451 protein-coding genes, 2 tRNA genes and 2 other RNA genes (2 of these 455 only partly in view) are annotated in these 461,373 nt (G+C 55.6%); 211 read left to right on the forward strand and 244 right to left on the reverse strand.

From position 1 onward, the window contains the following. From Q9245_RS04835 to Q9245_RS04845, 3 genes are all read left to right on the forward strand, one after another. Window positions 1-184, forward strand: the final stretch of a protein-coding gene (locus Q9245_RS04835; RefSeq protein WP_305896088.1) for an indolepyruvate ferredoxin oxidoreductase family protein. It extends 3,320 nt beyond the left edge of the window; only the last 184 of its 3,504 coding nucleotides appear in the window; its start codon lies beyond the left edge, outside the window; it ends in the stop codon at window positions 182-184. A 66-nt stretch (window positions 185-250) separates the two neighbouring features. Next, the gene (locus Q9245_RS04840; protein WP_305896089.1) at window positions 251-1,351 is read left to right on the forward strand and encodes a Glu/Leu/Phe/Val dehydrogenase dimerization domain-containing protein; all 1,101 of its coding nucleotides are present in this window, start codon (window positions 251-253) and stop codon (window positions 1,349-1,351) included. 90 nt (window positions 1,352-1,441) lie between these two features. Continuing rightward, window positions 1,442-2,854 carry a sodium-dependent transporter gene (locus Q9245_RS04845; RefSeq protein ID WP_305896090.1) on the forward strand — a complete coding sequence of 471 codons (1,413 nt, stop codon included), beginning with the start codon at window positions 1,442-1,444 and terminating at the stop codon, window positions 2,852-2,854. Window positions 2,855-2,916: 62 nt separating this feature from the next. Here the strand turns inward: Q9245_RS04845 and Q9245_RS04850 are convergent, their stop codons facing one another. The 4 genes from Q9245_RS04850 to Q9245_RS04865 form a co-directional block, all read right to left on the reverse strand. Then, on the reverse strand, window positions 2,917-3,132 hold the full coding sequence (locus tag Q9245_RS04850) for a dodecin (RefSeq protein ID WP_305896091.1): 216 nt from the start codon (window positions 3,130-3,132) through the stop codon (window positions 2,917-2,919). 72 nt (window positions 3,133-3,204) lie between these two features. Beyond that, on the reverse strand, window positions 3,205-3,936 hold the full coding sequence (locus Q9245_RS04855; protein WP_305896092.1) for a spermidine synthase: 732 nt from the start codon (window positions 3,934-3,936) through the stop codon (window positions 3,205-3,207). 10 nt (window positions 3,937-3,946) lie between these two features. Further along, window positions 3,947-4,498 (reverse strand): DUF1415 domain-containing protein, encoded by a 552-nt coding sequence (locus tag Q9245_RS04860; RefSeq protein ID WP_305896093.1) that lies wholly within the window; start codon window positions 4,496-4,498, stop codon window positions 3,947-3,949. A 293-nt stretch (window positions 4,499-4,791) separates the two neighbouring features. Next, window positions 4,792-6,378 (reverse strand): ABC-F family ATPase, encoded by a 1,587-nt coding sequence (locus Q9245_RS04865; protein ID WP_305896094.1) that lies wholly within the window; start codon window positions 6,376-6,378, stop codon window positions 4,792-4,794. A 183-nt stretch (window positions 6,379-6,561) separates the two neighbouring features. Here Q9245_RS04865 and Q9245_RS04870 point away from each other — a divergent pair, with 183 nt between their 5' ends. Further along, window positions 6,562-6,840 (forward strand): peptidylprolyl isomerase, encoded by a 279-nt coding sequence (locus Q9245_RS04870; RefSeq protein WP_133004771.1) that lies wholly within the window; start codon window positions 6,562-6,564, stop codon window positions 6,838-6,840. 45 nt (window positions 6,841-6,885) lie between these two features. Here Q9245_RS04870 and Q9245_RS04875 read toward each other — a convergent pair whose 3' ends face one another. Both Q9245_RS04875 and Q9245_RS04880 read right to left on the reverse strand, forming a co-directional pair. Continuing rightward, complete coding sequence (locus tag Q9245_RS04875; protein WP_305896095.1) at window positions 6,886-7,716, reverse strand: DUF2059 domain-containing protein; 831 nt, start codon at window positions 7,714-7,716, stop codon at window positions 6,886-6,888. A 163-nt stretch (window positions 7,717-7,879) separates the two neighbouring features. Then, on the reverse strand, window positions 7,880-8,779 hold the full coding sequence (locus Q9245_RS04880; protein WP_305896096.1) for a LysR family transcriptional regulator: 900 nt from the start codon (window positions 8,777-8,779) through the stop codon (window positions 7,880-7,882). A 118-nt stretch (window positions 8,780-8,897) separates the two neighbouring features. Here Q9245_RS04880 and Q9245_RS04885 point away from each other — a divergent pair, with 118 nt between their 5' ends. Beyond that, window positions 8,898-9,092, forward strand: a complete 195-nt coding sequence (locus tag Q9245_RS04885) for a hypothetical protein (RefSeq protein ID WP_305896097.1) — start codon at window positions 8,898-8,900, stop codon at window positions 9,090-9,092. A gap of 70 nt (window positions 9,093-9,162) precedes the next feature. On the opposite strand, the gene Q9245_RS04890 is transcribed toward Q9245_RS04885, so the two are convergent. Further along, entirely contained in the window at window positions 9,163-10,845 is a 1,683-nt protein-coding gene (locus tag Q9245_RS04890) for an AMP-binding protein (protein ID WP_305896098.1), read from the reverse strand. A 288-nt stretch (window positions 10,846-11,133) separates the two neighbouring features. Next, window positions 11,134-11,913 (reverse strand): TSUP family transporter, encoded by a 780-nt coding sequence (locus Q9245_RS04895; protein WP_305896099.1) that lies wholly within the window; start codon window positions 11,911-11,913, stop codon window positions 11,134-11,136. Window positions 11,914-11,977: 64 nt separating this feature from the next. On the opposite strand from Q9245_RS04895, the gene Q9245_RS04900 reads away from it, so the two are divergent. The 3 genes from Q9245_RS04900 to Q9245_RS04910 all read left to right on the forward strand — a co-directional run bounded on the left by Q9245_RS04900 (window position 11,978) and on the right by Q9245_RS04910 (window position 14,394). Further along, complete coding sequence (locus Q9245_RS04900; RefSeq protein ID WP_305896100.1) at window positions 11,978-13,663, forward strand: murein L,D-transpeptidase; 1,686 nt, start codon at window positions 11,978-11,980, stop codon at window positions 13,661-13,663. Beyond that, window positions 13,660-14,112 (forward strand): hypothetical protein, encoded by a 453-nt coding sequence (locus tag Q9245_RS04905; protein ID WP_305896101.1) that lies wholly within the window; start codon window positions 13,660-13,662, stop codon window positions 14,110-14,112. The genes Q9245_RS04900 and Q9245_RS04905 overlap by 4 nt, the downstream gene beginning before the upstream one ends. Window positions 14,113-14,217: 105 nt before the next feature. Further along, window positions 14,218-14,394 (forward strand): DUF1328 domain-containing protein, encoded by a 177-nt coding sequence (locus tag Q9245_RS04910; protein ID WP_114334266.1) that lies wholly within the window; start codon window positions 14,218-14,220, stop codon window positions 14,392-14,394. Window positions 14,395-14,452: 58 nt separating this feature from the next. Here the strand turns inward: Q9245_RS04910 and Q9245_RS04915 are convergent, their stop codons facing one another. After that, on the reverse strand, window positions 14,453-14,692 hold the full coding sequence (locus Q9245_RS04915) for a TIGR02647 family protein (protein WP_305896102.1): 240 nt from the start codon (window positions 14,690-14,692) through the stop codon (window positions 14,453-14,455). Window positions 14,693-14,850: 158 nt separating this feature from the next. Here Q9245_RS04915 and Q9245_RS04920 point away from each other — a divergent pair, with 158 nt between their 5' ends. Both Q9245_RS04920 and Q9245_RS04925 read left to right on the forward strand, forming a co-directional pair. Beyond that, complete coding sequence (locus tag Q9245_RS04920) at window positions 14,851-15,564, forward strand: lytic transglycosylase domain-containing protein (protein WP_371824787.1); 714 nt, start codon at window positions 14,851-14,853, stop codon at window positions 15,562-15,564. Further along, window positions 15,564-16,331 carry a spermidine synthase gene (locus Q9245_RS04925; RefSeq protein ID WP_305896104.1) on the forward strand — a complete coding sequence of 256 codons (768 nt, stop codon included), beginning with the start codon at window positions 15,564-15,566 and terminating at the stop codon, window positions 16,329-16,331. The genes Q9245_RS04920 and Q9245_RS04925 overlap by 1 nt, the downstream gene beginning before the upstream one ends. 43 nt (window positions 16,332-16,374) lie before the next feature. Here Q9245_RS04925 and yeiP read toward each other — a convergent pair whose 3' ends face one another. From yeiP to Q9245_RS04960, 7 genes are all read right to left on the reverse strand, one after another. Further along, complete coding sequence (yeiP, locus tag Q9245_RS04930) at window positions 16,375-16,941, reverse strand: elongation factor P-like protein YeiP (RefSeq protein WP_199006242.1); 567 nt, start codon at window positions 16,939-16,941, stop codon at window positions 16,375-16,377. A 72-nt stretch (window positions 16,942-17,013) separates the two neighbouring features. After that, window positions 17,014-17,511 (reverse strand): acyl-CoA thioesterase, encoded by a 498-nt coding sequence (locus Q9245_RS04935; RefSeq protein WP_114334269.1) that lies wholly within the window; start codon window positions 17,509-17,511, stop codon window positions 17,014-17,016. 575 nt (window positions 17,512-18,086) lie between these two features. Further along, complete coding sequence (locus tag Q9245_RS04940) at window positions 18,087-18,785, reverse strand: crotonase/enoyl-CoA hydratase family protein (RefSeq protein ID WP_305896105.1); 699 nt, start codon at window positions 18,783-18,785, stop codon at window positions 18,087-18,089. A 99-nt stretch (window positions 18,786-18,884) separates the two neighbouring features. Then, a complete protein-coding gene (locus Q9245_RS04945; protein ID WP_305896106.1) occupies window positions 18,885-19,262 on the reverse strand; it encodes a hypothetical protein in 378 nt (125 codons plus the stop codon). Window positions 19,263-19,282: 20 nt separating this feature from the next. Next, the gene (locus Q9245_RS04950; protein ID WP_305896107.1) at window positions 19,283-20,080 is read right to left on the reverse strand and encodes an SDR family oxidoreductase; all 798 of its coding nucleotides are present in this window, start codon (window positions 20,078-20,080) and stop codon (window positions 19,283-19,285) included. Between the two features lie 27 nt (window positions 20,081-20,107). Further along, the gene (locus tag Q9245_RS04955) at window positions 20,108-20,419 is read right to left on the reverse strand and encodes a hypothetical protein (RefSeq protein WP_305896108.1); all 312 of its coding nucleotides are present in this window, start codon (window positions 20,417-20,419) and stop codon (window positions 20,108-20,110) included. 119 nt (window positions 20,420-20,538) lie between these two features. Beyond that, window positions 20,539-21,303 (reverse strand): helix-turn-helix transcriptional regulator, encoded by a 765-nt coding sequence (locus tag Q9245_RS04960; RefSeq protein WP_305896109.1) that lies wholly within the window; start codon window positions 21,301-21,303, stop codon window positions 20,539-20,541. Window positions 21,304-21,457: 154 nt separating this feature from the next. On the opposite strand from Q9245_RS04960, the gene Q9245_RS04965 reads away from it, so the two are divergent. Together Q9245_RS04965 and Q9245_RS04970 are read left to right on the forward strand one after the other, a co-directional pair. Then, window positions 21,458-21,727 (forward strand): YiaA/YiaB family inner membrane protein, encoded by a 270-nt coding sequence (locus Q9245_RS04965; protein ID WP_114334274.1) that lies wholly within the window; start codon window positions 21,458-21,460, stop codon window positions 21,725-21,727. Window positions 21,728-21,731: 4 nt separating this feature from the next. Next, window positions 21,732-22,415 (forward strand): PspA/IM30 family protein, encoded by a 684-nt coding sequence (locus Q9245_RS04970; protein ID WP_305896110.1) that lies wholly within the window; start codon window positions 21,732-21,734, stop codon window positions 22,413-22,415. Here the strand turns inward: Q9245_RS04970 and Q9245_RS04975 are convergent. Further along, entirely contained in the window at window positions 22,401-23,075 is a 675-nt protein-coding gene (locus Q9245_RS04975) for an NAD(P)H-binding protein (protein WP_305896111.1), read from the reverse strand. The genes Q9245_RS04970 and Q9245_RS04975 overlap by 15 nt on opposite strands. Before the next feature lie 105 nt (window positions 23,076-23,180). On the opposite strand from Q9245_RS04975, the gene arfB reads away from it, so the two are divergent. The 3 genes from arfB to Q9245_RS04990 all read left to right on the forward strand — a co-directional run bounded on the left by arfB (window position 23,181) and on the right by Q9245_RS04990 (window position 24,746). Beyond that, the gene (gene arfB, locus Q9245_RS04980; protein ID WP_114334276.1) at window positions 23,181-23,594 is read left to right on the forward strand and encodes an alternative ribosome rescue aminoacyl-tRNA hydrolase ArfB; all 414 of its coding nucleotides are present in this window, start codon (window positions 23,181-23,183) and stop codon (window positions 23,592-23,594) included. Beyond that, window positions 23,595-24,440 carry a DUF72 domain-containing protein gene (locus Q9245_RS04985; protein WP_305896112.1) on the forward strand — a complete coding sequence of 282 codons (846 nt, stop codon included), beginning with the start codon at window positions 23,595-23,597 and terminating at the stop codon, window positions 24,438-24,440. A gap of 102 nt (window positions 24,441-24,542) precedes the next feature. After that, window positions 24,543-24,746 carry a DUF3185 family protein gene (locus Q9245_RS04990; protein WP_305896113.1) on the forward strand — a complete coding sequence of 68 codons (204 nt, stop codon included), beginning with the start codon at window positions 24,543-24,545 and terminating at the stop codon, window positions 24,744-24,746. A gap of 45 nt (window positions 24,747-24,791) precedes the next feature. Here Q9245_RS04990 and Q9245_RS04995 read toward each other — a convergent pair whose 3' ends face one another. From Q9245_RS04995 to Q9245_RS05030, 8 genes are all read right to left on the reverse strand, one after another. Next, window positions 24,792-25,250, reverse strand: a complete 459-nt coding sequence (locus tag Q9245_RS04995) for a DUF4112 domain-containing protein (RefSeq protein ID WP_305896114.1) — start codon at window positions 25,248-25,250, stop codon at window positions 24,792-24,794. Window positions 25,251-25,282: 32 nt separating this feature from the next. Continuing rightward, complete coding sequence (locus tag Q9245_RS05000) at window positions 25,283-25,714, reverse strand: DUF3010 family protein (protein WP_305896115.1); 432 nt, start codon at window positions 25,712-25,714, stop codon at window positions 25,283-25,285. A gap of 27 nt (window positions 25,715-25,741) precedes the next feature. Next, complete coding sequence (locus Q9245_RS05005; protein WP_305896116.1) at window positions 25,742-26,086, reverse strand: PBPRA1643 family SWIM/SEC-C metal-binding motif protein; 345 nt, start codon at window positions 26,084-26,086, stop codon at window positions 25,742-25,744. Between the two features lie 123 nt (window positions 26,087-26,209). After that, window positions 26,210-26,710: a hypothetical protein gene (locus Q9245_RS05010; RefSeq protein WP_305896117.1), complete on the reverse strand. Its 501-nt coding sequence runs from the start codon at window positions 26,708-26,710 to the stop codon at window positions 26,210-26,212. 2 nt (window positions 26,711-26,712) lie between these two features. Beyond that, window positions 26,713-27,036 carry a YqjD family protein gene (locus tag Q9245_RS05015; RefSeq protein WP_305896118.1) on the reverse strand — a complete coding sequence of 108 codons (324 nt, stop codon included), beginning with the start codon at window positions 27,034-27,036 and terminating at the stop codon, window positions 26,713-26,715. Between the two features lie 126 nt (window positions 27,037-27,162). Then, window positions 27,163-27,549, reverse strand: coding sequence for a DUF2750 domain-containing protein (locus Q9245_RS05020; protein WP_305896119.1), 387 nt, complete (start codon window positions 27,547-27,549; stop codon window positions 27,163-27,165). 39 nt (window positions 27,550-27,588) lie between these two features. Beyond that, window positions 27,589-28,041, reverse strand: coding sequence for a GatB/YqeY domain-containing protein (locus Q9245_RS05025; RefSeq protein ID WP_305896120.1), 453 nt, complete (start codon window positions 28,039-28,041; stop codon window positions 27,589-27,591). 78 nt (window positions 28,042-28,119) lie between these two features. Further along, a complete protein-coding gene (locus Q9245_RS05030; RefSeq protein ID WP_305896121.1) occupies window positions 28,120-28,854 on the reverse strand; it encodes a ZIP family metal transporter in 735 nt (244 codons plus the stop codon). Between the two features lie 179 nt (window positions 28,855-29,033). On the opposite strand from Q9245_RS05030, the gene Q9245_RS05035 reads away from it, so the two are divergent. Beyond that, a complete protein-coding gene (locus tag Q9245_RS05035) occupies window positions 29,034-29,537 on the forward strand; it encodes a DUF2780 domain-containing protein (RefSeq protein ID WP_305896122.1) in 504 nt (167 codons plus the stop codon). Window positions 29,538-29,567: 30 nt separating this feature from the next. Here Q9245_RS05035 and Q9245_RS05040 read toward each other — a convergent pair whose 3' ends face one another. Together Q9245_RS05040 and Q9245_RS05045 are read right to left on the reverse strand one after the other, a co-directional pair. After that, complete coding sequence (locus tag Q9245_RS05040) at window positions 29,568-30,467, reverse strand: alpha/beta fold hydrolase (RefSeq protein ID WP_305896123.1); 900 nt, start codon at window positions 30,465-30,467, stop codon at window positions 29,568-29,570. A 69-nt stretch (window positions 30,468-30,536) separates the two neighbouring features. Then, window positions 30,537-31,490, reverse strand: a complete 954-nt coding sequence (locus Q9245_RS05045; protein ID WP_305896124.1) for an adenosine deaminase — start codon at window positions 31,488-31,490, stop codon at window positions 30,537-30,539. A gap of 139 nt (window positions 31,491-31,629) precedes the next feature. Between Q9245_RS05045 and Q9245_RS05050 the strand changes: the two genes are divergently transcribed. The 10 genes from Q9245_RS05050 to Q9245_RS05095 all read left to right on the forward strand — a co-directional run bounded on the left by Q9245_RS05050 (window position 31,630) and on the right by Q9245_RS05095 (window position 39,195). Then, window positions 31,630-32,241, forward strand: a complete 612-nt coding sequence (locus Q9245_RS05050; RefSeq protein ID WP_305896125.1) for a DUF938 domain-containing protein — start codon at window positions 31,630-31,632, stop codon at window positions 32,239-32,241. Continuing rightward, window positions 32,238-32,717, forward strand: coding sequence for a nucleoside deaminase (locus Q9245_RS05055; RefSeq protein WP_305896126.1), 480 nt, complete (start codon window positions 32,238-32,240; stop codon window positions 32,715-32,717). The genes Q9245_RS05050 and Q9245_RS05055 overlap by 4 nt, the downstream gene beginning before the upstream one ends. A 91-nt stretch (window positions 32,718-32,808) precedes the next feature. Next, window positions 32,809-33,477, forward strand: a complete 669-nt coding sequence (locus Q9245_RS05060; RefSeq protein ID WP_305896127.1) for a glutathione S-transferase family protein — start codon at window positions 32,809-32,811, stop codon at window positions 33,475-33,477. A gap of 209 nt (window positions 33,478-33,686) precedes the next feature. Beyond that, complete coding sequence (gene phnD / locus Q9245_RS05065) at window positions 33,687-34,679, forward strand: phosphate/phosphite/phosphonate ABC transporter substrate-binding protein (protein ID WP_305896128.1); 993 nt, start codon at window positions 33,687-33,689, stop codon at window positions 34,677-34,679. A gap of 53 nt (window positions 34,680-34,732) precedes the next feature. Beyond that, entirely contained in the window at window positions 34,733-35,527 is a 795-nt protein-coding gene (phnC, locus tag Q9245_RS05070; protein ID WP_305896129.1) for a phosphonate ABC transporter ATP-binding protein, read from the forward strand. Next, window positions 35,524-36,342 carry a phosphonate ABC transporter, permease protein PhnE gene (phnE, locus tag Q9245_RS05075; RefSeq protein WP_305896130.1) on the forward strand — a complete coding sequence of 273 codons (819 nt, stop codon included), beginning with the start codon at window positions 35,524-35,526 and terminating at the stop codon, window positions 36,340-36,342. The genes phnC and phnE (Q9245_RS05075) overlap by 4 nt, the downstream gene beginning before the upstream one ends. After that, on the forward strand, window positions 36,336-37,145 hold the full coding sequence (gene phnE / locus Q9245_RS05080; protein ID WP_305896131.1) for a phosphonate ABC transporter, permease protein PhnE: 810 nt from the start codon (window positions 36,336-36,338) through the stop codon (window positions 37,143-37,145). The genes phnE (Q9245_RS05075) and phnE (Q9245_RS05080) overlap by 7 nt, the downstream gene beginning before the upstream one ends. Window positions 37,146-37,216: 71 nt before the next feature. Then, entirely contained in the window at window positions 37,217-37,990 is a 774-nt protein-coding gene (locus Q9245_RS05085) for an HAD-IIB family hydrolase (protein WP_305896132.1), read from the forward strand. Window positions 37,991-38,006: 16 nt separating this feature from the next. Then, window positions 38,007-38,804, forward strand: coding sequence for a DeoR/GlpR family DNA-binding transcription regulator (locus tag Q9245_RS05090; RefSeq protein ID WP_305896133.1), 798 nt, complete (start codon window positions 38,007-38,009; stop codon window positions 38,802-38,804). A gap of 184 nt (window positions 38,805-38,988) precedes the next feature. Beyond that, complete coding sequence (locus Q9245_RS05095; protein WP_199006208.1) at window positions 38,989-39,195, forward strand: cold-shock protein; 207 nt, start codon at window positions 38,989-38,991, stop codon at window positions 39,193-39,195. Window positions 39,196-39,264: 69 nt separating this feature from the next. Here the strand turns inward: Q9245_RS05095 and Q9245_RS05100 are convergent, their stop codons facing one another. After that, a complete protein-coding gene (locus Q9245_RS05100) occupies window positions 39,265-39,423 on the reverse strand; it encodes a hypothetical protein (protein ID WP_247059262.1) in 159 nt (52 codons plus the stop codon). A gap of 190 nt (window positions 39,424-39,613) precedes the next feature. Between Q9245_RS05100 and Q9245_RS05105 the strand changes: the two genes are divergently transcribed. Next, window positions 39,614-40,612 carry a YeiH family protein gene (locus Q9245_RS05105; protein ID WP_305896134.1) on the forward strand — a complete coding sequence of 333 codons (999 nt, stop codon included), beginning with the start codon at window positions 39,614-39,616 and terminating at the stop codon, window positions 40,610-40,612. 23 nt (window positions 40,613-40,635) lie between these two features. On the opposite strand, the gene mtgA is transcribed toward Q9245_RS05105, so the two are convergent. After that, window positions 40,636-41,340, reverse strand: a complete 705-nt coding sequence (mtgA, locus tag Q9245_RS05110; protein WP_305896135.1) for a monofunctional biosynthetic peptidoglycan transglycosylase — start codon at window positions 41,338-41,340, stop codon at window positions 40,636-40,638. A 106-nt stretch (window positions 41,341-41,446) separates the two neighbouring features. Between mtgA and Q9245_RS05115 the strand changes: the two genes are divergently transcribed. After that, window positions 41,447-43,153 (forward strand): hypothetical protein, encoded by a 1,707-nt coding sequence (locus Q9245_RS05115; protein ID WP_305896136.1) that lies wholly within the window; start codon window positions 41,447-41,449, stop codon window positions 43,151-43,153. 66 nt (window positions 43,154-43,219) lie between these two features. Here the strand turns inward: Q9245_RS05115 and Q9245_RS05120 are convergent, their stop codons facing one another. The 4 genes from Q9245_RS05120 to Q9245_RS05135 form a co-directional block, all read right to left on the reverse strand. Beyond that, window positions 43,220-44,395 (reverse strand): helix-turn-helix transcriptional regulator, encoded by a 1,176-nt coding sequence (locus tag Q9245_RS05120; protein ID WP_305896137.1) that lies wholly within the window; start codon window positions 44,393-44,395, stop codon window positions 43,220-43,222. Window positions 44,396-44,552: 157 nt separating this feature from the next. Next, entirely contained in the window at window positions 44,553-46,322 is a 1,770-nt protein-coding gene (locus Q9245_RS05125; protein WP_305897179.1) for a DEAD/DEAH box helicase, read from the reverse strand. A gap of 60 nt (window positions 46,323-46,382) precedes the next feature. Beyond that, entirely contained in the window at window positions 46,383-46,694 is a 312-nt protein-coding gene (locus Q9245_RS05130; protein ID WP_305896138.1) for a hypothetical protein, read from the reverse strand. Between the two features lie 15 nt (window positions 46,695-46,709). Continuing rightward, complete coding sequence (locus Q9245_RS05135) at window positions 46,710-47,132, reverse strand: hypothetical protein (RefSeq protein ID WP_305896139.1); 423 nt, start codon at window positions 47,130-47,132, stop codon at window positions 46,710-46,712. Window positions 47,133-47,312: 180 nt separating this feature from the next. Here Q9245_RS05135 and Q9245_RS05140 point away from each other — a divergent pair, with 180 nt between their 5' ends. After that, entirely contained in the window at window positions 47,313-47,624 is a 312-nt protein-coding gene (locus Q9245_RS05140; RefSeq protein ID WP_305896140.1) for a hypothetical protein, read from the forward strand. 129 nt (window positions 47,625-47,753) lie between these two features. Here Q9245_RS05140 and Q9245_RS05145 read toward each other — a convergent pair whose 3' ends face one another. From Q9245_RS05145 to Q9245_RS05155, 3 genes are all read right to left on the reverse strand, one after another. Continuing rightward, window positions 47,754-49,058, reverse strand: coding sequence for a ferredoxin reductase family protein (locus Q9245_RS05145; protein ID WP_305896141.1), 1,305 nt, complete (start codon window positions 49,056-49,058; stop codon window positions 47,754-47,756). Window positions 49,059-49,143: 85 nt separating this feature from the next. Further along, entirely contained in the window at window positions 49,144-49,623 is a 480-nt protein-coding gene (locus Q9245_RS05150) for a peptidylprolyl isomerase (RefSeq protein ID WP_305896142.1), read from the reverse strand. Between the two features lie 57 nt (window positions 49,624-49,680). Continuing rightward, entirely contained in the window at window positions 49,681-50,943 is a 1,263-nt protein-coding gene (locus tag Q9245_RS05155) for a dicarboxylate/amino acid:cation symporter (RefSeq protein WP_305896143.1), read from the reverse strand. 363 nt (window positions 50,944-51,306) lie between these two features. On the opposite strand from Q9245_RS05155, the gene Q9245_RS05160 reads away from it, so the two are divergent. Beyond that, complete coding sequence (locus Q9245_RS05160; protein WP_305896144.1) at window positions 51,307-51,750, forward strand: YHS domain-containing (seleno)protein; 444 nt, start codon at window positions 51,307-51,309, stop codon at window positions 51,748-51,750. Between the two features lie 209 nt (window positions 51,751-51,959). On the opposite strand, the gene Q9245_RS05165 is transcribed toward Q9245_RS05160, so the two are convergent. The 6 genes from Q9245_RS05165 to Q9245_RS05190 form a co-directional block, all read right to left on the reverse strand. Then, window positions 51,960-52,286 carry a hypothetical protein gene (locus Q9245_RS05165; protein ID WP_305896145.1) on the reverse strand — a complete coding sequence of 109 codons (327 nt, stop codon included), beginning with the start codon at window positions 52,284-52,286 and terminating at the stop codon, window positions 51,960-51,962. A 170-nt stretch (window positions 52,287-52,456) separates the two neighbouring features. Continuing rightward, the gene (gene trxC, locus Q9245_RS05170) at window positions 52,457-52,897 is read right to left on the reverse strand and encodes a thioredoxin TrxC (protein ID WP_305896146.1); all 441 of its coding nucleotides are present in this window, start codon (window positions 52,895-52,897) and stop codon (window positions 52,457-52,459) included. Window positions 52,898-53,110: 213 nt separating this feature from the next. Continuing rightward, window positions 53,111-53,356 (reverse strand): hypothetical protein, encoded by a 246-nt coding sequence (locus Q9245_RS05175; protein WP_305896147.1) that lies wholly within the window; start codon window positions 53,354-53,356, stop codon window positions 53,111-53,113. Window positions 53,357-53,609: 253 nt separating this feature from the next. Continuing rightward, the gene (locus Q9245_RS05180) at window positions 53,610-56,732 is read right to left on the reverse strand and encodes an efflux RND transporter permease subunit (protein ID WP_305896148.1); all 3,123 of its coding nucleotides are present in this window, start codon (window positions 56,730-56,732) and stop codon (window positions 53,610-53,612) included. Continuing rightward, a complete protein-coding gene (locus Q9245_RS05185; RefSeq protein WP_305896149.1) occupies window positions 56,729-58,024 on the reverse strand; it encodes an efflux RND transporter periplasmic adaptor subunit in 1,296 nt (431 codons plus the stop codon). Before Q9245_RS05185 ends, Q9245_RS05180 begins: the two co-directional genes overlap by 4 nt. Before the next feature lie 5 nt (window positions 58,025-58,029). Then, the gene (locus Q9245_RS05190) at window positions 58,030-59,298 is read right to left on the reverse strand and encodes a TolC family protein (RefSeq protein WP_227512601.1); all 1,269 of its coding nucleotides are present in this window, start codon (window positions 59,296-59,298) and stop codon (window positions 58,030-58,032) included. A gap of 266 nt (window positions 59,299-59,564) precedes the next feature. Between Q9245_RS05190 and Q9245_RS05195 the strand changes: the two genes are divergently transcribed. Both Q9245_RS05195 and Q9245_RS05200 read left to right on the forward strand, forming a co-directional pair. Beyond that, window positions 59,565-59,849: a hypothetical protein gene (locus Q9245_RS05195; protein WP_062785085.1), complete on the forward strand. Its 285-nt coding sequence runs from the start codon at window positions 59,565-59,567 to the stop codon at window positions 59,847-59,849. A gap of 149 nt (window positions 59,850-59,998) precedes the next feature. Further along, on the forward strand, window positions 59,999-60,238 hold the full coding sequence (locus tag Q9245_RS05200) for a hypothetical protein (RefSeq protein ID WP_305896150.1): 240 nt from the start codon (window positions 59,999-60,001) through the stop codon (window positions 60,236-60,238). A gap of 250 nt (window positions 60,239-60,488) precedes the next feature. Here Q9245_RS05200 and Q9245_RS05205 read toward each other — a convergent pair whose 3' ends face one another. From Q9245_RS05205 to Q9245_RS05225, 5 genes are read right to left on the reverse strand one after another with little or no spacing between them, the layout of a single operon-like run. Continuing rightward, on the reverse strand, window positions 60,489-60,686 hold the full coding sequence (locus tag Q9245_RS05205) for a hypothetical protein (protein ID WP_305896151.1): 198 nt from the start codon (window positions 60,684-60,686) through the stop codon (window positions 60,489-60,491). A 46-nt stretch (window positions 60,687-60,732) separates the two neighbouring features. Beyond that, entirely contained in the window at window positions 60,733-61,155 is a 423-nt protein-coding gene (locus Q9245_RS05210) for a cytochrome c (protein ID WP_022990666.1), read from the reverse strand. Continuing rightward, complete coding sequence (locus Q9245_RS05215; RefSeq protein WP_305896152.1) at window positions 61,152-61,817, reverse strand: isoprenylcysteine carboxylmethyltransferase family protein; 666 nt, start codon at window positions 61,815-61,817, stop codon at window positions 61,152-61,154. Before Q9245_RS05215 ends, Q9245_RS05210 begins: the two co-directional genes overlap by 4 nt. Continuing rightward, the gene (locus Q9245_RS05220; RefSeq protein ID WP_305896153.1) at window positions 61,810-62,022 is read right to left on the reverse strand and encodes a DUF2933 domain-containing protein; all 213 of its coding nucleotides are present in this window, start codon (window positions 62,020-62,022) and stop codon (window positions 61,810-61,812) included. Before Q9245_RS05220 ends, Q9245_RS05215 begins: the two co-directional genes overlap by 8 nt. A 41-nt stretch (window positions 62,023-62,063) precedes the next feature. After that, the gene (locus Q9245_RS05225; protein ID WP_248234640.1) at window positions 62,064-63,134 is read right to left on the reverse strand and encodes a YncE family protein; all 1,071 of its coding nucleotides are present in this window, start codon (window positions 63,132-63,134) and stop codon (window positions 62,064-62,066) included. 188 nt (window positions 63,135-63,322) lie between these two features. On the opposite strand from Q9245_RS05225, the gene Q9245_RS05230 reads away from it, so the two are divergent. Further along, on the forward strand, window positions 63,323-64,615 hold the full coding sequence (locus tag Q9245_RS05230; RefSeq protein ID WP_062785097.1) for a hypothetical protein: 1,293 nt from the start codon (window positions 63,323-63,325) through the stop codon (window positions 64,613-64,615). Window positions 64,616-64,675: 60 nt separating this feature from the next. Here Q9245_RS05230 and Q9245_RS05235 read toward each other — a convergent pair whose 3' ends face one another. The 9 genes from Q9245_RS05235 to Q9245_RS05275 form a co-directional block, all read right to left on the reverse strand. Beyond that, window positions 64,676-65,134, reverse strand: a complete 459-nt coding sequence (locus tag Q9245_RS05235; protein ID WP_062785099.1) for a hypothetical protein — start codon at window positions 65,132-65,134, stop codon at window positions 64,676-64,678. A gap of 176 nt (window positions 65,135-65,310) precedes the next feature. Continuing rightward, on the reverse strand, window positions 65,311-65,697 hold the full coding sequence (locus tag Q9245_RS05240; protein ID WP_062785101.1) for a DUF302 domain-containing protein: 387 nt from the start codon (window positions 65,695-65,697) through the stop codon (window positions 65,311-65,313). Between the two features lie 24 nt (window positions 65,698-65,721). Then, a complete protein-coding gene (locus Q9245_RS05245) occupies window positions 65,722-68,082 on the reverse strand; it encodes a heavy metal translocating P-type ATPase (protein ID WP_305896154.1) in 2,361 nt (786 codons plus the stop codon). Continuing rightward, a complete protein-coding gene (locus Q9245_RS05250; RefSeq protein ID WP_022990675.1) occupies window positions 68,075-68,302 on the reverse strand; it encodes a hypothetical protein in 228 nt (75 codons plus the stop codon). The genes Q9245_RS05245 and Q9245_RS05250 overlap by 8 nt, the downstream gene beginning before the upstream one ends. Before the next feature lie 27 nt (window positions 68,303-68,329). Further along, entirely contained in the window at window positions 68,330-69,685 is a 1,356-nt protein-coding gene (locus Q9245_RS05255) for an APC family permease (RefSeq protein WP_094625994.1), read from the reverse strand. Window positions 69,686-69,696: 11 nt separating this feature from the next. Then, window positions 69,697-70,050 carry a hypothetical protein gene (locus tag Q9245_RS05260; protein WP_094625993.1) on the reverse strand — a complete coding sequence of 118 codons (354 nt, stop codon included), beginning with the start codon at window positions 70,048-70,050 and terminating at the stop codon, window positions 69,697-69,699. Between the two features lie 152 nt (window positions 70,051-70,202). Then, on the reverse strand, window positions 70,203-70,952 hold the full coding sequence (locus Q9245_RS05265; RefSeq protein ID WP_058340741.1) for a copper resistance protein B: 750 nt from the start codon (window positions 70,950-70,952) through the stop codon (window positions 70,203-70,205). Then, a complete protein-coding gene (locus tag Q9245_RS05270) occupies window positions 70,949-72,709 on the reverse strand; it encodes a copper resistance system multicopper oxidase (protein WP_305896155.1) in 1,761 nt (586 codons plus the stop codon). The genes Q9245_RS05265 and Q9245_RS05270 overlap by 4 nt, the downstream gene beginning before the upstream one ends. Before the next feature lie 84 nt (window positions 72,710-72,793). Continuing rightward, a complete protein-coding gene (locus tag Q9245_RS05275) occupies window positions 72,794-73,327 on the reverse strand; it encodes a cupredoxin domain-containing protein (RefSeq protein ID WP_058340739.1) in 534 nt (177 codons plus the stop codon). A gap of 199 nt (window positions 73,328-73,526) precedes the next feature. Between Q9245_RS05275 and Q9245_RS05280 the strand changes: the two genes are divergently transcribed. Both Q9245_RS05280 and Q9245_RS05285 read left to right on the forward strand, forming a co-directional pair. Further along, the gene (locus Q9245_RS05280) at window positions 73,527-74,192 is read left to right on the forward strand and encodes a response regulator transcription factor (RefSeq protein WP_091855227.1); all 666 of its coding nucleotides are present in this window, start codon (window positions 73,527-73,529) and stop codon (window positions 74,190-74,192) included. After that, a complete protein-coding gene (locus Q9245_RS05285) occupies window positions 74,179-75,513 on the forward strand; it encodes an ATP-binding protein (RefSeq protein ID WP_091855226.1) in 1,335 nt (444 codons plus the stop codon). Before Q9245_RS05280 ends, Q9245_RS05285 begins: the two co-directional genes overlap by 14 nt. Window positions 75,514-75,730: 217 nt before the next feature. On the opposite strand, the gene Q9245_RS05290 is transcribed toward Q9245_RS05285, so the two are convergent. Then, window positions 75,731-76,198: a hypothetical protein gene (locus tag Q9245_RS05290; RefSeq protein ID WP_104270352.1), complete on the reverse strand. Its 468-nt coding sequence runs from the start codon at window positions 76,196-76,198 to the stop codon at window positions 75,731-75,733. 172 nt (window positions 76,199-76,370) lie between these two features. Between Q9245_RS05290 and Q9245_RS05295 the strand changes: the two genes are divergently transcribed. From Q9245_RS05295 to Q9245_RS05310, 4 genes are all read left to right on the forward strand, one after another. Further along, the gene (locus tag Q9245_RS05295) at window positions 76,371-77,267 is read left to right on the forward strand and encodes a cation transporter (RefSeq protein ID WP_014420764.1); all 897 of its coding nucleotides are present in this window, start codon (window positions 76,371-76,373) and stop codon (window positions 77,265-77,267) included. A 64-nt stretch (window positions 77,268-77,331) separates the two neighbouring features. Beyond that, on the forward strand, window positions 77,332-77,688 hold the full coding sequence (locus Q9245_RS05300; protein WP_014420763.1) for a DUF3703 domain-containing protein: 357 nt from the start codon (window positions 77,332-77,334) through the stop codon (window positions 77,686-77,688). A 347-nt stretch (window positions 77,689-78,035) separates the two neighbouring features. Beyond that, window positions 78,036-78,581 (forward strand): nucleoside 2-deoxyribosyltransferase, encoded by a 546-nt coding sequence (locus Q9245_RS05305; protein ID WP_305896156.1) that lies wholly within the window; start codon window positions 78,036-78,038, stop codon window positions 78,579-78,581. Next, window positions 78,574-79,080 (forward strand): MOSC domain-containing protein, encoded by a 507-nt coding sequence (locus Q9245_RS05310; protein ID WP_305896157.1) that lies wholly within the window; start codon window positions 78,574-78,576, stop codon window positions 79,078-79,080. Before Q9245_RS05305 ends, Q9245_RS05310 begins: the two co-directional genes overlap by 8 nt. A gap of 8 nt (window positions 79,081-79,088) precedes the next feature. Here Q9245_RS05310 and Q9245_RS05315 read toward each other — a convergent pair whose 3' ends face one another. The 20 genes from Q9245_RS05315 to urtA form a co-directional block, all read right to left on the reverse strand. After that, window positions 79,089-79,391 carry a hypothetical protein gene (locus tag Q9245_RS05315; RefSeq protein ID WP_305896158.1) on the reverse strand — a complete coding sequence of 101 codons (303 nt, stop codon included), beginning with the start codon at window positions 79,389-79,391 and terminating at the stop codon, window positions 79,089-79,091. A gap of 18 nt (window positions 79,392-79,409) precedes the next feature. After that, the gene (locus tag Q9245_RS05320) at window positions 79,410-79,610 is read right to left on the reverse strand and encodes a DNA-binding transcriptional regulator (protein ID WP_305896159.1); all 201 of its coding nucleotides are present in this window, start codon (window positions 79,608-79,610) and stop codon (window positions 79,410-79,412) included. 85 nt (window positions 79,611-79,695) lie between these two features. Continuing rightward, window positions 79,696-80,241, reverse strand: coding sequence for a PIN domain-containing protein (locus Q9245_RS05325; RefSeq protein WP_305896160.1), 546 nt, complete (start codon window positions 80,239-80,241; stop codon window positions 79,696-79,698). Window positions 80,242-80,357: 116 nt separating this feature from the next. After that, window positions 80,358-81,110 (reverse strand): endonuclease/exonuclease/phosphatase family protein, encoded by a 753-nt coding sequence (locus Q9245_RS05330; RefSeq protein ID WP_305896161.1) that lies wholly within the window; start codon window positions 81,108-81,110, stop codon window positions 80,358-80,360. Between the two features lie 136 nt (window positions 81,111-81,246). Next, complete coding sequence (locus Q9245_RS05335) at window positions 81,247-81,519, reverse strand: hypothetical protein (RefSeq protein ID WP_305896162.1); 273 nt, start codon at window positions 81,517-81,519, stop codon at window positions 81,247-81,249. Between the two features lie 116 nt (window positions 81,520-81,635). Then, window positions 81,636-82,220, reverse strand: a complete 585-nt coding sequence (locus tag Q9245_RS05340) for a hypothetical protein (protein ID WP_305896163.1) — start codon at window positions 82,218-82,220, stop codon at window positions 81,636-81,638. Window positions 82,221-82,287: 67 nt separating this feature from the next. Continuing rightward, the gene (locus tag Q9245_RS05345; RefSeq protein WP_305896164.1) at window positions 82,288-82,722 is read right to left on the reverse strand and encodes a hypothetical protein; all 435 of its coding nucleotides are present in this window, start codon (window positions 82,720-82,722) and stop codon (window positions 82,288-82,290) included. Between the two features lie 948 nt (window positions 82,723-83,670). Beyond that, window positions 83,671-84,246 carry a HupE/UreJ family protein gene (locus Q9245_RS05350; RefSeq protein ID WP_305896165.1) on the reverse strand — a complete coding sequence of 192 codons (576 nt, stop codon included), beginning with the start codon at window positions 84,244-84,246 and terminating at the stop codon, window positions 83,671-83,673. A 43-nt stretch (window positions 84,247-84,289) separates the two neighbouring features. After that, window positions 84,290-84,928, reverse strand: a complete 639-nt coding sequence (gene ureG, locus Q9245_RS05355; RefSeq protein WP_305896166.1) for an urease accessory protein UreG — start codon at window positions 84,926-84,928, stop codon at window positions 84,290-84,292. Between the two features lie 23 nt (window positions 84,929-84,951). Beyond that, window positions 84,952-85,665, reverse strand: a complete 714-nt coding sequence (locus tag Q9245_RS05360; protein ID WP_305897180.1) for an urease accessory protein UreF — start codon at window positions 85,663-85,665, stop codon at window positions 84,952-84,954. After that, on the reverse strand, window positions 85,637-86,179 hold the full coding sequence (gene ureE, locus Q9245_RS05365) for an urease accessory protein UreE (protein ID WP_305896167.1): 543 nt from the start codon (window positions 86,177-86,179) through the stop codon (window positions 85,637-85,639). The genes Q9245_RS05360 and ureE overlap by 29 nt, the downstream gene beginning before the upstream one ends. Window positions 86,180-86,201: 22 nt before the next feature. Beyond that, window positions 86,202-87,905: an urease subunit alpha gene (gene ureC, locus Q9245_RS05370; protein WP_305896168.1), complete on the reverse strand. Its 1,704-nt coding sequence runs from the start codon at window positions 87,903-87,905 to the stop codon at window positions 86,202-86,204. After that, window positions 87,902-88,219 carry an urease subunit beta gene (locus Q9245_RS05375; RefSeq protein ID WP_305896169.1) on the reverse strand — a complete coding sequence of 106 codons (318 nt, stop codon included), beginning with the start codon at window positions 88,217-88,219 and terminating at the stop codon, window positions 87,902-87,904. Before Q9245_RS05375 ends, ureC begins: the two co-directional genes overlap by 4 nt. Window positions 88,220-88,229: 10 nt before the next feature. Beyond that, window positions 88,230-88,532: an urease subunit gamma gene (gene ureA, locus Q9245_RS05380; RefSeq protein ID WP_114334330.1), complete on the reverse strand. Its 303-nt coding sequence runs from the start codon at window positions 88,530-88,532 to the stop codon at window positions 88,230-88,232. Between the two features lie 28 nt (window positions 88,533-88,560). Then, the gene (locus Q9245_RS05385; RefSeq protein WP_305896170.1) at window positions 88,561-89,457 is read right to left on the reverse strand and encodes an urease accessory protein UreD; all 897 of its coding nucleotides are present in this window, start codon (window positions 89,455-89,457) and stop codon (window positions 88,561-88,563) included. Continuing rightward, window positions 89,454-90,152, reverse strand: a complete 699-nt coding sequence (gene urtE / locus Q9245_RS05390) for an urea ABC transporter ATP-binding subunit UrtE (protein WP_305896171.1) — start codon at window positions 90,150-90,152, stop codon at window positions 89,454-89,456. Before urtE ends, Q9245_RS05385 begins: the two co-directional genes overlap by 4 nt. Continuing rightward, a complete protein-coding gene (gene urtD / locus Q9245_RS05395; protein WP_305896172.1) occupies window positions 90,152-90,976 on the reverse strand; it encodes an urea ABC transporter ATP-binding protein UrtD in 825 nt (274 codons plus the stop codon). The genes urtE and urtD overlap by 1 nt, the downstream gene beginning before the upstream one ends. Further along, window positions 90,973-92,112 carry an urea ABC transporter permease subunit UrtC gene (gene urtC / locus Q9245_RS05400; protein ID WP_305896173.1) on the reverse strand — a complete coding sequence of 380 codons (1,140 nt, stop codon included), beginning with the start codon at window positions 92,110-92,112 and terminating at the stop codon, window positions 90,973-90,975. The genes urtD and urtC overlap by 4 nt, the downstream gene beginning before the upstream one ends. Window positions 92,113-92,115: 3 nt before the next feature. Further along, complete coding sequence (gene urtB / locus Q9245_RS05405; protein WP_305896174.1) at window positions 92,116-93,720, reverse strand: urea ABC transporter permease subunit UrtB; 1,605 nt, start codon at window positions 93,718-93,720, stop codon at window positions 92,116-92,118. A 73-nt stretch (window positions 93,721-93,793) separates the two neighbouring features. Beyond that, the gene (gene urtA, locus Q9245_RS05410) at window positions 93,794-95,092 is read right to left on the reverse strand and encodes an urea ABC transporter substrate-binding protein (RefSeq protein WP_305896175.1); all 1,299 of its coding nucleotides are present in this window, start codon (window positions 95,090-95,092) and stop codon (window positions 93,794-93,796) included. A 636-nt stretch (window positions 95,093-95,728) separates the two neighbouring features. On the opposite strand from urtA, the gene Q9245_RS05415 reads away from it, so the two are divergent. Then, window positions 95,729-96,001, forward strand: a complete 273-nt coding sequence (locus Q9245_RS05415) for a ComEA family DNA-binding protein (protein WP_305896176.1) — start codon at window positions 95,729-95,731, stop codon at window positions 95,999-96,001. 100 nt (window positions 96,002-96,101) lie between these two features. After that, the gene (locus tag Q9245_RS05420) at window positions 96,102-97,046 is read left to right on the forward strand and encodes a DMT family transporter (protein WP_305896177.1); all 945 of its coding nucleotides are present in this window, start codon (window positions 96,102-96,104) and stop codon (window positions 97,044-97,046) included. A gap of 26 nt (window positions 97,047-97,072) precedes the next feature. On the opposite strand, the gene gloA is transcribed toward Q9245_RS05420, so the two are convergent. Next, a complete protein-coding gene (gloA, locus tag Q9245_RS05425; protein ID WP_305896178.1) occupies window positions 97,073-97,621 on the reverse strand; it encodes a lactoylglutathione lyase in 549 nt (182 codons plus the stop codon). A gap of 156 nt (window positions 97,622-97,777) precedes the next feature. On the opposite strand from gloA, the gene Q9245_RS05430 reads away from it, so the two are divergent. Continuing rightward, entirely contained in the window at window positions 97,778-98,434 is a 657-nt protein-coding gene (locus tag Q9245_RS05430) for a GntR family transcriptional regulator (protein ID WP_305896179.1), read from the forward strand. A 132-nt stretch (window positions 98,435-98,566) separates the two neighbouring features. Further along, window positions 98,567-99,514: a DUF523 and DUF1722 domain-containing protein gene (locus Q9245_RS05435; RefSeq protein ID WP_305896180.1), complete on the forward strand. Its 948-nt coding sequence runs from the start codon at window positions 98,567-98,569 to the stop codon at window positions 99,512-99,514. Window positions 99,515-99,588: 74 nt separating this feature from the next. On the opposite strand, the gene Q9245_RS05440 is transcribed toward Q9245_RS05435, so the two are convergent. The 7 genes from Q9245_RS05440 to Q9245_RS05470 all read right to left on the reverse strand — a co-directional run bounded on the left by Q9245_RS05440 (window position 99,589) and on the right by Q9245_RS05470 (window position 106,865). Further along, on the reverse strand, window positions 99,589-100,323 hold the full coding sequence (locus Q9245_RS05440; RefSeq protein WP_305896181.1) for a YdiY family protein: 735 nt from the start codon (window positions 100,321-100,323) through the stop codon (window positions 99,589-99,591). A 25-nt stretch (window positions 100,324-100,348) separates the two neighbouring features. Continuing rightward, window positions 100,349-101,368 carry a rhodanese-related sulfurtransferase gene (locus tag Q9245_RS05445; protein WP_305896182.1) on the reverse strand — a complete coding sequence of 340 codons (1,020 nt, stop codon included), beginning with the start codon at window positions 101,366-101,368 and terminating at the stop codon, window positions 100,349-100,351. 299 nt (window positions 101,369-101,667) lie between these two features. Further along, window positions 101,668-102,399, reverse strand: a complete 732-nt coding sequence (locus tag Q9245_RS05450; protein WP_305896183.1) for a thioredoxin domain-containing protein — start codon at window positions 102,397-102,399, stop codon at window positions 101,668-101,670. A 13-nt stretch (window positions 102,400-102,412) separates the two neighbouring features. Beyond that, window positions 102,413-102,994, reverse strand: coding sequence for an ACP phosphodiesterase (locus Q9245_RS05455; RefSeq protein ID WP_305896184.1), 582 nt, complete (start codon window positions 102,992-102,994; stop codon window positions 102,413-102,415). Window positions 102,995-103,034: 40 nt separating this feature from the next. Then, window positions 103,035-104,465 carry a DUF5666 domain-containing protein gene (locus tag Q9245_RS05460; protein WP_305896185.1) on the reverse strand — a complete coding sequence of 477 codons (1,431 nt, stop codon included), beginning with the start codon at window positions 104,463-104,465 and terminating at the stop codon, window positions 103,035-103,037. Beyond that, window positions 104,446-105,366: a DUF6502 family protein gene (locus Q9245_RS05465; protein ID WP_305896186.1), complete on the reverse strand. Its 921-nt coding sequence runs from the start codon at window positions 105,364-105,366 to the stop codon at window positions 104,446-104,448. Before Q9245_RS05465 ends, Q9245_RS05460 begins: the two co-directional genes overlap by 20 nt. 77 nt (window positions 105,367-105,443) lie before the next feature. Further along, window positions 105,444-106,865: a DUF5666 domain-containing protein gene (locus Q9245_RS05470; protein ID WP_305896187.1), complete on the reverse strand. Its 1,422-nt coding sequence runs from the start codon at window positions 106,863-106,865 to the stop codon at window positions 105,444-105,446. 270 nt (window positions 106,866-107,135) lie between these two features. Here Q9245_RS05470 and Q9245_RS05475 point away from each other — a divergent pair, with 270 nt between their 5' ends. The 5 genes from Q9245_RS05475 to Q9245_RS05495 are packed head-to-tail and all read left to right on the forward strand — an operon-like array spanning window position 107,136 to window position 111,597. Beyond that, on the forward strand, window positions 107,136-107,828 hold the full coding sequence (locus Q9245_RS05475) for a DUF3348 family protein (protein WP_305896188.1): 693 nt from the start codon (window positions 107,136-107,138) through the stop codon (window positions 107,826-107,828). After that, a complete protein-coding gene (locus Q9245_RS05480; RefSeq protein WP_305896189.1) occupies window positions 107,825-109,816 on the forward strand; it encodes a DUF802 domain-containing protein in 1,992 nt (663 codons plus the stop codon). Before Q9245_RS05475 ends, Q9245_RS05480 begins: the two co-directional genes overlap by 4 nt. Further along, a complete protein-coding gene (locus tag Q9245_RS05485; protein WP_305896190.1) occupies window positions 109,816-110,472 on the forward strand; it encodes an OmpA family protein in 657 nt (218 codons plus the stop codon). The genes Q9245_RS05480 and Q9245_RS05485 overlap by 1 nt, the downstream gene beginning before the upstream one ends. Then, the gene (locus Q9245_RS05490) at window positions 110,472-111,098 is read left to right on the forward strand and encodes a DUF2894 domain-containing protein (protein WP_305896191.1); all 627 of its coding nucleotides are present in this window, start codon (window positions 110,472-110,474) and stop codon (window positions 111,096-111,098) included. Before Q9245_RS05485 ends, Q9245_RS05490 begins: the two co-directional genes overlap by 1 nt. Window positions 111,099-111,156: 58 nt before the next feature. After that, window positions 111,157-111,597, forward strand: coding sequence for a hemerythrin domain-containing protein (locus Q9245_RS05495; RefSeq protein ID WP_305896192.1), 441 nt, complete (start codon window positions 111,157-111,159; stop codon window positions 111,595-111,597). Between the two features lie 33 nt (window positions 111,598-111,630). On the opposite strand, the gene Q9245_RS05500 is transcribed toward Q9245_RS05495, so the two are convergent. Next, window positions 111,631-112,365, reverse strand: coding sequence for an anti-sigma factor (locus Q9245_RS05500; protein WP_305896193.1), 735 nt, complete (start codon window positions 112,363-112,365; stop codon window positions 111,631-111,633). Continuing rightward, window positions 112,362-112,853, reverse strand: coding sequence for an RNA polymerase sigma factor (locus Q9245_RS05505; protein ID WP_305896194.1), 492 nt, complete (start codon window positions 112,851-112,853; stop codon window positions 112,362-112,364). The genes Q9245_RS05500 and Q9245_RS05505 overlap by 4 nt, the downstream gene beginning before the upstream one ends. A gap of 127 nt (window positions 112,854-112,980) precedes the next feature. Between Q9245_RS05505 and Q9245_RS05510 the strand changes: the two genes are divergently transcribed. Continuing rightward, entirely contained in the window at window positions 112,981-114,348 is a 1,368-nt protein-coding gene (locus Q9245_RS05510) for a S8 family serine peptidase (RefSeq protein WP_305896195.1), read from the forward strand. On the opposite strand, the gene Q9245_RS05515 is transcribed toward Q9245_RS05510, so the two are convergent. From Q9245_RS05515 to tkt, 12 genes are all read right to left on the reverse strand, one after another. Further along, window positions 114,326-115,294 carry a surface lipoprotein assembly modifier gene (locus Q9245_RS05515; RefSeq protein ID WP_305896196.1) on the reverse strand — a complete coding sequence of 323 codons (969 nt, stop codon included), beginning with the start codon at window positions 115,292-115,294 and terminating at the stop codon, window positions 114,326-114,328. The genes Q9245_RS05510 and Q9245_RS05515 overlap by 23 nt on opposite strands. Window positions 115,295-115,360: 66 nt before the next feature. Further along, window positions 115,361-115,867 (reverse strand): hypothetical protein, encoded by a 507-nt coding sequence (locus Q9245_RS05520; RefSeq protein WP_305896197.1) that lies wholly within the window; start codon window positions 115,865-115,867, stop codon window positions 115,361-115,363. A 120-nt stretch (window positions 115,868-115,987) separates the two neighbouring features. Then, entirely contained in the window at window positions 115,988-116,530 is a 543-nt protein-coding gene (locus tag Q9245_RS05525) for a peroxiredoxin-like family protein (protein WP_305896198.1), read from the reverse strand. A 129-nt stretch (window positions 116,531-116,659) separates the two neighbouring features. Then, the gene (locus tag Q9245_RS05530; protein WP_133004669.1) at window positions 116,660-116,926 is read right to left on the reverse strand and encodes a DksA/TraR family C4-type zinc finger protein; all 267 of its coding nucleotides are present in this window, start codon (window positions 116,924-116,926) and stop codon (window positions 116,660-116,662) included. 47 nt (window positions 116,927-116,973) lie between these two features. Then, the gene (locus Q9245_RS05535; protein WP_305896199.1) at window positions 116,974-117,594 is read right to left on the reverse strand and encodes a hypothetical protein; all 621 of its coding nucleotides are present in this window, start codon (window positions 117,592-117,594) and stop codon (window positions 116,974-116,976) included. Between the two features lie 57 nt (window positions 117,595-117,651). Continuing rightward, on the reverse strand, window positions 117,652-117,909 hold the full coding sequence (locus Q9245_RS15955; protein WP_371824788.1) for a Rho-binding antiterminator: 258 nt from the start codon (window positions 117,907-117,909) through the stop codon (window positions 117,652-117,654). A 12-nt stretch (window positions 117,910-117,921) separates the two neighbouring features. Continuing rightward, the gene (locus Q9245_RS05540; RefSeq protein WP_305896200.1) at window positions 117,922-118,284 is read right to left on the reverse strand and encodes an iron-containing alcohol dehydrogenase; all 363 of its coding nucleotides are present in this window, start codon (window positions 118,282-118,284) and stop codon (window positions 117,922-117,924) included. Then, complete coding sequence (locus Q9245_RS05545; protein ID WP_305896201.1) at window positions 118,263-118,982, reverse strand: iron-containing alcohol dehydrogenase; 720 nt, start codon at window positions 118,980-118,982, stop codon at window positions 118,263-118,265. The genes Q9245_RS05540 and Q9245_RS05545 overlap by 22 nt, the downstream gene beginning before the upstream one ends. Window positions 118,983-119,136: 154 nt before the next feature. Further along, entirely contained in the window at window positions 119,137-120,201 is a 1,065-nt protein-coding gene (gene fba / locus Q9245_RS05550; protein ID WP_305896202.1) for a class II fructose-bisphosphate aldolase, read from the reverse strand. 73 nt (window positions 120,202-120,274) lie between these two features. Further along, entirely contained in the window at window positions 120,275-121,435 is a 1,161-nt protein-coding gene (locus tag Q9245_RS05555) for a phosphoglycerate kinase (protein WP_305896203.1), read from the reverse strand. Window positions 121,436-121,540: 105 nt separating this feature from the next. Continuing rightward, window positions 121,541-122,569 carry a type I glyceraldehyde-3-phosphate dehydrogenase gene (locus Q9245_RS05560; RefSeq protein ID WP_305896204.1) on the reverse strand — a complete coding sequence of 343 codons (1,029 nt, stop codon included), beginning with the start codon at window positions 122,567-122,569 and terminating at the stop codon, window positions 121,541-121,543. Then, entirely contained in the window at window positions 122,569-124,569 is a 2,001-nt protein-coding gene (gene tkt / locus Q9245_RS05565; RefSeq protein WP_305896205.1) for a transketolase, read from the reverse strand. The genes Q9245_RS05560 and tkt overlap by 1 nt, the downstream gene beginning before the upstream one ends. Before the next feature lie 181 nt (window positions 124,570-124,750). On the opposite strand from tkt, the gene Q9245_RS05570 reads away from it, so the two are divergent. From Q9245_RS05570 to Q9245_RS05605, 8 genes are all read left to right on the forward strand, one after another. Next, window positions 124,751-125,752, forward strand: coding sequence for a metalloregulator ArsR/SmtB family transcription factor (locus Q9245_RS05570; RefSeq protein ID WP_305896206.1), 1,002 nt, complete (start codon window positions 124,751-124,753; stop codon window positions 125,750-125,752). A gap of 143 nt (window positions 125,753-125,895) precedes the next feature. After that, a complete protein-coding gene (gene metK, locus Q9245_RS05575) occupies window positions 125,896-127,086 on the forward strand; it encodes a methionine adenosyltransferase (RefSeq protein WP_305896207.1) in 1,191 nt (396 codons plus the stop codon). A gap of 60 nt (window positions 127,087-127,146) precedes the next feature. Then, window positions 127,147-128,520, forward strand: a complete 1,374-nt coding sequence (gene ahcY, locus Q9245_RS05580; RefSeq protein ID WP_371824789.1) for an adenosylhomocysteinase — start codon at window positions 127,147-127,149, stop codon at window positions 128,518-128,520. A 12-nt stretch (window positions 128,521-128,532) separates the two neighbouring features. Further along, window positions 128,533-129,402, forward strand: coding sequence for a methylenetetrahydrofolate reductase [NAD(P)H] (metF, locus tag Q9245_RS05585; protein ID WP_199006111.1), 870 nt, complete (start codon window positions 128,533-128,535; stop codon window positions 129,400-129,402). Window positions 129,403-129,618: 216 nt separating this feature from the next. Continuing rightward, window positions 129,619-130,374, forward strand: coding sequence for a transporter substrate-binding domain-containing protein (locus Q9245_RS05590; RefSeq protein ID WP_305896209.1), 756 nt, complete (start codon window positions 129,619-129,621; stop codon window positions 130,372-130,374). Between the two features lie 71 nt (window positions 130,375-130,445). Next, complete coding sequence (locus Q9245_RS05595; protein WP_305896210.1) at window positions 130,446-131,117, forward strand: amino acid ABC transporter permease; 672 nt, start codon at window positions 130,446-130,448, stop codon at window positions 131,115-131,117. Between the two features lie 13 nt (window positions 131,118-131,130). Then, the gene (locus tag Q9245_RS05600; protein ID WP_305896211.1) at window positions 131,131-131,877 is read left to right on the forward strand and encodes an amino acid ABC transporter ATP-binding protein; all 747 of its coding nucleotides are present in this window, start codon (window positions 131,131-131,133) and stop codon (window positions 131,875-131,877) included. 92 nt (window positions 131,878-131,969) lie between these two features. Beyond that, window positions 131,970-132,740 (forward strand): putative 4-mercaptohistidine N1-methyltransferase, encoded by a 771-nt coding sequence (locus Q9245_RS05605; protein WP_305896212.1) that lies wholly within the window; start codon window positions 131,970-131,972, stop codon window positions 132,738-132,740. 87 nt (window positions 132,741-132,827) lie between these two features. On the opposite strand, the gene Q9245_RS05610 is transcribed toward Q9245_RS05605, so the two are convergent. Continuing rightward, complete coding sequence (locus Q9245_RS05610) at window positions 132,828-133,316, reverse strand: DUF2505 domain-containing protein (protein WP_305896213.1); 489 nt, start codon at window positions 133,314-133,316, stop codon at window positions 132,828-132,830. A 249-nt stretch (window positions 133,317-133,565) separates the two neighbouring features. Between Q9245_RS05610 and Q9245_RS05615 the strand changes: the two genes are divergently transcribed. From Q9245_RS05615 to Q9245_RS05630, 4 genes are all read left to right on the forward strand, one after another. Then, window positions 133,566-134,915, forward strand: a complete 1,350-nt coding sequence (locus Q9245_RS05615; RefSeq protein WP_305896214.1) for an adenosylmethionine--8-amino-7-oxononanoate transaminase — start codon at window positions 133,566-133,568, stop codon at window positions 134,913-134,915. Window positions 134,916-134,930: 15 nt separating this feature from the next. Further along, window positions 134,931-135,665, forward strand: coding sequence for a 16S rRNA (uracil(1498)-N(3))-methyltransferase (locus tag Q9245_RS05620; RefSeq protein ID WP_305896215.1), 735 nt, complete (start codon window positions 134,931-134,933; stop codon window positions 135,663-135,665). 137 nt (window positions 135,666-135,802) lie between these two features. After that, complete coding sequence (locus tag Q9245_RS05625) at window positions 135,803-137,032, forward strand: DUF445 domain-containing protein (protein ID WP_305896216.1); 1,230 nt, start codon at window positions 135,803-135,805, stop codon at window positions 137,030-137,032. An 85-nt stretch (window positions 137,033-137,117) separates the two neighbouring features. After that, entirely contained in the window at window positions 137,118-138,155 is a 1,038-nt protein-coding gene (locus Q9245_RS05630) for an HDOD domain-containing protein (RefSeq protein WP_305896217.1), read from the forward strand. Window positions 138,156-138,176: 21 nt separating this feature from the next. Here Q9245_RS05630 and Q9245_RS05635 read toward each other — a convergent pair whose 3' ends face one another. Further along, on the reverse strand, window positions 138,177-139,499 hold the full coding sequence (locus Q9245_RS05635) for a YihY/virulence factor BrkB family protein (protein WP_305896218.1): 1,323 nt from the start codon (window positions 139,497-139,499) through the stop codon (window positions 138,177-138,179). A 110-nt stretch (window positions 139,500-139,609) separates the two neighbouring features. Further along, a complete protein-coding gene (locus tag Q9245_RS05640; protein WP_305896219.1) occupies window positions 139,610-140,545 on the reverse strand; it encodes a D-2-hydroxyacid dehydrogenase in 936 nt (311 codons plus the stop codon). A 73-nt stretch (window positions 140,546-140,618) separates the two neighbouring features. Between Q9245_RS05640 and tmpT the strand changes: the two genes are divergently transcribed. From tmpT to Q9245_RS05665, 5 genes are all read left to right on the forward strand, one after another. Next, window positions 140,619-141,278 carry a thiopurine S-methyltransferase gene (tmpT, locus tag Q9245_RS05645; protein ID WP_305896220.1) on the forward strand — a complete coding sequence of 220 codons (660 nt, stop codon included), beginning with the start codon at window positions 140,619-140,621 and terminating at the stop codon, window positions 141,276-141,278. A 174-nt stretch (window positions 141,279-141,452) separates the two neighbouring features. Beyond that, entirely contained in the window at window positions 141,453-143,375 is a 1,923-nt protein-coding gene (locus tag Q9245_RS05650; RefSeq protein WP_305896221.1) for a PrkA family serine protein kinase, read from the forward strand. A 20-nt stretch (window positions 143,376-143,395) separates the two neighbouring features. Next, entirely contained in the window at window positions 143,396-144,691 is a 1,296-nt protein-coding gene (locus Q9245_RS05655) for a YeaH/YhbH family protein (RefSeq protein ID WP_305896222.1), read from the forward strand. Further along, window positions 144,688-146,244 (forward strand): SpoVR family protein, encoded by a 1,557-nt coding sequence (locus Q9245_RS05660; protein ID WP_305896223.1) that lies wholly within the window; start codon window positions 144,688-144,690, stop codon window positions 146,242-146,244. The genes Q9245_RS05655 and Q9245_RS05660 overlap by 4 nt, the downstream gene beginning before the upstream one ends. Window positions 146,245-146,385: 141 nt before the next feature. Then, window positions 146,386-147,825, forward strand: coding sequence for a wax ester/triacylglycerol synthase family O-acyltransferase (locus Q9245_RS05665; protein ID WP_305896224.1), 1,440 nt, complete (start codon window positions 146,386-146,388; stop codon window positions 147,823-147,825). Here the strand turns inward: Q9245_RS05665 and Q9245_RS05670 are convergent. Continuing rightward, window positions 147,822-148,445 carry a TetR family transcriptional regulator gene (locus Q9245_RS05670; protein WP_305896225.1) on the reverse strand — a complete coding sequence of 208 codons (624 nt, stop codon included), beginning with the start codon at window positions 148,443-148,445 and terminating at the stop codon, window positions 147,822-147,824. The genes Q9245_RS05665 and Q9245_RS05670 overlap by 4 nt on opposite strands. A 199-nt stretch (window positions 148,446-148,644) precedes the next feature. Here Q9245_RS05670 and Q9245_RS05675 point away from each other — a divergent pair, with 199 nt between their 5' ends. Beyond that, window positions 148,645-149,751, forward strand: coding sequence for a ferredoxin reductase (locus tag Q9245_RS05675; RefSeq protein ID WP_305896226.1), 1,107 nt, complete (start codon window positions 148,645-148,647; stop codon window positions 149,749-149,751). A gap of 50 nt (window positions 149,752-149,801) precedes the next feature. Next, complete coding sequence (locus tag Q9245_RS05680; protein WP_305896227.1) at window positions 149,802-150,875, forward strand: acyl-CoA desaturase; 1,074 nt, start codon at window positions 149,802-149,804, stop codon at window positions 150,873-150,875. Here Q9245_RS05680 and Q9245_RS05685 read toward each other — a convergent pair. Continuing rightward, a complete protein-coding gene (locus Q9245_RS05685) occupies window positions 150,850-152,697 on the reverse strand; it encodes a 7TM diverse intracellular signaling domain-containing protein (RefSeq protein ID WP_305896228.1) in 1,848 nt (615 codons plus the stop codon). The two genes, Q9245_RS05680 and Q9245_RS05685, sit on opposite strands and share 26 nt — an antisense overlap. 112 nt (window positions 152,698-152,809) lie before the next feature. After that, a complete protein-coding gene (locus Q9245_RS05690) occupies window positions 152,810-153,250 on the reverse strand; it encodes an Rrf2 family transcriptional regulator (RefSeq protein ID WP_305896229.1) in 441 nt (146 codons plus the stop codon). A gap of 168 nt (window positions 153,251-153,418) precedes the next feature. Between Q9245_RS05690 and moaA the strand changes: the two genes are divergently transcribed. Then, the gene (gene moaA, locus Q9245_RS05695; protein WP_305896230.1) at window positions 153,419-154,411 is read left to right on the forward strand and encodes a GTP 3',8-cyclase MoaA; all 993 of its coding nucleotides are present in this window, start codon (window positions 153,419-153,421) and stop codon (window positions 154,409-154,411) included. Window positions 154,412-154,419: 8 nt separating this feature from the next. On the opposite strand, the gene Q9245_RS05700 is transcribed toward moaA, so the two are convergent. Next, entirely contained in the window at window positions 154,420-155,607 is a 1,188-nt protein-coding gene (locus Q9245_RS05700; protein ID WP_305896231.1) for an L-lactate dehydrogenase, read from the reverse strand. Between the two features lie 265 nt (window positions 155,608-155,872). Between Q9245_RS05700 and Q9245_RS05705 the strand changes: the two genes are divergently transcribed. After that, window positions 155,873-156,319, forward strand: coding sequence for a hypothetical protein (locus tag Q9245_RS05705; protein ID WP_305896232.1), 447 nt, complete (start codon window positions 155,873-155,875; stop codon window positions 156,317-156,319). Between the two features lie 55 nt (window positions 156,320-156,374). On the opposite strand, the gene Q9245_RS05710 is transcribed toward Q9245_RS05705, so the two are convergent. The 3 genes from Q9245_RS05710 to hemN all read right to left on the reverse strand — a co-directional run bounded on the left by Q9245_RS05710 (window position 156,375) and on the right by hemN (window position 160,112). Further along, entirely contained in the window at window positions 156,375-156,509 is a 135-nt protein-coding gene (locus tag Q9245_RS05710; protein WP_227664329.1) for a putative transporter small subunit, read from the reverse strand. Next, the gene (locus Q9245_RS05715) at window positions 156,506-158,185 is read right to left on the reverse strand and encodes a sodium:solute symporter family protein (RefSeq protein ID WP_247059808.1); all 1,680 of its coding nucleotides are present in this window, start codon (window positions 158,183-158,185) and stop codon (window positions 156,506-156,508) included. Before Q9245_RS05715 ends, Q9245_RS05710 begins: the two co-directional genes overlap by 4 nt. A gap of 517 nt (window positions 158,186-158,702) precedes the next feature. Further along, window positions 158,703-160,112, reverse strand: a complete 1,410-nt coding sequence (gene hemN / locus Q9245_RS05720) for an oxygen-independent coproporphyrinogen III oxidase (protein WP_305896233.1) — start codon at window positions 160,110-160,112, stop codon at window positions 158,703-158,705. A 177-nt stretch (window positions 160,113-160,289) separates the two neighbouring features. On the opposite strand from hemN, the gene Q9245_RS05725 reads away from it, so the two are divergent. The 3 genes from Q9245_RS05725 (at window position 160,290) to Q9245_RS05735 (ending at window position 163,086) form a co-directional block, all read left to right on the forward strand. Further along, window positions 160,290-161,822 (forward strand): cryptochrome/photolyase family protein, encoded by a 1,533-nt coding sequence (locus Q9245_RS05725; RefSeq protein ID WP_305896234.1) that lies wholly within the window; start codon window positions 160,290-160,292, stop codon window positions 161,820-161,822. 63 nt (window positions 161,823-161,885) lie between these two features. Then, window positions 161,886-162,347 (forward strand): Cd(II)/Pb(II)-responsive transcriptional regulator, encoded by a 462-nt coding sequence (gene cadR, locus Q9245_RS05730; RefSeq protein WP_305896235.1) that lies wholly within the window; start codon window positions 161,886-161,888, stop codon window positions 162,345-162,347. Window positions 162,348-162,426: 79 nt separating this feature from the next. Then, window positions 162,427-163,086, forward strand: coding sequence for a cation transporter (locus Q9245_RS05735; RefSeq protein ID WP_305896236.1), 660 nt, complete (start codon window positions 162,427-162,429; stop codon window positions 163,084-163,086). Here the strand turns inward: Q9245_RS05735 and Q9245_RS05740 are convergent. After that, window positions 163,083-164,000, reverse strand: a complete 918-nt coding sequence (locus tag Q9245_RS05740) for an AEC family transporter (protein WP_305896237.1) — start codon at window positions 163,998-164,000, stop codon at window positions 163,083-163,085. The genes Q9245_RS05735 and Q9245_RS05740 overlap by 4 nt on opposite strands. 188 nt (window positions 164,001-164,188) lie before the next feature. On the opposite strand from Q9245_RS05740, the gene Q9245_RS05745 reads away from it, so the two are divergent. The 7 genes from Q9245_RS05745 to Q9245_RS05775 all read left to right on the forward strand — a co-directional run bounded on the left by Q9245_RS05745 (window position 164,189) and on the right by Q9245_RS05775 (window position 169,393). Then, complete coding sequence (locus Q9245_RS05745) at window positions 164,189-164,890, forward strand: Crp/Fnr family transcriptional regulator (protein ID WP_305896238.1); 702 nt, start codon at window positions 164,189-164,191, stop codon at window positions 164,888-164,890. 85 nt (window positions 164,891-164,975) lie between these two features. Then, window positions 164,976-165,653: a hemolysin III family protein gene (locus Q9245_RS05750; protein ID WP_305896239.1), complete on the forward strand. Its 678-nt coding sequence runs from the start codon at window positions 164,976-164,978 to the stop codon at window positions 165,651-165,653. Window positions 165,654-165,667: 14 nt separating this feature from the next. Then, on the forward strand, window positions 165,668-166,129 hold the full coding sequence (locus tag Q9245_RS05755; RefSeq protein WP_305896240.1) for an EVE domain-containing protein: 462 nt from the start codon (window positions 165,668-165,670) through the stop codon (window positions 166,127-166,129). Further along, window positions 166,120-166,857, forward strand: a complete 738-nt coding sequence (locus tag Q9245_RS05760) for a 5-oxoprolinase subunit PxpA (RefSeq protein ID WP_305896241.1) — start codon at window positions 166,120-166,122, stop codon at window positions 166,855-166,857. Before Q9245_RS05755 ends, Q9245_RS05760 begins: the two co-directional genes overlap by 10 nt. Next, window positions 166,857-167,549, forward strand: a complete 693-nt coding sequence (pxpB, locus tag Q9245_RS05765) for a 5-oxoprolinase subunit PxpB (protein WP_305896242.1) — start codon at window positions 166,857-166,859, stop codon at window positions 167,547-167,549. Before Q9245_RS05760 ends, pxpB begins: the two co-directional genes overlap by 1 nt. After that, window positions 167,546-168,490: a biotin-dependent carboxyltransferase family protein gene (locus Q9245_RS05770; protein ID WP_305896243.1), complete on the forward strand. Its 945-nt coding sequence runs from the start codon at window positions 167,546-167,548 to the stop codon at window positions 168,488-168,490. Before pxpB ends, Q9245_RS05770 begins: the two co-directional genes overlap by 4 nt. Before the next feature lie 87 nt (window positions 168,491-168,577). After that, window positions 168,578-169,393: an ion transporter gene (locus Q9245_RS05775; RefSeq protein WP_305896244.1), complete on the forward strand. Its 816-nt coding sequence runs from the start codon at window positions 168,578-168,580 to the stop codon at window positions 169,391-169,393. Between the two features lie 94 nt (window positions 169,394-169,487). Here the strand turns inward: Q9245_RS05775 and Q9245_RS05780 are convergent, their stop codons facing one another. Continuing rightward, window positions 169,488-169,865, reverse strand: coding sequence for a SirB2 family protein (locus Q9245_RS05780; RefSeq protein ID WP_305896245.1), 378 nt, complete (start codon window positions 169,863-169,865; stop codon window positions 169,488-169,490). A 191-nt stretch (window positions 169,866-170,056) separates the two neighbouring features. On the opposite strand from Q9245_RS05780, the gene fabA reads away from it, so the two are divergent. Then, window positions 170,057-170,566: a bifunctional 3-hydroxydecanoyl-ACP dehydratase/trans-2-decenoyl-ACP isomerase gene (fabA, locus tag Q9245_RS05785; RefSeq protein WP_305896246.1), complete on the forward strand. Its 510-nt coding sequence runs from the start codon at window positions 170,057-170,059 to the stop codon at window positions 170,564-170,566. A gap of 11 nt (window positions 170,567-170,577) precedes the next feature. Beyond that, window positions 170,578-171,789 (forward strand): beta-ketoacyl-ACP synthase I, encoded by a 1,212-nt coding sequence (fabB, locus tag Q9245_RS05790; protein ID WP_305896247.1) that lies wholly within the window; start codon window positions 170,578-170,580, stop codon window positions 171,787-171,789. Here the strand turns inward: fabB and Q9245_RS05795 are convergent, their stop codons facing one another. Beyond that, entirely contained in the window at window positions 171,790-172,146 is a 357-nt protein-coding gene (locus tag Q9245_RS05795) for an AraC family transcriptional regulator (RefSeq protein ID WP_305897181.1), read from the reverse strand. 349 nt (window positions 172,147-172,495) lie between these two features. On the opposite strand from Q9245_RS05795, the gene sufB reads away from it, so the two are divergent. Genes sufB through Q9245_RS05830 form a run of 7 tightly spaced genes read left to right on the forward strand, consistent with a single transcriptional unit; the run spans window position 172,496 to window position 178,705 of the window. After that, window positions 172,496-173,944: a Fe-S cluster assembly protein SufB gene (gene sufB / locus Q9245_RS05800; RefSeq protein WP_305896248.1), complete on the forward strand. Its 1,449-nt coding sequence runs from the start codon at window positions 172,496-172,498 to the stop codon at window positions 173,942-173,944. A 51-nt stretch (window positions 173,945-173,995) separates the two neighbouring features. Next, complete coding sequence (gene sufC, locus Q9245_RS05805) at window positions 173,996-174,757, forward strand: Fe-S cluster assembly ATPase SufC (protein ID WP_305896249.1); 762 nt, start codon at window positions 173,996-173,998, stop codon at window positions 174,755-174,757. A 15-nt stretch (window positions 174,758-174,772) separates the two neighbouring features. Continuing rightward, window positions 174,773-176,059, forward strand: coding sequence for a Fe-S cluster assembly protein SufD (gene sufD / locus Q9245_RS05810; RefSeq protein WP_305896250.1), 1,287 nt, complete (start codon window positions 174,773-174,775; stop codon window positions 176,057-176,059). Between the two features lie 4 nt (window positions 176,060-176,063). After that, window positions 176,064-177,317 (forward strand): aminotransferase class V-fold PLP-dependent enzyme, encoded by a 1,254-nt coding sequence (locus Q9245_RS05815; RefSeq protein ID WP_305896251.1) that lies wholly within the window; start codon window positions 176,064-176,066, stop codon window positions 177,315-177,317. Between the two features lie 12 nt (window positions 177,318-177,329). Further along, complete coding sequence (locus tag Q9245_RS05820; protein ID WP_305896252.1) at window positions 177,330-177,686, forward strand: iron-sulfur cluster assembly accessory protein; 357 nt, start codon at window positions 177,330-177,332, stop codon at window positions 177,684-177,686. 18 nt (window positions 177,687-177,704) lie between these two features. Further along, window positions 177,705-178,247 carry a putative Fe-S cluster assembly protein SufT gene (gene sufT / locus Q9245_RS05825; protein ID WP_114334454.1) on the forward strand — a complete coding sequence of 181 codons (543 nt, stop codon included), beginning with the start codon at window positions 177,705-177,707 and terminating at the stop codon, window positions 178,245-178,247. Then, entirely contained in the window at window positions 178,244-178,705 is a 462-nt protein-coding gene (locus Q9245_RS05830; RefSeq protein WP_305896253.1) for a SufE family protein, read from the forward strand. Before sufT ends, Q9245_RS05830 begins: the two co-directional genes overlap by 4 nt. A 2-nt stretch (window positions 178,706-178,707) precedes the next feature. On the opposite strand, the gene Q9245_RS05835 is transcribed toward Q9245_RS05830, so the two are convergent. After that, on the reverse strand, window positions 178,708-179,922 hold the full coding sequence (locus Q9245_RS05835) for a flagellar assembly protein T N-terminal domain-containing protein (RefSeq protein WP_305896254.1): 1,215 nt from the start codon (window positions 179,920-179,922) through the stop codon (window positions 178,708-178,710). 33 nt (window positions 179,923-179,955) lie between these two features. Further along, a complete protein-coding gene (locus tag Q9245_RS05840) occupies window positions 179,956-180,498 on the reverse strand; it encodes an LPP20 family lipoprotein (RefSeq protein WP_305896255.1) in 543 nt (180 codons plus the stop codon). A 245-nt stretch (window positions 180,499-180,743) separates the two neighbouring features. Between Q9245_RS05840 and traF the strand changes: the two genes are divergently transcribed. The 4 genes from traF to trmL all read left to right on the forward strand — a co-directional run bounded on the left by traF (window position 180,744) and on the right by trmL (window position 185,093). After that, a complete protein-coding gene (traF, locus tag Q9245_RS05845; RefSeq protein ID WP_305896256.1) occupies window positions 180,744-182,081 on the forward strand; it encodes a conjugal transfer protein TraF in 1,338 nt (445 codons plus the stop codon). Window positions 182,082-182,226: 145 nt separating this feature from the next. Next, entirely contained in the window at window positions 182,227-183,330 is a 1,104-nt protein-coding gene (locus Q9245_RS05850; RefSeq protein ID WP_305896257.1) for a multifunctional CCA tRNA nucleotidyl transferase/2'3'-cyclic phosphodiesterase/2'nucleotidase/phosphatase, read from the forward strand. A gap of 114 nt (window positions 183,331-183,444) precedes the next feature. Further along, window positions 183,445-184,623: an acetyl-CoA C-acetyltransferase gene (locus Q9245_RS05855; RefSeq protein WP_305896258.1), complete on the forward strand. Its 1,179-nt coding sequence runs from the start codon at window positions 183,445-183,447 to the stop codon at window positions 184,621-184,623. Between the two features lie 5 nt (window positions 184,624-184,628). Then, window positions 184,629-185,093, forward strand: coding sequence for a tRNA (uridine(34)/cytosine(34)/5-carboxymethylaminomethyluridine(34)-2'-O)-methyltransferase TrmL (gene trmL / locus Q9245_RS05860; RefSeq protein WP_305896259.1), 465 nt, complete (start codon window positions 184,629-184,631; stop codon window positions 185,091-185,093). 67 nt (window positions 185,094-185,160) lie between these two features. Here the strand turns inward: trmL and secB are convergent, their stop codons facing one another. Together secB and Q9245_RS05870 are read right to left on the reverse strand one after the other, a co-directional pair. Then, complete coding sequence (gene secB / locus Q9245_RS05865; RefSeq protein ID WP_305896260.1) at window positions 185,161-185,658, reverse strand: protein-export chaperone SecB; 498 nt, start codon at window positions 185,656-185,658, stop codon at window positions 185,161-185,163. 137 nt (window positions 185,659-185,795) lie between these two features. After that, window positions 185,796-186,212, reverse strand: a complete 417-nt coding sequence (locus Q9245_RS05870; protein ID WP_199006061.1) for a rhodanese-like domain-containing protein — start codon at window positions 186,210-186,212, stop codon at window positions 185,796-185,798. A gap of 162 nt (window positions 186,213-186,374) precedes the next feature. Here Q9245_RS05870 and gpmM point away from each other — a divergent pair, with 162 nt between their 5' ends. The 4 genes from gpmM to Q9245_RS05890 all read left to right on the forward strand — a co-directional run bounded on the left by gpmM (window position 186,375) and on the right by Q9245_RS05890 (window position 191,388). Beyond that, the gene (gpmM, locus tag Q9245_RS05875; RefSeq protein WP_305896261.1) at window positions 186,375-187,922 is read left to right on the forward strand and encodes a 2,3-bisphosphoglycerate-independent phosphoglycerate mutase; all 1,548 of its coding nucleotides are present in this window, start codon (window positions 186,375-186,377) and stop codon (window positions 187,920-187,922) included. A 17-nt stretch (window positions 187,923-187,939) separates the two neighbouring features. Continuing rightward, a complete protein-coding gene (locus Q9245_RS05880; protein ID WP_371824805.1) occupies window positions 187,940-189,079 on the forward strand; it encodes a murein hydrolase activator EnvC in 1,140 nt (379 codons plus the stop codon). 96 nt (window positions 189,080-189,175) lie between these two features. Then, window positions 189,176-190,570 (forward strand): S41 family peptidase, encoded by a 1,395-nt coding sequence (locus Q9245_RS05885; RefSeq protein ID WP_305896263.1) that lies wholly within the window; start codon window positions 189,176-189,178, stop codon window positions 190,568-190,570. Between the two features lie 35 nt (window positions 190,571-190,605). Continuing rightward, a complete protein-coding gene (locus Q9245_RS05890) occupies window positions 190,606-191,388 on the forward strand; it encodes a divergent polysaccharide deacetylase family protein (RefSeq protein WP_305897182.1) in 783 nt (260 codons plus the stop codon). Here the strand turns inward: Q9245_RS05890 and hisF are convergent. From hisF to Q9245_RS05915, 5 genes are all read right to left on the reverse strand, one after another. Continuing rightward, window positions 191,385-192,158 (reverse strand): imidazole glycerol phosphate synthase subunit HisF, encoded by a 774-nt coding sequence (hisF, locus tag Q9245_RS05895; protein ID WP_247059993.1) that lies wholly within the window; start codon window positions 192,156-192,158, stop codon window positions 191,385-191,387. The two genes, Q9245_RS05890 and hisF, sit on opposite strands and share 4 nt — an antisense overlap. Before the next feature lie 9 nt (window positions 192,159-192,167). Then, complete coding sequence (gene hisA / locus Q9245_RS05900) at window positions 192,168-192,905, reverse strand: 1-(5-phosphoribosyl)-5-[(5-phosphoribosylamino)methylideneamino]imidazole-4-carboxamide isomerase (RefSeq protein WP_305896264.1); 738 nt, start codon at window positions 192,903-192,905, stop codon at window positions 192,168-192,170. Window positions 192,906-192,925: 20 nt separating this feature from the next. Next, a complete protein-coding gene (gene hisH / locus Q9245_RS05905; RefSeq protein WP_305896265.1) occupies window positions 192,926-193,567 on the reverse strand; it encodes an imidazole glycerol phosphate synthase subunit HisH in 642 nt (213 codons plus the stop codon). Window positions 193,568-193,596: 29 nt separating this feature from the next. Next, window positions 193,597-194,190 (reverse strand): imidazoleglycerol-phosphate dehydratase HisB, encoded by a 594-nt coding sequence (gene hisB / locus Q9245_RS05910; protein WP_305896266.1) that lies wholly within the window; start codon window positions 194,188-194,190, stop codon window positions 193,597-193,599. A gap of 109 nt (window positions 194,191-194,299) precedes the next feature. Beyond that, window positions 194,300-194,761, reverse strand: a complete 462-nt coding sequence (locus Q9245_RS05915) for an SRPBCC family protein (RefSeq protein WP_305896267.1) — start codon at window positions 194,759-194,761, stop codon at window positions 194,300-194,302. A gap of 192 nt (window positions 194,762-194,953) precedes the next feature. Between Q9245_RS05915 and Q9245_RS05920 the strand changes: the two genes are divergently transcribed. From Q9245_RS05920 to Q9245_RS05935, 4 genes are all read left to right on the forward strand, one after another. Then, a complete protein-coding gene (locus Q9245_RS05920; protein WP_305896268.1) occupies window positions 194,954-197,206 on the forward strand; it encodes an AsmA family protein in 2,253 nt (750 codons plus the stop codon). After that, window positions 197,206-198,270, forward strand: a complete 1,065-nt coding sequence (gene mutY / locus Q9245_RS05925; RefSeq protein ID WP_305896269.1) for an A/G-specific adenine glycosylase — start codon at window positions 197,206-197,208, stop codon at window positions 198,268-198,270. The genes Q9245_RS05920 and mutY overlap by 1 nt, the downstream gene beginning before the upstream one ends. 49 nt (window positions 198,271-198,319) lie before the next feature. Then, a complete protein-coding gene (locus Q9245_RS05930) occupies window positions 198,320-198,592 on the forward strand; it encodes an oxidative damage protection protein (RefSeq protein ID WP_199006051.1) in 273 nt (90 codons plus the stop codon). Window positions 198,593-198,710: 118 nt separating this feature from the next. After that, window positions 198,711-198,786: transfer RNA gene (locus tag Q9245_RS05935), tRNA-Phe, on the forward strand. A 154-nt stretch (window positions 198,787-198,940) separates the two neighbouring features. Here the strand turns inward: Q9245_RS05935 and Q9245_RS05940 are convergent. The 10 genes from Q9245_RS05940 to Q9245_RS05985 form a co-directional block, all read right to left on the reverse strand. After that, complete coding sequence (locus Q9245_RS05940) at window positions 198,941-199,483, reverse strand: PEP-CTERM sorting domain-containing protein (RefSeq protein ID WP_305896270.1); 543 nt, start codon at window positions 199,481-199,483, stop codon at window positions 198,941-198,943. A gap of 273 nt (window positions 199,484-199,756) precedes the next feature. After that, the gene (locus Q9245_RS05945; RefSeq protein ID WP_305896271.1) at window positions 199,757-201,445 is read right to left on the reverse strand and encodes a diguanylate cyclase; all 1,689 of its coding nucleotides are present in this window, start codon (window positions 201,443-201,445) and stop codon (window positions 199,757-199,759) included. A gap of 136 nt (window positions 201,446-201,581) precedes the next feature. Beyond that, the gene (locus Q9245_RS05950) at window positions 201,582-202,826 is read right to left on the reverse strand and encodes an aromatic amino acid transporter (protein ID WP_305896272.1); all 1,245 of its coding nucleotides are present in this window, start codon (window positions 202,824-202,826) and stop codon (window positions 201,582-201,584) included. 34 nt (window positions 202,827-202,860) lie between these two features. Then, window positions 202,861-203,538, reverse strand: coding sequence for an alpha/beta hydrolase (locus Q9245_RS05955; RefSeq protein WP_305896273.1), 678 nt, complete (start codon window positions 203,536-203,538; stop codon window positions 202,861-202,863). A gap of 105 nt (window positions 203,539-203,643) precedes the next feature. Then, window positions 203,644-204,015: a thiol-disulfide oxidoreductase DCC family protein gene (locus tag Q9245_RS05960; RefSeq protein WP_305896274.1), complete on the reverse strand. Its 372-nt coding sequence runs from the start codon at window positions 204,013-204,015 to the stop codon at window positions 203,644-203,646. A 26-nt stretch (window positions 204,016-204,041) separates the two neighbouring features. Beyond that, on the reverse strand, window positions 204,042-205,238 hold the full coding sequence (locus Q9245_RS05965) for a multidrug effflux MFS transporter (protein WP_305896275.1): 1,197 nt from the start codon (window positions 205,236-205,238) through the stop codon (window positions 204,042-204,044). Window positions 205,239-205,315: 77 nt separating this feature from the next. Beyond that, window positions 205,316-205,747, reverse strand: coding sequence for a DUF4124 domain-containing protein (locus Q9245_RS05970; RefSeq protein WP_305896276.1), 432 nt, complete (start codon window positions 205,745-205,747; stop codon window positions 205,316-205,318). 104 nt (window positions 205,748-205,851) lie between these two features. Then, window positions 205,852-207,060, reverse strand: coding sequence for a glycolate oxidase subunit GlcF (gene glcF, locus Q9245_RS05975; RefSeq protein WP_305896277.1), 1,209 nt, complete (start codon window positions 207,058-207,060; stop codon window positions 205,852-205,854). Between the two features lie 2 nt (window positions 207,061-207,062). Further along, window positions 207,063-208,130 carry a glycolate oxidase subunit GlcE gene (gene glcE, locus Q9245_RS05980; RefSeq protein WP_305896278.1) on the reverse strand — a complete coding sequence of 356 codons (1,068 nt, stop codon included), beginning with the start codon at window positions 208,128-208,130 and terminating at the stop codon, window positions 207,063-207,065. Next, complete coding sequence (locus Q9245_RS05985) at window positions 208,123-209,595, reverse strand: FAD-linked oxidase C-terminal domain-containing protein (protein ID WP_305896279.1); 1,473 nt, start codon at window positions 209,593-209,595, stop codon at window positions 208,123-208,125. Before Q9245_RS05985 ends, glcE begins: the two co-directional genes overlap by 8 nt. A gap of 253 nt (window positions 209,596-209,848) precedes the next feature. Between Q9245_RS05985 and Q9245_RS05990 the strand changes: the two genes are divergently transcribed. The 5 genes from Q9245_RS05990 to astE all read left to right on the forward strand — a co-directional run bounded on the left by Q9245_RS05990 (window position 209,849) and on the right by astE (window position 214,188). Continuing rightward, complete coding sequence (locus tag Q9245_RS05990; RefSeq protein ID WP_305896280.1) at window positions 209,849-210,619, forward strand: ABC transporter ATP-binding protein; 771 nt, start codon at window positions 209,849-209,851, stop codon at window positions 210,617-210,619. A gap of 88 nt (window positions 210,620-210,707) precedes the next feature. Continuing rightward, window positions 210,708-211,454 (forward strand): transporter substrate-binding domain-containing protein, encoded by a 747-nt coding sequence (locus Q9245_RS05995; RefSeq protein WP_305896281.1) that lies wholly within the window; start codon window positions 210,708-210,710, stop codon window positions 211,452-211,454. Between the two features lie 50 nt (window positions 211,455-211,504). Continuing rightward, entirely contained in the window at window positions 211,505-212,209 is a 705-nt protein-coding gene (locus tag Q9245_RS06000) for an ABC transporter permease (RefSeq protein ID WP_305896282.1), read from the forward strand. A gap of 3 nt (window positions 212,210-212,212) precedes the next feature. Then, on the forward strand, window positions 212,213-212,935 hold the full coding sequence (locus tag Q9245_RS06005) for an ABC transporter permease (protein WP_305896283.1): 723 nt from the start codon (window positions 212,213-212,215) through the stop codon (window positions 212,933-212,935). A 203-nt stretch (window positions 212,936-213,138) separates the two neighbouring features. After that, a complete protein-coding gene (gene astE / locus Q9245_RS06010) occupies window positions 213,139-214,188 on the forward strand; it encodes a succinylglutamate desuccinylase (protein ID WP_305896284.1) in 1,050 nt (349 codons plus the stop codon). Between the two features lie 25 nt (window positions 214,189-214,213). On the opposite strand, the gene Q9245_RS06015 is transcribed toward astE, so the two are convergent. Both Q9245_RS06015 and Q9245_RS06020 read right to left on the reverse strand, forming a co-directional pair. Next, window positions 214,214-217,240: an efflux RND transporter permease subunit gene (locus Q9245_RS06015; RefSeq protein ID WP_305896285.1), complete on the reverse strand. Its 3,027-nt coding sequence runs from the start codon at window positions 217,238-217,240 to the stop codon at window positions 214,214-214,216. Continuing rightward, complete coding sequence (locus Q9245_RS06020) at window positions 217,240-218,325, reverse strand: efflux RND transporter periplasmic adaptor subunit (RefSeq protein WP_305896286.1); 1,086 nt, start codon at window positions 218,323-218,325, stop codon at window positions 217,240-217,242. The genes Q9245_RS06015 and Q9245_RS06020 overlap by 1 nt, the downstream gene beginning before the upstream one ends. Before the next feature lie 166 nt (window positions 218,326-218,491). On the opposite strand from Q9245_RS06020, the gene Q9245_RS06025 reads away from it, so the two are divergent. Beyond that, window positions 218,492-219,112, forward strand: coding sequence for a TetR/AcrR family transcriptional regulator (locus tag Q9245_RS06025; RefSeq protein ID WP_305896287.1), 621 nt, complete (start codon window positions 218,492-218,494; stop codon window positions 219,110-219,112). Between the two features lie 7 nt (window positions 219,113-219,119). On the opposite strand, the gene astB is transcribed toward Q9245_RS06025, so the two are convergent. From astB to Q9245_RS06040, 3 genes are all read right to left on the reverse strand, one after another. Next, complete coding sequence (gene astB, locus Q9245_RS06030) at window positions 219,120-220,460, reverse strand: N-succinylarginine dihydrolase (protein WP_305896288.1); 1,341 nt, start codon at window positions 220,458-220,460, stop codon at window positions 219,120-219,122. After that, the gene (gene astA, locus Q9245_RS06035; RefSeq protein ID WP_305896289.1) at window positions 220,441-221,538 is read right to left on the reverse strand and encodes an arginine N-succinyltransferase; all 1,098 of its coding nucleotides are present in this window, start codon (window positions 221,536-221,538) and stop codon (window positions 220,441-220,443) included. The genes astB and astA overlap by 20 nt, the downstream gene beginning before the upstream one ends. A gap of 62 nt (window positions 221,539-221,600) precedes the next feature. Continuing rightward, window positions 221,601-222,815 (reverse strand): aspartate aminotransferase family protein, encoded by a 1,215-nt coding sequence (locus Q9245_RS06040; protein WP_305896290.1) that lies wholly within the window; start codon window positions 222,813-222,815, stop codon window positions 221,601-221,603. 216 nt (window positions 222,816-223,031) lie between these two features. On the opposite strand from Q9245_RS06040, the gene Q9245_RS06045 reads away from it, so the two are divergent. Continuing rightward, entirely contained in the window at window positions 223,032-224,204 is a 1,173-nt protein-coding gene (locus Q9245_RS06045; RefSeq protein ID WP_305896291.1) for a hypothetical protein, read from the forward strand. Window positions 224,205-224,637: 433 nt separating this feature from the next. Here the strand turns inward: Q9245_RS06045 and Q9245_RS06050 are convergent, their stop codons facing one another. The 3 genes from Q9245_RS06050 to aceE form a co-directional block, all read right to left on the reverse strand. Further along, window positions 224,638-225,819, reverse strand: coding sequence for an acyl-CoA dehydrogenase (locus tag Q9245_RS06050; RefSeq protein ID WP_305896292.1), 1,182 nt, complete (start codon window positions 225,817-225,819; stop codon window positions 224,638-224,640). 84 nt (window positions 225,820-225,903) lie between these two features. Continuing rightward, window positions 225,904-227,577 (reverse strand): dihydrolipoyllysine-residue acetyltransferase, encoded by a 1,674-nt coding sequence (gene aceF, locus Q9245_RS06055; protein ID WP_305896293.1) that lies wholly within the window; start codon window positions 227,575-227,577, stop codon window positions 225,904-225,906. Window positions 227,578-227,587: 10 nt separating this feature from the next. Beyond that, complete coding sequence (gene aceE, locus Q9245_RS06060; protein WP_305896294.1) at window positions 227,588-230,251, reverse strand: pyruvate dehydrogenase (acetyl-transferring), homodimeric type; 2,664 nt, start codon at window positions 230,249-230,251, stop codon at window positions 227,588-227,590. Window positions 230,252-230,917: 666 nt separating this feature from the next. Between aceE and Q9245_RS06065 the strand changes: the two genes are divergently transcribed. Together Q9245_RS06065 and Q9245_RS06070 are read left to right on the forward strand one after the other, a co-directional pair. Beyond that, window positions 230,918-232,282, forward strand: coding sequence for a KamA family radical SAM protein (locus tag Q9245_RS06065; protein WP_305896295.1), 1,365 nt, complete (start codon window positions 230,918-230,920; stop codon window positions 232,280-232,282). A 329-nt stretch (window positions 232,283-232,611) separates the two neighbouring features. Further along, window positions 232,612-234,486, forward strand: coding sequence for a hypothetical protein (locus tag Q9245_RS06070; protein ID WP_305896296.1), 1,875 nt, complete (start codon window positions 232,612-232,614; stop codon window positions 234,484-234,486). A 67-nt stretch (window positions 234,487-234,553) separates the two neighbouring features. Here the strand turns inward: Q9245_RS06070 and trxA are convergent, their stop codons facing one another. Both trxA and Q9245_RS06080 read right to left on the reverse strand, forming a co-directional pair. After that, complete coding sequence (gene trxA / locus Q9245_RS06075; RefSeq protein ID WP_305896297.1) at window positions 234,554-235,417, reverse strand: thioredoxin; 864 nt, start codon at window positions 235,415-235,417, stop codon at window positions 234,554-234,556. Window positions 235,418-235,506: 89 nt separating this feature from the next. Then, window positions 235,507-236,547: an AraC family transcriptional regulator gene (locus Q9245_RS06080; RefSeq protein WP_305896298.1), complete on the reverse strand. Its 1,041-nt coding sequence runs from the start codon at window positions 236,545-236,547 to the stop codon at window positions 235,507-235,509. A 135-nt stretch (window positions 236,548-236,682) separates the two neighbouring features. Here Q9245_RS06080 and Q9245_RS06085 point away from each other — a divergent pair, with 135 nt between their 5' ends. After that, window positions 236,683-237,768: a fatty acid desaturase gene (locus Q9245_RS06085; RefSeq protein ID WP_305896299.1), complete on the forward strand. Its 1,086-nt coding sequence runs from the start codon at window positions 236,683-236,685 to the stop codon at window positions 237,766-237,768. On the opposite strand, the gene Q9245_RS06090 is transcribed toward Q9245_RS06085, so the two are convergent. Together Q9245_RS06090 and Q9245_RS06095 are read right to left on the reverse strand one after the other, a co-directional pair. Beyond that, entirely contained in the window at window positions 237,754-237,963 is a 210-nt protein-coding gene (locus tag Q9245_RS06090) for a BrnA antitoxin family protein (protein ID WP_305896300.1), read from the reverse strand. The two genes, Q9245_RS06085 and Q9245_RS06090, sit on opposite strands and share 15 nt — an antisense overlap. Then, a complete protein-coding gene (locus Q9245_RS06095; protein WP_289103136.1) occupies window positions 237,960-238,250 on the reverse strand; it encodes a BrnT family toxin in 291 nt (96 codons plus the stop codon). Before Q9245_RS06095 ends, Q9245_RS06090 begins: the two co-directional genes overlap by 4 nt. Before the next feature lie 127 nt (window positions 238,251-238,377). Between Q9245_RS06095 and lon the strand changes: the two genes are divergently transcribed. Continuing rightward, complete coding sequence (gene lon / locus Q9245_RS06100; protein WP_305896301.1) at window positions 238,378-240,828, forward strand: endopeptidase La; 2,451 nt, start codon at window positions 238,378-238,380, stop codon at window positions 240,826-240,828. Window positions 240,829-240,886: 58 nt separating this feature from the next. Here lon and Q9245_RS06105 read toward each other — a convergent pair whose 3' ends face one another. After that, window positions 240,887-241,381: a MarR family winged helix-turn-helix transcriptional regulator gene (locus Q9245_RS06105; RefSeq protein ID WP_305896302.1), complete on the reverse strand. Its 495-nt coding sequence runs from the start codon at window positions 241,379-241,381 to the stop codon at window positions 240,887-240,889. 211 nt (window positions 241,382-241,592) lie between these two features. On the opposite strand from Q9245_RS06105, the gene Q9245_RS06110 reads away from it, so the two are divergent. The 6 genes from Q9245_RS06110 to Q9245_RS06135 all read left to right on the forward strand — a co-directional run bounded on the left by Q9245_RS06110 (window position 241,593) and on the right by Q9245_RS06135 (window position 247,492). After that, window positions 241,593-242,504 (forward strand): tetratricopeptide repeat protein, encoded by a 912-nt coding sequence (locus Q9245_RS06110; RefSeq protein WP_305896303.1) that lies wholly within the window; start codon window positions 241,593-241,595, stop codon window positions 242,502-242,504. A gap of 112 nt (window positions 242,505-242,616) precedes the next feature. After that, on the forward strand, window positions 242,617-243,729 hold the full coding sequence (locus Q9245_RS06115) for a branched-chain amino acid ABC transporter substrate-binding protein (protein ID WP_305896304.1): 1,113 nt from the start codon (window positions 242,617-242,619) through the stop codon (window positions 243,727-243,729). Window positions 243,730-243,825: 96 nt separating this feature from the next. Next, window positions 243,826-244,749, forward strand: coding sequence for a high-affinity branched-chain amino acid ABC transporter permease LivH (gene livH, locus Q9245_RS06120; protein ID WP_305896305.1), 924 nt, complete (start codon window positions 243,826-243,828; stop codon window positions 244,747-244,749). Then, complete coding sequence (locus Q9245_RS06125) at window positions 244,749-246,020, forward strand: high-affinity branched-chain amino acid ABC transporter permease LivM (RefSeq protein ID WP_305896306.1); 1,272 nt, start codon at window positions 244,749-244,751, stop codon at window positions 246,018-246,020. Before livH ends, Q9245_RS06125 begins: the two co-directional genes overlap by 1 nt. 5 nt (window positions 246,021-246,025) lie before the next feature. Beyond that, the gene (gene livG, locus Q9245_RS06130; RefSeq protein WP_305896307.1) at window positions 246,026-246,781 is read left to right on the forward strand and encodes a high-affinity branched-chain amino acid ABC transporter ATP-binding protein LivG; all 756 of its coding nucleotides are present in this window, start codon (window positions 246,026-246,028) and stop codon (window positions 246,779-246,781) included. A gap of 9 nt (window positions 246,782-246,790) precedes the next feature. Beyond that, window positions 246,791-247,492, forward strand: a complete 702-nt coding sequence (locus Q9245_RS06135; RefSeq protein WP_305896308.1) for an ABC transporter ATP-binding protein — start codon at window positions 246,791-246,793, stop codon at window positions 247,490-247,492. A 68-nt stretch (window positions 247,493-247,560) separates the two neighbouring features. On the opposite strand, the gene Q9245_RS06140 is transcribed toward Q9245_RS06135, so the two are convergent. Continuing rightward, window positions 247,561-248,001 (reverse strand): hypothetical protein, encoded by a 441-nt coding sequence (locus Q9245_RS06140; RefSeq protein ID WP_305896309.1) that lies wholly within the window; start codon window positions 247,999-248,001, stop codon window positions 247,561-247,563. Window positions 248,002-248,298: 297 nt separating this feature from the next. Here Q9245_RS06140 and Q9245_RS06145 point away from each other — a divergent pair, with 297 nt between their 5' ends. The 3 genes from Q9245_RS06145 (at window position 248,299) to Q9245_RS06155 (ending at window position 251,545) form a co-directional block, all read left to right on the forward strand. After that, the gene (locus tag Q9245_RS06145; RefSeq protein ID WP_114334522.1) at window positions 248,299-248,763 is read left to right on the forward strand and encodes a DUF3015 domain-containing protein; all 465 of its coding nucleotides are present in this window, start codon (window positions 248,299-248,301) and stop codon (window positions 248,761-248,763) included. An 83-nt stretch (window positions 248,764-248,846) separates the two neighbouring features. After that, complete coding sequence (locus Q9245_RS06150) at window positions 248,847-250,712, forward strand: DUF4105 domain-containing protein (RefSeq protein ID WP_305896310.1); 1,866 nt, start codon at window positions 248,847-248,849, stop codon at window positions 250,710-250,712. After that, window positions 250,682-251,545, forward strand: a complete 864-nt coding sequence (locus Q9245_RS06155; RefSeq protein WP_305896311.1) for an alpha/beta hydrolase — start codon at window positions 250,682-250,684, stop codon at window positions 251,543-251,545. Before Q9245_RS06150 ends, Q9245_RS06155 begins: the two co-directional genes overlap by 31 nt. A gap of 243 nt (window positions 251,546-251,788) precedes the next feature. Here Q9245_RS06155 and pnp read toward each other — a convergent pair whose 3' ends face one another. From pnp to ftsH, 13 genes are all read right to left on the reverse strand, one after another. Continuing rightward, the gene (gene pnp, locus Q9245_RS06160; RefSeq protein WP_305897183.1) at window positions 251,789-253,903 is read right to left on the reverse strand and encodes a polyribonucleotide nucleotidyltransferase; all 2,115 of its coding nucleotides are present in this window, start codon (window positions 253,901-253,903) and stop codon (window positions 251,789-251,791) included. A 349-nt stretch (window positions 253,904-254,252) separates the two neighbouring features. Continuing rightward, complete coding sequence (gene rpsO, locus Q9245_RS06165) at window positions 254,253-254,522, reverse strand: 30S ribosomal protein S15 (protein ID WP_199006012.1); 270 nt, start codon at window positions 254,520-254,522, stop codon at window positions 254,253-254,255. 77 nt (window positions 254,523-254,599) lie between these two features. Further along, the gene (gene truB / locus Q9245_RS06170) at window positions 254,600-255,523 is read right to left on the reverse strand and encodes a tRNA pseudouridine(55) synthase TruB (RefSeq protein WP_305896312.1); all 924 of its coding nucleotides are present in this window, start codon (window positions 255,521-255,523) and stop codon (window positions 254,600-254,602) included. After that, on the reverse strand, window positions 255,520-255,951 hold the full coding sequence (gene rbfA, locus Q9245_RS06175; RefSeq protein ID WP_305896313.1) for a 30S ribosome-binding factor RbfA: 432 nt from the start codon (window positions 255,949-255,951) through the stop codon (window positions 255,520-255,522). Before rbfA ends, truB begins: the two co-directional genes overlap by 4 nt. Further along, window positions 255,951-258,491, reverse strand: a complete 2,541-nt coding sequence (gene infB, locus Q9245_RS06180) for a translation initiation factor IF-2 (protein WP_305896314.1) — start codon at window positions 258,489-258,491, stop codon at window positions 255,951-255,953. The genes rbfA and infB overlap by 1 nt, the downstream gene beginning before the upstream one ends. Before the next feature lie 20 nt (window positions 258,492-258,511). Then, entirely contained in the window at window positions 258,512-260,005 is a 1,494-nt protein-coding gene (gene nusA, locus Q9245_RS06185) for a transcription termination factor NusA (protein WP_305896315.1), read from the reverse strand. Between the two features lie 53 nt (window positions 260,006-260,058). Then, on the reverse strand, window positions 260,059-260,520 hold the full coding sequence (gene rimP / locus Q9245_RS06190; protein ID WP_114334531.1) for a ribosome maturation factor RimP: 462 nt from the start codon (window positions 260,518-260,520) through the stop codon (window positions 260,059-260,061). 316 nt (window positions 260,521-260,836) lie between these two features. Further along, window positions 260,837-260,921 (reverse strand) — tRNA-Leu (locus Q9245_RS06195). Window positions 260,922-260,929: 8 nt separating this feature from the next. Further along, a complete protein-coding gene (secG, locus tag Q9245_RS06200; protein ID WP_305896316.1) occupies window positions 260,930-261,292 on the reverse strand; it encodes a preprotein translocase subunit SecG in 363 nt (120 codons plus the stop codon). A gap of 24 nt (window positions 261,293-261,316) precedes the next feature. Then, the gene (gene tpiA, locus Q9245_RS06205; RefSeq protein ID WP_305896317.1) at window positions 261,317-262,075 is read right to left on the reverse strand and encodes a triose-phosphate isomerase; all 759 of its coding nucleotides are present in this window, start codon (window positions 262,073-262,075) and stop codon (window positions 261,317-261,319) included. A gap of 81 nt (window positions 262,076-262,156) precedes the next feature. After that, window positions 262,157-263,500, reverse strand: coding sequence for a phosphoglucosamine mutase (glmM, locus tag Q9245_RS06210; RefSeq protein WP_305896318.1), 1,344 nt, complete (start codon window positions 263,498-263,500; stop codon window positions 262,157-262,159). Continuing rightward, on the reverse strand, window positions 263,500-264,330 hold the full coding sequence (folP, locus tag Q9245_RS06215; protein WP_305896319.1) for a dihydropteroate synthase: 831 nt from the start codon (window positions 264,328-264,330) through the stop codon (window positions 263,500-263,502). Before folP ends, glmM begins: the two co-directional genes overlap by 1 nt. Window positions 264,331-264,424: 94 nt before the next feature. Then, complete coding sequence (gene ftsH, locus Q9245_RS06220) at window positions 264,425-266,368, reverse strand: ATP-dependent zinc metalloprotease FtsH (protein ID WP_305896320.1); 1,944 nt, start codon at window positions 266,366-266,368, stop codon at window positions 264,425-264,427. Window positions 266,369-266,644: 276 nt separating this feature from the next. Here ftsH and yhbY point away from each other — a divergent pair, with 276 nt between their 5' ends. Beyond that, window positions 266,645-266,953, forward strand: a complete 309-nt coding sequence (yhbY, locus tag Q9245_RS06225; protein ID WP_247060224.1) for a ribosome assembly RNA-binding protein YhbY — start codon at window positions 266,645-266,647, stop codon at window positions 266,951-266,953. Window positions 266,954-267,019: 66 nt separating this feature from the next. Here yhbY and greA read toward each other — a convergent pair whose 3' ends face one another. From greA to grpE, 7 genes are all read right to left on the reverse strand, one after another. Then, complete coding sequence (greA, locus tag Q9245_RS06230) at window positions 267,020-267,502, reverse strand: transcription elongation factor GreA (protein ID WP_114334537.1); 483 nt, start codon at window positions 267,500-267,502, stop codon at window positions 267,020-267,022. Between the two features lie 4 nt (window positions 267,503-267,506). Next, a complete protein-coding gene (gene carB, locus Q9245_RS06235; RefSeq protein WP_305896321.1) occupies window positions 267,507-270,725 on the reverse strand; it encodes a carbamoyl-phosphate synthase large subunit in 3,219 nt (1,072 codons plus the stop codon). A gap of 80 nt (window positions 270,726-270,805) precedes the next feature. Beyond that, on the reverse strand, window positions 270,806-271,936 hold the full coding sequence (carA, locus tag Q9245_RS06240) for a glutamine-hydrolyzing carbamoyl-phosphate synthase small subunit (protein ID WP_305896322.1): 1,131 nt from the start codon (window positions 271,934-271,936) through the stop codon (window positions 270,806-270,808). Window positions 271,937-272,318: 382 nt separating this feature from the next. Then, window positions 272,319-273,122, reverse strand: coding sequence for a 4-hydroxy-tetrahydrodipicolinate reductase (gene dapB, locus Q9245_RS06245; protein ID WP_305896323.1), 804 nt, complete (start codon window positions 273,120-273,122; stop codon window positions 272,319-272,321). A gap of 11 nt (window positions 273,123-273,133) precedes the next feature. Further along, complete coding sequence (gene dnaJ, locus Q9245_RS06250; RefSeq protein WP_305896324.1) at window positions 273,134-274,267, reverse strand: molecular chaperone DnaJ; 1,134 nt, start codon at window positions 274,265-274,267, stop codon at window positions 273,134-273,136. Between the two features lie 77 nt (window positions 274,268-274,344). After that, window positions 274,345-276,258, reverse strand: a complete 1,914-nt coding sequence (dnaK, locus tag Q9245_RS06255; protein WP_305896325.1) for a molecular chaperone DnaK — start codon at window positions 276,256-276,258, stop codon at window positions 274,345-274,347. Window positions 276,259-276,350: 92 nt separating this feature from the next. After that, window positions 276,351-276,956 carry a nucleotide exchange factor GrpE gene (grpE, locus tag Q9245_RS06260; RefSeq protein ID WP_305896326.1) on the reverse strand — a complete coding sequence of 202 codons (606 nt, stop codon included), beginning with the start codon at window positions 276,954-276,956 and terminating at the stop codon, window positions 276,351-276,353. Between the two features lie 257 nt (window positions 276,957-277,213). Here grpE and recN point away from each other — a divergent pair, with 257 nt between their 5' ends. Beyond that, a complete protein-coding gene (gene recN, locus Q9245_RS06265) occupies window positions 277,214-278,893 on the forward strand; it encodes a DNA repair protein RecN (RefSeq protein WP_305896327.1) in 1,680 nt (559 codons plus the stop codon). Window positions 278,894-278,968: 75 nt separating this feature from the next. On the opposite strand, the gene fur is transcribed toward recN, so the two are convergent. Beyond that, window positions 278,969-279,388 carry a ferric iron uptake transcriptional regulator gene (gene fur / locus Q9245_RS06270; RefSeq protein WP_199005995.1) on the reverse strand — a complete coding sequence of 140 codons (420 nt, stop codon included), beginning with the start codon at window positions 279,386-279,388 and terminating at the stop codon, window positions 278,969-278,971. Window positions 279,389-279,510: 122 nt separating this feature from the next. Between fur and Q9245_RS06275 the strand changes: the two genes are divergently transcribed. Then, window positions 279,511-279,843, forward strand: a complete 333-nt coding sequence (locus tag Q9245_RS06275; RefSeq protein WP_305896328.1) for an outer membrane protein assembly factor BamE — start codon at window positions 279,511-279,513, stop codon at window positions 279,841-279,843. A 4-nt stretch (window positions 279,844-279,847) separates the two neighbouring features. On the opposite strand, the gene Q9245_RS06280 is transcribed toward Q9245_RS06275, so the two are convergent. The 3 genes from Q9245_RS06280 to Q9245_RS06290 are packed head-to-tail and all read right to left on the reverse strand — an operon-like array spanning window position 279,848 to window position 282,231. Then, complete coding sequence (locus tag Q9245_RS06280; protein WP_305896329.1) at window positions 279,848-280,126, reverse strand: RnfH family protein; 279 nt, start codon at window positions 280,124-280,126, stop codon at window positions 279,848-279,850. Continuing rightward, on the reverse strand, window positions 280,126-280,575 hold the full coding sequence (locus Q9245_RS06285) for a type II toxin-antitoxin system RatA family toxin (protein ID WP_305896330.1): 450 nt from the start codon (window positions 280,573-280,575) through the stop codon (window positions 280,126-280,128). The genes Q9245_RS06280 and Q9245_RS06285 overlap by 1 nt, the downstream gene beginning before the upstream one ends. Window positions 280,576-280,632: 57 nt before the next feature. Further along, on the reverse strand, window positions 280,633-282,231 hold the full coding sequence (locus Q9245_RS06290) for a sodium-dependent transporter (protein ID WP_305896331.1): 1,599 nt from the start codon (window positions 282,229-282,231) through the stop codon (window positions 280,633-280,635). A 179-nt stretch (window positions 282,232-282,410) separates the two neighbouring features. Here Q9245_RS06290 and smpB point away from each other — a divergent pair, with 179 nt between their 5' ends. The 16 genes from smpB (at window position 282,411) to Q9245_RS06370 (ending at window position 309,090) form a co-directional block, all read left to right on the forward strand. After that, on the forward strand, window positions 282,411-282,890 hold the full coding sequence (gene smpB / locus Q9245_RS06295) for an SsrA-binding protein SmpB (RefSeq protein ID WP_114334549.1): 480 nt from the start codon (window positions 282,411-282,413) through the stop codon (window positions 282,888-282,890). Window positions 282,891-282,953: 63 nt separating this feature from the next. Next, window positions 282,954-283,317, forward strand: a transfer-messenger RNA (tmRNA) gene (gene ssrA, locus Q9245_RS06300). 245 nt (window positions 283,318-283,562) lie between these two features. Beyond that, complete coding sequence (locus tag Q9245_RS06305; RefSeq protein ID WP_305896332.1) at window positions 283,563-286,259, forward strand: hypothetical protein; 2,697 nt, start codon at window positions 283,563-283,565, stop codon at window positions 286,257-286,259. A 67-nt stretch (window positions 286,260-286,326) separates the two neighbouring features. Next, a complete protein-coding gene (locus tag Q9245_RS06310) occupies window positions 286,327-286,704 on the forward strand; it encodes a response regulator (RefSeq protein WP_305896333.1) in 378 nt (125 codons plus the stop codon). Then, window positions 286,697-289,933: a poly-gamma-glutamate biosynthesis protein PgsC/CapC gene (locus Q9245_RS06315; RefSeq protein WP_305896334.1), complete on the forward strand. Its 3,237-nt coding sequence runs from the start codon at window positions 286,697-286,699 to the stop codon at window positions 289,931-289,933. The genes Q9245_RS06310 and Q9245_RS06315 overlap by 8 nt, the downstream gene beginning before the upstream one ends. Continuing rightward, a complete protein-coding gene (locus tag Q9245_RS06320) occupies window positions 289,930-292,359 on the forward strand; it encodes a hypothetical protein (protein WP_305896335.1) in 2,430 nt (809 codons plus the stop codon). The genes Q9245_RS06315 and Q9245_RS06320 overlap by 4 nt, the downstream gene beginning before the upstream one ends. After that, window positions 292,349-293,287, forward strand: a complete 939-nt coding sequence (locus Q9245_RS06325) for a hypothetical protein (protein WP_305896336.1) — start codon at window positions 292,349-292,351, stop codon at window positions 293,285-293,287. The genes Q9245_RS06320 and Q9245_RS06325 overlap by 11 nt, the downstream gene beginning before the upstream one ends. Beyond that, window positions 293,284-298,083 (forward strand): hypothetical protein, encoded by a 4,800-nt coding sequence (locus Q9245_RS06330; protein ID WP_305896337.1) that lies wholly within the window; start codon window positions 293,284-293,286, stop codon window positions 298,081-298,083. The genes Q9245_RS06325 and Q9245_RS06330 overlap by 4 nt, the downstream gene beginning before the upstream one ends. Further along, on the forward strand, window positions 298,067-302,209 hold the full coding sequence (locus Q9245_RS06335; protein ID WP_305896338.1) for a hypothetical protein: 4,143 nt from the start codon (window positions 298,067-298,069) through the stop codon (window positions 302,207-302,209). Before Q9245_RS06330 ends, Q9245_RS06335 begins: the two co-directional genes overlap by 17 nt. 467 nt (window positions 302,210-302,676) lie before the next feature. Beyond that, window positions 302,677-303,570 (forward strand): chemotaxis protein, encoded by an 894-nt coding sequence (locus tag Q9245_RS06340; protein ID WP_305896339.1) that lies wholly within the window; start codon window positions 302,677-302,679, stop codon window positions 303,568-303,570. A gap of 102 nt (window positions 303,571-303,672) precedes the next feature. Next, window positions 303,673-304,470, forward strand: coding sequence for an SDR family oxidoreductase (locus tag Q9245_RS06345; protein WP_305896340.1), 798 nt, complete (start codon window positions 303,673-303,675; stop codon window positions 304,468-304,470). A 19-nt stretch (window positions 304,471-304,489) separates the two neighbouring features. After that, window positions 304,490-305,545, forward strand: a complete 1,056-nt coding sequence (locus Q9245_RS06350) for a hypothetical protein (RefSeq protein ID WP_305896341.1) — start codon at window positions 304,490-304,492, stop codon at window positions 305,543-305,545. Window positions 305,546-305,743: 198 nt separating this feature from the next. After that, window positions 305,744-307,300 (forward strand): BCCT family transporter, encoded by a 1,557-nt coding sequence (locus Q9245_RS06355; RefSeq protein ID WP_305896342.1) that lies wholly within the window; start codon window positions 305,744-305,746, stop codon window positions 307,298-307,300. Window positions 307,301-307,532: 232 nt separating this feature from the next. Continuing rightward, entirely contained in the window at window positions 307,533-308,300 is a 768-nt protein-coding gene (locus Q9245_RS06360) for an Ldh family oxidoreductase (RefSeq protein WP_305896343.1), read from the forward strand. A gap of 10 nt (window positions 308,301-308,310) precedes the next feature. Then, a complete protein-coding gene (locus Q9245_RS06365) occupies window positions 308,311-308,688 on the forward strand; it encodes a RidA family protein (RefSeq protein ID WP_305896344.1) in 378 nt (125 codons plus the stop codon). 156 nt (window positions 308,689-308,844) lie between these two features. Beyond that, window positions 308,845-309,090: a hypothetical protein gene (locus Q9245_RS06370; RefSeq protein ID WP_114334563.1), complete on the forward strand. Its 246-nt coding sequence runs from the start codon at window positions 308,845-308,847 to the stop codon at window positions 309,088-309,090. Between the two features lie 65 nt (window positions 309,091-309,155). On the opposite strand, the gene mqo is transcribed toward Q9245_RS06370, so the two are convergent. Further along, window positions 309,156-310,637 (reverse strand): malate dehydrogenase (quinone), encoded by a 1,482-nt coding sequence (gene mqo, locus Q9245_RS06375; protein ID WP_305896345.1) that lies wholly within the window; start codon window positions 310,635-310,637, stop codon window positions 309,156-309,158. A 422-nt stretch (window positions 310,638-311,059) separates the two neighbouring features. Between mqo and Q9245_RS06380 the strand changes: the two genes are divergently transcribed. Further along, a complete protein-coding gene (locus tag Q9245_RS06380; protein ID WP_305896346.1) occupies window positions 311,060-312,037 on the forward strand; it encodes a calcium/sodium antiporter in 978 nt (325 codons plus the stop codon). 25 nt (window positions 312,038-312,062) lie between these two features. On the opposite strand, the gene Q9245_RS06385 is transcribed toward Q9245_RS06380, so the two are convergent. The 4 genes from Q9245_RS06385 to chrA form a co-directional block, all read right to left on the reverse strand. Next, on the reverse strand, window positions 312,063-312,827 hold the full coding sequence (locus Q9245_RS06385; protein ID WP_305896347.1) for a 1-acyl-sn-glycerol-3-phosphate acyltransferase: 765 nt from the start codon (window positions 312,825-312,827) through the stop codon (window positions 312,063-312,065). 155 nt (window positions 312,828-312,982) lie between these two features. Next, window positions 312,983-313,408, reverse strand: a complete 426-nt coding sequence (gene msrB, locus Q9245_RS06390) for a peptide-methionine (R)-S-oxide reductase MsrB (protein WP_305896348.1) — start codon at window positions 313,406-313,408, stop codon at window positions 312,983-312,985. Window positions 313,409-313,418: 10 nt separating this feature from the next. Next, on the reverse strand, window positions 313,419-314,069 hold the full coding sequence (msrA, locus tag Q9245_RS06395; protein ID WP_305896349.1) for a peptide-methionine (S)-S-oxide reductase MsrA: 651 nt from the start codon (window positions 314,067-314,069) through the stop codon (window positions 313,419-313,421). A gap of 15 nt (window positions 314,070-314,084) precedes the next feature. Beyond that, window positions 314,085-315,263: a chromate efflux transporter gene (chrA, locus tag Q9245_RS06400; protein WP_305896350.1), complete on the reverse strand. Its 1,179-nt coding sequence runs from the start codon at window positions 315,261-315,263 to the stop codon at window positions 314,085-314,087. A gap of 138 nt (window positions 315,264-315,401) precedes the next feature. Here chrA and Q9245_RS06405 point away from each other — a divergent pair, with 138 nt between their 5' ends. Further along, window positions 315,402-316,376, forward strand: coding sequence for a metallophosphoesterase (locus Q9245_RS06405; RefSeq protein ID WP_305896351.1), 975 nt, complete (start codon window positions 315,402-315,404; stop codon window positions 316,374-316,376). Between the two features lie 3 nt (window positions 316,377-316,379). Here the strand turns inward: Q9245_RS06405 and Q9245_RS06410 are convergent, their stop codons facing one another. From Q9245_RS06410 to pqqA, 11 genes are all read right to left on the reverse strand, one after another. Further along, complete coding sequence (locus Q9245_RS06410) at window positions 316,380-316,862, reverse strand: CDP-archaeol synthase (RefSeq protein WP_305896352.1); 483 nt, start codon at window positions 316,860-316,862, stop codon at window positions 316,380-316,382. 24 nt (window positions 316,863-316,886) lie between these two features. Continuing rightward, window positions 316,887-318,263 (reverse strand): aspartate ammonia-lyase, encoded by a 1,377-nt coding sequence (locus Q9245_RS06415; RefSeq protein WP_305896353.1) that lies wholly within the window; start codon window positions 318,261-318,263, stop codon window positions 316,887-316,889. 53 nt (window positions 318,264-318,316) lie between these two features. After that, window positions 318,317-318,604, reverse strand: a complete 288-nt coding sequence (locus tag Q9245_RS06420; RefSeq protein ID WP_305896354.1) for a hypothetical protein — start codon at window positions 318,602-318,604, stop codon at window positions 318,317-318,319. A gap of 90 nt (window positions 318,605-318,694) precedes the next feature. Beyond that, window positions 318,695-320,449 carry a NahK/ErcS family hybrid sensor histidine kinase/response regulator gene (locus Q9245_RS06425; RefSeq protein WP_305896355.1) on the reverse strand — a complete coding sequence of 585 codons (1,755 nt, stop codon included), beginning with the start codon at window positions 320,447-320,449 and terminating at the stop codon, window positions 318,695-318,697. After that, window positions 320,433-321,596: an alcohol dehydrogenase-like regulatory protein ErcA gene (gene ercA, locus Q9245_RS06430; RefSeq protein WP_305896356.1), complete on the reverse strand. Its 1,164-nt coding sequence runs from the start codon at window positions 321,594-321,596 to the stop codon at window positions 320,433-320,435. Before ercA ends, Q9245_RS06425 begins: the two co-directional genes overlap by 17 nt. Window positions 321,597-321,678: 82 nt before the next feature. After that, window positions 321,679-323,514 carry a S9 family peptidase gene (locus tag Q9245_RS06435; RefSeq protein ID WP_305896357.1) on the reverse strand — a complete coding sequence of 612 codons (1,836 nt, stop codon included), beginning with the start codon at window positions 323,512-323,514 and terminating at the stop codon, window positions 321,679-321,681. Further along, window positions 323,495-324,628, reverse strand: a complete 1,134-nt coding sequence (gene pqqE / locus Q9245_RS06440) for a pyrroloquinoline quinone biosynthesis protein PqqE (RefSeq protein WP_305896358.1) — start codon at window positions 324,626-324,628, stop codon at window positions 323,495-323,497. Before pqqE ends, Q9245_RS06435 begins: the two co-directional genes overlap by 20 nt. Beyond that, window positions 324,625-324,888 (reverse strand): pyrroloquinoline quinone biosynthesis peptide chaperone PqqD, encoded by a 264-nt coding sequence (pqqD, locus tag Q9245_RS06445; RefSeq protein WP_305896359.1) that lies wholly within the window; start codon window positions 324,886-324,888, stop codon window positions 324,625-324,627. Before pqqD ends, pqqE begins: the two co-directional genes overlap by 4 nt. Window positions 324,889-324,898: 10 nt before the next feature. Further along, complete coding sequence (pqqC, locus tag Q9245_RS06450) at window positions 324,899-325,654, reverse strand: pyrroloquinoline-quinone synthase PqqC (RefSeq protein WP_305896360.1); 756 nt, start codon at window positions 325,652-325,654, stop codon at window positions 324,899-324,901. An 8-nt stretch (window positions 325,655-325,662) separates the two neighbouring features. Then, window positions 325,663-326,580: a pyrroloquinoline quinone biosynthesis protein PqqB gene (pqqB, locus tag Q9245_RS06455; protein ID WP_247060356.1), complete on the reverse strand. Its 918-nt coding sequence runs from the start codon at window positions 326,578-326,580 to the stop codon at window positions 325,663-325,665. A 55-nt stretch (window positions 326,581-326,635) separates the two neighbouring features. Then, window positions 326,636-326,707, reverse strand: coding sequence for a pyrroloquinoline quinone precursor peptide PqqA (gene pqqA / locus Q9245_RS06460; protein WP_007153157.1), 72 nt, complete (start codon window positions 326,705-326,707; stop codon window positions 326,636-326,638). A 232-nt stretch (window positions 326,708-326,939) separates the two neighbouring features. Here pqqA and Q9245_RS06465 point away from each other — a divergent pair, with 232 nt between their 5' ends. Then, complete coding sequence (locus tag Q9245_RS06465) at window positions 326,940-329,066, forward strand: NosR/NirI family protein (protein WP_305896361.1); 2,127 nt, start codon at window positions 326,940-326,942, stop codon at window positions 329,064-329,066. Window positions 329,067-329,082: 16 nt separating this feature from the next. Here the strand turns inward: Q9245_RS06465 and Q9245_RS06470 are convergent, their stop codons facing one another. From Q9245_RS06470 to pedF, 6 genes are all read right to left on the reverse strand, one after another. Next, window positions 329,083-330,066 (reverse strand): MDR family oxidoreductase, encoded by a 984-nt coding sequence (locus Q9245_RS06470; protein ID WP_305896362.1) that lies wholly within the window; start codon window positions 330,064-330,066, stop codon window positions 329,083-329,085. Window positions 330,067-330,112: 46 nt separating this feature from the next. Continuing rightward, window positions 330,113-330,751, reverse strand: coding sequence for a TetR/AcrR family transcriptional regulator (locus Q9245_RS06475; RefSeq protein WP_305896363.1), 639 nt, complete (start codon window positions 330,749-330,751; stop codon window positions 330,113-330,115). Between the two features lie 232 nt (window positions 330,752-330,983). Continuing rightward, window positions 330,984-332,504, reverse strand: coding sequence for an aldehyde dehydrogenase family protein (locus Q9245_RS06480; protein ID WP_133007378.1), 1,521 nt, complete (start codon window positions 332,502-332,504; stop codon window positions 330,984-330,986). A 204-nt stretch (window positions 332,505-332,708) separates the two neighbouring features. Then, a complete protein-coding gene (locus Q9245_RS06485) occupies window positions 332,709-334,484 on the reverse strand; it encodes a PQQ-dependent methanol/ethanol family dehydrogenase (RefSeq protein WP_305896364.1) in 1,776 nt (591 codons plus the stop codon). A 145-nt stretch (window positions 334,485-334,629) separates the two neighbouring features. Continuing rightward, on the reverse strand, window positions 334,630-335,586 hold the full coding sequence (locus Q9245_RS06490; RefSeq protein WP_305896365.1) for an ABC transporter substrate-binding protein: 957 nt from the start codon (window positions 335,584-335,586) through the stop codon (window positions 334,630-334,632). Between the two features lie 71 nt (window positions 335,587-335,657). Continuing rightward, window positions 335,658-336,086 carry a cytochrome c-550 PedF gene (pedF, locus tag Q9245_RS06495; RefSeq protein ID WP_114334743.1) on the reverse strand — a complete coding sequence of 143 codons (429 nt, stop codon included), beginning with the start codon at window positions 336,084-336,086 and terminating at the stop codon, window positions 335,658-335,660. A gap of 361 nt (window positions 336,087-336,447) precedes the next feature. Between pedF and Q9245_RS06500 the strand changes: the two genes are divergently transcribed. Then, window positions 336,448-338,295, forward strand: a complete 1,848-nt coding sequence (locus tag Q9245_RS06500) for a methanol/ethanol family PQQ-dependent dehydrogenase (RefSeq protein ID WP_305896366.1) — start codon at window positions 336,448-336,450, stop codon at window positions 338,293-338,295. A 73-nt stretch (window positions 338,296-338,368) separates the two neighbouring features. Beyond that, entirely contained in the window at window positions 338,369-339,025 is a 657-nt protein-coding gene (locus Q9245_RS06505; RefSeq protein WP_305896367.1) for a pentapeptide repeat-containing protein, read from the forward strand. 27 nt (window positions 339,026-339,052) lie between these two features. Here Q9245_RS06505 and Q9245_RS06510 read toward each other — a convergent pair whose 3' ends face one another. Together Q9245_RS06510 and Q9245_RS06515 are read right to left on the reverse strand one after the other, a co-directional pair. Next, window positions 339,053-339,709 (reverse strand): response regulator transcription factor, encoded by a 657-nt coding sequence (locus Q9245_RS06510; protein ID WP_305896368.1) that lies wholly within the window; start codon window positions 339,707-339,709, stop codon window positions 339,053-339,055. Between the two features lie 3 nt (window positions 339,710-339,712). Further along, window positions 339,713-340,954, reverse strand: coding sequence for a histidine kinase (locus Q9245_RS06515; protein WP_305896369.1), 1,242 nt, complete (start codon window positions 340,952-340,954; stop codon window positions 339,713-339,715). 163 nt (window positions 340,955-341,117) lie between these two features. Here Q9245_RS06515 and Q9245_RS06520 point away from each other — a divergent pair, with 163 nt between their 5' ends. From Q9245_RS06520 to Q9245_RS06535, 4 genes are read left to right on the forward strand one after another with little or no spacing between them, the layout of a single operon-like run. Then, window positions 341,118-342,305 carry an ABC transporter substrate-binding protein gene (locus Q9245_RS06520; protein ID WP_305896370.1) on the forward strand — a complete coding sequence of 396 codons (1,188 nt, stop codon included), beginning with the start codon at window positions 341,118-341,120 and terminating at the stop codon, window positions 342,303-342,305. Between the two features lie 40 nt (window positions 342,306-342,345). Continuing rightward, window positions 342,346-343,320: a YVTN family beta-propeller repeat protein gene (locus tag Q9245_RS06525; RefSeq protein ID WP_058341846.1), complete on the forward strand. Its 975-nt coding sequence runs from the start codon at window positions 342,346-342,348 to the stop codon at window positions 343,318-343,320. Continuing rightward, window positions 343,317-344,039 carry an ABC transporter ATP-binding protein gene (locus tag Q9245_RS06530; RefSeq protein WP_305896371.1) on the forward strand — a complete coding sequence of 241 codons (723 nt, stop codon included), beginning with the start codon at window positions 343,317-343,319 and terminating at the stop codon, window positions 344,037-344,039. The genes Q9245_RS06525 and Q9245_RS06530 overlap by 4 nt, the downstream gene beginning before the upstream one ends. 1 nt (window position 344,040) lies before the next feature. Further along, window positions 344,041-344,838, forward strand: a complete 798-nt coding sequence (locus Q9245_RS06535) for an ABC transporter permease (RefSeq protein ID WP_305896372.1) — start codon at window positions 344,041-344,043, stop codon at window positions 344,836-344,838. A gap of 15 nt (window positions 344,839-344,853) precedes the next feature. Here Q9245_RS06535 and Q9245_RS06540 read toward each other — a convergent pair whose 3' ends face one another. The 4 genes from Q9245_RS06540 to Q9245_RS06555 are packed head-to-tail and all read right to left on the reverse strand — an operon-like array spanning window position 344,854 to window position 347,702. Next, window positions 344,854-345,282 (reverse strand): tetratricopeptide repeat protein, encoded by a 429-nt coding sequence (locus Q9245_RS06540; RefSeq protein ID WP_286816414.1) that lies wholly within the window; start codon window positions 345,280-345,282, stop codon window positions 344,854-344,856. Window positions 345,283-345,311: 29 nt separating this feature from the next. Continuing rightward, the gene (locus Q9245_RS06545) at window positions 345,312-345,983 is read right to left on the reverse strand and encodes an ATP-binding cassette domain-containing protein (RefSeq protein WP_305896373.1); all 672 of its coding nucleotides are present in this window, start codon (window positions 345,981-345,983) and stop codon (window positions 345,312-345,314) included. Next, entirely contained in the window at window positions 345,976-346,752 is a 777-nt protein-coding gene (locus Q9245_RS06550; protein WP_305896374.1) for an ABC transporter permease, read from the reverse strand. The genes Q9245_RS06545 and Q9245_RS06550 overlap by 8 nt, the downstream gene beginning before the upstream one ends. Continuing rightward, window positions 346,749-347,702, reverse strand: a complete 954-nt coding sequence (locus tag Q9245_RS06555; RefSeq protein WP_305896375.1) for an ABC transporter substrate-binding protein — start codon at window positions 347,700-347,702, stop codon at window positions 346,749-346,751. Before Q9245_RS06555 ends, Q9245_RS06550 begins: the two co-directional genes overlap by 4 nt. 334 nt (window positions 347,703-348,036) lie before the next feature. Between Q9245_RS06555 and Q9245_RS06560 the strand changes: the two genes are divergently transcribed. After that, a complete protein-coding gene (locus Q9245_RS06560) occupies window positions 348,037-348,714 on the forward strand; it encodes a response regulator transcription factor (protein ID WP_305897184.1) in 678 nt (225 codons plus the stop codon). Window positions 348,715-348,733: 19 nt separating this feature from the next. On the opposite strand, the gene Q9245_RS06565 is transcribed toward Q9245_RS06560, so the two are convergent. From Q9245_RS06565 to Q9245_RS06580, 4 genes are all read right to left on the reverse strand, one after another. Continuing rightward, entirely contained in the window at window positions 348,734-350,998 is a 2,265-nt protein-coding gene (locus tag Q9245_RS06565; RefSeq protein ID WP_305897185.1) for a NahK/ErcS family hybrid sensor histidine kinase/response regulator, read from the reverse strand. After that, window positions 350,982-352,142, reverse strand: a complete 1,161-nt coding sequence (nosP, locus tag Q9245_RS06570) for a nitric oxide-sensing protein NosP (RefSeq protein ID WP_323753215.1) — start codon at window positions 352,140-352,142, stop codon at window positions 350,982-350,984. The genes Q9245_RS06565 and nosP overlap by 17 nt, the downstream gene beginning before the upstream one ends. Before the next feature lie 255 nt (window positions 352,143-352,397). Next, on the reverse strand, window positions 352,398-353,534 hold the full coding sequence (locus tag Q9245_RS06575; protein WP_305896377.1) for a porin: 1,137 nt from the start codon (window positions 353,532-353,534) through the stop codon (window positions 352,398-352,400). A gap of 179 nt (window positions 353,535-353,713) precedes the next feature. Then, a complete protein-coding gene (locus Q9245_RS06580; protein ID WP_305896378.1) occupies window positions 353,714-355,081 on the reverse strand; it encodes a WS/DGAT domain-containing protein in 1,368 nt (455 codons plus the stop codon). 331 nt (window positions 355,082-355,412) lie between these two features. Between Q9245_RS06580 and Q9245_RS06585 the strand changes: the two genes are divergently transcribed. Together Q9245_RS06585 and Q9245_RS06590 are read left to right on the forward strand one after the other, a co-directional pair. Next, complete coding sequence (locus Q9245_RS06585) at window positions 355,413-356,336, forward strand: alpha/beta hydrolase (RefSeq protein WP_305896379.1); 924 nt, start codon at window positions 355,413-355,415, stop codon at window positions 356,334-356,336. 84 nt (window positions 356,337-356,420) lie between these two features. Then, window positions 356,421-357,170: a hypothetical protein gene (locus Q9245_RS06590; RefSeq protein ID WP_305896380.1), complete on the forward strand. Its 750-nt coding sequence runs from the start codon at window positions 356,421-356,423 to the stop codon at window positions 357,168-357,170. 6 nt (window positions 357,171-357,176) lie between these two features. Here the strand turns inward: Q9245_RS06590 and Q9245_RS06595 are convergent, their stop codons facing one another. Continuing rightward, on the reverse strand, window positions 357,177-357,455 hold the full coding sequence (locus tag Q9245_RS06595) for a polyhydroxyalkanoic acid system family protein (RefSeq protein WP_305896381.1): 279 nt from the start codon (window positions 357,453-357,455) through the stop codon (window positions 357,177-357,179). A gap of 116 nt (window positions 357,456-357,571) precedes the next feature. On the opposite strand from Q9245_RS06595, the gene ubiE reads away from it, so the two are divergent. The 10 genes from ubiE (at window position 357,572) to Q9245_RS06645 (ending at window position 364,158) form a co-directional block, all read left to right on the forward strand. After that, the gene (gene ubiE, locus Q9245_RS06600; protein ID WP_305896382.1) at window positions 357,572-358,354 is read left to right on the forward strand and encodes a bifunctional demethylmenaquinone methyltransferase/2-methoxy-6-polyprenyl-1,4-benzoquinol methylase UbiE; all 783 of its coding nucleotides are present in this window, start codon (window positions 357,572-357,574) and stop codon (window positions 358,352-358,354) included. Then, complete coding sequence (locus Q9245_RS06605; RefSeq protein ID WP_305896383.1) at window positions 358,354-358,995, forward strand: SCP2 domain-containing protein; 642 nt, start codon at window positions 358,354-358,356, stop codon at window positions 358,993-358,995. Before ubiE ends, Q9245_RS06605 begins: the two co-directional genes overlap by 1 nt. Beyond that, entirely contained in the window at window positions 358,992-360,635 is a 1,644-nt protein-coding gene (gene ubiB / locus Q9245_RS06610) for a ubiquinone biosynthesis regulatory protein kinase UbiB (protein WP_305896384.1), read from the forward strand. The genes Q9245_RS06605 and ubiB overlap by 4 nt, the downstream gene beginning before the upstream one ends. 32 nt (window positions 360,636-360,667) lie before the next feature. After that, entirely contained in the window at window positions 360,668-361,132 is a 465-nt protein-coding gene (locus Q9245_RS06615) for a DUF1643 domain-containing protein (RefSeq protein ID WP_305896385.1), read from the forward strand. Between the two features lie 61 nt (window positions 361,133-361,193). Beyond that, window positions 361,194-361,610 (forward strand): phosphoribosyl-AMP cyclohydrolase, encoded by a 417-nt coding sequence (gene hisI, locus Q9245_RS06620; protein ID WP_305896386.1) that lies wholly within the window; start codon window positions 361,194-361,196, stop codon window positions 361,608-361,610. 12 nt (window positions 361,611-361,622) lie between these two features. Beyond that, window positions 361,623-361,952 carry a phosphoribosyl-ATP diphosphatase gene (locus Q9245_RS06625; protein ID WP_305896387.1) on the forward strand — a complete coding sequence of 110 codons (330 nt, stop codon included), beginning with the start codon at window positions 361,623-361,625 and terminating at the stop codon, window positions 361,950-361,952. An 85-nt stretch (window positions 361,953-362,037) separates the two neighbouring features. Beyond that, window positions 362,038-362,265, forward strand: coding sequence for a Sec-independent protein translocase subunit TatA (gene tatA / locus Q9245_RS06630; RefSeq protein WP_305896388.1), 228 nt, complete (start codon window positions 362,038-362,040; stop codon window positions 362,263-362,265). 11 nt (window positions 362,266-362,276) lie between these two features. Next, window positions 362,277-362,672, forward strand: coding sequence for a Sec-independent protein translocase protein TatB (tatB, locus tag Q9245_RS06635; protein ID WP_305896389.1), 396 nt, complete (start codon window positions 362,277-362,279; stop codon window positions 362,670-362,672). Next, window positions 362,669-363,442 (forward strand): twin-arginine translocase subunit TatC, encoded by a 774-nt coding sequence (gene tatC, locus Q9245_RS06640; RefSeq protein WP_305896390.1) that lies wholly within the window; start codon window positions 362,669-362,671, stop codon window positions 363,440-363,442. Before tatB ends, tatC begins: the two co-directional genes overlap by 4 nt. Further along, complete coding sequence (locus Q9245_RS06645) at window positions 363,439-364,158, forward strand: 16S rRNA (uracil(1498)-N(3))-methyltransferase (protein WP_305896391.1); 720 nt, start codon at window positions 363,439-363,441, stop codon at window positions 364,156-364,158. Before tatC ends, Q9245_RS06645 begins: the two co-directional genes overlap by 4 nt. On the opposite strand, the gene Q9245_RS06650 is transcribed toward Q9245_RS06645, so the two are convergent. From Q9245_RS06650 to Q9245_RS06670, 5 genes are all read right to left on the reverse strand, one after another. After that, window positions 364,155-365,069, reverse strand: a complete 915-nt coding sequence (locus Q9245_RS06650; RefSeq protein WP_305896392.1) for a DUF808 domain-containing protein — start codon at window positions 365,067-365,069, stop codon at window positions 364,155-364,157. The genes Q9245_RS06645 and Q9245_RS06650 overlap by 4 nt on opposite strands. A 68-nt stretch (window positions 365,070-365,137) precedes the next feature. Then, window positions 365,138-366,361 carry an FAD-dependent monooxygenase gene (locus Q9245_RS06655; RefSeq protein ID WP_305896393.1) on the reverse strand — a complete coding sequence of 408 codons (1,224 nt, stop codon included), beginning with the start codon at window positions 366,359-366,361 and terminating at the stop codon, window positions 365,138-365,140. Beyond that, window positions 366,351-367,622 carry a 2-octaprenyl-6-methoxyphenyl hydroxylase gene (gene ubiH, locus Q9245_RS06660; RefSeq protein WP_305897186.1) on the reverse strand — a complete coding sequence of 424 codons (1,272 nt, stop codon included), beginning with the start codon at window positions 367,620-367,622 and terminating at the stop codon, window positions 366,351-366,353. Before ubiH ends, Q9245_RS06655 begins: the two co-directional genes overlap by 11 nt. 19 nt (window positions 367,623-367,641) lie before the next feature. After that, window positions 367,642-368,961 carry a Xaa-Pro aminopeptidase gene (gene pepP / locus Q9245_RS06665; RefSeq protein WP_305896394.1) on the reverse strand — a complete coding sequence of 440 codons (1,320 nt, stop codon included), beginning with the start codon at window positions 368,959-368,961 and terminating at the stop codon, window positions 367,642-367,644. A gap of 12 nt (window positions 368,962-368,973) precedes the next feature. Next, on the reverse strand, window positions 368,974-369,573 hold the full coding sequence (locus tag Q9245_RS06670) for a UPF0149 family protein (protein ID WP_305896395.1): 600 nt from the start codon (window positions 369,571-369,573) through the stop codon (window positions 368,974-368,976). 183 nt (window positions 369,574-369,756) lie between these two features. Between Q9245_RS06670 and Q9245_RS06675 the strand changes: the two genes are divergently transcribed. Next, window positions 369,757-370,305: a DUF2796 domain-containing protein gene (locus tag Q9245_RS06675; RefSeq protein WP_305896396.1), complete on the forward strand. Its 549-nt coding sequence runs from the start codon at window positions 369,757-369,759 to the stop codon at window positions 370,303-370,305. Between the two features lie 2 nt (window positions 370,306-370,307). Here Q9245_RS06675 and Q9245_RS06680 read toward each other — a convergent pair whose 3' ends face one another. Next, window positions 370,308-370,823, reverse strand: a complete 516-nt coding sequence (locus tag Q9245_RS06680) for a DUF3299 domain-containing protein (RefSeq protein WP_305896397.1) — start codon at window positions 370,821-370,823, stop codon at window positions 370,308-370,310. A gap of 69 nt (window positions 370,824-370,892) precedes the next feature. Here Q9245_RS06680 and Q9245_RS06685 point away from each other — a divergent pair, with 69 nt between their 5' ends. The 6 genes from Q9245_RS06685 (at window position 370,893) to Q9245_RS06710 (ending at window position 374,331) form a co-directional block, all read left to right on the forward strand. After that, the gene (locus tag Q9245_RS06685; protein WP_305896398.1) at window positions 370,893-371,594 is read left to right on the forward strand and encodes an ABC transporter ATP-binding protein; all 702 of its coding nucleotides are present in this window, start codon (window positions 370,893-370,895) and stop codon (window positions 371,592-371,594) included. Next, window positions 371,591-372,868 (forward strand): ABC transporter permease, encoded by a 1,278-nt coding sequence (locus tag Q9245_RS06690; RefSeq protein ID WP_305896399.1) that lies wholly within the window; start codon window positions 371,591-371,593, stop codon window positions 372,866-372,868. The genes Q9245_RS06685 and Q9245_RS06690 overlap by 4 nt, the downstream gene beginning before the upstream one ends. 118 nt (window positions 372,869-372,986) lie before the next feature. Next, window positions 372,987-373,193 (forward strand): TIGR02449 family protein, encoded by a 207-nt coding sequence (locus tag Q9245_RS06695; RefSeq protein WP_247060442.1) that lies wholly within the window; start codon window positions 372,987-372,989, stop codon window positions 373,191-373,193. Beyond that, on the forward strand, window positions 373,193-373,489 hold the full coding sequence (locus tag Q9245_RS06700; RefSeq protein ID WP_305896400.1) for a cell division protein ZapA: 297 nt from the start codon (window positions 373,193-373,195) through the stop codon (window positions 373,487-373,489). Before Q9245_RS06695 ends, Q9245_RS06700 begins: the two co-directional genes overlap by 1 nt. 61 nt (window positions 373,490-373,550) lie before the next feature. Beyond that, window positions 373,551-373,730, forward strand: a non-coding RNA gene (ssrS, locus tag Q9245_RS06705) — 6S RNA. Between the two features lie 4 nt (window positions 373,731-373,734). Continuing rightward, window positions 373,735-374,331: a 5-formyltetrahydrofolate cyclo-ligase gene (locus Q9245_RS06710; protein WP_305896401.1), complete on the forward strand. Its 597-nt coding sequence runs from the start codon at window positions 373,735-373,737 to the stop codon at window positions 374,329-374,331. On the opposite strand, the gene Q9245_RS06715 is transcribed toward Q9245_RS06710, so the two are convergent. After that, window positions 374,316-374,480, reverse strand: coding sequence for a hypothetical protein (locus Q9245_RS06715; protein WP_305896402.1), 165 nt, complete (start codon window positions 374,478-374,480; stop codon window positions 374,316-374,318). The two genes, Q9245_RS06710 and Q9245_RS06715, sit on opposite strands and share 16 nt — an antisense overlap. Before the next feature lie 350 nt (window positions 374,481-374,830). Further along, entirely contained in the window at window positions 374,831-376,384 is a 1,554-nt protein-coding gene (gene ilvA, locus Q9245_RS06720) for a threonine ammonia-lyase, biosynthetic (RefSeq protein WP_305897187.1), read from the reverse strand. 116 nt (window positions 376,385-376,500) lie between these two features. Between ilvA and rpiA the strand changes: the two genes are divergently transcribed. From rpiA to ppa, 3 genes are all read left to right on the forward strand, one after another. Continuing rightward, window positions 376,501-377,181 carry a ribose-5-phosphate isomerase RpiA gene (gene rpiA, locus Q9245_RS06725; RefSeq protein ID WP_305896403.1) on the forward strand — a complete coding sequence of 227 codons (681 nt, stop codon included), beginning with the start codon at window positions 376,501-376,503 and terminating at the stop codon, window positions 377,179-377,181. Between the two features lie 136 nt (window positions 377,182-377,317). Continuing rightward, window positions 377,318-378,457, forward strand: a complete 1,140-nt coding sequence (locus Q9245_RS06730) for an acyl-CoA dehydrogenase family protein (protein ID WP_305896404.1) — start codon at window positions 377,318-377,320, stop codon at window positions 378,455-378,457. Between the two features lie 271 nt (window positions 378,458-378,728). After that, window positions 378,729-379,256, forward strand: coding sequence for an inorganic diphosphatase (ppa, locus tag Q9245_RS06735; protein WP_305896405.1), 528 nt, complete (start codon window positions 378,729-378,731; stop codon window positions 379,254-379,256). A 78-nt stretch (window positions 379,257-379,334) separates the two neighbouring features. Here ppa and Q9245_RS06740 read toward each other — a convergent pair whose 3' ends face one another. Beyond that, window positions 379,335-380,387, reverse strand: a complete 1,053-nt coding sequence (locus Q9245_RS06740; RefSeq protein ID WP_305896406.1) for a DUF2333 family protein — start codon at window positions 380,385-380,387, stop codon at window positions 379,335-379,337. A gap of 7 nt (window positions 380,388-380,394) precedes the next feature. Next, window positions 380,395-382,377: an EAL domain-containing protein gene (locus Q9245_RS06745; RefSeq protein WP_305896407.1), complete on the reverse strand. Its 1,983-nt coding sequence runs from the start codon at window positions 382,375-382,377 to the stop codon at window positions 380,395-380,397. A 229-nt stretch (window positions 382,378-382,606) separates the two neighbouring features. On the opposite strand from Q9245_RS06745, the gene Q9245_RS06750 reads away from it, so the two are divergent. From Q9245_RS06750 to Q9245_RS06805, 12 genes are all read left to right on the forward strand, one after another. After that, the gene (locus Q9245_RS06750) at window positions 382,607-384,217 is read left to right on the forward strand and encodes a diguanylate cyclase (protein ID WP_305896408.1); all 1,611 of its coding nucleotides are present in this window, start codon (window positions 382,607-382,609) and stop codon (window positions 384,215-384,217) included. 260 nt (window positions 384,218-384,477) lie between these two features. Continuing rightward, window positions 384,478-384,915, forward strand: a complete 438-nt coding sequence (gene aroQ, locus Q9245_RS06755) for a type II 3-dehydroquinate dehydratase (protein WP_305896409.1) — start codon at window positions 384,478-384,480, stop codon at window positions 384,913-384,915. Window positions 384,916-384,945: 30 nt separating this feature from the next. Continuing rightward, complete coding sequence (gene accB, locus Q9245_RS06760; protein WP_305896410.1) at window positions 384,946-385,404, forward strand: acetyl-CoA carboxylase biotin carboxyl carrier protein; 459 nt, start codon at window positions 384,946-384,948, stop codon at window positions 385,402-385,404. Window positions 385,405-385,422: 18 nt separating this feature from the next. Continuing rightward, window positions 385,423-386,769, forward strand: coding sequence for an acetyl-CoA carboxylase biotin carboxylase subunit (gene accC / locus Q9245_RS06765; protein WP_305896411.1), 1,347 nt, complete (start codon window positions 385,423-385,425; stop codon window positions 386,767-386,769). A gap of 2 nt (window positions 386,770-386,771) precedes the next feature. Then, window positions 386,772-387,668, forward strand: coding sequence for a 50S ribosomal protein L11 methyltransferase (gene prmA, locus Q9245_RS06770; protein ID WP_305896412.1), 897 nt, complete (start codon window positions 386,772-386,774; stop codon window positions 387,666-387,668). Window positions 387,669-387,741: 73 nt separating this feature from the next. Continuing rightward, window positions 387,742-388,914 carry a DUF3426 domain-containing protein gene (locus tag Q9245_RS06775; protein WP_305896413.1) on the forward strand — a complete coding sequence of 391 codons (1,173 nt, stop codon included), beginning with the start codon at window positions 387,742-387,744 and terminating at the stop codon, window positions 388,912-388,914. A gap of 209 nt (window positions 388,915-389,123) precedes the next feature. Beyond that, window positions 389,124-390,122 carry a tRNA dihydrouridine synthase DusB gene (dusB, locus tag Q9245_RS06780; protein ID WP_371824790.1) on the forward strand — a complete coding sequence of 333 codons (999 nt, stop codon included), beginning with the start codon at window positions 389,124-389,126 and terminating at the stop codon, window positions 390,120-390,122. Then, the gene (fis, locus tag Q9245_RS06785; RefSeq protein WP_199005914.1) at window positions 390,119-390,436 is read left to right on the forward strand and encodes a DNA-binding transcriptional regulator Fis; all 318 of its coding nucleotides are present in this window, start codon (window positions 390,119-390,121) and stop codon (window positions 390,434-390,436) included. Before dusB ends, fis begins: the two co-directional genes overlap by 4 nt. Window positions 390,437-390,536: 100 nt before the next feature. Continuing rightward, on the forward strand, window positions 390,537-392,117 hold the full coding sequence (gene purH / locus Q9245_RS06790; protein WP_305896414.1) for a bifunctional phosphoribosylaminoimidazolecarboxamide formyltransferase/IMP cyclohydrolase: 1,581 nt from the start codon (window positions 390,537-390,539) through the stop codon (window positions 392,115-392,117). Window positions 392,118-392,139: 22 nt separating this feature from the next. After that, window positions 392,140-393,426 carry a phosphoribosylamine--glycine ligase gene (gene purD, locus Q9245_RS06795; RefSeq protein ID WP_305896415.1) on the forward strand — a complete coding sequence of 429 codons (1,287 nt, stop codon included), beginning with the start codon at window positions 392,140-392,142 and terminating at the stop codon, window positions 393,424-393,426. A gap of 115 nt (window positions 393,427-393,541) precedes the next feature. Then, window positions 393,542-394,510 (forward strand): alpha/beta fold hydrolase, encoded by a 969-nt coding sequence (locus Q9245_RS06800; protein WP_305896416.1) that lies wholly within the window; start codon window positions 393,542-393,544, stop codon window positions 394,508-394,510. Between the two features lie 71 nt (window positions 394,511-394,581). Then, entirely contained in the window at window positions 394,582-396,180 is a 1,599-nt protein-coding gene (locus Q9245_RS06805) for a cation:proton antiporter family protein (protein WP_305896417.1), read from the forward strand. Here Q9245_RS06805 and senA read toward each other — a convergent pair. From senA to Q9245_RS06820, 3 genes are all read right to left on the reverse strand, one after another. Next, the gene (gene senA / locus Q9245_RS06810; protein ID WP_305896418.1) at window positions 396,172-397,488 is read right to left on the reverse strand and encodes a selenoneine synthase SenA; all 1,317 of its coding nucleotides are present in this window, start codon (window positions 397,486-397,488) and stop codon (window positions 396,172-396,174) included. The genes Q9245_RS06805 and senA overlap by 9 nt on opposite strands. A 239-nt stretch (window positions 397,489-397,727) precedes the next feature. After that, window positions 397,728-400,838, reverse strand: coding sequence for an efflux RND transporter permease subunit (locus Q9245_RS06815; RefSeq protein WP_305896419.1), 3,111 nt, complete (start codon window positions 400,836-400,838; stop codon window positions 397,728-397,730). Then, window positions 400,838-402,010 (reverse strand): efflux RND transporter periplasmic adaptor subunit, encoded by a 1,173-nt coding sequence (locus Q9245_RS06820; protein WP_305896420.1) that lies wholly within the window; start codon window positions 402,008-402,010, stop codon window positions 400,838-400,840. The genes Q9245_RS06815 and Q9245_RS06820 overlap by 1 nt, the downstream gene beginning before the upstream one ends. Window positions 402,011-402,167: 157 nt before the next feature. Between Q9245_RS06820 and Q9245_RS06825 the strand changes: the two genes are divergently transcribed. Further along, window positions 402,168-402,770 (forward strand): TetR family transcriptional regulator, encoded by a 603-nt coding sequence (locus tag Q9245_RS06825; RefSeq protein WP_305896421.1) that lies wholly within the window; start codon window positions 402,168-402,170, stop codon window positions 402,768-402,770. Here Q9245_RS06825 and Q9245_RS06830 read toward each other — a convergent pair. Then, complete coding sequence (locus Q9245_RS06830; RefSeq protein WP_305896422.1) at window positions 402,767-404,605, reverse strand: SLC13 family permease; 1,839 nt, start codon at window positions 404,603-404,605, stop codon at window positions 402,767-402,769. The two genes, Q9245_RS06825 and Q9245_RS06830, sit on opposite strands and share 4 nt — an antisense overlap. Window positions 404,606-404,933: 328 nt before the next feature. On the opposite strand from Q9245_RS06830, the gene Q9245_RS06835 reads away from it, so the two are divergent. Next, entirely contained in the window at window positions 404,934-406,328 is a 1,395-nt protein-coding gene (locus Q9245_RS06835; protein WP_305896423.1) for a sigma-54 dependent transcriptional regulator, read from the forward strand. After that, complete coding sequence (locus Q9245_RS06840) at window positions 406,325-407,398, forward strand: transporter (protein WP_305896424.1); 1,074 nt, start codon at window positions 406,325-406,327, stop codon at window positions 407,396-407,398. Before Q9245_RS06835 ends, Q9245_RS06840 begins: the two co-directional genes overlap by 4 nt. Window positions 407,399-407,428: 30 nt before the next feature. Here the strand turns inward: Q9245_RS06840 and Q9245_RS06845 are convergent, their stop codons facing one another. From Q9245_RS06845 to dauA, 7 genes are all read right to left on the reverse strand, one after another. Beyond that, complete coding sequence (locus Q9245_RS06845) at window positions 407,429-407,920, reverse strand: hypothetical protein (RefSeq protein ID WP_305896425.1); 492 nt, start codon at window positions 407,918-407,920, stop codon at window positions 407,429-407,431. A 4-nt stretch (window positions 407,921-407,924) separates the two neighbouring features. After that, a complete protein-coding gene (locus tag Q9245_RS06850; protein ID WP_305896426.1) occupies window positions 407,925-408,617 on the reverse strand; it encodes a C39 family peptidase in 693 nt (230 codons plus the stop codon). A 13-nt stretch (window positions 408,618-408,630) separates the two neighbouring features. Next, window positions 408,631-408,966 carry a hypothetical protein gene (locus tag Q9245_RS06855; RefSeq protein ID WP_305896427.1) on the reverse strand — a complete coding sequence of 112 codons (336 nt, stop codon included), beginning with the start codon at window positions 408,964-408,966 and terminating at the stop codon, window positions 408,631-408,633. A 56-nt stretch (window positions 408,967-409,022) separates the two neighbouring features. Continuing rightward, a complete protein-coding gene (locus Q9245_RS06860; protein ID WP_305896428.1) occupies window positions 409,023-410,234 on the reverse strand; it encodes a hypothetical protein in 1,212 nt (403 codons plus the stop codon). Window positions 410,235-410,614: 380 nt separating this feature from the next. Next, the gene (locus tag Q9245_RS06865; protein ID WP_305896429.1) at window positions 410,615-412,213 is read right to left on the reverse strand and encodes an isocitrate lyase; all 1,599 of its coding nucleotides are present in this window, start codon (window positions 412,211-412,213) and stop codon (window positions 410,615-410,617) included. A 245-nt stretch (window positions 412,214-412,458) separates the two neighbouring features. After that, window positions 412,459-414,405 (reverse strand): ion channel DMI1, encoded by a 1,947-nt coding sequence (locus Q9245_RS06870; protein ID WP_305896430.1) that lies wholly within the window; start codon window positions 414,403-414,405, stop codon window positions 412,459-412,461. Between the two features lie 23 nt (window positions 414,406-414,428). Next, a complete protein-coding gene (gene dauA / locus Q9245_RS06875; protein WP_305896431.1) occupies window positions 414,429-416,171 on the reverse strand; it encodes a C4-dicarboxylic acid transporter DauA in 1,743 nt (580 codons plus the stop codon). Between the two features lie 97 nt (window positions 416,172-416,268). Between dauA and Q9245_RS06880 the strand changes: the two genes are divergently transcribed. Then, on the forward strand, window positions 416,269-416,457 hold the full coding sequence (locus Q9245_RS06880; RefSeq protein ID WP_114334651.1) for a CopG family transcriptional regulator: 189 nt from the start codon (window positions 416,269-416,271) through the stop codon (window positions 416,455-416,457). A gap of 18 nt (window positions 416,458-416,475) precedes the next feature. Then, complete coding sequence (locus Q9245_RS06885) at window positions 416,476-417,489, forward strand: ChaN family lipoprotein (RefSeq protein WP_305896432.1); 1,014 nt, start codon at window positions 416,476-416,478, stop codon at window positions 417,487-417,489. A 2-nt stretch (window positions 417,490-417,491) separates the two neighbouring features. Here Q9245_RS06885 and Q9245_RS06890 read toward each other — a convergent pair whose 3' ends face one another. Continuing rightward, window positions 417,492-418,559 (reverse strand): beta-N-acetylglucosaminidase domain-containing protein, encoded by a 1,068-nt coding sequence (locus Q9245_RS06890; RefSeq protein ID WP_305896433.1) that lies wholly within the window; start codon window positions 418,557-418,559, stop codon window positions 417,492-417,494. 73 nt (window positions 418,560-418,632) lie between these two features. On the opposite strand from Q9245_RS06890, the gene Q9245_RS06895 reads away from it, so the two are divergent. The 6 genes from Q9245_RS06895 to Q9245_RS06920 all read left to right on the forward strand — a co-directional run bounded on the left by Q9245_RS06895 (window position 418,633) and on the right by Q9245_RS06920 (window position 425,563). After that, window positions 418,633-419,775: an acyltransferase gene (locus tag Q9245_RS06895; RefSeq protein WP_305896434.1), complete on the forward strand. Its 1,143-nt coding sequence runs from the start codon at window positions 418,633-418,635 to the stop codon at window positions 419,773-419,775. Window positions 419,776-419,950: 175 nt separating this feature from the next. Beyond that, window positions 419,951-421,027: a TRAP transporter substrate-binding protein gene (locus tag Q9245_RS06900; RefSeq protein ID WP_305896435.1), complete on the forward strand. Its 1,077-nt coding sequence runs from the start codon at window positions 419,951-419,953 to the stop codon at window positions 421,025-421,027. Window positions 421,028-421,133: 106 nt separating this feature from the next. After that, window positions 421,134-421,679: a TRAP transporter small permease subunit gene (locus Q9245_RS06905; protein ID WP_305896436.1), complete on the forward strand. Its 546-nt coding sequence runs from the start codon at window positions 421,134-421,136 to the stop codon at window positions 421,677-421,679. Then, window positions 421,676-422,971 carry a TRAP transporter large permease subunit gene (locus Q9245_RS06910; protein WP_305896437.1) on the forward strand — a complete coding sequence of 432 codons (1,296 nt, stop codon included), beginning with the start codon at window positions 421,676-421,678 and terminating at the stop codon, window positions 422,969-422,971. The genes Q9245_RS06905 and Q9245_RS06910 overlap by 4 nt, the downstream gene beginning before the upstream one ends. Before the next feature lie 157 nt (window positions 422,972-423,128). Next, window positions 423,129-424,439, forward strand: coding sequence for a cyclopropane-fatty-acyl-phospholipid synthase family protein (locus Q9245_RS06915; RefSeq protein WP_305896438.1), 1,311 nt, complete (start codon window positions 423,129-423,131; stop codon window positions 424,437-424,439). Beyond that, window positions 424,439-425,563: an NAD(P)/FAD-dependent oxidoreductase gene (locus tag Q9245_RS06920; protein ID WP_305896439.1), complete on the forward strand. Its 1,125-nt coding sequence runs from the start codon at window positions 424,439-424,441 to the stop codon at window positions 425,561-425,563. The genes Q9245_RS06915 and Q9245_RS06920 overlap by 1 nt, the downstream gene beginning before the upstream one ends. A 91-nt stretch (window positions 425,564-425,654) precedes the next feature. Here Q9245_RS06920 and Q9245_RS06925 read toward each other — a convergent pair whose 3' ends face one another. The 4 genes from Q9245_RS06925 to Q9245_RS06940 all read right to left on the reverse strand — a co-directional run bounded on the left by Q9245_RS06925 (window position 425,655) and on the right by Q9245_RS06940 (window position 429,757). Continuing rightward, window positions 425,655-426,593, reverse strand: a complete 939-nt coding sequence (locus tag Q9245_RS06925; RefSeq protein WP_305896440.1) for a porin — start codon at window positions 426,591-426,593, stop codon at window positions 425,655-425,657. A gap of 35 nt (window positions 426,594-426,628) precedes the next feature. After that, window positions 426,629-427,273, reverse strand: coding sequence for a DUF2057 domain-containing protein (locus tag Q9245_RS06930; RefSeq protein WP_305896441.1), 645 nt, complete (start codon window positions 427,271-427,273; stop codon window positions 426,629-426,631). 183 nt (window positions 427,274-427,456) lie between these two features. After that, entirely contained in the window at window positions 427,457-429,127 is a 1,671-nt protein-coding gene (locus tag Q9245_RS06935; protein ID WP_305896442.1) for a choice-of-anchor I family protein, read from the reverse strand. Window positions 429,128-429,283: 156 nt separating this feature from the next. After that, window positions 429,284-429,757 (reverse strand): Dps family protein, encoded by a 474-nt coding sequence (locus tag Q9245_RS06940; protein ID WP_305896443.1) that lies wholly within the window; start codon window positions 429,755-429,757, stop codon window positions 429,284-429,286. A 224-nt stretch (window positions 429,758-429,981) separates the two neighbouring features. On the opposite strand from Q9245_RS06940, the gene Q9245_RS06945 reads away from it, so the two are divergent. Further along, the gene (locus tag Q9245_RS06945) at window positions 429,982-430,257 is read left to right on the forward strand and encodes a DUF2061 domain-containing protein (protein WP_305896444.1); all 276 of its coding nucleotides are present in this window, start codon (window positions 429,982-429,984) and stop codon (window positions 430,255-430,257) included. Window positions 430,258-430,271: 14 nt separating this feature from the next. On the opposite strand, the gene Q9245_RS06950 is transcribed toward Q9245_RS06945, so the two are convergent. Then, window positions 430,272-431,711 carry a dihydrolipoyl dehydrogenase gene (locus Q9245_RS06950; RefSeq protein WP_305896445.1) on the reverse strand — a complete coding sequence of 480 codons (1,440 nt, stop codon included), beginning with the start codon at window positions 431,709-431,711 and terminating at the stop codon, window positions 430,272-430,274. A gap of 136 nt (window positions 431,712-431,847) precedes the next feature. On the opposite strand from Q9245_RS06950, the gene Q9245_RS06955 reads away from it, so the two are divergent. Then, entirely contained in the window at window positions 431,848-432,519 is a 672-nt protein-coding gene (locus Q9245_RS06955; protein ID WP_305896446.1) for a LysE family translocator, read from the forward strand. On the opposite strand, the gene Q9245_RS06960 is transcribed toward Q9245_RS06955, so the two are convergent. Continuing rightward, window positions 432,464-433,516, reverse strand: coding sequence for a 3-deoxy-7-phosphoheptulonate synthase (locus Q9245_RS06960; protein WP_305896447.1), 1,053 nt, complete (start codon window positions 433,514-433,516; stop codon window positions 432,464-432,466). The two genes, Q9245_RS06955 and Q9245_RS06960, sit on opposite strands and share 56 nt — an antisense overlap. 368 nt (window positions 433,517-433,884) lie before the next feature. Here Q9245_RS06960 and Q9245_RS06965 point away from each other — a divergent pair, with 368 nt between their 5' ends. Then, window positions 433,885-434,688 (forward strand): secretin N-terminal domain-containing protein, encoded by an 804-nt coding sequence (locus tag Q9245_RS06965; protein ID WP_305896448.1) that lies wholly within the window; start codon window positions 433,885-433,887, stop codon window positions 434,686-434,688. 1 nt (window position 434,689) lies between these two features. Here Q9245_RS06965 and Q9245_RS06970 read toward each other — a convergent pair whose 3' ends face one another. Next, the gene (locus tag Q9245_RS06970; protein WP_305896449.1) at window positions 434,690-435,205 is read right to left on the reverse strand and encodes a DnaJ domain-containing protein; all 516 of its coding nucleotides are present in this window, start codon (window positions 435,203-435,205) and stop codon (window positions 434,690-434,692) included. Between the two features lie 358 nt (window positions 435,206-435,563). Between Q9245_RS06970 and Q9245_RS06975 the strand changes: the two genes are divergently transcribed. The 6 genes from Q9245_RS06975 (at window position 435,564) to Q9245_RS07000 (ending at window position 443,878) form a co-directional block, all read left to right on the forward strand. After that, the gene (locus Q9245_RS06975) at window positions 435,564-436,661 is read left to right on the forward strand and encodes an efflux RND transporter periplasmic adaptor subunit (protein ID WP_305896450.1); all 1,098 of its coding nucleotides are present in this window, start codon (window positions 435,564-435,566) and stop codon (window positions 436,659-436,661) included. Next, complete coding sequence (locus Q9245_RS06980) at window positions 436,661-439,741, forward strand: efflux RND transporter permease subunit (protein WP_305896451.1); 3,081 nt, start codon at window positions 436,661-436,663, stop codon at window positions 439,739-439,741. Before Q9245_RS06975 ends, Q9245_RS06980 begins: the two co-directional genes overlap by 1 nt. 155 nt (window positions 439,742-439,896) lie before the next feature. Next, window positions 439,897-440,208 (forward strand): DUF3301 domain-containing protein, encoded by a 312-nt coding sequence (locus tag Q9245_RS06985; RefSeq protein ID WP_114334669.1) that lies wholly within the window; start codon window positions 439,897-439,899, stop codon window positions 440,206-440,208. Between the two features lie 73 nt (window positions 440,209-440,281). Beyond that, window positions 440,282-441,598, forward strand: coding sequence for a substrate-binding domain-containing protein (locus Q9245_RS06990; RefSeq protein ID WP_305896452.1), 1,317 nt, complete (start codon window positions 440,282-440,284; stop codon window positions 441,596-441,598). Window positions 441,599-441,707: 109 nt separating this feature from the next. Further along, window positions 441,708-443,003: a pyridoxal phosphate-dependent aminotransferase gene (locus Q9245_RS06995; protein WP_305896453.1), complete on the forward strand. Its 1,296-nt coding sequence runs from the start codon at window positions 441,708-441,710 to the stop codon at window positions 443,001-443,003. 50 nt (window positions 443,004-443,053) lie between these two features. Beyond that, the gene (locus Q9245_RS07000; protein WP_305896454.1) at window positions 443,054-443,878 is read left to right on the forward strand and encodes an inositol monophosphatase family protein; all 825 of its coding nucleotides are present in this window, start codon (window positions 443,054-443,056) and stop codon (window positions 443,876-443,878) included. Between the two features lie 12 nt (window positions 443,879-443,890). Here Q9245_RS07000 and slmA read toward each other — a convergent pair whose 3' ends face one another. The 9 genes from slmA to Q9245_RS07045 form a co-directional block, all read right to left on the reverse strand. After that, window positions 443,891-444,478, reverse strand: a complete 588-nt coding sequence (gene slmA / locus Q9245_RS07005; RefSeq protein WP_305896455.1) for a nucleoid occlusion factor SlmA — start codon at window positions 444,476-444,478, stop codon at window positions 443,891-443,893. Window positions 444,479-444,561: 83 nt separating this feature from the next. After that, a complete protein-coding gene (locus tag Q9245_RS07010) occupies window positions 444,562-445,371 on the reverse strand; it encodes a thiazole synthase (RefSeq protein WP_199005877.1) in 810 nt (269 codons plus the stop codon). Window positions 445,372-445,452: 81 nt separating this feature from the next. Further along, complete coding sequence (gene thiS, locus Q9245_RS07015) at window positions 445,453-445,653, reverse strand: sulfur carrier protein ThiS (RefSeq protein ID WP_305896456.1); 201 nt, start codon at window positions 445,651-445,653, stop codon at window positions 445,453-445,455. A gap of 17 nt (window positions 445,654-445,670) precedes the next feature. Beyond that, complete coding sequence (locus Q9245_RS07020; protein ID WP_305897189.1) at window positions 445,671-445,991, reverse strand: DUF423 domain-containing protein; 321 nt, start codon at window positions 445,989-445,991, stop codon at window positions 445,671-445,673. Window positions 445,992-446,055: 64 nt separating this feature from the next. Then, on the reverse strand, window positions 446,056-446,859 hold the full coding sequence (locus tag Q9245_RS07025) for a symmetrical bis(5'-nucleosyl)-tetraphosphatase (protein ID WP_305896457.1): 804 nt from the start codon (window positions 446,857-446,859) through the stop codon (window positions 446,056-446,058). Beyond that, the gene (rsmA, locus tag Q9245_RS07030) at window positions 446,852-447,682 is read right to left on the reverse strand and encodes a 16S rRNA (adenine(1518)-N(6)/adenine(1519)-N(6))-dimethyltransferase RsmA (RefSeq protein ID WP_305896458.1); all 831 of its coding nucleotides are present in this window, start codon (window positions 447,680-447,682) and stop codon (window positions 446,852-446,854) included. The genes Q9245_RS07025 and rsmA overlap by 8 nt, the downstream gene beginning before the upstream one ends. Then, window positions 447,679-448,689: a 4-hydroxythreonine-4-phosphate dehydrogenase PdxA gene (pdxA, locus tag Q9245_RS07035; RefSeq protein ID WP_305896459.1), complete on the reverse strand. Its 1,011-nt coding sequence runs from the start codon at window positions 448,687-448,689 to the stop codon at window positions 447,679-447,681. The genes rsmA and pdxA overlap by 4 nt, the downstream gene beginning before the upstream one ends. After that, window positions 448,686-450,029 carry a peptidylprolyl isomerase gene (locus tag Q9245_RS07040; RefSeq protein WP_305896460.1) on the reverse strand — a complete coding sequence of 448 codons (1,344 nt, stop codon included), beginning with the start codon at window positions 450,027-450,029 and terminating at the stop codon, window positions 448,686-448,688. The genes pdxA and Q9245_RS07040 overlap by 4 nt, the downstream gene beginning before the upstream one ends. Before the next feature lie 68 nt (window positions 450,030-450,097). Next, window positions 450,098-452,422 (reverse strand): LPS-assembly protein LptD, encoded by a 2,325-nt coding sequence (locus Q9245_RS07045; protein ID WP_305897190.1) that lies wholly within the window; start codon window positions 452,420-452,422, stop codon window positions 450,098-450,100. Window positions 452,423-452,661: 239 nt separating this feature from the next. On the opposite strand from Q9245_RS07045, the gene Q9245_RS07050 reads away from it, so the two are divergent. The 6 genes from Q9245_RS07050 (at window position 452,662) to trpE (ending at window position 458,134) form a co-directional block, all read left to right on the forward strand. Continuing rightward, the gene (locus tag Q9245_RS07050) at window positions 452,662-453,708 is read left to right on the forward strand and encodes an aminoglycoside phosphotransferase family protein (RefSeq protein WP_305896461.1); all 1,047 of its coding nucleotides are present in this window, start codon (window positions 452,662-452,664) and stop codon (window positions 453,706-453,708) included. After that, window positions 453,705-454,397, forward strand: a complete 693-nt coding sequence (gene murU / locus Q9245_RS07055) for an N-acetylmuramate alpha-1-phosphate uridylyltransferase MurU (RefSeq protein ID WP_305896462.1) — start codon at window positions 453,705-453,707, stop codon at window positions 454,395-454,397. The genes Q9245_RS07050 and murU overlap by 4 nt, the downstream gene beginning before the upstream one ends. Further along, window positions 454,394-455,143, forward strand: coding sequence for a molecular chaperone DjlA (locus tag Q9245_RS07060; protein ID WP_305896463.1), 750 nt, complete (start codon window positions 454,394-454,396; stop codon window positions 455,141-455,143). The genes murU and Q9245_RS07060 overlap by 4 nt, the downstream gene beginning before the upstream one ends. A gap of 96 nt (window positions 455,144-455,239) precedes the next feature. Continuing rightward, window positions 455,240-455,926: a ribulose-phosphate 3-epimerase gene (rpe, locus tag Q9245_RS07065; protein WP_305896464.1), complete on the forward strand. Its 687-nt coding sequence runs from the start codon at window positions 455,240-455,242 to the stop codon at window positions 455,924-455,926. Then, on the forward strand, window positions 455,923-456,615 hold the full coding sequence (locus Q9245_RS07070) for a phosphoglycolate phosphatase (RefSeq protein ID WP_305896465.1): 693 nt from the start codon (window positions 455,923-455,925) through the stop codon (window positions 456,613-456,615). Before rpe ends, Q9245_RS07070 begins: the two co-directional genes overlap by 4 nt. 31 nt (window positions 456,616-456,646) lie before the next feature. Then, on the forward strand, window positions 456,647-458,134 hold the full coding sequence (gene trpE, locus Q9245_RS07075) for an anthranilate synthase component I (RefSeq protein ID WP_305896466.1): 1,488 nt from the start codon (window positions 456,647-456,649) through the stop codon (window positions 458,132-458,134). A gap of 24 nt (window positions 458,135-458,158) precedes the next feature. On the opposite strand, the gene Q9245_RS07080 is transcribed toward trpE, so the two are convergent. The 3 genes from Q9245_RS07080 to Q9245_RS07090 form a co-directional block, all read right to left on the reverse strand. Beyond that, window positions 458,159-458,536, reverse strand: a complete 378-nt coding sequence (locus tag Q9245_RS07080) for a nuclear transport factor 2 family protein (RefSeq protein ID WP_247060665.1) — start codon at window positions 458,534-458,536, stop codon at window positions 458,159-458,161. 20 nt (window positions 458,537-458,556) lie between these two features. Next, window positions 458,557-458,982 (reverse strand): group II truncated hemoglobin, encoded by a 426-nt coding sequence (locus Q9245_RS07085; protein ID WP_305896467.1) that lies wholly within the window; start codon window positions 458,980-458,982, stop codon window positions 458,557-458,559. Between the two features lie 83 nt (window positions 458,983-459,065). Next, complete coding sequence (locus Q9245_RS07090; RefSeq protein WP_305896468.1) at window positions 459,066-459,746, reverse strand: SDR family oxidoreductase; 681 nt, start codon at window positions 459,744-459,746, stop codon at window positions 459,066-459,068. 68 nt (window positions 459,747-459,814) lie between these two features. On the opposite strand from Q9245_RS07090, the gene Q9245_RS07095 reads away from it, so the two are divergent. After that, a complete protein-coding gene (locus tag Q9245_RS07095) occupies window positions 459,815-461,260 on the forward strand; it encodes an exonuclease domain-containing protein (protein ID WP_305896469.1) in 1,446 nt (481 codons plus the stop codon). A gap of 9 nt (window positions 461,261-461,269) precedes the next feature. Here the strand turns inward: Q9245_RS07095 and Q9245_RS07100 are convergent, their stop codons facing one another. Continuing rightward, a protein-coding gene (locus Q9245_RS07100) for a GNAT family N-acetyltransferase (RefSeq protein WP_305896470.1) crosses the window boundary here: on the reverse strand, window positions 461,270-461,373 show its 3' end. The gene runs 436 nt beyond the window's last position; only the last 104 of its 540 coding nucleotides appear in the window; the start codon falls outside the window, past its right edge — the gene reads right to left on this strand; it ends in the stop codon at window positions 461,270-461,272.

Below are 461,373 nucleotides of genomic sequence, written 5' to 3' on the forward strand. Positions count from 1 at the left end.
GCATCTGAGCAAAGACCACGCCGATGCGGCGCGCAACCTGGCCAGCCTGCCCGCGAAGATCCGCGGTTACGGGCCGGTGAAAGAAGCCGCCTATCATGCTGCCCAACAAGAACGGGCGCAGTACCGGGCTGAATTAAGCCCCAATGAACGGGCTCATCAACAAATCGCCAACGCAGCTGTCTAAAACAAAAAACGGCCACCGCAGGCCTCACAAGGGTAGCGGTCGGCCACCGACAAGAGGTGAAACGCCATGAACGTATTCAGCCATCCGGAGTTCGATAACCACGAACACCTGTCTTTCGTCTGCGATGCCGAAACCGGCCTTAAAGGCATTATTGCCATTCACAATACCTCACGGGGAGCCGCGCTTGGCGGTTGCCGAATGTTCCCTTACGCCAGTGACGAAGAAGCGCTCAGAGATGTCCTTCGCTTATCGAGAGGCATGACCTATAAATCAGCGCTGGCCAATCTGGATCTCGGCGGCGGCAAGTCGGTGATCATCGGCGACCCGCGCAAACAGAAAACCGAAGCCTTACTCGAAGCCATGGGCCGGCACCTGGAAAGCCTTGGCGGCCAGTACATTGCCGCTGAAGATTCCGGTACCAGCGTGCCCGATCTGAAAGTAATGGGTCGCCAGACTGCCCATGTGGCCGGCATAACGACCCGCACCGGTTTTGATGGCCTGCCCAGCACGGGCGATCCTTCACCGGTAACGGCTTACGGAACCTACATTGGGCTCAAGGCGGCCGTAAAGCACAAGCTCGGTACGGATGACCTGACCGGTTTGAAAGTGGCCGTTCAGGGCATCGGCAATGTCGGCTTCCGCCTGGCCCGGTATCTGAAAGAAGCCGGTGCCGAACTGTGGGTCACCGACATTCACGCCGACAATCTCAAACGAGCGGTGGATGAATTGGGCGCAACAGCCGTTGCGTCCGAGGATATCCTGACCCTACCGGTTGATGTTGTCGCCCCCTGCGCCATGGGGGCCGTGCTGAATGACCAGAGCATTCCCGCACTCCGTGCCGCCATCGTGGCCGGTGCCGCCAACAATCTCCTGGACCGTCCCGAACACGACGCTGTCCTGAAACAACGCGGCATTCTCTATGCCCCGGACTTCGCGATCAACGCCGGCGGCATCATCGATGTGTTTTACGAGCGTACGAACGGCTCTCCCGAGCAAATCCGTGCTCATGTAGACACTATCGGCGACACCCTGACCGAGATATTCCAGCGCTCAGATAATACCGGCCGCGCGACCGGTGAGATCGCCAACGAACTGGCAGAAGAGCGTTTCCAAAAACATGCTCCGGGTGCCGGGCAAACGCCCAGGCGACTGGCTTGCGCCGGGTGACCTGACACCGGCGCGTCCCCTTGGGAGCTGCAGGGTCTGCAGCTCCCCTTTTAACCCCTGAAACAAAAACAATACCTTCGGGAGATCATTATGTCTGTCACTTCATCCGGCTCCGCGACCTACACGGAAGCCCTTGAGGGCTCCAATGCGAAACGGGGACTCTGGTCCTCACGGCTCGCCTTTATTCTGGCTGCCACCGGTTCCGCCGTTGGCCTCGGTAACATCTGGAAGTTCCCTTACGTTACCGGCGAAAACGGGGGTGGTGCCTTTGTGTTGGTTTACCTTGCCTGTATCGCCGTAGTGGGCATCCCTATCATGATGGCCGAAGTGATGATTGGCCGCCGGGGTGGTCGTAGCCCGGTCAACAGCATCCGGCTGATCACCGAGCGCGACAAGCTGAACCCGGCCTGGAAACTGGTGGGTGCCATCGGCGTTCTCGCAGGATTTCTGATTCTGTCGTTCTATTCAGTAATTGGTGGCTGGGCCATCTCTTACGTGGGCACCACCGCCAGCGGACAACTCGCCGGGCAATCTGCAGACGCCGTGGGCGCCATCTTCTCAGGATTGCTGAGCACCCCTTCTACCCTGCTGCTTTGGCACACCGTGTTCATGGCCTTGGTGATGCTGGTCGTGGCCCGGGGCGTTCGCTCGGGTCTTGAGCGGGCCGTCAGTATCCTGATGCCTGCGCTGTTTGTACTGCTTCTGTTGGTTGTCGGCTACGCCATGACCACCGGCCACTTCGGTCAAGCCGCTACGTTCCTGTTCCAGCCGGACTTCTCCAAGCTGACCACGTCGGGCGTACTGGTGGCCCTTGGCCATGCATTCTTTACGTTGAGTCTAGGCATGGCGGTCATGATGGCCTACGGTTCCTACCTGCCCAAGAATATTTCCATCGCCAAAACATCCGTTACTGTCTCGGTGGTCGATACCGGCGTGGCACTGCTGGCCGGCATGGCGATTTTCCCGATCGTCTTTGCGAATGGACTGGAGCCGGGCGCGGGTCCTGGACTGATTTTCCAGACTCTGCCACTGGCCTTTGGTCAGATGCCGATGGGCTCGTTGTTCGGCACTCTGTTCTTCGTGTTGTTGGTGTTCGCGGCCTGGACATCGGGCATCTCGCTACTGGAACCCATCGTGGAATGGCTGGAAGAGCAGAAAGGTATGAACCGTGCCATCAGCACCCTGGCCGCCGGTGGCGTGTGCTGGGCACTGGGTATTGCGTCGGTATTGTCCCTGAACCTGTGGGCGGACGTGGCACCGCTGGGATTCATTCCGATGCTGGAAGGCAAAACCATCTTTGACCTGCTGGACTTCTTTACCGCCAACATTCTGCTGCCACTGGGCGGCCTGTTGGTTGCACTGTTTGCCGGTTGGGTGATGTCTCGTCAGGCTATGGAAAACGAACTTTCGCTGTCACCGGGCATGTTCAACCTGTGGTTTGTCACTGTCCGGTTTATCACGCCGGTCGCTGTGGCTATCGTGTTTATCTACAACCTGATGTAACCCGAAGCCCGGGCAGAACGCTGCCCGGGCGTTTCACTGGTCCACAAAAATTCCTGCTGTTCTTAACTGTCAGAGATACGAAATCCGATTTTCAGCACCACCTGATAGTGACCAACCTTGCCGTCCACAATATGCCCCCGGGTTTCAATGACCTCAAACCACTCCATGTTGCGGACACTTTTGCCGCACTCTCCAAGCGCATTTTCGATAGCGTCTTCGATGCTTTTCTTCGAGGAACCAACAATTTCCACTTTCTTGTAAACGTGGTGATTCGACATAAACACCTCCTGCAACTTGCTCCGTTTACTTGAGCCTAGAAGACAAGAGGCGTACCAGCAAACCTCAGTCTTTCACGCAGGCTTGCGGGCGACGTAGACGGTGTTGAAGGATTCCCGGTTTTGGAAGGGATTGAAGAAGCTAACAACGTGGCAGGCTACGTCTTCGAACACTTCATTCAGGACAGCCATAAACTCGTCGTCTTCGCCTTCGTTTGACCACATGGCAAAAATGCCCCGCGGCTTAAGCTGCCGAGCCATGAGGCGTATATTTTGGATGCTGTAGAAGCTGGCACTGGAGTCGTGCAGCAGAGCTCTGGGCGAGTGGTCGATGTCTAGCAGAATGGCATCGAATTGCTTTCCCGGCGCTTCAGGGTCGAAACCTCCGGTGGCGGGATCTGCTACGGCCATGTCGAAGAAGCTGCCGTGCACGTAGCGCTGTCGCGGGTCGTCGTTCTGTTCTTTGCCAAGGGGCACGAGTTCTTGCTGGTGCCAGCCGATCACGGGCTTGAGGTATTCGACGACTAGCAGTTCGGATACGCGTTGGTGTTTGAGGGCTGCAACGGCGGTATAGCCCAGTCCAAGGCCCCCGACGACGACACTGAGGTTGTCGCCTTCGGTTGCATCGAGGCCGATATCCGAGAGCGCAATTTCGGCATCGACGAACATGCTGGACATAAGAAACTCTTCGCCCAGTTTCACTTCGTAGATATCCCGTTCACCCAGCGCCGGTATCTTGCGGCGGCGCAGAGTGATTTCCCCGATCACCGAGGGTTGGCTGTCTATTTGTTCGAAAAGCAGTCCCATGTTTTGGCTCTTATTTCGAGTTTGTCAGGAAAGCTGCGAGCAACGCTTTCATTTTCTCTGCGCCTTCCCGATTCATCAGTTCGATATTCCGGTCGGGAATGCCATCCACATCGGGATAGCCATCAATCGCAGACTCCAAGCTCGCTTCCCGCAACAAATGCAGCATAGGATACGGAGAACGGTTCGTGTAATTCTCTGCCGCACCGGCCTCGGTGTCGGCGAACTGGTAATCCGGATGGAAGCTGGCGATCTGATAGATGCCTTCCAGTTCCAGATAATCCAACAGAGCGTCTGCGGTATCCAGGAACTCGTTGTAGGCATAAAAATCCTGCAACACGCCCGGGTGAATCAACAACGTTGTTTCAACGTCCGGCTGGTCTTCTAACAGTTGAAGCTCAGCATGCAGCGCCTGCACAAGTTCGTCTTCGGTCTTGGCTTCCGTAACAACAAACCGAACCCGGTCTTTCACCAGCTCACGCTTGGCAAACGGACATAGGTTGTAGCCAACCACAACGTCTTCAACCCATTTACGGGTGGCACCAATAATTTCAGTCTCGCTCATACGTTTTCCAATAGCATTCGAGAAAACATCAAGGCCACTCAACAGTATGAGCGGGTGTGTGGGGTGAGCCTGCCAAAAATGTGCGTAGCCATGGATGGCGAAGCAGAAGCGTCACATGTGTTCAGCCGAGCGCTCATGAAGCGGAGCTTCATGCGACAGATGAACGACCGCAATCTGTGATTGCGGGCCGGACCCCGGAGGGGTGCCGAAGGAGCGGTTTTTGGCAGGCTCACCCCACATGCCCGCCAGCACCCTAGTCTGACCCCAGAGAACAGCAGACTCCTAGCTAAACCTCAGAGGTAACCCTGACTCCGCAAATAATCATCGTAACTACCACTAAAGTCCGTAATCCCATCCGGCTTCAACTCAATAATCCGAGTCGCCAAGGAAGAAACAAACTCCCGGTCGTGGCTCACGAAAATCAGCGTGCCCGGATAATTCTCCAGCGCCAGGTTCAACGCCTCGATGGACTCCATATCCAAGTGGTTGGTTGGCTCATCCAACAGCATCACATTCGGCTTCTGCAGAATCAGCTTACCAAACAGCATCCGGCCCTGCTCACCACCGGACAACACCTTCACCGATTTACCAATGTCATCACCTGAGAACAACATCCGCCCCAACGTACCGCGCACCAACTGCTCACCGCCGCTGGTCCATTGCGCCATCCAGTCGGTGAGGGTGTCATCTTGCGCAAAATCCGCAGTGTGATCCTGCGCGAAATAACTCACCTGCGCACTGTCCGTCCACTTCACCTCACCGGCGTCTGGCTCATACGCACCGGCCAGACACTGCAGCAACGTGGTTTTACCGATACCGTTCGGACCGATGATGGCCACACGCTCGCCTGCTTCAATCTGCAAATCCAAATTTTCAAACAGTGGGCCGTCATCAAAGCCTTTAGTCAGGCCCAGCAACGTAACCGCCTGGCGATGTAGCTTCTTTTCCTGCTCAAAGCGGATGAACGGACTGACTCGGCTAGAAGGTTTCACTTCTTCCAACTGAATCTTATCGATCTGCCTTGCGCGGGAAGTCGCTTGCTTGGCTTTCGAGGCGTTGGCCGAGAAACGGCTTACGAACTGCTGCAATTCAGCAATCTGAGCCTTCTTCTTGGCGTTGTCTGCCATCATACGCTCGCGGGCCTGGGTGGCGGCGGTCATGTATTCATCGTAGTTGCCCGGGAACAGGCGCAGCTCGCCGTAATCCAGATCCGCCATGTGCGTGCACACGCTGTTCAGGAAGTGACGGTCGTGAGAAATGATGATCATGGTGCTGCTACGGGCCACCAAAATGCTTTCCAACCAACGGATGGTGTTGATGTCCAGGTGGTTAGTGGGCTCGTCCAGCAGCAGAACGTCCGGATCGGAAAATAGTGCTTGAGCCAGCAGAACCCGAAGTTTCCAACCGGGCGCCAAGGCACTCATCGGCCCGTTGTGCTGATCCAGCGGAATATCGAGGCCCAGCAGCAGTTCACCGGCGCGAGATTCAGCGGTGTAGCCGTCCATTTCGGCGAATTCCACTTCCAGATCCGCCACCGCCATGCCGTCTTCTTCGCTCATTTCCGCCAATGAATAAATGCGGTCACGCTCTTGTTTAACGTGCCACAGCTCTTCATGCCCCATGATCACGGTGTCGATCACCGTGCAGTCTTCATAGGCAAACTGATCCTGGCGCAGCTTACCCAAGCGCACGTTCGGCTCCAGCATGACCTGGCCGGCGGAAGGCTCCAGATCGCCACCCAGTATTTTCATCAGGGTGGATTTGCCGCAGCCGTTGGCGCCGATGAGGCCGTAACGGTTACCACTGCCAAATTTGGCAGAAACGTTTTCAAACAGGGGCTTAGCCCCGAATTGCATGGTGATATTGGCAGTGGAAATCAAGAAAAGAACCTATACACGTGAGGGCCAGCGCTGTGGCGGCAAAATAAACGGCGCATTGTACAGGTTTGCAAGCGCAACTGTGAGGCAGAAGAAACACGCATAAAAACCACTTGCCTCGGGCAGGCGGTACGGGCAGCATTCACCTTCTGAACATCCCATCCATCCGACAACAGGATATTGATCATGGCACAAGCAACTGCACGCCACATTCTGGTAGACAGCGAAGCAAAATGTGAAGAACTGAAGAAAGCCATCGAAGGCGGTCAGGATTTCGCGGAAGTTGCCAAGCAGCACTCTTCCTGCCCATCAGGCCGCAACGGCGGCGATCTGGGTTCTTTCGGCCCGGGCCAGATGGTTCCCGAGTTTGACAAGGCTGTATTCAGCGGCGAAGTGAACACCGTTCTTGGCCCAATCCAGACTCAGTTCGGCTACCACCTTCTGGAAGTGACTTCCCGCAGCTGATAGCTGTTGGCCTGCCCGTGTGAACATCACACCGGCAGGCTGCCCTCACTGAGCGTTTTCTTTCCCGAGATTCCTGAACCTTGCCAGTTGGTTGCCAATATTCTCAATCGGCTCCGTCACGGCCTGCTGAACACTCTCTGCCACCACCCTGGTGAACTGCTGACCGGCATCACTTTCCAGAAACTCCAGATACAACTCCATCTCTTTCGGAGTGATTTTTTGGTAGGTGTATAAATAGCTGTCGTAAACTTGTTTGCCCACAACAGCTTGCAATGCTGGGCGCTGTGCCTCTAATTGCTGGCGCGTTGCTTCCGGGTCCGCTGGCTCACCCCGCACCGCGGCCAGCGCTGAAGATAAACCCATCTGGAGCGCAATAGCGGTATCGACGGCACTTTCGGAGGCACGGGCAGCGCGATCAAAGCGATCGAAGCGTGCTTCCCGGTCGGTGCCCTTGTTGAGCTTGTTCAACTCCGGTGCTTTCTTGCGAATTTGCGGCCAGATAGCCGGAGCCGAGGCGGCGACTTCAGCCCGTGCGATTTTTTTCGCCACCGGCTTCTGGTACCACTCGTGCACCTTCGCCAGCTGTTCATCGCTTAAAGATGCATCGAGGTTCGAGGCGATTTTCCGTTTGATCTCTTCGGGGCGAAAGCTGTTCTGCACCACATACGCAATGGTGTCCGCCACCATCGGTGGCACCTGTGCTTGTTGTTTAAGACCATCCCGTATGCCCTGCCCCATCATCGCCGGATACTGCACAACGATGTCGTCCACGGGCGAAGCTTCCAGCACCTGCTGGGCGCTTGGTGCGGCTTGTACCAGACTGCTCACCAGCAGCCCGGCCACTAAAAGAGGTTTCATCAAGGTGTTCAATGTCATGTCACTCTTATCCGGTTACGGGAACAGCGATGTTTATGACATGCAGGCCGCCCCTTCAGCAAGCTTCCAATGCTGCTGAAGATGACGGTTTGGTAGGAATGTTTCTGTACCGGTGGAAAAATCCTTGGGATATCCGGTACAAACACGTTAATGCCTACGGAGCTCAGAGCGTGTTGCTGAATTCGATGGCCGGGCCCAAGGCTTTGAGCCGCTCTACCAGAAACTCCATCACAATCCGGACCCGAGCCATTTGCTGCGTGTCGTGGTTGACGTGCAGCCAAAGATCGATGCTTTCCCCGTCCAGCGGATCCGAAAGACGCCGCAACTCCTTCGCCGCTTCTCCTAGGTAACACGGCAAAACCGCCAAGCCAGCCCCAGCCCGCGCCAAAGCGTGCATAGACTGCAGACTGTTGCAGCGGATCACCGTGGGTACGTTCTTGAGGTGCTTTCGGTACCACTTGCCGGTCGCCAAATGGCTAAAAGACTCGTCCGGAATCAACCAGGTACAGGCCTCCGGATGGTTCTCAATGTCCATTTTCCGATTTCGTCGGCAGTAGTTTGTCGAGCCGTAAACGGCGGAATCGATTGCCGCAATACGCTCACCTTCCAGGGTGGCCTGCGGCTTATTCTCCGGGCGCAAGGTTAGATCAGCCTCCCGGTGACTCAGGTTTGCCACATCGTTGTCGGTCAGAACCTCCAGCTCAATGTCCGGGTACTCCCGCACCAGCGCCGCCAATACCGGGCTGAGCAATTCATACATCACCGCATCTTCCGCAGCGATTCTGACTTTGCCAACCGGCGCACCATCTTGGCCAACCAGTTTCCGCTCCAGGTTTTCCATGTCCACCGCGAGCCTTTCGGCCTCTCGATAGGCCATTTCCCCCGTCGCTGTAAGCTGTAATCCATCGCGATTACGATCAAAAAATTGCACACCCAACGACTCTTCCATCTGATCAAGTCGTCTTAAAACAGTAGTTTGGTGCACTCCCAGCATTTCACCCGCTTTTGCGAAGGTTCCAGCTATTGCCAGAGCCCGTATATATCGAAGATAATCCCAGTCCATAGTCACTGCACATTTGCAACATGAGTACGAAGTTTAACGTATTCAAACTGCAAATAAGAACCTCTAGAATAATTTAAAACCTAACAAACCAAGCCACCCTAGAAAGGAGGAAGGCATCATGATTCATCAGCGTAACGTGAGCGTTCGCCCACAGCCATCCGGCGTCCTCCACAATGGCGTGGAGATGCGCAGCGAGTATACCCGCGCGGCAGTCAAACAGGGACTGGCATTTTTGAGCCGCAAGCTGCGTAAAGCGAATCGCGAAGCCGTAGCAGCGGTGCAAGATCTGCCTCAGGCACAAGGCGGCGTGTAAACACCCGCTTCGACGCCACAAAAAAACCGACATGAAATACATGTCGGTTTTTTTGTGGCTCACCGATAAGTCAGAACTCCCAAACCACCCTTCGGTTTTGCGCAAACCAGGTATCCATCTTCTGGTGGTAAAACTCTTCGATGACATTGCGTTTGATCTTCATGGTGGGCGTTAACATGCCGTTTTCCATGCTCCAGGGTTCTTTCACCACCACCAGGAACGCCACCTTTTCATGGGATTCACACTCAGCGTTCACCGAATCCAGCTCTTGCGCCAGCTCCTGTTCCAAATCGGTGCGGTCCATGCCGGAATCGAGCGCTGCACGCGCCTCCTCCGATAACAGCAACATCAAGCACGGCTGGGGTTGGTTGGCACCTGCCACGCAGACGACTTCCGCCATAGGGTGGTTGAAGCGATTTTCAATCGGCACCGGCACCACATATTTGCCTTTGGAGGTTTTAAACAGGTCTTTCACACGTCCGGTAATACGCAGGTATCCTTGCTCGTCGATCTCCCCCATGTCACCGGTTTTCAGGAAGCCATCGCGGGTCACGTCTTCTTTTGTTTTCTCGTCGTTCTTGTAATAACCGAGCATCTGTCCGGGGCTTCTAACCTCAATCTCGCCGCCCTCGCCGATCCTTTGTTCCACCCCGGGATTCGCTACACCGACATAACCAACTTTCGCCTGGCCCGGGCGGCTGGCATGGGAGTAACCAAAGTTCTCCGACATGCCATAAACTTCCAGCAACTCAAGCCCCAGATTCCGATACCAGTTAATGATGTCCGCAGACAAAGGTGCGGCACCTGTCAGGGCTACCCGGCAGTGATCCAGCCCCAATTGTCTGAGAACCTTTTTTTTCACCAGGCTGCCCAGAACGGGAATTTTAAACAAGACTTTCTGTTTCTTGGGTGGAAGCTTGGCGTTTACACCCAGGTAAAATTTCATCCACAAGCGGGGCACCGAGAAAAACAGTGTGGGCCGAGCCCGCTGCAGATCTTCTTGGAAGGTTTCGAGCGAATTTGCGAAATAAAGGTGGAAACCGTAATACAGCGATTGCGTTTCTACGGCGGCTCTTTCGGCAACGTGGGCCAGCGGCAGGTAGGACAGCATTCGATCAGTGGGCGACACCTGAAATAGCTGCTGCAGTCCATCCGCCACGGAAATCATGGTTCGAAAGCTGTGCATCACACCCTTGGGGCGACCGGTACTGCCCGATGTATATACGATCGTGGCCAGATCATCCGGGGCTGGCAATCGCGGTTTGGCCGGAGCGTGCTCTGCCACTATATCAAGCCACATCGGGGTGTCGTCACGGGGCGCAAGGGGCAAAGAAACAATAGGCAAATCCTGCGGAATATGATGTTTGATATCGTTCCAGCCATCCGCAGTGCCATCCAGCTTGCCCAAGAACAGCATTTGCGCATCACTATGCTCCAACACATAGGCAGCGGTATCACCATTAAGCGTGGGGTACAAAGGCACACTCACATACCCTGCTGACCAGATGGCCAGGTCCGCCAAAACCCAATGAGCGCTGTTTTTTCCCAAAATTGCAATCTTGCTTCGCTCGGGAAGCTCCAGGCTGGTCAGATACGCCACCATGCGACAAACCTGATCCGCCGCCTGAGCCCAGGTGATGTCCTCCACGCGACCATCCGGGAAGGGCTGGGTCAGGTATACGTTATCCGGGGTTTTCTCGGCCCAATAAAACAAACAATGGGCTGACGTCAGTTTCTGAGGATCTACAGTCATATGAAGTCCTTGTTGTTGTTTTTTTGACGACTCGGAAGTACTCGCCTTTTACCAACTCCATACTAGACGACTATTTAAATAATGGGACGTGACATTCCTCAAGATTGGTCTAAATTGAGGATGACCGCGTAATGATTAGCCATACCGAAGGAGGTTGCGATGATCAGACCGGCACGTTCTGTAATGATTGTTCCCGCCTGGAGCCTGATTCTGCTGGGTTCCTGCGCATTCTTTTACACCGCCTACGCAGGCATGCTCGGTTCCTGAGCCGGCAAGCCTTAGAAACGGCTAGAGCCACACAGTAACCAGTCCAATACTGCTTACTGTCAGCAGGATTGTGCCGAGCACCCGGTAGAACAGTGACGTTTCCGCGTGCAGCATTCGGTCGTGTACATACAACCCAATCACATGACCAACAGCCGCCGCAGGCAGTAGCCAGATGTGGTGAATCAACTGTAAATCAACGCCTGCCCACACAAACGCTCCCAGCTTGATCAGCACCAGAATAAACCACAGAGCAAACAAGGTGTCCCGCAGTTTTTCTTTTGGCAGATGCTGGGCCGCTACAGCAATAATCAAAGGTGCGCCAATCAACGAAGTGCCGCTGATATAGCCCCCCAGCATGAGAAACACCGCATCTACCGTTTTGCTGCCGCTGCGAAAGGGCTTATTGACGATGTACGAAACCGAATACAGGCCTACAATAATGAATATGATCGCACTGAGGATGTGGCCCGGCAGGGTGATCAGGCCGAATACGCCTATAAGCTTCGGTACCATCAAAATTGAAAGCATTCGCCCCAGATAGTGCCAATCTACCGTGCCGGATTTAGGCGTATCCTGAGGGCCGGTGCTGCTTTGCCGGTTGTTCATCCAGATAGTTAAAGAGGAGAACACCAGCAAATGGATAGAGATAATCGGCAGGAAAACCAGCGGCTCGTCCAGCACCAACAGCAGGAAAGGCAGCGACAGTACCGCGCCGCCAAACCCTAACCCGGAACGCACAAAGCCGCTCCACACGAAAATCAGCGCAATCAAAATATACTGTACAACCGACAAGTCAGACATAAAGAACCAAAAACTCCAGCAAGCCTGACGGCTCAGTTTGCAAGATATTCAAGAGGAGGACGATGTGCAGGATGCAGAATCGCAGACAAACATTAAAAGCTGCCTACTAATCATAATGCTACTGGCATTCGTGCAAAATGCCCAGAGCGACGATGGTATTATCAACCGTCTGGAGATTCTACAATCGGACCATTCCGACTCGATACAAGGCACACCACTGCATGCACAAGACGCCTTGGCCCGGTTTTACGAAAACCGCCACTACCAACCCGCCTGGTCGTCACCGATTGCGCGATACGAACTCGTTCAGGCCATTGATAGGGTAGCCCACGACGGATTGAACCCGGCTGATTACCACCAAGACGCCTTACACGACATTGTCCACAGCTCATCGGATGACGCTGACCGGACATTATCCACAGAACTGGATCTGATCTTTACCGACGCGTTCCTGTTGCTGGCCGCACACCTTCGTGATGGCAAAGTGAATTCGCAAACCCTTCAGGCGCAATGGGCGGTCCATCAGCGACAAGAGCCTCTGTTCTTGGCGCTTGAGCAGGCCTTGCAGGACGAAACTGTCTTCCAGACACTGCAGTCTTTCAAACCGCCGGCTCCGGCTTATCAGAAACTAAGCAATTACCGATACCAGCTCTCGGGCTTGCTCGGCCGCCCCTGGCCCCTGCACGATCCTGGCCCCACGATTCACCCGGGCGACAGCGACCCCCGCATCCCCGCGATCCGTCAGCAGCTTCAATTGTTGGGAAATCTCCCACCAGCCGATCACGACAGCCATTACAGCGCCACCAACACACCCGAAAGCCAACGCTATGCAGGCTCCCTGATTGAAGCCATTCCGGCCTTTCAGGCCCGCCACGGTCTGGAGCCGGATGGCCTTATCGGCCGAAAAACGCTGCAAGCGCTGAACACCCTTCCCATTGAACGCATCCGCCAGATCGATGCCAATCTGGAGCGATGGCGCTGGTTACCGGATTCTTTGGGCGACACCTACGTGCTGGTCAATATCGCAGGCTACGACATGGTTTTGGTGGAAGACGGCGAAGAGGTCATGCATCAGCGGGTGATCGTTGGCGATCCTTTCAGGCAGACCCCGGTATTCAGTGATCGCATTCGCTATCTGGTGTTCAACCCGACCTGGACGGTTCCACGAACCCTGATGATCAAGGATCAGCTGCCCAAGTTACAGGCCGACCCGAGCTATCTGTCCCGGATGAACTTCAAGGTTTATAAAGGCTGGGGAGCCAGCCGCGTTGAAGTGGCTCCGGAAGAGATTGACTGGAATACCCTGACGGCCGACCACTTCCCCTATCAACTTATTCAGCAACCCGGGCCCAACAATTCGCTCGGGCAAGTGAAGTTCATGTTCCCGAACAAACATGCAATCTACCTGCACGATACTCCCGGCCAATACCACTTCAGCCGCGAACAGCGGACCATCAGTTCTGGCTGCATCCGGGTTGAACGCCCCTTCGAACTGGCGGAACGGTTACTCACCCGAAACAGCTCCTGGACCAAAGACACCATCCGGCAGGCCCGGCAAGAAAAAGAACCGGTGAAGGCCATTCTGGACCGGTCTGTGCCCGTTCATCTGCAATACTGGACAACCTGGGTCGATAAATCCGGACATTTGCAGATACGAAAAGATGTGTACGGGCGGGACCGTCGATTGGTTGATGCGCTAAGATCTGATTTCAAAGGAAATCTGCAACTAACCCCCAGGAGCCACCGATGATTCGAACGTTAGCCCCCTTGCTGGTTGCTGTGTCGCTCACCGCCTGCCAGAGCCTCCCAGGCGTAGACCCGGACATTGGGGAAAACACGGTACTCCTGAGCGCACAACACTGCCTGGAAGAGCCCGTGGGCGATAACAACCGCATTCATTACGGCCCGTGCCTGAAAATCACCGAGATCAACGGCAGCAAACCGCAGGTTCGGAGCGACGGGTTCATTGCCCTGCCCACAGGCCAGCCAGCCACCCTTGAAACGGCGTGCGTCTATCGTCTGGCCGATGGCCGCCCTATTCCCGCTACTGTGGAAACCGCTACCTTCGCTGTTCGGCCAGACACTTTTCCCCGTGGCGGCCGACGCTGGTACCTGCACGCGCACAAGCAAGCTCGCGGCGTGATCGGTTGCTCCCCCACCTTGGCACCGTCCGTGTACCCGCTTGAATCAACAGACTGAAACCTGACAGCACTATGACCATCGCTTAACCTGCCGCGCTCTCAATTGCGGTATCGCCAATGTTGTGCCACGTTTACTAGGCATTGCAAAAAAGGAGGAAAACAAATGCTCTACTGGGCTTTAGTGTGTCTCGTTGTTGCGATCATTGCGGGGGTACTGGGTTTTGGCGGCATAGCCGGAACAGCTGCAGGCTTCGCTAAAATTCTGTTTTTTATCTTTCTGGTACTGCTCGTTGTCTCTGTACTGGTGAACGTACTCAAAGGTAAGGGCCCCAAGGTCTAGGGCATTCACCTGCTTTGAACGTGGCCCTGACCAAACAGGGCCACGCCCGCTCACTCATTCATTCACTGGCCAGCATCGTTTGCAGTTTCTGAGTCAGTTCCACCGCCTCACACCCCATGGGCGTTAAATAACCGCCGTCTTCCTGCGAAATCAGCCCCTTCGAGAACAATGACGCAGCCGCGCGAACGGTTTCGGGAGCCGCCTGGCTGGCGTGTACCTTGATGCCCTCCTGCGTGGAGGTGGAAGGAAACTGCAACAACAGATTCAATTCGGCAAGATGAACCGGCGAGAAAGGCATAAGAAACTCCTTGTTAGGTATCTTCCTTGCAGCATAGCGGAAATAATCCCTGCCGAGCGAAATTTCTCACAAACAAACAAAAAGCCTACACTTCAAGGTACATCTCCGTTGGCAATAACGGTACATTGAGACCTTCGATTCTGCATTCCGGTCATGAGATGAAGTTAAGCCGTACATCGCCCCCACCTTCAGTTATCGCACTTGCAGCCCTTATGCTTTGGGCCGCGAGCTCGAGCGTTCCAGCCGACACCATTAAACGGGTTGTCCACCCTGACGGGCGTGTAGAGTTCACCAACGTTAAAAGCAAAAGCCAGCCGCGGCCCTCCACGAAAAGTGAAACGGTTTACCGCTACAAAGACCAGCACGGGGTTGTCGCCTACAGCAGCCAACGACCGGCCAGTTCAGATTTCGATGTAATCAGTTTTCATTGCTACGCCTGCGACCCGAACTCGACCGTGGACTGGCGTAAGACCCCGCTGTTTCTTCGTCCGTTCAAGAACGAAATCACGGCCGCCGCCCATGAATTCGGCGTAGACCCGGCACTGGTGCGCGCCGTGATTCATGCCGAATCCGCTTTTAATCCACAGGCAATCTCCCCCGTGGGTGCTCAAGGCTTGATGCAACTGATGCCGGGAACAGCAAAAGAATTGGGCGTGATCAATCCCATGAAAGCATCGGAAAACATTCGGGGCGGCGTGAATTACCTGTCTCAGATGCTGGCCCGCTTCAAGGGTGACACCCGCCTTGCCACTGCCGCCTACAACGCGGGCCCCGGCGCGGTCGGGCGCTACAAGGGCATTCCGCCCTACGCTGAAACCAAAGCCTACGTTGAACGAGTGGGCATTCTGCATAAACGCTACGCAGCCAACTGATGAGCCATCCAGCAAACACCGCCGCCATTGCCGGCGACATTGTTCATGTAGACCGCGATAAGTACGGCAACATTCTGGTGATCGACGACCGCAAACACCGGATACTCAGTTTTGATTCGGTGTTTGAACAAAGCAAAATAGTGCGCGCAGCGCCCAATGTGCCAGTGCATGAATACAACCGCGCCATGCTCTTGCCCGTCGCCTTTCACGAGCCTCAGCAGGTCACGGTTCTGGGCTTAGGCGGCGGCGTACTCGCCCACGGTTTGCACAAGCTCCTGCCCCAAAGTGATATCCAGGTCTTCGAGCTGCGGGAGAAGGTGGAACAGATTGCCCGCAAATGGTTTGCCTTGCCCAGCAGCGACCGGCTGCAGGTGACCATTCAAGATGCCCGGCTGGCTGTGGATAACCTGCCAGAGGCCAGCACAGAGATGATCCTGACCGATCTTTACAGTGCCGACAAGATGAGCCCGGCCCAGGGGCAAAGACGCTTCATCAAGGCGTGTAGCCGCGCTCTTACAAATTCAGGCTGGCTCGCGCTGAACTACCACAAAATGCCGGAAGCCAATGGCAACCTGGTACGAGAGCTTCGACGACAGTTTCCACTACTGCTGGTGTTCCGAAGCAAAACCAACAATTGGGTGATTTACGGCAGCAAGCAGGGCTTCAGCAACGTTAATATTGAAGCATCCCGGTGTGCCGAACTGGAAAAACGTTTACCGGTAGGGTGGGCAAAACTGAGGAAAAAGCTGGAAGTAATGGAACTGTAGAAAGGGGCCGCTTGCCCCTCTCTACCATCGTCAGAAACCGATATCAGGCCCGGCTCAGAAACTTGCGCTCTTCCACATTGACCTTGATACGGTCACCTGTGGAAATGTGCTCAGGCACCTGCACAACCAGCCCGGTGGTCAGATGAGCAGGCTTGGTGCGAGCGGTCGCTGAACCGCCCTTCACAGAGGGATCGGTTTCTTCAATCGTCAGCTCAACCGTTGGCGGCAAATCCAAAGCCACCGGGGTATCGCTCACCAGAATGGCCATCACACCCTGAGTTTCCTCAGTGATGAACAGCAGCTCGTCTTCAATCGCACTCTTGTTCAGCATGTACTGAGTGAAGTCTTCGTTGTCCATAAAGACATACTCATCGCCGTCTGAGTAGGAAAACATAACCGGGCGACGAACCAAGTCAGCCAGGTTCAACATGTCTGAATCTTTGAAGGTTTCGTCTACCTTCTGGCCAGTGACCACATCGTACAACCGCATGCGGTAAAGGCTGCCACCGGCACGGCCCTGGGGCACCGAACGCTCGATGTCTTTTACGAAAAACGCACGTCCATCAAACTCAACCGCCTGGTTCTTTTTAATCTCACTCGCTTTTGGCATGTCACCTATTCCAATATAAGTTGATCACCGTGGCCGTGATATACCACGACTGGGCTAAATATGCGACTTTACTCAGCTATTCGCCTTGGTCAGTTGCTCACGTGTTTGCAGGCGCCCGGCCCTTCGTATTTCAGCGTTGGCATAACGCCGGCGCTGTTCGCTCGTTTCGGGAATCACCTCCGGGACATCCACCGGCTTACCCTCTTCGTCTACGGCCACAAAGGTAAAAAACGCGGACAGGATGTGCCGAACATCGCCGGTGTAGCTGTTTTCCGCTTCTACCCGCGCACCAATCTCCATAGAAGAGCCCCAGCTGCGGTTCAGGGTCAAACTGAACAGCAGGGTATCTTTCCCTCTTGCCGGTGCACGAAAGTGGATAGAATCGACCGCAGCGGTCACACACACGTGCGCCGAATGCCGCTCAGCCACAACCAACGCCAAGCGGTCGCACTTGGCCATGATCATGCCCCCGAACACCGTGTCGTGTGAGTTCATATCGTTGGGGAACACTTTATACACATGCTTCTCAATGGCGGAAGCCGAAACGGGCTTGGCCGGTTTTTCAGACATAAATAGAGTTTCCTTCTGTTAATTACTCACAAATACTGTGGACAACCGTGTTAGCAAGGTAAGGACATATAGGCTACAACCGCTCTACGAGCGGGTTTTGGAGCTTTGTCGGTAATTTAACCAAGGTAGAGATTAACACATAAAAATCCACGAAAACGGGATCTCCTTGAAGTAATGCACAGCCATTGATTATGTCCCGCCCACCTTGGGGATAACCCTAACCAGTTACGCACAAATTCTGTGGACAACTGTGTTAGCAAGGTAAGGACATATAGGCTAAAACCGCTCTAGGAGCGGGCTTGCGGATTTTGTAGGTAATTTAACCAGGCAGGGGACCTGGGCATTAAAATACCGAATCACCCGTTTTTTACACCCAAAAGCAAGCAAAATCGGGCATTTTTTCAAGATCGCTGGGGATAAAGAAAAGCAGTTACCCACAAACTCTGTGGAAAACTGTGTTAGCAAGGTCAGGACATGCGGCTGGAAGGCTTGGTATTACTGGGTTTGGGAATTATGACGGTAATTTGACCAAGGGTGCGTCAGGCGGCCGCTGTCGCAACGGCCGCCCAAACACATCACCCCATCAAATCAGACTTGGTTGCGTCTTGCTCGATGGCACGGTCCAGTGTGGCCAGGTACTCAGCCTTCACTTTGAGCTTGGTCTGCTTGTGGGCGCGCATGTTCAGCTGCTTGTACTGTGCGGCAACGGCTTTTGCACGCTCCATCAGCTGCTCAGGAGCCACCACTTCATCCAGAATACCGGCAGCGGTCGCGCTTTCGGGATTGAAGATTTCGGCATTCACGACAGAGCGATAGAAATACGGCGCAGGCATACGGTGACGAGCGATTTCAATACCGGCATGGTGCATGGTCATGCCAATGGCGACTTCGTTCAGGCCCAGTTTGAAGTTACCTTCAACGCCAATACGGTAATCGACTGACAACAGCACAAACACGCCTTTAGCAATCGCGTGGCCACCACAAGCGGCAATCACCGGCGTCGGGAAGGCGGCCAGGCGACGAGTCAACGTTGAGCCCACTTTCACCAGAGCCATGGCGGCCTCTATGCCTTTCTGCATTTCTTTCAGGTCGTACCCGCCGGAGAACATGCCCGGTTGCCCCGTCAGGATGACAATTGCCTTGTCTTCTTCAGCACGGTCGAGTGCCGAGTTCAGCGCTGTAAACACATCATGGCTCAGCGCATTGGCTTTGCCGTTGTTCAGGGTAATTGTGGCAATCCCTTCGTTCAGTTCGTAAGTTACGAGATCGGTCACCGCGGTATCCTCATCCAATTCATTTTATAAAGTGAGCGTTTGTTAACTGTATAGGTTGCGCCGATTTTCGGCAACGCCGTCAAACGCCCGGCCACCAAATCAAGGTTGCACAATGCCCGTTTGGCGCACCAGACAATTCATGGTGGTAATCGTAATATCCCTGAAAACCGCATCCGACCGCACCTTGTCCGGGAACCGGTCGTACACAGCGCGGCGGCAAGATGACGTTCGGGATTCGGCCTGGGCAACACATTCCTCGTGTGCATTCGCGTCTTCCGCATTCGCTGTCGTTTCTTCGCACAGATCTGAAATCCGCGAAATGGCCAGGTCCACCACGGCACTTCGGTCCACCGGCTTGGCAGCGAGATTGGCAAAATCCGACGACTCAACCTGAGTGGCATCCGGCTGCGTCTGATTCCAGAACACATAGCCCAGTGCAGCCACCACCAGAGTCACCGTAACAATGGGAAATTTCATCAGAGAAACTCGCTTATCAATTAGCGTTTGGCACGCCGTGTCAGGCGGAAGATCAGCTCAGGAGACAGCCGCTTCACCCAGAGCGCGGCCATTTCTTTGCCCTTACCCACCGGAATCTCACGCTTGCGGGCTTTCAGGCCTTTGAAGACAACGGCCGCGCATTCATCCACGTCCATGCCTGACGCTACGTCATCGTCTGTTTCGCCAATTGGCGTGCCATCGGCAGACAAAGAGTTTTTCGCAATATCGGTACGGATAAAACCCGGCAGAATGGTAGACACGTGCAAACCACTGGTTTCCACTTCCGCCCGCAGAGCATCAAAAAAGCCGACCATTGCATGCTTGGCGGCGCAATACCCGGTCATCTTCGGCACACCGACCTTTCCCGCAACACTGGCCGTGACAGCCAGATGGCCTCTACCCCGCTTCAGCATGTGTGGCAGCACCGCTTTGGTCAGGGCAATCTGGCCCATCACATCCACATCCATCAGTTTCTGATACACCGACATGTCGGTCTCCGCGCACAACGAACCTTGCGAAAGGCCCGCGTTGTTCACCAACAGATCAATCGCCCCAAAGCGATCCACTACCGTTTGCGTGGACGCTTCGTGAGAAGCCCAGTCTGTGACATCCAGAGGCAGCACCAAAATATTATCTTCGGGCAAACCCGCCTCAACACAACGGGCGGCCACGCGCTTCAATTCATCTTCGCGACGGGCAGATAACACCAACCCTGCGCCATCTTTCGCAAACTGAAGCGCCAGCGCTTCACCAATACCCGACGACGCGCCGGTGATCCAAACGGTTTGAGCCGTCATAAACAAGCCTCCAACAGGCAACATGAATTAATTAACAGGCTGACATCCACGCATCGCCAGAGCTACGTTCGCGCTGGCTTTTATCTGCTCGTAGTACTTGGAAGCCTGATTAACACCCATTTCGGCGTAGTTGGCGGCCGTTGGGTTCACCGCTCGACTGAGTTCTGTCAGCGCTTCGGCGGACTGCCGATCCTGGCTGTATGACTCAAAAGCCTGATAGATTTCGCTACAGGTAACGCCGTCGCCATCCGTTGCTGCTGTCGCCATATACGACGAGGTTTGGCAGCCGCTCAGAAGGAGGCTTGCAGCCCCGATAGAAGCAAGTACAAAAGTCTTCACGTTTTAAACTCTCCAAATACAGGAATATTCTATTTATTAAGTGTCTGGATACTAACAGATAACGCTCCAGAGCTCCGAGCGCGATACAGTCGCGTTCGACGCATCAGACCAATTTGACATCAACGGCTATACGGCGGGTAATCCTTAAGTGCCTCCGGCCGCCGAAAACTGTCAAAAGCCTCGATCTCCCAAGGCCGCATGGCCATCAACAGACTCACGCCAAACCGATGTTCTAAAGGCAACGCCAGGTCTTCTTCATGGCAGTGTCGAAACTCCAGCGCCAACCGCTTAAGCTTATGCTGAACCACTTCGTTCGATTGGGTAGAGAGCATACCGCTTACGAACAGCCTCAGCTCTCCGGGGTGGTTAAACCGGCACTTCAGAAAATCCTGCTGCACCTCGGCTTCGAAAAACTTCTGAATTGGTCCGCCTGGCTGCCAGGCGAAATCGTGGCTAACCAACAGCTTGAAGCGGTTCCCGGGCAGCAGCTCCAGTACACCCATTCGATCGAGCTTGGCGAGATGGCCAATCAGATCAGTTTCTGAAAGCTCGTAAACCTGATGAATTTCCTGAAACTGCCAACGATTCATGGCGCAGACGGCGACCAGTAACAGACGCACATCCGACACCAGTTCCTGTTCCTGCTCTTGGCTCAGTTGCTCGACTTTAGGCTCTGGTGCCAGCTTGCGTACCAGATCGCTGATTTCCATGCCCATCAGCGTGCAAATTTGGTCAAGGCGTTTAAGCGAAAACTGCTTCTCTGAAAACAGGCGCTTAACACTCGCCTCTGACAGCCCCAAAGCATCCGCCACGTCTTGATAGGTCAGGCCATGAGACCGAAGTTGTCGTTTAAGCTCGCCGACAATGGCACTGGTTTGCGCCATGAATTCATCTCCCATCGAGTTTTAATCTCAGAAGGTAGCATTATTCGATACCCCACAGATACACCGCCAATACTTTTAGGGAATCACTCGCTGCGTAACCAGCGATAACGCACAGTTCGGTTGTCCCAACAACAAAGCCAATGAGGAAGACATCATGGATAGCGAACTGAAGAGCAACTCAAACTCCTGGGTATTTTTTGTGAAGGTTTCATTTGCGATTGCACTGTTTGCCGCCGCCGCGGGCGTGGTGCTGGCGCCGGTGGATATCGTGATCAAAGGCTATATGGCGATCAGCGCCCTGTTTCTCGTCAGCACCACCATCACGCTGTCGAAAACACTTCGCGATGAACACGAGCAGAGCCGAATTGCGAACCGAATTTCCGAAGCTCGCACCCATCAGCTGCTGAAAGAATACGGGGAGTAACACCATGAGCATCTGGCGCAAACTGAACACGCTTTTTCGGGCATCGGCCCACGAACCGGTGGCAAAGCTGGTAGAGGCTAACGACATACGCATCTTCGAACAGGAACTGCGGGATGCCGAACAAGCCATTGCCCGCTCCAAACGGGAGCTGGCGCACCTGATGGCCGAAAAAACCCGGTTGGAACGCGACAACACCGGCCTGCAAGCTGCCATTAACAAACGGGAGCAGCAAGCCAGTCAGGCATTGGAACAAAATGAAGAGGCCTTGGCGCTGGAGCTGGCTAACCTGATTGCCGAGGACGAAACCGTCCTGCAACGCCAGCAACAACAGCACGCCAAGCTACAACAACAGGAAAGCCAACTGCGCCGCCAGCTGCGGGATTCAGGCCGGGCACTGAAACATTTCCACAGTGAAATGCGACTAGCGAAAGCCAATCGACACGCCGAACAGGTCACCCGCCAGCTTCGGGGCCACGCAACAGGGTTGCACAGTCACATGGAAGAATTGAACGTATCAGCCGACCGAATTCGCGCCCGCCAAACGGAGGCCGAAGACGTAGAGGCCGCCTTGACCGAACTGGATGAGGAACAAAACAACGGGAATCTGAACGCCCGTCTGAAAGCGGCGGGCATCGATAATGAAGCAAGCAGTGGAGAAAAAGTGTTGGCTCGCTTAAAAGCCCGCTAACGCCACTATGTCTGAATACTGTCGTACAGACACGTTTACACCAACGCTGCGGCCAGCATCGATGCGAGAAATGTCGTTCGTCATGGCCGCAGCAATCGTCTCCGCCTCTATCGCACGGTACTTGCGCATCGGCCCTATCAAGGCACGGTTGGCGACCGGCATCACTGCCATACCCAGAGCCTCTGCCGTACGATGCTCCTGACGCTGGCCAAGCAACAGGCTTGGCTGATAAATGGATAGATACGAAAACTCCACAGCCCGAATGGCGTCTTCCAGCTCGCCTTTCACCCGGTTGTAAAACACGGAGGAACGCGAAGACACCCCGATGGCCGACATCAAAATGCAGGCTTTCGCGCCCGCTTCTTTAGCCAAGCTCGCAGCATTCAGGGCGTAGCTGTAATCCACCTTGCGGAACGCTTCTTGAGAACCGGCTTTTTTTATGGTGGTGCCCAAGCAACACACGAGCACATCAACATCGAATAGCCCTGCATGGGTTTCCATGTCATCAAAATCGATGACCGGTAATTCTAGGTTCGGGTGGCTCCACTCCAAAGGCCGGCGCACCGGCGCCACCACGGTCGTAATAGCGGGATTACCCAGCAGCTTCTTGACTAACAAACCACCCGTTAACCCGGTCGAACCCAGAACCATAACCTTCATAAAGCGCTCCGTTGCTGTTTCACCACTTCTGATCGGGTGACTGATTGCGTAGGATGATACTAACAGGAAGCGGAAGCTGTTCATCCCACCAACTATGTATGCCCTATGCTGAAAATCTCCAATGCCGTAGAAATTGCCGACTGGGAAATCGAAATCACGCAGATTCGAGCCCAAGGCCCCGGCGGCCAAAACGTCAACAAGGTGGCCTCTGCGGTACACCTTCGCTTCGATATTCAGCGCTCATCGTTGCCGCCTTTCTATAAAGAGCGGCTAATGGCGTTTTCCGACCAACGTATCAGCAAAGAAGGGATTGTGATCATCAAGGCACAGTCTTCCCGCACCCTGGAACTCAACAAAGAAGACGCGCTAGAGCGCCTGAAAGAACTTATCTTAGAAGCGGTGAAAATCCAAAAAGCACGGCGACCAACCCGCCCGACCAAAGGCTCCCAACGCCGGCGCGTGGATAAGAAAACTCAGAAAGGTAAAACCAAGGCGCTTAGAGGAAAGGTCAAGATTTAAATGCCTCTGCCCTACTACCTCGGTTGCCCGCAGTGGCAAGACCCAAACTGGGCGACACAGTTACCACCCGGAGTATCCCCTCTCGCCCGCTATGCTCAGGTGTTCAATACCGTTGAGGGCAACACCACTTTTTATGCAACTCCCAGTCAAGCGCAATGCGAACAATGGCGCAAACAAGTGCCGGATGATTTCCGCTTTCTGCTCAAGTTACCCCGAGCACTGACACACGAGCGCATGCTCACAGGCGTTGGGGCAGAGCTACAAACGTTTCTGGATGTGGTCGAGCCATTGTCAGATGTCCTTGGGCCGATGCTGCTGCAATTACCGGCAAGCTTTGGCCCGAGCCGACTCCCGCAACTCTGGCGTTTTCTGGATACGGCGCCAGACACCTTGGACTGGACTGTAGAAGTACGAAACCCGGCGTTCTTTGCCAAAGGCGAAGAAGAGAAGGCACTGAATCAGGGGCTGCGCCAGCGCAAACTGGCCCGCGTATGCATGGACAGCCGGGCGGTGTTCTCCGCCATCCCCGACAACGATGTGATTGTCGATGCCCAACGTAAAAAGCCCCGGGTTCCTGTCCACCTGCTGCCCAGCGATGCGCCACCGGTCATCCGCTACATCGGCCACCCTGATCTGGAAACCAACCGGGACTTTCTAGCTCCCTGGGTCACTCGAGTAAAGAGCTGGCTAGAATCTGGTGTCCAACCCTATGTATTCATGCACATGCCTGACAACGCGCACGCGGTTGCGCTGGCCGAGCTCTGGACAGAGTTGTTGCGTGAGCAAATTCCGCACCTTGAACCACTCCCTGTAGAGATTTCAAAACCCCAGCTTGGGCTGTTTTAAAGAAAAAAAGGCCTGCAAACGCGTTGTTTTGTGACTATACCTTCTGGTACTAATTGAAAATAGAAGTTCAGAATCAAACAGTAACGCTACAAGGAGTCTGCAATGGGAAGCTCAAAGTTGATTGGAATTGTACTGCTGGTTGTTGGTGTCATTTTGCTGTACTTCGGCTACCAGTCCACTCAGTCCGTTGGAAACCAGCTCACCGAAGCGGTCAGCGGACGCTTCACTGACGAAACCATGTGGTATCTGATTGGCGGCGCAGCGATCACCGTTGCAGGTGCGTTTCTTACCTTTCTGAAAAAATAACCCGCGGCCGTTACGTCCGCCCGGAGCTTTAGCTCCAGGCGGACTTTAGAACAGCAGGGTTAACCCACCCGTTACCACGGCAAACAACACAGACAGCCAAATCAGCGTTTTCCATGGGAATGGCGGCGCAGGCGGCTCTATCTCAAGCTGCTTCTCCAGATAGTTTCTCAGCAACCGCGTATTGCGAGTATTCGCTTTGAAAATCGCATCAAAGGCATCGCCGAATACCGGCAACAAGCCACCCACAAAGTCGATGCCCATATTCCGGAGCATGCGCAGTTTGACGCTCTTACTTGCCCCCGCTCGCTGGGCTTCCACCAGCACATAACTGGCCAGTACCAGACCCGCTGCGTCACCCACCACCGGCACTAGGCCAATAATGGCCTCTGCACCGATTTTGAACTTGGTGAAGGGAATACCAATACTGCTGTCGGTATAGCGGCTGAACTTATCCAGCCGTGCAAGCGTTGCTCGTTGCCTCGCTTCAATGGGGGCTCTCGCCATTTGCGCTCCATACTTGAGGGGACATCACCCGCTTATTTCGTCATCTGCCCAACGTAGGCTGCAGTGAACGCCGTTTCCTGAAACACCTTCAGGCCAGTGTCAGAAAACGGAATCGGCAGCGGCTTGGACGCGAGCGTAGATTTGATTAACGCCGGCGTCAGCAATCTTACGTCCAACTGCACATCAGCAATCAGCTGAATCGCTGCTTCGAGCTTAAAACTGATCGCGCCGCCGGCAAATTTGCCTTTTGGCATTCGTTCTTTGATAGCAACGCCGGTGACCCCGTGTTCCGCCATCAACTCAGCAAACGCCTTCTGAAACTGTTGCAAGTCTTCGCGGGTGTGGTTCTTCGGCAGCGACAACTTGCGCACCTTACACTCCGGCAAACTGAACTGGCCACGTTCCAGACTCAGCATACAGATGACGGCATCGCTGCCACTCAGTTCAACACCACAAATCGTCATAGAAACTTTCCCAATTTCAAAACGGCCTTAACCACAGCACTTCTTGAACTTCAGCCCACTGCCACAGCTGCACGGATCATTGCGCGAAGGCGTTTTAGTTACCGTAACCGTCTCGCCCTTGTTCAAAATCGCGGTTAATTCACCAATCGATTCGACGGCGCCTTCACGGGTATCAACCGTAATGTTGGCGTAAAGATTGGCTTCAGCCACCTGGGCTTCTACCTCATCTTTACGAGCCTCACTGGTCACCACCAAGGATAACGGGAACTTCTCGCTGCCACTCTTTTGGCTGGCGTTGGTTTTAAAGCCGCCGTAGGCCGTATGATGCTGACGTGCGTCTTGTCGGCCTTTGTAGAAAAATTTGTCTGACATGCTGAAATCCTGATGAATGAACGTGCGCCCAGGTTCGCCAAAGAATGCCAACCCTCGCAAGGCGACGTTTTAACACGCTTAAGGAACGGGATATATAGGCAGCTGCGTAAATCCTGGCGAACCTCAGCTGTCGGCCGCGTCGTTCGCCGCTTCCGTGGGCTCATTCTCTGCCCCCCCATCCCCCTGTTGCCGCTCTGCCTCCTTCGCCAGCGCCATGCCACCTTGCATCAACAGGGACTTCATGCGCGGGTCCCCTTGTTCAAGCACACCAAGGGCAAAGGCCGCCAACGCCGCTTCCAACGGGTTCTTCTGAATGAGCCGTTTCATAGCTTCGACGGGGGAGCGGCTCGATTGGCCACTGCTCGAGCCATCCGAAGGCTTCGAAGGCAAGGGGCGTGTCATCCGGTAGAAAAAGAGGAACAATAACAGTAGGCAGGACAAGCCCGTCACCGCCAGTGCGCCGGCCACTCCCAACCAAGGGGTCAGCGCTAAGGTGGCGGCATTGACGAGCAAGTAAAAGCCGGTGAGCAACAAGGCAACCAGCAACACAAAACCCAACATAAAGCCTAAAAAAGCTGCGATGGCTTTGCGCAGGGCGCCTTGCAACCAATCCGAATCAGGCATGATCAGCGGTCCAGAAACCGACCAACCAACACACCGGCAAGGAACATAAGCACAATACTTAGGAAGGGCCGCTCCTCAATCTTATGTTCCACACTCTCAACTGCCTTGCCACTGGCATCCCGGGCCCGGGTCAGCGCTTCATCACCGCGCTGCTTTACCTGATCGAATGCGGCAAGGCTTTCCCTTCGAATTTCATCCCGCAGATGACTGATATTGCCCTTCTGGCCATCAGCCACACTTTTGGCGAGCGTGGAAAGATCTTCCTGAAGTTTCTTCAGATCTTCGCGAACCTGATCGTACTCAGTCTTATCCGATTTTGCTTCCATTTCGTGCCTCCTTATCAGTATCGATTACTGCTATTTCGGCTTCGCCACCCGCGAGTGAATGCGGATGGCTAACCTCAATCTAGCACAAGGATCGAACGCTGAAATGAGGACTTTTTAATCTCCCGTTCAGAACGAACCGGACAACACTTCCTGAAGATCGCTCTTCAGTGCTTCGGGCTCGGTAATCCAGAGTTCGCTGTCAGCACCGGGGAACACGCCAACCTCGAGTTTGTCGCGGCTTAGGCCGGGCACCCACTTCTTGAAGAAGTCCGGCAGTGACAATGATTTCGGCGCGAGATCACCGGAACCACAGGCGTAGTCGGCCGCAAAATCCTCACCTGGCCATACCGGGAGATAACCAACGCCATCTTCTTCGGACACAATCTTAAGAAATTGATTGTCTGAATTAACGAGTATCCAGAGCTCGCGCTCTTCCACCACGGCATCCAGAAAATAGTCGTATCGTTCCTCGCCATCCATCTCGAGAATCTGGGCTAACGGGTTATCGCTCATTACGAATTCCTTGTGGGAATGCGACCTTTCGGCCTGTATTTATGCCAGAGCAGCCCGAACTTTTTGGCTCAGCTGCCCCATGTCCACCCGTCCGGTAACCTGGGGGCGCAACTCGTTCATCACCTTACCCATGTCCTGCATGCCCTGAGCACCGGTTGAACTCACCGCGTCACGGATCAATCCTGCCAACTCTTCGTCAGTCAGTGCAGCCGGCATGAACTCTTCGATGATTTTCATTTCCGCGCGTTCTTTATCGGCCAATTCAGTGCGGCCAGCGTCATCGTACTGGCTGGCAGCATCGCGACGCTGCTTGAGCATCTTGTCGAGTACTTTCAGAACCTCATCGTCAGAGATCTCACGGCGCTCATCCACTTCGATCTGCTTCACCGCCGCCTGAGCCATCCGCAAGGTAACCAGCCGCTCACGATCTTTATTACGCATGGCTTCTTTTACTGCCGTGCCAAGCTGTTCCTTGAGTGATGTTTCTGCCATCGTCGGGCTCCTGTGCTATCAATATCGGAAAGAGGGGTATGAAGGCCCGAATAATACCCAAAAGCGTGGGCCGGCGCCCTACCCGGATAACAACATCTCGCCGATTACCCCCAACATAAAACCGGCGACAGCGCCCAAAGGCGGCCCCCAATGTTTTTCCAGACGCGCCTGCGGGGCAATGTCCTGAAAGATAATGTAGAGAATGCCACCCGCCGCGAACAACATAATTCCGGACACTAACTGATGGGAGTCCGACAAAAAATAATGGCCGGTAGCACCAGCCACGGGCCCCAGCAGCGCCATCAAGGCAAAACCACCCACGATTTTCAGCCGACCGTAATCGGTGGAACGGGTCAGCTCACGATACGAGTTAAATCCTTCTGGCAAGTTCTGCAGCGCGATGATGCCAGCCAGCAGAACGCCGCCTTCGCTGGAGACCGAAAACGTAGCCCCCAGCGCCAACGCCTCCGGGACAAAGTCGGTCAGCATGGCTACCAACTGGCTTGCAGAGGTACCGTTCGCCGCCAGCCAGCGATCGATCAGCATGAAGGTGATTCCGCCTGCCGCAAAACAGGCGACAACCGCCGGAATCGCCAGATTAGCGCTTCCCTCTGGCACCAGCACCAACGCCACGGCCGCCAACAACGCACCGCCCCCGAACGCAATCACGCTGTGATGCAGCTCGGATTCAAGCCAGTCGGGATGAATACGCTCCACCGATGCCAACGCTGCCCCCAATGGCATAGCCGCCCCGGCCATCAGGGTGAGTAACAACACTTGCAGCAAACCGTTCGCCAGAATCGCCTCAACCATGCTCGATACCATCCTAGTAGCTCATCCTGAGCAACAGCATAAGCGCACTGATTTAAAAACCAAAATCCGGCCCCTCATTACCATTTAGGAATGTTTCGGTTTCCTGCACTGTAAAAAGATTCTGATTGCCCCAATATAAAATGCATTCGCCCGCACACTCCAAAATCAGGATCCCTCGCATGAATGCAATCCTCAAACAGTTTCTTCTGGTGTCCAGTATCTACCTGCTTGCACCCAACGCCAGTGCCTTTGGCTTGAACGATGCATTGAACACCGGTGCCATGGCGCTGTCGCCAACCACAGAAGTCAGTGGCGAAGCCCAGCAGCTCGTGGGCCAGCTCACCAATCAGCTGGGTGTTACTCAAGCACAAGCCGTCGGGGGCACCGGAGCCCTTTTGCAGTTGGCACAAAATCAGCTCGGCCAAGACGCGATCAACAACCTGAGCGGCGAAACCTCTGGCCTATCCAGCCTTCTGGGCGGCGGTAGCGGTGGCGGCCTGGCCGAAGGCCTGCTCTCCAACATCTCTTCAATGGAAGGCGTTCAGTCAGCCTTCTCGGCCTTGGGAATGGATGCCGCTATGGTGCAGCAATTTGTGCCGGTGGTTCTCGGCTTCTTGGGCAACCAAGGCATCGGCTCTTCACTGCTGGGGCAATTGCAGGGATTGTGGGCGCCCGCTGAATAACCCGGCACCCGATCATTTAGCCTGAACGTCTTATCCGAACGCTTTTCCCAGCGTTCTGATACTGGCGATTGGCTGGTCAATCAACGGCACATGCCCGCTGTTTTCAAGAGTGACCAACTTTGCGTTGGGCAGCGCAGCGGCCATGCGCGCCTGCCCCTCCCAAGGGTACATTTCCGAACGACGGCCCGCGATCACCGTGGTCGGCACGTCCAGAGTTGGCAAAAGCCCCCGAAAGTCATACTCCCGCTCTGTGTAGGCCCGCATGTGCTGATACAGGGTGTACCAGTTATCCAACGGCACAAGCTGACGAGAAATTTGCGGCACCCGCATGAGCTGCCCCGCGCTCCATTTCATCCAGTTGCGACTCAGCGCCGCTCCCATGAAACCGGCCAAATTCTCATGCAACTGCTTTCGCAGGGATAGGGGTAGAGCTTCATAGGGTATTTGAGGATCAATCTTCGACACTTTATCCAGCAGCGGCTGCCAGCCCCGGATTCGCTCAGGGCCCTGTTCTCCGAAAATGCCCCACGGCCAATCCGGGGCATGAGATATACGCGGAGCCTGATCAATATGGACGTAATGCCGAATAGCGTCGGTGCCGAACATTTCCATATAACGCAGTGACGTGCTGGCCCCCATGGAGATACCACCCAAACCAACCGGTTTGCCGTGACTATAGGCACGGATCACGGCATCCAGATCCTTGGCGTGGCTGGTCAGCACACAAGATTCACTGCAGCTCAGCCGAGACGACCCGCCAAACCCTCTAAAGTCTGGCAGTACGAACCGGAACTTATGCGCCAACGGCAACACAATCGGCAACCAGTGGCGGCTTTCCATGCCAAAGCCATGAAGCAGGATAACCACCGGTCCCCGGCCAATTTCCCGTACCTTCAGCTTGGCGCCATCGTGTGCCGTTACTCGTGCCATCTATCTGATTACTCCGTTACGTTAGATGGCGGCCATTGTCTATGTGGCGATAAGCCCTGCACAATGGGTTTAGAAGGCCAACCGCGCATCCATGCTGTTTTGCGCCAACTTGCGGGCCTGCTCTTCGGTCATCCCCAAGGCGTCTCGCAGCGCCACAAAATTCTCCAGCACATAGCCACCAAAATAGGATGGGTCATCCGAGTTCACGGTGACTTTCAAGCCGCGCTCCAACAACTCCAGAATGTTGTGTTCGCTCATGTCCGGGAACACTCGCAGCTTGGTGTTCGATAGAGGGCACACGGTTAGCGGAATTTGCTCATCCGCCAGCCTATCGAGCAATCTCGGATCTTCTGCGGCACGCACACCGTGATCTATACGGCTCACTTTCAGCAGATCCAGCGCCTGCCAGATGTATTCGGGTGGCCCTTCTTCACCCGCGTGAGCAACCGCCAGCAAGCCTTCGGCCCGTGCCTTGGCAAACACCCGCTCAAACTTGCTGGGTGGATTCCCCTGTTCGGAGCTGTCCAACCCCACCGCAAAGAACTGATCACGAAACGGCATCGCCTGCTCAAGGGTTCGGAAAGCGTCGTCTTCTGACAGGTGTCGCAAGAAACTGAGGATCAGCCCACTGGAAATACCCAATTGTTCACGCCCATCGCGCAAGGCGCCGCTGATACCATGAATCGCCACCTCAAAGGGAATGCCACGCTCGGTATGGGTTTGAGGATCGTAGAACGGCTCAACATGCACGACACCCTGTTCGTGACATTTTTGCAGGTAAGCCCAAGTGAGGTCGTAGAAATCCTGCTCCGTGCGCAGCACGTTGGCGCCCTGATAATACAGATCAAGGAACTCTTGCAGATTATTGAAGGAATAAGCTTGGCGCAGCGCGTCAACATCGCTCCACGGCAACTCAATGCCATTACGCCGGGCCAGTGTAAACATCAGTTCGGGCTCAAGAGCACCTTCCAGATGCAGGTGCAGCTCCGCTTTGGGCAATGCTTTTAGCCAGTCTTCGTTCATCGTAATCTCCGAGATGGATGTCGCAAGGTTTCACCAACATCCTGAAAAATCATAAGGTATTACAACGGCCGGTTCGCTTTTTCCAGCACTTCACACGCATAATCTAACCATTGTACCCAGCAAAAGGAGATGTCGCTTAATGTCCGCCCACTTTCCTTATTCTCAAGCTTGCGAGAACAACAAAGCACCGATTCTCGAAAAGCTTCAAGAAATCTTTCTTGCGTCAGGTAAGGTGCTGGAAGTGGGCACAGGTACCGGCCAACACGCCGTGCATTTCGCCACTGCCATGCCTCATCTTCAGTGGCAACCGACCGACCATCCACAGGCGGCGGATACGTGTCGCCCTCGGTTGGCACACGCTGCGTTACCCAATATCCTACCGGTGCTCGAACTGGACGTGGCCACTCCCCCTTGGCCCGTCGAATCCTTCACCTGGGCATTCTCGGCAAACACAGCCCACATTATGGCTTGGAAAGAGGTCGATCACATGTTCCGCAACATAGGCGAGCGCCTGCCCAAGGAAGGTGCCTTTTGTCTGTATGGCCCATTCAACCGTCAGGGCCGCTATACCAGTGCAAGTAATGCGCAATTTGATCAGCACTTGAAGGCCAATGCGGCCCACATGGGCATCCGGGATTTGGAAGATATCAGTAAACTGGCGGAAAATGTGGGGTTAACCCTGTCAGAAAATCATTCGATGCCTGCAAATAACCAACTGCTGGTGTTCAGGACAAAAAGGAGCACGTTATGAGTAATCAAGTTGACATCAATTATCTGGACCGATGCGTTGAACTGGCTGCAGAAGCGCTAGAGTCCGGCAACCCGCCATTCGGGTCGGTGCTGGTAGATGCAAACGACAATGTATTGTACGAAGGCCACAACCTCACCGCCGGCGGTGATAGTACGCAGCATCCCGAGTTTGCCATTGCGCGCTGGGCCGCTACCAACATGACACCTGAAGAGCGTGCCGAATCCACCGTATATACCTCTGGCGAGCATTGCCCCATGTGTGCCGCTGCTCACGGCTGGGTAGGCCTCGGTCGCATCGTTTACGCCAGTTCTTCAGAGCAGCTAAGCGCCTGGTTGAACGAGATGGACCTGCCTCAGCCACCGGTAGCAACACTGCCCATTAATAGCGTAGTGCCAAACGTTACGGTTGAAGGCCCGTTTCCGGAACAGGCTGAAGCGATTCAACTGTTGCAGCGACAGTATCATGCAGGCCGTTGACCTAATCTTCGGCATGGTGAGGTGATCCAAACAAGCCGTTTCGGACTACTCTATCGCTCCTCATTTAATTCCAATGCAAATGGAGTCCTGCATGATTACCGTCCATCACCTGAACAACTCTCGCTCACAGCGCATTCTCTGGATGCTGGAAGAGTTGGGCGTGCCGTACGAGATTAAACGTTACGAGCGCGATGCCAAAACCATGCTGGCGCCGGAAAGCCTTAAGAAAGTGCATCCGCTGGGCAAATCGCCAGTGATTACCGACGGTGATCTGGTGGTGGCGGAATCGGGCGCGATTATCGAATACCTCGCCCACACCTACGGCAAAGACACCATGCTGCCAGAAGCCGGTGGCCAGGCCTGGCTGGATTACACCTACTGGCTGCATTACGCCGAAGGCTCCCTGATGCCACCACTGGTGATGCGCCTGGTGTTCGAGAAAGTAAAAACCAGCCCGATGCCCTTCTTTATCAAGCCTGTGGCGAAAGGCATCTCAGACAAAACCAATGAAATCTTCATTGGTCCGATGATCAAAACCCACCTGGATTTTGTCGAAGCCCATCTAGCGAAGAACACATGGTTCCTGGGGGATAACCTCAGCGCGGCGGATATTCAGATGAGTTTCCCGCTGGAAGCCTCGGTTGCTCGCGGCATCGTTGGCAAGAACCGGCCCAATATTACCGCTTGGGTAGAACGCGTGCACGCCCGGTCGGCTTACCAAACTGCGCTGGAAAAAGGCGGAGAGTATGACTTCGCCTAGCTAACAATGGAGGGCACCCCGCCCTCCATCCTTTCTCTGCCTCTCTTCGATTTATTCTCCCGTGATCTCAGAAACGAACTATCTTGCCTAATAGACGTATGCTGTTACCATAAATGTTCAATTGAACATCTAGAAATAAAAACCAATGGAGCCGGCCCTCCCAGATGTTCAGTAAAAACGCATGGACCGCTCCCCCACGGAGAATCACAATGAATTTCCAGAAGAAAAAACTTCCCGGGGTACTGCCCACTGCTGCCTTGGCGGCATCCGTTTTGATGACAGGCTTTAGCGGTCAGGCATTGGCAGACTGCGAAAGGGGCGCATTGGATACGCTGTATTGCGACGAAAACGGCGACATGGTTGCCGACCTGCCCAAAGACAAGTCGCAGTGGAACGATCCCGACACATTGATTTTTGCTTACACTCCGGTTGAAGACCCCGCTATCTACTCGGACATCTGGCAGCCGTTCATCGATCACCTGTCGGAAGTAACCGGCCGTGATGTTCGTTTCTTTGCCGTTCAGTCTAACTCCGCTCAGGTAGAAGCCATGCGCAGTGGCCGTCTGCATATTGCGGGCTTCTCCACAGGCCCGACGCCGTTTGCGGTTAACCTGGCCGGCGCCGTTCCTTTTGCGCTGATGGGCTCTGATTCAGGCCAGTTCGGTTATTCCCTGCAGGTTTATACCCACAGCGATTCCGACATTCATGAAATCACAGATCTGAAAGGCAAGCGTGTTGCCCACACCTCGCCAACCTCTAACTCCGGCAACCAGGCGCCACGCGCTCTGTTCCCGGAATTGGGCGTAGTGCCAGGTGAAGACTATGAAATCACCTTCTCCGGCAGCCATGACCAATCCATGCTGGGCGTTGTTGCCAAAGACTATGACGCTGCTCCGGTCGCGTCTGAAGTGGTAGAGCGCATGGCCGCTCGTGGCCTTTACGACACCGAAGACGTGCGCCTGGTTTGGGAATCCGACCGTTTCCCGACCACGTCATACAACCATGCGCACAACCTGCACCCGGATTTGGTTGAGAAGATCCGTGAAGCCTTTTACACCTTCAAGTTCTCCGGCACTGAGCTGGGTGAAGAATTCGAAGGCGTAGAAACCTTCATCCCCATCAACTACAAAGACAACTGGAAGGTCATTCGTACCATTCAAGCCTCTAACGGCGTCCAGTACACCCGCGAAAACCTCAAATAAGCAGACCAGGAGCCTCTGGCCGCGCGCCAGAGGCTCTCCCCGGAGTTAACCACATGCTAGAGATTACCAACCTCGTAAAACGTTACGGGCAAAACGAACCTGTGCTTAAAGGCCTGAATTTAACGGTCGAGGGGAGCAGTGTTGTTTCCATCGTCGGCGCCTCCGGTGCCGGTAAAAGCACCCTGCTGCGTTGCATCAACCGGTTGGTCGAGCCAACCTCGGGGTCAATCAAGCTGAACGGCCACGAGTTGGTCAATCTGCGTGGCAGCGAACTGCGCCATTCCCGCCGACGCATCGGCATGGTGTTTCAGGGGTTTAACCTGATTGATCGCTTAACCGTCATGGAAAACGTGCTCTCTGGGCGTTTGGGTTACGTGTCTTTCTTTCAGGCGTTGACTCGCCGCTTCCCGCAATCGGATATCGACCGCGCGTTCAGTCTGATGGAACGTGTTGGGATCGCCCATTACGCCGATAAACGTGCAGATCAGCTTTCTGGTGGTGAGCGCCAGCGTGTGGCTGTGGTTCGAGCCCTGATGCAAGAACCTGAAATTCTTCTGGCCGACGAGCCCACCGCCTCGCTGGATCCGAAAACCTCGCAACAAATCATGAGCCTGCTGCAAAGCCTGGCCAATGAAATGTCGCTGCCTGTTCTGATCAACATTCACAACGTCACTCAGGCTCGCATGTACACCGACCGCATTGTCGGTATGCGTCACGGCCAAATGATTTTTGACGGTGAACCTAAAGACTTCAATCAGGATGCGCTGGACGCCATCTACGGCGGCATTGAATCCCCGGAAGAAGATGCCGGTGAACCCGCATCCCCAACCGAGGAGGCTTCCGCATGACATCCGGCCGAACTGCATCCGATGCAACGTCGGGCAGAGTCTGGAAAAAGCCCCCTTTTATAGCCAATCCCTGGATTCGCTATGGATTGGGTGTGATCATCCTGGCCTACTTGTACTGGGCGTTCTCCACTCTGCCGTTTGACTGGCAACGCATCGCCGAAGGCCTGCCCCGTGCTGGCAAAATTTTTGGCGGCGCCGTCCCGCCCAGCTTTGAGCGGGCCGAATTGCTTTGGACAGGCTTTAAAGAGAGCTTCCAGATCGCCTTCCTGGCTACCATGCTCGGGGTTCTGCTGTCAGTCCCCATTGCGGTGATGGCCGCGCGCAACGTTTCACCGTTGCCGGTTTACCTGTTAGGCCGCACGTTAATCATCGTTTCCCGCAGCTTTCATCCGGTGATTGTCGCCATTCTGTTTGTTGCAGCGGTGGGCTTTGGCCCCATGGCAGGCATTCTTACTCTGACCCTGTATTCCATCGGCTTTGTGGCCAAGCTACTGGCGGAAGAGATTGAAGAAATCGACTGGGGCCAGGTAGAAGCCATGCGTTCCGTGGGCGCGGGTTACATGAAGATTCTGGTGTATGGGGTTTTCCCGCAGATTATGCCACGCCAGATCGGCCTTTCTATGTACCAGCTCGACAGTAACCTTCGCGCTTCTGCCGTGGTTGGCATTGTCGGTGCCGGTGGTATCGGTGGCACCTTGATGAACGCGTTCGGACGTTACGATTACGATTTCGCTTTTGCCATTCTGCTGATGATCATTGCAATCATTCTGGTCAGTGAAGGCTTAAGCGGATGGGTGAGGAAAAAAGTATGGTAGATCACGCAGCTAAACTGACCGACCGAGTGTGGTCGCGTTACAACCGTAAAGAACAGCTTACGCGCTATGTGGTCTACCTGGTCACCCTGATCGCCGTTGTCTGGGCGGTAAGCGACATCAACATCTTCTGGCCTTGGGTGTGGGATGCACCCAACCAGATCCAAAGCCTCGCGGGGCGCATGTGGCCGCCGGAGTTCAGCAAATGGGGGGCGATTTTCTCCGCGATGCTGGAAACCGTCCACATCGCCACCTTGTCTACCATGCTGACTATCTTAATCGCCTTGCCGGTGTCTTACATTGCCGCGCAAAACACCACACCGAACAAGGTTACCCTGTGGATTGGCCGGTTTATTCTGGTATCAAGCCGCTCGGTGAACACCATCATTTGGGCGTTGTTGTTCGTGGCCATTTTCGGCCCCGGTGTACTGGCCGGTATTCTGGCGGTGATGTTCCGCTCTGTAGGCTTCATCGGCAAGCTAATGGGCGAAGCCATTGAAGAAATCGATCGGCGCCCGGTTGAAGCCATGGAGGCGACCGGTGCCAGCAAGATGAAAGTGATGCTGTACGCGATTGTGCCCCAGGTGATGCCGGCCTTCTTCGCCATCATCATTCTGCGCTGGGACATCAACATCCGTGAATCCACGGTGTTGGGTTTGGTGGGCGCCGGTGGCATCGGGGTACTGCTGCAAGGCTCCATCGACATGTTCGCCTGGCAAACCGTTGCAACCATCCTGCTTGCCATTGTTGTATTGGTCATTTTAGGCGAGGCGCTGACCAGCGTCCTGCGCAAGAAAGTGATCTGACCTTGAAGTGCTTGTCGTCTGAACCCTTTTGGGCGGCAAGCACTCACGCTGTGAACTGGAATCTCCCTTCTATGAAAGACCTAATCGATTTTGGCACTGCCGACATTCTGTTCACCGATGTGGACGACACACTCACCACCGGTGGCCGGCTCTTGCCAGAAACCTATCTTGCGCTCTGCCGTTTGGCCGAATCCGGCATTAGCATCATCCCGGTAACCGGTGGCTGTGCAGGCTGGTGCGACCAGATCATCCGCACCTGGCCCGTTAAAGCGGTGATTGGCGAAGGCGGCGCTTTCTATGGTGAGCGCACAGCTCCGCAGACGATTGCCTGGCACTTCTGGGAAAACGAAGCCAAACACCGCCGTGACCAGCAAACCATTCTGGACGCCGTTGGCGCGCTGGAACTGGACTTCGAACCCAAGCTGGCAACCGACCAACGCTTCCGCTTCGTGGATGTGGCGGTGGATTACAACCAGCAGGAATCGCTCACACCGGAACAGGTGAGAGCCATTCACGACCCGCTGGTTGCGCAGGGTTTCAGCGTTCGCCAAAGCTCTATCCACATCAACATCTGGATTGGCGAGTTCGATAAATCCACCATGTCCCTTCGGGTGGGGCAAGAATTATTGGGGTTGGACACCGAGGCTTTGCAGAAACGCGCTGTCTTCATCGGCGATGCGCCGAACGACGAAAGCATGTTCCGAAACTTTCCAATGAGTGTCGGGGTCGCTAATATCCGCAAGCATTTACCCGTGATGAGGCACCAACCAGCCGCCATTGCCAGCCAGCCATCCGGACTGGGCTTTGCTGAAATGGCAGAGATATGGCTGCAACATCACAACTGATTGAGCACGGAGTGGAATGAGCGCCAAAGAACGTCAGCGTTGCATCCTTGAATGGGTGCATGAACAGGAGCATGTCGAAGTTGAAGACATCGCCCGGCGTTTTGGCGTGACCACGCAAACCATCCGCCGCGACATTAACAAAATGTGCGAGCAAGGCTTATTACGGCGCCGCTACGGTGGCGTCAGCCTACCGGCCAAGCCTGCGCCTGCTCTGGCGCCTCTCCCTGAAGAACCGGTTGCCAACGTTCGGGCCAAACAGCTTATCGCCCATCGTATTGCCACCGACATACCGGAAGGTGCCACGGTAAGCCTGGGCGTGGGCAGCACGATAGAACTGATCGCCCAGGCGCTGATCGGGCACAAGGCACTGCGCATATTAACCAACAACTTCCGTGTGGCGGCCGCGCTTTCGGGGAACCCCGGCATTGAAGTGATTGTATCGGGGGGGATATACCGCCACGCCCATCACGATGTGGTAGGACCGGAAGTGACAAACTTCTTCAGCTCTTTCACCACCGACTTCGGCATTGTCAGTACCGGCAGCATGGATCTGGTCAATGGCCTGATGGATCACGAAATTCGCGAAGCGGAAGTCAGCCGGGCCATCATTGCCAACACCCAAACCCGCCTACTCGCGGCCGATCATAGCAAATGGACCCACGACTCCCACTGCAAAGTGGCCTCGTTCAACTACGTTGACCGCTTCTACACCGATAAAATCCTCAAAAAGCACCGTGTCGGCCTACCGAGCTCACTCAACATCATCGAATGCAGTTTAGAAAATAATTGTAAAAAAACTTTGCAACGCCTCTGAATTCGCGTACCTTGTCTCTCGTTGGAAAGATTAAGCAAAGCATTTCACGAATAAGACCTTTCAAGTAGTCATACTTCTAGTCCTGTTTTTGACCCTGCACGTGTTCATGTTTCCGCATTCCGCTGATCAAAGATCACAACGATCTCTTGGCAGCAAATTATTGATTAAAATCAGGTTATATATTATGTCTACAGTTACCGGCACCGTTAAGTTCTTCAACGAAGCAAAAGGTTTTGGCTTTATCACTCGTGAAAGCGGCCCAGACGTTTTTGTTCACTACAGCGCTATTCAAGGCGGCGGATTCAAGACTCTGGCTGAAGGCCAGCAAGTAGAATTCACCGTAACTGACGGCCAGAAAGGCCCTCAGGCAGAGAACGTTGTTGCCCTGTAAATAACAGGCAAAACGTGATCAAAAAAAGGCAGCCTAGGCTGCCTTTTTTATTGCAATCAGAATACGTTATTACTTCTTCAGACTGATCTGCCTTGAACCGGTGGGGAACGTTTGCCCACTCTTACCCTTACCTACTTGCTCGACGGTGCCACCCGCTTTCAGAAACGCTGCGGTCTGCTCTTCAATCGTGGCTGACGTTAAAGTCGATTTTTCGTTCTTCTTACTCATTATATTTACCCCGTCCACTTCGGTTTATTTACCAACCTAAGCTTCCATACTATAGGAATTGGAAATAAATTGTCTGAAATATAAACAAAACATCCAAAAAATCGATTTCAGAAACGCAAAACAAGCATTTCCCGAATACTTAGCTAACAAATAGAATAACGATATTCCAAATAGTTAGGAGTATCGCAAAATGTTTAGGGGATTAGGCGTGTGCGCATTGCTTACCACCGCAGGCTACGGCCTTGCAGCGCTGCCTCCTGTTCAGAAAACCGGCCTCGGGCCACTGGTGTTTACGTTAATACTCGGCCTCGTGGCCGGAAACCTCCGCGTTGGAAAACAGCTGGAAGGCACCGCAGCCGGGCTTGGCTTTGCGTCGCGCTGGCTGTTAAGGACAGGCATCGTACTCTTCGGGTTTTCTCTCACGGTGCAGCAGTTGGTGGGATTGGGGCCGATGATTCTGGTGCTGGACACCCTGGTTGTTCTCACGATTACCACGGCAGGCTATTGGGTGGGCACTCGGTGGCTGAAGCTGGATCGCGACACCGCCATTCTTACCAGCGCCGGTAGCGCTATCTGCGGTGCGGCTGCCGTACTGGCCGCCGAAGGCGCCATTCGAGCAAGACCCGCAGCAACCTCTATGGCGGTTGCCACAGTCGTATTGTTCGGCACCCTCGCCATGTTCATCTATCCGATGATGTTTCCGCTTTTGGGTTGGGATGAAGGGCTCTACGGCATCTACATTGGGTCCACCATCCACGAAGTGGCGCAAGTGGTGGCCGCGGGCAATGCGGTTGGTGAGCAGGCGATGGCCAATGCGGTCATCGTAAAACTGGTTCGGGTGATGCTTCTGGTTCCGTTTCTGCTGATCATCGGCCAGATCTGGACCCGCAAGCGGAATAAAACCGATAATGCGGCCGCGACAACAAGCAAGATCACCATTCCCTGGTTCGCGTTTGGCTTTGTTGCTGTAGTCGTCTTAAACAGCCTGCTGCACCTGCCACAAACAGCCCAAAGTACGCTCGTGCTTGCCGGCCAAATCGCCATGACCATGGCGATGGCCGCTCTCGGGTTTCAAACGCGGATCGAAGCTCTTCGGCAGCTGGGCATGAAGCCGTTTGTTCTGGCGAGTTTGCTCTTCGTGGCGCTGCTTGTCGGCGGCGCAGTGGTGACGCCTGCACTCATCGGTTAACACGCGCCACTTATCTGGATGCCTTAAAGCGCATCCAGATAACCCCACCGCGACAACTGCCCCATCTGCCTCTGTATCCACGCTACGCGCTCTTGCACATAAGGCGAGGGAGCACTCACGCTCAAAACCTTGGGGTTGGGCAACACGGCCGCCAGCTGCGCAGCCTGTCGAGCTGACAACACCCCTGCCGGAATACCGTAATAGGCTCGGCTGGCCGCCTGAACGCCGTATACCCCCCTGCCGAATTCGGCGATGTTCAGGTACACCTCAAGAATGCGCCGCTTTGGCCAAAGTGCATCAATCGTCAGCGCCAGCCCGGCTTCAATGGTCTTTCGTACGAAGCTCCGGCCATTCCATAAAAACAGGTTCTTGGCCGTTTGCTGAGTAATGGTACTGGCACCCCGCAGCCCCTCACCGGCCTGATATTCCGAAACAGCTTTATGCACAGCCTGAAAATCGACTCCATGGTGTTCTAAAAAGCGTTGATCTTCACTGGCCATCACCGCCAGCGCCATCCACTCGGAAACGTCAGACAGAGGCACCCATTCGTGCTGCAGCGCAGGCTTCTCATCACTCAGCTGGTAACCCAACATAAACGCGGACGTAGGCGGGTTTACAAACCGAAACAATAAAATCACTGCTAGAACCAATGCGACCGCACCTGCGGCGCACCAAAGAAAGAACCGCAGTATTCTTTGCACATAGGAATTTTTGGTCTTCTTTATCATTCGCTTTCCTAATTACCTCCCCCCAAATGGGGGCAGTTTATGAAAGTTTATCCATGTTAGTTTGCCAGAGCCCCTTCAGCGGCAGTTTTCTTAAAAAGGAGTTTTTATGAAAGAATTCAAGAACTGGGCTCTCACAGCAGTCATTTCCTCCATCGCCTTAACGGGATGCAGCGGCAGCAGCTCATCCGGCGGCGGCTCATCATCAACACCCCCGCCCGCCGGCGCAAACGAAACCGGCGTGTTCGTTGACAGTGCCGTGGCAGGTATTAACTATGCAACATCCCCCAGCGGACAAACAGGCCAAACCAACAACCTAGGCGAATACGAATACCAATCCGGTGACACGGTCACCTTCAGCGTGGGTGGCATCAACCTGCCACCGGTAACAGCGACAGGGCGTATCACTCCCGTCGACATGGGAAGCGGCACCACCAACTGGAATGAAGACCAAACGGTCGTCAATATTTTGCGCCTGCTGCAAACATTGGACGACGACGGCAACCCGGCTAACGGCATTAACATCACGCCAGCCGTGCACACTGCCCTCAAAGATGTTGCCCTGGACCCGAGCCTGAGCGAATCAGACTTCGAAACCCAGGCCAATACAGCCCTTCAGAACACCAGCAAAACCCTGATCGACAAAACCGCTGCGATAGCCCACTTCCAAGAGTCGCAGAATGGCGAACTCACCGGAAGCTGGAAGTTCGTTGAGCCAAACGGCAACGTAAACGTTCTGACCTTCTTCAACGGCGACCAATATCTGATCGTGCATCGCGATGCCGACGACGGTGACCAGCAAGCGGGCACTGGCGAATACGGCACCTACGCTTGGGACAACGCATCAGGTGACCTTAACCTGACCGTCCTCGGCGATTCCGACCGCAGCGGCGGCCTGGCAGACGTCAGTGAAACCGCCACCTGGACCATGCAACTGGTGAACGGCGGTCTGGAACTCACCTCGGCCGGTGATAACGAACAAATTGTCTTCGAACCGATCCGAAACGAGCGCAATAGTCTGGTGGGCAGTTGGTACCTTGGCGAGGGAGAAATTGGCGGCCAGAACGCTCACAACGTATTGACCATTCTGGACGACAACCATTACGTGATTGCACACAACTTGAATCAAGAGACTTACGGCAGCAGCAGCCCTGTAGGCGTTTCCTCGGAATGGGGTAACTACAGCTATGACGGCGAGACCTTTGCGGTCAGCAACGTTACCGTGGATCTGGACGGCCCGGGCGGTTTTTACGACAACCCGGCCAACGATGGCAACGGCCCGGTAAACGGCCCCGCCACCGTGCATTCCACGGGCGAACTGACCCTCACCGAAAACGGCGGCGATTATGGCACCTTCACCATGGTGCGTTTGGGCCGTTATGCGGTTGATCTCCGGGATTTCGAAGGCGACACCAAACCGGCATACGTCGAAGCCGACCTTTACCCGGGCGAGATGGCTAAAGACAGCTATTTCTTCGCTTTCAGCGATTTGGTAGAGCCCGGCGAAGAGGGTGTTTACGACCTGGAGTTCTCCACAGATTCCCGGATCACAGTAGATCTCTATACCGAAAATGACAGCCGTAAGGGCGAAATGTACTTTGGCGGTTCCGGTGAAGACAACGTAGCGGGCACTTGGGAGGTCAGCACATCAGGCGCTCTGGTGTTTACCGAAACGGACGGCACATCTGGCGACTATGGCCACTGGCGTTTCCTGAATATAAAGGGCGGTGATCCCCAGTTCCTGGTACATCTTGATGGTGTCGATCCGCTCGAGCTTCAGTTCGTCACGGAAGTTGATGACGAGCCCATCAAATAACCCCCATTGCTGAAACTACCCACATCCCGAGGCGTGCAGAAAGCAACCTCGGAATGTGGGCTCCCGCTAGCCTATCGCTCTTACCAACGCACCAACCAGCTCCGCCTGGCGGCGATAACCATTCTTCGCCAGCAGATTTTTTACATACCCTCTTACGGTATGCACGGACAATCCCTCAGCTTCAGCAGCCTCCTTGATACTCAGCCCGTGCATCAGGTGCCCTGCCGTAATCGCCTCCGCATGCGTGCAGTTAAAAATCCGTTCGAGTTTGCCGATATTCGGTGTTCGTGTTGCAGAGAAAGGAACCAGCTCAACCAATGCACCGTATTGGCCGTGGGTTTCCGGCGAGTCAATTTCTTGTTCCATGGATAATGGTGTCACACATATTGCTATGCGCTCATCGCCCGCCTGGTCGAACAGCGCAATCATATCCTGAACACCATCCCGGGCATTGAATATACTCGTCAGGATGGCGTCATTAAGTTGTCGATTGAATCCAGTATTCCGGCTTTGTAAACGGGAGTCGCTTTGATCGGCCACAAATAAACGGGGGTGAGAACTCAGTAACGCATCCGCGGCGGCGTTGCAGCACACTACACGAGCCATTTCATCGAGCACGATCATCGGCTTGCCAACCTGATCCAACGCCATCGCCAAGGTTTCGTGCTGGGTTCTTGACTGATAAATCTTGTGGAACAACCCGACGGCATTTTCAATGTGCGGCGCCAGCATGTTCATCTGCGTCAGTTCTTCCTGGGTATAAGGGCCTTCATCGCGATGACGGTTCGCCAGAAACACCACCTTGGCGGTGGGCCCCTCGCTGACCAGCATACCGGCACTGTCACCAAGCCCTACGGCCTTTACCCAGTCACGGGTTTCCCCGGTAACCACATCCAGAATATCAACCTCGGGATTGCAGCCGGCTAACGAATCAAACTGCCGAGGGGGTAACGCGCTGAAATGCAACAGCGCGTCGTCTTGCTCGGCCAAGCCACTGTTTAAAAACCATTGCTCGAACCCGTCCGGATATCCGAAGGTCCAGCCGTAGGCCATCTGCATAGGTTCGCGGGTCAGCCCCAGAATCCCACCCTGAAGACATCGGAACTGTTTTCGGAATTCATCAAAGAAAGGCTGAAAGCCTTGATTGGTGTGCAAGCAGCGGTACAAGATGGTGACGAGCCGGTTATAACCCTCAAACTCTCCCGCACTGATATTTAGCGAATCCGTTATCACCTTTGTCACAACAGTAGCCCTTCATTCCTTGTATTGGCTAGACATAAAGAGCTTTCCGAGGCGTGTCGCACTTGGTGAATTCAACTCGCTCGAATCACTCTGAGCCTTTTCGTGTTTATATTAGAACGAGTTTTCAGATCATCCACTGAAATTTCGTTGATCGATCCTACACCTCATTCGCTTTCCGATACTGCCCCCGATAATCAAAAATGCGTTCTTGCACCTGCCAGTAATGCTTGTGCTTGCGGGCAACCACAAAATCCGGCGCTGGCATTAAAGCCTGCAGCTCAACCACTTCCTCGATTTTGCTGAATTCTTTGGGCGCCTGGCCATTCGCATAACGCCGCCCAAAGAGCTTATTGAACACGCTGCGCTGCGCCGGTTTGCCAAAATCGAACGATTCGCTCAGCTCTTCGCCATCTTCACCATGGTAAGTGATTTTGAGCTTACTGCCCTTGGCCGCTGAGGTCACACCCGCGCAGCGAATCACCATGGCGTTCTTGAGTCTCAGCGCATCACGAAGCTGGTCGTCCGGGTCAATGATCGCGCCTTTGCACTGATGGCAGTTGCGGGCGGCAATGTCGTTCTCGGCACCACAGTGCGGGCACTCTTTGAAACGGAAACGATAATCGCATTGCTCGGGCCGTTCGCCCAACGCTGACAACTCACCTTCGTCCGCAGGCTCCAGCAGCCCCTGGCAGCGGCGACCGTAGTGCTCAATAACGCGACCGTCGCTGTCGGTTTTTCCCCAGAAAATATTGGCAAACCCACAACCCGGGCAGAACACCTGTACCGGCTCGCTGTCGGGATCCGGCTTTTTCTCGCCCACTTCCGGGTGATGCAAATTGACGCTGTTACCCGCGTAATCAATCACCAGACAATCCTGCTTACCGTCATCCAATCGGAGGCCACGGCCAACGATTTGCTGGTACAAGCTGACCGACTGGGTAGGCCGAAGAATGGCGATGAAATCCACATGAGGCGCATCGAAGCCCGTAGTGAGCACCGACACATTCACCAGATACTTCAACTGCCGCTGCTTGAAGCGCTGAATCAGCGAATCTCGCTCAGCCAACTCGGTCGCGCCGGTAATCAGAGCAGTTTCGTGTTCCGGCAAGTAGCCCGTGATCTCCTTCGCGTGTGCCACCGTGGCGGCGAAGATCATCACCGCTCTGCGTTCAGCCGCCAGCTCCATCACCTGTTCAATGATGGCGCGTGTCACGCGCTGGTGTTTGCCCAGTAGCTCGTTGACATCCTTCTCGGCGTATTCGCCAAAACGGTCCTGCACCAGCGCAGAGAAATCGTATTGCGCCACCGCAGCATTCACCAGCTCGGGTTTGGTGAGATACCCGCGATTGATCATATAGCTGAGCGGCAGCTCATAAATGCAATGCCCAAAGGGCTTGTCTTGCTCACTGCGCACAAAGCCCCGGTAGTGATAGCGGTAAATCCAGCCCATGGCCAACCGGTATGGCGTGGCGGTTAGCCCTAGCACTTTGAGGGAATCGTTCTGCTGCTTCAGCAACTCAATGATGCGTTGATACTGGCTGGTATCCTCCCCGCTTACGCGATGGCATTCGTCGATGATCACCAGCGAGTATTCATCTTTGAACTGATCGAGATTCGCCGACACCGACTGCACACTGGCAAAGGTCACCTGATGCCGGTTTTCCTTGCGCTTCAGCCCGGCGGAAAAAATCCCGCCCGTTAACCCATAGCTCTCATACTTGGCGTGGTTCTGCTCCACCAGCTCCTTCACATGGGTCAGCACCAGAATCTTGCGCTTAGCCAGGCGCGCCAACTCGGCAATCACCAGGCTTTTACCCGCACCGGTGGGCAGTACGATCACCGCAGATTCATCCGATTTACGGAAATGCTTCAGCGTGGCCTCGACAGCTTCTTGCTGGTACGGGCGCAGTTTGAAGGGAACGTTCATCGGCATGGGCTTAATCGTTGAATGGCCAGAACTCTCTCTGCGGCGGTTCGACGTGAGGAATTACAGATTGGAATCCGGCTCAACAAACAGCTTGATGTAAACCAAATACCCCGAAAACAAAACCAACGGAGCCGTGTACCAAAGGTACGCCAGCTTTCCCGCGCCCATGCGATACAACACAATCACAACGATGGCACTGACTATGCAGCTTGCGGGCACGGAGTACATGGCCGAATCCAACACCGACGAATTAAACGGCGAGATCCGGTGAGTGTTGCCAACAGCACTGAAAGCGAACACCACCAGCATAAACATCATGAATGCCAGAAGAAACTGGCCAATCGTGCCCGCTACTACCCAACCTAAAGCCATTAGCCATTCCTTTTACTATTTGATCATCCGGCAACTGCCCAACGCCTGCGCTTGCAGATACTCACAAAATGCCTTCACGTCAGGATTGGTGAACTCACTGGAAATAAACTCGCCCGGAATCAGCCCTTCATCCCATCGGCTAGTCACCAGGGTATGGGGGTAAGTTTCATCCCGGGGATAGATCTGCACCACCGCTTGGGTCTGATGGATATAAAGATCACGAAGTTCTTTCGTGCAACGAAGAGCACTGGGGTCATGGTGGCTGTCACACTGATAGCCCTTCCCCGATAAGAACTCACTGGTGACGGAGAACAATGTGTCTGTCGTCAAAGACGAAGACGATGCCGGATGAATTGTTCTGGCCGCATCTTTGGCGATGTTGGTGCAGCCGGCCATGATCAACAGGGATAGAACTACCAGAACGTTAAGCTTATACACAACAGAGTTTAACCTTTTAGTAGTGTCCACTAGGGCCACATAACGAGCAACGTAATTATCCCGAGTTGATAAGCACCGTTTCCTGGGCTTAACTCAAGAGATCATCCCGGACTCCATATGACGAAACGCGCATAGAGGACACTTCGTCCGCGCGGAACATCTTATACGAAGGAGGGTTCTATGAAAAAGCTCCATGCACTCGCATTTTATGCCCTGATCACACCGTTCATCGCCTTGGGCTCAACCGCCTTGCTCGCTGCCCATCACGGCAATGAGAACAAGGACTTGGGTGAGCAGGATATGGATAACCACGCGAAACAGGGAAAGCAGAACTCTGAGCGACACGAGGAGTCCAAAAAGTCGAAATACAATACCGGCGACCCAACCGGCAAAGCTGACGAAATGGACACGAAAAAAGACGGCCACTCCGATATGAAAAAGAAAGATAAAATGAAAATGCGGTCGGCGGATGACATGGCACAGGAGGAATAGAGCGTTCCCGGTTTATCTCAAGCCATCGATTACCGCAGCACGAAAAAAAGAAGAGCAAAGCACAGTGTAATATTCAGCGCCCAGATGGTCATAGACACCCGCCCTCGCGGGCTCAAGCGTTTGAAGGGATTAGTCATAGTTAAAGCGCTCCGACAGGATACGGTGCGAGGGCGTGCCCCTACTCATCAGGTGATCTTCAACGCCATCCATCATGCCCCTCGGGCCGCACATCACGAACAGCCACTCGCTGAACTCCGTCTCTGAAAACACCCGATCCAGCAGCGCGGCATCGATAAGGCCTTTCTCTCCGGGCCAGGCTTCTGGCGGTTCTGACAGCACATAAACCACATCGCCCGCATTCAGCTCGTCGCGATTAGCAACCTGATCAACCACCCGATTGCCATAGAGCACCCTCACCTTACGCGCATCGCCACTCAGCCGCAGTTGTCTGAGTATACTCAGCAGCGGAGCCAAGCCAACGCCACCGGCAATAAGCGCGATCCCGGGCTCATCACGCCCCTCCACGGAAAGATTGCCATAGGGACCATCAAGATACGCAACGGTTCCGGGTTTTATCTGGCCGATGGTTCGTGTGAAATCGCCCAGCTCTCGGATCATAAAGGTTATCTCCGAGCCACTTGCCGGTGCCGAGCAAATGGAAAACGGATTCTCTTTCATCGAGAACGGGCTATGGCCCACATTCAGCCAGACGAACTGCCCTGCTTTATAATCTAAACCACGATGACCCTCCGGTTTTACAGTCAATTCCCACTGCTCTGATGTCAATTGAGTCACGGAAGTCACGCGCCAGGGCCGTGCCTTCTGCAGAAGGGGCACCAGCAGGTAAACGCTGAGTAACGACCCGACAGCCACTCCTGTCATGGCCAGCCACACCCAGGTCATCACAGGCTGTGAACCGTACCGCCCGGCCGAAACGGTGTGATGCAACAACAACACCGCAATCAAGAGCGCGCCTATGCCGTGCAAAAGTCGCCAGGTCTCGTATTTGAAGTCCAGTTGGGTACGCCCGATGGCCAGTAGCGCAAGGGTTGGAAGCAGCAGAAAAGCGGCAATGCCGGATGCCAGAGCCGAAAAATCGGTGGTCAGCGTCAATGCACGGGCTGGATCCCAAGGGCGCGGCCCGCCCGATGGCGTTCCTTGGTAGAGAAACGGATGCAGCAGCGCGAACACCAATGCGGTGCGCGCCATCATCTGGTGCAACCGCATGGTGACGTCCATCCCGACGCCGTTCGAAATGACCTTGAAACGTCCCGACAGAATGAACTCCATGAGCACCATGGAGAAAGCCAGTATGCCAAGGCCAGACGCCAGTTCCTGGTGAAACTGGCGAGGCGGCCCGCCGACCAACGCAGACAAAATCAATGGAAAGGTGACAGCAACAAGGTAAGCAATGATCAAACAGAACGCTTTCATCTACCTTGCCTCGTTCACTTCCCCCGACTCTTTAATCTAGTCTGCTAAAGAGGCCTTGGCAACGAGGTTACAGCTTGCGCACGCCTCAGTGATGACCACCCGGCCCATGGGCGTGGCCGTGTGCGATCTCTTCGGCATCGGCATCGCGCACTTCAATAATCTCGATATCAAAGGTCAGGGTTCTGCCCGCCATCGGGTGGTTGGTGTCCACATCCGCAAACTTGAGGCCAACCTTAGCAACCACCACATGGCGCGGGCCCTGCTCGGTTTGAACTTGAGCAACCATGCCTTTCTTCCAGCGCTTGGCACCCATCAAATGCTTCACCGGCACTCGCTGAATGGCATCTGGCTTGCGGGGGCCGTAGGCTTTCTCTGGCGCGATGGTTACGCTGAAAACCTCGCCTGCCTCGCGGCCTTCCAGAGCTTCTTCCAGCCCCTGAATAACACCACCGTGACCATGCAGATAGGCATTCGGCTGGCCGCCGCGGGAGGTTTCAACAACGGTGTCTTGCTCATCACGCACGCTGTAGTGGAACAACACCACTTTATTCTTTTCGATTTGCATAAGATTCTCTGCAACGGTTAAAAGTACGGCATTATAACCAGCTGTGGCATCAGCGCCCTAAGACAACTGCTGCTCCAGCTCCATCGAGCTTTCCGGCACCGACTCATGCTTCTCCTCAGAACGGCCAATCACCGAGGTAACCACCAGGTCCCCGGTGACATTCATTGCGGTCGCCCCCATACCCACGAGTGCGTCAATCGATACCAGCAAGGCCACGGTTTCAATCGGCAGCCCCACTTGGGCAAACACCGTGGCAATCATCACAATACCCGCCCCCGGCACACCCGCGGTGCCGATAGACGCCAAAGTGCCGATCAGCACAATTTCCAGCATGGTGACGAAGTCCAGTGGCACCCCCACCACATTGGCCGCAAACACAGCGGAAATGGCAATGCGGATCGCCGCGCCGTCCATATTGATGGTAGCCCCCAGCGGCAAGCTGAAACCGTAGATGCGCTGGGGAATTCCCATACGCCGGGCCGCGTTCAACGTCAGTGGCAGCGTCCCGGAACTGCTCTGGGTGGCAAAGGCCGTGGCCACCGGTGCCCGAGCCTCACGAATGAAGCCCGCCAGGCTAACACCATTCAGGCGCATCAAAACCCCGTAGACCACCAGCTGCACCGCCAAAGCGATGTACAGCACTATAACCATATCGCCCAGCGCCAGTATCGTGGCCATACCCTGCTCACCGGCGGTACTGGCAACAATCGCAAACACACCAATCGGCACATACTGAAGAACCCCAGACATCACCTTCATGGTGACATCGTTCAGGCCAGACACCACGTCGTACACCTTGTCTGCGGCTTCCCGGTGAGCTGCAGACTCCCGCAGCTTCAGCAGGGCCACACCAAACACAATCGCGGTGAAAATAATTCCCAGTAGGTTCGGCTCGGCGAAGGCCTCCACAATATTGGCGGGCACAATGTTCAACAGCACCTGAACAAAGCCCGGGTTCTCCGGCACCTCAACGGTGGCAGACGACGATAATTCCAGACCACTACCGGGTTCGAAGAAGGAAGCCACTACCAGCCCCACCGCAATGGCCAGCGCCGACGTCAGCACATAGAAACCCAGCAGCTTCCGGCCCACGCGGCCCATGCTGGAAAGGTTGGCCTGGTTGATGCCCACCATCAGGGTAAACAGCACAATCGGCACGATCAGAAACTTCAACAACTTCAGCAGCAGTTCCCCGAGCGGATTCAACCATTCGGCCACCACGGGGCCGCCGACAAGGCCAACCACCAAACCCAGAACCAGCGCAATACCAATGCGCAGCACCAGCGAAGACTTCAAATAAACATCCAGTACAGCTTTCATAGGGGCTCCCGTTAAACCCTGGCCCGTTAATGAGCAAGCGATTAAATACGTTAGGCGGGGGATTCTGGTCAGCACCGGGCTATGGGTAAACCTGTATTCCCACGTACGTTACTCACAGAAGCTGTGGATAACATTGTTGGGAAGCTAGGGTTAAACCGGCATAAGCCTTGTGGCGCAAGGCTTCGGGAGAGTTGATGCAAAATTGGCCTATATGCGAAGGCTATATGGATATAGAGAATCCGTCTCAGCAGGGGCAGTATGGCCAAGATCGGGAACATGCCAAGCCGCTGCCGGTCAAAACGAACAACCGGGAAGATAAATGCGCCGCACGGGCAAAGCCTCCCGCCCTTCGAGGACACCGACATGACCAAACGACTGGCACTCTTCACCTTCGTACTCTGCGTGGCCACTGGCGCATTGGCGGCCGAACCTGCCGTTTACACGGGCTTGCTGAGCAATACGGGCGCAGGCGGCTACGACACGGTGAGCTACTTCGAGACGGGAAAAGCCACAAAAGGCTCGGGCGATTACACCACCGAGTATCAAGGTGCGACCTGGCGATTCGCAAATGCAGAAAACCTGGCGCGTTTCGAGGCCAACCCCGAATACTTCGCTCCGGCCTATGGCGGTTACTGTGCCTGGGCAGTCGCCCAAGGCTATCTGGCTAAAGGTGACCCACAACACTGGACCATCCGGGACGACCGCCTGTACCTAAACTACAGTCAGTCCATACAGGACCGATGGCTGAAGAATCCCGATGGGTTCATTCAGCAGGCGAACGCCAATTGGCCAAGCGTTCTGGAATAGTGACCTCGTAGCGCCCAGCTCATCGATCCGGGCCGCCAAACTCAAAACTGCCACGAACTTTACTCACAAAAGCTGTGGATAACTGTGTTGGGAACCTCGGATTAACCACTCAAAAGCCCCGTACTATGGGGGCTCGGGGAAATTGATGTTAAAACCGTCAACTTAGTTTAGGACGGGACACACAGATCAAATAGCAGGCTGTTCGCATTTCAGCAGTTGCCTTTTTTGGCTTGACCCGGTGGGCAGAAATGGCCACGAGACTTCCGGTGAGATCCACGATCGTCGTAGTCATAACGACGGCGATCATAATCGCGATCGTGTTCTCTGTGGTCTTTGGTGGTAATGGCTGCTCCCGTTGCCGCACCTACGGCGCCGCCGAAAATAGCGCCATCTTTGCCACCTACCTCGTTGCCGATGGCAGCTCCAATTGCTCCTCCAATACCGCCACCCAGCGCGGCATCGGCGGTGTCATCGGCAACGGCTCCCAATGAGGCAGCACTCAGAGACAAAAATACGAGCAGTGATTTCATGTTCATGATGTAAATCCCCTGGTTCGGGTGGTCTGACCCGCCCAATATGACGGGCAGAAGAGCATTTTCTCCATCGCCCCATCAGGCACTTGTCAATTTTGAACCATTCGAGATTATCAGAAGCACACTAGAGCACGCCCTTACCTTTTATTTATATTTCAACAGGTTAAGAATATTTAACGGATACCGTTCGATTGCAGCCACTGGTTAATCTGCGCTTGATTCATGGCACCGCTTTGGCGGGCGACTTCCCGGCCGTTCTGAAACAAAATCAGGGTGGGTATGCTGCGAATCGCGAACTGACCGGCCGGCCCAGGCGCTTGTTCGGTGTTCAGCTTGGCAAACCGCACTTTCCCACGCCAGTCTTTCGCGGCCTGCTCGAACTGGGGGGCCATCGCTTTACACGGGCCACACCAACTGGCCCAGAAGTCCACCAGCACAGGCACATCGCTGCGTTTCGTGTGTGCGGCAAAACTCTGGTCCGTCAGCTCCAGAATCTGATCCGGCCACAGCGGTTGTTTACAGGCGCCACAATTGCCGCCGGATGACAACTTCTCGGCCGGTACACGGTTCGCTTTGTGGCAATGGGGGCACACCAGGTGTCGAACGTCAGTCATAATGCATCTGCCTCTGATGGGTTAGTTGAAGGAATAATCAGGGCATAAGAAGAGAAATCAAGCAACGCGAAAGCTGCGGCCCCATAACATGTAGGCAACAACGACGACCGCCTGCTCCTGAACTACAACCAGACACTTCAAAACCTAAAGCTGGTAGACCTCGAAAGACTCATTCAGCAGGCGGACGCGAACTGGCCAAGAGTACTGGAACTGTTACATCGCAGCGTCCAGCTCATCAATCGCTTTATTAAGCACCTTTACAGACTCACCATGCTTACCCTGGTTGTGCAGCGACTGCCCCCTATCCCGAAGTTCCTTGATCCGAGTTTCCGTTGCACTGTCCAGTTGAACCATCTTCAGTTGTTCATCAATCTTGTGCACCAGCGTAGGACAATGGCTGGCGAAAACGCTGCTTGCAAAAAACACCGTGAATAACAGAACCGTAAGATAACGCATCATAGCTCCCCCTTTATTCACACGCCTTTGTTGAGTATAGACGACCAAGCCTAGCTAGGCGGTTTGGTAACGTCATCAGAAGTTGGCCGCAGTTCGGCACCATGAATTGGCCACTCCGGTCGCAAAGCGAACGTTCAGGCAAATAGATTTTGGAATATGCGCAGTAGACGGGTAGGCACCCTGCGAATGATCGTGATAACCGGTAAAGACGTGATAGCAAGGTGCCAGGCTGAATCCTGGCACCTTGCTATCGGCGTTACTCACCAAGAGTTCGCTGTTTCCAGAGATAAAAGAGCACAGGAATCACCAGCAGCGCCAGAATGACAGCGGAAATCATACCGCCCACCATAGGTGCCGCAATCCGGCCCATCACCTCCGACCCTGTACCGGTGCCAATCATAATGGGCACAAGCCCCCCGATAATGGCGGCCGCCGTCATCATGATTGGCCGAACCCGCATACCGGCACCGTGTAGTACGGCATGGCGGAGGGTTTCTCGCCTTGGCGTCAGCCCTTTGTCATCACACGTTTCCAGCATTGCGTTATAAGCCTGATTCAAATACACCAGCATGATCACCCCAATCTCTACCGCAACGCCGGCCAGCGCAATGAAACCGACACCGACGGCTACCGAAAAATTATAACCAAGCAGATACATCAGCCAGATAGCACCGATCATCGCAAACGGTAGCGTGCCCATAATAATCCCCACTTCGGCAAAACGGCGGAAGTTAAGAAACAGCAGGATGACGATGATGGCCAGCGTTAACGGCACCACATAGGTCAGTTTTTCCTTCGCACGGAGCATGTACTCATACTGACCAGACCAGTTGATTGAATAACCGGGAGGTAGATCCAGCTCTTCACTCACGGTAACCATGGCCTGTTCAACATAGGTGCCTACGTCGACACCCTCAATATCCACAAAGGTCCAGCCGTTCAGGCGGGCATTCTCACTCTTAATGGCCGGCGGGCCATCCTCCACGCCGATCTCCGCCACATCTGCCAGGGCAATGCGCTGGCCGGATGCGGTCACGATGGGCAGTTGCTCCAGCTTCTCGGGCGAATCCCGGTAGTCTTCCGGATAACGAAGATTAATGGGATACCGCTCAAGTCCCTCGATGGTTCTGGAAACGTTGATTCCACCAATAGCGGAGGCCACTACCTGCTGAACATCAGCGATATTCAGCCCATAACGAGCGGCACGCTCACGATCAATATCCACCTTGATGTAGCGGCCCCCAGCGACTCGCTCAGAGTAAACGGAGGCTGTACCGGGGATGTCGACCATGACTTCCTCAAGGCGTTTACCGATGTTCTGGATGACGGTAAGGTCCGGACCGGCAATCTTGATGCCCACCGGCGTTTTAATACCCGTTGCCAGCATATCGATGCGCGTGATGATCGGCATAACCCAGGCATTGGTTACCCCCGGGAACCGAATCAGAGTATTGAGCTCCTGCTTCAGCTTTTCGGTGGTCATGCCTTCCCGCCATTGATCCCTCGGCTTGAGCTGGATGAAGGTCTCGATCATCGTCAATGGAGCCGGATCGGTAGCGGTATCCGCCCGCCCCACTTTGCCGAACACGGTTTCGACTTCGGGTACGGTGGCAATCAGCTTGTCCGTTTGCTGCAACAGTTCCCGAGCCTTACCAATGGAGATACCCGGGTAGGTGGTGGGCATGTACATCAGGTCGCCTTCATCCAGTGGCGGGATGAATTCACTGCCGATTTTGGTGGCTGGCCAAAGGCCCACAGCCAATGCCAGCAACGCAACAATAACCGTCGTTTTCGGGAAGCGTAACACCAGCTTCAGCACCGGCACATAAACGCCAACCAGCAGGCGGTTCACGGGGTTCTTGTGCTCCGGCAGCACCTTGCCGCGAATGAAATAGCCCATCAGCACCGGCACCAGCGTCACCGCCAGGGCCGCACTCGCCGCCATGGCGTAGGTTTTGGTGAACGCCAGGGGAGAAAACATCCGCCCTTCCTGCGCCTCCAGGGCAAACACCGGCACAAAACTGACGGTAATGATCAGGAGCGAGAAAAACAGCGCGGGCCCGACCTCAGAGGCTGACCGTGCAACGACTTCCCATCGGTTCTCAGACGTTAACGGGGTTCGCTCCATGTGTTTGTGCATGTTCTCGATCATTACAATAGCACCATCAATCATGGCGCCGATGGCGATGGCAATCCCCCCGAGTGACATGATGTTGGCATTGATGCCTTGCCAGTGCATGACGATAAAGGCCGCCAGAATACCCACGGGAAGGCTGAGAATCGCCACCAGCGACGAGCGCACGTGGAACAGGAAGACGATGCACACCAGGCCCACCACCAGAAACTCTTCAAGCAGCTTGAAGCCGAGATTATTGACCGCCCGCTCAATCAGACCAGAGCGATCGTAAACCGTCACCACCTCGACGCCTTCAGGCAAACTGGATTTCAGGTCTTCCAGTTTCGCCTTCACGCCATTAATGGTTGCCTGAGCGTTCTCACCAAAGCGCATCACCACAACACCGCCGACGGTTTCACCTTCCCCATTCAGTTCGGCAACCCCACGCCGCATCTGCGGGCCAACTTCAACGGTGGCCACATCTTTCAGCAATATGGGGGTACCGTTGTCATCGAGTCCTAATGGAATCGACAGAAGATCCTCACGGGATTTTATATAGCCAGACGTGCGCACCATGTATTCCGCCTCGGCCATCTCGATGACGGAGGCGCCCACTTCCTGGTTGCCTCTCTTGATGGCGTTCTGGATGTGAGCCAGAGGAATTCCCAGCGCCCTGAGTTTTTCCGGGCTGACCTTGACCTGGTACTGCTTCACCATACCGCCTAGCGCAGCCACCTCAGAGACACCCGGCACCGTTTGCAGTTCGTACTTCAGGAACCAGTCCTGCAGGCTGCGCAACTGGCTTAGGTCCTGGTTCCCAGTGCGGTCTACCAGCGCATACAGGTAAACCCAGCCAACTCCGGTAGCGTCTGGCCCGAGCTGAGGCCTTGCAGAGTCTGGAAGGCTGGGCGCAACCTGGGACAGGTATTCCAGTACCCGGGAGCGGGCCCAGTACATGTCGGTGTCTTCATCGAAGATCACGTAAACATAGGAGTCACCGAAGAACGAGTATCCCCTGACCGTTTTCGCGCCCGGTACCGAGAGCATGGCTGTCGTCATCGGGTAGGTCACTTGGTCTTCCACCACCTGCGGCGCCTGGCCCGGGAAACTGGTTTTGATAATGACCTGCACATCGGACAGATCCGGCAGAGCATCCACCGGCGTTTGTTTCAGCGAATAAAGGCCGAGCCCTGTGATAAGCAACGTCGCCAGCAACACCAGGAAGCGGTTACGAATAGACCAGTGAATAATAGCGGCAATCATGACTCGCCTCCGCCATGGCTCATGGTGCTGTGATCCATGCCTTCATGATCCATCCCCTGCTCATCCATATCCTGAGGCGATGACATCCGTTGGAAGTCCGAGGTTTTGCTGGATTCCGAATCGATTAGGAACTGGGCGGATGTGACCACCGTGTCGCCTGGCGAGAGGCCATTGAGTATTTCCGCATACTTGTCGCCGACGCGCCCAACGTTCACGTTAACCGACTTGAAGGCGCCCTCTTCCATCGACAGAACCAGTCGATCGCTCTGTCCGGTGCGGATGACCGACTCCCGTGGCACCAGAAACTGCCGCTGTCCCCGTTCGCCCTGAACATCCAGGCGAGCGAACATGCCTGGCATCAGAACACCATCATCGTTATCAAAGCGCATCCGCACTTGCGCCGTCCGGGTTTTCGGGTTCACTTCGGGGTAGACGTAATCCACGTTTCCGCGCCACTCGCGACCGGGCATGTAATCCAGCGTCATCTGTACCCGATTACCAGCCTCTACGGCGGAAAGCTGGCTTTCAAACACTTCGCCGATCACCCAGACCTCATCCAGTGCGGCAATCGATAAAACCCGGTTTCCGGGCTTGATGAACATACCCTCACGAACATTCAGATTCTCGATCACCCCGGAACCCGGAGCGTAAACCGTCATGGTTCTCTGGACTTCGCGCTTCTGGCGCAGTTGGCTGATCAGACTAGCCGGTACGTTCAGCGCCAACAATCGCTCGGTAGCAGCATCAACCAGTCTCTGATTGCCACGGTTCATCGCGAGAAGCAGTTCTTCCTGCGCATTCACAAGGGTGGGCGAGTACAGCGTGTACAAAGGCTTGCCTTGCTCAACAGGCTCGCCCTCGGCTTTGACATAAAGCGCTTCGATCCAGCCTTCAACACGAGGGTGCACGTGGGCCATCTCGTCTTCGTTGTACTGCACGTAGCCTACGGTAGTAATGTTGTTAGGCAGGCGCCCCTGAATCACCGGCTCCGTTCGAACCCCAAGGTTGTTGACGACCGTTGGTGAAATTCGGACCGTGCCGGCTGGATCCTCAGCTGACCCACCCTCCTCGTATACCGGGATCAGATCCATCCCCATCGGGGATTTTCCGGGTTTGTCACTTTTGAAATTGGGGTCCATCGGGGCTACCCAATACAGCGGCTCCTTTGGGCCAGAAGCGGCCATTTCAGCTGCAGGCGTCGAAGTCGCGCCAGTGTCAAGCCAGTACGTGGCCCCTGCACCGGCGAGGCCGCCGAGCAATACAAAGCCCAAAGGGCGAGCAAAATTAGCCATGATGGTCAGTCCTGGTAACGATTCAGTGAAAAGGAAGGTATGTCGGAAGTGTCGGACGTCAGATAACGGAAACTCGCCAGATTCTTGGCCCGCTCGGCCATCATCTGTATCAATTCAACCTGGGTATTAAGCTCTGCAATTCGCGCTCGTACCGCTTCGGCGAAGTCGCCGTCATCGTTGTTGTAAGCAGTCAATGCTGCGCTTGCCTGCGCCTCCATTTGCGGCAGCAGGGTCTGTTCATAGAGCTCTATGCGGTCATCCAGTCGTTCGATCCGGGCCACGGCCGCACGGGCTTTGGCCTGAAGTCCCCGGATCTGCAAAATACGTTCTGTTTTTGCCGCCTCCAGTCGCGCCACTGATGCATTCAGTTTTCGATCCTGCCGGTTGCCTGTAAAGATCGGGAGATCAAAGCCAATGCCTACAGAAAACAGGTCGGCCCTGTCCTGACCGTTTGGTGCCCGCTCCCTGTATCCATATTGTGCAGATACTGACCATTCCGGCTTGTAGGCCTGGCGAGCCAGGTCAACGTCAACACTCTGGGCATCAATCAACTGATCAGTCGCGCGGATTGACGGATGACGGATCAGTGCCTCTGCGGATGTTTCAGCCCAGCCCAGAGGAAACACTCTCAGCAACTCGTTGGGTACATCTTTACTGACAGCCAGCTTGGCTTGGTCCGGGCCTATCCACTCTGCCAGCGCCTCGCGGTTCGATGCCTGTTGCAAATGCAGCACCGTCAGCCGGTCCTCAAGTCGCGTCAGTTCCAGCGAGGCACGGATTACATCCTGCTGCCTGGAACCTATGCTTGCTGAGGTATACCCGGCCTCGGCGACATCCTCTAACTGCTGAAACAGAGCACGATTATCTTCAATCAGTTCGATGCTTTGCTGGGTTCGCCAGACCTCAAGCCAGAGATGCGCTACCGATTCCATGACCTGCGCCCGGCGGTTCTCGCGCCGAAAAGGCTGAACGCCTGCCATTTCCTGCTTTTTTTCACTGGCCAGCTGACGGCTATCACCTCGCGGAATTTGCTGGGTAAATCCAATGGTGGCCTGAGTCATTGCCTCCTGTCCGGTATCGAAAGTATCCGTGGGCAAATTCGCGGCACCAAGCGTCATCCGGGGGTCCGGGAGTGCCCCATCGGCAACAGCTTCTTCCAACAGAGCATCTTGCATCTGCACACTCTGACGCAGCCACGGATCGTTCTCGATGGCCGCATCAATCGCGCCGGTTAACTCAAGTCTGGTTGCCGTCCAAGCGGGCAAACTGGTCAAAACCAGAGCACCGAGAAAGGCCGGCTTTATAAGGTGAGGAAGAAATGACAACGTTATATCTCCATTGAAATGTTTCTGAATCGCAATCTTATAGCGCTTATCTGAAACCAAACTGAATTGCAGAACGAAAATGCACAATTTGATTTATATCAAGATACTGTTATTCCTGAAAAAAATTACTTTATTTTAAATTTTCTTGTTTCTTTCAGGATCAATTCAGAAACCGATGTTTTAATTAAATCACCAACCAACTAGGAGGTGTAAAAATGAAAAATTTACTTATATTTGCAGCAGCAGTTACTGTTTCAACGTCCGTACTCGCCGGAAACATGTCAGACAGTAAGGACATGAAGGCCATGCACAGCCAAATGATGGACAAATCATCCATTGAAGAAATACTTAAGAATGAAGAGATGCAGCGCTTACACAGAGACATGACACGTAATGCGATGTCCGAAGGGGGCTTTGAGGCTCGCGTGCAAATGATGACGGAAGAAGGCCGGGCTTATCACAAAGCTCTGAAACAAAGGCAAAAAAATACCGCAGGGTAATCCCTGCGGTAAAGTCAACTCGTGGAGACGCAAGCGTCGGCTGGCTCGGGCTTCGAGCAGTCGACGTCCTGATCACGCTCAAGTAAATCACAGAAAACTGAAACTGAACTGAATTTATTGAACGGTTTAAGGCAATTAAGGAGAGCATCATGAAAAAAATCATTATCGCTGCCGCAGCTGCCACTTTATTTTCTACCATGGCCACTGCCAATTCAGGATTGGCCGATCGGATTAATGAAGCGCGCACTTACCCGAACAAAACAGTCGACACGAAAACCAGAATGATGACCTGTATGAAATACATGCAATCTCAAAAAGATATGAAGGGGTCAAATATCAATCAACAAGAAATAAGATCAGGTATAAATGCACATCACAATCATACTTAAATAATTCCAGAAAGTCAGAGCAAAATCAGTAGTCGACTGTCTCTTAGAACGACAGTCGACTATTTATTCAATTTTTAACATCCAGAAGATACTTTATTTCACTTCCACGGCGCTTCTTCATTTGGCTCTCAGAGTCAACCATCCAAGAAACATCCATTTGACAACCAGGACCGTTATCAGTGGCAAGAAAACCCATTGTGCAAGAGGAAGTACCCCTGTGTCTGTCTATGTGACTACCGACAATAACTCGCTATAATTCCATCTTAAACCTGCCGAACCATCCAGGCCTCCAGGTCCAGTATTCGGTTTCGATACGCATGGTGAAACGGCCGTGGTTGCTGTCCGACCACAGGGTGGCCTCCATCCCCTCAATCAATGATTCCGCCGAGGGCGCACCACCCAGCGCACTGCCCGGAAAAACACTTAGAAAGCCACCACCCATAAGCATTTCATACGCTGCCTCCTTGAGTTAATCGTCTGATTACCCAGAGAAATCAGAGCCCACTCCTTTCAGACCATGCCTCATAGATCCGCTTGTCCCATTTGCTCTGGAAATAGGCGATAGCGGCTTTTTGATCGTCCCTGGAGAGCTCGTCTGCGAAGGCCGGCATTTTCCCACCCATGGGGGCGCCACCTTGACTAATTGTACCCATCAGCGTGTCGAAGGAATGGTGCCAGGCATGACCTGTTCCGTTGAGCGGTGGCGGCGGGTAAGAGCCATCCTTCAGAGTCTTTTTCCAATTGAAAGCGCCTTGGGCATTGCCGCCATGGCAGCTTGCGCAGTTGTCGTCGAACACCACTGCGCCGCGCTCGACCTCAGCCTGTGTGTACCAGCGGTCATCCACCGTCTGTTTACCGCAGCCGCTGATTAGTGCGACTGCAAGAACGCCTACTGAGATAGTTGCCCCATGCATCATTCTTGTTCCTCGATTTGCTTGCGCCTCAAATTCCTCAATTGAGGAATAAAACGGGGAGTTCTGGCTGAATAGGCCCGCCAATCGGAGCCGAACGTTTTTTCTGTTTCACGCTCCTCATACAAAGACAGGCGCGAGTACATCCACACCAGCACCGGGAACATGGCCAGCGTCAGCAGCGTGGGCCATTGCAACAGAAAACCGAACATGATGAGCACAAAGCCGGAATATTGGGGGTGGCGAACGTGGACATACAGGCCGGTTGTGGCCAACTGCCCTGCCTTTTGCGCGGCATACAGGGTACGCCAGCCAGCCGCAATCAGATAAAACCCGAGGCCAATAAACACTGTGCTCAAGAGATGAAACGGCCCAAAGTGTGGGGAACCCTTCCAACCAAACAGCATTTCCAGCAAGTGGCCACTGTCGTGAGCCAACCAGTTCACGTCGGGATACTGGCTCTGCAGCCAGCCGGAGAGGAAGTAGAGCGTCAGCGGGAACCCGTACATCTCGGTGAACAGTGCCACCAGAAACGCGCTGAAGGCACCAAACGAACGCCAGTCCCGGCGGGTCTGCGGTTTGAAAAAACTGAAGGCGAAGAATATGAAAATCGCCGAATTCAGCACCACTAGGCTCCAAAGGCCATAATCCGATGCACCATCAGTCATCACGCTGCTCTCCACTCTTTCCCGGTTGCTCTGCCTGGTGGTTATGTCCTCCATGCCCTCCGTGCATAAAAATATGGATCAGCGGACAAGCAAGCAGTATCAGCCAGGGCAAGGCGCCAAGCAGATGAACCTTGTGTTCTCCCCAGAGTAAAACCAGTGCGATAACGGCAAACATTGCCAAAGTAATTTTAAAGCGTCGATCCATGAGCGGTTCCTTTGCGAAAAAGCCAGTGTCAGAACAGAGTACTAATGGGCCTCAAGGGATATCTGATGGCCTATGCCGCTCAGCGCGATCTCATCAACCACATCGAGGGATTCCGGGTCGAGCACCCAAAGCTTGTTCTCTGCCCGACTGGTCACCAGTAGCTGGCCATCGTAGGGAGAGACCGCAAGATGATAGGGCGCAGGAGCCAGCGGCCTGGTGTGGCGGGCGCCGCTGGCTAGCTCAATCCGGACCACCTGGTTGCCGCCCTGGCTGGTGGCATAGAGGGTCTGGCCATCTGCGCTCAAGCCAACGCCATGGGGCGCCTCCCCAACCTCGTACCGGTTCGCCACCGCGCCTTTGGCAAGCTCAAGGACAAGAACCTGGCCGGATGCAGCATCATTCACGTAGAGCCGCTGGTTGCCGGGGGCAAGCACCATATGCTCTGGGTTGCCGCCAACTCGCAAATTGCGCTCGACGAACCAGTGCTCGGTATCCACTTCGCTGACCGTGCCATTACCGGTATTGCTGACCAGAAGGGATTGGCCGTCGTCGGTTTGCACCAGATAGTTGGGGGCCGGCCCCGTCGCCACAGTTTTGACCAACTGACCGGAATCCAGATCCACAACGCTGATACTGCCACTGGCAGGATGCGTGGAAACGGCATAGCGACCGTTGGAAGTCACCAGCACATGGTGCACCGGCCCCGGCACTTCCAGTTTGCGGTCAATCGTCTTTGTGGCCGTGTTCACCAAATAGAGCAGCCCGGTACTCCCTGCTTCCAATTCAGTAGACTGCCCGCCCCCATGATGAGCGGCGTGTTCATCTTCTGAAACGCCTTCGGGGCGACTAACCGGCTCCTGACGATCATGCGCCGACAAACTACCCACCACCAGATGCCGGCCATCCGGGGTCAGTGCCGAACCGTGGGTATTCAGTGTGCCGCCAATGGACGACGTCACCTTGCGGTTTTCCAGATCAATAACGCCGACGGCATCCGCTGTGCCCATGGGAACAAATGCCCGGTTTGTGTCTGCGGCCACCATCAGCGAAAAACTCATAGCGACACTGGCCGTAATTCCAGCAATCCACTTCTTGCGCAACGAATGTTTCATAGCGTGCCCTTTTTGGTCAGAGGGTTTCAGTAAGATTTCCTCGCCCGGTAAGCAAGATCCCGAACAGGCATGGTCATTACTTGGCAGTCCATCACACCAAGCTGAAACAGGCCTGAAAACAGTTGCGAAACATGCATCCGTTTGACCAGAATCAAGGTGGAACGATTCACAATAACCTTGGACGACCAATGCAAGACGTGCCCCAGGAAAACCAGCGAACAACCAAAACCCAAGCCGACCAGCTCAACCGGCAGTGTTACTGCATCACCCTTGACCGAAAAGCGCTCACTGACAGCCTCCGGAAGCAGTTTTCAGACACTGGGAACGAGGCGCCGGCCACTCCCGAGATCCATCATCTCTTTTCAAACACGCCGGTTTTTGTTCCCCAGGCTGACATCGCGACGATGGAGCGGATCGTTCAGGCGATCGAATCCGCAGCCGAGCTTCCGCCCTATAAGGAAAGAGCTCTGTCCTGGGCGCCGGACATCGCCGGATTTGATCCAGGCCCCATCGGGGCCTTCATGGGCTACGACTTTCACCTGGGCCCAGACGGCCCTCAGCTAATCGAAATCAACACCAACGCCGGCGGCGCATTTCTGAACACGCTGCTGGCCCGAGCTCAACACCGATGCTGTGACCCATCCCAGCAAACCGCTGACACCAACCGAGCACTGAATGGGTTCGAGGACGCGGTATTTGCCATGTTTAAACAGGAGTGGCAAAGGCAAGGTCGCAACTCAACGCCTCGTCGCCTGGCCATCGTGGACGATGCGCCAAAGTCCCAGTTTATGTTCCCGGAATTCCAGCTGGCCCAACAGTTATTCCAGGCCAGAGGCATAGAGACCTTGATTCTCGACCCATCGGAGCTTGAGTATCTCGATGGCGCCTTAAGCGCCTACGGCATGCCTATCGACATGGTGTACAACCGGCTGGTGGATTTTGCCTTGGAGGCCCCGGCTCTTGGGGCACTGAGGCACGCCTACCTCGACGGCGCGGCGGTCGTAACGCCCAATCCCCGCGCCCATGCGCTTATGGCCGACAAACGGAACCTGACCCTGCTATCTGATGCCCATACCCTGCGCGACTGGGGACTTAGTGAAGCCGAGGCAGGATATCTGGACAGAGCCGTACCGAAGACCTTGCTGGTTTCAGCAAGTGATGAGGCGGAGTTGTGGAACAACCGGCGTAAACTGTTTTTCAAACCGGTGGCGGGCCATGGCAGCAAGGGTGTCTACCGGGGCGAAAAGCTGACCCGCCGCGTTTTCGAAGAGATCCTGAAGGGTGATTACATTGCGCAGAACTTCGTTCCGGCCGGAGAACGCACCCTGAGAGTGGATGGCACGGTCACCACCAGAAAGGTCGATATCCGTTTGTACACCTATGCCGGGCAACATCTGCTTGCCGCTGCCCGTGTGTACCAGGGCCAGGCCACCAACTTTCGAACGCCGGGAGGTGGCTTTGCGCCCGTCTTTGAGGTGTGAAGGTGAGCCTCAATTGGAAACATTCAAAGGGATTAAGCCGTCAGCAAAAGTGCTCGGATCTCATAGATCCTGCATTCGGCCAACCTGACGAGCCAGTCTCATCGACTCATTTTCCTCCATCGCCAAAAGAGATTCGAACAGCTCTTTTGCTTCTGGAATTTCGGCTTTTCCAATCAGCGTTTTGTAGAGATCAATAATCTGATCATGAAAGTCGAACACTTCCCGGCAGATACCATCAAAATCAAGCTTCGCGTAAGGCTCGTCGCAGGTTCGATGAGTTTTGATCGGATTATGGGACAGGTAGTCGTACACCCGAGTTTCCAGTGCCTTCTTATCCCCTTGGTGCTCAAACTCGTTCACGATCCGCTCTATTTCCGATTCATGATCTGCCAGATAATCCAAAAGCGCACGGGCCCGTTCTTCCTCGTGCTTTGTTGCGCAATGGGACAGACAGCTCGCCAGATGTGAGTGCAGATCGCGCGTCCAGTCGATCAGTTGTCCAAAAGTCTTTATATCCATATCTTTTTTCCTTTTTTCTTCTCCACAATATGACTGACATCAAATAGGTATCCCGTCGTCAAATGAGGAGTCCTATTTGCATTTCCAGTGTTCAGTTGGGCTATGCGCTCGCCTGGCTAATTCGCTAATCCATTGCAAACCGCAGGCACTGCAGCAAATCGACGCCTCTACCGGCTTCAGATCGATTCCACAACCTCAGAGAGCATATCCCTGACCTTCCCGGCAACCTGCTTGAGCTCGTCATTATCGATGGCGCTCATGGAAGCCAATGGATCCACTGCACTTACCTCAATGCCCTCCGAAACCTCACGAAGAATAACGTTGCAAGGCAGCATGGCACCCACGCGAGGCTCCACACCGATGGCTTCCCACGCCATGCCAGGATTGCAGGCCCCGAGAATCCGATAGGCCTGCATATCCTTGTCCAGCTTTTTCTTCATGGTGGCTTTGACATCAATTTCTGTCAGCACACCGAACCCGTGATCAGTGAGGGCCTGACGCGCTCTTCTGTCCACGTCCTCGAAATCGACATCTTTGATAACTCGATCGATCGTGTATGACATAGCTACCTCCAATGATTCAGAAGTTCATTGCTTTGACCCGAGTTTCACCACCCTCAAACGCAGCGCATTCACGATCACGCTGACCGAGGACAGCGACATGGCGGCCGCTGCAAAAATGGGCGACAGCAGTATCCCGAAAAACGGGTACAAAACCCCTGCCGCTATCGGAACACCGGCGGAGTTGTAAACGAAGGCGAAAAACAGGTTCTGACGGATATTGCGCATGGTCGCCAGAGACAAACGGCGCGCCTCGACAATGCCCATCAGGTCGCCGCGTAGCAGCGTAATGCCGGCGCTTTCGATGGCGACATCGGTCCCGGTGCCCATGGCCACACCGACATCCGCCGTTGCCAGTGCAGGCGCATCGTTTACGCCGTCACCCGCCATCACGACAACACGGCCTTCGTCTTTCAGGCGCTGGACGATCTTGCCCTTATCTTCCGGCAGGACTTCCGCTTCCACTTCGTCGATATGCAGTTTTCGGGCAACTGCTTCAGCTGAAGTGCGGTTATCGCCGGTCAGCATGAGCACCCGGATGCCGTCTTTTTGCAGCGCGGAAATAGCGGCTTCGGTGGTTTCCTTGACCGGATCGGCAATCGCCAGCAACCCTGCGACGTTTCCGTCGACAGCAGCAAAAATCACGGTTGCACCATCTTTTCGGAGCTGGTCGGCGTCGCCGTCAAATCGCGTGGTGTCGACATTTTCCGACTCCATGAGAAGGCGGTTACCAAGTAGCACCCGCTTGCCGTCTATTCGACCGGTAACCCCTTTACCATTCGGAGAGTCAAAGTCTTCCGCATCCGGAAGCTTCAGGTCCATGCCCTTGGCTTTATCGAGTATGGCGTGAGCCAGTGGGTGCTCACTGCCTTTCTCCAGGCCGCCTGCATAACGCATGAGACTACTGTCATCGAACCCGTTGGCCGCGACAAGCCGGGTGACTTGCGGCTTGCCCTCTGTCAGCGTGCCGGTTTTATCCACCACCACGGTGTCCACCTTCTCCATACGCTCCAAGGCTTCCGCATCGCGAATCAGAACGCCACTTTGAGCTCCGCGTCCGACACCCACCATGATGGACATGGGCGTCGCCAAGCCAAGTGCGCAAGGGCAGGCAATGATCAGAACACTGACCGCTGCAATCAGCCCGAACGCCATAGGCGGCGTGGGCCCGAAGAAGGACCAGGCTATAAAGGCGATAATGGCGATCACGATCACCGCAGGCACAAAATAACCCGCCACCTTGTCGGCCAGGCCCTGAATGGGCGCGCGGCTGCGCTGGGCGCTCGCCACCATCTGCACAATCTGGGACAGCATGGTGTCACGGCCAACCTTGTCGGCCCGCATGATAAAGCTGCCCTGCTGGTTGATACTGCCGCCGATCACCTGGTCGCCGGATTTTTTGCTGACTGCCAAAGGCTCACCGGTCACCATGGATTCATCCACGTTGGAGCTGCCTTCAAGCACCTCGCCGTCCAACGGCACCTTGTCTCCCGGACGTACCCGCAAGCGGTCACCGACCTTGACCTGATCAAGCGACACATCGGATTCGCTGCCATCGTCGTCCAGTTTTCTGGCCGTCGCCGGTGCCAGATCCAGCAGGGCCTTGATGGCACCAGAGGTTTTCTCTCTGGCGCGCAATTCCAGCACCTGCCCCAGCAGCACCAGCACCACGATGACAGCAGCCGCCTCGAAGTAGACGGCGACCGACCCGTCTTCCTGCCGGAAGGCGCCTGGGAAGATCTGCGGCGCCAGGGTCGCCACCAGGCTGTAGATCAGCGCGACGCCGGTACCAATGGCAATGAGCGTAAACATGTTCAAGTTACGGCTAACCACGGATTTCCAACCCCGGACGAAGAAGGGCCAACCGCACCAGAGCACCACAGGCGTTGCCAGCACCAGTTGAATCCAGTTGGACATCTGCGGGGCTATAATGTGATCGAGTCCGGTGAGGTGCCCACCCATCTCCAGTACCAGTACAGGCAGGGCCAGCACCAGGCCGATCCAGAATCGGCGGGTCATGTCTTTGAGTTCTTCCGAAGGCCCGTCGTCCAGGCTTACCTGCTCGGGCTCTAGGGCCATGCCGCAGATTGGGCAGTCCCCTGGCCCTTGCTGCCGAATCTCGGGGTGCATGGGACAGGTATACATAGTGCCCGGCGCTACCGGCTCTTGCTGTTTCTTTTCCCAATCGAGGTACTGCTCAGGGTCCTCGTCGAATTTGGACTGGCAACGCGACGAGCAGAAGTACCAGGTTTTACCGCCATGCTGGCTGCGGTGTTCCGCGGTATGCGGATCGACTGCCATGCCGCAAACCGGATCCTTGGCGGTGTGCCCGCCAGGTTCTTTATCGGCGTAGTGATCGTGGTCATGGGCGTGATGGTGCTCAGCCATTCTGATCTCCTGTTTTATCGGCGGGCCAGTCTGCAAATGCAATGAAATACAGCAGAACCAGATTGACGATAGGGATCAGTATCAGTACACCCATCCACCCCGGATACCCCGTGCGCTGGCAAATACGCCAGGCCGGAATGACGACCACAATGGCAATCACCAGCATCCACAGCCAGTGGCCTGCCCACATGGTGTTCCCGAACATGTTATCTCCCATCATGGCAATAGCCTCTCTTCCTGATTCTGGTTAATGGTGACGATGCGCGTGACTCTCTTCCTGTTTCGCTTGCGCGGATTCCGGCGATCTTTTCAGGAAAATCTGCTCGGAGACTGCAAGCACAATCATGGTGACCACTGCCACGCCGATGACGAACGGGTCCGTATTCAGTTTTACCCAGACAAAGCCGCCCAGAGCCAAAAGATCCAACAAGATGGCTGTAGTTGGCACCCAGGTGTTGGCCTTGATGTCTTTGCGAAGATAGCGCAGTACACCCCAGTGAATGGCAATGTCCATAATCAGGTAAAACACGATACCCAGCGCGGCAATTCGTGACAGATCAAAGAAGGCGGTGAGGATCAGCCCCAGGACAACGGTATACACCAGTGTGTGTTTCTGGATGCTGCCGGGCATGCCAAAATGCCGATGTGGTACGAGCTTCATCTCCGTCAGCATGGCCAACATGCGGGACACAGCAAATACACTGGCCAGAATTCCTCCCGCCGTGGCCATCATGGCAATCGCAACAGTAAACCAGACGCCGTATTCGCCGAGAGCGGGACGTGCAGCAGCGGCGAGAGAGTAATCCTGCGTTTCGATAATTTCAGCCAGAGATAGATTGCTGGCGACCGCAAATCCCACCAGCGTGTAGATCACCACACAGGCGGCAATGGAGATAACGATGGCACGGCCGACATTTCGCTTCGGGTCGATGACTTCCGAACCACTGTTGGTAATGGTCGTAAAGCCTTTGAACGCTAGAATGCCCAACGCGGTCGCGCCCAAGAAGTTGCCCAGCGTTCCGGCTTCACCGGGCTCCGAAAAATCAACTGAGACTGAGTCGGCAATCCAGATCCCGACCAGACCGAAAATCAGTATCCCGCCGATCTTAAGAATGCCTATGAAAGACGCCACCCCTTGAATCATCCGGTTACCCAGAAGATTGATCAGAAACGCGGCCAGAATCAGTGAGACGCCAAGAATGGGCACCATGCGGCCACTGTCATCCCCGCCGAAAAGTTGCATGGTGTAGGAGCCGAATGTCCGGGCCAGGAAGCTCTGGGCGATCACCATGGAAAAGTACATCAACAGGGCGTTGAATGCCGTTGGCAGCCGGTTTCCATAGGCTTTATGCAAGTACATGCCAATGCCCCCGGCCGACGGGTAGGCGTTGGAAATCTTGATATAGGAATACGCGCTGAAGCCAACAATCAAGGCCGCCGCGAGAAAGGCCAGCGGGAAAAGAACGCCGGTCATCTGCGCCATCTGCCCGGTCAGAGCAAAAATACCGGCGCCAATCATGACGCCGGTACCCAGCATGACTGTCCCTGGTAAAGTGAGACTGCCCTCCTGGTAGCGGGTAGTTCGATCTTCCTCCCTGTTCATTCAACCTCCTGTTATTTTTTCATGGGTGGAATCTTGGAACAGCAGAACGGCTCATGCTTGGCATTTGCCCGGACGTTGTCGTCGGTAACCCGGTACCAAGCCAATTTGCGCCGGGTCCACCATCCGGTTTTCAATTGGCCACCGTAAGCCTTGATCAGTTCCAGTAATTCATCGACGGACCAGTGGGTTCCGTCGTACGTCACCTGCAATGTGCCATTTGGCTTACGCTCGGCGAAATCAACGCAGGGGTGGCGATTAAGATCGTGGATGAGCCCATCCCACTGATCCTCTCCAAGCCCCTCGACGGCCATTTTTCGGCGCAACAAAAACTGCTCCTGATTGGTTGCTTTGTGTGCTTTGGTCATGGGGTGACACCTCTCTTCCTGATGACTTCTCCCTGTATCAAAACACTTCAATCTGAACTGCGGCTGAAAATGGACACAGACTTTCGGTGGATTTGAGTTACATCAAATCATAGACGAAAAAGGGCCGTGGGTTTCCCCATGGCCCATCAGCATCAGAATGCGATTCGAGCGCCGATCACGGCAAACCAGTCTTCTGTGCCACCGCCGTCCGCCTCGGCCAGGTCGGCGCTATCGCCATACTTACGCTCGTGCACCACACCCACGTAGGGTGAGAACGCACGGTCGATCAGGTCGTAGCTGAGCCGGAGGCCGGTTTCGGTGGAAACTAATCCCTTGCCGACGCCGATCTCTTCATCCTCACTGAAAGCTACTGAGGCATCCAGCGTTGCCGCCAAAATCCAGTAGTTGGTGAACAGCAATTCGTACTCAGCGTCCAGTTCGGCTGACGTATCGCCATCCTTGCTGACATACAGATTTGCATCGATCTCAAACCATTGGGGCGCCAGCCCGGCCACACCGAGAACCGCATACGTACGGTCCGGCCCTTCGGGCGTATCGAAACGCACGCCCGCTTTGGCGTCGAAGAATTTGGAGATAGGGATCTGGCCGACCAGCTGGTTTTCCAGCGTTTCGTAGGCCTGCTCCTCTATCTCGTACTCCCCGGTTGTGAGCAGCCGGACTTTAAAGTCGTCGGTGCCATAGAAGGCATCCGCATTCCAGACGCCCAGCTCCTCGTCATCGTCGCTGTAGCGGTACTCAAATTCCTCGAATTGAACACCCCAGGTTGTGAGCGGCTGTTTTCGAGCGGTCGTGTCTGAGATCATTTCCTGAGCTGTCACCGCCGTTGAAACACCAATAGAGGCAAGGAAGCTGACTGCGACAATTGATCGAATACAGCTCATACCTCACCTCCATCTTTGGCAATCACGTCTGTTTTGGCCTGCGTCGACTCTGGCCCACCTTCAACAATGACCTTGCGGAACATACCAGCGGCCGCGTGATAGGACAGGTGACAGTGGAACGCCCACTGACCGGGCTCGTCGACCTCGGTTTCCATGTAAACCGTGGTGCCTGGCTGCACACTGACCGTGTGCTTGATCGGGTTCCATTGGTCTGCACCAACATCGAGAATGGACCACATACCGTGCAGGTGCATGGGGTGAGTCATCATGGTCTCGTTCACGAATTTGAAGCGAACTCGCTCACCGTATTTGAGACGAATTGGGTCTGCGTCTTCGTACTTGACGCCATTAATGCTCCAGGTATAACGCTCCATATTGCCGGTCAAACGAAGCTCAATTTCCCGGGTCGGTTCGCGGTCTTCATACAACGGGTCCTGAGCCTTCAGGTCAGCGTAGGACAAGAACTTACCGCCATTGGCTGCGGTAGGTACGAGGCCACTACCCTTGGCGTAGAAGGGATCGCTTGGACCTTCTTTTTTACCCATCGCCATGGAACCGTGATCCATGCCTTCCATGTCGGAATGATCCATTCCTTGCATATTCGAGTGATCCATTCCCTCCATCGAAGAATGGTCCATTCCGCCCATCCCTTCTGAGCTGCTCATATCCATGTCGCCATGATCCATTCCGGCCATGCTGCCATGGTCCATGCCATGCATACCGCTCATGTCGGCCATGGTCAGGCGGGCCGGTTCACGCAGTTGCGGGACGGCTGCTTCCATGCCCTCTTCTGGGGCCAGTGTCGCTCTGGCATAGCCCGAACGCCCCATGGATTCGGCAAATATGGTGTAGGCCTGCTCATCTTTCGGTCGGACGATCACATCGTAGGTTTCCGCCACACCAATCCGGAATTCATCCACACTAACCGGCTGAACGTTGTTGCCATCAGCCTGCACAACAGTCATGTCCAGACCTGGAATCCGGATGTCGAAGTAGGTCATGGCCGAGGAATTGATAAAACGCAACCGAATGCGCTCGCCTGGTTCAAAGAGTCCCGTCCAGTTTTGGTCCGGCCCTTTGCCGTTGATCAGGCCCGTAAAGCCCTGCAAGTCCTCAACGTCCGCCTTCATCATCCGCATACCACCCCAGGCCATACGGTCACTGACGGTGTTCATCAGACCATTTTTTGAAACGTCCGAGAAAAACTCGCCAACGGTTTGCTGCTCGCGGTTGTAGTAATCCGGCATCATTTTCAGGTTGCGCATGATGCGGTCACCGGAATGGGGGTGTTTGTCGGTGAGCTGCACCACGTATTCCCGATCGTAGCGAAACGGCTCACGACCTTCAGGCTCAATAACAATAGAACCATAAGCGCCATCTGGCTCCTGGAAGCCTGAATGGCTGTGGAACCAGTAGGTGCCCGCCTGTTGGATTGGGAATTCGTAGGTGAAGGTTTCACCCGGTTTGATACCTGGGAAGCTGATTCCGGGCACGCCGTCCTGATCAAAAGGAAGGATCAAACCATGCCAGTGAATGGACGTCATCTCATCCAGGTTGTTGGTCACGTTGATCTTGACGTTTTCGCCTTCCTTGAAGCGCATCACTGGCCCGGGGGATTTCCCGTTGTATCCAATGCCTTCCTTCACGAAATCGCCGGTATCAATTTTTACCCGGTCGACCGTAAGGTCGTATTCGCCGGCCAGAACCATGGCTGGCATCAGCAGGCTCAAAAGCCCTGTCAAAAAGCGTGGTTTCATCTGTGTTGCTCCGAACTACACGTCATTGAAGCCGGGCCGAGAAACGTGTCTCAGCCCCGCGCTCGCGGACCTCAGTTAAGCGAGTTACTCGAAATTGACCTCACCGTACATCCCGGCCTGATAGTGGCCCGGCACGTTGCAGGCAAATTCGATATTGCCTTTATCAGAGAACTTCCATACCACTTCTTTACTTTGGCCCGGTTCCAGCAACACGCTGTTCGGGTCGTCATGCTTCATGGAATGGCCATTCCCCATATCCATATTCATCATGTCGTGGTTCAGCTTGCCGCCCTGGATGACGCCATGCTCAACCATCATCATCATTTCCTCTTGATGAGCTTCGTGCATGTCGGGAGTGCCAACATTGAACTCATGGACGAGGTTTCCCTTGTTCTCCACCACGAAGCGAACGGTTTCACCCGGCTTTACACTGATTTCTTCGGGTTCGTAGTAGTTGTCGTACATCTCGACAGTTACGGTTCGGCTGGCCTCCGACGCTTTGCCAGGTTCACCGCTTGTAGCGCCGTGCCCGTGGCCACCGTCATGGGCGCCAGCCGCAAACGCTGTTGCCGACATTGAAAGCGCCATACCCGCTACGAATAGTTTTGATGCATTCATCTTTTTATCCTCTGTAAAATATTGCTCGAAAAACACTGCAGGATTGAGCCCCAATCTTGAACAATGTCCAGAATCGGTTGTTACCTTCTCTCACTAACCTGAATTCTTTCTGAAAAACTCGAACTATTTTCCGTTCAGGCTGAATTCAGGTTAATCAGTCACACTTTCGACCGCGGACCATACATAGAAGGAAAAACTCATGCGTTTACTGCTCGTCGAAGATGACCGCTTGCTTGCTGAGGGTCTGGTCAGGCAGTTGGGAAAAGCAGGTTTCAGCGTTGATACAACTCCCAGTGCCCGAGAAGCCGTCGTTCTGGGTGAGCAAGAGGATTACCGTGCTGTTGTTCTGGACCTGGGTCTACCTGATGGCAACGGGCTGGACGTATTGAGAAAGTGGCGAACGAATCACGTCAGCTGTCCGGTCTTGATTCTGACCGCGAGAGGCGATTGGCAGGATAAGGTTAACGGCTTGAAAGCCGGGGCAGACGATTACCTGGCAAAACCTTTTCAGACAGAAGAGCTAATCGCACGCCTCAACGCACTCGTGCGTCGAAGTGAAGGAAGGGTCCATACTCAGGTTAAAGCCGGCCGCTTTGAACTGGACGAAAACCGCCAAAGCCTCAAGATGGACGACGGCGTGGAACATACACTTACCGGCACCGAATTCCGGCTGCTACGTTGTTTGATGAGCCGCCCTGGCCACGTCTTTTCCAAAGAACAACTAATGGAACAGCTTTACAACTTGAATGATAGCCCGAGTGAAAACGTCATTGAGGCGTATATTCGGAGGTTAAGGAAGCTAGTGGGCAGCGAAACCATCTCAACACGACGCGGCCAGGGGTACATTTTTAATGCGATTCCTTAAAAAGCCTGCGTCCGTAAAAGGAACCTTGCTTGCGCTGTTACTGCCCGCCGGAATTGGTCTAATGGGGGTAGCGTGGTTGGTCCATGGTTTGCTACTCGACCGAATGTCCCGGGAGTTCGTTGAAAGCCGACTGAAAGATGAAGTCGCTTTCCTTGAACACCAGATTCGCGACGCGAATGGTGAAGTTGACACTCTCCAGACGGGCGATTATTTCCAGGATGTTTTTCATCATGCCTTTGCCATACATACACCCGAACAGACCATCATTTCACCCGATACTTGGGAGCCCTTGTTAACGCCTCTGATTGAAAACGAAGAAGACGGAACCGTTCGCGTAGAAGATGCCGAAACCACTGATACTCCCTTAGACATCCTCGCCTACCGAAAGTCTTTTCAGGTCGGTGAAACACCCATCGTCGTAATCGTTTCTGAAGATCTGGGTGCGCTGAAACGCAGCCAAGCTGCACTTCATGCCTGGACCGCCGTAGTATCAGTTCTGTTGATTATGCTCTTGGTCGCCGTGCTCTGGTTCGGTATCACGATGTCCATGCGACCGGTTGTCACACTCAAAGCCGCATTAAAAAGACTCCAGGACGGAGAGATCTCCCGAATCAACGTTCAGTCGCCAGAGGAGTTCCACCCGCTGGTTCTTCAACTAAATCAGTTGCTGGACTCCTTAGATCAGCGACTGGAGCGCTCCAGGGACGCTCTCGCAAACCTGTCTCATAGCGTCAAAACCCCCATCGCAGCCGTCCGGCAGATACTGGAAGACGACACACGTCCTATCGACACCAATCTAAGGCGCCAGATGGCGGAGCGATTAAGCGATATCGACAGGCAATTAGAAGCTGAAATGCGTCGAAGCCGTTTTGCAGGGCCCCAGATTGGAAAAAGCGCCTACCCCATAAAACAGGCACGAGATCTTTTGTGGATGCTCGGTCGTTTATATCCGGAAAAGTCGTTTGAACTATCGAGTTCTCTGCCTGAAGACAGCCGATGGCCAATAGAAGAACATGATCTTAATGAAGTATTGGGCAACTTACTCGACAATGCTGGCAAATGGTCTTCGAGATGCGTAGAGCTCTCTGTCGAACAAGGCAGCGGCTTTAAGCGAATAGTTGTTGCTGATGATGGCCCAGGGGTTAATCACAAGGATTTAGCCAGTTTGGGCCAAAGGGGTCTGCGGCTAGATGAGCAAACACCTGGGCACGGTCTCGGTCTTGCTATCGTTCGAGATATAGTGACTCGCTATGAAGGTAAAATCAGCTTTTCGACTAAGTCCTGTAGCGGTTTACGCGTTTCTATCGAATTATTAAGATAAAATCGAATGTTCGCTTTTGTTTACTAAGTTCAGTGGATGCCTTGGTCGCAAAGCGAACATTCGAAGTGATGCCCAGAGTGCCATCTTCCAGCCGTAACAGGCCACGGATTTCGTTGCGACCGAAACCCAGCTACTGCGCCGTTTTCACAAACGTCAGCCTATCAAACTCGCCAGAAACTATGCGTCTGTTAAATAGAGGTATTTGAAGGCTTCTCGATCACTCTACCTTTAGATTCTGCTGGTATTGCAGCATTTGCTCCATCATCAGCTGCATTTGATCCATGCGCTCCTGCATCATCTGAATTTGTTTCTCGTTAGACAGACTACCACCATTCTTTGATTTACCGCCGCCGTTCATCATGTGCTGACCTCCCATCATGCCGTTTTGTCCACGCATCATGCCGGGGCCCATCATACCGTGATGCATAAAACCCATTTGCTCTTGCATCGCCTCCCTGTGTTCTCGCATCAATCGTTGCCGTTCTTGCGGTGAAGCTTCATCAGGAATGCGTTGCATCAGCTGGTTCATGTGGGACCAGTTCTGGTGCATCTGCTGCATTTGCTCCTGATCCATCATCATGCCAGGACCATGCCCTTGCCATGAGCCTTGATCACCATGCGCTAGTACGAATGCAGGAAAAACCAACAACGCAGCGGTTGCTGTAAGTCCTTTAAATGAAATCATAAAGTTTACCCTCGAAATAAAATTAGACGTCCACACCATCGCACTTATCATTGTAGATCTTTATCCAGACAAACGCCGATTTTGACGACTACTAGTGTAGATTAGTTATTGACCCTGTAGTGGCTACAGGGTTTTAAATTGCATCATTTGTACGAAAACCGGAGCCGAGAAAATGAGCAAACCCTGCAATGGGCAGTGTGGTAGTGAAGACTCTGTCGTAGATGACAAGTTTCAGGGACGCGCCACCGCCGAAACAGGTAGCCAGCTAAGCACCTACAAAATACCAAAAATGGATTGTCCCTCGGAAGAGCGAATGATTCGAATGGCACTGACTGGCGTTGAAAACATTCAGTCGCTGTCATTCGATTTATCGGGTCGTACATTGGAAATTATCCACCATGGAGAAACCGGTCCTATTACCAGCAAACTGGAAAACCTGGGCCTGGGTGCTTCCTTGCAGCGGACAGAAGACGCCAGCGCTGAATCCGTCAGAGCGGCTGAATCTTCTAAGGCCAACGAAAGCGAAGAATCCGGCACTTTATGGATACTGCTGGCAATCAACGGCCTGATGTTTCTGGTCGAGATGACGATGGGCCTGATCGCCCAGTCCGCTGGCCTGATTGCAGACTCGCTAGACATGCTTGCCGATGCCGCCGTCTACGGTCTCGCACTTTACGCCGTTGGGCACGGCATCAAAATGCAGGTCAGAGCGGCCCATGTGGCAGGCATCCTCCAGCTTATCCTTGCCGCTGGGGTATTGGTTGAAGTTAGCAGACGTTTTCTGTTCGGCAGTGATCCTCAGTCGTTAATGATGATGGCCGTCGCCTCTGTTGCTCTCATTGCGAATATCAGTTGCCTGCTCCTGATCGCAAAACACCGTGAAGGCGGTGCTCACATGAAAGCCAGCTGGATATTTTCAGCCAACGACGTGGTCATCAACCTGGGGGTAATACTTGCGGGGCTGCTCGTTGCCTGGACCGGGTCCAACTACCCAGATCTGATTATTGGCGGAATTGTCGGTGGCATCGTCTTGATGGGTGCCAAACGCATACTGGCACTGAAAGGCTGAACCTTTCGGGGGCAGGCGGTCGATTATCGGCTTGCCGTTGCCAATCTACGGGGAGTAAACATCAATGCACAGTGAACTGAAGCCATCCTATATTGCGGAGCTTGAGGCGACAGGCAGGGCGGAAGGCGCAGGCGATTTCCAGACAGCCTTCACCCATCTGGAACGTGCCCATATCCTCAGCCAGAAATATGCTCTGGCGCACGCTGCAACCCACTTACGGATGCTCAGACTGGGTTGGCGAACAAGAGACGTTCGTGAGGTGCTGGGGCAGTTGACCCGAACCATTGCCGCCCTGGTCTTTTCCCGAATTTGGGTTCCGGTCGGAAACACCGGTCGTGCAAACGTCAGCGCGTTTGCACCCATGCCGGTGCCCGAGGATTTGGCAGTGGTGCTTTCGGAGGCGGAGGGAAGGCGTGACTAGAATGTTCGCTTTTGTTTAAAAAGACAAGCTTTCGGTCGGCCTCAAGCGGCCGCCTGTGTGACCCCAAAATAGCCAAACTGGTCAACGTATAGTTCCCATAGCACGGCTGAACTCAAAGCTGACACTAACTTTACTCACAAAAGCTGTGGATAACTGTGTTGGGAACCTAGGGTTAACCATTCATAAGCCACGTACCACAAGGGCTCGGGAAAGTTGATGCAAAAATGGACGATGCACCGCCAAATAGAAATAAAGGCCTACCTACAGCGGCGAATTACGGACCTATCCACAAAGCAGCACTGGACACGTAAACTGACCCATCAACTGCAGTAAAAGCCGAGGGTCACATGACAACACCAAAACGCATCTACCTCGCAGGCCCCGAAGTGTTCTTCCCCGCCGAAGAACACAAAGCCATCGTGGCCGAGAAAAAGCGCATTCTTCAGGAAGCCGGATACGAAGGCGTAGACCCACTGGACACCGCCCTGACATTTTCAGATCACGAGGCCAAACCCGAACGCGGCCACCGAATCTACCAGGCCAACCGCGAACTGATGGACAGTTGCGACGCCATCATTGCCAACCTCACGCCGTTTCGGGGCATCAGCGCAGACCCGGGCACCGTGTTTGAAGTCGGCTACATGATTGGCCAGGGCAAACCCGCTGTCGGATTCACTCTGGACAGCCAGAACTATCGCGACCGCGCCGGAGCTGCCGACCAAGAGAAACACGGCCACGCCATTGAAGACTTCGAGATGAGCGATAACCTGATGATCGAGGGCGGCATCCGCGAATCCGGCGGCCAGCTATTGGTGGCAGAACAACCTGGGGAGCACCGGTTTTTCTCGGCGGAGCTGTTCCGCGACTGCGTGCGAGCGCTTGCCCATGTCTGAACCAACTCCACTTCAAACCCTGCTAGACACCCTCCCCCAGCGCGGGCGCGTGGAATGGATTGGCATCCGCCCCGCTCGCGGTGAGCCCATGCAGGCAATCGAGCGCGTGGCGATCACCCCAGGCACGGGCCTGGAAGGCGACCGATTCGCTGGGCGCGAAACCAGTAAACGCCAAGTCACCCTGATTCAGCAAGAACACCTTCACACCATTGGCTCCTTCCTACAGCGAGACGCCATAGAACCCGAAGTGTTCCGGCGCAACATCGTAGTCTCTGGCCTGAACCTGCTGGCGCTGAAAGGCAAAACGTTTCAAATTGGCAGCGTGGTGCTGGAATACACCGGCCAATGCCACCCCTGCAGCAAAATGGAAACAACGCTTGGGCCCGGTGGCTATAACGCCATGCGCGGGCACGGCGGGATTACCGCGCGAGTGGTAAAAGGGGGCGAGGTGGCACTTGGTGACGAGGTGCAGGCGTTGCTGCCACCTCAACAGGCCTGAACAGAGGCCTAGCGAACGAGAGGGTAAGCCGCCCTAACCTGCCCCATCACAATGCGAGCATCTTCCGGCTTCAAGCCATTTTTGCGTAACTGCGGCATGACCATTGCGCCCACGTTCTGGCAGCGCGAAGGATCAATGCTGTGTTTTATGAAGATATCGGCAATGGCTTGGGGATTAGCATCGGGATTGGCTTTGAGTAGGTTGCCGATTTCGATGGCGCAGGCTTGCTCGGAGGGATCGGTATTTTGTTTGCTGCGCCAGATAAGGAAAGCGGTGATGGTGGCGAAAATGGCGAGGATTAGGAATTTCATAAAATACTCGTGGTTGAGCTATTTAGAGGTCAGCGTGCGCGGGGAAATATGAAGCACCTCAGCGAACTCCCGCTGTGTGAGGCCAGTCTTGCCACGCGCTTCTGCGACCTCATTTGGCTCCACACGACTGACGCGAGCAGCATTGCCAGCTTTCATCTCTTTAACCGATTGAAGCAGCTTGTTGCCAAGTTCCTCGGCACTCAGAGTTTCATTACTCATTTTCCAATACCTCACGAATCGACTACAGGATATACACGGGTGTATTCTCCTTGATGGACTTTTTCAGGGTGGCAGAGTTTTCTCTTCAGGCCAAATACTCCACGCCGGTATCAGACACCTTTAGAAACTTAGCCTGTACCAATTGGTTAAGGGCTTTCTGAATAGCTACCTCGTTTCCCTGGAGCCGGAGGTGAGAAGCGATGTGGTTGCGAAGGCTTGTAACCTTCTGCGGTCGCTTCTCTTTTGGTCGGGCAGATAAGTTTTTTATCAGCTTCTGAGTTTCACCAGAAGCACCAGCAATTTTCACCTGCTTGCATACACGCCCACTGGACTTGATGTGAGCAATCAGCGGCGAGAACCCCGAATCGTTGCTGATCACCTCAAACGCCACCGCTCGGTCGGTCTGAGCATCGAACTTTCCGAGGTAATAGGCAAGATGGAAATCGAGATTATTCGCCTGCGAAGCCTTTAGCTGAATGACTACCATATTGATCGGTTTATCGTACTTCGTATCCATGAAGTCCAGCTTGGGCTGCTTGGCGCCAAGGAACACGATGACCCGCTCATACTCTGAGAGATTGACCTTACCTAGATTGCCTACGTTCTCGTAGTCGATGAAAGCCCATTTCATTTCTCAACGTCCTATGTCGGTTCGAAAATAGATCTTTTTGCATTCCCTATGATGCCCGCATAACCTACCGCGAACTGCGCAGCGGTTGGAGGCCCAGCGTCCCGTTGACCACTTTGTTAACTGTTGGTGATCAGCGTCAATGGAACATGATCACTTGTTGAAATCCAGTCATCATGCTGGCCGATCTGCAAAGTACATTCTTCAGTCAAATCATGCGAAGTAAAAGCGTAATCAATGTGGTACGCCTTTTCGCGGTTCCGCTGGAGGAAAAATGTTGGGATGGTCTCGCTTCCCTGATTTTCACCGAAAATTCGATGGTACTGGCTCTCGAATCCCATCGCTCTAAGCTCGGCAATTACGTCCGAGTGATTCCACCACCGATCAGGCTTATCCCAGCGCACATTGCTATTAAAATCACCGAGAATGACTGTTTTTGGCTTGCTAAGGTCTTCACGATGGATCTGAAGATACTTCCAAAATTGCCCCATGTAACCAAATGCTTCGTCATTGCGCCCCTTTGTCCACACGGCCAGCACGGTAAGCTCGTTGTTAATAGTGAAGGGAAGAAAAAGCCTGAGATCTTCTGTTTTCCAACTCAGTGTTTCGCTTTTGCTGAACAGCCCCGGTACAGAAAAGCTACCGCTCCAATTTAACTTTTCTACTCGATGACCGTTTCGGGGAAAGATGCCAATACCACGATTCTTTGACTCACCCACCCATAGGTACTCACCGGCCCACTCCCTGTATGCAGGGGTCGATAGCGCAGGGTCTTCACATTCCTGAACCACCAAGACATCAGCTTGCAAACTCTCCGCTTCTGCAAGCTTTCGCCTCAATGCTCCATTACAGTTCCAGGTTACGATATTCATAGATAAAGGCAGTTAACGCCCTTGTTTAGAGGCGCCCATGTAGCGCAGCGAAATGGGCGTCCGGTGTAGGGCCGCCAGGCCCGAAACGTACTACAACTATTTGTTAAAGGCTTTTTCAGTGAGCGCTCGGTAGTCATTACAACACCGTTGATATTGTCTGGATGACGCTCACAACTGTCAGGAATCCGCCAATGACGATCAGTCGTCTTTGAGAGAGGTCGATACCCTGAATCAGAACAAAGGTTCCGACCATGCCGCTGAAAAAGCCTCCACTGAATTGGGAACCACCGACTGCATAAACAAACACCAAGTAAATTACTGCCAGCAGATACAGCAATACTCGTAACGGCTTGAACTCAAAACGCTTGTAGTAGGCTTGGTCTTCTGGGGATAGGTCTTCCTTGTTCACCGATAACTCCCTTTAGCCTTTAACGCCAATATTCAGCGGCGGCCTTTGCGTAGCGAAGCGGAGAAAAGGCCGTCCGGTGGAGGCCCGTCAGGGCCGGAACGAACTGGAATGACTGGTTAGCATTGCTGAGCAGGGTAAATGAAATGGTAGGGAGAATTATCCTGAATCCAGTCTCCAGCTCGTGACCCAATTCTCTTTGCTTCCTCAACTACCGGTTCAAGCGGAATTTCTAGCTTACTGCCATCCCGGTTCTCTGTGATAAAAATGAGTTCTTCAGCGAGAAGCACTCGCTTTATACGTTTATTGTCACCGTCAAGAATTTCGTATCCACGGCGGTTTGGTAAAACCACTTCAAGAATTCCACCGCAATCCTCGCCAACCCAATTATCAACCCTTTCGTCAAAATGCTCGATGTTATCGCGAGCTGCTCGGGAAAGGATTTCAGAATCGTCAGCTACCTCTAGAAGCCGCCGAAGCGTCCGTTTTCTCTCACGCGAGACACCTTGAGGACGTACAGGAGACAAATATTTCGACATCATTGCAGCATGCGCCAGACAAGAGGTTAGGTGAAACCACACTAATCTTTGTTGCCTTGTCTCTGGATTCGAGGCGACTTGTAGCATATTCATAAATTCGTGCTCTACACCCAATGAGTGCATTGAGAGCTCTTGCATGTACCAAGTGATCTCGAAATCGTCCATTTAACTCCCTATTGCTAACGATGAGCGAAGCGGCGGCCCATCAGGGGCGTCTGCCTTACGCGGTTGGTTAAGTGTTTTGCCGCTTAACGCTGTTCTCAGGTGGATTTAGCTTACCGATCAGGAAATCCTCCAAGGCAGGAGCGAGGTAGTTTAGTTCCTTCGGAAATCCCAAAGTGGCCACTCTAGTTACTCCCACCGCTTCCCAACGTTCGCGGAGGACACTGTCCTTACTGGATCCGGAAGGTGCTGCCTTGATCACATGCGCCATCAGTCGACGGCTGATGCCGCGATCCTGATAAATACCTCCACCACGACTATTGCCTAAGCCAACGTAAAGAACCTCATCGCCCTTTAACAGCGCATAGACTCCACCGACCAAATAATTTGGTACAGGGCCGCGCCATTCCCAGGAAAAATCCCACTGTGGTAAAGATGCCTCACTACCCCAGTGTTTAGAAAAGAAACTTCGCGTGAGAGTAACCAAACCTTCCTTGTCAGACATATTTACTCCTAGTGACACTTAAACGCTTAGCTTAGCGGCGCCCTTGCAATGGAGGCGAAGCCGCAATAAAAAGGGCGTCCGGCGGCCATCGGCCGCGCACTACAGCGACTTGTTATGACTTGCGAAGTTCGCCTGCTCCCTAGCCGGCCACTGCCTAAGAAGACACTTCATGGCCATCGAAATTTTTAATGTGACGATCACTATAACTTTCGGGATTCATTCGGATCTTCGTGGCCAATGACACCAAAGCCTCTCGATTTCGGTTGTCATATTCGGTGACCTCGGACTCAGACAATTGAATGTCCACGGAGTACATCGCCACTGACCCACACAGAACCGTGAAAAACAGCTTCCCTTCATCTCTGAATAACATCCAGTCCCATGGACTCGACTCTAAAACCTGCACAAAGACCTCATAGAGTCATAACAGTGATTAGATAGAGCGCTTCGTTATTGCACAAAAGTGACTTCAATCATCCGCGCCTACCCCTAGATTATTCAGCATCATTTATGCATTAGAATCAGCAGCTTGCAAGCATCTCTACTTCACCCCTGATGTAATCGCGTGACCTCCGCATTATTGCAATAATGAAGCACTGGCAATGATCTTGTCGCAGAGCATCTGCAAGGCCGCCAAAATACAAAGGCGTGCGAAAACCACCTTCGATCAAAAGATCTAAACAAGGCACCAGGAAAAACCAGCGGTAAAAGGGGCGAAAGAGATTCGAAAAAAGCTAAAGCAGCAAACTGAAATCCATCTGTCGTCCCTAACAGCGGCAAGTTCCCTTGTGTGTAAACATACACTACCTAATTTTCAGGAAACTTCCTATATAGTCAATCTGAAAAGCAGCAAATTCGCGACGAACGCACGAATTTGCTGTTGAGGCTTCGGGAGGAATTTGTCGTGCAGTCAGGTATGGCGGGGCACTCTATAAACTAGCAACGGCCTCAAGCCGCCGCCAAATACGCCCCCGCAACCGCCAGCACACCACCCACTCCGCGGCTAAACCGGCTGTCCGCTTTCAACATCAGGCTACCCAGCCCACGCCCAGCCAAAGTGATGGCAAGGGTGGCGATTGAGAAGCCAGCCAAATAGCCCGCCAGTGTTGCGCCTTCGGGCATTTCCGCGCCGTGGGCAAAGCCGTGGAACAACATGAAGGCACCAACTAATGTGCCACCCACGGCAGTCGGTAGTTTCGCCAAAGTGGCAATAAGGATACCGGCCACCAGTACCGAGAAGGTTATGCCGGTTTCAACGCCGGGCATGGTTAGGCCAGCCCAGGCTAGAGCTGCGCCAACCACCATACCGCCGATCACGAAGGCTGGAGTCGCGTTTTTCATGAGCTTGCTCTGGCGCACGCTCCAGAAGCCTATGGCTGCCATGGCCAGCAGGTGGTCCAGGCCCAGCATCGGGTGCAGCAAGCCGCTGGTGAAGCCGCCTTCGGTGTGGCCGGGGTGGGCCATGGCGGATGCAGAGGCGGTTAGAAGCACGGCGGCGGTGAGTAGTTTTGAAGTCAGTTTCATGGTGTTGCTCCTGGTGGTTCTAATATCGTTTTGGTTCGGTTGCTCAGGCTTCTTTGGCCAGTTTTTCGGGGCGTCTCTCCGGCAGCATGCCGCGCTCAAGGATGAAGCTGATGATGGTTTCCAGCCCCACCCCGTCGTATAGATTGGTAAACACGAAGGGGCGTTCGCCGCGCATTTTTTTGCTGTCCCGTTCCATGACGTCTAGGGAGGCGTGTACCTGTTCGGCGATGTCGATTTTGTTGATGATCAGCAGGTCGGATTTGGTGATGCCGGGGCCGCCTTTGCGGGGGATCTTGTCGCCGGCGGATACGTCGATCACGTACAGGGTGAGGTCGCTCAGTTCCGGGCTGAAGGTGGCAGACAGGTTGTCGCCGCCGGATTCCACCAGCACCAGTTCCAGATCCGGGTGGCGGTTTTGCAGGTCGTCGATGGCCGCCAGGTTCATGGAAGCGTCTTCGCGAATGGCGGTGTGCGGGCAGCCGCCGGTTTCCACGCCGAGGATACGGTCTGCGTCCAGCGCTTCGTGGCGCAGCAGGAAATCGGCGTCTTCCCGGGTGTAGATGTCGTTGGTGACCACGGCGATGTTGTAGTGGTTGCGCAGGGCTTTGCACAACTGGCGCAGCAAGGCGGTTTTACCAGATCCTACCGGGCCGCCAACTCCAACTCTCAAACAATGTGTCATGGCTATGTCTCCTCAATGTGTCTTCAGCTTCTGAAAAGCCGTGAATACTGTGTTTCGTGTAAGGCACTTCCGAGCGCCAATCCCGGCAGGATGGGCCCGAGTTCGTGATCGTCTCGTTCCAGCGCAATGTCTACGGCGGCCGCCAGTTGTGGCCGTAACTGTTCGATGATGCGTTGGGCAGAGGTGTGGCCAAGGGGCAGCGCTTTGCAGGCCACGGCGAGCTGGTTTTCCAGCCAGGCCCAGGCGAAGCCGAGCAGCGTTTGGCGCACGGGCACGTACCGTTTGTGGGCAACCCAGGCGAACATGGTGATGTAGCCGGGGTCTTCCGGTATCAGGTGTGGCTCGGACAGCAGTTCCAGGTTGCGCAGCAGCGTCACGAGGGCCGCGCCTAAGCGGCTGTCTTCGTCGCTCAGTTCGGCGGTTTCCCGGGTGGCGTGCAGCCAGTCGTTCCACTGCGCCAGCGCTTCGGCATCGCTGTCGGCCCAGGCGCTCTGCAAACGCACCAGTAGAGGCAATTCGCAGCGGCTTAGGCCGTCTTCCAGTACGCCTTCAATCCACTGGGCCAGTTCGGCTTCGTTGTTCACCCAACCCAGTTCAAAGGCGCTTTCCAAACCTTGGGACCACGCAAAGGCACCGATGGGCAGTGCCGGGCTGACCAGTTGCATCAGGCCCAGCAAGGCCAGATCACTCCCCTGCGGGATTGGAGCCTCAGTGGGCATGTTCGTGACGGTGGCCATGGCTGTGCCCGTGGTCGTGATCGTGTGAATGGCTGAGGCCGTGGCCATGGGAATACCCGGCTTGGGTGTAGGCACCGGGTTCCGGGTCGAACGGGGCGGTGTGGTGGGTCAGGGTTGCGCCCAAACGTTCCGCCAGTTCTTCCAGCACGTGGTCCGGGGTGATGCGCACGTAGGCACCCTGCTCGTCCATGCCGATGGCGAGCGTTACGTGGCGATTGCCCAGGTGGTAGCACAGGCGCGCCAGAGGTTGGCCGTTTTCAATGCGGGCGGTGACTACCTGTTCTTCCGCCGCGCGGATGCGGACGATCTCGCCGGTTTTGGCTTGCAGCAGGTCGCCGTCGCGCAGCACCGGGCCGCGGTCCAGAAACAGGCCTACATCCACGTTGGTTTCGGTGGTGGCCCGCAAACGGCCGCGGATGCGCAGCTCGTAGGGCAAAGTCAGGTTGTCCAGAATCTCGCCGGGGTCGATCCCGGCGTGGTTCACATCGCCAAGGCGTTTTGTTAGTTCCAACATAATCGGTTCTCCAATTCCCGGCTTAAAAAAGATGGTAGCGCTGGGCCAGGGGCAGTTCGGTGGCGGGCTCACAGGTGAGCAGTTCGCCGTCTGCGTGCACTTCGTAGGTTTGCGGGTCCACAGTGATGTGCGGGCACGCGTCGTTCAGTTTCATGTCTTTCTTGCGCACGCCCCGCACGCCTTTGCAGGCAGACAACGGGCTGTCCAGCCCCAGCTCTTCGCCAATGTTGGCGTCCAGCGCGGCCTGGCTGACGAAGGTCAGGCGGGTGGCACTGGCGGCTTTGCCGAAGGCACCGAACATGGGGCGGTAATGCACCGGCTGCGGTGTGGGGATCGAGGCATTCGGGTCACCCATGGGGGCTGCCGCAATCATGCCGCCCTTGAGGATGGTGGCCGGTTTCACGCCAAAGAACGCGGGGCTCCAGAGCACCAAGTCCGCCAGCTTGCCCACTTCCACCGAGCCGACTTCGTGGGCGATGCCGTGGGTGATGGCGGAGTTGATGGTGTACTTGGCGATGTAGCGTTTGGCGCGGAAGTTGTCGGCGCCTCGTTCTTGGTCTTCCGGCAGCAGGCCGCGTTGCACTTTCATTTTGTGGGCGGTTTGCCAGGTACGGCACACCACTTCGCCTACCCGGCCCATGGCCTGTGAGTCGGAGGAGATCATGGAGATCACGCCAATGTCGTGCAGGATGTCTTCGGCGGCGATGGTTTCCCGGCGAATGCGGGAGTCGGCGAAGGCCACGTCTTCGGGGATGTTGGGGTCCAAGTGGTGGCACACCATCAACATGTCTAGGTGTTCGTCCACGGTGTTTACGGTGTAGGGCCGGGTCGGGTTGGTGGACGACGGCAGTACGTAATCCTTGGAGCAGGCGGTGATGATGTCGGGTGCGTGGCCGCCGCCCGCGCCTTCGGTGTGGAAGGTGTGGATGCAGCGGCCTTTGAAGGCGGCTAGCGTGTCTTCCACAAAGCCGGATTCATTAAGGGTGTCGGTGTGGATGGCCACTTGGATGTCGTACTGGTCCGCCACGGTCAGGCAGTTGTCGATGCTGGCCGGGCTGGTGCCCCAGTCTTCGTGCAGTTTGAGGCCGATGACTCCGGCTTTGATTTGCGCTTCTAGCCCTTCGGGCAGGCTGGCGTTGCCTTTGCCCAAAAAGCCGATGTTCATGGGCAGGCTGTCAACGGCTTGCAGCATTTTGCCCATGTGCCAGGCACCGGGTGTGCAGGTGGTGGCGTTGGTGCCGGTGGCCGGGCCGGTGCCGCCGCCGAGCATGGTGGTGATGCCGCTCATCAGGGCTTCTTCTACCTGTTGGGGGCAGATGAAGTGGATGTGGGGGTCGATGCCACCGGCGGTGAGGATTTTACCTTCGCCGGCGATGATTTCGGTGCCGGGGCCGATGACGATGGTGACGTCTGGCTGGGTGTCGGGGTTGCCGGCTTTGCCGATGGCAGCGATGCGGCCTTTTTGGATGCCGATGTCGGCTTTGACGATGCCCCACCAGTCCAGTATCAGGGCGTTGGTGATGACGGTGTCCATGACGGCTTCGTCTACCCGTTGGCTTTGGCCCATGCCGTCACGGATGACTTTGCCGCCGCCGAATTTTACTTCGTCGCCGTAGTGGGTGTGGTCTTGTTCTACTTCGATCCACAGTTCGGTGTCGCCTAGGCGCACGCGGTCGCCTACTGTGGGGCCGTACATGTCGGCGTAGGCTTGTCTGGAAATTTTCATGCGTTGCCCTCCAATTTACCCATCACTTCACCGCGAAACCCGTAGATTTCCCGTTTTCCAACGAACGGGATCAGGGTGACGGATCGGGTTTGGCCGGGTTCGAAGCGGATGGCGGTGCCAGCGGCGATGTCGAGCCGAAATCCGCGGGCTTTGGCGCGGTCGAAGTTGAGTGCGGGGTTGGCTTCGGCGAAGTGGTAGTGGGAACCGATTTGTATTGGGCGGTCGCCGGTGTTGGCGACGTCCAGTGTGATGCGTTCGCGGCCAGCGCAGAGTTCGATGTCGCCGTCGCGGATTTGGAATTCACCGGGGGTCATGGCGCGGTCCTTACACTATGGGGTTGTGGACGGTGACTAGTTTTGTTCCGTCCGGGAAGGTGGCCTCTACCTGCACTTCGTGGATCATGTCGGCGATGCCGTCCATGACGTCTTCACGGGTGAGTATTTCGGTGCCGGCGCTCATGAGTTCGGCTACGGTGCGGCCTTCGCGGGCGCCTTCCATGATTTCGGCGCTGATCAGGGCGATGGCTTCGGGGTAGTTCAGTTTCAGGCCTTTGGCTTTTCGGCGTTCGGCCAGTAAGGCGGCGGTGAACAGCAGCAGTTTGTCTTTGTCTCTCGGGGTCAGTTCCATAACGTGTTCCGTTGTTATTTGTTGGGCTTCAGGTGAGCCAGATTCTGGGTGTATGGGCCGGTAAGCCGGTGAGCATGGGCCGCAGCAGGTGCCAGGCTTGTTCGCAAAGGGCCCAGGCTTCGTTGCGTTCGGAGCCGAGGTAGCGCAGTAACAGCACGCCTCTGCGGCGGGTAACGGCCCAGCGGTTGTGGTCCGGAAGCTGTTCTCTCAGGGCTTCGATGGCGGCGGCTTCGTCGCTTAGGCCCACGGCCCAAAGTGTGGCTTGTACGGTGGCACCGCCCTGCCCCCAGTGGCCGGTGAACCGGCGATGGGTTGGGTCCAGTAATTGACGTTCCAACCATATGGGTTTGCCATCGAGGCTGAGGTGAAAACGCTGTTCCAGCGCGCCGGTGGCGAAGGGCAGTTCGCTGGCCGGGCGGCCGAGGGCGAGCACTTCCCAGCCGAGGGTTTTGGCACCGCTTTCCAGTTCAATGGTGGTGGTTTGTTCGCCCCGGGAGCCGTCGAAGGCGATGGTTTCCTGGGGCAGATATTCCAGGGTTGCGTTTTTCGCCACCTGCAATCGGGTGTGCTGCGCCCAAGCCACGCCGTGGCTGTCGGCTTTGTAGAGTTTGGCGGCGGCCGGGGTAGTCAGCAGGGTGTGGCCGCCTTCGGCTACGGTGGCTTCGATGCGCAGTTGGTCACCACTGACCAAACCGCCCGGTGGGTGCAACAGATACACGTGGCAACAGCCGTGTTTGCCTTCCGGATAGAACGGGCGCTGTACCCGCAATGGGCCTGTGTGCCGGCGGCGCACCATGCGGGTGATCAGCTCGGCCTCGCCCTCGCTTCGGGATTCGAAGCCGAGGGACAGTGAGGCCGCCCAGCGCCGTTCGGTGTCAAACCTGTGGCCAGAGCTATGGGTTTCGATGGGTTGGTACGCGGTCATACAGTCAGGTGCTTTTTGATCAGCTCGTCGCTCAAGCCTGCAATTTCCCCTTCCGCCACTCGTCGGCCCCGGTCGAGGATGGCGAAGCGGTCGGCGTATTTGCGCGCGAACGGGAGTTTCTGTTCCACCAGCAGTACCGTCAGGCCGTCTTCTTCGATCAGTTTGCGAATCACTTCACCGATCTGGGCCACGATGTTGGGCTGGATGCCCTCACCCGGCTCGTCGAGGATTAGCAGTTTCGGTTCGATCACCAGCGCCCGGCCGATCGCGAGTTGCTGTTGCTGGCCACCGGAGAGGTCGCCGCCGCGGCGGTGTTTCATTTCCTTGAGCACCGGGAACAGCTCGTAGATGCGTTCGGGTATTTTTTTGCTGCCGTCTTTTCGTACCGCCAGGCCCGTGCGCAGGTTTTCTTCTACAGTAAGCAGCGGAAAAATCTGCCGGCCTTGGGGCACGTAGCCAATGCCGAGGCGGGAGCGGTCTTCGATTTTCTTTTGGGTGAGTTCCACATCCCCCGCCAGCGCCATGCGGCCGTTCTTGACGCTTTCTTCCCCCATGATGCATTTCATCAGCGTGGTTTTTCCCACGCCGTTGCGCCCCATCACGCAGGTGCATTGGCCTTGGGGGATGTCGAGTTCCAGATCCCAGAGGGTGTGGCTTTCGCCGTAGTATTGGTTGAGTTTCTCGATCTTGAGCATCAGGCCTCTTCCCCTAGGTACACTTTGATAACTTCCGGGTCGTTCGACACCTGGTCCATGGTGCCTTCCGCCAGCACGCTGCCTTGGTGCAGCACGGTGACTTTGCGGGCGATGGAGCGCACAAAACCCATGTCGTGTTCCACCACCACAACCGACTGTTTGCCCGCCAGGCTGGTGAGCAATTCGGCGGTGCGTTCCATTTCCTGCTCGGTCATGCCGGCTACCGGCTCGTCCACCAGCAGCAGCCGAGGTTTTTGCATCAGCAGCATGCCGATCTCCAGCCACTGTTTCTGGCCGTGGGAAAGAATGCCTGCAGGTTTGTTGCACAAGCTTTCCAGCTTGATGGTTTCAAGCACTTCGCCAATACGATCCCGGTGCTCCGGCTTCATAATGGCGGTGAGTGTCGGCCAGATGCCTTTGTTGGTGGCCATCGCCAGTTCGAGGTTTTCGAACACGGTGAGGGCTTCAAACACGGTGGGCTTTTGGAACTTGCGGCCGATGCCCAGGCTGGCGATTTCCGGCTCGTTCATGGTCAGCAGGTTGTGGCGGCTGCCAAACCACACCGAGCCGTTATCCGGGCGGGTTTTACCGGTGATGATGTCCATCATGGTGGTTTTCCCGGCGCCGTTGGGGCCGATGATGCAGCGCAGTTCGCCGTCGTCGATGGTGAGGTTGAGGTTGTTAATGGCGTGGAAGCCATCGAAGCTCACGTTCACATCTTCCATGTACAGAATCGGGCCGTGGCGCACGTCTACCGGGGATTGGGCGGGCTCCAGAAACTCGAACACCCGCTCGCGGTTAGTCAGTTGCTCGAACATGCTCATGCGGTGGCCTCCTGTGCAGCTGGCGCGTCGTCAGCGGTGTCGGTTTTCCGGTCTTTTTGCAACAGGCCCGCAATGCCTTTGGGCAGGAACACGGTCACCAGCACAAACAGTGCGCCAAGGGCGAACAGCCAGGCATCCGGCATCACGCCGGTGAACACGGTTTTGGCATAGTTCACCAGAATGGCGCCAATGACGGCCCCATAGAGGGTTGCGCGGCCACCCAAGGCCACCCACACCACGATTTCGATGGAGAACAGCGGCGAGAATTCACTGGGATTGATGATGCCCACTTGCGGCACGTACAAAGCCCCGGCTACCCCGGCCAGCATGGCGGATACTGCAAACACGAACAGTTGCACCCGCTCTACCCGGTAACCCAGAAAGCGGGTACGGGCTTCGGCATCCCGGCAGGCAACGCTGACCCGGCCCAGTTTGCTGGTGACAATGCCGCGGCAAATCACATAACCGATGGCCAGCGCCACGCCGGTGGCAATGAACAAGCCGAGCCTTGTGGCATCGCTGCGCAGGTTAAAGCCGAGGATATCCCGGAAGTCGGTCAGGCCGTTGTTGCCACCAAAGCCCATTTCGTTGCGGAAGAACGCCAGCATCAGGGCGAAGGTCAGCGCCTGGGTGATGATCGACAGGTACACGCCGGTAACCCGGGAGCGGAAGGCGAGGAAGCCGAACACCAACGCCAACAAGCCGGGTGCCAGCAGTACCATGATGAAAGCGAACCAGGCCATGTCGAAGCCAAGCCAGTACCAGGGCAGTTCCTGCCAGTTCAGGAACACCATGAAGTCTGGCAGCACCGGGTCGCCGTAGGTGCCGCGATCGCCGATCTGGCGCATCAGGTACATCCCCATGGCGTAGCCGCCGAGGGCGAAGAAGGCACCGTGCCCGAGGCTGAGGATACCGAGGTAGCCCCACACCAAGTCCACGGCGACCGCCAGCAAGGCGTAGCACAAATACTTGCCCAGCAAGGTTACGGTGTAGGCGCTGACGTGCAGCGCGCTGTCTTGTGGCATGAACAGGTGCAGGAAGGTGACCAGCACCAAGGCGCTGAACAACACGCCAAGGAAGATCTGGGTGGAACGTTCCTGAAACGGCCGGAACAGCCAGGTTTGTGATGAAGCCATAACTCAGCCCTCCGCGGCCCGGCCTTTCTGGGGGAAGAGCCCCTTCGGCCGTTTTTGAATGAACAGGATGATCATGACCAACACCATGATCTTGGCCAGTACCGCGCCAGCCCAAGGTTCCAGAACCTGATTGATGGTGCCCAGCGTGAGCCCGGCCACCAAGGTGCCCCAGAGGTTACCGACACCGCCGAACACCACCACCATGAACGAATCGATGATGTAGTTCTGGCCCAGGTTCGGCCCTACGTTGGTGATTTGTGACAGCGCCACACCGGCCAGGCCGGCAACGCCGGAGCCGAGGGCAAAGGTGAGAATGTCGACTTTCGTGGCTTTGATGCCCATGGAGCGAGCCATCGCCCGGTTCTGGGTAACGGCGCGCACTTCCAGGCCGAGACGGGTTTTGCGCATGATCAGCATCAGGCCTGCGAACACCACCAAGGCGAAGCCGATGACGTACAGGCGGTTCAAGGTGAGTGACAGGGCTTCGTTGATCATGATCGAGCCGCTCATCCACTCTGGTGTGACCACCGAGCGGTTCAGCGGCGACACCAGGGTGCGCACCAGTTGTTGCAAAATCAGGCTGATGCCGAAGGTGGCCAACAGGGTTTCAAGCGGGCGGCCTTTGAGATATTGGATAACGCTGCGCTCAATGGCGATACCCGCCAGCGCCGCGACCAGGAAGCCGGCCGGAATCGACAGAATCAACGCCAAGCCCGGCTGGCCGGGGAATAGCTGCTGCATGCCCCAGGTGGTGTAAGCGCCGAGCATGATCAGCTCGCCGTGGGCCATGTTGATCACGCCCATCACGCCAAAGGTGATGGCCAGGCCAATCGCCGCCAATACCAGGACCGAACCGAGGGACAGGCCGAAGTACAAGGTTTCGGCGGCGCGGTTCATTTTCAGTTTTTGTTCTATGCTTTCGAGCGCTTGAGCGGCCGCGGCGGCGAGCACCGGGTCGTCACTGTTGCTGGCGTTGTTCAACGCGGCGCGGGCCTTGGCATTCAAACTGCCCGACAGGGTTTTAACCGCGCTTAGGTCGCCCTGCTCCAGCCGGTGAATGGCCAAGGCGGTGGCGAGCATGTCGCGCACGGCGGGGTTGTCGTCTACCTGCGCACGCTGTTCAATTTGGTTCACCAATGCGCCATCGACTTCACCCAATAGATCCCGGGCGGCCGCTAGCCGAACGTCCGGGTTGGCTGCAGTAAGGTCGATCACGGCGAGCAGGCCTTCGACCTCACTGCGCAATGCGTTATTCACACGAACGGTGGCCAGAGCCCGGCGCGACACTTTGCCCAGGTTTTCCCCGTTCAGGGCACTGGCAACCGTCCAGTTGCGGCCCACGTTGCTCAGAACGACCACGGTGGTGCCGTTCTCTTTAACGGTGGCGAGCTTGCCAGCCGAGAAGGCTTCCAGCCATTCCCGGGCGCGCTCGTCACCGCTTTCAGAAATTTGTTTCAGAACCGCGGTTCGCTCGGCGTTGCTGGCTTCCACGAGCCTTTGCAACAGCATTTGCGCTGCGTCGTCCTGTACTTGGGCGGTCGCCAGTGACGGCCCAAAAGCGATACACCAGACAATGACTAGCCCGGCGAGCAATCGAAAGATGCTCATGATTCATTCCTGTTGGCGATGAAATGAAATTAAAAAAACCGGGCACGCGTTAAAGCCTGCCCGGGTATAGGCTTTACTTGGAGGCTACGTCTGCCGAGCTGCCACAGGTGCCGGTGACCACATTGAAGTTGCCGCAGCGCAACGGTGCGCGCCAATCACTGATCAGGTCTTTCGAACCGGGCAAGAAGTCAGACCAGGCATCGCCGGCTACGGTAGACGGGGTTTCCCACACCACGGAGAACTGGCCGTTGTCCTGAATCTCGCCAATCAGCACCGGCTTGGTGATGTGATGGTTCGGCATCATGGTGGCGTAGCCGCCGGTGAGGTTGGGCACGCTCACGCCGATGATGGCGTCTTTCACTGCGTCTACGTCGGCGGTACCTGCTTTCTTCACGGCCTCAACGTACATGTTGAAGCCAATGTAGTGGGCTTCCATCGGGTCGTTGGTCACGGCCGCTTCGTCACCTTTGAATTCCACCCAGGCGTCGATGAAGTCGTAGTTGGCGTCGGTGTCCACGCTCATGAAGTAGTTCCAGGCGGCGAGGTGACCAACCAGAGGGCCGGTGTCGATACCCGCCAGCTCCTGCTCACCCACCGAGAAGGCCACCACCGGAATATCCGAGGCGGAAATGCCCTGGTTGCCCAGTTCACGGTAGAAAGGCACGTTGGCGTCGCCGTTGATGGTTGAGACCACCGCGGTTTTCTTGCCGGCGCTGCCGAACTTCTTGATGTCAGAGACGATGGACTGCCAATCGGAATGACCAAACGGCGTGTAGTTGATCATGATGTCGCTGGCCGCCACACCTTTGTCTTTCAGGTAGGTCTCAAGCACCTTGTTGGTGGTGCGCGGGTAAACGTAATCGGTGCCCGCCAGCACCCAGCGTTCAACGCCGATGTCGTTCATCAGGTAGTCCACCGCGGGAATCGCCTGCTGGTTAGGCGCTGCACCGGTGTAGAACACGTTTTCAGAAGACTCTTCACCCTCGTACTGCACCGGGTAGAACAGCAGGCCGTTCAATTCTTCGACCACCGGCAGCACGGATTTACGGGACACCGAGGTCCAGTTGCCAAAGATGACGTCGACTTCTTCTTTTTCCAGCAACTCCCGGGCTTTCTCGGCAAACAGCGGCCAGTTAGACGCCGGGTCAACCACCACCGGCTCTAGCTTGCGGCCCAGCACACCACCCGCGGCATTTTGTTTTTCGATCAGCATTAGCATGGTGTCTTTCAGTGCCGTTTCACTGATCGCCATGGTGCCGGACAATGAATGCAGCACCCCCACTTTGATGGGGTCTTCCGCTGCCATCGCGTGGAAGGAAACCGACAGTGCCAAGGCAGACAGGCCAAGCTTTACGTTTTTTTTCAGGCTCATGGTGCACGTCCTTTTCGTTGGGTATTGAGTCTTTTAACGAACCCTGCCTTTGCATCGAGCGTTCCAACAACTACAAAACCCTCTAACAAACAATCACTTAAACCAAATCGGGACAATAAAAATCAACAATCAAGCCCGACTACTTCGGATTCGAGGCCTTATTTTGGTGCTCCCGATGAGAGCGCGCGCCACTCTGGTGCACCTCAAACAATGAATCTCAATTCACCGTGAAACGCACAACTTTGTAGGAGATATCGCACACGCTGGGTGGATGATGTCCGATTCTGAATAAACGGGCCCGGCGTAGAATCGATGTTGTCAGGGATGACAAGCCGGCACGGACGTTGGCTCAGGGATGGAAACTCAAGGAATTGAAGAGTTGCCCGAAGGATCAGGGCGTACAGGGATGAACCAGGGACGACGTGCTCAGGATGATGCACAGCCTGACGGATCAGGCAGGGGTCAGCCACGGAATTTCGGGGGCACAAGGACAGTGTCCTCTTCCGTGCATTAACCCGACTGCTTTCCTCTCTTTCTGATTCTTCGCAAAGCCAGTGACTTTGCAGTTCCAACAACCTCTGGTTTGTCTCGCCTGATTGATCGATATAAAAAGCCCTTACCAATCAGGAATCATCCATGAAACCTACGTCTTTTTTCGCTGCCCTTGTTCTGCTGTTTAGCCTGGCAACCGGTTTTGTTCACGCCAATGAACCCAGCGCGGTCAACATCAATGCCGCCGATGTGGCCACTCTGTCTGCCTTGACTGGCATTGGTCAAAGCAAAGCGGAAGCCATCGTGGCCTACCGTGAAGCCAACGGCCCGTTTGCGTCCGTTGAAGATTTGGCCAATGTAAAAGGTATTGGCGCCCGCACCGTTGAGAAGAACGCTCCGCGTCTTGCTGTAAAATAAGCCTTTCCGGGGGCGCCCTGCCCCCTTCTTTCCGCCTATGGCGAAGTCTGCCTGCCACTGTTAGTCTGCTCGGTTAATTCTCTGTGGCTTGGCAAGCTTTATGATTCAAGGCGTTCTGTTAATTGCTCTTGCCGCCCTGCTTTGGGCGACCACCAGCATTGTTGCGAAATTCCTGTTCGGCGGCTCTGATCTCGCCCCTATTACCCTTGCCTTCTTGCGTCTGGTTGTGGCGCTGCCGTTCTTCTGGGTTTTAATGCGCCGGGAGCAGCGCCAACTTCGCCGAGATAATCCTGACGGGAATGCGGTGGGCAGCTCGTTACGCTCGCTCAGTTGGAAAGCGCTTCTGCCGTTAACGGCGCTTGGGTTGTTCCAAGCCCTGTATCAAGGCAGTTATCTGGTTGCCGTCGATTTGTCCGGGGCGGGTATTGCCACGTTGATTTCACTCTGCCTGCCACCCGTATTCGTAGCCATACTCGCTGCCCCAATGTTGGGCGAGCGGCCTACTCTGACCACCTGGATTGCTGCTCTGGGCGCGCTTTTGGGCACCGGCATGCTGGTGGTGGGTGATATTGATACCACCGGCACCCTTCGGCTTGCGGGCATTTTGATGTCGTTGTTGGCGGCGGCGGTGTACACCGGATTCACGCTGACCAGCCGTTATAACTCGGTGGGCACGCCTGCTTTCACCACAGCCTTTATCTGCTTTCTCACCGCGGCTGTGTTGTTGCTGCCGGTGGTGCTGCTCACCGGTGGCTTCGCCGCGCTGGAAACCATGGCCCTGAAGCACTGGTTGATGGTGTGTTACATCGGGGTGGTGCCCACAGGTATTGGTTACCTGATGTTCTTTACCGGCATAAAAAGCACTCCGGCAACCCTGTCTAGCATTGTGGTTACGCTGGAACCTTTGTTTGTGGCGCTGTTGGCGTGGCTTATTCTGGGGGAAATGCTGGGTACGGTGGGCGTGGCAGGAGCCATTGTGTTGGTGGTGGCGGTGATTGTTGCTTCGCGCAGCAACACCGCAGCCGGAGCCAACCAGAACGGCTGATTCCGGCATTGGGTGCGGGGTGAGGTTTAGCCGCCCTTACGCTGCTTTTCCAGCATGTTTGGCTGCAGGATCTCAATCCAGTAGCCATCCGGGTCTTTGATAAACGCCAAGCCTTTCATTTTGCCGTCATCCGGGCGCTTCACAAACTCGACACCGAGTTGCTCGAAGCGTTCACAGGCACTGTAAACATCCGGCACGGCAACGCCGATATGACCAAAGCCTTGCGGCTGGTCGTTACCGTTGTGGTAGGCAAAGTCGGGGTCGTCTTCGGTGCCCCAGTTGTGGGTCAGTTCCAACATGGCTTCGCGGCCAAAGGTGTAGGTTGTCCGGTGCCCCTCATCCGCCGGCACTCGCTCGGCTTCGGCATCGTCCAGATACGCCAAAAAATACAGCGTGAACTTCATTTCCGGGAAGTCCAGTTTACGCACCAAGCGCATGCCCATCACTCGGGAATAAAAGTCCAGAGAGCGCTCAGGATCTTTAATCCGCAGCATAGTTTGGTTAAACACGTAACCTTCGGTTTCAGGAACCGGCGCGTCATGCAGGCCAAGGGCCTTTTCGAAATGCTTTGGCATAATGGGTCATCCCAATCTGGTTCATACTTGAACCATAATATATGCGAGCAGATGGAAGCCTTTTCAAGGCCCCCCGAACAGTTAGTTAGCATATGTTAGACTGTGGTGTCGTCAGCCCCAGCAGGCTTAGCTACCCGACTTAAAGAGCTATCAATCATGGACTTTCAAGCGCCAAACACTCTGGCCGAACAAATTGCCGGTTATATGGCTCAACGCATCATGACGGGGCAAATTCAGCCGGGCCAGCGTATTCAGGAAGCGAATCTGGCCACCGAACTCAAGGTAAGCCGGGCGTCAGTGAAAGAAGCCCTGTACACCCTTGAACGCTGGCATCTGGTAGAAATTACGCCTCGCAAGGGCGCCTCTGCCACTCAGATCAACGCGGAATACGCGGCCGAGCTTTACGATGTCTACATGCACTTGCTGATCATGCTCGCCACCCGTTTGTGCGAACGCTGGAAAGAAGACGACAAGCCGTTGGTAATGGACGCTGTCAACCGTATTGTTGCCACCGTCAATGAACCCGGCGCAGACATCACAGCCGTCGTCGAAGCCAGCTTCGGCGTAATGGAAGCAGCCTGTGCAGTGGTCAACAACCCCTACCTGACGGAATCCCTGTCCAATTTCAAACCGGCAGTCAGTCGCACTTACTACTTGAGCGCCCAACGCTACCGACAGGGGCTAATCCACACTCTACGCTTTTTTACCGAGCTGCAACCCGCGGTGCTGGCCCGAGACTCCGCCACAGCTCGCACTCTGATCGAGGACTTTGCCGAGCAGCAAAAAAACCTGATCCGGAAGGCGATGGCGTAGAGCACTTCGTGTGGCACGGGCATAAATGATCCCCGCAACGGACTGCGGATAGTGGCAGTTCCCATTGATCGGCTTACACTGTAGAGACGTATGTTTAGGTAACGATCTCAGGCGACCCACAAGGAGCATTTAGTGAGCAATATTCCTGTTGGCATCAGCACTTGCCTGCTCGGCAAGGAAGTTCGCTACGACGGCGGCCACAAGCATTCCCGTTATTGCACGCAAGTGCTGTCACAGCACTTTGAGTTCCGCTCTATCTGCCCGGAGCTGGAAGCAGGTTTGGGGGTGCCCCGCCCCGCGATTCATCTACGCGAAAAAGACGGCGAGTTGCGTCTGACCGACAATAAAGGCACCGCTGACCATACCGATGCCATGGCCGACTTTATTCAGCAGGTGATGCCGTCGCTGGCAGATCTGCGCGGCTATATTCTGATGGCAAAATCACCCAGCTGCGGCATGGAGCGCATCAAAATTCACGACGCCGATGGCAATGTGATGAACCGGGACGGCCGGGGCCTGTTTGCCGAAGCGCTGATGAAAGCCTACCCGTTGATGCCGGTTGAAGAAGAAGGCCGCTTGAACGACAACGTTCTGCGGGAAAACTTCATCGAACGGGTGTTTGCCTACGACGACTGGATGCTGCACGTCGCCGGTGAAAACCTCACCAAACAATCTCTGCAGGATTTCCACAGGCGCTACAAATTTGCCCTGCTGGCCCATTCCGAGAAGATTTACCGCCAACTGGGCCCCATGCTGGCTGACCTGAAATCCGAACCTTTGGAAGACATCGCAGAACGCTATATTCACGGCTTCATGGAAGCCATGACCCAGCGCGTCAGCCGGGGCGCTCATGTGAACGCCATGAACCATTTGCTGGGTTACCTGAAAGACGATATGAGCGCGGCAGACAAAACGGTGCTGCTGGAGCAGATTGAGGCCTACCACCGGGGCGAAGTGCCTCTGGTGGTTCCGATGACGCTGTTGCGGCTGGCACAGCGCCGCGAACCTGTGGATTACCTGAGCACCCAGAAGTATCTGACACCCTACCCGGACGAACTGGGTTTGAGGAACAACGTGTAAGCGCACGGCAAAATGCCAAAAGGGGCAGATGGTTTGCGACCACCTGCCCCTTTTTTATGCTTGAATCGTTTTGCTTAGAAACCGTAGAGCAGAGAAATCGCCAACTCGGTGTCTGTCTTTTCCGAGCCTTCTGGCGCATCTGATACGTGCTTGACCCGGTAAGCGACCTTCATAGACAGGTTGTTCATGATGGAGCTTTGCAACGAGGTTTCCGATTTGGAGATCGTGTTGTTGTCATCCAGACCAATTTCGGTGCTCAGCTTCTGGCGGAACAGGGAGTTTTCAGACAATCCATAGTCGAACTGCGCGGCCAAGCGGGCAATGGCGTCTTCTTCCACATCTCGCCCGGTGTCCGGGTCTACTTCCATGCGCTTGTTGTAGCGATAACCGGCACCCGCGGAGAGGTCGAGGAAGGAGCGCTTGCCCGTTCGCCACACCCGGTTTCCATAACCGGTGGTGACCGACGATTCAAACTCGTAGCCCGAGAAACGGTCGTCTTCCCAGTTACCGCGCAAGAACCAGTACTGCTGTTCATCGAACTTGTAGTTGGTTTCCAGTGCGGCTCGGTATTCTTCAGCGGTGGTTTCGTCATCAGCCTCGGTGTACTTGGTGCTGAACTCACCACTGTTGCGCCAGGATACCTGGTCGTTGATCAGACCCAGGCGGCCGTTTACTTTGGTTTCGTCGGTGTTGCCTGACGTCATCAGCACACCCAGCTCGGCCTCGCCTTCCCAGTTTTCACTTTCCTGTGCCTGCACCATGGGTGCCAAGGCCAGACAAGCAATAACGAGTGGCTTCCTGATCAACATACGGTCTCCTTAGTTCGGTTTAATCTTACGATGACGCCGATTTGCGGGTGCGCTCGCCTTCCAGACTTTTCCGCGCCTGACGTTCACGCTCTGCCTGTTTGCGTGCTTTCCGCTCGGCAATAATTCGGGCGGCTTCACCACCTACGTGGGCTTCACCACGCTGTTCGGCCAAGCGCATTTGGTGTTCGCGCTCTTTGAAGCGGGCTTTCTGCTCTTCGGTCAGTGACTCGATGCACTGATGGCAGCTCACGCCTTGTTCGTACTCCGGGCGCAGCTTGTCGTCTTCGGTAATCGGGCGACGGCACGCGTGGCACTGGTCATAGTCTCCCCGCTCAAGATTGTGATTAACCGTGACCCGATCATCAAATACAAAACATTCACCTTTCCACAGACTTTGCTCTTGAGGCACTTCTTCCAAGTACTTCAGGATGCCGCCTTTCAGGTGATAAACCTCGTCGAAACCTTGCTCTTTCAGGTAGGCGGTGGACTTCTCGCAACGAATACCGCCGGTGCAGAACATGGCGACCTTTTTGTGCTTGGCCGGGTCGAGGTTTTGTTTCACGTAGTCCGGAAACTCACGGAAGGTGTCAGTGGCGGGGTTCTGCGCGTTTTCGAAGGTGCCGATTTCGACTTCGTACTGGTTGCGGGTATCGACCACTAATACTTCGGGATCGGAAATCAGTTCGTTCCATTCTTTGGGATCAACGTAGGTGCCCACCACCCGTTTGGGGTCGATGCCTTCTATGCCCATGGTGACGATTTCTTTCTTAAGTTTAACCTTGGTGCGTTTGAAGGGCTGAAATTCTACGAAGGATTCTTTGTAGTCGATGCCGTCGAATCGTTCGTCGCTGGCTATCCAGGCTTTAACGGCGTCGATGCCTTCGCGGCTGCCGGCGATGGTGCCGTTGATGCCTTCACGGGCCAGCAGCAGTGTGCCGTGCACGTCTTTTTCCAGCATCAGATTTAGCAGTGGGTCGCGTAGGTCTCTGTAATCGTTAACAACTGCGAACTTATAGAGTGCGCAGACAACTATGTTGTTGCTCATGTTTTTCTCCTGCGGGCCGGATCGTAAATCCGGAGCATGATTGATGGTTTTCGCGGGCTTGGTGCCAGCTTCGGGGGCGATTTTAACGCACTTTTGGTTGGGTTCAAGGTAGGGGTTACCGTGGACGGGTGCCTTGGCGCCGCCTTGCACGGGGGAGTCCCTTCCAAAATACGCTGTGGATACGTCCTTGTACGCTCAGCTCCGCCATCCATGGCTGCGCACGATTTTGGAAGGGACTCCCCCGCACAAGGCTACCGTTGTGCTAAACCGGGCCGCTGTTCGCAAGCCCGTCAGAAGCCTTAGTCTTCGGCTTTATTTAGTTCACGCTCTACCACTGCCGACAGCTGGCCCCAGCCGGGGCGGGTCAGTTGGATGTTATCGACTAGCACCGTTGGCGTGCTGGCTACGCGCAGTTGCATGGCCACTTGCAGGCTTTCTTCAACGGCTTCTTTGTGAAGTTCGGTGGTCATGCAGCGGCGGAAGCGGCGTTCTTCAAGGCCGAGGTCGTTGGCGTAGCGGGTGAAGGTGACAACCGGATCGTTTGAACCGCTCCAGGAGGATTGCGAGCCGTAAAGTTTGTCGTGCATGGCCCAGTATTCGCCCTGATCGCCGGCACAACGTGCCGCTTGGGCAGCGGGCATGGCGTTCGGGTGCTGGCGAAGCGGCAGGTCGAAATAGACGAAACGCACTTTGCCGGATTCGACGTACTCTTGTTTCAAGCGCTGGCTGGCTTCGGAGAAACTGGCGCAGGCCGGGCACTGGTAATCGGCGAATTCACGCACCACCACCGGGGCATCTTCTGCACCGACTGAGATACCGTATTGATCAAAAACAGCCGGAAACTCGTCGGCGTTCTCAGCGGCTACCGGCAGATTGCCGGAGGTCGGCGCCGGCGGCGTGGTCATGAAGTAGACCGCAGCAATCACGGCTACAACAACCACCGCAGCTATTGCGATATAAGCCGGCTTCTTGTTGCCTTGGTTACGCGGCGCAGGGGCGCCTGTTTGTTTGCGTCGCTTTGCTTCACCCATTTTGGGCTCCTTGTTAGGTGTCCGGATACTGGCGGGCGAAGGTTTGGAGCTCCGGAAAGAACTGCAAGAAATTCGCCTCTAGTTCGCGTTCATTCTCCCGAATTTCATCAATTATTCCAGTAAATTGATTCGGAAAACGAATGCGCTCGGCTACCCGGTCCAGGGCGAATCCGATGTTGTCCAGTTCCTGATAGGCACTAAACCAGTCGTGTTCCACCATGCGCCGGGTAACCTTGATCATTGCGGGTGGCATGACCGGCTCATGGGCGCTAAGTTCCCGATAAACGGTGTGAATGAACGCGGTTTGTTCGCAATCGCTATAACGATGCCAGTGCCGCAGCAGGAAGTGGTCGTAGAGGATGTCCAGCGCGACACCGGCAAAGCGCCGGCGCTGTTTGGAGAAGAGTTGCTTGCTGGCCAGCACTTGAGGGTGCTGGTCGGTGAAGGTATCTACCGCAAGATGGTGGCGAACACCGCCCAAAACCGGTGCGGGCAAGGCCGACCAATCAACACCGCGGGAGAAGTCCCCGAGAATACTGCCCACACGCGCCTCGGGGGAATCCGGCGCGAGAAACGTATGGGCGAGATGGTTCATGAGCTAGGGCTCCCTCAGACTAGTGCGCAATCACTTTGCCTTAATCATCGCATTCGATTCCGGTTGCCTGGAACCCATCGGTAACTTTTTGGTACTCGACGCTTACGACGGTGCAGTCGCGCCAGCCTTCGTTCTCGCTGCCTACGTTTTGATCATAGGTTATCTTGACGCCCAGAACAGTAAGTATCTTGGCGTTCGGGTCGTCCGTGGTTAACTGCCCGGTTAACTCATACTCACCGTTATCTTCGGATTCTATCTCGATATTGAGCGCTTCAACGTAGCTGAAATCGCCATTCGCATCTTTCTGTTCGATACCTTCCACTTCCAGAAACTTCGCTTCAGATAGCGGCGTTTGGTCGTCATCGTCTCTGTCGATCAACGTACTGTTCGTAATCCGAACCCGAACACCTCCAACATTCAGCTCGTTTTCTGCCGACCCTTCAAACGGGGGCAGCACAGCGGCTTCAACTTCCGCATTGCCTTCGTAGAGTTCTATTTCTTCGGCATGCAGTCGGCCAGACTTGATTTCACCTTCCACCTGAACCAGCAGGCCGTCAGCAATGCGTGAACGGGCAAAATCATCGAACTCGGTGTCGTTGTCATAAACAACCTGCACGCCGTTCAGTGAAAAGGTGGAGCCGGACACATTCAAAGACTGCACCGGGCCGGTTATTTCAATTTCGCCCCCTTCGTCACCCAGGAATCGACGGTCATCGGAGAAACGAATTTCGGCTGCGGTGACATCGCCGCCCTCGGAGAGGAAGCGGCCTTCCACCTCAACCAATGCACCTTTCACGATGTCGTTGATCGTGAGGTCACCAGGATAACTTACGTTCTGACCACCACGAATCCATTGATCGCCAATCCGGAACTTGTCTAACTGAACCTCGTCGATTCGCCCTTCCAATTCCAAGGGGAAGTCAGAGCCTGTGGTGACACTGCCTATGTAACTGGCGCGGTATCCGTTTGCCGTGCGCCAGGCGCTGACCCGAACCTTCATGCCTTCGGTGAGTTTGCCCCCGGTAACACGTAGCACGGTGCGGCTGTCGTAGTTGATGCTTTGCCCCAAAATACGGAAGCTGCCCGGTGTACCGGCGCTTTCGTCTGGCAGTACAATATCGGTCACCGGCCCGCGGAAGGTGTCGTCGTATTTCAGCGCTTCGGCTTTGCCGGAGCCGTCTTTATTCCACTCCCCTTCGATCCTTAGAATCATGCCTTTTTCAAGGTCACTTTCGGTCGAAATTCCGTCGTTGCTCTCAACGCGCTGGTTTACGATGTCGCGGGTTTCAAACTTCACGCCGTTTACAAACACGCTGCCAAAACCGGATACAGGGCCAACGCTGGAGCCAGTGCCGCGAATGCCACCGTCAGCGATATTCGTACCGCCACCGCCGCCACAGGCAGCCAGAACGCCGAGCGCGATTGGGGTGAGCATCAGCGTCAGACGCTTTTTAATGGATACCGGGTTCATTTGGGTCTCCTGCCAGCGGTTCAGGCTGGTGATGGTCATCAGATAAGGTGGAATCAGCAGCGCTGCGGGCCTGAATCGGATCTTCAAAATAAAACACCCCCACCCCGGTGCGCACCCGGTCTGTGTTGCTGTTAGAGGGGTGTTGCGAGACATCCTGGTCGTAAGGTGCCAGCCACTGGTCTAGTTCTTCCAGCAATCGCTGCGATTTCTCGGCCGCAAACTGTTGCCAGCGTTCGATCACGTCTGCGGGGATGTTGTCGTAGGTGAGTGTTCTTTGAAACAGTGGTGCCCGGCCGGGCTGGCTTTCGGTTAGGTTGTGATCAATCGTTGCCACCAGATCCGAGACGTCTTCTCCGAAGATCTGCAGCATTTCTTCGCTATCGCCCGCCGGCACGTATGCGCGTTTCTGAAGGTGCAACTTGCCGGTTTGTTCATCGGCCGAAACTACACCTACGCGAAACAACTCGTCCAAAACAGCTCGAGGCGGCATATCGCCACTGTATTTGCGTACTAGCTCGGTGAAGCTGCCTTCACCTTCAAAGGGCAGCATGGCAGGTTGGCCGTCAGCCGATTGAAAAGCAGCATCCCGAACCCAACCAGACACCACGCGGGAAGCACGGTTGGCGTGGGAACGGCGTTCGCTGCCGGAGTGTTCGCCGGCCAGTAAATCGCGCTGTCGTTTAACTTCTTTGCGGGTGAGCCCCGTCATCACGGCGGCTCTGGAATCGGTTGGCTTGCGTCGCCCATCGGCAAAGTCTTCGAGGGCTGCCTCCACATAAGCACGCTTCACCAGATCAGCAAATTCGCTGAACGGTACACCGTTGCGCAACAGCAATCGGGCCAGAGGCCGGAGGATGCGATACAGCGCTTTATTCAGAGGATTGGTATTGGTTGTCGTCATGTTTGGGATTGTATTCCCATAGCTAGCCTGAAAGCCAGAAAGGGCCGCCGTGCGGCAGCCCTTTCCTGTTTCGGTGATTATTGACTCACATCACTGGCCAGTACGAATTCACCACCAGTGTTTTGAGTGTATTCCACTTCCACTTCGTCACCCACGCTTACGCCAGCGGCGCTGTAAGCGCCGAACAGAATTTCCAGGTTCATAATGGTCAGAGAGGTTTCGCCCACTGCATCAACACGACCTTCGATTTCTGCAACGTTCTCGCCTTCGTCGTCTTCGCGCTCAATGGCGAAAGCTTCCAGGTAACCGCCATCGGTATCGCGCTGGCGCCCTTCCACTTCCACATAATCGCCTTGCTGCAGTGCGTTCAGATCGTCTTCGCGGCTTCTGCGCTTGTCTGAATCCGTCTCGATGAGGGTAGTGTCCGTCAGCCAGACTTTGACACCGCTGACGGTCAGAATTTCGTTCTCACGATCAAACTCTTGGATTTTGCCGCTCAGTTCAGCTTCGCCTTCCTGGCCTTCGATCTCCTCGGCGATGAGAACGCCGTTACGAAACTCGCCTTCTACTTTCACGTAAGTTCCGTCCTGAAGGTTACCGCTGTCCATGTCGTCGAATTCGGTATCGTCAGAGAACTGCACCTGAACGCCGTTGATCATAAAAGTGCCGGCAGATTCATCGAACGCGAAGATATCCCCGGAGATTTCTACGTCGTCGTCATCCTCGAAAAGATCGTCTTCTTGTTCGATTTCCTTCGCCATGAGCAGGTCGCCGTTCAAATAACCTTCGACTTCCACCGCCATGCCGTTTTCGAGATCAGCCAGATCAAAATCGTCATCACCGCTGGCCAGCTCGTAATTTACGCTGTATCCGGCGATGGTAAAGGTGCGCGCTGTGGCATCCAGATCAGCCACGATACCTTCAAGCTCGGCTTCATTCGTGTCGTCAAACTCCAATCCGATTACTTTTGCGCCCACATAGCTAGCACGGAATTGCCCATCCGCGGTGCGCCAACCACTCACCCGCACGCGATAGTTCGTTGGGTTGCCGGCCAGCTCTGCCGAGGTTGCGCCACGAAAAACGGTTTTAGCATCAAGCTCGACCGTCTGGCCCAGCAGAGTCAGATGGCCCGTTTTATCGGTATTACTCCATGTCGCCTCAGTGAGCGGGCCCCGGAGCGTATCGTCGTAGGAAATCTCCCGAGCTTGCCCTTCACCTTGGCCATTCCAGCTGCCGTTGACCTTGAGCACCATTCCTTTATGTAGCTGGTCTTCACGCTCGAGACCATCGTTGCTGGTTACCGTGCCATCGGTTTTGAAGCGCGTACCGTTAACGTAAACACTACCGAATCCGGTAACGGCCCCCACGCTGCGGCCATCGTGCCCCGTGCTTGCAGACGAACCACTGCCAGAGCCTGAGCCGCCGCACGCAACCAGCGAGCCAGCCAATGCGCCCATAATCACAATCTTTACTGCTACGGAAAGTCCATTACGCTTCATCTCAATTCCCCTCTTTGCTCAGCTTTTTCGCAGAAAATATAAAATGGGATTATTTTCCCAAAACAGATAGTGGGAATTTAATCCCAAACTTGGACTTTGTCCAGCGATTCGCGGTGAAGGGTTTGTGAGTGTTTCGTAATAAATGCAAGAAACGCTGCTCATGTCGGCCGGTCCGGCCATTATGATTCAGGCTGGTTAGGCAGTAGAATGACGAGCTTTAGTAAGTATTCGCTCGTTATCTATCCGATACCCTGACCCGGTGCGCCATCCATGAATCCAACGGCCTCTGTACAATCCGGCAGTGCTCATGCCCGGCTACTGCAGCTTCTGGCCACCGGCGATGCACCCCGAAAACCTGACAACCCTCCCTGCTTCGCCGAGCGCCTGAGCCGTTTATTCGGGCTTGGCGACACCATGACACTGGATGCCGCCACCGCGTTTCGGAGCCGTCAGCGCGGCATGGATCAGGGGCCGGTTTTCGAGCAACTGACCAAAGAGTTGAGCAATACCCGCCGGGCATTGCGTCGCAAGGTCAGCCGCTACGGTGAGGAAGTCGAGCCCGGCGAGAGCCTCTCAGCCGAACCCTACCTGAACGCGTGGCTGGTGCTGCAGCGCAAAGTGGCGGCCTCCAGCCGCCAACTCCGGGACAAAGTCCGCAAGGCGATGAAAGAGCACAATCAGAACCTTGCGCGTTTGGCGGAACTGGATTCGGTATTCGACCACACCATGGCCAGCTACACCGGCCAGTGTTTCTCCCATGTATCCAAGGTTCTGGAACAGCGATTCCATAGCCTGCAAACACCCTCTGATTCATCCCCTGACACCGGCATTGCGCCGGACGACTGGCTGCACCGCTACTGCGAAGAAGCGCAGAATCTTTTACTCGCTGAACTGGATGTTCGGCTGGAGCCGGTGCTGGGGTTACTAGAGGCCTGCCACAACGAGGTAAATCACTCTCCATGAGCAGACTTTTCTTTATTCTCGCGTTTGTTACAGGTTTGGCTGTAACCGGCTGGATTGGCCAGCGTTTCATCCATTCCGACCTGTTGGCGCTCTCCGTCACCATTATCATTGCCGTGGTGTATACGCTGGGTTTTGTGGAATTGATGGGCTTTCGCGGCACCACCCGGAAGCTGGCCGATAAACTGTCTACAACTCCGGAGAACCGCGAGCAACTGTCAGGTTGGCTAGCCGGCCTGCCGGAGCAAGTGCAGTTTGCCGTGCAGCGGCGCATTGACGGACATTTTGCAGCCCTGCCCAGCCCGCAGTTCACGCCCTACCTGGTTGGCCTGCTGGTTATGCTTGGCCTGCTGGGCACCTTCGCTGGCATGATTGTGACCTTGAGCGGCGCCGCTTCTGCTTTGGATGGCAGCACCGAGCTCAGCGCCATTCGCAGCGCCTTGGCTGCGCCCATTGCCGGGCTCAGCCTGGCCTTTGGCACCTCCATTGCCGGTGTTGCAGCTTCGGCCATGTTGGGGCTGGCCTCTACCCTGAGCCGACGCGAACGGTTACAGGTTTCCCGCCAACTGGACAAAACCCTGCGCCAGCGTTTGCATCATCTGTCGGCGGACCACCAACGCCAGCAAGCGTTCAAAGCGCTGGAATCCCAAGCCGAAGCTCTACCCAAAATGGCTTCTGCCATGGAAAGCATGACCGCCCGCATGGAGCAGCTGGGCCAACAGCTGGAACAATCCCTGACGCAAAACCAGCAGGAATTCCATAGCACGGTGGGCAACCACTATCAGTCGCTGGCCGACTCGGTGGCTGCATCGCTGGAAAAAGCACTGGAATCCAGCTCTCGCCTCACAGCGGAACGGATTGAACCGATTGTTACCGATGCCATGACCAGCCTGCAGTCCGGTGCCGGCAAGCTTCATGAAAACTGGGCGGCCACCACCCAACAACAGCTGGTCGATCTAACCGAAGCGTTCCAGAAAACCACCCGTGACGCGAGCGAACACTGGCAGCAGAATCTTCAGGCGCAGCAGCAGGCCTCCGCTGAACATCAGCAAGCCTTGCAACAGAGCTCGGAGCAAGCACAGAAGCAGCTGTTGGAGCAGCTTCAAAACGCCACAGAACAAACCGCCCAGCACTGGCAAACCGGTGTTGCACAGCAACAGCAAACCGCTGAAAAGCTGGTGACTGATCTGCAGAACACTCTGCAGGAATACCAAACTCAGTTCCGAAACGAGAGCGCAGGGCTTGCCAGCCAACAGCAGCAAGGTTTGGATGCACTGATCACCCGTATCAGCGAGCAGCTCACAACGCTGCATGATCAAGAAGTGGCCCGTGGCGAAGCCGCGAACAGCCGGTTGGCGCAGCTGGAAACCACCGTGTCCAAGCACCTGACCGAGCTGGGCGCGGGGCTGGAAGCGCCCATGACCCGCCTGATAGAGACTGCCTCAGAAACTCCGAAAGCGGCGGCGCAGGTGATTTCACAGCTGCAATCCGAGATGGCCCGTAACAGCGAGCGTGAAAACCAGTTACTGGAAGAACGCCAGCGCCTGGTCAAGGAGCTGGACAGCCTGCTGGAATCCCAGCGCAGCAATGCCGACAACCAACGCCAGGCGGTGGATTCACTGATCAGCGGTGCCGGCGAAACACTGACCGGCATCAGCGAACGTTTCAATGTGCTCATCCAGGAACAGAGCCAGCAGCTTGGCAAGCTGGGTGAAGATCTTAGCGGCAGCAGCCAGGAAGTGGGCGCCCTCAGCGACGCCTTCCTCAAGGCGGTCGAACTGTTCAGCGCGTCTAACGCGCAGCTTCAGGACAGCCTCAACAACATTCAGAAAGCACTGGACTCCGCCAGCCACCGTCATGATGAGCAGCTGGCCTACTACGTAGCCCAGGCCCGTGAAGTGATCGACCTATCCGTGAGCTCGCAAAAGGATGTTATTGATGCCGCAGCTGCCCTGCGCCGCGGCGAGCTTGAGGCCAGCGGAGCGGATTGATGGAACATTTGGAGGACAGCGAACAGCAGTCCACGCCGATCTGGGCGATATTCTCTGACCTGATGGCCGCTTTGGTGGGCATTCTGGTACTAATTCTGGTGTGGGTAATTGGAGTTCAACTAGAGCTCAGCCAGTCTCTGGCGGAAGAAAAAGCCAAGCGGGAAGCCGAAGAAGAACGCAGGATTGCGCTGGAACAAGCGCTGGAAGACCCGCTCACTAAAGGCCTGGTGACCTTCAGTAATGGTCGCATCGGCATCAGCGGCAATGTGCTGTTTCAGTTGAACTCGGATCAACTTCAAGCGGATGGCGTTGAAGTGCTGGAATCGCTGGTGACCCCGCTGAAAACCTATCTGACCCAGCATGATGAGTTGTTGATGGTCAGCGGCTTCACCGATGACTTGCCGATGCACCGGGGCAACCGGTATCAGGATAACTGGGGACTGTCGGCGCAGCGAGCACTCACCGTGACGCGCACGCTGATGGAACTAGGCCTGCCAAACGATCGGGTTTTCGCAGCCGCGTTTGGCCCGCATCATCCTGCCGTTCCCAATGTGGATGCGGAATCCCGCGCCCAGAACCGGCGGGTGGAGATCAGCACCGTGCCGCGTGCGCCAACCAGCGCCGCAGCAGACGCTCAACCGGACACCGAAAGCTGATGTCTGATCTGGCTGAATCGTCTCTGCTTGCTGCGCTGCAAGCGACCGGGGCTGACCAAATAGATCCGGTGCGCTTTCACTACCTGGCGGCACTTGAGCAACGCCTGCGTTCGAAAGGGCTTGAGGGCACAGCCCATTGGCACAAACTGGAGCGGGCCGTCGCCGAGTTACAGGCCAGAGAGCGTAACAATGCCAAGCAGCCTTCGGCGGCTGAGCCTCGTCGTCGTTCTCCCCTGCTCGATTTGATCGACACACTGAATCAAGCTCCCAGCAGCGCTCCGGCACAAGCGCCCCGCTCCGCAATCGAGCAACTGATCTTCGGGACAACGGAAGAGGAAGCGGTTGAGCGCTCACAAACCACATCAAACAGCCCACAACCGTTGAAAGCCATGGCTCGCGCAACGGCTGACCACGGCGTTCAAGCGCTTCAAGACCGCATTCAACACGCCATTGAAAACATCCCCGAAGATGCCGGCCCGATGAATGCCCATCGGCTGGTCAGCCGGGCCATTGCCGAGATGCAGCGCCTGTCACCGGAGTATCTCAACCGCATGGTGAATTACACCGACACCCTGATGGCGCTCGAAAAGCTGGGGCGAAAAATCGAGATTACCAAGCCGAAATAAAACCCGTTCAAATGTGTTCTACACTATCTCGGTGTTCAAGCCGATAAGGAGAGCCATAGTGAACGTGTTCGAAGCCTTGAGACAGGATCACGACGTACAACGGGAACTGCTGGAACAACTGGCCGACACCTCTGGCGATGAGCAAGTTCGCCGACAGGGATTTGCGAAGCTGAAAACCGAATTGACCGAACACGCAGCAGCGGAAGAAAAGCATTTCTACGCCCACCTGATGCAACACGAGCAAACCCAGGACAAAGCCCGCCACAGCGTTGCTGAACATCACGACATTGATGAATGCATAGAGCAGCTTGAAAAAACCGACTATTCCAGCCCCCAATGGCTTCAAATGTTCAAAGAGCTGCAACACCTTGTTAGCCATCATCTGGATGAAGAAGAACAGGAAGTGTTCCAGATGGGCGGCAAGGTACTGACCGATCAGCAGAAGGAGGATCTGGGCAGCCAGTACCGTAACGAGATGGAACAGCGAAGAAGCGATTAAGCGTTAAACCGGTGCTTCTGCGCCCGTCAGGCTTCAGTGGTTGGGCGACCACTGAAGCTCAATCAGGCGCCGTTCATCTTCCGGTGCCAACAAAGGACCCGCGATCATTTTATCCAGCGTGGCATCCAGCGCCGAGCCACCACTGGCTGTTTGGTAGCGGTCCTCAGCAACCGCACCCGTCAATTCAAGACGCACAGCCAGATCCCATTCCTGGGTGCCCGCACCGCTCAGGCAAGCAATGTTTTCCGAACGCCCGGCATCTCCTTGTACCCGAAACTGTCGACAGTATTCACCGTCGTGATTCTTGAACGTCAACCGCGGCGTAAGAGTCTCGCCGCTGGCCAGAGTGTAGTTTGTGCCGCTGGGCGTCGATTCCAGCACCTGCGCCACCTCCTGCCAGGAGGCATCTGAGTCAACCGTAGGCAGCGACAGCCACTGGGCCAAGGCAAAGCCACCGACCAAAGCGGCAGCAATGGCCTTCCCGGTATGAGCGCGCAGACGCTCCCGCAGCGGAAAACGAATCACGTTGTTCGGCTGGCGCTCAGGCTCATTCTCGGCCATGCCCAACAGCTGTGTGATCCCCGCAGGCAGCGGGCGATCGTCGATTTCTCCGTAGTGCGCCTGCAACGCCTGATCAACCATCGACAACTCACTCAAACGCGCAGCCAGCGCGGGCTCCACCGCTAAGCGCTCACGAATCTGCTGCATTTCCTCGGCGAGCAATTCACCATCGAGAAAGGCAGAGAGTTTTTCATCCACGTTGGTCATTGCTTGATCCTCGTTGTCTCAGGCGCCAGCGCCTCACTCAATGCGCCGCGCGCACGAGCCAGCCGGCTCATTACCGTCCCTTTGGGCACCGACAAAATCTCTGCGACCGCCTGATAAGACAGCCCCTGAATCGCCACCAGCGATATGATCTGGCGCTGATCTTCCGGTAACAGGCTCATCGCCTGATCCACCCGGCTAACCTCCATTTCATTGGCGACTTGCTTATCGCCATCGAAAATCTGGCCGTCACTGAGCTCCGGGTTTTCTGCCGCGTCACGACGAACCTTGCGAGCCCGACACTCGTCTATCCATACGTTCCGGCAGACCCGAAATGCCCATCGGGCAATGTCTGCGTCATCAGGTCGCGGCCGGCTCAACAACCGCTCTACCGTATTTTGAAGCAGATCATCCGCATCAGCCGCGGAACCGCTCAGTGAGTAGGCAAAGCGCCTCAAACTCGGCAATAGTTCCGTGATTTCCTGTCGCATGGCGCCCTTTGTCGATATGTGTTACCTGTACAACGAGTCAAAGCGGGATTTATTCCCTCTGATCGGGAATTATTTTTCGATCCAGCCGTTGTTCTGTTAGAAACTCTTTTTTACCTGGATCTACACGATGATTAAGCGACCAACGTTCCACTGGCTGATGGTACCGGCCTTGCTGATTGCGCCCGGATTGGCCCAAAGTGCTGGCCCCGGCGATCTGCTGAACGGGCAAATTGATGGCATTTCCAAACAGGTCGAGCGACGGGCCGAAGCATTGGTGGAGCGCAAAGTGGCGGAGCGGACTCGCGAGCGTGTCGTCAACGCCGACGAGCTGCCGGAGAAACTGCAAGGGCAACTGTCGGAGCTGTTACCCGTTCGCACTCGTGATGGCGAAACCGCCTTCTACGAAACGCTCCAAAGCGATGGTTCCCGAGCCGTGGCCCGGCAATGGCTTATCACTGCTACGGCCGAGGAACTGGATCGGCTTCGCCGCCCCGGCGTGACGATCTTGGAGCAACAGAAGCTCGAAGGTTTGGGGCTGACGGTGGTGCGCTTTCAGGTTCGCCCGGACATCGACTCCCGTGCTGCACTGAAAAAACTTTTACCGGAACTGTCAGAACGACTCGACCGTAACCACATATACAGCCCCCAAAGCCGGGCTTCGGGCGCAGTGCCCAATCGCGCTGAAACAACAACGGCCAGCCTGTGCCCGGAGCCCGTTCGCGTTGGCATGGTGGATACGCTGATCAGTGAGGAACATTCGGCGTTTGAACAAGCAAAGATCGTTCAGAAACCGTTCTTAACGGTGGCGAACCAAACCGGTGAACTCACAGCACCTCGTGCTCACGGCACCGCCGTTGCCAGCGTGCTGGTGGGCCAATCCACCGCTCAATCTCAGCCCCGGCTGCCCGGCGCAACGCTGTTCAACGCATCGGTGTTCTACGAGGGCTCCGAGGCGACTTCCGGGGCAACACTCGCTCACTTGCTGGAAGGATTAAACTGGCTGGCAGAACAAAACACCTCGGTCATCAATATCAGCCTGACCGGCCCGGATAACCGGATTCTGGCTACCGCCATCAAAAACCTGCAGCAAAAGGGGCCTATGCTGGTCGCCGCCGTGGGCAACGAAGGGCCCGCTGCGCCACCGCTGTATCCCGCTGCTTATGAGGGGGTGATCGGTGTGACGGCGGTGGATAAGGCGGGCGCTCTATACCGATGGGCAAACCGGGGAGAACACGTGACTTTTGCCGCTCGCGGCGTGAACGTTCCGGTTGCTCACCCGAACGGCGGCTTTGTTCAAGATAGCGGAACCTCGTTGGCGGCCCCGGTGGTCACGGCCTTGCTCGCGTGTTCGTTACCGCGCATGAGCAACGAACAGGCGATTCAGGCACTGATAGAGCGTGCTGAAGATCTGGGTGCCGAGGGCCGTGACCCGGGGTTCGGCCACGGCTTTCTCGACGATCAGTCTGGGCGCTTCAAAAATCAGCCCGCAGGGTGACGCCGGCTACGGTTTTATCGTAATCCGCAGAGTCTACGTTTGAGGTGTAATGGCCGTAGGACACCTTCGGCTCAAGGCTAAGCACCTCGTTTAGCCCGATCCGCCAGCCGGCTTCTACAATCCAGGCCTTGTCTGCGCGCTGCTCCGACGTGCGTTCCTGCAAATCTTCGATAAACGGGTTGTTCAGAAACGGTTCATCGGGCGCAATAACCACTTCATCGTATTCCCGATCTTCATAGCGCCATTTCAACCGCAGGCGGTTATCTTGGCCTGCCATCAGGAACTTGTGAACCCAGCTGACACGCACGCGAATAAGCCGGTTGTCATAGGCATCGGCCCGCGCATCTTCCTGATCGCCATCGACACCGAACAGCAGGTGGCTGTGGGCGTCGTTAAAGAAGAAAAAGGCATCGAGACTGGCACCTTTAATGTCAGCGTCCCGGGCATCGCTGTCTTCAAACTCTTTGGTTTTGTCCTGCAGGCTCACCATCAGGTATGTGCTATCCCCCAGAAGGCTACCGAGGTAAACGCTGGTGCGCGTGAAATCCAAAAACGGATCCGAATCCAAGGTAGCGTGGGAATAGTGATAACTCGCACCCACCGTAACCGGATCGAAATCGTAGCTCAGATCCGCAGACGCCAGATGGATGTTCTGGTCGAACTCGTCGTAGGTTTGGTAACGGCTACCGGACACCGAATAGTCCAGCGTCAGGTTCAGTGCCTTGGTGGGTTTTAAAATGGCTTCCAGCCCGGCGTCGAAGACCCAGGCTTCGTCGCTGTTATCGGAGGAGCGGTTCAGTTCGTCAACCGTCAGGTTGTTGTCGTGCTCCATGCCAGCCGCCACATGACCGTTCAGTTCGGCATGCTCCGATGCCCAAAGCACGGGGGCGGACACAGCCATTGCGGCCGCGAGCGGCAGCTTATAGAAAGGTTGTTTTAATCGCATGACAAGGTTCTCCTGGCCAGAAAAAAGCCGGGCCTTAACAGGCCCGGCTATCATTAATCGGCGTGATTAGAGTACTCCGCCACCGGTAGAGCCTTTCACGGCACCTTTCACAGAGTTCCGGACTTCCCCCTTCACGGAATCCGACACGGAGGTACCGATTTGCTGATTGGTTTCAACGCGAACCTCCGAGCTGCGCGCTTCGTTCACGCGATCTTTTGCAGCAGCTCGCTTTTCGGCAGCCTTGCTGGCAGCCGCATCTGCTGTGGCGTTAGCTTTACCACGGACCTTCTGGCCCGCTTCAACACCCGCATTCACAGCTGCATTTGTCTTCTGGCGTGCCTCGTTACTGGCCGCCTGGCCTTGCTCAGAAGCTTCGCGACGCGCGGCCTCACCGTTCACATTGCCCTGTGCAGATGCTGATCCGCTGCCTTGAGCTGAAACGCCATCGTTACCATTGGCGCTGGCGCTCATGTTTGCATCGGCCTGAACGTCAGCGGAAGCGGCGCCTTCAGCAGCAAGTGCGCTGGTAGAAAGGATAGAACAGATCGCAAAAGTCAAAATGTGCTTTTTCATAATTTCGTCCTCCTTTGGATGAACCCTTATGGGTAGCTTTCATCAGGAAGACGACTGGGCCGATACTTTATTCCAAAAAAATTCAGAAAATTTTGGATTTTTTGTTCCGACCCCCAGTATTCACACGCTCACCTGCTCGTTCTTGGCGTGCTGGATCACTTCGTTCAGTGACCACTGATCATCCGCGTGGGTGCCATATTTCAGGGCGACAATTTTCCCGCTGTCATCGATCAGGAAATCGGCAGGCAGCCCCAGTTCCGCTTCCAGGCTTTCCGGTTTTTTCATTCCGAACTTGCGCACGCCTTTCAGCGCACCTCTCATCATTTTGAAGTTCAGAATGGCCTTCCACGAACTTTCCACACCAAACGAGCGGTAGAGCTTTCTTGATGGGTCGGCGATAAGATCAAAAGGCACATCAATCACGTCTTTCAGCATACGCTCTCGGCTGGCATGAAAGACGACCACCTCGTGGATGTCGTTTTCCTGCAGCTGAGCGGAATTTTTGAAGAAGGACTGCAAATGGAGATTGCAGATCGGGCAACCCGCGAAGCGTCTGAACTGCAGATGAACCAGCTTTCCGGGCTGGGGAACTTGTACTGACTGGCCTTTGATGTTGCTTAAGTCGGCCAATGCGACCGTCTCGCCTATGACTTTGCGTTTCACGCGCGCTCTCCGGTGATTATTAAATTATTGGGGCATTCTTCACTGACGCGGCTTTGGGTCGGAAGGTTCCGAAGGCGAGTAGCGATGGAACCGGCATCCAGGCTAGATGGATCGCCTATCTAATCGCCACTACCTCAACTGGCTGTCTTTACTGCCTCGCCGGTTGATGCCTCCGGTGCCTCCGCCCTTCGCTTCTAATTTCGACTGACAGGCGATGCACAGTTGAACGCCGGGAATGGCTTCGCGCCGTGCTTCTGGAATGGGTTCATCACACTCAACACAGAACTCCGCGCTGTCTCCGGAGTGGAGATTGCTACGCGCCTGTTCGACTGCATCTTCAACTGTGGCATCTATCTGATCTTGTACGGCTCCGTCTCGAGCCCAACCGCCGGCCATATCAATCACCTGCTAGTTGCTGTCTTTATTAGCTGAGTTTAACCGAACTATTGACGCTTATCCTGCTTCCCAGCCGCCGATTCAACGTTTTGCCCGGGCATGACTTTTAGAGCTGATTTGACGACTTTTGTCGTCAAAGGAAACCGATTTGAAACATACTGGTCCATCGCTTCGGTTTTTCTGTGTTTAAAGACGTTGGGATTATCGGGAAATTGAATCTCTGCATTGGCCTGCTCCAATGCCGAATACAGTTTCTTTCGGGAGAAAGGGTAGTTTTGGCAGATCTGCACTTTTGTGCCGTCTTTCAGGTAAACATTAATGTTGGTCATCGCTGATGTATCAATGCGCAAGTGGTGTTCGATCTCCACAATATCCTTTGGATTTACACTGAAGCACCACTCTTTGAAGATGGGGTGGTAGCTGTAGAACTCGTTCGCCGTCACATAGATTTCGAACTTTTCTTTACTCTTAAGAAACCATAGAAAAATACCGGTCAGGACGACCATAACGGCCATACCCGCTTTTACGGCGATGTCGTATATCTCCGAGAAATTGGCTTTGTCTTGAAAAAAATGATGAAAAGCGAAGAGAAGGACCGGAATCAGGAGAATGTTAAAAGCGATTTTCAATGCCTGACGTCGTCGGGTTTTCGCATAGTGGAATAGCATCACATAACCTATAGGGAGCTGGAGCCGATGTAAGCGTCATACATTCAGCATACGCATTTAGGTAAAAGAAACACGTTGAAAGTTAGGGTTATCCACACACACTTCGAGCGATGAGATGAGATCTAACGGGATCAAACGAACAACACCTTTCGAATCCACTTTGATGCACTCTTCTCTGTGCTCATCGTACGCTGTATCAAGTCCGACACCTTCAACCACTGCGCCTGATTTCATCACTAGCTTGATCGGATACCGATACATACAGGCTATTTCTATGTAGTCCTGCTGATCACACGTCATCATTGCTCTCACCATTCAGTGACTGCACTAGCCTTTAATCGCATGCAGAATACGGATGATTTCCTCTTTGTTGAGATATCCCGGTACGGCATAAGTTCCGTGAGCTTCCTTCATGGCCGCATCAGCCATCACCGAGAAGTGCTGTTCGTCCATCCCGTCTACTTCAAGGTGCATAGGCAACGCCCGCAATAAGTCTTTCACCCGTTGGATCAGTTTATCTGCGGCATCCTCGTCGGTATTCGCCTCCAAACCACAAAGTCGCGCCAGCGTTGCCAATCGACCGGCGGCAAAGGGGCGGTTCACTTCGAATACGTGCGGCAACACGATCGCGTTGTCACAGGCCCGCTCTAGATTTTGCAACACCAATTTCACGCCAGAACCGGAGTACATCTCGGTTTCTTCGTTGGAAAAATCACTGATCCAGGACTCCAGGAATTGGTCAGTGCATCGATTCCTGTGTCTGCGGTTACCGTTTTGGGCATTCCAGCCATAATTTCAGGATCAAGCGCGGCAGCCAGGGGCACGAGTTTGGGGTCGATCACCAGATTTTTGATGTGGGTTGTTTCATCGGAAATGACCGCTCCGAGCGTTACCTCAGAGCCGGTACCTGCGGTGGTCGGAATAACGAACAGAGGCAACGACGGCTTGCGAGCTTTAAGAATTCCAACGAGCTCACGAGGCGTTTTTTTGTTGCTGGCAGCAAGTGCAATCACCTTAGCCGCGTCGATAGAGGAGCCACCGCCAACCGCAAGGACGGCATCGCATTCATTCTCACGGAGCATAGCCAGGCCGTTATGGACTACGTTGAAGTCCGGGTCTGGTATCACCCCGCTATACACGACCGTATCAATACTGAGCTCACTGAGCCGTTGTGCCAATGGATCGATGACACCCAGTTCAAACAGTGCAGCATCTGTCACGATCAGCACCTTGTTAACGCCAAGGCGAGCGATGTGCTCGAGTAGCTGGAAACGTGCATGCTGTCCCAAAAACATATAGGGCACGGGCGCAGGTACCAGCTTCACGATTAGCTTCAGTGCGGACAGCTGCGCTTTGGCGCGCGCGACGGTGATTTTCTCGGAAATCATAGGTAACTTCTTTAGTTAGCATGTTGAGTGTCCGGCATTAACTATAGCCAAGAACTCTATCTCTGCTCACAAAGCTACGGTTTTTACGAGGTTTTCAGGAGGGGGAAGAGACTAAATGCCCCGGATGGTTCCGGGGCATTTTTTTACTGCTGGCTTACTTTACTTTCGGGTCCAGCTCACCAGTCTCATAACGCTCGAACATTTGCTCGAGGTTCAGAGGCTTGATCTTGCTGGCCTGACCGGCGCAGCCGAAGGCTTCGTAGCGAGCAACACAGATGTCGGTCATCGCTACCATGGTGGCCTTCAGGAATTTACGCGGGTCAAACTCGGCCGGGTTCTGCGCCATGAAGCGACGAACCGCGCCGGTGCTTGCCAGACGCAAGTCGGTGTCGATGTTCACTTTACGCACACCGTGCTTGATGCCTTCAACGATTTCTTCAACGGGTACACCGTAGGTTTCCGGGATTTCACCGCCGAATTCGTTGATCACCTTCAGCCATTCCTGGGGTACGGAGCTGGAGCCGTGCATAACCAAGTGGGTGTCCGGGATGCGCTTGTGGATCGCTTTGATCTGCTCGATCGCCAGGATGTCGCCCGTTGGTGGACGGGTGAACTTGTAGGCGCCGTGGCTGGTGCCGATGGCGATGGCCAGTGCGTCTACGTGGGTTTTGGCAACGAAGTCTGCCGCTTCTTCCGGATCGGTCAGCATCTGGTCCATGTCCAGAGTACCTTCGGCGCCAATGCCGTCTTCTTCACCGGCTTGGCCAGTTTCCAGAGAGCCCAGGCAGCCCAGTTCGCCTTCTACGGAAACACCGCATGCGTGCGCCATTTCGACTGTCCGGCGAGTGACTTCTACGTTGTATTCGTAGCTGGTTGGGGTTTTGCCGTCTTCACCCAGTGAACCGTCCATCATGACGGAGCTGAAGCCAAGCTGGATGGAGCGCTGGCATACGGCCGGGCTGGTGCCGTGGTCCTGGTGCATAACGACCGGGATGTGCGGCCATTCTTCGATGGCGGCCAGAATCAGGTGGCGCAGGAAGGGCGCACCGGCGTATTTGCGGGCACCGGCAGAGGCCTGAACAATAACCGGGGAGTCGGTTTTGTCGGCGGCTTCCATGATGGCTCGCATTTGCTCGAGGTTGTTTACGTTAAAGGCTGGCACACCGTAACCATGCTCGGCGGCGTGGTCCAGAAGTTGCCGCAGCGATATCAGGGCCATGGGTTGTCTCCTTCGTTAACTTTTGATGTTGGGATTCTGCTTTAGCCGCCATTAAATGGCGGCTTATTAAAACTTACTGTCCGCGCTCTTCCAGTACAGCCACTGCCGGCAGGGTTTTGCCTTCTACGAATTCCAGGAAGGCACCGCCGCCAGTCGAGATGTAGGAGATCTTGTCAGCTATATCATATTTGTCAACGGCTGCTACGGTGTCTCCGCCGCCGGCCAGTGAGAAGGCGTCGCTTTGGGCGATGGCTTCAGCAAGGGCTTTGGTGCCGTTGCCGAACTGGTCGAATTCGAATACGCCAACCGGGCCGTTCCAGAGGATGGTTTTGGCGCTCTTCAGCAACTCGGCGAACTGGCCAGCAGTTTCCGGGCCTACGTCGAGGATCATGTCATCGGCAGTTACGTCGGAAATGTTTCGAACCGTTGCGGTGGCGGTTTCGGCGAATTCGCTGGCAACAACAACGTCAACCGGCAGCGGGATTTCCACGCGGCTGGCGATGTCTTTGGCGGTGTCGATCAGGTCGTGCTCGCACAGGGATTTACCAACCGGGTGGCCGGCGGCCGCCAGGAAGGTGTTGGCGATGCCGCCGCCTACGATGATCTGGTCGCAGACTTTTTCCAGGGCGTTGAGTACGTCCAGTTTGGTGGACACTTTGGAGCCGCCAACGATGGCGACAACCGGCTTGGCAGGATTATCCAGCGCTTTACCCAGAGCGTCCAGCTCAGCCGCCAGCAGCGGGCCGGCGCAGGCTTCGGGAGCAAACTTGGCCACGCCGTGGGTAGAAGCCTGGGCGCGGTGGGCGGTGCCGAAGGCGTCCATCACGTAGATGTCGCACAGGGCCGCATATTGCTTGGCCAGGTCTTCGTTGTCTTTCTTTTCGCCTTTGTTGAAGCGAACGTTTTCAAACAGCACCACTTCGCCATCGGCCACTTCCACGCCGTCGAGGTAGTCTTTAATCAAACGCACTTCCTGCCCCAACATGGTGGACAGGTGGTCGGCGACCGGCTTCATGGAAGACGCTTCGTCGTACACACCTTCTTCCGGGCGGCCAAGGTGGGACATCAGCATGACTTTCGCGCCGGCGTCTTTCGCTGCTTTGATGGTAGGCAGCGAGGCACGGATACGGGCGTCGCTGGAAACTTTGCCGTCTTTTACCGGTACGTTCAGGTCTTCACGAATCAGAACCCGCTTGCCGGCGAGGTTCAGGTCAGTCATTTTTTTGATGGCCATAATCAAGGTCCGTAGTTATGGATTCAATCGTATCTTGGTTCGGGTCTATCTTGGGTGGGGTCTGACCCCATTTGGGGTCAGACCCCTTTTATCCCGTTGTATCAGTCAGGGTTTGCTTAGCCACGCCTGGCTGACATTCAGCATTCGGTTGGCGAAGCCCCATTCGTTATCAAACCAGCACAGCACCTTTACCATGGTGCCGCCGGTGACTCTTGTCTGCCCGCCATCAACCACGCCAGAATGGGAATCGTGGTTGAAATCCGAGCTCGCCAGCAACTCGTCAGTGTAGTCGAGGATGCCCGCCAGCGGCCCTTCGGCAGCGGTTTTCAATGTTTGGTTCACGGCTGCCACATCGGTGCTTTCGCGCACATTGACCACCATGTCGATGGCCGACACGTTGAGTGTGGGCACACGGATTGCCACAGAGCTGAAACGGCCTTCCATGTGTGGCATTAACCGCTCGATACCGCGGGCTAACCCGGTATCAACGGGCACCATGTTGTGCAGTGCGCTTCGGGTGCGGCGCAAATCCTTATGGTGATAGGCATCAATCACGGGTTGGTCGTTCATCGCGGCATGAATGGTGGTGGTACTGCCCTGCTCCACGCCAAAGGCATCGTCCAGTACTTTGATCACTGGCACCAGGCAATTGGTGGTGCAGGAACCGGCCGCCACAATCACGTCGTCTTGGGTTAGCGCCTGATCGTTGATGCCGTATACCACGGTGCGGTCTACATCGGCCTCGCCCGGCTGGGAGAACAGCAAACGCTTGGCCCCCGACGCGATATGCTTTTCTGCGGTCGCACGATCGGTAAAGGCGCCGGAGCATTCGAGCACCAAGTCCACATCCAGCAAGCGCCAAGGCAAATCTTCCGGGTCCGGGTGGCGCAGCACTCGGATGCGGTCGCCGTTCACGATCAGGTCATCACCTTCCACCGCCACCTTTCCGTTTAGCCGCCCGTGGGTGGAATCGTATTTGGTCAGGTGGGCAATGGTGTCGATGTCCGACAACTCGTTAATCGCGACCACCTGCAGGTGGTCGCGAAAGCCGTTCTCATACAATGCCCGCAACACGCACTGGCCGATGCGGCCGTACCCGTTGATAGCAATCCGATAAGGCTTTGAGTTGCTCATCAAGCGTCCAGCAGTTCAGCAGCCACTTCCAGGATGTTTTCAGCGGTGAAGCCGAATTCCTTGAACAGCTCACCGGCCGGCGCAGACTCACCAAAGGTGGTCATGCCTACAACCCGGCCGTCCAGACCAACGTACTTGTACCAGTAGTCAGCGATGCTGGCTTCGATCGCAATGCGGTTGGTCACTTCCAGCGGCAGAACTTGCTGCTTGTACTCAGCACTCTGGGCATCGAATACGTCGGTAGACGGCATGGACACTACACGTACGGCTTTACCCTGCTCTCGCAGTTTGCCGGCAACGTCTTGCGCCAGACCGACTTCGGAGCCGGTGGCAATCAGGATCAGCTCAGGCGTGCCTTCGCTGTCGGACAATACGTAGCCACCTTTGGCAACGTTCGCCAGCTGCTCGGCATCACGATCCTGATGCGGCAGACCTTGGCGGGAGAACACCATGGCCGTGGGGCCATCGTTACGCTCCAGGGCAGATTTCCAGGCGACTGCAGATTCAACGGCATCAGCCGGGCGCCACGTGCTCATATTCGGTGTGGTGCGCAGGCTGGCCAGCTGTTCAATCGGCTGGTGCGTGGGGCCGTCTTCGCCCAGACCGATAGAGTCGTGGGTGAATACGAAGATGGAGCGCTGCTTCATCAGTGCTGCCATGCGCACGGCGTTACGGCAGTATTCCATGAAGATCAGGAAGGTAGCACCGTAGGGAACAAAGCCGCCGTGCAGAGCCATACCGTTCATGATCGCCGCCATGCCGAACTCGCGTACACCGTAATAGATGTAGTTGCCGGAGGCGTCGTCTTTGGTCACGCCTTTACAGCCAGACCAGATGGTCAGGTTGGAGCCGGCCAGGTCGGCAGAGCCGCCCATCAGTTCCGGCAGCAACGGGCCGTAAGCGTTCAGGGCATTCTGGGAAGCCTTACGGGACGCGATGGTGTCGCCCTTGTCCTGGCATTCCTGGATGTAGGCTTGCGCTTTTTCAGCGAAATCAGCAGGCAGCTCACCGGCCATACGGCGCTTGAACTCGGCTGCCAGTTCCGGCTCGGCTTTTTCGTAGGCGGCAAACTTGTCTTCCCAAGCTTGCTGAGCCGCAGCGCCTTTTTCTTTGGCATCCCAGGCGGCATAGATGTCGTCAGGCACTTCAAACGCGCCGTGCTGCCAGCCCAGAGCTTCGCGGGTCAGAACGATTTCGTCGTCACCCAACGGAGCACCGTGGCAATCTTCTTTACCTTGCTTGTTCGGGGAACCGAAGCCGATGATGGTCTTGCAGCAGATCAGAGTTGGCTGTTCGGTGTTTGCGCGGGCCGCTTCAACGGCAGCACGGATGGCGTCGGCGTCGTGGCCGTCAACGTTCGGAATAACCTGCCAGCCGTAGGACTCAAAACGCTGCGGAGTATTGTCGGTGAACCAGCCTTCCACTTCGCCGTCGATGGAAATGCCGTTGTCATCGTAGAAAAACACCAGTTTGCCCAAGCCCAAAGTACCGGCCAGTGACGCCACTTCGTGAGAAATGCCTTCCATCAGGCAGCCGTCGCCCAAGAATGCATAGGTGTAGTGATCAACAATCTCGTGACCCGGACGGTTGAACTGGGCTGCCATCGCTTTTTCCGCCAGCGCAAAACCAACGGCGTTCGCAATACCCTGACCCAGCGGGCCAGTGGTAGTTTCTACACCCGGGGTGTAGCCGTACTCAGGGTGCCCCGGTGTTTTCGAATGCAGCTGACGGAAGTTCTTGATGTCATCAATCGATACGTCGTACCCACTCAGGTGCAGCAAGGAATACTGCAGCATGGAGCCATGGCCGTTAGACAAGATAAAGCGATCACGGTTAGCCCATTGCGGGTTAGCCGGGTTATGGCTCAGGTAATCGTTCCACAGTACCTCGGCGATATCTGCCATTCCCATGGGCGCACCCGGGTGGCCGGATTTGGCTTTCTGAACCGCATCCATGCTCAGCGCGCGTATGGCGTTGGCGAGATCTTTACGAGACGGCATTGACAATTCTCCAGTGTTTATCAGGACAAGACTTCAAGCTGCAAAAACTGCTCAAAAAGAAGGCGCGTATTTTCGCCGATTAGGGTATCCGGGGGCAAATTTCAAACAAGAATAAATCTATATCAAAAAAATTTGATATGCCTATTGATCGATCAACCGAACCCCCCTAAACTCTTTCGCCATGACATCACTCAACACGCACGCCCCCGAAACCTCATCCGTAGAGGCTCTGGCACCGATCTTCAAAGCAAGCGGGGATCCTTTACGCCTTGAGATCCTACGGGTGCTGCGCCGGGACACCTTTGGTGTGCTTGAGCTAAGCCAACTGTTTGATATGCGCCAGTCCGGCATGAGCCACCACCTGAAGGTGATGCACAAAGCGGGCTTGCTGGAACCCCAGCGCGAAGGGAACGCAATTTTTTACCGCCGCCCGCTGCATCTGGACAGCGTAAAACTGGCGGACCAGGCCATTCGGCAGATTTTTGAAACGGTAGACCGGATCCCGCTGCCCATCGCGCTTAGCGAAAAAATTGAGGCGATTCGGGCGCAGAGAGCGGAGCAGTCGCAGGCGTTTTTCTCACGCCACTCCGCACAGTTCCGGGAACAGCAGGAATTGATTGCCGCGTTTGACCTGTACGCCGACCCGACGGCGGAGTTGATTCGCAAACGAGTGAGCCAACAGAACTGGCAAAGCGTATTGGAGATTGGGCCGGGCGAAGGTGGTTTTCTGCCTGTTTTATCAGAGCTTTTCGAACACGTGGTGGGTTTAGACAACAGCAAAGACATGCTCGCCAAGGCTACCCGGACGTGCATTGAAGATCGGCTGAACAACGTTGACTTGATTGAAGGCGTAACCGACACCGTGCTGGCCAGCGGCGATGCGTTTGACCTGATTGTTGCCAACATGGTGCTGCACCATGTTCCTAGTCCGGCGGACATATTCCTCGATGCCGCGGCCCTGATGAACAATGGCGGCTGTTTCATCATCAGTGATCTGTGCAGTCACGATCAGGACTGGGCAAAAGAAAACTGCGGCGACCTCTGGCTAGGCTTCGAGCCTGAAGAGCTGACCGCCTGGGCGGCAGATGCCGGCCTGAACGCGGGAGAGCAGCTGTTTATTGGCCTGAGAAACGGTTTTCAGATTCAGGTTCGGGAGTTCTGGAAAACGGCCAAAAGAGCCTGAAACCCACGCAGATCACGGAATATCTAAAAAAATTGATATAGAAGTAGGTAGTAATACTTACACCCCGAAAACATAAAAAGAGCCGGTAGGTCATCCCTGGCAGTGCCGGTACGAATTTGACAACGCTCACAGAGGACACACGTATGTCTGACTACAACATCTTTACCTCCGAATCGGTCTCCGAAGGCCACCCGGACAAACTGGCGGATCAAATCTCTGATGCGGTCCTGGACACCATCCTGACTGACGACCCGCACGCCCGCGTTGCCTGTGAAACCATGGTAAAGACCGGTGTTGCCATTGTCGGCGGTGAAATCACCACCAGCGCCTGGGTTGATCTGGAAGATCTGGTTCGTGGCGTGATCAAAGACATCGGCTACACCTCTTCAGACGTTGGCTTCGACGGCGACACCTGTGGCGTGATCAACATCATCGGTAAACAGTCCGTCGAAATTGCCCAAGGCGTTGACCGCCAGAAGCCGGAAGATCAAGGCGCCGGCGACCAAGGCCTGATGTTCGGCTACGCCAGCAACGAAACCGATGTACTGATGCCAGCACCGATCACCTTCTCGCACCGTCTGGTTCAGCGCCAGGCCGAAGCCCGCAAGAGCGGCCTGCTGCCGTGGCTGCGCCCGGATGCAAAGAGCCAGGTCACCTGCCGCTACGAAAACGGCCAAGTGGTCGGTATTGATGCCATCGTACTGTCTACTCAGCACGACCCGGACGTCAGCCAGGCAGACCTGAAAGAAGCGGTGATGGAACTGATCGTCAAGCACACTCTGCCAGCAGAGCTGCTGCACAAAGATACCCAGTTCCACATCAACCCGACTGGCAAATTCGTTATCGGCGGCCCGGTGGGCGATTGTGGTCTGACCGGCCGTAAAATCATCGTAGACACCTACGGCGGCATGGCTCGCCACGGTGGCGGCGCGTTCTCTGGCAAAGACCCCTCGAAGGTTGACCGTTCTGCCGCTTACGCCGGCCGCTACGTTGCCAAGAACATCGTTGCTGCGGGCCTGGCCGATAAATGCGAAATTCAGGTGTCCTACGCCATCGGTGTGGCACAGCCAACATCTATCTCGCTGAACACCTTCGGCACCGGCAAGCTCAGCGATGAGAAAATCGTTGATCTGGTACGCGCGCACTTCGACCTGCGCCCCTATGCCATCACCAACATGCTCGACCTGCTGCACCCGATGTACCGGGAAACCGCAGCCTACGGCCACTTTGGTCGTGACCCCTACGAAATGACCGTTGGCGGCAAAACCTTCACCGCCTTCCCGTGGGAAAAGACCGACCGGGCTGCTGCACTTAAAGACGCTGCCGGCATCTAAACCATATTCAGGCGCATGAACAACCTCATGCGCCTAAACAGAACTAACCGGAGAACACCTATGAGCAACTTCGACGACTACAAAGTACGCGATATTGCCCTCGCCGATTGGGGCCGCAAAGAAGTCCAGATCGCCGAAGGCGAAATGCCCGCACTGATGAAGCTGCGCGAAAAGTACAAAGCCGAGCAGCCGCTGAAAGGCGCCAACATCATGGGCTGCATCCACATGACCATCCAGACCGCCGTGCTGATCGAAACACTGGTCGAGCTGGGCGCGAACGTGCGCTGGTCTTCGTGCAACATTTTCTCTACCCAGGACCAAGCCGCTGCGGCCATCGCTGCGCAAGGCATTCCTGTTTTCGCCTGGAAAGGTGAAACCGACGAAGAATACGAATGGTGCCTGCACAAGACCGTTGGCGCAGACGTAGACGGCTGGGAACCCAACATGATCCTGGACGACGGCGGCGACCTGACCGAACTGCTGCATAAAGAATACCCGCAGATCATCGCTAACTGCCACGGCGTCACCGAAGAAACCACCACCGGCGTTCACCGCCTGCAGGAAATGCTACGCGACGGCACCCTGAAGATCCCGGCGATCAACGTGAACGATTCCGTGACCAAATCCAAGAATGACAACAAGTACGGCTGCCGCCACAGCCTGAACGATGCCATCAAGCGCGCCACCGACCACCTGCTGTCTGGCAAGAAAGCGCTGGTTATCGGCTACGGCGACGTAGGTAAAGGCTCTGCCCTGTCGCTTCGTCAGGAAGGCATGATCGTTAAAGTGACCGAAGCGGACCCAATCTGCGCCATGCAGGCCTGCATGGACGGTTTCGAAGTAGTTTCTCCGTACATCGACGGCATCAACACCGGCACTGAGCAAGGCATCAATGCCGACTTGCTGGGCAACACCGACTTGCTGGTGACCACCACCGGTAACGTCAACGTGTGCGACGCCAACATGCTGAAAGCCCTGAAGAGCGGCGCCGTGGTTTGTAACATCGGCCACTTCGACAACGAAATCGACACCGCATACATGCGCAAGAACTGGGAGTGGGACGAGGTTAAACCGCAGGTACACCTGATCTACCGCGACAAGGCCACCAACGACCACCTGATTCTGCTGTCCGAAGGCCGCCTGGTGAACCTGGGCAACGCAACCGGTCACCCGTCACGGATCATGGACGGCTCCTTCGCCAACCAGGTGCTGGCTCAGATGTACTTGTTCGAGCGCAAGTTTGCCGACCTGCCAGAAGAAGCCAAAGCCAAAGGCGTTTATGTTCAGGTACTGCCCAAGCAGCTGGACGAAGAAGTGGCTCGCGCCATGGTTGAAGGCTTCGGTGGCGTGATCACCAAGATGACTCCGGATCAGGCCAAGTACATCGGCGTGCCGGTCGAAGGCCCGTACAAGCCGGAAACTTACAGGTACTAAGCGGACAGAATCATGCAATCCCAAAAACAATTCAAACGTCGCTTCAGCTTCGAGTTTTTCCCGCCCAAAACAGAGGCGGGCAAAGAAAAACTTCAGGTTGTTCGCGATCAGCTCGCCGAGGTGAATCCGGATTTTTTCTCGGTCACCTTCGGTGCCGGCGGCTCAACCCGTGACCGCACGATTGAAACGGTGCTGAACCTGCATCAACAGGGCATCTCTACAGCTCCACACCTGTCCTGCGTCGGCGGAAGCCGCGCAGAGATCAGTGAGCTGCTGGACGAGTATAAAGCGAACGGCATTAACCGAATCGTGGCCCTGCGAGGCGACCTGCCATCCGGCATGGGCGCTTCCGGTGAGCTGCGCTACGCCAACGAGCTGGTCGAGTTCATTCGGGAACACAGCGGCGATCACTTCAACCTCGAAGTGGCCGCTTACCCGGAGTTCCACCCGCAGGCTCGCAGCGCGGAAGATGATCTGAAAAACTTTGCCCGCAAGGTACAGGCTGGCGCCAACAGTGCGATCACCCAGTACTTCTTTAACGCGGACAGCTACTTCTACTTCATCGACCGTCTGGAGAAGATGAACATCACCATTCCGGTGGTGCCGGGCATCATGCCCATCGTCAACTTCTCCAGCCTGGTGCGTTTCTCCGACATGTGCGGCGCGGAAATCCCGCGCTGGATCCGCAAGCAGCTGGAAGCCTACGGGGATGACACCGTCAGCATCCGCAAATTCGGTGAAGAAGTGGTGACCCGCATGTGCGAAGACCTGCTTAAAGCCGGCGCACCCGGGCTGCACTTCTACACCCTGAACCAGACCGAACCCAGCCTTTCGATCTGGAAGAACCTGGGTATTACAGACCGGGAAAAGATCTCCTTCTGATCTTTCCGCGATCAACTCTCTCCCGTCCCGGGAGGGAGTTTTTCTTGTTAAGCCTGCCGATTAATCGCCCCTGATCACCTGAAACTCCTCGTTTTTTAGGCTAGAGTGTCTCTGATGCAGTCCCATTAACGTTCCCGTGAGACACAGTCACAACCCTGTGTCATCGTGGTCTGCCTTACCGGGCAGCAGGAACCATAACAAGACTTAGGAGAAAGCATGAGCACCAAATGGCTAAAAACACTGGGTGCCGGCCTGGCACTTTCCGTAGCCGCAACGTCGGTCAGTGCAGAAACCCTTCGCGTGGTCACCGACCCCAGTTTCGTTCCATTTGAAATGATGGATCAGGAAACCGGCGAAATGATCGGTTTCGATATGGAGATCATTGCCGCGGTTGCCGAACGGGCAGGCTTTGACTACGACCTCAACACCATGGACTTCAACGGCATTATCCCCGCCCTGCAAACGGGCAACGTAGACATCGCCATCGCCGGGATTACCATTACCGAAGAGCGTGGTGAGATCGTTGATTTCTCCGATCCCTATTACGATTCCGGCCTCCGCATTCTGGTCCGCACCGGCTCCGACATGGACGAGATGTCGGATCTTGAAGGCAAGAAAATCGGCTCCAAAATCGGCAGTACCAGTTACGACTACCTGATGAAATCCCTCGAAGACGATGACGGCGTTACCCCGTACCCGGGCAGCTCCGATATGTACATGGCGCTGATGTCTCGTGCCATCGACGCTGTTTTTTATGACGCACCGAACGTCGGCTACTTTGCCAGCACCAAAGGCAAGGGCAAGGTCGAAGTCGTTGGCCCTCTGTACGAAGGTCAGCAGTACGGCATTGCTCTGAAGAAAGGCAGCAAGTGGGTTGGCCCTGTCAACGAAGCGCTGGCCGAAATCAAAGAAGACGGCACCTACAAAACCATTTACGAAAAATGGTTCGGGCCGATGCCTGAAGACCAATAAACCTCCACGCGCTCCGGTCAGGGCGCACGATGCCCTGACCGGTTCCTCCCAACCCAACGGAGACACACACTGTGGAATTCCAGTTTCAATTTGACTGGCAGGCAGCGATACATGCCATCCCCTATCTCGCCAAGGGCATTCCCTACACCCTGATGATTTCCTTCGGTGGCCTTGCCATCGGTTTTATCCTGGGCATTATTTTCGGTTTGCTCAGCATCAACAAAAAATGGTTTCTGCGCTGGCCGGCCACCGCTTACATCGAAATATTTCGCGGCACGCCCATTCTCGTACAGGTACTTTTTATCTTCTATGGCTTACCCGATTTGGTCGGCGGCCCCATTGACCCGCTCACAGCCGGTATCGCCGCGATTGCTTTGAACTCCGGGGCGTATATTTCGGAAGTCGTTCGTGGCGGCGTACAGTCCATTGCCAAGGGCCAAAGCGAAGCGGGCTTGTCTTTGGGTTTGTCCCGCACACAAACATTCTGGTCAATCATCTGGCCGCAGGCTTTCCGGCGCATGATTCCGCCGCTCGGCAACCAGGCCATCGTGAGCATCAAGGACACCTCCCTGTTCTCGGTCATCGGTGTCGGCGAACTGGTTCGTCAAGGCCAGGTTTACATAGCCAACACCTTTACCGCCTTTGAGGTGTATTTCGTGGTGGCGCTGATGTACTTGGCGATTACCTTGTCCTTGTCTCTGGTTCTGCGGCTGATGGAACGCCGCGGCCTTGCATCCGTCTGAAGGAATTCGAACCATGACTCAGATTGTAACGATGAAGGGCATGAACAAGTATTTCGGCAAATTGCATGTCCTGAAAGATATCGACCTGACCGTTGAACAGGGTGAAGTGGTGGTGATCATCGGTGCCAGTGGCTCCGGCAAATCCACCCTGATCCGCTGCGTGAACGGTCTGGAAGAATATGAATCCGGCACCCTGAGTGTCGATAATCAAGACCTGGCCCCAAAGGGCGGTAACCAGAAAACACTGGCAGAGATCCGCAAAGAAGTGGGCATGGTGTTCCAGCAGTTCAATCTGTTCCCTCACCTGACCGTGAGGAAGAACATTATGCTGGCACCGATGAAAGTGAAAAACACCTCGCAGGTTGTGGCCAACGCCACCGCAGAGCGGCTTTTGGAGCGGGTGGGCATCGGCAACCAGGCCGACAAGTACCCCAGCCAGCTTTCGGGCGGACAGCAACAACGGGTCGCCATTGCCCGCGCATTGGCGATGGAACCCAGGCTGATGTTGTTTGACGAGCCAACCTCTGCGCTGGATCCGGAAATGATTGGTGAAGTTCTGGACGTTATGCGGGAGCTGGCCAAAGAAGGCATGACCATGATGGTGGTCACCCACGAAATGGGCTTTGCTCGCGAAGTGGCCGACCGGGTTATTTACATTCACGAAGGGCAGATTGTCGAAGAAGGCAAACCCTCGGACGTGTTCGATAATCCGCAAAACGAGAGAACACAAGCGTTTCTGTCTCGGGTTCTGGCTCACTAGCGAACTGCGTCTAACCTCATTCCCCCCGATTTCAGCCGGCCGTGAGACCGCCCGAAATCGGGGTTTCTGCATCAAAAGGATTGTTTTCAACCATGGTTCTATCGACCGCTCAGCCCCACGCCTACTATGAAAGCAACCGGTTACTGGCTGAATACGCCGAATTCCACTTTGGCGACCCGTGGTATGGCGTCGAAAACTTCCCGAAAGCGCTGGCGGACCGTGCACTAAGCGTGATGACAGGCAAGCCAACGGGTAAAGCTCTGGATCTGGGATGCGCCTGCGGCCGGGCGAGCTTTGAACTGGCAAGACAATTTAGCGAAGTGGAAGGCATCGATTTCTCAGCCAACTTTGTCAATCTGGCATCTGAAATGGCGAAACAAGGCTCGGTTCGCTATCCGCTGACTGAGGAAGGCGAGTTGGTAAGCGAGCGTACACGGTCACTGAAAGACCTGGGGCTGGATTCCAGCGCGCCGAAAGTAGCCTTCCATCAAGGCGATGCCTGCGCTCTAGAACAGCGGTTTACCGGTTATGATCTGGTACTGGCAGCCAATCTGATTGACCGGTTGTACAAGCCCAAGCTCTTCTTGGACAGCATCCACCAGCGCATCAACGACGGGGGCATTCTACTCATTGCCTCACCCTACACCTGGATGGAAGAGCACACACCAAAAGACGAATGGATCGGAGGCTTCAAAAAAGACGGGGAGGATTACACCACTCTGGATGGTTTGAAGGAGATTCTGAGCCCGAACTTCCGGCTTCTTCAGGTACCGGAGAAAGTGCCCTTCGTGATCCGTGAGACCCAGCACAAATTCCAACACACCTTGTCGGAAGTGACACTTTGGGAGCGACTACCTCGATGAGCTGCTTTGGCGGGCCAGACCCTCCGGCCCGCCAAAGAACGCGAGTTGATGCCTGCATGCATAGCGCTGACAGGCTCAACGCCATTATCAAAGCAGAGAGGCGATTGCCTCTTGCTCCTGATTGATCTTTGTACGGGTATCATCAGCCAGGAAGCGCGCAATTTTCTTACCCAAGAAGGGCACATCCGACTTCACCGTGATGTTGATGTAGTTGATACAGCGGTCGCCGTTACCCTGAACACGCATAACGCCTTTGATCTTGGCCGGAACACCTTCAACCTTCACCCGAAATTCGCAGTGCCATTCGCCGTCGTCCTTCTTGACCCAATGCTCTTCCTGACGGATTTCGTTCCACTCACGGTGAAAACTCGCGAGCACTCCCGGCACCTCAGTCGATGCGGTCATTTCGCGCTCGACAACCAGCTTTCCAGAGGCATCGTCTTTTTGAACATCGACAACTTTTACGTTGCGAGCACCCAGTTTCTCATTTTTGGCAAGAATGAGTTCTTCTGAAAAAAAGTGGCTGATCACGTGATCCAAGCCAGCATCGTATGAATGCTCAAGAGTAAGTTCCATAAATCCTCCATCGTATGATGACGCTATTGTTGCGACACACAGGATCTACAGCATTGGCCCTGACGGCGGCGTGCTATGGCATGGAGGCCAGAGCGAACGGATCACACTTTAATTCTTCCGAGCTGGCTTTTCGGCGCGTGTCGTTCACTGTGCCCCGGTAGTCAGCAGCCGCTGTTAACTGTATTATCCGGACTGGTTAACAGCGAACAATTTTATCTTCAAACAACCGCCCAACTGGAGCCCCGCCCTATGCGTAATGCTGATCTGGTCGCCCGCGGCCTCAAATCTGTGTGGCATCCCTGCACCCAAATGAAAGACCACGAGACCCTGCCGCTTGTCCCCATCAAACGTGGCGAAGGTGTTTGGCTGGAAGATTTCGAAAACAACCGGTTTATCGACGCGGTCAGCTCTTGGTGGGTCAACCTTTTCGGCCATTCGAACCCCAGAATCAACGCGGCGATTCAACAGCAGGTTAGTGAACTGGAACACGTCATTCTTGCCGGTTTCACCCACGAACCCGTGGTGAATCTTTCAGAACGGCTGATTGAGGTGACACCGGACGGCCTCAACAAGTGTTTTTACGCCGACAACGGGTCATCGGCCATCGAGGCTGCGCTCAAGATGAGCTTTCATTACTGGAAGAATCTGGGCAAACCGGGCAAAAAGAACTTTGTGAACCTGAGCAACAGCTACCACGGAGAAACCTTGGGGGCTTTGGCGCTCGGTGATGTTGGTCTGTACAAAGACACCTACCAGCCACTGCTGATGGAGGTGATCACCGCGCCATCACCGGATGCCTACAACGCTGAGCCCGGCGAAACCGACGAAGAGTACGCTTTGCGTCAGTTCGAGGCGATGGAAAAGCTGCTTGCCGAAAAACACGACGAAATCTGCGCCGTCGTGGTTGAGCCACTGATTCAGTGTGCCGGTGGCATGCGCATGCATCATCCGATTTACCACACCAAGTTGCGTGAAGCCTGCGATCGCTACGGCGTGCATTTGATTGCGGATGAAATTGCCGTCGGATTTGGCCGCACCGGCACCCTGTTTGCGTGCGAGCAATCCGGTATCACGCCTGACTTCATGTGCCTGTCTAAAGGGCTGACGGCGGGCTACCTGCCGCTCTCTGTCGTGCTGACCACCGATACTGTCTACAACGCATTTTACGACGACTACGAAACCCTGAAGGCGTTCCTGCACAGCCACAGCTACACCGGCAACCCCATCGGCTGCGCCGTTGCTTTGGCCACGCTGGACATCTTCCGGGACGACAACATCATCGAAAAGAACCGTCAGCTGTCGCGCTGCATGGCCGATTCCGTGGCCCATTTGGCCGACCATCCCCACGTCGGCGACATCCGCCAACACGGCATGACCCTGGCCATCGAGATGGTCAAAGACAAAGCATCCAAAACACCGTTTCCATGGCAAGAACGCCGTGGCCTGAAAGTGTACCAACACTCTTTGACACGCAAGGCCCTGCTACGACCATTAGGGAACGTGGTATATTTCATGCCCCCTTATGTCATCACTGAAGACCAGATTCGTCATCTGGCTCAGGTGGCAACTGAAGGCATCGACATTGCTGTAAAAAGCTAAGGAGCTCCACGCCCCATGCGCATACCCAGAATTTTCACCGACAGCCCCCTGAATGTGGGCAGCCAGTGTGAACTCGACGAAAACGCCGCGAACCATGTCGGCCGTGTACTGCGCATGCAACCGGGGCAGGAGCTTCGGCTTTTCAACAACGATGGTTGCGATTACCGCGCAACCATCGCTCAGGCCAGCAAGAAAAACGTTACCGTTGAAGTCGTGGGCCAAGAAGACAATGCAACGGAATCGACACTAAACATCACCCTTGGGCAGACATTGTCGAAAGGTGATCGTATGGATTACGCCGTTCAGAAAGCGGTGGAAATGGGGGTAACGACCATTGTTCCTCTCAGCACCCAACGCAGCGATGTAAAACTGAAAGGCGACCGTGAGGAAAAACGTCTGCGCCACTGGCAGCAAGTGGCAATCAGCGCGGCGGAGCAATGCGGCCGCGCCAAGGTGCCGGACATCCTCCCGGTTATGTCGGTACAAGAATGGCTGGAATACAGCCAATCCTGCGACCTGCGACTGGTGCTCCACCACCGCACAGAGCAATCTTTGAACACGCTCGACAAGCCCACCAACGTTGCCCTGATGATCGGCCCTGAAGGCGGATTAACGGCTGACGAGATCGCTCAAGCTGAACAAAGCGGCTTTCTGCCAGTGGCTCTCGGCCCCCGGGTTCTGCGCACAGAAACCGCTCCGGTTGCCGCCATGGCGCTGTGTCAGTGGTTATGGGGAGACATCGGCGGTTAACCGACTCATGACCGTGACACGCAATTTTAGCGGCAGCTCAGTCATTGACAGAACCTGCCGTGCTCCACATCATTCATAGCTTATCGAAAGCCAGCCGAAACCCTTCTGGCAATAACAACTGACGATGCGAGCTCAGGATGACAGATTTATTTTCGACCCCGGAATTCTGGCAGTACCTCAGCATTCCTGTAATCGCCGCTATGATCGGATGGGGTACCAATTGGTTGGCCATCAAGATGACGTTCTATCCTTTGGAATTCATCGGCAAGCCGCCCCTGCTCGGCTGGCAGGGCATCATTCCCTCGAAAGCCAGAAAAATGGCTGCCATCAGCGTTGATGCCACTATCTCCAAAATCGGCACCGTTGAGGAGATTTTCGAGCAAATAGACCCGAACGTTCTCGCTGCCCACATCATCTACACCGTCGAACCGCGAGTTGAAGAATACGTCGACGAACTCATGCTCAGAGAACATCCCACCTTCTGGGAAAACTTGCCATCGTCGGCACGCAAACTGGTTTACGACCGAGTTAGAAAAGCCGCCCCGAAGCTAGTGGACAACCTGGTTCAGGACATCGCCAACAACATCGAAGACCTGCTCGACATCAAAGGCATGGTGATTGACCGTCTGGCCAAAGACAAACGGCTACTAAACCGCATCTTTCTGGAATGTGGCGACGTGGAGTTTCGATTCATCATCAACTCCGGCATGTACTTTGGATTTCTCTTCGGCCTTATCCAGATGGCTGTTTGGTATCTCTATCCAGCTATCTGGGTACTTCCGGTCTTTGGTCTCCTGGTCGGCTGGGCCACCAACTGGATCGCCCTGAACGTTATCTTCCGCCCCTTAAAACAACACAAAATCGGACCATTCAAGATCCAGGGCCTCTTTCTCAAACGCCAGCCTGAAGTGGCCCATTCCTTCTGTCACATCGTCACTCACGAGATCCTCACCGTTGGCAACATTATTCAAGGAATCCTTGAAGGCCCCAAAGGTGACCGAGCCCGCAACATGGTAAAAAAACACATTAAACCGCTGGTCGACGAAACCGCCGGCATGGGAAAAGCATTTACTCAAGTGGCGTTTGGCCCCACTGGATTTGCTGCCATGAAAAATCATGTCGGTGAGAAAGCCATCACTATTTCACAAAGCTCCTTCGACAACCCGGCGTTTGAAAAAGACCGGGCTCGCGCGGTTGAATCCATCATGGTGGAAAGGATGATCGCGCTCTCCTCCGAAGAGTTCCAGGATCTGCTACGCCCCTGTTTTCAGGAAGACGAAATCAAATTGATCCTGGTTGGCGCGTTCCTCGGAATGGCAGCCGGTATCGGCCAGCTGATCTTTATTTTCGGCGACGCCCTGCTGTAAAACTAAGGAATACTGTGCAGAGAAGCTGCACATATCTATACTCACAGGACAAATCACTCAAGACATACCCGTTCGGAGGCAATGGATGCCGGGATTTATCTCTTGGGTTTCAGGCTTGTTTGCGAAAAAACCGCCCGTGCAAACTGTGCAAGAAACCCGCTTGTTCAACCATCCGGCCAATGAGCCGTCCGCCAGCGAAGACTCCGCAGCCAAACCTCCCCCTCGCCTGGAAGAGCATCTGTTTTGCTGGCTACTGGACGTTCAACCTGCCCAACTCAAAAAGACCGCATCCAGTGCTGACAAGGTGCTGGCCGAGCTAGAACGCCGCTTGCAAACCAACGCCATGGAAGAATTGCCTCGCAAACCCGGCACCTTGCCCATGCTGATGAGAGCACTGTCTGCCGAAACCACAGACCGAAAGCACCTGACCGACATCATTCTGAGCGATCCGTCACTGACCGACCAACTGCTCCAGGTAGCCAACAGCCCGCAATTCAAACCGGGCGACTACCTCATAGAGTCGGTTGACCAGGCGGTTTTTGTTCTCGGTTTGAACGGCATCAGAAATGTCATTGCAGCAGCGGTGATGCGCCCGATGATGGCAGCCAGAAACAGCTCGGAAGCACTGTTCGCGCAGCGGGCATGGCGCTGGGGTCTGACCTGCGCTCGCTCCGCCGAAATGATCGCCAGAATTCACAACGACGACACTAGCGCGCACTTCATGGTGGGTTTGCTGCCATCTCTGGCTTACATCACCATTCGCCGTGAAATCGCCGCCATCTGCCGAGCTCACAATATTGACAGCGAGCCCGAACCTGCGTTGCTCAGGCAAGCCTTAGCACAACATCAATGGGCCACGTGCCAGTTACTGGCCAACGTTTGGGCACTGCCGCCGAAATACCACGCGTGGCTGCTATCGGCCGAAAGGCCAGCCCCCAGCCAGGAAAACTGGCCACTACTGGACGGGCTGTTGGTAGGAACGCGAGAAGTGCTGCGTCATGCCCGGCAACGCAACCTGGCAGAGGAAGAGCTCCTGAGGCTTGTTCACATTTCGCCGCAACAGCTCGATCAGGTGCGGGCGGCGGTTCTGACGATGCTCAAAGAAGGCGGCAGCGAGCACTAACTGGCGCCAATCGGCGGCAATTCATTCGGTTTCACTGTCGGCGGGCTTGCCAAGCAGGTCCGCAAAACTGACATCGTCCCGCCCGTACGATACATCAATCAATTGAGTGGGCAGCGCGTTCGCGGGCAAGCGGTCAACCACTCGGTCTTCATCGCGGCGCACCACCTTCAGGACCATCTCGACAGTAATCAAATCAAGCGCGCGCCCGGGCACCAGCTGGTCGCCGTTACGCCCAGCCAAACTGAGCACACCCGCCCGAATCAACTTATCACTCACGCGCCGCGTCACCTCACCCGGCACTCGTAACTCGTGCTCCAAAGATTCCTGTTGTGGCGCGGGTTCACCCTGACTAAACGGCTTGGCCACCATCCACATCAAGGCCAAAGCCACACGTTCCTGCAGTTCTGGCGCCATTTGCACGTTGCGTTTTTTTGCCACAGAGCCAGGATTCTGCATGTAGAACGCCAGGCTGGCCCCCAGTAAAAGAATCATCCAGTTCAGGTAGATCCAGATCAACAAAATGATCCCGACCGCAAAGCCTGAATAGATCGCCGCGTACTTGGCTGAACCCGCGACAAACGAGGCGAAGAGCATGCCGCCTGCTTGCCATGAAATACCCGCCAACAAGCCGGCAATAAAGGCATAACGAAACTTCACCCGGGTATTGGGAATGAAGATATAGACGAAGGTGAAGGCGGCCACAACCAGGAAGAACGGGGTAAACCGGCTGGCCATCACGATGAGCGAGCCGAACGGTTCGATGGCCAACAGCGTTTGCGCCAGGTCTGACGACAACACCGTGGCGGTCGCCCCCACCGCGGAAACCATCAATAGCGGCCCCACCATGATCACACTCAGGTAGTTGCTGAATCGTTGCGCCATGGAGCGCATATCCGGCACGCGCCAAATCATGTTGAACGATCGTTCGATCTTCTGGACCAACGAGATCACGGTATACACCAGCATTGCCAAACCCACAGACCCCAGCACGCCGACTTTGATGTTGTCGACAAATCCCAGGATTTGCTCCGCGATCTCAATCCCTTGCGGGCCCATCGGCTGGAAGAACTGGTAAAGAAACGGCTCCATGCGCTGATGCACACCCAACGCTTTCAGTACTGAGAAGCTCAACGCCAGTAAAGGCACAATGCTCAGAAGCGTGGTGTACACCAAACTCATGGAATGCAACGTGAGCTGACCGCTGATGACATCCCGGACCAACGCATACAAAGACCGGCCCGACTTATACAACCATGTCCAAGGCCACGACTGAGGTGGGTTGGGGTTAGAAAGGATCCAGTCTTCTGCGGCCTGAAGCCGCTCCTTAAATTGTGTAGACGCCACGTAGATTCCTACTTTGTTGGTCTTTTCTACAGCTTATCAGGCAGATGGCAGTAAACAACCTGCCATTGCTCATTTCCGAAACCGGCAAAGCGTTGTTGTTTACGCCTTGATCACTCCACAGACTGCAGGTTCGCAGCCGTTATTCCGACAATCCGCTGTCGGGCCTCTCGGCTGGCCCAGGCGGAGTGAGGTGTCACGATCAGGTTCGGAATATTCTCCGCCAGCAGCGGGTTGCCGTTGCGCGGAGGCTCTTCGGTTAATACATCAAACCCTGCCCCGGCTATATGCCCGGCTCGCAGAGCTTTTACCAAAGCGCTTTCATCAACCAAACCGCCCCGACTGGTGTTGATCAGCAGCGCAGTGGGCTTCATCAGCCCTAACTCCCTCTCGCCAATCAAATTGCGAGTTTCTTCGGTTAGCAAACAATGTAGCGATAACACGTCGGCCTGAGCCAACAGCTCGTCCAACGGAATGCGCGGATAGCCATCCACACTGCCCGCTTCTTGTCCGGGGCGACACCCCAACACAATATTCATTCCGAACGCCTTCGCCCGCTCGGCGACACCCTGCCCCAAATCGCCGTAGCCCAGAATGCCCAGCGTTTTACCTTCAAGTTCCATGATCGGATGATCCATCAGGCAGAACATGTCGCTGCGCGCCCAAGTACCGTTTCGGGCATCCCGGTTGTAATCCAGCAAGCGCGTTGCCAGCGCCAGAATCAACGCCATGGTGTGCTGGGCGACTGTGGAGCGGCCGTAGTTGGTCACGTTGAGAACGGCAATGCCGTGCTCCTTTGCAGCCTGCAAATCAATATTGTTCAACCCCGTCGCCACCACTGCGATAGTTTGCAGCTCCGGGCAAGCTTTAAAGTGCTCCCGCCCCAGCACCACTTTATTCACCAGCACCGTGTCGAACCCGCGGATGCGCTCCAAAACCTGGTCCGGCGCAGTGCGTTGGTGGCAGGTTAATCCGCCCGTCACCTGCTCGATGGGGGACAAATCCACATCATCCCCGAGGGTTTTGGCATCCAGAAAAACGGCTTTCATACTTTTCTCCTGTCTCAAGCAGTGAACAGATTAAGCTAGACTGAAACAAATTGATCAATCGCGGAGGCGCACCATGGAGCACGAATTCTGGCACGAACGCTGGGCCAAAGAGCAAATCGGCTTTCACGAAGGCACCGTTAACCAGTACCTGCACGATCACTGGCAGCAGCTGGCCGGCTCAGGGACCGACGCGGTGTTTGTGCCGCTGTGCGGCAAAGCCCACGATATGTGGTGGCTGCACGACCGGGGCCACCCTATCATTGGCGTCGAACTCAGTGACGTGGCCTGCAAGGACTTCTTCGAGGAAGCCGGCGAGAAAGCCATGGTCAGCCCGGGCGAACCCTTCACCACATTCACCCACGGCAGCCTGCAACTCTGGTGCGGCGACTTTTTCCAACTGGTGCCACAAGACCTCAAACACATCCGCCTGGTCTACGACCGAGCTGCTCTCATCGCACTGCCGCCGGAAATGCGCCGAGACTATGTCAATCACCTGACGGCCGTCACACCGGACAACATCACCATGCTGCTGATTACCCTCGACTACGACAGCCAGGAGATGAAAGGGCCGCCTTTTAATGTCAGCGATGACGAAGTTCACGAGCTCTTTTCCGAAGACTACAACATTACTCAAATACACAAGCAAGACATGGCACACGACAGTCCGTTCGCCAAGCGAAAAGGACTGAGCAAAGGGGCCACAGAAAGCGTGTTCAAACTCACCAAAATATAATTTAATGAACCCATTCAGCACTCGGCCTGTCCAACCTCACGAGTCTGAACTAAGCTCAAATTAAACACACCATTCAACCATTCACACGGCCCCGGAACACAAGACCCGGGGCACTGCGGAGACACTGCGTGAGTTAGAACTGTCTATAACAAGCGAATGTAAGCGAGGGTATCTATGAGCATTCTGCAGCATTTCAAAGACCGGTATGCACAAACTCAGGAAGAAGAATTCTCTCTTGAGGAATACCTGGAGATCTGCAAAAACGATCCAACAGCCTATGCCACCGCCGCGGAGCGTATGCTGATTGCCATCGGCGAGCCGGAAATGATTGACACCTCCCGAGACCCTCGCCTCTCACGCATTTTTTCCAACAAAGTCATCAAGCGCTACCCGGAATTCAACGAGTTCTACGGCATGGAAGAAGCCGTGGAAAACATCGTGGCTTTCTTCCGCCATGCTGCCCAAGGGCTGGAAGAAAAGAAACAGATTCTCTATCTGCTAGGTCCGGTCGGGGGTGGTAAATCGTCACTCGCCGAAAAGCTTAAAGCGCTGATGCAAAAAGTGCCGTTTTACGCCATCAAAGACTCACCGGTGAACGAAAGCCCGCTGGGCTTATTCAGTTCGGAAGAGGACGGCCATATTCTGGAAGAAGAATACGGCATTCCGGGCCGTTATCTGAACAACATCATGTCGCCGTGGGCAGTTAAGCGCCTGCACGAATTTGGCGGCGACATCAGCCAGTTCCGGGTGGTTAAACGCTACCCCTCAATTCTCGACCAGATTGCCGTGTCGAAAACCGAGCCCGGCGATGACAATAATCAGGACATTTCTGCGTTGGTCGGTAAGGTGAATATCCGCATGCTGGAAGACTTCTCTCAAGACGATCCGGATGCGTACAGCTTCAGCGGAGGCCTTTGTAAAGCCAACCAGGGGTTGCTGGAATTCGTCGAGATGTTCAAAGCCCCCATTAAAGTGCTCCACCCATTGCTGACCGCGACACAGGAAGGCAACTACAACACCACCGAAGGCATGGGATCGGTCCCCTTCGATGGCGTGATACTGGCCCACTCTAACGAATCCGAGTGGCAAACCTTCCGCAATAACAAGCATAACGAAGCCTTCCTCGACCGGGTCTATATCGTCAAAGTGCCCTACTGCGTGAGGGTGACCGAAGAGATCGAGATCTACCGCAAACTGCTCAAAAACAGTTCGCTGTCCGGCGCCCCCTGCGCTCCGGACACGCTCGACATGCTGGCCCAGTTCTCAGTGCTGTCCCGCATCAAAGATCCGGATAACTCGAGCGTCTTTTCCAAAATGAAGGTGTACGACGGCCAGAACATCAAAGACACCGATCCGAAGGCCAAGTCCATTCAGGAATATCGGGATGCGGCGGGTGTTATGGAAGGCATGGATGGTTTGTCCACCCGTTTCGCCTTCAAGATTTTGTCCAAGGTGTTCAACTTCGACACCACAGAAATCGCCGCCAACCCGGTTCACCTGCTTTACGTACTGGAAAAGCAGATCGAGCAGGAGCAGTACGCGCCCGAGACTCAGGAAAAATACCTGCGCTTTATCAAAGAGTACCTGGCACCTCACTACGTTCAGTTCATCGGCAAGGAAATCCAGACTGCGTATCTGGAAAGCTACAGCGAATACGGCCAGAACCTGTTCGACCGCTACGTCACCTACGCCGACCTGTGGATACAGGATCAGGAATTCCGCGACCCGGAAACCGGCGACATTCTGGACCGCTCGTCCATCAACGACGAACTGGAGAAAATCGAAAAACCGGCCGGCATCAGCAACCCGAAAGATTTCCGCAACGAAGTGGTCAATTTCGTACTGCGGGCCCGCGCCAACAATCATGGCGAGAACCCGTCCTGGCTCAGCTACGAAAAGCTGCGCAGCGTGATCGAGAAGAAGATGTTCTCGAACACTGAAGACTTGCTACCGGTTATTTCGTTCAATCCGAAAGCCAGTCAGGAGGATCAGAACAAGCACAAACAATTTGTCGAACGCATGGTCGATCGGGGATACACCGAGAAACAGGTCCGCTTGCTAGCCGAGTGGTATCTGCGTGTACGTAAGTCCCATTAACGATCAGCGGGAGCAGTAATATGGGCATGACCCACGTAGTCGACCGACGACTGAATGGTAAGAACAAAAGCGCGGTGAACCGGGAGCGGTTCCTGCGCCGATACCGGCACCACATCAAGAAAGCGGTCTCGGAGGCTGTTCAACGTCGCTCTATTACCGATGTGGAGCGCGGCGAAAAGGTCAGCATTCCGGCTAAAGATATTCAGGAGCCTATTTTTCGTCATGGCCATGGGGGCCGCCGGGATGCGGTTCATCCGGGCAATCAGGAATGGGTAGCCGGAGACACCATCGCCAAGCCCGAGGGCGGAGCCGGACAAGGCCAGGGCGCTGGGCAGGCCAGCCCGGACGGCGAAGGCATGGATGAATTCGTGTTTCAGATCACTCAGGAAGAATTTCTGGAATTTCTGTTCGACGACCTGGAATTGCCCAACCTGGCCCGCAAAAAACTCAAAGACACAGAATCGTTCAGCTATGTGCGAGCAGGCTTCACCAGCCAGGGTGTACCGGCAAAGCTGGATGTTGTTCGGTCACTTCGGGGAGCCCACGCCCGACGACTGGGGTTAAGTGGCGCTCGCAAAAAAAAGATTCGGGATCTCGAAGCGCAGCTTGAGGCCCTGAAGAGCGCACCGGACGATCTGGACCCGGCGTTCAGTCACGAAGACCAGATCAAAGCGCTCATGGAAGAGATCGCCGAGCTTAAAGCCAACGTGAAGCGCATACCCTTCATCGATGAAATCGATCTGCGCTACCGCCAACACGATAAACAGCCCAAGCCGGCCACCAGTGCGGTGATGTTTTGCCTGATGGATGTTTCAGGCTCGATGACCCAGATGCACAAAGACATCGCCAAGCGCTTCTTTATTCTTCTCTACATGTTTCTGAAAAAGAACTACAAGAAGATCGATGTGGTGTTTATTCGCCATCACACCAGCGCGAAAGAAGTGACCGAGGAAGAGTTCTTCTACTCGCGCGAGACCGGTGGCACCATTGTTTCCAGCGCGCTAAAACTCATGCGCAAAATTATCGACGACAGATACTCACCGGCGGAATGGAACATCTACGCGGCGCAGGCTTCGGATGGCGACAACTGGAACGATGATTCGCCTACTTGCGGCAAGCTTTTGGCTGAAGGCATTTTGCCCCAAGTTCAGTACTACTCGTACATCGAAATCACACCGCTGGACCACCAAACGCTCTGGTATGAATACGAGAAACTCATGGCCGAGAACCCGCAAAGCTTTGCCATGCAACAGATAGCTGACCCAGCGGACATATACCCGGTTTTCCGGAAGCTGTTCGAGAGGAAAGCGGCATGAACGAATCAATCGATCGCCCCAAAGATACGGAAGGTGCTGAGCCCGGAACCGGCTCTCCCATTTCGACCAGTTCGGAATGGACCTTTGAGCTGATTCAAAAATACGATGAGGCTATCGCTGAATGCGCCGCCGAATTTGGTCTGGACACCTATCCCAATCAAATCGAGGTGATCACCGCCGAACAAATGATGGATGCTTACAGCTCGGTGGGCATGCCGGTCGGCTATAACCATTGGTCTTTCGGCAAACAGTTTCTGCAAACGTCCAAGGGCTACCAGCGCGGCCAGATGGGGCTGGCCTATGAGATTGTGATCAACTCCAACCCCTGCATTGCCTACCTGATGGAAGAGAACACCTTGCCCATGCAGGCACTGGTTGTTGCTCATGCCTGCTATGGTCACAACTCCTTCTTCAAAGGCAATTACCTGTTCCGGACCTGGACCGATGCCAACGCCATCATCGACTACCTGGTGTTCGCCCGAAACTATGTGTCTGAATGCGAAGAACGCTACGGCATTGATGCCGTGGAAGAGATTCTGGATTCCTGTCATGCCCTGATGAATTATGGCGTAGACCGCTACAAGCGCCCGTCCCCCATTTCCGCCGAGGAAGAAATTCAACGGCAAACCGAAAGAGAGGAATACCAACAGCGCCGGATAAACGACCTTTGGCGCACGATCCCGAAACCCGAAGAAGACGACCCGGTCAAACGCAAGCCCCGATTCCCCTCCGAGCCGCAGGAGAATCTGTTGTACTTCATCGAAAAGAATGCGCCTTTGCTGGAAACCTGGCAACGGGAGCTGGTTCGGATTGTGCGCAAGCTGGCTCAATACTTTTACCCGCAACGCCAGACTCAGGTCATGAACGAAGGCTGGGCCAGCTTCTGGCACTACACGCTGCTGCATCGGCTGTTCGAAAAAGGGCTGGTGACCGACGGCTTCATGCTGGAATTCCTGCAAAGCCATACTTCCGTGACCTACCAGCCACCGTTCAACAGTCCTTGGTACTCTGGCATTAACCCCTATACCCTCGGGTTCTCGATTTACACAGACCTGCGCAGAATGTGCGAAACGCCCACCGACGAAGATCGAGAATGGTTCCCTGATATTGCGGGCACCGACTGGCTGGAAGCCCTTCATTTCGCGATGCGAAATTTCAAAGACGAAAGTTTCATTCTGCAATACCTTTCGCCTAAGGTAATGCGGGATCTCAAGTTATTTGCCATCGAGGACGACGACAACGAAAACCATTACACGGTCACTGCGATTCACGACGAAACCGGCTACAGGGCACTGCGCGAAAAACTGGCCGCACAATACAATCTGAGCTATCGGGAGCCCAACATTCAGGTTTGGAATGTGGACGTTCGGGGCGACCGCTCGCTAACGCTGCGCCACATTCCGGTTGACCACATCCCTTTGGGTAAGGAGACCGATGAAGTGCTTCGACACGTTCACCGGCTATGGGGTTTCGACGTGTACCTCGAAACGGTGGATGACGGCAAAGTACAAAACACTCACCGATGCCCGCCTCAGTCTGCCGATGACGACTGACTGGAATCCACCCTTAGCTTATAGCCGGAAACACTAAAAAAGAGCGGCATCAACGGAACGCTTTTCATCGTTGTGTCGTCTACTAACCGGTATACTCGTTTACATAATTAAAATTTTAATTTTGACGGAGACAACAAAGGAATGGCACGCCTCAACACCTTGGACGCCTCATGGCTGGCGGTAGAATCCGAAGATACACCCATGCACGTGGGAAATCTGCAAATATTCTCATTACCGGAAGGGGCCCCTGAAACCTATTTGCGGGACATGGTTCTCCGCATGAAGGAATCTCACGATGTGGCAGCGCCATGGGGAGACAAACTGGCTTGGTCAGGCTTTCTCGGGAGAGTGATTGCACCAGCCTGGAAAAAAGACAAAGACATCGATCTCGATTATCACGTCAGGCATTCTGCACTCCCCCGCCCTGGTGGTGAGCGGGAACTCGGCATTCTGGTATCTCGCCTGCATTCCAACCCGCTGGATTTTTCCCGCCCACTTTGGGAATGCCACGTTATTGAAGGGTTAGAAAACAACCGGTTTGCACTGTACACAAAAATGCATCATTCGATGATTGATGGCATCAGCGGCGTACGTTTGATGCAGCGGGTGCTGACCACCGATCCGGACCGCCGTAATATGCCACCACCCTGGGCCGTGCAACCGAAAAAACGCAGGGCTCATAAAGGCGACAGAGAAGCCAGCGTACCCGGAGCTTTTGCACAGGCTATGGACGCTTTGAAGCTGCAGGTCGATATGGCGCCACGGTTATGGCAGGCCGGCAACCGTCTGGCTCAATCGGCTCTGCACCCGGAGGATGGTCTGACCGCTCCGTTTACCGGGCCGGTATCCATTCTGAACCACCGGGTAAAAGGCCAGCGCAGGCTCGCCACCCAGCATTACCCGGTAGACCGCTTAAAAGCATTGGCGCACGCTTCCGGCGGCTCGCTGAACGATATTGTTTTGTACCTGTGTGGAACCGCTCTGCGCCGATTCCTGCTTGAGCAGAACAGCCTGCCTGATACGCCGTTGACTGCGGGTATTCCGGTGAACATCCGCCCGGCGGACGATCAAGGCACCGGCACGCAAATCAGCTTCATGATCGCTTCGCTGGCAACCAACGAGGCCGACCCGCTGAACCGCCTGCAGCACATCAAAGAATCCAGCCGCCGCGCGAAGGAACACTTACAGAAGCTGCCCAAGAAAGCCTTGACGCAGTACACCATGCTGCTCATGTCGCCTTACATTCTGCAACTGATGTCAGGATTGGGTGGGCGCATGCGGCCGGTGTTCAACGTGACCATATCCAACGTGCCAGGGCCAGAAGAAACCTTGTACTTTGAAGGAGCAAAACTGGAAGCAACCTATCCGGTCTCGCTGATTGCGCACGGAGGTGCCCTGAACATTACCTGCCTGAGCTATGCAGGCACGCTGAATTTTGGCTATACCGGATGCCGGGACACCCTTCCAAGCATGCAGAAAATCGCCGTTTTCACCGGTGAAGCTCTGGATGAACTCGAAGCGCTGATTCTGCCTCCGAAACCCCAAAAAACTGCGGGCCGCAAAAAAAGCAGTAAGGCCTAGCCACTTTTCCAGTGGTCGGCCCCGATCAGGACAAGCTGCAAAAAACGGGTGGTGCGCTTGCGCACCTGCCCTATCTGGTAGTCGTCTTCCGGTGAAATACTGAGGATATCAGTCAAACTGAAGGCGACCGTCCGGACCACCAGATCACACGTCATATCCAGATCCGAATCGCTCAAATGTGCCAGCAGCTTGAGCCGGCGTAAGTCATTGCCCAGCTCGTTGGCAAAGTACCGCATTTCGCTTCGAATCCCTTCCTGAACCGCCCGGCTTTCTCCAGCCAATCCTTGCGCCATAAACATGAAGAAGTTGCGATTGGCCAACGCATGGGCCACAAATATAGCCACAGACTCTTCGATCAGCTTATCGGCTTGCAACACGTTCGCGCGGGCTTCCCGCATCATTCGGCGCAGCACCAACCCCAGTTCATCGACCAGCTGAAGCCCCAGGTCATCAACGCTGCGAAAGTGCCGATAGAAAGACGTGGGCACGACACCGGCCTGCCGGGTCACCTCCCGAATCCCTATGCTGGCGAAATGCCGTCCTTTACCCACCAGCGTCAATGCCGCCGTCATCAGCTTTTCCCGGGTTTCACCCGGTCGTCGCCTTTGTACATCTGCCATGGCTTTACCCGTACAACATCATCAAGCTCACAAGTGTACACACTCGACCGATAAAAAACCGTTTTCACTTGTCATTATGAGCCAGCTTTACACCAAGGCCATTGCCCAGAGCACAACCCATGTGTACAGTCGTACACATCATGTGAACAAGTGTACACATCAAGCTGAACTGATCGCTATCTACCCCTGGAGACATACAATGCTGGCAAAACTCACTCCGTCCAAAGCGGCACACTGGCTAGGCCGGCAATTGCTGAACCGAGACGATCCTGCCGCGTTTTTTGACCCGTTGACCACGGCCATCAATCCAATGTGGGTACAACAGTACACACCGGCCAGAGTAGAGCGCATCACGGCCGAAACAGCCGACACCAAAACCTTCGAGCTGAAACCCGCTCATCGCTGGGGCGGCTTTAAAGCGGGCCAACACGTGAACGTGCGCATCGACATCGACGGCGTCCGCCGCACCCGCACCTTCAGCCTTTCGAGCCCCCCCGCGCGCTGGCATCGGGAAGGACGGGTTACGCTCACCATCAAGCGTTTACCCGGCGGGCGGGTGACCAATTGGTTACACGATGAGCTGAAAACCGGCGATGTCATCGGGCTGACGGAAGCATTTGGCGACTTTTCAATACCAGAGGACAAAAAGCCGGTTCTGTTCATTGCCGGCGGTAGCGGTATTACGCCTATTCTGAGTCAACTCGAAACCATGGCACTGGAAAATTACCCGGGGCCCATCACGCTGCTCTATTACGTGCGCACTCAAAACAACGTGATCGGGAAGGAAAAGCTGGATGCTCTGCACAGTCGCTACCCCGCTTTCTCACTAAACATCATAACCACTGACGAGGGCTCTGCGCCTCGCTATCTGAATGATCAGGATCTGGACTCGATCTCCGATCTGACGGCACGAGAGATATTTCTGTGCGGGCCGAAAGGATTGATGGATTTGGCATCCGACAAACTTCGCCAACGAGGCCTTAACGACGAACAACTGCACAGCACCTTCTTTGCCCCACCCGCGCCGGCTCAATTGTCATCGTCCGCTACGGGCGGCGAAGTAACGTTCAGCACCAGCCATCTGACCGTCGATTCCAAAGGCGACGCCAACCTGTTGGAGATTGCAGAAGCCGCAGGCCTGACGCCTCAACATGGTTGCCGCATGGGCATCTGCCATCAATGCACCTGCACGAAAACCAGCGGCACGGTGGTAAACCGACTGACCGGCCAGGTATCCGGTGCGGGCTCTGAAAGCGTGCAGTTATGCATTTCTATCCCCCAGGGCCCGGTGGCTCTGGAGGTATAACCTTTTCCTGTTTTCGCACTGCGGCCAGAAGGGCTGCAAGGAGTACACATATGAATACACTAAATGATCAACAGCTGGATGAGCTTCAAAAAGACCTGGACGCGATCCGCGATGAAGTGGTGGCCGATCTGGGCGAGCGAGACGCCAATCACATCCGCGGCATGGTTCGCCTGCACCGAAAGCTGGAAGTGGCGGGCCGGGTAATGATGCCATTCGGTTTCATTCCGCCGGTGTTTCTTGCCGCTACTGCGTCGTTGGGGCTAGCCAAGATCCTCGAGAATATGGAAATCGGCCACAACGTGATGCACGGTCAATACGACTGGATGAACGACCCGAGCCTGAACTCCCAGACCTACGAGTGGGACACCGCATGCTCCAGCGAATCCTGGCGCCGAACCCACAACTTCGAGCATCACACCTACACCAACGTGATTGGCAAAGACCGGGATTACGGTTACGCGGTTCTAAGGTTGAGCGATGACGAAGCCTGGAGACCTCGCCATACCTTCCAAATTCTGAATTATGCGGTCCTGAGCATTCTGTTCCAGTGGGGTGTTGCTCTGCACGAACTAGAGGCGGAAAAATTGAGCTATGGGAAAAGTCATCTGAAAGAGAAGCGCCCCTTTCTGAGAGTCGCCGCCAAGAAAGCGGGACGCCAGGCGTTTAAAGATTATGTATTCTTTCCGGCCCTCACCCTGCCTGTTGCTCCGATTGTGGTCGCCGGCAATGCTGGAGCGAACCTGATCCGGAACCTGTGGTCGTCCACTGTGATCTTCTGCGGACACTTTACGCAGGATGCAGAAACCTTCACCGAAGAACAGGCCGAGGGTGAAAGCAAAGGCCATTGGTATCTGCGGCAGTTAACCGGATCATCTAATTTTACCGGGGGTAAATGGCTGCACATTATGAGTGGCCATCTGAGCTTCCAGATCGAACACCACGTCTTTCCGGATCTTCCCGCTCATCGCTACCCGGAAATATCCGAAAAGGTTCAAGCGGTATGCCGCAAACACGGCATTCACTACAACACTGGCAGTTTCGGGAAACAGTACAGCACCGTGCTAAAGCGCATACTTCGTTACTCACTACCCGAGCGCTTTACTCAGCGGCCAGCTGTGGCTTAACCGCGGCTGGGCCAACAGAGTGACCGCTCACATCCAGAGCGGTCACTCTGTTTCGGCCTTCGGCCTTTGAGGTGTAAAGCGCTTCGTCTGCAACAGCCACCGCTTCATCAGGCTCAACGGCAATGCCCGACCCAACCACGGCCACACCTATACTTACCGTCACCGAATGAGGCTCGCCTTCCCATTCAAACCAAAGATCCGACTCAACACCGGCGCGAACCTGATTCGCCACCTGCCTTGCCCCGGCCGCATCGGTATAAGGCAGGACAATCGCAAACTCTTCACCACCGTATCGGCAGACGATGTCGGTTTCGCGCCGAACCAGATTGGTCAGTTTATCCGCCAACTTGCGCAGGCAACTGTCACCTGCCTGGTGGCCCAGGTTGTCGTTAAAGGCCTTGAAATGATCTACATCCAACAGGATTAGCGCCAACGACCCTCTGCGCCGGCACCGAACCAGTTCTTTTCTCAGGTGCTTATCAAAGTAACGACGATTGAATACGCCCGTCAGCCCATCGGTTGAACTCAGCATTTCCAGCTGTCGATTGGCAGATTCCAATGCAGCCGTTCGCTCCGCAACGCGAGACTCAAGAGCCGTATTCATCTCACTCTGGATCCGTTGGGTTTCCTGCGTCATGTGCCGCAAACGGTCCGCCAGCGCAATCGACAACAAAATGACCTCAAACGCCGAGCCAATCTGAATGGCATATTCCGTCACGACATTGGCGGGCAACACACCAAAGGTTTTAAACAGATACAGCAACATACCCGCCAACAATGCCGTCCACGCCAACATAAAAAAGCGTGCCGGCCGGTAATTGCGGTACAAACACACGCCTCCGGCGAACATCACCAGGGTCGCCGCCAACACCGCAAAAAAACTATTGAAGCGAATAACGGGGGCGTAACTCGGGGAAATCATCGGCGCAACAGCCGCCAGAGCAAAGACCCCCATCATGGCCAGAAAAGTGCGATTCAACACCGGTGCATTGGCCTTAAGCGCCAAAAAGGATCGGGAGAACCCGAGTACAAAGAACATGCCCGAGGCAATCAACACGGCGACCGCGCGGTTATTCCACCATGGCGAATCCGGCCACAGATGCTCAAAAGACAGGCCGTTCAAACTGGATTGAAGAATGCCGTAGTTAAAAATGTATCCTGAATACCAGAGGTAATTGGTGTCGCGGATTGACAGAAAAATGAGGAAGCTGAAGATCAGCATGGCTATCAGCAAGCCATAGAACAAACCGAGAACAAACCGTTCCTGGTGATCGGCATGACTGAAACTGTCCAGGCTCCAGAGTTTGGTCCGCATTTGCACCGCACCGCTGGTTTTCACGCGGAAATACAAATCGACGCTTTCACCCCGATTCAACGTCAGGTCGAAGTTGATATTGTGGTGATCTCTGGCGCGCCGATGAAAAGGTACGGAATCGCCGGCGATCTGACGCTCAATCGGCCCTGCGGCACGGACAACAAACAGTTCCATTTCATCAATAATCGGATACAACCCCTCGATCACCCATTGATCGTTCGGGCTGGAAACATTTTCGACGCGAGTGTGAAACCAATACGTCGAGTCCGTAAAACCGAAATTGTAGGCTTTTGGCTGAATGGTTTTTGAGCCTATATCCGGCCAGCGCCGCTTGATCTGATAGATGTTCAGATTCGAGGAAGGGTCTTCATAGAAAGCGAGATGTCGGGAAATATCAATCACGTCACTGGCCCGGTCCAGCTTTACGGACAAGCCATCGGGAGCACCCGCAGCCAGTACCTGCAACGAGCTCAAAGCCAGCATGACAACCAGCAACAGACGAATCAAACGGCCCCCGGAATACGTAGAATGACTCTATGTGAGAACCAGAATAATAGCTGACTCGAGGTCAATTAAGCGTAAGGATTGGCGTTTGTTCGTTACGATGTGTATCGCACCACTACACAACCTGTAGCAAGCGAAGCAATTCCGAGCGATGCTTGCTCTGCACGACGTCTGCAAGCGTGTATTTATCGAGCACTGCAAGAAACGCCTGCAGCGCTTCTCTGAACATACCCCTCAAACCACAAACAGGCGTGATTTTGCAGGTGTTACCCCGGGAAAAACACTCGACAAGATTCAGTTCTTCTTCCGTTTCCCGAACCAAAGCACCGATATTGATACCCTGAGGCTCACGGTGCAGGCGCATGCCACCATTTTTGCCCCTCACCGTTACTATGTAACCTTTTTGATTAAGCTGATGAACCACCTTCATCAGGTGATTTTTAGATATCGCGTAGCTGTCTGCAATCTCTTGAATGGTCGACAAATGCCCCTCTTCCTGACCCGCCAAATAAATCAGTACTCTTAAAGAGTAATCGGTAAAACGGGTAATGCGCATGGATGCTCCGAACCAATCAGGTATTGCATTGTCAGTTTGTCAGACAAATTATACATTCAATTCCAACGGAGGTCTGTTAGCTTGCATAATGGAGGGTATCAACAACACACTGGTCTTTGAGATACTCAACAAGCACGTTTGTGCCCATGCACGCAGAGGATCGATGACATGCCGCAATCCGAGCTAGTAGACCGCTTCGGCCGAACCGTGAATTATGTGCGCCTGTCGGTGACAGATCGCTGTGATTTCCGATGCGTATACTGCATGGCCGAAGAGATGACGTTTCTTCCTCGGGAAAAGATCATGTCGCTTGAGGAAATCGCTCAAGTGGCTCGCAATTTCGTATCGCTCGGCACTCGGAAAATTCGCCTGACCGGTGGTGAGCCGCTGGTTCGCAAGGGCGTTGTTGATCTGGTTCGGGAAATCGGCAGTTATGGTCTGCGCGATTTTGCAATGACCACCAATGGCAGCCAGTTACCTGCCTTGGCGGAGGAGTTGCGAAAAGGCGGACTCGACCGGCTCAACATCAGCCTGGATTCGTTGGATGCGCAGAAGTTCAAGGCGATCACTCGCACCGGCAAGCTTAGCCAGGTTCTGGAGGGTATTGCAGCGGCGAAAGCGGCAGGGTTCAAGCAGATCAAACTCAACACAGTGGTCATGAAAGGCCGCAATGAAGAGGAGATCCCTGAGCTGGTTGAGTTTGCTCGCGCTGAGGGTCTAGACATAACCTTCATCGAGGAGATGCCCCTCGGAGAGATCTCTGAGCACGACCGTGGATTGGCGCTGTGCACCAGCGACGAGGTTCGGGCGATCATAAACAAGCACCACGATCTCCAGCTGACCGATGACGATTCTGGTGGGCCATCGCGTTATTACCGTATGTCCGATAGCGCGACTCGAATCGGATTTATTTCGCCTCATTCCCATAACTTCTGTTCGACCTGCAATCGGGTTCGGGTGACCGTGGAGGGGCGGCTTTTGTTGTGTCTGGGCAATGAGCATTCGATGGATTTGTTGCCGCTGTTGCGAGAGCATCCGGGGGATGATGAGCGGCTTCGGGAGGCGATAATTGCGGCGATGGATTTGAAGCCGGAGCGGCATCATTTTTCCAGTGAGGGGGAGGTGGAGATTCTTCGCTTTATGAATATGACGGGGGGATAACCCGGCAATTAACTCACCGCACCATCCCGCAATGCCCCCACCTCCTTCAGCGACATCAGGTCCGAACGACCAAGCTGCTTGATCGTCGTTTTGCCCATCAGCGACAAAGTCAGTTCCGTTTCCAGCCGTATATTATGAAGCAGGTTTTCTACAGAGAGTTGCCCGCCCGCTGCCAGAGCATAGCCCCACGCTCGCCCCATCAAACACCCATCCGCACCCAGACACAAAGCACGAACCAAATCCTGCCCTGTCTGAACACCGCCATCAACAAGAACCTGGCATTTTCCATCTACCGCTTCGGCAATTGCCGGTAACACATCCAAACTGGCCGGTGCGCCTTCCAGCTGCCGTCCGCCGTGATTGGAAACCACAATGGCATCGGCGCCCACGGCGATAGCCGAGCGCGCATCGTCGCATTCCATAATGCCTTTTATGACCAATTTCCCGGGCCAGTTTTCGCGAATCCAATCCAGATCACGCCAGGTCACGGAAGGATCAAACTGGCTTTCAACCCAGGCTTTGAAATCTTCAGGCTTCCGGCCGGATGGCACCACACTGGCCAGATTGCCAAACGTCAGCGGCTTTCCGCCAATGGCGACATTCACCAGCCAACCGGGATGGCTCAACAGATCCAACGCCTTGCGGAGTTTCGCCGGCACCGACAGGTTGCCATTCATACCGTTACGCACATCGCGATAACGCAGCCCGAGGCGCGCAAGATCGACTGTGAACACCAAGGTTTTGAAGCCGGATTGCCAGGCGCGCACCAACAAATCTGCCGAGAATTTCCGGTCTTTCAGCACGTAAAGCTGAAACCAGAGATTGGCACCTGGAGCTTCCCGTGCAACTTCTTCGACAGAACAAATGCCCACGGTGCTTAAACAAAAGGGAATGCCTGCATTAGCGCCAGCCTTTGCTGCTTGCGCCTCTCCGCGCTTGGCCAGCATGCCCGACAAGCCCATCGGTGCCATGACCAGAGGCAAGCTGGCTGCAGCACCCAGCAGCTCCGTAGTGGTATCAACCCGAGAAACATCGGTCATTACCCGCTGGCGAAAGCGCCACTGAGTGAACGCCTGTCGATTGTCCGCCAAGGTGTATTCAGAAAAAGCACCACCATCGAGATAATCAAACAGCATGCGCGGTAGCTTTCGTTTGGCCAACAAGCGATAGTCAGAAACAGATGCGGGAGCGAGCATGGCTAGCACTCTTGTTATTGGGGTTTACAGCCCCTTGTTTTTATTTGAATTAGCGTTCAAAACCTATTTTCTTGCACAAAGACCTTCAGGGCAACCGCATTATTGATCTTAGTATCCTTAGCGACAAACCCCACCCCATACCCTGCATCAAGACTGGCCCAAGCTGACTATTATCACCCTACCCGTTCTGATAGATTCCAAGACCGAAGCACCCACAACAACCTACCCCGCCACCATCATGGCTCTCATGCAAGGACTGAATTCAATGAGTCTGGCCGAAAAGCTTTGTCTCTCCGCCGCTTTTATCTTTTTTATGACGGGTTTGTTGACCGGTATCTGGAAATACTGGTGCATGGCCACCAGCCCTAAAGCCGCCGCCCCAAGATACGTGGATATCGCGCACCGTAGCTCACTGATGTACAGCTTTGCCGCCTTGCTTTTGGGATGGTTCGCCAGCTATAGCGTTTATGCAGATTGGGTGAACACGTTGGCAGCGCTTGGCGCCTTGGGCTTTTTTGCACTGGCCATCGGCACCTACATCATCCACGGCATTCTGCGAGACACCAGCAACCAGCTTCGCAAACCCCACAAGCTGGGCCAATCAAACCTGCCGGGGTGGTTGATACACGGTTTTATGATTGCGTTGATTATTGCCGAAGTGGGTGGCTCGGCCGTGCTGGGGACCGGGGCTTTAATGAGTATCTGGCAATAATCTGGGGGCCAAAAAAAGCCGGGGCTTGCCCGGCTTTACGTCAAATCACTTCTAATCAGATCAAATCTTCATCCGATTTGCGGCAGTTACGGGCATCCCGCGCTACTGCGCCACAGATAACCGCGAGCACGCCTAACGTCAGAGCCGGCCATACCAGGATATACGCGCCATAAACCAATTCATTTGTCATTTTGCACCCTCCGGGATCATATCAACAGTTTCGTCAGTGTCTGCTTCGTCGTAGCAACCGACCCGTTTTTCGATCAAATCAAAGTCAAAACGCTCTTCTTTGCTGAGCAGTGTCATTGCTGTGCAAACCACAGCGCTGGCACCGTATGCGGTGAGCGACGCCACCAATACCATGTAGTCACGCAGGAAGCCGGTCGCAAAAATCAGCATTAGTACCAAGGTGATTGCACCCGCAATCAATCCGGCCGCACGGCCGAAGAAACCGAACACCATCATGCCGATCACCACAGCGCCGCCTGCAGACGCCAGAACTTCAAACAGCAGCACGGTCAGCCCTGTCATCTCTACCAACTCGAAACGGGCAATGCAGAAGAACGCCATGGCCACCACAACCGACCAGGTGAAGGCCGCGTTGGTGACCCGGTCCCAGAAGCAGCTGACGATGACCGGGAATACAATTGCACCCCACAAGGCACCCACAAACACCAGCATCACCAGAATATCCAATGAGAAGCTGGCGAAAATCAGGCCCGCAACCGTGGCCACGATCATGGTGATCCGACCAACCATCATCATGATTTTCGGATTGGGGTTATTCTTGGCGATATTCTTGCCGTAAACATCGGCCATCATAATGGTGGACAGTGCCGACAGGTCGGAGTCCGCCGTCGAAGACAAAGAACCGATCACCAACACGAAGAACAGCGCCACGAAGAACGGCGACAGATAAGTGGACACCATCTGCGGAATCAGGTTGTTCATTTCGCCATTTAACGGCTCAACACCCACCGACAGCGCCATCAAACCGATCATGCCCAGCCCGATCACAATGGCACCGTAGCCGATCGTTGCGGTTACAAACGTCGATTTGATGTTCTTCTCACGCACCGCAAACAGGCGCTGGGAAATGGTCTGGTTACCAATGGCATAAGCCAATACGGCCACGAAGAAAGGCGCGCCCTGATTCATGATCGCGTCTACCGAGAACAAGCTGGCCTGCTCGTCGGTCATGCGGCTCAGGCCTTCTACCATCACACTTGGGCCACCCGCGGAAAACAGCACGGCCGGAATGATCACGACAGCGATGGCCATCAATGCCACCAGCTGGGCAAAGTCGGTAAACACCGAGGCACGGAATCCAGAGGTCAAGGTGTAAGACAACACGCCCACGCCTGCCACCAGCACACCGATTTCAAACGATAAGGGCGACAGCACAGACACCAGAGCACCTGCCGCTGTGAAGTTCACCATCAAACTGATAATGCTGCCCAACACGTTGGAGCCGGCCAGAATCAGCTGACTGGAGGAGCCGTGACGGGCATGAATAAGCTCGCCCAAGGTATGTCCGCTAGGGGCTAGTTCGCGAAAACGGCGACCGAACGGATAGATGAACAGAATCATCAGCGCGCCCCAGAAGCCGTAGTGAATCGGCCCCGACACGCCGTAGGTGTAACCAGACGTAGCCGCCGCGTAGAACGACGCAGCCCAGATCCAGGTGGCGGTCATACTGGCCGCACCCATTCCGAAACCGACCTGGTGGCCTGCCACCATAAAGCCGGACGTATCTTCCTTGTCTTTGCGGATGAGCAAAGTCAACAAGTAGGTACCGCCATAGAAGGCAGCAAGCAGTAACAGCACGGTTACTGTAGAAAACTGGGTAAATCCGTTCTCGTTCAAGACTCAACCTCTTTTCGAAGAAACAAAAATCCGCTGTCTGCCCGAACGTTTAATTTCGGTCGCCAAGAATCGAGCAGGGAGCTGTAGTTTCCGCTCAAGCGGGGCTGTTGCTTGGGGCAACAGGACGCGGGCAAAGGTGCCCGGTAGCTAAACGTAGCTAAGGAATACTAAGGCGAGGCAAAAGCTCAGAAAATTCTTTAGATGTCATGGTATTTTCAATCCTTTTAACCAGAAGCAAAACAAACTGACGACCGTTTCTGAATCCAGAGGTTGCTCTGTCTCTTGAAACGAACGCCTTCTATGTATTGAGTTTCAGGTTAATCACATAGAAGCCCAGACGTGAGGCCGAAAAAACCATACGCATTTTACTGCACATTGTCTAGTCTATAGAGGGCAGAATATTAGTGTACGACACAAATAGTAACTCATATTCTTTTCCAGACTGTTCAATGGCCCAATGCAAACAGGGCCACCCGAAGGCAGCCCTGTTTGTTGATTAACATCAGGTTTGTTGTGTTCAGATGATCCGGGAAAATCGCTGGCTGGCACCCTCTTTCCGGTACAGATCGAAAATCTGACAAATGGCACGAATTAACAATCTTCCTGCTGGCTGTACCTGCAAAACAGAACCGTCGTCGGCAATCAGTTCGTCCTGGATCATGGGCTTCAAGCGCGCCAGTTCATCCGCGAAGTAGCGGTCGAAGTCTTCATTCCATTGGTCAGCAAATTGTTTGCGATTCAAGCGGAATTGGCAAATCAGCTGGCCAATAACCCATCGACGAATACGATCGTCGCGGCTCAGCGCCACTCCGCGAACAATCGCCAACTGCCCGGCATCAATCGATGCTTCCCAGGAAGGCAGGTCGTGGTTGTTCTGGAAGTACGCATCATCAGTTTGACCAATGGCCGACACACCCAGTGACACCAGATCACAGTCTGCGTGGGTGGTATAGCCCTGGAAGTTCCGGTGCAGGCGCGCCTCGCGCTGGGCAACGGCCAAACTGTCATCGGGTTTGGCAAAGTGGTCCATACCAATGTACTCGTAGCCTGCTTCGAGCAACCGATTGATGGTGTTATGAAGGATCGTCAGTTTCTGCTGAGGGGTTGGCAAGGTATCTGCCAGTATCCGGGTTTGCGGATAGAAGCGATCTGGCAGGTGTGCGTAGCTAAATACCGACAGCCTGTCTGGTGACATGTCGATCACCGCCTCCAGCGTTTCGGCGAAGCTTTCCGGCGTTTGGTGCGGCAATCCGTAGATCAGGTCCAGATTGATTGAACGGAACCCAAGGCGGCGCGCTTCATTCAGCACACCCACGGTCATTTCCCGCGGCTGAATGCGGTTAACCGCTTTTTGCACTTCCGGGTTCACGTCCTGCACGCCCAGGCTGATTCGGTTGAATCCCAGTTTCCAAAGGGTTGGCAGAGTGTCTTCGTCGACTTCACGAGGGTCAATTTCAACGCTGTAGTCCCGATCGTCTCCGGACTGCAGATTGAACAGTTCGCCATAACCTTCCATCAGATGCTGCATCACATCTTTCGGCAGGAATGTCGGCGTGCCTCCGCCCCAGTGCAGCTGTTGCACTGGCCGGTTGGCACCAAACAACTTCGATTGGATAGCCGCTTCTTTCAGAACACGCTCGACATAAGGCATGGCTTTGTCGCGCTTTTTGGTGATCACTTTATTGCAGGCACAGTAGTAACAAAGGTGCGCACAAAACGGCAGGTGGGTATACAGCGAAATCGGCCCGCCCGCAGCTTTACTGCGACCGGCAGCCTTCACCATGTCTTCGATAGAGTATTCCTGCGTAAACTCCACCGCCGTTGGATAGGAGGTGTATCGCGGGCCACTGAGATCGTAACGACGAATCAGCGCCTCGTCCCAAATAAAGGCGGGCAGGTTGCTGTCTGCAGAAATCGATGAAGCCATAGTGGTCACTCTAACGTCAGGTAAAGCGGTAAACCGGAAGGCAGGGATTATGCCTTGGCGGCCCGTTGTATCTATTGATACGGATCAGTAAAGCTTATCACTGGGCGCTTTAAACCAAACTTGTGCTCATGGCGTAGTTCATCTACCCCTTAAGGATAAACTTTGCCGGAGAACGCCATGGCCAACCTCATTTTGATTCTTGGTGATCAGCTCAGCACAACCCTGTCTGCCCTTGAAGACGCTGATAAGGAAAATGATCTGATCGTGATGGCCGAGGTTCATGATGAAGCCAGCTATACCAATCATCACAAGAAAAAGCTGGTGCTTGTTTTCAGTGCCATGAGGCACTTCGCCCAAGAATTGGAACAACACGGTTGGCGGGTTCAGTATCAACCCTACCACCCGAATAACCCGGCGCAGTCTCTGCAACAAGTCATCGCCACTGCGGTGCAACAGCACCAGCCGAAGCGCCTGATTACCACCGAATGCGGTGAATGGCGTTTACATCGCCAAATCAGCCAGTGGCACAAAGCTCTGGGCATTCCCGTCGAAATTCGTCCAGACACCCGGTTTATCTGCAGCCACAAAGAGTTTGCCGAATGGGCGGACGGCAAAAAACAATTGCGCATGGAATTCTTTTATCGGGAGATGCGCAAGAAAACGGGCCTTTTAATGACGCCAGACGGGCAACCGGAGGGCGGCCAGTGGAATTACGATGCAGACAACCGCAAGAAGTGGACCGGCAAGCCTCCCGCCCTCGGCCCGTTTCGGGTCGAACCCGACGACATTACCCAAGCCGTTATCAAGCAAGTGAATGAGCACTTTTCAGACCATTTTGGCACAACCGACGATTTTCACTTTGCCGTTACCGCTGATCAGGCTCAACAGGCACTCGCGCACTTTGTTGACTTCGCCCTGCCCTGCTTCGGCGACTATCAGGACGCAATGTCGGATCAGGAAGACTGGCTGTTCCACGCCATTCTTTCGCCTTATATCAACACCGGATTGCTGGCCCCATTGGATGCCTGCGAAGCCGCCGTTCGCGCCTGGCACTCCGGCCAGGCTCCATTGAACGCCGTTGAAGGATTTGTGCGTCAGATTCTTGGCTGGCGTGAGTTTGTGCGCGGAATTTACTGGCGCTTAATGCCCGATTACGCCCGTGAAAACCGCTTGGGCAACACCCGCTCGTTGCCATGGTTTTACTGGACCGGTGACACAAAAATGCGGTGCATGCACAAGGCGATCGATGCCACCCACCGAAATGCCTATGCCCACCACATACAACGCTTGATGGTCACCGGCAACTTCGCTCTGCTGGCCGGGGTCAAACCCGAGGAAATCTGTGACTGGTATCTTGCCGTCTACGCCGATGCCTACGACTGGGTGGAGCTACCGAATGTGCTCGGCATGGTGATGCACGCGGATGGCGGATATCTGGGTTCCAAGCCCTACGCAGCCAGCGGCAAGTACATCCAGCGGATGTCAGATCACTGCCAGAACTGCCACTACCGCGTTCAGGATGCCACAAGCGAAGATGCCTGCCCGTTTAACAGCCTGTACTGGCATTTCATCGACCGCCACCGAGACGATTTCGCCAACAATCATCGCATGGGCATGATGTATCGGAACTGGGACAAACAGAAACCGGAGCGGCGCGAGGCGCTGATAAAGCGGGCTGATTGGATTCTGGAGCACATAGAGGAGATATAGCGATGGTTTACCTGACGCATAAAGTGGGTAACAGTAAGCCCATTATGGTGAACGAGGTATAACATGAAAATCGGCGCACTCTCCCAACAGGCCAACGTGCCCGTCGAAACCATTCGCTACTACGAAAAGATCGGCCTGATGCCAGCCCCGGAGCGCGGGGAAAACGGGTACCGAAGTTACGCCAAAGCACACCTTGACCGCCTGTTGTTTATCCGGCGATGTCGCAATCTGGATATGGCGCAAGACGAAATTCGCGAATTGCTTCGGCTGGCCGAAAAGCCCACCGCCGACTGTTCGGAAGTCGATGCGCTGCTCGCAAGCCACTTGTCGCATGTGCGTGCCCGCCTGAAGGAGCTGGCCAGCCTTGAACAAACTTTGGTAAGCCTTCAGCGTGCCTGCGCATCCCCCGGGGCCATCAGCGATTGCGGCATTCTTGACGGCCTGAATACCGAGTTGGAAAAACTCTCTGATGCGGAGCCCCACAATCATGTGCCCGGTACTCATGGAGCCGGTAACGGTGACTAAGCAGATCATCGTACAAAGGGCTTGACCCTGTAGCAACTACAGGGTTTTTAATGGTGACATTGATTCATTGGAGGTCACTATGGCTTGTTCCTGCTCTGCCCCTACACCCAAAACACCCGCACCCGGCTTTCGTCGCGCTTTGTGGTTTGCCTTGTGGGTGAATCTTGCCATGTTCCTGGTAGAAGGCGTTGCCAGTCTTTCGTCCGGGTCGGTGTCACTCATGGCCGACGCCATCGACTTCTTTGGCGATAGCGCCAACTACATTCTTTCGCTTACGGTTCTTTCCATGGGCATGCTGTGGCGTGGCCGTGCTGCCATGGTCAAAGGCATCACCATGGCCGTGTTTGGCTTAGTTGTCTGGGCTCGGGCACTGTGGGTACTGGAGGCAGGCACCACACCGGAACCTTTAACTATGGGCAGTGTCGGTTTTCTCGCACTGATGGCCAACGTGTGCGTGGCGGTTGTGTTGTTCAAGTTTCGGGAAGGCGATTCCGATATGCGCTCGGTGTGGTTATGCAGTCGCAACGATGCCATCAGCAACATCGCCGTTATGGGCGCGGCACTGGGCGTGTTCGGCACCGGCACCGCATGGCCGGACTTAGTCGTGGCCGCGATTATGGGCACCTTAGCCATCACCGCGGGTATCAGCGTTATGCGGCATGCCAAGAAAGACATTACCGCGGCCCGTGCTGAGACTCTGGCTCAGAACGTGAGCGCTTCGCCATCACACTCGCATTAAAATACGAGTGAAACCATCACCGGTATAAAGCCAAGCGCAAATAACGTGCTGAGCAGGGTGGTACCGGCCGCCTGCTGGGGCGATGCATCCAGCAGCGTGGCGATGACCACCGTATTGGCGGCTATCGGGGTGATGGAAATCAGAAAAATCGCCTGGTGTACGGCTTGGTCGTAGATGCCCAGAACACTGGCATCCAGCCACCAGAACGCCAAGGCCAGCACCGGCCAGGACACAAACTTCCCGAAAAACGCCAGCCCGGTAAACACCGGGTTTCCGGCCAGCCCCCTGAAACTCAGAATGCTCATTCCGATAATCATCATGCCCAATATGCTGTAGGCACCGCGCAGGTTATCAAACAGCGGCACGAACGGGTCTGGAATCCCCACCCCCGACAGGTTCAAACACACCGCCAACAGGAAAGCATACACAGACGGCAGTTTCGCAACGCGAATCAACGCATCGCGGATGCTGTATTTGCCTCGGGCCGCCAGATAAAAACCCACAGAATTTTCGAAAAGAGTGGTACCCAGCATGCACACGATGTATAGCGCCAGGCCTTGCTCACCGAACAATAACAACGCCACCGGGATGCCGAAATAGCCCGTATTACCGGTGCCCACGGTTAACGGGATCACCGGCGCACTGCCATCGGTCAGCAGCTTACGAGCCAGCGCCATGTGTGTTAACGCCAGAGCCGTACAAAAACCGAATACAAGAAACGGCAACAAAATCACTTCCGGCGACAAGGGCGCGGCCATCACGCCGGAAAACACCACAGACGGTGTCACGATGTACAGCATCATGCCCGCGATATGCTTTCCGCTGACCTCCAGATAACGACCCGCTATCCAGCCAAGCGCCACTGTTACGTATAGAGGTAGAAGTTTTATAAACAGGGCCAGCGCAGCGGTCATGGCGTCTCCGGACGGGTAATACATGAAAACGGATTAAACAGCGCAGTCTACCACCGAGCCCGAAAGAGGTAACTTCCCAATTAGCAGCTTATCTATTCAGCCAAACATCCTTAACCATTTAAATCATTTGAGATCTTTATTTTTGAGCAGGATAATCCAATTTGGGCCTACACAGAGAGAGTGAGATTATGAACAGCCGTTTCAGCCCTCCGCTCGCATCCGCTCCCTGCCTGCTGGGCGATGATGACCCTGAGATTATTCAACCGGATTCTGCACCTGCCGAAACCGCCCTGCTGAACGGACTTAGCCGTGCCTTTGGCATTTGCCTGAACGAAAAACAGAACACCAGCGAAGCACGCTTCCTCAGCGACATAGCCCGTTTGTTTCACCAGCGCCGCGTTGATGCTGAAACACCGCTGGAAAAGCACGACCACCCTTGGGCAAACGTTTATCTTATCCAATACGGGATCCTGCGTTTATTCCGCGAGTCTTCATCCGGTAAAGTCGCCGTTCATCACTTTTTCACAGAAGGCGACTTGGTTTGGCCGGTGTTTGGTCGCGCCAGAACCGTTCGTAACACCCTGTGCCTGACCAGTGTTGTCCCGGCCACACTGTGGGTGGCCGATTTTGCCGCCTTTCGCTCAGCCATTCAGCGCCATGGCGATGGCCTCTGGGCAAAATTTGCCTTGATGCTGACCGAAGAAATCGCAGAATTGACCAGCATGCGGGAATTTCGAAAGCAAACCATGCCCGCCCAGGAACGGTACGCGCTTTTGCTTGAGGAATACCCGGAACTCGTAAAGCGGGTGCCGGATAACCAGTTAGCAGCCTGGCTTGGCGTGGTGCCCGCCACCTTCTCCCGGCTAAAAGCCGCCAGCAAAAACCGCTGAGAAAACGGCGATTACTCGTGGAAAACTTGTGCGTACACCTGTACGCTGAATCGAATTATCTCTTTACAGGATTCAGGCAGCGCAGATGACACACGAAACCAACTACCCGAATGCAGCCAAAAACACCCCTCACGCCCGCATCGAAGAATGGTTAAACAGCGCTACTCACGGGCTCGGCGCAGCTCTGAGTGTGATCGGCACAATCGCGCTGATCGCCGGCGCCAGTCAGATGGGAGACATTTGGAAAATCATCAGTTTCAGCGTATTCGGCTTGTCACTGGTTCTGCTTTATATGGCCTCAGCGCTCTACCATGGCGCCCGCAGCCCACAACTAAAATCCCTCTATAAAACGCTAGATCATTGCGCCATATTCCTGTTAATTGCGGGCACCTACACCCCGTTTTTACTGGTCAACATGCGCGGAACAACCGGCTGGACATTATTCGCCGTTATCTGGTCGCTGGCCTTTGCCGGCGTTGCACTGAAAGTTATCTTCAAAAATCGCTTCAAACTGGCCCGGGTAGGCATCTATGTGGCCATGGGCTGGCTGATCACCTTCGCATCTGACGATCTGGCCGCGAGCCTGAGTGAAACAGCCCTGTACTTGACCGTTGCGGGAGGTATCGTTTATACCGCGGGTGTGGTGTTCTATCTGGCAGACCGCATCCCCTACATGCACGCGGTGTGGCACCTGTTTGTGCTTGGCGGAAGCGCCTGTCATTTTGGTGCCATCTATATTGGCGTGCTTCCTCACATTGTTTAACGGGCTCGACACTCATGGCCAAGTGGCTGGTAAAAACGGAACCCTCCGAATGCAGCATCAATGATTTTGCGAAGCAGGCGGATACAAGCATCCCCTGGGACGGCGTTCGCAACTATCAAGCTCGCAATTTCCTGCGGCAGATGGCCGAAGGCGATCAGGTATTGATCTATCACTCCAGCTGTAAAAACATCGGCATCGCGGGCGTTGTTCGGGTCACTCGAAGCGCCTACGCTGACCCGACACAATTCGATGCCGAGTCGCCCTACTACGATCCCAAAAGCACGCAAGAACAACCTCGCTGGCAAGCCGTCAATATGCAGTTCGAGGAAAAACTGCCGCAATTGATCTCGCTGGACCGACTGAAAAATACAGAAGGTCTGGAAGAGCTGCCGTTGGTTCGCAAAGGCAACCGACTGTCCGTCATGCCGGTGAGCGAGGGCGAATGGCAAATCATTCGGAGTCTGCAATGCGATTAAACTGTGATTTAGGGGAAAGCTTCGGTGCCTGGACGATGGGCATGGATGAGCAGGTCATGCCATTCATCGATCAGGCCAACATTGCCTGCGGCTTTCACGCCGGCGACCCCATCACGATGCAGCACACCGTACAGCTGGCTTTAAAACACGGCGTGGAACTGGGCGCACACCCCTCCTACCCCGATCTGCAAGGCTTCGGCCGCCGCGCGATGTCAATTAAACCCGCCGAACTTACCGCCATGGTCAGTTATCAAATCGGTGCGCTTAGCCACATTGCGGCCTCACAAGGCGGCCTCGTGCGTTACGTGAAACCCCACGGTGCAATGTATAACGACATGATGCGTGACGAGGCCATTCTTGAAAGCATTCTGCTCGCCGTTAGCCGCTCCCCGCATCAGCTCGCACTTATGGCCATGTCCACGGCCGACAACACCGGCCTGAAAACCCTCTGCGAAGAATACGATGTGCCGCTCATCCTGGAAGCCTTTGCCGACCGGGCCTATGACGAGCGTGGGTTTATCGTGCCGCGAAGCCAGGCCGGCGCCGTTTATAAAGACACCGCCACCATTGTTGAGCAAGCCCGCCATCTTGCGACCGGCACCCCGATACAAAGCATCAATGGTAGCCCGGTGCAACTCGAAGCGGACTCTTTATGCGTGCACGGTGACAATCCGGATTCTATTGCCGCCGTAGAAGCCATCCGAAAGGCCCTGAAGGATCTGCACTGATGCGATGGCGGTGTCAGGCAACCGGTATCGATACACTTACCCTGTATTTTGGCGACCGTATCGATATCGCGCTCACTGAAACGATTCACCTCGCTGGTGAAGCGTTATCCAGCAAACTCGGGTCGCGCCTTGTTGATCGGGTGCCGTCTTATACGTCGCTTCTGCTGCGTTACGACTTACTGAAAGACGACTATTCGAGCCTGCTCGCAGATGTAACCGCCATCCTGGACGACTTACCCGAGCGCCCGGCAGAACCGAATAACGCAGGCATCATCGACATCCCTGCGTACTATCACTCCAGCGTTGGCCCAGACCTGGAGGCCGTCGCTAAACGGGCCGGCTTGACCATAGACCAGGTCATTCAACGCCACAGCGAGCAGGTTTACCACGTGTTTGCGATCGGTTTTGCGCCCGGCTTCGCCTATTTGGGAGAAGTTCCTCAAGAACTCGCTACACCCCGGCTTGCCACTCCGAGGCCGAAAGTCCCTGCCGGCAGCCTTGGCATTGCCGATCAACAGACCGCTATTTATCCTCTGGAATCGCCGGGCGGCTGGAACCTGATTGGCCGCACCCCGCTGACCATGTTCGATGCCAGCAGAGAGCAGCCCTCGCTCTTGAGCGCGGGACAAAAGGTCCGGTTTCGGGCCATCACACGAGACGAATACCTCGCGCTGGGTGGGCAGCCCGAATGAGCGCCCCCACAGGCTTTTATGTGACTAGGCCGGGCTTCTTCACGCTGCTTCAGGACGCAGGCCGTCGGGGTGTCATGCACATGGGGCTTACCACTGGAGGCGCCATGGACCGGCATGCATGGGCTTGGGCGAACCACCTGTTGGGCAACAGATACCGTGCAGCGGCACTGGAAATCACCTTTGGTGGCGCCACATTCACCAGCGGCCTGGACACTCAAATCGTCGTGACCGGTGCCGAGGTACAGCTCACAGTGAATGGCGAACCAAAACCTCTGTGGACCACCATTCGAATCGAAACCGGAGATACCGTGGCGTTAAGCGCGCCTCGTGCCGGTGTCCGCTCTTATCTTGCTGTGCGAGGCGGTTTTGTGGCCGATGCCCATCTGGGGAACAGTTGTGCCACGGTCTTCCGTGAAGGCACCGGCGGCTTTCTCAGCGATGGCCAGCCGCTGAACGAAGGCGACTTTTTAGCGTGCGCAGCCGCCGCGCCTCCGGTTGCCAATCGCACCATACCCAACCAATGGATTCCGGATTACAGCACGCCGCTGACGCTGGATGTTGTGCCCTGCGCACAGATTGAGCGGTTTTCAACAGCCGCACGGGCAACCTTCTTCACTAACACCTATACCCTGAGCCCTCAATCTGATCGAATGGGAGCCCGCCTTTCGGGCCCGACGCTGGAGGTCTCAGGCCGCCAGCTTATCTCCGAAGGCACCAGTCTTGGCGCCATTCAGGTCCCGGCAGACGGCCAACCCATCATCTTGCTGCAAGACCGCCAAACCATCGGAGGCTATCCAAAACTGGGCGCCGTTACGCCTCGGAGCCTCGACGCACTGGCCCAAAGGCCGCCTGGCACCCGGCTTCGTTTCAACGAAACAACCCTGCACGACGCCCAGCAGAAAGAGCGGCAATTTCTGACGTTTTTCAGGGCGGCCCGTTAACGCTTCGTCAGATCTCCATACAAAGCTACCACCGACCGCACCAGACCATTAGAATTGCCCCGATTCTTTTTATCCGGAGCCTTAGTGATGTCTGTTGAGCTGTCTTCTTCCAACAGTTTTGAACAACTCAAGCGCATTGAGTCCAGTAAGATTTTTCAAGGCGCGGTCATTGCCATCATTATTCTTTCCGCCCTCACTATCGGCGCGAAGACCTATGACTTACCACCACTGCTGGAACAGGCAATAACAGTATTAGATAACGCCATTACCCTGTTTTTCTTAATTGAAATACTCTTCCGCTTTGCCGCCTGCCCCGCGAAACGGCGGTTTCTGATGGATGGCTGGAACCTGTTCGATACCCTAGTGGTGATTGGCAGTTTGATCCCCCTCGACAATTCCGAGGCGGTATTGCTGGGCCGGTTACTTCGGGTATTCCGGGTCTTGCGACTGGTATCGGTCGTACCCGAGCTGCGCTTCCTGATCAACTCGCTGCTTAAAGCCATTCCGCGGATGGGCTACATCGCGCTGCTGATGTTTATCATCTTCTACATCTACGCAGCCATTGGTTCCATGTTCTTCGCCAGCGTGGATGAAGAGCTCTGGGGTGATGTGGCGATATCCATGCTTACTTTATTCCGGGTCGCCACCTTCGAAGACTGGACCGACGTAATGTATGCCACCATGGCGGATTATCCCCTTAGCTGGATTTTCTACCTGACCTTTATCTTCCTCACGGCGTTCGTGTTTCTAAACATGATGATCGGCGCGATTCTGGAAGTGATGGGCGAAGAGCAAAACGCCGAGGCGGCGCAGAAGGCCCACGATGAGCGGGACCAAATCGTTCAACAGCTTCAGTCGGTTCAGCGCAAACTGGATGAGCTGAGCGAAAAACTGGAGCGCTGATGTCGCGGCACCGCGCTGGTTGGTGCCATAAAAAAGTGCCCATGCCTCGACAAAAGCATGGGCACCTTTTGCTGTTCGGGCTTCGGCCGCAGCCTTAACCCAGAAGCGGCTTAGCCATAGCCAAGTGGAAAATAGCGCCCACCTGCAACAAGGCAATAATGGCCGCAATCACACGAACCGGTGTGGAAAACTTCGGTTTGATGGCAAAGACACCCGCCACAATATAACCCACCAACAACACGATTTTGGCGATCAACCAACCCGGCATGCTTGACGCGTAACCGGCCACAAACAAAAGCGCGATGGCAGCGACCAACAGCACCGTGTCGTTAGCATGGGGAATCCAACGCAGTGGCGTTTCTCGCCAGCCTGGCCGGCCCACCACATCCAGCACCAACCTCAGCACAAACAATGTCAGAGTCAGGTACGCAGCGGTCATGTGCAGGTGCTTCAGAATCATGTACGCAGTCATCAACACTTTCCTTTTAGTCATCCATTTATCGCCGGCATTGTACGCAAAACGCGCGGTGACGGGTACGGAGATTGTCTCCGCGCCCGTCGCGTTTGAGGAAAACCGTCAATCATCCACTAAAGGTCAATAGCCGTTTTCGTATCAGGCGCTAAAGTAGGTGTATCAAATATTGAAACAGAGACACCCTCAATATGTATCCTGATCACTTTGACAAAGAAGACCTGATCCGTTGCGGTCACGGCGAATTGTTCCCCGGCGATATGCGCTTGCCCATCGACGAGATGCTGATGGTCGATCGCATCACCCACGTTGGCGCTGATGACGGCCTGTACGGTAAAGGCAGCCTGGTCGCTGAGCTGGACATCAATCCGGACCTCTGGTTTTTCAAAGTTCATTTCCAGGGCGACCCGGTCATGCCGGGCTGTCTGGGGCTGGATGCCATGTGGCAGCTGGTTGGCTTTTATCTGGCCTGGGGCGGCGGCGAAGGCAAAGGTCGCGCACTGGGTGCCGGTGAAGTGAAATTCTTTGGTCAGGTGCTGCCGAGTAACAAAAAGGTCACCTATTATCTGGATATTAAGCGCCTGATTCGCCGCAAATTGACCATGGCGATTGCAGATGCCCGAATGGAAGTGGATGGTCGTGAAATATACACCGCCAAAGATCTGCGGGTTGGCCTGTTCACCTCCACTGAAGACTTTTAGGAGTTAGCAAGATGCGTCGTGTTGTTATCACTGGCATGGGGATTGTCTCCAGCCTTGGAACCAATCAAAAAGAAGTCGCCGAATCTCTGCGTGAGTCCCGCTCTGGCATTGCGCTCAGCGAAGAGGCCCGCGACAACGGTTTACGCAGCCACATTTCCGGCAAGATTGATTTAAACCTGTCCGAGCTGATTGATCGCAAAATCTTGCGTTTCATGTGCCCGGCCGCCGGTTACAGTTATCTGGCCACCAAAGAAGCCATTGAACAGGCAGGCCTGACCGACGAGCAAATTCGTGCGAACACCACAGGTGCCGTGTTTGGTACCGGCGGCGCATCAACGGTTGAGTTGCTAGATGCCATCGACACCCATCGCGACAAAGGTATTCGCCGGGTTGGCCCCTACCGAGTTCCGCGCACCATGGGCAGCGCCATCAACGCTTCCATCACGACCGCGTTCGGCATTACAGGCATCAATTACGGCATTACTTCTGCCTGTGCGACCAGCGCCCACTGCATCGGCCACGCCGCTGATCAGATTGCACTGGGTCGCCAGGACGTCATGCTCGCCGGTGGCGGTGAAGATATCCACTGGACGCTCAGCCTGATGTTTGACGCCATGGGCGCACTCTCTACCAAGTACAACGACACCCCTGAGCAAGCCTCACGCACCTACGATGCAGACCGCGACGGCTTCGTCATTTCTGGTGGTGGCGGCGCTGTGGTATTGGAAGCATTGGAACACGCAGAGGCACGGGGCGCGACCATCCTGGCGGAGCTGGTAGGCTTTGGCGCAACATCGGACGGCGCCGACATGGTTGCACCAAGTGGCGAAGGCGCTATTCGCTGCATGCAGCAGGCGATGGCCAACGTTGATGGTGAAATCAATTACATCAACACTCACGGCACCAGTACCCCTGCGGGTGATATCACCGAGCTTCAGGCTCTCAGGAAAACCTTTGGCGATAACATTCCGCCCCTGAGCTCAACCAAACCACTGTGTGGCCACGCACTGGGTGCGGCGGGTGTGCATGAAGCCATTTACTCGTTGATCATGCAACGAGAAGGCTTTATTGCACCATCGGCCAACATCCAGAATCTGGACGAAGGTGCGGAAGGTTTCCCGATTGTCCGGGAACGCATGGACAACCAGAATCTGGACTTGGTAATGAGTAACAGCTTCGGTTTTGGCGGCACCAACGCCACCCTGATTTTCAAGAAAGTCTGATCAGGACATCCGAAGCGATCGGTATTCAGCCGGCGGCGTTCCCATCCAGCGCTTGAACGCCCGGCTGAATGCGCTCAGCTCTGAAAAACCAAGCTGTTCGGCAATTTCAACCAGCGGCTTGGACTTATCTTTCATATAAGCAATCGCCTGCTCTCGGCGGACCTGCTCCAACAACGCCGCAAACGTCACCCCTTCCTGACGCAACTTTTTGTGTAACGTGTAACGGCTCATGTTCAATTGACCCGCAACGGCTTCAACTCCAACCTTGCCGCGAGCCAGTTGAATTTTAATCAATGAGCTGACATGCCCACCCAAAGACTTTACCGAAGCTTCAGGCGACGAATTGACCGATCCCATATTGCTCCCTCGCTTAGTCATTTCCCTACCTTCATCAAATTCCAGACTCCAGCGTACACCTGTTAGCTGAAAATAAACAATGCGACCTTTTAGCAAGAACGATGAGAGAAGCCACTTCAGGTCACCTCAAGCATAGACCAACATCGCCCCCTCAACTCGGGCCGGAATGTAGGGCTGCAGGCATGATTAAGGTATAATCCCTACACGACCGATTTAATACCTGACTAAATTACTCTGGTATTGTATAATCATTCGCCAGAAGCAACGGGAGAGGCCCTTTAACCTTCAGCCTCCCCCGGCGAAACACAGGGCACCATGCCCCAGATGAGAGAATTACGGAGCGACGATCATGGCGACCACCGACAATGAGGTGAAAGAGCTGATCAAACGGGAATACGAACACGGTTTCGTGACCGAAATTGAATCAGACACCTTTGAACCCGGCCTCAATGAAGATGTAATCCGCCGCCTGTCAGAAATCAAGCAAGAACCCGAGTTTATGCTTGAATGGCGCCTCAAGGCTTATCGTCGTTGGCTGGACATGGAAGAACCCGAATGGGCCCACGTCGATTTCCCGAAAGTGGACTACAACGACATCTCCTACTATTCGGCGCCCAAGAAAAAAGAAGACATGCCCCAGAGCCTGGACGAAGTCGATCCGGAGCTGCTGCGCACCTATGAAAAGCTGGGTATTCCGCTGCACGAGCGGGCCAAACTGGCCGGCGTTGCGGTTGATGCGGTATTCGATTCCGTATCGGTAGCCACCACGTTCAAAGAACCACTGGAAAAAGCGGGCGTTATTTTTTGCCCGATTTCCGAAGCGGTACACAAGCATCCCGAACTGATCAAGAAATACTTGGGCAGCGTGGTTCCTGCCGGCGACAACTATTTCGCCGCGTTGAACTCCGCCGTCTTCTCGGACGGCTCGTTCGTGTACATTCCGAAAGGCGTTCGCTGCCCGATGGAACTGTCCACTTACTTCCGGATCAACGCTGCCAACACCGGCCAGTTCGAGCGCACACTGATCGTTGCTGAAGAAGGCAGCTACGTAAGCTACCTCGAAGGTTGTACCGCCCCCATGCGGGACGAAAACCAGCTGCACGCAGCCGTGGTTGAGATTGTTGTCCTCGACGATGCGCAAGTTAAGTACTCGACCGTACAGAACTGGTACCCGGGCGATGAGCACGGCAAAGGCGGCATCTACAACTTCGTAACCAAGCGCGCCGCCTGTATCGGTAAAAACTCCAAAGTGTCGTGGACTCAGGTTGAAACCGGCTCCGCGATCACCTGGAAATACCCGAGCTGCGTACTGCGTGGGGACAACAGTGTCGGCGAGTTCTACTCCGTCGCCCTGACCCACAACTACCAGCAGGCCGACACCGGCACCAAGATGATCCACCTTGGCAAGAACACCAAGAGCACCATCATCTCGAAAGGCATTTCGGCCGGCCGCAGCTCCAACGCTTACCGTGGTCTGGTGAAATTCGGCCCCGCGGCCGATGGCGCGCGTAACTTTACCCAGTGTGACTCGCTATTGATTGGAGACCGCTGCGGCGCCCACACCTTCCCGTACATCGAGAGCAAGAACAAATCGGCCATCGTGGAACACGAAGCCACCACCTCCAAGGTCAGCGACGAGCAGATGTTCCTCTGCCGCCAGCGTGGTATCGACCCGGAGCAGGCCGTATCCATGATCGTAAACGGCTTCTGTAAAGAGGTGTTCAAAGAGCTGCCGATGGAGTTTGCGGTAGAAGCCGGCAAGCTACTGGAAGTCAGTCTTGAAGGCTCTGTTGGTTAAACACCACGGCAAACACAAAGAATTCAGACGGTTAAAAGAGAGAAGCAACAAATGCTGAGCATCAAAAACCTGCACGCATCCGTTGAGGACAAAGCTATCCTCAAAGGCATCAACCTGGACATCAAACCCGGGGAAGTTCATGCCATCATGGGCCCCAACGGTTCCGGTAAGAGCACCCTGTCACAGGTTCTGGCAGGCAACGAGGCATTTGAAGTCACCAGCGGTGAAGTCACCCTGAACGGTGAAAACCTGCTGGACCTCGCCATTGAAGAGCGCGCGCGCGAAGGCGTGTTTCTGGCGTTCCAATACCCGGTTGAAATCCCCGGCGTAAGCAACCTTCAATTCCTCCGCACTGCGGTCAACGCCATGCGCAAGCATCGCGGTGAAGACGAAATGAACGCAGCCGAATTTATGAAGCAGGCCAAAGAAGTGTCCAAGCAAGTCGATCTGGACCCCTCTTTCCTGAAGCGTGGCGTGAACGAAGACTTCTCCGGTGGTGAGAAAAAGCGTAACGAAATCATGCAGGCCCTGCTGCTTCAGCCGAAGCTGGCGATTCTGGACGAAACCGACTCCGGCCTCGACATCGACGCGCTGCAAGTCGTTTCCAACGGTGTTAACGCTTTGCGCGCCGAAGACCGCGCCATTCTGATGGTCACCCACTACCAGCGTCTGCTTAACCACATTGTGCCGGACTACGTACACGTTCTGGCCGGCGGCAGGATCGTTAAATCCGGCGGTCGTGAACTGGCACTCGAATTGGAAGAACGCGGTTACGGCTGGTTGGGAATCAAAGACGAAGACACCAGCAACTGATCAGGAGGCCGCGGAATGAAACAAGCACCAATGCTTTCCAGCGCCTTCCTGCATCCGGCCGGGCAAACTCTGCCTGAGCCGCTGCTGGCGCTGCGTAAACAACGGGCGAGTCTGTTGGTTGACATGCCACTGCCTACCCGTAAAACCGAAAACTGGAAGTACTCCAGCAAGTATTTGAAGCTGCCCGACGAGATGGCCATTTCCTTGCCCGCCGAAGGCAAAACCGGCAACAGCCTGGCGGTGTCCGGCTACAAGGTCGTATTCCGCAACGGGATTTTGATTCCCGAAGCCAGCGACTTTCCGGATATAGACGGCATCACCATTCGGAGCTTCAGCGATCTTGATAACGAAGAAGCAGACGTACTCGCGCTTCAGCTGGGCAGCACACTGGACCACGATCAGGCCCAGTTCGCTCGCCTGAATGGAGCCCGTTTTGACGACGGGCTGCTCGTGCGCCTGCAAGCCGGTGCAGCCCTGGATCAGCCGCTGTTCATCATTCATGAAACCGCCGCGGATGCCAGTGGTTCAGCCTTCCCGCGGATTTTCGTTGAAGCCGGAGCAAACAGCCAGATCACACTGGTTGAAGAATACACCTCCAGTGGCGATGCACCTGCGTTCGTTAACACAGTGACTGAATTCACTCTGGCCGACGGCGCGAACGTAACCAGCATTCGACTGAACATGGAAGGCGAATCGGTTCAGCACATTGGTGCCACCGGCGTGGTTCAGAACCACAGTTCGCGTTTCGAAAGCCACTGCGTTGGTTTTGGCGGCCCATTGCGCCGGCACGACCTGCAAGTGCGCCTGGTCGGCGAAGAAGCCGAAACCAAACTCAATGGCGTTGTCGTGACTCAAGGCAAACAGCACTACGACAACCACACCTCCATTGACCATGTGGCGGCGAACTGCAACAGCGAAGAAACCTACCGGAATATCGCGGCAGACCAATCCCATGCGATCTTCAACGGGCGAATTCATATCCATCAGGACGCGCAAAAGTCCTTTGCGGATATGAACAACAAAAACCTGTTGCTGAACAACGGTGCCGAGATCGACACCAAGCCGGAACTGGAAATCTACGCCGACGATGTAAAGTGTGCCCACGGTGCCACCATCGGCCAACTGGACGAAGAATCCATTTTCTACCTGCTGTCACGGGGCATTGGTCGCCGCGACGCAAACGTACTGCTCACCATGGCGTTCATTAACGAACTGGTTAGCCAGATACCGCTGGAAGTCGTGCGGGAAACAGCCCAGGTACGTCTGAACGAATTCTTCGAGCAAACCTTCCAGGAGATCTGAAGGCATGAGCGATCTGTCCATGGCAAACAACACCAGCACCAAAGCGTTTGATGTAGAACGCATCCGGCGCGACTTCCCCATTCTGGCCCAAGAGGTTAACGGGAAGCCGTTGGTGTATCTGGACAACGGCGCCTCGGCCCAAAAGCCAACCGCCGTACTGGATGCCATGGACCGTTACTACCGGGAAATGCACTCTAATGTGCACCGGGGCGCTCACACCCTCGGCGATCGTGCCACAGCGGCCTTTGAAGGTGCCCGGGAAACCGTTCGCAGCTTTCTGAACGCGCCCAGCACGCGCGAAATCATCTGGACGCGCGGCACCACCGAAGCGATCAACCTGGTCGCCAACGGCCTGGCGCATCGCCTGAACGAAGGCGACGAAATTCTGGTCAGCCACATGGAGCACCACGCCAACATCGTGCCCTGGCAGATGGTGGCCGAACGTACGGGCGCCAAAGTGGTGCCGGTGCAGGTGAACGCTGCCGGTGAACTGGATCTGGATTCCTTCAACGACCTACTGAATGAGCGCACTCGAATTCTGGCGATTACCCACGTCTCCAACGTACTGGGTACCGTGAATCCGATTGCCTCGCTCATTAAACAAGCCAAAGATCAGGGCGTACTGACTCTGATTGATGGCGCCCAGGCGGTCCCCCATTTCAAGCCCGACGTTCAGGCCTTGGATTGTGATTTCTACGTGTTTTCGTCCCACAAACTGTTTGGCCCCACCGGCATCGGAGTGCTGTACGGTCGCGCAGAATTGCTGGAACAGATGCCTCCCTATCAGGGCGGCGGCGAAATGATCGAACGGGTGTCGTTCGAGCGTACCACCTGGAACGTTCTGCCTTACAAATTCGAGGCCGGCACGCCGGCTATCGCCGAAGCGGTAGGGCTGGCTGCAGCTATCCGCTATCTGGACGGCCTTGACCGGAAGGCCATGGAAGCGGCTGAGAACGCCCTCCTGGCCCGCGCTAACGAGTTAGTAAGCACGGTACCCGGCATGGAAATCATCGGTACGGCTAAAAACAAAGTGCCCGTGATGTCATTCAAGATTGCCGGGCTGCACCCCAGCGACATAGGCACCCTGCTGGACCAGCAAGGCATTGCCATTCGCACCGGCCATCACTGCGCCATGCCGTTAATGGATTTCTACGGAGTACCCGGTACAGCCCGGGCATCATTTGCGTTTTACAATACACTGGAAGAGGTCGAGCAACTGTTCGCCGGCCTGCAAAAAATCCAGCGCCTGTTTACCTGAGGAGGTGGAAACATGTCAGCCGAAGTCTTCACCCCGAACGATGTCAACGTGACCATGACACCCACAGCGGTCAAACACGTTCGCAAACAACTGGACAAAAAGCCGGATGCTAAAGGTATTCGCCTGGCCATCAGAAAGAGTGGCTGCTCCGGTTTTAAGTATGAAACCGAGTGGGTTGAACATCCCGGCGACGACGACCGCATTTTCTCTATCGACGGTGTGGACGTATACGTTAAGCAGGAACACCTGTCTTTGGTCAACGGTATTGAAATCGACTTTGTCACCGAGGGAGTGAACTCCCTGTTTCGTTTCCGCAATCCCAACGCGACCGCGGAATGTGGCTGCGGCGAAAGCTTTACGGTGTCATAAACAGAGGCTTTATTGAGCATGCAAGAACGGGAAGTTGTCCTGACGAAGCGCGAAGTGGAGGCACGATTGGTGCCCGTGGGAACAGAGATCATGATTCCGGCGGATACCTTCGTGACGATCACCCAATCTTTGGGCGGCACATTCACCGTTGCGGTCAACGGGAATCTGGCTCGCATCGAAGGCCACGACGCAGACGCGCTGGGCAAAAAACCGCTGGAAAGCAGCTTTGAAACACCCGCCGACGGCACGGTGAACGAAAACCAGGTCTGGGAAGCCATGCGCAGCGCCTATGACCCGGAAATCCCGGTCAACGTGGTCGATCTGGGGCTGATTTACGAGTGCAAAATTGAAAACGGCACCGAAGACGGCAACCACGTCTATATCAAGATGACGTTGACCGCTGCCGGCTGCGGCATGGGCCCGGTGATTACCGACGACGTGAAGCGCAAAGTTGAGCACGTGCCCAACGTGGACAAAGTGACCGTAGAGCTCACTTTTGATCCGCCTTGGAACAACGACATGCTGACCGATGAAGCCAAACTTGAACTGGGTATGCTATGACCGCTAGCAAACAACTATTTCTGGACAATCCGCTCGGCCAAAAAACCACACTGGAAGACGTGCTGGACGCCTTCGAGTTTCTGGACGACTGGGAAGACCGTTACGCCTTCATCATCGACTTGGGCAAACAGTTACCCGAATTTCCGGATGAAGCCCGCATCGAAGAGAACTACGTGCACGGCTGTCAAAGCCAGGTATGGGTGATCCACCAGCACGATGAAGACAGCGGCAAGCTGTTCCTGCTGATCGATTCGGACGCCATGATTGTGCGCGGTCTGGCTGCCATCATTCTGGTGGCTCTGAACGCCAAATCGCCGCGGGAACTGCTGGCGACCGATATTGACGAACTGTTCGAACAACTCGACCTGATGCGCCACATCTCCCCCACTCGCGGCAACGGCCTGCGGGCGATGGTCAGCAAGATTCGGGATATCGCAGCGGCCGAAGCCGCTGCCTGAGATCACCAGATAATCGCCAGATCGTCCCTCTGCACATTGATCTGGCGGCCCGATGTCGCAAGGCGACCAGTGCTGAAATCCGGGTGCACGCTGTCCAGCGTCATTGTCACGCCCGCATCGGCAAGCTCTGGTGTGCCGCCGAGTGAATCGAAGTAGCGTTGACTGCGATAGATGTTGAGCTGATCACCAGGGCGTAAACCGGCGGTCGCACCAGACGCCAGGGTTACCTTGTCATCGCTGACACGAGTGATGCGAGCCATAAAAGGCTGGCAGTTCAGAGCACTACCAACGGCTGCAGTCATCTCGTCAATCACCTCCGAAACCGCTGCTCCCCACTCACTTTTCTCGAACCCAGCTGCGCCAAAGCCTGCCGTGCCTCTGCCGGCCGGCGTCCAATTGGCCGTGGTTTCAAACCGTTTACGAAACACCGGTGAACCGCTGAAACCGTCGAACACCATCATCTCAGTTTCGAAACGCCGGGTCTTATCGCCAAAGCCCAGCCCTCCTTTCATTTTATCGAAGACCGATGTACCCCATGCGTCAGGATCGGACACTCCTATATCCCGGATAACGCCGGTCACAACAAACTGAGCCCCCAGCTCCCGAGCCAGCTGCACCACGTTGGTCAGGCGATTGCTGGCCATATTTGCCTGAGTTGTCGGTGCATCCGGTAAATTGCTGAACAGACGAAGCGATGTAGCACCGAGCACCTGCAGCTTGCCCTGTTTCTGCAGACGCGCCACCAGTGCTTGCGGCAACTGCTCACCCGCATTATCCAGGCCCGGATCGCCTCCTTGAGACGGCATCACAATCGGGAACCCGGTCACAGCCACCCGTTTACGCAGCCCCGAAGATTCTCCCGCCTGACAGCTGCCCTCGCCATCCGCAGTTTTACCGGAAAGCTCAGCCCGAACAACAACTCGCAACAAATTCCCCCGTCGAGACTCGTCGACGATAGTGGCATTACGGAGCTCGACATTCGAAGACAGTTCCATTTTCGATACCGTAAGCTGTCCGTTCTCAACGGTATCCTGCGTACTGACTTGTGCCTGATACTGCAATGCCAGATCGCGCATGGCTGCTTGCCGGGCTTCGGCGCGGGCCTCATCCAGATTGTCCTCGCGAATGTTGGCATGGCCAACGCCCTCAAGGGTTGTTGCAGCGTTCACCCAACCGGAACACACCACAATCAAACACAAAATAACGATGCGAGTCATAACGCTCCCGAACCCTGCCGAAAAGCGGCTGGTTTAATCCAGATAATAAAGTGAATCAATCTTTTCGCCTTTGACATCAGTGGTTGCCACGTCACTTTTCGATACGTGGTGACTCGGCATGGGGATCGCGCAAACATCCCGCACCTGATCATCCGCCACCTCGGATGCGCACTGCCGGAACCGGGGCTCCAGCTTCAACTCCATAACCGTTTCAACCACTCCCCCGGGGTGCTCATTCACGGACAAGGTACGAGCCCCGCGCACATAACTGTCCACGTAGGCACGGAAGCTATCGCTCTTGAGTGCAAAATCGCTCACAGTCGAGTGGCCGTATATCACGGAGCCATACACCCGTTCGGCCAGGTTTCGATAGGCATCCAACCTTGAAGCCCTGAGAGCCATCAGCCGTTGTTGGGGGTTCGACCGGCCTTGCTGGGACTGGCCGTAAACACCAAAGCCACTCACCTCAACCACGATCGGCTCAAACTCATCCGAGGCATCTTGCTTACTTCCGGTTGCGCAGCCAACCAATGCCATGGCCAGCAACACGGGCAGAAAGCACCTTGTCAGTGTCATTATCTCGTCTCCGGAACACAGGTTTTCCATGACCATGAAAAAATCACGCCATCACAGATAACCAATTGATTCAAATGGCCGTTCAATAAAAACTAAACTTTCCAGCCAATAAAAACGGCAAGATTTTGCCTTAGTTTACGAATCTGGAACAAACCGTTACGACTTGCCAGCTGTTTATTGCAAACACCTGGCCTAATCTCCTTATTATCGACTGCCCCCAAACAACACACACAAGCAGGCTCTACATGAACGCTACGCGCTTTAACAAACTCTCCCTGGCCATTGGCCTGTCCATCGCGACCACCTCCGCACTGGCCAGCCCTCAAGCCTTCATGTCGTCACGCTCTTTTGCTATGGCCGGAACCGGTGTCGCAGTATCTGCACCGTCTGCCGCACCAAGCACCAACCCGGCCATGATGGCTTCTCAGCAACATGACTGGGCGGATGATTTTGGAGTAATGCTGCCGTCTTTTAACATTCGCGCTGCCGATGAAGAAGAAACAGTTGACCAGATTGATGGCATTCAGGCCGTTATTGAAGACTTCAACAAGAAAGCTTCAAGCTTCGATAAAAACTCAGATGCCGAAGACGTCAGAAGCCTGCAAAACACAACCAAAGAACTTAACAGAAGACTTACAGCATTTAACAACGACACTGTGCGGGCCAATATTGGACTTGGCGTGGCACTTGCTGCTCCGAGCCCAAAATTTTCGATTGGTGCATTCACTTCAGGAAATGTCACCGCCACAGCTCGCGGAGAATGGGATGATAGTGGGGACGATAGTGATAGCTCCCTTCTTACACGCATCAGCAATGCCGATTCGGCAGCCGATATTGATGATATTCTCGATCAAAGTAAAAAAGTTGAGCGCGACAATGCAGGCAATACCAGCATTAAACTTGATTCTCGTGGTCGAATTCTCGCCTCAGCTGTAATCGAAGCAGGGGTCAGCTTCGCCTCGACCTTCGAGCTAAACAACGAAACTAGCTTTCAGGCCGGGATTTCTCCCAAATACGTCCAACTCCGCACCTACCAATACACCGAAACTGTCTCCGGCTTTGAAGACGACGAATTTGACGGCGACGACTACCAAACCGAAAAAAGCGGCTTCAACCTGGACGTCGGCGCAGCTTACGCGTTCGGGGAACAGCAGGAATGGAACGCCGGCGTCGTGGTGAAAAACCTGATCCCGATGGAGCTGGATTCGGCACAGAGCCGTCCCGCACTGGAAGACAAATACACCCTCGAACTCAACCCAATGGTCACGGCAGCTATCGCCCACAAAGGTGCCTACCATGTGGTAACGGCTGAACTGGATTTGACCAAGAAAGAAGCCTTCGGCTACGAAGACGACACTCAATGGCTGGCTGTGGGTGCCGAGTTTGATGCCTGGCGCTATGCCCAGTTACGTGCCGGTGTTCGCCATAACCTCGCCAGCAACAGCGACAACGATGGCATTGAAGAAACCACCCAGTTCACCGCCGGTTTCGGCCTGAACGTACTGGGTGCTCGCTTGGACCTAGGCGCGTTGTACAGCAGTGCTGATGTCGGTGCCGCTATCGAGTTCGGTGCTTCCTTCTAAAGAACTCCGACTACTTCGGGGGCACGCAAGCGGCCCCCGAACGAATTCCCCCTGCCCTCCGATTTGCGTCACTGCCATAACGCATCGATAATCCGCCTACGATTTCAGCCAAACATGGCGTTTAATTCCAATCAGGGCGAATAACATGGAAATCTACCTTGTGGGCGGCGCAGTGCGCGATGGACGGCTGGGCATTCCGGTCAAAGACCGCGACTGGGTTGTGGTCGGCGCCACGCCAGAAGCCATGAAACAAAAAGGCTATCGCCAGGTGGGAGCTGACTTCCCGGTTTTTCTGCACCCCGAAACCGGCGAAGAATACGCCCTTGCCCGCACGGAGAGAAAACAAGGCCACGGCTACCACGGCTTTACCGTGTACAGTGCCCCAGACGTCACGCTTGAAGACGACCTGTTACGCCGTGACCTGACCATTAACGCTATGGCTGAGCGCGAAGATGGCACCTTGGTTGACCCATTCAATGGTTTAGCCGATTTAGAGCAGAAAACCCTTCGCCACGTTTCCGAGGCGTTCGCCGAAGACCCCCTGCGTATTCTCAGAACCGCCCGGTTTGCGGCTCGCTTCCATCCGCTCGGTTTCACCATCTGTGCGGATACGATGGCACTGATGCGAGGCATGATCCGCGACGGCGAGTTAGAACACCTGGTACCTGAGCGCGTGTGGCAGGAAGTCCAGCGTGCGCTGCACGAAAAAGCGCCCTCCGTCTTTTTTGAGGTACTGCATGAGCTGGGCGCTCTGGACATTTTGATGCCCGAACTGGCCCATACCGAACATTTCCAGGCCGGCCTTCACGCTTTGCAATGCATAGGTTCTCAGAACAGTACGACCGCCCAGCGGTTTGCGGCGTTGCTAAGCGCGCTGCCTGAGCCCGAGGCCAGCACCCGGGCCATAACCATGAAGAGTCCGAACGACTGCCGGGATCTCACGCGTCTGGTTTGCCTGTTCGCCGATTGGCTTTCCCAACACAACGACGGCACCCTCCCCCCTGAAGCCGTGCTGGATATGTTCGACCAAGCTGACTTGTGGCGTCGGCCTGAGCGTTTTGAGCAACTCGTAGTCGCCCTCGCCTGCACGCCCCATAAACAGCATGTGGAGCCGCTAAACCGCGCGGCAGAATCTGCGAAAGACGTCAGCCCGCAAGAGCTACTGAAGCAAGGATTCAAAGGCAAAGAACTGGGCAACGCCATTCGTAACGAGCGGCTCGCCCGTATCACGCAGGCTTTGGCCCCATAACTCGACTTTGGTGGTTTTGGCGCACTCGGGCTTTCCCGCTACAATAGCTGCCAACAAATTACATTCCCGGGCAGCCGACCGGCTGAACCTGCATTTATACAACGGAGAGTTTCCATGCGTGATGTTGTGATTGTTGCCGCAAAACGTACCGCTATTGGCAGTTTTGGCGGTGGCCTGTCGAGCGTTCGTGCTGATCAACTCGGCGCGGCTGTTATCAAGGCACTGATGGAAGACACCGGCGTTGCCGGCGAGCAAGTTAACGAAGTCATCCTCGGCCAGGTACTGACAGCCGGCAGCGGCCAGAACCCGGCTCGCCAAGCCAGTATCCACGCCGGGCTTCCTGCCTCCGTTCCCGCCATGACCATCAACAAGGTTTGTGGCTCCGGCCTCAAGGCCGTTCACATGGCGGTACAGTCGATCCGCTGTGGCGATGCCGAGATGATCATTGCCGGCGGCCAGGAAAACATGAGCCAGGCGCCCCACGTGCTACCCAACAGCCGCAACGGCCAGCGCATGGGCAACTGGAACATGGTAGACACCATGATCACCGACGGCCTGTGGGATGCCTTTAACGATTACCACATGGGAATCACTGCCGAGAACATTGTCGAGAAGTACGGCATCAGCCGTGAAGAACAGGACGAATTCGCCGCCGCATCACAGCAAAAGGCCGTTGCTGCCCAGAACGATGGCCGCTTTGACGGACAGATTGTTCCGGTCAGCATTCCACAGCGCAAAGGCGACCCGATCGTGGTTGATAAAGATGAATGCCCACGGGACGGCGTATCAGCTGACGGCCTTGGCAAGCTGCGTCCGGCGTTCAAGAAAGACGGCTCTGTCACCGCCGGCAACGCCTCCTCTTTGAACGACGGTGCCGCCGCAGTGATGGTCTGCAGTGCCGAGAAAGCCAAAGAGCTTGGCTTAACCCCGCTGGCTACCATCAAAGCACACGCCAATGCTGGCGTTGATCCCACCATCATGGGGACTGGCCCAATCCCTGCCAGCCAGCGCTGCCTCGAGCGCGCCGGCTGGACCGCAGCCGACCTGGATCTGGTCGAAGCCAACGAAGCCTTTGCAGCACAAGCCATTTCGGTAAATCGTGATATGGGTTGGGACACCAGTAAGGTGAACGTCAACGGCGGTGCCATTGCCCTGGGCCACCCAATCGGTGCATCCGGCTGCCGGATTCTGGTTACCCTGTTGCACGAAATGCAGCGCCGTGATGCCAAGAAAGGGCTTGCGACCTTGTGCATCGGTGGCGGCATGGGCGTCGCCTTGGCTGTAGAGCGCTAAGGCGGGTGTTACACGTTGTCTTGTACGAGCCGGAAATACCGCCGAACACTGGCAATATTATCCGGCTTTGCGCCAACACCGGTTGCCAGCTGCACCTGATTGAGCCTTTGGGATTCTCTCTCGAAGACAAGCAGATGCGCCGGGCCGGGTTGGACTACAGCGAATACGCCACGGTAAAGATCCACACAGATTACGCCAACTTTCTGGAAAGCGAACGCCCCGAGCGGCTGTTCGGGCTCACCACCAAAGGCTCTCGCCATTACCATGAAGTCGCCTACCAAGACGGTGACTACCTGATGTTTGGCCCCGAAACCCGCGGGTTGCCGGTAGAAGTTCGGGAAGGGCTGGAAGAAAGCCACCGCCTCCGGGTACCCATGCAACCCGACAGCCGTAGCCTGAATCTGTCCAATACAGCGGCTCTGGTGGTGTATGAAGCCTGGCGCCAGTTAGGTTTCCCCGGCGCAAGCTGAACATTTCCAGTAGACATAAAAAAACCGGCAATCTGCCGGTTTTTTTATGTCTGGAAGTGAGAAACGCTTAGTGCGTTTGCTCAGCACCGGCCTCACCGGCCGCTTCTTCTTGCTTCTTCTTCAGCGCCTGAGCGTAGATCGCGTCGAAGTTCACCGGCGCCAGCATCAAGGCCGGGAAGCTGCCTTTGCCTACCGCACCATCGATGGCTTCACGAGCGTAGGGGAACAGAATTGTCGGGCAGTAGGCACCCAACATCTGGCCAAGCTGCGGACCTTCGATGCCCGCCACCATAAAGACGCCTGCCTGTTGAATCTCAACAATGTACGCAACCTTCTCGTCCAGCTTGGCAGTCACGGTCATCGACAGTACTACTTCATACTGATTGTCGCTGACTTTGGTGTGAGAGGTGTTCAGGTCCAGGTTTACCTGCGGCTTCCACTGCTCCTGAAACACCATCGGCGCATTCGGCGATTCAAAAGAGAGGTCCTTCACGTAAATACGCTGAAGGGCAAACTGGGGTTGATTCTGGTTTTCGTTGCCTGCGGCTTGCTGATTCTCAGCCATGATCCGTCCTTTCGTTTTTATTTCGTAGCATGGGCACCGCCCATTGTCCTGGTCACGCTTTGCCGGGACAGTCTAGCGCCCGCCCCCGACAAGTAATGTGAAACAGTGCGATAGATCGCCAATCAGATCAAGCCCTATTACTTCTTAACCACGGGCAAGTTATTGGCTTTCCAGTCGGCGATCCCGCCGTTCAGGCGCACAACTTCTGAAAACCCGGCTTCTTTAAGCTGTTTAACCGCCATTGCAGAGTGCTGGCCCATTTTGTCCACCACCACAATCTGCTTTTCTTTGTGCTTGTTGAGCTCGTTCAAACGATCTTTCAAGCCGCTTAGTGGAATATTGATGGAGCCGGTAATGCGCCCTTCTCCGAAGTCTTTGCGGTCACGGATATCCAGCACCACGGCTTCTTCCCGGTTAATCAAAGTGACTGCGCCCTGGGCCGAAATTTTTGCGCCACCACGACGGGATTCAAGCGCCAGAATCGCCAGAATCAGCGCGACAAAAATTGATACCAGAATGTAGTGATTAACAACGAATTCAAACAAACGATCCATGGAGCGCTACCCTGAAAATTAGTTTGGCCGGATTATACACACCCACACCCGCTCAAAGAAGGCGGGCAGCCCCGAGCGTTACTGCGTGGCCTGCGCAAATGAAAACGGTTACAATCTACGCCACTTTCTATTCGTTCAATCTACAACCAACCGGACAATACGATGACCGCGACGCGCAAGCCCACTGCACTGATTATCCTCGACGGCTGGGGCCACCGTGACCCGGCTGATGACAACGCCATCTCGAATGCCAACACCCCGTTTTGGGACAAACTCTGGCAGAACCAGCCGAAAACCCTGATCAACACCTCAGGTATGTTTGTCGGCCTGCCCCAAGGTCAAATGGGCAATTCGGAAGTCGGCCACATGAACCTTGGCGCTGGCCGGGTGGTGTATCAGAGCCTGACGCGCATCGACAAAGATCTCGAAGACGGCGAGTTCCAGAACAACCCGGCTCTGTGCAACGCCATCGACAAAGCTGCCAACAACGGCAAAGCGGTTCACATAATGGGCTTGCTGTCTCCGGGCGGCGTACACAGCCACGAAGATCACATTCTGGCTGCTGCCGAACTGGCTGCCGAGCGCGGTGCAAAAGAAGTTTATATCCACGCTTTCCTGGATGGCCGCGACATGCCACCCCGCAGCGCTCGTCCTTCGCTGGAGAAAGCCGCTGCCAAAATGGAAAGCCTCGGCGTTGGTCGCGTTGCCAGCATCGTTGGGCGCTACTTCGCCATGGACCGCGATAACCGCTGGGATCGTGTCGAAACCGCCTATAACGTCATGACTCTGGGCGAAGCCGAATTCACCTGCGCAGACCCTGTCATCGCGCTGGAGCAAGCATACGAGCGCGGAGAGAACGATGAGTTCGTGAAAGCGACGCGCATCCATAAAGATGGCCAAGCGGAAGGCACCATTAACGATGGCGACGCCGTTCTGTTCATGAATTTCCGTGCTGACCGTGCCCGGGAAATGACACGCACGTTCGTAGAGCCGGATTTCGACGGCTTCGATCGCCGCAAGCACCCGGAGCTGGCCGATTTCGTGATGCTGACCGAATACGCCGCCGACATTAAAACCTCTTGCGCTTACCCGCCCGAGCAGCTAACCAACGGCTTGGGTGAGTACATGGCGAAGTTGGGCAAAACCCAGTTGCGCATTTCCGAAACCGAGAAGTACGCCCACGTGACCTTCTTCTTTAACGGCGGCATGGAAACCCCATTTGAAGGTGAAGATCGTATTCTGGTGCCCTCTCCGAAAGTCGCCACCTACGACCTGCAGCCTGAAATGAGTGCTCCGGAAGTAACCGACAAGCTGGTAGAAGCCATCAAGAGCGGCAAATACGACCTGATCGTGTGCAACTACGCGAACGGTGACATGGTTGGCCACACCGGCAAACTGGACGCGGCCATCAAAGCGGCCGAATGCCTGGACCAGTGCGTACGGCGTGTGGTTGAGGCACTGGACGAAGTAGGCGGTGAAGCACTGATCACGGCCGACCACGGTAACTGCGAGCAGATGACTGACCCCAACTCCGGCCAGGTTCACACCTCTCACACCATTGGCCCGGTGCCGCTGGTCTACACCGGCCCGCGCGCTGTCACTCTGAAAAACGACGGCAGCCTAAGCGACATCGCGCCCACGCTGCTGACGCTGATGGGTGATAAGGCTCCGGACGAGATGACCGGTCAAAATCTGGCTGAAATAGGCTGACTGGTATAACGGCGAGTATTTTGAAACGTCTTATTGTATTGGTGCTGGCCCTCTCCTTGGGGGCTGCGCCTTTGTCTGCCGAGCAAGACGTCACGCCCGAACAGGTCGAAGCGCTGAAACAGCGCATCGCCAACATCGATGAGTGGCTGGCCGATGCAGAAGAAGACCGCTCAAAACTGGAACAACAACTCGCCTCCACCGAGCGAAAAATCAACAAGCTTACCCGGGAACGCCGGGACCTCCGCAATCAGGCTGCCGAGCAAAAAAAGCGCCTGCATTCGCTGGAAAAGCAAGAAAGCGAACTCACCAACACCCTCAATATTCAGCGCAAAGGCCTGATGAAACAGATTCGGGCCGCCTGGATGGAAGGCGAAGCCCCGGCTCTGAAAGTCCTTTTGAACGAGATCGAACCGGGCAACCTTGCGCGCACCATGACCTATTACGAGTATCTGAGCAAAGATACCGTCGCACGACTGGAAGCCTTCCAGCACAGCCTGCGTGAATTAAAAGCTGCCCGTGCTGAAGTGCAGGCTACGCGAGTAGAATTGGCCAAGACCGAGGCCAATTTGGAACAGCGCCAAAACCGTTTGGCTGAAAGCCGCCAAGAGCGAAACAAAACCTTGGTAGCCCTAAAGAGCGACATCAAAGACCGTCGCAGTGAAAAGAAGACCCTTGAAGCCGACCAGAAACGGCTCGAAAAACTGCTGAAGGAAGTTCAGGAGGCGATCGCCAACATCCCTTCCCCCAACGAGTCGCGCCCGTTTAAATCGCAGCGCAGCAAACTCGGCTGGCCAGTACAGGGTAAAGTGGTGAGCCAATACGGCACCCTGTACGCCGACGGCAAGTTACGCCGAAACGGCATGATCATCAATACTCAGGAAGACGCCGAGGTAACCGCTGTGCATCATGGCCGGGTTGTCTTTGCCAACTGGCTGCGAGGCTTTGGCCTGATGACCATTATCGACCACGGCGATGGCTACATGACGCTGTACGGGCACAGCAGCAGCCTGTTCACTTCTCCCGGCGACTGGGTGACCCCCGGCCAAACCATTGCTCTGGTGGGCCGCACCGGGGGCACGCAGGATCCAGCGCTTTATTTTGAAGTTCGCAAGAACGGCAAACCGGTCAATCCGCGCACTTGGCTGAACAAACTTTAAGCTGATAACTGAAGGGCTGACAAACGTTCCTGTGAGCGCCATACTGTGGCAGTCAACTTTCCCGTCCAACTATTGGAAACAAAACAGGATATGTGAATGAAACGGGTCCCAAGCTCTCTCCAGATTTCACCATTACGTTCTCTCGCACTCGTGGCCTCCTGTTTTTTCACTATCCCCGGACTGACGTTTGCTCAAGACAATGACACCCAACCTCATGAGGTAATCCAAGGGCTGCAAGACGGGCAACGGGTGGAGCTGAAATTACCGGACCCGGAGAAGCAACTTCCACTGGAAGATCTGCGCAAGTTCACCGAAGTGTTCGCCCGCATTAAAGGCGCTTACGTTGAAGAAGTTTCCGACAGCGAGCTTCTTGAAAGCGCGATCAAAGGCATGCTCTCCGACTTGGACCCCCACTCAACCTACCTGGCACCGAAAGACTACGAAGAGCTTGAAGAAAGCACCTCCGGTGAATTTGGCGGCTTGGGTATTGAAGTGGGCATGGAAAACGGCTTCGTTAAAGTGATCTCCCCCATCGACGATACGCCGGCACAAAAGGCCGGAGTGCAGGCTGGCGATTTGATCATCAAACTCGACGAAAAACCGGTTAAAGGCATGTCGCTGGAAGAAGCGGTCAATCTGATGCGCGGCAAGCCCGGCACCGTACTCACCTTGACGATCATGCGTGAGGGCCAGAGCGCGCCGATCGAGATTGATGTCACCCGCAATATCATCAAAGTCACCAGCGTGAAATCCCGCATGCTGGAGACCGGATATGGCTATGTTCGCATTACCCAGTTCCAGGCTGAGACTGGCCGCCAGTTCCGTCAGGCGCTGAGCCAGCTGGAAGAGGATTACGGCAACGATCTCAAAGGTCTCGTCATCGACCTGCGTAACAACCCTGGCGGCGTTCTGCAAGCCGCAGTTGAGGCGTCGGACGCGCTGCTCGACAGTGGCCTGATTGTCTACACCGAAGGCCGTATTCAAAGTTCCCGCCTGAGATTCAGCGCCAAGAAAGGCGACCTGATGGAAGGCACGCCGATTGTGGTTCTGATTAACGGCGGCTCTGCATCAGCATCGGAAATTTTGGCTGGCGCCCTGCAGGACCACAAGCGGGCTGTGGTTATGGGCACCCAGTCATTCGGCAAAGGCAGCGTACAAACCATCATCCCACTGGACGAAACCCACGCCATCAAGATGACCACCGCGCGCTACTTCACGCCAGACGGTCGCTCCATTCAGGCGAAAGGCATCACACCGGACATTGAAGTTCGCCCTGCCGAACTGACTGAACTAGACAGCCGCCCATTCTTTACCGAAGCTGACCTCAGTGGCCACCTGGAAGGCGAAGATGAAGAAAAGGCCCGCCAAGAGCGTGAGAAAAACGAGCAGGCACGGGCGTCCTCGGAAAACCGGGATTACCAGCTGCGCTCTGCGCTGAATCTTCTGAAAGGCATGAGCATTCTGTCGGGCGCCAAGGACAGCGAGCAGTGAACAAACGTTTCGGCAGCTTCTGGCTTGCAGCGGTATTGGCTCTCGGTTCAAGTGCTGCGCACAGCGCTGCACCAGCCGAGGCATTACCGCCGACCATCGCCATCATCATTGATGATGTAGGCCACAACCTGCACGAAGGCCAGCGATTGGTGCAGCTGGACCAGCCGCTGACTATGGCCTTTCTGCCCTATCGTCGCCATACCGTGCGCCTTGCCAAAGAGGCCTTCTCGAACGATAAAGAGGTAATGCTGCACGCCCCCATGGCGAACACCCGCAACTTCGACCTGGGCCCGGGCGGACTGACACCCGATATGGACGAAGCTGCAGTAACCAGCACACTCCGGCGCGCATTGCAGTCCATCCCCCATGTAACCGGTGTGAACAACCACATGGGCAGCCTGCTAACCCAGCAGATGCAGCCTATGGAATGGGTGATGAAAGAGCTGAGCCGCTATCCGGTGTACTTTGTGGATAGCCGCACCATCGCCAGCTCCGTCGCCGGGAGCATGGCCAGTTCCTATCAAATTCCCAGCTTGACCCGTGATGTGTTCCTGGACCACGAACAAACCGAGGAATTTGTTGACCAGCAATTCCAGTTTTTGATCGAAACCGCCAAGAGAAAAGGCACCGCTATCGGCATTGGCCATCCTCACACCGTAACGGTGGACTACCTGGAAAAGCATTTGCCGGAACTGGATGAGCAAGGCATTGCCATTGCGACCGTTAGAGGTATTTGGGCGATTCGCAATGACAACAGGGAGATGTTTGCCGAAGGCGAAAAGCAGGCCATTCGGCCCGCCTACGCCAAGAGCAATTAATCGCGGACTTCGATGCCCTGAGCCTTCATAAAGGCTTTGGCTTCGGGAATGGTGTGCTGCCCGAAGTGAAAGATAGATGCAGCCAAAACGGCATCTGCACCACCTTGGGTAACGCCATCGGCCAAGTGCTGTAGCTCGCCCACTCCGCCGGAGGCAATCACCGGCACGGATACCGCATCGCTGATCGCACGGGTTAAGCCAAGGTCGAAACCAATCTTGGTGCCGTCACGGTCCATACTGGTCAGCAACAGCTCACCCGCACCCATTTCGACCATCTTCACGGCCCACTCAACGGCATCCAAACCGGTCGGCTTACGGCCTCCGTGAGTAAAGATTTCCCAGCGAGGCTCCTCACCTTCGGCACTGACCTGCTTGGCATCTATGGCCACCACAATGCACTGGCGACCAAATCGATCTGCGGCTTCACGAACGAACTCCGGATTGAACACCGCAGCGGTGTTGATCGATACCTTGTCGGCACCGGCGTTCAGCAGGTTACGAATGTCGTCCACAGTGCGAACACCGCCGCCAACCGTCAGCGGAATGAACACCTCGGCCGCCATCCGCTCTACAGTTTCGTAGGTGGTGTCGCGGCTTTCGTGACTGGCCGTGATATCCAGAAACGTAATTTCGTCTGCACCCTGTTCGTTGTAACGTCGCGCTACTTCGACGGGGTCGCCGGCGTCACGAATATCGACAAAATTCACGCCTTTAACCACGCGGCCTTTATCGACATCCAGGCAGGGGATGATGCGCTTTGCCAGTGCCATGATGCTTCCTCAGTTGTTCAAGCTGTCGCAGTAGGCTTGGGCTTCTGCCACGTCCAGCGTGCCTTCGTAGATAGCACGGCCGGTGATCGCGCCCAGAATGCCTTTATCTGCCATAGGGGCCAGACGCTTGAGATCATCCATGTTGGTGACACCACCGGAGGCAATCACCGGAATTCCGCCCTGCTCTGCCAAAGCTGCGGTAGCTTCAACATTCACACCCTGCATCATGCCGTCACGGGCAATGTCGGTGTAGACGATGGAGTCTACACCGTCGTTGGCGAAACGCTTGGCCAGATCAACCGCCATCACTTCGGAAACTTCCGCCCAGCCATCCGTCGCTACGCGACCGTCTTTGGCGTCCAGCCCCACAATGATGTGGCCGGGGAAACGCTTGCACATTTCCGTAACAAACTCGGGTTCTTTCACTGCTTTGGTACCGATGATTACCCATTGAACGCCTGCTTTCAGATAGGCCTCGATGGTTTCGGCTGAACGGATGCCGCCACCAATCTGGATGGGCAGCTCCGGGTATTTCTTGGCGATGGCTTTAACGATTTCGCCGTTTACGGGCTCACCGGCAAAGGCGCCGTTAAGATCGACCAAATGCAAGCGACGAGCGCCGGCTTCAACCCACTTGGTGGCCATATCTACCGGATCGTCTCCGAACACAGTGGAGTCGTCCATGCGGCCCTGGCGCAGTCTTACGCACTTGCCGTCTTTCAGATCGATTGCGGGGATAATCAGCATGTCTTGTTCCCTGCCCGCGTTCAGCGGTTTCCAGTCCAATTTGTAAAGTTTTCCAGTAACTGCAGGCCCGCCCGTGCGCTTTTCTCGGGGTGGAACTGCACTGCAAAAATATTATCTTTCGCCACGGCAGCAGCCAGATCAACACCGTAATGAGTGCGGCCCGCCATGTGGGCGTTGCCCGTGGCTTCGGCGTAGTAGCTGTGCACGAAGTAAAAGCGGTCACCGTCCGGAATGTTGTGCCATAGAGGGTGATCCATCGCTTGGTGAACCTGGTTCCAACCCATATGAGGCACTTTCAGGCGCTCACCGTTTTCGGTCAGATTGTCACCGAAGTAACGCACTTCCGAGGGAAACAGGCCGATGCCTTCCACGCCGCCGTTCTCTTCACTTCGGGCCATCAGCGCCTGCATACCCACGCAAATGCCCAGAAAGGGGCGGTCCTGAGAGACTTCTTTCACCAGCTTATCCACTTCCAAGCGGCGAATTTCAGCCATGCAGTCACGGATGGCACCAACGCCGGGCAAAATCACCCGATCGGCTTCGCGTATCCGGGCGGCGTTATCGGTAACCAATACGGTGCAATCCGGGGCAACGTGTTCCACGGCCTTGCGCGCGGAGTGCAGATTGCCCATGCCGTAGTCGATAATGGCGACGGTCTTCATGGTGGTTCAGATTCCTGTTGGCAACCGGATTACAGAGCGCCCTTGGTAGACGGCATGATGCCGGCCATGCGTTCGTCCATCTCAACGGTCATGCGCAGGGCACGGCCGAAGGCCTTGTACACAGTTTCAATCTGGTGGTGGGTGTTCTTACCCTTCAGATTGTCGATGTGGACGGTTGTCATCGAGTGGTTCACGAACCCGCGGAAGAACTCTTCAAACAAATCCACGTCGAATCCACCAACCACCGCACGGGTGTAGGGTACGTTCATGCACAGGCCTGGGCGGCCAGAAAGGTCGATCACAACGCGGGAAAGCGCTTCATCCAGCGGCACGTAGGCGTGGCCGTAACGGCGAATACCTTTTTTATCGCCTACAGCCTGCTTAAAGGCCTGACCCAAGGTAATACCGATATCTTCCACGGTGTGGTGATCGTCTATGTAGGTATCGCCTTTGCAGGTGATATCCAGGTCGATCAAGCCATGGCGAGCGATCTGGTCCATCATGTGTTCTAGGAAGGGCACGCCTGTGTCGAAACAAGCTTTGCCGGTACCGTCGAGATTGATCTCAACGGTGATCTGGGTTTCAAGGGTATTTCGCTCTACCCGAGCCTTACGTTCAGCCATGGAGACTCCGTTGTAAAAACTGGCTTGCTACCGAAAACTTTGATGTTTACGGATTATACCGATTTACACAACAGGAGTCCCGCAATGAGCTGTATCGCCGGAATCAGGTTTAGAACGCGTTTTTCAGATTGTTCATGTAGGTGTCTACCAAGCTGTTAAATTCGTGCTTGATGACAGGGCTGATAGCAAGTTTTAGCAGGCTTGGCAGAGGGACTGTCAGCGCAGCGCTGGTTTGAAAACGAAGGCCAGTGGTATTCGCATCTTTGGCAGTAATCACCCAAGAACCGCTCACAACACCATTGCCTTCACCTTTAACCGGCTCCCAGGTGATCTTGCCCGCATCTTTGTCGGCAAAATATTTACACGCGTAAACGGTCTGAATGGCGTGTTTATCAACACCGACTTTTTCCATTTCCCAACGGTAGGTGTTGTCACCCAGATCGACCAGTTTTTCTACTTTCGGGAAATGACTGACCGATTCGGGAACATCGGCCAGCAGGTCGAATACTTCGTCATAGCTTGCCTGAATTTCCAGTTCACGGTTCAGCTCGATTGAAACAGTGATAGCCACATCCGACTCCTTGTTATGCTTATTTGCGTGACAGAGCGTTTTCCCCGGCACGTTTGCGGTGTATTTTGAACCAAGACTACCGCTTTGTCATATTCCTGCACTGTTAATTTGCTAACCCTGCGTTATCCTTTGGGTAATTCATTCGTAATACATTAGGCAACTCCCTTGATCGGGGGAAAAGGAAATCATGCAATGAAAGTCATACGCTACGCGCTCTATGCCGTTATCGGCCTTGTCGTCCTAGCTGTCGCAGCCGTTGCTATCGCTGTGGCGGTCATTAACCCCAATGACTACAAGCCCCAAATCGAAGCGGCAGTCGAGAAGCAAACCAATCTGGACCTCATCCTTGAAGGCGATATTGGCTGGTCATTCATTCCCCTCGGCCTGGAACTGAACAAAGTAGAAGCGACACTCGAAGGTGAGCGCTTTGTTGCTCTGGAGCAGTTAATCGCCCAGATCGATTTTTGGTCGCTGATCACCATGTCTCCACAAGTAAACACCTTCGTTCTAAATGGCCTAGACGCGCACTTCGAAGTGAATGAGCAAGGCGAAGGCAATTGGGCGCGGATCATGAAAGAGAAGCCTGCCGGCACCGCAGCACCAGAACAAGCAGACACCCCGGAAACACCGGCAGCCTCTGAAGAAACCGCAGAGGCGAGCGAAGGCGGCGAAGCGCTTAACTTCAATGTAGAAAATGTTGAGATCAGCGATGCACGCGTTCACTACAATGACCTAAGCACAGGGCAGTCCGTAGTTCTGGAAGACTTCTCTGTATTGGCCAGCAACATTACTTTAGGTTCCGAGTTCCCGCTGGACATTCAATTCAGAGTGGAAACAGCACAACCCAAACTGGCCGTAGATGGCAGCATCAGCGCCAAGCTGAAAGCGAACCAAGCACTCAACGAATTCACTATGTCTGGCCTGAGCGCCGTATTCGACATGAACGGCGAACCGTTTAGCGGCAAGTCTGTCACTGCTGAACTGGGTGGTTCTCTGGCGGCCAACCTTGAAGACGAAACCGCGTCACTGAACGATTTCACCGCCAGCCTGGCCAACCTGAAACTGAGCACCAACCTCAACGTAAAAGGTTTTGGCGACAAGCCGGCTTTGAATGGCAGCCTGGCTATCTCAGAGTTTTCCCTGAAAGAACTCCTGAGCAATCTCGGCCAACCCGCCATTGAAACCACCGACCCAGATGTACTGAAAGCCATCGCGTTTTCCACCAACCTTGGCGGCAAGCCAGGTACGGTGGCGCTAAGCGATCTCAAGATCACCTTGGACGACACCAATTTCAACGGTAACGGCAGCTATACCCTGAGCAACGGTGGTCTGGTGTTCAACCTGCAAGGCGACAAGCTAAACGCAGACCGCTATTTGCCACCTGCAGCTGAAGATGGCGCTGCCGCCGAGGAGGAAAGTGAAACCGACACCTCGGCAACAGAAACCGCCTCGGCCAGCCAGCCGGAAACCGATCTTCTGCCACTGGAAACGCTGCGTTCGTTGCTGCTGGACATCAACTTTGATTTGGGCGAGTTGATTGTCAGCAACCTGACCATCAACGAAATCAAAGCCAGCACCACCGCGAAAGACGGTTTGCTGAAGGTCGATGAATTCAGCGGCAAGCTGTATTACGGCTCCTTTGGCGCCAACGTCACCATTGACGCCCGCACCGACAACCCGAAGTGGAACATCCGCTCTGACGTCAACAACGTGCAAACGCTGCCCCTGCTGACGGATCTGGCAGAGGTAGACATGCTGTCTGGTGGCGCCAACCTCAATCTCGCTGTAAATACGACTGGCAATCGCATCTCGGCATTGCGCAACAACGCAAAAGGTGAAATCAGCTTCAATCTGGCCGAAGGTGAATTCCGGCAGATGAACCTGACCCGCATGGCCTGCCAAGGCATCGCATTGGTCAATCAGGAGCAGCTGTCTACTTCAGATTGGGGCACAACCACGCCGTTCAACGACATGCGCGGCACTCTGAAGATTGACGGCAACACTCTGAACAATACCGATCTGGTGGCCGAACTGGCAGGTATGCGTTTGGAAGGCGACGGTACCGTTGAACTGGAGCAAAGCGAACTCGATTACGAAGTCGGACTGCGCATTGTTGGCGACATCCACCGCGATCAGGCCTGCCGAACCACCGAGTACGTTCAAAACGTGGTTATTCCGGTCGAATGCCGCGGCAACTTCGCCGAAGATCCAGCCGGCCTGTGTTCCTTCGACGGCTCTCGGTTCCGTGACACCTTGAAAGATATTGCCGCCAACGCTGCGCGCGCGAAAGCAAAAGAAGAGATTGACCGCGCCAAGGAAAAGGCACGAGAAAAGGCGGATGAAGCCAAGCAGAAAGCAAAGGACAAGGTTGACGAAAAACTTAAGGAAAAGCTGGGCGAAGAAGGCGGCAAAGTGAAAGACGCGCTTAAAGGCCTGTTCAACTAATGCCAGACCTTTTCGCCGACAAACTGCTTGATTGGTACGACAACCACGGCAGGCACAACCTGCCGTGGCACCACAACCGCAACGCTTACCGGGTCTGGGTTTCTGAGATCATGCTTCAGCAAACCCAGGTCGCGACCGTTATTCCCTACTTTGAAGCCTTCATGGCCAGCTTCCCCGATGTGCAGGCACTCGCCGCAGCCCCCGTTGACGACGTGCTCAGCCATTGGTCAGGCCTTGGCTACTACGCCCGCGCCCGGAACCTGCACAAAGCAGCCAGGCAGGTCGTTAACGAGTTCGGCGGAGAGTTCCCTCAAGATCAGGAAACACTGGAATCCCTCACCGGCATCGGCCGCTCAACCGCCGCAGCCATTCTGGCCCAAGCCTTCGGCAAGCGCGCCGCGATTCTGGACGGCAACGTAAAACGGGTGCTAGCCCGCTATCACGCCGTACCCGGCTGGCCGGGACAAAGCGCTGTCCTCAAGCAGCTATGGGAGCATGCTGAAACCCACACACCAGACCAACGTGTGCGCGATTACACTCAGGGCATTATGGATCTGGGCGCCATGGTGTGTACCCGCAGCAAACCGAAGTGCGATAGCTGCCCTCTCAACAACGGGTGCACTGCCTATGCAGAAAACCAGACCCACTTGTACCCTGGCTCCAAACCCAAAAAGCAGAAGCCGGAAAAAACCACCTGGATGCTGATTTTCGAAGACAACGAGGGCCGAATCCTGCTTGAACGTCGCCCTCCTAGCGGCATCTGGGGCGGGCTATGGAGCCTTCCCGAGCTGGATCCAGCGTACGGTACTGAAGAACTGCAAGAAGCCTGTGAGAGGGAACTGGGGCTCGTGTGCAGCGACCCAGAGCTGATCAGCGGTTTTCGCCATACATTCAGCCATTACCACTTACACATTCAGCCGGCCCGTTTGCCGGTATCCGCCAGCACCAAGGTTTCAGATTCGGAAAACCAGCGTTGGCTACACCGCGACGAAGCACTCGCGCTAGGCCTGCCAGCACCCATTCGCAGCTTGCTGACGGAGCCGGAGCAAAGCGCCCTGCTCTGATCCGATCTGTTATCATGCTCGCTGCAACAACCCCAATATAGGAGTCATCATGAGCCGCACTGTATTCTGCCGAAAGTACCAGAAGGAAATGGAAGGCCTGTCCATGCCTCCAATGCCCGGCCCCAAGGGCCAGGATATCTTTGAAAACGTATCCAAAGCCGCCTGGGACGAATGGCAGAATCAGCAGACCATGCTGATCAACGAAAAGCACCTGAATCTGATGGACGTGAACAACCGCAAATACCTGCAAGCGCAGATGGACCACTTCTTTAATAACGAGCCTTTCGACAAGGCCGAAGGGTACGTACCGCCAGAAAAGTAAGGAATTTGGTCAAGGCCTGATCAACTGCGGAAATATTAAGAAATTTTTGCTCGCCAGCCTTGACTCCCAACCCCTAAACCGGTTTAATAGCGCCCCGTTGGAGCACATAGCTCAACACGCCCGGATAGCTCAGTCGGTAGAGCAGAGGATTGAAAATCCTCGTGTCGGTGGTTCGATTCCGCCTCCGGGCACCACTAATTTCTCGATCAAGCCCGCTTTTTAGCGGGCTTTTTCGTTTCTAGACAATAATTTTTTTCAAAAATTACGCAGCCCAACATCTACCCCATCAAAAAAAACGGCCCGGGATCCAATAGATGCCGAGCCGTCCGAAGAACCTACCTCCAAGTATTACTTGTGGGCTCTTCGCCTAGCCATACCAAGCCCTAACAACCCCAAGCCGATCAAAGCCAGCGTGCTCGGCTCGGGCACTTTAGTCGGCTGTCCATTGTAATAAATCGAGGCATGGGACAAGTCCTTGCCTGATTCCCATGTTCCGGAAAGAGGATCAGCAACCGTCAGATCGAGTAGAAATGCCCCGAACCCATTTCCCGCCTTAAGCGTAATCACGATATCGCTCAAACCAGCGAGCGTATTGATTGCCCAAGTTCCAGATTTGTCACCGTTCGTCGGTGCAGTTAAAAACTCAATCACTCCATCGCCATCTCGGCCATCGTTTTTATCCGAGAGTACCCATCCTGTCATTCCGAAAAGCGAAAAACTTGCATCAATTTGGTTAGTGTCATTACCGCTGAAACATGCGCTATTCGCTGCATCGGACAACGTATAAGTAGTCGCAGAGGTACACGACATCGGTACGGCCTGTGCTGGACTGCCTGCCATCAAAAGCAATGCAACAGAACTTATCGCCATTAATCGAATTGTAGCTGTCATTACCGTTACTCCCTCATGAATCTAATGAAGATTCCTTCACTAAGATCTGACGCAACAATTGCTCCACAGCAGGCAATATCAATTTAATACAAGTGCTTAAAAAAACAGCTCATTGGCTCGCTTATGCAAAGTGTAAAGTTTACTGACGGATTAGAGACGAGGCGCGAAGCTCTTTATATAGGCTCACCCAATTCAGCCTCCGCTAGTGGTTACTGGAGCAAACAGAGAGGTCGAGAGAGCCCCTTTATCAGCATGCGCTCCTGTGGAAAATGGTCATGCCGCAGAGCACACGCGGTTACGCCCTCCGGTTTTGGCTACATACAGGGCCTTGTCGGCCCGATTAACAGCGTCTTCGACCGATTCAGTGGCACTGTTGACCTGTGCAACACCCAGACTGACCGTCACCCGGATCTTCACTTCATCGCCGGCTTGAACGGCATGTGTTTCAACTCCCTCCCGAATTCGCTCTGCACAGTTCTCGGCTTCGGCGTGGTCGGCACCGGGCAACAGGATCATAAACTCCTCGCCTCCAAAGCGCGCAATCAAGTCTCTGTCTCGACTGAATTTCTGAAGGTTGCCTGCCACAGCCTTCAAAACCAGATCGCCGGCATGATGCCCGTACGTATCGTTCACTGATTTGAAGTGATCGATATCCAAGGCGATCACCGACAGCGGCTGCCCCAGAACAGTTGCTCGCTCGGCCATCGACTTGGCCTCAGCCATAAAGTACCGGCGATTATAGAGTTGGGTCAGTGGATCCGTAGCCGCCTGCCGTTTGAGCTCGTCCTGCTGGGCACGGATATCCTCGAGCACTTTGATTCGGTATGAAATGATGAATGCCAGCGTTATCGCTTCCAGCACAATACCAATTCCTACCCCATGGCTGTTGAGATAATTTGGCTCCATCAACCCCTTGTAAAACAGCACAGCAAAACCGTTGAACACGACAAAAAAGCTATGCCCCACGAGAAAAAACTTCGCCAACGGGTGGCCTTTGCGCAATATTGAGAGGCTTACCGAAAACGTCACGACCATCATCAATGCTGCAAGACTACTTGCGGGCACCAAAGCCCCTTCGATATCGAACAGCCCATAGCAGAAACCCGCCACCAACACAGCCAGCAAGCCACTGAGAACTCCATGTTCGCTAACATAAAACTCACGGGTTTCGAATATCACCATCATGAACAGCACAAGAAAAATCGGCATGGTGAATACCGACAGGTTCAGCATGAAAACGCCATCGCCATATACATTGAACGCTTTCGCAAGCAAGCCGTAGGAGAGCGCTATCCAGACCCCCCCCGAAATAAGATAAAGGGAGTACAACATGTTCTCTTTCTTGTTGGTGGCGAAATACAACAGGCCGTTATAAAACACCAACGCCAACATCATTCCCACCATTAACGCGATGTCCAGATGCCCACCCACTAACGCCTGTCGTGAGTGCTTATCGTCGTAGATTTCCGCCTCAAACCACTGATGCGAATACAGATGACTGCGGATGTAGATAATGGTGTTTTGCCCCGCCGGCACCGAGAATGGATAGACGATCGTCCCCCGATGCATTAAAGGGTTGTCGCTGGCATCGTTCAGATCAATCTCGGCGCGCCCGACCAGGCTCTGGGAACGCTCCTCATAGATTTCTATTGCGCGCACCTGAAAAGCCGCGGGTAAATGCAGAAACAGGACTTTCTTCTCCAGCCCCGGATTTTTCAACGCAATCCGGTGCCAGGTAACCGAGGCCCCGGTCCCGAGAGCCCCTTTACTATTCATGGTGTTATAGGTTTTCTCGCGAACCTCCTGATAAGTTAGCGACTGCGAATTGTCGATAAGGTAGCCGACGGGAAAGTCCGTTAACCGAATCTCGTCATCACCCGCATCCAGGATGGGCGCTGCGTGCGCTGCCATACTCACAACCCACAGCAGAAGAACGAACACAATCACTCTGCGAACTGCCATATCAGGGATGGCCTTGAAATTCGGCGGGAGCGGCATGGAAAGCGTCCTTGTTTTTGTAACTACTTGATATTGACCGCTCCAACGGGGCACGCAGCAGACAACTGAAGCTTGCACGACAAGGCAGCGGAGTATTCCGTTACTGTTCGATCAAGAAATAAGGCTCCGGCAACCAACCCGCCAGCCCCAGAAAGTGAAACACAATGGTCAAGCTACCGAACACCAACACCAGCGCGATCGCCAGCTGGCCACCCGGAGCCATGAAGCCACTGCGACCGCCGTCGAGGGTTCTGGATTTTCGGGCCAGCAAAGCCGGAACAATGCAGGCCCATACCGCTGCAGCCGCACCAGCATAGCCGATGGCCAGCACAAAGCCGAACGGGAAAAACAGCGACAGCATCAGCGGCGGGATGAAGGTGATGGCCCAGGTTTTGGTGCGCCCCTTTCGGTCATTGCTGAAGCCCAGCAGATCGGCCATGTAATCAAAGGTCCCCAGACCGACACCAACGAATGACGACAGAATGGCCGCCGTCGAGAAGGCACTGATGGTGGTCGCCACCCGTTCGGAATCGATGGCATAGCCAAGGGCCGCCAGCAGGACATCGACATCGCCACCCTGGGCGACAACCGGGCCGAAATCCGCCCTCGGCAGGTTACCGAAAATACTGAGCAGCCATACCAGGTAGAAAGTCAGGGCCACCAGGGTTCCTCCCAGAATCGCCTTCTGTGCTTTGCGCTCTTCACCGTAATAAGCCCGCATGGAGGCCACCGAATGGTGATAACCAAAGGAGGTCAGGGCAACCGGCAGCATGGCCATGGCGAAAGGCGCGTAGCGTCCATCGGGGTTAGCGGAATCGAACAAAACACCGAGATCAATGCGCACCGCCAGGCCCGACACCCCCAACACAAAGCTCACCAGCATGAAGGTCACCAGCACCACCGACAGCCGATCCACCGCTCGGGTTGAATGCCAGACCATCAGAGAAAACAGCAGCACAAAAATGACCGACGCCAACTTGCTGCCGACACCCGTCATGCTTTGCAGAATCAGGCCAGACGAGGTGATGTAGGCATACAGCAGAATTCCACCCACAAAATAGACCGTCAGATTACTGAAGGCATTCACCCGCGTGCCCAGCAGAGATTTAGTCACCGTGTTAAACGACGCCCGCAGATCGAAGTGCTTGAACGCTTCCAGCAGCATCCAGCCGGAGAGGGTCATCACCAACATAGTCAGCACCAGGGCCAGACTGGACCAGACGGTCCAGGCTCCGGCACCGGAACTGGGCAAGCCCAGCATGCCAGCACCCACGCACACACTGGCGATAATACTTGCACCGCCAATAAGTGACGGTACTGGTTGTGATTTTACTTGCTTTGCCACTTAGCCCCCGCTATCAGGTAAAGGTTGCAAACGATTACTCGTGCGCCGGTTTCGGTGCTACAAGCGGCGTCAGGAAACGGTCCAGATCATTCACCTCTTCCAGACACAGGCTGTGTTCCATGCCATAGTCTTGGTACTCGGGCTCGAAGCCTAACCCTTGCAAAGTCTGATAGGCCGCTTGTCCCAGTTGCTCCATCACGATCTGATCAAACCGGCCATGGCCGATGAAAATCGGTAAGTTGCGGTTAGCAGCGCTCAATTCGATGGAGTCTGCTGTCGCGAAGTAGGTGGACAAGGCAAACAAACCGCCCAAGCGCTCGGGGTAGCTTAGAGCCAGTTCGTAGGCCACCGCACCGCCCTGAGAGAAACCACCAAGAATGATATTCTCACTGGCCACACCGCGTTCACGTTCGGCTTTGATCAGCTCCGCCACCATGCCCGCAGACGCTCGAAGTTGTTCCGCGTCTACTTTACGGTCAACGTCCATGGCCAGAATGTCGTACCAGGCGGGCATCACCATGCCGCCGTTTATGGTTACCGGTAGTTCGGGTGCATGGGGGAAAATAAAACGCACAGGGGTTTCACGGGAGAAGGCGAATTCGGGCACCACCGGCTCGAAATCATGGCCACTGGCACCCAGGCCGTGCAGCCAGATGATGGTGTGTTGGGGCTCGGGACCGGTATCGATCTGCAATGCGTTCAACTTTGCCATGGGGTCTCCCGTCAATTAGGTAAATAAACCCCGCATCATACAGCTTCGATAATTTTCTACACCAGCAAAGGGGAAGAATATAAGTCGCCGGGCCACCTCGGAACTTTAGTTTTCGGCACGATCCGCAAGCCGGTGAGCAACCCACCGATGGTAAAGTGCCGCCAGAGACGGGCGAATTACAGGCAGCCCGATCAGCCACGCCAGCGGCTTCAACACTGGCACTCGGGACATCAGCAGGATATAGGCATCCATCTCCTGATGAATCTTCCCGTCACTGTCTTTTACATGCAGCTCGCGCAAGGCTTTGTCCGGATCGATACCTTGGGCTTCTAGCTCCTCGTCACGGCCGGTGATATCCAACCAGCCCACGGAATCACCGCCCCGACCGGCCAGCTTTTCATACCACCGGCGGTCCCGAATGCAGGTTGGGCAAGCGCCATCGTAAAACACCAACAACTTGTCTTTATCCTGAGCCATAGAACCCTCCTTTCGAGCGCACCAACTCAGCTGGATGAAACGGCCAGCTCCCGTGCCACCGCGTTAGGCCCGCCCCACGCTAACATCACCGCGCCTATCGAGCATACCAACATACTCGCGACGATGGGCAACAGAGCCTCGCCGCTGACCGACGAAGATACCGCACTGACAATCCCCGCAATGGTGAACTGTGATGCCCCCAGCATAGCGGAAGCCGTGCCACCAAGGTGCGGGAAGAACTCCAGCGCGTTGGCCATGTTATTGGGTACGATCCCGCCTTGGCAGCCAATGGCCGCAATAAGGCAGGCGGCTACAGCCCAGAACGGACCGTCGAATAAAACCACCGTCACCAGCAACAATAGCGCCGTGCATTGCAGCAGCACTTGGGCTCTGAGCAAAACCACCGAGGTGAATCGGCGAAGCAGCGGTCGGTTGGCCAAATTCATCACCGCCATCAGGACGATGTTTGCGGCGAACAACATCGCAAACGAGCTATTCGATACGCCAAACCATTCCTGATAGATGAAAGAAGAGTGGGTAATAAAAAGCATCATGGAGCTGAAGCACAGCACCTGAATGCCCACAAAACGCATGGAGGTTTTGTGGCGCAGCACCAGCATGTAATTGGTTACCAGCGTTTTCACGGGCGTGAACGTTCTCGGCCGTGGTTTAAGCCTCGGGAATAACGCCAGCTTCAACACCACCGCAAGGAACACGCTGTAAGCCGCCAGCACCAGGAAAATCCAGTTCCAGTGACCCAGCGCCAGCATGGCAGCCCCTAGGGCCGGAGCCGCCGCAGGCGCTATAAACATGATCAAACCAATCAAGCCGAACAGTCGGGCGGCGTCTTGCCCGCCAACCTGGTCCCGCACAATCGCCGGCACAGACACTGCACAGAAAGCACCGCCAAAGCCCTGCACCACGCGCCAGAACACCATTTCACTCAAACCACTCGCCAACGCCACCATCACCGAAGCCACCGCGAACACCGCCAAGCCAAACAACAATATGTGCCGACGACCGTAGCGGTCTGACAAGGGGCCACCCACCAGCTGCGCCAACCCCATGGTGGCGACATAGGCACTTAAGGTCAGCCCCACTTCTGCATGGGGAACCGCAAAATCTCGGGCAATGCTTGGGAAAGCCGGCAAATACGCATCCAGAGCCAAAGGCCCCAGGGCGACGGTCATGCCAAGCAGTAGAGCGAGCTGAAAATGGGACAAGATCTATCTCCTTTTGTTAGGTAGATAGCTAACGGCAACTGGCGATAAATCTCAATGCGCGCTAACCGAGGGGCAACCTAGTCCAGCACGCAGTGGCTGCTGTACAACTGGCTGACCTTTCTGCGCTTTTGCCTCAGGCTGTTGCCCCGGTCATTACTGTACCCGGCTCTCAACTGCACTTGTATCCGATCGAGTTGGGCGCGGTATTTGTCGCACTGCGATACTTTTAGCTGATCTTCTTTCGTTGCCTTGGCATATCGTCGTTTGGACTTTGATCGCAACATACGCTCAACCGACTGCCGGCTCTGGCGAACTTTTTCGGATTGGCGAATGTTCTCACTTAACGGCACGGTGACCGGCTTGCGCACCGTAATGGCAGAGTGGCCCTCAAGGTTCGGCGGTGTATCAGAGAAATGAATCGAACCGCGGGCATCGGTCCAGCGGTATATTTCAGCGCGGGCAGACAGCGCTGTTAGCAGGCACAGCAACACAACTGCAATCCTTGGCATGGTTTCACATCCTGTGAAGTCTTGTTGTCGAATACCCGATTGCTCACCCAACCGGGCCAAACCTGCAACGATACTGCAAAAATGGACAGAACTCTGGCACAGAGTTATCGATCCAGTAATTCGATCCAATGAATTACCGGCACCGGAGCTTTGGTTTCGAGGTACAACTGGCACCCGACGTTCGCCGTTACGATACGCTCTGGATTATCCACCGTCAGCGCCTTCAATTTGTTATCCAGCAGTTTCTGGCTCATTTCCGGCTGGGTGATCGAGTAAGTGCCCGCCGAGCCACAGCACAAGTGCGCATCCTGAGTAGCCGCCAACTCGACACCCGCTTTTCTCAGCACTTGTTCAACCACTCCGCTTTGTTTCATCGCGTGTTGCAAGGTACAGGGACAATGGAACGCCACTTTCCCCTGCGCTTCTGGAACCTTCAAGGGCGCCAGATCTTCGTTTAGCAGAAACGCCCCGAGATCCACACACAATGCACTCACGCGCTTGGCTTTGCCGGCGTAGACAGGATCGTCTTTGAGCAAATGGCCGTAGTCCTGCACCATGGCTCCGCAACCCGACGCGGTCATCACGATCGCTTCGGCCCCCGCTTCTATGGCTGGCCACCAGGCATCAATGTTGCGGCGCATTTGCTCCAGCCCGCGCTCGTGTTCAGACAAGTGATAATTCACCGCACCACAACAGCCTGCTTCCTGCGCTTCCACCAGCGACACGCCCAGTTTATCCAGCACTCGGGCAGCAGCTGCATTGGTGTTCGGTGCCGCAGCCGGTTGAGCACAGCCCGCAAGCGCCAATACCAAGCGTGGATGGTTCGAAACCGGCCATGGGCCAGATTTGCGGCGCGGCGGTATTTTGGTACGTAACTGACCCGGCACCACGGGCCGAACGGCCTGCCCTACGCGCAGCAATGGGCCAAACAACCGACGTTCTGGCAACACCCGAGTTAACGCCCAGCGCAGCCACCTCTGCTTAGGCGGGCGGGGCAATTCTTTTTCCAGCAAGCCACGACTGATATCCACCAACCGGCCGTATTGCACGCCCGAGGGGCAGGTTGTCTCGCAGCTTCGGCAGGTCAGACAACGGTCCAGATGCTCACGGGTTTTTTCGGTAACTTCGGTCCCTTCCAGAAACATCTTCATCAGGTAGATCCGGCCTCTGGGGCCGTCTCGCTCGTCGTTCAGCTCCTGATAGGTTGGGCAGGTGGCGGTGCAGAAACCGCAATGAACGCAGGCCCGCAGAATCTCTTCAGCCTCCTGACCTTCGGAGGTATTGGCGAACTGTTGAACCAGATTTGTTTGCATAATTACAACCAACTGTAGAGACGGCCGGGGTTGAACAACCCATCGGGATCAAAAGACTGTTTCACGCGGCGCTGGATTATTTTCAAAGCCTCCGGCTGACTGTGCATCACCTCACCGGCGCGATCTCCGCCGCGAAACAAACTCACCTGACCGCCTGACGCTCGCGCAATAGGCTCAAGATCACTCAGCTCTGCTTCCCCGCGATACCAGCGCTGCGCCCCCGCCCAATCCATCATCCATTGGCCTTCCATAACCGGCAAGGTGGCGGCAGAACCTACCGAGAACCGCCACAGAGGCGTGTCCATATCAGCAAAGAAGGCGTGCCTCATATCCTGTAACTGCCGCCAAAACTGCTCACCATCCTCCATGATGGAGCCTTGCCATTGCTCTGCTGTGGCCTCAACCGCAGAACGAGCGCCCGACAACTTTAAATAGACTTTGCCCTCGACCCAGCACGCGCCCGAGACGGGTTTAGGCTCACCGGCCCGGCGGTTCATATAACCCACCGCCTCTTCCATGGGCATGTCCTGCACCAAGGTAAGCGTGGCGGCCGGTTTAGGCATCACCTTCATACTGATTTCTGTAATCACACCCAGAGTGCCCATGGCTCCGGCTTGCAGGCGCGAGACATCGTAGCCCGCAACATTTTTCATCACCTGCCCGCCGAAGCGTGAATGCTCGCCTTTGCCATTCAACAAGCGAACACCCAGCACCTGATCCCGCACGGAACCGGCCCAAGGCCGGGACGGGCCAGAAAGATTGCACGCCAGGGTGCCGCCAATGGTCGATGCCTCTCCGAAATGGGGTGGCTCAAAATGCAGGCACTGGCCTTGCTCGGCTAAGACCGCTTCTATTTCCGCCAAAGAGGTACCCGCTCGCACGGTGAGCACCAGTTCCACCGGATGGTATTCAACAATGCCAGTATGTTCACCAAGACTCAGCGTGTCCGCATCCGGATCGGCGGTGCGGCCCATGAAAGCTTTGGTACCGCCACCGACAATATTGAGTTTCCGGTTATTATTGCGGGCGTGCTGCACCTGCTCTTGAAGCAGGTCAATTTGATCAGCCATGATGCGCTCCCGCTTGCTCGTGCCTGTGTTGCTTGTGTTCAAGAGAGCGGTATTCCTGACAGAACTTCAGCGAGGGCACACCCTTGCCGGGGTTCAGAATACCCAGCGGATCAAATGCCGCTTTTACATCGTGGAATTGCTGCAACTCCTGGTCGTTGAATTGCACGGCCATTTGCCGGATTTTCTCCACACCCACTCCATGCTCACCGGTAATGCAGCCACCCACGGCCACGCACAATTCCAGAATTTTGCTGCCGAAGGCTTCAGTTCTCTCGAATTCACCCGGAACATTGGCATCGAAAAGAATCAATGGGTGAAGGTTGCCGTCGCCGGCATGGAACACGTTGGCTATCCGCAAACCGAACTCTTCCGACATCTTTTCCATTTCCAGCAGAACTTTGGCCAGATGCCGACGCGGGATGGTGCCGTCCATGCAGTAATAGTCCGGTGATATCCGGCCCACAGCCGGGAACGCGGATTTTCGACCTTTCCACAATAAGGCCCGCTCTTGTTCATTTTTGGACGTGCGTATTGAGGTAGCGCCTAACTCGCGGAATAGCGCCTCAGCTTCGGCAATGTGTTCGCTCACCTCTTCCTCGGTTCCATCCACTTCGCACAACAGCAGTGCCTTGGCCTCTCGGGGATACCCTGCACCGCAGAAGTCATCGGCGGCAATAATGGCTTGGCTGTCCATCATTTCCAGCCCGCCCGGAATTATGCCGTGGTTGATTACGCCGCCAACTGCGTCGCCGGCTTTTTCAATACTGTCGAAGCCGGCCATGATCACTCGGGCGACCTCAGGGATAGGCAACAGCTTCACTGTCACTTCGGTGACCACACCGAGCAAACCTTCAGAGCCCGTCAGCAAGGCCAGCAAATCCATGCCGCAACTGTCCAGTCCATCGCTTCCCAAAGTCACGCGTTCGCCTTCGGCGGTGATGACTTCCGCGCTGAGCAGGTTGTTTACCGTTAGCCCGTATTTGAGGCAATGCACGCCGCCCGCGTTCTCCGCCACATTGCCGCCAATGGTGCACGCAATTTGCGAGGACGGGTCTGGCCCGTAATAAAGGCCATATGGCGCAGCCTGTTCACTGATCGCCAGGTTGCGCACGCCGGGCTGCAAACGTGCCGTGCGGCGGAGCGGATCAATGTCCAGAACCCGGTTAAACTTAGCCAGCGACAACACCACGCCCTCCTTGTGTGGCATGGCTCCCGCGCTCAATCCTGTGCCCGCCCCACGAGCAACCACCGGCACCTCATGCTCATGGCAGATGCGCATCACCCGCTGGACCTGCTCGACGGTTTCCGGCAATACCACGATTAAAGGAAGCTCCCGGTACATCGCCAAGCCATCGCATTCGTAGGGTTTGAGCGTTTCGTCATCGGTAATCACGAACTCGGGCTCTATAAAGGAACGAAACAGCTCCGCCAATTGCGCTTTGTTTGCCTTTGCTTTGCTCATCATCTGCTCTTTTATTGTTTTACGCGCCAGTCTAAACAGTAGCCGAAACCTGTTTGGGCACAAGCCGACCAAAGCCCAAGTCGATTCCATATAGGCAGCCCTATGCCGAAACACTTGCATTGATGAACGAATCCGCCAAAATGAACGACACGTTACAGCCTCAACTTTCACGAAAATCCAACAAAATGGTGTTGATTTCCGCGGCGACAGTCCGTAAAACATGCGCCTTTGAACGACAGCCCCCAGGAGTCACCCCATGGCGGATGCAGCGCCTCTGATTTGTAGGGACATTCACAAAACCTTTAACGACCTCGAAGTTCTCAAGGGCATTTCCCTTGAAACCCGTAAAGGCGACGTCGTGTCTCTGATTGGCAGCTCCGGCTCTGGCAAGAGTACTTTCCTGCGCTGCATCAACTTGCTGGAAACCCCCACCTCTGGCGACATCATCGTTCACGGTGATCCCGTTCGATTCAAACACAACCGGAAAGGCGAGCGGATCCCTGCCAGTAACCGCCAGGTTGAGTTGATTCGTGCGCGTCTGTCTATGGTGTTCCAGGGTTTTAACTTGTGGTCACACATGACCGTGCTGGAAAACATCATCGAAGCACCGGTCAATGTACTTAAGGTCCCCAAGAAAGAAGCCATCGAGCGCGCCGAAGCGTATTTGAACAAAGTCGGCATTTACGAGCGCAAAGATTACTACCCGGCACAGATGTCTGGTGGTCAACAACAGCGGGCAGCCATCGCCCGGGCTTTGGCGATGGAGCCAGAGGTCATGTTGTTTGACGAGCCAACGTCGGCGTTAGACCCCGAACTAGTGGGTGAAGTATTGAAGGTAATGCAGAGCTTGGCCGAGGAAGGCCGCACCATGATCGTGGTCACTCACGAAATGGCGTTTGCAAGGGACGTGTCGAGCCAGGTGCTGTTTTTGCATCAGGGCGTAATTGAAGAGCAAGGTTCACCGGAAAAGGTGTTTGATCATCCGGAATCTGAACGTATGCAGCAATTTCTTGCTCCCAAGTTCTGAACACCGATGCTATCTTGAAACCGGAACCAGATTAGAAAACTTCCATAAAAAATAAAGCCTGAATGGCAAACGAGTGGAGAAGTGACACATGAAAAAATTATTGATTGCAGCAAGTTGCGCTATGGCCATGTTCGCCAGTGGCGCACAGGCTCAAGACCTGCGCATTGCGTTTGACGTACCCTACGAGCCGTTTGAATACAAAGATGACAACGGTGAACTGACCGGTTTCGAAGTAGAGCTGGCCAGCGCCATGTGTAAAGAGCTGGAAGCCAATTGCGAATTCGTTATCCAGGCTTGGGACGGTATGATTCCTGGCCTGATCGCCCGTAAATTCGATTTGATCATGTCGTCCATGTCGATCACCGAAGAGCGTGCCAAGCGCGTTCTGTTCTCGGAGCCGTACTACATCACACCGGGCGGATGGTTCGGCCCTGAGTCGTTCAATACCGATGTGACCGATCTGGAAGCCATGAAAGGTAAGACCGTTGGCGTTCAGCGCGGCACCACCATGGACACTTACGTTACTGAAAACATGCACAGCGCTGTAACCATCAAACGTTACACCACCGCTGAAGACATGGTTCTGGACCTCGAAGGCCAGCGTATTGATGTGGCGTTTGTAGATTACCCGGTTGGCGAGCAAACAATTCTGAACCGCGACGGTTACAAAGAAGTGGGCGAGCCTGTGAAGCTGGGTGAAGGTGTTGGTGTTGCCATGCGCAAGCGTGACGCCAAGCTGGCCAAAGAGATCAATGCCGCTCTGAAGACTCTGAAAGAGAACGGCACCTACGACTCCATCATGGCCAAGTACTTCAACTACGACATCAAGATTTAAACCACTCCGGGAGCAGCCTGCGGGCTGCTCCCAGCATTCCGGACTCTCTCATGCTTGATCTGAAAGGCTATGGCCCCGCCCTCGCAGAAGGTGCCGTGGTTACCATTGAGCTGGCATTCCTGTCGTTGGCACTGGCGGTTACTCTTGGCCTGCTAGGCGCATCGGCCAAACTTTCTGGCAACCGCGTACTGACGGGCATCGCCACTGCCTACACCACCCTGATTCGGGGCGTACCCGATTTGGTGATGATGCTGTTGTTTTATTATGGCGGCCAGGTGGCGGTAAATGCCCTTTCAGATTATTTGTGGGAAACCCGGGAAATTGATTTCTTCTTCCAGTTCGACCCGTTCATCTCTGGCGTGGTCACTATCGGTCTGATTTTCGGCGCTTACATGACGGAAACCTTCCGGGGTGCCTTTCTGGCGGTCAATGTCGGACAGATCGAAGCCGCCAAAGCTTATGGCTTTACCCGCTGGCACACGTTCCGACGAGTGATGATTCCGCAGATGATGCGCCATGCCTTGCCGGGCATCGGGAACAACTGGCAGGTTCTGCTGAAAACCACAGCACTGGTTTCCATCATCGGCCTTACCGACATGGTGCGCGTGGCCGAGGAAGCGGCAAAGGCCGAGCGCATGCCGTTCCATTTCTTTATTCCTGTTGCTGCGGTTTATCTGGCGCTGACGGCAGGCACTGAGTTGTTCATCCGCTGGCTTGATAAACGAGCCAACGTCGGCGTGGTTCAGGGGAATTAAACGATGCCTGATTTTATTGCCGATTGGCTGAATTCCAACGAAATTTTCACCGTCATGACGCTGATGGAATACTGGGACGGGCTGGTTACTACCGTGCACCTGGTGTTTTTGTCTTTGGTCATCGGGCTGATTGTGGCGGTGCCTTTGGCGATTCTTCGCACGGTGAAGAATCCGTTTGTCTCTGGCCCTATCTGGCTGTACACCTATTTGTTCCGGGGTACGCCATTGCTGATTCAGCTGTATATCATTTACTACGGTGTGGCGCAGATTCCGGGCATTCAGGACACCTTTTGGTGGGAGATTTTCAAGGAACCGCTCTACCCTGCTTTGCTGGCGTTTACGCTGAATACGGCGGCCTATACTACTGAGATTATTCGCGGTGCCATTATGTCTACGCCGAATGGCGAGATTGAGGCGGCGAAGGCTTACGGTATGAATTGGTTTTTGCGGATGCGGCGGATTATTCTTCCGAGCGCGGCGCGGCGGGCGGTGCAGGCGTATTCGAATGAGGTTATTTTTATGCTTCATGCGAGTGCCATTGCGAGTATCGTGACGATTGTGGATCTTACCGGGGCTGCGCGGAATATTTACTCGCGGTTTTACGCGCCGTTTGACGCGTTTATTTTTGTGGCGCTGATTTATTTGGCTTTGACGTTCATTCTGGTTTTCGTGTTTCGTAAACTGGAAAATCATTTGTTGCGGCATCAACGGCCGGCCAATTCCTGATTCTTTTAGTATTGGTGCAAGGCTAGGTGTCGGGGTGGTCTTGCCGAGAACCGCTACGAGCACATCCATGTGCGCTTCTCTCAGGCCATCCTTGGCCTTCGACATTCTCGGCAAGACCACCCCGACACCCAGCCCCGAACCTGTTCCTGGGTCTAAGTTCGGCCCGCTCCGGTAATCACAAAAACTATACGGGAGAGGGTTTCATGATTACGCTCACACACCTTTTCGGCATTTCTCCCGACTGGCTTTCGCACACCCTTTCTCACGCGGCTTCTGCTCTCCCTGAAACCACCTCGAAACTTGCCGACGGCACCCACGTTGCCCGAATCGCCAATGGCGTGCTTTGGCTCACACCGCCAGCTGAAAGGGATAACCCGAACCGCGAGGCGTTGATTGTTTCGGCGGGGGTTCATGGTAACGAGACGGCGCCGATTGAGGTGCTGAACGGGCTGGTGTCGGAGTTACTTGCGGGTGAGTGGCCGCTGGCTTGTCCGTTATTGCTGATACTCGGGAATCCCCCTGCCATGGTGGCCGGGCAACGGTTTTTGGATGTGAACATGAACCGGCTGTTTAATGGCGCGCACGGGAAGCCAGAGTATGCAGATTTACCGGAAGCAAATCGCGCCCGGTTTCTTGAGGAGGTCTGTCGGGCCTTTGCGGATGAGCACTCTGATCTTGCGTTGAGCCACTACGATTTGCACACGGCAATACGGCCATCAAAACAAGAGCGCTTTGCCTTGTATCCGTTTGTACCGGGTCGTTCCGTGCCTCGCGGTCAATGTGCTTTTTTGTTGGAAGCCGACGTGGAAGCGTTGTTGCTTCAGCATAAAACGTCCACGGTGTTTTCTTCGTTTTCTGCCAGCCAACTGGGTGCCGAGAGTTTTACCGTAGAGCTGGGGAAGGTTCGGCCGTTTGGTCAGAATGATTTGCAGCGTTTTAACGGTATTCAACAGGCGTTACGACGGCGTTTTCGTGGTGCGCCCGCGCCAAAGGCCCAGTGCACGGAACAACTGACGGTGTTTGAGGTGGTGCATGAGGTTTTGAATACCGGGCCGGGGTTCCGGTTTCATGTGCCCGATGATGTGTCGAATTTTACCCTGTACCCGCCGGGCACGGTGATTTGGGAAGACGGCGAGAATTGTTACCGTGTTGGCGCGGAGCCCGAGGGGATTGTGTTCCCGAATCGGGAGGTTCCGGTGGGGCAACGAGTGGGGCTGATGGTGCGAGCGCAAACAAAACGTCAGGCGGGATAGTGAGCCACTACCCCGCCTGAATTCGTTATGCCGGGGCGTTTTCGGGTTCAGCCACCGGTAATTTGATGAGTTTGGTGCACACCGCCGGGATCACCAACAAGGTCAGTACCGTTGAAGCCAGCAAGCCGGAGATGATCGCCCAGGCCATGGGTGGCCACAGTGTGGAGCTGGAGAGTGCCAGCGGCAGCAATCCGGCCACGGTGGTGGCGGTGGTCAGCAGGATTGGCCGGGTGCGGCGTTCTACTGCGGTTCTGACCGCATCTTTGATTGCCCTGCCCTTTTCCAGCTCGCGATCCATTACGTCCAGCAGAACGATGGCGTTGTTGACCACGATGCCTACCAAGGCAATAACTCCCAGCAGCGATTGGAAGCCGAAGGGCGAGCCAGACAGCACCAACCCGGGGAATATTCCCACTGTTGCCAAGGGCACGGTCAGCAGGATGATGCCGACACGGCGGAACGAGTTGAACTGCAGCAGCAGGAAGAACAGCAACAACAGCATGCCTATGGGAGCCGCAGTGAGTAGCGCGCTGTTGGCATCGTTGGACCCTTCAGCGTCACCGCCCATTTCCAGCCGTGTTCCGGGTGGCAAGGGGTTTTCCGCCAACGCTGCGTTCAATCCGTCCAGCGCCTGGCTGAAGCTGTAGCCTTTGGTAAGATTGGCCGTCACCGCGTTCACTCGGACGCCGTTGCGCAGGTATCGTGCTGCCGGCTCCCAGGTGGTTTCAACAGTTGCCACCGCAGACAACGGAATGGCATCGCCGCGGCTGTTGTAGATGTTGACCGACAGCAAACGCGACAACGACAACAAGGTACCCTCACGCGAGCGAAGCACGATGGGGATCGGGTCTTCTTCCTGGCGATAGCGTTCTGCCATGGCACCAAAACTCTGTCCGTACAGGCTTTGTGCTACGTCCGCACGGGTCAGGCCATAGCGGGCTGCGGTCGCGTCATCCACATTAATGGCGATGCTCGGCACACCGATGTCCAGATCGTGACGAACGTCTACCGTGCCTTCCACATCGCGAAGGACCGAATAGATCTGTTCAGTTGCCAAGACTCGGGCATCGTCATCGGCATGGTAGACACGTACTTCAACCGGCGCAGTGCGTGGTGGCCCCTGTCCCAGTATCCCCACAGAGATATCCAGTTCCGGCAGGTTTTGGGCTACCTCTTTGCGAATCTTTCGAACCAGATCGGTGGTGTCTGCCAAGGTGGGCGTTCGCACTACAAGGCGGGCCCGGTTCGGTGATTGCGGTGCACGCTGCAAGTTGTAGTAGAAGCTTGGGCCGGTAAAGCCGACAAAGCGGTGCACTTCCAGCGCTTCGGGCTGAGTGCGAATGGTGCGCTCAAGGCTCTCGGCCACTTCTGCAGTGCGGGCCTGATCGGTGCCTTCCGGCATGTACATTTCGACGATCACCCGCGGTCGGTCTGCGTTCGGGAAGAATTGCTGAGCCATAAACGGCGTTAAGCCGACACTGATCGCAACAAGCAAAGCGCCAAAAGCAATCAATTTTTTCGGGTGTTTGAACACCAAACCACCGAGGAAACGAGCGAGCCCAACCAGTCGATCTTCACCTACATTCTTGCGAGCTTTGAGGAAACGTATCGCCAACAGAGGCACCGCCGAGATCGCCAGCAGATAACTGACCGACAGCGTCAGCATAATCATAACGGGAACACCGCGGGTGAAGTCGGCCGCGCCGCCTTTCGCCATCAACAGCGGAGCAAAGGCTGCCAGCGTGGTACCGGTGGAGGCGCCCAGCGGCCCCGCCAGTTCACCAACCGCTTTCTTCAAGGCATCCAACCGGCGCATGCCGGCATCCAGATAGCCCTGAATGCTTTCCACAATTACGATGGCGTTATCGATGAGTATACCGAGCGAGATCACCATACCGATCACGGCAATCTGATGCAGTACGCCGCCACCGAGGTCGTAGAGCCCGACACTGATCATCGCCACCATCGGCAGGATGGAGGCCACCAGCAGCCCCATTCGAATGCCCATGCCCGTAAACACCACGGCCACGATGATCAAGACCGAGAACACCAGGCTCCAGGCCAGATTATCCAGGCGGTCTGAAACCTTGTCGGGCTGGAAGAACATTTCCCGCAGCTCGTAAGGCTCAAAGTCCGGGCGAATCTCGCCCAGCCTGTCGCGAATTCGCTCACCGAAGCGAATGGCGTCGGTATTGCCTTCTTCCATGATCAGCGACACCAAGACCACCCGCTCGCCATCAAACCAGGTTTCGGGCTGGCGCGGCTCAACAGGCCCACGCCATACTTCCGCGGCGGCTGCGAGAGGAACCTGCGAACCGTCTGGCAGCTCAATAGGCGTGGCCCGAATGGCTTCGATGTCACTGAATTCCGAATTCGGCAAGACAGAGAGTCGCTTACCGTCCACTACGACAAAACCGCCGGGTGTGGTTTGGTTCCGTTGCGACAGGGTTTGCAGCACACGCTGCGGCGAAATCCCGAGTCGGAATAAAGCCGCATCATCCAGAGCGAGAGTGATCTGTTCGTCCACCTCACCTTCAAGCTCGATGCGTGAAACACCGGGAATATCCGAAAGGTTTTGTTTGAGGCGCTCTGCGGCTTTAGACAGTTCGGTTATCGACGGCGAACCGCCCACGGCCAGCACCACCGCAGGAATATCAATCAGCCGGTCGTCCAGGCTCATCTGCCCCACACCGTCGGGGAAATCCTGCTTGGCGCGCTCCATGGCCTGGCGTACGCGATCCCACGCAGCATCGGTATCGTAAATACGATCAAGCAGTTTGATTCTCGCCAAGGCCACGCCGGTTCGGGCGGTGCCCTGACTGAAGTCGACCTCTTCAACCTGCCGCAGTTCATCGGTCAACGGCCGCAACACCAGCCGTTCAACCGCTTCGGCACTGGCTCCCGGGTAATTCACCGAAATCATACCCGCGCGGTATGGGAAGGAAGGATCTTCCTGGCGGGGCATGGTGCTGTAGGCTGCGATGCCCAACAGGCAAAGCATGGTAACGACCATGCCCAGCAGTCGTTGATAATTAAGCAGGCTACGGGTCATCAGCGCACCTCCACGGTGTCGCCATCCACCAATCGTGTCATGCCGGCATACACCACCTGATCACCAGGCTGAAGCTCGCCGGGGTGCACCATCACTCGCTCACCGATCACACGATCCACTTTCACCGGTACCCGGTGCGCTACGCCATCGCTCACCCGATAAACGCTGGTGCCGGTAGCATAGCGCACCACCGCCAGCATGGGGACGGTCACCGCGGATTCCCGAACCGGCGTAACACCCACCTCAACCGGCTCGCCGGAGGACAACGAATTTGCCGGCAAACTGACCAACACCGGATGCAGCTCCCCGCGAATCGAACTGCCTTGGGCGATTTCTATAACCGTACCGGTTTCCGGCGAGCGGTTACGATCCTGAACCTGCCAGACCGGCAGTTCCATCCCCACACGCACATGACTCAGCAAATGCGCCGGCACCCGGATTTCAACTTCCCGGCCCAGCGGTGAGGACAAACGCATCACTGGCTGCCCAGCCGAAACAAACTCGTCGCGCTCAACCAACAACGCTTCTACCTGGCCCGCAAACGGTGCTTTCAATACGCTTTCTTCGAGCAGATGAGTCGCTTCCGACAACGCGGCTTGCGCGGTGGCCATGCTGGCTCGAAGGGAATCGCGGCGTGCTGCAATCTGCTCCAGATTTTGCTCCGACACAACGCCACGCTTATGCAAACGCGCCGAGCGCTCCCACTCTCGCTGGGCCTGATTAAACTGGGTTTTCAACTCTTCAAGCTTGGCCGCTGCCGAATCCTGAGCCGGTTGCAAAGCGGGGTTGTATAGCGCCGCCAGCGTATCGCCAGGTTTCACCATCTGCCCCAGCTCAACCGGCCGCTCTTTGAGGGTACCGCTGACCTGAAACGTGAGCGTAGCGCGCTGGGCAGCTCGAACAATGCCGGAGAAGCGCAGTGGGATTTCCTCTACCTGCCCCCCGGTCACATCGGCAACACGAACCGATACCGCCGCCGAATTTTCCGCGGCTTCGCTGCTTCCGCCACGACACCCGGACAACAACAGCATCGCAAGCACAAGGGTCATTACGGTAAATGGGAGAGATCGTTTAGTGGGAGACATGAACAGACAGCCCTTTCCCTGAATGATGGGTGGTGGGCATGCCGGTCCAGGAATTACAGGCAGCCCTACTATGACGACATAATGTCATTCTTTGACAATTTGTCAATAATAGGTTTTCATCGATACTTATCCACCGCCCAACCATCCCCTGAGGTAACCGCAAGCCATGAATGAGCCGTTGAAATCACGCCGGGAAAAGGAAAAACAGGCACGATACAGCGCCATACTGGATGCGGCCGAAACCGTCTTTTCGGACAAGGGCTACGACCGCACGTCGATGGACGACATTGCCCGCACCGCCAACCTCAGCCGGGCGCTGCTATATGTGTATTTCAAAGATAAAGCGGCTATTCAGATGGGCATCATGCAGCGAGCGGGGCAAAATCTGGTGGAGCGTTTCAAGGCCACTCATTGCCCGAACCATACCGGGCTGGCACAGATAAGGGCCATGGGTGAGGCCTACTACAAATTCTATCGGGAAGAACCGGAATACTTTGCCGCACTCACCAAAGCATCCACCGTGATTGCCGACGTGGATGAAGCCCAGGCAGCAGAAATGCTTTGTTCCCGGGATGAGCTGATCAGACTCATGGTGGCCGCCCTCCAAAAAGGCCTGGAAGACGGCACCATGAGTAAAGAGCGTATTACCGATCCGACCCAGACAGCTCTCTATTTACGCGGCGCTTTGCACGGCGTGATCATGCTGTGCGAAGGCGAAAGCATGCCTTCCGACACGCTGATCCAGCACACCATGGACATGCTGTCACACTCGATAGCAACCCCGTAAACCGGCTTTACCGCTGAAAATCGTAGATAGAGCCCAGCTGCAGTATGCCGGTGAGTTCGTCCAGCGCCTGTCGCACTTCATTCAGTAACTTCGGGTCTGCGAGGTCTTGCTGAACGAGCCGGTCGCGGTAATGGGTTTCCACCCAGGTTGTCAGGCGCGCGTAAAGTTCGTCGGTTAGCACAACACCCTGATTGATTGCGTGGCGCTCTTCGTCATTCAGAACCACCCGCAAACGCAGGCACGCAGGGCCGCCACCATTGCGCATGGACTGTTTCACATCCATCACTTCGACCGAAGTAATCGGGCCGTCGGACGCCACCAACTCATCCAGATACCGGCTAACCGAAGCAACCTCCCGACACTCTCCCGGCACCACCAGCAACATGCCGTCCGGACTGTTCAACAACTGACTGTTGAACAGATACGAAGACACGGCATCTTCCAGAGGCACCTGCTGAGGGGTTACTTTGATGGCTTCCAGCTCGGCACCCAACAAACGCTCGCGAATCTCCGCCAATACCCGCTCTTCATTGAGAAATGCCAACTCGTGGTAAAACAGGCAGTTGCCATTCCCTACCGCGATTACATCGTTATGAAACACACCGGCATCAATCGCCGCCGGGTTTTGCTGGGCAAACACCCGATTCGCATCAGCCAAACCGTGCAACCGCGCGACCGCCTGAGAAGCTTCAAGCGTTTGGCGCGCCGGGTACATCACCGGCGCAGGAGCTTGCTGATTGAAGGCTTCCTGCCCGTACACGAACAATTCAACCCCCGGTTCACCATAATGGCCACACAAGCGCGTATGGTTGGCAGCACCTTCATCGCCAAAGTGACCGACGGACGGCAACGCCGGATGATGCGCAAAATACTGCTCGTCCCGGAAAATAGCCTTCAAGGCCCGCCCGGTAACGGCGTGCTCGATTGAGCGATGGAACTTGGCACTGAGATTAGCCGGAGTGAAATGCACCCGATGGTCGGCCGTATCGGCGCTGGGCGAAACCGTGGCTGCGTTTGCCGTCCACATGGTGGATGCCGACGATACCGCCGCCAGAATAGCCGGAGCCTGCTTGGCGGCTGCTCCGAGAATCTGGGTGTCGCTGCCCTCGAAGCCCAGCGCGCGCAACGTCGGTAAGTGGGGGCGCTCATGAGGCGGCAACACGCCCTGCATATAACCGCGATCGGCCAGCGCTTTCATTTTTGCCAGGCCTTGCAGGGCGGCTTGTTTCGGATTGGATTCCGCGTTTACATTCGATTTGGACGCAACGTTTCCCCAGGACAGCCCCGCGTAGTTGTGGGTTGGCCCCACCAACCCATCAAAATTAGCCTCAACTGCGTGTTTTGCCATCGTTAACCCCTATCGAGTCTTCCAGATGAATGGGCGAAAGGCCGCCGTCTTTCAGGGGCGCCAAACGAACGGTATCACCGTTTTTTAGATGCAAGGCTTCAGCCATCGCCTGCGGAATGGTTACGGTATCTTGCCCAATGCAGCTCATTGGCAGAGTGGTCAGCCGGAAGTTATTGAACGAACGGTTGGACACCATCACCCGGTGTTCCGCAGGCACATCTAGGTCTATGGGTGAATCTCCCACAACCACATCCCGGTTCAGGGAGTCGCGCACGGTTCGAATGGTGTGCAAAAAGGCTTCAACCACCGGGCCGCCGTCAAAGATATCGACCAGCCCATTGAAATTGAAACCTTCGGCTTCGAGCATTTTGAGTGCCGGGCGGGTGTTTTCGTGCACCTGGCTGATGACTTCTCTGGCGGAATCGGGCAACAACGACAGGTAAATCGGGTACTGGGGCATCAGTTCGGCAATGAAGGACTTATTACCCAATCCGGACAACCGGTCAGCTTCCACAAATTCCATATCAAAAAACTTGCTGCCCAAGGCGTTCCAGAGGGGGCTTTGCCCCTCTTTATCCGACACCCCGCGCATTTCAGCAAACACTTTGTCCGAAAAGAACTCCCGGAAGTCATCCAGAAACATAAAGCGACTGCGAGACAGCAACAAACCATTGCCGCCCCCTTTATAATCATCCGCCAGCAACAGCGAACAGATTTCAGTGGCATCGGTCATGTCGCTGGAGATGTGAAGAGTGGGCGTCCGAACATGCACACCCAATTCTCGAGAGGCGTTAACGGTCAGGCTCAGTCGATAGTTGTAGAACACCTCATCCTGACCTACCCGAGCCTCAATACCGCTGATGCCAACCACCCGTTGCGCTTCGGTATCTTCGAGCGCAAACAGATAGAGAGCCTCTTCCGGCTTGCACTGTTTGCTAAACGAATCGACCGCCCAGTCGATTTTACGTTGCAGCAATTCCCGATCGGCCGGCAGGGTGGTTAACCCCTTACCGGCGCTTTGAGCCATGGCGTACAGATCTTCGAGATCCGCTGGTTGCATCGGGCGAACAATCAGCATACTCCTCCCTCCCTCTGTTGTTCAGAGTGTGGGCGGCCCTGGCGTCAAGCCACCGTTTATTGTTATTGCGCCAGCTTTTTCACTGCGGTTTCAAAACGCTCGAGCGCTTCATCAATGTCGGTTTCGGGAATAATCAGCGATGGTGCCAGGCGCACAACGTCGGCACCGGCCACCAGAACCATCACGCCCTCTTCCAGCCCGGCCGCCAAAAAGTCTTTGGCCCGACCTTTCCACTGTTCGGTCAGCACACAGCCCAGCAACAAGCCGGCACCCCGAACTTCGGAGAAAATGCCATAACGCTCACCGATGGCCATCATGCCCTGCCGCAACTTTTCAGAACGCTCATTCACGCCCTTCAAAATCTCTGGCTGGCTGACGGTATCAATCACCTTCTGCGCCACCGCACAGGCCAAAGCGTTGCCCCCGTAGGTGCTGCCGTGCGTTCCCACAGCCAGGCTCGCACCCACCTTTGCGGTTGTCAGCATGGCCGCAACCGGGAACCCGCCGCCCAAGCCTTTGGCACTGGTCAGAATATCCGGAATCACACCATACATTTCGTACGCGTACAAATGCCCGGTACGGCCAACACCTGTTTGTACTTCATCGAAGATCAGCAGTGCATCGTTGTCATCGCACAGCTGCCTCAGCCCTTTCAGAAACTCCGGGTCTGCCGGTACGACGCCGCTTTCGCCCTGAATCGGCTCGATCACCACGGCACAGGTTTTCTCTTTGGAGATGAGGGCTTTTACTGAATCTAGGTCATTAAAATCGGCGTGATGGATACCGCCCGGCGCCGGCTCAAAACCTTCGAGATACTTGTGCTGGCCACCAACGCTGACGGTAAACAAGGTGCGGCCGTGGAAGGCATTCTTGAAGGAAATGATTTCGTGCTTTTCCGGGCTGAAGTGATCCCATGCGTAACGGCGAGCCAGCTTGAAAGCTGCTTCGTTGGCTTCGGCGCCGGAGTTCGCAAAGAACACACGCTCTGCAAAGGTATGGTCACACAGGGTTTTCGCCAATCGCAGGGCCGGTTCGTTGGTCATGACGTTAGACAGATGCCAGATTTTCTCTGACTGCTCCTGCAGCGCCCCCAGCAGCCCCGGGTGCGCATGCCCCAGACTGGTCACCGCAATGCCGCCCTGAAGATCCAGAAACTCTCGGCCTTCCTGATCCCACACGCGGGAGCCCTCACCTCGCACCGGGATGATATTTCCGGGGGCATAGTTGGGCACCATTACTTCATCAAACAATTCGCGGGAAACAGGTTCTTTGTTCATGGATTTCTCTCAGTGACTCATTACTAAGTGACAGGTTGAATCCACCATAATACGCCTCTGATCGCATAAGAACAGCCCATTGCGACATCGCCCTGCCTGCACCTCTCCCCCTGATTAGACGTTGGTCTATCTCATGCATTTTTTGTTTGAATTGTGACCGATACGTTACTAAGTTGAAGTTGGTCCAACAAAAACAAATATGTGGAGACAACAACAATGCAGAACAATAAATTGCGAATGGCGATTCGTGCGACGGCGGCTGTGACAGTGCTGGGATTGGCTTCTCAGGCGCAGGCATTCAGCTTTAGTGCCGGTGATTACGATGTGAGCGTATACGGCTATGGTCGCTTGAATGCCAGCTATGATCTCGACAACAATCAGGCCTTAAGCACCCGCTCTGGCTCCTACAGCGGCCTTGCATCAGACGATGGAAAAGATGGTCACTTTGGTGCGGATGCGGTTCAAAGTCGGCTGGGGGTCAAAACCGTTACCCCTCAAGGCGTTGCCGTAACCGTCGAAGGTGATTTCCGAGGTGGAAATCTCCGCCTCCGCCACGGCTTCGGCGAATACAACGGCGTACTGATGGGCCAAACCTGGTCCAACTTCACCAGCTTCGTGGGCAACACCGCAACTCTAGATTTTGACTCACTCCCGGGCTTAGCTGGTTACCAAGCACGCACAGCGCAGGCTCGATACACCTCTGGGCCACTGTCGATTGCACTTGAACAACCAAACAGCTCGATTATCGCTGCGGGGCTGGACGACGACGGAGACCCTGCAGTGCTAGATGTTGACGGCAAGGACAGTATGCCGGCCTTCACTGCCAGGATTGAAGATTCCAACGACGGCATGAGTTACTCAGCAGCGCTGCTTGCTCACCAGGTAGGCTACGACACCGGCACTAGCGATGAGAGCTCATTCGGCTTTGCGACCTTCGTTGCCGCCAAAATGATGCTAACCGACATGATTACCCTTCAAGGCACACTTTCCTACAGCGATGGCGCCAACAGCTATCTGTATCGCTCTGGTGACAACTTTGGAGCTCCCAGTGCTTATGTTGACAGTAGTGGTGACGTAGAAACAATTTCGGGCTACGGAGGCTCCATTGGCGCCGGCATCAATCTTGGTGGTGGCCGCAGCATTAACATCGGCTACGGTATGGTTGAAGTCGACTGGGACGACGCTGAAGATGAGGCTGCTGACGCCGGGTTTGCAGGCATTCTGGACGGCCAAAGCGAAACCAATTCTGCCGTCATGGCCAACTACAAGTGGACCCCGGTCAAGAACGTAATGATGGGCGTTGAATACCAGTTCCTGAAGCGTGAAAACGTGGACGGTTCTGACGGTGATGCAAGTCGCCTACTGTTTGCAGCGCAATATAACTTCTAAAGACTCCTTGTAGACGTTAACTCTCCTTTGACCCCGGCATCCGCCGGGGTTTTTTCGTTCTGGTTTGGTGCAACGCGCCCCAAACTAGCCCAACCTTTAACTATCCAATTCCCGCCCTCCCTTTGCTACGCTATTAAAATCAACAATTTACCACCAACCAAGAAACTGGCACAGCTCATGCAACAACTCATTTGAAGGCAGCCGGCAACGCCCCTGCCCTGCTTAATCTGCCGAAACTTCACGAGGTGTCGTTATGAAACCAGCCAAAGACCAAAGTCTGCTGTTCGAACTGACCCAGCCTGCCGAGGCCTACGCCATGCAGGATCTTCACAACTACTTTGATTGGATGTTTTTCGCAAACTGATTGTCCGTAAACACGAAAGCCGGGATACCTTTCGGTTAACCCGGCTTTCGAATTCTCTCTTAACAACAATCAGAAGAAGGCTTGAATACCCGTTTGCGCGCGCCCCAAAATCAACGCGTGCACGTCGTGAGTGCCTTCGTAAGTATTCACCACTTCCAGGTTCACCAGATGGCGGGCAATGCCAAACTCGTCGCTAATGCCGTTACCGCCCAGCATGTCTCTGGCCAGCCGGGCAATTTCAAGAGCTTTACCACAGGAGTTACGCTTCATGATCGAGGTAATCTCCACCGCAGCCGTGCCTTCGTCTTTCATTCGGCCCAAGCGCAAAGCGCCCTGCAAACCAAGCGTAATCTCCGCCTGCATATCCGCCAGCTTTTTCTGAATCAGCTGATTGGCGGCCAGTGGGCGGCCAAACTGCTTGCGGTCCAGCACATACTGGCGCGCCGTGTGCCAGCAATCTTCGGCAGCCCCTAAGGCGCCCCAGGAAATGCCGTAACGGGCTGAATCCAGGCAAGTGAACGGACCTTTCAAGCCCCTAACTTCGGGGAAAGCGTTTTCTTCCGGCACAAACACCTCGTCCATGACAATTTCACCGGTAATCGACGCTCGCAGGCCCACTTTGCCGTGAATCTCCGGCGTACTTAAGCCTTCCCAACCTTTTTCCAGCACAAAGCCACGAATCTTGCCGTCATCGTCTTTGCCCCAGACCACAAACACATCCGCTATCGGGCTGTTGGTGATCCACATTTTGCTGCCCGTCAGCCGATAACCCCCGTCTACCTTACGGGCGCGGGTAGCCATACTGCCGGGGTCAGAGCCGTGGTCCGGCTCGGTCAGGCCGAAGCAGCCTATCCACTCACCGGAGGCCAGTTTAGGGAGGTATTTCTGACGGGTTGCTTCGTTACCGAATTCGTAAATGGGCACCATCACCAAGGAAGATTGAACACTCATCATGGAACGATAGCCGGAATCGACTCGCTCAATCTCCCGGGCGACCAAGCCGTAGCTGACGTAGTTCAGGCCACTGCCACCGTACTGCTCGGGTATGGTGGCACCCAACAAACCACTGGCGCCCATTTCCCGAAAAATCTCGGGATCGGTGTGTTCGTTGCGGAATGCGTCTACTACGCGGGGCCGAAGATGTTTCTCGGCGAATTGGCGGGCGCTGTCGCGCACCATTCGCTCTTCATCGGTCAGTTGTTGGTCCAGAAGAAGGGGATCTTCCCAATTGAAGCTTGCTTTGTTGGCCATGATTTTATTGTCCACCAAAAACGAAATGTCTTGCCGGGTGTTGCCACTTCAACCCAAACAGATTGAAGCGGCAACAGGCTAAGACTACAGCAACAAGGTGCGGATATCCCCAAGCAGCTGCGTGAGCAGGCTGGTGAATCGTGCGGCATCTGCGCCGTTCACTGCCCGATGGTCGTAGGACAACGACAACGGCAGCATCAGGCGCGGCTGGAATTCATTGCCGTCCCACACCGGCTTCATGGCTGCCTTGGACACACCCAGAATCGCCACCTCCGGCGTATTCACAATCGGCGTGAAGGCAGTGCCCCCGATACCACCCAAGCTGGTGATAGTGAAGCAAGCGCCCTGCATTTCAGCCGGTTTCAACTGCTTGTCCCGGGCCTTCTGTGCCAGCTCGGCGCTTTCCGCCGCCAATTCCCACAGGCCTTTCTGGTCCACATCCCGGATCACCGGCACCATCAAACCGTGCGGAGTATCCACTGCAATACCAATGTGGATGTACTTCTTGCGCACCACTTCCTTGCGCTCCATGTCCAACGACACGTTGAACTGAGGCAGCTCAGCCAGTGCTGCAGCGCAGGCTTTCAGCAAGAACGGCAGCGGCGTCATTTTCACACCACGCTTTTCACCAGCGGCCTTCTGCGCTTTGCGGAAGGCTTCCATTTCGGTGATATCAGCATCATCAAACTGGGTCACGTGGGGTACGTTCAACCAGCTGCGCTGCATGTTGTTCGCGGTGGTGAACATCATGCGGGACATACCTTCCCGCTCAATCTCACCGAACTTACTGAAGTCCGGCAGCTTCACAGCTGGGATGCCGCTTCCGCCACCCACAGAAGAACCCTGCTGTACTTGCTGTAGCTGGCCCTTCACGTAATCCTGAACATCGTCCTTCAGAATCCTGCTTTTCGGGCCCGACCCCTTGATACGGGTGAGGTCTGCACCCAACTCCCGGGCCAACTTCCGGACCGCAGGGCCCGCATGCACCTTGGCACCCGGAGAAGGCGGGGCGTAGGTGGCGCTTTCCGCCGAGCTGTCTTCCTGCTTTTCAGGTTTGGCGTCAGGTTTTGACTCGGACTGGTCAGTGCTTTCCTTCTTTGGCGCTTTCTCTTCGGTGCTTTCAGCTTCGTCCGGTTCACCACCTTCGTCTTCGATAACCAGGTCCAGCAAGTCGGCATCTTCGGACAGCTTGTCGCCCTCTTTCACCAGTATCTTGCTTACCTTACCAGCGAAGGGAGACGGAATTTCCATGGTTGCTTTATCCGATTCCACCGTCACCAGTGGGTCGTCTACTGCAACCGTGTCGCCCTCGGAGACGTTAATCTCGATGACCGGAATGTCTTCCATACCGTCCAGCGAGGGCACCTTCACCCGCTCGGTGCGAGAGCCACCCGACTGTTTTTTCGGTTCGGGCTTGCTGTCTTCAGACTTGGCTTCAGATTTCTCATCCGCACCGGCTTTGCTCTCGGCCCCGGCACTCCCGGAATCCTCTTCCGAGTCGCCTGAATCACCGGAGTCATCGCTGGCCACCAACATACCAACCACGTCGCCTTCTTTGATTTTGTCACCAACTTTGGCAGTGATCTTACTGATCTTACCGGCTGCCGGTGACGGCAGTTCAACCGTCGCCTTATCGGTTTCAACCGTCAGAATCGGATCTTCTTCCTGTACTGTATCCCCTTCACTGGCGATGATTTCGATCACTTCGACTTCATCAGCACCGCCGAGATCGGGAACTTTAATTTCCTGTTCACTCATAGCGGACTCCTTAGCTGTGCGCCGGGTTCGGTTTGTTGCGATCGATACCGTACTTGCGCATCGCTTCGAGAACCTGCTTCTGGTCGATCTCGCCGTCTTTAGCCAAAGCCGCCAACGCATCAACCGTGACGTAGTAACGGTCTACCTCGAAGAAATTACGAAGCTTCTCGCGGGTATCACTCCGGCCGAAGCCGTCGGTGCCCAACGTCATGTAGGTAGCCGGGATGTATGCCCGCAGCTGTTCAGAATGCAGCTTGATGTAGTCGGTCGATGAAATCACCGGCCCCTTCTGTTTCTCAAGACACTGAGTCACGTAGGCCTTGCGCGGCTTGTCATCCGGGTGCAGGGCGTTCCAACGTTCAACGTGCTGACCATCGCGGGCCAGTTCGTTGTAGCTGGTGACACTCCAGACATCCGATGCAACGCCCCAGTCTTCTTTCAGCAACTGAGCCGCTTCGCGCACTTCGTTGAAGATGGCACCGGCGCCCATCAGCTGAACCCGCGGCGATTTCTTCTTGCCTTTGGTTTCAACGGATTCGAACAGGTACATGCCTTTGATGATGCCTTCTTCACACCCTTCAGGCATTGCAGGCTGCGCGTAGTTCTCGTTTTCCACGGTCAGGTAGTAAAAGACGTTTTTGTCTTCTTCAAACATTTCCTTCATGCCGTGGTGGATCACTACGGCCATCTCGTAACCGTAAGCCGGGTCGTAGGCTTTGCAGTTCGGAATGGTGTTCGCCAATACATGGCTGTGGCCGTCCTGGTGCTGCAAACCTTCGCCGTTCAGCGTCGTCCGCCCTGCGGTACCACCGATCAGGAAGCCACGAGCCTGCATATCGCCCGAAGCCCAGGCCAGATCGCCAATGCGCTGGAACCCGAACATGGAATAGAACACATAGAACGGAATCAGCGGGAAGCTGTTGTTGCTGTAGGACGTAGCCGCTGCCATCCAGGTGGCCATGGCGCCGGCTTCGTTGATACCTTCCTGCAGGATCTGGCCCTGCTTGGCTTCACGGTAGTACATGATCTGGTCACGATCCTGGGGCACATACTTCTGCCCTTCAGACGTGTAGATACCCAGCTGACGGAACATGCCTTCCATACCGAAGGTCCGGGCTTCGTCCGGCACAATCGGCACCACGCGTTTGCCCACACGCTTGTCTTTCACCAAAGCCCCGAGCAGACGCACAAACGCCATGGTGGTGGAAATCTCACGATCACCGGAGCCTTCCAATACCGCTTTGAAGATATCAAGATCCGGTATCTGCAACGGCTGACATTCTTTATTACGCTTCGGGTAGAAGCCGCCCAGCTCCTGGCGCTTTTTCTTCATGTACACCAGCTCAGGGCTGTCTGGCGCCGGACGGTAATACGGCACGTCTTCCAGCTCTTCGTCTTTCAGAGGTACACCGAAGCGGTCGCGGAATGCCTTGAGCGTATCCAGATCAAGCTTCTTCAACGAGTGAGCGGTGTTCTGCGCCTCACCCGCTGCGCCAAAGCCGTAGCCTTTGATGGTGTGGGCAAGAATCACCGTCGGCCGGCCGTTATTCTGGTGCACCGCACGGTGATACGCCGCGTAGACCTTGTAGGGATCGTGACCGCCACGGTTCAGCTTGGCGATGTCGTCATCCGACAGGTTCTCAACCAGCTTGGACAATTCCGGATACTTTCCGAAAAACTCTTTACGGGTAGCCGACGGGCCTTTGAAGGCATAATTCTGCAGGTCGCCGTCGCATACCTCGTCCATGGCTCGCTGCATCAGACCGTCTTCGTCTTGATCGAACAGCGGATCCCACATACGGCCCCAAACGACTTTAATGACGTTCCAGCCGGCCCCGCGGAAGACACCTTCCAGCTCTTGCATGATTTTGCCGTTACCACGAACCGGGCCGTCCAGGCGCTGCAGGTTGCAGTTCACCACGAAAATGAGGTTGTCCAGTTTTTCGCGGCCAGCTTTGGAGATACAACCCAGAGTTTCAGGCTCGTCACACTCACCGTCACCCAGGAAGCTCCACACCTTCCGATCGCCCATGTCGATCAGCTCGCGACTGTGCAAATACTTCATCACGTGCGCTTGGTAAATCGACTGGATCGGCCCCAACCCCATAGAGACCGTCGGGAACTGCCAGTAGTCTGGCATCAACCAAGGGTGCGGGTAGGAAGACAGACCTTCGCCGCCGGTTTCTTCCCGGTATTTATCCAATTGCTCTTCGGTAAACCGACCTTCCAGAAATGAGCGGGCGTAAATTCCCGGCGCTGCGTGCCCCTGGAAATACACCAGATCAGAGTCGCGGTTCTCGTCACCACCGTGGAAGAAGTAGTTAAAGCCCACGTCATACAATGTGGCGGCAGAAGAGAAGGTGGAAATGTGACCGCCCAGATCACCGGGACGTTTGTTGGCGCGCACCACCATGGCCATGGCGTTCCAGCGAATCAGGGAACGAATACGGCGTTCCATAAACAGGTCGCCCGGCATGCGCGCTTCCTGAGTTACTGGAATCGTGTTTCTAAATGGTGTGGTGATGGAATACGGCAGCTCGGTGCCGTCTCGGCTGGCGCGCTCGGAAAGACGCTCCAGAATGTACTTAACTCGGTCTATACCTTCATTCTCGATCAGAGATTCCAGTGCATCTAACCATTCTCTGGTCTCAATGGGATCATCATCCTGGTACATCTAACCCTCCCCTGAACCTAACGAATGCAACGTGCGCCACGATCAGCGGCCGAACACGATGCGAAATTGGAAACTGCGATAACAGGCAGTTTTATTATTGAAGTATCAGCTTGCGAGAAACGCTGAGCGGCCTGCGTGACTTCCCTCAAGCATAGAACAGCTTTCATTTTTTTCCTGTGACAGAGCGTTGTTATAACTCTCGTCGATAAGCGTCTGGCACTGCCTTGAACCGGCGCAGGTATCCGAGGCGCGCACCCTGGTGAAAGTTACGTACTTTTACCAAAAAAATATGTTTTTTTCGCCTAAAACCTGACAAAGAGATCGCCAGACAACGGCAGAATTCTGTTTATTTACGTAATAATGGCCAATTCACTTCACTAAAACAACACACCCCCGACCAAGGTCTGATACTCATCTTTTAGCCACAAACCTTCGCGTCACTAAATACTTTCCTTTCATCCAATGATCGTATGCGCCTGGCCAGACCGCTCAACCACAGGCTTCCGACTGAAAGCCACCCCATCATCTGCAACTAAACCCAACTTGCAGAATAATTAGACCTGAAAATAATTTCATAACTCTGTATAATTTTCGGCCCGTTTTTTAGGCAACTGCGAAGGTGCTTTAGCCTTCTTTTTACTTTTATTACCCAACAGAGGGCGATCTATGAACTCCATCGTCACCTTTCCTAACCGTATCCCGGTGCAGGAATTCGAAGAGCGCCGGTTCAAGGTGTTTACTGACCGTCAGCTCGACAAAATTGAAGCCATTCAGGACCTGCCAGAAGAAACCCTGTTTGAGATGAAGGTTGTGGCCAGCGTGCTGCCCTTCCGCGTCAACGAATATGTCATCAACGAGCTGATCAACTGGGACAAAGTACCGAACGATCCAATCTACCAGTTGGTGTTCCCGCAAAAGGGTATGCTGAAGGACGAGCATTACGAGCAGATGGCACAACTGCACCGGGACGGCGCAGACAAGAAAGACATTCAGGCGCTTGCCAAGCAGATCCGTGATGATCTGAACCCGCACCCGGCCGGCCAAATGGAAATGAACATGCCGGAGCTGGACGGCGAAGTGCTGGACGGCGTTCAGCACAAATACCGCGAAACCGTGCTGTTCTTCCCGGCGCAGGGCCAGACATGCCACTCTTACTGCACCTTCTGCTTCCGTTGGGCGCAATTTGTCGGCGACAAAGACCTGAAGATGTCCAGCACCGAAGCCGAGAAGCTACACGGCTACCTGCAGGAACACACCGAGGTTACCGACTTGCTGGTGACCGGCGGCGATCCGATGGTTATGAAAACCAAGAGCTTGGTTCAGTACCTGGAGCCTCTGCTTCAGCCTGAGTTCGATCACGTTCAGACCATCCGCATCGGCACCAAGGCTTTGACCTTCTGGCCCTACCGCTTCGTCACCGACAAAGATGCAGACGAGCTGATCGAGCTATTCGCCAAACTGGTCGATGCCGGCAAGCACGTAGCCATCATGGCGCACTACAACCACTGGCAGGAAATCACCACCGACATCGCGGAAGAAGCCATTCGCCGCATCCGCGCCACCGGTGCTGAAATCCGCGCGCAAGGTCCGCTGATCAAGCACGTTAACGACAACGCGGATGACTGGGCGAAGCTTTGGAAGCGCGAAGTGAAGCTGGGCATCATCCCCTACTACATGTTCGTAGAGCGCGACACCGGCGCCAAAAACTACTTTGAAGTGCCGCTTGCGGAAGCCTACAACATCTACCGCGAAGCCATGAAGAAGGTCTCTGGCCTGGCTCGAACCGCCCGAGGCCCCAGCATGAGCGCCGGCCCTGGCAAGGTAGAAATACAGGGCATTGCGGAAATCAAAGGCGAGAAAGTGTTTGTACTGCGCTTCTTGCAAGGCCGCAACCCGGACTGGGTGCAGCGCCCGTTCTTCGCCAAGTACAGCGAAACCGCCACTTGGTTGCATGAACTTGAACCGGCCTTCGGAGAGGAGAAGTTCTTCTTTGAGGATGAGTTTGAGCAGATGAAGAAAGGGAATGCATAACCCTCTTCTTCGCTGACCACTCTAAAGGGGCGCCTGGCAAGGTGCCCCTTTTTTATGCGACCAATACCATAACTGCGTCACCCTAACCATTGACTTCAATCATATCTCGTTAGGCCAAAGCTGCAATTTAACAATGCTTTACAGTTCGTCAATTGCTAGCTACCCGATAACACTCTAACTTTTACGTAGCTCCAATCGGCGTATTTGAGCAAAGGGACTACTGATCAGGGACAGATCAAGCTTTACGCTATACCTCTCTCTGATCGTGTCCGCATTTCCGGCAGGTGTTCACTGCCACCTTCTAAAAATTAAAGAGAATGGAAATCAGGATGCTTCAAAAGAATAAATTGCTTCGTGCTTTGCTGGCTGCTGGCCTAACGACTGGAATGGTTGCTTGTGGTGGAGGCGGAAGCTCCAGCGACTCGACTTCAGGCGGTGACGGTGGCGGTGGCGGTGGCGGTGGCGGTGACCCCCAAACGTCTTCACAACCAACCAATACCGGCCAATTTGTCGATAGCCCGGTTGGCGGGCTTGAATACACTCGCAGTAGCAATAATGGTGAAACATACCTAACCAATGACAACGGCGAGTTCAAATACGCCGACAACGATACTGTCACCTTTAAGGTTGGCCAACTGACTATCGGCTCTACCAAGGGTGCCGCGGTCATTTCACCGAAAAACCTTGCCCAAGGAACGGGGGCCACGAACGTAGCTCGAGTACTCCAAACTCTCGATGAAGATGGCGACGCCACAAACGGTATCACCATTTCATCCGAAGTCCGCAGCAAAGCCGCTAAAGCAGCTACACCTCGGAATATTTCTGAAACAGCAGATTTGGACTCAATCGCAAACGAAATCACGGATCTTAGCTCCGACACCAACGCTCAACTGGTTTCCGCGACAGACGCTGACGCCCACCTTAACGAGACTCTTGCAAGCATCAGCGGTGCTGACGTAACAAGCTGCGCAGATGAAGGTGCACAAGAGCTATCTACCAGCGATTTTTCCGACCTATCCGTGGGCATGATTTCGGACAGTGAAATCATGATTATGCAATTCTCAGGCTCCGGATCATTCTCTGAGTTCAAGACCAAAGACAACGAATACACGGAAAAAGACATCAAACGCGAAGGAAATTGGACGTTCAACGAGAACAGCCAAGAGCTATCACTAACCTTCCCTAAAGAAGGTAGCGACGGTGACACAACTGATACCTTCGAGATTTGCGCGGTGGAGAGTAAGGTCATCACAGAATCAGACGAGGGTGCCAGCTACCTTTACAGGCTGAACAAGCAAATCAAAGCCGAGCGTGCAGCCGGCACTTACTTCCTGCAGTACCCTGATGAAACCGGCGCCATAATCACGCTAAACAAAGACAAAACCCTAACCTATTTTGAAGGTGAGTCTCCGACTTCAGCTTCAGTTTCATTCGGCACGGGGATGGCAACGATCGAGTGGGCAGGCGAATCAAATGATGAAATCTACTTCCTCTCCGGCCAGCCTACCCGGACGGCCATATACCTCGACTTTGCAGAGACTGCCGGTACTTTTGAACGGATAGGCACAGCCAAGGCAACAGCGCCAATCACACTCGAGACCCCAACGACTGGCGATCTAAAAGGTAAAGCATTCCTTTACCGCTCAGATGAAGCCGATGAAGTTGTTGTGACTGAACTAAACGACGGCACTTATGTATCCTATTTCAACGACTCTTATCACAACGATGAGCGCCAGCCCGCAGAGCGGCGCGCGAACAACTGGTCCATCGCGAACGGCGTCCTGAACCTCGAAGAAGAGACGCCTAACGAAGAACGGTGGCGTATTGCTTTAGCTAAAACCACTTCTTACTGGGGGCTTAAAGCCGACGAAAACCGGGATGAGATCAACAAGATTGATTCTATCTCCCTAGCCAAAGCTCTGACGAACGATAGTTTCGTTGGCACCTACGACATCGGCATTCCTACGGAAAACAACGCGGAAGAGGTTCTCACCATCTCGGAAGGCGGAAGCTGCGATTACAGTGGCACAGGCTGCAACTGGAGCATCGATGAAAATGGCAAAGGTTTAATTACCTTTGGCTCAGGCAACGATTCCGTCGGCAACATCTGGCAGATGGCAGATCGGTCTAACGGATATATTTTCGTGATGACTCACACCCAAAACGAAGATGATGTGGAGCCGGGCTACATGACCCGTCGATAACACATCTCTGGGTTGAGGCCCGCCATTTTGGCGGGCCTTTTATGGAGTTTGCCCTTCGTCAAAAACATCAATGCATCAACGTATACAACTTCCTCCGATACGTCCGCACATCCGCATTGTTGTTCCCCAATTTCTCAAACAACTCCACCAAGGTTGTCTTGGCCACGCCATCTTTATAAGTGCTGTCCGCCTGCATTAACCGGATCAGCAAATCCATCGCCTCGGCATTCTGCTCTTGCAACACTTTGTGCAGTGCCAACTGATGTAAAGCCTCCGGGTCTTTCGGGTTGGCTTCCAGCGTTTGCTCCAAGCCCTCGATGGCCGGCAATTCACCGGACTGCTTCAAAAACTTAACGCGGGCCGCCAGCTGCTTGGCCTTGGTCTGCAGTTTTTCTTCCGGCGGCAGGCTTTCCAGCACTTGCTCGGCGGTTTCCAGATCACCTTGCTCCGCTTTCAGCTGGGCCAGATCAATCAGTACGTCCAGGTTTTCCGGATCCTTTTGGTTCATTTCCGTGAGGATCGCCAGCGCACCGTCCAGATCACCCGCTTCCCAAAGTGCGTGTGCTTTTTCGTACGGGTCTTCTGCCGGCAGCTCAACATGCTTCTCCAGCACCTTGCGGATCTCGCTTTCTGGTTGGGCACCATTAAAGCCGTCTACGGCTTGGCCGTCTTTTACTAGGATCACGGTGGGCAGGCTGCGCACACCCAAGGAAGACGTCAGCTCTTGCTGCTCGTCGGCATTCACTTTCGCCAGCAGGAAGTTGCCCTGATATTCGTCCGCCAGCTTTTCCAGTATCGGCATCAGCTGCTTACAAGGCGCGCACCATTCGGCCCATACGTCCACCAGGATTGGCGTGGTGGCGGAAGCGTCCATCACTTTCTGCTGAAAGTTGTCGGCGGTGGCGTCGAAGATATACGGCGAAGCGGTCATATATTTACCCGGTTAATAAGACATGGATTACGATCGGTTATGGGGTCAGGCAACGAAAATTCAAGCCAGGCGGGCACCGCTTATGGCTGCTAGCGAGCCACACGTTGTTTCAGGTAGTCCCGCGGCGAACACCCTGCCCAGCGCCGAAAGGCTCGGCTGAAGTTGGTAACGTCAGAATAGCCCAGCAAGTCAGACACCTCTCCAATACTTTTCTGATTGAGCAACAACAGCCGCTCCGCATGGTGTCGGCGAATGCTCTCCACCAGTTGACGAAAGACCACTCCTTCAGCCTGTAAACGACGCTGCAGCGTGCGCGGGGTGGTATTCAGTTTCTCCGCCACCTCTTCCATAGACGCGAAACCCAACTCCTCGTCAAACACCAGGTCTCGCACCTGCCGAGCCAGCGAACGCCCTCCACCCAGCCGGCCCAGCTCCTCCTTGCACTGTTCCCGGGCAATCCGGGCGGCGACAGGGTCTGACATCACCAGGGGGTAATCAAGAATCGACGCATCAAATATAAACCCGTTGAAAGCGCCGTCAAAATGAAGCTTGCCGGCAACCAGATGGTCGTATCGGTCCATATAGGGAGGACGGGGGAATCTTATTACGCCTTCGCCTTTAAGCTTCCGGCCAGTCAGGGCTTCTGCCATGGCTGCGAATCCGGTCAGCAGAAACTGCGCGCCTACTTCGCTCAGCCGATAGCGCTCATCTCGTTCCCCCAGGCTCAGCCGTACCATGTCGCCCCCATGCCCTGCCTCACGATCAATGCGTAACTGGAGGTCCGACGAGGGCATGTCGAAATAGGCCCTGGCAATCTCCAGCGCCTCTCCCAGGGTGCGCGCTACCATCGCGGCCTGGCCAATGACCCCATGGCAGGACACCCGCATTTGCAGGCCCAGCAAAAAGCCGATACCCGGCTCCCCTGTCAGGCTGACCGCCCGCTCTATCAGATTGGCGAAGTTGTCCCGGGGTAACCGGAAACCATTGCGCAAACAGTCTTCCGGCTGCAGGCCTTCCCCCGCCAACAGCTTGTCTGCCGATATATTCCAGCGTTCGGCCACATCCATCAGCAGCAGTACGTAGGTGCCCGGAACGGTCGGTTGGCTGGAAACGATAGAAACTGTTGTCATTGTAGTTGTCGTCTAATGATCGTTTTTTGTCGTCTGATCATACCCGGCTTGGGCACCACCTCACCCACAATAGCAACTGTAGATGCCAGGATCAGGTACCTGGATGCCGATAACCCCCGTTAAAAAGGTCAAACCATGTCTTTAGATCCAAGCACCATGACCGATGCCCAAAAAACCGATCACATTCGCAAGACCATTCTGGAGGAAGGCCGGGCGTTAAGGCGCCGTCATCCGTGGCTTGAAAAGCACCAGAATCTGATTGGCGCCGCCATTATGGTGGTATCGCTTCTGGGCATGATTACCAGCGGTACGTTGTATGTCATGGACATTATTCCCTGGTGGCTGTGCATTCCTGTCACCGCCATTTTCGCCTCCTTCATCCATGAACTGGAACACGACCTTATCCACCTGATGTACTTCAAAAACCGCCCCTGGGCAAACAAGCTTATGCTGGCCGTAGGCTGGGTGGCTCGGGCAAGCACCGTCAGCCCGTTCGTGCGCCGCAATCTGCACCTGCACCACCACAAGTACAGTGGTACCGAAAGCGACCTGGAAGAACGAGGCATTACCAACGGTGAGCGCTGGGGGCTACGCCGGCTGCTGATGACCGGTGACAACATGATGGCAGTACTGATGCGTCCGCTGACCATGCAGCGAGCGGTGAAGGCGTATATCCGTTCCCAGAAACCGGAATCCCGGGGCGAGGTTCAGAAAATGCGCATCCAGCAACTGCTGGCCTATGCACCCCTGGGCAACCTTTACTACCTGTTGTTTCATGGCTGGATTGCCATCCATGTGGTGCTGTTTTCGGCACAGGTTGCGGGCTCACCCATTACCCTGACCGGTGAATTTGCCAGCGCGCTTGGGGTTCTGAATACCTTTGCCGTGGTCTATATGCTGCCATCGTTCCTGCGCACCTTCTGCCTGCATTTCATCAGCTCCAATATCCACTATTACGGAGATGTTGAAGCCCGCAACGTGATGCAACAGTGCCAGGTTCTTAACCCCTGGTGGCTGCTACCGATGCAGGCGTTCTGCTTCAATTTTGGCAGCACCCATGCCATTCACCACTTTGCCGTGCGGGAGCCGTTTTACATCCGCCAATGGACCGCACCAGCCGCCCATAAAGTGATGAGAGAGATGGGTGTTCGGTTTAACGACTACGGCACGTTTTTCCGGGGGAACCGTTTTAGTCAGGAGACATCTTCATTTCCAGTGTAGATCCGGTTTCCTGCGGGACTGCGCGCAGTCCCGCAGGTATAGATTAATCAGGCTCTGATAAGGCACGCCCAATTCTTCGGCCAATGCCTTGAAGTATCCCAACGCATCTTCGTCCACCCGAATTGTGATCTGCTTTTTCAACGCCTTGGCGTAGGGGTTTCTTTTCGCCCCTGAAAAGTCGTATTCGTCTCTCATAGTCCTCGCCTCCCGGCCCTGTAATAGCCAGACTCATGCTTCGTCGCTTTGCGTGCTGAAATCAACCTGATGGTTTGATCATCCTGTCGATAACAATGACAAACCACAAGCAACCGGAGTGACTCACTGCGCCCCATAATCAGAAACCGATCCTCCAACTCAGAGTGGTCAGGGTCGGGAATAATCAAGCCATACTCATCATAGAAAACAGTACGCGCCTCATGAAAACTGACGCCATGCTTATCCTGGTTGATCAGCGCCTTCCTTTCGTCCCATTCAAAATTCATATTCACCCTCCGTGGATAACTACATTGTAATTACATTTCAAGCTTTCTAGCAACGCCTGAAAGCTTGAAAACCTGGCTTTCGTCGTCACATAGGTCTTTAACCACTCAGCCTTGAGAGCAACACGGTATGAATGACGAGAACCGCAAAGACTCCCTGGAAGAATTTGAAGACGATGTAACCGAATACATCGGCAAAGACGAGAACAGCAAAAGCCTGATCCTGCCGCAGCAGGCCAGGCCGCGGCGTATGTATGTTTTGCCGGTGTCTAACCGGCCGTTCTTCCCCGCCCAGGTGCAACCGGTGGTGGTGAACCAGAACCCCTGGCAGGAGACCCTGAAGCGGGTGGGCGAGACCGAGCACAAGGTGCTGGGTATCTGCTTTGTGGAAGACCCGGAATCTGAAACCGGCATTCCCGCCAGCGATGACCTGGAAACCATGGGTTGCGCGGTGAAGGTTCACCATGCCCAGAGCGAAGGAGGCAAGGTCCAGTTTATTGCCCAGGGCATGCAGCGCTTCAAAATCGTGCAGTGGCTGCGCCGCCGCCCGCCCTACCTGGTGGAAGTGGAATACCCGGAGGAGCCGGAAGAACCGGCGGATGAGCTCAAGGCCTACACCCTGGCCATTATCAGCGCAATAAAGGAGCTGCTACGCACCAACCCACTGTATGGCGAAGAGGTGAAGCAATACCTGTCCCGCTTTGGCCCGGAAGACAGCTCGCCGCTGGCAGACTTCGGCGCCTCTATGACCAGTGCCCCGGGCCGGGAGTTGCAGGATGTGCTGGATACCGTGCCCCTGCTCCGGCGTATGGAGCGGGTGCTGTTGCTGATGCGCAAAGAGCAGGAAGTGGCGCGCCTGCAATCCGAGATCAATGAAGAAGTAAACGAGAAGGTGCAGAAGCACCAGCGGGAATTCTTCCTGCGCGAGCAGCTGAAAGTCATCCAGCGGGAGCTGGGCATTGCCAAGGACGACAAAACCGCCGATGTGGAGCGCTTTGAAGAGCGCATGGCCAAACTGAACCCACCGGACGCGGTGCAGGACCGGTTCAAGGATGAAATCCAGAAACTACAGGTGCTGGAACAGGGCTCCCCGGAATACGGCGTTACCCGCAACTACCTGGACTGGATTACCCAAGTGCCCTGGGGTGTGCATTCCGAAGACCACTTCGACCTGGCCGAAGCTCGTCGCATTCTGGACCGGGACCACGACGGCCTGGACGATGTAAAAGACCGTATCATCGAGTTCCTGGCCGAAGGTACCTTCAAAGGCGAAGTGAGTGGTTCCATACTCTTACTAGTCGGCCCACCCGGGGTGGGCAAAACCTCCATCGGCCGTTCGGTGGCCGATGCCCTTGGCAGGGAGTTTTATCGGTTCAGTGTCGGCGGCATGCGCGATGAAGCCGAAATCAAAGGCCACCGCCGCACCTATATCGGCGCCATGCCCGGTAAATTCGTGCAGGCCCTGAAAGACAGCAAAGTGGCCAACCCGGTGATCATGCTGGATGAGATCGACAAGATCGGCAGCTCCTATCAGGGCGACCCGGCCTCGGCCCTTCTGGAAACCCTGGATCCGGAACAGAACAAGGAATTCCTCGACCACTACCTGGACGTGCGCATGGACCTGTCCAAGGTGCTGTTCGTGTGCACCGCCAACCAGCTGGACACCATTCCCCGGCCATTGCTCGACCGCATGGATGTGATTCGACTGTCTGGCTACATCGGCGAAGAAAAGCTCGCCATCGCCAAGCACTACCTGATCCCTCGCCTGCTCAAACGTGCCGGCTTACTGAAAAAACAGCTGAACATTTCAGACGCCGCCGTGCGCCAGGTGATTGAGGGCTATGCCCGGGAAGCCGGCGTGCGCAGTTTGGAAAAGCTGCTGCACAAAATCATTCGCAAAGGCATTGTGAAACTGCTGGAAAACCCGGATGAACCGGTCAGAGTTGGCGTAGCCGACCTGGTGAGTTATCTCGGACAGCCCGCCTTCCGTAAAGAGAAATCGCTCAAAGGCACCGGCGTAGTTACCGGCCTGGCATGGACCGCCATGGGCGGTGCCACACTGAGCATCGAAGCCTCCCGCGTTCACACCCATCACCGGGGCTTCAAACTGACCGGGCAACTGGGCGACGTGATGCGCGAGTCGGCGGAAATCGCCTACAGCTACGTGGCCTCCAACCTGAAGCGGTTCAAAGGCGACCCGAGCTTCTTCGAGAAGTCGTTCGTGCACCTACACGTGCCGGAAGGCGCAACACCGAAAGACGGCCCCAGTGCCGGCGTGACCATGGCCACGGCATTGCTCTCGATCGCCCGCAGGGAAGCTCCTCAGCAAAACATTGCCATGACTGGCGAGCTGACACTCACCGGGCAGGTGCTGCCTGTTGGCGGGATACGTGAAAAAGTGATTGCCGCCAGAAGGCAGAAAATCAGCAACCTGATTCTGCCGGAGGCCAACCGGGGCGACTACGAAGAGTTGCCGGATTATCTCAAAGAAGGGCTAACCGTGAACTTTGCCAAAAACTACAACGACGTGTTTCAGGTGTGTTTTGGCAATAAGCCCAAGAGTGGGTCTAGCGTGCACTAAGCTACGTCAGTTCGGAGAATGGGGGTCTGTCCTCGTAGGGACAGACCCCTCGCAAACCTCAGGTTTTCTCCTTCCAGCCATCATCCTTCAACACCGAACCCACTGTCAGAACCGGAGAGGCATCAATGTCGTCAGCGTTCATCATGTGGGCCACACGCTGCAACGACGACAAAATCATTGTCTGCTCCCACTCTGCCAGATTCTGAAACTTCTCAATGAAATCTTCCTGCAAAGGATTCGGCGCACGGGCCAGAAGATCGGCTCCGTCTTCGGTCAAATGCGCATGCACCTTGCGTTTATCCTTGGTGCTGCGCACCCGATAAACCAGCTTACGGTGTTCAAGACGGTCGAGAATGGTCGTTACCGTTGCCTGGCTGAGACTGACATTCTCGGCAATCGTACCAATCGTCACCTCACCCAAGTCACGAATGGTGCGCATAATCAGCAACTGAGGCCCCGTCAATCCGGCATGCTTGCTCAACCGTTTGGAATGCAAATCCGTTGCCCGGATAACCCGCCGAAGCGCCACCAACACCTGCTCGTAACTATCCAAAACCTGACTCCCGAACCATTTATTTATACCTCTAACTATTAGAGGTCTTCGCCCTTCGTGATGCAAGTGCGAATATTACTTAGCTCACCGAAAACCCTGCCATACGGGTGTTGCCGGCAAACCCGCCCTGCGCTCGGCATTATTTCTAATAGTCACTGTGCTAAGGTCATCCACTGATACTGTTCTCCTCACTGAAAAACGGACACCTTTAATGATCAGGCACTACCTCGCTTTCATCCTCGCCCTTATTTTTGCCGGACACCTCCATGCACAAGGGCAGGAACTTGGCCCGGACAAAGAGCTGACAGCCGAAGACCTGGAAGAAAGCATCAAAACGCTGGAAAAGCCCATGTACACGCCCTTCGTGGAGCTCTACCTGCTCGACGAAACCAAGGCGCTTCGCCAAGACATGCAAAACACCCGCGCCGAGCTCATAGAAAAAGTCGTCGAAAAAGAATTGTCCGTGGCTGACAAATCCATGTCTTATGCCGCCGACACGGTCACCTACTTCTTCTACCTGATTGCCGGCGCCACCTCCATTCTGGTGGTTATCGGCTGGAACTCGATTCGGGACATGCGCCACCAACTCACAGGCCTTGCGGAAGAGCGGGTCAACGAATTGGTGGTGGAATACGAAAAGCGCCTGAAAGCGATCGAAGTACAGTTGCAGCAAAAGTCTGAAATCATTCACCAGAACCAGGCAGAAATCGAACTGACCAACGAAGTGCATGCGCTCTGGCTTAAAGCCAGTCAGGAAACCTCGCAACAGAACAAGATCAACACCTACGACCAGATTCTGGAATTACGGCCAGACGATGTTGAAGCACTGAGCTACAAAGCCGATGCCGTGCTCGAAATACAAGAACCGCTCTGGGCCATCAGCCTGTGTAACCGTGCGCTCAAGCTGGCACCGGACAACGGCCATGCGCTTTACCAGCTGGCCTGTGCCTTTGCCGAGATCGGCCGCTGGGAAGATGCCGTTGCCAACCTGGCAAAAGCCATCGAGATCTCCGAAGCCTATCGAGACGATGCCTCGGTGGACCCCAGCTTCGAGCAATTGCACGACCACGAAAACTTCAAGAATCTGGTCTACATCGATGGCGACGACCCGGAAGACGCTTAAATTGGTATATGTATCGCGGCCATACACGCATTTGCTTGACAAGGCCTAGGCTGTGGTGTTTCTTAACTCATTGTGAACATAAGAATAACCCTGACACACAGGAAAAAACACGATGAACATTTCCGCAAAGAAACTCGCCACCGCTATAAGCGCGTCCGTCGCCCTGATGGCCGCTGGCCAGGCTACTGCTGATATCAAAATCGGCATCGCCGGGCCCATGACCGGCCCGGTTGCCCAGTACGGTGACATGCAGTTCTCCGGTGCCCGCATGGCTATCGAGCGCATCAACGCCGAGGGTGGCGTGATGGGCGAAGATCTGGTTGCCGTTGAAGTTGATGACGTTTGCGACCCTAAGCAAGCCGTTACGGTTGCTAACCGCCTGGTGAACGAAGGCGTTCAGTACGTTATTGGCCACCTCTGCTCCAGCTCGACCCAGCCCGCCTCCGACATTTATGAAGACGAAGGCATTCTGATGATCACCCCGGCTTCCACCAGCCCGGAAATCACCGAACGCGGCTATGAACTGGTGTTCCGTACGATTGGTCTGGACAGCATGCAGGGACCGGTCGCGGGCAATTACATCGCCAGTCAGAAGCCGGAGCGAGTTGCGGTCGTTCACGATAAACAGCAGTACGGTGAAGGCATTGCCACTGCGGTTCGTGACACCCTGAAAAACGCCGGCATCGAAGTTGCGATGTTCGAGGGCATCACCGCCGGCGACAAGGACTTCTCCTCTCTGGTCACCAAAATCAAACAAGCCGACGTGGACTTCGTCTACTACGGCGGTTACCACCCTGAACTGGGGCTGATCCTGCGTCAGGCTCGCCAGACGGATGTCACAGCCAAATTCATGGGCCCTGAAGGGGTAGGCAACAAAGACATCAACACCATCGCCGGTGAAGCCGCCGAAGGTTTGCTGGTCACCCTGCCGCCAAGCTTTGATGAAAAAGCCGAGAACCAGGAGCTGGTCAAAGCGTTCAAGGACAAAGGCGAAGACCCGTCCGGCCCGTTCGTTCTACCTTCCTACACTGCCGTTCAGCTAGTGGCTGAGGGCATCAAGCAAGCCGATTCCAAAGATCCGTTTGATGTGGCCGCCGCGTTGCGCGCCAACAGCTTTGAAACTCCGATCGGAACCGTTCAATACGACAAAGCCGGGGACCTGAAGTCCTTCGAATTTGTGGTGTACGAATGGCACTCTGACGGTAGCAAGACTCCGGCACAGTAAGCCAAATCCTCTACCGAGGTATGAACAAGAGCACCTTCCAGCCGCGATCCGGGGGAAGGTGCTTTTCTGGCCGTATGCATTCGGAGCTCCCCCAGCATGCAAGACCTCCTATATTTTTCCCAACAGCTCGTTAACGGGCTCACGATCGGGAGCACTTACGCCCTGATCGCCATCGGCTATACGATGGTTTACGGCATTATCGGCATGATCAACTTCGCCCACGGCGAAATCTACATGATCGGCGCTTACACCGCGCTTATTGCCATCACCGGCCTTGCCACCCTCGGCGTCGCCTGGTTACCTGTCATTTTACTGGTTGCGCTGATCTGCGCGGTGATCGTATCCAGCTCCATGGGCTGGGCGGTTGAACGAGTCGCTTACCGCCCCGTGCGCGGTCGCCACCGACTGATACCGCTCATCTCCGCAATCGGTATGTCGATCTTCCTGCAAAACTACGTTCATCTGGCCCAGGGTTCGCGCAACATCGGCTTTCCGGCGCTGATCGACGGCAGTTTTCGCTTTGGCGCTCCCGAAAGCTTCCAGCTTTCACTCTCCTACATGCAAATCACCATTTTTATCACCACGCTGATCTGCATGACCCTGCTCTCTTTGTTCATTTCACGCTCACGCATCGGGCGAGCTTGCCGGGCCGTTTCCCAGGATCTGGGCATGGCTAATCTGCTGGGTATCGATACCAACCGAATCATTTCCGCGACCTTTGTCATCGGTGCCTCGCTGGCGGCTGTTGCCGGTTTGTTACTGGGCATGTACTACGGCTCGGTTGACCCGTTGTTTGGCTTTATCGCGGGCCTGAAAGCATTTACCGCAGCGGTACTGGGCGGCATTGGCAGCATTCCCGGCGCCATGTTGGGTGGTCTGATACTTGGTGTCTCGGAAAGCATGACCTCGGGTTATCTGAGCGGCGAATACAAAGACGTTGTTTCGTTCAGCTTGCTGATACTGATCCTGCTGTTCAAACCCACCGGCCTGCTTGGCAAACCGGAGGTTGAGAAGATCTGATGGCAACCCACAACTTGAAGCATGCGCTGTTCTGCGCGATCGTCACCGTCGTTATCGCCTACCCGATTCTCGGTTTGAATCTGGTGGCTCAAGGCACCGAAATCGGTCTGGAAGGCGCAACGCCAACCACCATTATCTCGATCTTTCTGGCCGCCGGTATCGTGTTCTTCTTCCAGCTGTTCCGTGACAACATCATGGGTAACCTGGGCAAACTGCCCAAGCTGAACCCTTTGAGCGGTCGCGAGCCCATGCCCGATGCCAAGCGCGCAAAAATGGAGGCCTGGGTGCTCACGGCCATTATCGTGCTGGCGTTATTCTGGCCGTTCGTGGTGTCACGCGGTGCGGTCGATCTGGCCACATTGGTGCTTATCTACATCATGCTGGCTTTGGGCCTGAACGTGGTGGTTGGCCTCGCCGGCCTGCTCGATCTCGGCTACGTCGCCTTCTATGCCGTCGGCGCCTACACCTTTGCCCTGCTGTACCAGTACTTTGGCTTTACCTTCTGGATGGCCTTGCCGGTTGGCGCCTTGCTGGCCGCAACCTTTGGCATGGTGCTCGGATTTCCGGTGTTACGACTGCGAGGCGATTATCTGGCCATTGTGACGCTGGGTTTTGGCGAGATTATCCGCATCCTTTTGAACAACTGGACAGCGGTTACCGGCGGCCCTAACGGCATTGGCGGCATTCCCGACCCAACCTTGTTCGGTATGGAGTTCGGGCGCAGAGTCAAAGAAGAAGGCAACACCTCCTTCCACGAAACCTTTGGCATCGCCTACAGCGGTGAGCACAAGGTCATTTTCCTGTACCTGATCGCCCTGGTGCTCGCGGTTATTACCGCTCTGGTCATCCGCCGCCTGATGCGCATGCCGGTTGGCCGGGCCTGGGAAGCCCTTCGGGAAGATGAGATTGCTGCTCGCTCCCTTGGTTTGAGCCGCACCGCCGTAAAGCTTTCTGCGTTCACCATCGGCGCCTTCTTCGCCGGATTCGCCGGTACCGTGTTCGCTTCCAAGCAAGGCTTCATCAGCCCTGAATCCTTTGTCTTCCTGGAATCCGCGATCATTCTGGCGATTGTGGTACTGGGCGGCATGGGCTCTCAGATTGGCGTAATTCTCGCGGCTGTTGCCGTCACCATCCTGCCGGAGCTCGCACGTGAGTTCTCAGACTTCCGAATGCTCGTCTTCGGGGCCGCCATGGTTCTGATGATGGTATGGCGGCCTCAAGGTCTGATGCCTATGCGTCGAATTCCCATTGCACTGCAACGGCAGGAGTGACAGGTATGCTAGAAGTACAAGATCTGTCCATGCGCTTCGGCGGCCTGCTGGCCGTGGATGGCGTGAATCTGGACGTTCAGAACCATGAAATCGTCTCGGTGATCGGCCCCAACGGTGCCGGCAAAACCACCGTGTTCAACTGCGTTAGCGGATTCTACAAACCCACTGGCGGAAAAATTCTGTTTCAAGGTAAAGAGGTGCAAGGCAAGCCGGACTACAAGATCTCGCGGCTCGGCATGGTGCGCACCTTCCAGCACGTTCGGTTGTTTAATCAAATGTCGGTGGTCGAGAACCTGCTGGTTGCTCAACACCGTCATCTCAACACCAACTTGCTTTCCGGGCTGATAAAAACGCCGGACTATCGATCCCGGGAAAAGCGTTCGCTGGACAAAGCGGCTTATTGGCTCGAACGGGTGGGCCTGCTGGAACTCGCCAACCGTGAAGCCGGCAACCTCGCCTATGGCCAGCAACGCCGTTTGGAGATCGCGCGCTGCATGGTCACCGAACCCAAGCTGCTGATGCTTGACGAGCCCGCAGCCGGCCTCAACCCGGCTGAAACCAAGGATCTCAATCAGCTGATCATGAGCCTGAAAGAGGATTACAACGTTTCAGTGCTGCTCATCGAGCACGACATGAGCCTCGTGATGGACATTTCCGACCGGATTACCGTCATCAACCAGGGGCGCCCCCTGGCCAGCGGTACCCCCGACGAAGTTCGCCAGAACGACGACGTGATCAAAGCTTATCTGGGCGAGGCCTGAGGAATAACCATGCTAGTACTGGAAAACGTTCATACGCATTACGGCAAAATCGAGGCTTTGCACGGTGTCTCGGTTGAAGTGAACAAGGGGGAGATTGTTTCGTTGATTGGCGCCAACGGTGCCGGTAAAACCACTCTGCTGATGACGGTCTGCGGAAACCCGCAAGCCAGTTCCGGGCGCATTATTTTGGAAGGCAAAGACATCACCCACGACGCCACCTCCACCATTATGCGCTCCGGCATTGCCATCGTGCCCGAAGGCCGGCGCGTGTTTTCCGGCCTGACGGTCGAAGAAAACCTGCATATGGGCGGGTTCTTCAACACCAAGGCCGAGATTCGCAAAAGCCAGGATCACGTTTACGAGCTGTTCCCCCGGCTCAAGGAGCGGGAAAACCAACGAGCCGGCACCATGTCAGGCGGTGAGCAGCAAATGCTTGCCATTGGTCGGGCCCTGATGAGTAAGCCCAAGATGATCATTCTGGACGAGCCGTCGCTGGGCTTGGCGCCGATCATCATTCAGCAGATCTTCGAGATCATCGGCCATTTGCGAGACGAGGGCATCACCGTGTTTCTTGTTGAGCAGAACGCGCATCAAGCGCTGAACCTGGCCGACCGGGGCTATGTCCTCGAAACCGGAAAAATCCGGCTACACGATACCGGCAAGAACTTGCTGAGCAACCCGGAAGTTCGGGAGGCGTATCTGGGGGGCTGACCAGCCCCATCAAAAAAGCCGGAGCAGGGTTAAACCCCTCTCCGGCTTTTTTTTGCCAATCACGAAGCTTATTTGATGCTTCGGATGGTGCCTTTGTAACCTTCAACTTTTACGTCGATGGTGCCAAAGAAGCCGTAGCCTTCCTGCTTGATGGTGTAGCGAGGTGCTACGATCACATCAGCGCCGGACTCGGTAATGGCGTTGTAAGCTGCTGCAGACTTCACTTTTTCAGTCAAAGAAGCGCCGCCCAGTGAAAGCAGAGAACCGCCACCGTTAGCACCGTAAGCAACACCGTCAGCGTATTCGTGCTCGGCACCCAGAGTCAGCAGACCAAACAGCTGAGTAACAGAGGATTCGCCAGTGATCTTTTCGCCAACTTCGATGTCAGCTTTTACGTCAGTGGCAACAACACCGGTCAGGGGCAGAGAAGGAGCACTGGTGTTCAGTGAGCTACAACCAGTCAACGCGCCGGCCATTACAAGGCTTGAGGCAATAAGCAATTTTTTCACAATCATGTCTCCATGTGTCTTTATAGGTCGCCATCTTGGCGGGCGGAACTATACGGAACCCGGCCTTCTATGACAAGAAAACATAACTCCGAACTTTATAATCAAATTAGTAATAAGAACCTGTTCATAAAATTGGGCTAAGTACCTCGTATAGTTTGCGTTTTTGCAAATTTGTCTATACTTACCTGAGCGGTTTGCAAGCTGGGCTTTCACCCTCGGGCCGTTCTCATCTAATAAATGATCAGCCTTACGTTTAGGCGTTTTGTGACGAGAGAAAAACCACACAAGGAGTGGATAATGAAAAAACTGATCGCAGGTGCAATTCTTCTAGGTGCTTCTTCTATGGCCTTCGCGCAGCCGGGCTGTGGTGTCGGTGCCATGATCTGGAAGGGACAGTCTGGCATTGCTCCACACGTGCTGGCAGCGACCACCAACGGAACCTTTGGTAACCAGACCTTTGGTATGACCACCGGTACTTTGGGTTGCTCCACCAACCAGTCCGTGCAATCTATGGCTATGTACATGGACAGCAACATCGACAAGGTTGCCCGTGACATGTCCCGCGGCTCCGGTGAAAACCTGGACACTCTCGCCGTACTTCTTGGCGTAGAAGAAGCGGACCGCGCTGACTTCCGTCAGGTACTGCAGGATAACTTCGCAACCATCTTCCCGAACTCTGAAACCACTTCTGGCGAAGCGGTAGACGCAATCGTAGCCCTGCTTGAGCAGAACAAATCTCTGAGCAAATACGTGGCGGCCTAATCGCCTAACCCCGAAGGATTGAACCTGCGCCACGGATGGCGCACTATCCTATTCTTCACTCAAACCGGATGTACCAAACACCCATGGGCTACCTCTTGCGCACTGGGCAGGCTGCATTATGGCTTGCTGGCACCTTGGCAACCCACACTGCCTTCGCTTCAAACCTTGAAAACCTGCACGAACATCCCGTTTGGCTCACGCTCGGCCACTATCACGAAAATCGTTTTGGTTCCGGCTACACCAGTCAGGCCGACGATCCTGCGTTTTTCCTGAGCGAGGGCGGCAAGACTAATCCCCAGGCAGAACTCGAAGCGACGCTTGCCGCCATACAACAGCCCGGCAAAGGTGACGACCACGCCCGGTGCCGCTTCCCTGCCCGGGATGCCTGGCTGCGTGACCAGCTCGACTTGCCCGAGGAACCAGTAAGCTGCCCGGCGTATGACGACTGGGCGGACACCTTGAATACTGAAAAAGTGACGCTTGTATTTGCCGCGTCCTACCTGAACAGCCCGTCGTCCATGTTTGGTCACACGTTTCTGCGACTAGACCCTCCCCAAGACGACAACGAAACTGATCTGCTGTTGGCAAATACCATCTCCTATGCCGCCGACGCGGCCGAACACGACAGCGAACTGCTGTTCGCCTATCGCGGCATCTTCGGAGGCTACCCGGGCATTACGGCGATCAAGCCTTATTACGAAATGATCCGCCTGTACAACGACATCGAACACCGGGATTTGTGGGAATACACCCTGAATCTGAGCCAGCAGGAAGTCGACACCATGCTGACCCACACCTGGGAAATTCAGGACAAGAACTTTGATTACTATTTCTTCGACGAAAACTGCGCCTACCGCTTACTGGCACTCATCGATGTGGCTCGCCCAGGCACAGACCTCTTAGAAGAAGTGAGCACTCACGCCATACCCTCCGATACGGTGCGCTGGGTGCGTGACAAAAACCTGGTAGAAAGCATCCATTACCGCCCGTCCGCCGCGACAGCGGTTAGCCACAGTCTGGAATCCCTGCCGGACGACCACCAAACCATTGCCGCTGCAATCGCCAACGGCTACGTGAAGGTAGGCGATCCGGAGGTACAACAACTGCCTGTCGGCGAAAAAGCCCGCTTGCTGGATGCCACCTACGACTACGTGCGCTACCAGAGCGAAGCCGACAATTGGCCGCGAGAGTTTGCGGCACCGTTATCGCACCAGCTGTTGGTTACCCGCAGCCAAATCGACAACGCCAAACCGATTCCCCCGGTGGCAGAACCAACCGTGCGAGACGACCAGGGCCACGACACATTCAGACTCAGCCTGAGTTCCGGCCAATTGGCTCACAACGAATTCACTGAACTGACCATCCGGCCGGCCTATCACGACGTCGTTGATCCCCCCGAAGGCTACCGAACCGGTGCGCAGCTGCAATTCCTGCGACTGGATGCACGGCTCTATCACGACAACGATGAACTGCAGGTCGAACAAATCACCGGCGTCGAAATACGCTCCTTGAGCCCCCGCAACCAGTTCTTCTCGCCCACGTCCTGGCAAGTCGGCTTCGGCGGCCGCCGCACCGACACGGGAACCCAGCGGGTGCTCGCGCCATATCTGGAAGGTGGAGCCGGAGGCAGCTGGAGCCTCGGCGACAACAGCCAAGTCTTCGCCCTGGCCACGGCTGATCTTGAAATCGACGATGACATCCGCCGCGGCTACGACTTTGCCCCGGGCGCAGACCTTGGCGTACTGCACCAAAGCCCCCGCGTCAGCCTACTGGGCGGAGTTAAAACCAAAGCGTGGATCGTCAGCAGCCAACACCGCCAAGACCAGCTCTACCTGAAAGCCAACTACCACATCGGCCGAGAATTCAGCCTATTCACCGAATTCACCCGAGAAGACCACTTCGACAGGTACCAAAGCACATGGCAGGCAGGCATCCACGCGTACTTCTGAGCCCAAAAACGCTCACCAGCGTTTTCTTGGTGTTTTTGGCACTGCTGCAAACCGGTTGCAGCAGTGTTTTCTTCTATCCAAACAACACCACCTACATCACCCCGGACCGACTCGAACTGGACTACGAAAACGTCTTCCTGAACACCCCCGACGGCGAAACCCTCCACGGCTGGTGGCTACTCGCTAAAACTGACGGCCCGCCAAAAGGCACCATTTACTACCTCCACGGCAACGCCCAAAACGTAAGTGCTCACATACTCAACATCGCCTGGCTGCCAGAGGAAGGCTACAACGTCTTCACCATAGACTACCGAGGCTACGGCCAATCCACCGGCGCTCCCGACATCGAAGGCGCCCTGCACGACGTAGAAACCGGCCTGCGCTGGCTTGCCGAACACCATACGGATCAACCGCTCTTCCTCCTCGGCCAAAGCCTCGGCGGCGCACTAGGGATTGCCCTTGCCAACGAATGGGTACAACGCAACGAACAACCCGAACTCAACGGCGTGATCCTGGACGGCACCTTCTCCGGCTTCCGCTACATCGCCCGCGAAAAACTCAACAACTTCTGGCTAACCTGGCCCGTCCAATACCCCCTGAGCTGGACCATCCCCGACGACTACGAAGGCGTCGATCGCATTGCAGGCATAGCACCCGTGCCGGTTATGATCATCCACAGCATCCGGGACGGCATCATCCCGTTCCACCACGGCACAAGGCTCTATGATGCCGCTGAACATCCCAAAGAATTTCTCCAGACGGACACCCCCCACGCAGCCACATTCGTGATTCCTGCGTACCGTGAGGCGGTTCTGGAGTTTATGGAGAAATGAAGTGCCACAAAAAGTGCACTTGCTAGGCAGCTGTAGCAGCCACACAGAGTCTGATGCGGAGGTTGGATGAGCCCTTCCCAAAAGTCTTGAGGGCCAAGGACGGCCCGAAAGAAGCGCACATGGATGTGCTCGTAGCGTCTTTTGGGAAGGGCTCATCCGGCCTCAGCACGACCCCCAAGCTAAACCGCATAGAAACGAAAAAACCCGCCAAAAGGCGGGTTTTCTCAAGACAAACCAGAAATCTTAGTCAGCGAATTCAGTTGCCTGCTCGCCTTCCTTAACTTCCTTCATCGACAGCTTAACGCGGCCACGGTTGTCCACATCCAGAACCTTAACCAGAACTTCCTGACCTTCGCTCAGCTCATCAGTCACGTTCTCGATACGACGCTCAGAGATCTGGGAAATGTGCACCAGACCATCCTTGCCAGGCAGAATGTTCACAAACGCACCGAAGTCCACAATCCGCTCAACGCGGCCCTTGTAGATAGCGCCCACTTCGATCTCAGCCGTGATTTCCTTAACACGATTCATCGCCGCCTGAGCCGCTTCACCGTTCTCGGCGTAGATCTTCACATTACCGTCGTCATCCAGATCGATAGACGCACCGGTCTCATCACAGATAGAACGGATAGTCGCGCCACCCTTACCGATCACGTCACGGATCTTGTCCGGATGGATCTTGATAGTGGTGATGCTCGGCGCACGATCAGACAGCTCGGTGCGCGGCTCGGAGATAACCTTGTTCATCTCGTCCAGGATGTGCAAACGCGCAGCCTGTGCCTGCTCAAGAGCAAGTTCCATGATCTCGTCAGTGATACCGTTGATCTTGATATCCATCTGCAGCGCAGTGATACCTTCTTTGGTACCCGCAACCTTGAAGTCCATGTCGCCCAAGTGATCTTCGTCACCGAGGATGTCGGTCAGAACAGCGAACTTCTCGCCTTCCTTAACCAGACCCATCGCAATACCGGCAACCGGTGCCTTGATCGGAACACCCGCGTCCATCAACGCAAGGCTGGAACCACATACGGAAGCCATAGAGCTGGAACCGTTGGATTCAGTGATCTCGGAAACCGAACGAATCGCATACGGGAACTCTTCAATAGTCGGCATAACCGCCAGAACACCACGCTTGGCCAAACGACCGTGGCCCACTTCACGACGACCCGGAGTACCTACACGGCCGGCTTCACCGACAGAGTACGGAGGGAAGTTGTAGTGGAACATGAACGGGTCTTTGCGCTCGCCTTCCAGTGCGTCAATGGTCTGAACGTCACGGGTGGTACCCAGAGTGGTGGTTACGATCGCCTGAGTTTCACCACGGGTGAACAGGGCAGAACCGTGAACAGAAGGCAGAATGCCCACTTCCACTTCGATCGGACGAACGGTCTTGTTGTCACGGCCATCGATACGCGGCTTGCCATCGATAACTTGCTGACGAACAACCGTCTTCTCAACTTTGCCGAAGTACTTCTTCACCAAGTCGGCAGAAGGCTGACCTTCTTCTTCACCGGCCAGCTTCTCAACGGCCGCAGCTTTGATTTCGCCCAGACGCTCGTAACGAGCCATCTTGTCGCGAATGGCATAAGCTTCTTCGATCTGCCCAACAAACTCCGCTTTGATCGCATCCAGCAGTCCGGTGTCTTCCGGCTCTGGCTGCCAATCCCAACGCGGCTTGCCGTTCTCGGCTGCAAATTCTTTGATCGCGTTGATCGCGGTCTGCATTTCTTGGTGAGCGTACAGAACGCCACCCAGCATCTGATCTTCAGACAGGCCTTTGGCTTCAGATTCAACCATCAGAACCGCTTCATCAGTACCGGCAACAACCATGTCCAGAAGAGAGGTTTCCAGCTCTTCGAAAGACGGGTTCAGGAAGTAACCTTTGTCGTTGGTGAAACCAACGCGCGCAGCACCGATCGGGCCGTCAAAAGGAATACCAGAGATTGCCAGGGCAGCAGAAGCGGCCAACATGGCGGCGATATCCGGGTCCTGCTTCTTGTCGGTCGACATAACCGTCAGAATCAACTGAACTTCGTTCATGAAGCCAGTCGGGAACAGAGGACGAATCGGACGGTCGATCAGACGCGAGGTCAGAGTTTCTTTCTCGGAAGGACGACCTTCACGCTTGAAGAAACCACCGGGGATTTTACCCGCAGCGTAAGTCTTCTCGGAGTAGTTAACGGTCAGCGGGAAGAAAGGCTGGCCCGGCTTCGCTTCACGGACACCAACAACGGTACCCAGAACGGAGGTATCACCACAGGTAACCACTACAGAACCGGTTGCCTGACGCGCTACACGGCCGGTTTCCAGTGTGAAGGTGTGTCCACCCATTTCAAATGTTTTCGTACGTGGTTGCAGATCCACAATTTACTCCTGCTTTCAACTGTTTAATACGTGGCTGATAACTGAACGATTCAGCATAGCCCGTGTTTTCCATTTATGCCGCAGCAGTCTGAACTGTGAACCAAAAGGCAACCCGTCTGAAAGCTAACAGGCTGTCGCAAAAACCCGGCAACGCCCCGGCTTTTCGACAACCTGCTTTCAATATCGGCTTTCCATTACGACAGGGAAAATCCTTTGGTGTCACGGACAAATCAACTGCAGCAGATGACCGCCTGGTTGCCTTACCAGCAAGCGCAGACAGCGGGGGAGAAAACTCGGCTGGCCACGGGAAACCCCGGGCCAGCCTTCAGGTCACTAAATCCGATTAGCGACGCAGACCCAAACGCTTGATCAACTCAAGGTAACGGTCAGCATTCTTACGCTTCAGGTAGTCCAGCAGCTTACGACGCTGGTTTACCATACGGATAAGACCACGGCGGGAATGGTGATCCTGCTTGTTGGCCTTAAAGTGATCCTGCAGCTTGTTGATGTTAGCGGTCAGCAGAGCCACCTGAACTTCAGGGGAACCGGTATCGCCTTCACCTTGCTGAAAATCGGTAACGATTTGAGCTTTCTCACTGGCAGAAAGTGCCATATTACACCTCATTGTTTGCGATGCTGAAAAATCCGGCCGAACCGCGCATCTCTACAGCCCGGCTACACAGCGGCAGCTTATCTGCCGTTGTTCTTGACCAGCCGACGAGGCACCAGCACGGTGTCTTCGCCTTCCGGTTGAGCTTCCGCCAGCCCGACAAAGGAATGGTTGCCGTAAACGCGCACAAATCCTTCAAAGGGCTGACCGGGTATTCTAACTGGTTGCCCGTTCAATATCGATACCAGCGCCGGGCCTGAAAGCCGGTGTTCCGGAAACATGGTCAGCGCACTTTCCGGTGGTAACAACAGCCCGTCAAGGCTTTCGTCACGCTCACGCATGGCTTCAAGGGTTTCGACATTCTGAACGTTTTCAAGGGTGTAACCCGCCGCCAAGGTACGACGCAAAGCAACCACATGCGCTCCGCAACCCAACTGTTCGCCAATGTCTTCGACTAATGAGCGGATGTACGTACCTTTGGTGCAGGTTACCGCCAGATCGAGCTCATTGTCGCGAACCGCAAGCAGCTTCAGTTCATAGATGGTAACGGGCCGTGCCGGGCGCTCAATCTCGATGCCTTCCCGGGCGTATTCATACAGAGGTTTGCCCTGATGCTTAAGCGCGGAATACATGGATGGAACCTGTTGAATGTCGCCCCGGAAGTTTTCCAGAACGGCTTCTACATCGGCTTCTGTAAGAGAGGGAACGGGCTTTTCTTCAACCACAGCGCCTTCGGAATCCCCGGTCTCTGTACGAACACCTAAACGGGCCGTGGTGATATAGGCCTTATCGCTGTCCAACATCGTCTGGGAAAACTTGGTGGCCTCACCGAAGCACAAAGGCAACACGCCAGTGGCCAACGGATCAAGCGCACCGGTATGGCCCGCTTTTGCGGCTCCATAGAGGCGCTTGACCTGCTGAAGAATACCGTTAGAAGTGACACCCTGGGGCTTATCGATCACCAGGATGCCATTTACGTCACGACCTTTACGTCTTCGACTCAAGCGTCTCGCTCCGAACTGTCCGTGTCAGTATCGTCACTGTCGTCTCGACTAACGGCAGGCTGATCACCCACAGCTTCGCGGATCAGCTGATCCAGCTTACGGCTATGGCCAAGCAAACTGTCGAAGTGGAAGCGCAGCATGGGTACGACCCGCAACTTCATCGCACGCGCCACTTGGCCTCGCAAAAATCCGGATGCTTTATTCAGCACTTTCAGGGACTCCTGAACTTCCGGAGATTGCTCGGTTAGCTCTTCGGTCGACAACAGCGAAACGTAGATATCCGCATAGCCCAAATCACGGCTGACTTTGACATCATTCACCGTGATCATGCCAACGCGAGGGTCTTTCACCTCGCGCTGGATGATCTGGGCCAGCTCACGTTGCATCTGATCGCCAATGCGATCGATGCGACTGTAATCCCGTGCCATTAGGCCCCCGTAGATTCGAGCTGACGTTCAACGCGAACGCGATCGAAGACTTCGATCTGGTCGCCCACTTTCACATCGTAACCCTTAACACCGATACCACATTCCATACCGTTACGTACTTCTTGTACGTCGTCTTTGAAGCGGCGCAGTGATTCCAGCTCGCCTTCAAAGATCACTACGTTGTCACGCAGTACACGGATCGGCTTGTTGCGGTAGACATTACCCTCGGTAACCATACAGCCAGCAACCTGACCGAACTTCGGTGAACGGAATACATCACGCACATCGGCAATACCAACGATGTCTTCGCGGAATTCCGGCTTCAGCATGCCCGTCAGAGCCGCTTTAACGTCATCCAGCATGTTATAGATGATGCTGTAGTAACGCAGGTCCAGGCCTTCCTTCTCGACCAAACGCTTCGCCGCTGTATCAGCACGAACGTTAAAGCCGAAGATAACCGCGTTGGTAGCCATGGCCAGGCTGATATCGGTTTCAGCGATACCGCCGACACCGGATGACACAACCTTGACCTGAACTTCGTCGTTACCCATATCACGCAAGGCTTTGGTGATCGCCTCAAGGGTACCGCGTACGTCGGTTTTCAGAACAACGTTGAGGGTCTTAACCTCATCCTTGCCCATGTTTTCAAACATATTCTCAAGCTTGGCGGCTTGCTGACGCTGCAGACGGTTCTCGCGCTCGCGAGTCTGACGCAATTCGGCCAGCTCTTTGGCCTTCTTCTCGTCGGAAACGGCGTAGAACTCGTCACCGGCATCCGGCGTACCGTTCAAGCCCAGGATCTCAACCGGGATTGAAGGGCCCGCAGACTTAACCTGTTTACCGGCTTCGTTAGTCATGGCACGAACCTTACCGAAGAAGGAACCGGCAACAACCATCTCACCCTGGCGCAAAGTACCGTTCTGAACCAGAACCGTCGCAACCGAACCACGACCCCGCTCCAGGCTGGATTCAACAACCACACCTTTCGCAGACGCGTCTGGAGAAGCTTCCAGTTCGAGCACTTCGGCCTGAAGCAATACAGCTTCAAGCAGATTGTCGATACCAGAACCGGTATGCGCGGAAACCGGTACGAACTGAACATCACCGCCCCAGTCTTCAGGAATAACATCCAAAGCCGACAGTTCGGTTTTGATGCGGTCAGGATCGGCTTCTTCTTTGTCCATCTTGTTGATGGCAACAACCAAAGGAACACCGGCTGATTTGGCGTGTTCAACCGCTTCTTTAGTTTGTGGCATCACACCGTCATCGGCCGCTACAACCAGAATGACGATATCGGTGCACTGAGCACCGCGAGCACGCATCGCCGTGAAGGCTGCGTGGCCCGGGGTATCCAGGAAGGACACCATGCCGTGATCGGTTTCAACGTGGTAGGCACCAATGTGCTGGGTAATACCACCGGATTCGCCAGCCGCCACTTTGGTGCGACGAATGTAATCAAGCAGCGAGGTTTTACCGTGGTCAACGTGACCCATCACGCTCACAACCGGAGCACGCTTGATCTTTTCTTTGCCTTCGTCCTGATCAGTGATGTTGCTCAGCACTTCTTCTTCAAGTGCGTCGTCACTGATACTAACCGGCTTGTGACCCAACTCTTCCGTCACCAGGATCGCAGTTTCCTGATCCAGAGGCTGGTTGATGGTGGCCATCACGCCCATTCCCATCAGAGTCTTGATGACATCAGCGGCTTTAACAGCCATACGCTGGGCGAGATCACCAACAGTGATCGTTTCGGGAATCTGTACTTCTCTTACCATGGGCTTGGTTGGCCTCTCGAAAGCATGACGCTTTTCTTTCGTTTTCTTTTTGGCCCGTAGCTGTTTGCGAGGAACGGTATCGTCATCCTCGGAAATCACCAGAGGCTCCTCTGGTCGGCTACGTGGACCGCGATGGCCAGCCTGCTTCTTCTTAGGCTTGCCGTCATCATCATCGCCGCGCTCACGCCCTTTCTCTTTCTTTTTCTTCGGCTTGCGATCCCGTCCATCGTCTTCTGGCGGAGGCATCGGAATGTCCTCGGGCGCAGTTTCAACGGCTGGCTCTGGCTCTTTCGCTTCAGGCGCTTTCGGCGCTTCTGCAGCTTCAACCTGCTCTTTCGGCGCTTCGGTTTCTGGCTGAGCTGGTGTTTGCTCAGCAGCCACTTGCGGCGTTTCTTGTGGAGCTGGCTCTTGCGCGACCGGCTGTTCTACAGGCTCTGTCGGCTTTGGCGCTTCGGCTTCCGGCTCAGGCTGCAGTTCGGCACGCTTGATGTACGTACGACGCTTGCGCACTTCCACATTAACGGTTTTGGCTTTGCCCGCTTTCAACGTGGTGGTTGTCTTGCGCTTGAGCGTGATCTTCCGCGGCTCTGCTTCGTCATCGCCGTGGCTCTTTCTCAGATAATCCAGCAACTGCTGTTTCTCATCGCTAGACACAGCATCGTTTTCGCTACGGGCTTGTAGCCCGGCTTCAACGATCTGCTTCAGCAAACGATCCACGGGAGCGCCTACATCTGCGGCCAGTTGTTTTACCGTTACATCAGTCATACTGGTCCTCCTCTCCCGAATCAGGCCTGGTCTTCAAACCAGGGTGCACGTGCCGTCATAATCAACTGACCTGCACGCTCTTCATCAACACCTTCGATCTCAAGCAGATCATCAACTGATTGCTCTGCGAGATCTTCCATCGTGCGAACGCCCATACCGGCAAGCTTGAACGCCAGTGCCCGCTCCATGCCTTCCATTTCCAGCAGGTCTTCAGCAGGCTCTGCACCTTCAAGGGCTTCTTCACCGGCCAAGGCCTGATTGAGCAGGGCATCTTTGGCACGCTTACGAAGTTCCGTCACGGTGTCTTCATCCAGACCATCGATGGCCAGCATTTCTTCCATCGGTACGTAGGCCACTTCTTCAATAGAAGAGAAGCCTTCTTCGATCAGGACACTTGCAAACTCTTCATCAACATCAAGATGCTTGGTGAAGTGTTCAAGCAAACGACCAAGCTCTTGCTCTTGACGCTCGCCTGCTTCTTCTTCCGTCATCACGTTCAGTGTCCAGCCGGTCAGCTCGGTGGCCAAACGAACGTTCTGTCCATTCCGACCAATGGCCTGGGCCAGATTGTCTTCAGCAACTGCAACGTCCATGGTGTGACGGTCTTCATCCATCACAATGGAGGCAACTTCTGCCGGAGCCATGGCATTGATAACCAGCTGTGCCGGGTTGTCGTCCCAGAGAACGATATCCACACGCTCACCGCCCAACTCGTTGGAAACGGCCTGAACACGGGAACCCCGCATACCTACACATGCACCGACCGGATCGATACGACGGTCGTTGGTTTTCACGGCAATTTTCGCCCGTGAACCTGGATCACGGGCTGCGCCACGAATCTCGATCAGCTCTTCGGCGATCTCGGGCACTTCGATACGGAACAACTCGATCAGCATCTGGGCATCAGTACGGCTCAGAATCAGTTGCGGACCACGATGATCCACCCGGATTTCGAGCAGCAAAGCGCGGACACGATCGCCCATGCGGAACGTCTCGCGAGCAATCAGGTGTTCACGTGGCAGCAAAGCTTCAGCGTTGCTGCCCAGATCCACGATGACGTTGTCCCGGGTGACCTTTTTGACGGTACCGGAAACCAGCTCACCAACGCGATCGCGGTAGCTGTCTACGATCTTGGAACGCTCGGCTTCACGCACTTTCTGGAAGATAATCTGTTTTGCAGCCTGCGCACCGATACGGCCGAAAGCAACGGATTCCGTCTGCTCTTCGTACATATCACCTGGCTGCAGCGACGAATCGATTTCTTCCGCTTCCTGCATGGTCAGCTCGGTGCCCAATGCGGGAACCGCGTCATTATCTACCACCAACCAGCGGCGGAAAGTTTCGTATTCGCCAGTACGGCGATCGATGGAAACGCGGATATCCGCCTCTTCATCTTCGTAACGCTTTTTGGCAGCAGTGGCGAGCGCAAGCTCGATGGCCTCAAAAATCACGTCCTTGTCGACGCCCTTCTCGTTCGAGACGGTTTCCACTACCAGCAAGATCTCTTTACTCATGCGATTGCCCTGCCTTCAAAATAATCAATACATCTAAGAATTCTTGAATACACTTATTCAAAAACCGGAACGATATTGGCTTTATCAATACTGTCGAACGGCAACAAGTATTCGTGATCGTCTACCACGATAACCACCTCGTCACCTTCCACACCTTTGATCAGGCCCTGGAATTTTCGGCGCCCCTCAAAAGCCATACGGAGTTTGAGCTGGACTTTATGCCCAACAAACGCCTGATAATGCTCAAGACGAAACAACGGGCGATCCATCCCCGGGGATGAAACCTCCAACGTATATTCACTCTGGATGGGATCTTCCACATCCATTACGCCACTGACTTGCCGACTCACCTTTTCGCAGTCTTCAATGCCAATACCGTTTTCGGCGTCATCGATAAACACCCGCAGCATCGACTGGTAGCCACGAGAACGAAATTCGATACCCCAAAACTCATATCCGAGCCCTTCTACAACCGGGCGCAGTATCTCTTCGAGTTGATTAAGCTTGGCTGACAAGTGTCGCCGCCTCCGTCTTGAGAATTTTCAATGTACAAAAACAAAAAAAGGGCTGTTGAGCAGCCCTTTTATGCACTAGGGCCCTTGCGCCAGGCCCCTTAATCAAAAAGCCCCTGAAATCGGGGCTTTTTGTTGCAAGAATTCGCAGAAAGCCAAACCCAAAACGGCTAACTGCCGACAGACACCTGGCCTGCCTGGAAGTCAGGATGAATCACTGACTCCAATATCCGCGGAAGTATAGAGATACGAAGCGGATCGGTCAAGGACTGACCAAACAAAGACGGCCTGGATAAACCAAGCCGTCTTTGTTGAAAATTGGTGCCCAGGGCCGGACTCGAACCGGCACAGCTCTCGCTACCACCCCCTCAAGATGGCGTGTCTACCAATTTCACCACCTGGGCAAAAACTCTTACTCGAGCTCTGGAAGCTCGTTTTCTTTCGTCTCGCTGCTTGCGCCTTCGTCCAGAGCAGGAACCTGCTCTGCTGAGGATTCCTGAAGCATCGGGATACCGGCTTCGCCGGCCACTTCAGCACGCTGCTTGGCAAAAATCGCAAGCGAGAAACTTGTCACGAAAAACACAACCGCCATCAAGGTGGTTACACGGGTCAGAAAGCTGCCGCTACCCTGACTACCAAAAACGGTCTGGGAAGCGCCACCACCGAAGGCCGCACCGGCATCAGCACCCTTGCCCTGCTGAATCAGGACGACACCAACCAGCGCCACGGCGATAACGACGTGAACTACAACTACCAGTGTTTCGATCCAATCCATACAGACTCTCGTATTCGTTTCGGCTTAGCTACCCACCGGGAATGACCGGCAGATACTAATAAACTCGTCAGCCTTAAGGGAAGCGCCACCTATAAGACCACCATCGATATCGGGCTCTGAAAACAGAGCGGCAGCATTATCCGCTTTTACACTGCCGCCGTAAAGTACCGAAATCTCTTCTGCGGGTGCATCCATTGTTTTCAGGACGCTTCGAATCTCCGCATGCATCGCCTGGGCATCATCAGCCGTAGCTGTCTTGCCCGTACCTATGGCCCAAACCGGCTCATAAGCCACTACAACTCCTTGCCACTGGTCACCTGCAACTCCGGCCAAACCCTTTCTGACCTGCTCGGCAACCACACGCTCTGCTTCACCAGCCTCACGCTGCTCCAGCGTTTCACCGACACAAAGCACTGCCGTCAATCCACTTTCGAGCACGCGCCCAACCTTGCGGGCTGCGACATCATCACTCTCACCAAACAGCTGGCGACGCTCGGAATGACCCACCAGCACAAAACTGCAGCCAAGGTCTTTCGCCATATCCGCAGACACTTCACCCGTGTAGGCTCCGGATTGCCATTCACTGACATTCTGCAGCCCTAAGGCAAGCTTGCCATCGGACTGCTGCTGAACCAGGGGGACGTAAGGCGCTGGAGGAATGACGACCACCTCTGCAGCGTCATCCAGCCCGACCGCACGATCACAAATCACGCCGACCAGTTGCTGCACAAGGTCTTTCGACCCGTTCATTTTCCAGTTTCCGGCTACAATTTTACGGCGCATATGAACTCTCAAATGTCCCGAGCGTAAGCGAGGGCGAACTATACAGCAGAGATTTCATCTGCACAACCGCCCCGTTTTGAATCAGGGGGTTGACTGCTCTACCACCTCTGCAAGGCTCTCAGCGACGCGAGCAATTTCAGCGGCATCTTTACCTTCTGCCATGACCCGGATCAAAGGCTCAGTCCCTGAAGCTCGCAAGAGAATACGCCCGGAATCGCCAAGCGATTCTTCAGCCTCGCGCATGGCGCTGACGATATCGTCCCGACTCAGCGGATCAAAGCGCTGGGCAACTTTCACATTGATCATGGTTTGCGGCAACTTGTTCATACCACTACGCAGCTCTGACAACGTTTTTCCGGAGTTGCCAATCGCCAACAGCACTTGTAAGGCCGAAATCACGCCATCGCCCGTACCGATGCAGTCGCGAATGACCATATGCCCGGAACCTTCACCACCAACCAGCCAGTCATTGGCCAGTAGCCGCTCCATCACATAGCGGTCGCCAACCTTTGCACGCTCAAACGGTATATCCAGCTCGTTTAGCGCCAACTCGACACCCAGATTGGTCATCAACGTGCCAACCACGCCACCTTCCAGACGCCCCTCAGCGCGCCGCTGTGATGCCAGAATATACAGCAGTTCGTCTCCGTCCACTTCGGATCCGTCCCGATCAACCATGAGGACCCGGTCGCCATCACCATCGAAAGCGATCCCCAAATCAGCACCCTTGTCGATAACCGTCTGTTTCAGGCTTTCAAGATGGGTAGAGCCAACGTTCAGGTTGATATTCAGTCCATCCGGCTCGGCACCAATTACGGTCAGCTTGGCACCCAGCTCGCGGAACACCTTGGGTGCCACGTGGTAGGTCGCACCGTGAGCACAATCCAGCACGACATGCAGCCCATCCAACGTGAATTCATTCGGAACGGTACTCTTACAGAATTCGACATAGCGGCCAGGCGCGTCATCGATCCGACTGACTTTACCCAACTCTTTCGGCTCGCAGACCTCAATCGGCTTATCCAGCCAGCGTTCGATCTCCGATTCCAGCGCATCATCCAGCTTAGTGCCGGCAGCCGAGAAAAACTTGATACCGTTGTCATGGTGAGGATTGTGGGAGGCACTAATCACAATGCCCGCCGACGCCCGGAACGTGCGCGTCAGATAAGCAATGGCCGGGGTCGGCATCGGACCTAGCAGTTTGACATCCACTCCAGCGGCAGAAAGCCCCGCCTCCAGCGCCGACTCAAACATATACCCTGACAACCGGGTGTCTTTACCGATCAACACACTGTTGCGCTGCCCGGCCTTTTTAAACGCTTGCCCGGCCGCCCAACCAAGATGAAGCATAAACTCGGGTGTGATGGGTTGCTCGCCGACGCGACCGCGAATGCCGTCGGTACCAAAATATTTCCGCTGGGACATTACCTTGCCTCCTTTATGGCCGTTACGACTTTGACGGCGTCCACAGTTTCCCTGACGTCATGCACTCGCAGAATGCTCGCGCCTTTCATGGCCGATATTGTCGCGGCTGCGAGGCTGGCAGACAACCTTTCATTCACATCGCGACCTGTGATGGCTCCGAGCATCGACTTTCGGGAGATACCAATCAGTAGCGGATGCCCAAGCATATGCATTTGTTCCATGCCGGCTAGCAGCTGAACATTGTGCTCAACCGTCTTACCAAAACCGAACCCGGGATCAAGAATGATATTTTCCGGTAACACGCCAGCCGCTTCGGCTACTCGCACCCGCTCCGTCAAAAACGAGCTGACTTCCCGACGCACGTTCCGGTAGAACGGCGAATCCTGCATGGTGTCCGGCTCACCCTGAATGTGCATCAGGCACACGGGCACGCCCGCCTCAGCAACCACTTCTGACGCACCGTCTCGTTGAAGCGCCCGGACATCATTAATCAAGCCAGCTCCAACCTTTACGGTTTCCGCCATGACCACCGGATTGCTGGTATCGACAGACACCACCACATCCAGCTCTCGCGCAATCGCCTCAACAACCGGGCACACCCGGTCCAACTCTTGCTGCGTAGAAACCGGAGCGGCTCCCGGGCGGGTTGATTCACCCCCAACGTCCACAAAAGTTGCGCCATCAGCCACCATTTGCTTTGCTCGAAGCACTGCAGCGTCCACATTATTGAATCGACCACCATCCGAAAACGAGTCGGGGGTGACGTTCAAAATACCCATAACATGGCATTCCGACAGATTCAGCTGGCGGCCGGCAAAATTAACGTTCATAGCACAGAGTCCGGTTAGATCTTTAGTGAATACAAAAACAAACGCCGCCCAGAATGTGGGCGGCGTCGGATGTTACTTGCAGCTTTACTGCGAGTTAGTGCTCGCCAGCCGGACGCCCTACTCCGGGCTGACCACCGTCACCCGATTCCTTGGGCTCTGATGCCGGCTCGGCACTTTCCGGCGTTCCACCGGCAGAAGGACCGCTGTCACCCCAGTTTTTCGGCGGGCGTGGTTCGCGTCCCTCCATGATGTCGTCAATCTGAAAGCGATCAATGGTTTCATACTTCATCAACGCATGAGCCATCATATCGAGCTTCTCTCGATTTTCGACCAGGATCTGCTTGGCCGTCTCGTAGCAGGTATCCACGATGTTACGCACTTCCTCGTCGATACGCTGCGCTGTCTCTGGTGAATACACCGTGTGCGACTGACCAGCTGAACGCCCCAGGAACGGCTCTTCACTGTCGGTATCGTACTGCAGCGGCCCCAACTTATCGGACAACCCCCAGCGAGTGACCATGTTGCGCGCAAGGCTGGTCGCGCGCTCGATGTCGTTCGATGCACCGGTGGTGACACCGTCAACACCCAAGGTGAGCTCTTCCGCGATACGACCGCCAAACAAACTGCAGATCGAGCTGATCAGATAGCGCTTGGAATGACTGTACTTGTCCTCTTCGGGCAAGAACATCGTCACACCCAACGCTCGGCCGCGAGGAATGATACTGACTTTATAAACCGGATCATGCTCGGGCACCAAACGCCCCACAATCGCATGCCCTGCCTCGTGGTAGGCCGTATTCAGCTTCTCTTTCTCGTTCATCACCATGGACTTGCGCTCGGCGCCCATCATGATTTTATCTTTGGCCAGCTCCAACTCTTCCATGGACACCAGACGCAGGTTACGGCGAGCCGCAAACAGCGCAGCTTCGTTTACCAGGTTTGCCAAATCGGCACCGGAGAAGCCGGGCGTACCGCGCGCGATCACAGCCGGCTCGATGCCGTCTGCCAACGGTACTTTTTTCATGTGCACTTTCAGAATCTGCTCGCGCCCTTTGATGTCGGGCAAGCTGACAACCACCTGACGGTCGAATCGACCCGGGCGCAGCAACGCTGGATCAAGCACGTCCGGACGGTTGGTTGCGGCAATGACGATAACGCCTTCGTTGCCTTCAAAGCCGTCCATCTCAACCAACAACTGGTTCAGTGTCTGTTCACGCTCGTCGTGACCACCGCCCATGCCGGCACCACGATGGCGACCAACCGCATCGATCTCGTCGATAAAGATAATGCAGGGGCTCTGTTTCTTGGCCTGCTCGAACATATCGCGTACGCGCGAAGCACCTACACCAACGAACATTTCAACGAAGTCTGAACCGGAAATCGAGAAGAACGGAACCTTCGCTTCACCCGCAATGGCTTTCGCCAGCAGCGTCTTACCGGTACCCGGGGGGCCAACCATCAGGACACCCTTGGGAATGCGGCCACCCAGACGTTGGAACTTGCTCGGATCACGCAGGAAGTCAACCAACTCTTTGACGTCTTCTTTAGCCTCTTCTACACCGGCAACGTCACCGAAAGTGGTTTTGATCTGGTCTTCGCTCAGCAGACGGGCCTTGCTTTTACCAAACGACATCGGGCCCTTACCGCCGCCACCGCCTTGCATCTGGCGCATGAAGAACATGAACAGCGCGATGATGATCAGAATCGGGAACGCGGCAACCAACAATTGAGTCCACAGACTCTGGCGCTCAGGTTCTTTACCGATCACCTCTACTTGATTGGCAAGCAGATCGTCCATCAGCTTGTTGTCTGGCACTTGAGGGCGAACGGTCTGGAACTGAGAGCCGTCACCCCGAATACCTTGAATTTCCAGCCCGTCTACCGTCACCTGACGAACCTGTCCTTGCTGGACCATTTCGACAAACTGGGAATAATTAACTTGTTGCCCGCTGGTGGTGGGCGTGAAATTCTGGAACACCATCAGCAGCACAGCGGCTATTACTAGCCAGAGAACTAAATTTTTTGCCATATCGTTCAAGGATCATCACCTGTGAATTGCAGAGCCGCGGCCTGGCCGCTCACCCTTTTCGAACACCTTACACCAAATGTACGCTCGTAAACCAGAAGTGGCCTATCCGTAAAAGACACAGATTCCGGGAAAACGTTCCCCGCCACCAAATCTACAAACCACACCTGTAAGTGATTACAGCCATTTGTAGCGGGCCTCTATCTGTTACAATCGCTCCATTATACTTCGTTGTCAGCATTTAAGCCGCTGACCTTTTGTTAATAGCATTGATAAAGAGATTACATCATGAGCTTGTCATCGGAACAGCGCCGGGAATACCGGGCCATTGCCCACAACCTGAAGCCCATCATCATTGTCGGCGACAAAGGCCTGTCCGAAGGACTTCAAGACGAACTGGACCGCGCCCTGAACGATCACGAGCTGATCAAGATCAAGGTCGCCAGCCAGGACCGGGAGGCTCGCCAGGAAGCCATTGAAGCTCTGTGCAAGAGCGCCAAGGCCGAGTTGGTGCAAACCATCGGTAAAATTGCCGTGATTCTGCGCCGTTCGAAAAAACCCAATCCGAAGCTTTCCAATCTGCTCAGAAACAAATAAGCATTCAGCAACAAAAAAGCCGGCCCGAGGTTCCCCTCCGGCCGGCTTTTCTTTGCCTGCAGTAGCTTAGATGTACTGCACCTCGGCAATTTCGTACTCAACCGTACCGGACGGGATACGAATGGCGACCACGTCACCCTCACTCTTACCGATCAACGCACGTGCAATGGGTGAGGAAACCGAGAGCTTGCCTGCCTTGATGTCAGCTTCGTCTTCGCCAACAATCTGGTAGGTCACTTCTTCATCGGTGTCCATGTTCACCAACTCGACGGTGGTGCCGAAAATGACCTTGCCGGTATTTTCCATCGCGGTCACGTCGATCACCTGAGCCACCGAAAGCTTGCCTTCAATTTCCTGAATGCGCCCTTCGATGAAACTTTGCTGCTCACGGGCAGCGTGGTATTCAGCGTTTTCTTTCAAATCGCCGTGTTCACGAGCATCAGAAATAGCCTGAATAACCCGCGGACGATCTTCGGATTTCAATTTTTTCAGCTCCTCACGCAAGCGGGCTTCGCCCAGCTTGGTCATAGGAACTCTATCATTAGACATATCGTTACTTCCCTGCGTGCAAGTCCTGGAGGCGACGAACTGCGCGCTCCGGACCAAACTTAATGGCTCGGCAGTAGGCTTCGCCACCTGCCAGAGTCGTTGTATAGGTTACCTTGCTCTGCAACGCCGACTGACGGATTTGCGACGAGTCAGAGATGGCCTTACGGCCTTCGGTGGTGTTGATAATCAGCTGAACTTCACCGTTCTTGATCGCATCCACAATATGCGGGCGACCTTCCCGAACCTTGTTCACGTGCGCAACCGCTATGCCCGCCTCTTCCAGTGCCTTAGCGGTACCGGTTGTTGCAATGATGTTGAAGCCAGCTTCAATCAGCTCACGGGCCACTTCGATGGCGCCCGGCTTATCGACGTTTCTCACCGACATGAACGCCGTGCCCTCTGTCGGCAACTTATCGCCAACGGCCAATGACGCCTTGGCGAACGCTTCGTCGAAGCTGTCACCCAGACCCATCACCTCACCGGTCGATTTCATTTCCGGCCCAAGAATCGGGTCAACCGACGGGAACTTGTTGAACGGGAACACAGACTCTTTCACCGCGTAGTAAGTCGGTACGATTTCCTGCGTGAATTCCAGTTCTTTCAGAGTCTTGCCGGACATAACCCGGGCTGCAACGGCGGCCAGCGACAAACCAATGGCCTTGGATACGAACGGCACGGTACGAGAGGCCCGCGGGTTCACCTCAATCACGTAGATTTCGCCGTCCTGCCAGGCCAGCTGGACGTTCATCAAACCGATCACTTCCAGCTCAATGGCCATCTTCTTGACCGCGTCACGCATGGCGTCCTGCACGTCGGCAGGCAAACTGTACGGTGGCAGCGAACACGCGGAGTCACCGGAGTGAATACCCGCCTGCTCGATGTGCTGCATGATGCCGCCGATCACGACGTCGGTGCCGTCAGAGATGGCGTCGATATCCACCTCGATGGCGGCGTTCAGGAAGTGGTCCAGCAGTACCGGGCTGTCGTTAGACACCAATACGGCACTTTGCATGTAGCGAACCAGTTCGGTTTCGTCGTAGACGATTTCCATGGCACGTCCGCCCAACACGTAGGACGGACGAACCACCAGCGGATAGCCGATTTCACGAGCAGCCACAATGCCTTCTTCGTGGCTACGAACCGTGGCGTTTTCAGGCTGCTTCAGGCCCAAGCGCTGGATCATCTGCTGGAAGCGCTCACGGTCTTCGGCACGGTCAATCGCATCCGGGCTGGTACCGATAATCGGAACACCGGCCGCTTCCAGGCCGCGCGCCAGTTTCAGCGGTGTTTGACCGCCGTACTGAACAATCACGCCTTTGGGCTTCTCAACTTCAATGATTTCCAGAACGTCTTCCAGAGTGATCGGCTCGAAGTACAAGCGATCCGAGGTGTCGTAATCGGTGGACACGGTCTCCGGGTTACAGTTGATCATGATGGTTTCGTAGCCGTCTTCGCGCATCGCAAACGCGGCGTGAACGCAGCAGTAATCGAACTCGATGCCCTGACCAATCCGGTTAGGACCACCACCGATGACCACGATTTTTTCGCGATCCGATGGATCCGCCTCGCACTCTTCTTCATAGGTGGAGTACATGTAAGCGGTGTCTGAGGCGAATTCGGCCGCACAGGTGTCCACCCGCTTATAAACCGGACGCACGCCCAGATCGTGACGCAACTTACGCATGCTGGCTTCAGAAATGCCGAGCAGCTTGGCCAATCGAGCGTCAGAGAAACCTTTGCGCTTCAGACGGAACAAGGTGGCGTAATCGATATCGGCCTTGCCTGCGGTCTTCAGGGCAGTTTCTTCTTTGATCAGATCTTCAATCTGCACCAGATACCAAGGATCAACCTTGGTGTGCTTGAACACTTCGTCAACCGTCATACCCGCGCGGAAGGCGTCACCGATGTACCAGATACGCTCTGCACCCGGGACGTTCAGCTCGCTGGTCAGTGTTTCACGGGAATTCTCCGAATCCAGGTCTTCCAGCTTCTCATCAAAGCCTTCGGAGCCCACTTCCAGGCCACGCAGTGCTTTCTGAACCGATTCCTGGAAGGTCCGGCCGATGGCCATGACTTCACCGACCGACTTCATCTGCGTGGTCAGGCGGGCGTCTGCCTGCGGGAATTTCTCGAAGGTAAACCGGGGAATCTTGGTAACCACGTAATCAATGCTCGGCTCAAACGAGGCCGGGGTAACACCACCGGTGATTTCGTTCTGCAGCTCATCGAGGGTGTAGCCAATGGCCAGTTTGGCGGCAACCTTGGCAATCGGGAAACCGGTTGCTTTCGACGCCAGCGCCGAGGAGCGAGATACACGCGGGTTCATCTCGATCACGACCATGCGGCCAGTGTCGGGATTAATGCCGAACTGAACGTTGGAGCCGCCGGTTTCAACGCCGATTTCACGCAGTACCGCCAAGGAGGCGTTACGCATGATTTGGTATTCTTTGTCGGTCAGAGTCTGGGCGGGAGCTACGGTGATGGAGTCACCGGTGTGCACGCCCATAGCATCGAAGTTTTCGATGGCGCAGACGATGATGCAGTTGTCGTTTTTGTCACGAACCACTTCCATCTCGTACTCTTTCCAGCCGATCAGAGATTCGTCGATCAGCAGCTCGTTGGTTGGAGAGAGATCCAGGCCACGAGTACAGATTTCTTCAAATTCGTCTTTGTTGTACGCGATACCACCACCGGAACCACCCATGGTGAACGACGGACGAATAATGCATGGGAAGCCGATTTCTTTGGAGATTTCCCAAGCTTCTTCCATGGAATGGGCGATGGAAGCGCGCGGGCACTCGAGGCCAATTTTCTTCATGGCCTGATCGAAACGGTTGCGGTCTTCGGCTTTATCGATGGTGTCGGCGTTGGCGCCGATCATTTCAACGCCGTGTTTGTCGAGAACGCCGTATTTTTCCAGATCCAACGCGCAGTTCAGTGCGGTCTGGCCGCCCATGGTCGGCAGCAGGGCATCCGGCTTTTCTTTCTCGATGATTTTTTCGACGGTTTTCCAGTTGATGGGCTCGATGTAGGTGGCATCGGCCATGACCGGATCCGTCATGATGGTAGCCGGGTTGGAGTTCACCAGAATAACCCGGTAACCCTCTTCTCGCAGGGCTTTACAAGCCTGAGCTCCGGAGTAATCGAACTCGCACGCCTGCCCGATCACGATGGGGCCAGCGCCCAGGATCAGGATGCTTTTGATGTCGGTACGTTTTGGCATGTCTTGGTAAACCTGTCAGCAACTTTTGAATTCTTGCAGCGCAGAACGCAGCGCCTGTCGTTATCCGTGGTGATCCGGGTTTAGGCGGATCGTGCTTCCATCAACTGGATAAACTCGTCAAACAGGGGCGCTACATCGCCGGGACCGGGGCTGGCTTCAGGGTGGCCCTGGAAGCTGTAGGCCGACTTGTCGGTCAGGCGAAGTCCCTGCAACGTTCCGTCAAACAATGATTTATGGGTTGCCTGAATGTTCGCAGGCAATGTGGACGCATCCACCGCAAAGCCGTGGTTCTGACTGGTAATCATGACGACACCGCTGTCGAGATCTTGCACCGGATGGTTCGCGCCGTGATGGCCGTGGTTCATCTTCATGGTTTTGGCACCGCTGGCCAATGCCAGTAACTGGTGCCCCAAACAGATCCCGAAAACAGGAATGTCGGTTTCCAGTACGTCTTTGATTGCGCTGATAGCGTAATCGCAGGGTTCCGGATCTCCAGGGCCATTTGACAGGAAGATGCCATCAGGGTTCATGGCCAGCACTTCAGAGGCCGGAGTTTGCGCCGGTACAACGGTAATATCGCAGCCGCGGGAAGCGAGCATGCGCAGGATGTTGTACTTTACGCCGTAATCCCAGGCGACCACTTTGAATTTGGCATTGTTTTGCTCACCGTAACCAGTAGCCAAGTCCCATTCGGACTGTTTCCACTGGTAGGGTTTTTCGCAGGTTACTTCTTTGGCCAAATCCATGCCTTTGAGGCCCGGGAAGGCTTTTGCGAGCTCAAGGGCGCGCTCGGCTGTGGCGTTTTCGCCAGCCAGGATGGCTCCGTTCTGGGAACCTTTGTCCCGGAGGATTCGGGTCAGGCGGCGGGTATCGATGTCAGCAATGCCAACGATGTTGTTGCTTCGCAGGTAGTCTTCGAGGCTACCCTGGCTACGCCAGCTGCTGGCAATCAGAGGCAGATCACGAATGATCAGGCCAGCGGCGTGTACGCGGTCGGATTCGACGTCTTCTTCGTTAACGCCGGTGTTGCCGATGTGCGGATACGTCAAGGTGACGATTTGGCGCGAGTAGGACGGGTCGGTCAGGATTTCCTGGTAGCCGGTCATGGCGGTATTGAATACCACTTCGCCGCTGGTTTCTCCGTCTGCGCCAATGGCGGTGCCGTAGAACAGGCTTCCGTCTGCGAGTGCAAGGATTGCTGGTGTACTCAAGGCTTGTATCCTCATCGAGTGGCGTAAGTTCGTCACGAACAGGAACGCAAGCGCAAAGTCAGGTTGCAAAAAAGCGAGACTGAGTGGTGGCTCGGTCCCGCTTTTCTAGAAACTTTTCAAAGGTACGCTTGGTGCAAAAAAATCGACTTATTCTACGAATTTTGTCGCTTTTTGTCCATCGCGAATTACGATCTGGCTTGATATAGATGACCTTTGGCTCTGCAGCCCTAGGCTCCGGCAGTGGCTCGTGGGTTCGCGTTCCGAAAACCGCTACGAGCACATCCATGTGCGCTTCTCTCAGGCCATCCTTGGCCTTCGAAATTTTCGGAACGCGAACCCACGACCCCCTACCTCAGAATCGGCCGATCAACCCTGTTGCAAATCAACCTTTGAGCTTCAACACATCCTGCATGTCGTACAAGCCTGCCGGCTTATCCTTCAACCACAATGCAGCGCGCATGGCACCTTTAGCGAAAGTCATGCGACTACTGGCCTTGTGGGTCACTTCGATGCGCTCGCCTTCGGTGGCGAACAGTACAGTGTGATCACCCACAACATCGCCAGCGCGAATAGTTTCGAAGCCGATTTCTTTGCGGGTGCGCTCACCGGTGAAGCCTTCACGACCGTAAACGGCACACTCTTTCAGGTCACGCCCCAGTGCATCGGCAACGACTTCGCCCATGCGCAGTGCGGTCCCGGAGGGCGCGTCTTTTTTGTGGCGGTGATGGGCTTCGATGATTTCTACGTCGTAGTCGTCACCCAGCGTTGCGGCCGCTGTCTTCAGCAGGTTCAGCACCACGTTTACACCTACGCTCATGTTCGGCGCGAAGACCACGGGAACAGACTCTGCCGCTTGGGCGAGCTGCTCTTTTTCCGCGTCGGTCATGCCGGTGGTGCCGATCACGAGCATTTTGCCGTTGGCTTTGCAGAACTCGGCGTTTTCCAGCGTCAGGTCCGGGAAGGTGAAATCGACCAGTACGTCAAAGTCGTCTTTCACATCCGCAAGACTGGCGGCCAGCTTTACGCCGGTTTTGCCAATGCCTGTCATGTCGCCGGCATCTGCGCCGATAAGGCTACTATCTGGCTCGACAATCGCTGCACCCAGCTCAAGCCCTTCGGTGCCGTCCACTGCCTCGATCAACACTTTACCCATGCGCCCGGCGGCGCCAATGATTGCTACCCGCATCAGCTCTGTCCTCAGAATTTCATTTCGTCAAAGAAACTTTTCACACCCTCAAACCAAGAGGTTTTCTTCGGAGCATGCTCGGAACCATTGGAATCGTCCAGCGTCTTCTGGAATTCACCCAACAATTCTTTCTGACGCTTGGTCAGGTTCACCGGCGTTTCTACCATGACACGGCACAGCAAATCACCGGCCGGGCCACCGCGAACGGGGCTAACACCCTTGTTGCGCAAGCGGAACAGTTTGCCAGTTTGCGTTTCGGCCGGGATTTTCAGCTTCACGCGGCCATCCAGTGTCGGCACTTCCAGCTCGCCACCCAAGGCGGCATCAACAATACTGATGGGCACTTCGCAATATAAGTTGCGGCCATCGCGGGTGAAGATTGCGTGTTCACGCACCGCCACCTGCACGTACAGGTCACCAGGAGGACCACCATCCACACCCATTTCGCCTTCACCGGACAACCTAATACGATCGCCAGTATCAACACCCGGCGGCACTTTCACCGACAGGGTTTTCTCTTGTCTTACGCGGCCTTGCCCGTGGCAAGACTTACACGGGTTCTTGATGATCTGACCCGAACCACGGCACGTCGGGCATGCCTGCTGCACCGTGAAGAAACCCTGCTGCATACGCACCTGCCCCATACCCTGACAGGTTCCACAGGTTTCCGGGCGGGAGCCTTTTTCAGCGCCGCTACCGTCACAGCTGTCACATTCCTTATGGCCGGGAATAGTAATTTTGACGTCTTTACCTTTGACCGCCTCTTCAAGGTCCAGCTCCAGCGTGTAACGCAGGTCGGAACCCCGGGTGTTGCGTGCGCGACCGCCGCCGCCACCGCCGAAGATGTCACCAAATACATCCCCGAAGATGTCTGAGAAGTTGCCACCACCACCGAAACCGCCGCCACCGCCGGCCTGGCCGTCTACGCCAGCATGCCCAAACTGGTCATAAGCTGCGCGTTTGTTGGCATCCATCAACACTTCGTAGGCTTCGCTGGCCTCTTTGAACTTGTCGTCGGCGTCTGCATCATCCGGGTTACGGTCGGGATGGTATTTCATCGCGAGCTTACGGTACGCCCGCTTGATTTCTTTATCTTCCGCGCCCCGGGAGACCCCAAGTACTTCGTAATAATCGCGTTTGGCCATGCTTAAAATCCTGTTGCTATAACGCGGAAAACGCGGACATCGGCCCGCGCTTTCCAACTACCTGATGTACTTAGGATTTACTTCTTGTCGTCTTTGACTTCTTCGAACTCGGCATCGACGGCATCATCGGCTGCCTGAGCTTCTTCGCCTTCCTGGCCGGCGGCTTGTTCAGCCTGATCCGCGTACATCTTCTGCGCAAGCTCGGAGGATACTTCGGTCAGCTTCTGGGTCTTGGCTTCGATATCATCTTTATCGCTGCCAGTCAGAGCTTCCTCAAGATCCTTGATCGCAGCTTCGATAGACTCTTTCTCGCTATCGCTTACCTTGTCGCCAGCTTCGCTCAGGGTCTTGCGCACAGCGTGAACCATGCCGTCACCCTGGTTGCGAGCCTGAATCAGCTCTTCGAACTTGCGATCTTCCTCGGCGTTCGCTTCGGCGTCTTGTACCATTTTTTCGATTTCGTCATCGTTCAGGCCGGAAGAGGCCTTGATGACGATGGACTGCTCTTTGCCAGTCGCCTTGTCTTTCGCAGACACGTTCAGAATACCGTTGGCGTCGATATCGAAGGTAACTTCGATCTGCGGCACACCGCGCTGCGCCGGCGGGATGTCGGCCAGGTCAAAACGACCCAAAGACTTGTTCTGTGCCGCCTGCTTACGCTCACCCTGAACAACGTGGATGGTTACTGCAGTCTGGTTGTCTTCCGCCGTGGAGAAAGTCTGGGACTTCTTGGTCGGAATGGTGGTGTTCTTGTCGATCAGCGGAGTTGCTACGCCACCCATGGTTTCGATACCGAGGGTCAGCGGAGTTACGTCCAGCAGCAGTACGTCTTTCACATCACCAGACAGTACCGCACCCTGAATCGCAGCACCCATGGCTACCGCTTCGTCCGGGTTCACGTCTTTGCGCGGCTCTTTGCCGAAGAACTCTTTCACTTTCTCCTGAACCAGCGGCATACGCGTCTGACCACCAACCAGAATCACTTCGTCAATTTCAGAAGCGCTCAGGCCAGAGTCTTTCAGAGCCACTTTACAAGGCTCAAGGCTGCGCTGAACCAGATCTTCTACCAGAGATTCCAGTTTGGCACGGGTCAGCTTGACGTTCATGTGCTTAGGACCGGTCGCGTCTGCAGTTACGTACGGCAGGTTCACGTCGGTCTGCTGGCTGCTGGACAGTTCAATCTTGGCTTTCTCGGCAGCTTCTTTCAGACGCTGCATAGCCAGGGAGTCGCCACGCAGGTCGATACCGCTGTCTTTCTTGAACTGGTCCGCCAGGTATTCGATCACTTTCAGGTCGAAGTCTTCACCACCCAGGAAGGTGTCGCCGTTTGTGGCCAGAACTTCGAACTGGTGTTCGCCGTCAACGTCAGCGATTTCGATGATGGACAGGTCGAAGGTACCACCACCCAAGTCGTATACAGCTACTGTGCGGTCGCCGCTTTGCTTGTCCATGCCATAGGCCAGAGCAGCTGCGGTCGGCTCGTTGATGATCCGCTTAACTTCCAGACCTGCGATCTTACCGGCGTCTTTGGTGGCCTGACGCTGGCTGTCGTTAAAGTAAGCCGGAACTGTGATAACTGCGGCGCTTACGGTTTCGCCCAGGTAGTCTTCTGCCGTTTTCTTCATCTTCTTCAGAGTTTCTGCAGAAATCTGCGGCGGAGCCATTTTCTGGCCCTTAACATCTACCCACGCATCACCGTTGTCTGCTTTGGTGATTTTGTACGGCACCATCTTGATGTCTTTTTGCACGACGTCGTCTTCAAAACGACGACCGATCAGACGCTTGATGGCGTAAAGAGTGTTGTCCGGGTTGGTTACCGCCTGGCGCTTAGCTGACTGACCAACCAGCGTCTCGCCATCATCGGTGTAAGCAATGATGGATGGGGTGGTGCGATCACCCTCGGCGTTTTCAATTACCTTTACCTTGTCGCCGTCCATTACGGCTACACAGGAGTTGGTGGTTCCGAGGTCAATACCGATAATCTTGCTCATAAATTCACTCCAAATCTTGCTGAAATCTGCCCGAAGTGATGACACCCCGGTTGCTTCTGTTTAATGGCTATATTGGCGCTTTATTCGGTTTTTCAAGCCTGCTCGTCGATTTTTGGTGCACTTTCTGCCTTCGCTACCACAACCATGGCCGGGCGAACGACACGACCGTTCAGCAGATAGCCTTTCTGCACAACTGCCACGACACTGTTCGGTTCAGCATCGGGTGCGGGCACCATCGACATGGCTTCATGTTGCTGCGGATCAAACGGCTCGCCAACAGGGTTCAACTGTTCAACGTTGAACTTTTTGAGACTGCCGAGGAACAAGCCCAGCGTCATCTCAACACCCTGACGAATGGAAGCCACCAGTTCACCCGACTCTTCACTTCCTTCGGTGCTTTCAACAGCTTTTTCCAGGCTGTCGGCAACCGGCAGAAGCTCTTTGACGAATTTTTCCAACGCGAATTTGTGCGCTTTTTCGACGTCCAGCTCTGCCCGGCGACGAACGTTCTGCATCTCTGCCTGAGCGCGCAGAGCCTGATCCTGGTACTCCTGCAGCTGTGCTTTCAGCGCATCCAGTTCAGAAACTTCACCCGCATCGGCCTGCTCTTCAGCAGCCTGCTGTTCTGCGTTCGCAGTCGCCTCTTCTACCTCTACCTGTTCTTCTACTTGCTCGTTGCGCTTATCGTCAGCACTCATGATCACTCCCAATACGTTTTCCAGCGCCCAAAGGCACGCGGCGAATAGAGCCCGCCGATCAAAACGGCAGGAAAATATGCTTTGCGAACCGATATGGGGTTCCGAGATTCAGATTCAACCTTTTCAACACCGGATTCTTTCGTTTTTTTGCCGACCAAAATTTGCAAACCCTAAAATCACTGTATATATTCACAGCAACTGTATAGGCGAACAGTATTATTCCAGTAGCCCTTCCGGGCCCAAGCAGAGGTATCGGCATGCTTACACAACTTACCGTTTCCAACTACGCCATCGCCGAACGCGTTGAGCTGCAATTCAACAAGGGCATGACAGCACTAACCGGGGAAACCGGCGCTGGCAAATCCATTGTTCTGGATGCGCTGGGCCTGGCCATGGGCGGTCGCGCAGACGCAGGTGCTGTGCGTCACGGCGCCAAGCGCGCCGACATCACCGCCAGCTTCGACATTTCCAACATCCCCGAGGCGGGCAAGTGGCTGGAAAGCCACGATCTGGACGAAAAAAATGAATGCATCCTGCGCCGCACCATCAGCAAAGACGGTCGTTCCAAAGCCTTTATCAACGGCCAGCCGTCGCCACTGTCGCAACTGAAAGAACTGGGCGGGCTGCTGATGGATATCCACAGCCAGCACCAGCACCAATCCCTGCTTCGTAAAGAAACTCACCGGAAACTGCTGGATGAGTTTGCCGGCGCCGAACAACAGGCCGAGCAAACGAAAGCTGTCTGGAAAAACTGGCACCAAACCCAGCAGAAGCTATTCCAGCGCCAGCAAAACGCTGACGAAACCGAAGCCAAGCTTCAGCTGCTGCGATATCAGGTGGAAGAACTCGACCGCCTGGCACTGGAAGACGGCGAACAAGAAAACCTTGAGCAGGAGCAAGCACAACTCAGCCAGGCCGATGCCATCTTGCACTGCAGCCATCAGGCGGCTCAACTGTGCACAGAGGAAGAATCCAGTGCCGCAAACAGCCTCCGCCAAGCGCTGCAGCTGCTGGAACAGCTGCCAGCAGAGGTACCGGCTTTGGCGGACACCCTGCAGATGCTGCAGGAAGCGCAGATTCAGATTTCCGAAGCGGGCGACAATCTGCGGCGCTTTGTTGATGATTATGAAGCTGACCCGGCAAGGCTTGCGGAAGTTGAAGAGCGCTTGAGCGCGGTTTATCAGATGGCGCGCAAACACCGCATCGGGCCGGAAGAACTTCCTGACCTGCACCAACGTCTTCGTGACGAACTGGAAGAACTGGACGGCGGCGCCGGCAGCCTGGAGCAACTCGAAGCAGAACTTGAGACATACAAAGCCGAGTTTGACGCAGTTGCAGCACAACTGTCGGCCAAGCGAGAGCAAGCCGCTGCCGAATTAGACCAACGAATCGCCCACGAACTGGCACAACTGAGCATGCCGTCTGTGCAGTTCGTTACTCACTTGAACAGCGATAAAGAAGACGTACCGGCACCACACGGCCGGGAAGACATCGAGTTTTTGGTCAGCGCCAACCCCGGACAACCGGCCCGACCCTTGGCAAAAGTAGCCTCCGGCGGGGAATTGTCGCGCATCAGCCTGGCCATTCAGGTCGTGGTTGCCCAAACCTCGACCACGCCTACTTTGGTGTTCGACGAAGTGGACGTTGGTATTGGCGGTGGCACTGCTGAAGTGGTTGGCCGCTTGCTGAGATCGCTGGGAAGCAACGGTCAGGTTCTCTGCGTAACTCACCTGCCCCAAGTGGCGGCGCAAAGCCATCAGCACCTATTTGTGAGCAAATTTACCGAAAAAGAAGCGACCTTCTCGCGCATCGAAGCGCTTAACGACCAAGGCAGAATTGATGAGGTGGCCCGCATGCTGGGCGGCGTGGATATGACCGAACAAACAATCGCACATGCTAAAGAGATGGTTGTGAAAGGTCAGGCAACCCATCACTGAGTAAAGAATCCCCTCTCGATTCGAGAGTTTTTGGGGCCCGCCTATGCCGGCCCCTTTTTTATTGCTTCTATTTACTTACTTGTCGCCAGATTTTATCGGCTTAACGTACAAGATCAGGCTATGCTCCACGATCTCGTATCCGTGCTCGGCCGCGATTTTCTTCTGACGCTCTTCAATCACTTCATCGACAAACTCGACAACTTCGCCGGTCTCGGTACACACCATGTGATCATGGTGGTCTTCACCCGCCATTTCGAACACGGCATGGCCGCCTTCAAAATTGTGGCGAAGAATCAGCCCCGCTGTTTCGAATTGGGTCAGCACCCGGTACACGGTTGCCAATCCCACGTCGTCGCCTTGGTCTAACAGTTTTTTATAGACGTCCTCGGCACTCAAATGATGCTCTTTAGCATTCTCAAGGATATTGAAGATCTTAACTCTCGGAAGAGTTACCTTAAGACCGACTTTTCGTAATTCGGTGTTTTCAGATGACATGCTAGTATTCACTCTTTGGTGTGCCTTACGGCTTCCGGTATGATGAAGCCGCCGTTCAACGGTTAGCCCGTTTCACTCCTGCTCCAGGCAGGCGAACTCAAGATAGAGGATTTCCCTAAGCGATGCAAAAGCTCACCGCTATCGTTCTTATTACCATTATATCTCTGGCGGGATGTGTTTTCCCGGGCGTTTACAAAATCAACGTCCAGCAGGGCAACATTGTCACTGACGAGGAGCTGGCAAGCTTGTCGGAAGGCATGCAACGGAGCCAGGTTCATGCCTTGCTGGGAACGCCTTTGATGCTGAACCCGGTAGATCCCTCACAGGAATACTACATCTATACCTTCCAGCGCCGTGGCGGCGACATCGAAGAGCAGCGCATCGTTGTGTACTACGATGAAAACAGCTATCGCTATCACGAGGCCAAGTTGCTCGACGAAACGCCGGCTTACTAAAATCTCACGCCTTTTTCTTGGCCCGGTTTAAACGGGCCTGTTTGGGGTCGATGATCAAAGGCCGGTAAAGCTCCACCCGATCGCCCTCGTGCAGAACATGGCTGGCCGGCTTTTTCACCACCTTGCCAAAAATACCCATATCGATATCGTCAGGATTGATTTCCGGGAACACGTCTACAATACCTGACGCCTTCACCGCCTCAAGTGCCGTGGTACCCTCCGGCACAGCGACTTCCAGAATCTGTTGCTTGTCCGGCCGCGCGTAAGCCACTTCAACCCGCATCAGCAAAGCTCCCCTGCTTTATACACTTCATCGGCACGACGGCAGAAAGCATCCACCATGGTATTTGCCGCTTGATTGAAGACCGGCCCGAACGTCATCCGGGCCAGCGAACCCGAGAACTCAAACTCCAAACTGAGAATTACCTTACAGGCGTTGGAGTCCAGCGGGCGAAAGTGCCAGCGACCAGTCAGGTTCTTAAGCGGCCCCTCCACCAACTTCATTTCAATGGATTCCGGCATTAACAACTGGTTACAGGTGGTCAGCGTGTGCCGCACGCCACCTTTCGCGATTTCCAGCGACGCCATGATTTCTTGATCGGTTTGCTGGTGCACCTCCGCGCCAGCACACCATGGCAAAAATTCAGGGTATCGGGCTATGTCATTCACCAAGTGGAACATACGCTCCGCTGAATGCATGACCAGCGCTGTTTTATCTATCTGATGAGCCATAAAACCGGAATTCCTACCTTTCGATGTAATCGCGCCCCACCGACAGGGGGCAATCGGCTAAACACTATGATAAAGGATATCGTCTTCACTGGGAGCCGCACGTTCCCGATTTGCGTCTTCGCCCACGCTCGCTTTTGTCGAGGTGGTTACGTTTGAACCTTCATCAACTCCGTTCTCCGGTTTCGGGTCCGACGCACGCTCTGGCACTGAAGGCTCTTCAGCAACCGAGCTTTGGCCTGTCGAGCACCAGATTGCTGCGCTGCCATTTTCGCACAGGTTCGCTAATGATACTGCCGTGTATTGGATTCCGATCCAGGCCACAACCAACGGCAGGATCAGGCGCATTGACCAAAGCCATGCCTTGCGGAACAACACAGGTGCATCGCCCAGCATACCGGCCGAATATCGCTTGGTTAGCCCCCACCCGGCAAAGGTTGCGACCAGGATGGCGACCAAAGGAATCAACACGCCACCGGCAACCAATTCAATCCAGCGATAGGTCGTAGCACCCGCCAACCGATATTCAGACCATACGTTGAACGAAAACAAAGAGCCTAAACCCGCGAGCCAAACGGCGGTGCCCACAATGATGACCGACCAGGATCTTGGCGCCCCCGTCCACTCCCGAAACCAGGCAACCACCGACTCCAGCAAAGCAATCGAGGTTGCCCATACCACCAACATGACTGCCAAAAACACAGCAGTAATAACGACCTGACTGAACGGCACCGGAGCCAGCGTAACCGGAAGGGAAATAAACAACAGCCCGAACCCGTGTTGACCGTCCAGGCTGCCACTGCCCGATGCCACCGAGAACATCATCACACCGACCACAATGGCGATTAAGGTATCCATCAGCACGACCGCCAACAACGAACGCTTCAGCCTGGTATGGGAGGTACTATAGGCTCCGAAAATAGCCCAGACACCCACACCTAAGCCCAAAGTGAAAAAAGCGTGGAAGAATGCCGCCTGAAGGCTTTCAAGACCAAACTGCGCCGGCCGGAGAACCAAAATACTATCAATGCCCGATGCCAACTGGCCCTGTGTTGCCGCCACTCCGAAGAGCCCGAACATCAGCACTAAACCGCCAGGCACAATCATCCGCAGTGACCGCTCGACTCCGCTCACCACGCCACGAGCTGATACCCACACCACCAGCAGCAAAAAAAAGGCATGCCAGCCCATAAACTCCCGGTGACGCCCGGAGCTCGACACCAGTTCCGCCAGAATCCCCGTGGCCTCTGCCGTATTGGCACTCCCGAAGCTGTCCGTCGCACCAAAGAAGATATAAGCGACAACGATTCCGCCAAACACCGCGGTAAACGAAAGCACCAGAAACGACGCCAGAATGCTGAGCGGCCCAGCCAAACGCCACACCGGCGAGCCGCCTGCCGTTTTAACCAACCCATCCATCGCCAGCACCATACCGTGGCGAGAGTGCCGGCCAATCGCAGCCTCGGTCACCATTAGCGGGAGCGTGACCACAAGCAAACAGACCAGATACGCCAGCACAAACAGCCCTCCGCCATGAACGCTGGCGAGATACGGGAACTGCCACAGATTGGCGAGCCCCACGGTTGCGCCCACCGAGGCCCAGAAGAAGGTTGATTTTCGGGTAAATGACCCGATAGATGTCTGATACTTACTCGACATTTTGGTCCCTAATGTCAAAAGGCTCGTTATTGTAGCCGACAGTATGGCCCAGGTACGAATGCCAACAGGCCATCCAAGGCCAAATCGTGACCCGCCCGGCCCTACTGGGCTACAATGCCCGTTTTGCCGGCAACCAGTATTGGCCAGCAAATTCATTTTTCAGATTCCGAGAAGGTTTCATGAGTAAGAAAAAGCCTGGTATGCCCAGCAGCACCATCGCCCTCAACAAAAAGGCGAAACATGAATACCATATAGAGGAACGCTTCGAAGCGGGCATCGCCCTGCTCGGCTGGGAAGTTAAATCGTTGCGGGCTGGCAAAGGCCAGATCACCGACGCCTATGTGTTGTTGAAAGACGGCGAAGCTTTTCTGCTCGGCGCCCACTTTCAACCGTTGACGGCCGCATCCACTCACGTGATTGCCGACCCAACCCGCACACGCAAACTGCTTCTGCACGCAAAGGAGCTGGCCAAGCTGATCGGGGAAACCAGTCAGGCAGGCCAAACATGCGTACCTCTCGCTCTGTACTGGAAAGGCAACAAGGTAAAATGTGAAATCGCTCTGGTGAAAGGCAAGAAGCTGTTCGACAAGCGCGCCACCGAGAAAGAGCGCGACTGGAACCGTCAGAAGCAACGGATCATGCGGGAAAACGCCGGCTGATCGTACAAACCGCAACAAACAAGCCTTGAAGTTATGCAAGGCGCCCACATATACTGTGGATAAGGGGACGACATGGCTTCGACGCTGGTGGCGAACCCTTGGGTGCATGTCGAGATGGCAGCGAATCTCGTTAATCCAAAGCTGCAATGCAATAGTCGCAAACGACGAAAACTACGCACTAGCAGCGTAAGCTGCTAGTCGTCCTGACCGGGTCGCCCGTAGCCCGGAAGCAACATCTCAGGACGTCATCGCTTACGGGACGCTCCGTTATCCAGAGTTCACTGGCTAACGGCTAAGATTTAAAGAACTCGCCTCCTGCACCCTGGCCTTCGGGTCGCTTGAGGTTAAATCAATAGAAGGACATAAACATGTAGATCTCAAGGCATAGTGCTGGCGGACGCGGGTTCAATTCCCGCCGTCTCCACCAACCAAGAGTTTTAGGGGATCCAGCAAGATCCATTAAAACACCCTAAAGCCCCGGAAACGGGGCTTTTTTATGTCGATAACATCCATGTTAATCCATTAGCATCCATGCAGACTTGTGAGCACATGAGCACACAAGTTGAGTAAAAGCTCACTTCCACAAGTGCAGTCAAAATCAGCTATCATTCTTCTCTTCGGCTTCAGAGCTTCTCTCGTCAAGATAATTATAAGCATTGGGATTTCCTGACCATGACAAGTATGGGTAGATGGCGTTATCTGGCATCCGCATCGTTATTGCTGGCCGTTTTGATGACCGCAGCTTTTTTTCACTGGGGCCGCGCAGCCAATCTGCACGCCCATGACCTCCTGATCAATACGGGAGTGGCATCAGCAACGCCGAAGAACAATCCACTGCTGGTATCTGTCGCGGCCAAAGATATCAATCGGACAACGCTCATCCAGGCATTAGAGAACCTCCATGCACTAGGGGCGAACGAACTGATTATTCTTCCTGAGCTATCCGGCCTGCTTTTTTCAAGCCCACTGCTGGCTTCCCTCGGCTCAACCGTGTTCTCGGATCAATTGCTATTAACGGTCTCAAAGAAAGCCTCGGAAGACGGCATAGCCACGCAACTCCAGCTGCCTGATTCCATTAGTGTCACAAACCTTCCCGCTCCGACTTTTTCCAGCGGCCAGTACAGGTATGTGACAAATCCATCAGAAAATAGCCGTCATCCTTTCTCTCCAACACACTTGCCCAATCAAGCTGACGAAAACCAAGGTATTAACTTTCTTTTTTTATCGAACGGTCAGCCGGAAGTCTCTTTGCAACAGGTCGCGTCTGGCCAGCTCATCCCCGCTCTGGTCGAGGGAAAAACGATCCTGATTGAGCTCTCTTCAGCCGGCAATGATCCCGGCTACGCAGTTCCAGGGAATTCTGAAACGATTAGCGCCCTTCAGATTCAGGGCCTGATCTGGTCAACGCTGGCAACCGATTCAGCCGTTGAGCCCTATGCTGCCTGGGTAGCTCCACTTCTGATTGGCCTGCTATTTGTCAGCAACCTTATCCTGCTCCAGTGGCTGTCGCCTCTTCAGGGCATAGTGTCCAGCCTGGTCATTTCATTTTTGCTTGTGACGGCCTACGTGCTATCTCTGACCTTCACTTTCAGGATTTTCCCGCTTACAGAGCTTCTTTTCACTCAGATGGCCAGCCTCTTTTTTGTCTTTCAGGCGCAACGGCTGAATGAAGACAGAGCCGTGGCTTCTATGTTGGCAGAATCAAACAGTATGCTTTCAGAGCGTTTTGCCCGCGCTTCTTTCTTTGAGAGCGATAACCCTTGGGCCAAAATAGTCGTACTCATCAATCAACAACTGAACCTGAATCGATCAATACTTCTGGAAAAGGTACCCGAGGACCATCGGGTCCATGAGATTCAGGCCCTAAACTGCAGCATCGACAGCATAGCCGAGCAACGCCGTGACTTTCAGCGCACGCCCTACAGCACTGCCATCGAGCTGGGCGGCCCTCTGCTTATGACGCGCCAGTACTTCCGGGAAGCAGCCGCAGGGGAGATCGAATACCTGGTGCCATTGCAGTTTGCCAACGAGATCATGGGCTTTTGGGCGTTGGCGGTGCAGCCAGGCACCAACTGGAATCAAGCGGCCTTTGAAAGCAATGTGTCGGACTTTGCCGCACAGATTTCAGAGTTGCTGTTCCACCGCGAGCAATGGCAGCGGGAGCGAAAGCTGCAAAGTAGCATGAGCGCTCGACTGGCAGGTCTCGATGGGGGGCGAAGGCCACACCGGGATCTACAGAACGCGCTAAATCTGTTGGAAAAGCGACTGGATGAGATGGAAGATGTGTTCGCCGGTCTGGGGTCCGCTGTTTTGCTGTACGATCTGTTTGGCCAGATAACACAGACGAACCAGATGCTTGAGCAGCTTGCGAGAGAATCTGGGTTCTCACCCTTTTCTTTAACAGCTGCAGAACTGCTTTGCGAGGTCTGCGAGTTAAATCTTGAGGAAGCCCGGCGAGAGCTCAGACACGTCACACTTAAACAAAAACCGGTTTTTCTGCCGGTCAAACCGCTCCGAAAGCAAAACAGCTATATGTTGCATGTAAGGGCGGTCAAGCGCACCCTCTCGGCAACGGAAAGCAACCAGGGGCGCAGTGAAGCGGATCCCTTCCAGCTGATTGGAATCCTATTCGAATTTGTGGATGTTTCTCACACCCAGGAACTGCTTGCGGCCAGAGATGACGTTCTTGCACAATTCTCACGCGATATCCGAAGCCCCCTGAATCGCATCACCCTGGCTGCCAACCGCCTGAAAAAACTAAATCCTTCGGATGAAGCCGCGGCCAAGGTCGAATCCATTGATAGCGCAGTCACCCAGGCTGTGAAGATGATGGAAGGTATGTCGAAGATCAATTCCGGCGGTATCGAAACCACCGGGCTTCATTCACTCGTTCCGATTAATCCTCTTCGGTTAGTGAAGCACGCCCTGACGCTGGTGGAAGATAAAGCGCAGGGAAAAGGACTGAGATTCATCGAAAACTGGCCGTTCCAGGTAACCCTGGCCTTAGTCAACAATGAAGTCCTGCGACAACTTCTCAGAGACATTCTCGTGTTGCTTATCAATGATGCGACACCCGACAGCTCAATTGCAGTGCTCATCAGTAATGAAATGCAAGCCGGGCAGCGAACCATCGTGATTTCCTTGACCAATGAGGGCTACGGACTTCCAAAATCGACGATGCACAATCTTCTGGAACGCCCGGCGTCCCTACTTTTGGGAAGCAGCGATCTGTTGGAACATACGATCGGTTCCTTGCAGCACCTTGCCTATTGGGGCGCTGACTTTGAGGCAGACAGTCAGACCGGACAGGGTTTCAGCTTTTCAATCCGATTGCGGGAAATTGGCCTGACTGACTCAAAGCCAGCGTGAGTATCGGTTCGGGCTGCCATTTGGTAGGCTATGTATCAACAAAAAGAAAGCGGAAAAACCCTCTGATATGCCAGTGAAAAACAAACTCCTGCTTGTAGAAGATGATGAATTACTGCGAGAACTCCTGCATGAACTTCTGACAGACGATGGATTTGACGTCATCGATGCTTACGATGGCCTTGAGGCTCAGCGCCTGATTGAGTCCGAGGTTTACAGTGTGATTCTCTGCGACCTGATGATGCCGAACATGGACGGGATTACCTTTCTGCAGTGGTTGCGAGCAAGGGGTATCCCCACTCCAGTGCTTATACTTTCAGGAGCAGAATATCCTGCGGTGATGGAAGAGCTGCAGGCGCTGGGGGTGAAAGACTGTTTTCGCAAGCCGCTGACAGGCGAAGGATTAACCGCACTTTCTGATCGTCTGCAGCAGTTGGTCAATGGATAGTTTTTTCCCTCTCACGATATTCCCGCCAGGAGGGCTTTCCAGCTCAGTCATAACCACGGTGTGGGTTGGGGTTTGCGTGGTCGCTTTCCTGAACCTTCGTTTTGGCACCATGCTCTCAGGGCTCGTCGTTCCCGGCTATCTGATCCCCCTTCTTATAGTGCGGCCCGTGAGTGGCTACGTGGTGCTGATTGAAGGGATTGCCACCTACGCAATTGGGCGAGTGCTGGCCGAACACCTTCCAAAGCGACTGGGCTACAGCGAAATGTTCGGTCGCGACCGCTTTTTTGCTCTGGTGCTTATCAGTGTGGTGGTTCGCATCAGTTTCGACGGCGCCTTGCTGCCCTATCTGAATGAAAGCTTGGGCAGCTATGGGCTAAATTACGACTTTCAGAACAATCTTCACAGTTTCGGCTTGATAGTTGTTGCTCTCATTGCAAATCAATTCTGGAATGGTGGATTTCGCACCGGTGCTACGTCTCTGCTGCTCTACCTGACCCTGACCTACCTGCTGGTTCGTTTTGTGTTGATGGAGGTGACCAACTTCAACATCAACACACTGAGCTATATGTATGAGGACCTTGCCAGCTCGATACTGGCAAGCCCGAAGGCCTACATCGTTTTGCTAACATCTGCCTTCATCGCGTCGCGTATGAATATTAAATATGGGTGGGAATACAACGGCATCCTAATCCCGTCCCTTCTGGCACTTCAATGGTATCAGCCAGCAAAACTAGCAGCGACGTTTGTCGAAGCGCTGGTCATCTACTTCGCAGCCCAGGCGCTCTTGAAAGCGCCCATGCTCCGCAACAGCAATATTGAGGGTGCGCGCCAGCTGTTGTTCTTCTTCACCATCAGTTTCGTTTATAAACTGATTCTGGGCTTTGGCATCCTGGAATGGGCACCTGCGTCTAAAATCACCGATTATTATGGCTTTGGGTATCTGCTTGCCACGCTAATGGCCATGAAGATGTATCAGAAGGATGTCGCGCCGCTGCTACTCCGTGCTTCTCTTCAAACCTCATTAACCGCGGTGTTGGTCGCAAGCCTGATTGGCTTCGCCTTGACCCGGCTTCCCGGGCAAGAGTTTCTACTGGATCGGGGCCATGACAAGGTAACGGTTCAGCAAGTTCGGAGTCAGCAGCCGCTGACCTATTTTCACAAACGGCTGGGCCGCGCTTATCAGTCAAATGAGACGCAATGGTTCTCAGCACCAACACCCATTCAGCTGGAGCAGATGCAGGCGGGACTTACCGCAATCAAACGCTATGTTGACGGGCGTGCGCCTGAAGACCTGCGCGAGGCGGCAAGCCGTTTGGGGGCGCTGGATCTTCAGATCGACGTGATCAATGAACGCTACCTCGTTATATTCGATGCAGATACACAACGAGGATGGGGCTGGTACGTCATCAATCTACAGCCCAAGAGCCCGCTTAACCTGCAGGTTCCGGCACCACTTGATGAACCTGGAGCCGCCGAAACCGGGATCTGGAAACTTCTTCAGCAACAGGCAACCACTTTGGCCATGGCCGGTGTCCGGCGCTCCCTGAGTCCCGATGGAGCCAGTGACACTTTATTAAACCCTTCAACCCTTTTTCAGGTTTTCCATCGAACCTTTTCCCGGCAATCCGCCCTTCAAATTCGGGGATTTACCGGCGCGAACGCTCGACCATTACTAGGGCTTAGAGACAAGTCACTGCTACTGGAAAACCAGATTGATGAGTCCCAAATCTGGATAACCCGGAAATTTCCGCAAGGCCTTAATCTCGCCTTGCTTCAGCAGCAGGTACCGGATCTGACTCTGAACTGGGCCCCCGCCCCTCTTGAGAACCGGCAGAGGGATGCATCAACCGGAGGGTTTGCAGAGCTGTTCATCAGCCCTTCGTCCCGTCGCCATTGGGTTGCCTACAAAGATCAGCAGGGGGGGGGCCGTTTTGAATCCAGCCAACGGATCGATGGTTACCTTCAGCAATGGCTGACCGACAGTAAAAATGCTCTTGCCGAAAAGGGGTCTGGCCAGTATCTGCAGCCCGAGCTTGGCGATCTTATTTATTTTGACCAGATGATTTTCACACCGCTATACAGGTTGATCCATGGACCGCTGAAAGGTGGCTGGAACAAGGACTATGAGAATGAGATAACTCGCCTCTCGACATTGGCGAATGCCTATGGCTACCGCGTTAGCCAGTATCACCACCTGCAAAGCCAGCAGCACTACCTGATTCTGTCAGAATCCCCCGAAAACCTTGGCAAGCGGCGCTTCTGGGGCACCTATGTGTTTCGCTTGGGGCCGGCCCAGCCGCTCATGATACAGGTTCCTCGACCGCTCTATGAGTTAAACACGTTTGAGTTCGGCGCCACTCTTTTTGAAGAAAGCCGGGCCAAAGTGTTTATGATCGCTGGGGCTCATCCTTACACAAACGCTGATGGAACCAGCGATGTGTTGCACTCTGCCAATCCGCGCAGTCTTTTCAACCTGCTGCATCAGGTCTGGTTCAGAGAGGCCAGGACTTCGGTATTGAATGCTATCCAGGTAAGAACGTTTGGCGATGAGCAGGTTCTGGCTCAGAGCAAGGCCGATGTCATCCTGTCTGCCTTCTTCCCGCTGGATAATGATCTCTGGAAGAGCCGGATCGTATCTCAGCTAACAGATCTGGGCCTGACCACGGATACGGCTAGGGGTACTTCCGGTACTCGCGGCTATGAGACTGACTGGAACGCGCAGACAAGATACCTTCCTCTGGCCGCCAACAAGCAGATATACAGCCTTTGGCTTGCACCTGATACCAACCGGCGGTTCCGCTCTGCAGGCGATGATCGCCAGCAGAGGCTCAAGTTTGAATCCATCGGCATCCCTACACTCGAAAGGCCATTGTCAAAAGCGGTTGCCGTACCACCTCAACCCAAGGACTTGTCCAGCACGCGAATCGCCAACCTTCGACGCGTGGTCAGGGATTATCTGGACAGCGGCAATATTACGTTTCTTGATACACTTCAATCACAGTTTGGAACCTGGCGTTTCCAGCGGATTATTGACCCGTCGACACAACAAGACTTTTTGTTGGTCCGCAACACGGACGAGGCCCTGATCCTGCTCGCCAATCTACATCCCACGAAGCAGGCTACGGTCAGCCTTTCTCAATCCGACGTTCGAGCCGGTGCACTCGCTGACGCAATCACCAACTTTGCAGACAGCCGAAACGCCTTCCTGATTTGGGAGGCGTCAAAATGAGATGGCTGGGCCGTGGCTTACTGGTTCTAATTCTATTGATTGCCTTGGTGAGCCTTTACCAGAAAATTCCTGCCAAACTCTGGAGCCCGTTTTCAGATCGTTCAGCCGTCCGAAATCTGCCAGAAGAAACCCGGGCCACCAAAGTCTTCTGGTTATCGCAAGACGACTGGCTAACCTATTCACTGCAGGGAAAACCCGATCTGGTCAGAATTCTTAACCATGCCCAGTTGACCGCTGACCAGTATGGTCCGGATGACGAGGTTAAGTTCGGCATCCATTACCGTGTGCTGGATAAGAAAAACCGGGTGCTCAAAGAGAAAGATTACCTCTTCCGTACCACTATTCTCCATCCCCGGCGGCTGGAAAATGGTCAGACTTTCCCGGCACGCTTCTATGCAGACCCTTCGTTCATCGCTAGCGCAGATCAGGTGTTGTTTATCGACCTGCGGGCGCTGCCTGACGCCGCGTCTATTGAATTGAAGGCCATAGAGTTGCCGCCCGGCGGTCATCGAATTGGCGTACGCGCCGCTCAGCGAGAATTCCTAAGCGGCTCTGCCGCAGCATTGAAATGGCAACGAGTGAGTGAGGATGCGCGAGCCGAAGAGGTGGAGGCTCACGTGTACCCTCACTATCTTGTGAGTACCTTTGAAGTCCTGAATCAGTTAACGCGACGCTGGCTTCCGATTGGCCCCACAGGTGTTGAAGGAGAATCGTTCCTCAGTGACAGTCTATATCTACTGAACGCAGAATCCTCACCTGAACCGAAGTCCGAGGTGGCACCCGCCGGCCTGAAGGCAGACTCGAGGAATTGGGTAACATTGCCAATTCCGGGGCCCGGGGCTCGAAACTATCGACTGGAATTCACACCACTTGACGCAGCAAAACCCATAACCATCGGTTTAAGTCATCAGGCAAACACTGACCTTGAAGTGAATCATTTTACTGTGCGCGGAGCTCCAGAAAATGACGCCTTGAGTTGGTCAGCAAAGCTCGCACCCGGTCTGCTTCAGGTGATTGCGGATCAGCCGGTATCCATAAGACTGGTGGACCCGGAAACCAATGATGACATTACCTCACAGCGGCAGCTCCTGCCTGGATTTAACATCGGGCCGACCGCTCCCCTTTCCTATCGACTCAATCCGGATACCGGCGGCCCGCAGCCCGTTCGGCTGGACTTTCGCGCGGTCAATCACCCCGAACTGGGGGTTACAGATTTGCCAGCGACGGTCTCCGTCCAGTTTTACGACACACAGCAAGCACTGCTGGAACAGTTCCAGACGGAGGTAACGCCAATCTTCGGCCCCTACCAGCGTTTCTCATCGGAGGATGCCGCGCGATTGAGTGAAAGCGAATCGCTCTACACCAGGGCTCCCGAGAATGCCGCGACTGTTACGGTGACGAGCGAAACTCCTCTTTTGGTAACACTCTATTCCCGCGTTGCCAATATGCCTGTGCGCCGGATTTTGCCGGCCCAACAACGGCCCTGGGAAGACTATGAAAACCGGCTCACGTCCTGGTTTATCAATCAACCTATCGATGCAGAAGACCTGTTGAGGCAGGGTCGAAGATCCTCGATCGTTTGGTTTTTCAAGCCGATCGAACTGAACCCTGCGCTTGAAGAAGGCAATTATGCATGGGAAGCCCTTGAGCCAGCGACTCCCGTCGCTCAAAAGCGAGTGCTTTTCCCGCATGAGACAAACCAGCCAATAAGGGAGACAGCCCTGCCTAACCTGTATCAACAGATTGGACGATCAGCTGTGCAAGTCGAACTGCAGGCGAGTGTACCCGGAGTTCCAGTGAGTCCTCGACTCATATTCAGCCGAAATACCGCCCGGCCGGCCTCCATTCGTGTATACAGGGATGGCCAACTCTGGCTCAAACGAGGAATTGCAGGCAAGCGGGGAAGTTTCTCTCTTCCCGTAGTAGCCGCAGGACGTTATGAGTTGCGTATTGAAGGTGACGGTGACTGGTTTATCAATCATAGCCCATCGGGCCGAACCTATCTGCAAAGGCTGGCTTATAGTCTGGACGGTAAAACGCTCAGTTTCGACGTCGACAAGCAAACGGCAAAAGAGGTGGTCAGCTTTCAGCTGTTTATGCCATCACAATCGGAGAGCTATCAGATCAGCGTGACCGTTTCAGATCTGCAGCGTAATTCGGGCCTGCAGACTGACTACACGTTAACTAAGCGCGAATACACTCTGCAGGGCCACCCGGACACCACGCTTGGCATTCAGGGAGATGGTCGCAACTGGAGTGAACCCTACCGCTTTGCAGTGCCACTGGGCGATGACATTCCTAATGGCACTTATACAATAAACCTGACACCTTCTTCATCCGGCGGCGCCTTGGTGGCCGCTTTCCGTATTCTGGAAGGTCAGCAAGCTCCTTTCCGATTCTTTAAAGAGGCGCGGAGTGATCAGTAAAAAAACTAGCCACATAAAATCCGGTGCTCATCCCCTGCTCAGGAGTTACGCGATCAGGGTCATCTATACTCTGGCATTACTAATGGTATTTACCATGGGCACCCAGGCACATAGCTCAGACAACAAACATAAAGACGCATCCTATTTCGAACGACAGGACCGTTTTCAGAGTATTGACGGCCAAAGGCTCCGCAGCCTTGAAGTACTGTTTTCTGAATGGCTTGCCGCGGCACGTTCTTTCACAGAAGGAGAACGTATAGTCGATGGCTTCCAGGTCAGTGAGATGGGAGAAGGTATCCAACGCCTCAGTGATATTGATGATCGCGGTTGGGGCCATTTCTTTCATGCGTCGCAACGTTCTTCGTCAACCTTGCTACAGGCACCGCATCAGTTCTACGACCTTCGCACCGGGAAAATTGCAATGGCGTTATTCGAGCGCGGCGTTGGCAAAGCCTTGGCTATGAACAGCGCACATCGATACACCTATGGTAAAAGTTTGGCAGAGACCGACTGGGCACACGTGCCTGTATCACCGCTCAACGCATTTACCCGGGCCTTCATGAATAGCCAGCCCGACGCTATTGTGGTGCAGATCCACGGCTATGCGGAAAAGAATCGGAAGTCGCCTGCTAGTCGACAAGCTGATGTGATTATCAGCAGTGGTCAGCGCTGGCCACACCCAAAGATGCTCAGCCTGGCGGCCTGCCTTCAGCAAACTACGGACTGGCAGATTCTGCGTTATCCCCTGGATGTTGGCGAGCTGGGCGGTACAACCAATGTTCAGGGACAACTCATGAACAGCTTGGGCAATCCGCAATTTATCCATCTCGAATTGTCGTCACGGCTGCGCAAGGTACTGGCGCATGACGAGGCGGCGCTATATGACTTGGCCGAGTGTATCCAAAGCATCACTCCGGGGGCTGAATGAGATCAATGGTGTTCCGCATAATCTGCCTGATCATTTCTCTGACTGTCGTACACGTGCCAATGATTGCAGCAGCCCAGTCCGCAATCATGGCCCCCTACTCCCAGCCTCCGCTGGTCTGGGAGTCGGTTACCGACTGGCACGCCGATCCCGAAAGCCGGATCGCCCCGCCCCAGACCATGAAATCCCAGGTTACATTGTCCGCAGGCCAAGGCCTGTGGTTCTTGTCTGACAGCGGAACCTATATCCGGGTAGAGACAGATAACGACCAGGAGAATCTGAAAATCTGGCAGGGCGGCGCAATGGGGTTGTTCCGTCGGCTTCCGATGATCAGGGGCGCCGGCGGCACCCTAATCAGTCAGACACCACTGGAGCGCCGCGCCTTTATCTGGGTCAGCAATCAAGGCCAGGCATCGGTCAAGATCCATCTTCAACGGGGTAGCCACCAGGCCGTACCTTTCGTTTCAAATTGGCCCTTCGCAAACATCACCGGAATGGAAACCCACTGGCTGCGACAGTATCCAAAGACAGCGCTGCAGGGCTACGCTCGTATAGAGAACAAACCTCAGATGTTCAGCGCATACGGCCCAGCATTGCTGGCCATCGATGTGCGGCGATCACGATTAGAGTCCCCTCCTGAACGTCGAGACACTCTGACCATTCAGCTGGATCAATCTGAACCACAGGAACACTTGCTTCATTTTGCTCCCCAGCGGGCTCTTCGCCATTTTTGGCATGGAGAGGACGTACTGTTGAGCAAACCAGAGAGGGTTTTTGTCCCAGTCCCTGAGGGCGAGCACGAGATTCGCCTGCAAAGCACAGCACCAGCTTGGATTCAGGTTCGTCAGCTTGCGACTCGCCGTCACCTGGCCAGCGAGAGTGACTGGAACACCAGTGCTGATGACAGCGCCCTTTTTTTGCAGCATCTGTATGCGCAACACCAATTTCGACTGAAACAATTAGTGACCGGGGGGGCGGACCCATCGCTGGCTCTGGCGGCTGGTGCAACGCCGCTCGGCGAACCCTCCGCAACAAACGATCTTGGCACCCAGGTTCTGTTTGACCGTTACACTCAGAGTCGCCCGTTATGGCCTGCGCGCCCACTGGCTGAAAAACGCTGGCAACCGGTAACCGCGACACTTGAATCTCCAGAAAGTGAGCGCGATGTGGTGGACGCAGAGCAAACCTACCTGCCCGGCCACCACAGTTTTTTCCGGATTGAGGCTAAGACAACCCCGATAGCGTTTCACGCCCCGACAACGACGTCTCCCACGCAACTCACGCTTCGATTGGCGCAGGCCGCTCCAGGAACCCGCCTGACCCTGAACATTCGCGACCAGCACTATTCGCTGATTTATGAGCCGCGTATCAGCGCGTCTGCGCAAACACGGCCGGTGCTCGCACAACGCCAATCTGTAGAGCGACAGCTTCTCACCAATCCTGTTCTGGCAGCCGAAACTCGACTAGTGTTACCCGCAGGCGTCGAACATATAACGCTTGCCGCTGATCAGGGCGCAGGCTGGTTTAATCTCCAAATGCGTGAGCCGATTGACCCAGCCATGACAGAGGCTGAATTCCTTAACGCACTCACTGATCAGGGTAAGCATGGGCTGGCGCGTGCCTGGCGTGCCAAAGCTCGTCCCAAAAAACTTCCGCTGCAAGTCTGGAAAGACGCAGAGTTTCTTCGCAACTGGCTGCGGGCCCGTGCAGCCGATTTCACTCGGACCGTGTCGCCTCAGCTCCACGTGGAGCCCAGCCCACAGAAGGCTGCCGAACGTTTGTCTACATTGATCAATTCGCGGAATCTTGAACTTGCGCAGAACTATGCCCGAGGGCTGCTTGCCTTTGGCACGGTTTCGTCTGAGGCCAATGGAAACATCGCCAATGTCAGAAGGACGGCTTATGATTTCTTGGCGGATCAGTTTGAAAACCGCGCCTCAACTTTCGCCAAGCAAACGTTACTGGCCTTCGAGTATCTGGATACAGGGAATGACGCGATTGCACTCGAGCTGTCGGAGCAGCTGCTGGCCGAGGGCCTTGCCGAGCAGGCATTGAAACTGGCATACACCATCCCCCAAACCTCTCTCAACGGTGCTGAAAAGGAACAGTATCAGCGACTGATGATTCGCAGCGCCCTGATCAGTAAATGGAACCGCACGTTTCAAACCTTTGCACAAGCCCTACCGGAATGGCGCCAACTATATACCGGGAACCGGCAATGGCGAGAATGGCCTCTGGCGTATGACAGCCCGGTGCAGCGGGAAACTCTGTTCAATCCACAGCTCAACCGCCACTACCAGCGCCTGAAAGTGACGAGCGCCCAGCCAGTCGCGCTGTCCATCAAGGGGCCGGCGAAACTTCGTATTAGCCTGAACCTGCTCCACGCAAAGCGGTCGTCCAGACTTGATGACATGATTGAGGTCACTCATAACGGTAAGACCTATCGATTGCCATTTTTAGACAGCGCGGTATACAACACACACCGGCTCTTGTCAGACGACGCATTATGGCCCGGCAACCTTATGCCCGTTCTGTTAGAACTTGGTCCAGGCAATCATCGGTTATCCCTCAGGCCTACAGACCACCCAATACTGGCCCACTGGGAAATTGCCGTACCGGAACTGGCACCCAGCCACCCCGTGTTACAACAGCACATGGACCCTGCACAATGTGCAAAAGACCGACGGCAATTCCAGACGGAAGTTGAACAGCGACTGGGCGGAGAAACCGGAACAGTGACTACTTTGCCCCTTCAGTACACTCCCGCCTCATGGCAGCTTGAGAAAGAGCGCGCTTTATTACTCGAGCCTCTAGATTGCCCCATAGAATCGCAGAAGTCGACGCATCACAGTTCAGCCGGAGAACTGCTCTCTATCGAGCCGGCACCGATTGCCGAAAACAATGGCCGTGGCTATTCTTCGGCCACCTCAGTGGCACAGCGGCTCTCCGTGATTCTCGACACCGAGAATTTCTCAAGCCGCCCGGCTCTGGTGGCAGAGGCAAACTGGCTTGGCCATGGCTACTCGGAAGACGAACGTATTCAGTCATTACTTGCCCGTATTAACGAGCAGCAAGCCTGGGCGCAGGAAGAAATCATCATCAGCAGTGCCGGCTTTCAGAGGTTTGACAGCACAGGCTGGGCACCGGAGTCCGACTTTCTGGAAGCTCGCAGTGAGCTTTTGGGTGTTCGACAGCAAACTGATGAATTTCTGGTTTTTGGCCAGGCCAGTGAGGGCATTATAGTGAACAACAGCGAGCCACAACGCTACTCGCTCCGCTTGCGCCTGGCTAAACCCGGCTATCAGATTGCCCCTCCGACCAGTCTGCAGCTTCTGGTGGATGGTGAGTTATCACGAAGGGTAACTTTGTCTCAGGAAGAGCCCGTTGCAACCATCAATTTCAGCATTGCCGAGGGCCAGCATCGAATCAGCTTGCGCCTTAGCAACCCGACGAGCCGACACTGGGTTCTTGCACGACTGCGTTTTCGTCCCGACAACAATGACAACCTTAACTGGAAAACGGCTGTGCCGGAGAACCGCCGGTACTATCACCGGGTTACTCGGGAGACGCCATTTACAGCGTATATTGATCAGCCAAGCTGGCTGCGAATCGAAACCTATGATGGGCGTGAATGGCAGACACGGTTCCGGTACCAGGCGCAGAAAGGTGAGATCACGTTGCGGAGAGCTGACCTCCAGGGACCTTATGTCAGGCTCTTTTCGCTCCGCCATCAGCCCGGGCGAAAAGCACTCAGCCGGATTGAAATGACACCGGAGCTTACGGTCACCGAACCGGTTAACAGCTATGAGCTGACGTCTACCCCCTCGTTTGCGTTGCTGGCAGATCGCTTGGCGCCCCGCCCGGAGGATGCAGGTACTCACGGTGGCTTTGCGAGCCTGCAACGGCGACCGGACTTCGAAACTACCGGTGGCGAAAGAGAACAGTTTTTTGAGACAGGCTACCGTTATCGTTACCTCCAGGAAAATGCCAATGTATTCTGGCAGAGCGAGGTGTTTGGGCGCGCCCATGACTCGGACAGAATTGGAGTGCTGGGCGGGCGCCAGTGGATTTCATGGCACCCTGACCGTCGCAACTGGAGAGCAGGCTTCTATGCAAATGGGCTTTGGCAATTTTCCGGCACGGATGATCAACAGGCTGGCAGTCTATTAGTTGAAGGCCGTCTCGATGGTCGTATGCCTCTAGGTGCAACGTTTCTCTGGCAACACGATGTCGAAGGCTTTGCGCGATGGCTGAGTGAGAATGACGGCGAGGGTCAAGCCTGGGACAACGATGTTTTCAGCCGCTATAAAGACGATCACCGCTACGGCATTAACTGGGAAGAGTCGCTGATTTATCAACCCTATGAAGACGCCCGCTCGAGCATCAGCATAGGACTTCGGACCAATGAAGATCTGAATCCGTTTCGTCCGGATCGGTTCTTAGCACGGTTTGGCTGGCAGCAATACTTCACAGGCACACGTTTCGAGGTTAGTTTAGAAAACAGGTGGCTGCAGGCCGATCGTGACCGCCAATCAGCGCGCACACAGACCCTGCTCGATCTATCCGCAACCTGGCATGGCTGGCAAGCCGCAGGTAAACGCTGGGAGTTCAGGGCCGGACTTGGTTACGATCTCGACGATGAGCAGATGTCGGCCTCACTTTCGGTCAGTCTGGATCTGCCCGGCGCGCGTCGACTTCGTGATTTTCGTCCAGAACAATTTGTCTTTAAGCGCCGCCAGCACGTCCGTGCGGCAAATCAGGTCGATAACAATTTGCTGAATTATGTGGAAGAAGAATAAGTCTGCTTCATTGTCCGCCAAAGCGCTGCTGAGCAGTGACCTCAGCCCACTGTGGCTGCAGGTCTACCAAGCTCCCATTCAGTTGATGGAACGGGAACTAGAGCTGTTGATCAATCAGGAGAGCCTGCCAGACGGCGTGTCCCACGAACGCTGGCTGGCCCAGGAAGTCTGTTTTTTTCTGATTTACAGGGCGGATCAACTGCTCAAAACCATTGAGCGGACTGACCGCGAATTTCAGGATTATTGGGGGCGCATCCAGCGCGCTGCCACAGCGGCTGAAAAGGGACACCACATACTTGCGTGCGCAAGATACCTTGGACAGTCCCGGCGCGGCTTGCGGGGCGACCAACGGGCACTCAGCCGCTATTTTGACGAGAATGCGCTAAAGGACCGCTTTATCAAGCAATTGGCGGAACAGGAGCGTCGTCTGGCATTCACGCTCAATCGTCTGACAGTGAACACCCGACGCTTTCTGGCCGAGTATGGCAACGCTTCAGTTCACTCAGTGTTCTCCAATCGGGTAAACCAGGTCAACCTTGTGGAACGGTTGACCAGCTACTCCGGCGACTATCGAATCGTTATGGAAACGCTGGACTGGCTTGCAACTTTTATCCGACAGGCCGGCCCGCAGGCTTCGGCGCTGCTGGACCCCCAATTGATCCATTACTGCTATCGACTCCTAAGCGATCACAGTCAGCCTGTCTGGCTGCAGACAAACGCGTGCCAGATTGCGCTTGAACTGGACACAGAGTCCGCCCTGATTATTCTGGAAAGACGGTTCAGGCATCCGAGTGAAGGAGACAGCATCTTTTTTCGGGCACGGGCACTGCAAGCCCTGTCGCCGCATCAGAATCAACCGCTGACCCTGAAGATTCTTGCCTTGGCTGTTGGCGACCCCAGCGAGCACGTTCGCCAGACCCTGATCACCACCCTACCCGAACTCATCCCGAGTCTCATGGTCGAAACTCTGGAAAACCTGAACCAACAAGAGCAATCAGAAACGGTTCGCGCCTTCCTAATGCGCCATTTGGTGCATCTTACTCACGTACCGGCGCTGCAAAACCATGTGCTTGAGATCGCGTTGGCTCACCTGACAGTCGAGCAGCCACGCCGCATTCTGCGTGAAGTTCTTTCTGCACTGCCGGCGTGCATGGCCGCAATGAATAGCGAGTCTTGGCCGCAGACGACGATTGAGCGGGCCATTAACGAGCTTCATGCCACCCATCCCAGCACTCAGGTCAGACGCTGGGCCGCTCAATGTCGTGAGCATTTGTGGGCCATTAGCGATGCGCATACTGCTGAAGCCCCTAATAGAGCACACCTTCAGACTCTAGACTGGCGCAAAGGCATCAAACTCCGCCTGCCAAAGACCCTGAGCGATGACACACTTGGACGAAGGCTCGCCCATCAGGCTAAAGACCAGTTTGGCTTTGACGTTCACCGGCGCAATCATACGGCAAGAATTGTCGGCGGATCGGGATACCAGTTTCGACTCTGGCGTTTTCTCCATGAGCTGTTTAACAGCGCAACAGACAAACGGCAGAACCATAACCATACGAAAGGCCGCACCTATCGCGGCCTGATTCAGGCTCCGGGGTGGCACATCGCTGAACTGAGTCAAACAAAAGTGCCCGGTGAGCCACTTCATATTGCCGAGGAGGGTAGTTGGCGCCCTTACCTGCCCCTGCTGGACCAAGTTATCTCTTCGCTTGATCAGGGCTGGCCAACTCTCCCGATGTCGATATATACCAGCGAAGGCATCACCCGCATTCACCCTCCGCGCGGGTTGCTTGCCCGTCTAAGAGCAAAGCTGGTGATCAGCTTGCGGTTCAAAGACCTTAGCTACAACCGGAACTGGCGTGAAAGCAGTGGCGCCGCCCCTGACAACTACCTTAAACAGCTGACCAGACTAGGCTTTCGGTTCGAAATAACTGGCTATCAGAGTGAGAACGGAGAGCAAACACCCGTTGATCCACGGGTGAAACGCTTCTTTCCAGCCTCCTTCGCGCTGCCGTTGCCAATGCTATGGGAAGACTTCCGGACCTATTTCTTTTCGGTCTACGAAAACAGTCTCCAACAGCTGCTGATGTTTTTTGTAGTGATCAGCGCGTTTTTCTTTGGCCGGCATTTTTACCAGGGCCACCGTATGCGACAAGCCCGACGGTCTATTCCTCTGGTCATCGGAGGCTGGGGTACCCGGGGCAAGTCCGGAACAGAGCGTCTGAAAGCGGCGCTTTTCAACGCTAAGGGCTTAAGCGTTCTGTCCAAGACAACGGGCTGCGAAGCCATGTTCCTCTACAGTCCCGCCAATCGCCCTTTGCGGGAAATGTTTCTGTTTCGGCCCTTCGACAAGGCTTCCATCTGGGAGCAAGTAGATCTCGTACGCCTTTCCGCTAGGTTCAAGGCCGATGTGTTCCTTTGGGAGTGCATGGGGCTGACCCCCCGTTATGTGCAAATTCTCCAGGAGCAGTGGATGCGCGATGACCTGTCCACTGTCACCAACTGCTATCCGGACCATGAGGACCTTCAGGGGCCTGCGGGTATCGACATTCCCCAGGTCATGCAACGCTTTATCCCGAAAAACAGTCGCGTCATCACTACCGAACACAATATGTTTCCGTTTCTTGCTGAAGGCGCCCGTCGAAAAGGCTCCGAAATCATCAAGGTGGAGGAAAGCGAGGGTGACCTGTTACCGGCTGATGTGCTTGAACGATTCCCTTATGAGGAGCACCCCACCAATATCGCCCTGGTCATGCGCATGGCAAGGGAACTCGGTATCGAGGAAGACTTTGCGGTTAAGGAAATGGCAGACCGTGTGGTGGCAGACCTAGGCGTACTAAAAGTATACCCCGTTGCTCCGGTGCAGCAGCGCAGGCTTCGATTCATCAACGGGATGTCAGCAAATGAGCGACATGCCGCTTTGGCCAACTGGGAACGGTTGAAGCTGACCGAGTTGTCACTTGAAGAACAACCTGAGCAATGGATTGCCACGGTAGTCAACAATCGTGCCGACCGCATACCGCGCTCCCAGGTTTTCGCCCGAATGATTGCCGAAGAAATAAGCGCCGATCGGCACTTTCTGATCGGCAGTAATCTTGAGGGCCTGAAGAGTTATATCGATGAGGCCTGGTCCAACAGGCTGAGTAATCTGGATATCGAGAACGGCAACAACGAACAGGTTATCGACACAGTACAGTCGTTGGTGAAGCAATTACGCGTGCCTGCCAGTACTGCTTCTGTCCGTGGCCGTTTGCTCGCCATGCTAAAGATCCCTGATTCGTCGCTGCCAGCACAAGTTAAAGACGCCTCCCTGTTATCACCGGAGACGCTAAAAGCGTTGCTCTCAGAGCATGGCGTGGAAATTGATGCAGAACCGACCCAAGTTGCACTCGCTCAATATGAACGTGATCTCAGGGAACTCAATGAGTACCGCGCTCTGGTCGACGAACTTCAACAGGGGAAGCACCGGGCAGGCCAACGTGATGGCGTTTTCGAACGTCTCACTCAGTGGTTCCATGAACGTATCATCGTCATCTGGGATTTTCATGCCAGTGGCGACGAAGTCATTCAAACAATCACTGAAAATACCCCGCCTGGTTTGTTGAGCCATATCATGGGGATGCAAAATATCAAGGGCACCGGACTGGATTTTGTTTACCGCTGGCAAGCCTGGGACACCAACCATGAGCTTGCACAGGCCCTGTTAACAGCGGATACCAGCAAGTCGCTTGAGGCCGCCAGAGCCCTCAGTGCGCAGGAGGAGTTCGGTCCATTGGATTTTGAATTCGTATCTCAAACGCTGCGTGAGGCTATTGAACGCCGTGAAAACCAGGTTGAAGCTATCCAGGCGGAGATCGCCGTAGTGCAGTCCAGAATCGCCCAGAAACAGCAAAGCTCCATCATAGAGAGCAAGTTGGCCAATCAGGGATCAGCTTTCAAGAGCAAGGTGATTGCTATGTTGGAGGCGCTTCTCGACGCCGGTGCTGCCGTCAAACGAAGGAAGCGAGCCAACCGAATCTATAATGACCTTGCCACTCAGCGAATCAGTCACGAACGTGCAGTACTCGAACTGAAAAAGATTAACAAGGAACAAAAAGGCGGTTGGCTGCAGGAGAGGTGGAAATGATGGATGTCCACTCTTCTCTTGCAACCAAGTGTTGCCGGAGCGATAAGGGTTCTTCGTCTCCCCCCCCTCTCTCAGCCACAGCGTCAAAGTTGAGATTTCGTGGCAGTTTCAATTGATTTGAACTGCTCCTAGTTTTCACTCCAGAGTCATCCTGTCGCAACCCCAAAATCAACATACAACGGTTCAGACGAGGGCTCGTGTAGGACCATTCGTTTAATTACCTCCGGAACGACGTGCCGAGTGCTTCGATCAGGCCCTGAACTAAAGGATCGTCAAATACGTTGAATCGGCCGCAGACCATTCATGGTCACCTTTTGATACAAAGCAAACAAGGCGCCGCCCGTTACGGAGCTGGTACTATTGCGCATATTCTGCAGCCTGCCGAAGCATTGTGCTTTGGCCGTCAATCTTTTCATCCACATCGTGCACTCCGGAGCGGAGTCCTCTTTCGCTGTTAGGATCGGTTTATGTCCAGCAAAACGAATCAGTCCCAGAAACTTCTGCTGTTCCGCCTGTTCGGCTCACGGTTGTTTGGCATCGGTACACTGAAAATCCGCGAAATACTGCCCTTTCATCGCCTGACCAAGCTGCCCCACAGCCATCACGCGGTGATTGGCACCGCGACGTTTCGAGGCTCTGCCGTGCCGGTGATTGATATGTCGGCTGCCGTTGGCTACCCCGCTCTCACCAAAGAAGAGCAGGAGAAAGCATCCATCATCGTGACCGACATCCAGCGGCAGGAAATCGGCTTTTTGGTGCGCGGCGTTCAGCAAATTATCGAGACCGACTGGAAAAGGGTAATGCCGCCTCCTAAGGCGCTTGGCAACAACGTCTTTATTACAGGGCTGCTCGATGCTGGCGGCGACATTATCCAATTATTGGACGTTGAACTGTTGCTGGCCAAGGTATATCCGGAATCTCTCGACACGCAGGAAGTGATGCTCTCAGACGTACAAAGCGAAACGCTCAGCTCGCTGAACATTCTTCTGGTTGATGACTCGCAGGTTGCCCGCAAACAATTATCCGATGTTCTGGACAGCAAAAGCATTCACTACCATGTCACCAGCAATGGCAGCGAAGCACTGAAGATACTGCTCAAAGAACACGAATCGGGGCATCCGATCGACATACTGGTGAGCGACATCGAAATGCCCGGGTTGGACGGTTACGAGCTAACATTCAATGTGCGGGACAACCCCTCTCTCAAGCAGCCTTACATCATTCTGCACACATCGCTGAACAGCGAGATGAGCCTCAGCTATGCCAACCAGGTCGGCGCCAACGAGGCCCTGACCAAGTTTGATGCCGAAGAGCTTTTGCAAGCCATGCTCAGGGGCGCCGCAGAAACCAGCAAGGGTTAGACGTAACCAACTGAGTCACGCGCATGACGCTTCCTCCCCGTCACCATCGTCATTGGCAACCGGAAGAAAACGCACCACTATTCCGGGCCAGGAGGAACTTCAATGTTAATAATGGTAACGGGTGCCGCATGCGGCATAGGCGCTTGCATCATTGAGCAAGCGATTCAGAGTGGCCACAGCGTCATCGCCGCCGACATGAACGCCGAGGGGCTTGCGAAGCGCTGGGCGCACCAGAACGCCGTACGCTGCGAAACGCTCGATGTCCGAGACAACGACCAGTGGCAAGCATTATTCCAACGCCTTGCGGCTGACCAGGTAAAAGTAGATGTATTGATCAACGTGGCCGGCGTGCTTCGCAGTGGTCGTACCGGCGAGCTAGACAACAAAGATGTCGATTTAACGTTAGATGTGAACGTAAAAGGCGTGATTTTTGGCACCAACGCCGCTGCAGCCCATATGCTGGATAGCGGCCACCGCGGACACATCATCAATATCGGTTCCCTGGCATCCTTATGTGCTGTACCCGGCAACGCCGTTTACGCCACCAGTAAATTCGCTGTCCGGGGCTTCAGTATCGCAGCCGCCGGCGATCTTCGCCCACACGGTATTGCAGTTTCACTGGTTGGGCCCGGCCCGGTTAAAACCGCCATGCTGGAGCAACAACGTGGCGACGACAACTCCGCACTGACCTTCGCCAGCAGCCGAGCTCTTACGCCCGAGGAAGTCGCCCAAGCGGTGCTGGGGCCGGTTCTTAAAAAACAGCCTTTGGAATACTACCTGCCTTGGCAAGACAAGCTACTGGGCAGACTTTCCAATGCAGTGCCAACCTTTTTCCTGCGTATGACACGCAGCGCTATGGAGCGTGGCCGTAAAAACTTTAAATCCGACAGTTTTCGTTGAGAACAAACCGAGATAAGCCATGACACACTTTAAACAGATCACCGACTTTGACGGTTCTCGTAGCGCTCACGGTCAGCAAGCCCGCGTTGAAAATACTCGCGCGGCGGCAGAAGGTTTCCGCAAAGCGATGTTGGCCGGCCCCAAAGCACGTTACTTTCGTTCCTTTGATCTCGTGAAGGTGCCCTACCCCGCCCGTTACGGCTTGCGCAACGCGTTCTCCCGGGAACGGCTGGTAGAATTTGTCCACATACAAAACCGCTTGTTTGTGGTGCAGTTCGATACTGAAGAGGGCGTGAAAACCATGCTGGTGTCGCCCTCTGATCATGAGCGCAATGGTGAGACACCGTTTTTCCGGCGCCTTCAGGACAGCACCCCGAGCTTTATTACCAACAGGATGGTTGAACGGCAATCGACCGCGCCGGCCATTGTCGCCAGCCTTGGCCTGAAGCCCGAAGACATTGATTACATTACCTACGATCACCTCCACACGCAGGATGTACGCCGCTGGCTCGGCACCGATCAGGAGCCGGCGCTGTTCCCGAACGCCAAACTGCTGGTTCACTGGCGTGAATGGGAATCCACTCTGGACCTGAACCCGTATCAAGCCGACTGGTATTGCCCGTCCGGCATCGCCGGGGTCCCGGAAGACAAGGTCATTAAATTTGATGGTTCAATCATGCTGGGTGATGGCGTAGCGCTGGTGCACACGCCGGGCCACACCGAAGGCAACCACTCCATCGTGGTGCACACCGATGAGGGCATATGGGTAACCAGTGAAAACGGTATCAGCGTAGATTCCTACGCTCCGCACCTTTCGGCGGCAAGCGGGGTAGCAGACTACGCCAGAACCATTGGCACCGAAGTCATCATCAATGGCAATACCCTCGAAAATTCCATTGACCAATACATCTCCATGGTTCAGGAAAAAACCATTGCCGGCCCGTCCCGGCGCGACCCCCGTTTCCCGAACGTGTTCCCCTCATCCGAGATGACGCCATTCTGGGCATTCCCGGGCGCCAAGCCAGCGTTTTATGTGGGCGAAGCACGGCACGGAAAACTGCACATTCCCGACTAATGCAGCGATCACTGCAGATCTGTTCTAGCAAGTGCCTGATAACTAACTACACTAAAAACAGCCAAAAGCTGCCCCAGGTAGCCTTTGGTCTTCGCATCATGCGTATAGAGAAAGTACGGATGGGCATTGGTATTAGCAGGGCATTTATGGCACTGTCCCGCGCCAAGTTTTAAAGATGCATTAAAAAAGGTTTATGTTATGGCTCAGGGTAACCAGAAATCAGGCGGTGACTATTCGATAGCACAGCTTGGTGACCCGGTAGTACTTACGCTCAGTGTCGGCTTTATTGCGCTGTTTGTAGGCTTTTCTTTGTTTGACCTGAAAGGCGTCGCCGACGCAATTGGCAGCGGCTTCACCTGGACCGCACGGGTCTTTGGCAGTTACTTCCAGATGTTACTTCTGGCCACCTTCTTTATTGCTATCGGCCTGGCCTGCACGCCCGCAGCCAAAGCCAAAATCGGTAATCTGGACCGCCCGGAAATGAGCACCTTCCGCTGGCTCTCCATCATTATGTGCACACTGCTGGCGGGAGGCGGCGTGTTCTTTGCAGCCGGCGAGCCTGTGTACCACTTTGTGGTCACGCCACCGGCGTTTGACACGGAGCCCGGCACCATCGAGGCCGTCTCCAGCGCAATGGCTCAATCGTTCATGCACTGGGGCTTTTTGGCTTGGGCTGTGCTCGGCACCTTGGCCGCCATCGTGCTGGCACACACCCACTACGTGAAAGGCAAGCCACTACAGCCACGCACTCTGCTGTACCCGGTATTCGGTGAACGCATCATGAGCGGCTGGATTGGCAGTGTTGTCGATGCTTTCTGCGTGATTGCCATCGTAGCCGGCACCGTCGGCCCGATTGGCTTCCTCGCGACTCAAATGAGTTTTGGTCTGAGCGAACTGTTCGGCCTGACTGATGGGCTGGGCACACAAATGGCCATTTTGGCCGCTCTCGCCGCCATTTACGTCACCTCAGCCGTGACCGGTGTTCACCGCGGCATCCAGTTTTTGAGCCGGATGAACGTGTTCTTGGCACTGGCTATTGCAGCCATCATTTTTGTCTTCGGTCCCACGCTGTTCTACACCAACACCTACATGCAAAGCATGGGTCAGTACGTATCGTCATTCCTCGACATGGCGACCATGACAGCGGATACCGCACCTAACTGGTGGATGAAGTGGTGGACTGTGTTCTTCTTCGCTTGGTTCATCGGCTATGCACCACTTATGGCGATCTTCGTTGCCCGTATTTCTCGCGGCCGAAGCATTCGGGAAATGATTCTCGCGGTCGCGGTGATGGCCCCGATTGCGACCACTATTTGGTTCACCCTGCTCGGCGGTTCCGGTATTTACTACCAAATGACGGGTGTGATCGATCTGGCGGAAGCCTTGAACAACTTCCGTTTTGACGTCGCCACCCTGACGGTTGCGCAAGCTCTGCCGGGCGGCGGATTCATGGCACTTGCCATTCTGATTCTGACCACGATTTTTGTGGCAACCACCGGCGACTCCATGAGCTACTCCATTGCGGTTGTCAGCTCCGGCCACGATCAGCCGAAAACGTTTGTTCGTGCATTTTGGGGTGTCGCAATGGCCGCCATGGCTGGCATTTTGCTGTACATGGGTTCGGGTCAAATCGGCGTGCTGCAACAGTTTATCGTCATCACAGCAATTCCAGTGTCGTTCATTCTGCTGCCGTCACTGTGGCTTGGGCCTAAAGCCGCTTACGCCATGGCTCGTGAGCAGAAGATCATTGATTGATTGATTACTGTGTTGCAGCCTAGCTAAGCACAGGTCCTAAGCGCCCTTGGCCAACTCTCATTGAGATTGGCCAAGGGCGCTTTTTTTATGTTGCTTTACCCTGCAAGCTCTCCAGCAAAAACGTTTCCATAATTTGCGCCGCCGGGGCCAAGGTACAGTTCCTGGCTTTTACCAACCCGATCCTACGCACCACATCCGGTTCCTGTAACGGTATAAAACGCAGATTCGCGTTGTGTTCCGGAAAATCAACGAACTGCAGGGACTGTCCCGAAAAGCCTTCATCGCCATTGGTTTTGACGAAGGCGATGCCAACGATGCGGCCGATATGGTGGCCTGGATGGAAGCTCATGGGCTGAATGGTGTCACCGCACTGCGTAAGGGTCTGGATTTTCTGCTCAACGAAGACAAAACCCACCCGCCCAAGCTGATCTATCAGGATGCAGATCTCTGTGTGGTGGATGCCGAAAACAAAACCGTGCTCGGCCACGCCAGTCTGGCGATCGAGTTGGGTTATGCCAAGTGCCGTGCCCGCGGCCTGTCGGTCACCAAAATACGCCATTGCCACAACCGCATGCTTATTGTGGGCTATCTATCTCGCATCGCGAGACGAGGCATGAGCGTGACCGCGTTCTGGCGTAACTCTCACGAACCGCTGACCGAAATCATTGTGAGCTTTAAATCGGGCGAGGCCGAACCCGAGATTTGCATGTACGGACTGCCGTCCATCCCCGACGACACCGAACCCAACAACGGCATTACGCTGGTCATGGTGAACCATGTGGACCTGCTACCCGATCTGAAACCGGACGCGCCGGCCAATGATCTGATTCTGCAAAACCGCGCCGCCATGCTGGACTGGCACGAGCGATCACTGGTTGACGGCATCGAGGTGGACCCGGAGCTTTGGGAACGCCTGAAACTGCTGGCAACGAAAATGCTGGTCGAATCCTCTGAAGACTCACGCCAAGGCGCTGGCACCGGCACCAACGACAACGACTAAGGAGCCCCCTATGAACCCGTATCCGGTAAACACCAACCTGCCTGCCTCGAAATCCCCTCTCGCCTGGGCTACGGTCGGAAACGGCGTGCTGTTTACGGCGCAAATTCCCATTGATGCCGAAGGCAAAGTGGTAGACGGCGGCATTGAAGCCCAAATCACCCAGACTCTGGCCAATTTGAAACACACATTGGAAAGCGCAGGCAGCCAAGTTTCCGATCTCACACAGGTGGTGATCTACGTGACTGACCGGGAAGACCTCGCCACGGTTAACCGCGTGTACGCCGATTTCGTGTCTGAGCCCTACCCGAACCGGGCCGCGATCATTGTCTCCGGCTTCGCCCGAGAGGAAATGCTGGTCGAAATTCTTGCCTATGCGGTCGTTCCGTAGCAACCCGCCTGGTCATTATTTGCGCAACCTAAAAGCTTGTGCTTGTATAAAGACATCAGGCTTGCCGTAGGACGCTCGCGTTCGTTTGCCTGCCCGCAACGGAGCCAAAGGGCTTCGGGCATCACATTACCAATGTTCAACGGGGTTGGCTCAGCTATGGCTTACGAAACGATTGATGGTCAAAAATACGAAAAAGAACTGCTGGAACTCGCGCGCAAGCACACAACGGGAAAGGGGGAAGGCAAACTATCAAAAGACGAAGTGGCGGATCTGTTCAAGTCGGCCCAGGATGGGCAGGGCGTGACCGACACAGAAAAAGCGACGCTGGGGTATATTCGGAACAATTTCGAGTTTACCGATGCAGCCGCCAAAGATTTCGACGCGGCTTTCGGCCAGCTCTGATCTAGCAACACGGTTTGCAATCACTCAAGCCCGATGCCTCCCGGCACCGGGCTTAATAAAACACTTCAGCCCAGCTGAAGCGTTTTCAGAGTCCGCTCACGAACGGTGTTCAGCAGCTCTTCGTTTTCCACCAATGACTGACCATAAGACGGCACCAGCGTTCTCATACGCTCCTGCCACTCTTTGGTCTGCATTTTTTCAGGGAAACAGCGCTCCAGCACGTTCAACATCGCGTTAGCCGCCGTGGACGCACCCGGCGATGCACCCAGCAAGGCCGCCAGAGAACCGTCTTTTGCAGCCACAATCTCAGTACCGAACTCGAGCTTGCCGCCGCCTTCTTTGGTTTGCTTGATGATCTGCACGCGCTGGCCGGCCATCTGCAAAGTCCAATCCTCTTCCTTCGCATCCGGGAAGAAGTTGCGCAACGCTTCCACGCGGTCAGCATGCGACTGGAACACTTCGCCAATCAAATAACGGGTCAGGTCCATGTTGCTCTTGCCGACTGACAGCATCGGGCGCAAGTTAGTGGCCCGGACAGATCCGAACAAATCAAACATAGAGCCCTGCTTGAGGAAGCGCGTGGTGAAGCCCGCAAACGGCCCGAACAGCAACGCGGGCTCACCGTTGATGATACGGGTGTCCAAATGCGGCACCGACATAGGGGGCGCACCAATCGGAGCTTTGCCGTATACCTTGGAGTGATGTTCGTTAACAATCTCGGGCTTTTGACACACCAGCCACTGGCCACTCACCGGGAAGCCGCCGTATCCGCGCGCTTCATCAATGCCGGATTTCTGCAACAGCGGCAAAGCGCCACCACCGGCCCCCAGGAAAACAAATCCGGCTTCCAATTTGGTGGTTTCGCCGGTTTTCTGGTTCTTCACCCGCAGCTTCCAGCGGCCGTTGTCACGCTGATCAATGTAATAAACCGGCGAGTTGACCATCAATTCGAAGTTCGGCTGACTTTCCAGCCACTTGACCATACTGCGGGTCAGGGAGCCAAAATCCACATCCGAGCCGTGCTTGATGCGGGTGGCCGCCACCTTCTCCATTGGATTGCGGTTGCCAACCACCAACGGCATCCACTCTTCCAGCTCTTTCGGGCTCTCGGTGTACTCCATTTCCCGGAACAAATGATGATCTTTCAGGCGCTCAAAGCGGCGTTTCAGAAAAGCCACGTTCTCTTCGCCCCAGACAAAGCTCTGGTGCGGTGTGCGGTTAATAAAGGAGGTCGGTTCCGGCAGAATGCCTTGCTCTACAAGGTAAGACCAAAGCTGCAGCGACACTTCGAACTGCGCATTAATCTGCAGCGCTCGCGCGATTTCTACGTCGCCGTCGTCCGTTTCAGGTGTGTAGTTCAGTTCACAGTAACCCGCATGGCCTGTGCCCGCGTTGTTCCATCCATCTGTGCTCTCGTGAGCAACGTGGTCCAGGCGCTCCAGCATGACAATATCCAGAGACGGATCAAGCTGCTTGAGCATCACGCCGAGGGTTGCGCTCATGACGCCCCCACCGACCAGCACTACATCTGCCTGTCTAACGGCCATTGATTCCCACCTTAGCTAGTGTTGAGCTTGGAACCGCTCCACGATCAGCAAAGCGGTCTGTCGAAAGCCGTCACTGCGCGAGGTAAAGGGCGCAGCCTTGTGCTTCCTGTCGAATTTGCGCGCATTATCCCGTTTTTTGCCGGAATAATAAATTGCGATTGCCAACTGCATGCAAATTGCTTTGGAACATGCCAGCCGGGCTGAAGATTGTCACAGGGCGCGATTCTCTCGCCTTTTGTTAACAATATCAGCGCCACTTTAGTCTGATACTGAGTTCCTGTTAATGCGGATCATTGCTTATATCGGAAAATCCTGCGCTTCCGGGGCTGACCTGAAATACAGACTTGCTGTATCTTGTGCGCCATCCATACTTTGCCCGCAGTACGCGCGAAGTGTTCTGACTTTTGCATCGAGGTTTTTCTATGTTAATGGCTATTGGCGCCATTATTCTGGGGCTGATTTTACTGGTTTGGAGTGCGGACAAATTCGTTGAAGGCGCAGCGGCTACGGCCAAGCATTTAGGCATGCCCGCCTTGCTGATCGGTATGGTGATCATCGGTTTTGGCACCTCCGCTCCAGAGCTTGCAGTGTCGGCGATGGCCGCTTCCGATGGCAATCCCGGGCTGGCACTCGGTAACGGCTACGGTTCCAACATCACCAACATCGCCCTGATCGTTGGCCTGACCGCTCTCATTGCGCCCATTGCGGTGCATTCTCAGGTTATCCGCAAGGAACTTCCCCTGCTGGTGGTGCTGACGCTGATCGCAGGTGTCCAATTATTGGACGGCGAGCTGTCACGACTGGATGGCTGGGTTTTGCTTGCGGTGTTCGCAGCGGTCATGGGCTGGTCAATCTATCAGGGCTACCAAGGCAAAGAAGACCCGCTTGCAGAAGGCGTTGACTCGGACCTGATTACCCATCCAATGCCGATGAAAAACGCGATTATCTGGCTGGTGATCGGGCTGATTCTGCTCGTCGTGAGTTCCCGCATGCTGGTCTGGGGCGCGGTCAGCATCGCTCAGGCTCTGGGCATCAGTGATCTGGTGATCGGGCTGACCATTGTCGCCATTGGCACCTCACTCCCGGAACTGGCGTCCGCCATCGCCGCGGTAAAAAAGAACGAGCATGACCTCATTCTCGGCAACATTCTGGGCTCGGGCATTTTCAATACCTTGGCCGTCGTGGGTCTGGCCGCCACCATTCAGCCCTTATCGGTTGATCCCGAAGTGCTGTATCGAGACTGGACTCTCATGCTCGGTTTAACGGTGGCACTGCTGGTGATGGGGTTCGGCATTACCGGTTGGCGAAAGCTGATTTCAAGGGTCGATGGCGTTCTGCTGGTGACCGTCTACGTGGCTTACACCGGCTACCTGCTTTCCACGGTAGTTGCGGCCGCCTGATCAGGCTTCAGGGTGAGCCAGGGACTTACTCTGGCTCACCATCGCCCAGCAACTCCAGCATGCGCGCCCGCACCTGCTCCATCACCTCGGGTAGTTCATCTTTGCTCTTTCCGGAGGTGTCGATGGTGGCACCTACCCGAACCTCCACCGGTTGGCCCAGGTTGATCTGAAGACTGCGCGCCGGCAGCACTTTGTGCACTCCCCGAATGGCAACCGGCACAATCACGGCCTCGGTGTCGAATGCCAGATGAAAGCACCCCTTTTTGAAAGGCAACAGCTGGCCATCCGGAGAACGGGTGCCCTCGGGCGCCGCCCAAAGCACAATGCCGCTCTCCATCATCGCTTTGGCTTTTTGCAGGTCCCGAACTGCCTCGGCACGGTTGGAACGATTGATCCAAGGAAACTCTGCCGCCGCCATGGCCTGCCCGAGCAACGGAATCCGAGACAGTTCCTGCTTGGACAACATGCGAATCGAGCCCGGCAGCGATACAAAACTGATGGGTATGTCGTAATGGCTGGCGTGGGTACACATGATGATGTAACGGCGGCCATCGTTGAAATCCGGCACTTCGCCCCGAACGGTGAGGCTGGCCCTAACCAATTTCAGCAAGGTTGCCGACCACTCCCGGCAATACTTATCCACAATCGGCCGGTTCAGTTTGCCGAACAAAGCCCGCAGCAAGATCAACAGCGAGTAGATGGCGGTCAACCCCACTGATCCCAATACCACCGCGATGCGGCGCAACAACGTTGCTGACTCGGTTAGGGGACTCAAATTCAGACGATTCATCAGATACACCTTTCCCATAGGCAAACAGCGGATAACTGCGCCTTATTATATCGGCTCGGCAATTTGCGGGATAACGCACAAAGGTCTTAGCTAATGCAGGGGAAAGCGCCGGTAGAAGCAATGCCGGCAGCGCCGAAGCACTGCCGAAAAGGCCATTACTCGTTTTCGTGGAACACCATGGAAATGGAATTCAGGCAGTATCGCTGCCCGGTAGGCGGCGGGCCGTCCGGAAACACATGCCCTTGATGGCTGTCGCAGCGGGCACATCGAATTTCCGTGCGGGTCATGCCCAGACTGGTGTCTTCGATATAACGAAGGTGGTCGGGATCGAACGGCTGGAAGAAACTCGGCCAGCCGGTGCCTGAATCAAATTTGGCATCGGAGCCGAATAACGGGAGATCACACAGGCGGCAGTGGTACACGCCGTTTTTTTTGTTATCCAGCAAGGTACCGCAAAACGGGTGTTCGGTGCCGTGATCCAGCAGCACCCGTTTTTCTTCGGCGGTCAGCCCGGCGGCCTTTTCTTCGACCTCGGCTTTGCTCAGGGGCGTTACGTCATAGCCTGCGGCAGACTTACTCATAGGGTTCTCCTCACGCGAGATCAGGGTCATCCTGACTGAATTCCGGTTTAAGTCGGTCTGGCCAGGCAGTGGCCAGTTTTTCCATTTTCGGCGCAGCAACGGCCATAATGTAGGGCTGCCACGGGTTGCGGGCGGCAAAGTTCTGGTGGTGAGCCTCTGCCGGATAGAACGCCTCAAGGGGTTCAACGGTGGTTACCACCGGCCCGGAATAGACCCCTGCCTCATTCAATTGCTGAATGTACGCTTCGGTAAGCGCCTTCTGCTCTTCGGTTTCATAGAACACCGCCGACCGATATTGGGTACCCACGTCGTTACCTTGCCGGTTCAGCTGCATAGGATCGTGGGCCACCGAAAAGAACACCCGCAACAATTCACCAAATCCGACCTTCGCCGGGTCGTAATGCACGTCGATCACTTCCGCATGACCGGTTGATCCGGTGCACACGGCTTCGTAATTGGCCGTCTCCGCCGAACCACCTGCGTAACCGGATTCCACCCGGGTCACGCCGTCGATGGCAAGGAACACCGCCTCGACACACCAGAAGCAGCCCCCGGCCAAAACAACATGAGCGCTGCCTTCGCTTTCCTGTAGTTCACGCTCCGGCGTCGGAAACCGGCTACGGGGCACATTCAGCCCCGGGATGTTGCATGCTTCGCTCATCATCTTATCCTTCCATCAAAAAAAGACTACACCCAGTATGGCACTTACCGGGGCGAGGCCCCAAACGGGCCAGCGCAGGATGGCTAATGCCAACCAAAGCAACAGAGCAATGGCTAAATCCATCGAGCCTTGCACCGCGGAGGTCCACACCGGGTCGTACAGCGCAGCCAAAAGCAGGCCAACCACGCCGGCGTTAACGCCTGAAAGCGCGGCTCGCGCTTTTGGATGCTCTCGTACCCAGCGCCACAATGGCAGACCGGCAAACACCAAAAGGGTTCCGGGCAAAAACACGGCGACTACGGCAATCACCGCACCGGGCATACCCGCTTCGACCCCTCCCAGAAACGCCGAGAAGGTGAACAAGGGGCCCGGCACCGCCTGAGCCGCCCCGTAACCTGCCAGGAAGGTATCTGCGGTCATCTGTCCGGTTTCCACAAACCCTTCCTGCAGCCAAGGCAGGACCACATGACCACCACCAAACACCAGCGCTCCGGCCTTGTACAGTTCAGCCCCAACCCAGGCTAGGGAGCCCGGGGCCAGCGGCAGAAACGAAAGCACCAACAGGCAGGCAAACAACGCGGCAAACAGCCAGGGCTTTCGTACCTGCAACCCGACCGTCATCGGCTCGACCGCCTTGCCTGAGCTCAGGCTCAAACTCACTCCGGCCAACCCCGCCAAGGCTAACAGCAAGAGTTGCACCCAGGCCGTACCAATCCACAACAAGGCACTCGCCACCAGCAGTGCGATCACCCGTCGTGGCTGATCGGGACAGAGTGCTCGCCCCATCTGCCAGACAGCCTGCGCGACCACGGCAACAACAAAGAGTTTCAACCCGTGCACCCAGCCACCGGAACCGGCTTCTGGCCAGAACGTAAGCCCGAATGCAAACAACGTCATCAGCAATGCTGACGGCAGCGTGAATCCCAACCAGGCCGCCAAGGCACCTTGGTATCGCCCGCGCAGTAAACCGATGGACAATCCTACCTGGCTGGACGCTGGCCCGGGCAACAGTTGGCACAATGCCACGACTTCACCAAAGGCCTCTGCAGACAGCCATTTTCGCCGGGTCACAAACTCGTCGTGAAAGAAACCCAGATGCGCAGCCGGACCGCCGAACGAGGTCAGCCCCAAGCGCAGAAAAATCCTGAAAATCTGCCAACCCGACGCCGAATCAGACGAGACCGTTTCTGCCATTCTCCATCTCCCGATTGTTCCCTATATAAGTCGTCAGTAAACATGAACATTGTATCGCGACAGTTGCAGATGCCCAGCGACCAACCATAATGACAACAGGGGTCAGCATAAGGTCCCACTCGGCATCAGGGAATCAGCATGACAGCGAAGGTTCGCGAACCCAAGAATCAGGAAGAGCTCCTACTCTACCGACTAAGTTTGCGGTTGGGGCCGGTGCACGCCCGCCAGCGCTTGGGCATCGAACAAGAGTATGAAGCTCTTCTGCTGGGTCGGGATAAACGCTCGTTCCACCTGGAAAATCTCACTAACGCACCGGGATTAATCCGTTTTTGCCTCAAGGCTATCGGTTTGTTCGGTCGGGCACAGGCCAACAGTCGCAAACTGAGAACCGCCACCAACACGTTTACTGTTCACAACCTGCCAGCAGGGTTCGAGGGCTTTCGTATCCTGCACCTGACCGACCTGCACGTGGATATGGACGAACAAAACCTGCAAGCCGTCATCCGGCAAATCCAATCAGTGGATTACGATATCTGCGTACTGACCGGTGACTATCGCCAGCTCACCTGGGGGCCCATAGAAGCTTCTCTGGACGGCATGGCCAGCCTTCGCGAAGCCATCCAAGGCGATGCCTACGCGGTACTGGGAAACCACGACAGTGTGCGCATGGTGCCTGCTCTGGAAGACATCGGCTATCGATTGCTGTTGAACGAAATGACGCCGCTGGAACGCTCAGGAGATACCCTGTATCTGGCGGGAATTGACGACGCCCATTATTACAAGGCCCACAACTTACACAAAGCCGGCGATGACATTCCCGCCGGTGGCGTGAGCCTGTTACTCAGCCACACCCCCGAAGTCTGGCGGGAGGCCGCCCATGCCGGCTACGACCTGTTCCTGTGCGGACACACCCACGGCGGCCAACTCTGTTTGCCCGGCGGTATTCCGGTCACACTGGATTCCGACTGCCCCCGACATCTGGGCCGGGGCTTCTGGCGCGTTAATGGCATGCAGGGATACACCTCACCGGGCTCCGGCACATCGGTCCTGAATGTTCGACTGAATTGCCCGCCGGAGATCACACTGCATACCCTGACACGAGGGCCGGGCTAGATCTTAGTGTGGCTGCTTGCGGATACCCAAGCGGTAGAGCAGAGGTGAGAACAGCATATTGGACAAGGCGAAAAGTACCGCGATCGCTGCGATTTCCCAAAACGGCAGCGGAAACCAGAACCAGGCCATGAGCATTGGTAACGCGGCCTCCGGGAGCTGGTCTAGCCAGACAGCCCGGGCACTGGAATCCATACCCATCCGCCGTTTCACGAAGCTGCTGAGCAGATCCCCGAACAAAGACAATGCACCAAACAGCGCACCAAACAGCCAGCCCAGATCCAACCAGAGTGCAAACAACGCGCACGCTGCCGTGCCAGAGACAAGGCCTCGCCAGGTTTTGCTCGGCCCGAGCAGTGGCCGGCCATCTGACCACGTCAGGCCGGCATCCACCGGCCAGTCCGTTCTATTTGGCAGCAGCCGGGCCAAAACCACCGGAACACCGTTGGCCAAAACCAACAACACGAAGAGCTCCAGCGATAACAACAAGAACTCACCTCCGGCCATGTCTGCTTAGGCTAGACCTCCACGGGTCAGTTTCAGTGGGTCCATCAATTCTTCAAGCCGGGCACGGCTCAACCCACTCCGCTCTTCTGCCACGTCGATCACCGGGCGGCCGCTACTGTAGGCCTCCTTGGCAATTTCGGAGGCCAAGGCATAGCCAATCTCGGGATTGAGCGCGGTCACCAATACCGGATTTCGGCTCACTCCGTCGTCCAGATGCTCAGCATTTACGGTAAAACCACGGATCGATTTGTCCGCCAGAATTTCCGCGGCCCCGGTCATCAGCTGGATCATGTCCAACAAGTTCCCTGCCACCAGCGGCAACATCACATTGAGCTGGAAATTCCCGGACTGGCCGGCAATGGCCACCGCGGCGTCCAGGCCCATCACCTGAGCCGAAGCCATGGCAACGGATTCCGGAATAACCGGATTCACCTTGCCGGGCATGATGCTGCTGCCCGGTTGCAACGCCGGCAGACTGATTTCCGCGAGGCCATGAATGGGGCCACTGTTCATCCACCGCAGATCATTTGCGATCTTCGTGAGCACCACCGCCACACCCCGAAGCTGAGCCGACAGCGCCACCGGTGCATCGATGGCACTCTGGCCCACAAACTTATGCTCAAGCGACTTGAACGAAAAACCGGTGTTCGTTTTCAGAAATTTGACGAACTGCTTGGCAAACTCCGAAGCGGCATTTACGCCGGTTCCCACCGCTGTTCCGCCTTGGGGCAAATACGCCAATTCATCCAGCACTAATTCCAAGCGCTTTTCAGCGGCGGCTAGCTGTTCACGCCAGGCTCTCAATTCCTGCCCAAGCGTCACCGGCATGGCATCCATCAGATGGGTTCTGCCGGTTTTCACTTGCTTGCTGAATTCCGCCTCGCGCTGGTAAATCACCCCCTGAAGGTGTGACAGCGCAGGCAGCAACTGGCCTTTGACCGCCAGCAGCGAGCTCACATGAATAGCGGTTGGTATCACATCGTTGGAGCTCTGGCTCATATTGACGTGATCGTTCGGATGAATCTCATGCCCCTGCTTGGCGGCAATCGAAGCGATGACCTCGTTCAAATTCATGTTGGTACTGGTGCCGGAACCTGTCTGGTACCGGTCAATCGGAAACTGATCGGCGTACTCGCCCAGAATCAGTTTCTCGCAGGCATCGGCAATGGCATCCCGGCGCGGGCCGTCCAGCAGTCCCAATGACGCATTGGCCTGGGCGGCCGCACGCTTTACCTGAGCCATGGCCTTGATAAAGCTGGCCGGCATGGGCTGGCCGCTCACGGGAAAGTTATCAATGGCCCGCTGGGTCTGTGCTCCCCAAAGCGCCTTCGCGGGAACCATCACTTCTCCCAGACTGTCCTTTTCCACTCGGTAATCGCTCATTACACCCTCCCTCTTATTGCCAGCTCCAACCGGAACGGCACATCAGCCAACACCTAGCCGCCACGGGCCGGTGACTTTAAGCGGACATGGTCGCAAATACCGGTGACTTGCTCAAAGTTGAGGATCAAGGTGTGCACCGTCAAGGTGTAAGTATCGTGCAGATGAAATTTGAATCGCCGCTGTTTCTCCCCTTGCAGAAACGCATCGTATTCACGCACCAGCTCCCGCACGTCACCACCTTCATTCTGGCTCCAGGTGGCGTTGTATGGGCCTAGCACGGCGCCACCTGCGAGGCAGACGGTGACTTCGTGGTTGGTTAGACTGCCGTTCTCCGTTGTCATAAGCCGCTCCTACAAAAGATGCCTTCTATCAGTGTAGTCGCTATACCGCCCCGGAACGGTTGCCCTCGGCCAGAAAAAAGAACAGCCCCTTCAAGTGGATGACGATGTGACGAAACTGGTTAACAACGCCCTCAACCGATTAGGTTTGACTGGTTTATTCAGCACAGGCAGATACTGTGCTCGCAATAAAGCACGGACCTCATCGCTTCGGTCTGCCGTTATGATTGCGCCGGGGACATCTTCCCCCAGGTACTTTCGCACTTGATGAATGGCGTCAAATCCCGTCTGTTCATCGTCCAGATGGTAGTCTGCGAGAATGGCTTTCGGGCGTTGTCCGGTTCGCGCAAGTTCCACCAGAGCTTCTTCGCGACTGAGAACAGGCATGACCTCACACCCCCAGCGTTCCAACAGCATCTGCATACTTTCGAGCACCGAAGGTTCGTTATCAATGACCAGTACCAAAGCGCCGTCAAAGCCTTCTCGCAACCCGGAGGCAGCCGCGCGCGGCGGAACTTTTTCAAACCGGGCGGCTGGGGTTCTCGGCAGCGTCAGCGTGAACCGGGATCCCCGGCCCAACTTTGACGCCACGTCAATTCGACACCCCAATACACCTACCATCCGCTCCACGATGGCCAGGCCCAACCCCGCGCCTTGGCGCCCGCCAGCACCTTTCGGCAGCACCTGATGGAACTCGGCAAAAATATCCCGGAGTTTCTCGGGCGCGATTCCCACACCTGTGTCCCAGACTTCCAGCCGCACACTCTCACCCAGCACTCTCACCGCCAGCAAAACGCCGCCTTGTTGCGTATAGCGAAACGCGTTGCTCAAAAGGTTCCGAACAACACGGGCCAGCATGCGCTGATCGGTGCGAACGACAGCAGAGGTACTTCGGATACGAAATGCCAGATTCGCGTTGGCGGCCACGGCGGCAAACTCTTCCCCCAGATCCCGCACCAGCTCGTTTATATCGAGATGAATGAGGTCCGGTTTCATTGCGTGTTGGTCCAATTTAGAAATATCGAGGAGATCCGCCAGCAGCTCTTCAGCGCCTTCCAGCGCTCGATGGGCTTGCCGGACCATACGGTCTTCTTTCTCCGGCAAGGAGCTTTCCTGAAGCGCTGACACCATCAAACGCGCGGCATTCAAAGGCTGCAGCAGGTCGTGGCTGGCCGCCGCCAGATATTTATCTTTGCTACGATTTGCCTCTTCCGCAGCGTCCTTGGCTAGCACCAGTTCCCGCTCAATTTTTTCGCGCTCTTCAATCTGATACCGCAAATCAACGTTGGCGTTGTGAAGGGCGTCGGTGCGTTCCAGAACCCGGTGTTCCAGCTCTGCATTTAACTGTTCCAGCTTGTGACGCGCGTGAACTCGCTCAGAAATATCGGCGACGAAGGTTTCGACAACTTCGGGGCCCAGATCCGGCCTCCTCAGCATGGTGATGGCGACATCCACCGGAGATTGGTCCGCGCGCCGAAACCGGGTTTCCCGTGCATTCAGGCTTCCACGATCCAGCAACTCTTGGCGAAGCGCGTCGAAATCTGCTGCGCTAAAAAAAAGCTGCTCTCGCAATCGCACAATGCTGTCTTGTAATTGCTCTGCGCTGTCATAACCGCAAATGCGGGCCATCGCCGGGTTACAGGCCACAAAACCGCCTCGAAGATTAGCTTGGAATATCCCATGAAGCGCATTCTCGAACAGCCATTTATACCGATTGCGCTCCTGTTCGAGTTCGTCAATTCGTTGCTGAAGTGCCGGGTAATAATTTTTCCGTACGGATTGTCGGCCCAGCCCTAACAGATCGCCTATGCCGTATTCGCTTGGAACGGAATCAGAGGGCTTCTTCATAAACCACCTGAACGTCCCTCAGCGACGACTTTCGAGGGTTAGTCAGTATGCAGGGATCCTTCAAGGCATAGCCAGAGAGGTAAGGAATGTCAGACACGCTCACGCCTAACTCATTCAAACGCGCTTCCAACCCGAGTGTTTTCTTAAGTGAGATGATTCGCGACATCAAGCGTTTTTTGACCAGCGCATTAGACATACCCCGGGTATCAATATCCATCGCCTCGGCCACTCGCCGAAAGCGATCCTCCGCCGAGGCGAAGTTATAAGCGACGACGTGTTCGAGCAGAAGCGCATTACACAACCCGTGGGGCAGGTCGAGAAATCCGCCCAAACTATGGGACATGGCGTGCACCGCGCCAAGGATAGCGTTCGAGAACGCAAGCCCCGCCTGCATGGACGCAAGCATGATTTGTTCCCTAAGCACCGGATCAGACGGGTTTGCCACCAAAGGCTCTAAGTTGCGGTTAATCAAGCGGATGGCTTCCAACGCATGCGTATCGGTGAGCGGCCCACTCCCGGTAGAAACGAAGGCTTCAATCGCGTGAACCAAAGCATCTACGCCCGTGCAAGCGGTAAGATACGACCCCATGGTTTCCGTCACCTCGGGATCGATCAGGGAAACATCCGGAACCACCGCTTTACTGATGATGGAGAATTTGAAGCGGCGATCTGGATCCGAAATGATCGCGAACTGGGAAACATCGGCCGAGGTCCCGGCCGTGGTAGGTATCAAGATCAGAGGCGGCGGCGGATTGGTAATGGTATCCACACCTTCAAACTCGAGAATACTGCGCCCGTGAGTTGCAACAATGCCAATGCCCTTGGCGCAATCCATGGGACTACCACCACCAATGGCAACAATTACGTCGCACTGGTTGGCCAGGTACTGCTCCGCCCCGGCCATCACCTCATCTACCTTCGGGTTGGGTGAGATTGCTGTAAACGTCGTACTTTCAAGCCCCGACTCGGCCAACAACAGCTCTATCTCGCGTACCCAACCCGCGGCTTTTACACCCGGATCAGACACCAAAAAGACATGCCGCGCGCCAAAGTTTGCGGCGAAGTTCGCAACCGACCGTCTGGAGCCGGCCCCAAATACGATTTCTGGCGAAACAAACTTGCGCAGGGATGAAATGTCATGACTCATGGCGGCCTTATCAACTCGGTTGTTGTTATAGGTATTGCTGACATACTACCCCATGTTTCAGGGAGCGACACCGGGCTTTTGGCTAACGTCTCCGTCTCGCCAAGCTTGAATAGAACCGCCAAAGCGTGTCAAGTACTTTGACTTGGCTCTCCAAGGTGCGGAATCCGTGCTCCTCTTCATCGAACCAAACAAGCTCTGCTTGCTGGCCAGTCTCTTTAAGGGCCTTAACCATCGAGAGCGTCTGCTCTGGAACAACAACGCGGTCACGCCCACCTTGAAAGAACAACGACGGGCAAGCAATCTGCCTGGCTAGTCGCGCCGGTGTACGAGTTTGCCATCGATGCCCTTTTGGCCCAGGTTCACCTAAAAGCCAATCCAGATAACCGGACTCAAAGCGATGAGTGGCGGCTTTCAACGTTAGCGGGTCGGTAACACCGTATAAACTTGCCAGCCCACTCAGGCGCTGCTCAGGCTGGATAGCCGACATAAGCGCGGTATAGCCCCCCGAGCTTCTGCCCTGAACAAACACCCTGTTGGGATCAACCAAACCAGCGTCGCTGAGCGCAGCTTTCATCCTGAACATATCGCCGACATCGGTCTCGCCCCATTGGCCCGCCAGCGCCTGCCGGAACTCGCGACCAAACCCGGTGCTGCCGGTATAATTTACTTCCGCAACCGCAAACCCCCGCTGACACCAGAACTGCGCCTGGGGATTGAACGTTGCGTAGGCTGCCGACGTTGGCCCGCCGTGGGCGATCAGGATGAGCGGCGGTTTTCCCACAGGCTGCTCAGGCAGGTACAAAAACCCTTGCAACGCATGGATATGCTCGCCTCCAGGTGGCAGCACGATGTTGTCTGGCCATACACAGCTTCTGCCCGCCAGTGGAGCAGGAGCACTGAACAATGGCTGAGCTTGCTGTCCGGCCAAAAGATTCAGTCGCAAAATCGTGTCGCTCAGATCTGGCCTGCGCGCAACACAGTAGAGATCATCACCGCTGACGACGAGATCGCGAAAATCGGTGTAAGCACTGGCAACTTGCCTGATCTCGCCTTTCTGTTCCAGCCATAGCTCACCCATGCCCCGGTGATAGCGGACCCGAGCCCAACCCCCACCCGGCAGAGGGCAAGCGTGTCTTTCTGCCAGCTGCCATGGCGCATTCGCGTGGTCCGTGCTGGAAGAAAGTGCGGGTAACCAATGCAGCTTTCCGCCCTGCCGGACCACCCGATATGGCTGCCACCAACCAAGATGGTCCGAGACAACCCACAGATTTTGTGCCGCAAATTGCGGTTGCTGCACACTGCCCCCTCCGGGCGGCTCTGCTTTGGCAATATTGACCGGCTGACCGGAGCTCCCCAACTCAGCGAGACAGACCCACGATTGATCCCATGGCATATGGGGAGAAAACCACCCAGTCCATGCTATCTGCTGCCCATCCGGACAGATGGCTGGAGCCCCGTAGAAGTCGAATTGATCATCCAGGACCGTCAGACGGCCCAAAAAATCAACGGCGACCAGATCTTGCTCTCCCCGTTTCTCTCGAACAGCTATCCAACGCGGCCGGAGCGGATCGGGCGTGAGCCCGCCCCATGTAGAATCTGGGTCCCTGACCAAAAGCTGCCGTTGGCGGCTCTCCAGATTCATGCTCCAGAGGCATTGATCCTCCGACACCCAACACACGAATTCCGGCGTGACTGCATAAGCGCCGCCACCGTAGCCGTTCAGCCGGCTGCGGATACTGTTCCCCGTATTCAGGCGTTCTGATCGTTGACCGTCATATCGCCAAAGACTGACAAAACCGTCCTCGGGCTCTGTCGCCAACCAGAACAGCGCGCCCCCACTGACCCGCAACTCGGCATACTGTCGCGCCCCCGCACAGGCTTCACGGGCTGAAATCAGGTTACTTTCGGAAAAAGACACGGGAGTTCTTGGTGTTGCGATAAACCAGGTCGTCCAGCCCGGCCGTGGCATGCTCGGCGGCCGTCCGGGCAGCCAGAATTCGGTCGTGATGAGGCGACTTTGCGCACACCGGGTCCGCATTATCGGCATCCCCGGTCAGCAGGTAAGCCTGACAGCGGCAGCCGCCAAAATCTTTGTCTTTTTCATCACAGGAGCGGCAAGGTTCCGGCATCCAGCTGTCGCCCCGGTAATGGTTAAAGCCGGGGCTTTGGTACCAGATTTCTTCGAGCGACATCGACTGTACGTTCGGAAATTCGATGGGAAGTAACCGAGCACTGTGGCACGGCAAGGCCGTCCCGTCGGGTGCTACGGTCAGGAACAAACTGCCCCAACCGTTCATGCAGGCCTTAGGGCGCTCTTCGTAATAATCCGGTGTCACGAAAATCACTTTCATGGGATGGTCTCGTTTCCGTAGATCGTCCCGGAAGCGATTCACCGTTGCCTCGGCGGTCTCTAACTGACCTCGAGAGGGCATCAAGCCTTCACGATTGGCGAACGCCCAGCCATAGTATTGGCAGGTCGCCAACTCGACATAATCCGCCCCGAGACTTTCACACAGCGTGAGAATATCCGCCATCTGATGGATGTTGTGCCGATGGATGACGAAATTGAGCACCATCGGATAGCCCGCTTCTTTCACCGCCCGGGCCATGGCCAACTTCTGTTCAAATGCCTTTTTGGAGCCCGCCACTGCATTGTTCAGTTCCGGGTCTGAGGCCTGAAAACTGACCTGAATATGATCAAGCCCCGCCTCAGCAAAGGCCTGAACCTTGGCTTTTGTGAGCCCTAAACCCGAAGTGATCAAATTGGTGTAATAACCCAATTCCCGGGCACCGGCGATCAGCTCGGGCAGGTCTTGGCGCACCAATGGCTCACCGCCGGAAAAGCCCAGCTGGGCTGCGCCCATGGCGCGCCCCTGCCGAAGCACGTCCAGCCACTGTTCGGTCGAGAGTTCTTGCTCACGGTCGGCGTAATCCAGCGGGTTGGAGCAGTAGGGACACTGGAGGGGACAACGATAAGTGAGTTCCGCCAGCAACCATAATGGCGGCCCGGCAGTCGCATCAGAGCAGCTCATAACCATTCAATCCAATGTTGGTTCGCGGCGTCAGCCAAAAACTGTTCGACATCACCTGTCAGAGAACCCGCCTCGGGAAACTTCTCTTCAAGCGCCGCGACTATGTCTTGCTTAGACTGCACACCATCGACTTCCGCCAGAATGGCACTAGCGCTGGCATTCAATTTAACCATGCCTTCGGGATACAACAGCACATGACTTTGTTGAGCCGGTTCCCACTGAAAGCGAAAGCCTCTTCTCAAGTTCGGGATGTCAGCCATAAAAACCTCCTTACACGCCACGATGCCAGACCTGCTTATCCGTCACGGTGTGATAGGGCGGCGTCTTATGGACATAGGCCATAGACATGGCATCCAGCATGGCCCAGAGAATATCGAGCTTGAACTGCAATATCTCGAACGCCCGCTGCTGCTGAGCCTCCGTCACGAAGTGATCCAGGGTAATACTCAAGCCATGTTCCACATCTCGCCGCGCCTCGGATAAACGCTTACGGAAATAGCGATAGCCGCCCTCTTCAATCCACGGATAGTGGGCTGGCCAACTGTCTAACCGGGACTGGTGAATCTCCGGCGCAAACAATTCGGTTAATGACGAACAGGCCGCTTCCTGCCAGGTCGCGCGGCGAGCAAAGTTAAGGTACGCATCCACGGCAAACCGCACCCCCGGCAACACGTGTCGCTGGTCAATCACCTCTTCCCGCGTCAGTCCTGTGGCTTCAGCCAGCTGTAACCAAGCCTCAATACCACCGGCCGAATCCTCGTCACCGTCATGGTCCAGAATCCTCTGCATCCACAACCGTCGTACCGCTGCATCCGGGCAGTTGGCCATGATGGCTGCATCTTTTTGGGGAATGTTGATCTGATAGTAATAACGGTTAGCCACCCAGCCTCGAATTTGCTCCGGTGTGCAGGCACCGCTGTACATGGCGCGATGGAGAGGGTGATGAATGTGGTAAAAAGCGCCTTTCGCCCGCAACGCTTTTTCAAAACTTTCTCGATTCAGGACGGTGCTGACTTTCGCGTTCATAGCAGGCCTCACAACTCAATCTGCATACCGTCCCACGACACTTCGATGCCGTGCGCCGCTAATTCAGCACGCTCCGGTGAGTCTTCGTTCAGGATCGGATTGGTGTTGTTGATGTGAATAAGAATCTTGCGGCTGGCGGGCAGACTGTCGAGCAATTCGATCATGCCGCCTTCGCCCGCTTGAGCCAGATGCCCCATTTGCTGGCCGGTTCGGGTACCGACTTCCTGACGAATCATCTCATCGTCGTGCCAGACGGTTCCGTCTACCAATAAAACATCGGCTTGCTGCATCCATGCCCGGATGCGTTCGTCCGGCTGACCAAGGCCCGGTGCGTAGAGCAGAGATTTATTCGCAACACGATCCCGAATGAAAAGGCCAATGTTGTCGCCCGGGTGCGGGTTATCACGGCGAGGCGAGTATGGCGGCGCATTACTGAGCAACGGAATTGCCGTCAGCTCCAGTGAGGGTGCGCAAGGAATAGTGAAAGGATCTTGTTCCGAAGCATGGACTTCACACCAGTTGAGCCCGCCGTTCCAATGCTTAAGCATCTCGAACAACGGAAAACCGCTGCTCAGATCATCACGAACCTGCGGCGTGCACCATACATCGAGGGGCAGTCCCTCACGCAGAGATAACAAGCCGGTGGTGTGGTCGACCTGGCTGTCCATCAACACGATGGCAGAAATACCGGTATCGCGTAGAGCTCGGGCCGGCTGCATGGCTGGAAAATCGGCTAACTGCGCTCGAATATCAGGTGAGGCGTTAAACAGAATCCAGTGTTCACCATCGTCACTGATGGCTATGGATGATTGGGTGCGGGCACTGGCATTGAGGCTGCCGTCACGGAACCCGGAACAGTTAGAACAATTACAGTTCCACTGAGGAAACCCGCCGCCCGCTCCAGAGCCCAGAATACGAATGTGCATACAAAACCTCCTGAGCCGGGATCAAACAGCCAGCCAAAGGCTGGCCATCTGTTACTCAGCGGTTAGCAAAGTACATGGTGACTTCGAAACCGATGCGCAGGTCTTCATAAGCTGGTTTGGTCCACATGATGATCACCTCTTGTCATGATTATTAGTGCGTTGCATGTATGTATCCACACCCTTGGAAAGCCGAAGGGTACGATTTCATGCTAATGACAGAGGACCACTATCCATATGGTACTTTGGAACTGTTTTAGACCGCCTTAAAGTAGCAGCGCTTTGGCCCGCTGGTTCAATTGAGACTCCCCCTCAGGCACCTAACATGAGACAGATACAATAATAATGTCAGGAGAAGTCTTATGGCCGGGCGCTTGCTGCTCATCATCTTGATGGCATTCCCTTTATCAGGGCATACCGCGGAGGTACCTCGGGAAACCAAAGAGGTTATACAGGCGCTGTTTCCTTCAGCAACCGTCATTGAAGACAAGCTGCCGGACTTTCCCGTTTACCCGGTGTACCAATTACAGGAGCTGTTGGGCTACGCCTACGTCTCCACAGACTTCACCAAACTTCAGGGCTTTGCCGGAAAGCCGATCACCATGATGATCGGACTGGACACCAAAGGCCGCTTCACCGGGGTGAAAGTTCTGCACCATCACGAGCCGGTCTTCCTACACGGCCTGGGCGAAGCGCCACTGACCGAGTTTGTGAACCAATACGAAGGCAGCGCTCTGACCGAACAGATCATCGTGCAGGCTTCCAGTCGCTCGGCGCGCAGCAACACCGGCGATCAGGTGTACTTCGACGGGGTCAGCAAAGCGACTGTTTCCGTGCTGATTATCAGCGACACCATTCTTTCCTCGGCGCTTCAGGTCGCTCGAAACAAGCTCGAAGGCTTTACCCAAGCAGCCCCCACACAAGCCCGGCAAGATTTCTATGAGCCACTGAATTGGCAGCAGATGCTGGAACGGGGTTACATCAACAAAGTCGCCATTTCTTCGCACGAGGTCGAAGCAACTCTCGAGCGCCCATTGTCGGACTACCCCATGGATCTCGAACCGGAGCCCGGCGAACCTTTTACCGAACTCTATTATGCCTACATGAACTCACCAATGGTGGGTCGCAACCTGCTGGGCGATCAGGCCTACGCGTCATTCCTTGAGCGCCTGAATGACCAAGGCAAGGTAATGTTGCTTATGTCTCGAGGGGTTTTCCAGCATGTGAGCCCGGACTTTGTCCCCGGCAGCACTCCCAGCCGGACGGGGTTGAATCAGGGCCAGCTGGCCATCGAGCTACGGGATCTGAACTGGCTGGAAACCGGGCAAACTCTTGCCGCACCCGGAGCCCCCGTCATGGACGCGATGAATCTGTTTCGAGTGGGCGGAAACGCCGGTTTCAACCCCGGCGCCGAGGCCAGCTTTCACCTGGACGTATCTCTGCCACGCAATCACCTGATCACTGATAACGCCCGTTTCACCATGCCCGTTGCGTTTGCCGATGAGCTATTTGAAACGGTGGAGGTGCAAGCGGATCCGCGCCAAAATCGCGAGCCGGTTTGGGTGGGTCTTTGGAAAGAACGCGGGTGGCAAATCGCTTTGTTGGTGGCCGCTTTGTCGATACTCACGGTATTTTTTGCCCGCCAGAAAACCCTGACCCGCCACCCGAAACTGGTGCAACGGTTCCGCTGGGGATTCCTGTTCTTCACGGTGTTCTTTATTGGCTTTTACGCCCAAGGCCAGCTGTCTGTGGTGAACATTTACACTCTGTTCCTGGCGCTGTGGGACGGTTTTTCCCTGAACGTGTTCCTGCTGGACCCGGTCATTTTCATTCTCTGGATTTACACCTTCGCCACTCTGTTTATCTGGGGACGCGGTTTATTTTGCGGTTGGCTATGCCCCTTCGGGGCCCTGCAAGAAATGGCCTCCTGGCTCGGACAAAAACTCGGTTTGCGTCAGGTTAAAATTCCGGAACACTGGCATCGCCGACTTATCCTGCTGAAATACCCAATTCTGCTGACGCTGGTCGGTACCGCGTTCTATTCATTAACACTTGCAGAACAGTTGGCCGAGGTCGAGCCGTTCAAAACCAGCATTACCCTGCACTTTGTACGGTATTGGCCCTTCGTAGCGTACGCCGCCATTCTGCTGGTCATCGGCATGTTTGTGCACAAATTCTACTGCCGATACCTGTGCCCGCTAGGCGCCGGGCTTGCTGTACTGGGGCGCTTCCGTCTGTTCAGCTGGCTGGATCGGGTCAAACGATGCGGGCAACCCTGCCAGCACTGCAAGAACGAGTGTGGCATCAATGCCATCCGAAAAGATGGTCGTGTGGATTACGACGAGTGTATTCAGTGCTTGGAATGCGTGGTGATATTACGTGACCAGAACCAGTGCGTGGATGCCATTGTTCGCAACAAACAACAGCAAAAACAGGCAAGGATTCTGGCCACGGATGCTACACCACATCAGACCTCAGCAGCGCATTGAAACGCGCTGCCGGGGGCTATTCGGCTACGGGGATCACGATGCGCCCACGAATGGTTCCGTCCATAAACTGGCTCGCGGCCTCGATGGCCTCATCAAATGGCACTTCGGTGATCATGCTGTCCAGCAGTTCCGGGGAAAGGTCTTGCGCCAGCCGCTCCCAAGCCTCTAGGCGGTCCTTTTTGGGTGCCATGACACTGTCGACACCGCACAAGGTAACGCTCCGGAGAATAAAAGGCGCGACCGTCGCAGGGAAGTCCATGCCCGCAGCCAGCCCACAAGCCGCGACAACGCCTCGATACTTCATACCAGCGCACACGCTGGCCAGAACATGACCCCCAGCAACATCAATTGCACCCGCCCAGGTTTCCCGGGCCAAAGGCTTACCCGGCTCGCTCAATTCCGCTCGATCCAGAATCTGTTTGGCGCCAAGAGATCTGAGATAACTTTCCTCTTCTAGCTTACCTGTTACCGCCGTCACCGAATAGCCTAACTTGGCCAGAATCGCGACGGCAACACTGCCGACGCCGCCGGTTGCGCCAGTGACTAAGATGTCGCCGGAATCCGGTGTGACGCCGTGTTTTTCCAACGCCAACACGCACAACATCGCGGTATACCCTGCGGTGCCGATGGCCATGGCCTGGCGCGTTGTAAACGATGCTGGTAGCGGAATCAGCCAATCACCTGACAAGCGCGCTTTCTGAGCAAGGCCACCCCAATGTTTTTCACCGACACCCCAGCCGTTGAGCACGACTTCATCACCGGCTTTAAACTCCGGGTTGGATGATTCAGTGACCACACCGGCCAAATCAATGCCCGGAACCATCGGGTAGGATTTCGCAATCGGAGCAGTGCCAGTAATCGCCAATGCATCCTTGTAGTTCAGCGTGCTGTAGGCGACATCGACGGAGACATCACCTTCCGGCAACCAAGCCTCGTCAATGGATTTTAGGGACACTTGCTGGTCGCCCCGGCTGCCTTCCATCAAAATACCTTTGAACATATTGCCTCCAACGATTCTGTTTTGTGATTTGAATCAGGCTGCTTGATCAGCAACCACGCACCAACGCCATAAAGCCGCTGGCAAATTGCTCCAGAGGTTGCGAGGACTGCTCGAGCTTGGCGCGCAATACCGCGCCCTCCCAACCAATCCAGAAAAACTGTGCCATCTGCTCCGGCACCAAGTGCTGGGGAGCCTCCCCCGCCTGTCGGGCTTCTTCAAGTACCCGGGCTATCCGGGCTTCCCAATCTCGGAATACATCACTTAGCAGGCCGCGAAAACTCTCCGGCAGCGCAGCCATTTCCTGCCCCATATTTCCGATCAGGCAACCGCGCCTGTAATCGAACTTTTCCATGCCAAGCTTGGCGTCTTCCACAAAACCCTGAATTCTGGCAAGCGGTGTCTGGGAACTGTCCGCTAACGAACGTTCCAGCTTGTTGGCGAAAAACAGGCCGTAGGCCTCAATCAGCGCTTTACCGAAAGCTTCTTTGTTGTCGAAGTAATGGTAGAAAGAGCCTTTAGGCACCTTGGCCTGGCGCAAAATTTCATCAAGCCCTGTGTAGGAATAACCCTTCTCTGTTAACGCTGCCAGCCCAACCCCAATCAAAGCCTGCCGGGTGTCCTGATAACCGGCGCTCTGACTTTTAGGGGGCCGCCCTCTTTTGCGCTTGACTGGAAACGTATCCACATCCACTCCTATATTTTAGACCGACCGTCTAATTAATTAGCAAAAGAATACGACCGATCGTCTATTAAATCAAATAAAAAAGGCCCTGGGATCGGGCCAAAAAGAGAGGCAAATCTATTCCCGCGCTCGGAAGAGCGCCCCGGCAGGTGCCGGGTTTAACAAAAGCACAATCCCTGTGCGGTCACACAAAAACGGGACCGGTACGAACCGACCCCTTACTGCCGTTTACAGATCAGAAAAATCCAAGAGGATTAGCGTCGTAGCTGGTCAACATGCACTTGGTCTGCTGATAGTGCTCCAGCGCCATCTTATGGGTTTCACGGCCGATACCGGATTTCTTGTAACCACCGAAGGCTGCATGAGCCGGATACGCGTGGTAACAGTTCATCCATACCCGACCGGCCTGAATATTACGCCCCATCCGATAAGCCAGGTTGGTATCGCGAGTCCAGACGCCGGCACCCAGGCCGAACTCGGTATCGTTGGCGATTGCCAGCGCTTCTTCCTCGGTTTTGAAGGTGGTGACACCCACCACCGGCCCGAAGATTTCCTCTTGGAAAACGCGCATCTTGTTATCGCCCTTGAACAGCGTCGGCTGAATGTAGAAGCCGTTATTGAACTCGCCTTCAAGATGCTCCCGGTCACCACCGGTAAGTACCACTGCACCTTCCTGACGACCAATTTCCATGTACGACATGATTTTGTCGAACTGTTCTTTGGAAGCCTGAGCGCCCACTTGGACCTCGGTATCCAATGGGTTTCCGCGTTTGATGGACTTGGTGCGCTCAACCACTTTTTGCATAAACTCTTCGAACATGTCTTCCTGAACCAGGGCACGGGACGGACAGGTGCAAATTTCACCCTGGTTGAAGAATGCCAACACCAGACCTTCGACACATTTGTCGACAAATTCCGGCTCCGCTTTCATTACGTCGGAGAAGTAAATGTTCGGGGACTTGCCGCCCAATTCAACGGTCGAAGGAATGATGTTTTCCGCCGCGCACTTAAGAATATGGGAGCCCACTGGGGTCGACCCGGTAAAGGCGATCTTGGCAATACGCTTACTGGTGGCCAGCGCCTGGCCGGCTTCGATGCCGTAGCCATTTACAATGTTGATCACGCCTGGTGGCAACAAATCACCAATAATTTCCATCAGTACCAGAATGCTGGCTGGCGTTTGCTCAGCTGGCTTCAGCACCGTGCAGTTACCTGCAGCCAGGCACGGACCCAGTTTCCAGGCGGCCATCAGCAGCGGGAAGTTCCAGGGAATGATCTGTCCAACCACACCCAACGGCTCGTGGAAATGATAAGCCACGGTGTTGTGGTCGATCTCCCCCATGTGGCCTTCCTGAGCCCGCAGACAGCCGGCGAAGTAACGGAAGTGGTCCGCGGCCAGAGGAATATCGGCATTCAGAGTTTCACGAATCGCTTTACCGTTATCCCAGGTTTCTGCAACCGCGAGGGCTTCAAGGTTGGCTTCAATACGGTCAGCGATTTTCAGCAGAATATTGGAACGTTCAGTGGGTGAGGTCCTGCCCCAAGCTGGCGCCGCCTTGTGCGCAGCATCCAAAGCCAGCTCAATATCTTCGGCGCCAGAACGAGCCACTTCGCAGAAAACTTCGCCGGTGACAGGGGTGATGTTCTCAAAGTACTGACCTTTAACCGGAGCTACAAATTCACCACCGATGTAATTTCCATAGCGGGATTTAAATGAAACAACGGAGCCTTCCTTACCGGGTTGTGCGTAGATCATGAGGTTGACCTCTTTGTTGTGTTTGTCGCTTGGCAACGCGGCCTTTCGCGTTTACGTATTCAATGTAGTCGCCACACGCTGATTCGTGAATGATTCGTTGGAGGGGAACCACTGGTACCTTGGTAGTAGATGCCGGGGTGCCAGCAATCGCAAAGATAAAAAAAGGGCCACCCGCGGGCAGCCCGAAGAGACACTCAACTCAGCTTATTTAGCGGCAACACGATCCTTCGGCAGCTTGAACGTCCAGACCATACCACCCTGGTTGAAATCCTTGACCACCTTGGCCACTTCCCCGCCCCAAAGGGGTACAGCACCACCCCAGCCAGAGAGGACAGACACGTACTGTTCGCCATCCATGGTCCAGGTGACCGGTGTACCAACCACGCCTGAACCGGTATTGAACTTGTAGAGTTCTTCGCCGGTCTTCGCATCAAAGGCTTTCAGGTAGCCTTCCGGGGTTCCTGTGAACACCAGGTCTCCCGCAGTGGTCATTACGCCACCCCAAAGAGGGGCCGGGTTCTCGTAGCGCCAGACTTCCTCACCAGTTTTCGGATCCATGGCCCGGAGCACGCCGATATAGTCTTCATTCGCGGGCTTGATGGTGAAGCCAGCACCCAGGAAAGCCGCGCCCTTCTTATAGGAAACTGGCTCGTTCCAGATGTCCATCGACCACTCGTTCGACGGTACGTAGAAGAGCTCGGTTTCCGGGCTGTAGGCCATAGGCATCCAGTTCTTGCCTCCCAGGAAGGCCGGTTGGGCCACAACCGTTTCACCCTTGCCTGCCTCAGAGTTCGAGGGGTCACCAGGGCGACCGTTTTCGGCAAAGATCGGCCGGCCGGTTTCCGGATCCAGGCCTTCGGCCCAGGTGATCTTGTCGACAAACGGGAAGCCGCGAATGAAATCACCGTTCTCGCGGTTAAGCACGTAGAAGAAGCCGTTACGGTCAGCAGTAGCCGCCGCTTTGATGGTCTTGCCGTTTTCCTTAAGATCAAACGAGATCAACTCGTTTACGCCATCGTAATCCCAGCCGTCATGGGGCGTGGTCTGGAAGTGCCACTTGATGCTGCCATCATCAGGATCAATGGCCAGGCGTGAAGACGAGAACAGATTGTCGCCCGGGCGCAGATGAGAGTTCCAGGGAGCCGGGTTGCCTGTGCCAAAGAACAGAGAGTCGGTCTCTTCATCGTAGGTGCCGCCCAGCCAGGTTGCAGCACCACCATTTTTCCACATATCGCCCGGCCAGGTCTGTCCGGCTTTACCACCAGAAATACCGCTCTCGATTTTCTTGCCGTCTTTGTAGACGTACCCCATGTGGCCTTCAACGGTCGGACGGGTCCACATCAGGTCACCAGTGTTAGCGTCGTAGGCTTCTACCTTACCCACAATACCGAATTCACCGCCGGATACGCCGGTGATCACTTTGCCCTTAACAATCAGTGGTGCAGCTGTGATGGCATAACCTGCCTGGTAATCAGCTACTTTCTTGATCCACATGGGCTTGCCGGTGTCTTTATTCAGCGCCACCAGCTTTGCGTCCAGGGTGCCGAAGATCACCTTGTCGTTATACAGCGCCACACCCCGGTTAACCACGTCGCAGCAAGGCATGATGCCATCCGGCAGCCGGGCATCGTACTGCCAGATTTCCTCACCGGTCTTCACATCAATGGCATAGACACGGGAATAGGAAGCCGTTACATACATCACGCCGTCCTTGATCATGGGCTGGGATTCCTGCCCCCTCATTTTCTCACCACCAAAGGCAAAGCCCCACACCGGCTGCAGGTGTTTTACATTGTCGGTATTCAGGTCCGTCAGCGGGCTGAAGCGCTGGCCCTGGAGGCCCATGCCATAGCTAACGATGTCGTCGGTGGTTTCGGCGTCTTTCAGAATATCTTCATCGGTTACCGCATGGGCCCCGCAGGATACGGCCAGTGCCAGTGCACTGGCGGCAATGCGAATCCCGAATTTGTTCGATCTCATGGTTGCGCTCTCCAAGTCTCTTGTTGTCAGTTTCGAGCCGAACCGGGAAGTTTTCCCGACCCTGCGTTGATTTTTCGCAAACCTCGCAAACTCAACAATTGCCCCCACGGACAGGTTTTCTCATCACTTGGTAGTAAGACCCGCCCTATTTCTGGCCTTCTGCCTGCGCAATGGCTTCCTCACTCAGGAAATCCCGGTAATAGCCCGGCACGCTGTAAGCAAGCTCCATTCCGGTGAAAGCCTCACTAAGGGTTCCCTCGGTAACCAGTCGATTAACAATTCCCTCAATGGCATAACCCAGCTGACGGTGGGTATGCTTGACCGCCATCCCCACATCCCAGACCTGCTTCATCAACCCCGGGAAACCATTCTGGGCCTGCATAAAGGCCTCATTCTCAGGCTTTGCCAGCTCATGGTGGATTTCTGCTCGCATCCCCATAACGGCACTGACCTCGCCATTGCGCATGGCTTCAAACGCTGCCCTGACGTTGGGGTAGTGGCGCACCTGGTTGCGCATTCGCCCCTGCAACGCGGAACTCAGATAGAAATCCGGCAAGGTATCAATCTCAACACCGATGGGGTGGTACTGGAACACCGCCACGGTATCGACGGTATCGAGCTTTTCCGGGTTATAGGCAATTTGCCAGGTTTCCTGCTGGTAGGGGCCGAACAGCACCACCTGCTCATTGATGTATTCACCGGTGGAATCCTGCATGTAGGCGTACTGCTTGTCGTAAGGCACCCGCATCATCACGTCCGCCAGCCGCTGCTTGTCCAGGTAGTGGCCTTTCCACACGTTGTTGCGCAGGTCATCTCCCAGCTCTTCGTCCGGGATGATCCAGTGCACTCGGAACTCCACACCCATTTCCTGTGCAATCAGCTTCCCTAGTTCCACATCAATACCCCGGGGCTGCCCATCCACCTCATAGGAGTAGGGAGGAAAGTCCCGATATACCCCCACTTTCAGGTAACCGGAATCCAGAACGATATCGTAAGTGCGATCCGCCGGCCGGTTCAGCAGCTCGTCACCATCGTTAACCTCCCGGGCCACCACGGGCAGCGACAAGAACACAGAGATCAGAAAGGATAGAATTGTTTTCATTATTGGTTCCCCCAACGACAGCGAGCCGGCACAGGGCCGGCTATGTTCAGAGCATCTGGACAATCATGGCGTTATTCAGGCTTGGGCAGAGACTCAACATAGGTCCGGATGGCCCACATTGCGTTCTGATCCAGGCTTTTCTTCCAGGACGGCATACCCCGGTCGGTACCGTTACGCACCCGGGTAATAAAGTACTCGTCATCCCACTCCGTCAGCTCCCGCAGGTCCGGCGTCAGCCCGCCCGACATGGCACGAATACCATGGCAACTGGCACAGTTGCCGGCATAGGCGCTTTCGCCCACTTTCACGGCTTCACTGTAGTACTCACTCAACTCATTTCCTTCACGGAATGGATTCTCCATACGCACTTCGTCGCCAAGAGAAGGCAGGTTACCGGTGTTTACCGGCTGTGGTGTCACGTTGCCATGAGCCATGGCCAAACCGGCAGCACCTGCCAGCACGATGGCAATAAGCGGTCTGATTGAAATAGGCATTGTCATTGTTGCTACCTCTATTTGGTTGTCCCAGTGTTGGCTATTGGATTTGTCGGTTGCCAACTCACTGCCAAACAGTCTAAGAACCTGTACCGCTGTTCCGAATGCCACTTTGGGGTTTCCGGCTTAGTTCCTTGGTAGTACACGATCCGGGCGAAGGCGAAAGCACAAGGCAGCATCCTGAAACCGAAAATCCAGCCATTTTTCAGCAAGAAACCGATCATCCGGGAAATTTTCCCGACAATTTCTGACATTTTCCCGAACATCACCTGTCATTTTCCGTCGCCGGACTACCAGGCATTTGCCAATACTCGGAACGTCAGCGTTCTTAACGCGCTGTTCACAACAACAATCAAGGGGAAGGAATATGAATCGTCGACAACATCCACTGATCAGGGGCATCAGCCTGGCCCTGGCGATGGGGACTGCGGGCGCCTTGAGCATGACCACTCAGGCAAAAGAAGTGAGCTGGGAAGACATCGTAAACGACGCCGAAACCACCCAGGATGTTCTGGGCTATGGTATCGGCCCCAAGGCCCAGCGCTACAGCCCGATGACAACCATCAACAAGGACAATATCGAGAGGCTGGTTCCCGCCTGGTCATTCTCGTTCGGGGATGAAAAACAACGGGGCCAGGAGTCTCAGGCGCTGGTACACGACGGCGTGATCTACGTTACCGGCTCCTACTCCCGGCTGTATGCACTCGATGCAAAAACCGGGGAACGGCTATGGGAATACAACCATCGTCTGCCGGAAGGCATTCGGCCCTGCTGTGATGTGGTGAACCGCGGCGCTGCCATTTTTGGCGACAAGGTTTTCTTCGGCACTCTGGATGCGGGCATTGTGGCCCTGAATAAAGACACCGGGAAAATCGCCTGGCGCAAGAAGTTCGCTGACCACGAAGAAGGCTACACCATGACCGGCGCCCCGACGCTGGTGAAAGACCAGAAAACCGGAAAGGTTCTGCTGATCCACGGCTCTTCCGGAGACGAGTTCGGTGTGGTGGGCAAACTCTTCGCCCGGGATCCGGACACCGGTGAGGAAGTCTGGATGCGTCCCTTCGTTGAAGGCCATTACGGGCGCCTCAACGGCGAGAAAAGCACCCCCACCGGCGACCCCAGGGCTCCCAGCTGGCCGGATGACCCCAACAGCCCGACCGGCAAGGTAGAAGCCTGGAGCCACGGCGGCGGAGCGCCCTGGCAAAGCGCCAGTTTTGACCCGGAAACCAATACCATCATCATCGGTGCCGGCAACCCGGCCCCCTGGAACACCTGGGCCAGAACAGCGCCCGGTGGAGATCCGGCCGATTACGACAACCTATACACATCAGGACAAGTTGGCGTAGACCCAACCACCGGCGAGGTGAAATGGTTCTACCAGCATACCCCCAACGATGCCTGGGACTTCTCCGGTAACAACGAGTTGGTACTGTTTGAGTACACCGAAGGCGGAGAGCAGGTCAAAGCCACTGCCCACGCCGACCGCAACGGCTTTTTCTATGTGGTGGACCGCACCAACGGCGAATTCCGGAAAGGCTTTCCGTTTGTGGACAACATCACCTGGGCAAAGGGTATCGACAAGAACGGTCGCCCTATTGAAGTCAAAGGCCAGCGGCCACCCCCTGTTCCGGAAGGTGAAACCCGGGGCGAAGCCATTGAAGTATCACCGCCCTTCCTGGGCGGCAAGAACTGGAACCCAATGGCTTACAGCCAGGATACTGGCCTGTTCTACATTCCCGCCAACCACTGGAAAGAAGACTACTGGACTGAAGAAGTCACCTACAAGAAAGGGGCTGCTTATCTGGGCCAGGGCTTCCGCATCAAACGCATGTACGATGACCACGTAGGCGTGTTGAGAGCGATGAACCCGCTCACTGGTGAGATCGAGTGGGAGCATAAAGAGAAGATGCCGTTATGGGCCGGTGTGCTCACGACCAAGGGTGGGCTTGTATTCACCGGGACTGGCGACGGTTTTCTCAAAGCCTTTGACGCCGAAACCGGGGAGGAGCTCTGGAAGTTCCAGACCGGCTCCGGAATCATTTCCCCACCCATCACCTGGGAAATGGATGGCGAGCAGTACATCGGTGTCACCTCCGGCTATGGCGGCGCTGTACCCCTTTGGGGCGGCGACATGGCTGAGCTGACCAAACCGATTTCCCAGGGCGGATCATTCTGGGTGTTCAAGCTGCCGTCATGGGCACAGGCTTCACGCTGAGTGCCGACCTACCAGGCCCGGCAATGCCGGGCCTTTTCATGCCAAAGGATGTCCATAAAAAAGAGAGCCAGACATGAAATCATGGATCACAGCAACCCTCCTGACCTCGGCTGTTTTTCCTGCCATGGCCAACGATGACATGGCCGACCTGGACACTGTTCAGGTGATCAACGGTTGCAAACTGGAGGCAGAAACCGCTTGCCCGGGCGCTGACTTGCGAGCCGCAGACCTGTCAAACCTGAACCTTCGCGGCGCAGATTTGCGGGGATCAAACCTGACTGGTGCCACCCTAAACCACACAAACCTTCGGGGTGCCAACCTCAATGGTGCAAAACTGGACAATGCCACAGGCTACCGGCTACAGCTCTACCGGGCATCCCTGCGCGGCGCCAAGGTTCGTAATGCCACCCTGCCAGGCCTTCAAGGCGAATACCTGTTTGCCCAGGGAGCGGACTTCACCGGAACGGATATTTCCGGCGCCAACTTCGCCTTTTCCCGCTTTTCAGGAGCAACACTGGCCGATACCCGGGCACCGTTCAGCAGCTTTGAAATTGCCTGGTTGCCCAAAGCAAACCTGCAAGGAGCAGACCTGACCGGAGCAGACCTCCAGGAAGCCAAGTTCGGGCACGCCAACCTTGCCAAGGCCCGGTTATCCGGGGCAAGGATTCACTTTGCCACCTTTGAAGGCACGTTTATGGAAGGCTGCACAGACTGCCCCTTTGACTGGTAAGCGCACCCGGAGAGGGCGGGGTCCGGCTCAGGCATTGCCAGCATCAAGCCCCTGCCCGAAACGCACCAGCCCGGCATCAACGGCCAGGTGCACCAGTTCGATGGACGATTCCACCTGCAACTTGCTTTTCAGTAACGCAAGGTGGTTGGAAACGGTTTTACTGCTGACGCACAGGCGTTCCGCGATTCTGGCCACGGCATCACCACGGGCAAACATCAGCAACACTTCCATTTCGCGCTGGGTCATATCCCGCAGACGACGGTCCACAGGGCGTTCCCGGTTCAAGGCAAGCCGGGTCGCAATCGGATGTTCAATGTAGGGCTGGCCGTCGCCTACCCTTCGAACGGCATCAGCCAGTTCTTCCGGAGCACAGTTCTTCGACACAAACCCCATCGCGCCCACATCAAGCGCCTGCCGGACCATGGGTAGTTCATCGTGCATGGTAAAAAACAGAATGGCCGCAGTCCGCCAGCGCTGGCGGATACGGCGAGCTACTTCAAGACCGGAAATATCCGGCAGGCCCATGTCGAGCATCAGCACATCGGGTTGAATACTGCCATATCGGGCAACGGCATCCTGCCCGTTGTCCAGCTCAGTAATCGCGACTGCCGGCAACAGATTGCGCAGCAGGTTGGCGATACCCTGCCGGACAACCAGGTGATCATCCACAATCATCAGTTTCATTCGTTAACCTCCTGAACCGGCCGAAGGCGAACCCGCTCCCGCCGCCGGCATCGCCAGCAATACCCGGGTGCCCTCTCCCAGATGGCTGAACAGTTCCATCCGGCCACCCAGACAACGGGCCCGTTCGCGCATCGAACGCAACCCCAAACCGCGACAGCCCGTCAGATCCCCGGTACCACGACCGTTATCGCAAACCACCACCTCCAGCGCACCGCTTGACTGGGCAACTGTCAGTGATGCCCGTGTAGCCTGGGCATGTCGGGAAATGTTGTTTAATGCTTCCTGCAAGAAACGGTAAAGGTGTGTTTGCTGCTCACCGGTCAGTTCCGGCAAGCAATCATCCAGCTCTAACTGGCAGCTAAGGCCACTGAGTTGTTGCCACTGCTCGGCCAGGTGGCTTATGGCCGAGTTCAGTCCCAGCTGCTCCATCACCAACGGATGCAAGTCCTGCAACAGGTGCCGGAAGTGCTTTTGCACAGTTTCGCAATGATGCGCAAGTTCACTGGCCTGTTTTTTCTGTTCACTGTTCAGCGCCGGGTCGTACAGCCATGCCCTCGCCTGGGCGCGAATACCGGTCAGATACTGACCCAGGTCGTCATGCAGAACCCGGGCTATGTGTTCACGCTCCCGATCCTGGACCCGTAAAAGTTCCGTCATCAGCTCGCGCACCGTTTTCTGCTCCTGCTCCAGGGCAGCCGCCATGGTATTGAAACGCGCCACCAGGTCGTTCACCTCCTGCAGATTATGTGCACCCAGCCTCGATGCCAGCTGGCCCCGCTCAACACTCGCCATAGCCTCGCCAAGCTCGGCCAGGGGCCGCAATCCCTGCCGGATAGCCCAACCAAGGGCCACAAAGCAAAGAGTCATGCCAAGCAAAAAGGCCGCGGAGATCAGCACAAAGCTCTCCCAGATTTCTTCGATTTCGTCTGCAGGATCCAGCTGCCAGCCGTTCACCGCCTGAGCGGGAATGCCATCTGCCATCAGGCGATAAAACCAATCCGGCATTTCCCGTGTGGTACCCGAAACCGCCTCACCAACGGAAAACGGTCTGAGATGCCGCATTTCCGGTACCAGCTCCGGCGCCAGCTGCGTTGGTGCTGGAAGACTCGCGGCCAGCTCCATCACTGACCCAAGTTCCCGCTCAATATCTCCCCTCGCCTGAAGGGTGTAGAACACCCCGCCCACTGCATATACAAGCAGGAAAACGGCCAGCATCAGCAGGGAAAGTTTCCGGTAGGCAGTCACGTCGTTATCCATCTGGCGGTATTTAGAAGCCTTACCTACATGCTACGGCGGCCATTTTTTGCAGGAATAGTTCTTTAGTACCGGCACATTCCTACTTTCTGAATATTTCCGGGAGGATTTCCCTTCCATAAGCTGGAAGGACAATAAAAACCCGGAGAATGCCATGCCCCTCTCCATCAGACAGACCCTGATGACAGCCGTTACCCGATGCACGCTGATCGGCGCCTTAGCAACAGCCACACCCGCGTTTGCCCTGGATGTTCGTATCGGTTACCTGCAGTTCGTACCCGATCAGGGGCCGGTACTTTCCAATGTCATCCCGGAACCGGAAGATGCCGGCTTGAGAGGTACTGAGCTTGCCCTGGCAGACAACAACACCTCCGGCAAGTTTCTGGGGCAGAACTATCTTCTGGAAACCCGTGTGACGGATTCTGAAGAGACTGCCCTGGCCGCCTTTACCGAACTGCAGGACGCCGGTATCGACCTGATCATTACCCGGATTCCCGGCCAAACCCTCCGCAAGGTTGTCGAAAGCGCCGACGACAACACACTGCTGTTTAATGCCGGTGCCCGGGACAATGCCCTGAGGACCGCCAGCTGCCACGCTAACCTGTTACACACCATACCCAGCCACGCCATGCTGACGGATGCCCTGGGGCAGTGGCTGAAGCAACGCCGCTGGCAGGAGTTGTTTCTGGTAACCGGCCCGACACCAGAAGACAAAGCCTGGGCCGAGGCCTTCCGCCGCACCAGCAAGCGTTTTGGATTAGACATCGTTGAAGATAAGCCCTGGACCTTAGATGCGGATCTGCGCCGGACCGCTTCAAAGGAACTGCCCCTGTTTACCCAGGGCGACGACTACGACGCGGTAGTCGTTGCCGATGTCCGGGGTGACTTTGGTGAATATGTGCCGTTCAACACCTGGCTGCCGCGCCCGGTGGTGGGAACCCAGGGCATGACACCGGTTGCCTGGCACCGGGTGGTGGAAAGCTGGGGCGCTGCCCAGCTTCAGAACCGGTTCCGGGAACTGTCAGGCCGAAATATGAACAGCGAAGACTACGCGGCCTGGGCTGCAGTGCGAGCCATCGGCACCGCTGTGACGGCCATCAGTAAAGCCGATGCGCCTGCCATCAGGGACTTCCTGTTCAGCGACAAATTTGACCTTGCTGGCTTCAAGGGCCGGAAGCTCACCTTCCGGGACTGGAATGGCCAACTCCGTCAGCCGATTCCGCTGGTGCATCCCAGAGGCCTGGTTGCCCAGGCACCGTTTGAAGGCTTCCTGCATCCCGAAAGCGAGATGGACACTCTCGGTTACGACAAGCCTGAAAGTAAATGCCGGATCAACAACTGACCGCCAAGGCAGCAGCACTCAAAACAAGAAGGAGTTACCCATGAGAACCCTGTTCAAGCAAACGGCACTGGCTGCCATGATTGGCCTTTCCACGCCCGCACTGGCCAGCCTGGCCTATGTCTCCAATGAGAAGGACAACACGCTTTCCATCATCGATACCGAAACCCAGGAAGTGGTCGAAACCATCGATGTTGGCCAGCGCCCCCGGGGCATTCTGCTGTCCAAGGACTACACCAAGCTCTACATCTGCGCCAGCGATGACGATACCGTACAGGTTTTTGACCTGGCCACCCGCAAGATTGTTGACACTTTGCCCTCAGGGGAGGATCCGGAGCAGTTTTCCCTGCACCCTAACAACAAACATCTGTACATCGCCAACGAAGATGATGCGATCGTGACCGTGGTGGATGTTGAGACCAAGGAGGTCCTGGCCCAGATTGATGTGGGTATCGAACCCGAAGGCATGGCGGTGAGCCCGGATGGTAAGTGGGCAGTAAACACCTCCGAAACCACCAGCATGCTGCACTGGATCAACACCGAAACCTTCGAGATCGAGAAAAACATCGTTGTTGGCCAGCGCCCGCGCCATGTCGAGTTCAGCAAGGACAGTAAAATCGCCTGGGCCTCTGCTGAAATCGGCGGTACCGTCCACATCATTGATGTAGACAACCTGGAGCAGGTCCACGAGATGTCATTCAAGGTACCCGGCGTTAGCCCGGATCGGGTCCAGCCGGTGGGTATCGAGCTGACCTCTGATGGCAAATATGCCTTCGTGGCCCTGGGCCCCTCAAACCATGTGGCGGTCGTAGACGCCCAGTCCTACGAAGTACTGGACTATCTTCTGGTAGGTAGCCGCGTTTGGCAGTTGGACCTGGATAAAGACGAAAAGCACCTTTACACCACCAACGGGGTCTCCGGTGACGTGTCCGTGATTGATGTGGAAGACCTGAAGGTGATCAAGTCCATCAAGGTAGGCCGCTACCCCTGGGGTGTGGTCATCGACCCGACTTCATGACCATCGAAGCGAGCAACCTCAGCTTTCGTTACGGCGACAAGCAGGTGCTCCGGGAGGTCAGCTTTGCGCTGACCTCTGGCCGCTTCCACGCCTTGCTCGGACCCAACGGTGCCGGCAAATCAACCCTGTTCGGGCTGCTCACACGGCTACTAGCCCTGCAGCAGGGCGATATCTTCATGGCCGGGCAGTCTCTGAAAAAGCAGCCTGCCGATGCCATGCGCCAGATCGGCGTGGTGTTCCAGCAGAACGCCCTGGACCTGGATCTGACCGTCCGCCAGAACCTGCAGTACCACGCCGCGCTGCATGGCCTTTCCCGCAAGGAAGCCAGGGCTCGGGGTGACCGGGAGCTGGAACGCTTCAGCCTGCTGGATCGGGCCAACGATGCCGTCCGCCAGCTCAACGGCGGCCACCGACGGCGGGTGGAAATTGCCCGCGCCTTGCTGCATGAACCCTCGCTGTTGTTGCTCGACGAACCCACGGTGGGCCTGGACGTGGCCAGCCGAAAAGCGCTCAACGAACACGTAAGAACCCTATGCAAGGAAGACGACCTGACCGTGCTCTGGGCTACCCACCTGATCGAGGAAGTCCGTGCGGAAGACCGGGTCCTGATCCTGCACCAGGGCCAGTTGCTGGCTGACGGTAAAGGCCAGGCCATCTGCGAAGCCGCCGGCACCCGGGACCTGGCCGAAACCTTCCATTCCCTGACCGGAGCCGGCTGATATGAAAGCAGCTCACTACTGGCATTGTTTCGTAGGCATCCAGACACGAGAATGGTTGCGGTTCTGGCAGCAGCGCACCCGCTTTGCCAGCGCCCTGGTGCGGCCACTGCTTTGGCTGGTGGTGTTCGCCGCCGGGTTCCGGGCGGTTCTTGGAATTTCCATCATCCCGCCCTATGAAACCTACATCACCTACGAGACCTACATTGCCCCCGGTCTGTGCGGCATGATCATCCTGTTCAACAGCATGCAGGGCGCCCTATCCATGGTCTACGATCGGGAGCTGGGCAGCATGCGTGTGCTACTGATGAGTCCCCTGCCCCGTCCTTTTTTGCTGGTCACCAAGCTGCTAGCCATGGGTGCGGTGTCCATTGGCCAGGTATATGTGTTCCTGCTGCTGGCACTGCTGGTGGATGTGGAACCACCGCTGTGGGGCTACCTGGCTGTGTTGCCAGCGTTGATCCTTACCAGCCTGATGCTGGGCGCGTTGGGGCTATTGATCGCCACATGGATCAAGCAACTGGAGAATTTCGCCGGGGTAATGAACTTTGTCATCTTCCCGATGTTCTTCATGTCCTCGGCGCTCTATCCGCTTTGGCGCATGAACGAAGCCAGTCCCTGGCTGTACTGGATCTGCCAGTTCAATCCGTTTACCCACGCCGTTGAAGCGATACGATTCTCACTGTATCTGGAATGGAATCCGGTGGCCTATGGCATTACAGCAACGGTGACTGTCGTCTTATCCCTGCTCGCGACGGCCGGGTTTAAACCTCAGCGCACTAGGATACTGGCAAACTCATAACCCGGGAGATCAGCGTTACTCATCAGATTCCAATGCTGCCTTTGCTCGCCAAAAATCGGCCAAGATCGGGTCTGCTTCGGTGCCTATGCCCTGAGCATAAGCTTGTGCCACTGCATGCATACATAGTCTGTCGCCGGCTTTTGCACCTTTCAAATACCACTCGAATGCCTTGGCATCACTTTGCTCCACACCCAAACCATTCGCGTACATATTCGCCAGATTGTAGATTCCCTGGTGGCTTCCCGATTCTGCAAGCGTCTGGTAGCGCTCGAAAGCCAGATCATACTGGCCCATCTTATAAACAGCATAGGCCTCAAGCACTTGAACCATCTCGCGAGCCACGCCCATTTGCTGTTCCGATTCGTCTGCATACAGGGCAAACGAAGGCAACAGCCAAAAACTCACGGCCATGACTGTCAATTTTCTAGCGTATTGGAGTTTCATAAATGCCTCCGGGGGTTTAAAAGGTTTCACTACGACGCACCCTCTGACTCGCCACGAAGCCGCCGGAGCACCCCCCCAATCAACCCCGACACACCAACATGATTATCCCATCGCAACCGAGCCGGCTTGCCGTCTAGATACCAAAGCCGGTTCGCCAAAATTTCCACATCCTGGCCATCGTGCGTCACACAGATCATGGCCATATCTGGATGGTCGTCCAGAATGCTGGCGATCAATAGTTTCAGGTCGCTGGCCATCACCGGATCCAGAGAGGCAAAGGGCTCATCAAGCAGCAGCAGATCCGGTTTTACTGCCAGGCAGCGTGCGAGGGCTGCTCGTCGGGCCATGCCAAGTGACAGCTGGTCGGGCAAATAACTGGCATAGTCCTGCAGTCCAACGTCAGTCAGAAGTTTCTGAGCTTCTGCCTCGCTGGCACCCACAAGTTTTAGGTTGGCCATCAAAGTCCGCCAAGGTAGCAACCGATGTTCCTGAAACAGATAGCCGATCCGCAGCTTTTCTCTTCCAACAACAGCAGGACCTTGCAACGACTGATCGAGTCCGGCGATGGCGTTTAGCAAGGTCGTTTTGCCAATGCCTGAAGGACCAAGGAGGCAAATGCGATCACCGCGGTTGATGGTAGAGAACACCTCCCCAAGCACCGGCAAGCCAAAACTGCGACCCTCTATTCTCAGCTCAAGCATGTGCCACCTCCGGCTGACGCCAGCGACTGGACCTGCGTTCGAGAGGCTGGAGGATGGCCAGCTCAATCAGCTGGACGACGGCAATAAACGCCAGGCTGTAGGCAAGAATGGCGGCCACGTCGAAAACCTGAAACGCCATATGTAATTGGAAGCCAACGCCGCTGGAACGGCCGAGCAGCTCTACCACAAGGACAATTTTCCAGATCAGGGCCAGGCCGCCTCTTGTAGCCGCCATGAGATATGGAAACAACTGCGGTACCCAGACTTCCCGCAACCGTTGCCATCGGGTGAATTCGTAGACAGTGGCCATTTCCTCGAGCCTAAAGTCCAGGCTACGGGCGCCCTCCCGGACGGTTACCGCCACGTTGGGCACTTTGTTGATGACGACAGCCATCACCGCAGCTACTTCCACCAGACCGAACCAGACATACATAAGGATGATGGTGACCAGGGCCGGCAGGTTCAGCAAAAGCACCAGCAAGGGATCGAACAGGGCATTGGTGGTTTGCGAACGACCCATGACGATGCCGATAGCGGTGCCAATGATCATGGCCAGAATAAAGGCGACCACCACACGCCCAAGGGTCGCGCCCAGATGATGCCAGAGCTCGCCGGTGGCCGATTCACGAATCAGGGTGTCGAGCACGTTCAGAGGCGTCGGCAAGAGGGGCGACTGAAGCAGCCAGGCAATGAGCCCCCAGAGCAGGACAAACGACGGCAGGACTACCCAGTAGCTCCACAGCGGCGGCCGGCCGGCACGGCCTTTCACGGCTGCCTCTGGTAAAACAGATGGGCCGGCATAAGGTTGTCCGGGTCGGCGCCGGTGAGGGTCATCAAACGCTGTAGGTCAGCGATTCTCTGGTCCGTTTGCGGCGCAGGCGTCCCGGCGACAAAGCCCTCTCGCAGTGCTGCGAAAACACTGTCGGCCGGATCTCCCATGAGAGGACGCAAGCGCTGCCAGTAGGATGTACTCTCCGCCAGCTCGGCTTTGGCCTGTTGCAGGGAAGCTGCAAACCGATCCATCAGCGGGTCATTGTCTCGCGCCCAGAGCTCTGGAAAGACATAACCAAGCACCGGCAGGTTGCGATCCAGGTCCAGCTCAGTGAGCAGGTCAGCCATACCAAACGCCGATCGCCAGCCGCCCTCGCCCCTCAGGCGGGCCGCAAAATGCCAGTAGGTAACGATAACATCCACCTGCCCGCGCTTTAGCGCCTGGCTCAACAGAGGCGGGGCTGCGAACTGAAGTTCGGCGGATTCCTCCAGATTGATTCCCTGGCGCTGAGCCACCTTCTTGAGCAGTATCCAGCCCTTACTATCCGGCCCGCCCGCAATACCAATGCGCTTGCCGGCCAGATCCGCCACCGAGCGAATCGGAGAGTTGTCAGCGACGACGATATCGCCAATCTGGGAGGAGAACGGCACGTACAGGTAGGGCGTGCCGGCCTCGAATCGTGACTGTGCCCACAGCAGATCGGCCACAGCGCCGTGCACCGAACCGCTGGTGACCGCCAGCCTGGAGGCCGGCAGGTTGGCAACCGGTTTCAACTCCAGCCGATAGCCATATTCCCGGTCCAGCTCCCGATGCAGGAGATGGTCGAGCTCCCAGTGGGCGGTTCCAAACTGCAACACGCTGACAGACAGCATGGGCAGGTCAGATGCTTCTTCCCGGGCATGGACACCGCCAGCAAGACTCAAAAGAAAACATAGCAGTGCGGCCATTGCCTGTTTGATCCATGGATCAGCAAGAGAGAATGCGGAGACGGTCGTTATTGTTGGTTGTAGGCTCATTACTACACGATACGAAGCCCGCAGCCCGGCAAGAATAGTACTTTGGTGCCTGTTTTTTGGTGCGATGGTCGCATTCAACCCAAGGCCAATATGGCGTGTAATGAAACCATCACAATAATAAACAGAGGATCGGAACCGACTCCGGCGATTCTCTGCACAGGAGGCCGCCATGCTGAACGAGCTCGATGCCGCACTGTCTTCCGAAAACCGCTATCATGACTCGGAAGCCATCCCCGACAATGAAAACAAGCAGGTAGAAGCAACCATGGAACCGGCGTATAAGATTCTGATTGCCGACGACCACCCGCTGTTCCGGGAAGCCATCAGCAGCGTTATCGCGTCTGGCTTTGAAGGTAGTGAAATCCTTGAAACCGCGGATCTGGACAGCGCCCTCGAAATCACCCGAGAGAATGACGATCTGGACTTGATTTTGCTCGATCTGAACATGCCGGGCATGCACGGCTTGAATGGGCTAATCACACTGCGCAACGAGGCACCCACCATTCCGGTGGTAATTGTCTCTGCGGAAGAAGACAAGCAAGTGGTGCTTCAGGCGATCACTTATGGCGCGGTCGGCTTTATTACCAAGTCATCGCCCCGCCCCCAGATGACGGAAGCCATCCAGCAGATATTGAACGGAAATGTCTATCTGCCTTCAGACATCATTCGTACCGGTAAGGAAAGCTCCCACCGGCGTACTCGAAGCGATGAGAACCTGATTTCGCCGGAACTACTGAACTCTCTCACCCGGCGCCAGTTGTTGGTGCTGGAACGTATGGCCAAGGGTGAATCCAACAAGCAAATTGCCTACAACCTCAACATCGCAGAAACCACGGTCAAGGCCCACGTCTCCGCGATCCTGAGAAAGCTCGGTGTTCACAACCGGGTACAGGCTATCCTATCGGCTGGGGATGTGGACTTCAGTCAGTATCTCAAACGCTGAACGCAGCCGGCATCAGCACTCAGCAACGCATCACGTGATTGAGTACACTCCTGAGCTTAAGCGGTTTGACCGGTTTGTTCATCAACAGGTAACCAAGCTCCCGGATATGCTGTTTCAGTTCATTGGTGTAGTTGGCGGTGATCATCAGGACCGGCGCTGGCTGTAAGCGCTGAGCATTGATCACTTCCACCGCGTCGACGCCATTTTCATCATTATCCAGGTGATAATCCGCCAGTATCAGATCTACCGGAGCCCTTGCCACATCTACCTGCCCTGCCAGGCCCTCGGCAGAAACGGCTGTGGTGACCCGGCAACCCCAGCCTTCCAGCAAGGTCTTCATCCCCTGGCAGATAGCCAGATCATTATCGATCACCCACACCCGGGCGCCTTTCAAACCACTATCGAGCATCGGCAGGTGAGGCCCTCGGGGTGCCGGTTGGGCTGACTGAAGTTCTCCGAGGGGCACCCGGACGCTGAACACGGAGCCTTTTCCCTCAACAGATGATACCGAGATCTCATGGCCCAACATCCGGGCAATCTTGTCAACGATAGCCAGGCCCAGGCCCAGCCCTTTGTCTGCCTGGGCACCCTTGGGGCGAATCCGTTTAAACTCCTGAAAGATTTCGGTGAGCTTGTCTGCCGGAATGCCTGGCCCGGTGTCCCAGACCTGCAGCAACACGTGGTCATGCTCGCGACGGCAACCAAGCAGAATCCGGCCCTGGCCGGTATAACGAATGGCATTGGTCAGGAAGTTTCGCAGTATCCGCGCCAGCAACTGTGAATCCGACTGAACCACTGCAGAGCAGGGCACGAAATCCAGCCGCTGCCCTTCAGCCAGAGCCATCTGCCGGAACTCCCGGGCGATGTTATTGAGCAGATCCCGGAGGTCAAAGGCGGTCACGTCCGGAGTGATCACTCCGGCATCCAGCTTGGAAATATCCACCAGTGTGCCCAGCAGATTCTCTACATCATCCAACGAAGTACTGACCGAACGCACAAGGCTCTCGGCCTTGGGCCCGAAGCTCTGCTCAAGTAATGCACTGGTGAACAAGCGTGCGGCATTAAGCGGCTGCAGCAGATCGTGACTGACAGCAGCCAGGAACTTGGTTTTGGACAGGTTGGCCTGTTCAGCCTCCTGCTTCGCTTCCCGGAGACGGGCTTCCACTGCAGAACGTTCCGAAATTTCCTGCCGGAGTTGCTGGTTCAGGCCTGTCAAGGCGGCGGTGCGCTCTCGCACCCGGTGCTCCAGATCGTCGTAGGCCTGCTCCAGCGCAATCGCGGTCTTGCGCCTTTCAGTGATGTCTCGGATCAGAACAAAAAAGCCGGTCACCTCGCCGGTTTCATCCCTGTTGGGCACATAGGAACGCAACATGTACCGCTGTTCACCATGCTCGCCGGTTTCCTCGAACTCAAAGTTCACACTGTGCCCGTCCAGTACTTCCAGTATCTGGGGCAGCAGACGCTGGTAGAACTCATCGGAATGCACTTGCTCCAGACGCTTGCCCAGTGGCGACACACCATTACGGCCATACCAGGCCTGATAAACCTTGTTGCAGAACTGGACGGTGAGGTCTGCCCCTACATAGGCAATCAACGCCGGCACATGGTCGGTGACGACCCGGATCCAGCGCTCGCTTTCTTCCAGCGCCTTGATGCGACGGGCCATTTCACTGTTCTTGACGTCGGTAATATCGGAGTAGAGCACCACCTGACCACCCTCACGGGTGGTACGCTCGGTCATTTGTACCCAGCGGCCGTTAGAGAGCAGGAACACTGTTCCTTCGGCGTCGTCGTGACTGTGCTCTTCAACCACCAGGCCGGAACTCAGGGCCAGGGCTTTCACAGCTTCAATGGGCGTGCCTGCTTGGGGTACCGGCACCCCCGCGTGGCGCCAGTAGCTCCGGAACCGGCTATTGGTCTGGATGAGGCAGTGGTCGCGGTCAAACAGCACAAATCCGTCGGCAATGCTTTCAATGGCATCACTCAATCGCTGCCGCGAGGTCTCAGCTTCTTCCCGGGCACGCATCAGGGCTTTATTACTGGCCTTGAGTTCTTCCATGGTCAGGTTCAGGGCTTCCGTGCGCTCACGGACCTGCTCGGCCAGTATCACCGAGTGCTCGAACGCCGCGTAGGGCTCCGGCTTGTGGGCAGAGCCAGACTCCACCCGAACAATCAGCGCGTCCCGGATGTCACGCAGGCGCCGGTTTTCAGCCTCCAGTTCCGCGATGCGTTGGTCCTTGGCGGACTCGCCGGAAGATTCGGGGAGATCAGGTACTGAACTCAGGCTGGCCAATGACCACCCCCGTAAAGGTCTGATTAATGTGCATACCGTTGAATTGCTCCCCGTAGGTGTTGAATCCCACCACACGGTGCGCTTTGAGGAATTCGGAAACGGCGTCACTTTGGCCGGTCAGTTCGGCTTCGAGCCGGCGTAAAAAGCAGTCGCACCCCAGTGTCACCAGCGGTGTGCCGACCACCCGCTCGGAGGCTTCAATCTGGGTTCGTACACTGTCCAGGAGCGAACCCGGCGCCATGGCGGTCATCACAATGCCAGTCTCCACTGCGCAATAGAACGTGAGACTGCGATCAGGATTGACTCTCTGGATAGAGCGAACGAAATAGTTCCCGCCCACTCGAACGCCCAGGGGCCGCAGGGCAAACACCTTGCGGTCCAGTTGCTCCGGCGACACCCCGACCATCCGCGCATAAACGTCGGCCGCAGGCTCTGCATTCAACTCATAGACGGTTCTGCTTTGCGGGCAGGCCCGGGTAACCACCAGCTTTTCATCCAGTGGCTCCATGTGGTGGGTGGAAAACACGCGAAAATCCAGCGGTGTATTCACCAGCATGACGGTGGCCGCCCCGCAGTGAAATTCACCATCGTAATAAACGTGGGTATCGGCCAGGCGTTCATCATCCCCCGCGGAACCGCCAAACTGAGGGATTGTGCCTAAAGCCGCGTTGAGGGTCGCTAGCACCAGCTCTTCCCGGCTGGAAAGCCCGTCCAGTAAGGTAATCGCGAAAGTATTACCCTTGACCGGCGCCAGGTTGGCATCCCGGCAGGTGGTCAGCATCTGGTCAATCACACCCTGGGCGTCCTGCAGGGTGAATCGATCCAACTGCCGAATCAAAGCACAATCGATGGCGAAGTAACGGGCATCAAACCCGATGGCGCTGATGCAGCCCCGGTCGTATCCCTGCTCGGTAATCTCACCGGCCGAGGTGCAACCGTAGACACGCACACCAGAGAAGGCTTTCTGCAGAGCAGGGCCCAATTTCTGCAGGTCATATTCAACAGAGCAGAAGAACAGCACGCAACCCAGGTTGTCGTGCACAAGCCGCTTGGCAAGCTCTGCGGCGGCCAGCTCGGGCTTGCGGACGCTGGAACTGGCGACTCGCACTGCGGGTAACTGACTGACTGGCTTCATCGGTAGCCTGCTCGGAATACGGGAATCTGATACCGATTCTACGCCTCCTGAACCACCAGCCAATGCGACTTCAGTGCACTTTGTCGGCGCGCCAAATCTTCCGTAAGTCATTGATTATATTCCCCTTGAATCAATGTCCGGTGACGCAGCCAGGTTTTGGCAAGAGCAAACCGGCACTTTAGTCTGAGACGGCCATCGCAGGCGCACCGGCGTCCTGCCGGCTACCTGCAAGGCCATAGACAGGAGCGAAGCTCCTCAGAACATCACAACGGCACCCAATGCCAGAGTGTTGGCGTCTGCGGCTTTCACACCGGTAGACTTGGTTTCCTGCTCGAACATGTTGTATTCGGCCACCAGCTTGAAGTTGCTGTTGACGTCATGGAACACGGCCACAGAGGTGTTCTCGGTCTCGAAATTGCCCTGATCGGAATCGGTTTCACCGTAAGACAGCACAAAGCGGTTCGCCCCCAGGGTGTAGGAAGCCTGAACCAGGTAGCCATCAGCGTCTTCTTCAGAGGCCAGAGCCCCATCAGTAATCAGAACCGGCGCGTCGCCTTTGGAAGTGAAGCCTGAAGCGGTCAGGGACAGACCGGCCGCAGCCGCTTTCACACCATACCCAACACCACGACTATCTATTTTAGTGTTGGTAGTGGCGTTATCTGAGCGCTGGTGACGACCATTTACCCACCCCGTCAGGGTCACACCGTTCAGATCGGCGCTGTAGGTCACTTCCGCTTCAAAACGCGGAGCAGATTGCTCACCTGTAGAGGTGACTTCGCCGTCACCATTTACCCCGCGCGCAGTGTCGGCCGGCTCAAAGATACCCGCCGCAACGTTCAGGCCACCCATATCCGGTGTGCGATAGGTGATCTGGGCGGAAGGGTTCGGGTAAGGATAACCAGTGCGGATATTGCCGAAAGACACGCCGCCTGTGGCTGCACCCGGAGAACCAAAACCCATCAGGATCTCATCCAGGAAGATATTTGAACGGGCGTACAGGCCAAAGTCTTTACCAATCAGGACCTGACCAAAACTGCCATCCACCGTTGCATAAAGTTGACGCACATCGATTGCGGTATCGGTTGGCGACTCCAAACCATCATTGATAGTACTCCAGAACGAGGAACGCCCGCCCAATGTCAGGTCACCCATCTCCTTACTGAAATTGAAGCCGATGGTGTTCGGCAAAAAACCCATCTTGACGTCGGAATTGCGCACGTCAGCGACTTTGTCATCACGGTTCACGTAAAACGCATTGAAGTAGCCATCCACCGAAAAGCTGGTGCCGTCCTCATTGTACAGTTCAATGGCCGCATTGGCTCCGGCACTGGCTCCCATGGCCGCCATCATGGCAATGGCCAACCCTGACTTTCTGAAGTTGTTGTTTTTCATACATCCCCCGGTTGTTTTTTTGGAAATCTGGGATAAGAGGACCGGTTATCCGATCGCTCCAGGCGAGGCCTGACGCCTGATTTCCATGGTCGGTGATGCAACAACAGGGGGGAATGCTTCCAGGGAGCAGGTTTTCTGCTCATTTGGGAGGCATCTGAAATGAAACTTTGGAAGTACGACTACGTGGAAAGACCACCCGGGAACTGGTCCAGTTCAGACAGGCAGTCATCAAGAAACTCATGAGGGTTGGCCAAAATGGCCTCGTCTGCCACGACACCAAACTGCACCTGACCGGCGTAGCTGACGATACTCACACCCAACCCGATATCGCCGGCCTGGGGCACCCAAAACATCTGCTCTTTAATCGCGCAACCGGCGAGGTATCGAGTTTCAGGCGTGCCGTGGACGTTGGATACCACGGCAGACGCTTTACGAAAAAACAAATCCGCCAGAGGTTTTCTTCCAACTTCCGGCAATAACGGTGCGCAAGCCGTTAGCCCCCAGGCGAGGCCCGGTTGAATGCTTTTTTTGAGCTTTCGGGTTTCATGCTTCACGCGGAACAAGCGCTCCAGCGCGCTCTCCCCGTCCACCGGCAAAGGTACGAAGACTGTACCAAAGCAATTACCGAGTTCACCGTCCTCCGGTTTGATGCCTTTGGGCATCTGAACGCGAATATCCACAGGCACCGCCGCATGCATCACCGCATCGTTCAGTTGTTCCGGCGTCAAGCCAAGCTTGGGGCGAACAGCGGCAGCCACACAGGCCAATAACACATCGTTAATGGTGGTATGGGTGCTTTTCGCGATCTTTCGGAAGCGTTCCAATTCAACCGGTGCCGACCAACTGCAGCTTCGACGTCCAAGCAGCGGTTGTTTAAGGTCCGACGGGGTTTCTTCTTCCTCGATCAGAAATTCACTGATCTTATGCACCAAACGTGCACCACTCTGTACCGCCTTGCCCACCTGTTTTTGCGCCGAGCCAGAACTCCCACTCGAACGGGGTGCAGCTGTAGCACCTAGCTGAGCCAGCATCGAACCCAGCCACTGCTGTGCGGTTTCCGTCCATTGACCAAGCTTTGGCACTTCCGGAGCGCCGTATAGGGCCGGGTATTGTCGAGGTGAAGATGGACACAACTGGTCGAAGACACCTAAAAGTGACAGGCCATCGGCGTAACAATGATGAATCCGCAACAACAGCGCTGCCCCACCCTCGGCGTTGGGCGCGAGCCAGAACTTCCAAAGCGGGCGATACAGCGGCACAGGATCATTCAAACGGGCCGACACCCAGTGTTTTAACTGAGTCTGATTAAATCGATCCTGCACAATATCCAGATGACGAGCAGGGTTGAAGGTGGGATCTTCCTGCCAATACCAAGTGGGAGCTCGCCACACAGGGCGGTATCGAAAACGCTCCCAAGCTACCCAATAAACACTCAGAAACTCCCGAAAGCGGGCTGCCGTAAGGCCTTCAACCCGAAGCATGACCGTGATGGTCATGGGGTTGTCTGGCTGCTCCAAAGCCAGCCAGGCCGAATCCGAAGGCAGCATTAAATGCGATTGCTCTTGGCTCAAACCTGAAGTTCCCCGATGGCTGTCTTATTATTGCGAGCTCTGCATTGTGCCAGAGTCAGGGTACCGTCTCCATATTCTAACCACCTCACACAATTACAAAAAGTTACGTTACTCTATGGTTTCGCTCTATACTGGACATATCGCTTAGTGCGATTGTTGTACAAACGACAAGCAAACACTCGCTTGGCCCAAATTCTTCATTTGTGTGGGCAGACGGGCAATTCCACACATAGAGCATTCGAGCTACAACTGGAACACAAGCTACGAATAATCCAATAACAAGTAGCTGTGCCGGGAGAAACAAACTATGAAAGCCAGTCACATTCGCAAGCTGATTAAACCGATCGATATCGCATACTCCGAGATGTTCTCGGGCCACGTCTACCGAGTCGGCAAAGGTGCGGTTTCCACCCGCAACCACAGCAGCACCGCAGAGCACACCGTTATCGGCGTGCACGGCTTTCTGGAAAATCATTGTTACTTCACGCAAACCTATGATGCGCCCACCACCGAGCTCATTCTGCTTACCTGCAGCAATTACCACATTCCAGTTAACGGTGTGACACCCGAGCAGGCAGAATGGGAAGTCCCCATCAAGTTTCTCGAAGGCACCATCGACTACGATGCCTGCATTCTGAACCAGGCTCTGCAAAATCTACCCACAACCCGAAACATTCGCCTGCACGGGCACTCCCGCGGCGGCGCCGTGATTCTGGAAGCGATTCGCCAGCGGCCCGAACTTTACGAGGATGTTGAAGTTGTTCTGGAAGCGCCGGTTCTGCCTCAAGGCAAGCTACACGCGTTGGTGACAACGCTGCTGGAACCTGTCAGCCATGGCATGTGGCCCTGGATCATCCGGTTAATCAACAGCGCTCCGCAATCGGCTTACGGGCAGACCTTTTTTGGCAAGATGAACCCGCGTAAACGCCAGCTGCTGGGCAAACTGTTCTGTGCCACGAAAGATCACCTGACCATTGTGCGTAACATTGAAGACATCATGGAATGGATGGATCGTACAGACTGCTCGGTGTATCAGCACATCCGTTACGGTACCTTCCTGATTCCGGCCACCGACCGCATCCTCGACCGCACCGCTATGCTGGCCAGCGCCAAAACCAGCCCGACCACCATGCGCATTGTCGAAACCGCGGCCCCCAGCCACTTCGTCACCCTCGACAGCGTTGAGTGGCTGCCTGACTTCGAGCCGTTTCCCAACACGGCCCAAGGCTGAACTATAGCCGCATGCCGCGGGTGCACCCGTGGCACGGCTTCGCTAAACTGAGCGTTTTCAAGTTCAGCTTAGTGGAGCTCTGGCATGTATCGTGACCGCCTGATCACAACCGAAGTGCATACGGAAAATGCGCGCAGGCTTAAACGCTTACTGCTCGAATACCACGATTTCCGTCAGCTCAAATTCAGCCATCCGCTGCAAGACGACACCCTCAAGCTCGCGGATTGGCAAGCCGAACGTCTGAAAACCACCCACTTGGATCTGTACCAACACCCGGGCTACCACAACGGGCTGGAATTCCTGCTGTCTGACCTGTACGCACCGGCCGGCATGACCCGGCGCGATGACAACGTAGACCGGATTTTTCCGAAGATGGTGAAGTGGCTGCCCGATCACCTGCTCGCTACTTTCGCCGGGTTGGTGGAACTGAACCTGGTCACCCAAAGCCTCGATCTGGAGCTCGCCGAGTGGTTTCACCAGAATGGCCGGGGCACCGCGAACATAAGTGCGCACGACTGGTGTGAAGGCTACCGCGCCAGCGACCAGCTGCCGATTCGCAAACGCCAGCTGGAATTGGTCTCGATCACCGGCCAGCAGATGGACCGCTATGTGCGTAACCGGAGCTTGGGCTGGTTGCTGTCGATGACCCGGGGGGCTGCGGAAAGAGCCGAGCTGGCCGACCTGCACGGCTTTATTCACCGTGGCTACACGGCGTTCCGGAAAATGGACAAGGTCGATGTGCTGATCGAGCGATTGATCAGCCGGGAACAACGGGTGATGGATAATATACTGGCAGGCCACCCGGAGCCCTTTTCGCTGTCGGATGACCTGTAATCAGGCTTAGGCCTTGGTGATCTGGTCCAGCTGAGCGTGAATTTCCTGCTCGATGCGGGATTTAAAGGGCCGGAGCATCAGCCCCAACTCCAGATGAATATGCAGATCAGATTCCGCGATGTTGAGCTGGCCTTTCACGCCACTGCGCTTGAACTTCAGCTGATCGCCTTCCCACAGATAGTTCACATCAAATTTCTGCGACAGATCTTTGGCCAGAGTTTCAGCCGCATTGCGGGCGTGTTCTTTGTCCAGTTCGTGAGCACGGTGGATATCGATAACAGACATGAATCAGTTTTCTCAGCTATTTGGAAACGGTTTTACAGTGTAAGCCGGTAATAAACTTGTAGCCAACACCTCAACCGTTAGAATACAGCATTCAGATTCTGACAGGACAATCTCCCATGAGCGAGCAACAAACGCCAGGCACCCCCGGCGACAGCCAGGACGAAGTGACCCATTTCGGTTTCCGGAACGTGCCGAAGAGCCAGAAAGCAAGCCAGGTGGCCGAGGTTTTCCACAGCGTCGCGGGCAAGTACGACCTCATGAACGACTTGATGTCTATGGGCATCCACCGCTTGTGGAAACGCTTCACCATTGAGCTGAGCGGTGTTCGCCCCGGCCATCAGGTGCTCGACATTGCCGGCGGCACCGGCGACCTGACCATGAAGTTCTCCGATTTGGTCGGGCCATCCGGCAAAGTGGTTCTGGCCGATATTAACGCGTCCATGCTGCAAGTGGGCCGCAGCCGCCTGACCGATCGTGGCTACGCCGGCAACATCGAGTACGTTCAGGCCGATGCCGAGCATCTGCCGTTCCCGGACAACAGCTTCAACGCCGTATCCATCGCCTTCGGCCTGCGCAACGTCACCGACAAAGATCAGGCCTTGCGCGACATGACCCGCGCCCTGAAGCCCGGCGGCAAATTGATGGTGCTGGAATTCTCCAAGCCCACCAACCCGCTGCTGAGCAAAGCTTACGACACATACTCCTTCAGCGCTCTGCCGCTAATGGGCCAGTTATTTGCCGGCGACAGCGAAAGCTACAAGTATCTGGCGGAGTCCATCCGCATGCATCCGGATCAGGATACTCTGAAGGGCATGATGGAAGACGCCGGCCTGGTGAACTGCAAGTACTACAACATGACCGGCGGCATTGTCGCACTGCACGTAGGAATCAAGCCCTGATGTTCCCGGGCCCCACGCTGTTGTCTGCGGCCAGCGCCATTGTCGAGACGGCCTTAAGCCGGGCGTTGGCACTGGACCCCAGCGGTCGTGATGCGTTGTTGAGGGCTTTGGCCGGGCCCGTGCAATTCAACATCACCGCCCCGTTCGCCACCAGCTGGACCTTGGCCCGGGTTGGTGACCAAGTGCAGGTGCGCAGCCAATCGGATGACCAAGCCGTGCTCAGCATTTCCGGCAAACCGGTAGCTTTTGCAGCCCTGGCACTGGGCGACGATCGGGTATTCGCAGACGAGCGGCTTCAAGTGGCCGGTGACACCGCTCTGGCGCATCAACTGCAACGCGCTCTGGACCAGCTTCAACCCGATTGGGAAGCCGCTTTGGCCCGACACATTGGCGACGTGCCGGCGCACCTTCTGGGCAAAAGCATCCGCAACGCGGTGCAGTGGAGCCGAAACGCGTTCCACACCATGAACGCCAACGTTGAAGAATACCTCCACGAAGAAAGCCGCGCTCTGCCCGGGCGCCGTGAACTGGAAGCCACGTTTCAGGACATCGACGAGCTCAACTTGCGCGCCGAACGTCTCGAGGCCCGCCTGAACCAACTGGAAATGTCTGGTAGCGATACCAATACGGAGAACCTGTGACACGCCTGCAACGCCTGTTCCGAATTGCCTGGGTATTTTGCCGCTACCGGCTCGACACTTTTCTGCCCTTGGCGGAGCTGCCTGCGCCTCTGAAAATCTTCTTTCTACTGGCCCCCTGGCACCTGTTTCCGCAACCCAAGCTGAGCCGCGGCGATCGTTTGCGCCTGGCGCTGGAAGAATTGGGGCCCGTATTTGTCAAATTCGGCCAAATCCTTTCTACCCGGCGTGACCTGCTGCCGGATGACATGGCCGCATCCCTGAAACAGCTGCAGGACCGAGTGCCCCCGTTCCCCAGTGACCAGGCCCGGAGCATCATCGAAAGCTCGCTCGGAGCCCCGGTGTCGGAACTCTTTGCCGAATTCGGTCCAGATCCCATGGCCTCCGCCTCGGTGGCACAGGTACACCCGGCAACCTTACGCAACGGCCAGAAAGTGGTGGTCAAAGTGCTTCGACCGGGCATCGAAAAGGTCATTCGTCAGGACCTGGCGCTGATGTACATGATGGCCGGCTTGCTGGAAAAGTACTGGTCCGAAGGCAAGCGCCTGCACCCGGTCGAGGTAGTTGCCGATTACGACGCCACCATCCACGACGAACTGGACCTGCAGCGGGAAGCCGCCAACGCCAGCCAGTTGCGCCGCAACTTTGAGAATTCACCGCTGATCTACATCCCGTTTATTGATTGGGACTACACCAGTAAATCCGTACTGGTGATGGAACGCATCCACGGCATCCCCATCGCCGATGTCGAATCTCTGAAAGCCGCCGGCGTGAACATGAAAGTGCTGGCCGAAAAGGGTGTGGAAATTTTCTTTACCCAGGTATTCCGTGACAGCTTTTTCCACGCCGACATGCACCCGGGCAACATTTTCGTCGACGTATCCAACCCGTCGGATCCGAAATACATCGCCATCGACTTCGGCATCGTCGGCACTCTGGCGCCGGACGACCAGAGTTATCTGGCCCGTAACCTGCTCGCCTTTTTCCGCCGCGACTACCGGCAGGTTGCCCAGCTGCACATCCAGTCCGGCTGGGTACCGCCGGAAACCCGCATTAACGAATTCGAAGCGGCGATTCGCACCGTGTGCGAACCTATTTTTGAAAAGCCGCTCAAAGACATCTCGTTCGGGCATTTTCTGCTGCGCTTGTTCCAGACCGCTCGGCGCTTCGATATGGAAGTCCAGCCCCAGCTGGTTCTGCTGCAAAAAACCCTGCTCAACGTCGAGGGGCTTGGTCGCCAACTGTATCCGGATCTTGATCTGTGGAGCACCGCACAGCCGTTTCTGGAAAACTGGATGCGTAAGCGCATCGGCCCGTCAGGCCTGATTAAATCCTTGCAGACACACTTACCGTCCTGGCTGGAGCAATCGCCGGAAATGCCGCAGCTGGTTCACGATGCGTTACTGCAACTGCGAAGCGCCGGCCCGACCGAGCAACAGAATCAGGATACTTTGGCGTTGCTGCGCGAACAGCAGCGCAAAACCGACCGCCGCTGGCGCCGGGGCATCATCGCGCTGGCACTGGTAGGTGTTGCCATCGCCGGAACCCAGCCGGGCGCGACCGAATGGGCGCAGAATGTGCCGCTGTGGTCGTGGGCGCTGTTTGCCGGCGCGGGTGCGCTGGTGCTTCGGGGTAGCCGTTAATCATGACCATCACCGTCAACCGCTGAGCCGACATGGATACCCAAACCCATTTTTCGCCCTGTGGACGCTACCGTTATGCCCTCAGCCGGATCTGGGAGGCCGGCAAGCCGAGCGTCATGGTTATCGGCCTGAACCCTTCACTAACCGACGACAACCCCACTATTACCCGCTGCACCAATTTCGCTAAAAGCTGGGGCTTTGGCGGTGTTCACGTCACCAACCTGTTCGCCTTTCGCGCCGCCACGCCCGACGAGCTGATCGTGGCCCCGGCACCCGTCGGCGATGAAAACGACAACTGGTTGACTCACCTGGCAAAGTCATCGAAATTAACGGTTGCAGCCTGGGGAAATTACGGCAGTCACAAGGGGCGCTCGGAAGAGGTTAAACGCCTGTTACCTGACCTTCACTGTATCCGAATGAATAAATCAGGCGAACCGGCCCACCCTCTGTACTTGAAGGCCAGTCTTATGCCTGTAAAACTACCTGTGCAAGCTTGATGATGCGGGTTGAATCTCATGCCCTTCGCCCTTGCACCTACCCTGTTCAGGATTCATCGAAATGAAAGATTTAGCGAATAATCTAAGCAGCTCCAGCTGGTTAGACGACATCCTCTGGACCGAAGACGGCCTGGTACCGGCCATTGCCCAGGACGCCGAAACCGGAGACATCCTGATGATGGCCTGGATGAACCGTGAATCCCTTCAGCTCACAGTTGAAGAAGGTCAGGCCGTTTACTGGTCGCGTTCCCGTGGCAAGCTCTGGCGCAAGGGCGAAAGCTCTGGACATCAACAGGTCCTGAAAGACATTCGCCTGGACTGCGATGCTGACGTGATCTTGCTGAAAGTGGAGCAAAAGGGCGGTATTGCCTGTCATACTGGGCGCAGAAGCTGTTTTTACCGGACCCTGAAAGATGGCGAATGGATCAGTGCCGAACCGGTACTGAAAGACCCCGACGCGATTTATGGCAGTAACTGAGGAGCTAACCCCGTGAGTGATGTACTGGAACGCCTGGCAGAGGTCCTTGAGGCCCGCAAAGAAGCGGCCCCCGACACCTCCTACGTCGCCAGCCTGCACGCCAAAGGCCTGAACAAGATACTGGAAAAGGTCGGAGAAGAGTGCACCGAAACCTTGCTGGCCGCGAAAGACGCAGAACACTCCGGAGATACTCAGGATGTGATCTACGAAACTGCCGACCTGTGGTTTCACACCATGGTGATGCTGTCTCGCCTCGGCCTGAGCCCAAAAGACGTGACTGATGAATTGGCGCGCAGGTTTGATCTGTCCGGCTTGGAAGAAAAAGCATCAAGACAACCCTAAGGGGATACCTCCAAGGAGAATTTCCGCCCCAGGTTGTGATTGACGTACAATGTGACTAACAGAACCAATAGAACGAGGAACCCTCATGGGTATCAGTATCTGGCAACTTCTCATCGTACTCGGCATTGTTATCTTGCTGTTCGGAACCAAGAAACTTCGCAACATTGGCACCGATCTCGGTGGCGCCATTCGCGGTTTCAAGAAATCCATGAATGACGAAGACGAGAAAAAAGACGAATCAGACACCTTGGAAAGCCAAAAGGCCGAACAAGCTCAGGCTGACGCGAAAACTCAGGAAAAGCAAAAGAGCTGAGCGCCAACTGAATGTTCGATATTGGCTTTGTTGAGCTTCTTATTTGCGGCATCATCGCACTGCTCGTCCTTGGCCCGGAGCGGTTGCCTTCTGCCGCCCGGACAGCGGGCCGATGGGTCGGCGGTGCGCGCCGCATGGTTCGGCAGTTCACCTCAGAGCTTGACCGCGAACTGAAAGCGGAAGAGCTGCGGGAGCAGCTTCGCAAAGCCGGTGATGTGGGGCTGGAAGACGTCGAGAAAACCGTCAAAGGCGCACTGGACGAAGCCAAAAAGTACGAACACATGATTTTGCCGGAGAACCGTCCGGGAAAGGCCAAACCCGCGCCGTCTGAAAGCGCCATTTCGAGCAACCAGCCTGGCAGCAACACAGACCAAACCTCAGGGAATTCGTCGGAAAACCGTTCATGAGTTCATCCCCCGAAGGCCATCAAGCGCCAGAAATGCCGCTCATCGAGCACTTGCTTGAGCTGCGTAACCGGTTACTGAAAATGGTATTGGCCGTCATCATCTGCTTTGCGGTGATTTACCCGTTTGCCAACGACCTGTACCTGCTGCTGTCTCAGCCATTGCGTGACCTGCTGCCGGAAGGCCAGATGATGATCGCCACCGACATCACCTCGCCCTTTTTCGCGCCGCTGAAGCTGGCTTTGGTCTTGGCGGTGTTTGCCGCCATCCCGGTCATCCTCTACCAGCTTTGGAGCTTTGTCGCGCCGGGGCTTTACGCCCACGAAAAACGCTTGGCATTTCCGCTGCTCTTTACCTCCGTCGTGCTGTTTTACGGCGGCGCCACCTTCGCCTATTTCGTGGTATTCCCACTGGTTTTCGGCTTCTTTACCGCCATCGGCCCGGAAGGCATCATTGAGCTGCCCGATATTGCCAGCTACCTGAATTTCATCCTGAAGATGTTCTTCGCGTTTGGCGTGGCCTTTGAAATCCCCATTGCCACGGTACTGTTGATCCTCACCGGCGCAACCACGCCGAAAGACCTGGCAGCCAAACGGCCCTATGTGGTGGTGGCCTGTTTCATCATTGGCATGCTGCTGACACCACCCGACATCATTTCCCAGACCTTGTTGGCGGTCCCCATGTGGATCCTGTTCGAGTTCGGCATCTTGTTCGGTCGCTTGGCCTATAAAGAACGACAAGACACCGAAGAGGAAGAACTGGGCAGCCAATGAATCTGGCCTTACTGTTTGACGAAGATTTCATCGATTCGGATCGCGTACGATTACGCGGCCGCCGCTTTGATCATCTGAAAACCGTACTTAAAGCCGGAGCAGGCCACAAACTGCCTGTGGGCCGCGTGAACGGTGCTATGGGTTATGGCGAGGTAGTTCATCTCACGGACTCGGAAGCCGAGCTACAGGTCTGTCTGGAGCACCCTGCGCCCGCGCCTTTGCCGCTGACCCTGATTCTTGCCATGCCCCGCCCCAAGATGTTCCGGCGCACGCTGCAAACCTGCGCCTCGCTGGGCGTGAAAGACATCTGGCTGATCAACAGCTACAAGGTCGAGAAAAGCTTCTGGCAAACGCCCTGGCTGTCTGAGGACAATCTGCGCGACAACCTGACTCTGGGGCTGGAACAATCCAAAGACACTCTGATGCCGCAGGTACACATTCGCAAGCTGTTCAAACCGTTTGTAGAAGACGAATTACCTGCGCTATTGGCCGGCAAACGGGCACTGGTTGCCCACCCGGGCACCGCCATTCCCTGCCCGACGCACCTGAACGAGCCCGCGGCAATTTGCATCGGCCCCGAAGGCGGCTTTACCGATTACGAAGTCAGAAAGCTGGAGGAAGCGGGCTGCCAAAGCGTGCACCTTGGCCCCCGGATTCTTCGAGTGGAAACGGCTGTTCCGGTGTTGGTCAGCCGACTGTTCGACGCCTGCCTCTAGGCATTCCGTTTCTGCCAGAAATTGATCACAGGCGTCAGAACCAGCAACAGAATGGCGCCAGCCAGCAACCCGAAAAGACCATCCCCCAGGGTTGATACCAACACACTGCCGGCGCCGCCCAAGCCGTCCGCAACGCCCTTGATGACTTGGGCAACAGCGGGAATGCCGTGCGTAAGAATACCGCCACCAACGAGAAACATGGCGATGGTGCCAACAATCGACAGGGTTTTCATCATGTAGGGGGCCAGCCAGAGGATGCCGTCACCCAAACGTTTAAGCGGTACCGGCTCCAACTGACTCAGATACAGGCCGCCGTCATCCAGCTTGACGATCCCGGCCACCAGTCCGTACACCACTACCGTTACCATAACCGCGACAATCGAAAGCACGGCGAACTGCATCTGGATACTCTGGATTGCGACAATACCCAAAGTGATGGCAATGATCTCGGCAGAGAGGATGAAGTCGGTCCGAATTGCCCCTTTGATTTTATCCTTTTCCAGCTCTTTCAGATCGACTTCCGGTCTTTTCAAAGCTTCATGCAGGTTCTTTTTATGAGCCTCGTTTTCTTCTCTGTGCAGAAATTTGTGCGCGAGCTTTTCGGCGCCTTCAAAGCACAAGAAGGCGCCGCCCAGCATCAATAAAGGGGTCACCAGCCAAGGCAGAAAAAAGGAAATGGCCAAAGCCGCTGGCACCAAGATGCACTTATTGAGCAGCGAACCTTTGGCAACCGCCCACACTACCGGCAGTTCCCGGGCAGGCTTTACACCGGTGACCTGCTGGGCATTAAGCGCCAGGTCGTCCCCGAGCACACCTGCCGTTTTCTTGGTGGCGGCTTTGGTCATCAAAGCGACATCGTCCAGTACAGTGGCGATGTCATCGAGAAGGGTGAGAAGGCTGGCGCCTGCCATAAACAATTCCTTTGTCTGCTGGGGTCGTATTCAGTCAGGAAAAGTTTACGGAATAGTCTGTGGCAACGCTACCCGTCAATGCCCATGGCTTCGGCAGCAATTCGATTCTTTAGCGGTGCCAGCTTATCGAACCAGCGCATACCGGCATTACGTAGCCATCGGACCGGCAATTCATCCCGGGCAAAGAGCTGCTTGAAACCCTCCATCGCCGCCATCATCGTAAGATTCTCGCCCTTGCGACGGCGTTGGTAACGGGCCAGAACCAGATCATCGCCCGGGTTCAGGCCCAGTTCCTTCGCCCGGCCCAGCTCGTCCAGCAAAACCCGGACATCACCGTAACCGAGATTTGCGCCCTGCCCCGCCAATGGATGAATGGTATGGGCCGCATCGCCCACCAATGCCAGACCGTCGGTGACGTAATCTTTGGCGTGGCGCTGACGTAGAGGGAAGGAAAATCGTTTGGAAACCTCCCATACCTCACCGAGTTCACGTTCAATCGCCGCTTCGAGCTCTTGCCGGAAACTATCGTCATCGAGCGCCATCAGCCGACGCGCTTCAGCGGTGTCCTGTGACCAGACGAACGAACAGAAATGCTCGTCGCCGGCTTCGTTATTTAACGGCAAGAACGCCAGTGGCCCGGCGGGGGTAAAGCTTTGCCACGCAGTGAAGCGATGCGACTGACTGGTGCGCACCGTGCCCACAATGGCATGCTGGTCGTAATCCCATTCCCGGGTAGCCAGGCCACTCCACTGGCGCAGGCGAGACATAGCACCATCCGCACCAACCACCAGATCAGCGGCTAGCAGGCGACCGTCTTCCAGCTGAACACCCTCACCGCGCACCCAGCCTTGCACCCGCACGCCGTCAATTAGAGCAACGTCGCTCTCAACCAGGGATTCAAACAGGCCACGGACTATGTTCCGGTTTTCCACAATCGTGCCTAATGTGCGAGCATGGAGTTCAGCAGCATCAAAATGCACGCGACCCGTGCCGTCGCCGTCCCACACGATCATTTCCCGGTAGCCGCAATGCCGCCCCGCCTGCACGCGAGGCCAGGCTCCTAATTTCTGCAGTAAGCGTTCACTGGCCGGCGAAATCGCGCTGACTCTTGGCTCGAAGCTTTCAACGTCGGTCGCAGGTGACAGTTGATCGAGCAAATGCTCAACCGGCGCACCTTCCACCAGTCCTACCTGCCAGCCTTGCCGGGACAGCCCCAGCGCCAGTGCCGAGCCAATCATGCCCCCACCGACCACCAATATGTCGAAGCGCTGCACCCCGGACTCATGACTCATGACGAACGGCCTCCTGATCGGCTTTAACGGACGGAATTGCCGCTTTGCGCCCACCTGTACCCATGGCTTTACGGGCAAACCAGCGTTTGGCGACGGGCACCAGATCCAGCCCCATCAACCCGGCATCGCGAGCAAGCGCCAAAGGTGGCAGGGATTGTCCGAACACCCGAATCAGCGAATCCGAGAACTGCACGGTTTGCTGCCAGTCCTGACGGTGCCTTTGCTGGTATTCGTTCAGCACCGACAACGAGCCAATCGATACGCCGTTATCCGTCGCCACGCGAAACTGCTCCACCAACGCCATCAAACCCCGCAAGGCAAGGTTGAAGCCCTGCCCGGCCACCGGGTGCAGAGCGTGGGCGGCATTGCCGACCAGAACCACGCCCGGGCGAACCGCTTCGTCCACGGTGGTCAGCTTCAAGGGGTAGTGATTGCATTGGCCGATGCGCGTGATGCGCCCCAAACGCCAACCGAAGCGGTCTTGCAGAGAGCGGCATTTTTCTTCATCGGTTTGCTCAAGCAAGGCGTCCAGTTCTTCGTCGCCCAGCGTCCAGACCAGCGCAGAGTCGTGTCCGGCGCGGGTCGGTGAGCCCTGAGGCAGCATGGCCATGGGGCCAGACTGGGTGAAACGCTCAAAAGCCGTGAACTGGTGAGCCTCGCTGGTAGTGACGTTCGCAATCAACGCATTCTGGCCGTAATCCACCGTGCGCGGCTGAAAGCCCAGCTTTTCCCGCAAGCCGGAACGGCCGCCATCGGCCACCACCAAACATTGGCCGTTCAACTCCTGCAATTCGCCGTCTTTGCGAATACTGACTCGCACGCCTTGATTGAGCGGGGTCATATCGACCACCTCAGCCGGCGCTTCCCAGCGGATATCGGCCGCCAGCAGGGCCCGCATCAGGCACAAGCCCATCCAACGATTGTCCGCCACATAACCGAGCGCTTCCTGCTGATGATCTTTGGCGTGCAGGCGAGTCGCCCCGAATCGGCCACGATCCGAAACATGAATGTGCTGTATAGGCGTGGCGTGTTCGGCCAGCGCGGACCACAGCCCAAGCTCCTCAAAAATAACCCGGGAACCCCAGGCCAGTGCCGTTGAACGGGCATCGTAACTGGGTTGGTAATCCTCCGGTAGCGCGTCTGGCGACAGCGGAAAGCTCTCGACCACGGTCACCCGAAGTTCCGGCACCACGCGCGCCACGGCCAGCGCTAAAGTTGCGCCAGCCAGGCCGCCGCCGGCGATGATCAAATCGGCATCCATTCGGGTGTCGGTCACTGGGTCAGCCCGCCATCAACGCTTCAATATCGGCGACGGTTTTCGGCACACCATCGGTCAATACCCGGCAACCGTCTTTGGTGACTACCACATCATCTTCAATGCGAATACCGATGCCACGCCATTTTTCATCAACGCTGGTGTTGTCCGGCGCAATGTACAGGCCCGGCTCCACCGTGAGCGCCATACCGGGCTCCAGCTGGCGCCAGGCATCACCCACCTTGTAATCACCCACATCATGAACATCCAGCCCCAGCCAGTGGCCGGTCCGGTGCATGAAAAACGGCTTGTAGGCTTCTGCGGAAATCGCATCGTCCACATTACCCGACAACAAGCCCAGATCGATCAGCCCTTGGGTCAGCACTTTCAGCGCGGCTTCGTGGGAGTGGTTCCAGTGATTGCCGGGGCGAACCGCATCGATGGCCGCGTACTGAGCGTCCAACACCACCTCGTACAGAGCCTTCTGTTCCGGGCTGAACTTACCGCTGACCGGGAAGGTGCGGGTAATGTCCGAGGCGTAGCAATCGAGCTCGCAACCGGCATCAATCAACACCAAATCGCCCTCGTTCAAAGGCGCGCTGTTCTCGATGTAATGCAATATACAGCCGTTTGCGCCACCACCAACAATGGACGGATACGCCGTTGAGCGGGCACCGTGGTCCATAAAGGTACGAATCAGTTCCGCTTCAAGGTTGTACTCATAGCCGCCCTTACGCGCCCGCTTCATGGCATTGCAGTGAGCTTCGGCACTGATTTCAGCGGCCTTGGCCATCACTTTGATTTCACCGGCGCTTTTGTACAGACGCAGGTCGTGCAGCAGGTGTTCAAGAGCGACAAATTCTCCGGGGGGATGAGCGCCCGCGCGGACTTTGCTGCGAATGACTTTGACCCAATCCATCACCCGGGTATCGAAGGCATCGTCTTTGCCCAGCGGGTAATAAACCCGGCTTCGACCTTCGATCATGCCCGGCAAGATGTCATCAATGTCGGCAATCGGGAAGGCATCATCCAGGCCATAATGCTCGATGGCTCCGTCAGGGCCGACCAGAAAGCCGTCCCAAAGCTCTTTCTCGGGGTTTCGTTCTTTACAAAACAACACCGCTTCGCCGTGCTCCCGGCCCGGGATCAGGGCCAACACCGCCTCCGGTTCGCCAAAGCCGGTCAGGTACTGAAAATCACTGTCCTGGCGGAATGGATGCAGCACGTCCCGATTTCGGACCCGCTCCGGCGCCGCCGGCAAGATCGCAATGCTGTCCGGCGCCATCAGCCCCATCAGTTTGCGACGGCGCTCAGCGAATTCTTTGGTCGAAATCGATACAGCCATGATGTCTCCTGCTCAGTGCAAAGTTGGCGCGTTGCCTGCGGGTTTCTCAGGCTCGTTAAATTCGGTGAATACGGTCAAAGCGCCCAGCCGAACATACTCGGTGATCTCCAGCAGCTGCTGTTCACTTTCTTCATCGGATTCTTCTTCGTCAGACAGCTGGCTGATCGCGACCAGATCTTCTATCAGCTCACGGATTTCATCCGGTGCCTGCCCCAGAGAGGCACCGGCCGCCAGCGCCATGCCTTCCAGAAAACCGCGAACCCAAGACACCAGAGCTTCGAGTCGCTGTTCGATCGCGTAATCGTCGTCTGGCAGCAACGGCTGGAAGCTCATGTCCGAAGACTGCAACTGAGCCAGCGTTTTGGCGTAAGCGCCGTTCATGAAGGGCGCAAGTTCTTCGGATTCATCCAAAGCCTGTTCCGCCAGGCCCATGTGGTCACAGACCATAGCCAACCATTCCGGCTCAGGGATGCGAGTGCCTGCCGACAATTGACCACACAATACGCCGTGCAACTCGGACGGATGACTGAAGGCCTTATGGGCGGTGAATACATTGGCCCATTGCTCGAACTCTGCGGCTCGGGCGGCAGCGGTGGTATCGGTTTCAGACATGAAACAGCAGCTTCCTGTATCGGGGGAGCTCGCCTGCCCAGGCAGACAACTCCGGTAATATTTAGGGCTATATCCTAGCATTCCACGGCACGTGTGGCACGGTCAGCGCTCCCCGGGGCTTGCTTTTCTGTCAGCCCAAGATGACAATGTTATAACATATCGAAAAGCAGCAAAGGGTATACGATGAAATTTCACTCTTCCCTAGCCTTCGCCGGCATTCTGGCGCTGGGCCTTCACTCAGCTCCGACCCTCGCCCAACAGAACCTTCAGGCACACCAGCACGGACTGGCCGAGCTACAAGTGGCGATTTCAGACCAACAAATCGACGTGCTATTGCTAACGCCCGCGTACAACCTGGTTGGTTTCGAGCACCCGCCACGCTCTGGCGAGCAGCACCAAACGGTGAAGTCGGCAGTCGCCTGGCTTGAGCGTACAGCGCTTGTGAACACGGGCAAGCAACAATGTTCACCCGTGCAATCGGACGTACAGACCAGCTGGAACGATGAACACGCCGAGCACCATGATCATCACAACGAAAGCGCAGGCCACAGCGATATAGAAATCACCCAGCGCCTGCACTGCGCCGGGCTATCTGCGGCAACAGAACTGGAAACCGGGCTATTCGATCGATTCCCGGGCCTGGAACAGCTCAATGCGCAATGGGTCGGCAAGAAAGGCCAGAACGGTGCCCGCCTGACGCCTGGCAAGCATCGTTTCCAGATCGCCCCCTAAGTTCACTCGGTGTAGGGTTCGACGGCGCTGGCCTTGATTGAATAAGAGGAGGCGCCAATTGCGTTCTCGGTTTTTTCGATGGTCAGCTGGCCCTCAATCCATACTGGATCGTACAGCGCCTGCAACGTGAACCCTTCCGGGTATTTCACGTGAATAATCTGATTCGGTGGTGGCGGTGGCACGTGAATGCACGCACCGTAATAGGGGACCAGAAAGAATTCGAGAATCCGCATATCTTTAGTGGTTTTCAGCGGTACCACAAAACCGGGAATCCGACCCTCCACGTTGGCCATTTCGGGCACCACCCGGCCGGTCATGATTTCATCCGGAAGCAAAGCCGGGCCGTCCCCCTCGTGCTCTACTTCCGGCATGTTTTCGAGCAAAGCGAGGTCTTCTGCGGGCATCAATTCGAGCCAATCGATTTCTCTGGGCTCTGCTTCAACAAAGCCGGAAACCAAAACGAGGACCAACAGTCCAAGGCTCGCAATCGTTGCTCGAGCATTTAACGTCAACACCATGAAACTCAGCTCCATTTGGGGTATACCAGACGATTGCGGCCATCATACAACGGAAACCAGACAGCCGACATGAACATCGAGACAGCACAACACTCTTTGCGTTCACACGCCATTGACACTCATCAACTCGGGTTTCGCTGGCCCAAGCAAACGATTCCACTGCAGTTTCCCGATATCCAGCTAAACCGCGGCGAGCACCTTTTCCTACGCGGCCCCAGTGGCACAGGGAAAAGCACATTGCTCAGCCTGCTGGCAGGCATGATGTTGCCGGAATCGGGCTCGGTGAATTTGCTCGGAACCCAGCTCAGCCATTTGAAAGGCGGCGCCCGGGACCAGTTCCGGGCCGACCACATGGGCGTTATTTTCCAGCAATTCAATCTGGTGCCCTACCTGAGCGCACTGGCCAATGTCACCCTGCCCTGCCGCTTGTCCACACGGCGCCATCAACAAACCCGGGGCAATCCGAATGGTGCCGCAACGGCGCTGCTGGACCAACTTTCTATCCCCGAAGCCCTATGGCCCAGGCCGGTGACCGAAATGTCCATCGGCCAGCAACAGCGGGTAGCTGCAGCCCGCGCCCTGATCGGCTCACCGGAAATCATTTTGGCGGATGAACCCACCTCGGCGCTGGACACCGACAATCGGGATCGGTTTATCGAGCTACTGCTGACGCTGGCCCATGAACACCGTAGCTCAGTCGTGTTCGTCAGCCACGACCGGAGTCTGGCGCATCACTTTCACCACCAACTGTCACTGGGAGATGAATCGTGAACAAAGTTCGTCTCACCCTGTCACTGGCGACCGCCAGCCTCTGGTATCGCCGCCGGGTACTGGCCCTGGTGTGCCTGACACTCACGCTGAGCGTTACGTTGTTGCTGGGCATCCAGTACCTCCGTACCGAAGTCCGGCAATCGTTTACCAGCACTATCTCCGGCACCGACCTGATTGTCGGCGCGCGCAGTGGTCAGCTGAATCTGCTGCTGTATACGGTGTTTCATATTGGCGATGCCACCAACAACATTCGCTGGTCCAGCTTCAATGACATCAAAGACGACCCGCGGGTAGAGTGGGCGGTGCCCATTTCGCTGGGAGACAGTTACCAAGGCTACCGGGTGGTGAGCACCAACAATCAGTTTCTGGAAAAGTTCCAGTATGGCGACGACCAAACACTGGAGCTGGCCCAAGGCCAATGGTTCTCGCAACTGTTCGACGTCACGCTTGGTGCTGATGTCGCACGAGAGCTGCAACACAAGCTGGGTGATCAGATCGTGTTGTCTCACGGAGGCGGGCGCACCAGTTTTTCCAACCACACCGACCTGCCTTTCCGGGTTTCTGGCATCCTGAAAACCACCGGCACACCGATCGATCAAGCGGTTTATATCAGCCTGGAGGCTATGGAAGCCATGCATGTGGGCTGGGAATCCGGCGTTGCGATCCCGGGCAGAACCTTGTCAGCAAGCTCAGCCGAGGCCCGCTCTTTCACGCCAGACGCCATCACCGCCATGCTGCTCGGCCTGAAAAATCCAATCATGACCTTCCAGCTGCAACGCGAACTGAGTCAATATGCCGCCGAACCCTTGTCCGCCATCTTGCCCGGCGTTGCGCTAAGCGAATTATGGCGCATGATGGGCCAATTTGAGCAGGCACTGTTGGGCATCAGCGTGTTTGTGGTGGCCACCAGCCTGATCGGACTGGTGGCTGTCCTGTTGACGATTCAGGCTCAACGTCAACGGGAAGTGGCCATTTTACGGGCCGTGGGTGCCTCTCCGGGGCTGATCGCCGGGCTTTACAGCCTGGAGTGCGTTCTGCTTGCTCTCGCCTCCTGCGGTTTCAGTTTGCTGTTTGGCGCGGGTGCGATATCCGCCCTCAGCCCTTGGCTGCTGGAGCATTACGGCATTCACATCGGAGTACGCGGCCTGAATCCTGATGAATGGCTGTTGCTCGGACTGGTTCCTGTGGTTGCCTTTGCCATTTCACTGGTGCCTGCCTGGCATCACTGGCAGAAAAGCCGAAAGCTGTCATTTGGCAGCAGCGCGCCAAACTGACCTGACCCCAAAGGTGACACACTTCACGGAGCCCGTGCCATGACAATGCGGTAAATTGACCGTTGTGGTGCGGGCACTTATAGTTACTGCAACTAAAATTACTCACACTGAGCACGTCATGGAACAGTCCGAAGTACAATTGTTAGCGGACAAGCTGGACAAGTTGATCGAGCGCTGCGAAAAGCTCGAAAGAGACAACGCTTTACTGCGTGAATCGCAGGACGATTGGAATCGTGAGCGAGCCCAGCTTATGCAAAAAAACGATCTTGCCAAAAACAAGATTGAAGCCATGATTGGCCGCCTTCGGGCACTGGAGCACCACTGATGTCACAGCAGTCAACCACCGTCGAAGTCAGGATTCTCGACAAAGAGTACCTGGTGGCCTGTCCGCAGGAAGAGCAAGAGGCGCTACTGCGTGCCGCTCGGCATCTGGACAATAAAATGCGGGAAATCCGCTCTACCGGCAAGGTGTTCGGCACCGAACGTATTGCGGTGATGGCCGCGTTGAATATTACGCATTCCCTGCTGGAGCGAGACACTATGTCTGAAGCTACCAGCAGCCTTCTAAAAGCCATGGATAACCGCCTTGACGAGGCATTGGGCGAATCCTCCGACCGCTAATCTTATCAAGACTCGGCTAAGGGGGTTGCAATCGGGGCCGGCCTTGGCCCTATAATGGTTCAACTTCCTGGGCTGTTCGCTGGTCGGGTACGTCCTCGAGCCGATGCGCTTTACCCAGGTGACCACTTCAGGGCATTGTGAGCACGTCCCCCGCGGGGGAAAGCCTAATATGTCACAGCGGTCGCCGACCTTGAACTTTGGGTTCAAGGGCTACATCCGATAACGGCAGCCCGGGAAGCTTTATTTTGAACACCCTTTCCAGAACCGATCTCCGCAAACAACTGCGCAGCCGGCGCAACAATCTCTCTTTCGAACAACAGCAACAAGCCTCAGAGCATCTCGCACTGAATCTGCTTCGTCATCCCGATTTATATCGCGCCAAACACATTGGCATCTATCTCGCCAATGATGGCGAAATCGATCCTCATTTGTTCATTGATCTGGGGCGGCGCAAGAACATTCACTTTTATTTACCGGTGTTGCATCCGGTTTACCCCGGCAAATTGGTGTTCAGCCCCTATTACGACGGCGCGGTACTGGTTCCCAACCGATTTGGGATACCCGAACCCCCGTTCCCGGAAGCGAGGCGCAGGCCTGCGTGGTCATTGGATGCGGTTCTGTTTCCGCTGGTGGGCTTTGATGAACAAGGCGGTAGATTGGGTATGGGCGGCGGTTTCTATGACCGCACCTTTGCGTTTAGCAGAGTTCGGCCGGCGATGGCGCCCAAGCTGATCGGGCTTGCCCATGACTTTCAAAGAGTGGAATCGTTACCGATCGAACCGTGGGATGTGCCTCTGCACGGGGTTGTGACGGATAGGCGGTGTTATCAGTTCCGGCGATAGTCGGCTGACTGCACGAAGCTGGTAGCGGGAACGTCTCGGGCCGTGCGTTTGTCTTCCGAGGCCTGAATGGTTGTGGTCACACCGGTAATGACCAGACCGACAGCAAAGATGAACACAATGGTGCGGATGATGTCTGGTTTGTTACCCATGGGGCGTATTCCCGTTATTCTTCGAACTAAATGGCTGGAAAATCAGGTGGCTATTCTTGATATCAAGAATTAGACGAAAGACTAACATCTAATTTCAGTTTTACAATTTTTGACGGATTACGATTACGTAAGGGTTTGATGTCGGTTTCGTGTCAGATTTCCAGCGCGACATAAAACGCCTTGCCGACCGAAGCAAGGGGTGTGGGGTCTTTGCGAAACACGCTCCTTCGGCACATCCATGTGACGCTTGGGCTCCGCCATCCATGGCTCCGCACAGTTTCGCAAAGACCCCACACCCCTTCCTTCTACTGCAACCTTAGCTTCAACCGTCGAGAAGCTGCGAGAGTGGATTAATCGGACTTGCGGTTACCCGCCCCCAAGAACAGTCTGTAGGCTTCGTTGTCTGTCATGTTCTCGTAGCGGAAACCAACTTTCTCCAGCATATCTTCAAATGCCGAGGTTTCTTCAGGGTTCACCTGAGCGCCAAGCAGCACACGGCTATAGGCAGCGCCATGGTTGCGGTAATGGAACAGGGAAATGTTCCAGCGGGTGCCGAGTGACATCAGGAATTTCAGCAACGCACCCGGGCGTTCGGGGAATTCGAACTGATACACTACTTCGTTGGTGATCGAGGGCGCGTGGCCGCCGACCAGGTGACGAATATGCTGTTTCGCGATGTCGCTGTCGGTGAGGTCGGTGACGGAATAGCCGATTTCGCGCAGGTCTTGCAGCAGCTCTTCTCTGCCCAGTCCACCTGCCTGGATCTGGATCCCCACGAAGATCACCGCTTGCTGATCATCCGCGTAGCGGTAGTTAAACTCGGTGATGCTGCGTTTGTGCAACGCTTTGATAAAGGTTTTGAACGCGCCGGGTTGCTCCGGGATGGTCACGGCCAGGACGGCTTCGCGTTTTTCACCGATTTCCGTTCGTTCGGAGATATAACGCAAGCGGTCGAAGTTCATGTTGGCGCCGCTGAGTACGCCAGCCAGATTTTCGCCTTCCAACTGCTCCCGCTCGATGTATTTTTTGATACCGGCCACCGACAGCGCACCGGCCGGTTCAGCGATCGAACGGGTATCTTCGAACACGTCTTTAATGGCCGCGCAGATTTCATCGGTGCTGACGGTGATCACTTCATCGACGGTGTCTTTGCAGATATTCCAAGGCTCTTCACCAATCTGCTTAACCGCAACGCCATCGGCGAAGATGCCCACTTCTTCCAACACCACGCGCTCGCCTGCGGCCATGGCGGCCTGCAAGCAATTAGAGTCTTCCGGTTCGACACCGATGACTTTGATATCGGGGCGCAGGTATTTGATGTAAGCAGCCATGCCGGCGATCAGACCACCGCCACCAACCGGGATAAACACGGCGTGCAACGGCTGGGAAAACTGCCACATCAGCTCCATGGCCACGGTGCCCTGCCCGGCAATTACGTCCGGATCGTCGTAAGGCGGGATATAGGTATAACCGTGTTTGGCAATCAATTCCTGGGCGTGCGCGGCGGCTTCGTCAAAGGCATCGCCTTTCAACACCACTTTGGCGCCCCGCTCGCGGACCGATTTCACTTTGATGTCCGGCGTGGTTTGCGGCATCACGATGGTCGCTTTGATGCCCAACTTTTTCGCTGACATGGCCACGCCCTGAGCGTGGTTACCGGCAGACGCACAAATCACGCCCTTGGCTTTTTGCTCGTCTGAAAGCTGCGCAATCCGGTTGTACGCGCCACGAATCTTGAAGGAAAACACCGGCTGCAGGTCTTCACGCTTGAGCATAATATTGTTGCCAAAACGTGCAGACAAACTACGGGCTTCAGTGAGCGGTGTTTCGATGGCGATGTCGTAGACTCGCGCATCGAGGATCTTCTTGATGTAACGTTGCGGCATGATGGTTCCGGTTGCTATTGATCGGCTTGAAAAAACGTACAGTTTAGGAACTTTGCACGGCTGCCGTCTATAAGCAGAACGACTGCCGGCGTATAATGCGGTTAAATTCATCCGATCTCACCCGGAGCGCCACCATGACTCAGGACGAACTCAAAAAAGCCGTGGCAAAAGCCGCCATGGATCATATTGCCCCACACCTGAACCGCAAGAGCGTTATCGGGGTCGGTACCGGCAGCACCGCCAACTTCTTTATCGATTTTCTGGCCGATTATAAAAACGAGTTTGACGGGGCCGTCGCCAGCTCCGAAGCTACCGCAGAGCGCTTGAAGGGGCACGGCATCCCGGTATACGACCTGAACGCGATCGACGAACTGGAATACTACGTAGACGGTGCCGATGAAACCAACGAACGGTTAGCGCTCATCAAAGGCGGCGGCGCAGCGCTTACTCGTGAAAAAATCGTCGCAGCGGTCGCCAAAACCTTCATCTGCATCGCCGACGAATCGAAAAAAGTGGATATCCTGGGCGCGTTTCCCCTGCCCGTTGAAGTCATCCCCATGGCTCGCAGCCACGTTGGCCGCGAGATCGTAAAACTCGGCGGTGACCCGGTGTATCGTGACGGTGTCACCACCGACAACGGCAACATCATCATCGACATCCACAACATGGACATCTCGCGCCCGATTCAGGTGGAAGAACGCATCAACAACATCGTCGGCGTGGTCACCAACGGCCTGTTCGCTCGCCGTCCGGCTGACTTGTTGTTACTGGGCACCAGCGAAGGCGTAAAGAGCATTCCTCGCCAAGACAACTGATACCCCTGAGCCCTCCCCAAAAAACCGGCATATCTGCCGGTTTTTTTATGCCCCACACAGCCAAAACCAAGCGCTTGCTTGGCACGCCTGATTGCGAGACACTCAAGCTATTCCAAGAACAAAAAGGAACGTCGCAGTGTCGGATTATTTCAACGAAACCCACGAACAGGTGCGCCTGACCGCTCGCAAATTCATCCAAACCCACGCTCGACCTTATATCGACCAATGGGAAGAAGCCGGTGAGTTCCCGCGGGACATCTATCAAAAAGCCGGAGAGGCTGGCCTTCTCGGCATCGGATTTCCGGAAGCACTTGGTGGAATCGGTGAAGGCGACATCTTCATGAAAGTGGCCGCCTCCGAAGAGCTGATGCGTTCCACCTCCGGCGGTTTCGTGGCCAGCCTGGGCTCCCTCGACATCGGCTTGCCGCCCGTCGCCAAATGGGCCAGGCAAGAAATTCAGGAGCAAATCGTACCCCCGGTACTGCGCGGTGAGAAAATCTCTGCCCTTGCCATCACCGAACCCGGCGGCGGCTCCGACGTCGCCAACATCAAAACCCGCGCGGTACGCGATGGCGACCACTACATCGTCAATGGCAGCAAAACCTTCATCACCAGCGGCACCCGTGCCGACCACTACACCGTTGCCGTGCGCACCGGCGGCGAAGGCCATGCGGGCATCAGCCTGCTGCTGATCGACCGCGACATGCCCGGCTTCTCCAATGGCAAAAAACTGCGCAAAATGGGCTGGTGGGCCAGCGACACCGCCGAACTCTTCTTCGAGGACTGCCGAGTCCCCGCCGACCGACTGATCGGCGCCGAAAACGCCGGCTTCATTGCCATCATGAGCAACTTCCTGGCCGAACGCCTGAGCCTGTCCATCATGGCCTACATGACCGCCCAGCTGGCCTACGAAGCAGCACTGGACTACACCCGAGAACGCCAGGCGTTCGGCCGCACCGTCTCGGGCTTCCAGGTAACCCGCCACAAACTCGTCGACATGGCCACCCAGATCGACATCGCGCGGGAATACACCTACCGCTGCGCGGCACTGATGCAAGCGGGCAAAAAACCCATCAAACAAGTGGCCATGGCGAAAAACTTCTCCGTGGACGTCTGCGAAAAAGTCACCCGCGAAGCCGTGCAACTGTTCGGAGGCATGGGCTACATGCGGGAATCCGTGGTCGATCGCCTGTACCGAGACGCCAAGATCCTCTCCATCGGCGGCGGCACCACCGAGATCATGAAAGAACTGATTGCCAAACAGATCAGACTGTAGATTTCGGAAATTACTGAATCAGGCTTCCCCGGATGCTAAAAAGGGCCTCTGGTGGCCCTGTCCGAAAACGTGGGGCGCCAAGGATGGCGCGACCGAGCCCTACAGGGACGTATTCACGGGCGTTTTTCGGACAGGGCTGCCAGAGGCCCGCTTGCACCCAAAGCCAAGCCCGCCACCAACGTTTAGTTTCGAATGCCTGTAGAGTCCCGTATAATTGCGCCCACTTTTCGAACACCGTTAAACGAACCTAACGTATCAGGAAGGAACTCACATGCAATTCGACAACATCCCAGCGGGCAAAAACCCGCCAGAAGACATCTACGTAGCCATCGAAATCCCGGCCAACAGCTCCCCGGTCAAGTACGAACTCGACAAAGACATGGGCGCCCTGCTGGTAGACCGCTTCATGGCCACCCCCATGTTCTACCCGGCCAACTACGGCTTCATCCCTCACACCCTGGCTGACGACGGCGACCCGCTGGACGTACTGGTTGTCACCCCATACCCGATCCAGGCCGGCTCTGTTATTCGTTGCCGCCCGGTTGGCGTACTGAACATGGAAGACGAAGCCGGTGGCGACGCCAAGCTGGTTGCGGTACCGCACGACAAGCTGACCACCATCTACCACGATGTGAAAGAAATTGACGACCTGCCAGAACTGCTGCGCGACCAGATTCGTCACTTCTTCGAGAACTACAAAACTCTCGAGCCGGGCAAGTGGGTAAAAGTACAAGGCTGGGGCAACGCTGCCGAAGCCAAGCAAGCCATCGTAGACTCGGTTAACGCCTACAAAGGCTAATCGCGTTTCGGGCATAAAAAAACCGGGTCAGTTCAAAGAGCGACCCGGTTTTTTGTTTTCTAAACGCTCAATCGGCCATTAACCCCGCGACAACAAATCCCGCATATCGCTGATCGCTGCGTTCGCCCGCGACAAGTACGCCGCCATCGTCAACGAGTGGTTTGCCAATAAACCAAAGCCACTGCCATTCAGAATCACCGGGCTCCACATAGACTCCTGCGTGCCCTCCAACTCGATGATGATCTGCTGCACACTCGCCATCGCATTCTTGTCCTGCAGCACCTTCCGGAAATCCACTTCCATCGCACGGAAAATGTGCAGCAAAGCCCACGCGGTGCCACGGGCCTCGTAGAACACATCGTCGATCTTGGTCCAATCTGTTTTCACATCCTCGCCACTGATCGCTTCAGACAGCGGGTCTCCGTCTTCCATATTCGACAGGGATTCGCTAACCGACGCCTTGCCCACACTTTCACTCAGGGTTCGGGACAAGCTGCCCAAACGCGTTTCCAGATCCGCCAGCCAATTGTTCAAATTGTCAGCACGAGCAAAAAACTGGGCATTGCTTTGTTCAGGATCCGACAAACGATTCAGATACCGCTTGAGCGCATTGATACCGCGGCGGTATTCGTTTTCGGTGGACGGAATCGCCCAGCTTTCACTGTCAAAGTGTAACTGGGGTTCGGCAATGATCAGGTCCGGATCTTCCGCGGACTGGCTTTGCGACCGGCTGATGTCTTTGCGAAGCGAGCGGGACAAATCCCGGAGCTGAACCAGCACGCCGTATTCCCAGTTTGGCATGTTGTCCATCCAAAGCCCGGGAGGGAAGATATCATTCGAGATGTAGCCGCCCGGCTTATCCAGAAGCGTCTCCGCCAAACGAATCATGGTGGCGGTGGTGGCAAACCCGGCTACCGGTTCACGATCCATCGAACTGGCCAAGGTGCGGGTATGCTCCCTTACCGAGAAGCTGTCTGGCTCACTGCTCCAGATGACCCCCAACACAATGGTAATCAGCAGGTACACCACCAGCAGCGCCAGGATAAACTTTCCGATTACGCCGCTGCCTCCGGTGTAATCCTGAACATCTTCTTTCTTGTCCTTGAAATACTGTCTGATTTTGCCTGGCATAAAACGTTTACTCTCCTGTTGATTCCTCATCGGCCGCGAAGGGACGACCAAGATGGTAGCCCATGGCGCCATCGATACCCAATTTACAGAGTACCGAGTATTCCTCACTCCTTTCTACACCCGTCGCAAAAACTTTCACACCCCGGCTTCGGGCAATGCCGATGACCGACTCGAGCCAGAACCGGTTGTCCTCGTGGCTATCCAGATCGTGAACAAAACTGTTATCAATCCGCAAACCGCTCAACGGCAGGTTTCGCAAATAGTTGAACGGCACGCCCCCGACCCCGAAGCGATCCACCAGCACCGGCACGTGCAGCTTGACCAATGCGCGAATCAATTGGCTTGCATGCGCCCGGTGGTGATGCAGCGTCATTTCCGAAATACCAACCCATAAACGACCGTTCCGGGTGCCCGCCGATCCAAGCATCGACAGAAGATCTTCCCGGAACGTCTCGTCCGCTACGGAGGCGGAGCCTAACGAAATCGCAAGCTTCTCCTCTGGTTTGTGTGCCAGCCGCTGCAGAACGCTGGCCACCAGAACCCGATCAATATCCGCAATAAGACCGAGGCGCTCCGCCATGGGAACGAAGGCGCCCGCCTTGAGCACGCCCTCGGGGGTACAAATTCGGGAGAACACCTGGAAGTACTGCAATTCCTGATTCGGCCCTTGCACCATCGGTTGCAGCCAAAGCGACAATTTTTGCCCCCGGATTGCATCGTTGATGATGTCACGCCAGGTGTCCATCGTGTGGTAACTGTTGCCACTGGCATCCTTAATCCAACAACAGGATTCTTCCCGCTGCTGGGCAGTCCGTAAGGCTGTATCTGCGGCCGCCAGCAAGTCTCGGACATTCGCCTCCGGCGATGCAATCGCCAGCCCGGCGTGAACACAGGTTTCCACCGGTGCCGCCAAGTCCGAATATAACCCGTCCAACGTCTCGACCAAGGCTTCACACCACACTTTCACATCCACTGCCGATGCGCCGGGCAGGTAAGCTGCAAACTCCGCTCCGGTTCTGCGTCCGGCAAACGCACCGCCATGTTTCATCACAAAGGTGTTCATGGCCTTACCGACCTGTTTTAACAACCGGTCGCCTTCCTCGCGACCATGGCTTTGGTTGAACTCGCCAAAACAGCTCAGCTGAAGCAGCATCAGCACCCCCGGCGCTGACTTTTCCTCGGACTCGACTTCCACCTTCAGGCGCTGATCAAATGCGCTCCGGCTTGCCAGCCCGGTCACGGGATCCTCGTTATTCACTTTTCGCAAATGCTGGATCAACTTTCCCTGTCCGGCGAACAGTTGCCCCAAATCATCCGCCATCTGATTCATGGCTTCTGTCACCTGATTCAATTCCCGGGTAGAACGCACGGCCACCCTTTCCCTGAAGTCCCTCCGGCTCAATGCCCGGGCCTGTTTCTCCAACTCGCTCAACGGTTGCAGTAAACGCTTCAACAAGAACCACAACCCCAGCATGCCCACACCACCGATCAATACCACGGCCGCCAGCAACCCGAGCGTGATTCTCCAAAGGTCGTCGTAGGCTCTGCCCAGGTTGCTGACCACCTCTACCGTCCCCAGTTGAGCCCACCCCCGCACCACTTGCGCTTTGCCTTCAGGCTTTTGCATTTTCGCGGCCCGCACAAACCAGTCGGGTGCCACCGACGTACGCAAGGGTATCTCCCTGCCCGTCAGCAGGATCCTTCCGTGACCGTAGAACTTGACCGACAGGTAGCTGCCACTATCGAACACTGCGTCGATCAACGATGAAGCAGCAACGATATCGGACGCATCGACTGCTTTAGAAAGCGCTACGCCTGTGGCGGTTGCTGCATCTCGAGCATGCTCCAAATGCTGCGACGACACGTAATTCCGGAAGGTATTGAACGTCACTGAAAAAATGGTCAACAAAATCAGCACCAGGAGACTGCCGGTGAATACCAACAGCAATGCCCGAAGGCTCATCACGCCATCTTGCCGTCGGCTGTTCATAACCTGCCCCTCTGCTATAACGCTCCTCAACCCGGAGCCGTATCTGAAGGCACCACCAACTCTGTGATCACCATCAAGAGTTGACAAAGATTTACAAAGTGCCGTCTACGTCGACAACATTAAACACTATAGACTCTCCCTTAGGACTATGATGCCTCGGCATAACGTGACCGAGAAAGAAGTTTGTCCGGCCGGACAGAACAACCAATAACAGAAAGGCCCGAGCACAATGAGCGACGAAAGCCAGAAGGAAAAACTCAGACAACATTTTGCCCGGCGCGTCACCACTCAAGCGCGTGTTGTTCTGGATACCTGGCAAAAAATTCACGAGGCCCCAACGCAAGCCCAGACATACCGGAATGCGCTGGAAGCCGCCGCCGACAAACTGGTGCGTTACGCCCGCCGTTTCGAGATGGAAAACCACGCTCGCGCCGGAGAAACCATTCTCGCCCGGCTTGCTCACTGGCACCCTGAGACCCCGCTTGGCACTGCTCAACTGCAGGCGCTTGAAGAGTCCATGGAAACCCTTCGTCACAGCACCCAACGCCGCAGTGACGAGAACAATGATGCGCCCCACCCTTTTCGCCGAACGCCGGTCTACATCGCGCTTACCGACGACGAATCCGCAGCCCGAATGATCAAACAACTCGAATTTTTCGGTTTTCGTGCGGCCGCCTACAAAACCCCCAACGATCTGGTGGCGGCGTGCGCATTGAGCAAACCCGAAACCATCCTGATCGACATCAACTTTGGCGGCGGAGCGTCTTCCGGGATATCCACCATCGAGCATCTTCAGGAGCAACACGACACCCCCATTCCCATCATTTTCATGAGCGATGAAGACGGATCCATCGAAACCCGGTTAAGGGCTTCCCGGTGTGGTGGCGAAGAATTCTTCTACCCGGCGGTTGATCCGGGGCAGTTGATCGAAAAAATCGAAACCTATACCCACGGCAATACGGTGGAGCCCTACCGGGTGCTGGTGCTCGACGATTCCCGGGCCCAGGCCAAATTCATGGAAACGGTGCTGAAGAAAGCCGGAATGAACGCCCACATCATCACCGACCCCATGCAGATCATTACCGCGCTGGATGAATTCTCGCCCGAAATCATCCTGCTCGACATGTACATGCCCGGCTGCACCGGCATGGAGATTGCCCGCGTTATTCGTCAACAGGACAAATTTCACAGCGTCCCGATCATTTACCTTTCGGCCGAAGACGATGTCGGTAAACAGTTGCACGCCATGAGCCTCGGTGGCGACGATTTCCTGACCAAACCGGTAGACCCCAAACACCTGATTGCCACACTGCACAACCGTGGCCGGCGCGCCCGCTCACTGCTGGCGCTGATGATTCGCGACAGCCTGACCGGTCTGTTTAATCACACTCACACCCTGTACCTGCTGGAGCAGGAAATCGTGCGAGCGCGCCAGAAAGACCAGCCACTGTGCTTCGCCATGATCGATCTGGACTACTTCAAGAAAGTGAACGACACCTTCGGTCACCCCATCGGAGACCGGATTCTCCGAAGCCTGTCCATGTTCCTGAAGCAGCGGTTGCGCAAAACTGACCACATCGGGCGCTATGGCGGAGAAGAGTTCGCTTTGATTCTGCCCAACACACGCCCCGGTGATGCCCGTAATGTGGTGAATGAAATTCGGGAGCGATTTTCCGAACTCCTGCAAGAGGCCGGCGACCGCCAGTTCAAAGTGACCTTCAGTTGCGGACTGGCGGCCTGGCAAGGAGAAAGCTCCCAATCTTTGTGCGAGCGAGCCGACCGAGCCCTCTACGTATCCAAAGCCCACGGCCGAAATTGCGTGACACTGGCCGAAGAGTGACCCACCCCCGGACCGGGCGTTCTGCCCGGTCCATGAAACCAATGTCGAATACCCGCCCTGTTCGCCATCACCGACAATGCGAGTCATCAACCAAATGTCATCGCGCGTGAGGCAATTGCTGTGTAATCTTTTTTCAGGATCAAAGACACACCCGAAGATTGTCAAAAAGTGTTGATCTGAAGCTGATAAGTACGCACCATTTAGCAAAACTGCTGTTATCTTCGGCGATCCTGTCAAAAACAAACAAGGCAAATTTCATCATGTCGACCATACTTGTGCTACATGGACCCAACCTCAATATGCTCGGCACACGCGAGCCCGAGGTCTATGGCCATGAGACGCTGGCAGACATTGACGACCGCTTGCGGCATCAGGCTTCGGAACAAGGCCATCATCTGCTGCACCTGCAATCGAATGCAGAGTACGAATTGATTGACCGTATTCACGAAGCCCGGGCTGAAGGGGTGGACTTCATCATTATCAACCCCGCCGCCTTCACCCACACCAGTGTCGCCTTGCGGGACGCTCTGTTGGCATCGGGCATCCCGTTCATTGAAGTGCACCTGTCAAACGTGCACGCGCGGGAGCCGTTCCGGCACCACTCGTATTTTTCAGATATCGCCCAAGGCGTTATCTGCGGTTTAGGCAGCCAAGGTTACGATCTTGCTTTACAGGCTGCCCTGCAAAAAATTCACTGATAGACCAGAGACAACGGGACTGGAATAGTTATGGATATTCGCAAAATCAAGAAACTGATCGAACTGCTCGAGGAATCTGACGTCGAGGAGCTGGAAATTCACGAGGGCGATGATTCGGTACGCATCTCCCGTCGTCGTGAGCAAGCGCCCGGCCAGGTTGTCAGCCATTACGCCGCACCGGCACCTCAAGCGGCCCCGGCACCTGCCAGCGCGCCTGCCTCTGAAGAAGCGCCTGCCGCGCCAGCTGCCATTAACGGTCACGCGCTGAAATCACCGATGGTTGGTACCTTCTACCGGTCACCGTCACCGTCGGCACCTGCGTTTGTAGAAGTGGGCCAATCGGTCAAGGCTGGCGATGTCATCTGCATTGTTGAGGCAATGAAAATGATGAACCAGATTGAAGCCGACAAGTCTGGCACCATCACCGAAATTCTGGTCGAAAATGGCCAGCCGGTGGAGTTTGACCAACCTTTGGTCGTCATTTCCTGAATCTGGTGATTGCTACCCATGGCTATGTTAGAGAAAGTTCTGATCGCAAACCGCGGTGAAATCGCCCTGCGTATACTCCGCGCCTGCAAAGAGCTAGGCATTAAAACCGTGGCGGTTCACTCTCAGGTAGACCGCGACCTGATGCACGTTCGCCTGGCAAATGAAACGGTCTGCATCGGCCCCAACAGCCCGACAGACAGTTACCTCAACATCCCGGCGATTATCAGTGCTGCGGAAGTGACAGACGCTGTCGGCATTCACCCCGGCTACGGCTTTCTGGCAGAAAACGCCGACTTCGCGGAACAAGTCGAGAAAAGCGGATTCCGCTTCATCGGCCCCAGTGCTGAAACCATCCGTTTGATGGGCAACAAAGTCTCCGCCATTGAAGCCATGAAGAAAGCCGGCGTACCCACCGTTCCCGGGTCAGACGGCCCGCTCACGGATGACGATGAGCGCACGCTGCAAGTGGCCCGTAACATTGGCTATCCGGTCATGATCAAAGCCGCTTCCGGCGGTGGTGGTCGTGGTATGCAGGTTGTTCACTCCGAGGCTGCCCTTCTGAAAGCGGTCCAGATCACCCAGACGGAAGCGAAAAACGCCTTCGGCGACCCCACCGTCTATCTGGAAAAGTTTCTGGAAAAGCCTCGCCATGTGGAAGTCCAAATTCTGGCAGATATGCACGGCAACGTGATTCACCTGGGTGACCGGGACTGCTCACTGCAGCGTCGAAACCAGAAAGTCATCGAGGAAGCGCCCGCCCCGAACCTGAACCCGGAATCCCGGGAGCGCACCCTCAAAGCCTGTGTCGATGCCTGTAAGGAAATTGGCTATGTAGGTGCTGGCACCTTTGAGTTCCTGTATCAGGACGGCGAGTTCTACTTCATCGAAATGAACACCCGAGTGCAGGTAGAGCACCCGGTCTCCGAAATGGTCACAGGCGTCGATATTGTCCGCGAACAGCTGCGCATCGCGAGCGGTCTGCCACTGGAATACAGCCAGGACGAAATCAAGATTTCCGGGCACGCGATGGAATGTCGGGTCAACGCCGAAGATCCGAAAACCTTTGCGCCCAGCCCAGGCAAGATCAAGCATTTCCATGCTCCCGGCGGAAACGGTGTGCGAGTCGATTCGCACCTGTACAGCGGTTACACCGTACCTCCGTACTACGATTCTCTGGTGGCCAAACTGATCACCTGGGGTGCAGACAGAGACATCGCACGCAGGCGCATGAAGAACGCATTGGACGAAATGTTGGTCGAGGGCATCAAGACCAATCAGCCGCTGCATCGAAAACTGGTGCGCGATGGAGGTTTTAAACAGGTAGACTTCACCATTCACTACCTCGAAAAACTGATACAGGATTGACCATGCCCTGGATACAACTCCAGATTCCAGCTGATCCGGACACTGCGGATCAGCTGGAAGACCTGCTAATGGAAATGGGCTCGGATGCCGTTTCCATGGAAGATGCCGCCGACCAACCCCTCTACGAACCCGATCCCGGCACAACCCCCTTGTGGAGCCAAACCACCGTCACCGGTCTGTTTCAATCAGATCGTGATATCGAGCAGCTGTGCTCTGATATCCGGGATGCCTGGCATCAGCAAACCCAGCAAACGCTGGCAGAGATTGATGTCACCCTGGTCGAAGACAAGGATTGGGAGCGGGCCTGGATGGATGACTTCCATCCATTGCGCTTTGGCGAGCGGCTCTGGATTGTTCCCAGCTGGCACGAAGCCCCCGACCCGGACGCCGCCAACCTGCTGCTGGACCCGGGCCTGGCGTTCGGCACCGGCACCCATCCTACGACAGCCCTCTGCCTGCAGTGGCTGGACGGACAGGACGTTGATGGCAAACAAGTAATCGACTACGGCTGCGGCTCTGGCATTCTCGGACTTGCCGCTCTGCTCCTCGGCGCCAAGCACGTGATCGGTGTAGACACCGACCCTCAGGCGCTGGAAGCCAGTCGCGAAAATGCCCGGCGCAACGGCGTTGATGACGACCGGCTTGACCTCTACCTGCCCGGCAGCGATCCCGACACTCAGGCCGATGTCATGCTCGCCAACATTCTGGCCCAGCCATTGATTGGACTGGCACCTCGCTTGGCCACGCTGACTCGCCCCGGAGGCAGCCTTGTCCTATCCGGCATTCTGTCGAACCAGGCCAGAGAAGTGATGGAGGCCTACGAACCTTGGTTTATCATGGACGAACCCGAACAGAAAGAAGAGTGGATACGCCTCACAGGACGGCGCAAGGGCGAGTGACGAATCAAACGTATACGTCTAAACTGCGTGGTTCCTAGCAACCACGCAGTGACTAAGCGTTCAGGATAACAGCATGACCCAGAGCAGCCTGCAAACACAGTGCCCAGAGTGCGCGACCCGTTTTCGGGTAACTGACGAGCAGCTCAGTGTTGCCGGAGGCAAAGTCCGTTGCGGCAACTGCATGGCCATTTTTAATGCGAATGAACACCGGATAGACCTTCCCGGTGACACTACAACACAGCCCCCTCATACCGACCCTGAACCCTCGCCATCTGAAAATTCCAGCCGTGACGACAAGCGCAGCAGCGTCATCGAAGACGACTTCGTTTTCGTCGACAATCCAGAGGAAGATGCCGAAGAAGAGCTCTACGCGGGTGACAAACTGACATTTTCCGAAGACGAGCTAAGCGAAAGCTTTCTCTCGGTTGACAACCGTCACAACGAAAGTTTCTCTGAAGACCACCAAGACACGATCAACTCAAATGTCGATGAGAGCTGGGCAGAAGCCATGCTTTCCGATGACCGCCCGACGGCGCCCGAGAAGCCCCCACATGAGCCTGAGCCTGAGCCTGAGCCTGAGCCTGAAACAGCATCTTCCAGCACGGGTGCCGTGATCGAGGACGAGTCACGAACGGGTAACGCCGCCCCCTTAAGCGAAGACACCGACCAGCCGGACGACCCGCTTATTAACCGGACTCGACCGGAGCCACAAACCGCGGCCTTGTACCAGGAGTTGCGACGAGACCCTGTATCGGTCGGTCGTGGTGGCAGTCGCCTTCGAACGATCCTGTGGGGTCTGGTGACACTCGCGCTGTTCGGGCTCTTGGTGGCACAGGCTACCTGGTTCCAGTTTGACCGCTTATCCGCCATTCCCCAGCTGCGCCCCTTTTACGAGAAAGGCTGCGAACTGGCCGGTTGCAAACTCCAGCCTCTGGTGAATGTCGATGCCATACAAAGCCGCAAACTGGTGGTTCGCACCGCCCCGGACAACCGCAACCAGCTGATTGTCGATGCAGTGATCATTAATCGCGCCAACTTCGAGCAGCCCTTCCCGTCTATTGCCCTGACCTTTTCCAACTTGAATGGGGATGTGGTGGCTCAAAGTGTGTTCAGCCCTGACGAGTATATCGCGGGCGACGGAGAGGCACTGGAGAACATGCCGCCGGATACCCCGGTCAAGATTGCCATCCGGATTCGCGACCCGGGACGGGACGCGGTCAACTACAACCTGCTCTTCCGTCCGTAGATACCTAGAGCCTTAACAACGGCCTACAGTCGGTAGAGCAAAAGTCAACCAGACAGAGCGAAAAATAATCAACTTTTTCGCTCATTTATCCCTTCAATCAAACTGCCCCCGGCGGTATCATTACCGCCCTTCGGGAAACAGTCGATCAGATTTTGAGCAACGACTGAAATCCGAACCTTGCTAAACCCGCTGTGACACGGACTCAGATCATGCTGCCAACGGCAAAAATCGGGCCGTACACCCTGCCCAACCCATTGATAGTTGCACCCATGGCCGGTGTAACAGATCGCCCGTTTCGGCTGCTGTGTCGAAGAATGGGCGCCGGTTTGGCGGTATCGGAAATGGTCATAGCGGATAGCAAGCTCTGGCATACGCGCAAATCACGTACCCGGATGAATCATCAGGGCGAACCCGAACCCCGGTCAGTGCAAATTGCCGGCGGCGACCCAGACATGCTGGCCGATGCCGCGCGGCAAAACGCCGAGTTTGGTGCCCAGATCATCGACATCAACATGGGGTGTCCTGCCAAAAAAGTCTGCAACAAGGCCGCTGGTTCGGCCCTGATGAAAGACGAAAAGCTGGTTCAGGACATTCTGCATGCGGTGGTCAATGCCGTCGATATACCGGTGACACTGAAAATGCGCACAGGTTGGGATCGCGACAACCGTAACGCCAAAACAATTGCAAAAATGGCAGAAGACGCAGGCATTCAGGCCCTCGCTGTCCACGGCCGCACAAGAGCCGACAAATATCTGGGCGACGCCGAATACGACACCATTGCCGAAGTGAAGGCCAGCGTTGGCATTCCGGTGTTTGCCAATGGCGACATCACGACACCAGAGAAAGCCCGGCACGTGCTGACCTATACCGGCGCTGACGGGTTGCTGATCGGCAGAGGCGCACAAGGCCGGCCATGGATTTTCCGGGAAATCCTGCACTTTCTGGAAACCGGCGAGCACCTTGCAGCACCGCCGCTGACGGAAGTGGAGCAGATTCTCCAGGAGCATCTCGCCGAACTGCACAGTTTCTACGGGGAAACGATGGGCGTGCGTATCGCCAGAAAACATGTGGGCTGGTATCTGCAGACCCACGACGAAAGCAAACAGTTCCGCAGTCGCTTCAACGGGATCGAAGACCCGCTGGAGCAAAAAGACAGCATCGCACAGTACTTTGCACGCTTACGAAATGGAGAGGTATTCGCAGCATGACCGCTGAGACTTTGGCACACGATAATCTGAGCACCCCGGCCAACGATGAATCACATCAGTTGCACACGGTAAACGGCAGCGGCAATAGCGTCACCCTGCGCGACAGCGTAGAAGTTGCTCTGAAGAACTACTTCGCGCAACTGGACGGAGCGCCCGTCACCGACGTATACCAACTGGTGCTTTCGGAAGTTGAAGCGCCCCTGCTCGAGCAGGTAATGAAGTACACCCGCAACAACCAGACCAAGGCTTCGACCATGCTTGGCCTGAACCGCGGAACCCTGCGCAAGAAACTGAAGCAATACGGTCTGCTATAATCAGACACGACCCACAAGGGCCTCCCGGATTCGTTCGCGAGGCCTTTGTTCTTTATATTCAGGCTACCCCGGCTTATCTGAACAGCGAAGAAACTGAACCATGGCAAACCAGGCTAACACCCCCGTCCGTCGCGCCCTGATCAGCGTGAGTGATAAAACCGGCATCGTCGATTTCGCACGAGCCCTGACCGAACGCGGCATTGAGCTGCTGTCCACCGGAGGCACCTTCCGGCTGCTGCAGGAAAACAAAGTACCGGTCACCGAAGTATCCGATTACACCGGTTTTCCGGAAATGATGGACGGCCGGGTAAAAACCCTGCATCCGAAGATTCACGGTGGCGTTCTGGGCCGTCGCGGCACTGACGACGCCATCATGGCGGAGCACGGTATTAATCCGATCGATATGGTTGTGGTCAACCTCTATCCATTCGAGGAAACCGTTGCTAAACCGGATTGCGACCTGGCCACCGCCATCGAGAACATCGACATCGGCGGGCCAACCATGGTTCGCGCCGCGGCTAAAAATCACAACGATGTCGCGATCGTCGTGAACGCGGCTGACTACAGTCGAGTACTGAAAGAACTCGAAGAGAACGACGGCGACCTGACCTACAACACCCGTTTCGACCTGGCGGTCAAGGCGTTCGAGCACACCGCCGGTTACGACGGTGCCATCGCCAACTATCTGGGCGGGCGCACACCCGACAACGACAACGCCGATTTCCCACGCACCTTCAACACTCAGTTTGTGAAGGTTCAGGACATGCGTTACGGCGAAAACCCGCACCAGCGCGCGGCTTTCTACGCCGAAACCAATCCCCGTGAAGCCTGTGTTGCCACCGCCAAGCAGCTGCAAGGCAAAGAGCTGAGCTACAACAACGTTGCGGACACCGATGCCGCTCTGGAGTGCGTAAAACCATTCGCAGACCCGGCCTGTGTCATCGTTAAGCACGCCAACCCTTGCGGCGTTGCCATTGGCGCCGACATTCTTCAGGCCTACGATCTGGCCTTCGCGACCGATCCGACCTCAGCCTTCGGTGGCATCATCGCCTTTAACCGCGAGCTCGATGCCAAAACCGCCCAGGCCATCGTTGATCGCCAGTTCGTGGAAGTCATCATTGCCCCCAGCATCGCCCCGGAAGCCGTAGAGATCGTATCTGCCAAGAAAAACGTGCGTCTGCTGGCTTGCGGCGAATTCGACAGCCACCGTGCCAAGACCATGGACTACAAGCGTGTCACCGGCGGCCTGCTGGTTCAAGACCGCGACTTGGGCATGGTAGCGATGGAAGACGTCAAGGTCGTGACCGACCGCCAGCCCACCGAACAGGAACTGAACGACCTGCTGTTCGCCTGGGAAGTGGCCAAATACGTTAAGTCCAACGCCATCGTGTATGCCAAAGCCGGCCGTACCATCGGTGTCGGCGCAGGCCAGATGAGCCGCGTATACAGCGCCAAGATCGCCGGTATCAAAGCCGCCGACGAAGGTCTGGAAGTGAAAGGTTCGGTGATGTCCTCCGACGCTTTCTTCCCGTTCCGTGATGGCATCGATGCCGCGGCCGCCGCAGGCATCACTGCAGTCATTCAGCCGGGCGGTTCCATGCGCGACCAGGAAGTGATCGACGCCGCCAACGAACACGGCATCGCGATGGTCTTCACCGGCATGCGCCACTTCCGTCACTGATCACAGCATTCAGGAGCACAACATGAACATTCTGATTATCGGCAGTGGCGGACGGGAACACGCACTGGCGTGGAAAGCCGCCCAATCGCCTCTGGCTGACAAGGTTTTTGTCGCACCGGGTAACGCCGGCACCGCCCGCGAGCCCGGTCTGGAAAACGTCGATCTGGACGTTATGGATCTGGACGGTCTGGCGAACTTCGCCGAACAGAACAACGTCGGTCTGACCATCGTTGGTCCGGAAGCCCCGCTGGTAGCGGGTGTTGTCGACAACTTTGAAGAACGCGGCCTGCGCATCTTCGGCCCCAGCGCCGGTGCGGCTCAGCTTGAAGGCTCCAAAGCCTTCACCAAGGACTTTCTGGCCCGCCAGAAGATCCCGACCGCGGACTACGCCAATTTCACCGACGTTGACGAAGCCCTCGCTTACGTTCGTGAAAAAGGCGCACCGATTGTGGTCAAGGCGGATGGTCTGGCCGCAGGTAAAGGCGTCATCGTTGCCATGACTCTGGAAGAGGCCGAAGACGCCATTCGCGATATGTTGGCAGGTAACGCGTTCGGTGATGCTGGCAGCCGCGTTGTGGTCGAAGAGTTCCTGGACGGCGAAGAAGCCTCGTTCATCGTCATGGTGGATGGCAAGAACGTACTGGCGATGGCCACCTCCCAAGATCACAAACGCGTTGGCGACGGTGACACCGGCCCCAACACCGGTGGCATGGGTGCATACTCCCCGGCCCCGGTGGTCACGGCCGATGTACACCAGCGCATCATGGACGAAGTGATCATGCCGACCGTTAACGGCATGGCAGCAGAAGGCCACCCGTATAAGGGTTTCCTGTACGCGGGCCTGATGATCGACACCACCGGCGCTCCCAAGGTGATCGAATTCAACTGCCGCTTTGGTGATCCGGAAACCCAGCCGATCATGCTGCGCATGAAATCGGACATCGTTGAACTGTCTCTGGCAGCCGTGGACGGCACACTCGATCAGTGTGATTCCGTGTGGGACGAGCGCGCTTCTGTGGGCATCGTTCTGGCCGCCGGTGGTTATCCGGGCAGCTACAACAAGGGCGACGTGATCACCGGCTTGCCGGAAACCGAGGTAGATGGCGAGAAAGTTTTCCACGCCGGCACCAGCCTGAAAGACGGCAACGTTGTCACTAACGGCGGTCGCGTACTCTGCGCCACAGCCCTCGGCAACACCGTCACCGAGGCTCAACAGCGCGCCTACGAATTGGCCGCGAAAGTTGAGTGGGACGGCGTATTCTGCCGTAAAGACATTGCATACCGGGCTATCGCCCGTGAACAAAGCTGATTTGTAACGCCGTTCACACCGCAGTGTCAGCCCGGTCATTGACCGGGCTTTTTTATGCCGTAATGTGGTACCCCTTTAAAAAAATGAACGACCTCAACGCCCCGGGGAACCCAGCATGTCGAAATCATCACCTGTAACCCTTGCCCTGTTGTTTATAACCGTGCTGTTCACCACTGCCTGCTCACGGCAAGGTATTTACGAAACCGCCATAGACTGGGAACGCTCCGGTGCCGGGCTCGAAGCCAGCCAAATAAACGTTGGCGAGTTGGAAATTGCCTACCTCCGAAACCGTGAAGCCAATAATGGCGACACCATCGTTCTGGTGCACGGCTTTGCCGCCAACAAAGACAACTGGACACGAATGGCCGGGGAGCTCACCGATGAGTTCAACGTATACGCCATCGACCTGCCCGGCCACGGCGACAGCAGCAAACCGATGGATCTTGGCTACCGGCTGGAACAGCAAGTCGGTTATCTTGCCCGTATTCTGAAAGCCCTGAACATCGAAACCATGCACATGATGGGCAACTCCATGGGTGGCGCGATTACCGCACTCTATGCAGCCAGGCATCCCGAACAGATTGAAACGGCGGTCCTGTTTAACCCCGCCGGCATTCTGGAATACCACAACGAACTCACCGAACTGGTGCTTGCCGGCGACAATCCGCTGATCCCCACCCAACCGGGCGACTTCGAGCGTTTGGTCGATTTTGCCATGGAAGAAAAACCTTTTATCCCCTGGCCCATTCTGGGGGTGATGGAAGAAAAAGCCATTGCCAACCAAGACATCAACAAGGTGATCTTCTCCGACATCCGCGAAGCCGGCCTGAACTCTGATTTTCGTGATGCCATCAAGCACATCAAAGATCCGGTTCTGATCGTCTGGGGCAAAGAAGATCGTGTGCTGGATTACCGCAACGGTGCCCTCTTCAAACAAGACATTCCCGGCGCCCAGCTAACCATCCTCGAAGGCATCGGGCACGCGCCAATGATCGAAACACCGGAAGAATCGGCCCAGCTGTTTCTTGAGTTTTCCAAGCCCTATCGCTTAGAAAACGACAAAGATCAAATGGCAGCACGTTAGCCGTAAATCGACTTCAACACGGGGAAAAAACAAGGTAGCCTTCTTGTTCTGTTCCCCGGTAAGGGCCTTTCATGCCTGAAGCGATCTGGATTTCTTTTGCCTTTGGCCTCGGCCTGCTCATCAAAGCGGTGCACCTGCCACCGCTGATTGGCTATCTCGCCGCCGGCTTCATCCTTAGCGCAATGGCCGCTAATCCGTCTATCCCGATCTCGCCGGAACCCACCGCCGTATTGGATCACATCGCCCATCTGGGCGTTTTGCTCATGCTCTTTACGGTCGGGCTCAAGCTGAAACTGAAATCGGTGATCAGCCCGGAAGTCATTGGCGGTAGCCTGCTGCACTTTTCGATCACCGCTCTGGTGTTCGCCCCCGGTATTTATCTGATTCTCGAGGTCAGCTGGTACACCGCCCTGATGCTGGCGATCGCCCTATCGTTCTCCTCGACCGTGCTGGCCGCCAAGGTGCTGGAAAACAAACGGGAACTTCGCGCTTTCCACGGGCGCGTATCGATTGGCATCCTGATCATGCAGGACTTGATTGCGTTGGTGGTGATGAGCCTGGCGGCTGGCCAAACACCGTCCCAATGGGCGCTGATCGTGTTTGGCTTACCACTGCTTCGCCCCGTTCTGTACAAACTGCTGGACGCAAGTGGCCACGAAGAACTTCTGGTGTTGCTGGGGCTTGTGCTGGCATTGGTGTTGGGGGGCTTAGGCTTTCAAGCGGTCGGGCTCAGCTCGGAACTGGGCGCTTTGGTGTTCGGCGCTATTTTGGCCAACCACCCCAGAAGCCAGGAGCTGGCCAAATCACTATGGAGCGTGAAAGAAATCTTCCTGGTGGGATTCTTTCTTCAAATCGGCATAGACGGTCTGCCGGGGAAAGATGCCATCATCTTCGCCGTTGCGGTGGCCTTGATCCTTCCCCTGAAAGGCATCTTGTTCTTCTTCCTGATGCTGCTCTTCCGCCTGCGCGCGCGTAGCAGCTTCCTGACCTCGCTGGCACTGACCAACTACAGCGAATTCGGCCTGATCGTCGCCAGCGTTGCCCTGCCCGAATGGCTGGTCCCATTGGCCTTGTCGGTCGCCTTGTCATTTCTGATATCCGCGCCGCTCAACCGGTTGGCGCACCCGTTGTATGAGCGCTGGAGCCACCGCTTGGTGCCCTTCGAAAGTGACCGGCGGCACCCGGATGAGCTGCCGATTTCTTTGGGCGACACTCGCGTTGTGATCATGGGAATGGGGCGAACCGGAACCGCCGCTTACGATGCGTTGAGCGGCACAGAAGCCCGACTCATGGCGCTGGATTCCGACCTGGCCAAAGTCTCGCGCCATCAGAAACAAGGGCGCAACGTGGTCTACGCCGATGCCGAAGACAACACCTTCTGGGAGGCCTTGCACATGCCCTCGGTGGAAGCGGTCATACTCGCCATGGGTGATATAGAAGCCAAACTGATCGCCGCCCGGATGCTGCGAAAGCTCGGTTTCACCGGCTACGTCGTCGCCCACACCATGTTTGAGGACGAAGCCCAGCGCATTCGCGAAGCCGGAGCCAACGAGGCCTACCTCACCATGAGCGAAACCGGGGTGGCCCTAGCAAGCCACTTGCAGCAAATAGCCCCGGAAGTCCCTGAGCCGGAGGCAACGCTTTCCGACCCCAAGCAGCCATCAACTTAACGCGCAGGTACGAAACCCGGTAAACACATCGTTTCTCTGAGGCAAGTACGCCTGCCGGTAGGTGCCACGAATCAAACTCGACGTTGTGGCACAACTGCCGCCGCGAGTCACCTTATGGTCACCAAACTGCAGGGTGGACATAAACGGATACATATCCACCTTGAAACCGTCGTACGGCAGAAACTGATCGCTGGTCCATTCCCACACCGAACCCAACATCTGCCGGCAGCCAAACGGACTCTCACCCGCCGGGTAATCAAACACCGGGTTCTGCGCCATGGATCGACCATTCATATCCACACGAGATGCATCTGGCGAGTCATTCCCCCACGGAAAACGCCGAAAAACCTCACACGGCCGATTCCCTAGCGCAGCCGCCTCCCACTCATACTCCGTCGGCAACCGCCGCCCGGCCCACCGACACCAAGCCTCAGCCTCCCAATAGGAGACATGAGTCACTGGCGCGTCCGGATTCAGCGGCAACCAACGATCAAACAACCGCACCTGCCACTGCCCCTCCTGACACCGCCAATACACTGGGTGCCCTGAAGCCAACTCCAGCCACTGCTGCCCGCCAAACGACCACAACTCCGGCCGCTGATAACCGTCGTCCTCAACAAACGCCAAAAACTCCCGATTCGTCACCAACGCCCGACTAATCGCAAACCCCGGCAACTGCACCTCAAACCGCGGTTTCTCCGCATCAAACGCAAAATCCTCTCCCGCAAACGCCTCCGAAGCCCCCGGCATCCCAATCACCCAACGTCCGGCCGGCACCTCTACATCCCCGGCAACCGCCTCACCCGGCGCCGGCCGATCACCGACAAAATCCGCCGGAGCGGGATAACCCACCGTCTGGCGACACCAGATCAGAGACTCAATGTGCATGTTCTGGTGAAAAATCGCATAGCGGTAGAGATACAACTCCCGATCGCTCAACTCACAGCGGCGAATACGCTCCGCCACCCGGTCATAAACCGTATGGAAATACGCCAGCGTCTCCTCACGCCCGGGAAACAAATCCCGGCGCCAACGATCCCGATGCTGAACATGAAACGAATCCCAGAGATCGTCCATCGCCGGGTTATAACTCTCCGAGCCATCCAGCAGCTTAAAAACAAACACCTCATAGAAAAACGCAGAATGCCCCATCTCCCAAAGTGGCGGATTCACACCTGGGTGATACGGAACATCCAGTTGGGTGTCCGATAACGAATTAATGAGTTGTTCTGTTCGAGTTCGAGCGAGCGCCAACTCATCAAGCAACTGGGCTTTCATTTCAAGAACAGACATCGAGTTTGGCTTCACGGAAAGTATCTCCCTGCGTCTGGGAATCGGCAGAGGGGAGGCGCTTCCAAAAATGTGCGTAGCCATGGATGGCGAAGCAGAAGCGCCACATGGATGTGCCGAAGGAGCGTTTTTTGGAAGCGCCTCCCCTCTGCCGGTTCATGCTCCCAAACAGCATAACAACAAAAAACCGCCGAGGGCAGAAACCCAAGGCGGTTCAATGACATTCACAAAGAGCCGACCGAAGTCAGCTCTAATGGTCAGGCCTTCTTACGCTGCTTGCGCCAATCCCCGAAGTCCTCAATCAACTTATAGAACAAAGGCACAAAAAACAGCGCCAAGGTACTGGCCGCCAGCATACCGCCAACCACCACCGTACCAATTTCCTGACGACTCACCGCACCCGCCCCGGAACTGAAGGCTAGCGGCAACGACCCCACAATAAAGGTCAACGCCGTCATCATAATCGCCCGGAAACGCTGACGCGCCGCCGCACTGGCCGCCTCAAACGAATTCATTCCCGACTTCCGGTTCTGCGCCGCAAACTCCACAATCAGAATCGCGTTCTTCGCCGCCAGCCCGATCAACACCAATAGCCCTACCTGGAAATAAATATCGTTCGGAAAGCCTCGCCACAAAGACGCCAAAGCCGCCCCAAACACCCCAAACGGAACCGCCGTCGCCACCGCAACCGGCAATCCCCAACGCTCATACTGGGCCGCCAGAATCAGGAACACCAGCAACAAACCCATGCCAAACGCCATGGCTCCAGAGTCGGCAGAATCCTGCAACTGATAGGCTTCACCGGTCCAGCCAACCAACGTATCCCGGTCAAATTGCTCAGCCGCAACCGCCTCCAGCGCTGCCAGCGCCGCACCGGTGGTATAACCCGCGCCGGGATCTGCCAGCAGCTTGGCCGCCGGATACACGTTAAACCGGTTCAGAATATCTGGCCCACTGGTACGCTCCAACTCAACCAGCGAACTGAGCGGAATCATCTCGCCATAATTGGAGCGCACAAACACCTTACGCAAATCCCCCGGATGGCTACGGAACTCGCCTTCCGACTGAAGGTTCACCTGCCAGTTGCGGCCCTCCAGCGTAAAATCGTTCACATACAAACCACCAAAGGTGCTCTGCATCGTGGTAAAGATCTGGTCAATAGGCACACCGGCCGCCTGAGCCTTCTCACGGTCCACGATCGCCTTGTAACGAGGAATACCCGTATCCAGAGTCACCCGCACGTTGGTCAGCTCCGGGCGAGCGTTCGCGGCCTGAGTGAACTTGTCTGCCATCGCTTTGATCTCGGCCGGGGTACGGCCACCGCGAGCCTGAATGTAGCCTTCCACACCACCTGTAGTCGATAAGCCTTGAATCGGTGGCGGCGTAAAGGCAATCACGAACGCTTCCGGCATGCCAAAGCCAATCCCCATGATTTTCTTGGCAATATCGGCCGCTCCCTGACCCTCGGCCTCACGCTCAGCCCAATCTTCAAGCGTCACAAACGCCACACCGCTGTTGGTGCGCAGCGCACTGGATATGATATCGAAACCGGCAAAGGCCACCACGTCTTTCACTTCTGGCAGGCTCTTCATCTTCGCCGCCAATTCATCCCGGGCATCTTCCGTGCGACTCATGGCCGACACCGGGGGCAATGCATAGGCCGCCAGCACAAAGCCCTGATCTTCCTGCGGCACCAAACCCGAAGGCATCTTATTCATCAGGAACACCACACTGCCCAGCATGGCCGCAAACAACAGCACACCCACAACCGCGTGTTTCAGCAGCCAGTCCACCACACCCGAGAAACCGGCTGTTAACTTATCGAAACCGGCATCAAACCAGCGGAACACTGTCAGCTGCTTCGTCTCTTTCCCCAGCAGCATGGCGCACATGGCCGGTGTCAGGGTCAGAGCCACAACGCCGGAAATGACCACCGATACGGCAATGGTGATTGCGAACTGCCGGTACAACTCACCACTGAGCCCGCCCAAAAATGCGACTGGCGCAAACACCGCTACCAGCACCAGCGTGGATGAAACCACCGCGCCGGAAACCTGGCCGATGGTGGTCACCGCGGCGTCGTAGGCGGTCATGCCTTTTTCTTTAATCAGCCGCTCGGCGTTTTCCATAATAATGATGGCGTTATCCACCACCACCCCGATCGCCAGTATTAGCCCGAACAGCGTCAGCAAGTTCACCGAGAAACCCAGCGCCTGCATGCCCGCAAAGGTACCGATCAGCGACACCGGAATGGCCATCAGCGGTATCAGGGTGGCACTGAGGTTTTGCAAGAACAGAAAGGTCACCAGAACGACCAGCACAACCGCCATAATGAAGGTGCTGAACACCTCCTGAATGGAGATGTCGATAAAGCGGGTTGTATCATACGGAACGCTGAACTCTAGCCCTTCCGGGAAACGGTCCGAAATTTCCGCCATGGCCTTGTTCACCGCTTCCGCGGCATCCAGGGCGTTGGCTCCCGGTTGCAGGTAAATCCCCATGGGCACCGTCGCGCTGCCGTTGTAGATCGCCGCAAAGTCGTAGTTCAGAGCGCCCAGTTCAATGCGCGCAACGTCTTTCAGGCGCAGAGAGGCACCCTGCTCATCACTGCGCAAAATCACTTCGCCAAACTCTTCGGGACTGGTCAGGCGGCCGGGGGCCGACACACTGAAAGTGAATGCCTGCCCTTTCGGAGCCGGTTCCGCACCAATTCGACCCGCCGCAAACTGAGCGTTCTGGGCACGCAATGCGTTGGCTACATCGCCCGGGGTCAGCTCGTACTGAGCGAGCTTGTCCGGCCGGAGCCAGATTCGCATCGAGTAATCCTGCGCTCCGAACAACGAGGCGTTACCAATACCCGGCAAACGCACCAATTCATCGAGCACGTTCAACAGGGCGTAGTTGGATATCTCCACCACGTCCATGGAATTATCCGGAGACGACAGGGCAATAACCTGCAGAATCGACGTGGAACGGGCCTCTACTTTCAGGCCTTGGTTGCGAACGGATTGAGGCAGTCGCGCCAGCGCCTGCTGTACCCGGTTGTTGACGTTGATGGTGGCCTGATCCGGATCTGTTCCGATTTCGAACGACACCGAGATCCGGAAACTGCCAGAGTCGGTTGCGCTCGATTCCAGATAGATCATGTCATCCACGCCGTTGATCTCCTGTTCCAGCGGTGCCACCACTGAATCGGAAATCACATCGGCACTGGCGCCGGGGAATCGTCCGTCCACCACGACTTGCGGCGGCACCACGTTCGGGTATTGCTCCACAGGCAATCCGAGCAGCGCCAAGGCACCGCCCAAGGTAATAATGATCGAGATAACCGTCGCGAAAATCGGCCGGTCGATGAATGTGCGCAACATCAGTTCGCACCCTCCCCGGCATTCTCATTCATAATGTTCACCGGTGAACCCGGGCGAAGGTTGGTCAGGCCACTGACGATGAAACGCTCACCGGCGTCCAATCCTTTCAGGATAATCTGGCTGCCATTGGTCACAGGCCCCAACTCAACGCCGCGCGCCTGGGCTTTGCCCTCGCCGTCAACCACGTACACCATCGGTCCTTTGGGGCCCTCTGCAACGGCCGCTTCCGGCACCAGGATCACGTTCTCGAAGCTCTGTAGCTCAACCCGCACCCGTACAAACTGGCCCGGCACAATCACATGCTCCGGATTCGGGAATACGGCCCGCGCCGACACAGATCCGGTGCGCGGGTCGAGCGTGGACGCCGTGAAATCAATCCGGCCTTCTAACGGGTATTCTTCGCCATTTGCCAACACCAACCGGGCGGATACGTCCTGAACCTCATCAGAGCGCGCCATGCCTTCCGCCGCGGCACGGCGAATACTGGCGTCGTTTTCCGGCAACGCGAAACGCACATGAACCGGGTCCAGCTGCACAATCGTCGTCAGTAACGTGCCCGCGTCCACCAGACTGCCTTCTGGCAAATCCTCAAGACTCGTCACACCACTCAGCGGTGCGGTCACTTGAGTGTACCCAAGGTTCAGCTCCGATTTGGTCATACCCGCCTCGGCAACCGCCAAATTAGCCTTGGCCAGCTCCAAAGCCGATTCTGCAGAATCACGATCCCGTTCGCTCACCGCTTTACGCTTGTACAAGGAAGAGATCCGGGCCCATTCCCGTTCTGACTGACGCAAATTTGCTTCGGCAACCTGACGCTGTGCCTTGGCCTGCTGGTATGCCGCCTCGGCTGGCTTAGGGTCGATACGGAACAGAGAATCGCCTTCCCGCACCATTTGCCCTTCGGCATAAAGCCGCTCTTCAAGCACCCCGTTGACTCGTGCCCGCACTTGCACTTCTCGAGCGCCCCGTGCCCGCCCGGCATAGTCCTGGCGAACGGTGGCGTTGCTCAGCTCTGCCGTTGCCACCGTCACCGCGGCCGGAGGGAAACCGCCTCCGCCCTGCTGACCGGCACTGTCTTCACTGCTACAGCCAGCTAACATCAACAACATCGATAAGCTTGCAATAATCAGCCCGGCGCGGGCAGCTGGGCGATGAGATAATTCCATGGTCATGTGCGTTCTCCTGAACACGAGACAAAATCAATCCGGGTAGACAAGCAGGGTAGAACGGCCTGCAAAATTAGCACGCTAACATACATTCATTCGTGTATGTATGTAAACAATTCTCCGCTATACTGACGGTTTATACCGACACTATAGTTACGGGATCATGGCACGGAAAACGAAAGCAGAAGCCGCAGCCACTCGCGAGTCCATTCTCGATGCCGCCGAACAGGTGTTTATCGACAAAGGCGTTGCTCGCGGCTCGCTCGAACAAATTGCTCACACCGCCGGTGTCACCCGCGGTGCAATCTATTGGCACTTCCTCAATAAGCAGGACATTCTCGACGCCATGCTTGAACGGGTGCGCGCGCCCCTAGGGGAAATGCTGGCGAGCGCCCGCGAAGGAGGTGACAACCTTGAGAACCTGAAAGCGGTGTGTATTTTGGCGCTGAGAAAGCTGGCTGAAGACGAACGCTACTTTCGGGTTCACTACATTCTGCTGCACCGCAACGAATCCGATCAGGCGTTGAACCGTCATCGTGAACTGTCCGCCAGTGCCATCAGCCAACTGGTCGAGATTATGGCCCTGGCCGAAAACCGAAAGCGGCTTCGCCCTCACCTGACACCGGAGCAGGCCGCGTATTTGTTACACACACAGATGCTCGGTTTATTTTTCCACTGGTTGACCGCACCCGACCAGTGGCCACTGTATGACATGGCCCCCACACTGGTCGAAACCGTGTTTTACGGCCTGCTCGTGGATAACTAGGACCACATCCAAAGAATTACAGGCACAGCCACGATGACAACCACCACAGAAAGCGGTAGGCCCAACCGCCAATAATCACCAAACCGATAACCGCCCGGCTCCATCACCAAGGCATTGGATTGGTGACCGATGGGTGTCAGAAAGGCACAGGACGTTCCCACGGCAACCCCCATCAACGCGGCATCTGCCGACAACCCCAATTGAACAGACAAACCCAGAGCAATGGGTGCCACCAGTACCGCGGCCGCTGCGTTATTCACGACATTAGACAACACCATAGAGCCGATCAGAATAATGGTGAGCGCCACCCAGTTTGGCTGCCCCTGCGCCACGCCCAGAATTTGTGCGGCAATCAGATCTGCCCCGCCGGTTGCCTCCAGTGCCTGGCCAACCGGAATCATGGCGGCGAGCAACACAATCACAGACCAATCAATCGCCTGGTAGGCTTCGCTTGCATCGAGTAGCTGGAACACCACCATCGCCACCGCACAGCCAACCAAGGCCACTGGCGGCGCCAGCAGGCCCGACAAAACCAGTCCTATGGCACCAAGGAACAAACCACCCGCCAACCAAAGGCTCTTCTGACGCCCCAGTGACAGCTCACGCTCCGCCAAGGGCAGGCAGCCGAGCGTTTGCAGCGTCGTCATCAAGTTACTTTCGTAGGCCTGAACCAGAAGAATATCGCCGGAGCGAAACCGGATGTCCGACACCCGCTGCGTCAAACGGTGTCCCTGACGAGCAATGGCCACCACGTTCAAGCCGTACCGCTCTCGCAGGTTCAAGCGGTTGGTTGTCAGTCCGATGAGCCGGGATGACGGTGTAATCACCGCTTCCATAAGCCGGACATCGCCGGTGGCAATATCGTCCTCCCGCTCCACCCGGGCCTGCTTTATCCGCGCCTGTTTTGCTTCACTATCGTCTTCATCGTTGACTTCGTCGTTGTCTTCAACGGTATTCGCCAACGTTAGCCCGGTTTTTTCGACTAATTCCTGCAGGCTTTCGGTATCCGCCTGCACCAACAAAACATCATCTTCCCTTAGCACCTGGTATGGGGATGGCGCCGGTGAGCTTTGCTCGTTTCGAATGAGGGCCAATACCGCCACACTTTTCTCTTCCTCACCCGAAGTCAGCAGATTATGCAGGGTGCTTCCGGCATAGCCGTTGCCCTCTGGCACCCGGAGCTCGGTCACATAATCTCCCACATTGAATAATGGCTCGTCATCGGCAGGATTGATTCGCCAAGGCGTGAAGCGCCATCCGACCAGCCCGATAAAGACAATCCCGGCAACCGTAATGGCCAGTCCCGCAGGTGCAAAATCAAACAAACCGAAGGAGCCACCCTCGCGGTAGCTGGCAATGATAATATTTGGCGGAGTGCCAATAAGGGTGATGGTGCCTCCCAGCAGCGACCCGAATGCCAGAGGCATCAGCAGGAACGACGGTGAGCGACCAGACTTTCGCGACATCCAGATCGCCACCGGCATCAGCAAAGCCAACGCCCCTACGTTGTTGATAAACGCCGAACACAGGGCCACAACGCCCGTTAACGTCACCACTTGCAGTACCGGGTTGTGACCTATTCTGGCCAGATAACGGGCAATCGCATCAACCACCCCACCGCTGACCAACCCCTGGCTGATCACCAGCACCGCCGCGACGGTGATCACCGCAGGGTGGCCAAATCCGGCAAAAAGATCGCCGGCAGGCACCAGCCCTGCAACCGCGACCGCCAACAACGCCAGCATGGCCACCACATCGAAACGCAGGCGGTTCCATACAAACAGAATCAGCGTGACACCCAGCACTAAAAAGACCGTGCCTTGCTCAACGTTCAATAGCGCACTCCTTTTTCCGGCCTTCTTGCAGCATACAACAAAGCGCCAAAAACGAGAGATTCGCACCCAAAACGTCAAGCATTTATACACCTTCCGATACCGCGCTAATCGGCTGCACTTGCAACCCGCTGTATCAAATTGGTTAACCGCCATCTGGCACGCAATCTGCCCAATGTCGTTATAGGCGGGATAGTTACAGCGACAGATATCTGTCGTAGCGGGTCACACAGGATAGTGGCCGGAGCTTGAGCCGTACCGGCGAAGCAGTCTTCCCCTGCACGACTGGCAGTCCTATTTCCAAGGCATGCTCCGGCGGAGAATCGTCCTTATGGAAAAGCGACCGCTTGTTTGGTTATCAGCGGCACACAGCAGCGCGCCCATTCGGGGCATGCTAGAAACACTCTGGAGCCTGATCGATTTTGATTTTGGCCAACCGCTTTCGCTGTTTCCGAACATTCCCGATGCTGCCAAAGTAGGCGTACTGGCGCTCCCTGAAAATGTCGAAGCTGACCTGCCTCAGCTGGAAAAGTGGCTTGAGGCCCTCGGCATGATCTACTGGGTCGCCATTGCCCCTCAAAAGCCACATAACCGAACCGCCACCGCCACCGCCAACCTGATCGTTCGCTATTGTTCTGATTTTCACACCCAACCGGTGGACGGCGAACGCTTGAACACTGTGCTCGGCCATCTTTGGGGCATGGCATCCATAAAAGAAGCCAGCAGCCATGCCAATCTGCATGACTACGGCGACCTGGCGCTGCTTGGGAGCTCGTCGGCCATTCAAAACGTGCACGGTCTTTTACGGCGTTTCTCAGCCACACTGGAGCCGGTTCTGATTACGGGTGAAAGCAGCACGGGCAAAGACGCAAGCGCCCGGTTCATCCACAACAACTCCATACGCGCCAACGGGCCACTGATCTTTGTTAATTGCGCTGCCCTGCCCAGCACCCTTACCCAAAGCGAACTGTTCGGCTATGAAAAAGGGGCGTTCACCAGCGCACAACAGTCTCATCCGGGCCGACTAGAACAGGCAAACGGCGGCACTCTGGTGTTTTCTGGCATCAACGAGCTGCACCTCGAGCAGCAATCCGCATTGCTGCGCTTTCTGCAAGAAGGCGAGGTTCAGCGAGTGGGCAGCAATACCCGCATTTCGGCAAACGGCCGGGTGATTGCAACAACCACCCAACCCTTGCAAGAACTGGTGGCCGTAGGGTTATTTCGGAGTGATGTGTATTTTCGCCTGGGCAACCTTGAGGTCATCCTCCCGCCACTAAGGGAGCGTTGCGAGGACATTCCCACTCTCGCTCACGCCCTGCTTGACGCATCGCTCCCGGGCATGGAGCAAAAGCGCCTCAGCAGCGCCGCCATGCATTGCTTAATTAACCATTCCTGGCCCGGCAACCTGCAAGAGCTGCAAAACCGTTTGCGTCGTGGTGTCTTGCTTAGTGAGCGACCCAAAATCGAACCCGGCGATTTGGGGCTACGCCCCCCGGGCGCCGGCCGCGCGCAGCCGTCTAACCTGAGCCTTCAGGCGTTTCGAGATCAGGCCGACCACCAAGCACTCCTGTGCAGTCTTCGTTTGTCGAACAACAACCTGTCTGAGGCCGCGCGGGTTCTGAAAATATCTCGTGCGTCCTTCTACCGTCTGCTTGAAAAGCACACCGACCACTCATCCAGCAAGAACGCTCATCAAAAGCCGGCCTCCAAGGGAGACACCACATGAAACGCAAAACCGGATACCTACTCGCGCTCAGCCTCTGCCTTTCACCGGCAAACGCCCTTGCAAAGCCCGAGCACCAAATGCGCCCCGGCGCGGTCAGTGAAGCCAGACAAAAAGCCGCAGAGGCAAAGGAACATGCTTCGGATATTGCCTCGATCACTGCCGACCGAGGCATCGTCACCAAACCCGGCCGGTTTATCATCGAACCCGCCATCTCTCATGCCCACAGCAACTCCACGCTGGTTGCGATAGAAGGCTACACCGTTATACCTGCCCTGCTGATTGGCCTGATCAACATTTCCGAGGTTCAACGGGATATCTTCGTGGGAGCGGTCTCGTTCAAATATGGCTTTACCAGTCGCCTGGAAACGTCTTTGCGCATTCCATACTTAAACATCAACGAAGACATCCGAGAGCGCGAAGTGTTTGAAGGTACGCCCGTTGATACCCTTAGAGAATCTTCGGGCAAGGGGCTGGGCGACATCGAACTTGCTGTGCGCTACCAACTCAACGATGGTCTCGAAGGATGGCCCTATGTCATTGGCTCGCTCAGAGTCAAAGCGCCCACCGGTGACAGCCCTTACGATGTTGATCAGGAGGTCATTACTGACAGTCAGGGCAACCCGATCGGCGTTGAACTTGCTGATCGCCCCACCGGCTCGGGTTTTTGGTCGCTCGAACCGGGCTTGTCGTTTATTTATCCTTCAGACCCGGCGGTTCTGTACGGCAACGTGAGTTATGTGTACACCCTGAAAGACGACAAAGGTTTTGAGAACGGAAACACCATCGATCCGGGGGACGTTCTGCGTTTTGGTTTCGGCATGGGGTTCGCGTTTAACGAACGTACCTCGTTCAGTATTGGCTATGACCAGTCGATCATTGGAGACACTTCATACGAACGTGACGTTGACCTGTTTGCCGCCAACTTTGACCGCATTCAGATTGGGTCACTGTCGTTCGGGCTTTCGCAAAGAGTGAGGTCAAACGCCACCCTGAGTCTTACGGTCAATATTGGCGTTACGGAAACCGCGCCCGACACTGAAATCACCTTAAAACTGCCAATCAGCCTCTAGCACCGCTTGAAGCTGTTTCGCCCCGGAAAACTAACGCCCTAAAAACGGAAGGGCCGGGTTCTTCACGTGATCAGGAAGGCCATAGCCGCCACCCAGATTTCTTAATTCGATATTAAGCTGACGCACATTCTGAATAACTGAGCCATTCAGATCATTCTGGATTAACGTCAGCCAACCTCCCGAAGCCGAGGATGCAGATACCAGTGCCTGCCCGCTCTGAGTGGAATCCATCAGGCCGAGCATGGTCTCGACTTGGTGCGGCACCACGCTGCCGCTCCCCATTTGGTTGAGGTTGGGAATCGTCAAACGGTTCACCGCAAGGGTATCTCCATTCACCGAAATAACCTGCTCAAGCCCGATCGAAATCTCAAGGTTGTCGAGAATGAAGCCGCCACGTTGCCCGGCAAGCTCGAAATCGGTCAACGGTTGTGCAATGAACAGGCTTTCCGCGCTGGCAGCCAAGGACCCCGTAGCTAATCCGGCAACAAACCCGACCATCAAAAATCCGTGTCGCCTTTTCATGGTGCTACCACTCCCTAGTTGATGGCCAATAAGGCAAGGTGTGGCCAAGTGACGGACCGTCCTGTCCTTTTTCAAGGGGCGCCCGAACCACCTGGGGCCAGTCTCCCGCCGCCAGGAAGGTGCTGCGCCCTTGTTTGACATGGCTACGGATAACAAACGCCGCACCATCCCAGTAACCTTCAAATTCAGCCCGAGGATAAGCTTTTAAACCACGAGCAGGATCACCCACTAGCACCTCATCGTCGCTGATTCCTTTAATGACAACAAAGTGACGGAAGCCCTCAAGGTTCATCAGCACAATCACCGGCAAACTCACTTGTTCCCGTATACCGGCTAGAGGCATGCGAAAACCGTCGGCCTGATAGCCTTTCGATGCCAGAAACCGTTTCATATCCAGCATCGAGAAACCGTCTTTGCGCACCTTCGCCGGATCCGCCAACTCGAACATGCCGGAGAACACTTCCTGTTCCGAAACCTCGTGGCTGTAATGGTAGGAAAGCAATGAGGCAACAGCGGCCGAACCACAACTAAAGTCATACTGCTGTTGCATCACCGAGCTGAAGCGCTGTTCTTTGAAGCTGCTTACCTGAACCTGCAAGCCACCCGCCAGCCCTGGCAAGGTAACCGTGCCGGCAAACGCGGTGGACCAAAGAACCACAGTGCTGGCTAAACTTACGACAAGCAGCTGCTTAACCATGGCCCACCTCCTGTCAGCGGTTGATCAGAATGTTCACCTGAGTACTGTCCTGGATCACCACTTGGTTTCCGCTATTCTGGATCACCGTTGCGATACCGGTCATGTTGTCGAAGGCGTGGTCGGAAATGCTGTTTGCTCCGGTCACCACATTGCCTTGGAGACGGTTGCCAGTCACCGTCGCCATCTGGTCTGTCTCGTTAAACTGCAACTGTAACGGAACACCCTGACGGCCACTGGTCTCAGCTAACTGATCCGGCGACAGAGGCTCTACGTTCAGGAATCCCTCTGCATGAACCAAACCGCACCCTGCCAATGCCAGTACACAGATCACCCTTTTGATGTATCCCATGACGGTTCCTCCCGGAACGCACGGTCGCACCGTTATTCCGGTGCGACCGGTCCTCCTCAGTTACCGCCGGTGGTCAGGTTAGACATCACGCTGACGTTCGCCTGCGTGACACTGCCATGCCCGGTGTTCTGGGAAATTGCGCCTACACCGGTAAAGTTAGCGGAACCACCGGAGATTTCATTGTGGTTCATAACGTCAGTGTAAGAGCCTTCACCATTGGCGTCGCCATAGGTAACGCTGGTGCCGCTCACTGTACCTGCCAGGTCCGCGTTGTTCAGGAACACATGCAGGTTCAGGTTTGCAGTGCTGTTGTCGGAGTTATCGGAGTTATTCGAATTGTCGTTGTTGCTGTTAGCGACGTTATTCGAGTTATTGGTACTGTTATCAGAGTTATCAGAGTTGTCTGAATTATCAGAGTTATCGGAATTGTCGGAATTATCCGAGTTGTCCGAATTATCTGAGTTGTCGTTATTGCTGTCTGCTACGTTGTTGGAGTTACGGGTACTGTTATCCGAGTTGTCAGAGTTATCGGAATTATCCGAGTTGTCTGAACTGTCGTTATTGCTGTTCGCGGTGTTGTTCGAATTGTTGGTGCTGTTGTTCGAACTGTCTGAGTTGTCAGAGTTATCTGAATTGTCTGAGTTGTCTGAGTTGTCTGAGTTATCCGACGCATCCGAGTTGTCCGAATTGTCATTACCGCTGTCGGCGATCTTGAACGAATCGGTCACATTGGTGCTGTTGTCCGAGCTGTCGGAATTGTCAGAGTTATCCGAATTGTCGGAGTTGTCTGAATTATCCGAATTATCCGAGTTATCCGACATATCATTACCACTGTCAGCAACCTTGAACGAATCGGTCGCAGTGGCGCTGTTATCGGAGTTATTCGAGTTGTCTGAATTATCCGAGTTATCGGAGTTGTCCGAGTTATTCGAAGCATCGGAGTTGTCCGAGTTGTCATTGCCGCTGTCCGCTATTTTGAACGAGTCAGTGGCAGTGGCACTGTTGTCCGAGTTATTCGAATTATCGGAATTGTCGGAATTATTCGAATTGTCGGAGTTGTCGGAATTATCCGAGTTGTTTGAGCTGTCCGGGTAATTCGAGTTATCATTGCCCGAATTGGTATTTCCGGAATTGTCATTGTTAGCCGTCGCGTTATCGACAGCGTTGGTGTTCGGGTCACCGTCCCCACCCACATCTGCATAGGCCACACCTGACAGGCCCAGACCTAATGCAACAGCAATCGCTAGCAAGCTTTTTTGAGTTTTCATGATATCGCTTCCTTCTAACATCATTGCACTTCTCTTTTTGGCCCGTCCCGCTCGACTACCGTTTACTGCTATCTGAATAGGTCAGACCCTCGGAAACACAGTAGCGATTAACGTGCCACATCGTTAGAAAACAAGCTCAACCATCTGATTTTAAATAACAAAAATAGAGTATGGGCGAACAGTTAAGCTTCACCCCCCCGCAAAAACTGTTTCAGATCTGGTACAACAACACCGCACAAGTCAGCGCTACAATGAAATACCCTCTAACTTTCAGGGCGTTACCTTTTAAACACTTGTCAGCCTTCCTTACGCTACTCCAGACACAAAAAAAGCGGCCCCGTTTCCGGGGCCGCCTTTAAACACTTTTTAGATCGTCGAGATTAGATGTTCTCGAACTGACCCATAGTGTTGTCTTTACCGCCAGCCTTCAGCGCAGCTTCACCTGCGAAGAATTCTTTGTGGTCGTCACCGATGTTAGAACCAGCCATGTCCTGGTGCTTAACAGTGGCGATGCCCTGACGGATTTCCTTACGCTGTACACCCGCGACGTAGGCGAGCATGCCTTCGTCACCGAAGTAGCCTTTCGCCAGGTTGTCAGTAGACAGTGCCGCAGTGTGGTAAGTCGGCAGAGTGATCAAGTGATGGAACACACCCGCTTCACGTGACGCGTCACGCTGGAAGTTACGAGTCCACTCGTCAGCCAGCTCAGCCAGCTCGGTGCCATCGTAGTCAGCGCTCATCAGACGGTCGCGATCGTAGGCAGATACGTCTTTACCTTCTTCCTTCATGGCGTCGAACACCTGCTGACGGAAGTTCAGAGTCCAGTTGAAGGACGGGCTGTTGTTGTAAACCAGCTTGGCATCGGGAACAACTTCCTTGATGCGGTTTACCATGCCAGCGATCTGACCAACGTGAGGCTTCTCGGTTTCGATCCACAGCATGTCTGCGCCGTTCTGCAGGGAAGTGATGCAGTCCAGAACAACACGGTCTTCACCAGAACCCGGCTTGAACTGGAACAGGCCAGAAGCCAGACGCTTCGGCTTCAGCAGCTTGCCGTTAGACTTGATAACAACGTCGCCGTTCTCGATCTGAGAAGCGTCTTCGATGTATTCGCCGTCCAGGAAGCTGTTGTACTGGTCGCCCAGGTCACCCGGCTCGTTGGTTACAGCGATCTGCTTGGTCAGGCCAGCACCCAGAGAGTCGGTACGAGCAACGATAACACCGTCGTCTACACCCAGCTCAAGGAACGCCAGACGAACAGCGTTGATCTTGGACAGGAAGTCGGCGTGAGGAACGGTTACTTTACCGTCCTGGTGGCCACACTGCTTCTCGTCAGAAACCTGGTTTTCGATCTGGATGCAGCACGCACCGGCTTCGATCATCTGCTTGGCCAACAGGTAAGTCGCTTCAGCGTTACCGAAACCAGCGTCGATGTCAGCAATGATCGGTACAACGTGAGTTTCGTGGTTGTCGATCTGCTTGATCAGCTCTTCAGCTTTCGCAGTGTCGCCAGCTTTTTCAGCGGCTTCCAGGTCACGGAACAAGTGGTTCAGTTCCCAGGCATCAGCTTGACGCAGGAAGGTGTACAGCTCTTCGATCAGGCCAGATACAGAAGTCTTCTCGTGCATGGACTGGTCAGGCAGAGGACCGAACTCCGAACGCAGAGCGGCAACCATCCAGCCAGACAGGTACAGGTAACGACGCTTGGTGCTACCGAAGTGCTTCTTGATAGAGATCAGCTTCTGCTGACCAATGAAACCGTGCCAGCAACCCAGAGACTGAGTGTACTTGGAAGTGTCGGCATCGTAAGCGGCCATGTCTTCACGCATGATCTTCGCGGTGTACTTAGCGATGTCCAGACCAGTCTTGAATTTGTTCTGGGCGCGCATGCGGGCAGCGTGCTTAGGGTTGATGGCGTTCCAAGTCGGGTTTTGCTTGACGATGGAAGCGATCTGATCAACGTCTTGTGAGTAGGGCATGATCTCTATCCTTTCTACGTTTGTGTTCAAAAGGTAAGGGCTAGTGCTGCCAGGCACCAACCGTTGCCAACCTGTCCCTGGAAAACGGGTGACGGTTGACGTTGGACGACACTTTACTGCGTCCAATCTTATAATTGAAATTTATATTATGTATTTCCAGCATTTTTCTGGTGAATGGCGCCCTGAACCACTTTTACCTCAAACACTTGCACTTCTCATACACTCACGAATGAATGGAGCCCTACTCAGGCTCGACACATCACAAGAAGCTGATCGCCCTTCCGAAGATCCAGGTATTGCTTCCGCGGCAGGTTCATTTGCAGGTGGCGGCCACGGTCATCCGCAGCTTCGCGGCGAACGCCCAGCGCGACTTCTCCTCTGGTCGCCAGCGTTTTCTCGAGAAACTGAAAATCCGCACTGGCAGGCAGGGGGTAATCTTCAGGATCACGGAACTGAATTTCAGCGCCACCCACGGTAAACAGCTCGTCGAGCACCACCCTCAGCTCCCTGCGCAACGCGACTTGCGCCAGAACATGGCTCAGAATCATCGGGCTGATCAGCATCTCGCTCTGATGACCGTAGATCAGGTGACGGTTGTCCGGATCACTTAATTCAAGCATGACTTGCGGCCTGACCGGCGCCTCCGAAAGCACATCTTCCAGTTGCAGATAGCCCACCATCGCACGCGCATCAGCTTCTTCGTCCGAGCCAATCCGGTCGCTGCTTAACAACATCACGGTATGGTAGGAAGCCGGGTCAAGCTTTCGGAGTTCGTCTTCCACCATGTAGTCGGCCTCCAGCAAACGTCCGTTCACGCTGGCCAGATCAACACCGTAGCCGGACATCTCGCGTTGCCGATCTTGCAGGGGGGTAGCCGACACCATATCCAACTCGAACTCCCGGTCAGAGTAGCTGCCGAACTCTTCCGCCAAACCCGGCACCCGGCGGTTCCAGCCCAGCACCAACACTCGATGCTTGCCTCTTGCCACGGGAATACTGGTTTGGGCCGGCATGCGTTCGACGCGCGGCAACGGTTCCAGTTTCGGATCCGGGCCTGTATGCGCATAATCTCCCGCAAGCAGCACCACCCGGTCGTCATTTCGGATAACGGTATCAGAGGGCGCCAGCAGATTGACCGTCCAACCGCCAGCCTGAGCCGGATGCAACAGCCCCAACACAATCGCATTTGGCCTTTGCGAGGCCAGCTCACCCAGCGTTAGCCCCTCGGCAGTTTCACCACCACGGACGAAAATCTCGCTGCCCTCACCGGCCGTCAGAAGCTCGTTATACACTTCTGAAAGATTCGGATGCAGGACGTTTTGCACCATCAAGCGGCTGATGGTGGAATCACCCGCAACCACCTCAACAGCCCCGGGATAGGCCCGTTCGATCACTGATAATTTCCGCATGTCCTGAATTTCGGCCACCACAAACGGCAGCGACACTCCGAAATGGCGAGCCTGGGCCGCAATCGACAACAACGCTTTGACGGTTTCCACATCGGAAGTCACCGGGCTATCTGCATCGTAACCCTGGCTCGGCACAATCACCGCGGCCGCATCCAGGCAGGCTACCCGGTGCAAGGCATCCGGCTGAATCGCCGAGCCACTGCGCAGAATCACCTCGCGGGCACGGCGGCCCACACCCGGCTCGTTACGCAGTTCGTATACTTGTTCAACGCTGGCCTGTGCCGCCAGCACCACAAGCCGCAAGCGCTGAGTATCGTGTTTCTCCAGGAAACGCCGCATCCGCCCCGATGAGCCGAACAGCTCGGCCACAAGAGGCGGGGTTTGCGCGGTCCAGCCGAGCACCACCACATGGTTTCTCAGCGTGACGGGCGTAAGACCCAGCTCCAGATCGGTCATTTTGGCAATCAACCAGCGGGTCAGAATCGCCACCAGCGTACCCATGAACACCACATAACCCAGGATGGTCAGTAGCGTTGAAACAATACGCTGCCAGGTACCCACATCATCACCCAGATACCCCGGATCGGTCAGGCGCAGAAACGCCCACCAGATCGCGGCCCCCGGATCCTCGAACTCCCCCCCTTGAGGGACTACCAACAGGCCGCCAATTAGCGAGATCAGGCCGATAAAAAGCCCGACCACCAATAGCTGAAAACCTGCGCCTTTAAGTAATTGGCGCTCTAGAACAAATTTGACTCGATCGATAATTCGAAATGGCAGCATGATGACCCTCTTTTGAGGGCAGTTTAACGTAGATTCTCCGGAGAGCCAGAAGAGGCTGCCTCCAAAGCCGCTGCCAATGTCGGGTAGAAATGGCTAACCCCCGGCTCCGGCTGCACACCGGCGCGAGCCAAAGTACGCAGTGGCTGAAACTGCAGATCCGCAATCAACACCTGAGTATGGGCTTCGCGACAACTCGCAATCAGTTTATTCAGCGCCGACAAGCCGCCGGCATCGAGAACGGTCACGCCATCCATATACAGCACAATGCCCCGCGCTTGCCGGGACAGGCCTGCCAACTCTCCAAATATCCGATCGGCTGCGGCAAAGAACAGCGGGCCATTGATTTTGAACACCTGCCAGTCTTCCGATAAGCCGAACGGCTTTACCCGCTTACTGCCGGAAATGTCGGTGACCTTGGTCATCTGCGCCATTTCCTGCATGAATAACACCGCAGCCAGCAGTACTCCGGCGGTTATGGCAATCACCATGTCCAGCACAACCGTCAGGCTGAAACAGGTCAAAAAGACCAGCACATCCATGCGCGGCGCGGTTTTCAGAAGGTGAACAGCTTTAGGGGCCTCACTCATGTTCCAGGCCACCATGATCAGCAAAGCCGCCATGGCTGGCATAGGCAGATAGGCAAGTACGCCAGCCAGAGACACCAGCGCCAACAAAACCACCAGCGCATGAATGAGTGCCGCCACCGGCGACTCCGCGCCAGCCCGATAGTTGGCGGCAGAACGGGCAATAGCGGCGGTAGCCGTAATACCACCAAAGAACGGCACCACAATGTTGCCAATGCCCTGCCCCATCAACTCGCTGTTCGCGCTGTGACGCTTGCCAGTCATGCCATCCAGCACTACCGCACACAAAAGGGATTCAATCGCGCCCAACATGGCAATGGCAAACGCTGCCGGTAACAACTCCTGGAGCATTGCCCAAGACAAACCCACCGGCTCGCCTTGTGCATTCAACTGCTGCCATGGCCAGGTGAATTCAGGCAAGAACGGGGGAATACCCGCGCCTGTGCTGCCGTCTGGCAACAGGTAGCTGAAGCGGGAACCGATGGTTTCGATCGCCGCACCGTTCGAGTTGAACCAAAGTGCCAACAGGCTACCAATCACCACCGCTGGAAGGTGCGGAGGCACCGGTGTTTTCAACCTTGGCCACAGCAGCATAACCGCCAAGGTTGTTCCCGCCACCAGCGTGCTCGTGCCATCCATCGCCGGCATCTGCTGAGCCAGCACCGCCAGCTTGTCCCAATAATGCTCGGGCATACTTTCAACCGACAACCCGAAGAAGTCTTTGACCTGTAAGGTCGCAATCACCACTGCAATGCCGCCGGTAAACCCCAGCGTCACCGACTCGGGGATATACTCGATAAAACGCCCTAAGCGCATCAGGGCCATCAACACCAGCAACATTCCTGACATCAGCGTGGCGAGCAGCAAGCCGCCTAACCCATAGCTCTGGGCAATGGGGTATAAAATGACGACAAAGGCAGCGGTGGGGCCAGAGATACTGAACCGGCTACCGCCCAACAACGCGATAATAAAACCGGCAATGAACGCGGTATACAAACCGTATTGGGGCGCCACGCCACTGGCAATGGCCAACGCCATGGCTAAAGGGATGGCGATGATGCCGACGGTAACGCCCGCCATCAAATCCTTCAAAAACCGGGCTCGGGTGTACCGCTCATCAATGCAGGCTTCGCGAAGAGCGTGGGCAAACCTCAAGGAAAAAAGATGAGCGCGATGCGGCATGAGCGAACCCCCGGTTGCGAAGACAAGCTCACAATTATATGCTCACCCCGATAACATTCAATGTTAACCTGATTAACATATAAGGCATTTCCAAGTCATGACAAAAGAAAACCGCACCGCCCGCCTGACCCTGCTGATCGATCCGGATAAAAAAGCCGTGTTCGAGGAACTCTGCAAACAGGATGATGTCACCCCCTCTCAGAAGGTCCGGCAATTCATCCGCGAGTACGTAGAGCAAAAACTGGGGGAAGACTGGCGTGAACAGCGTAACAAAAACCTCGACTAAACAAGGCGCCCTGGGTCTGTGATAAAGCTCTCACTTGCTCTGTTGATCACGGTGGGCGTGCTCATCGGGTCGGGCTGCGCATTGACTCAGCCTCACTCCAGTTCGAGCTGGTCTGCACCGGCAACGCTTTACGAAAGCCTCGTTATAGACACAAACTCACGCCAGCCGGTCTCGCTTGAAGAAACCGTAAAAACACTGTCCAAGGCCGACGTCGTGGTTATTGGCGAGTATCACGGGCACCAAGCCTCTCACCTTCTTCAGACCCGAGTGCTGCACCTCCTGCACGCTCTTAACCCACACATCATCCTGAGCATGGAGCATTTCAACCTGGACCATCAGGACGATCTAGATGACTACCTCGCTGGCCATACCGGTGAAGCGGAGATGATCAAAGACGCCAATGCCTGGAACCATTATCGCGGCTCATACAGACCCATGGTTGAATACGCGCGCAACCACAAGCTTCCAGTGATCGCCGCCAATGCGCCCGCTCAGACGGTCCGCTGTGTTGGCCGGGTCGGGCCAGACTACATCAATGAGTTACCAGAAGATCAACGGCAACGATTACCCGCGCAACCCTTTCTGGATACACCGGCTTACCGGGAAAAGTTTATTGGCGCCATTTCCGGCAGCCACGGCTCGAACGATCCGGCAATCTCAGAGCGAATGGCCAACATCTACAAGGCCCAACTATTACGCGATAACACCATGGCCAGCCGTATTTTGCAGGCGAGGAACAACAATCCGGAGCATCAGATACTGCACGTGACCGGCACTTTTCACAGCGAGGAGAAGCTCGGCACCGTCGCTCTCCTGCAAAAACGCGCACCGGCACTGTCTGTGGCAGTCCTGAGCCCGGTGTTCTGGGCTGCGGATCAAGCTTCCCCACCTCTGGCAGAACACTGGGGCAAAGGTGACTTTTTGTACCTGATCCAGCCATTGCCACCGGAATTCAGAGATCACGACCGGCGACAGAAAGCCATGAAAGAACGATTCAAAGGCCGCTCAAACACCGATTGCGATGTGGAGTAGTCTCACTGGGTTTGCACCATCTCGTCGGTCACCAGATAGTCACCGGAGAGCCAGCGCATAATTTCGCTGGCAGCCGGGTGGTCGAAAGCATCATAGGTATGCGCCAGGGCCTGCTTGCGCTCGTGGCTCAAACGCCACAACCCGGCATCCTGAAGGCTCAACAAATCCCGCTGAATCTGATTGGCCAAGGCCTCCCCCAACAGCTCCCTGGCAGCATGGTGAAACGCTTGCCCGTATTGATAGTCCGGGCCCTGTCGGTAGGATTCCAGCAACGTCAGCGCGGGTATCGCCGTCAACGTGGGCTGCAAGGCCGGATTGATGGCATGGCCTGCCAGGTGCGCAGCGTTCGCGGCCGGTCGGCCGGTGAAGGCTCTCAGGTGCAGGTGACGGGACATTCGGTCGCCGTCGTTCACCGGGTAGTTGTCCCAAAGCACCGGCTTTCGCCCCAGCCGATCGCCCACGTGCTTCAAATGCCCCGGAGAGATTTCCCGGGAGCAAACTTCCTCACCGGTCCAGAAAACCCGCACGTCCTTATCGAGCTCGGCGCCCAGCGTTTCCAGGTAATCTGACGGCCGCTCTCCAAATACCCTGTCCAACACCGGGTCATCGGAATAATAAGTCGGGCAGATACTGAACATGGCGGCGGCGCTGTGGGCTTTCACCCAGCGCATAATTTCAGCCTGAGTGCTGGCCAGCGACGGCGTTTCCGAACGCATATCGTCAAACAGAATAGCCAGCTCCTGCACGCCGATTCGATCCAGCGCTTTCAGTTTCGCAGCCAGCGCGTGGCGCGCGCTCTCGTCGAACCGGTTAAAGATCTCGAACGGGCTCAACCCGACGCCAAACCGAACCCCCTCGTGTTCGCACAGTTCGGCAAAGTCTGCCAATGCTGCAAACTCTGCCGCCGGATGCGGCTCCTGCCAACGCCTCCGCAAATAGGGGTCCGCCTTGGGCGCGTACAGGTAAAAGCCATAACCATGCTTTGCCAGCGTTTTTAGCAACTTGCGCCGCTCGGCCCAGCTCCACATGGGGCCATAAAACCCCTCAATCACACCGAGTTCAACTGTCATACCTTGCTTGCTCCCTAACACTGGCTTTCAGTCATCTTACACCCGTTCTGAAACACGCTCAGACCCGGCAACCATGAACAGATGGTCAGCTCGGGGCAACCGAATCGTATACCTGCCCCGGCCACAAGCCGGCTATGATGGACCGACATCGTCATTGGAACGCATCAACGCTATGCAAAACAACCAAAGTCGCCTGACAGCCTTGGATGCACTTCGCGGTATCGCCGCGCTTGGCGTTGTTCTGTTCCATTACCTGCCCTACTACAACGAGCTGTATGGCCACAGTTTTGACAGCCCATCCTTTCTCGAGTTCGGGCGCTATGGCGTGCATCTGTTTTTCATGCTCAGCGGTTTCGTCATTTTTATGACTCTGGAGCGCACCCCAACCGCCGGCTGGTTCGGCCTTGCCCGAGCATTCCGGCTGTTACCCGCTTTGTGGGCGGGCATCGCGCTGACCTTTCTTTCCGTGTATTGGCTTGGGCCTGAAGACCGCGCCGTTGAACCCGCGTCAGCACTATTGAACATGACACTGCTGCACGAGTATCTGGAGCACCCGCATGTTGATGGTGCTTATTGGAGTCTGGTGATTGAAGCCAACTTTTATCTCTGGATTGCCCTACTCTTTTACGGGCTGAAGAGCTGGCAACGGCTGCGCCCGGCACTCTGGTTGTGGGCTGCGGCCAGCTACATAGGCGTGCTTTGGTGGAAGGCGATTCCGGATTCGCTGGATTTTGTGGTGAAAGATCTGTTGTTCGTGCGTTATGCACCTTTGTTCATCAGCGGCATGCTGCTCTTTCGCTGGCATAAATACGGCAAACCACCCACCGCTGATATTATCTTGTTGGCTCTGACCATCGGTCACTGCCTGATCGCCTACAAAGCCCCCTACAATCTGTTTGTTCTGGCCTGCTACAGCGTTTTCATTCTGGCCGCAAGCGGTCGTCTGAATGTACTGTCCCGGCCCGGGCTGCTTTGGTTGGGCAGCATTTCTTACACGCTCTACCTGATTCATCAGAACATCGGCTATGGGCTGATCGCCCTATTCTACACGTGGGGGCTACCCGGCCCAGTGGGTGTTGCATTGGCCCTTTGCGGGGTAGTGGCTTTGGCGTCCGCCCTGCACTATGGCGTTGAGAAACCCGCCTTGAGCGCCTTTCGTCAGTGGCGGAAATACCGCGCCAAAGCCACCGCTGCCATCCCCGGAGAAGGTGCCTGAGCGCATTTTTTACACCTCGCCAAGCACCTAGACATATGTCGTAAATCGCCTATTTTTTGCTGCACATCCTCCGCCAAGTATGCAAACCTGAACTAAACTGTTCAGCAGTACCCGCTGGCACAACAGCCCAGCTCCCCGACACACAATTAAAACAAAACAACAGGCTGGAATGACCATGAACATCCGCTCCTTTATATCGGCGACCGTGCTCGCCGTGGCCACCACGTTTTCTGCTTCACAGGCTTTGGCTCAGGAAAAGTTCACTCTGAAACTTGCCGAAACCTGGGGCCCCAACTTCCCCATCTTTGGCGACACCACCAAGCGTTTTGCCGAAACGGTTGAGAAAATGTCCGATGGGCGTCTGCGCATCCGCATTGACTCGGCCAACAAACACAAAGCCCCGCTGGGCGTATTCGACATGGTGAAGGCGGGCCAGTACGACATGGGCCACTCCGCCTCTTATTATTGGAAGGGTAAGGTACCCGAAACCCTGTTCTTCACCAGCATGCCGTTCGGCATGAACGCCATGGAACAATACGCCTGGTTCTACCACGGTGGTGGCATGGAGCTGATGCAGGAAGTGTATGAGCCTCACAACATGCTGTCGTTCCCGGGCGGCAACACCGGCATCCAAATGGGCGGCTGGTTCCGTGAAGAAATCAAATCGCTGGACGACCTGAAAGGCCTGAAGATGCGGATTCCGGGCTTTGCCGGCGAAGTCTTCGCCGAAGTGGGTGTCAACCCCACCAACATCGCTCCGGGCGAGCTGTACACCGCACTTGAGCGCAACACCATCGACGCCGTTGAGTGGGTGGGCCCGGCACTGGATTTGCGCCTTGGCTTTCAGCAAATCGCGGATTACTACTACACCGGCTGGCACGAGCCTGCGACCGAGCTGCAGTTCCTGATCAACAAACGCGTGTGGAACAAACTTCCGGCCGATCTGCAAGAAATCATGCGCGTAGCCATGCGCACCGCATCCTACGACATGCTGGTGCACTCTCAGCACGCCAACGCGGAAGCCTGGGCGAACATCAAGCAAGAATACCCCAACGTGCAGATCAAGCAGTTCCCGGCTGACATTTTCCAGGCCATGTACGATGCCAATAAAAAGCTGCTGAAAGAAACCGCTGAAGAGAGCCCGATGGCCAAAAAGATCATCGACTCTCAGCTGAGCTACCAGAAGCAAAGTCGCGCCTATACCGAAATTTCTGAGCGTGCCTACCTCAACACCATGGGAGAAGTTCAGTAGACTCTAGGCCATACTGAACCAGAGCCGGGATCGCTCTTGAAAGTGATGCCGGCTTTTTTCATTAAAAAGCCACACAAAACATCCGCTCAGCGGAGGAAGAGGTTTAATGCGCTGGATTATCAGACTGGATGAGGGCCTGGCCTGGCTCTCGAAACTTTGCGGCTGGATCGCCTGCCTGGCCATGATCCTGATGGCTGCCAACGTGTTCTACGACGTGGTTACCCGCTACGTGTTCAACGATGTGTCGATTGGCATGCAGGAGATGGAATGGCACCTGTATTCGGTGGTCTTCCTGATGGGCATCCCCTACGCCCTGCGCACAGACGGCCACGTTCGAGTGGATGTGTTCTACACCAACTGGCAGCAAAAGACCAAAGCCTGGATCAACCTCATCGGCGCTCTGATCTTTGTCATCCCATTCGCGTATCTGATCGGCGTGTATGGCTACAGCTTTGCTATTGATGCCTACGAAATGGGCGAGGGCAGTGGCGATCCGGGCGGTTTGCCCCATCGCTGGATCATCAAATCGGTCATCCCGGTCAGCGCTTTCTTTATTGGCACCGCCGGGTTGAACATGATCACCTACGCCATCCGCGTACTGGCCGGTGAAAAATCCTACGAGAACGAGCACAGTGCAGGAGGTTTGGCATGATCGGTATGATTATGTTCCTCGTGGCCCTGTTCATGCTGATGCTCGGTTTCCCCGTCGCCTTTACCTTCGGTGGTGTGGCGCTGTTTTTTGGCATCTTCGCAGAAGGCATGGACCTGTTCGCCTTCATGCCGTATCGCATCATGAGCGTGATGCAAAACACTGTACTGATGGCCGTGCCGCTGTTCATCTTCATGGGCGTGATTCTGCAACGCACCAAGTTGGCTGAGCAATTGCTGACCTCGATGGGCCGGCTGTTCGGCGGTTTGCCGGGTGGTCTGGCCATTTCCACCATTCTGGTGGGCGCGCTGTTAGCCGCTTCTACCGGCGTGGTTGGCGCCAGTGTGGTGGCCATGGGTTTGATTTCCCTGCCTGTGATGCTGGCACACAATTACGACAAGCGTCTGGCCACAGGCACTATCTGCGCCTCCGGAACCTTGGGCCAGATTGTGCCCCCGTCGATCATCCTGATTATTCTGGGTGACGTACTGGGCTTACCGGTTGGCGATTTGTTCAAAGCCGCCGTCGGGCCCGGCATGGTGCTGATTGGCCTGTACATTGTGTACATCCTGTTCCTGACCCGATTGAAGCCGCAGACCGCTCCGGCCATGCCGCCCGACGACAGCATCAGCCGCAGCAAGGAAATTCGCAACGCACTGCTGGCCATCATTCCGCCCTTGGCGCTGATTGTGGTCGTCCTCGGCTCCATCTTCACGGGCATTGCTACCCCGACCGAATCATCAGCATTGGGCGGTGTGGGTGCAGTCGTTCTGGCCATCATCTACCGCCAGTTCAGCTTTAAAATGGTGTGGGACGCGTCCAAAGACACCGTGAAAGTCACGGCCATGGTCTTTGCCATTCTCATCGGTGCGACCGCCTTCTCCATGGTGTTCAGCTATACCGGCGGCGATTACCTGCTGGAAGAATGGCTGATGATGCTGCCAGGCGAACAGTGGGGCTTCATCATTCTAGCGATGGTGGTGATTCTGGTACTGGGTTTCTTCATCGACTTCGTGGAAATTTCGTTCATCATCGTGCCGATTTTGGCGCCAGTAGCGGAAGCCATGGGCATCAACATGCTCTGGTTTGCCATCCTGATTGCCATGAACCTGCAAACCAGCTTCCTGACCCCCCCCTTCGGATTCTCATTGTTTTACCTAAAAGGTGTGGCGCCTGCGGAGGTGAAAACAACCGACATCTACAAGGGGATCATTCCGTTCATTCTCATCCAGATTCTGGTGTTGGCGATGATCGTCATCTTCCCGGAATGGTTCGGGATGAGCTCTACCTACTAGCTCCCCTCCTGAAAGCCAGGCCGGATTGCTTCCGGCCGGGCCTCCTTTCTTTCCTCTGCTTGCTCAAATCTGGTCAATTTATATACAATCCAGAGAGTGCGACTCTCAGTTCGGCTTTCGGGACCGCCTGGTATTACAACCAACGGGAGCCTGAATTATGTCTAGCAGTAACGCCCGCAAGGCAGTGCATACTGGCAAGGACGCTCCGCACCTTCTGAGCATTCCTCGGGAGGCCCATCATCCTGATCGGGAACCCCACAGCTACGAACGCTGGCTGCTCGAAAAATTCATTCGCCTGGCCGGTTCGCCCCCCATTTGCTTCCAATTATGGAACGGTGACCGGATTGAACCAGAGGGTCAAGCTGGGCGCTTCACCTTGACGTTGAACGATTCCAAAGCGCTCTATACGCTGGTTACCGACCCAAACCTCGCTATGGGCGACCTGTACAGCTCATCCCGTCTCGACATTGACGGTGATCTCTCCGAATTTCTGGAAACCGTGTACCGCTCGGTTCACGCCGCTCGAAAACAGTGGCCGAAATGGCTGGATAACCTTTGGAAGAACCCGAATCCACGTGCTTCCGGCCTGTCGCAAGCCAAAGAAAACATCCACCACCATTACGACCTCGGCAACGACTTCTACAAACTGTGGCTGGACAAGGCTGAAATGCAGTACACCTGCGCCTATTACGAACACCCGAACAACACACTGGAACAAGCCCAGCTGGCCAAGCTGGAACACGTATGCCGAAAACTGCGACTGAAACCGGGCATGACCGTGGTGGAAGCCGGCTGTGGCTGGGGCGGCCTGGCCCGCTATATGGCACGCAACTATGGCGTGACTGTTCGCTCCTACAACATCTCCCGGGAACAACTCGACTACGCCAAAGCGGAAACTCGACGGCAAGGGCTTGACGATCAGATCCAGTACATCGAAGACGACTACCGCAACATTCAGGGCGAGTACGACGCGTTTGTGTCGGTGGGGATGCTGGAACACGTGGGCAAAGACAACTACCCCGCTCTATCCGATTTAATTAAACGCAGCCTCAAGCCCAACGGCATTGCCCTATTGCACAGCATCGGGCGCAACCGGCCAATGCTGATGAACGCCTGGATCGAAAAACGCATTTTCCCCGGCGCCTACCCGCCCAGCATTGCCGAGTTCATGCAGATCTGCGAGCACAATGATTTCTCGGTACTGGATGTGGAAAACCTGCGTTTGCATTATGCCCAGACCCTGAGCCACTGGCTGGAAAACTTCACCCGGCTAGAGGACACCGTGACCGCGATGTACGATGAAAGCTTCACCCGGGCCTGGCGATTCTATCTGGCAGGCTCGATCGCTGCCTTTCGAACCGGCTCGTTACAGCTGTTTCAGGTTGTTTTCAGCCATGGCGATAACAATCAGGTGCCGCGAACCCGTCAGGATTTGTACGCCACACCGACCACACCGGAGCACTCATAATGGATACCTTCGATGCCATCGTCGTGGGCGCCGGCCCGGCTGGCGCCACCCTAACCCATGCACTGGAAGAGGCCGGCAGGAACGTTTTGATCATTGATAAAGCGTCGTTTCCCAGAGACAAAACCTGCGCTGGCTGGGTAACACCGGCGGTTCTCGAAAGCCTCAATATTGATATCAACGATTACCGTCGTCATCGAACACTGCAATCCATCAGTCGATTCCGAATCGGCATGATGGGCCAGAGCCCGGTGGAAAACTGCCACGGCGGCGTGGTCAGCTACGGCATCCGGCGCTGCGAGTTTGATGCCTATCTGCTCGACCGGGTTCAATCCCGCAAGCAACTGGATACTCCGGTGAAATCCATCACCCGGGAGAACGACCTGTGGCAGGTAAACGAGCAGTGGCAGGCCCCCCTCCTGATCGGCGCTGGCGGGCATTTTTGCCCAGTGGCCAAACAGATCGGCTCAGGCCCGGGGAAACATGAAACCGTCGTAGCCGCCAAGGAAGTGGAATTTGAAATGACCGCTGCACAAGCCCAAGCATGCGCAGCACGTGGCGACACGCCGGAACTCTGGTTCTGTCGCGATTTAAAAGGCTACGCTTGGGTGTTCCGCAAAGGTAACTTTCTTAATATCGGATTAGGGCGTGAAGACAACCATCAACTGACGGAGCATCTGGAAGCCTTTGTACAAGGTATGAAACAGTCCGGTCGGATTCCCAACGATCTGCCCGGCCGTTTCAAGGGGCACGCCTATCTCCTGTACGGGCATGCCCAACGGCCACTGGTTGATGACGGGGTGCTGTTAATTGGTGATGCCGCCGGATTGGCCTACACCCAAAGCGGTGAAGGCATTCGACCCGCCATTGAGTCCGCATTAATTGCCGCCAAAGTGATTCTGAGCACACCGGATTATTCCGCTTCGTCACTGCAGCGCTATGCTGAGCAAATTTCTAAACGGTTTGGCCACCGGGCCAGCGAACAGGAGCGCGGGTTCGAAGTGCCCGACTGGCTCAAACAACCCATTGCCAGCACCTTAATGCGGTCACAGTGGTTCACTCAGAAAGTCGTGACTGAAAAGTGGTTCCTGCATCAAGAGATTCCACCGCTGGATCTTGCCAGCTAGAACGCACAAAGGCCGGGCAATGGTGCCCGGCCTTTGTTTTTCCTCGCGCCAACCGTTGGCGTAACCACGGTTAGCGATTTGGAGGTACTGCTTAGAACTTCACGCGCATACCGGCCAAAAAGCCCATATCCATGTCATCTTCATCGGTGTCGGCAATTTCAGCAAACACGCTGACGTTCTTGGCCGTCGGGAACTTGTAGGTCACGTTCGCGTACCAGGCCGTCACGTCGTCACTGTTGTCTTCTTCCTGATTCTGCATGCCCAGCGCGACAGCGGTGGTGCTGGTCACGTCAATGGTCGCTGCAATGTTGTACAACGTTGTCTCCAGATCCGTGTTGCTGTCATCAGTAACACTGTAGTCAGCGGCCAGACCAAACAAACCAAACTCGTAACCGGCGCTCAGACCCCAGGTGTCTTTGTCATCCATGCCAATGGGGGTATTACGCTGGTAGGCAGCAGCCAGTTCCAGGCCGGCAATTTCCGTAGAGGCAAACAAATCAAAGAACTCGCCGGTGATGCCGCCTTTGTCTTCGGCCTCCAGTTCGTAGGAAGCAACCAGGTAAACGTTGTCCAGTTCTACATCAACGCGGAAAGTATCATCACCATCCGTTTTTACGGCGTCAAACTGATCTTCATCGAGCGGTGATTCATAAGCTTCTTCAATGCCGAACTCGTCAGACGCAAAGTTTTGCTTACCCATGGATAGCGATGTAACGCCGTACTGGATACCCACGTAGGCTTCTTCAATCGGCTCATCGACATCTTTGCCGTTGGCGTGGTCTTTGAAATCAAAATCCAGGCGACCGAAGGCTTTCATATCGTTGCCCAAGTCGTAGCTCACGTAGTTCTTCAGCTCCAGGTCATCAAAATCTACGTACTCATTGGTGTCGTCACCAATTTTCTTGCGCAACTGAACCTGGAAATCACCGTTCAGCTTGTAAGTAAAACCATCTTTCTCATAAACCGTCGCAGCATTTACAGAACCAGCAGCAACAGTAGACACAGCAACAGCCAGAAGAAGCTTTTTCATTATTTACAACTCCACGTTCATTTTTGGTTTGGTGTTTATCGGTTGCTGGAATCGACCCAGCTGTCCCACTCTTCTCGAGTTTGTTCGTCAGCTTTCAAATACCAGTAGCGCAGCATCCTGCTGACCATTTCCTGATCCACATTGGCTTGCGGATCCAGCAGCAACCCTTCCGGGTTCATTTGCAGCTCCGCTCCGGCGTTCTGCGCTTGCACAGCGACGGCCGCAACAGCGCCGGAACGGTTATAGGCTCCCAGCTCTTGCGGATAGTCCCGCACCAGCTGAAACCCCTCTTTCTCGAGCACGTCGGCAGTGGCCGCCACTGCTCGGCCACGCCCATCAATCAGCTGCCAATTGCCCTGCTGATTGAAGCTCTCCATTTCATTGCGGGTATTGATTGCCGGAGCACTCAGCTTCAGCTCGGCATCCTCAGCGCTGAAACGGATAACAAAGGCATCGCTGGTTTCCCGAATTTCCTCCCGGCCGACTTCGGTGGTGCACTCCACCACCAGCTGTTGTGTGCCATCAGCCAACGTGAGGCGCTGGCCTGAGGAGGCGGTCTGTTCGCTGCCCTGCACCGCCTGCACATTCACACAAGCGCCCAGCGTCAGCTGCACCTCAGCGAGAGCCGGCAGTGGCAGCAGAGCAATCGTCAAACAGGCAATGCGGGTAAATCTCGTCACGCTTTGAATCCAATTAGTGGTCACCGGTAACGGTGTTGAATCAACTGGAATGACACTATGGAGGGGGGGTATGACAGCGCTATTACAACGCGATATGGGCAGGCCGATTTTATTACTCGGTATCCGGAAAAAATAAAACCGCACCCGAAGGCGCGGTTCTATTAGCCAATTAAGGCTTAAATATCAGTTTGTTGATGCTCCGGCCACATTAATTCGGTAGAGCGTGGTGGTACCACTTACCTCGTTACCCACCGCCAGGATCGGCTGGCTGATCGGACTGTCTTCTGCCCGAATGAACGCCATGCCCTCAGGCCCCAAATCCCCGGCCTTGCCAGCTTCAACGTCAGCTGTGCTAACAGAGAAATCCCGGTTATTCAGGTACTGCACGAATTGCGGACTCTGAGGGTTGGTCACGTTGTAGACCATAATGCCTCCCACTCGCTCCAATCCGATAAACGCATAATTTTGACCCTGAATCTCGCCCACGGCCACGGCCTCAGGTTCCGGCCCCTTATCATCAGAACGGTCATCCACACCGCTCTCATCGTTGGTTGCATTGAAGCCTTCAGGAATCAGGTTAGCCGTGATGCGTTCGAAGTCGTTGCCGGAATCAAACACTCGCTGCCCCTGCTCGTTCCAGATGGAAAACGAACGAGCACCGTAGCTGTACAATTCACCAAACACACAGTCTTTCTCGACATCGGTGGCACTGTTGGCAGGTTCACAGCCGTTGGTCACGCCCATAGTAGACGTCACTTTCAAACGGCCCAGATTGGCCTTATCCTGCAGCTCCTTACGCTGCGCCTCGTTACCGAACGCCTCGCCCAGCTGCAGGTCCTTCACCCGGAACTCTTCACTGAAACCGTCGTAATCCCGCGAGTCACCCTCGTTGGCAGTCACGTAATAGGTCTTGCCGTTGTAGCCATAGCTGGCGATCGCATCTGGCTGATACATACCTTTAACGGGCCAGTTCTGCAGATTGATTCCGCCATCCTTGTTACTGGCATCCATCTCATTACCAAGCAGGCGATGATCTTTGAAGCCCAGCGGCAATACATCGACAATCCGGGCGGCCTCAATATCCAGAACAGCCACCGCGTTGTTCTCCTGCAGGGCCACCCAGGCTCGGGTATTGTCTTGGGACACCGCAATGTACTCTGGTTCGAAATCCTGAGCGGCTGAAGCTCCCGGACCGAAAACACGAATACCGGACTCACGCAGTTCCTGCTCACGACCGTTGTAGGCACGGAAGTCCGCGGTTTTTACCGTAGCGTTTGCAACACCGCTAGAAAGGTCGATCACGCTCACGGAGCCTTCCGGATCCGTGGTGTAGTCGTCGCTCGGCTCGCCCTCGTTAGCCACCAGGACTTTTTGCCCATCGCGGGTAAAGATCACCATGTCTGGCAGCGCACCCACCGTCACTTCTCCCACTTTAGACAGGTCGGATGCGTTGTAGAACACGACCTTGCCTTTCGCCTGCTTCACTTTCGCTTCAATGGCTACCGCCACAAGATCCCCATAGACCGCGACACTGTTGGCCGTTGCCCCTTCCCGGCTGGCGTCAATGGTATCGAGCAGCGCGGGCTCGGCCGGGTTGCGGATATCCAGAACATCCACCGTGGCGGCCTGAGCGTTAACGACAAACAACCGCTGGCCAGAGGGATCGTGCGCTATGATTTCCGCGGCGCTTTCATCGAACACATCCCCTTTTGGTACATAGCTACCCAGCACGCTCAACTCAATCAGCCCGGGCACTGCCGTGTTAAACCGAGAATCAGTGTCTACCGCACAAGCAGCAAGGCTGCCCGCAGCTACAAGAATGGCGGAAGTCAGGAGAGTACGTTGAATAATCATGTTTACCTCTGCTTGGCATCGACGTTGTGTAAATGACGCCTCACCCTATGGCAAACAGATGACAGAAAAGGGGCACAAATAAGACAGGTTGAAGACTCGGATAAAAAAATGGCGACTCCAAGAGCCGCCATTTCAGATGTCATCGCTTCGCCAGGTTCAGTGGCCCAGGTAGCTTCGGTACATCCAGACCGTCTTTTCCTGCTCTGAAATGTAATCGCTCATCAGTGCCGACGTACCTTCGTCGTCGGCTTCGCCGGCAAGACTCAGGATCTCGCGCTGTTTGCTGATCAGCTTGCTGAAGCTGTCGACAATATTGGTGACTGCTTCTTTGCCGTCAGAAACGTTCTTTCGCTCGACCACTTCCGACCGCTCGATGTAGGTGCTGTAGGCGTGGGCGGGTACATGGCCCAGAGTCAGAACACGTTCGGCAATCTCGTCAATCTTGAGTAGCAGATCATCGTACAATTCTTCGAACTTCGCGTGCAGCTCGAAGAAATTCTCGCCCTTGATGTTCCAGTGGTAACCGCGAACGTTCATGTAAAAAATCTGGTAGTTCGCCAGAAGCCCGTTCAACGAGTCCGCCAGCTTCTGAGTTTGTTCCGTATCAAGACCGATAAAATTCTTACCCATGATGAACCTCCTGGTTTTATTTTGGGCTTGGGATAGATCAAACAATAAGCCCATTGGTTTCCGTATTGAAGTTTAGTTCTCCAATCGCATCGATAGCGTTTACTTATACCTCAAAAGCAAAACCCATAGAAACACACTATCACATTCACTAAAACACTCTATTTGCGAAAGCTTCTCATTTGCTGCGTAATGACTCTATCAACATCATCCTCGCGGAGACAGTCATGAGCGCGCTGAAACACTATGTTCACAATCATGGTCAACACGTTGACCAATCGCTGCTGAAAACCATCACTTTTGCGGTCACTCACTTTACCGTCGCTTTCTCGGTCGCTTATATGCTGACTGGCGACTTGTTGATCGGCGGACTGATTGCCATGGTAGAACCGGCGATCAACACGGTTGCTTACTTCTTCCATGAGAAGATTTGGGCACGCCATACCCAAAATTCAACCGCCAGAACGGAAGACGGCGCTCAGCCCGTACCCCAACCCGCATGAACCCGTGGCTCGGGCTAACTGCCCGGGCCACAGTCCATGCACTCATCGACCGCTTGCGGCCCTTCCTCCAGATTGTAGTGAAGGTCTTTCAATGCCGTTCGCAGGCCTTCTTCAATAACCGGGTGATAAAACGGCATGGCCAGCATCTCACTGACGCTCATCCGCTTTTGAGCGCACCATGCCAATAAATGCGCGATGTGTTCCGCCGCAGGGCCAAGCATCTCGGCACCAAGAAACAAACCGGTTCCATGTTCGCCGTAAAGCCGCAACAACCCCCTGTTCTTGCCGATGACTTTACTGCGGCCCTGATCTTCAAAACTGACCTCTCCGACCGCAAAACAACCCTGACACTTTTTATCGACGTCCTGAATACTCAGGCCGACTGAAGCAATCTGCGGATCGGAAAACACCACTCCCATCGCCGCTTTTCGCGTAACCACGCGCACATCCGGCCAGCTACCGGCGTTGTCTCCGGCAATGCGGCCTTCGTCCGCGGCTTCATGCAGTAGCGGGCGCTCGTTGTTGACATCGCCGACCAGAAAAATATGGCTATCACCGCAGCGCATGGTGTTGGGGTCTACGTCTGGCATGCCACGGTCATCCAGATCGATACCGGCATTCTGGATATCAAGATTGTCGATATTCGGCCGGCGCCCGGTCGCCGCCAACAGATACTCAAACGACTCCTTATGCTCTTGCCCGTCTTCTACCCACGTAATCTGCACACCCTGCTCGGTGCGCTCGATGCGTTTGGTCTCAGCTTGCGCGCTTAAAGGAAATTCATCACCGAAAGTTTTCAACGCATAGTCGCGAATCTTTTCATCGCGAATGCCGCCAATTCCACCACGAACACCAAACATTCGCATACGAACGCCCAGCCGGCTCAATGCCTGACCTAACTCCAACCCAATGATGCCGGGACCAAACACCGCAACCGATTCCGGCAAATCGTCCCAGCTGAAGATGTCGTCGTTTACCACCAAGCGATCTTTCGCATCGTTAAACATCTTGGGAACATTCGGCCGAGAGCCCGTCGCGATTACGATGCGATCTGCGATGACCTCGGTGTGCTCACCCACCACCAGCCGGTGCGGGCCCACGAAGCGGGCGTGCCCCATCAAACGCTGCGCGTCCGGTTGACTCTCCATGGACCGGACCACCGACTGCACAAACCGGTCACGCTCTGTGCGCACCCGCTCCATCACTTGCCGACCATCGATATGGATATCACCCACCTGCACCCCGAACTGGCCAGCCCGCCCGACGTTGTGAGCACTTTCGGCAGCGGCAATCAGCAACTTGCTGGGCATGCAGCCCACGCGCGCACAGGTGGTGCCATATTGCTTGCCTTCAATCAGCACCACCTTGTCCGTTTTCTTTCGTGCCCGTTGGTAAGCCACCATACCTGCGGTGCCAGCACCGATAATGGCCACATCGACTTCACGCTTTTCCATCAGGCCTCCTCACACAACATTTCGCTGATTTTTCGACAACTTACGCTTCGAGTATAGAAGCTTATTGACTCATGACAGGTGAAAACGCTAAAAAATCCGCCTATGCTTTCGGCTTTCACTAAGATGGGGACAACAGGTGCAGAACTACTGGCTGGAATTTCTTACCGTGGCGTTAATTCACCTGTTGGCCGTCGCCAGCCCCGGGCCGGATTTCGCGGTGATGCTGCGCCAGGCGATCACCCAGACGCGCCGAAATGCGCTGCTCAGCGCTGTAGGTATCGGGCTGGGGATTTTGTTGCACGTAGGCTATTCGCTACTGGGCATCGGGCTGATCATCCAGCAATCGGTGATGCTGTTTACCGTACTAAAGGTCATTGGTGCTCTGTATTTGTTGTGGATTGCCTGGCATTGTCTACGGGCCAAGCCCGGTGGCATTCACGTAGAAACGAAGAATGGAAAGGTGCAGTCAGGCTGGGCTGCGTTTCGCCTCGGTTTTCTGACCAATGTGCTTAACCCGAAAGCGACACTGTTTTTCGTGTCATTGTTCTCGGTGGTCATCAACCCAGAGACGCCGGTGCTGCTTCAGGCCGGCTACGGCTTTTACATGGCGGTGGCCACCGGCTTGTGGTTTACCCTGGTCGCGCTGTTCTTCACCCACCCCCGTGTCCGCCGGGGCTTCAACCGGTTCGGACACTGGCTCGACAGGGTCATGGGCGGCGTTCTGGTGCTGCTGGCCGGGCAGCTTTTGTTCTCTACAGTGAGCGGATCAGAGCCTCTGTCTGCTCCCAGCCCAGGCACGGGTCAGTAATAGAGCAGCCGTAAACCAGGTCTTCGCCGTCGTCCTGGCGGCCGAAGGCCAGGAAGCTTTCCAGCATCAGGCCTTTGATGTGGGTATTGCCGTTGCGCTTCTGAGCCATCACTTCTTGAGCAATCTCGACTTGCCGTTCCGCCTGTTTGCAGGCGTTATCGTGACTGCAATCCACCATCACCGACGCTGACACCCCGGCGCTCTGCAATTGCTTCACCGCCCGAGCAATACTCGCCTCGTCGTAATTCGTCACGCCCCGGCCACCACGCAGCACCAGATGGGTATCGGGGTTTCCAGAGGTGGTAATCATCGCTGGCGCTCCCGAACGGGAAATGCCCATGTGATGATGGGAATGCGCCGCCGATTTCATGGCATTGATGGCCACATCAACGCCACCGTCGGTGCCGTTTTTGAAACCGGTAGGCATCGGCAAACCGCTGACCAGTTCGCGGTGAATCTGCGATTCCGTGGTGCGGGCACCAATGGCTGTCCAGCTTACCAAATCTCCGAGGTAATCCATCATGAACGGGCTCAATGCTTCAGTAGCCAGCGGCAAACCCAGCTCGGACAGAGCCAACAGCAACTTGCGGGAACGCACCAGGCCCTGATTCAAATCCCCTTCACCGGTTCGGGCAGGGTCGTACAACAGGCCTTTCCAGCCCACCGTTGTCCGAGGTTTTTCAAGGTAGGCACGCATCACAATCAGGAACCGGTCACTGACCTCATCCGACAATGCTTTCAGCTTGGTGCCGTAATCCAGCGCGGCTTGTTCATCGTGAATCGAGCAAGGCCCGATAACGATCAGCGTGCGCGGGTCTTGGCCGTTCAGCACGTTGCGAATCTGCTCTCGGTAGCCGGCGATGGCCCGGGTCAGTGGCTCACCGGCAGGAAACTGTTGGCGCAGCTCATTGGAGGTCGGCAGCTTCGCTTCGTGGCGAGGCTGGCAAGTGGTCGACGATACCGTGTCCAACGTTTCAGTTTTCAGAGGCATGTTCATATCCGTGTTCCCGTTTTCCCTAAGTCAGAATCAAAAAAGCCCCGGCTGGGCTACCAGTCGGGGCTTTTTGAGTCCGGTGGCAGCCTGGGTTGCTTGCCGGGCTGCCTTCCTCGCTAAATTCGGTCGATGAAGATCTTATGGGCGGCCCGAGCTCTGGCTAAAATAAAAGCCATAACCACACCACCAAAAATACACAGCAGAACCTGCGGCCTTCAGGTTTTCACCGAAAGCTTTCAGAACATTCAATTGACAGGCTGCGTGTAGTGTCTTCATGCTTTTTACTATATACCCACGGTTTTAGGGTTGGCAACCGGCAATTCTGATTATTTGGTCGGCAGCTGTCGAAACAATGGATAGTGGAGCTTTGCATGAATATCGTAAAATTGAACCGGCTTGCCCGCTTGTCAGCACTCGGCACCGCCCTCCTGTTGGCCTTGTCAGTGTTTGCCTCCAGTGTTAAGGCGGAACCCGAAGCCCGCATTTACCAACTCCAAAACCGCACCGCTGAAGACGTCTCGCAGCAGATCCGGGCGCTCTACCAACAAGCCCCCGTTACCGTCACAGCTAGGGGCCTGCAGTTGGTGGTTCGGGGCGAACCGGCGTTACTCGATGAAATCGGCACACTGGTCAACACCCTGGACGTGCCACCGGTTCAAATGCGCATCAGCGTGCGCAACCGGCAAGACATCGGAGGCAAACAAACCGGAGCCGGCGTCAGCATTAGCAACAACACAGCCAATGCCAGCGTGCAAAGCCGCACCTACAGCACAAACTCAAACACAGTACGCCAACTGGTTGTTCAGGACGGCCAATCCGCACACATCACCTCGGGCAACGTTCGCAGCTTGCCATTCGCCGTTCAGAGTGGCCGAAATCCGGCAGTGATTCTTGAAAAGGTGGAGACTCGCAGCGGCTTCGTGGTGAGCCCACAAGCTATATCGGATCAAGCCATCGAGTTGAATATTGTTTCTTTCGAGGAAGACCCGGCCGCTCTGGAAGGCTATGAAACCGAAGCACTGATGACCATACGGCGCGTTCAACCCGGGCAATGGGTATCACTCGGCGGCACCCGAACTCAGGAAACCCGGCAACAGGACGGCATTCTGTACCGGGTTAACGGCAAGCAAGACAACAACCTGTCAATTGACGTGAAAGTGGACGTTCTACCCTGATTCACACGCCACGTTTGCCGATCAACAGATCGCGGGCCTCGTTCAGTTTGGCGGCCAGATAATCGTTACCACCGCGATCCGGATGCAGTTTCTGCATCAGCTTCCGGTGAGCAGCAACAACCTCATCCCGTGAGCATCCCGGCTGCACACCCAGTATGTCGCAGGCTTCTTGTTCGGACATCGTGCCCCCGGCCGAAGCACTTTGCCCGGACGACGAACCATTCTGGCCCGAAGCGCCATCGCTCCGCCGCCCAGACGAATCCCCCATCATTTTACGGAACAAAGGCGCATATCGGAGCAGCGCGGGCAGCTTACGCAACAAAGGGACCAGCGCGGCCACCGCCGCTGTCAGAACGTGCACTCGCCCGGTCAGTACCATAAACAACAGCATCGCGCCGCCAGCCACCAACACAATTTTCCAGATGGCGGCCTTCTGCCCCTGAGGAGACAAAGCACCCCACTTTTTAAGCACAACGAATACTGCGATGGCCAGAGCCAGGCCAAGTACCAGCTGCATAATTCAATATTCTCCTATCACGGCTCGGGGATCATCACGCCAACGGTTGACAGCCAATGTACTGCGTTCAGCGGTGTCACGCACGAATCAAATTCAGCCGTCTGCCCCCAAATTACTTAATTACACCTACTATTGATGAAACTGGCGTTAATTTGCACAAAAAATGGTCTTATAAAGCAACCAAGTTAATGACAAAACCGTACAACTTTTGTAGCATGCTACGCGCTACGCTTACTGACCATTTGCGTCTGTTTTAAATGCAAACGTCATCAGCTCTGAGCTCGCCATAACAAGCTTCCGCTTTTCATAGTCTTGGCGACGGAATACGCATCAGGAAACCAGCCCCAGGAACTCATCTATGCGCACCGCATCCCGTTTTGTCATCGCCATTATTTTTCTAGGTGTCGTGCTCGGCGGCATCTTCGGCTACAAGTTCATGCAATTTGGCCAACTGAAAGAGATGCTGTCACAGCCACAACCGCCGGCCCTCATCTCTGTCACTCAATCAACAACCGAGAACTGGCAGCCATCTATCAAGGCCGTAGGCAGCATCGAAGCTGTAAACGGCATTGCAGTTTCCAACGAAGTGCCCGGAGTGATCAAAACCATCAACTTCGAATCTGGCGACACCGTTAAAAAAGGCGATGTACTGATTGAGCTGGACGCCGCTATTGACGAGGCTGCGTTACGCACCCGCAAAGCAGAAGCAAGCCTGGCCGATCAGGAATTCAAGCGTATTTCCGATCTTCTGCCCAAGCGCGCTGTGTCCCAGTCTCAATACGATACCGCGAAAGCAAACTACGACGCTGCTCATGCCCGCGTCAACGAAGCACAAGCACAGCGCGACAAGAAGATCATTCGGGCGCCGTTTGACGGCACACTCGGCATTCGCATGGTTAACCAGGGTGAATACCTCCCTACCGGCAGCCCGATTGTCGAAGTCAACATGCTGAATCCCATCTACGTAGACTACACCTTGTCCGAGAAGCATCTGGCAAATGTTGACCGTGGCTACCCGGTGTCGGTCACGGTTGCGGCCGTACCTGAGCAAAAGTTTGAAGGAACAGTCAGCGCCATCAACACCTCGGTCAGCCCGGAAACCCGCACCGTGCGAATTCGCGCCACACTGAACAATGATGAGCACCTGCTGCGCCCGGGCATGTTCGCGACCATTCAGACCGGCCAGCCCAGAGAAAATAAGGTCGTTACGCTTCCTCGTACGGCGATCTCCTACAACACCTACGGCAACTTCGTGTTTGTGGTGACCGAAAACGACAACGGCGAGCAGATCGTCGAGCGTCGCACGGTCACCACCGGTGAAGTTCGCAATGGCCGCACCGCAATCACCTCAGGCCTGGAAGCGGGTGAAACCGTAGTATCCAAAGGCTTGCTGAGACTGCGCGCCGGCCAGCGCGTCAAGATTCAGGACGAATCCGACAAGGAGGCGTCTGAATAATGCGTTTCACCGACATATTCGTCCATCGGCCGGTTCTCGCCACAGTGGTCAGCTTGCTGATCCTGTTGGTGGGTGCCCGGGCCGCCATGGAAATGGAAATCCGCCAGTACCCGAAACTGGAAAGCACCACGGTAACCGTCACCACGTCCTACCCCGGTGCCAGCTCGGATCTGATCAAGGGCTTCATCACCACGCCCCTGCAGCAGGCCATTGCGGAAGCCAGTGGCATCGATTACCTGACCTCCACCAGCTCGCAAAGCGTGTCTACCATTCAGGCCAAAATGGAGCTGAACTACGACGCTAATGACGCGCTGGCGGAAATTCAGGCCAAGGTCGCCAGTCAGCGTAACGTGCTGCCGGCAGAAGCTCAGGACCCGGTGATTACTTCAACCACCGGTGACAGCACCGCGCTGATGTACATCGCGTTCTACAGCACCGAGCTGGATGTCCCGCAAATTACCGATTACCTGACCCGTGTGGTGCAGCCGAAACTGCAGGCGCTGCCCGGTGTGGGTAAAGCCCAGCTGCTGGGCCGAACCTTCGCGTTGCGGGTTTGGCTGGACCCTGAGCGTCTGGCTGCGGTGGATCTGACGCCAACCGAAGTCGCCGCCAAGCTCAGAGCCAACAACTATCAGGCCGCTGTGGGCAAAACCCGCGGCAAATACACCGAGATCAGCCTGACCAGTGATACCGACATTGCCGACCCGGATGCGTTCCGCAATCTGGTGGTCAAGCAGTCCAACGGCACCCTGATTCGCCTGCAGGACATCGCCCGGGTCGAACTCGGCTCCCAGACCTACGACAAGATTGCACTGTATAAAGGTCAGCCGGCGACCTACGTGGCCATCGAAATTGCGCCGGGCGCCAACCCGCTCACCGTTGCCGATCTGGTAAAAACCGAACTGCCGGATATTGAAAGCCAACTGCCCAGCGGTATGGGCGTGCGCCTTGCGTACGATGCCTCGGACTTCATCGAAGACTCCATCAATGAGGTGGTACGCACTCTGATTGAAGCCATGATCATCGTACTGGTAGTGGTGTTCCTGTGTCTGGGATCGATCCGCGCCTCAGTGGTGCCATCCGTTGCCGTTCCGCTGTCCTTGATCGGTGGCGCGTTCATCATGCTGATGTTCGGTTTCACTCTGAACCTGCTAACCCTGCTGTCGATGGTTCTGGCGATCGGTCTGGTGGTGGATGACGCCATCATCATGGTGGAAAACGTGCACCGACACATCGAGCAAGGTGAGTCCCGGTTTGAAGCCGCCATTAACGGCGCCCGCGAAATGGCCACCCCCATCATTGCCATGACCACCACCTTGGTGGCCGTATACGTGCCCATCGGTTTCATGGGCGGGCTGGTTGGCTCGCTGTTCACCGAATTCGCGTTCACCCTGGCCGGCACTGTGGTGATTTCCGGTATCGTCGCACTGACCCTTTCACCGATGTTGTCCGCCAAGGTATTGAAGCCCCACGGCGAACCCGGAAAGTTCGAGCAGCTGGTCGAGAAGTTCTTCAACGGCATCGCCAATGGCTACAAAGCAGCGCTGTCGTCGCTGATGGAAACCAAATCTGTTGTCGTGTTCTTCGCGCTGGTGGTGCTGGGCTCGATCTACTTCATGCAAATGATGAGTCAGAGCGAACTGGCCCCGACCGAAGATCAGGGCATCCTGTTCCATCAGGGCCTGGGCCCCGAAACATCCACCTTGGACTACCTGCTTGAACACGGTCAGGAAGTACAAGAACGGATGACAGAACTGCCGGGCTACAAAGAAGACTTCATGATCATCGGCATCACCAGCCCGAACGCCGTCTTTGGCGGCTTCAAAATGGCGCCCTGGAGTGAACGTGAGGTCAGCCAGTTTGAGGTTCAGCCAAAACTGGACGCCGAACTGAAAAAGGTCACCGGCCTGCAGACAGCGGTATTCCCGCTGCCTTCATTGCCGGGTTCCGGCGGCGGCCTGCCGTTCCAGTTCGTGATCAGTACCGGCGGTACCTACGAACAGCTGGATCAGGTAGCCGACGAAATACTCGGCAAGGCGATGCAGAGCGGCAACTTCATGTTCCTGAAGAAGTCGATCAACTTCGACAAACCGGTCACCAAAATTCACATTGATCGTGACCGTGTCGCGGATCTGGGCCTGTCGATGCAGGAAGTCGGGCAATCGCTGTCCAGCATGCTCAGCGGTGGCTACATCAACCGCTTTAACATGGAAGGCCGCTCCTACCAGGTGATTCCACAGGTTGACGATCAGTTCCGCCCCAGCAAGGAATCGCTGGACGACTACTACATTCGCACCGGCAGCGGCGAACTGGTGCCCTTATCCAGTGTCGCCAGCTTCACCGAAGAAGTCGAACCGTCTAACCGCACCCAGTTCAACCAGCAAAATTCACTGACGCTGGAAGGCGTGGTGATGCCGGGTGTTGCCGCCGGCACCGCGATGGAGTTCATCGAGAAGACCGCGGAAGAAGTGTTCCCGCAAGGCTTCAGCTTTGACTACACCGGGGCCTCACGCCAGCTGGCAAACCAGGGCAGTGCTCTGGTGGTGACCTTCTTCCTGTCGCTGCTGGTGATTTACCTGGTACTGGCAGCGCAGTTTGAAAGCTGGCGCGACCCGATCATCATTCTGGTTTCTGTCCCCATGTCGGTGGCCGGGGCCATGGTGTTTATCGTGCTCGGCTTTGCCACCATGAACATCTACACCCAGGTGGGACTGATTACGCTGATCGGGGTGGTGTCCAAAAACGGTATCTTGATCGTGGAATTCGCCAACCAGCTGCAAAAAGAGCGTGGCCTGAACAAAGTCGATGCCGTGGTCGAAGCTGCCGCCATTCGTTTGCGCCCGATCATCATGACCTCACTGGCCCTGATCTTTGCGATGGTGCCGCTGCTGATCGCCGTGGGCCCCGGGGCAGAAAGCCGGTTCGCCATTGGCCTGACCATCAGTGCCGGTCTGGGCATTGGTACCTTGTTCACTGTGTTCGTGCTGCCAGCGTTCTACATCCTGCTGGCCCGTGATCATCACGGCGAGGCCGGTGACGAATACAAGAATGAAAAAGAGGTCGCCAAGAGCACTAGCTGACCGGATATTTGGCCGCCACCCAAGCTGATTGCTTCGGGTGGCGGCCAAACGCCTTCCCCCGCAACAATTCCCCGAACCGGCTCAATAAGGTAGTCTGGCGCTTTACCGGCTTAATTGACCGTTCACCCCAAACCACCAACAGGGCCGCCAGCACTTTGACACTCGGAACCCTCTTCTGGCTTTTCACCGCAGGTTTCGCAGCCTGGTATTGGTGGCAAGCCAAAGCCATCAAAGACTTTGTACTCGATGCCGCGCGCCGCTACTGCAAAACCATGGACGTTATGCTGCTGGACGACGCCGTGTTTCTCAGAGGTCTCTGGTTCAAGCGTGATGACACTGGCAGCGTTCGGGTCTGGCGCCGGTTTCTGTTTGACTTCACCACCACCGGTGAAGAACGCTACACCGGCCGGATCATCATGCTCGGTCGCAAGATCATCCAGATGGAGCTAGAACCCCACAAGTTCTGATACCTGCAACATAAATGTCACATTTCTGTAGCATCCTGTCTCTATAGCAACTGTTCTTCAGGGATGTTCTTAAATGGCTGTTTCTAATCGAATTCCTTTCCTCCTTTTTCTGATCTGTTCAGTGCTCGCGTTCCCCGCACTGGTATCTGCCCATGAACTTGAAATTCATGGTTCCAATACCGTCGGTGCTTCTCTGGCTCCCTCACTCGTTGAAGGTTATCTGGAGCAGCTGGGCGACGATCAGGTGTTCCGCCAACCGGTATCCCGCGAAAACGAGCAGATTCTGGTTACCCGTCAACACGGCAAAAAACTGTCGGTATTGGTTGCCGCCCACGGCTCCAGCACGGGCTTTCGCACGCTGGCAAATGGTCAGGCCGACATTTGGGCATCTTCCCGGCCGGCACGCCCCGGCGAAGTGGCACAGGTCAGCGACACCGCAGACCTCACAGGACTTGCCAGTGAACACGTGATCGCCATCGACGGCCTTGCCATTCTGGTTCATCAATCAAACCCGATCAGCCAGATGAGCATCGAAACACTCCGAAAAGTGTTCAGTGGCGAAATCCGAAACTGGTCAGAACTGGGCGGCCGCGACAATCCCATTCGCCTGTACGCACGAGACGAGCGATCGGGCACCTGGGACACCTTCAAAACATTGGTGCTCAACAAATCCGCGCCCTTACACGCCTCTGCACTGCGCTACGAATCCAACGACCTGTTGTCGGACGACGTATCCCGAGATCCCTACAGCATTGGTTTTACCGGACTGGCGTCGGTCCGCAACAGCAAACTGCTCGCCATTTCTGAAGGTAACGCCCCGGCTTTGAAACCCAACCAACTCACCGTTGCCAGCGAGGACTACCCGTTGTCCCGGCGACTGTTCATGTACACCCTGGGCGAGCAAACACCAGAGCTGGCCAAGGGATTGATCGAATATGCGCTGAGCTCGGAAGGTCAGGCTCGGGTGGCCAGTTCCGGATTCGTATCCCAGAACCCGATCGCCGTAAAACCCGAGCTTGACACTTCAGTGCCCGAAAGCTTCAAGCGCCTGACTCGCAGTTACCAGCGTTTGACCGTCAACTTCCGGTTTTCGGAGGGCCGCACCAAACTGGACAACAAAGCGCACCGCGACCTGCTGCGGGTGAAACACTTTCTCCAGCAACACAATCGCTCTGCCGACGACCTGCTGCTCATCGGCTTTGCCGATGCCCAGAGCGATGAGCTGCGCGCACAGATGATCTCCGAACTGAGGGCGTTATCGGTTCGACGCGCTTTGAACCATGTAGGCGTTCGATATGTTTCCTACACCGGCTATGGCGATTACATGCCCGTTGGCGGTTCGGGCAACCAACGCAATGGGCGTGTGGAAGTGTGGATAAAGTCCCGGTAGCGAATACCTTCCCAGCAGCGTAGCGGGAAATCCCTACGCTCAGGCCGAACACAGGCTCGCACAGCGGGCCTATACTGCCATTGTCACCACCAACCAATAGACAGGGACAATGGACATAAAAAGCGATCACCGTTACGCGATAAACCTGAACGTTCGAGGCATTCAACCCTCCGCAACGCTTCGTATTAACGAGCAGAGCAACCAGCTGCGCGCTGAAGGCAAAGACATCATCAAACTGGGTCTGGGGCAGTCGCCGTTTCCGGTGCCAGAGCGAGTGGTTGAAGCACTGAAAGAACACGCCCACGAGAAAGACTACCTTCCGGTGAAGGGCCTTAAAGGTCTGCGTGAAGCCATCTCCGGCTACATCAATCGCAATGAGCGCATGCGCTCCAGCTGGGAAGACGTACTGATCGGCCCCGGCTCCAAGGAACTGCTGTTCATTCTCCAGCTCGCTTACTACGGCGATTTGCTGATCCCGCGCCCGAGCTGGGTGTCTTATGCACCTCAGGCCCGTATCATCGGCCGCTCGGTTCATTGGCTGCCAACCCATGCCGAAAACAACTGGCAACTGACCGCCGAAGAGCTGGATATTATCTGCCGGGACGACCCGTCACGGCCGCGCATCCTGATTCTGAACTACCCGTCCAATCCGACCGGTTGCACCTACACCGATGACCAGTTGCTGGCCATCGCCAACGTGGCGCGCAAGTACAACCTGATTCTGCTCTCGGATGAAATCTACGGCGAAGTGCACTTCGAAGGCCGGCATAAGTCCATTGCCCGCTACTACCCGGAAGGCACCATTATCAGCACCGGCATGAGCAAATGGCTGGGTGCCGGTGGCTGGCGCCTGGGCACCTTCATCTTCCCGCCCGAACTGCGTCCGTTGCAGGAAGCCATGGCGATCATTGCCAGCGAGACCTTCACCTCAACGGCGGCGCCTATCCAGTATGCCGCCATCACAGCCTTCAACGGCGGTGAAGACATCAACACCTATCTGAATGACTCACGGCGGGTACTCAAAGTGGTGGGTGAATACGTTCACCGTCGCCTGAGTGACATGGGTGCGGTCGTGCGCAAGCCGGAGGGTGCGTTCTACGTCTTCCCGGAATTCTCGAGCTTTAGCGAACGCTTGGCCAATCGGGACATCAAAACCTCGCAGGCGTTCTGTTCCGCGCTGCTGGAACACACCGGCGTAGCCATCCTGCCGGCCAGTGACTTCGGTTTTGTGCCGGATCACATGGGTGCTCGTCTGGCGTTTGTCGATTTTGACGGTGCACAGGCACTGGCGTTGGCCGCTGGCGATTACGCCGGTCAGGAACTGGCGGATGACTTTGTTCATCAGGCGTGTCCGCGCATTGTGCTGGCCATGGACCAGATGGAGAAGTGGCTGAACAGCCTGTAACACTCCGGCATGTTAGACTGGCACCCTCACTTATTCATCACGAGGGTGCCATGTCTGATTCGCTGTCTCTGCACGACATAACCGATTTCGCCGAAGCACTGGCCAAAGAGGCTGGAGAGCTGGTCCGCCGAGAACGGGAAGAAAGCACTCTCCGCACCGATTACAAAGACCAGACCGAACTGGTCACCCACGCCGACGTTCTGGCTGATGAGTTCATCACCAACGCCATTCGCGAACGCTTCCCCAACCACCGCATCTTGTCGGAAGAAACCATGCCGGACCTGACTCAGGCCGAGCATCTGGATACCCCGCTGTGGATCATCGACCCCATCGACGGCACCGTGAACTACGCTTACGGGCACCCGCAGGTAGCCGTGTCCATTGCTTACGCCGAACGCGGGCAGGTGCAAGTGGGCGTGGTGCATGCGCCCTTCCCCGGTGAAACCTTCCGGGCCACCAAAGGCGAAGGCGCCACATTAAACGGTAAGCCCATCCAGCACAGCGGCGCCACGTCACCAAGGCAGTCCCTGTTCGCCACCGGCTTTCCGTACACCAAAGACCATCTGGAACCTCTGATCAAACGGCTGGATGCCATGATTCACCAGTGTCGCGACCTGCGCCGAATTGGCTCTGCCGCACTGGATATTTGCTGGGTGGCCTGCGGCCGGCTGGATATTTACTACGAAAACGTCAGCCCGTGGGATTTCGCGGCGGCGCGCCTGATCGCCTGGGAAGCGGGCGCAACCGTAGGCCATTTCGGCGAGGTACCGGCAGACTACCCGGCCGATCTCTGGGGCCGGGACATTCTCATCTCGGCACCCGAGGTGTGGCAGCCGGTACGGTCAATTCTTCGCACCGCCTCCGGCTACGAGTAAGCCGGGGCGGGATCAGCCCCAGATAGACTCAGCGACCAAGGCCCAGGCTTCGTCGAAGTCTGCGCTGGGAAGTCGGGAGAACGACGAACGCACAAAGCGTTGAATGCGCCCTTCCAGAAACACCATCACAAAATCAGCGCCGCGGGCCGCACTGGTGCGCGGGCGCAAGCCCTGCCGGATTTCCCCTTCCTTCAGCGACTGGCGCAACTGGGTTTCCAGCCGCTCAAAAAACTGGGACGCGCGCTTGCGCAGTGACTCGTCTTCGCCCATCAAAGCATCGCCGGTCAGCACACAACACAGGCCCGGGTTCCGTTCCGAGAACACCAGCACCAGATGCACAATCTGCTGCAGGCGCACACGCACATCGTCCTGCTCCTGCAGGACCACCTGACAACGGGAAAACACCGCGTCTTCCGCAAACTCGATCAAGGCCTCGAACATCTTCCGTTTGCTGGGAAAATGCCGGTACAAGGCCGCCTCGGTCACGCCGACGGATTTCGCCAAGCCGGCTGTGGTAATGCGGGCACCCGGATCTTTTTGCAGCAATTCAACAAGAGCCTGCAGGATGGTCTCCCGCCGGCTGGGTTTTGGTTTGGTCATATCGGGATTACAGCGCTCTGGAAATCTGTTTTTAATTTTATACGCCCTCTCCTCGAACGGGAGAGGGTCGTGAAAGACAAGGCTTAGAAGAAAGTGCCGTCAATCGGTGACGACGCACTGGCGTACAGCTTCTTCGGCATACGGCCTGCCAGATACGCCTCGCGGCCGGATTCGATGGCCAAACGCATGGCGTTTGCCATTCTGATCGGATCTTTGGCCTGGGCGATGGCGGTGTTCATCAACACACCGTCACAACCCAGCTCCATCGCGATGGTGGCATCCGAAGCCGTTCCGACACCGGCATCAACCAGTACCGGCACCTTGGCGTTTTCCACAATCAAACGAATGTTGTAGCGATTCTGAATGCCCAACCCGGAGCCAATCGGCGCACCCAGCGGCATGATAGCCACACAGCCCATTTCCTCCAGACGCATCGCCAGCAGCGGGTCATCCGAGCAATACACCATCACCTTGAAGCCGTCTTTGATCAGCTCTTCGGCGGCGGCCAGGGTTTCCGGCATGTTCGGGTACAGGGTTTTGTGCTCACCCAGGACTTCCAGCTTCACCAGATCGCGGCCATCGAGCAGTTCACGGGCCAGCTTGCAGGTGCGCACGGCGTCTTTCGCGGTGTAGCAACCGGCGGTGTTCGGCAAAATGGTGTAGCTGTCTGGCGAAATCACATCCAGCAGATTCGGCTCATCCGGATTCTGCCCGAGATTGGTACGACGCACGGCCACCGTCACAATCTCTGCCCCACTGGTCTCAATGGCGTGACCAGTTTCCATCAGGTCGTTGTACTTTCCTGTCCCCACCAATAGACGGGACTGGTATACCTTGCCTGCAATTTCCAGAGGCTTATCTTCGGGGAGCTGGATTTCCGGTGTATCTGTCATAACCTACCTGAGTTGTATGAAAAAAGAAGGGGCGTTCACGGTTCGTGAACCTGGCGGGGGCTGACCACATTGGTGGTGGAATCAACCACCACCAATGGCATGCACAAGCTCTACCCGATCGTTTTCAGTGAGGGCAAATTCCGCATGCTTGCTACGAGGCACGATGTCCTCGTTCACCTCAACTGCGACCCGTTTTCCGGTCAGCGCAAGGTGTTCAATCAAAGCCGAAATGGTCACTCCGCTGGGGAGCTCCATCACTTCTCCATTAACCTGAACCTGCATAGCTCTGCTCGTCTCCATCATCGTTTCAACGCTGCTGCAGCCAGCAGCGCCCAACCAATCATCAGGCACACCCCGCCCATCGGAGTGACCGGCCCCAGCCAATGGGCACCGGTCAGCACCAACAGGTACAGGCTGCCGCTAAACAGAAAAATGCCTGCCAACCAAAAACCACAGGCAATGGTCAGCAAGCGGTGATTCAGGCGTAGCGCGGGCATCAAACTCGCAACCACTAACGCCAACGCGTGGTACATCTGATAACTGACGGCGGTCTGGAACACTTCCAACCCACGCTCGCTGACAACATGGCGCAGGCCATGAGCACCAAACGCACCCGCCATCACCGCCAACAAGCCTGCAAAGGCACCGGCCACCAAGGCCCAGCGCAACACAATGGTTTTAGGGCTAACTGCAATCACAGTGCACTTTCTCCCCGGTATTGAGGTTCATCAGCGTCAGGGCTCCGCCCCACACACAACCGGTATCCAGCCCGATAAAGCGGTCACTACCAGTATCGCCTTCAATGGCCGCCCAGTGGCCGAAGATCACCTGCACATCATCCTGCCGAGGGTAGCTGAACCAGGGCGCGTACCCTTCCGGTGCGGTGTCCGCCGATTCTTTCGCCGTTAGCTCCAGGCTACCGTCCTGCGCAATAAAACGCATACGGGTGAAGTAGTTAGTAATCACTCGCCAACGGTCCATGCCAGAGAGGGTATCACACCAGCGCTCGGGCTTATTGCCATACATTTGGCTGAAGTACTCGCCGGCATCACTGCCCTGAATAACCGCTTCCACTTCACGGGCATAGGCCACCGCCTGTTCAACACCCCAAATATGGGGCAAGCCGGCGTGAGTCATGACCAGGTTTCGGTCGGCATCGTGAACACACAAAGGCTGTTGTCTGAGCCACTGCACCAAGCGATCACAAGCCGGCGCATCCAGAATGTCGTGCAGCGTGTCTTTTTTCTTCGGGCTATGGCCACCCAAAGCCACCGCCAGCAGATGCAGGTCGTGGTTGCCCAGCACCACCTTGGTGGCATCACCCAAACCTTCGAGGTATCGCAAAGTGGCCAGCGAGGAAGGCCCGCGATTGATCAAATCCCCGGCTACCCACAGCCGGTCCCGCGAGGGCGAGAAATCGACCGTGGCCAACACATCCCGCAATCGCTCATAGCAACCCTGAATATCGCCAATGGCGTAGTCAGTCATTACTTACCTCTTCTGAATTGCCGTTCGACGATTTCGAATCCGCCAGCAGGTCAGCAATACGCACGTAATCGGCCAGGCTCAGGTTCTCCGGGCGCAAGCCGTCGTTGATATCCAGCGACTGCAATTGCTCGACCGTTACCATCGCCCCCAGCGCCTTACGCAGGGTTTTACGGCGGGCATTGAACGCCGTGCGAACCACCGACTGAAGGGTTTTCAAATCCTTGGCCGGGTGTGGCAGCTCTTTGTGGGGCACCAGCCGAACAATCGCGGAATCCACCTTCGGAGCCGGCCGGAAGGCGCCCGGCCCCACTTCAAACAACGGCTGCACTTTGCAGAAATACTGGGCCATGATGCCCAAGCGGCCGTAGTTGTTGTCACCCGGCACCGCGGCCAGGCGCTGCACCACTTCTTTTTGCAGCATGAAGTGCATGTCTTGCACCACGCCGGCCTGAGCCAACAAGTGGAAAATCAGCGGGGTCGAAATGTTGTATGGCAAGTTACCCACAATACGCAACGGGCGGTCGGTTGCCAGCTGGCCGAAATCAAAGCTGAGCGCGTCAGCTTCGTGGATCTTGAAATCCGGGTAGTTGAAAAACTTGGTCCGCAGTACCGGAATCAAATCACGGTCGAGCTCAACCACCTGCAAGCGCGGGTTGATCGCCAGAATTTCTTCGGTAATCGCACCCAAACCCGGGCCAATCTCAACGATCACGTCTTCGGGCTTCGGGTTGATCGAGCGGACGATCTTTTCGATCACGCCCGGATCGTGCAAAAAGTTCTGGCCGAAGCGTTTGCGGGCCTTGTGGCCATGTTGGTTACTCATTCATGCTCTCCGGCTGAAGCTGCCTGACGGCAACGGGCCATGTGTTCACCCACGCGAATGGCTGTGTGCAGGCTGCCAGCATCGGCATTTCCGGTGCCCGCCAGGTCCAGAGCGGTGCCGTGGTCTACCGAGGTGCGCACAATCGGCAGCCCCAAGGTAATGTTGACGGCACGGCCAAAGCCCTGATATTTCAGCACCGGCAGGCCCTGATCGTGGTACATGGCAAGTACCGCATCGGCATCGTTCAACCAATGCGGTGTGAATAAGGTATCTGCCGGCAGCGGGCCGGTCAGTTGAATGTTTTCCTGGCGTAGCTGATCCAGCGTGGGCTCAATCACGTCAATTTCTTCCCGGCCCAGATGGCCGCCTTCGCCGGCATGGGGGTTCAGCCCGGTGACCAGAATGCGAGGCTGCTCAATCCCGAAGAAGGTTTTCAGATCGGCGTTCAGAATGCGCGTTACCTGCGTCAAACGTTCCGGGGTAATTGCCGCCGATACGTCTTTCAGAGGTAAGTGAGTGGTTACCAGAGCAACCCGGAGCTCTTCCGTGGCCAGCATCATCACCACCCGCTCAACGCCGCATAATTCCTGCAGGAATTCGGTATGGCCACTGAACGCAATACCGGCTTCGTTGATCACGCCTTTATGCACCGGCGCGGTCACCATGCCGTCAAAATCGCCGTTCAGGCAACCTTGGGCTGCCAGCGTCAGCGTATCCAGCACATACTGACTGTTGCCCGTGTTCAGCACGCCAGCTTGCGTATGTTCGCAACCCTCTACATGGCACACCGACAAGTGGCCTGCGCGAGTTTCCGGCAGCATACCCGGCTGCCATTCGTGCAACTGCACCGCAAGACCCAGTTGCCGGGCACGCTGCTCCATCAGGTTTTTCCCGGCGATCACCACAATGCCGGCAGCCCGGTTTTCACCCACCAGCTGCAAGCACAGCTCCGGCCCGATTCCGGCCGGCTCGCCGGCGGTCAGTGCCAGAATGACCGGTTTCGTCATGATGCCTCTTCTGCCTCGCTGCTTTCGTTCATATCAGCGTACTCGCCTTTGAATTCAATAAAGGCTTCGTCGCGAATCTCCCGCAACCAGTTCTGCAACTCGGTTTCGAACTTGCGCATGTAAATCGCCTGACGCGCTTTCGACGCACGACTCTCTGCCGTCACGTCCTGATTCCGGCGCTCTTCCACCAAAATCAGGTGCCAGCCAAACTGCGAACGAACCGGGCCGTACACTTCGCCAATCTCGGCGTCGATCATGCCCTTCTCAAATTCGGGTACCATCTGGCCGGGGCTGACCCAGCCCAGATTCCCGCCGTCAGACCCGGACACCGGGTCATCGGATTCTTTACGCGCCAGCTCTTCAAAATCGGCGCCGTTCTGCAGCTGCTGGTAGATGTCGCGAACCTTGCGCTCGGCTTCCGCTTCGGTCACGGCCTCGGAAGGGCGAATCAGAATATGGCGGGCTTTATGCTGTTCAATAAAGGTTTGCTGCTCTCCACCGCGCTTGTCCATCACCATCACCAGATGGAAGCCGCTGTTGTTTTCCAGCACGTCAGAGGGCGCCCCGACTTCCAGATTCGGTACCACCGGAGCCACCAGTGAAGGCAGCTGGCTTTCGGCGCGCCAGCCCATGTCACCACCCTCAAGGGCGTTGCTGGCGTCAGATTCCGCAACCGCTACTTCCCGGAAGTCCCGGCCATTCACGATTTGCTGGCGCAATCGCTGAGCCGTATCACGGGCTTCGCTTACCGAGGCTTCGTTACCGGGATCGTCCACCTGAATAAAGATGTACGCCAACCGGTATTCAGCCCCTTGGCTGCCGGACGCTTTCTGGGCCTGCAGGTAGTTTTCCACTTCGCGGTCGGTAATCCGAATACGGTTACCCACCCGGCTTTGCTGCACGCGGCTGGTCAGCATTTCATTACGAATCTGTTCCCGAGCCTGGCGGTAGGTAACCCCTTCTTCCGCCAGCTGCTCCTCAAACTGGGCCAGCGTCAGGCCGTTGCTGGCTGCAATGTTTCGCAGGGTTTCGTTCAGCTCGTTATCGCTGATCCGCATGCCCATCTTGTCGGCCATTTGTAGCTGAACCGACTCTACAATCAACTGTTCAAGCACTCGCTCTTCCAGCATCTTGCGAGGCGGCAAGCCTGTGCCCTGAGTGCTCAAACGGCCGATGATGGTGTTCAATCGTGCTTCCAGCTCGGTTTGCAGAATCACACCGTCATCGACAATGGCTACCACACGATCCAATACTTTTCGTTCCGCTTGGGCTGCCACCGACAAGGCCATCATGGTCAGTGCCAACAGCAGAGTCAGTCCGTGGCGTACAGTCGCCTTCATAGTCACCTCTTGGTTTATAGATTCTCAGCCGCCCCGGCGTGCGTCAGGGTTAACAGCCTTAGTTCGTTTTAACGGTACGTAGTTCCAAAACGGCGCCGTTCGCGCTCGTCATAACCGTAAATCGCATCACCGATGCTGTCAGATGCACCGCCGCTGCCGCCAAGCCCTTTCAGCTCAATGCGGAACAGCAAGCGGGTATCCAGTTGTTGGTCATCGGTCAGGTAGTTCTGGTGCACCACCTGGAAACTCCAGCAGCAGTTGTTATATTCGAGACCCGCCAACGACCCCACCGTGCGGTCGAGTTCCGAGTCCCACACCCAGCGGCCAATGGCGCTGAGTTTATTGGTTACCGGGAATACCGTGCCAATATCGGTTTGTTCAAGTTCATCCGGGCGGCTGTAGGTATGCCCCAAGGTGGCCAGGTAACGATAATCCTCGGAATGGAAGATCAGCTGGCTACGCCCCTCTTCGGTTTTCTGGGTGTCGTGGTCCCACAGACCCGAAGTGCGAATTTCCAGATTATCCAACGGGTTCAATACCAACTCGCCCGCCAGCGGCGAATTAGCACGATCCGACGCACCCTCGCCAAACAAATTCACTTCCCGGTCATCAAAGTAGCGAATCTGGCCGATACTGATCCGTGCGCGCTCGGCACCGGTGACCAGATCGTTGAAGCGGCTGGTCAGGGCCACGGTCAGCTGGTTCGCGTCGCCTACCCGGTCGCCGCCGTTAAAGCGGTTGCGCTCGAACAACTGATCAAAGCGAAAACTTTTCACATCGGAATCGAAATCCGGGAGGTCATTCTGATCCGCGTCGGCATCGGCCCAAGCGTAGTACAGGCGCGGCTCCAGCGTTTGATTGTAAGGAATATCGAACAAGCTCGAGCGGCGATCAAAATACAACCCGTTATCCCACTCGAACACCGGCACCGTGCGGTCGATACTGCTGTCCGCCAGAGTGTAATCTTCCAGCTCATAACGGGTGTAGTCGAGGCTCACCGAGGGCCGGCTGAAACCCCACAGCGCTCGCATTGGCAACGCCAGTTCGGGAATGGCCCGCAGGCGGTGACCGTTGGCCTTATCCAGGCCGGTCAGGCTGTCGTTATCCCGGTAGAACCAGGTGTACTGGCTCTCGATTCCGGTCTGAAACGCGCCCACATCGACCGCTCCTGCGTACAGCACTTCCGGTAACTGAGCGTAGGGTTTGTTCACGTCAGCAATGCGTTCGGCCACGGTTTGATAATCGTTCAGATAGGCATCGAAATATTGGTACTGATCGGAATAACTCACCCCGCCACGGCGCTGCAGGTGAGTGGTTTGGTCAATTTCCAGCGAGCGGTTCAAATCACTCAGATAATCATCATCCGACACCACAGAGAAATCGCCGTAGCCCCGCCAACCGCCACCGAAACTGGCACGGGTGGAAAAATCCAGCGCCCAGCGTTCACCGTCGGCACCGGCAACTTCGTCTTGGTAGGCGGAATCCTCATTGATGTAACCCAGCTGCAGGACCGACTCGCCATACCGGCTCAGGTAACGGCCTTCTGCCTCGGTGAACAGGCCGCGGCCATGAATATACTGAGGCGTGAGCGTCGCGTCGTAATGAGGCGCCAGATTCAGGTAATAAGGCAGCGCGAAGAAGGCACCGCTGCCCGCGCTTGACGAACCGAATTGCGGGTACAGAAAACCGGTCTTGCGGCGATCATCGATGGGGAACGTAATGTAAGGCCAATAAAACACCGGCGCATCCAGCACTTCGAGCCTCACGTGCTTTGCCGTGCCAAAGCCTTCGGCCTGATCCAGCTCGATATCGGAAGCCACTATGGCCCAATCGTTCTCACCCGGACCGCAAGTGGTGATCAAACCATCGGTGATCACCACCTGATTCTCACCCACCCGCGACAACGAAGACGCCTCGCCACGCAACTCAGACTGGTGCAACAAAAAGGTAGCGGTGTTGATATCCAGTTGGCCGGAATCGGCCGAATAATGAGCGTTCTCACCGGTCAGCAAAAAACCTTCGCCGCGACTGACCATGGGGCCTTGCAAACTCAACTGGCCGGATTGAGTGTTATAGCGGGCCTCCGAGCCTGAGGCCTGAAAACTGCCTTGGCGCAGGCGCACATCGCCTTTCAGATACAGTTCGGTATCCACCTCGTAACGGGCATCCAGTGCGCTGGCTTCCAGAGGCTGGTCGGCCACCGCACCGCCCGGCAACATCGGCATCTGGCTACTCGCAGTGGTAGACGGAAGATAACCGCCGGCGCAAAACACCGGAACTTGAGCCTGAACTTCCGGGGGCAGCTCGCTTCTGGGGCGCCAATCCATCTCGGCCGCGCTCGGCGCTTGGCCGCCCTGCTCTTCTGCGATAGAGGCCACTGGCGCAACAACCATTGCCAGCAAAAGCCCGGTTAAACGGGGCTTAAACCACAACTGCTGACGGTAACGGCTGGGCACGACGGCAGGCTTCCTGTTTCTGATGAATGGTGGCTGTTTTCGAGAACAGCTGCCTAGTTTACACGCGCCCCCCAAGCTTGTTAACGGAAACACCGCTGCAAATCCGTTTTACGCTCTTTATACTCCTCTGCTAACGTTGCTACACAACAGAACAACTCAGGAATTACCATAAAATCATGGATACCCGTCTGCAGCAGCTGACCGATTGGGTCAGGCAATTCCCCGGCTTTGACAGCGCCAGCCCGGAACCGGTTTCCGGTGATGCCAGCTTCCGCCGTTACTTCCGGGTATGGCGGGACGCGCCCGGTCAGCCACGCACCCCGTTCATCGTGATGGATGCACCGCCCGAGCATGAAAACTGCGAGCCGTTTGTGGCCATCGCGAAACACTGGCACCAGCATGGCATCCACGTGCCCGACATCGCCGGCGAAGATCTGAGCCAGGGTTTCCTGTTGCTGGAAGATTTCGGCGACAACCTGATGCTGAGCGCAACCACGGCAGACAATGCCGACACCTACTACCAGCAGGCACTGGATGAACTGGTGCGCATCGCACAGCAAACCGCCCCCGCGGACCACCCGCTGCCGCACTACGACGATGCCATGCTGGACCGGGAAATGGCGCTCTTCCCCGACTGGCTGCTGGAGCAACATCTGGGGCTGACACTCTGTAACCAGCAGCGCGCCTTGCTGGACACCACCTTCAGCCTGTTAAAAGAAAGCGCCCTGACCGAACCGGAAGTCACCGTGCACCGCGACTACCACTCCCGCAACCTGCTGATTCGCGATGGCCAAAACGCCCCCGGTGTGATCGATTTTCAGGATGCGGTTATCGGCCCCGTCACCTACGACGCGGTGTCCTTGCTCAAAGACTGCTACATACGCTGGCCGGAAGAAAAAGTTGTGGAGTGGCTGGAACACTACCGCGTAGCCAGCCTAAACGCAGGCTTGCATCGGGCCGACCCGGACACCTTCCGCCAGTGGTTCGAACTGATGGGCATGCAACGCCATCTGAAAGCGGCCGGTATTTTTGCACGGCTGGCGATTCGCGATGGCAAAACCGGTTATTTGGGAGACATTCCCCGCACCGTCAGCTACCTTCGCGATGCCAGCGCCCGCCAACCGGCACTCCGGCACTTCCACGAGTGGTTGTGCGGCACTGTCATTCCGGCAATTGAACGCAAGATAGGCCCGGTACCGGCCCCGGAGAAACGCTCATCGTGAAAGCCATGATCCTGGCCGCCGGCAAAGGCGAGCGTATGCGCCCACTCACGCTGACAACCCCGAAGCCTCTGCTTCGCGCCGGCGGCAAGCCGCTGATTGTGCATCATCTTGAGAACCTGAAGCAGGCCGGCTTTCGGGACGTGGTGATTAACCACGCCTGGCTGGGCGAACAAATTGAACACCAGCTCGGCAGCGGCGAATCATTCGGCGTAAACCTGCACTACTCGCCCGAAGGCGAACCGCTGGAAACCGCCGGCGGCATCGTCCGCGCGATGCCCTTGCTCGCCGAGAACGATGACGAGTGGTTTCTGGTGATCAACGGCGACATCTGGACCGACTTTCCACTCCGCCAATTACAGCCACCGGCCGACCCAAACTGCGATGCCGTGCTAGTGCTCACGAGCAACCCCGAACACCACCCAACGGGCGATTTCCAGCTATTATCAAATGGCCAGCTATCAGCCGAAGGCGAAAGCAAACTGACCTTCACCGGTATCAGTCTTTTGCGCCGCCGGTTGTTCAACGGGCTCGACGACACCGCAGGCAAACTCGGCCCGGTGCTTCGCGATGCCATGGCACAACAACGAGTCCGCGGCTTGAAGCATTCGGGCCAATGGATTGATGTGGGCACCCCGGCCCGGTTGGAACAACTCGACACCTTGCTGACGGAAAACGCACCGCAACCATGACCAACGCCAAAGGGCCGTCTTTGCCGGCAAGCATTGAATCGGTTTTCTCGGATCTGTTGCGCGAACTCTCAAGTTGCGGACATCAGGCCAACACCCTGATCGAACGCGCCCATTTGCCGCGCCGTTGCCGCAAGCCGCTGTTTTTCTTTTTGGGCTACATCGCCAAAGCCGATGGCCGGGTGATGGAAGGCGACATCCGCTACGCCGAGTTGTTGATGAAAGCCTTGCGCCTGTCTTCGCGGCAACGCAAAAAGGCCATTGAACACTACCAGCTGGGCAAAGACGCCCGCGGCGTGCCCTTTCACCGCGGGCTCTGGAACCGCGTGGTCGCCAAAGCAGCCCCCGGCGCAGCCATCAAGATGGCCATGTGCCTGTGCCACGGCGCACAAATCCTCGGCAAACCCAGCAAGGAGCGGCGCTACCGTTGTGAAGACGCCATCGACAACCTTGGCCTTCCGATGGAAGTAAGCGACGACATATTTGCCAGCTACGCCAGCAAAGTGTGGATACGCTCCGCCAGCACCGCCGAAAAACCCAAAAACTACGAACAAGCCTGCGAGATCCTCGGCGTTACCCGCAGAGACAGTTTCGAGGCCATCAAACGCACCTACCGCAAGCGCCTGTCCACCTGCCATCCGGACAAAATCTCGCAACAAAACCTGTCGGATTACGAACTGGCCGCTGCCAAAGACCAGCTTCTGCGCTATCAACAGGCCTGGGAGCTGATCAAACGGCATAACCGTTAACAAAACCGCCCGCCACGCGCTGCGAAAACCGGCAACAAGCTGATAGACTTACCAGCTAATACAGCTGCCGTAATTCACCTGACCGAGAGTGCGCCGATGAACCCATACCTGATTGCTCCGTCTATCCTCTCCGCCGATTTCGCCCGTCTGGGTGAGGAAGTCGATAACGTACTGGCTGCCGGTGCCGACGTAGTGCACTTCGACGTTATGGACAATCACTACGTGCCCAACCTCACCATTGGCCCCATGGTGTGCGAAGCACTGCGCAAGCACGGCGTGACCGCGCCCATCGACGTGCACCTGATGGTGTCCCCGGTGGACGACCTGATCCGCATGTTCATCGACGCCGGCGCCAGCTACATCACCTTCCATCCGGAAGCGTCCAGCCACATCGACCGCTCGCTGCAATTGATTCGCGACGGCGGCTGTAAAGCGGGCCTGGTGTTTAACCCGGCCACGCCACTGAGCTACATGGATTACGTGATGGACAAGCTCGACATGATACTGATGATGTCGGTTAACCCGGGCTTCGGCGGCCAGAAGTTCATCCCCGGCACCCTCGACAAGCTGCGGGAAGCCCGCAAGCGCATCGACGACAGCAACTACAACATCCGTCTGGAAATTGACGGCGGCGTAAAAGTCGACAACATTCGTGAAATTGCAGAAGCCGGTGCCGACACCTTCGTGGCCGGTTCTGCCATTTTCAACACGCCGGATTACAAGGCCACCATCGACGCCATGCGCGAAGAACTGGAACAGGCCCGCAAGGTGATTGGCGGATGAGCAGCCTGAAAGGCCTGTTCAACCCTCGCTGGCCAGCTGCCGCTCTGTTTGATCTGGACGGCACTCTGGTGGACAGCGCGCCGGATCTGGCCGCGGCCGTTGACGACATGCTCACCAAACTGGGCCGAAGCCCGGCCGGGCTGGCCAACGTACGCAACTGGGTCGGTAATGGCGCCAGCGTTCTGGTACGCCGCGCACTGGCTGGCAAAACCGACTGGGAGCCAGCGTCACCGAAAGACGATGCCCTGCACCCGGATGCGCTGGGCATTTTCTACCAGAGCTACGCCGAACTGAACGGCCGAAACGCGGTGGTTTTTGACGGTGTATTCGAATGTCTGGATCACCTGAAAGCCAACGGCTGCCGCATGGCGGTGGTCACCAACAAACCCGACCAGTTTGTGGCACCGCTGTTGAAACAAACCGGATTGGCGCCCTACTTCGACCTGTTCGTGGGCGGCGATACCTTAGCCGTTAAAAAACCGGACCCGGCGCCACTGCTGCACGCCATGGAAAAACTGGGCAGTACCATCGGCACTACGGTGATGGTGGGCGATTCCGCGGCAGACGTAAACGCGGCTCTGAAAGCAGGCATGCCCTGCGTGGCCGTGCGCTATGGTTACAACTTCGGCGGCTCCATCGACAGCCTTGGCGCCGATGCGGTGGTAGATTCACTGACCGAGCTTTTATAAACACGCAGACCCGAATTCAGGAAACGACAAAATGACACCTGAGCACTTCTCCAGACTGGCCCAAGACGGCTACAACCGGATACCGGTGTACCGCGAAGTCCTGGCTGATCTGGACACACCTCTGAGCACCTACCTGAAACTGGCCAGTGGCCCGTATTCCTATCTGTTCGAATCCGTTCAGGGTGGTGAGAAGTGGGGCCGTTACTCCATCATCGGCCTGCCCTCACGAGAAGTGCTGAAAGTCTACGATCACCGTATCGAAGTCAGCCAAAACGGCAAAGTCGTGGAACAAGCCGATGTGGAAGACCCGCTCGCCTTTGTTGACGAATACCAGAAGCGCTTCAACGCGCCAGACCTGCCGGAACTGCCTCGTTTTAACGGCGGGCTGGTGGGTTACTTCGGTTACGACACCGTGCGCTACATCGAAAAGCGCCTGCGCAAGAGCTGCCCGCCGGACAAAATCGGCACCCCGGACATCCTGCTGATGGTGTCGAACGAAATCGTGGTATTCGACAACCTGCGCGGCAAGCTGCACCTGATCGTACACGTAGATCCGGCGGTTGAAGGCGCCTACGAACAAGCCCAGGCCCGCATCGACGAACTGGAAAACCAGCTGCACCGCACCACCGCCGACGCGCCCCGCACACCGGAGCACTTGCGCGGCAAAGAAGTGGACGAAAGCGATTTTGTCTCCGGTTTCTCGCAAGACAAATTCGAAGCCGCTGTGGATAAAATCAAAGGCTACGTGTTGGACGGCGACGTGATGCAAACCGTCATCTCCCAGCGCATGTCGATTCCGTTTGAAGCGCCGCCGCTGAACCTGTACCGGTCACTGCGGGTACTGAACCCATCGCCGTACATGTACTTCCTCGATCTGGACGACTTCCACATTGTCGGTTCATCACCGGAAATTCTGGCGCGGGTAGAAGACGAGGAAGTCACCGTGCGGCCCATCGCCGGCACCCGTAAACGCGGCGCCACCGATGCCGAAGACAACGCACTAGAAAAAGAGCTGCTGGCCGACCCGAAAGAAATCGCCGAGCACCTGATGCTGATCGACCTAGGCCGCAACGACGCTGGCCGGGTATCCGAAACCGGCACCGTGCGCCTGACCGACAAGATGATTGTGGAACGCTATTCCCACGTGATGCACATTGTCTCAAACGTGACCGGCCGTTTGGACAAAGACACCAGCTGCCTGGACGTACTGCGCGCCACCTTACCTGCAGGCACCCTGAGCGGTGCACCGAAGATCCGCGCAATGGAAATCATTGATGAGCTGGAACCGGTAAAACGGGGTGTATACGGCGGGGCTGTGGGCTACTTATCGTTCAACGGCAACATGGACACCGCCATCGCGATCCGCACCGCCGTGATCAAAGACAACACCCTGCACATTCAGGCAGGCGCCGGCGTAGTCGCCGACTCCATTCCGCGTTTGGAATGGAAAGAAACCATGAACAAAGGCCGGGCCATTTTCAAAGCGGTCGCCATGACCTATAACGATTACGATCACTAAAGCTCGGAACGAACCACCTGCCGATCAGTTCGCTGACGGCAGGTTTCCTCCCAACATATTCTCGACCACTGCGGCGTTGTAGAAGGTTTCCACGGTTTGAATCTTTTCGTCCCGAACCCGGAACCAAACCGCCAACCGCACATCGCCGATCTGCTCGAAGTAGGTCTGGTAATCCAGAATCGCATACACATGCTCGCCATCGGCACTGAGCTGACGCAGCACCAGATCCTTCTGAATAGCCACCATGCCAAACTGGTACGACACCATGTCATCCCGGTTCAGAAAACGCATATTCGGGCCGACGTACTCAAAGCCCTCTTCAGCCAGCAGCGTTTTTGCTTTCTCCAGGCGCTGAGCACTTACGTCAGCGATAAATTGCGCCACAATCTCTTTCGGCTGCATGACTCAAACTCCAACAATGATTAGCGCGAAACGGGTGCGCTACAAACACTTCTGATTCGCTCAGCTGGCACCCACAGCTGTTCGATCAAGTACGCCTTGAACGACTCATCAAACGGCTGATCGGCCACGGCTTTCTGCATACACAGCATCCAGGCATCGCGATCTTCTTCGCCCACGGGCAAATGCCGATGAACCATCGGAATGTTGATACTACCGAAATGTTCCGCATACAACCTTGGCCCGCCTAGCCAGCCCGACAAAAAGTAAGCCAATTTGGTGCGGGATTCGGTTAAATCCGGCCGGTGCATCGCCAGAATCTGCCGGGCCTCCGGCAGCGTTTCCATGTAATCGTAAAACGCGTTCACCAACCGGGTAATGCCTTCCAATCCCCCGGCGGCGCGGTACGAGGTGTCCCCGTCGCCGTATTTAGGTACTGCTTTGCTCATATTGCTTTAACTCTAGTGTAAGAAGCTGCCAAGGGCACTCTACTACAGTTCTGGCAGGCTTATACACTCGACCATTGAACCTGCTACTGAGTAGGCATCAAGGTGATTTCGCGAATGTCGCACCTTGGGTCGGCCGCCATCGCGTACACAACCGCATCGGCCACATCGCTGGGGTCCAGCTTATCCGGCTTGGCTTCATCGAAAAACGGCGTATTCACCATGCCCGGGCAGATGGTGGTGCACCGGCCATTCCACTCCCTCATCTCAGCCGCCAGGTTCTGGCCGAAGCCGTAAGCAAACCACTTAGACGCACCATACACAGAGCCTTTCAGTGTGATCTTGCCGGCCACGGAACTGGTGATAATAAACTGCCCCTGGGTTTCTTTTAGCGACGGCAGGCTGGCTTTGGCCGTATACAACAGCGCGTTGATGTTCACGTCCAGCATGGTTTTCCACTCATCGGGATCGCCGTTTTCAATGCCGGGAGAGTTCACGCCGGTACCGGCATTCGCGAACACCACATCGATTCGGCCAAACGCTTCTTTGGCCTTTTCCACCACATGGGTAATGTCGTCCAGCTTGGAGACATCGGCCGTTACCGCCACGACCTTATCGTCACCCCACTTTTTAACCATTTCATTGAGCTTATCGGTGCTTCTCGCCGTAATAACAACTTTATGCCCCGCTTCGATCACCTTCTCAACGGTGGCAGCACCAATACCACTGGACGCGCCAGTGATCAGAACGATTTTTTCATCTTTCATTGCTGTTACTCCTGATTGAGGCCAAGCTCTTTTAGAACTGCGACATTTAACTCTACTCGCGTGAGACGATGACAACCAGCTACCTCGAACAAACCACGTTTGCGTTTCTCGATATTGAAACCACCGGCGGAAACTCTTCCCACGATCGGATTACGGAAATAGGAATCCGCTTCTGGCGCGCCGGAGAGGTTGTGGATGAGTGGCAAACATTACTGAACCCCGGCATGCGGATCTCGCCGTTTATCGAGCAACTGACGGGCATCTCCAACGCCATGGTCGCCGATGCACCGACGTTTGAAGCCATCGCAGATACGCTCGAAGAGAAACTACGGGATACCGTGTTCGTTGCCCACAACGCGCGCTTCGATTACGGCTTCATCAAATCGGAATACCGCCGGCTCGGGCGGCTGTTTTCGGCGCGGGTACTGTGCACCGTAAAGCTGTCCCGGCGCCTGTATCCCGAATTTCGTCGGCACAACATGGATTCGCTGATCGAACGTCATGGCCTGGCCCAAGTCCAAAGGCACCGGGCCATGGGCGATGTGGCCGCCATGCTCGAGTTTTTCACCCGCGCCCGCGCTGACAAAGGCGATGATCAAATGGAAGCTGCCATCGCCACCCTGCTGCAAAAGCCAAGCACTCCCTCTCACTTGCCGCCAGACATCCTGAGTGACCTGCCTCGGGGGCCGGGGGTTTATCGGTTCTACGGCGAAAACGATGCGCTCTTGTATGTGGGCAAGAGCACCAACATTGCCCAGCGCGTGGCCTCGCATTTCTCCGGCGATCACAACACCAGCAAAGGGGTGCGTATTTCCGAAAGCCTGCGCCGCATCGACTACACCGAAACCGCCGGCGAGCTCGGTGCCCTGCTGCTGGAGCTGCGGCAAATCAAAACCCTTAGCCCGCTGTTCAACCGGCGGTCCCGCGCGGCGAAAAATCTGGTGAGTATCGAGCTGGCACCGAACGCTTCCGGTTACCTGCAGGCGCGACTGGTACGGGAGATAGAACCACACCGGCTCGCCAGCTATTTCGGCCTGTTTCGCAGCAAGCGCGATGCCGAGCGCGCGTTAACCGGCATTGCCGCCAAAAACGAGCTGTGCAACCAGTTGCTTGGCCTGGAACCCGAGCGTGAAGGCCCCTGTTTTCAGCGCACGTTGGGCCGCTGCAAAGGCGCCTGTGAAGGGATAGAAGACGTAACCCGGTACAATCTTCGAGTGCAGATTGCGTTTCACCAGCTGCGCTTGAAAACTTGGCCATGGAAAGGCCCGGTCGCGATCGTGGAGCATCGAAGTGATGGGGCGCCGCCTGATATTCTGGTGATCTACAACTGGATTCACGTCACCACGGTGCACGACGAACAAGAGCTCGATGATCTGTCGCTGTCTGGCCAGTCAGTAACCTTTGATCTGGACTCTTACAAATTACTGGTCAAAGCTCTGATGGGCCCTGCCGACAAAAACCGCTCCCTGATCGAACTGCCAGCCGTGGGTGCGCCGGATGTGCTTATGCCGTGATGGTCGCTCTCAGGCTTTGGACTGAAACTCTGAAGCCAGCATTGAGTAAATCGCCTGATCGAGATACCGGCCGTTCACATACTCCCGCTCCCGAAACACCCCTTCAAGTTCAA

This window comes from Marinobacter sp. MDS2, assembly GCF_030718085.1.
GTDB lineage: Bacteria > Pseudomonadota > Gammaproteobacteria > Pseudomonadales > Oleiphilaceae > Marinobacter.

Coding starts and splice junctions, on each gene's coding strand:
- Q9245_RS05045 (WP_305896124.1), bottom strand. CDS start 31,490: ATGAACGAAGACTGGCTAAAAGCATTGCCCAAAGCGGAGCTGCACCTG.
- Q9245_RS06590 (WP_305896380.1), top strand. CDS start 356,421: ATGTATCGTGACCGCCTGATCACAACCGAAGTGCATACGGAAAATGCG.
- Q9245_RS05840 (WP_305896255.1), bottom strand. CDS start 180,498: ATGACACTGACAAGGTGCTTTCTGCCCGTGTTGCTGGCCATGGCATTG.
- rsmA (WP_305896458.1), bottom strand. CDS start 447,682: ATGAGTAACCAACATGGCCACAAGGCCCGCAAACGCTTCGGCCAGAAC.
- Q9245_RS06145 (WP_114334522.1), top strand. CDS start 248,299: ATGAAAAAACTGATCGCAGGTGCAATTCTTCTAGGTGCTTCTTCTATG.
- Q9245_RS05665 (WP_305896224.1), top strand. CDS start 146,386: ATGGCACGCCTCAACACCTTGGACGCCTCATGGCTGGCGGTAGAATCC.
- Q9245_RS05760 (WP_305896241.1), top strand. CDS start 166,120: ATGCGATTAAACTGTGATTTAGGGGAAAGCTTCGGTGCCTGGACGATG.
- Q9245_RS06280 (WP_305896329.1), bottom strand. CDS start 280,126: ATGCGGGTTGAAGTGGCTTACGCGCGGCCGGACAAGCAACAGATTCTG.
- tatB (WP_305896389.1), top strand. CDS start 362,277: ATGTTCGATATTGGCTTTGTTGAGCTTCTTATTTGCGGCATCATCGCA.
- rbfA (WP_305896313.1), bottom strand. CDS start 255,951: ATGGCACGGGATTACAGTCGCATCGATCGCATTGGCGATCAGATGCAA.
- ahcY (WP_371824789.1), top strand. CDS start 127,147: ATGAGCAACTTCGACGACTACAAAGTACGCGATATTGCCCTCGCCGAT.
- Q9245_RS06880 (WP_114334651.1), top strand. CDS start 416,269: ATGACAAAAGAAAACCGCACCGCCCGCCTGACCCTGCTGATCGATCCG.
- Q9245_RS06920 (WP_305896439.1), top strand. CDS start 424,439: ATGGATACCTTCGATGCCATCGTCGTGGGCGCCGGCCCGGCTGGCGCC.
- Q9245_RS05215 (WP_305896152.1), bottom strand. CDS start 61,817: ATGACTGATGGTGCATCGGATTATGGCCTTTGGAGCCTAGTGGTGCTG.
- trxA (WP_305896297.1), bottom strand. CDS start 235,417: ATGACCGCTTCGCCGTATATCTTCGACGCCACCGCCGACAACTTTCAG.
- Q9245_RS05345 (WP_305896164.1), bottom strand. CDS start 82,722: ATGTCTGACAAGGAAGGTTTGGTTACTCTCACGCGAAGTTTCTTTTCT.
- Q9245_RS04840 (WP_305896089.1), top strand. CDS start 251: ATGAACGTATTCAGCCATCCGGAGTTCGATAACCACGAACACCTGTCT.
- Q9245_RS05650 (WP_305896221.1), top strand. CDS start 141,453: ATGAGCATTCTGCAGCATTTCAAAGACCGGTATGCACAAACTCAGGAA.
- Q9245_RS06975 (WP_305896450.1), top strand. CDS start 435,564: ATGCGCACCGCATCCCGTTTTGTCATCGCCATTATTTTTCTAGGTGTC.
- Q9245_RS06595 (WP_305896381.1), bottom strand. CDS start 357,455: ATGTCTGTTATCGATATCCACCGTGCTCACGAACTGGACAAAGAACAC.
- Q9245_RS06000 (WP_305896282.1), top strand. CDS start 211,505: ATGCTTGATCTGAAAGGCTATGGCCCCGCCCTCGCAGAAGGTGCCGTG.
- Q9245_RS05010 (WP_305896117.1), bottom strand. CDS start 26,710: ATGCCTGATTCGGATTGGTTGCAAGGCGCCCTGCGCAAAGCCATCGCA.
- Q9245_RS05095 (WP_199006208.1), top strand. CDS start 38,989: ATGTCTACAGTTACCGGCACCGTTAAGTTCTTCAACGAAGCAAAAGGT.
- prmA (WP_305896412.1), top strand. CDS start 386,772: ATGCCCTGGATACAACTCCAGATTCCAGCTGATCCGGACACTGCGGAT.
- urtE (WP_305896171.1), bottom strand. CDS start 90,152: ATGCTCAAGATCGAGAAACTCAACCAATACTACGGCGAAAGCCACACC.
- phnC (WP_305896129.1), top strand. CDS start 34,733: ATGCTAGAGATTACCAACCTCGTAAAACGTTACGGGCAAAACGAACCT.
- Q9245_RS05445 (WP_305896182.1), bottom strand. CDS start 101,368: ATGAGCAACAACATAGTTGTCTGCGCACTCTATAAGTTCGCAGTTGTT.
- Q9245_RS05485 (WP_305896190.1), top strand. CDS start 109,816: ATGGAACATTTGGAGGACAGCGAACAGCAGTCCACGCCGATCTGGGCG.
- Q9245_RS06505 (WP_305896367.1), top strand. CDS start 338,369: ATGAAATCATGGATCACAGCAACCCTCCTGACCTCGGCTGTTTTTCCT.
- Q9245_RS06535 (WP_305896372.1), top strand. CDS start 344,041: ATGAAAGCAGCTCACTACTGGCATTGTTTCGTAGGCATCCAGACACGA.
- Q9245_RS06485 (WP_305896364.1), bottom strand. CDS start 334,484: ATGAGATCGAACAAATTCGGGATTCGCATTGCCGCCAGTGCACTGGCA.
- dapB (WP_305896323.1), bottom strand. CDS start 273,122: ATGCGGGTAGCAATCATTGGCGCCGCCGGGCGCATGGGTAAAGTGTTG.
- dnaK (WP_305896325.1), bottom strand. CDS start 276,258: ATGAGCAAGATTATCGGTATTGACCTCGGAACCACCAACTCCTGTGTA.
- Q9245_RS06465 (WP_305896361.1), top strand. CDS start 326,940: ATGGCCGGGCGCTTGCTGCTCATCATCTTGATGGCATTCCCTTTATCA.
- fur (WP_199005995.1), bottom strand. CDS start 279,388: ATGTCATCTGAAAACACCGAATTACGAAAAGTCGGTCTTAAGGTAACT.
- Q9245_RS06945 (WP_305896444.1), top strand. CDS start 429,982: ATGAGCGCGCTGAAACACTATGTTCACAATCATGGTCAACACGTTGAC.
- Q9245_RS05990 (WP_305896280.1), top strand. CDS start 209,849: ATGGCGGATGCAGCGCCTCTGATTTGTAGGGACATTCACAAAACCTTT.
- gpmM (WP_305896261.1), top strand. CDS start 186,375: ATGACCGCGACGCGCAAGCCCACTGCACTGATTATCCTCGACGGCTGG.
- Q9245_RS05940 (WP_305896270.1), bottom strand. CDS start 199,483: ATGACAGCTACAATTCGATTAATGGCGATAAGTTCTGTTGCATTGCTT.
- Q9245_RS07040 (WP_305896460.1), bottom strand. CDS start 450,029: ATGAAGGCGACTGTACGCCACGGACTGACTCTGCTGTTGGCACTGACC.
- Q9245_RS06275 (WP_305896328.1), top strand. CDS start 279,511: ATGCAAAAGCTCACCGCTATCGTTCTTATTACCATTATATCTCTGGCG.
- Q9245_RS04995 (WP_305896114.1), bottom strand. CDS start 25,250: ATGGCGAGAGCCCCCATTGAAGCGAGGCAACGAGCAACGCTTGCACGG.
- Q9245_RS06540 (WP_286816414.1), bottom strand. CDS start 345,282: ATGAAACTCCAATACGCTAGAAAATTGACAGTCATGGCCGTGAGTTTT.
- ureC (WP_305896168.1), bottom strand. CDS start 87,905: ATGAAAATTTCCAGACAAGCCTACGCCGACATGTACGGCCCCACAGTA.
- Q9245_RS06330 (WP_305896337.1), top strand. CDS start 293,284: ATGAGATCAATGGTGTTCCGCATAATCTGCCTGATCATTTCTCTGACT.
- Q9245_RS06385 (WP_305896347.1), bottom strand. CDS start 312,827: ATGAATCGTCTGAATTTGAGTCCCCTAACCGAGTCAGCAACGTTGTTG.
- aceE (WP_305896294.1), bottom strand. CDS start 230,251: ATGTACCAGGATGATGATCCCATTGAGACCAGAGAATGGTTAGATGCA.
- Q9245_RS05150 (WP_305896142.1), bottom strand. CDS start 49,623: ATGCAAATCGAAAAGAATAAAGTGGTGTTGTTCCACTACAGCGTGCGT.
- Q9245_RS06915 (WP_305896438.1), top strand. CDS start 423,129: ATGTCTAGCAGTAACGCCCGCAAGGCAGTGCATACTGGCAAGGACGCT.
- Q9245_RS06900 (WP_305896435.1), top strand. CDS start 419,951: ATGAACATCCGCTCCTTTATATCGGCGACCGTGCTCGCCGTGGCCACC.
- Q9245_RS07045 (WP_305897190.1), bottom strand. CDS start 452,422: ATGGTTGTTGCGCCAGTGGCCTCTATCGCAGAAGAGCAGGGCGGCCAA.
- phnE (WP_305896131.1), top strand. CDS start 36,336: ATGGTAGATCACGCAGCTAAACTGACCGACCGAGTGTGGTCGCGTTAC.
- Q9245_RS05560 (WP_305896204.1), bottom strand. CDS start 122,569: ATGAGCAACTCAAAGCCTTATCGGATTGCTATCAACGGGTACGGCCGC.
- astE (WP_305896284.1), top strand. CDS start 213,139: ATGATTACGCTCACACACCTTTTCGGCATTTCTCCCGACTGGCTTTCG.
- rpsO (WP_199006012.1), bottom strand. CDS start 254,522: ATGGCACTTTCTGCCAGTGAGAAAGCTCAAATCGTTACCGATTTTCAG.
- Q9245_RS06555 (WP_305896375.1), bottom strand. CDS start 347,702: ATGGCCGCACTGCTATGTTTTCTTTTGAGTCTTGCTGGCGGTGTCCAT.
- Q9245_RS05100 (WP_247059262.1), bottom strand. CDS start 39,423: ATGAGTAAGAAGAACGAAAAATCGACTTTAACGTCAGCCACGATTGAA.
- secG (WP_305896316.1), bottom strand. CDS start 261,292: ATGGATTGGATCGAAACACTGGTAGTTGTAGTTCACGTCGTTATCGCC.
- tatC (WP_305896390.1), top strand. CDS start 362,669: ATGAGTTCATCCCCCGAAGGCCATCAAGCGCCAGAAATGCCGCTCATC.
- Q9245_RS06965 (WP_305896448.1), top strand. CDS start 433,885: ATGAATATCGTAAAATTGAACCGGCTTGCCCGCTTGTCAGCACTCGGC.
- ureE (WP_305896167.1), bottom strand. CDS start 86,179: ATGTTGGAACTAACAAAACGCCTTGGCGATGTGAACCACGCCGGGATC.
- Q9245_RS06050 (WP_305896292.1), bottom strand. CDS start 225,819: ATGGCCAACAAAGCAAGCTTCAATTGGGAAGATCCCCTTCTTCTGGAC.
- cadR (WP_305896235.1), top strand. CDS start 161,886: ATGAAAATCGGCGCACTCTCCCAACAGGCCAACGTGCCCGTCGAAACC.
- Q9245_RS06715 (WP_305896402.1), bottom strand. CDS start 374,480: ATGGGTAACAAACCAGACATCATCCGCACCATTGTGTTCATCTTTGCT.
- Q9245_RS05160 (WP_305896144.1), top strand. CDS start 51,307: ATGACCAAACGACTGGCACTCTTCACCTTCGTACTCTGCGTGGCCACT.
- Q9245_RS05555 (WP_305896203.1), bottom strand. CDS start 121,435: ATGGCCATCAAAAAAATGACTGACCTGAACCTCGCCGGCAAGCGGGTT.
- Q9245_RS05210 (WP_022990666.1), bottom strand. CDS start 61,155: ATGATGCATGGGGCAACTATCTCAGTAGGCGTTCTTGCAGTCGCACTA.
- nosP (WP_323753215.1), bottom strand. CDS start 352,142: ATGAAGCCAGTCAGTCAGTTACCCGCAGTGCGAGTCGCCAGTTCCAGC.
- Q9245_RS05385 (WP_305896170.1), bottom strand. CDS start 89,457: ATGACCGCGTACCAACCCATCGAAACCCATAGCTCTGGCCACAGGTTT.
- Q9245_RS05255 (WP_094625994.1), bottom strand. CDS start 69,685: ATGAACAGGGAGGAAGATCGAACTACCCGCTACCAGGAGGGCAGTCTC.
- urtB (WP_305896174.1), bottom strand. CDS start 93,720: ATGAGCATCTTTCGATTGCTCGCCGGGCTAGTCATTGTCTGGTGTATC.
- Q9245_RS06970 (WP_305896449.1), bottom strand. CDS start 435,205: ATGCAGCTGGTACTTGGCCTGGCTCTGGCCATCGCAGTATTCGTTGTG.
- Q9245_RS05830 (WP_305896253.1), top strand. CDS start 178,244: ATGACCGCTAGCAAACAACTATTTCTGGACAATCCGCTCGGCCAAAAA.
- Q9245_RS05670 (WP_305896225.1), bottom strand. CDS start 148,445: ATGGCAGATGTACAAAGGCGACGACCGGGTGAAACCCGGGAAAAGCTG.
- Q9245_RS06005 (WP_305896283.1), top strand. CDS start 212,213: ATGCCTGATTTTATTGCCGATTGGCTGAATTCCAACGAAATTTTCACC.
- Q9245_RS05855 (WP_305896258.1), top strand. CDS start 183,445: ATGCGTGATGTTGTGATTGTTGCCGCAAAACGTACCGCTATTGGCAGT.
- Q9245_RS05060 (WP_305896127.1), top strand. CDS start 32,809: ATGATTACCGTCCATCACCTGAACAACTCTCGCTCACAGCGCATTCTC.
- Q9245_RS15955 (WP_371824788.1), bottom strand. CDS start 117,909: ATGGTGAGAGCAATGATGACGTGTGATCAGCAGGACTACATAGAAATA.
- Q9245_RS05545 (WP_305896201.1), bottom strand. CDS start 118,982: ATGATTTCCGAGAAAATCACCGTCGCGCGCGCCAAAGCGCAGCTGTCC.
- Q9245_RS06750 (WP_305896408.1), top strand. CDS start 382,607: ATGAGCGACGAAAGCCAGAAGGAAAAACTCAGACAACATTTTGCCCGG.
- recN (WP_305896327.1), top strand. CDS start 277,214: ATGCTTACACAACTTACCGTTTCCAACTACGCCATCGCCGAACGCGTT.
- Q9245_RS06040 (WP_305896290.1), bottom strand. CDS start 222,815: ATGAACAAAGAACCTGTTTCCCGCGAATTGTTTGATGAAGTAATGGTG.
- Q9245_RS06135 (WP_305896308.1), top strand. CDS start 246,791: ATGCTAGTACTGGAAAACGTTCATACGCATTACGGCAAAATCGAGGCT.
- Q9245_RS05955 (WP_305896273.1), bottom strand. CDS start 203,538: ATGGCAAAGTTGAACGCATTGCAGATCGATACCGGTCCCGAGCCCCAA.
- Q9245_RS04935 (WP_114334269.1), bottom strand. CDS start 17,511: ATGTCTGAAAAACCGGCCAAGCCCGTTTCGGCTTCCGCCATTGAGAAG.
- Q9245_RS05735 (WP_305896236.1), top strand. CDS start 162,427: ATGGCTTGTTCCTGCTCTGCCCCTACACCCAAAACACCCGCACCCGGC.
- ubiH (WP_305897186.1), bottom strand. CDS start 367,622: ATGGATGCCGATTTGATCATCGCCGGCGGCGGCCTGGCTGGCGCAACT.
- Q9245_RS06960 (WP_305896447.1), bottom strand. CDS start 433,516: ATGAACATGCCTCTGAAAACTGAAACGTTGGACACGGTATCGTCGACC.
- Q9245_RS05505 (WP_305896194.1), bottom strand. CDS start 112,853: ATGCGACAGGAAATCACGGAACTATTGCCGAGTTTGAGGCGCTTTGCC.
- arfB (WP_114334276.1), top strand. CDS start 23,181: ATGCTGAAAATCTCCAATGCCGTAGAAATTGCCGACTGGGAAATCGAA.
- Q9245_RS05415 (WP_305896176.1), top strand. CDS start 95,729: ATGAAACCTACGTCTTTTTTCGCTGCCCTTGTTCTGCTGTTTAGCCTG.
- Q9245_RS06545 (WP_305896373.1), bottom strand. CDS start 345,983: ATGCTTGAGCTGAGAATAGAGGGTCGCAGTTTTGGCTTGCCGGTGCTT.
- Q9245_RS06335 (WP_305896338.1), top strand. CDS start 298,067: ATGTGGAAGAAGAATAAGTCTGCTTCATTGTCCGCCAAAGCGCTGCTG.
- Q9245_RS04910 (WP_114334266.1), top strand. CDS start 14,218: ATGCTCTACTGGGCTTTAGTGTGTCTCGTTGTTGCGATCATTGCGGGG.
- Q9245_RS05780 (WP_305896245.1), bottom strand. CDS start 169,865: ATGACTGCGTACATGATTCTGAAGCACCTGCACATGACCGCTGCGTAC.
- dnaJ (WP_305896324.1), bottom strand. CDS start 274,267: ATGGCCAAACGCGATTATTACGAAGTACTTGGGGTCTCCCGGGGCGCG.
- infB (WP_305896314.1), bottom strand. CDS start 258,491: ATGACTGATGTAACGGTAAAACAACTGGCCGCAGATGTAGGCGCTCCC.
- hisA (WP_305896264.1), bottom strand. CDS start 192,905: ATGCTGATTATCCCCGCAATCGATCTGAAAGACGGCAAGTGCGTAAGA.
- Q9245_RS05995 (WP_305896281.1), top strand. CDS start 210,708: ATGAAAAAATTATTGATTGCAGCAAGTTGCGCTATGGCCATGTTCGCC.
- Q9245_RS06940 (WP_305896443.1), bottom strand. CDS start 429,757: ATGGGTAAGAATTTTATCGGTCTTGATACGGAACAAACTCAGAAGCTG.
- Q9245_RS05775 (WP_305896244.1), top strand. CDS start 168,578: ATGTCTGTTGAGCTGTCTTCTTCCAACAGTTTTGAACAACTCAAGCGC.
- ureG (WP_305896166.1), bottom strand. CDS start 84,928: ATGACACATTGTTTGAGAGTTGGAGTTGGCGGCCCGGTAGGATCTGGT.
- Q9245_RS05700 (WP_305896231.1), bottom strand. CDS start 155,607: ATGCTCGCTCCCGCATCTGTTTCTGACTATCGCTTGTTGGCCAAACGA.
- Q9245_RS05235 (WP_062785099.1), bottom strand. CDS start 65,134: ATGGATATAAAGACTTTTGGACAACTGATCGACTGGACGCGCGATCTG.
- smpB (WP_114334549.1), top strand. CDS start 282,411: ATGAGTAAGAAAAAGCCTGGTATGCCCAGCAGCACCATCGCCCTCAAC.
- Q9245_RS05325 (WP_305896160.1), bottom strand. CDS start 80,241: ATGAAATGGGCTTTCATCGACTACGAGAACGTAGGCAATCTAGGTAAG.
- Q9245_RS04895 (WP_305896099.1), bottom strand. CDS start 11,913: ATGTCTGACTTGTCGGTTGTACAGTATATTTTGATTGCGCTGATTTTC.
- Q9245_RS06745 (WP_305896407.1), bottom strand. CDS start 382,377: ATGAACAGCCGACGGCAAGATGGCGTGATGAGCCTTCGGGCATTGCTG.
- Q9245_RS05920 (WP_305896268.1), top strand. CDS start 194,954: ATGAAAGTCATACGCTACGCGCTCTATGCCGTTATCGGCCTTGTCGTC.
- lon (WP_305896301.1), top strand. CDS start 238,378: ATGAATGACGAGAACCGCAAAGACTCCCTGGAAGAATTTGAAGACGAT.
- Q9245_RS05375 (WP_305896169.1), bottom strand. CDS start 88,219: ATGACCCCCGGTGAATTCCAAATCCGCGACGGCGACATCGAACTCTGC.
- Q9245_RS05285 (WP_091855226.1), top strand. CDS start 74,179: ATGCGATTCCTTAAAAAGCCTGCGTCCGTAAAAGGAACCTTGCTTGCG.
- Q9245_RS06065 (WP_305896295.1), top strand. CDS start 230,918: ATGAACTCCATCGTCACCTTTCCTAACCGTATCCCGGTGCAGGAATTC.
- Q9245_RS06935 (WP_305896442.1), bottom strand. CDS start 429,127: ATGATTATTCAACGTACTCTCCTGACTTCCGCCATTCTTGTAGCTGCG.
- Q9245_RS06680 (WP_305896397.1), bottom strand. CDS start 370,823: ATGGTGTTGACGTTAAATGCTCGAGCAACGATTGCGAGCCTTGGACTG.
- Q9245_RS06470 (WP_305896362.1), bottom strand. CDS start 330,066: ATGTTCAAAGGTATTTTGATGGAAGGCAGCCGGGGCGACCAGCAAGTG.
- Q9245_RS06605 (WP_305896383.1), top strand. CDS start 358,354: ATGTTCCCGGGCCCCACGCTGTTGTCTGCGGCCAGCGCCATTGTCGAG.
- nusA (WP_305896315.1), bottom strand. CDS start 260,005: ATGAGTAAAGAGATCTTGCTGGTAGTGGAAACCGTCTCGAACGAGAAG.
- Q9245_RS05085 (WP_305896132.1), top strand. CDS start 37,217: ATGAAAGACCTAATCGATTTTGGCACTGCCGACATTCTGTTCACCGAT.
- Q9245_RS05125 (WP_305897179.1), bottom strand. CDS start 46,322: ATGAACGTTCCCTTCAAACTGCGCCCGTACCAGCAAGAAGCTGTCGAG.
- ubiE (WP_305896382.1), top strand. CDS start 357,572: ATGAGCGAGCAACAAACGCCAGGCACCCCCGGCGACAGCCAGGACGAA.
- phnD (WP_305896128.1), top strand. CDS start 33,687: ATGAATTTCCAGAAGAAAAAACTTCCCGGGGTACTGCCCACTGCTGCC.
- Q9245_RS05205 (WP_305896151.1), bottom strand. CDS start 60,686: ATGCTTATGGGTGGTGGCTTTCTAAGTGTTTTTCCGGGCAGTGCGCTG.
- Q9245_RS05680 (WP_305896227.1), top strand. CDS start 149,802: ATGAATACACTAAATGATCAACAGCTGGATGAGCTTCAAAAAGACCTG.
- Q9245_RS07050 (WP_305896461.1), top strand. CDS start 452,662: ATGGATACCCGTCTGCAGCAGCTGACCGATTGGGTCAGGCAATTCCCC.
- Q9245_RS05055 (WP_305896126.1), top strand. CDS start 32,238: ATGAGTAATCAAGTTGACATCAATTATCTGGACCGATGCGTTGAACTG.
- Q9245_RS06840 (WP_305896424.1), top strand. CDS start 406,325: ATGAAACGCAAAACCGGATACCTACTCGCGCTCAGCCTCTGCCTTTCA.
- tatA (WP_305896388.1), top strand. CDS start 362,038: ATGGGTATCAGTATCTGGCAACTTCTCATCGTACTCGGCATTGTTATC.
- Q9245_RS06575 (WP_305896377.1), bottom strand. CDS start 353,534: ATGAAAAACAACAACTTCAGAAAGTCAGGGTTGGCCATTGCCATGATG.
- Q9245_RS05145 (WP_305896141.1), bottom strand. CDS start 49,058: ATGAAAGCGTTCTGTTTGATCATTGCTTACCTTGTTGCTGTCACCTTT.
- Q9245_RS06305 (WP_305896332.1), top strand. CDS start 283,563: ATGACAAGTATGGGTAGATGGCGTTATCTGGCATCCGCATCGTTATTG.
- Q9245_RS05970 (WP_305896276.1), bottom strand. CDS start 205,747: ATGCCAAGGATTGCAGTTGTGTTGCTGTGCCTGCTAACAGCGCTGTCT.
- Q9245_RS05115 (WP_305896136.1), top strand. CDS start 41,447: ATGAAAGAATTCAAGAACTGGGCTCTCACAGCAGTCATTTCCTCCATC.
- hisB (WP_305896266.1), bottom strand. CDS start 194,190: ATGGCTGAACGTAAGGCTCGGGTAGAGCGAAATACCCTTGAAACCCAG.
- purH (WP_305896414.1), top strand. CDS start 390,537: ATGGCAAACCAGGCTAACACCCCCGTCCGTCGCGCCCTGATCAGCGTG.
- Q9245_RS06580 (WP_305896378.1), bottom strand. CDS start 355,081: ATGCTGCCTTCGGATTCGGCCTGGCTGGCTTTGGAGCAGCCAGACAAC.
- Q9245_RS05295 (WP_014420764.1), top strand. CDS start 76,371: ATGAGCAAACCCTGCAATGGGCAGTGTGGTAGTGAAGACTCTGTCGTA.
- Q9245_RS06530 (WP_305896371.1), top strand. CDS start 343,317: ATGACCATCGAAGCGAGCAACCTCAGCTTTCGTTACGGCGACAAGCAG.
- Q9245_RS06110 (WP_305896303.1), top strand. CDS start 241,593: ATGATCAGGCACTACCTCGCTTTCATCCTCGCCCTTATTTTTGCCGGA.
- astB (WP_305896288.1), bottom strand. CDS start 220,460: ATGGCAAAACACGCAGTTGAGGCTAATTTTGATGGGTTGGTGGGGCCA.
- Q9245_RS04845 (WP_305896090.1), top strand. CDS start 1,442: ATGTCTGTCACTTCATCCGGCTCCGCGACCTACACGGAAGCCCTTGAG.
- Q9245_RS05885 (WP_305896263.1), top strand. CDS start 189,176: ATGAAACGGGTCCCAAGCTCTCTCCAGATTTCACCATTACGTTCTCTC.
- Q9245_RS06525 (WP_058341846.1), top strand. CDS start 342,346: ATGAGAACCCTGTTCAAGCAAACGGCACTGGCTGCCATGATTGGCCTT.
- Q9245_RS05480 (WP_305896189.1), top strand. CDS start 107,825: ATGAGCAGACTTTTCTTTATTCTCGCGTTTGTTACAGGTTTGGCTGTA.
- Q9245_RS06670 (WP_305896395.1), bottom strand. CDS start 369,573: ATGTCTGAAACCGATACCACCGCTGCCGCCCGAGCCGCAGAGTTCGAG.
- Q9245_RS06585 (WP_305896379.1), top strand. CDS start 355,413: ATGAAAGCCAGTCACATTCGCAAGCTGATTAAACCGATCGATATCGCA.
- Q9245_RS06355 (WP_305896342.1), top strand. CDS start 305,744: ATGGCTCAGGGTAACCAGAAATCAGGCGGTGACTATTCGATAGCACAG.
- Q9245_RS05510 (WP_305896195.1), top strand. CDS start 112,981: ATGATTAAGCGACCAACGTTCCACTGGCTGATGGTACCGGCCTTGCTG.
- Q9245_RS05200 (WP_305896150.1), top strand. CDS start 59,999: ATGAAAAAAATCATTATCGCTGCCGCAGCTGCCACTTTATTTTCTACC.
- sufD (WP_305896250.1), top strand. CDS start 174,773: ATGAAACAAGCACCAATGCTTTCCAGCGCCTTCCTGCATCCGGCCGGG.
- Q9245_RS05185 (WP_305896149.1), bottom strand. CDS start 58,024: ATGGCTAATTTTGCTCGCCCTTTGGGCTTTGTATTGCTCGGCGGCCTC.
- Q9245_RS07060 (WP_305896463.1), top strand. CDS start 454,394: ATGACCAACGCCAAAGGGCCGTCTTTGCCGGCAAGCATTGAATCGGTT.
- Q9245_RS06865 (WP_305896429.1), bottom strand. CDS start 412,213: ATGCCCTACTCACAAGACGTTGATCAGATCGCTTCCATCGTCAAGCAA.
- Q9245_RS05090 (WP_305896133.1), top strand. CDS start 38,007: ATGAGCGCCAAAGAACGTCAGCGTTGCATCCTTGAATGGGTGCATGAA.
- Q9245_RS06910 (WP_305896437.1), top strand. CDS start 421,676: ATGATCGGTATGATTATGTTCCTCGTGGCCCTGTTCATGCTGATGCTC.
- Q9245_RS05725 (WP_305896234.1), top strand. CDS start 160,290: ATGGCCAACCTCATTTTGATTCTTGGTGATCAGCTCAGCACAACCCTG.
- Q9245_RS04860 (WP_305896093.1), bottom strand. CDS start 4,498: ATGAGCGAGACTGAAATTATTGGTGCCACCCGTAAATGGGTTGAAGAC.
- moaA (WP_305896230.1), top strand. CDS start 153,419: ATGCCGCAATCCGAGCTAGTAGACCGCTTCGGCCGAACCGTGAATTAT.
- Q9245_RS06380 (WP_305896346.1), top strand. CDS start 311,060: ATGTTAATGGCTATTGGCGCCATTATTCTGGGGCTGATTTTACTGGTT.
- Q9245_RS04990 (WP_305896113.1), top strand. CDS start 24,543: ATGGGAAGCTCAAAGTTGATTGGAATTGTACTGCTGGTTGTTGGTGTC.
- Q9245_RS05350 (WP_305896165.1), bottom strand. CDS start 84,246: ATGAAACTGACTTCAAAACTACTCACCGCCGCCGTGCTTCTAACCGCC.
- Q9245_RS04965 (WP_114334274.1), top strand. CDS start 21,458: ATGGATAGCGAACTGAAGAGCAACTCAAACTCCTGGGTATTTTTTGTG.
- sufC (WP_305896249.1), top strand. CDS start 173,996: ATGCTGAGCATCAAAAACCTGCACGCATCCGTTGAGGACAAAGCTATC.
- Q9245_RS06820 (WP_305896420.1), bottom strand. CDS start 402,010: ATGACCATGGAATTATCTCATCGCCCAGCTGCCCGCGCCGGGCTGATT.
- folP (WP_305896319.1), bottom strand. CDS start 264,330: ATGAACGTTAATTTTGCCGGCCGCCAGCTGAATCTGTCGGAATGCCAT.
- Q9245_RS06655 (WP_305896393.1), bottom strand. CDS start 366,361: ATGAGTCATGAGTCCGGGGTGCAGCGCTTCGACATATTGGTGGTCGGT.
- dusB (WP_371824790.1), top strand. CDS start 389,124: ATGCTGCCAACGGCAAAAATCGGGCCGTACACCCTGCCCAACCCATTG.
- Q9245_RS06825 (WP_305896421.1), top strand. CDS start 402,168: ATGGCACGGAAAACGAAAGCAGAAGCCGCAGCCACTCGCGAGTCCATT.
- Q9245_RS06685 (WP_305896398.1), top strand. CDS start 370,893: ATGAACATCGAGACAGCACAACACTCTTTGCGTTCACACGCCATTGAC.
- Q9245_RS07070 (WP_305896465.1), top strand. CDS start 455,923: ATGAGCAGCCTGAAAGGCCTGTTCAACCCTCGCTGGCCAGCTGCCGCT.
- Q9245_RS05220 (WP_305896153.1), bottom strand. CDS start 62,022: ATGGATCGACGCTTTAAAATTACTTTGGCAATGTTTGCCGTTATCGCA.
- Q9245_RS06015 (WP_305896285.1), bottom strand. CDS start 217,240: ATGACCCGTAGCCTGCTTAATTATCAACGACTGCTGGGCATGGTCGTT.
- Q9245_RS05005 (WP_305896116.1), bottom strand. CDS start 26,086: ATGTCAGACAAATTTTTCTACAAAGGCCGACAAGACGCACGTCAGCAT.
- sufT (WP_114334454.1), top strand. CDS start 177,705: ATGCAAGAACGGGAAGTTGTCCTGACGAAGCGCGAAGTGGAGGCACGA.
- Q9245_RS05000 (WP_305896115.1), bottom strand. CDS start 25,714: ATGACGATTTGTGGTGTTGAACTGAGTGGCAGCGATGCCGTCATCTGT.
- Q9245_RS06420 (WP_305896354.1), bottom strand. CDS start 318,604: ATGACAACGGAGAACGGCAGTCTAACCAACCACGAAGTCACCGTCTGC.
- tkt (WP_305896205.1), bottom strand. CDS start 124,569: ATGCCGTCTCGTAAAGATCTCGCCAACGCCATACGCGCGCTGAGCATG.
- Q9245_RS05155 (WP_305896143.1), bottom strand. CDS start 50,943: ATGAAAGCTGTACTGGATGTTTATTTGAAGTCTTCGCTGGTGCTGCGC.
- urtA (WP_305896175.1), bottom strand. CDS start 95,092: ATGAGCCTGAAAAAAAACGTAAAGCTTGGCCTGTCTGCCTTGGCACTG.
- Q9245_RS05710 (WP_227664329.1), bottom strand. CDS start 156,509: ATGACAAATGAATTGGTTTATGGCGCGTATATCCTGGTATGGCCGGCT.
- Q9245_RS05795 (WP_305897181.1), bottom strand. CDS start 172,146: ATGGGATCGGTCAATTCGTCGCCTGAAGCTTCGGTAAAGTCTTTGGGT.
- Q9245_RS05930 (WP_199006051.1), top strand. CDS start 198,320: ATGAGCCGCACTGTATTCTGCCGAAAGTACCAGAAGGAAATGGAAGGC.
- Q9245_RS05690 (WP_305896229.1), bottom strand. CDS start 153,250: ATGCGCATTACCCGTTTTACCGATTACTCTTTAAGAGTACTGATTTAT.
- pxpB (WP_305896242.1), top strand. CDS start 166,857: ATGCGATGGCGGTGTCAGGCAACCGGTATCGATACACTTACCCTGTAT.
- Q9245_RS06350 (WP_305896341.1), top strand. CDS start 304,490: ATGACACACTTTAAACAGATCACCGACTTTGACGGTTCTCGTAGCGCT.
- Q9245_RS05245 (WP_305896154.1), bottom strand. CDS start 68,082: ATGGCTGAGCACCATCACGCCCATGACCACGATCACTACGCCGATAAA.
- Q9245_RS05360 (WP_305897180.1), bottom strand. CDS start 85,665: ATGGCCACCGTCACGAACATGCCCACTGAGGCTCCAATCCCGCAGGGG.
- astA (WP_305896289.1), bottom strand. CDS start 221,538: ATGCTGATTGTTCGCCCGATGCAACCAGCGGATCTCGAAGATCTGTAC.
- pqqE (WP_305896358.1), bottom strand. CDS start 324,628: ATGAGCTGCTCTGATGCGACTGCCGGGCCGCCATTATGGTTGCTGGCG.
- mtgA (WP_305896135.1), bottom strand. CDS start 41,340: ATGATAAAGAAGACCAAAAATTCCTATGTGCAAAGAATACTGCGGTTC.
- Q9245_RS06090 (WP_305896300.1), bottom strand. CDS start 237,963: ATGAGAGACGAATACGACTTTTCAGGGGCGAAAAGAAACCCCTACGCC.
- Q9245_RS05740 (WP_305896237.1), bottom strand. CDS start 164,000: ATGACCGCTGCGCTGGCCCTGTTTATAAAACTTCTACCTCTATACGTA.
- Q9245_RS06080 (WP_305896298.1), bottom strand. CDS start 236,547: ATGACAACAGTTTCTATCGTTTCCAGCCAACCGACCGTTCCGGGCACC.
- Q9245_RS07000 (WP_305896454.1), top strand. CDS start 443,054: ATGTCTGATTCGCTGTCTCTGCACGACATAACCGATTTCGCCGAAGCA.
- Q9245_RS06290 (WP_305896331.1), bottom strand. CDS start 282,231: ATGTCGAGTAAGTATCAGACATCTATCGGGTCATTTACCCGAAAATCA.
- Q9245_RS04885 (WP_305896097.1), top strand. CDS start 8,898: ATGATTCATCAGCGTAACGTGAGCGTTCGCCCACAGCCATCCGGCGTC.
- Q9245_RS07090 (WP_305896468.1), bottom strand. CDS start 459,746: ATGAAAGATGAAAAAATCGTTCTGATCACTGGCGCGTCCAGTGGTATT.
- Q9245_RS05305 (WP_305896156.1), top strand. CDS start 78,036: ATGACAACACCAAAACGCATCTACCTCGCAGGCCCCGAAGTGTTCTTC.
- dauA (WP_305896431.1), bottom strand. CDS start 416,171: ATGCCGCATCGCGCTCATCTTTTTTCCTTGAGGTTTGCCCACGCTCTT.
- Q9245_RS05675 (WP_305896226.1), top strand. CDS start 148,645: ATGCTGGCAAAACTCACTCCGTCCAAAGCGGCACACTGGCTAGGCCGG.
- Q9245_RS06995 (WP_305896453.1), top strand. CDS start 441,708: ATGGACATAAAAAGCGATCACCGTTACGCGATAAACCTGAACGTTCGA.
- metK (WP_305896207.1), top strand. CDS start 125,896: ATGTCTGACTACAACATCTTTACCTCCGAATCGGTCTCCGAAGGCCAC.
- Q9245_RS06890 (WP_305896433.1), bottom strand. CDS start 418,559: ATGACAGTTGAACTCGGTGTGATTGAGGGGTTTTATGGCCCCATGTGG.
- hisH (WP_305896265.1), bottom strand. CDS start 193,567: ATGAAGACCGTCGCCATTATCGACTACGGCATGGGCAATCTGCACTCC.
- Q9245_RS05960 (WP_305896274.1), bottom strand. CDS start 204,015: ATGGCTCAGGATAAAGACAAGTTGTTGGTGTTTTACGATGGCGCTTGC.
- Q9245_RS05300 (WP_014420763.1), top strand. CDS start 77,332: ATGCACAGTGAACTGAAGCCATCCTATATTGCGGAGCTTGAGGCGACA.
- urtD (WP_305896172.1), bottom strand. CDS start 90,976: ATGAGCATGTTCGAGCAACTGACTAACCGCGAGCGGGTGTTCGAGTTT.
- Q9245_RS06125 (WP_305896306.1), top strand. CDS start 244,749: ATGGCAACCCACAACTTGAAGCATGCGCTGTTCTGCGCGATCGTCACC.
- fis (WP_199005914.1), top strand. CDS start 390,119: ATGACCGCTGAGACTTTGGCACACGATAATCTGAGCACCCCGGCCAAC.
- Q9245_RS06775 (WP_305896413.1), top strand. CDS start 387,742: ATGACCCAGAGCAGCCTGCAAACACAGTGCCCAGAGTGCGCGACCCGT.
- sufB (WP_305896248.1), top strand. CDS start 172,496: ATGGCGACCACCGACAATGAGGTGAAAGAGCTGATCAAACGGGAATAC.
- Q9245_RS05590 (WP_305896209.1), top strand. CDS start 129,619: ATGAGCACCAAATGGCTAAAAACACTGGGTGCCGGCCTGGCACTTTCC.
- Q9245_RS05310 (WP_305896157.1), top strand. CDS start 78,574: ATGTCTGAACCAACTCCACTTCAAACCCTGCTAGACACCCTCCCCCAG.
- glmM (WP_305896318.1), bottom strand. CDS start 263,500: ATGTCCCAGCGGAAATATTTTGGTACCGACGGCATTCGCGGTCGCGTC.
- Q9245_RS04945 (WP_305896106.1), bottom strand. CDS start 19,262: ATGAAATTTCCCATTGTTACGGTGACTCTGGTGGTGGCTGCACTGGGC.
- Q9245_RS06895 (WP_305896434.1), top strand. CDS start 418,633: ATGAACAGATGGTCAGCTCGGGGCAACCGAATCGTATACCTGCCCCGG.
- tpiA (WP_305896317.1), bottom strand. CDS start 262,075: ATGCGCCGTAAAATTGTAGCCGGAAACTGGAAAATGAACGGGTCGAAA.
- Q9245_RS06950 (WP_305896445.1), bottom strand. CDS start 431,711: ATGGAAAAGCGTGAAGTCGATGTGGCCATTATCGGTGCTGGCACCGCA.
- mutY (WP_305896269.1), top strand. CDS start 197,206: ATGCCAGACCTTTTCGCCGACAAACTGCTTGATTGGTACGACAACCAC.
- Q9245_RS05025 (WP_305896120.1), bottom strand. CDS start 28,041: ATGGCAGAAACATCACTCAAGGAACAGCTTGGCACGGCAGTAAAAGAA.
- Q9245_RS06370 (WP_114334563.1), top strand. CDS start 308,845: ATGGCTTACGAAACGATTGATGGTCAAAAATACGAAAAAGAACTGCTG.
- ureA (WP_114334330.1), bottom strand. CDS start 88,532: ATGGAACTGACCCCGAGAGACAAAGACAAACTGCTGCTGTTCACCGCC.
- urtC (WP_305896173.1), bottom strand. CDS start 92,112: ATGGCTTCATCACAAACCTGGCTGTTCCGGCCGTTTCAGGAACGTTCC.
- Q9245_RS06615 (WP_305896385.1), top strand. CDS start 360,668: ATGGATACCCAAACCCATTTTTCGCCCTGTGGACGCTACCGTTATGCC.
- Q9245_RS05450 (WP_305896183.1), bottom strand. CDS start 102,399: ATGGGTGAAGCAAAGCGACGCAAACAAACAGGCGCCCCTGCGCCGCGT.
- aroQ (WP_305896409.1), top strand. CDS start 384,478: ATGTCGACCATACTTGTGCTACATGGACCCAACCTCAATATGCTCGGC.
- Q9245_RS04880 (WP_305896096.1), bottom strand. CDS start 8,779: ATGGACTGGGATTATCTTCGATATATACGGGCTCTGGCAATAGCTGGA.
- Q9245_RS06700 (WP_305896400.1), top strand. CDS start 373,193: ATGTCACAGCAGTCAACCACCGTCGAAGTCAGGATTCTCGACAAAGAG.
- Q9245_RS06405 (WP_305896351.1), top strand. CDS start 315,402: ATGACAGCGAAGGTTCGCGAACCCAAGAATCAGGAAGAGCTCCTACTC.
- carB (WP_305896321.1), bottom strand. CDS start 270,725: ATGCCAAAACGTACCGACATCAAAAGCATCCTGATCCTGGGCGCTGGC.
- purD (WP_305896415.1), top strand. CDS start 392,140: ATGAACATTCTGATTATCGGCAGTGGCGGACGGGAACACGCACTGGCG.
- yhbY (WP_247060224.1), top strand. CDS start 266,645: ATGAGCTTGTCATCGGAACAGCGCCGGGAATACCGGGCCATTGCCCAC.
- Q9245_RS06115 (WP_305896304.1), top strand. CDS start 242,617: ATGAACATTTCCGCAAAGAAACTCGCCACCGCTATAAGCGCGTCCGTC.
- Q9245_RS07085 (WP_305896467.1), bottom strand. CDS start 458,982: ATGAGCAAAGCAGTACCTAAATACGGCGACGGGGACACCTCGTACCGC.
- fba (WP_305896202.1), bottom strand. CDS start 120,201: ATGGCCCTGATATCGCTGCGGCAACTTCTGGACCACGCCGCCGAGCAT.
- metF (WP_199006111.1), top strand. CDS start 128,533: ATGCAATCCCAAAAACAATTCAAACGTCGCTTCAGCTTCGAGTTTTTC.
- Q9245_RS06320 (WP_305896335.1), top strand. CDS start 289,930: ATGAGATGGCTGGGCCGTGGCTTACTGGTTCTAATTCTATTGATTGCC.
- Q9245_RS05040 (WP_305896123.1), bottom strand. CDS start 30,467: ATGGCACGAGTAACGGCACACGATGGCGCCAAGCTGAAGGTACGGGAA.
- Q9245_RS06855 (WP_305896427.1), bottom strand. CDS start 408,966: ATGGGATACATCAAAAGGGTGATCTGTGTACTGGCATTGGCAGGGTGC.
- Q9245_RS05520 (WP_305896197.1), bottom strand. CDS start 115,867: ATGAAAAAGCACATTTTGACTTTTGCGATCTGTTCTATCCTTTCTACC.
- Q9245_RS05820 (WP_305896252.1), top strand. CDS start 177,330: ATGTCAGCCGAAGTCTTCACCCCGAACGATGTCAACGTGACCATGACA.
- rpiA (WP_305896403.1), top strand. CDS start 376,501: ATGACTCAGGACGAACTCAAAAAAGCCGTGGCAAAAGCCGCCATGGAT.
- Q9245_RS04920 (WP_371824787.1), top strand. CDS start 14,851: ATGAAGTTAAGCCGTACATCGCCCCCACCTTCAGTTATCGCACTTGCA.
- Q9245_RS06070 (WP_305896296.1), top strand. CDS start 232,612: ATGCTTCAAAAGAATAAATTGCTTCGTGCTTTGCTGGCTGCTGGCCTA.
- Q9245_RS06310 (WP_305896333.1), top strand. CDS start 286,327: ATGCCAGTGAAAAACAAACTCCTGCTTGTAGAAGATGATGAATTACTG.
- Q9245_RS04915 (WP_305896102.1), bottom strand. CDS start 14,692: ATGCCTTTCTCGCCGGTTCATCTTGCCGAATTGAATCTGTTGTTGCAG.
- gloA (WP_305896178.1), bottom strand. CDS start 97,621: ATGCCAAAGCATTTCGAAAAGGCCCTTGGCCTGCATGACGCGCCGGTT.
- Q9245_RS05625 (WP_305896216.1), top strand. CDS start 135,803: ATGACAGATTTATTTTCGACCCCGGAATTCTGGCAGTACCTCAGCATT.
- Q9245_RS05570 (WP_305896206.1), top strand. CDS start 124,751: ATGACATCACTCAACACGCACGCCCCCGAAACCTCATCCGTAGAGGCT.
- Q9245_RS05015 (WP_305896118.1), bottom strand. CDS start 27,036: ATGGAAGCAAAATCGGATAAGACTGAGTACGATCAGGTTCGCGAAGAT.
- Q9245_RS07025 (WP_305896457.1), bottom strand. CDS start 446,859: ATGACTGACTACGCCATTGGCGATATTCAGGGTTGCTATGAGCGATTG.
- Q9245_RS06560 (WP_305897184.1), top strand. CDS start 348,037: ATGGAACCGGCGTATAAGATTCTGATTGCCGACGACCACCCGCTGTTC.
- Q9245_RS06805 (WP_305896417.1), top strand. CDS start 394,582: ATGCCTGAAGCGATCTGGATTTCTTTTGCCTTTGGCCTCGGCCTGCTC.
- Q9245_RS05270 (WP_305896155.1), bottom strand. CDS start 72,709: ATGAAACCACGCTTTTTGACAGGGCTTTTGAGCCTGCTGATGCCAGCC.
- Q9245_RS04855 (WP_305896092.1), bottom strand. CDS start 3,936: ATGGGACTGCTTTTCGAACAAATAGACAGCCAACCCTCGGTGATCGGG.
- pqqB (WP_247060356.1), bottom strand. CDS start 326,580: ATGCACATTCGTATTCTGGGCTCTGGAGCGGGCGGCGGGTTTCCTCAG.
- Q9245_RS05630 (WP_305896217.1), top strand. CDS start 137,118: ATGCCGGGATTTATCTCTTGGGTTTCAGGCTTGTTTGCGAAAAAACCG.
- Q9245_RS06980 (WP_305896451.1), top strand. CDS start 436,661: ATGCGTTTCACCGACATATTCGTCCATCGGCCGGTTCTCGCCACAGTG.
- Q9245_RS06650 (WP_305896392.1), bottom strand. CDS start 365,069: ATGGCAGGCGCCAGCCTTCTCACCCTTCTCGATGACATCGCCACTGTA.
- Q9245_RS05195 (WP_062785085.1), top strand. CDS start 59,565: ATGAAAAATTTACTTATATTTGCAGCAGCAGTTACTGTTTCAACGTCC.
- Q9245_RS05465 (WP_305896186.1), bottom strand. CDS start 105,366: ATGACGACAACCAATACCAATCCTCTGAATAAAGCGCTGTATCGCATC.
- secB (WP_305896260.1), bottom strand. CDS start 185,658: ATGGCTGAGAATCAGCAAGCCGCAGGCAACGAAAACCAGAATCAACCC.
- Q9245_RS06800 (WP_305896416.1), top strand. CDS start 393,542: ATGTCGAAATCATCACCTGTAACCCTTGCCCTGTTGTTTATAACCGTG.
- Q9245_RS05280 (WP_091855227.1), top strand. CDS start 73,527: ATGCGTTTACTGCTCGTCGAAGATGACCGCTTGCTTGCTGAGGGTCTG.
- Q9245_RS05870 (WP_199006061.1), bottom strand. CDS start 186,212: ATGGATCGTTTGTTTGAATTCGTTGTTAATCACTACATTCTGGTATCA.
- Q9245_RS05420 (WP_305896177.1), top strand. CDS start 96,102: ATGATTCAAGGCGTTCTGTTAATTGCTCTTGCCGCCCTGCTTTGGGCG.
- Q9245_RS06905 (WP_305896436.1), top strand. CDS start 421,134: ATGCGCTGGATTATCAGACTGGATGAGGGCCTGGCCTGGCTCTCGAAA.
- Q9245_RS05430 (WP_305896179.1), top strand. CDS start 97,778: ATGGACTTTCAAGCGCCAAACACTCTGGCCGAACAAATTGCCGGTTAT.
- pedF (WP_114334743.1), bottom strand. CDS start 336,086: ATGACAATGCCTATTTCAATCAGACCGCTTATTGCCATCGTGCTGGCA.
- Q9245_RS06520 (WP_305896370.1), top strand. CDS start 341,118: ATGCCCCTCTCCATCAGACAGACCCTGATGACAGCCGTTACCCGATGC.
- Q9245_RS05035 (WP_305896122.1), top strand. CDS start 29,034: ATGAATGCAATCCTCAAACAGTTTCTTCTGGTGTCCAGTATCTACCTG.
- Q9245_RS04970 (WP_305896110.1), top strand. CDS start 21,732: ATGAGCATCTGGCGCAAACTGAACACGCTTTTTCGGGCATCGGCCCAC.
- Q9245_RS04870 (WP_133004771.1), top strand. CDS start 6,562: ATGGCACAAGCAACTGCACGCCACATTCTGGTAGACAGCGAAGCAAAA.
- fabA (WP_305896246.1), top strand. CDS start 170,057: ATGTATCCTGATCACTTTGACAAAGAAGACCTGATCCGTTGCGGTCAC.
- Q9245_RS04875 (WP_305896095.1), bottom strand. CDS start 7,716: ATGACATTGAACACCTTGATGAAACCTCTTTTAGTGGCCGGGCTGCTG.
- Q9245_RS05640 (WP_305896219.1), bottom strand. CDS start 140,545: ATGAAAGCCGTTTTTCTGGATGCCAAAACCCTCGGGGATGATGTGGAT.
- Q9245_RS05945 (WP_305896271.1), bottom strand. CDS start 201,445: ATGGCAGTTCGCAGAGTGATTGTGTTCGTTCTTCTGCTGTGGGTTGTG.
- Q9245_RS05140 (WP_305896140.1), top strand. CDS start 47,313: ATGAAAAAGCTCCATGCACTCGCATTTTATGCCCTGATCACACCGTTC.
- Q9245_RS06845 (WP_305896425.1), bottom strand. CDS start 407,920: ATGAAAAGGCGACACGGATTTTTGATGGTCGGGTTTGTTGCCGGATTA.
- Q9245_RS06815 (WP_305896419.1), bottom strand. CDS start 400,838: ATGTTGCGCACATTCATCGACCGGCCGATTTTCGCGACGGTTATCTCG.
- Q9245_RS05660 (WP_305896223.1), top strand. CDS start 144,688: ATGAACGAATCAATCGATCGCCCCAAAGATACGGAAGGTGCTGAGCCC.
- glcE (WP_305896278.1), bottom strand. CDS start 208,130: ATGGCTGATCAAATTGACCTGCTTCAAGAGCAGGTGCAGCACGCCCGC.
- Q9245_RS05020 (WP_305896119.1), bottom strand. CDS start 27,549: ATGAGCGATAACCCGTTAGCCCAGATTCTCGAGATGGATGGCGAGGAA.
- Q9245_RS05705 (WP_305896232.1), top strand. CDS start 155,873: ATGAGTCTGGCCGAAAAGCTTTGTCTCTCCGCCGCTTTTATCTTTTTT.
- Q9245_RS05605 (WP_305896212.1), top strand. CDS start 131,970: ATGGTTCTATCGACCGCTCAGCCCCACGCCTACTATGAAAGCAACCGG.
- Q9245_RS06510 (WP_305896368.1), bottom strand. CDS start 339,709: ATGAAACTGATGATTGTGGATGATCACCTGGTTGTCCGGCAGGGTATC.
- Q9245_RS06500 (WP_305896366.1), top strand. CDS start 336,448: ATGAATCGTCGACAACATCCACTGATCAGGGGCATCAGCCTGGCCCTG.
- Q9245_RS06645 (WP_305896391.1), top strand. CDS start 363,439: ATGAATCTGGCCTTACTGTTTGACGAAGATTTCATCGATTCGGATCGC.
- Q9245_RS05455 (WP_305896184.1), bottom strand. CDS start 102,994: ATGAACCATCTCGCCCATACGTTTCTCGCGCCGGATTCCCCCGAGGCG.
- Q9245_RS05275 (WP_058340739.1), bottom strand. CDS start 73,327: ATGAATGCATCAAAACTATTCGTAGCGGGTATGGCGCTTTCAATGTCG.
- pepP (WP_305896394.1), bottom strand. CDS start 368,961: ATGGCTGTATCGATTTCGACCAAAGAATTCGCTGAGCGCCGTCGCAAA.
- Q9245_RS05180 (WP_305896148.1), bottom strand. CDS start 56,732: ATGATTGCCGCTATTATTCACTGGTCTATTCGTAACCGCTTCCTGGTG.
- Q9245_RS05750 (WP_305896239.1), top strand. CDS start 164,976: ATGACACACGAAACCAACTACCCGAATGCAGCCAAAAACACCCCTCAC.
- Q9245_RS05440 (WP_305896181.1), bottom strand. CDS start 100,323: ATGTTGATCAGGAAGCCACTCGTTATTGCTTGTCTGGCCTTGGCACCC.
- Q9245_RS05050 (WP_305896125.1), top strand. CDS start 31,630: ATGTCCGCCCACTTTCCTTATTCTCAAGCTTGCGAGAACAACAAAGCA.
- Q9245_RS05290 (WP_104270352.1), bottom strand. CDS start 76,198: ATGATTTCATTTAAAGGACTTACAGCAACCGCTGCGTTGTTGGTTTTT.
- Q9245_RS05515 (WP_305896196.1), bottom strand. CDS start 115,294: ATGCGATTAAAACAACCTTTCTATAAGCTGCCGCTCGCGGCCGCAATG.
- Q9245_RS05340 (WP_305896163.1), bottom strand. CDS start 82,220: ATGGACGATTTCGAGATCACTTGGTACATGCAAGAGCTCTCAATGCAC.
- rpe (WP_305896464.1), top strand. CDS start 455,240: ATGAACCCATACCTGATTGCTCCGTCTATCCTCTCCGCCGATTTCGCC.
- Q9245_RS05490 (WP_305896191.1), top strand. CDS start 110,472: ATGTCTGATCTGGCTGAATCGTCTCTGCTTGCTGCGCTGCAAGCGACC.
- livG (WP_305896307.1), top strand. CDS start 246,026: ATGCTAGAAGTACAAGATCTGTCCATGCGCTTCGGCGGCCTGCTGGCC.
- Q9245_RS06425 (WP_305896355.1), bottom strand. CDS start 320,449: ATGAAGAAGCCCTCTGATTCCGTTCCAAGCGAATACGGCATAGGCGAT.
- yeiP (WP_199006242.1), bottom strand. CDS start 16,941: ATGCCAAAAGCGAGTGAGATTAAAAAGAACCAGGCGGTTGAGTTTGAT.
- aceF (WP_305896293.1), bottom strand. CDS start 227,577: ATGAGTGAACAGGAAATTAAAGTTCCCGATCTCGGCGGTGCTGATGAA.
- Q9245_RS05615 (WP_305896214.1), top strand. CDS start 133,566: ATGCGTAATGCTGATCTGGTCGCCCGCGGCCTCAAATCTGTGTGGCAT.
- pdxA (WP_305896459.1), bottom strand. CDS start 448,689: ATGACGAAACCGGTCATTCTGGCACTGACCGCCGGCGAGCCGGCCGGA.
- grpE (WP_305896326.1), bottom strand. CDS start 276,956: ATGAGTGCTGACGATAAGCGCAACGAGCAAGTAGAAGAACAGGTAGAG.
- Q9245_RS05320 (WP_305896159.1), bottom strand. CDS start 79,610: ATGAGTAATGAAACTCTGAGTGCCGAGGAACTTGGCAACAAGCTGCTT.
- Q9245_RS05610 (WP_305896213.1), bottom strand. CDS start 133,316: ATGGAACTTACTCTTGAGCATTCATACGATGCTGGCTTGGATCACGTG.
- Q9245_RS05500 (WP_305896193.1), bottom strand. CDS start 112,365: ATGACCAACGTGGATGAAAAACTCTCTGCCTTTCTCGATGGTGAATTG.
- Q9245_RS05460 (WP_305896185.1), bottom strand. CDS start 104,465: ATGAACCCGGTATCCATTAAAAAGCGTCTGACGCTGATGCTCACCCCA.
- accB (WP_305896410.1), top strand. CDS start 384,946: ATGGATATTCGCAAAATCAAGAAACTGATCGAACTGCTCGAGGAATCT.
- Q9245_RS04950 (WP_305896107.1), bottom strand. CDS start 20,080: ATGACGGCTCAAACCGTTTGGATCACCGGCGCGTCGTCGGGTATTGGT.
- ppa (WP_305896405.1), top strand. CDS start 378,729: ATGCAATTCGACAACATCCCAGCGGGCAAAAACCCGCCAGAAGACATC.
- Q9245_RS05655 (WP_305896222.1), top strand. CDS start 143,396: ATGGGCATGACCCACGTAGTCGACCGACGACTGAATGGTAAGAACAAA.
- glcF (WP_305896277.1), bottom strand. CDS start 207,060: ATGCAAACAAATCTGGTTCAACAGTTCGCCAATACCTCCGAAGGTCAG.
- Q9245_RS05470 (WP_305896187.1), bottom strand. CDS start 106,865: ATGAAGCGTAATGGACTTTCCGTAGCAGTAAAGATTGTGATTATGGGC.
- Q9245_RS05030 (WP_305896121.1), bottom strand. CDS start 28,854: ATGGTTGAGGCGATTCTGGCGAACGGTTTGCTGCAAGTGTTGTTACTC.
- Q9245_RS06365 (WP_305896344.1), top strand. CDS start 308,311: ATGAACCCGTATCCGGTAAACACCAACCTGCCTGCCTCGAAATCCCCT.
- Q9245_RS06285 (WP_305896330.1), bottom strand. CDS start 280,575: ATGGCTCATCAGATAGATAAAACAGCGCTGGTCATGCATTCAGCGGAG.
- Q9245_RS06415 (WP_305896353.1), bottom strand. CDS start 318,263: ATGAGCGATTACCGAGTGGAAAAGGACAGTCTGGGAGAAGTGATGGTT.
- Q9245_RS06340 (WP_305896339.1), top strand. CDS start 302,677: ATGTCCAGCAAAACGAATCAGTCCCAGAAACTTCTGCTGTTCCGCCTG.
- Q9245_RS05475 (WP_305896188.1), top strand. CDS start 107,136: ATGAATCCAACGGCCTCTGTACAATCCGGCAGTGCTCATGCCCGGCTA.
- Q9245_RS06990 (WP_305896452.1), top strand. CDS start 440,282: ATGGCTGTTTCTAATCGAATTCCTTTCCTCCTTTTTCTGATCTGTTCA.
- Q9245_RS04905 (WP_305896101.1), top strand. CDS start 13,660: ATGATTCGAACGTTAGCCCCCTTGCTGGTTGCTGTGTCGCTCACCGCC.
- Q9245_RS06835 (WP_305896423.1), top strand. CDS start 404,934: ATGGAAAAGCGACCGCTTGTTTGGTTATCAGCGGCACACAGCAGCGCG.
- Q9245_RS06095 (WP_289103136.1), bottom strand. CDS start 238,250: ATGAATTTTGAATGGGACGAAAGGAAGGCGCTGATCAACCAGGATAAG.
- Q9245_RS05835 (WP_305896254.1), bottom strand. CDS start 179,922: ATGACTCGCATCGTTATTTTGTGTTTGATTGTGGTGTGTTCCGGTTGG.
- Q9245_RS05315 (WP_305896158.1), bottom strand. CDS start 79,391: ATGAAATTCCTAATCCTCGCCATTTTCGCCACCATCACCGCTTTCCTT.
- Q9245_RS06315 (WP_305896334.1), top strand. CDS start 286,697: ATGGATAGTTTTTTCCCTCTCACGATATTCCCGCCAGGAGGGCTTTCC.
- Q9245_RS05530 (WP_133004669.1), bottom strand. CDS start 116,926: ATGGCCGGCGGTTGGGCTCGAGACGGAGCCGTACAAGATCAGATAGAT.
- Q9245_RS06020 (WP_305896286.1), bottom strand. CDS start 218,325: ATGTCTCCCACTAAACGATCTCTCCCATTTACCGTAATGACCCTTGTG.
- Q9245_RS06480 (WP_133007378.1), bottom strand. CDS start 332,504: ATGATCTACGCACAACCCGGTAAGGAAGGCTCCGTTGTTTCATTTAAA.
- Q9245_RS07080 (WP_247060665.1), bottom strand. CDS start 458,536: ATGCAGCCGAAAGAGATTGTGGCGCAATTTATCGCTGACGTAAGTGCT.
- accC (WP_305896411.1), top strand. CDS start 385,423: ATGGCTATGTTAGAGAAAGTTCTGATCGCAAACCGCGGTGAAATCGCC.
- msrB (WP_305896348.1), bottom strand. CDS start 313,408: ATGAGTAAGTCTGCCGCAGGCTATGACGTAACGCCCCTGAGCAAAGCC.
- Q9245_RS05260 (WP_094625993.1), bottom strand. CDS start 70,050: ATGACCAAAGCACACAAAGCAACCAATCAGGAGCAGTTTTTGTTGCGC.
- ercA (WP_305896356.1), bottom strand. CDS start 321,596: ATGAGTCATGACATTTCATCCCTGCGCAAGTTTGTTTCGCCAGAAATC.
- Q9245_RS05250 (WP_022990675.1), bottom strand. CDS start 68,302: ATGATGGGAGATAACATGTTCGGGAACACCATGTGGGCAGGCCACTGG.
- Q9245_RS05230 (WP_062785097.1), top strand. CDS start 63,323: ATGCAAGACGTGCCCCAGGAAAACCAGCGAACAACCAAAACCCAAGCC.
- Q9245_RS04975 (WP_305896111.1), bottom strand. CDS start 23,075: ATGAAGGTTATGGTTCTGGGTTCGACCGGGTTAACGGGTGGTTTGTTA.
- Q9245_RS06345 (WP_305896340.1), top strand. CDS start 303,673: ATGTTAATAATGGTAACGGGTGCCGCATGCGGCATAGGCGCTTGCATC.
- hemN (WP_305896233.1), bottom strand. CDS start 160,112: ATGGCTTCATCGATTTCTGCAGACAGCAACCTGCCCGCCTTTATTTGG.
- Q9245_RS04985 (WP_305896112.1), top strand. CDS start 23,595: ATGCCTCTGCCCTACTACCTCGGTTGCCCGCAGTGGCAAGACCCAAAC.
- pqqC (WP_305896360.1), bottom strand. CDS start 325,654: ATGAACGCGAAAGTCAGCACCGTCCTGAATCGAGAAAGTTTTGAAAAA.
- Q9245_RS05985 (WP_305896279.1), bottom strand. CDS start 209,595: ATGATGAGCAAAGCAAAGGCAAACAAAGCGCAATTGGCGGAGCTGTTT.
- thiS (WP_305896456.1), bottom strand. CDS start 445,653: ATGCAGGTTCAGGTTAATGGAGAAGTGATGGAGCTCCCCAGCGGAGTG.
- Q9245_RS06870 (WP_305896430.1), bottom strand. CDS start 414,405: ATGCTGCCATTTCGAATTATCGATCGAGTCAAATTTGTTCTAGAGCGC.
- chrA (WP_305896350.1), bottom strand. CDS start 315,263: ATGGCAGAAACGGTCTCGTCTGATTCGGCGTCGGGTTGGCAGATTTTC.
- Q9245_RS06925 (WP_305896440.1), bottom strand. CDS start 426,593: ATGAAAAAGCTTCTTCTGGCTGTTGCTGTGTCTACTGTTGCTGCTGGT.
- pqqD (WP_305896359.1), bottom strand. CDS start 324,888: ATGGCTGACATCCCGAACTTGAGAAGAGGCTTTCGCTTTCAGTGGGAA.
- Q9245_RS06150 (WP_305896310.1), top strand. CDS start 248,847: ATGGGCTACCTCTTGCGCACTGGGCAGGCTGCATTATGGCTTGCTGGC.
- Q9245_RS05240 (WP_062785101.1), bottom strand. CDS start 65,697: ATGTCATACACGATCGATCGAGTTATCAAAGATGTCGATTTCGAGGAC.
- Q9245_RS05540 (WP_305896200.1), bottom strand. CDS start 118,284: ATGTACTCCGGTTCTGGCGTGAAATTGGTGTTGCAAAATCTAGAGCGG.
- Q9245_RS06675 (WP_305896396.1), top strand. CDS start 369,757: ATGAAATTTCACTCTTCCCTAGCCTTCGCCGGCATTCTGGCGCTGGGC.
- Q9245_RS04890 (WP_305896098.1), bottom strand. CDS start 10,845: ATGACTGTAGATCCTCAGAAACTGACGTCAGCCCATTGTTTGTTTTAT.
- Q9245_RS06695 (WP_247060442.1), top strand. CDS start 372,987: ATGGAACAGTCCGAAGTACAATTGTTAGCGGACAAGCTGGACAAGTTG.
- Q9245_RS07010 (WP_199005877.1), bottom strand. CDS start 445,371: ATGACAGATACACCGGAAATCCAGCTCCCCGAAGATAAGCCTCTGGAA.
- slmA (WP_305896455.1), bottom strand. CDS start 444,478: ATGACCAAACCAAAACCCAGCCGGCGGGAGACCATCCTGCAGGCTCTT.
- hisI (WP_305896386.1), top strand. CDS start 361,194: ATGAAAGATTTAGCGAATAATCTAAGCAGCTCCAGCTGGTTAGACGAC.
- Q9245_RS05815 (WP_305896251.1), top strand. CDS start 176,064: ATGAGCGATCTGTCCATGGCAAACAACACCAGCACCAAAGCGTTTGAT.
- tmpT (WP_305896220.1), top strand. CDS start 140,619: ATGGAGCACGAATTCTGGCACGAACGCTGGGCCAAAGAGCAAATCGGC.
- msrA (WP_305896349.1), bottom strand. CDS start 314,069: ATGAGCGAAGCATGCAACATCCCGGGGCTGAATGTGCCCCGTAGCCGG.
- Q9245_RS05330 (WP_305896161.1), bottom strand. CDS start 81,110: ATGAATATCGTAACCTGGAACTGTAATGGAGCATTGAGGCGAAAGCTT.
- trxC (WP_305896146.1), bottom strand. CDS start 52,897: ATGACTGACGTTCGACACCTGGTGTGCCCCCATTGCCACAAAGCGAAC.
- phnE (WP_305896130.1), top strand. CDS start 35,524: ATGACATCCGGCCGAACTGCATCCGATGCAACGTCGGGCAGAGTCTGG.
- Q9245_RS05755 (WP_305896240.1), top strand. CDS start 165,668: ATGGCCAAGTGGCTGGTAAAAACGGAACCCTCCGAATGCAGCATCAAT.
- Q9245_RS06490 (WP_305896365.1), bottom strand. CDS start 335,586: ATGAAAACAATTCTATCCTTTCTGATCTCTGTGTTCTTGTCGCTGCCC.
- Q9245_RS06045 (WP_305896291.1), top strand. CDS start 223,032: ATGCAGAACAATAAATTGCGAATGGCGATTCGTGCGACGGCGGCTGTG.
- Q9245_RS04850 (WP_305896091.1), bottom strand. CDS start 3,132: ATGTCGAATCACCACGTTTACAAGAAAGTGGAAATTGTTGGTTCCTCG.
- Q9245_RS05175 (WP_305896147.1), bottom strand. CDS start 53,356: ATGATGCGTTATCTTACGGTTCTGTTATTCACGGTGTTTTTTGCAAGC.
- livH (WP_305896305.1), top strand. CDS start 243,826: ATGCAAGACCTCCTATATTTTTCCCAACAGCTCGTTAACGGGCTCACG.
- Q9245_RS05165 (WP_305896145.1), bottom strand. CDS start 52,286: ATGAACATGAAATCACTGCTCGTATTTTTGTCTCTGAGTGCTGCCTCA.
- Q9245_RS05850 (WP_305896257.1), top strand. CDS start 182,227: ATGGAAATCTACCTTGTGGGCGGCGCAGTGCGCGATGGACGGCTGGGC.
- Q9245_RS06155 (WP_305896311.1), top strand. CDS start 250,682: ATGGCAGGCAGGCATCCACGCGTACTTCTGAGCCCAAAAACGCTCACC.
- Q9245_RS05225 (WP_248234640.1), bottom strand. CDS start 63,134: ATGAAACATTCGTTGCGCAAGAAGTGGATTGCTGGAATTACGGCCAGT.
- Q9245_RS05535 (WP_305896199.1), bottom strand. CDS start 117,594: ATGCTATTCCACTATGCGAAAACCCGACGACGTCAGGCATTGAAAATC.
- Q9245_RS06850 (WP_305896426.1), bottom strand. CDS start 408,617: ATGGTTAAGCAGCTGCTTGTCGTAAGTTTAGCCAGCACTGTGGTTCTT.
- Q9245_RS06085 (WP_305896299.1), top strand. CDS start 236,683: ATGTCTTTAGATCCAAGCACCATGACCGATGCCCAAAAAACCGATCAC.
- trpE (WP_305896466.1), top strand. CDS start 456,647: ATGACACCTGAGCACTTCTCCAGACTGGCCCAAGACGGCTACAACCGG.
- traF (WP_305896256.1), top strand. CDS start 180,744: ATGAACGCTACGCGCTTTAACAAACTCTCCCTGGCCATTGGCCTGTCC.
- Q9245_RS06740 (WP_305896406.1), bottom strand. CDS start 380,387: ATGCCAGGCAAAATCAGACAGTATTTCAAGGACAAGAAAGAAGATGTT.
- Q9245_RS05265 (WP_058340741.1), bottom strand. CDS start 70,952: ATGAGCTGTATTCGATCAATTGTCGCAGTCAGCTTCCTTGCCTCTATT.
- Q9245_RS05770 (WP_305896243.1), top strand. CDS start 167,546: ATGAGCGCCCCCACAGGCTTTTATGTGACTAGGCCGGGCTTCTTCACG.
- Q9245_RS05600 (WP_305896211.1), top strand. CDS start 131,131: ATGACTCAGATTGTAACGATGAAGGGCATGAACAAGTATTTCGGCAAA.
- fabB (WP_305896247.1), top strand. CDS start 170,578: ATGCGTCGTGTTGTTATCACTGGCATGGGGATTGTCTCCAGCCTTGGA.
- Q9245_RS05620 (WP_305896215.1), top strand. CDS start 134,931: ATGCGCATACCCAGAATTTTCACCGACAGCCCCCTGAATGTGGGCAGC.
- Q9245_RS07020 (WP_305897189.1), bottom strand. CDS start 445,991: ATGGCGGGTGCGTTTGGTGCTCATGGCCTGCGCCATGTTGTCAGCGAG.
- greA (WP_114334537.1), bottom strand. CDS start 267,502: ATGTCTAATGATAGAGTTCCTATGACCAAGCTGGGCGAAGCCCGCTTG.
- hisF (WP_247059993.1), bottom strand. CDS start 192,158: ATGGCACTGGCAAAGCGCATCATCCCCTGCCTGGATGTCGATAAAGGC.
- Q9245_RS05745 (WP_305896238.1), top strand. CDS start 164,189: ATGAACAGCCGTTTCAGCCCTCCGCTCGCATCCGCTCCCTGCCTGCTG.
- Q9245_RS04925 (WP_305896104.1), top strand. CDS start 15,564: ATGAGCCATCCAGCAAACACCGCCGCCATTGCCGGCGACATTGTTCAT.
- Q9245_RS04960 (WP_305896109.1), bottom strand. CDS start 21,303: ATGGCGCAAACCAGTGCCATTGTCGGCGAGCTTAAACGACAACTTCGG.
- mqo (WP_305896345.1), bottom strand. CDS start 310,637: ATGGCCGTTAGACAGGCAGATGTAGTGCTGGTCGGTGGGGGCGTCATG.
- Q9245_RS06860 (WP_305896428.1), bottom strand. CDS start 410,234: ATGAAAACTCAAAAAAGCTTGCTAGCGATTGCTGTTGCATTAGGTCTG.
- Q9245_RS05130 (WP_305896138.1), bottom strand. CDS start 46,694: ATGGCTTTAGGTTGGGTAGTAGCGGGCACGATTGGCCAGTTTCTTCTG.
- Q9245_RS06025 (WP_305896287.1), top strand. CDS start 218,492: ATGAATGAGCCGTTGAAATCACGCCGGGAAAAGGAAAAACAGGCACGA.
- Q9245_RS07095 (WP_305896469.1), top strand. CDS start 459,815: ATGACAACCAGCTACCTCGAACAAACCACGTTTGCGTTTCTCGATATT.
- Q9245_RS05105 (WP_305896134.1), top strand. CDS start 39,614: ATGTTTAGGGGATTAGGCGTGTGCGCATTGCTTACCACCGCAGGCTAC.